Raw genomic sequence first — 456,635 nt, 5'->3', positions numbered from 1 at the left:
CCCGCACTACGCCAACGGTTGCCAGCTTGGAGTGCGGAAAATGCGAAAAGTGCCGCACTTCTCGGCAATTAGTCGGCATGCTCCGCCGGCGTGAAACAGTCTTTCAGACGCGCATTCAACAGCAGATAGCTCAGCGCCAGCGCATCGAGCAGCGCCAGCGTCAGTTCCAGCCCCGGCGCATCGCCGTCTTGGCGCCACAGGCTGAACAACGCGCCGCCGAGCGACGCCAGCAGGGAGACAGCCAGCCCCCAACGCCAGCCCCGCCATAGCCGCGGCCATTGATGGCGACGGCCGCTCAGCAAAAACGCCAGCGCCGCCGGCAAGCCGAGCAGCATGCCGTACCAAAAACGTTGGGTATCCGGATAAAACAGCGCCAGCAAGCTTTCGCCCTGCTCACGCGAAGCGCCGGCCATCACGAACAGCAGCCAGGTGCGCGCCTGCAGAATCAGCACGGCCCAAAATCCCAGCGGCAGCCGCAGCGCGCCGTGCTGGTCGTAATCATCCGGGGAAAACCGGGGTGAGAATGGCTTCAACGATCGTTCCTTGCCAACAGAATAAAGACTATGGCTACAGATGGGCGCAGCCGGCGTGAATTTCAATGCGCCGGCTTAAGAAGCTCTTAAGATCGGCGTGTTTTAATCCTTATCACCTAGCAAGCACCCGATATCAGCGGGATGTGATTTTCGATAACGATAAGGAAGCGCAACATGAAAAAACTGACTCTGGCCGCTCTGATCGCGCTGTGCAGCGCACCGGTACTGGCACAACAAGGCGGGTTCCTCGACCCGGCTGCGCCGCAGGCTCAAACGCAAACCACCGCACAGGGCGGTTTCTCCGGCCCCAGCGCGGCGCTGACCACCGTGGACAAGGTGAAATCGCTGAGCGACGACGCCTGGGTGATGCTGCAGGGCAACATCGAGCAGCGCATCGGCGACGAAACCTATACCTTCCGCGACGCCACCGGCACCCTGACGGTCGATATCGATCGCAAACGCTGGAACGGCCAGACCGTTACGCCGAAAGACAAGGTGCAGTTGGAAGGTAAAGTGGATAAAGACTGGAACAGCCTCGAAGTGGACGTGAAAACCGTCAAAAAGCTGCCGTAATGCGCTGCGGCGGGCGGTGCAACGCCGCCGCCCGCTGCCTGCTCAATATTCCTGATCTTCGATCAGCCGCTTGCCCAGGCTGGTGATGCCCTGGATCTCGTAGCCGAGCTTCTCGTACATCTCGACCACCGTGTCGTTGTCTTCGCGCACCATAATCTGGATCTTCGGGCAGCCGCGGGCGATCAACTTCTTCTCCAGACGGTTGATCAATGCATTGGCGATGCCGCGCCCGCGATAGTCGGGATGCACCCCGAGGTAATACGCCGACCCTCGGTGGCCGTCATAGCCGCCCATCACCGAACCGACCACTTCGCCGCCGACTTCCGCCACCAGGAACAGCTCCGGGTCGTGGTTCAGCTTGCGCTCGATGTCCATTTCCGGATCGTTCCAGGGCCGCAGCAGATCGCAGCGCTCCCACAGGGTAATGACTTCTTCAAAGTCGTCTTGTCGAAATACGCGAATTTCCATCGATGTTGGCCGCTGTTAATTAAGGTGTTTATCTGATTATCGCGTGATTATTCACTTACGCAATATCAAACTGCGATTTACCGCGCTATTTACCCGGAAATCGCCGGTAACAGGCGTAATAAATGGAAATAGTTATCGGGTCGATTAATGATTATCAATACGATATAACGTCGCAAAATAGAAACGTCGATGGAGCGTTGCGTAATGAAAAAGCAGGGTAAACAATTCCTCAATTTTAAACCGCTTGCCGTTTCCCCGACGCGACGCCAACTTTTGCTTTCCGGCCTGGCGGTGGCGCTGTTCGGCGTGAAAAACCCAAGCGCCAGGGCGGAAGGCCTGCTGCGCAATCAGCACAGCAAACCGGCGGCGAAACCGGCCGGCAGCAAAAAGCTGGTGATGATCGATCCCGGCCACGGCGGCATTGACTCCGGCGCGGTCGGCCACGAAGGTTCGCAGGAAAAACACATCGTGCTGGAAATCGCCAACCACGTGCGCCGTTTCCTGCATGAGCACGATCATGTCGAGGCGCGCCTGACGCGCGAAGAAGACGAGTTCATTCCGCTGTTCCAGCGGGTGGAGATCGCCCACCAGCACCAGGCCGATCTGTTTATTTCGATTCACGCCGACGGCTTCACCAGCCCATCGGCCTCCGGCGCTTCGGTGTTCGCCCTCTCCAACCGCGGCGCCAGCAGCGCCATGGCGCGCTACCTGTCCAACCGTGAAAACGCCGCCGACGACGTGGCGGGCGGCAAATATAAGGATCAGGACAACTACCTGCAGCAGGTGCTGTTCGATCTGGTGCAAACCGACACCATCAACAACAGCCTGACGCTCGGCCGCCACGTGCTCGGCCAAATTCGCCCGGTCCACCACCTGCACAGCGACAGCACGGAACAGGCGGCGTTCGCGGTACTGAAATCTCCGTCCATTCCCTCAGTGCTGGTGGAAACCTCGTTCATCACCAACCCGAACGAAGAGCGGTTGCTGGGCACCACCGCGTTTCGCGAGAAAATCGCCCGCGCCATCGCGGACGGCATCATCAATTTCTTCAATTACTTCGATACCCACCAGCGCAAACCCCGCTGATGCCGCGGGCGGCGAATAAGAGTATACTCAGCGCCTTGTTCAGCCAGACGCTATAAAGACCCCGCATGAGTTTACCTAACATCGCTGAAGTAAAATCCTTCCTGCTGGCGCTGCAGGATCATATCTGCGCGCAGCTCGCCCAGGCCGACGGCGGCGCCGTGTTCACCGAAGACCAATGGACGCGTGAAGAAGGCGGCGGTGGCCGCAGCCGCGTGCTGACCAACGGCGCGGTGTTCGAACAGGCGGGGGTTAACTTCTCGCACGTCTCCGGCGCCACCCTGCCGGCCTCGGCGACCGCGCACCGTCCGGAACTGGCCGGGCGCAGCTTTCAGGCGATGGGCGTCTCATTGGTTATCCATCCGCTCAGCCCCTACGTGCCCACCAGCCACGCCAACGTGCGTTTCTTCATCGCCGAAAAACCGGGCGAAGCGCCGGTGTGGTGGTTCGGCGGCGGCTTTGATCTGACGCCGTTCTACGGCTTCGAAGAGGATGCCGTGCACTGGCACCGCACCGCGGCCGATCTGTGTGCGCCGTTCGGCGACGAGGTCTACCCGAAATACAAGCAATGGTGCGACGATTACTTCTTCATCAAGCACCGCAACGAAGCGCGCGGCATCGGCGGCCTGTTCTACGACGATCTGAACACCCCGGACTTCGACCACTGCTTCGCCTTCACCCGCGCGGTGGGCCAGGGCTTCCTCGACGCCTATCTGCCGATCGTCGAAAAACGCAAGGCCTTGACCTGGGGCGAGCGTGAGCGCCAGTTCCAGCTGTACCGCCGCGGCCGCTACGTGGAGTTCAACCTGGTGTGGGATCGCGGCACGCTGTTCGGGCTGCAAACCGGCGGGCGCACCGAGTCCATCCTGATGTCGATGCCGCCGCTGGTGCGTTGGGAATATAACTACCAGCCGGAAGGCGACAGTCCGGAAGCGGCGCTGGCGCGCGATTTCCTGCCGGTGCGTGACTGGCTGCAGGAGCCGAAATGATGCAGATTTGGGTCGATGCGGACGCCTGTCCGAACGTGATCAAAGAGGTGCTGTTCCGCGCCGCCGATCGTACCGCCATCACCGTGACGCTGGTGGCGAACCAACCATTGCGCACGCCGCCGTCGAAGTACATCCGTTCGCTGCAGGTGGCGGCCGGCTTCGACGTAGCCGACAACGAGATCGTGCGCCGCTGCGAAGCGGGCGATCTGGTGATCACCGCCGATATCCCGCTGGCGGCGGAGGTGATAGAGAAAGGCGCGGTGGCGCTGAACCCGCGCGGCGAACGCTATACGCCGGACACCATCCGCGAGCGTCTCAACATGCGCGATTTTATGGATACCCTGCGCGCCAGCGGCATTCAGACCGGCGGCCCGAACGCCCTGAACCAGCGCGACCGCCAGCAGTTCGCCAACGAGCTGGACAAATGGCTGCTGCAGGCGAAACGGGCGCAGTGACTGCGCCCTGCTCCGCTGCGGTTTAGAAGCGCACCTCCCCGCCGAAGATATAAGTCCGCCCACGGGCGGTGTTGGTCGGCGTCTCATACTGCGACTGCGACGGCAGCGAGTTCATCTTGTTCAGCGCGTCCGAGTAGTCTTTGTCCATCAGGTTTTGCACGCTGAGCTTCAGCAGCAGATTGCGATTCACCTGATAGGTGCCGTACAGATCGATAATGGTCGGAATATGCGGCGCCGGCTCTTTCAACAACTGCTCATTCTCATCGTAATCAGAGTCCGGCGACAGGCGCACCGCTTTGCCGGTGTATTTCACTACCCCGCCCAGCGTCAGTTTCTCGTCCAGCAGGCGTACCCCGCTGTCCAGCGTGAAGTAGAACTCCGGCAGTTCGCTGACATCGCCCGCGCCGAATACGTTGCTGGCCTGGTTGGTCGGCTGGGAGGTATGCTCCTTGCTTAACGACAGCTTGGTGAAGGCGAAACCGGCGTCGTACAGCGCTTCGATCTCCACCCCGCGCATTTTGACCGGTTCGGGGGCGTTGCTGTACATGGTCATGCTGACGTTGACGTCCGCGTCATCCCACTCTTCCTGCGTCGCCTGCGAACGGTTGCACTTCTGACGGTTTTTACACACCAGGTAGGTTTGACTGGATATGTAGTTTTTGATCCTGGTTTCGAAATAGACCGCTTTCAGCTGGAAGCTGTCCTGCTTGAACAACAGATCGTGGGCATTGGCGTTGAACCCGCCCTGCCAGATCTCCGCTTTTTCCCCCTTCAGGAACGGGTTCATCGACTGGCCGCCGCTGTTGGCGAAGAACACTTCCTGGATATTCGGCCCGCGCATCGACTTGCTGTAGCTGACGAACGGCTGCAGCCACGGCGTCACCTGCGCCGACAGCATGACCGACGGGTTGAAGCCGTGTTCGTTGCGGGTGATATTGCCGGCGCCCTGCGGGAAGCACTCTACGCGCTCGTCGCAGGCCGGCTTATAGCCGGAGAGGCGATAGGCGGTGTAGTTCAGATCGAAATTCCCCTGCCAGATACCGTAGTTAGCTTGCAACCCGCTGTACAGGCTGGAGATATCTTGTTTGCCGGCAATGCCCACCGGCATGCTTTCCGCCTGACTGTCATCCGTCACCAAACCGGAGGCCTTTTTCTTATACTCGTTGCGCACCAGCTTGCCGCCGTAGCTGAAGGCGAAATCGACGTCCTGCAGGCTGAAACGGCTGGTGTTGTTGATATCCAGCGCATCGGAGATGTTTTTCGCCGTGCTGTCGCTGAACCCCGCCATGTTGTCGGACATGAACTTTTGCTCGCCGCGGCTGGTGCTGGCGGTCAGGTTGAAATCGATCAGCTCCGAGAACGGCGCGTAGTGGTATTTAAGGTAGAAATCGTCGCTGTCGATGTGCCGGCGAGTGATTTTATTCTGGTAGCTGCGCGCCGACAGTTCGATGCTGTTGAAGGCATCCGGCTTGATGTCCACCTTGAACAGCTGGGATTTCGGGTTCTGGCGGTAGGTCTTATCGACGTTGAACATCTCGCTGTCGAAACCGGCGCCGTTTTTGTAGTTGGAGGTGATGGAACTGCCGCTGATCGCCGCCATCGCCCCCAGGCTGCCGCCGTCGGCAAAGGCGGCGGTTTTGGCACCCACGGCGATCATGCCGCTGCGGCCGATGCCGTTATTGCCCACCGAGAATTTGGTGCGCACGCCGAACGGGTTGTCGGAAAATACCACGTCATCCACGCCGATGGTGCGGAAATTGGCGCTGCCCGCCAGGGCGTTCACCCCAGCGGATCCGGTGGCGTTGCCGCGCGCCACGTCGACGCCGACGATAAAGTTAGGATCAATCAGCGCTCCGAACTGGCTGGTGGGCAATCCCCCGTGCGCTGCATCGCTCGGCGAGTTGCCGTAGTAGTTTTGCGTGATGCCGTCGACCATGGTGTTGACCCGGCCGAAACCGCTCAGGCCGCGAATATTGACGCTGACCGATCCCTGGCCGGGATCGATCTGGGTATAGGTGCCCGGCATGCTGCGCAGAATGCTGTCCACCGACTCCAGATTTTTGTTTTCATCGCGCGAGCTGAACGCGCCTGGCCTCGCCAACGCCTCTTTTTCGCTGCTCTTGCCGCTGTCGGCGGCCGAGACGTTGAGCGGGCTGAACGCCACGCTGCCTTTATTATTTCCCGCCTGTTCCTGCGCGGCCGCAGCCGGCCCGTACAGCGCCAGTCCCGCGCCGATCAGGCTCGCTATCATTTTGATTTTCATATATCCCCAGAAATAGCCAATAAGGTTTGATGGCCGACAATGCCCAGCAAAAAGCCCGCCGAAAGCGCGGTAAAAGGTTGTTATTGTTTTATTGCGCCGCAGCGTGCTGCGGCGCTAAAGGTTATTTCTTCGCCTGCCGGTCCGCCGCCAGAATAAAGGCGTACTCCAGCGCGCCGTTTTCCAGCCGCGCCAGGCGGCCTGATTTGCCGCCGTGGCCGGCGGTCATGTCGGTGGAGAGCAGCAGCAGCGAATCGCCCTGCTTGAAACGCCGCAGCTTCGCCACCCATTTGGCCGGCTCCCAATACTGCACCTGCGAGTCGTACAGACCGCTGGTGACCAGCAGGTTCGGGTAATGCTGTCGGCGCACGTTGTCGTACGGGCTGTAGGATTTCATCAGCGCATAGGCGGCCGGCTGGTGCGGGTTGCCCCACTCCTCGTATTCGCCGGTGGTCAGCGGAATGCTGTCGTCCAGCATGGTGGTCACCACGTCGACGAACGGCACCTGCGCCACCACCGCGTTGTACAGCTGCGGCGCCTGATTGATCACCGCCCCCATCAGCAAGCCGCCGGCGCTGCCACCCATGGCGTAGATGCGCCCCGGTTGGCCGTAGCCGTCTTTGATCAGCGCCTGGGTAGCATCGATGAAGTCGTTGAAACTGTTCGGTTTGTGCGTCAGCTTGCCCTGTTTGTACCAGCTCTGCCCCAGCTCGCCGCCGCCGCGCACGTGGATCAGCGCATAGACGAAGCCGCGATCCAGCAGGCTGATGCGGTTGGCGCTGAACGCCGGATCCATGCTCATGCCGTAAGCGCCATAGCCGTACACCAGCAGCGGGTTATGCCCGTTTTTGAACAGCGATGTGCGGTACACCAGCGAGACAGGCACCTTCACGCCATCGCGCGCCGTGACCCAGATACGCTCGCTGTGATACAGGCTGGGATCGACGCCTTTCACCTCCTGCTGCTTCAGCAGGGTGCGCTCGCCCTTGTTCAGATCCCACTCATAGGTGCGGGTCGGCGTGGTCATCGCCGAATAGCCGTAGCGCAAGCGATCGCTGTCCGGCTCGGGGTTATAGCCCAGCCAGGCCATGTAGCTGGCGTCGTCGAACGGGATGGCGCGCTCGGTTTTGCCGTCCCAGCTGATTTGCCGCAGCTGCACCAGCCCGTTGGCGCGCTCCTGCACCACCAGCCAGTCGCGGAACAGGCTGAAGCTTTCCACCTCGTGCTGCGCCTGCGGTGCGATCAGCGTCTGCCACGGTTTGCCCGCCGCCGCCGTGCGGTACAGGCCGAAGTTCGGATCCTGATGGTTGGAACGCAGATAGAACTCGCCCCGGTAGTGATCGAGGTAATACTCGCGGCCGTTCTGCCGGGCGGCGAACAGCTGCGGCTCGCGCTGCGGCTGGTTGGCGTCGATCAGGCGCACTTCGGAGGTGGTGTTGCCGCTGATGGTCAGAATCAGGTAATCGCGCGAGGACGAGCGGCCGAGGCTGAGGTAGAACGCCGGATCGTTCTCCTGGTACACCAGCTTATCTTCCGCCGTCGGCGTCCCGTACTGATGGCGATAGACCTGGTATGGCAACAGCGTTTGCGGGTGGTTGCGCACGTAGAACAGGGTTTGGTTGTCGTTGGCCCACACCATATTGCCGGAGGTGTTTTCCAGCGTTTCCGGCGACCAGCGTTCACTGTCTATCTCGCGCAGGGAGATGCGGTATTGGCGACGGCCCTGCAGATCTTCGGCTACCGCCAGGCGGCGGTTGTCCAGGCTGACGTCCATCGCCCCCAGGCGGTAATAGGCGTGGCCGGCCGCGCGCTGATTGGCGTCCAGCAAGGTTTGCCACGGCGCGTCGGCGGTGAGCGCCTGGCGCTGATACAGTGCGAAATCTTTACCGGCGGCGTAGCTTTCCTGGTAGCGATAGCCGTTGAGCTGATACGGCACCGAACGATCGTCAGGGCTCATGCGGCCCAGCATCTCCTGATACAGCGTGGCGCGCAGCTTCTGGTACGGCGCCATCATCTGCTCGGTATAACGGTTCTCCGCCTTCAGGTAGTCCAGCACCTTCGGTTCTTTTCGGCTGTCGTCGCGCAGCCAGTAGTAATCGTCGGTGCGCGTCTCGCCGTGGGCCGTCAGCGCTTTCGGCGCGCGTTCCGCCAACGGCGGCTGCGGTTGCGCTAACGCACCGCCGGCGACGCCTAAATAAAGCCAAAGCGCGGCCGCGATGCGACGGCGCGAGGTAGATAACAGCGGATTCATAATCCCTCACGAAGTTTGAAGAGGCGCACGACGACGATGCGGCGCCTGCGGGCATTAACGGCGGGCATTCAGCTCCGCCAGATTGAAATCGATCGGCATCGTCACTTTGACGGCTCCCTGCTGCAGCATCTCCGGCGGCGGCGGCGGCAACGGCTGGGCGCGCGACACCACCGCCACCGCTTCCCGATCCAGCGACGCGGTGCCGGAACGCACCTGCAGCACGACGTTCGAGACCCGCCCCTGCGCGTCAACGCTGAAACTGACCTGCGGCATGCCGCTGCGCCGGCGGCTGCGGGCATCCAAAGGGTAATCCTTGATGCGGTTCAGTTTGCCTTTTACCAGGCTCTCCCACGACAGTTTGGCCTGCGCGTTGCTGTTGGCGTCGCTGTTGATTGGGGCGGCGGTCTGGTGGGAGATCGTCTGCGCCTGCGGCGCGGCGGCGCTGGACGCGGCGGCGTTGCGCGTCTCTTTGGCCTGTTCCTGCGGCTTCGGCTGCGCTTTTTGCGGGGGGCGGTGTTCGACGCGCTTCTTCTGCGCCGTCACGATTTTTGCTTTATCGGCGCGCGCCAGCTTGGGCAGATCCGGCTGTTGCTGCTGCTCCGCCGGCTGCGCCGCGGCGGACTCCGCCTGCTGCACGCCCAGCGGCAGCGGCTTGCTTTCCGGCGCTTCAATCTGCGCCGCCCAGCTCATCATTACCGCCGGCGGCGGCAGCGCCACCGGCTCCAGCGCCGTCTGCGGCCAGTAAAACAGCAGCACCAACGCCACATGCGCCGCCAGGGCGAGCAGCAGGCCGCGCGCCCAGCGCGGCTGCGGCAGTTCAAAGGCCAGGAGGGAGTAAGACTGACTTAACATAGGGGCATTAGCTTGCTTAATTGCGAATGATTGCAGATCACATTTACTAATGATAATCATTTGCAAATATAATTAACACCCCTTTTCACTCTCTTAACGTATTCATTTCACTGATGGTGTGATCCACAGATAGTCTGCGGTGTTCGCATCGACCTGTACGCCCGGTTCCGCCAGCATCAGCACCGTCGGCGCCGCCGCCGGTTGCAGATCCCGCACGTGCAGCGGCACCCCCACCGATTTAGCGGCGTGATAGCCACCGGCGATCAACAGCGCGGGCGTCGGCGCCGCCAGCAGACGTTCCGCCATGCGCCGGTCGCGCTGCTGCTGGATCGCCAACATCGCATGCAGCTGGTCGGCCTCAATCTTGCCGCCGTGCGAAGTGCGGATGGTCTCTTCCAGCGCCTTGCGCACCGCCGGCTGCGCCGATAGCTGCCCCGCCGGGAACTGCGGCTGCTGATAGAACGCCGTAATCTCGCTGCGATCCAGGTTGGCCGACCACAGCGGGTAAGGCGCACGCATCGCCGCCATCGTCACCCCGCCATACAGCTCCCACTTCCAGCCCGGCTGCCAGGCGATCAGTTCCGCTACGCGGCCGTCACGCACCGTGGGATCGCTCTGCAGCCACTGTTTGACCTTGTCGACCTGCGCCTGCTGGTTTGGGTTGATCATCTCCATCAGCACGCTGCCCTGCGGCCGCCGTTGCGGCAGCTGCTGCACCAGCCATTGCTCAATCTGATGGTGGTAAGGATTGTCATGCTTCTCCCCCAGGATCACCCGCGGCTGCTGCGCCAATCGCGTCAACAGCTGCTCCGGTGTCAGGGTCGCGCCGCTGTGCAGATCGGTGATGCTACCCAGACTCGCGACGTCGCTGGCCGGCGTCTTAACCGGCGTTTGGCTGCAGGCGCCAAGCGCCAACGCCGCCAATAAAATCAGATATCTCATCATGTTGCCCCATTATCGAAAATGGCGACATTATAGATAATAATTATCATTTGCATATAGATCTGGCTTAACGATTTTTTTACGTGGCGATCGCCGGCTGCGCATTGCGTTGAAAAAGCATTGCGGGTATAACCAATAGCCATTCAGATATTTAGACGTCTATACGGATAGATTATTATGCAACCATCGGCACCCGCCGCAGGACAGTTCAAACGCAGCATGAAGGCCCGGCACCTGGTGATGCTATCGCTGGGCGGCGTGATCGGCACCGGGCTGTTTTTCAACACCGGCTACATCATCTCCACCACCGGCGCGCTCGGCACGCTGCTGGCCTACCTGATCGGCGCGCTGGTGGTGTATCTGGTGATGCTGTGCCTGGGCGAGCTGTCGGTGGCGATGCCGGAAACCGGCGCCTTTCACGTCTATGCTTCACGCTATCTGGGGCCGGCCACCGGCTATGCCGTCGCCTGGCTGTATTGGCTCACCTGGACGGTGGCGCTCGGCTCCAGCCTCACCGCCGCCGGATTCTGCATGCAGTACTGGTTCCCGCAGTCGCCGGTGTGGCTGTGGTGCCTGATCTTCTGCGCGGCCATTTTCCTGCTTAACGTGGTGACCACCCGCTTTTTCGCCGAAAGCGAATTCTGGTTTTCGCTGATCAAAGTGGTGACCATTCTGGCGTTTATCATTCTGGGCGGCGCCGCCATGTTCGGCCTGCTGCCGATGAAAGACGGCACGCCGGCGCCGTTCCTGCATAACCTGACCGCTTCCGGCTGGCTGCCGCACGGCACGCTGCCGATCCTGATGACCATGGTGGCGGTGAACTTTGCCTTCTCCGGCACGGAACTGATCGGCATCGCCGCCGGTGAAACCGAGAACCCGGAAAAAGTCGTGCCGCTGGCGATCCGCACCACGGTGATCCGCCTGATGCTGTTCTTTATCGGCACGGTCTTCGTGCTGGCGGCGTTGATCCCGATGGATCAGGCGGGGATCGTCAAAAGCCCGTTCGTGCTGGTGTTTGAACGCATCGGCGTGCCTTACGCCGCCGATATCTTCAACTTCGTGATCCTGACCGCCATCCTCTCGGCGGCCAACTCCGGCCTGTACGCTTCAGGGCGCATGCTGTGGTCGCTGGCCCACCAGCGCACCCTGCCGGCCTACTTTGCGCGCGTCAATGCGCGCGGCATTCCGATCAACGCCCTGACCTTCAGCATGCTCGGCGGCGTGCTGGCGCTGCTGACCAGCGTGATCGCGCCGGACACGGTGTTTGTCGCCCTGTCGGCGACCTCCGGTTTTGCGGTGGTGGCGGTGTGGCTGAGCATCTGCGCGGCCCACTTTGCTTTCCGCCGCGCCTACCTGCGCAGCGGCCAGCCGATAAGCGGCCTGAAATACCGTGCGCCCGGCTACCCATTGACACCGATCCTCGGCTTCGCACTATGCCTGCTGGCCTGCATCGGGCTGGCGTTCGATCCGGAGCAGCGCATTGCGCTCTACTGCGGGCTGCCGTTCGTCGCCTTGTGCTACCTCACCTATTTCCTGACCCGGCGCGCCGGGCAAAAAACCGCTTTGGGAGAACAACATGTCGGTTAATAACCCCGTCGCCCGCCTGCTGGCCGAACACCCCACGCTGATCCTGGACGGTGCGCTGGCTACCGAACTGGAAGCGCGCGGCTGCGATCTGACCGATCCGCTGTGGTCGGCCAAGGTGCTGATTGAAAATCCCGAGCTTATCTATCAGGTGCATCTCGATTATTTCAACGCCGGCGCCCACTGCGCCATCACCGCCAGCTATCAGGCCACGCCGCAGGGCTTCTCGCGCCGCGGCCTGGATCAGGAGCAATCGCTGGCGTTGATCGCCAAAAGCGTGCAGCTGGCGCAACGCGCGCGCCGCGATTATCTGGCCGCGCACCCGCAGGCGGCGCCGCTGCTGATCGCCGGTTCGGTGGGCCCTTACGGCGCCTATCTGGCCGACGGCTCGGAATACCGCGGCGACTACCGGCTGGCGCAGGATGACATGATTGCCTTCCACCGGCCGCGCCTCGCAGCCCTGGCCGCCGCCGGCGTCGATCTGCTGGCCTGCGAAACGCTGCCGTCGTTCACCGAACTGCAGGCGCTGCTGACGCTGCTGCAGGAGTTCCCGACGCTCGGTGCCTGGTTCGCCTTCACCCTACGCGACAGCCAACATCTCAGCGACGGCACGCCGCTGACGGAGGTCCTGTCCGCGCTGCGCGGCAACCCGCAGGTGCTGGCGATCGGCATCAACTGCATCGCGCTGGACAAGGTCGCTCCGGCGCTGCGCCAACTGGGCGCGCTGGCCGACAAACCGCTGCTGGTTTATCCGAACTCCGGCGAGCACTACGATGCGGTGAGCAAAACCTGGCACGCCTGCGGCGGCGAGCACGGCAGCCTGGCGGATCAGGCGACGGAGTGGAGCACGCTCGGCGCACAATTGATCGGCGGCTGTTGCCGCACCACCCCGCAGGATATCCGCGCCATCGCCGCGCGCTGTAAGGTATAAAAAAGCCCCCGGCGCCAACGGCGCAGGGGGCCAGTCACTCAACCCGGGCTTACAGTGGTTCGGTCTGGGCTTCCACTACCGCCAGCGCCACCATGTTGACGATGCGGCGCACCGAGGCGATCGGCGTCAGGATGTGCACCGGCTTGGCGACCCCCATCAGCACCGGCCCGACGGTCACCCCTTCCGAGCAGGAGACGCGCAGCAGGTTGTAGCTGATGCGCGCCGCTTCCATGTTCGGCATGATCAGCAGGTTGGCCGAGCCTTTCAGCGGGCTGTCCGGCATCAGATCGTGACGGATGCTTTCCACCAATGCGGCGTCACCGTGCATTTCGCCGTCGATCTCCAGCTCCGGCGCCAGCTCGTTCACCAACTCCAGCGTTTTGCGCATCTTGCGCGCCGCCGGGCAGTCGGAAGAGCCGAAGCTGGAGTGAGACAGCAGCGCCACCTTCGGCTCGATGCCGAAGCGGCGCACGGTTTCCGCCGCCATCAGGGTGATCTCCGCCAGCTGCTCCGGCGTCGGATCGTCGTTAACGTAGGTGTCGGCGATAAAGGTGTTGCCGCTCGGCAGCAACAGCGCGTTCATCGCGCCGGCGACGTGCGCGCCTTCACGGAAGCCGAACACGTTCTTCACCACGTCGTAATGCTCGTGATAGCTGCCGATGGTGCCGCAGATCATCGCGTCCGCTTCGCCGCGGTGCAGCATGATGGCGGCGATCAGCGTCGGGTTACCGATCACCGCGCGCCGCGCCTGTTCCTGCGAAACGCCGCGGCGTTTCATGATCTGGTAGTACTCGCCCCAGTATTCGTTGAAACGCGGATCCGACTCGTTGTTCACCACTTCGAAATCTTTGCCCGGCGTCAGCTGCAGGCCCAGCTTTTTCAGGCGCATCTCGATCACGCTCGGGCGGCCGACCAGGATCGGGAAGGCCAGCCCCTGCGACACCAGCTCTTGCGTGGCGTGCAGCACGCGCTCTTCCTCGCCTTCCGCCAGCACCACCCGCTTCACCTCTTTGCGCGCCTGCGAGAAGATCGGTTTCATGAACAGGTTGGTTTTGTAGACGAACTCCGCCAGCTTCTCGACGTAGGCGTCGAAGTCTTCGATCGGGCGCGTCGCCACGCCGGAATCCATCGCCGCCTTGGCCACCGCCGGCGCGATCTTGACGATCAGGCGCGGATCGAACGGTTTCGGAATGATGTATTCCGGGCCGAAGGAGAGATCCTGGTCATCATAGGCGGAAGCCACCACGTCGCTCTGCTCCGCCAGCGCCAGATCGGCGATGGCATGCACGCAGGCCAGTTTCATCTCTTCGTTGATAGTGGTGGCGCCCACGTCCAGCGCGCCGCGGAAAATGAACGGGAAGCACAGGACGTTGTTCACCTGGTTCGGGTAGTCGGAACGGCCGGTACAGATGATGGCGTCCGGGCGCACCGCTTTGGCCAGCGGCGGCAGAATTTCCGGTTCCGGGTTGGCCAGCGCCATGATCAGCGGATCGCGCGCCATGGTTTTCACCATATCCTGCGTCAGGACGCCCGGGCCGGAGCAGCCGAGGAAGATGTCGGCGTTCGGGATGGCGTCGCCCAGCGTGCGCTGACCGTTATCCTCGATGGCATAGGCGGCTTTGGTCTGCTCCATGTTGGCGTCGCGGCCTTTATAGATGACGCCCTTGGAATCGCAGACGGTGATGTTCTGTTGACGCAGCCCCAGCGCCACCAGCAGGTTCAGACAGGCGATAGAGGCCGCACCGGCGCCGGACACCACCAGCCGCACATCGGAGATATTCTTCTTCACCACGCGCAGGCCGTTGAGCACCGCCGCAGTGGTGATGATCGCCGTGCCGTGCTGGTCGTCGTGGAACACCGGGATCTTCATGCGCTCACGCAGTTTCTGTTCGATGTAGAAACACTCCGGCGCCTTGATATCTTCCAGGTTGATGCCGCCGAAGGTCGGTTCCAGCGCGGCGATAATGTCGATTAATTTGTCAGGGTTATGCTCATCCACTTCGATATCAAACACGTCGATACCGGAAAACTTCTTGAACAAAACGCCCTTGCCTTCCATCACCGGCTTACCGGCCAACGCGCCGATATTGCCCAGACCCAGTACCGCCGTGCCGTTGGAAATCACCGCCACCAGGTTGCCGCGCGCGGTGTATTTGTAGGCCGCCAGCGGATCTTCGGCGATCTCGAGGCAAGGCGCGGCGACGCCCGGCGAATAGGCCAGCGCCAGATCGCGCTGGGTCGCCAACGGTTTGGTAGGGGAAACCTGGATCTTCCCTGGGACAGGAAACTGATGGAAATCAAGGGCACTCTGTTTGAGCTGTTCGTCCATTATGGATTCCTTTGTTTTTTGCTTTTATGTTGAGGTAAGGCTTTGAGGCTGCGCCCTGCCGTGGGCCATGGCGCCCAAGTACAATGACAGGGCACAGCCTTGAAGTATAGTGAGAGAAACATCACAAACTTTGAAGCGGACCATAACCTTGGCCGAAAGACCGTTTTAAAAGTAAAAAAAGGATCGCAAGACGAGTCGGAGAAGCGCCGCCATCAGTATGGCGGCAGCGTGGCGCGCCAGGCGTTGAGCGTCTCTACCTGACCGGCGCAAATGTGTAACGAGGTTTGTAACGCCAGGGTATAGCTTACCGCATCGCCCCAGGTCTCCCCTTGCAGCTGCGGTTGCTCACAAGGCGCAAACACCGACTCAGGGGGCAACAGCGGCACGGCCTGCTGCGGCGGTGGCCGGGCGCAGGAGCTCAAGCACAGCGCGAGGCAGAGGCTGAGCAGCGCAGGGATCGTTTTTAATCGCTTCACGGTATTTCCTCTGATAAGCCTCGTGTTGTTGGCGCAGCTGCTGTTCCTGCCGCTGCTGCGCCGCCATCAGCGCACGGTTTTGCGCATCCTGAGTCTGCAGGGTGGCGATTAGTCCGGCCTGCTGCGCCAGGCTTTTCTGTAGCTCTGCCGCCTGTTGCCGCGCAGACGCCAACTGGTGCGACAGCAGCGAGCTATAGCCACCCAGGCAGATTGCCGCCAGCAACAACAGCAGCAAGCCGCCCTGCATCAGTTTTTGCAGCCAACCGCTCATGCCGGGTAGTCCCGGAACGGCAGTTGGAAGTGCGGGCCATCCTTGAGGGTTTTCCATTCGCCGCCCCATTCGACGTTGATGCCGCATTCACGCGCCGCGCGCCGCACCGCTACCGCGATCTGCGCGTAGTAATCCCACTCCCAGGAGACCACGCCCGCCGGCATCGCCACCACGTCCACCGCGTGGCCGGTCAGGTGGCGGCTGCGCAGCGTTTGGCTGCTGCCGGCGCGCACCATTTCCCGCTGGCGCGCCATGCTGCGCAGCCCCTCGCTGACGGAAAACGGCACCAGCGAATAACGCAGCGCCAGACGAATCACGCGCACCAGATCCGGGTGCACGCCGCGCAGGTTATCTTCGCTGCGGGCGGTAAAGCGAATCTCTTCGATGTCATTTAACATTTTTAAACCCCGTCTTTTTGCCGATGAATTTTTTAATTAAGGCGTTGATGTAATCCGCCCCCATAAAACCAATCAGTACGCTGGCCAAATTCGCCCAATTTAATTCCAGGCCCATCAACGCCAGCGCATCGCGCACCGTCCAGGCTAATAACGCACACATCGCCGCATTCAATAAACGGCGCCGAATACCCACGTTGCGATAGGCACCGTGCAATAGCGCCATCACGCCGGCCAAAATGGCGTTCAATACCGGCTGAAGATATTCACATACTCGCTGGACTATTAAGCCAACAGCGTCAGGCTCTATGCTGGACATAGCTCATCTCCTTTTTTATTTTTAATTAAATGCCAATCACGGCCGGTGGGACATCGGATAATCAGAATCTAGTTAAGGATGCTATTACAAAGCAAATGAATAAATACAGGCCCTATGGTCGAATTCATTCATGCTGAGCGCTGACACAACTCATCAGCGCCAATTTATGCGGCAGTGAATAAAAATTCACTGTTATCGTGATTTATTTCGACTTTCGTTTTCACGAAAAATAAACATTAATGTCTGCGGGAAATAGTTCCCCAACATAAAAACAGCCACCCTGGAGAAATACCATGTCCACACGCAAAGCCGTTATTGGGTATTATTTTATTCCGACCAACCAAATCAATAATTACACCGAGACCGATACGTCTGTCGTGCCGTTCCCGGTTTCCAACATCACGCCGGCCAAAGCCAAACAGCTGACGCACATCAACTTCTCGTTCCTGGATATCAACAGCAATCTGGAATGCGCCTGGGATCCGGCCACCAACGATGCCAAAGCGCGCGATGTGGTCAACCGTCTGACCGCGCTCAAAGCGCACAACCCCAGCCTGCGCATCATGTTCTCCATCGGCGGCTGGTACTACTCCAACGATTTGGGCGTGTCGCACGCCAACTACGTCAACGCGGTGAAGACCCCGGCGTCGCGCACCAAGTTTGCCCAATCCTGCGTGCGCATCATGAAGGATTACGGCTTCGACGGCGTGGACATCGACTGGGAGTATCCGCAAGCCTCAGAAGTGGACGGTTTCATTGCCGCGCTGCAGGAGATCCGCACCCTGCTGAACCAGCAAACCGTCGCCGACGGCCGCCAGACGCTGCCGTATCAATTGACCATCGCCGGTGCCGGCGGCGCTTTCTTCCTGTCGCGCTATTACAGCAAGCTGGCGCAGATCGTCGCGCCGCTCGATTACATCAACCTGATGACCTACGATCTGGCCGGCCCCTGGGAGAAGATCACCAACCACCAGGCGGCGCTGTTCGGCGACGCGGCCGGGCCGACCTTCTACAACGCGCTGCGCGAAGCCAATCTGGGCTGGAGCTGGGAAGAGCTGACCCGAGCCTTCCCCAGCCCGTTCAGCCTGACGGTCGACGCCGCGGTGCAGCAACACCTGATGATGGAAGGCGTGCCGAGCGCCAAAATCGTGATGGGCGTCCCCTTCTACGGCCGCGCCTTCAAGGGCGTCAGCGGCAGTAACGGCGGCCAGTACAGCAGCCACAGCACACCGGGTGAAGATCCGTATCCGAACACCGATTACTGGCTGGTGGGTTGCGAAGAGTGCGTGCGCGACAAGGATCCGCGCATCGCTTCCTATCGCCAGCTGGAGCAGATGCTGCTGGGCAACTACGGCTATCAGCGGTTGTGGAACGACAAGACCAAAACCCCTTACCTGTACCATGCGCAAAAAGGGCTGTTCGTCACCTATGACGATGCCGAAAGCTTCAAATACAAAGCGAAGTACATCAAGCAACAGCAGCTGGGCGGCGTGATGTTCTGGCATCTGGGGCAGGACAACCGCAACGGCGATCTGCTGGCCGCGCTGGATCGCTATTTCAACGCCGCAGACTATGACGACAGCCAGCTGGATATGGGTACCGGCCTGCGCTACACCGGCGTCGGCCCCGGCAACCTGCCGATCATGACCGCGCCGGCTTATGTGCCGGGCACCACTTATGCGCAGGGCGCGCTGGTGTCCTATCAGGGTTACGTCTGGCAGACCAAGTGGGGTTACATCACCTCCACGCCGGGTTCCGACAGCGCCTGGCTGAAGGTGGGCCGCGTGGCGTAAGCCATAAAAAAACCCCGTAGCCGAACGCTGCGGGGTTTTCATTGAGTTAACCGTTTGATTTTCGCGTCCCTTCGTCTCTATTCCTTCAGTTGTGGCACCAAGGATACCCGCCATCCCGCACCACTTCCCGGCCCATCAGGCTGTAAACATCGCTTTTGCGCGTCAGCCGCTCATGCCACCAGCTAAATCCGGCGCCCTTGCTGGCCGGGTGCCACGCCAGCCAAATCATTTCGTCGCCCTTTTGCATTTCCACCGGCACCGTCACCAGTTCGCCGCTGGCCAATTCCTTTTCGATCAGCGCAGGCGGCAGAAAAGCGTGGCCGATGCCGCGTTTGAGCAGCGCCAGGTTGCTTTCCACGTCGCACACCACCAGCTGGCGCTGCAAAGGCAGCGTGCCGTGATTGCGTTTGGGCAGCTCATGGCTGCTGTCGGCGATCACCACCACGATGTCGTTCAAGCGCTGCTTCTTGCACACCGGCTTTCTCTGCGCCGCGAACGGGTGCGAGGGCGACACGCACAGCACAAAGTTGAGCTTGCCGAGCATCAGGGTTTTGGCCTGCACGCTGTCGGGGATTTGGCCGATAGCGATGATCAGATCCGCCCGGTTGTTCTTCAGCGCATCCCAGGTGCCGTTCAACGCTTCCCGCTGCACTGAGATATTGGCGTTCGGGCAATGCTGAATATAATCGCGGATATCCTGCGTCAGGGTCTCCAGTGGGAAGAAGGTGTCTACCGCCAGGCGGATATTATTGTCCAGCTTGGGGATGTTACGCACCCGGCTTTCCAGATCCTGTACCGCATTTAATATCCAGCCGCCTTCCTGCAGGAGAAATTCCCCTTCATCCGTCAGGGTAATCATGGGGCCATTGCGATGAAAAAGTTTCACGCAGAGTTTGCTTTCAATATTGGAAACCCGATAAGAGATCGCCGAAGGCGTTTTATGCAGCGCCTCCGCCGCCATAGAGAAAGAGCCGGTGCTCTTGATGGTACTGATTATTTTAATCGCGTCCAGGGATAATCTAGTCATACAAATTCCTCTTTAAAATAAAATAAGAAAAATGACACTAAATTCCCACGGTGGTGGCGCACAAAAATCGATCAAATCGAACAAGGGTACTCAACGCAACAAGCAATATACGTCATAAATGAGAGCGCTATCTTAAATACTATTCATCACTAGATGATATAAATTTCATCATAGCGCCGTGCTTTTACACTGTGACAGTAAAATAAATTCAGCCTAACGATCAAAGATCGTCATCATAATAATTTTAGTTAATAGCCGTTAAAACATTCCGCTCTACCGCACAACCAGAATGATAAAAATAAAACAAGCCGACAAGAAGGGGTATTTCTAATTGCGTTATTAGCCTCTCATTTTGTCGGTGAAATACGCTCAACTTACAACATAATTTCAGTCAGGAGTGACTTATGAACAAAACTTCCCGTACCCTGCTCTCTCTGGGCCTGCTGAGCGCGGCCATGTTCGGCGTTTCGCAACAGGCGAATGCCCACGGTTATGTCGAATCGCCGGCCAGCCGCGCCTATCAGTGCAAACTGCAGCTCAACACCCAGTGCGGCAGCGTGCAGTATGAACCACAGAGCGTCGAAGGCCTGAAAGGCTTCCCGCAGGCCGGCCCGGCTGACGGCCATATCGCCAGCGCCGACAAATCCACCTTCTTCGAACTGGATCAGCAAACGCCGACGCGCTGGAATAAGCTCAACCTGAAAACCGGCCCGAACTCCTTTACCTGGAAGCTGACCGCGCGTCACAGCACCACCAGTTGGCGCTATTTCATCACCAAGCCGAACTGGGACGCTTCCCAGCCGCTGACCCGCGCTTCCTTTGACCTGACGCCGTTCTGCCAGTTCAACGACGGCGGCGCCATCCCTGCCGCACAGGTGACCCACCAGTGCAATATACCGGCAGATCGCAGCGGTTCGCACGTGATCCTTGCCGTGTGGGATATAGCCGACACCGCCAACGCTTTCTACCAGGCGATCGATGTCAACCTGAGTAAATAATCGGCAAAGTGAGGCGATCTTTGAGGGTTCAGCCTGGCGCTGAACCCTTCTTTTTTTGGCTCTCACTCTACTGCCCCCTCGCCGCAAGCCGCGCCCCGCCTGGGTTTATTCGGCATTCATTGTTATTATCCATCGCAACAATCAGAAAAAGCGCATTTTCATTCCCGACCCGATGATGCAGTGTGTTCCCCCTATGATGAAAAAGGTTCTCATTTCCCTACGTTGAGCTTGGTCAAGGAGCTTATTAATGAATCAATTAGACGCACTCAAGCAGCTGACCACGGTGGTCGCCGACAGCGGCGATATCGAATCCATCCGCCAGTTCGAACCCCAGGACGCCACCACCAACCCTTCGCTGATCCTGAAAGCCGCCGCGCTGCCGCAGTACAAGGCGCTGATCGCCGAAGCGCTGGATTACGCCCGTCGTCAGGGCGGCAGCAAGGAAACCCAGCTGATCAACGCCAGCGATAAGCTGGCGGTCAATATCGGCGTCGAGATCCTCAAAAGCGTGCCGGGCCGCATCTCCACCGAAGTGGACGCCCGCCTGTCGTTCGATCGCGGCATGTGCGTCGCCAAAGCGCGCAAGCTGATCGCCATGTATCAGGAACAAGGCATCGACAAATCGCGCATCCTGATCAAACTGGCTTCCACCTGGGAAGGCATCAAAGCCGCCGAAGAGCTGGAAAAAGAAGGCATCAACACCAACCTGACGCTGCTGTTCTCCTTCGCCCAGGCCCGCGCCTGCGCCGAAGCCGGCGTGTATCTGATCTCGCCGTTCGTCGGCCGCATCTATGACTGGTACCAGGCCAAACAGCCTGCCGCCGACTACGATGCCGATCAGGATCCGGGCGTGAAGTCGGTGCGTACCATCTATGAATACTACAAGCGTCATCGTTACCAGACGGTGATCATGGGCGCCAGCTTCCGTAAGGTTGAGCAGATTTTGGCGCTGGCCGGCTGCGATCGCCTGACCATCGCACCAAACCTTTTGGAACAGCTGAAAAACAGCGACCAGCCGGTCGAGCGCAAGCTGACCCCGTCTACCGAGGGCTTCCATCAACCTGCCCCGCTGGCTGAAGCGGAGTTCCGCTGGCTGCACAACCAGGACGCCATGGCGGTGGAAAAACTCGCCGAAGGCATCCGCCTGTTCGCCGTCGACCAGCAGAAGCTGGAAGACATGTTGGCCGCTCAACTGTAATCGCACTGGAGTTTCGTTATGTCTTCTCGTAAAGAGCTTGCCAACGCCATCCGCGCACTCAGCATGGACGCCGTACAAAAAGCAAATTCCGGCCACCCGGGTGCCCCTATGGGCATGGCGGACATCGCCGAAGTCCTGTGGCGTGACTACCTCAACCACAACCCGACTAACCCGCACTGGGCTGACCGCGACCGTTTCGTGCTCTCCAACGGCCACGGCTCCATGTTGATTTACAGCCTCCTGCACCTCACCGGCTACGACCTGCCGATGCGCGAGCTGGAAAACTTCCGTCAGCTGCACTCCAAAACCCCAGGGCACCCAGAGTACGGCTACACCCCAGGCGTTGAGACCACCACCGGCCCGCTGGGCCAGGGCATCGCCAACGCCGTCGGCTTCGCCATCGCCGAACGCACCCTGGCGGCGCAGTTCAACCGCCCGGGCCACGACATCGTTGACCACCACACCTACGCCTTCATGGGCGACGGCTGCATGATGGAAGGCATCTCGCACGAAGTCTGCTCCCTGGCCGGTACCCTCAAGCTCGGCAAGCTGACCGCTTTCTACGATGACAACGGCATCTCCATCGACGGCCACGTCGACGGCTGGTTCACCGACGACACCGCCCTGCGCTTCGAAGCCTACGGCTGGCACGTGGTGCGCAACGTCGACGGCCACAACCCGGACGCCATCAAGGCCGCGATTGAAGAAGCCCGCAAGGTGACCGACAAGCCATCGCTGCTGATGTGCAAGACCGTTATCGGCTTCGGTTCGCCGAACAAGGCCGGCACCCATGACGTGCACGGCGCCGCGCTGGGCGCCGCCGAAGTGGCCGCCACCCGCGAAGCGCTGGGCTGGAAATACGCCGCCTTTGAAATCCCGCAGGACATCTACGCCCAGTGGGACGCCAAAGAAGCCGGTCAGGCCAAAGAAGCGGCCTGGAACGACAAGTTCGCCGCCTACGCCAGGGCCTTCCCGGAGCAGGCTGCCGAGTTCAAGCGCCGCATGAACGGCGAGCTGCCGGCCGACTGGAAAGCCGACGCCAGGGCGTTCGTGGAAAAACTGCAGGCCAATCCGGCCAACATCGCCAGCCGCAAGGCGTCGCAGAACGCGCTGGAAGCGTTCGGCAAGGTGCTGCCGGAGTTCCTGGGCGGCTCCGCCGACCTGGCGCCGAGCAACCTGACCATGTGGTCCGGCTCGAAAGCGCTGAACGTTGACCCGGCGGGCAACTACATTCATTACGGCGTGCGCGAGTTCGGCATGACCGCCATCACCAACGGCATCGCGCTGCACGGCGGCTTCCTGCCGTATTCGGCGACCTTCCTGATGTTCGTGGAATACGCCCGCAACGCGGTGCGCATGGCGGCGCTGATGAAGCTGCGCAACGTGTTCGTCTACACCCATGACTCCATCGGTCTGGGCGAAGACGGCCCGACCCACCAGCCGGTGGAGCAGCTGGCGAGCCTGCGCGTGACCCCGAACATGAGCACCTGGCGTCCGTGTGACCAGGTGGAGTCGGCGGTGGCGTGGCAGTACGGCATCGAGCGCAACGACGGCCCGACCACCCTGGTGTTCTCGCGCCAGAACCTGACCCAGCAGCCGCGCACCGCAGAGCAGCTGGCGAACGTGTACCGCGGCGGCTACGTGCTGAAAGACTGCGCGGGCACGCCGGACGTCATCCTGATTGCCACCGGCTCTGAAGTGGGCATCACGGTGGAAGCGGCGGACACGCTGACCGCAGCGGGCCGCAAGGTGCGCGTGGTGTCGATGCCGTCGACCGACGCGTTCGACAAGCAGGATGCGGCGTACCGCGAGTCGGTGTTGCCGGCGGCGGTAACGGCGCGCGTGGCGGTGGAAGCGGGCATCGCGGACTACTGGTACAAGTACGTGGGCCTGAACGGCGCCATCGTGGGCATGACCACCTTTGGTGAGTCGGCGCCGGCGGAGCAGCTGTTCGCCGAGTTCGGCTTCACCGTGGACAACGTGGTGGCGAAGGCGCAGGCGCTGCTGAAGTAAGCGGCCTGGCGCAAGCCGATAAAAAAGCCGGTCATCGTGACCGGCTTTTTTTATGCCATCACCCGATGAATCTGCAAATATTGCAGCAGCATGATGGTCTTGCCGTCTTTAATGCGGCCGTCGGCGATCATCGCCACCGCTTCACTGAACGGCAGTTCGATCACTTCGATATCTTCATCTTCAATGCCGCCGCCGGCCGCGCGCCGCTCATCGTCATGGTATTCGGCGATAAAGAAGTGCACGATCTCGGTCACGCCGCCCGGCGACATGTAGGCTTCGAAGATTTTCTTGACCTCGCCCACCTGAAAACCGGTCTCTTCCACCGCTTCGCGGCGCGCGCACTGCTCCGGGGAATCGGCGTCCAGCAGGCCGGCGCAGGCCTCGAGCAGCATGCCGCTTTCGTTGCCGTTGACATAGGTCGGCATACGGAACTGATTGGTCAGCACCACCGTGCCCTTGGCGCGGTTGTACAGCAAAATGGTGGCGCCGTTGCCGCGATCGTAGACCTCGCGCACCTGTTGCACCGAACCGCCGTTTTTGCGTTTCAGATCGAACGTGTACTTGTGCAGCACATACCAGTTGTTCGACAGCAGCTCTTTCTTCACATTCTCAATTTTCGACGACATGACCCTTTTCCCTTGAGTTACAACCTGAAGATCATACCGCGATTACGCCGCGCTGCGGCAGACGATTTGCAACAAAACATCATCGCTCCCAGCCGGACAAGCCGGGACTTAATATTGCTTAAAATAATGAAAAATAAGTCGCGCTCAGGCGCATGACATTGCATAAAACCCAGTGCGATTCGCCACCCAAAGACAAATCGTCAGAGGAAACCGGCCCGCCGCTGAAAATCGACGAGCGTTTCGCTATTCATTTGATTACACGACGACAATTGTTCCCGTTTTGTTGACAACTTGATACAAATCGCGGTGCATTTTAGTTGCAAAAGTTATAGTTTTGCTTTCGAATGAAACTGGCGAAGCGCCTCACCTGAGAGAAGGATCCGTGATTGCTTGTTAAACGTTCCGTGACCGGCAGCCTGGCTAGAGCGCTGTTCGGCATCGTGATACTGTCGGTGCTCGCCACCGGGCTGGCGTTGACCACCGTCGCCGGCAGCCAGAGCGACGCCGAAGCGATCAATATCGCCGGTTCGCTGCGCATGCAAAGCTACCGGCTGGCTTTCGATCTCGACCAGCAGAGCCCGGAGCTGCACCTGCAGCAGTACCGGCACTCTTTACAGGCGCCTGCGCTGCAAAACCTGGCGCGGTTTTACGTACCGGCCGAGGTGCGGAATCACTATCTGGCGCTGCAACGGGCATGGCAAACGATGGAGCGGCAGATCCGCGACGGGCAGGCGGCCGCCTACCGGGCGGAGGTCGCCGGTTACGTCAACCGCGTCGATCATTTCGTTTCCGCCCTGCAGCGCTATTCCGAGTTGAAACTCACCCTGGTGGCCGCCGTCAGCGTGCTCGGTTACGCCGCCATCATCGGTCTGGTGCTGTTTTGCATTCGTTTTATGCGCCGCCAGGTGGTCACGCCGCTGCAGCATCTGGTCGACGCCAGCCAGCGCGTGCAACAGCGTGATTTTCGCCACCCGCAGCTGGACGTGGCGCTGCCGAACGAGCTCGGCGTGCTGTCGCAAACCTTCAGCGCCATGTCGGACGAGCTGGCCCGGCTCTATCAGTCGCTGGAGCTGAAAGTGCAGGAGAAGACCCAGCGCCTGCAGCAGGCCAACGAAACGCTGGAAGTGCTTTATCGCTGTTCGCAGGCGCTGAGCGAGCGCCAGATCGATCAGCAGGCGTTCGAAAATGTGCTGCGCATCGTGCGCCAAAGCGAACGGCTGCGCTGCATTCGGCTGAACGTGGCGGACGACCACGGCCAGTGGCAACTGAGCGAAGGGGAAGCGGCGCCGACGCAGGCCTGGAACACGCTGCCGATCACCCAGAGCGACAAACCGCTGGGCGAGCTGCGTTGGCAACCCGAGGCACACCCGCCGCATCCTCATCTGATGCAGAGCCTGGCCAACATGTTGGGCCGCGGCGTCTACTTCAACCGGGCGCAAAAGCAGCACCAATATTTGCTGTTGATGGAGGAGCGCGCGACCATCGCCCGCGAGCTGCACGATTCGCTGGCGCAGACGCTGTCGTTCCTGCGCATTCAGCTTACGCTGCTCAGGCGCGCCACCGATGCCCCGGCGGCGCAGGCGATTATCGACGATTTCGATCGCACGCTGGCCGATGCCTATCGCCAACTGAGGGAATTACTGGCCACCTTCCGTCTCAATATTCAGGAGGCGGACCTGAACGCCGCGCTGGAGCAGCTGTTGCAGCCATTAAAGGCGCTAACCACCGCGCGGATTCAGTTACACTGTCGGCTGCCCTCGCAGGCGCTCAATGCCCAGCAGCAGGTGCACGCGCTACAGATCGTGCGCGAGGCGGTGCTCAATGCCGTCAAGCACGCCGGGGCGAACGAAATAATCCTGTGTTGCGAAGTCAACGCCGCAGGCGACAACGTATTCAGCATTATCGATGACGGTTGCGGCATCGCCAGTCTGGAGGAACCGGAAGGGCACTACGGTTTGACCATCATGAGCGAACGCGCGGCGCGATTGGGAGGAACGCTGCACATTCGGCGCAGAAGCGGCGGCGGCACGGCGGTCTGCCTGACATTCCCGCCCTGACCTCGCGGCTGTTCACTTTGCGTTACGGCTGCCGCCGGGCAGAAGGCCGCCCGGGGAGGTTTGCGGCGAAGATTGCCGCTATTTTTGAAGAGACAGTCCCACTGTGAAGCACGCCCCAGGGCGCGTTTGAGTGGCTTTACTTGCTACAGGGAGCATATTTCATGGTGATGAAGCAATACCGAGTCATGATCGTTGACGATCATCCGTTGATGCGGCGCGGCATCAAACAACTGCTGGGACTGGATGCGCGATTTGGCGTGGTGGCAGAGGCCGGCAACGGCAGTGAGGCGGTTGCGCTGGCACTGCAGCACACGCCGGACGTGATCTTGTTGGATCTGAACATGAAGGGCATGTCCGGGCTGGATACGCTGCGGGCTCTGCGCGACGAGGGCGTGGACGCACGCATCATCGTGCTGACGGTTTCCGACGCCCGCAGCGATCTGTATGCGCTGATCGACGCCGGCGCCGACGGCTACCTGCTGAAAGACAGCGAACCGGAACAGCTGCTGGAACACATCAGCGCCGCCGCCGAAGGGCAGAACGTGATAAGCGACGCCATAGCCGACTATTTGCTGGCGCGCGGCGAGCAACGCGATCCCTTCGCCGCCTTGACCGAACGCGAATTGGACGTCTTGCAAGAGGTGGCGCGCGGCCTGTCCAACAAGCAGGTGGCGGCGCAGTTGCATATCTCTGAAGAAACCGTGAAGGTGCACATCCGCAACATACTGCGCAAGCTGGACGTGCGTTCGCGCGTGGCGGCGACGGTGATGTACCTGGAGCACAAAAGTCAATGATCGCCCCGCCCCGGCCGATGCGCCGGGGCAGCTTACTCGATGGCGCTGAGCAGCGCCTGATGATGCTGGTGCACCCAGCTCTTGTTGAACGGCCCCCAGCTTTCCAACTGATAAAAACCGTCGTTGTTGCGCACGCCCTGCTGCACGAACTGCAGCTCGACCCCCATGCCGGGCAGCGCTTTCAGCACATCCTGCAACGTGCGGCGCGGCCAGCCGGTCAGCGCCATCAACCGCGGCACATTGGGCCGCTCACTGTGGCTGATCAGCCAGCACAAATAAAGCCGACGGGCAAATACCGGGTTAATTCCCATGCCAAGCTCCTGCTGTAAGGTAAGTCCAGTTTTTACTTTCCGGTTCCCTGCGGCGAAGAGATACGCAAGGCCTTTGATAGTAATAAAAATGTCTTAATAGCGTACAATTACCGACGCCAATGCACCCGCGCCGTTTTCCGCTACCGTTATTTACACTATCTCCTTTTTTTCTCCACGCTTTCCTCGGCTATCCCGAGTAAAGTGCAATAGCGCCGGAATCCTTCCCTGCCGCTGAAATGCATAATTCTGATGCGTTTTAAAGATAGAACAAGTCATAACGAGGTTCGCGCTGCATGGCCAATTTTTTTATTGATCGCCCGATTTTCGCCTGGGTGCTGGCAATTATTCTTTGCCTGACCGGGGCGTTGGCGATTTCTTCCCTACCGGTAGAACAATACCCGAATTTGGCGCCGCCGAACGTGCGCATCAGCGCAACTTACCCAGGTGCTTCGGCGCAAACGCTGGAAAACACCGTTACCCAAATCATTGAACAGAATATGACCGGCCTCGACAACATGATGTATATGTCGTCGCAGAGCACCAATACCGGCCAGGCCACCGTCACGCTGACGTTCGAAGCCGGCACCGATCCCAACGAGGCGATGCAGCAGGTGCAAAACCAGCTGCAGGCGGCGATCAAACGACTGCCGCAGGCGGTGCAGAATCAGGGGGTCACGGTGTCGAAATCCGGCGACACCACGCTGATGATGGTGGCGTTCGTCTCCACCGACAACAGCATGGACAAGCAGGACATCGCCGATTACATCGTCTCCAACCTGCAGGATCCGCTCAGCCGCATCAACGGCGTCGGCAGCATGGACGTGTACGGCTCGCAATACGCCATGCGCATCTGGCTCGATCCCAACAAGCTCAACAGCTACCAGCTCACGACCCAGGACGTGGTCAAGGCCATTCAGTCGCAGAACGCCCAGGTGGCGGTCGGCCAGCTGGGCGGCACGCCGTCGGTCGACAAGCAAGCGCTGAACGCCACCATTAACGCCCAGTCGCAGCTCCAGACGCCGGAACAGTTCCGCCAGATCACCCTTCGGGTCAATCAGGACGGCTCGCTGGTGACGCTGGGCAACGTCGCCACCGTCGAACTGGGCGGCGAGAACTACAACTACCTCAGCCGCTACAACGGCATGCAGGCCGCGGGCATGAATATCAAGTTGGCCTCCGGCGCCAACGAGCTGCAGACCGACCAGTTGGTGAAGGACAAGATCGCAGAGCTGTCGCAGTACTTCCCGCACGGGCTGGAGGCCAAAGTGGCCTATGAAACCACCCCGTTCGTCAAAGCCTCGATCAAGGACGTGGTGAAAACGCTGCTGGAAGCCATCCTGCTGGTGTTTCTGGTGATGTACCTGTTCCTGCAGAATTTCCGCGCCACGCTGATCCCCACCATCGCCGTGCCGGTGGTGCTGATGGGCACCTTCGCCATCCTTTCCGCCTGCGGCTTCAGCATCAACACCCTCACCATGTTCGCCATGGTGCTGGCGATCGGCCTGCTGGTGGACGACGCCATCGTGGTGGTGGAAAACGTCGAACGCGTGATGAGCGAGGAAGGCCTGCCGCCGCGTGAAGCCACGCGCAAATCCATGGGGCAAATCCAGAGCGCGCTGGTCGGCATCGCGCTGGTGCTGTCGGCGGTGTTCGTGCCGATGGCGTTCTTCGGCGGCACCACCGGCGCCATCTATCGCCAGTTCTCCATCACCATCGTCTCCGCCATGGTGCTGTCGGTGCTGGTGGCGATGATCCTGACCCCGGCTCTGTGCGCCACGCTGCTAAAACCGATCGCCAAGGGGCACCATCACGGCAAGCGCGGCTTCTTCGGCTGGTTCAACCGCATGTTCAACCGCAACGCCGAACGCTATGAGCGCGGCGTGGGGCGGATCCTGCACGCCAGCGGCCGCTACATGGTGATTTATTTGCTGTTGCTCGGCGGCATGGCGCTACTGTTCATCAAGCTGCCGACCTCGTTCCTGCCGCAGGAAGACCGCGGTATCTTCACCGTTCAGGTGCAGCTGCCGTCGGGCTCGACCCTGCAGCAAACCTCTAAAGTGGTGGAAAAGGTTGAGCAGTACTTCCTCACCGAAGAGAAACAGGATGTGGTGTCGGTGTTCGCCATCATCGGCTCCGGCCCGGGCGGCAACGGCCAAAACGTGGCGCGTCTGTTCGTGCGATTGAAAGACTGGGATCTGCGCACCTCGGGCGCCAACAGTTCGTTCGACATCATCGATCGCGCCACCCTGGCGTTCAACAAGATTAACGAAGCGCGGGTGATCGCCAGCAGCCCGCCGGCGATCACCGGCCTCGGCAACGCCTCCGGCTTCGATATGGAGTTGGAAGACCACGCCGGGCTCGGCCACGCCAAACTGATGGCAGCGCGCGATCAACTGCTGCAGCTGGCCGGGCAAAACCCGCTGCTGTCGCGCGTGCGCCACAACGGCCTGGACGACAGCCCACAGCTGCAAATCGATATCGATCAGCGCAAGGCTCAGGCGCTGGGCGTGTCGATCGACGACATCAACAATACCCTCTCTACCGCCTGGGGCTCGACCTACGTCAATGATTTCGTCGACCGCGGCCGGGTGAAAAAAGTCTACGTGCAGGCCGCAGCGCCGTTCCGCATGCTGCCGGATGACATCAACAAATGGTATGTACGCAACAGCGCAGGCGGCATGGTGCCGTTCTCGGCCTTCGCCACCTCGCACTGGGAATACGGCTCACCGCGGCTGGAGCGCTATAACGGCAGCTCGGCGCTGGAGATCGTCGGCGAGGCGGCCAACGGCGTCAGCACCGGCACCGCCATGGCGGAAATGGAGAAGCTGGTCAGCCAATTGCCGACCGGCTTTGGCCTGGAATGGACCGCGATGTCCTATCAGGAACGGCTGTCCGGTTCGCAGGCGCCGGCGCTGTACGCCATCTCGCTGCTGGTGGTGTTCCTGTGCCTGGCGGCGCTGTATGAGAGCTGGTCGATTCCGTTCTCGGTGATGCTGGTGGTGCCGCTGGGGGTGATCGGCGCGGTCGCCGCCACCTGGCTGCGCGGGCTGGAGAACGACGTTTATTTCCAGGTCGGCCTGTTGACCATCATTGGGCTGTCGGCGAAAAACGCCATTCTGATCGTCGAGTTCGCCAATGAGTTGAACCATAAAGGGCAGGATCTGATGTCCGCGACGCTCGACGCCTCACGCATGCGTCTGCGGCCGATCCTGATGACCTCGTTGGCGTTTATCTTCGGCGTGCTGCCGATGGCCACCAGCAGCGGCGCCGGTTCCGGCAGTCAGCATGCGGTCGGCACCGGGGTCATGGGCGGCATGATCTCCGCCACCCTGCTGGCCATTTTCTTCGTGCCGCTGTTCTTCGTGCTGGTGCGCCGCCGTTTCCCGGGTAACGCGCATCCGGCAGGCAATACGACGGGCGCCGGGGACTGAATCGCAGGGGATAAAAAAAGCAGCGTCGGGTAGCCGATGCTGCTTTTTCTGAACGATAATTTTCGTTCCCAAGGTGTTTCAGTGACGTTCCAATGACTCAACCTTGCCATCTGCTTCAACGCTGTGTCAGTTGCCCAACATCTCATCAATGAAGTCTTTCCAGTTTCCTAATTCACGATCAACCATAATACTTTACAACCTCAATTATTTGACGAAGCGGATTCTACGCCTGTTTTTTGACCATGTGAAGGGAAACGGGAACGATGCCGGGCCCGGAAACCGGGGCTAGCGCACATTTTCGTATTTATCTGATCAATACTCAGTGCAGCTATTCCCTTGTGATATCAATTTCTCCACGATAGCGTGTAAAAGGTATAAAAATACGCCAATGGAGCGCCGATCATGCCCACCTCTTTGTCTCTTTCACAGCTGAAAACGCAGGGCCGCTATCAGGAAGCCACTGCACTGGCGCTACGGCAGCTGGCGACAGAGCCGGAAGCAGCGATGCTGCACTTTCAGCTGGCCTGTCTGTATGACGTACAGGGTCTGGAGCAACAGGCCATTCCCTGTTACCTCGCGGCGCTGGCCCGCGATTTGCCGCCCGCCCAGCGCCGCGAGGCCTGGCTGGGCCTCGGCAGCACCTACCGCGCCTTGGGAGAATACCCGGCTTCGCTGCGGGCTTTCGACGACGGCCTGACCGAGTTCCCGCAGGCCAACGAGCTGATGCTGTTTCGCGCCATGGCGCTGTACAACCTGGGTGAAAATAAACGGGCCGTGGCCGATCTGTTGTTGCTGTTGGCGGACACCTCGTCAGACCCCGACATCCGCGGCTATCAGTGCGCCATTCGGCACTATGCCGCCGATCTCAATCTTATTGGTTAGAGGAAAACGATGGAAATTGTCACCGACCTGAACCGCCGCGCCATCGACTGGCAGCGGCTGTGCGAATTGCTGGAGGCCGCCGGGCTGGGCAAGCGCGATCCGCACACCTTGCGGCGCGTTTACCAACACAGCCAGTTTTGCTACTGGGGATTTATCGGCGACGAGCTGATCGCCACCGCGCACGCCATTAGCGATCTGACCTCGGTAGCCTACCTGGCTGACGTGGCGATCGATCCGCGCTTTCAGGGACAGGGGTTGGGGCGCCGGCTGATGGATAAGGTAATGCAAGATCTGGCGCCGCTCGGCAAGATTTTCATCTATTCGGTGCCGGAAAAACTGGCCTTTTATAAAAAATACGGCTTTCACGATTTGACCACCGGCATGGTGTATGCGGACGGCGCAGCCCTGCAGCGCCTGCAACAGGGAGGCTACGTGCGTTAAACGCGCATCACAAGGTTTTGCTCATAAAGATGCGGCTGGTTCCCGGCGGCAAGCAAGGCACTTCACCCATGCGTTGCCAGCCATGCCGTTGATAAAAGTCCGGCGCCTGAAAGCTGATGGTGTACAACACGGCGGAAAGGCAACCGCGCCGGCGGCCTTCCTGTTCGAAACGGCGCAACAGTTCGCTGCCCAGCCCCGCGCCGCGCAGTGCTTCCGGCAGATAAAAGAGATCGAGAAACAGCAGGCCTAATGATGAGCGCCCGGTAATTCCCCCCAGAACTTTCCCGCTATCGGGTTCCTTTACCACCACTGCCAGCGGCCGGCGATCGCCGTAGCCGATATATTCATCGTTAAAACGGTCCAACCCGTCCGCGATACAGGAGGTTATTTCCTGCGTTATCCGTTCGGAAATTTCGATATGACATTCTTTCACGCTAACTCTCCGTATGAATCACCCACGAACGCACTCTGACCACAGCTTAAAACATCGCGTTTTCTTTGTTTAGAATTATCTTTATCTCAATTTCTACGTTAATTTTTGCACGACCTCAGCGCCGACTTTACTGACGATTAAAGTAAAGCCACGCATCGTGATAAATCCAAGAAAAATCTTAGTTATTAATTCGTTAAATTAAAATCATCGCCATCAAATGATCGTCAAAAACGATCGTTTTTATAATTTTGATAGCCTGCATCTATGTTAATTCCTTTCAATCGCCGGGGTATTAATAGAAGATGTCTATTCTATGAATCTTGCCTTACTTAAAAATTCGGTTGAAAAAAAGATTTACTCTTTATAAATCATGCTAGTATGTAGCCCTCCCTGCAAAGCTCGCGCCCAGATAACGCTCATTCGTTTGCGGTGCAAGATAAGTTCAACATGAAATTATTTATATTATTTCTTTTTTTATGTTTTAAGATATCGCTCCTCACCGGGAAATAGAAAGTAAAGGACTATAATAAAATGGAAATTGATATTTTCAGCGAGTGTGCCTATACCACCGTCGGCATCCGACAACTCATTAAGCAAACTTGGGCGGAAAAACGCGCACCGGCCGGCTTTAGCCGCAAAAGAGTCTGCTTTATCGATGTCACCATCGCCAATTTTGAAGCACGTTACCGCGATGAATATGCCAACCCCAACACCTACAAAATAGTCATTATCACCGACTGCCCGCATGAAATGGTGATTGTTGACAGAAAGACCATTATATTATCAAACCTTATATCATTGAGTCGTTTTAGCCACCTGATCGGCGACTTATATAAACGTTACAGCCACTATACCGAGCCGCCGCAACTGTCCCAGCGCGAGTCGCTTTTCCTTTCGGAATGGTCGACGGGAAAATCGCTGGCCGACATCAGCAGCGCCATGAATATCAGAAATAAAACCGCCAATCATTACAAGTCACGAATAATGAAAAAACTCGGCGCCAGCCGGATAAAACCGCTATTGCACATTACCCGCGTGCGCTGTTTAACCGATCGTTTAAACATAAGAATAAATAAAGAGTAACGTCCTCTTCTTCAGATCCGCATTTGCGGCTGGACGCATTCGCCGGTATCTCTTCGAGAGCACCGCCGGCGAAGGCAGCGGCTCCGCCACGTTGCCTCCCCTCTCCCAGGCACCCAATCGCACCTCACCCGCATCGTTGTCTGGATCTCGCCGCCGCTTTACTGGCATTATCTCTGCTATCGCCGGGCGGCGAGAGGGCCAAAGATCGCGCCCGCCGCTCAGTATCGACTCGACGAGACAGGTAGCTTTACGCCATGGCAAACAAACCGCAACAGACAACGCTGACGATGTACGGCATCAAAAACTGCGACACCATCAAAAAAGCCCGCCGCTGGCTGGAAGATCAGGGCGTGGCCTATCATTTTCACGACTACCGCGCCGACGGCCTGACCGAACAGCAGCTGCGCGGTTTCGTCGCGCAACTGGGTTGGGAACCGCTACTCAATACTCGCGGCACCACCTGGCGCAAGTTGGATGAAGCGCAACGCAACGCCTGCGATAACGCCGATGCCGCCATCGCGCTGATGCTGGCGCAGCCGGCGATCATCAAACGCCCGCTGCTGGACGACGGCAACGGCCACGCCCTGCTCGGTTTCAACGCCGACGCTTACCAGCAATTTATCGCCGAGGTTGCCGTATGACTTGCCCGGTTATCGAACTGGCCCAGCAGCTGATTAAACGCCCTTCCCTCAGCCCAAATGACGAAGGTTGCCAGCAGCTGATGATCGATCGCCTGCAGGCGATCGGTTTCACCGTCGAGGCGATGGACTTCGAAGACACCCAAAACTTCTGGGCCTGGCGCGGCGAAGGGCAAACCCTGGCGTTTGCCGGGCATACCGACGTGGTGCCGACCGGCGATGAAAAGCGTTGGGATAACCCGCCGTTTGAACCGGCGATCCGCGACGGCATGCTGTATGGCCGCGGTGCGGCAGACATGAAAGGCTCGTTGGCCGCAATGGTGGTGGCCGCAGAACGCTTTGTCGCCGCCAACCCGAATCACCAGGGCCGCCTGGCTTTTCTGATCACCTCCGACGAAGAGGCCAGCGCCACCCACGGCACGGTTAAAGTGGTCGAAACGCTGATGGCGCGCAACGAGCGCCTGGATTACTGCCTGGTCGGCGAGCCGTCCAGCACCGAGCGCGTCGGCGACGTGGTGAAAAACGGCCGACGCGGCTCCATCACCGCCAACCTGCACATTCACGGCGTGCAGGGGCACGTTGCCTATCCGCACCTGGCGGACAACCCGGTGCACCGCGCCATGCCGGCGCTGAATGAACTGGTGGCGATCGAATGGGATCGCGGCAACGAGTTTTTCCCGCCGACCAGCATGCAGATCGCCAACGTACAGGCCGGCACTGGCAGCAACAACGTGATCCCGGGCGATTTTTACGTCCAGTTCAACTTCCGTTTCAGCACCGAACTCACCGACGCGATGATTAAACAGCGCGTAGAAGAGCTGCTGGAGCGCCACCAGTTGAATTACAGCATCGAGTGGCGACTGTCCGGCCAACCGTTCCTCACCTCGCGCGGCGCGCTGGTGGATGCGGTGGTCAACGCCGTCGAGCACTATTCTGAATTGACGCCGCAGCTGCTGACCACCGGCGGCACCTCCGACGGCCGCTTCATCGCGCAGATGGGCGCGCAGGTGGTGGAACTGGGGCCGGTCAACGCCACCATCCACAAGGTCAACGAATGTGTCAACGCCGCGGATCTGCAGCTGCTGAGCCGCATGTATCAACGCATCATGGAGCAATTGGTCGCATGATCAACGCAGAGATGCTCACCGGCCGCTCAACCGAACACCTGGCGCCGCTGAGCGCGAACCACCGCCTGCAGCCGCAGGCGGTCAACGCCTTCCTGGCGATGCAGCAGGCGGCGCGTGAGGCGGGATTCGATCTCCAGCCCGCCAGCACCTTCCGCGATTTCGACCGGCAGTTGGCTATCTGGAATGGCAAATTCTGCGGCCAGCGGCCAGTATTAGATAAGGACAGCCGCCCGATAGACGTTGCGCCGCTGTCCGCCGCCGAGCGCTGTGAAGCGATCCTGCGCTGGTCGGCCCTGCCGGGCGCCAGCCGCCATCACTGGGGCAGCGATCTCGACGTGTATGACCCGTCGCTGCTGCCGGAAGGGCAAAAGCTGCAGCTGGAGCCGTGGGAATACGAAGAAGGCGGTTACTTTGCGCCGCTCAACCAGTGGCTGACGGCGCATATGGCCGAATTCGGTTTCTATCGCCCCTTTACCGAAGACAGCGGTGGCGTGGCGGTAGAGCCGTGGCATCTGAGCTACCGGCCGCTGGCGCAAGAAGCCGAGCATTTGCTGACCCCGGCCCTGTTGCTGGCGGCCTGGCAAGATAAGGAGGTCGCCGGTGCCGAATGGCTCGAACGCCATCTGCCATCGATTTTTTCGCGTTTTATACGCAGTGAAGGAAAGGAGTAGCTATGCAATGGTTAGCTGATTACTGGTGGATTATCCTGCTGGTTCTGGTGGGAATGGTCGTCAGCGGCATCAAGGAACTGCGCCGCGTTGACGTGAAAAGCTATCTGGCCAACAAGCCGGAGATACCGCCGCACCGCGACAATAACGCCCAGTGGGATGACGAAGACGACTGGCCGAAAAAGAAATGATATCAGGGCGCTCATCGGCGCCCTGAGTTTTTAGCGAAAGGCGATCATCTCGCCGTGCTTGCCGGACAACGCCTCATCCCAGTAGCGCTGCGGCACATAATAATGCAGCCTTTCCAGCGCGGCGTTCATCATGCCCTGGTTGATGGCGTGCCCGACGTTTTCCTCCACGTCCAGCGTGAAATCGGCGCCGCCGGCCCGTAGCGCTTCCGCCGCCGCGTGAGCATGTTGCACCGCGATCACCGCGTCCTTTTCACCGTGGATCAAATGCACCACGCTGTCGCCGAAAGCCTGCTCAGGCAGCTGGGCGAAACGCCCGCTGAACGCGACCACACGCCCGGCCAGCCGGGTTTCCGCTTTTAACGCCTCCAGCGCCATGATCGCCCCCTGCGAGAATCCCACCAGGGCAGTGCTGGCATAACCCACGCCGCTCAGCTGCTGCCAATGACGCACCACCGCCACAAACTGCGGCATCACGTCTGCGATGCGGGCCATACGGTTCTCTTCGGTCACGTCCTGCACCGAAAACCACTGGCGCCCGGCGCCGTTGCCAAACGCTTCAGGGCCACCTATGCTCACCACCTGGGCCTGAGGAAAGTCTTTGGCGAAGTAACTGCCGATCTCTCCCATCGCCACCGGGTTGTCGCCGACACCGTGAAACAGCAAGATCAGCTGCGCCGCCGGGGTCGCCGGGCTTTGGACAACGAAATGCTCATGTTTCATCGATGACTCCTTAATAGTAACCAAACCTGGTGCGGCGACGCTCGCCGCCACACCGCTGACAGTGACTATACGCCATTGAGAAATCGGGAAAATCGGGTTTTATTGAGCGAGTTATTCAATTTATTGCAACGACTGCGCCCAGTCGCGCCAGTAGCGGCAGTGCTGCGCATTCAACTGTTCCAGCGCCTGCGCCGCTTCGTGTCGCCAATGCCGCAGCAAGGCTTTCTGACCGCTGACGCCCGCCAGCTCCGCGCAGACCGCCGGGGATTGCCGCCGTTGCAGATGGCCGCGCAGCGCGGGCAGCGGCAAATTGCTGGCCAACAGCAAACGCTGCAATGCTCCCAGGCTGGCCTCCAGCGGCCGATGGGCGAAAGCGAACCCGGCCAGCTCACGCCAGTCCTCTTCGCCGAGCGGCGTGTCGCCGTCGTCGCCCGGGATCGCCAGCGCGAGCTCGATGCGCTGCCGCAGCCAGGGCCAGTCGCGCGCCAGATGCTTGTGCGCCGCGTGCCGCAGCGCCTCTCCTTGCTCGCTCAAGGGTAAGATAGCCATCGCGGTATAACAGCCGCTGCTGGCCTCCGGTTTGCTGCCGATGCGCACCAGCTCGAAACCGCAGGATTGCCAAAAGCGCCACAGCGGCTCGGTATAGCCGAAGCTGACCGACAGGAAATCCAACCCTTGCGCCTGACGGCGTTGCCGTTCGACCAGCTGACGCGCGATGCCCTGCCGCCGCAACGCCGGCAACGTCGCGATGCGGGTAATGCGCCGTGAATGCAGCGTCGGCGCCCACCATTGGCCGCCATGCGCCGCCAACGACTGCGCCACCAGGTTGCCGCGCGGCCGACGGCGTCCGGCCCACACGTCGTGCGCCAACTCGGCGCTCAACCCGCCTTCGTCCACCAGCCACACGGCGCCGACCACCTCCTGTTCGGCCTGCGCCAGCCCGAAATGCATGCCGGGCGCATCCATCAACCTGCGCAAATCCAGCGGCGAGGTGCGGTAATGCGCGCTGCTCAGCAGAGCATAGAAACGCGCCAGCCGCTGCGGGTCGGCGCACAGTTCACGCTGCTCCGCCTGGCTGTAATCGATCGCCTGGCCGTCCGCCGGCCAGGCGGGCAGCTCGTTGAACAACAGGGCATTGTCCGTTATCCGTTCCAGCGCATCCCCCTGCGCCCAACGCATCGGCTGTTGCAGGCTCAGTGCCTGATAGGACGGCAGCCCGGCGCAAAACTTCAGCAGAAAACCGCGGCCGGTGCCTTCATAGCCCTGCACCGTGGTGGTCAGCAGCACGCGAGGGAAATAACCGATCAACTGCTGCAACAGCGGCGCGGGGATCGCCGCCGCCTCATCCACCAGCAGCCACCCCACGGCGCTGACGTCCCCCTCCCGGCACTGCGCCAGCAGGGCATCGGGCGCCCAGAACTGCGCGCGCCCCTGCGCCCATTCCCCGGCCACCTCAGTGGCGGCGCGGCTCGGCCCGGTTATCCAACAGGTCAGCGGCGACTGCGCCACCAGCATGCCGGCCAGCGTCGATTTGCCGCGGCCGCGGGCGGCGGTCAACACCCACACGCCGGATTCGGCCTGCAGCAGCGTCGTCAAGATCGCCTGTTGTTCCTCGGTCGGCCGGCCATCCGGCGGCTGCCATCCTTCACGCGCCGGCAGCGCGGCCAGCGTCAGGGGTTCATCCTGCCGCCAGATCGTCACTTCTCGGTCGTCGGCCAGATGATGCTGCAGATGGTGGATGAAATGCGGGGTGGTAATTGGCTGCGGGCAATCGCTCCAGCGCAGGCTGTCGCCGTCCGGCTGCTGCGGCCATTGCCGCCAGGGCGGTGTCAGCAACAGCAGCCAGCTGCCGGCGCGCAATGCGCCGCACAGCGCCGCCAACGCCTCCACGTCCAGCGACTGACCGGCGTCGAACACCGCGTGCAACCGTTCCTGCCCCAGCAATTGGCGCACTGCGCCGCTCGCCAACGCCGTCAGGCCGGGCGGCGGGTTTTCCCCCACCCACGGCCAGTCGCCCGGCAGCGTCGCCGCCAGCCGCTGCGCCTGTTCGCGGCACCAGTCGGGCTCACCGCTGAGCACCAGCAAACGCCGAATGCCCTGCCGCCGCATGAGTTGTTGCGCTGCCTGTAACATAAGGCTGTATCTCAATCCGAAAAAAATGCCGGAGTCAGGCTCCGGCACTTGAGGCGTTAACGGGATGCGAAGGTGTTGCAGGTATTGGGATCGCCGCTGTCGAAGCCCTGTTTAAACCAGGTGTAGCGCTGCTGCGAGGTACCGTGGGTGAAGCTGTCCGGCACGACGCGGCCCTGGCTCTGCTGCTGCAACCGATCGTCGCCAATCGCCTGCGCGGCGTTCAGCGCCGCCTGCAGATCGCCCTCTTCCAGCATCTGCTGCTTCTCGGCGTATTTGCCCCACACACCGGCGAAGCAGTCCGCCTGCAGCTCCATTTTCACCGACAGGCGGTTCACTTCCGCCTGGCTGGCACCCTGTTGCATCTGGCGCACCTTCGGCTCGATGCCCAGCAGGTTCTGCACGTGATGGCCGACTTCGTGCGCCACCACATAGGCCTGGGCGAAATCACCGCCGGCACCCAGCTTGGTTTTCATGTCCTGATAGAAAGACAGATCGATATATACCGTTCTGTCACCCGGGCAGTAGAACGGCCCCATCGCCGCCTGGCCGGTGCCGCAGCTGGTGCGCGTGACGCCGCGATACATCACCAGCTTCGGCGGTTGATAGGTTTTGCCCATGCGCTGGAAAATCTCTTTCCAGTTATCCTCGGTTGAGGCCAGTACCACAGAGGTGAATTTGGCCAGCTCATCGTCTTTCGGGCTGATGTTGGCGCTCTGCTGTTGACCCTGCGGTGCGACGTTACCGCCGTTCAATAGCGGCGACAGATCGATACCGTAATAGCCGGCCACCAGCACCACTACCAGAATGACAATGCCGCCCTTGCCACGCGGCACGCGAAAGCCGCCGCCACCGCCGCCCAAACCTGAAGATTGCCCGCGACGATCCTCAACATTGTCACTTTCCCGACGCCCTTGCCAACGCATAAATATACTCCAGATATTTCCCCTGCTCGTTGAAGTTGCGCCGCGATCGTAAGCGCAAAGGCAGCTTCAAGCCTGAGTGGGATAGGTTTTAGTCATCTCGCATCCATCATTATAAATGGTCTGCCGCGGAGGAAATGTAGAAATTTTCTGGAAAAACGCAGAATAGCGGGACGATCCGGCCGGATCGCCCCGAATGGCGGTGCCAACGCTTAGTCGAGCTTCACGCCGATGCGGCGCGCCACTTCTTCATAGGCTTCGATCAGGCCGCCCAGGCTTTGACGGAAACGGTCTTTGTCCATCTTGTCCAGGGTGTTTTTGTCCCACAGGCGGCTGCCGTCCGGCGAGAACTCATCGCCCAGTACCACTTCGCCGTTGAACAGGCCGAACTCCAGTTTGAAGTCCACCAGGATCAGGCCGGCGTCGTCGAACAGCTGGGTCAACACGTCGTTGGCGCGGTAGCTCAGCTCGCGCATGCGTGCCAGATGTGCTTTGCTCACCCAGCCAAAGGTTTCGCAGTAGGATTCGTTCACCATCGGATCGTGCATGGCGTCGTTTTTCAGGAACAGATCGAACAGCGGCGGGTTCAGCACCAGGCCTTCTTCGATACCCAGACGCTTCACCAGCGAACCGGCGGCGCGGTTGCGGATCACGCACTCCACCGGCACCATGTCCAGTTTCTTCACCAGCACTTCGTTGTCGGACAGCAGACGCTCCATCTGGGTCGGGATGCCGGCTTCTTCCAGTTTGCTCATGATGAAATGGTTGAACTTGTTGTTCACCATGCCTTTGCGATCGAACTGCTCAATGCGCTGACCATCCAGTGCTGACGTATCGTTGCGGAACTCCAACACCAACAGATCGGGATTCTCGGTGGTGTAAACGGTTTTTGCCTTTCCGCGATACAGCTCAGCTAGCTTTTGCATCTTACTTACTCCAGTGATGTATCCCCGTTGTCTCCCGAGCGCGGCCCGAAATTAGGGGGTATAGAATTGACCTAATGAATTCTTTGGCGTGCCGGACACTATTGTGCCAAACCTGCGACGCAAACGATACCGTATAGACAAAACAAAAAGGGGCCGAGGCCCCTTTTTGATTATTTAACGCTGGTTTTACTGAAGGCAGACTGGAATGCCGCCACCAGTGCGTCGTTTTTCGACTGGGTGAGCGGTTTGCCTTTCGGATCGATAAATTGCAGGCTGGTGCGGTTGTTGAGATCGCCGACCTGCAGCTTGTAATCCCCTTCTGCCAGTTCAGGGTCCTTGACGCCCAACGCATCCCAATCGCTGCTGCTCAGGGACTTGTAGGTCACGGCGACGGTGCCCTGCGGACGGCTGCGGTCACCCACTTTCATCCCCAGTTTTTCGAGCGCCGGCGGCAGGCGATCCCACACCACGGTGTACGGGCCGCGTACCACCAGCATCGGCAGGCCGGTGTCATCGGCGCCGCTCTGCACATCCAGCGCGCCGAAGCGGCTGGCGGTCTGGCTGCTCGCCAGGTTGTCCTGCTTGTCCAGGCCTTCGATCAGGGTGTTGATCATCATGCCGTTGTAGCGCTGAATCTCAGACTGGTCGGTCACCTGCTCGGTCTTGCCCTGCTGCTGCAGGCCAACGCTTTTCACCACCAGCGCCTGCTGGTAGCCCTGTTGCTGCACGCTGATCTGATAACGGCCTTCGTACTGGTTGTCTTCGTCCAGACGGTTCCACTTCACCCAGTCGGTGGTCAGGGTCTGACCGGCGTCCTGGCGGGAAGCGATCGCGATGTTCTTCGCCTGCAGCAGGCTGACCACGCGCGACCACAGGTTCTGGTTCTGCGGGCTGTTTTCCAGCAGCAGCGTGCCGCTGTCGCCGGCGTATTGCGCGCGTGAACCGCTCAGCAGCGCCAACGGCTGCACCGGCGGACGAATGTCCAGCTGCTTGCCGACGTTGCCTTGCAGCGTCGTGGCGGGAACGTCATAGTTGCCGCTCTGCACCGGCAGGATCATGCCGGACGGCGCGTTCAGCGCCTTGAGCGGAGCCGCGTCGAGGTAAGCCTCGTCGCCGCTGACCTGGCGCTTGTAGCGCTGATCGCTGCTGCAGGCTGCCAGCATCATCACCAATGAGATGCCCACTACTTTTGCTACCGTCGACTTTTGCAATGAATAAGCCATCAAATTTCCCTTAGAGTTACAGCAAACCGACGCTTTTCAGCGCGCGCTCCACCACCGGGCGGGCGGCTTCGCTCAACGGCGTCATCGGCAGACGCAGCGTATCGGTTGCCATCAATCCCAACGCCTTACAGGCCCACTTCACCGGAATTGGGTTTGCTTCTACAAATAGATCCTGATGCAACGGCATCAAGCGCTGATTTAAGCGGCGCGCTTCGGCAAACTTGCCCTGCGCCGCCAGCGCGCAAAGTTCCGCCATCTCGCGCGCGGCCACGTTGGCCGTCACGGAAATCACCCCTTTGCCGCCCAGTTGCATGAAGTCCAGCCCGCTGGCGTCGTCGCCGCTCAGCAAAATGAAGTCTTCATCGTCAACCAGCACTTGGATCTGACTAACGCGACTTAAGTTCCCCGTCGCTTCTTTTACAGCAACAATATTCTTGATTTTCGCCAGCCGAGCGATGGTCGGCGGCAGCATGTCGCAGCCGGTGCGCGAAGGCACGTTATACAGGATCTGCGGCAGCTCGGTGCTCTCGGCGATCGCCTTGAAGTGCTGGTACAGCCCTTCCTGCGTCGGCTTATTGTAGTACGGCGTCACCGTCAGGCAGCCCACTACGCCGGTATTGGCGAAGCGGGTGGTGAGCGCGATGGCTTCGGCGGTGGCGTTGGCGCCGGTGCCGGCGATCACCGGGATGCGGCCGTCGGCCAACTCCAGCGTCTGCAGCACCACGTCAACGTGCTCGTCATGGGCAAGCGTTGCGGACTCGCCGGTGGTCCCTACGGAAACGATCGCCGCGGTGCCACTGGCTACATGATAATCGATCAATTTTTTTAGGCTCGCGCGATCGACAGCACCTTTGTCGTCCATCGGCGTAACCAGTGCAACAATACTTCCCGTAAACATTGGCCGTCCCCTCCACAAACAAGTCACTCATGGTACTTTTGCTGCCTATCCAAAAGCAAGCGCACAACCGCGTTGTAAGCGCTTGGCAGGCGGTTTTTTTTATGTTTACCATGGTAACCCCATTAAGCACGACAGGAAGCGCTATTTTGCCTCAGTCAGACGAACACTATCTCGTGATTACCGCGCTCGGCGCCGACCGCCCCGGAATCGTCAATACCATCACCCGCCACGTCAGCAGTTGCGGATGCAATATCGAAGATAGCCGTCTGGCCATGCTGGGGGAGGAGTTCACGTTCATCATGCTGCTGTCCGGCAGCTGGAACGCCATCACCCTGATCGAATCCACCCTGCCGCAAAAAGGCGCGGAGCTGGATCTGCTGATCGTGATGAAGCGCACAAACTCGCACGAAAGGCCGCCGATGCCGGCCACGGTGTGGGTACAGGTGGAAGTGAAGGACTCGCCGCACATCATCGAACGCTTTACCGATCTGTTCGACTCCAGCCAGATGAATATCGCCGAACTGGTCTCGCGCACGCAGCCGGCGGACGGCGACCTGCCGCCGCAGCTGTATATCCAAATCACCGCCCACAGCTCCGGCGATCGGGACGCCTCAAATATTGAGCAAGCCTTCCATCGCCTATGTACAGAATTGAACGCGCAAGGCAGTATTAGCGTGGTGAACTATCCACAGCATGATGAGAAAGATGGAGAGTAGTGATGAGCCCATTGAAAGCCGGTGACACAGCGCCGAAATTTAGTTTGCCTGACCAGGACGGTGAGGAAATTAATTTGGCCGACTTCCAGGGACAGCGAGTATTGGTCTATTTCTATCCGAAGGCGATGACGCCGGGCTGCACCGTGCAAGCCTGCGGCCTGCGGGACAACATGGACGAATTGAAAAAGGTCGGCGTCGAAGTGCTGGGCATCAGCACCGACAAACCGGAAAAACTGTCGCGCTTCGCCGAAAAGGAGCTGCTCAACTTCACGCTGTTGTCTGATGAAGATCATCAGGTATCGCAACAGTTTGGCGTGTGGGGCGAAAAAACCTTCATGGGCAAGACCTACGACGGCATTCACCGCATCAGTTTCCTGATCGATGCCAACGGCAAGATTGAAAAAGTGTTTGATGATTTCAAAACCACCAATCACCACGACATCGTTCTGAGCTACCTGCAGCAGTAATTCTCACGAAGCGCAGCGGCCTGCTGCGCTTCGTTTCTTCCCTGTCAGTCGGCCTTGTTTTCCACTTCGACCCGCAGTTCATCCGGCCAGGCATGGATCACCGCCTTCACCAGCGTCGCCAGCGGTATGGCGAAAAACACGCCCCAAAAGCCCCACATCCCGCCGAACACGATCACCGACAGGATAATCACCAGCGGATGCAGGTTGACCGCTTCGGAGAACAAAATGGGCACCAGCAGGTTGCCGTCCAGCCCCTGTACCACCAGATAGGCGACGATCAGCGTCCAGAAATCGGCGCCGACGCCCCACTGAAACAGCGCCACCACCACCACAGGAATGGTGACCAGCACCGCACCGATGTAGGGGATCAACACCGAGAAGCCCACCAGCACCGCCAGCAGCAGCGAGTAGCGCATGTCCAGCACGGCGAACACCAGGTAGGTCGCCACGCCGACAATCACCATCTCCAGCACCTTGCCGCGAATGTAGTTGGTGATCTGCTGATTCATCTCGTTCCAGACCTGCCCCGCCAGGCCGCGATTGCGCGGCAGCACGCGGCGCACCGCGTTCAGCAGCTGTTCTTTGTCCTTCAACAGGAAGAACATCATCATCGGCACCAGAATCAGGTAGATAGCCAACGTCAGCAGGCCGACCAGCGACGCCAGCGAGAATTTCACCACCGACTCGCCCATGCCGGACAGCCGGCTGCGCAGGTTTTCCGCCATCATGTCGATGATGCCGGCATCCACCAGCGCCGGGTAACGCTTCGGCAGCGTCGCGGCAAAGTTATAGAACTGGTTGAGCATGCCCGGCAGATCGCTCATCAGATTGATGCCCTGCTGCCAGGCGGTTGGCGCGACGACGAACACCAGCAGCATGGCAACGCCCGCGAACACCAGCAGCATGATACTCGCCGCCCAGGTGCGCGAACAGCCGATGCGCTGCAGGCGCGCGGTCGGCCACTCCAGCAGATAGGCCAGCACGATGGCGACCAGCAACGGGGTCAGAATGCCGTGCAGAAAATAGAGAATGAGGAAGCCGGCGACCAGGATCACCAGCAGCGCGATAGCCTGCGGATCGGTGAAGCGGCGGCGGTACCACTGTAATAACATCTCCAGCATCAGAGCGGGCTCCTCGAGATTTGGCGGGCGGGCATAGCGATTCCTGTGATGGGCCTGATTAAAGCATAGATAGAACGGGCGCACTCGAGGTGTGAAAAGCACTCAGAGTACTCAAAGTTGGCCATACATCAACAGCGATTTGGCTGATTTTATCGCGCCGGCGAGCGATTGGCGCAAAAATCCGCAGACGCGGCGACAGACTGGGTGAACGGCCCCGGACGGGGCCGTGGAAGATTACAGCGAGGCGCTGATGGAGAGGGGCGAACCAACCGCCAGTGCGAACAACAGCACACAGCCAATCGCGATCGCCGCCGCCAAATCATTTTTCATTGTCCCGTCCCTTGATGCTTGAAGTGATTATCGTCACGAACTCTGTCGGTTCTACGTTGACGGCCTTTGCCGATGCACATCATTAAAAACCCCCGCCTAAGCGGGGGAGAAGACGTTCTGGTGCATCAAGTATTACAAGGAGGTCATGAGGGATTGCTAACCCTAAATGACTATTTCAAGCTAGGATTATTCCCAGAACATGGCAAGCGATCGCGTCGAGGTTATCCGCACTTTGAGATAAACCTCATAAAAAAATCCCGCACGGCAGCGGGATGAAGGGATGATAACGTCATAAATTTTTTATGCGGACAATGAGGCGGTATTGTCGTCATTTGGCGACAATACCGCGCCGCCATGGCGGTCACAAGGGAAATTTGACCACCGTGAGGAAATCAGAATTTCGCCAATGCACGCGATCGCGCGCCAGTCAGCATCAACGAAAAAATGGGATTTTCGTCAGACAGCCGTCGAGCAAAAACCGGTAGCATGGCCGATATCATCCCAAATGCCGTAAGGGGGAAAGATGAACAGCAAACCGTGTGAATTTGATGAAGCCATCTGTCTGGCAATCGGGCGTGGCGTTTGCGAAGTCGTGAAGATAGGGGATGAAATCAGCGTCTTCTCCCTGTTGGAAGCTATCGAATGCTTCATCGAACGACAGGCGCTCAGCGAAAGCGAAATCGCGGCGGCGGACGACGCGCTGGATTTGATCAGCGTACTCACCCACCGGTCATGCTGAAAAACGCCCTCCCGGTGGCAAAGGAACCGGCGTCCCATCGCATGTGGGACGCCGTCGTTTCTGTATCGATTAGAAGTCGTAAGTTACCGACGCTTTCAGCGTCCTCGCCTGTCCCTGGAAGACGTAAGTGCCATTGCTTTCTACGCCGGACCAATACTTCTCATTCGTGACGTTGTCCAACCCCACACGCCATACCAGCGTGTTTTGATCCTCATTCAAACGCATGCGATAGCGAAGGCCGAGATCCAGGGTCGTGAAACTATCGAGCTTTTTGGTATTGGCAGAGTCGGCATATTGCGAACCGGTATGCCGCACTTTCGCCGTTGCCGTCAGGCCATCGATTGGCTTGATATCGTATTCCGCTCCCAGTACCGCGTAGAAGTGCGCTACGCCGATAGCGTCTTTGCCATCGTTACGACCGCCCTGGGTTTTGGTCAACTCAGGCGAAAGCCAGGTAGCGCTGCCGTTAAGGCGCAGGCCGAATGCCGGTTCGCCGAACACATTCAACTCCACGCCGCGGTTGCGTTGTTCGCCGTTCAACGTGTAGTAGTTGTTGCTGTCGATCATGGTGGCCGGCTTTTTGATTTCAAACAGCGCCAACGAGCCGCCCACGCGTTCGAAATCAACTTTCACCCCCACTTCATTTTGCTTGGAACGGGCGATACCGGTACTTTGCCCGAAGTTGGCCGCCTCTTTCGGCGCGATGCCGCCAGGCTGCAAGGCCTCGGTATGGTTGGCATAAAGCGACACCGTTTCCCACGGCTTGTAGACCAGCCCGAACGTCGGCATCCAACGGCTTTGCGTATAACGAGAGGCGGTATCCTCCAGACCGGTGGCGTTGCTGTAATTACGCACCACCACTTTCTGATGGCGCGCGGCCGCCGTTAACAACACCCGGTCGCCGAAAAAGCCCAGCGTATCGCTGAACAACCAGCCCTGCGTCCGGTTGCGCGCCGTGGTCAGCGGATCGCTGTAGTTGCCACCGAAATAGGCGTTGTCCGGTATTGCGACATCATGGTTATCGTAGATATTGGTCGTCGGATTGTTGGCAGACATGCGCCACGCGGTTTTGTCGCGTTTAATCTGCGCGGAATAACCGACGTTGACCCGATGCGAAACCGCCCAGGTCGTGAACTTGCCCTCAAGCCCCGCCATGCCGCTGAAAGCGTCGATGATGCGATTGGTGTCCAGACGCCCAACCGTGGCATCGCCGTTGGCGTTGATGAGCTTCGGTGCGCTGTAAACGCCGGTTTCATGGCCGTGCTGCGCACCCAACCCGGCATAGGCCTTCCAGTCGCGGGTTAAATCATATTCCGCTTTCGCCATGCCGAATTCGTTCTCGATATCGCTGTAGCCCCACTGCTGACTGTAATTTTTATGGGTGTCAGGCACTGCGGGTATCACATCGATGCCGCTGATGTTGACCCCCATCGTTCCGCCATGGAAGGTCTTTTTCTGATAACCGAAGTCCAACGATGAACGGAAACGATCGCCGCGATAGTCCAGCCCGACCGATGCCAGCGTGGTGCGCCGCTTATCATCCTCAACCGCCGTTTCCCCCTCTCGGTGTACCAGGTTGACGCGAGCGCCAAACTGGTTGTCGTCACCAAAACGGCGGCCCAGATCCAGCTTGCCGCCCACCTGAGAATCGGAGGTGTAGTCGAGGCCGATCTGAGTGGTCGGCGTTTCTTCCGCCCGTTTCGGTTCAAGATTGATCATGCCGCCAACGCCGCTGGAAGCCAGGCCGTTCAGCAAGGCGTTCGCCCCTTTGAAGATCTCTACCCGCTCCAGCATCTGGGTATCCATCACCTGACGCGGCACCACGCCCGGCAGCCCGCCCATCGTCATGTCGTCGCCGTCCAGTGAGAAACCGCGGATGCGATAGGTTTCGGCGAAGTTACCGTATCCCTGCACCGCCTGCACACCCGCGTCGTTGCTGACCACGTCGGCGATGGTCTTCGCCTGCTGATCCTGTACCAGCTTCGCGGTATAACCTATGACGTTGAACGGGACGTCCATCGCTTTCTGTTCGCCCAACATTCCCAGGCGGCCGCCGTGGGCAACCTGTCCATCCAGGTAGGCGGGAACCAAATCATTGCCGCCGGAGTTGAAATCGGCGTGTTTTTCGGCCCGGACGACCAGGGTGTCCTCCTGGTTTTTCTTGGCGTCGCCGTCTGCGGCCAGCGCGCCTTGGCTCAGCGCGCCGATAGCCAGCGCCAGCAGCGTTTTGCGTAAAGGGGAATTCGTTGTACTGGTGTTGTGCATAATTCACTCATGAATGAGGATAAAAAGTTAAATGGCCCGTCGCCGAGCCGATGGGGCTTATTGATTCAACGCGATGCGAACCACGCTGTCCGGCCCCTGAGTGGAATGATCTTTGTTAAACGGTTGTTTGACAGTAACGAACAATGTCTGGCCATCTGCCGACAACAGCAAGCTGTTTGGATTCGGCGGCAGCGCCCAGCGCTGTTTCACCGCATAGGTCGTCGCATCCAGGCTCAGTACATTGCCGGATTCACGCTGCGAGATATAAATTTCATTGCGCCGTGAATTGAAAACGACAGCCAAAGAGTCGCCCACATCAAGCCGCTTCAATAATTTTCCGGTATGAATATCCAAGACCAGCGTGGTCTTCGCCTTGGAGTTGTCAGTGACGAACAAACGACCGGTAGCCTCGTCTTCAGCCATATTAAGCAGCAGTGCCGGTTGGTCTCCCAACGGTTTCCAGCGTTTCTCGATGCGATTGGAACGCGGGTTGATCACCAGGATCTCGCCGCTGCCATTGGCGGCATACACACGTTGGGTCTGTTCGGAGTAATGCAGGCCGGTCATCCATTTGCCGGTATTTTTAATGCGCGTTTTCAGCTTGAGCGTTTCGGCGTCAACCACCCAAATTTGCGCCGGATCGGCCACCGCCCCCACATACAGCGTATTGTTGTGAGCCAGAATTTGGCGCGCACCATACGGCAACCCTTTCTCATTGCGCTCGCTGAACAACAAACGTCCTTTCACCTTACCGTCGGCGGCGCCGATTGCGCTGATACCGCCGTCCAGCGAATTGCTGACATAAAGGGTTTTTCCATCCGCAGAGGCCTGCATGGCGAAATTTTTCAGATCGGTATGCGTCGTGCCAAGGGTTTTCAGGGTCTTGGCGTCCAGCTTATAGACCACGCCCCCCTGTACATCTTTAAAACTTTCGGCGCTGGCGACGTACAGCGCATCTCCCCCTGGCGTCAGCGCCATTTCATACAAACCATAAGCCAGTTGGCGTTTGACGACGCTGTCGGATTGCGCCGCTGGCGCGAGAGGTTGCACGGCAGGGGAAGAGGAAGTGGTTTGGTGCGGCGCGCAGCCGCTTAGCGCCATACCCGTCAGCAGGGCGAGCACAGAGATTTTCATTTTCATCGGGGAAATCCTTGACCATTTAAAACGGCGTTAACGGGGGCTCTGCAGTTTAGTTTTGAGCTTTCTCATAACGAGAAATGAGCGCCACCGCGCGTCTCAGTGTTTCCCTGTGAATCAACTATCACGCTAATGCAGGCTAATAACTCCTTCATGCGCCCGCGAACAACAAAGAGAATGAGAAACATACTCATTATTATTTACGCAATCAAGCGTAATTATTTTCCTTCGCTCTCTAAAAGTCATGGCGGTATCTCGTATTATCAAAGCCAATACGTCAGCTATCGACCGCGGTGCCGGGCATGATTATCTCGCCTTACACCGTCGAGAGACTGCCTCACCCTGCGTACAGACACTTAACGGCAAACAAGCAGACAACAGGAGAAGCCCCCTCATGACAACCTCTGACCCACGGGAGTGGCGGCGTGCTGACTATCTCGTCAGCACCGAGCCCGCCCTGCTGGATCTTGACGCCATCCATGCATTTCTGACCCGTTCGTCATGGGCGGAAGGCATTGATAAAGAGACCGTTCGCCAGTCCCTCGCCCACAGCCTGTGCTTCGGTTTGTATCACGGCACCAGACAAATCGGTTTCGCCCGGCTGGTCACCGATTACGCCACCTTCGGCTATCTGTGCGACGTGTACGTGCTGGAAACGTACCAAAAAAGCGGGCTGGGTCTGTGGCTGGCGGAATGTTGCCAGGCCCATCCGCTGATGGCGACGCTGCGGCGAATCATGCTGGTCACCAGCACCGCCCCCTGGCTCTATGAAAAAGTGGGCTATAGCGCCATCAATCGTCCCGATTTTGTTTGGCAGATCGCCCGGCCGGACATCTATCGGCGTTAATTTTTAAGTAAGCTCGCTCTGCTCACACTCTTTCCCCGCGGCATTGGCAATCGCGGCGGTTAGGGTGCATGCTGGCGAAAAATTTTACCGTTTGCCCCTTTCAAGGAGAGTCTATGCCCGTTTCAGCCCGTAACCAATTCACCGGTACCGTGTCCGCCGTCGCCAAAGGCGCCGTCAATGACGAAGTGGAGATCGCATTGCAGGGCGGTGAAAAACTGGTGGCCATCGTCACGGTACAAAGCCAACAGTCGCTGGGGTTAAGCGTCGGCAAAGAGGCCGTCGCGCTGATTAAAGCGCCGTGGGTGATCCTGGCGACAGAGGATTGCGGTTTGCGTTTTTCCGCCCGCAACCAGTTTGCCGGGGAAGTGATTGCGGTTGAGCACGGCGCAGTCAACAGCACCGTACACCTCAAAGCGGATGCCGGTTTTGTGCTGACGTCGGTGATCACCAATGAAAGCCTGCAGGAGATGGCGCTGAAGAACGGTTCGCGCGCCATTGCCCTGATCAAAGCCTCATCGGTGCTGCTCGCCGTCAGAGCCTGATACCGCCTGGCCCGCGCCAGCGGGCCTTTCGAACCACTATTTCAGCGCCTGCTCGGCCAGCAGCCCGAGGGCGATGACGATCATCGCCGCGCCGGAGATGCGCCCCACCACCTTCGCAGCCTGCGGGCGCGTGCGCAGCACCGACTGCGAACCGAATCCCACCAGCAGATACACCAGGCCGCAGCTGATCAAATGCACCACGCCCAACGCCAGCATCTGCATCGGCACCGACCATTCGGCCCTGGCGTCGGTAAACTGCGGCAGCAGCGCCAGAAACAGCAGAAACACCTTGGGATTCAGGCCGCTGACGCACACGCCCTTGCCGGCCCAGCGCAGCCAGGAATCGGAACGCTGATCTTCACCGGCGCCGGGCACCGGCGGGTGCAGCAGCATGTTGAAACCGATCCACAACAGATAAGCCGCTCCCAGCAAGGTGAGCGCCGTCAGCGCCAGCGGGTTGCCGACCAGCAGCGCACCGACGCCCGCCACCACGATCGCAATCATCAGCAGGTGGCCGAACAGCAAACCGGCGACGGCGGGCACCACCACCCGGCCGCGAATGCCCGCCGAGATCACATAGGCCCAATCCATACCCGGCGTGATCACCAACAAAATCGACACCGCCCAAAAAGCGGCGAACAGAGCGAGCGTCATGCCGGCACCCGCTCAAACGCGCCGCGCCATTCCGAACAAAGAACCATTGCGCTTTCCTCTTGGAAGAAGAACGGCCTCCGCCTGCCATGCTGGCCGTCAAAACCGTTCAACAGATGGCAAGAATATCCTCAAGGCGTTAAAATGTGCTTTCAATTACTTGCCTGAAACTGGCATAAGCGGGGAAATTTTTCCAAATGGATAAGATTGATCGCAAGATTCTTGCTGAACTGCAGGTTGACGGCCGTTTGTCGGTGACCGAGCTTGCCGAGCGGATCGGTTTGAGCGTGTCCCCCTGCCACCGCCGAGTGCGCGCATTAGAGGAGTCCGGGGTGATCAGGGGTTACCGCGCCCAGCTCGATCCCGGCAGCCTGGGCTATAACTTTTCCGCCCTGGTGTTCGTCACCATGCGCGAAGGCGATCGCCGCGCCGTTGAAACCTTCGAAAACGCCATGGTGGACATTCCGCAGGTGGTGCAGGCACAGCGGCTGTTTGGCGATCCCGACTATCTGCTGCACGTGATCGCCCGCGATCTGCCCGCCTTCCAGCAGCTTTACGACGAGAAACTCTCCGCTCTGCCGGGCGTGCAGCGCCTGAGCTCCACGCTGGTGATGAAAACCGTGGTGCCGGAGCGCTCGTTCCTGCCGCTGGGCCAATGACGACGGGAGCGTTGCCGCTCCCGTTTTCTCTTTTCTTTAAGGCACAATCACGAAATCCGGATTGGCGACGGCAAACAGCGCCTCGCGATCCGCCGCCGGTGGGTAAATCCACTGCGTGTTGATCTCCTGCTTAATCTTTTTGCCTTCCTCACGGGTAAAGCGCACCTGACGCTGCCAGCCTTCGGTATACAGCGCGCCCCAGGGGCCCAGGTCCAGGCAGGTCACATACTTCGGCTGGCTGTAAGGGTGCGTCGGCAAGCCCGTCAGCTCCGCCGCCGCATTGTGGCCGGCCACGCGGCCAAGGCTCAGTGCATGCTGGCAGGTCATCAGGTTGTGGTTACCGAGATCGTCGGTCGCCGCCTTCACCGTATCGCCGGTCACGAAAATGCCCGCCGCCGCCGGCGCGCGCAGGAAGGCGTCGCCGATCACTCGGCCACTGCCGTCACGCTCGCCGGGGATCTGTTCGGTCAGCGGGTGAGCCCGCACGCCCGCCGCCAGGATCACCGTGTTGGCAGCGATGCGTTCACCGTTCGACAGCATCACTCCCTCGGCATCGATAGCCGAAACGCGCAGGCCGGCCCGCGCTTCCACGCCGCACTCCGCCAGCGCCTGGCGTATCACCGCCCCCGGCTCGGCCCCCATTCCTGCACCCACTTCCGGCGCGGTATCGACGATCACCACGCGCACGTTCTCTTCTTGCCCCAGCGCATCGCGCAGCCGCTGCGGCATCTCTGCCGCGCTCTCCAGCCCGGTCAGCCCCGCCCCCACCACCACGGCGGTGTTGCGCGCCGGCGTCGACGGTTTAGCCGCCAGCGCTTTAATATGAGCATCCAGACGCTGCGCGCTTTCCAGCGTATCGACGTTGAAACCGTATTCGGCAAAACCCGGTACCGGCGGGACAGACAGCCGACTGCCGGTGGCCCACACCAAGCGGTCGTAAACCAATTCAAGGGCTTCCCCCGTCACCTGCGCCACCGTGAGCGTTTTGGCGGCGGCATCGATGCCCTCTACCGTCCCGGCCAGGTGCCGTACGCCGACGGCGGCGAGCTGCGCGGAAATGTCCGGGTTCATGTTTTCCAGCACCGCTTCATACAGGCGTGGCCGGATGGTGACCGTTGGGGTCGGTGAGACCATGAGCACCTCGATATCCTCATGCTTACCGGCAAGGGTAATGGCGCGCATGGCGGACACGGCGGCCCAAAAACCGGCAAAACCGGAACCGGCAATCACTATTTTCTGCGTCATGGGATGACTCCTTCATACAGGGTTAACCGGGCGACAAGGCTGCCCGCAGTTTTTTCGGATGAACGATGCCGTTCCGCTCCCGTAACAGGGTGCAGAAGGCCCGCCCGCCCCTTCCGAAGAGGCGGGAAAAAGTGTATTTCGCTTTTTTAAGGAAAGGCGGCGATTAGGTCTTGGCGCGCGCCGTTTTGCCGCTGCGCGCGGTGCGTTCCGTCATGCGCTCGTCGAGCCAGAGGTTGACCTCGCCGAAGAAGCCCTGCGGCGCCTTGCGGCCAAAGCGGGCGGCGACGGCGCCGAGGGTCTGCGCCGCCAGCGCATCGCGCATCGCCTTCTCCGCCTGCAGCATCACCGCATGGATAGCGCATTTGCCGGAGATCGCCCAATCCGGCGGGGAGTCATCGAACACCGCGCAGCGCCCGCGCACCTCCTGGCAATCGAACAGCGGCTTGTGCCCCTCGATGGCGTCGATGATTGCCAGAAAACTGATCTCGTCCGCCGGGCGGGCCAGCCGGTAGCCGCCACGCACCCCTTCGCTGGCGGCGACGATCCCCGCCTTTTCCAGCTTGGGGAAAATCTTGGCCAGAAAGCTGGGGGAGATGCCCTGCAACTCGGCGAGTTCGCGGCTGCTGAGCGCGCGCTGGTTATCGCCGACCAGCCACAGCAGGCAGTGGATGCCATATTCAACGCTGGTTGTGATGTACGCCATATGTCCGTTTTCGACCGTCAATGAACCTTCAATAACGCAGACTATATGAGTCTGCGTTTATCTTGTCAATAAAACGCGGATCAACTTTGTCCGTGTTTTATTGACAATGCAGGCCGCCGGCGACGCAGAAAGCGCCCTTCAAAATGAAAAATAAAACTTTTTTGCCCGATCCGCGCCCGGCTAACGTTTCCTTGTCGCCTGCGGCTGACTATGATGTGATGGGTGCCGCCGCCGCGGTTTGTGAGCCGCCGCACTTTCACGCGGCTTGCGCCGTGGGAATAAAGAACTCTTGTCTGCTGCTGACGTCTTAGAAATGATTATTTAAGGGAAACGCCTGACTATGACCAACCGGTTGACCAAAACCGCGTTAGCGGTGCTGCTGCTCGGCACGCTGAACGCCACCGCCCTGGCGCCAGCACAGGCGGAAAGCCAGGACCAGTTGCCGGACATGGGCACCTCCGCCGGCGGCACCCTGAGCATCGGACAAGAGCTGGCGATGGGCGATTTCTACGTGCGCCAGTTGCGCGCCAGCGCCCCGCTGATCAACGATCCGCTGCTGAGCCAGTACATCAACCAGCTGGGCAACCGCCTGGTGGCCAGCGCCTATTCAGTGCGCACGCCGTTCCATTTCTATCTGGTGCGCAACGACGAGATCAACGCCTTCGCCTTCTTCGGCGGCAACGTGGTGCTGCACTCCGCGCTGTTCCGCGTCAGCGACAACGAAAGCCAGCTGGCTTCGGTGCTGGCACACGAAATCTCGCACGTCACCCAGCGCCACCTGGCGCGCGCCATGGAAGATCAGCAGCGCAACGCCCCGCTAACCTGGGTGGGCGCACTCGGCTCGATCCTGCTGGCGATGGCCAACCCGACCATGGGCATGGCGGCGCTGAGCGGCACCCTGGCCGGCACCCAGCAGGGCATGATCAGCTTTACCCAGTCGAACGAACAGGAAGCCGACCGCATCGGCATTCAGGTGCTGCAGCGCGCCGGTTTTGATCCCGAAGCGATGCCCGACTTCCTGCAAAAACTCTCGGATCAGTCGCGCTATGCCTCCAAACCGCCGGAAATGCTGCTGACGCACCCCTTGCCGGACAGCCGCCTCTCCGACGCGCGCAACCGCGCCAACCAGATGCCGAAACACATCGTGCAGTCTTCACAGGACTACCTGATGGCCAAGGTACGCGCACTGGGTATGTACAGCTCGGAAGGCTATGGCCTGAACGAAGAGCTGCTCGGCTCGCTCAGCAAGGGCAACGTGCGCGAACAGGCGGCCGCCAAATACGGCCGCGCCATCCTGTTCTATGAAGCGAAAAAATACGACGACGCGCGCAACATCATTCAGCCGATGCTGGCGCAGGATGCGAAAAACGTCTGGCTGATCGACCTGATGACCGACATCGATCTCGGCCAGAAACGCGCGCCACAGGCCATCGCCCGCCTGCAGGCGGCCAACGCCGCCCAGAACAATAACCCAGTGCTGCAGCTCAACCTGGCCAATGCCTATGTCGAAGGCAACCAGCCGGCGCAGGCCTCGAAGATCCTGAACCGCTATACCTTTGCCCATCCGGACGATCCGAACGGCTGGGATCTGCTGGCGCAGGCCAGCGCCGCCCAGGGGCTGCGCGATGAAGAGCTGTCGGCCCGCGCCGAAAGCCTGGCGCTGACCGGCCGGCTCGATCAGGCCATCGGCCTGCTCAGCAATGCCAGCTCGCTGCAGAAACTCGGCAGCCTGAAACAGGCGCGCTACGATGCGCGCATCGACCAGCTGCGCCAACTGCAACAGCGCTTCCGCCAATACCAGCGCAGCTGATTCAACAAGGAATGAACGCCATGAAAAACGTCACGATTTACCACAACCCGCGCTGCTCCAAGAGCCGTGAAACCCTGGCGCTGCTGGAGCAGCACGGTGTCGATCCCAAGGTGGTGCTGTATCTTGAAACGCCCCCGTCGGCCGATGAGCTGAAAAAACTGTTGAAAGAATTAGGCTTCACATCCGCGCGCGACCTGATGCGCAAGAAAGAAGATCTGTACAAGGAATTGAAGCTGGCGGACGACAGCCTGAGCGAAGAGCAGCTGCTGGCGGCGATGACGGCGAACCCGAAACTGATCGAACGCCCGATCGTGGTGAAAGGCAGCAAGGCGCGCATCGGCCGGCCGCCGGAGCAGGTGCTGGAGATTTTGTAATCGTCCGGCAAGTCTCTTATTGAACCGCAAAATACCAATAGCCCTGAATAGGGCTATTTTTAATTGGTTGTTATATAAATACTTTTCACCATCCCCCGCTTCTCCTGCTGCTATGCTGCACAAATGTCGAGCCTTACGGCAAGACAAGCGTTGACAACCGTCAACACCCCATCTACTCTGATCGCATCACTGGACGAGCGATGAAAAAACACCCAGACAAGCATATCCAGGCGGCGTTAGATTACGCCCTTTCTCAGGGCTGGCATTTTCGTCCCAGCAAGGGGCATGCTTTTGGCCGATTGCATTGCGCCTTTGTCGGTCATCAAGAACATATGATGAGCATCTGGAGCACGCCGAAAAATCCCGAGCTGCATGCCAAACAGATCCGGCGCAAAGTCGATCACTGCCTGGCGCTGTCGCAGAAAAAATAACCGGAGAATCACCATGACGCTCTATCATTTCGCATTGACGCTGGGTGGGGTCACCGCCGATACCACCGGGTTGGAGGATGCGCTGTATGCGGCGGGATGCGATGACGCACTGATCTGTTTCTACGGTAAAGCCGTCTACCTCGAGTTTGATCGAGAAAGCGAAAACTTTGCCCACGCAATTTGCAGCGCCATCAGCGATATTGAGTCTGCAAATATTGGCGCCAAGGTGATATCAGTAGACTCCAGCCTGGTGGGATTAAGTGATATTGCCGAGCTCACTGAACTGTCGCGTCAGGCGATCGCCATGCTAAAAGACGGGACTCGCGGCCCCGGCGGCTTCCCTTCCCCTATTCAACGGCTCGGCGGCACCTCACCGTTATGGCGCTGGGCTGACGTGGCGGCCTGGTTGGCACAGCAGGGGAAAATCGACCCACGTCTTGCAGACAATGCGCAGTGTCTGGAACATATCAATCTCGCTTTGCAACTGCGAAGCGATCGGCAACGCCAGCAGGTTGAGCACTACTGCTCCCTGCTGGAACACGCGGAAAAACAGACTTGATGGCTCGCTACAGCCCCAGGATCTCTTTAACGAACGGGATGGTCAGCTTGCGCTGGGCGGTGATCGAGGCGCGATCGAGCTGATCGAGTGTCATAAACAGCGTGCGCATCTCGCGATCCAGCCGTTTCAACAGGAAGCGGCCCACGTCTTCCGGCAACTCGAAGCCGCGCAGTTTGCCGCGCAGCTGCAGCGCCAGCAGTTTCTCTTCGTCCGACAGCGGCTGCAGCTTGTAGATTTGTCCCCAGTCCAGGCGCGAAGCCAGATCCGGTAAGCGCAGGTTCAGCTGACGCGGCGGACGATCTCCGGTGATGAACAAACGGGTGCGGCCGGTTTCCAAGATGCGGTTGTAGAGGTTGAAGATCGCCATCTCCCACTCTTCGTCGCCGGCGATGCATTCGATATTGTCGATGCAAACCAGCGCCAGCTGCTCCATGCCGTCCAACACTTCGGGCACGAAGTAAGCGCGTTTGTCGAGCGGCACATAGCCCACCGCTTCCCCCTTCTGCGAAAGCTCGGCGCAGGCCGCATGCAGCAGATGGCTGCGCCCGCCGCCTTCACGCGACCAAAAATAGATATAGCTGCCATGTTCCTGACGGACGGCGGATTGGATCGCGGCTAATAGGGATGGGTTCTCGCCCGGATAAAAACTGGCGAAAGTTTCATCATCGGGAAGATAAAGTGGCAGTGAAAGCTGTGCCGGCGTATTCAGAGAAGCACCTCAACCAAAACTGGCAGAAAAACGCGGGCAGTTTAACACAGAAAACGGGCGCTGTTGAACCGGCAGGATCTTATGCCGCAATAGTGAGCAATGCCTTAGCGCCGTTTAATCGATTGCGGCTCCCTCACCGGCAAGAATAGTCTGATATCAAACCCTAACCCCATGCCTAAGCAGGTTAAATTTGTAATTTAAGTAAAACCTGACCTAGTATAGGTAGGCAAAACGCAATCACCATCAACAAGGTTTCTGCAAGGATATAGACGATGAAAGTATGGAATAAAGTGCTGTTAGCCTCCTTTATCGGGTTGTTGGTTGCCGGCTGTGATGACTCTTCCAAGGTTGACGCCAACCTGGATAAAGCCAAAGACAGCGCCGAGCAGATGAAAGACGCCGCCCAGAAAAAAGCGGACGATCTGACGGACAAGGCGAAAGCGACGGCGGATGAAATCAAAAAAGAGGCCGCCACGCAGGCTGACCAGCTGAAGGACAAAGCCTCGGCGATTAAAGATGAAGCCGCCAAGCAGGCCGACGCCATCACCAACGACGCCAAGGCCAAGGCCGCCGCGATCAAGGATGACGCCGGCAAACAAAGCCAGCAGCTGGTGGATCAGGCCAAGGCCATCAAAAACGACGCCATCAACGGCGCTAACGATCTAACCGAGCAGGCCAAGGCGAAGACCGAAGCCATCAAGAACAGCGCCGAAAACAAAGCGCAAGAGTTGAAACAAGAGACCGATGCGGCGGTGAACGGCAACAAGCAGCCGGCCACCCAGCAGTAAGCTATTCTCAGCCACAAAAGAAAGGAGCAGTAAATGGGGATTATTTCCTGGATTATCTTCGGCCTAATCGCCGGTATTTTGGCTAAGTGGATCATGCCCGGCAAAGACGGCGGCGGCTTTATCCTGACCGTTGTGCTGGGGATCATCGGCGCCGTAGTCGGCGGCTATATCAGCACCTTCTTCGGCTACGGCAAGGTTGACGGCTTCAACTTCGGCAGCTTCGTGGTAGCGGTTATCGGCGCCATCGTGGTGCTGTTCGTGTACCGCAAAATTCGCAGCTAATATGACATTGGGGAGCTGAGGCTCCCCTTTTTCACTATTTAACTATACGTCCGTCATTAAGAATGAATGCTGTCCTACCGTCCCAAAACTCAGCAATAAAAATATCTTTCGGCTCTATGCCATGTTCACGGATAGTTTGGTTCAACCACTCCTCATCTTTACTAATCTCCTGCAGCTCATAAGGCCTGGCCCTGCCATTTTTCATAATGATAACTGAAGGCAGTTCATTTCCCTCGCATACCGCAGTGATCTGGCCGCCCGGCTCAATTTGCGCATAGACAATCTCCTGAAAGGCGTGAATCCCCTGCGCATGCAGCTGTGAGGAAACGTTCAAGATGTCGATTTTATTTTTCTTGGCTAAAATATTTTCCATCAAAAAGCGGCCGTTTTTTATAATTGGTATCGGGTTGCCTATAGTGACCGAACGAAAGAAGTTGCAATGTTTACTGATTGCATTCAACAGAGAAATTAGCCCTACACCGATAAGTAATACAACGACATACTGGTACAAGGGGATGCTGTCGCTATAGATAACGCCCCCAATAATGCCCCCGAGCACAAAGTTACCGATAAAATCTACTGGGGTCATCTGCGATAGCTGGGTCTTTCCCGACAGGTTCAGGTGGGTGATAACAATGACAAAGCCAATCACAAATTTGAGCAAAATATAGCCGTAGTACTCCATGCCCTCTTTCCTTTTAACCGATGTTGTTAATGCTATCAGCTACTTTATCCCAACGGATATAAATGCAGAAACACGAATAAAAAGGGCAGCCCCTGGGCTGCCCTTTTCGTTACTTCTGCTCCGCCGGTTCGTCCGGCGCGTCGAGCACCTCTTCTTCCTTGCGGAACAGGCTGATGACCTTGAACAGCAGGCTCAGGCCAATGCCGACGATGGTCGCCAGCGCCATGCCTTTCAGCTCCGCCGCGCCGATATGTACCTTGGCGCCGCTCACGCCGATGATCAGGATCACCGAGGTCAGAATCAGGTTTTGCGCCTTGTTGTAATCCACTTTGGATTCGATCAGCACGCGAATGCCCGAGGCGCCGATCACGCCGTACAGCAGCAGGGAAACGCCGCCCATCACCGGCACCGGCACCGCCTGGATCGCCGCCGCCAGCTTGCCGATGCAGGACAGCAGGATCGCCAGCACCGCCGCGCCGCCGATCACCCAGGTGCTGTAGACCTTGGTGATGGCCATCACGCCGATGTTCTCGCCGTAGGTGGTGTTCGGCGTGGAACCGAAGAAGCCGGAGAACACCGTCGAGATACCGTTGGCGAACATCGAGCGGTGCAGCCCCGGATCGCGGATCAGGTCTTTTTTCACGATGTTGGCGGTCACCACCAGGTGGCCGACATGCTCGGCGATCACCACCAGCGCCGCCGGCAGAATGGTGAAGATGGCGAACCACTCAAAGCGCGGGGTGTAGAAGGTCGGCAGCGCGAACCAGTGCGCCTCGCGGATCGGGGTCAAATCCACCACGCCCATGAAGAACGACAGCGCATAGCCCACCAGCACGCCGATCAGGATCGGGATAATTGCCAGAAAACCGCGGAACAGCACCGAGCCGAGCACTGTGACCGCCAGCGTCACCAGCGAAATGGTGATGGTGGTCGAGTCGGCGCTGGTGCCTTCCGCCGGCAGCAGCCCCGCCATGTTGGCCGCCACGCCCGCCAGCTCCAGCCCGATGACGGCGACGATCGCCCCCATCGCCGCCGGCGGGAACATCACGTCCAGCCAGCCGGTGCCGGCCTTTTTCACGATCAGCGCCACCAGGCAGAACAGCACGCCGCACATGATGAAACCGCTCAACGCCACTTCGTAACCGAGCGGCAACAGCAGCAGCACCGGCGAGATAAACGCGAAGCTGGAACCGAGGTAGGCCGGGATCTTGCCTTTACAGATGAACAGATACAGCAACGTGCCGATGCCGTTGAACAGCAGCACGGTCGCCGGGTTGATCTTGAACAGGATAGGCACCAGCACGGTGGCGCCGAACATGGCGAACAGGTGCTGGAAGCTGAGCGGAATGGTCTGGAGCAGCGGCGGGCGCTCGCTGACGCCGATGGCGCGACGGGTCATGTGTGCTTTTCCTCGGTTTATTGGTTTTATAGGTTTTAGTCAAAAAAAAGCCGACTCGTTAAGTCGGCTCAAATGTTTACTTAGTACCAAATATCTTGTCGCCCGCGTCGCCCAGGCCAGGCACGATGTAGCCCTTGTCGTTCAGGCACTGATCGATGGAGGCGGTGTACAGCTCAACGTCCGGGTGCGCTTTCTCCAGCGCGGCGATGCCTTCCGGCGCCGCCACCAGGACCAGCACCTTGATGCTGTGGCAGCCGGCTTTCTTCAGCAGATCGATAGTGGCGATCATCGAACCGCCGGTGGCCAGCATCGGGTCGACAACCAGCGCCATGCGCTCTTCGATGTTGGAAACCAATTTCTGGAAGTACGGCACCGGCTCCAGGGTTTCTTCGTCGCGGTAAACGCCCACCACGCTGATGCGCGCGCTCGGCACGTGCTCCAGCACCCCTTCCATCATGCCCAGGCCTGCACGCAGGATCGGCACCACGGTAATCTTTTTCCCTTTGATCTGTTCCACTTCAACTGGCCCGCACCAGCCTTCGATGGTGACTTTTTCCGTCTCCAGATCGGCGGTCGCTTCATAGGTCAGTAAACTACCCACTTCTGAGGCCAGCTCACGGAAGCGTTTGGTGCTGATGTCATTTTCGCGCATCAGGCCAAGCTTGTGTTTTACCAGCGGGTGTTTCACCTCAACGATCTTCATCATTTTTCTCCTATTAAGGTGGTTGCGGCCAAAAAAATCGCGGGATTATACCTCCTTTTTTTCGCCGCGCCACCCACAATAGCCCGATCGGGATCAACAAAAGTTTGAATATCAGTATAGATGACGAAAAAGCAGAGCCGGTTCACAAGCCGCTCGCAAACGTTTGCCTGCGCTGTTAGAATTGCCGCGCCTTATTCCGGAATCAACATCGGAAGCACAGTTTTCAAACCGCAAATCGTCGTGGGGAATCGCGCAGTGACCGACAAAACCTCTCTCAGCTATAAAGACGCAGGTGTCGATATCGATGCAGGCAACGCATTGGTAGATCGCATCAAAGGTGTAGTTAAACAGACCCGTCGCCCGGAAGTGATGGGCGGTCTGGGCGGGTTTGGCGCCCTGTGTGCGTTGCCGCAGAAATACCGCGAGCCGGTGCTGGTTTCCGGTACCGACGGCGTGGGCACCAAGCTGCGTCTGGCGATGGATCTGAAACGCCACGACACCATCGGCATCGATCTGGTGGCGATGTGCGTCAACGATCTGGTGGTTCAGGGCGCCGAGCCGCTGTTCTTCCTCGACTACTACGCCACCGGCAAGCTAGATGTGGACACCGCGGCCAGCGTGATCACCGGCATCGCCGAAGGCTGCAAACAGTCCGGTTGTGCGCTGGTGGGTGGCGAAACCGCTGAAATGCCAGGCATGTACCACGGCGAAGACTACGACGTGGCCGGTTTCTGCGTCGGCGTGGTCGAAAAATCCGAGATCATCGACGGCAGCAAAGTGCAGTCCGGCGACGCGCTGATCGCCCTGGGCGCTTCCGGCCCGCACTCCAACGGCTACTCGCTGGTGCGCAAAATCCTGGAAGTGAGCAACACCGATCCGACCGCCACCCAGCTGGAAGGCAAACCGCTGGCCGACCACCTGCTGGCGCCGACCAAAATTTACGTGAAGTCCGTGCTGGAGCTGATCGAGAAGGCGGACGTACACGCCATCGCTCACCTCACCGGCGGCGGCTTCTGGGAAAACATTCCACGCGTGCTGCCGGAAGGCATGCAGGCGGTGATCGACGAAGCCAGCTGGCAGTGGCCGGCAGTGTTCACCTGGCTGCAGCAGGCCGGCAACGTCAGCCGTCATGAAATGTACCGCACCTTCAACTGCGGCGTAGGCATGGTCATCGCCCTGCCGGAAGCCGAAGTGGAAGCGGCCATCGCGCTGCTGACCGCGGCAGGTGAAAAAGCGTGGAAAATCGGTAAACTGACCGCCTCTTCCGCCGAACAACAAGTGGTCATCAACTGATGAAAAAGATCGTGGTGTTGGTCTCCGGCCAGGGGAGCAATCTCCAGGCGCTGATTGACGCCTGCCAGCAGGGCCGCATCGCCGCCGAGATCGTGGCGGTGTTCAGCAACAAGGCGCAGGCTTACGGCCTGCAACGCGCCGAAGCGGCGGGCATCGCCGCCCAGGCGCTGGATGCCAAGGCTTACGCCGATCGCGCGGCGTTCGACGCCGCGTTGGCGGACGCCATCGACCAGTACCAGCCCGATCTGGTGGTGCTGGCCGGCTACATGCGCATCCTCAGCCCGCAGTTCGTGCAGCGCTATGCCGGCCGCATGCTGAACATCCACCCTTCCCTGCTGCCGAAATACCCGGGTCTGCATACCCACCGTCAGGCCATCGACAACGGCGACAGCGAACACGGCACCTCGGTGCACTTCGTGACCGAACAGCTCGACGGCGGCCCGGTGATTTTGCAGGCCAAGGTGCCAATTTTCGCTGACGACGAAGAAGATGACGTGATTGAACGGGTGCAAACCCAGGAACACACGATCTACCCGCTGGTGGTGAGCTGGTTCGTCGATGGCCGCCTGGCAATGCGCGATGGCGCCGCCTGGCTGGACGGCGAACGCCTGCCTGAGCAAGGTCACGCCGCCGACTGATGCGCGCAGCCTGAACCTTGCCTAAACGGCGCCCACGCGGCGCCGTTTTTTTTTCGCCTTCATCCATTCTGTGAAGTTATACTTTGCACAATTTCACGGCACAGAGGAGCCCACATGTCCAGCACTGCCAGCGTCAGGTTACGCCCATTGGAACGGGACGATCTGTCGTTCGTCCACCAGATGGACAACAACGCCAGCGTCATGCGCTATTGGTTTGAAGAACCCTACGAAGCCTTTGTCGAGCTTTCCGATCTTTACGACAAACACATCCACGATCAGAGCGAGCGCCGCTTTATCATCGAGCACGAAGGCGCCAAGGTCGGCCTGGTGGAGCTGGTGGAGATCGATCACATCCACCGTCGCGCTGAGTTCCAGATCATCATCGATCCCGCCCACCAGGGCAAAGGCTACGCCAGCACCGCCGCCCGTCTGGCGATGGACTACGGTTTCTCGGTGTTGAACCTGTACAAGCTGTACCTGATCGTCGACAAGGAGAACCCGAAGGCGATCCACATCTACAGCAAGCTGGGCTTCAACGTGGAAGGCGAACTGATCGACGAGTTCTTCGTCAACGGCGAATACCGCACCGTGCTGCGCATGTGCATCTTCCAGCCGCAATATCTGGCGAAGTTCAAAACGCCCAATGATAAGCCGCTGGTGAAGTGACGATCGGCAAGAAAAAGAGAAAACCCGCGAAAGCGGGTTTTTTATTGGAAAATAAGCGACTAGTATTAATGGATGCTATTTTATCGTCAGGAAATAGCCTGATGAATGCGGAAATAAATAATATTCATCCGAGATAATTAATCGAACAATAATTAATAGTGATAGTGAGAGTTACCCTCTGCCTCTACAAAGGAAAAATGCCATGACAACCGTCTCAAACCTGCTGCTTTTTATCGGCCTGACGATGCTCGCCATCGCCGCCGGCCTGAATACCTATAGCGGCTACGCGCCTGCAGATCCCAATAGCACCCCGCTGTTTTCCCCGCTCTGGTGGACGCGCTGGTTCCCGCTCTATGCCTCGGGGGCTGCACTGCTGCTGGTGGGGGTGGTGCTGCGAATTTCGGGGCGGGGACGTTAAAGGCCAACTTTCATCACAGATATCGTAGAACAAGTTATGCGCGAGACGTATTATCAAAAAGAGTACTTTGTAACGCATATGTACTCTAACAGAATCACTTATAGCAACCGAGAGGGAATAGATATAAGTTTAAAAAAAACTAAAAACCCGCAACAGCGGGTTTTTAGCAGTTAAACAATAATATTACACACTATTTATAATAACAGCATCTAAGTCCAATCTTGATAACCGTTTTCGTGAATCCAGACAAGGCCAGCGGGGCATGCATCAGATAAAAACCAGTATCCATTAAAAGCGCCATACTCCATCTCTTCAGGAGTATTAGGAAAACTGGCTCTAAATTTATCGACCTGCTCTTTCACTGTTCCCTTCAAGAACTCGCCCCCGTTGCCAAGTTTTACTATCCCCTCATTCATCAAATGCTCGATAAACCAGAGGAATAACTCTTTTTCCTCATAAAAAGAAAGGCAGATCTTACCTGATAGACTATCCGGATGAATATTTTCCCAAATAGTCACCATCGATGCTCCCACAAGAGCTTCCTTCCTATTTTCATATTGCTCTATTGTAAGCATATAGATCACCTATCTAAACTTGATTTTAAACTTGCTATCGGAGAGATTCGATACTTTTTTATATCCTTATTCCCAATAACATCAATAGAACACCGATACACACACCCTGATGTATTTATAGAGTAATTTATCATTTTTATTATTTTAGGTATCTGTATATGAAAGCTCCACACTCCCTCTAACCGAGTAAAACGGCTCCGAAGAGCCGTTTCCATGCGTGGGTCAGCAGCCTCCATAAACGGTATTATGTGCCTATTTATGATGCATAACACGTTGCTGAAATAGGGGCAAAGCCATATCCTAACTTATTGCCTTGATAATATTCTGTACGATAGGTGTGACAGCCTCTGTCAATTTTTCATTGTCAATAGTGAAGATCAAAAGTTCAATATCGCTTTCCGCATCAAGTAGCACCTGCCGTAACCATTTTTCCTCTATCGCTACAATACTGTTACCTGCGTTATCTATTTCTGATTGAACTTCAGCCACAGATAGTTTTCCCTCTAAAAAGGCCGCACAGGAAAACCTAAGTTTTTTAATTACATCGGGATAAATCCACTCACTCATTTCTCACTCCTACGAAGAATTGTGATTATGATGTTACCATTGTTTTCAGTAACCACACCAATGTCACCAGCCCGATAAATTGTCCTTTGAATACCATTGGATATGCTTGTTTCAGTAACACCTGTTTTAATTACATGTTCAACTATATTTGGCGAAATGTTTTTTCCAGGTCCAATGGTTCCTGCTGGGGAACCTAAGCTTGTTGGTTGCATTCTGTCAACGGCATGTTGAGAGTAAAGACGATCACCTATACGTGCGTATTGGCGTCCATCAACTGTTTTTATCGAGAACCTGACCGTTATCCGCAATCAAATTAGCTCCCTCGGCCTGAACCTGGCTGCCGATGTTCGCCAGCAGTGCATTGGTCAGGTTGTCTTTGAAGCTGCCGCCATTGATGGCGGTATTCAGGCTGGAGCTGATGACCGATTGCCCAGCCACCCCTGCGCCACCTTGCTCCAGTCGCCGTTGCTCAGCTGCGGCAGTTTGACGTTGTTTGGATTGAACGGTTTGCCCGCCGCGTCCTATCGGCGTTTATATGGAATACAACATAAAGAGAAAACGGCTCCGAAGAGCCGTTTCTGTGTGCGGGTTAGATCCAATCTTCATAGCCGCTGTCATGGATCCAGACGATAGACAAAACACATAAATCCACACGAGCATCCTTTTATTCAGGCATATCGATAAAGCCAAGCAATCGAAGATCGTTTAAAATTTCGTTTTTTTCATCTTCAGTTACATCCTTAAGCATTTCGAATAAATCATTTTCGGATAAAATTTTTAATATGATATCTGTGTGGAACTTTACTGTTTTATCACTACATCGACCAGCCATAAAGATGAGCGTCACTAGCTCAAGCATGAGGCATTCTATAGGTTCTTCAAACGAACCTTCTAATGACTCATACGCAAACGCCTGATCAGATGTATCACAAACCCCATGGTTATCCCCATCTTTCAATAGGTCAATTATCTCCCTGCAATAAACGTAACTTGAATGGGCAAAGCTATTTCTTATCTCATCATAATTCATCACACTCATTGTTATTTACCTCTTCCCGGAATCAAACGCACTCCGTTATTGTCCAAAACGTTAATTTTCACCCCAGGGTACCTACTCTCGAATTGTTTAACAACGCCCAAGCAACTGTCGCAGGCAGGTTTTTCTGTAAAAATAGTAACAGAACCTTTAGCAGAATAATTACTTCCTAATTTATCAGCTAAGTTATCCAATATTTTATATTCAGAGTCTATACGTCTTGGTACTGGTCTACCATCATCAGTAAGCAAAGTCTCATATTTGAAATTTTCTTTTCCCTTTCCAACAAAACCTTTCCCTTCAACATTTATGAGATTGTGACCCGCAAGTGTCTTTGGCATTCCAGATATATCAATATTGGCCACGGCAACGTTGCCACCACGTTTCCAGTCTGATGGTAGACCAGCCCTCAGTTCTGTAACCTGGTTTTTGAATGCAGCAGCCTGCTGAACCGTCTTCTCATTGACCAGATACCCTTTCCAGGCGCTGGTTGGGCCTACCAATTTGGATGACAGGTATTGGTTGCCGACGTTTGCTTTACCCATACCGGCAAATGTGTTGGCAATAGAGACCGCCATCACCGAGGCATTCACCCAGTCCGGCGACCACCCGGTCAACTTGCTGATTTGTTCTATCTGCTGGTTGCGAGCAAACAGCTGGCCGTCGGTTATCTGGTCGCCCAAATCATACGTGAATAACTTTTCGCTGTCATAGCCGGCAAACACCGGATAGTTGCCGAAGCGCTGACGCTCTTTTTGTACCCAGTAGTTGGCAATAAGGCCGTCTTCATCCCGCGTTGACGGATACTTATTCATCAGGGCTTCAAACTGCTTGCGCTCATCTGAGTTTAGCGCTTCCTGCGTGGTGCAGGCGACTTTTCGGCAGGATGCGGCCATCAGACGCGCTTCTTTTTCCTTGTCGCCCTTAGCCAACGCTTTAATGGCGTTGAGTTCTTCCTGGTGCAGCTGTCGATTGAAACGCTCGACAAACTCACCCGCATTTGCACCGCTGGTGGCACCTGCGGCTTTGGCGGTTACGATGGCCCCTGCAAAGGCGCCCGCTACGCGGCTGATTTGAGCCTGACGCTCTTGCCAGCCTTCACTTCTGACCAGATTATCATTGATGATCACCCCGGCCAGCTCCGCCGCCAGCGCCCCTGCCGCCGCGCCTTTGGCATTCCCCTTGCCGATTTCCGCGCTGATGCCCGCCAGAACGGCATGGCTTACGGCCCGGCCCGGTATATCAAGAACCTGACCGTTATCCCCAATCAGGTTGGCGCCCTCGGCCTGAACCTGGCTGCCGATGTTCGCCAGCAGCGCATTGGTCAGGTTGTCCTTGAAGCTGCCGCCATTGATGGCGGTATTCAGGCTGGAGCTGATGACCGATTGCCCGGCCACCCGCTGCGCCACTTTGCTCCAGTCGCCGTTGCTCAGCTGCGGCAGTTTGACGTTATTTGGATTGAGCGGTTTGCCCGCCGCATCCTTGCTCCAGCCCATCGCGCTGTCGAAGCCGTTGAGCGCTCCGCCGATCGCCATCGCCGTGGCGGTCGCCCTGACGTTTTCATTGCTGCCCAGCGCCTGCAGCGTTTTCGACAGGTTGCCTTGATTCTCAACCAGCGCGACCGCCGCCTGGGAGGCCAGAGAAGACATCCCGGCCGTGACCGCGCCGCTGGTTACCACCCCGCCGCCCACGGCGCCGGAAACGCTGGAGGCCGCCGTGGCCGCCAGTGAACTGCCTGCGGTCACCGCCGCGGCCGCAATGGCGATCACCGCCGCCACCGCCGGGTTCAGGTGCTGGCTCTTGTAATCCCAGCTGTCGTAAGCGTCTTTGACCTTGCTCCACTGCACGTCGTTGCGCTTGTTCAGATCTTTGACCCAGGTGGTGCCCGGCGTATTGCCCAGGGCATCGATGGCGCTTTGCAGCGCCTGGCCGTTTTTCACCTTCACATCGGCGTTAACACCCTTGGCGGCCTCTACGGTCAAGGCGCCACCGGTATGGATGCTCGGCAGCACCCACTTATTGTCTTCGTACCCTTTATTGGCCTGCTTGATAAAGAAGCCTTTCGAATTGCTGACGGTCTGTTCGAAAGAGGTGTTTTTCACCGCGCGGAAGTTAACCTGTCCACGGGAGCTGGTCAGGCGCGCGTTTTGCCCGGCGGCGATTTTGCTGGCTTCATAGGTGCTGTCGTCGCGGCTCATCAGCGTGATATTGCCGGCGGCGGTAAACTCGGTAACCTTGTTGGTCACGTCATGGCGGGTCTGCTTAACCTCGGTTTTCTTGCCCCACCATTTGCGCTTGGTTTCCTTTTTCTCGTAGTGGCTGGACTCTTCCATCGCCTGGGCGTAGAGATAGCCGCCCTTGGCGGCGATATCCAAGGAACCGGTGCGGATCGCCAGTTCACGATTTCGAGCATCTTCCTGCTCTTTACGTTGTCTTTCCGCATCATGTTGGCGCTGTTTTGCTGCCAGAGCCACGTTAAGTTGATTTTCGGCATCATTTTTTTCTTTCGTCTGTTGTAGAGTCTGCTGCTGGGCCTGGTCAAATGCATGTTGGGATGCATTTAGCGCACTTTGCGCGTTATTTATCGCATTCTGGCGGTCTATTAAACGCTGACGAATCTTGTCATATTCTTCTATGGTCGCTTCTTTTATCGCGTTACCGACTTTGACGCCGTCTTGAGTCGGTGCAGTGACATCTCCCCATTGAAGGACATTATTAACAAACGCCCGGCCCCCTTCTCGTAATAACCGCTCGAGGTGTGCCTGATTATCAATCAATGCCGAAGCGTCAAAGTGAACGCCCCCTCCGCTATAAACCGGCACTGAAACGAACCGGGATGATGATGACGTAATTGGATGTGCGGCAGCATCAAATAACGACAAGGTATCAGGGTGCTGACGTGCGCTACCCAATGCGTGTTTACTTGCATTTAGTTGGTTTTCGGTCTTAGACCTATTATTTATCGTCTGTTCAAGTCGCTGCCTAGCCTCCTGAACCCGGCGTTCAGCCATTGAAAATGCAGAGTCAACCCCAGAAAGGTCAATAGAAATACCTATCTGTCCAAGTTGTCCCTTAGACAGGAGTTTGGTGGCCTGAAAGAGAATGCTGCCGCCGGAAATCACCGCCATAAGGCCGCCGGCATTCAGCTCGGTCCCTTGCTGGGTGCGAGTTTCGGTAAATTCGTTGCCACCTTCTCGGTAAGTGTGGTTTTGCACCGCCTCGAAGCGCATATCACCGCCGGAGGATAGCGTCATATTGGCGCCCGAAGTCAACCTGGCGCCGTAAGTCAGCAGTTGGTTATTCGCCGCCGCGGTCAGGTTTTTCCCGGCGCTGAGAGTAGTGACCACATGGCGGTCGTCTTTATTGTTGTCGTTGGCGGCATCAATGGCGGAATAGGCCAGATTCGATAACCATAGATTCTGCCCGGCCAGCAACGTGATGTTGCCGTTAGCGGAAAGCGCGCCGCCCTGGGTGCCGATGTCGCGAGCCGAGTTAATCAGCAAATTGCCGCCGGCGTGTACCCGGCTGCCCAGTTCAGGCGTGCGGGACACAGGGAAAAGCGCATTGAATCGGCCGTCAAGTTCACGGTAATTAAGATCGGCGTTATGGGCGGCTAACAGCGTAACGTCCTTGTCCGCATTAATCTTGGTGCCGCGTAGCGCCAGATAGCCACCGCTATTAAGCAGCACCGAACCCGTTGCCCTCATTTGGCCACTGGCCAACAGTTGGTTGAAATATTCTTGCCGTTTAGCCGGAGAAACCGGCCCCCCTAATAGCGGCCCCTCCAACAACGCGCTGTTTTTGACGATGGCAATGCTGCCGTTAGCCGTCATAGCGATATTGCGGCTTTGCGGCGCCAACAGCGTATTCAGCAACGTAATGGTGCTGCCAGCCGTGAGAGACAAATCGCGTGAAGCCTCAAGGCTGCCCAACCAGCGAGAGCCGTCAGGGCGGAAGTAATGAGGTTTCTCACTGGAATGTATTTTTATATCACCGTTTTTGGCGTTTAACGTGACGTCCTGCCCTTTCAGCTCACTTTGCCATGCGTCGATAGCGTTGACTGCCGTCAGAGACAGTTCTTTTCCGGCGGCCAAAATGCCTTGCCCAAGAACAATCCGATCTTCGGCAATCGCGGTGATATTGCCGTCAGCACGAATTATGTCAGTATTGATGATATTCGCAGCATGCAGAAAAATGTTCTGCGCCTTTAAGGTTTCAGGACGTTGTAATGCTCTCACTTCATAGGGTTTATTTTCTTCTGGCGTTTGGTTTTTTATCTCTATTTTATCTTTGAAATCCGCCACCAAACTTTTTCCAGCACTTAAACTGATACGCTGTAAAACGTAGCCTACAGAATGCCAAGCTTGAACACTATCACCTCGGGTAAAGTAATTGGTTATACGTAACTCTTTTGCCGTTAATGGATTAAATGTCACTCCCCCATTTTCTTTATTGGCTTTTTCATCAGGAATATAGCGAATGTAATTCAATAACGTGCCTGTGGAAGTTTGCGTATTGACAAAGCGCTGACCCGTCAAAATAAGGTCTAAATTAGCACTCAACACACTGTTATTATTATCTAATTCATCTCCATAGATATAAAGGTGCTTACCAGAAGAGATCTCTGCAGGTGCTGAACTTCCCTCCACATCAAACCGAGTCTGCTGGTCGTTAACCAATACCCCCCGCTCAATATTGCTAAAATCCGCTTTTCCAAACCATTTTTCAGGTAATGGCGACGTCAACTCAGCGGTAATAATTACCGGATAATCACCGGTTTCTGCCATGACATTCGCCACTTGCATATTTTTATCAGTTGATGTCGGTATTAGCTTGGTTTTACTAATACTCTCGACATCTCTTTTATTGCGAACCTGTTCGGCACGTATCACCAAATCGCCGCTGTTGGTCAGGATTTTCGCCGAACGGTTCTCGACGGATTTAGCCTTGTTGCCCTGCGCATCCTTTTGGATCCACATATTTTTATTGGCGTGCAGCTTGGCATTTTCCCCGGCGTTGCGGATATGGTCGCCAAAGATACGCATATCGCCACTGGTGCTGGTTTGCCCGTCATTCACTAGCGTCGTTGCTGCCAGCGTGGCGTTGCCGTCCGCCTGCACGACAGCGCCTGGCGTAATGTGCAATTCCTTGGCGCTGACATTGAGGTCACCTTTGCTGTGCGTGGTGCCGTTAAGCACCAGGTTACCGTTAACGCTCAGCGTAATATCCCGCTGTTTGCTGGTGAGGTCTTTCAGGTTCACCCCCACCCCATCCTCATTGGCCACCAGGCGGATTTTGTTGGCGTACATGCCGCCCAGCGCCTTGGTATCCACCGCCAGCACAGGTTTTGCGCCTTCACCGGCGATCGGTTTGATGCTGGCGTCCTTGAAGCTAATGCGGTTGGCGCCCTGGGTCAGCGACAGATTTTGTGCGTTGATTTTGCCGTTCAGCTCGGTGGCGCGGCTGATGATATCGACATAGTCGGCGCCGCTGCCGTCCAGCCCTTTGCCGCCGATGGTGACGCCGCCTTTTTTCACCTCCAGCGCTTCCAGCGCGCCCTGCTTGTCGAACTGCGGTTTGCCGGTGGTCAGCGTCACGCCCGGCGCGTTGATAAAGCCGCAGCCGTCGCAGGTGATGCCATTCGGGTTGGCGATCATCACATTGGCCTTGTTGCCGAACACCTCGAGCTTGCCCTGCAGCTCGGAACGACTGCCGCCGATCACCTCGTTGATGATCAACTCCGCCGGTTTTCCCTTCAGGTAGGTGTTGCCCTGCGCGCTGTAGATCTCCACGCCCAGCTGCGTTTTGCCGCCGTGAGTGGCGTTATTCAACACGGCGCCCTGTGGCCCAACGTTGAAATCTTTATAGGTGTTGTGGGAGATGCCCGCACCGTTCGGCGTGGCAATATTCACCACCGGCACGTCGCCCGGCTTGATAACCACCTGCGTATTGCCGTTGGCGGCGGTAATGCCGGCGGCGAACGCCGGGTGCAACGGCTGGAAAGCCGTCAGGTAGATCAGCAAATAGCTGGCGCCGCGCGCCAACGGAGGGTTGAGCTTATCCATATTCATTCCTTCGAAAGGATGTTGTTTTGAACGCCGAGGCGCTCCTGCTGTGTGCTGGCGTTATAAGGTGACGGTGGCTTGCCAGTAGGCCACCCAACGATCCGGTTGCAGGCTGTCTGGGTGCGTCAGCGATTTACCAACGGTGATCGCCTGATTGAACCAACGGCCGCTTAACGTGGTGCCCAGCGCCGCACCAACGACGCTGCCGCCGTCTATCTGCCCGGCGCGCCCCTGCAGCCAGCCGGCGTCTAACGCGCCGGTCAAAGAAAGCGCCCCCAACCCCGGCAACGTCCGCCATTGCCAGTTGAGTTCATTGCGCCAGTAGGCGCCGCGATTACCGGTCAGGTACTGCTCTTTAAAGCCACGCACCGAGTATTGCCCGCCGATGGAAATGCGCTCGCCGGCATACAGGTTGTCTGCGCTGGTTTGTCCGTAGGCCGAGGTCAGGTAGTAGAGAGAGGGTGCGAGCGGATAGAAATAACTGGCGCTGAGGCCAAGCTTGCGGAACTCGCTGCGCGGCGCCCCGTTGCGCTCAGGATCGTCGACGGTAGCGCCCAGCATGTGCAGCCCGCGGCTTACCGTCGGGTTCAGCGTCATATAGCCGCCGCCCGCGACCGCACTGTAATTGAGGCCCAGGCTGGCGATGCTGAGCGTCGGGCTGCTGACACCCAACCGTTCCCCCGCCAGCCTATTTTCCGTGGTGCGCCGCGCCAGCCCGATATCGACGGCCAGCTTACGTTTGCTATCCCGCAGCAACGTGCGGTTGGCGCCCAAACGCTGGGTCTGGTTGTTGCCCTGATAGCGGTAAGCGGCACCGTTGAACGGCACCTGCTGGAAAAAGTCGTTCCAGGCATACTGGTAGCTGAACAGCCAATAGCCATAGGGTAAGGTGACGCTGCCGTTCAGGCTACGGCTGCGATGATGCGGGCTGAAATCGTTATTGCGCGCTGCGGAAAGCGACCATTGATCGGCGAGACGCAGCGGATTATCCAGCGAGAAGGCGGCGTTCATCTGCCCGGTGCCAGTGCTTTTCTGGCCGCTGTTATCGGCCCCAAAAGAGAAAGAGACCGGTGCGCGCGTGGCGCCGCGCAGCAAAACCACTTTGGAAAAGCCGGGTTGCTCGCCAGGTTGAATATCGATAGTCACCTGTTGCGACGGCAGGCGGTTGAGCTGCTCCATGCCCTGCTCGATATCGCGCAGATTCAATACGTCACCAACCCGATCGGGAAACGCCATCTTCAACGCCAGCGTCTGCTCACCGTTTTGCGTGATGGACTCGATTCGCCCTTCGCTGGCGCTGACGGTCAACACGCCGCGGGAGATATCCTGCTCCTGCAGCCAGGCCTGCGAAGTGACATAGCCGCGTTGCAGATAAGCATTGGTGGTTTCGCGCACCAGACGGTTGATGTGCTCCAGCGTCAGGCAGCGCCCCTGATACGGGCGGGCCAGGCTTTCTTTTACCGACCAGGAAAGATGTTCGGCGCCCTGAAAAACGATCTGCCGCACCGGTTGGCAAACCGCCCCTGCGGCGGCCGGCTCAGGCAGCGGTAACGCCGGCAGTTCAACGTTATTTTGCAGCGCCTCGCGTTGCTGCTGGGCCTGTTCCAGCAACGTTTTCTGCTGTTGGGTAATGCTGTCGCGATCGGCAGGGCTGGTGATTTCCGCGCACCACGCCGAGCTGCAAAACGCTAATAATAGCGACCAGGCGCCAAGCCTCCATGCACACATTCAAACACATCCATTTACACTGATTTACACAGATTGGCGAATTATAAACAATTCGCTGGCTCCGTCCATGCAAATGAGAATTATTTTTATTAATGTAGCCAGTGAAAAGACGTGCTTGGCGTGTTAGCGAGAATAATCGGAGGAAACACAAAGACGGGAAAAGGGGCGCCGTATGCAACGCCCCCCAGAACTCACCCATACCGCCCGGTAATATAATCCTCGGTGCGGCGCTGGCGCGGCGACGTGAAAATGGCGTCGGTGTCGTTGTACTCCACCAGCCGGCCCTGATGAATAAAGGCGGTGTAGTCGGAGACGCGCGCCGCCTGCTGCATGTTGTGCGTCACCAGCACCACGCTGTAACGCTGCTTCAGCGCGGAAATCAGCTCTTCGATGGTCAGCGTGGAAATCGGATCGAGCGCCGAGGTCGGCTCGTCGAGCAGCAATACTTCCGGTTCGATGGCGATGGCGCGCGCGATCACCAGGCGCTGCTGCTGGCCGCTGGACAAGCGGAACGCATTTTCGCGCAGCCGGTCCTTCACCTCATGCCACAGAGCGGCGGCGCGCAGCGAACGCTCCACCGCTTCATCCAGCAAACGCCGGTCGCGCACGCCCTGCAGCCGCAGGCCGTACACCACGTTTTCATAGATCGATTTCGGGAACGGGTTCGGCCGCTGGAACACCATGCCCACCCGCCGCCGCAGCGCCGCCACGTCGATCTGCGCGCCGGAGATCGCCGCGCCGTTCAGCTGCAGATCGCCCTCGATGCGGCAGTTGTCCACCAGATCGTTCATGCGGTTGAAACAGCGCAGCAGCGTCGATTTACCGCAGCCCGAAGGGCCGATCAGGGCCGTCACCCGGTGTTTCGGAATGCGCAGCGAAATATCATGCAGCACCTGTTTGTCGCCATAAAACAGGTTCAGGCCGTTGACCGCCAGCGCGGTCTGTTCATCGTCGAGATGCTGGACATCCAGCCGGGGCAAACTGCCTGGCGTCATCAAACCCATTACGCACTCCCCAAAAATAGCGTCATTGTTACTGCGACCATGCTCGGTACCGCTCCCTCAACGAATGGCGGATACCCATCGCCGCCAGATTCAAACTCACCACGATCGTCACCAGCAGGAAGGCGGTGGCGAACACCAGCGGCCGGGCCGCCTCTACGCTCGGGCTCTGGAATGCCATATCGTAGATCTGGAAGCTCAAATGCATAAACTTCCGTTCCAGGTGCAGATACGGGAAAATCTCGTCCACCGGCAGCACCGGCACCGATTTCACTACCCCCACCAGCATCAGCGGCGCGGTCTCCCCGGCGGCGCGCGCCACCGCCAGGATCAGGCCGGTCATCATCGCCGGCGCAGCCATCGGCAGCACGATGCGCCACAGCGTCTCGGCCCGGCTGGCGCCCAGCGCCATCGAGCCCTGCCGCAGCGAAGTGGGAATGCGCGACAGCCCTTCCTCGGTGGCGACGATCACCACCGGCAGCGTCAGCAGCGCCAGCGTCAGCGCCGCCCACAGCACGCCAGGCGTGCCGAAGGTCGGGTTAGGCAGGGATTCAGGGTAGAACAGCTGGTCGAGCGTGCCGCCTATCATATAAACGAAAAAGCCGAGGCCGAAGACGCCGTAGACGATCGAGGGCACGCCGGCCAGGTTGACCACCGCAATGCGGATCACCCGCGTCAGCAGATTGTTGCCGGCATACTCGTGCAGGTACACCGCCGCAATCACGCCAAACGGCATCACCACGATCGACATCAGGATCACCATCAACACCGTGCCGAAAATGGCCGGGAACACCCCGCCTTCGGTATTCGCCTCGCGCGGGCTGTCGGTGAGGAACTTCTTCACCTGCTCGCCCCAGTGCGTCAGTTTCTCGGTGGTGCTCATGGCGTTCGGGTACCAGGCATCGCGCACCTGGCTGAGCGGAATGGTCAACGTTTGGCCGTGCATGTCGCGCAGCAGCAGCGCATCGCGCTGGCGATCGCGATTCAGCCCCGCCAGGCGTTCGGACAGCAGCTGGTATTGCCGCTGCAACGCCAGCCGCTCGGCCTTGATGGCGTCCTGCGCGCGGGCGTCCAGCTTAGCGTCGCGCTGCAGGCGCTTTTCCCGCAGCCGCAGCGCGTCAAACTGCTGATTAATGCGCGCCATATCGCGGAATTGGATGTCGTGCGCCTGGCGCGAGAGCGCAGCGATTTGCGGCAGCCGCTGCTGCAACGCCTGCCCCAGATTGCGGCCGGTCAGCGGTTGCCCGTCTTCCAGCATGCCCGCCAGATATCCGTAGGCGGTGCCGTGGCTGTTCCGCTCCAGCACCAGCAGGCTGCGCGGCGCGCTTTGGCTGCGGATGTCGCTGGCCAGCAGCGTGCGGAAATCCTGCCCCTCGCGCTCGCGGTTGCCGACCTTAATCAGATAACGTTCGACGCTCTGCGCCTCGCCCGGCGGCGCCACGCCCGCCTCCGTCAGCTGGCGACGTGAAATGCTTTGCTGTTGATACAGCTCGCCGATCACCGTCACCGCCCCGGCGCCGTTCTGATTCAGCTCGAACTGATAAACCGGGCTCGGCCAGAAATAGCGCATCCCCTGCCCGGCCAGCAGCAACAGAATGCCGACCAGCGCCAACAGGCTGACGGCCACCGAACCGGCGGTCAGCCATATCCACGGCGATCCGCTCTTCACCCAGTTCTTCATGGCGCCTCCTGATTCGGCGTGTAACGCTTGCGCAGCCGCAGGCGCACCGCCTCCGCCAGCGTGTTGAACACGAAGGTGAAGACAAACAGCACCAGTGCGGTCAAGAACAGCACGCGGTAATGGCTGCTGCCGGAGACCGCCTCCGGCATTTCAATGGCGATGTTGGCCGCCAGCGCCCGCAGCCCCTGGAACAGGCTGCCGTCGATAATCGGCGTGTTGCCGGTGGCCATCAGCACGATCATGGTTTCCCCCACCGCACGGCCAAAGCCGATCATCAGCGCGGAGAAAATGCCGGCGCTGGCGGAAGGCAGCAACACCTTGACCACCGTCTGCCATTGGGTGGCGCCCAGCGCCAACGAACCCTGACTCAGGGTGGCCGGCACGCTGAACAGCGCGTCCTCCGCCAGCGAGAAGATGATCGGCACCAGCGCGAAGCCCATCGCCACGCCCACCACCAGCGCATTGCGCTGGTCGTAATTATCCCCCAGCCAGAAATGCAGCGGCTCACCGAACAGCACCACTTCCAGCCGCGGCCCCAGGCTGAGCGCCAGCCACACCGTCAACGCCAGCAGCGGCAACAGCAACAGCAGATCGACGCCCGGCCGGCAGCGCGGCATAAAGCGATGGGTCAACGCGCCGCACAGCAGCACCGCCGCCGCCAGCAACAGCGGCAACGCCAGCACCGCCAACAGATACTGCTCGATGATCGGCGCCAGCCAAATGCCGGCCACCAGCCCGATCACCACCGTCGGCAGCGCGCCCATCACTTCGATAGCCGGTTTGATCACCCGCCGTAGCCCCGGCGTCATAAAGTAAGCGGTATAGATGGCGCCGGCCAAGGCCAAGGGAATGGCGAACAGCATCGCGTAAGCCGCCGCCTTGAAGGTGCCGAAGATCACCGGCATCAGGCTGAATTTGGGTTGGTAGCTGTCTTCACCAGAGGTGGACTGCCAGACGTAGGCCGGCTGCGGGTAGTTTTCATACCACACCTTGCCCCACAGCGAACGCCAGGTAACGTCCGGATACGGGTTGTCGAGCGCATAGCGCTGCCAGCCCTGTGCACTCTCCAGCAGCAGACCATCGCCGCGCGGCGCGAACGCCATCTGCCGCACCTCGGCGCCCAAACGGGTATTCAGCAGCGGCTGCGGTTGAATAGTGGAGAATAACGAGAAGCCACCATCGGGCCGTAGGGTGGCGAACACCCGGCGATAGGGCTCCGCCACCGTCAGCTCTTGCCCGTCAGCGCCGTGGTCGAAATGCTGCACCGGCGTCAGGCGCCAGCGCTGCTCTTTTTCTACTTCGAACCACTCGCGCAGATTGCCGTCGGCGCCCTTGATCAGCAGCGCGCTGCCGCCGGGCAGCGCCGTCATCTGATACGGGGCGTGTTCGCCAAGGGTACGCGTTTCACGCAGTTGCAGCTGTGCGCCGTCGATTTCATAACGCGCCAGCCGGTTGCCGGTCAGCAGGTAAAGCTGCCGGCCATCTGGCGTCAGCACCAGTTGTTCTGCGTCGTGCTCCAGCGGCCGCTCGCTGAACTGCGGCGGCCGGTCAGGGCTGAAACGGCCGAACACCAGCCGCCGATCGTCGGTCACCCCGGCCAGCAGATACTGCCCGCGATGCGCATCCGCCAGCGACAGCAGCTTCAGCGGCTTGCGCTGCGGCTCCAGCGCCAACGGCTGTTGCCCAAGCGGGAACAGCCACTGCGGCCGGCCGTTTTCCGCCGTGGCGAAATCCGCGCGCGCCACCACCAGCCGGCCATCGGCCTGCGCCAGTGCGAACAGATCGCGCTCTCCGGCGGCCTGCGCGAGCAGTGCCGGTTTGGCCAGCAGCGTCTGCTGTGCCAGCGGCGTCTGTGGCTGGCCGTTCGGCGCCGGCGTCAGGCGATAAAATTGCCCCGCGCCCTGCGCGTCGATGCGGTAACCGACGCGCTGCTGCACGTCCATGCCCAACGCCAGCGCCGGGGCCGACACCGCGATCGGCAGCGGCTGCGCCTGGCCGAGCGAGGCCGGTTTGAACAGCGGCAGCACTGCAAACAGCAGATAAACGAAGATCAGCATCAACGTCATCAGCACCATCAGCCCGCTGGCGGTCACTGCCGCCTGCACGCCACGGTCGATGCGCCCGCGCAGGCGATCTCGGGGATGTTGATTTGCCGTCGTCTGAGTCATGTGTCTCGCTGTCGCTGATGTAATCGGGCTTGCGCCGTAAGATAACCGGGCATCTTATGTCAGTTTTATGACGTTTGCATGACAAAGTTACCCACCCTAACCCAGGTTTTTTACGCTACAAACAGACAATATGAAGTTGATATATTGCTGAAAAATGACCACAAACACGCTTTATAATGCCAAAAATAAGCCTGCTAACCGTCATTTCATGCTAATCACTTCACTGCCGAACATCCCGCCTCGGCGAAAATTTATTGCCGCCGAAAAACGCCGCGCGCCAACGCAGTGGATATGTTGGACTTTCCTGTCAATCTCTCGCAATAATGATGAAGGACACTAGAGCGGCATCCGGGCGCTGCGTCCCGGATCCTATTCTAAATTTGAACTGGAGTGGCAATGGGTCAGGAAAAGCTCTACATCGAAAAAGAACTAAGCTGGTTATCCTTTAATGAACGTGTGTTGCAGGAAGCCGCAGATAAGAGCAATCCCCTGATTGAACGTATGCGTTTTCTGGGCATTTACTCCAACAACCTCGACGAGTTCTATAAGGTCCGCTTCGCCGATCTCAAACGGCGCATCCTGATCAGCGAAGAGCAAGGCTCCGCCGGTTCCTCGCGCCATTTGCTGAAAAAGATCCAGGCCAAGGTGCTGAAAACCGATCAGGAGTTCGACGGCCTGTACAACGATCTGCTGCTGGAAATGGCGCGTAACCAGATCTTCCTGATCAACGAGCGCCAGGTGTCCGAGAACCAGCAAATCTGGCTGCGGCAATATTTCAAACAGCATCTGCGCCAGCACATCACACCGATCCTGATCAACCACGACACCAACCTGGTGCAGTTCCTGAAAGACGATTACACCTATCTGGCGGTGGAGATCATCCGCGGCGCGCGCATCGACTATGCGCTGCTGGAGATCCCGTCCGACAAGGTGCCGCGCTTCGTCAATCTGCCGCCGGAAGCGCCGCGCCGCCGTAAGCCGATGATCCTGCTGGACAACATTCTGCGTTACTGCCTGGACGATATCTTCAAGGGCTTCTTCGACTACGACGCGCTCAACGCCTACTCGATGAAAATGACCCGCGACGCGGAGTACGATCTGGTCACCGAAATGGAATCCAGCCTGCTGGAACTGATGTCCTCCAGCCTGAAACAGCGCCTGACCGCCGAGCCGGTGCGCTTCGTGTATCAGCGTGACATGCCGAACGAAATGGTGGAGCTGCTGCGCGGCAAGCTGGGCATCTCCAACTACGATTCGGTGATCGCCGGCGGCCGCTACCACAACTTTAAAGATTTCATCAGCTTCCCGAACGTCGGCAAAGCCAACCTGGTCAACAAGCCGCTGCCGCGCCTGCGCCACATCTGGTTCGACGGTTTCCGCAACGGCTTCGACGCCATTCGTGAAAAAGACGTGCTGCTCTACTACCCGTACCACACCTTCGAGCACGTGCTGGAGCTGCTGCGCCAGGCGTCGTTCGATCCGAGCGTGTTGGCGATCAAAATCAACATCTACCGAGTGGCGAAAGATTCGCGCATCATCGAATCGATGATCCACGCCGCGCACAACGGTAAAAAGGTCACGGTGGTGGTCGAGCTGCAGGCGCGCTTCGACGAAGAGGCCAACATTCACTGGGCGAAGCGCCTGACCGAAGCCGGCGTACACGTGATCTTCTCCGCGCCGGGCCTGAAAATCCACGCCAAGCTGTTCCTGATTTCACGCCGTGAAGGCGATGACATTGTGCGCTATGCTCATATCGGCACCGGCAACTTTAACGAAAAAACCGCGCGCATCTACACCGACTATTCGCTGTTGACCGCCGATTCACGCATCACCAACGAGGTGCGCCGGGTATTCAACTTTATCGAGAACCCCTACCGGCCGGTCACCTTCGACAACCTGATGGTGTCGCCGCAGAACTCGCGCCTGAAGCTGTATGAGCTGATCGACAACGAAATCGCCAACGCGCAGGCCGGGGAACAGGCCGGCATTATGTTGAAAATAAATAATCTGGTGGATAAAGGGCTGGTAGATCGGTTATATACCGCGTCCGGCGCTGGCGTGAAGATCCGCCTGCTGGTGCGGGGCATGTGTTCCCTGATTCCCAACCTGCCGGGGATCAGCGACAATATTCAGGTGATCAGCATCGTCGATCGCTTTTTGGAACACGATCGGGTTTACGTTTTCGACAATAAAGGTGACAAACGGGTGTATCTGTCCTCCGCCGACTGGATGACCCGCAACATAGATTACCGTATCGAAGTGGCGGTATCGCTGCTGGATCCGGCGCTGAAACAGCGCGTTCTGGATATTCTGGAGATCCTGTTCAGCGACACGGTCAAGGCCCGTTATGTGGATAAAGAACTGAGCAACCAGTACGTGCCGCGCGGCAACCGTCGCAAAGTGCGTGCCCAGGTGGCTATTTACGAGTACTTAAAAGCTCTGGAACAACCAGGACAGTAGGCCAGCAACTATGCCGCTAAAAAACACTGCAACGAACAAACCGCAGGAAATCGCCGCCATCGACCTCGGGTCGAACAGTTTCCACATGGTGATCGCCCGCGTCGTCAACGGCGCCTTACAGGTATTGGGCCGTTTAAAACAACGGGTGCATCTCGCCGACGGATTGGACAGCAACAACGTACTCAGTGAAGAGGCAATAGAACGCGGCCTGGCCTGCCTGGCGCTGTTTGCCGAACGGCTGCAGGGCTTCCCGGCGGATAACGTCACCATCGTTGGGACACACACCCTGCGCCAGGCGGTGAACGCCGAAGTATTCCTCAAGCGCGCCGCCAAAGTGATCCCCTACCCGATCGAAATCATCGCAGGTCAGGAAGAAGCGCGTCTGATCTTCATGGGCGTGGAACACACCCAGCCAGAGAAAGGCCGCAAGCTGGTGATCGACATCGGCGGCGGCTCCACCGAGCTGGTGATCGGCGAAGACTTCGAGCCGCTGCTGGCGGAAAGCCGCCGCATGGGCTGCGTCAGCTTCGCCCAGCTGTTCTTCCCGGGTGGCGAGATCAGCAAAAACAACTTCCGCCGCGCGCGGCTGGCGGCGGCGCAGAAGCTGGAAACGCTGGCCTGGCAGTACCGCATTCAAGGTTGGCAGTATGCGCTGGGCGCCTCGGGCACCATCAAGGCCGCCCACGAAGTGCTGGTGGCGATGGGAGAAAAAGACGGTCTCATCACCCTGGAACGTCTGGAAATGCTCACCGAACAGGTGCTGCAGTTCAAAAGCTTCGGCTCGCTGAGCCTGCCGGGGCTGTCGGAAGACCGCCAATCGGTATTCGTGCCGGGGCTGGCTATCCTGTGCGGCGTGTTCGATGCGCTGGCGATCCGCGATCTGCGCCTGTCCGACGGCGCGCTGCGCGAAGGCGTGCTGTATGAAATGGAAGGCCGTTTCCGCCACCAGGACATCCGCAGCCGCACCGCCAAGAGCCTGGCCGATCACTACAACATCGACCGCGAGCAGGCCAAACGAGTGCTGGAAACCACCGAGTTGCTCTACTCGCAGTGGATGGCGCAAAACACCAAGCTGGCGCATCCGCAGCTGGAGGCCCTGCTGAAATGGGCCGCCATGCTGCACGAGGTGGGGCTGAGCATCAACCACAGCGGCATGCACCGCCATTCGGCCTACATTCTGCAAAACTCCAACCTGCCTGGCTTCAACCAGGAACAGCAGCTGCTGCTGGCGGCGCTGGTACGCTTCCACCGCAAGGCGATCAAGCTGGAAGAGCTGCCGCGCCTTAACCTGTTCAAGAAGAAACACTACCTGCCGCTGATCCAGCTGCTGCGTCTGAGCACCCTGCTCAACAACCAGCGTCAGTCGACCACCACGCCGGAAACGCTGCGCCTGACCACCGACGACAACCACTGGACGCTGCGCTTCCCGGCCGGCTACCTGGCGCAGAACAACCTGGTGCAGCTGGATTTCGAACGCGAGCAGGCCTACTGGAACGACGTCGTCGGCTGGAAGCTGCTGATAGACGAAGAAGGCTCGCAAGACGAACAGCGCTCCGCCTGATCCCCCGCCCCCTGCCAGACAGGGGGTTTTTCTTTCCGCCTTCGCCCCGTCAACCTAAACGAAACCCTAATGCGCCGTGCCGCACGCCGGAAAAAAATGGACAACTTTTGTCATCAGCGCCTAAAATCCGGTTACAAATTCTCGAGCGAATAACACAGGACACCGGCATACCGGGTGATATATGCGCAAGAAAACCACCGGACAGATGACGAAGATAGTGTTGTTTATCAGCTTTATCATTTTAGTCGGCCGACTGCTGTACGCCGCCGTGGTGGCGGTGCCTCATCATCAGGAAAAAAAGCAGGCCGCTGCGCAAAACGCCGCCGAAGTCAGCGCGCCGCAACAGGACGCCTCCTCTGAATAACCGCCGCGCCCCGTCCGTTTCATAAAAATGACTCCGGCACCCGCTATGCTCTATCTTTTAATGAGCCTGCGTCAGGAACGCCGAGCGCCCGTTAAGGAACACCATGTCAGCCGCAACCCATAACGTCAAAAAAGTCGCTGAACACCGCCAGCGCATTCTCACTCTGCTGTTGAACAATAAGGAATTGGTCGACGGCATTCTCGGCCGGCCAGGCGATGAACACGCTCTCAGCCAAAGCGAACGGCTGAACCAAACGGCGGAAATCACCGGCCTGTTGGACGATATGCACGCCGCCGACCTGGCGGACCTGCTGGAAGCGCTGCCGCAGGACGAACGTATGGCGCTGTGGCGGCTGGTGGGCAACAGCAAGCGCGGCCAGACGCTGGTGGAAGTCGCCGAGCCGGTCTGGGACAGCCTGATCGAGGAAATGAGCGACAAAGACCTGCTCAAAGCGATCAAAACGCTGGACGTCGACGAACAGGCCTATCTGGCGCAATACCTGCCGCGTAACCTGATGGGCCGGCTGCTGACCTCGCTGGAACCGGAGCAGCGCGCCCAGGTGCGCGAGATGAGCCAGTACGCCAAAGACAGCGTCGGCTGGATGATGGATTTCGAACTGGTGACGGTGCGGCCGGACGTCACGCTCGGCGCGGTGCATCGTTTCTTGCGCATGCGCAAAACCATTCCCGACGCCACCGATAAACTGTTCGTCACCGACCGCAAAAACACCCTGCTGGGCGAGCTGCCGCTGACCGCAGTGCTGCTGAACGATCCGGAGATCCCGGTGCGCGACGTGATGGACAGCGATCCCGCCACCTTTCAGCCCGAAGACAAGGCCGATGAAGCGGCCGGCGCGTTCGAACGTTACGACCTGATCAGCGCCCCGGTGGTTGACGCCAAGGGCAAACTGATGGGCCGCCTGACCATCGAAGAGATCGTCGACGCCGTCAACGAAGAGAGCGACACCAACCTGCGCCGCATGGGCGGTTTGAGCCCGGAAGAAGACGTGTTCGCCCCGGTCAGCAAGGCGGTCAAGACCCGCTGGGCCTGGCTGGCGATCAACCTCTGCACCGCGTTCGTCGCCTCGCGCGTGATTGGCCTGTTCGAACACACCATTTCCCAGCTGGTGGCGCTGGCGGCGCTGATGCCGATCGTCGCCGGCATCGGCGGCAACACCGGCAACCAAACCATCACCATGATTGTGCGCGCACTGGCGCTGCACCAGATTGAAGTCGGCAACATCTCGCGCCTGATGCTCAGGGAGCTGGGCGTCGCCATCATCAACGGCGTGGTGTGGGGCGGCATCATGGGCGTGATCACCTGGCTGCTGTACGGCGACGCGGCGATGGGCGGCGTGATGACGCTGGCGATGCTGCTCAACCTGCTGCTGGCGGCGCTGATGGGCGTGGTAATCCCGATGACCATGCTCAAACTGGGCCGCGATCCGGCGGTCGGCTCGAGCGTGCTCATCACCGCGCTGACCGACACCGGCGGCTTTTTCATCTTCCTCGGCCTCGCCACCCTGTTCCTGCTGTAATACGCCAAAAGCCGGCCTCGCGCCGGCTTTTTCGTCATTCTGCCGCCGGGCTGGCGTTAACGCAGTAAAGTCGGCCTTCCCGGTAGGTTTTCCTCTCGCGCTGTACTACCCTTTGCCAATAAATCGTCTTAATTCATCCACGTCATGAATCCAATCACTGACAGAGGCCATCGGTAAGGGTGTCTATGGAGATCAGCGCGCCGAACACGTTCGGCACCCACAAAGGCGTCATGCTGACGCATTCCCTGTTCGTGGCGTTGGCGACGTTTCTGCTCGCCTTGCTGAGCCTGTCGCTGTCCAGCGAAGCCCGCCACTTCACGCCGCTGTGGTTCCCGACCGCCGCCGCGATCGCCGTGCTGTTCCGCCACGCCCCGCGCCACTGGGGCCTGCCGCTGCTGGCCAGCGGCCTCGGCATCGTGCTCGCCAGTTTCTTGCTGTTCGGCGTCAGCGCCACTCCCGTCAAGCTGGCCGCCATCAACCTGCTGGAAGCGGCGGTTTGCGCCCTGCTGCTGCGCCGCACACTGCCGGTGAACGATCCGCTGAGCGATCTGGGCTGCTGGCTGCGCTTTGTGGTGTGCGCGGTGATCTTCACCCCGCTGTTCAGCGCGCTGCTGGCCGCCGGGCTCTCGCCCACGCCGGATCAAACGTTCTGGCAATCGTTCGGCATCTGGTTCATCTCCGAAGCGATAGGGGTGCTGTCGCTGGCGCCGCTCGGCCTCACCTATCACCGCCGCACATTGGCGGCGCTGAACCCCTACCCGCTGCTGCTCACGCTGATGGGCTCCCTGGCCTTCAGCTACCTGGCGCTGACCTATCTGCCGTTCCCGTTCACCTTCGTCATCCTGCCGCTGCTGTGGGCCGCCATCGCGCTGCCGCGCTTCGAAGCCTTCGCCGTCTGTTTCTGCACCCTGCTGCTGATCACGGTGCTGATCTCGCTGGGCGTGCTGCACCTGCAGGCCTCTGCACACGTCTTCGGTGAGCTCGGCCTGTACTTGCCGATGCTGCTGATCCTGATCCCGGCGCACGCGATGGCGATGGTGATGCACACCTTCCGGGTGGAGAAACAGCACATCGTCGAGAGCGAGAGCCGGTTTCGCAGCGCGCTGGAGTATTCCGCCATCGGCATGGCGCTGGTGTCGCCGGAGGGCAAATGGCTACAGGTCAATCAGGCGCTGTGCAAACTGCTCGGCTATACGCCGGAAGGGCTGCATCGCCTGACGTTCCAGGCGATCACCCACCCGGACGACCTCAACGCCGATCTCAGCCAGCTGCACGATCTGCTCGACGGCCACATCAGCAGCTACACCATGGAGAAACGCTATATCCGCAGCGACGGCCAGACCGTTTGGGCGCTATTGGCCGTCTCGCTGGTGCGCGACGCCGAAGGGCAACCGCTGTACTTCATCTCTCAGGTCGAGGACATCAGCGGCCTCAAACGCAGCGAGGCGGAGAACAACCGGCTGGTGGAGCGCATTACACTGGCCAACCAGGTGGGCGGCGTCGGCATCTGGGAATGGGTGATGAACCAGGAAAACTTCACCTGGGATCAGCGTATGTTCGAACTCTACGATCTCAATCCCGACCAAACGCCGACGCTGGCGCTGTGGCGCAGCCTGCTGGTGCCGGAAGATCGCGAGCGCACCGATCGCGAACTGGCCGAGATCCTGGCGCAGCCGCGGCCGTTCATCATGGAATTTCGCATTACCACGCGCGCCGGCAAATTGCGCCATATTCGCGGCCAGGGCAACGTGATCCTCGACGACCACGGCCGGCCGCTACGTATGATCGGCACCAATATCGACATGACCGAGCTCAAGATCCTCGCCGAGGCGCTGCACGAAGAAAAAGAGCGTCTGCACATCACTCTCGACGCCATCGGCGAAGGGGTGATCTCCACCGACGGCCACCTGCGCATCACCTTTATGAACCCGGTGGCCGAGCAAATGTGCGGCTGGCCGCTCGACCTGGCGATCGGCATGCCGGTCGCCGGCGTGGTGCGCCTGACCAACGGCAAAGACGGCCCGGAAATCGAAAACCTCACGCAATACCCGCGGCAATGGCCGGCGGACTATGCGCTGGTGCTGCACAGCCGTGACGGGCGTTATTTCGACGTGCAGCAGTCGGTCTCACCGCTGAAAACTCTCGACGGCGAAACCATGGGCGCAGTCATGGTGCTGCAGGACGTCACCGCCTCGCGCGAACTGATGAAAAAGCTCAGCTATAGCGCCTCACACGACGCGCTGACCGGGTTGCCGAACCGCACCCGCTTCGAGAAGCAGCTGAAGGCGGCGATCGCCGCCACCGGGGAACCGTCGCCGCCGCATTCGCTGGTATTCCTCGATCTGGATCGGTTCAAGGCGGTGAACGACACCGCCGGCCATGCGGCGGGCGATGCCTTGCTGCGCGACATCGCTCAGTTGATGCGGCACCAGCTGCGCAATAGCGACTGCCTGGCTCGGTTGGGTGGCGACGAGTTCGGTCTGATCCTGTTCGACTGCCGGCTGGAACAGGCCAAATCGCTGGTACAGCAGGTGGTCAACCAAATCAGCCAGCATCCGTTCTATTGGGAAGGAAAAATTTACCGCGTCGGCGCCAGCGCCGGCATCACGCGCATCAGCGGCGACGCCAAAAGCAGCGAACTGTTGGCGCAGGCCGACATCGCCTGCTACACCGCCAAACACCACGGGCGCGGCCAGGTTTATCTATACGAAACGCGGCAAAAACAGCTGCTGGAACGGCAGCATGAATTGCTGAACTCGCAGGAGGTACAGGCCATCATCAGCGAGGGGCAACTGCGGCTGCTGACCCACGCGGTCGCGCCGCCGGCGACGCCGCTGTCGGCCGCGTTCCACCAGGTGAAGCTGCAGGTGATGGCACCGGACGATCGGCCGCTGCCGCACGAGGCGTTCATCGCCGCCGCGCAGCTGTACGGCCTGATGCCGGATATCGACCGCTGGGCGGTGGCGCAGCTGCTGGTATCGTGCGCCGACGACATCAAGCGCAAGGGGCTGTCGCTCGCGTTGCCGCTGGCCACCGACAGCCTGCTAAGCACCGACTTCCAGCGCTACCTGACGGAAACGGTGCGCGCCTCCTCGCTGCCGCCGCAGGCACTGCTGTTTAGCGTCGATGAGGCTGCGGTGCTGGAACATGCCGCGCAGTGCCGGGCATTTCTCCGCGAGCTGCAGCAGCTGGGCTGCCGACTGATCGTCAACGGCTTTGGGCATAACATCAATGCCTTCGATGAGTTGGGCGATCAGAAGATAGACATCATTCGCATCGATGAACGCTTTATCACCAACGTGCACTGCAACCAGATGGATGAACTGATGGTCTCGATGCTCAACGGCGCGGCGCATCGGATCAAGGCGCAGACGCTCGCCGGGCCGGCCCACCAGCCGGTGACGCTGCAGGCGCTGCGCGATGTCGGCGTCGATCTGGCAGACGGCGACCAGGTGGCGCTGGAGCAGCCGTTGGCGGTTCTACTCAGCGACGGCTACTTCGGCATCCGCTAACGCCTTCCCTCGCCGGCGCCGTCTCCCGGGCGGCGCCGCACGTCTCGTCTTTCACATTATGTTAACCCATACGAGATTAGTGATATAAATAACACCTGAAGCTTAAACGATTAAGTAAGATGAAGCTCCCATGCGGACATCGACGTATCCGTTGATTTTCCTCGACATGTGATAGCTCAGGGATAAGGGACTATGGAAAAGAAATGGTTTTCCGCCAGGGAACTGATGGGGAAAGCAGGGTTGCCCTCGACCCCGCAAGGGGTCAATCTGATGGCCCGGCGCGAAGGCTGGGTCAGCCGCCGCCGCAGCGGCGTGCAGGGTAAAGCGCTGGAATACCATATCGACAGCCTGCCGTTCGGCGCGCGCAGCCTGTCGGCCTTGCGCGAGGCCGACCATCCGGACTACGACATCAAACGCCAGGATCCGGTTCGGGTCTGGATCGAATATTACTACCATCTGACGCCGGCCGAGCGGGAAAAGCTGCTGGCGTTCCTGATGCGCGAAGGCATGAGCCGCCTGCTGCAGCTAATCGACGCCCCCCGCTAGCCCGAAACCTTAATCCTCCCCTTCCGGCGCCCAACCGTCGTTATGCCACAGGTGCAGCGTGGCGTAAGAGCGCCACGGGCGCCAACGCTCGGCATAGCGTTCGATCTGGCGCGGCGTCATGCCGGGGAAACGCTGTTTGATCAGGTAATCGCCCGCCAGGAACACGTCCGGCCACGACCAGGCGCGCATGGCGATATAGCTGGCGGTCCAGCTGCCGATGCCCGGCAGCGCGGTCAGCGCCTTGATGCCCTGTTCAATATCCAGCACGTTATCGAGCTGCAGCCGTCCTTCGCCCAGTGCGCGGGCGATCTCGATCAGCGCCGCCGCACGCTTCACCTGCACCCCGAGCGGGCGCAGTTCTTCGGGCTGCAGCTGCGCCACCCGTTCTGCGGTGGGGAAGACATGGGTGATGCCCTCATGCGGCGTTGCCAGGGCTTCCCCCCAGCGTTCGGCCATCCGCCCGGCGAAGGTCGCCGCCATTTTCACGCTGACCAACTGGCCCAGCACCGCACGCGCCGCCTGCTCGAAACTGTTCACGCAGCCCGGCAGGCGCAATCCCGGCGCATCGGCCGCCAGCGAACCCAGCGCCTCGTTGATGCGATCCGGCGCGGCGTCCAAATCGAACAGCAAGCGTACGCGGCGCAACACCTCCGTCGTCACCAGACTGAGCGCAGGCGCGATCTCGACCCTGACCCGGTTGCGCGCTTCTTCCGGCTGTACGCTGACCCAGCCGCAATACTCCGTGCCGGCCTGGCTGACGGCGATCGAGCGCAGGTAGCGGCGTCCCTCGACCCGCTCTACGCCCTGCACGGCGCGCGCCTGCAAGAAGTTCAGCATGCGATCCCAGTCATAGGGCGGCCGATAGCCCAGGTGGAACACCAGGCCGCTGGCGGCCGCCCGTTCACCACGCGCGCCGCCGCTGCGCAGCGCCGACGGGATCAGGCGGTAGCGCGCCTTGAACAGCTCGTTGAAACGCCGCAGGCTGCCGAAACCGGCGGCGAACGCCACCTCGCTGAGCGGCAGGTCGGTATCCGCCAACAGGCGCTTGGCCTGCAGCAGCCGGTGCGACTGCGCGTAATCGATCGGCGAAGCGCCAAACTGCTCGGCGAAGATACGCCGCAGGTGGCGATCGGAAATGCCGAGCCGCGCCGCCAGCGCTTCGCAACTGTGTTCGGACAGATAGCCCTGCTCGATGAGCTGCACCGCCACCTGCGCATAGCGGTTGCCCAGATCGATCAGCGCCAGACCGGGCGCCAGTTCCGGCCGGCATTTAAGGCAGGGGCGAAAGCCCGCCAGTTCGGCCGCCGCCGCGCTCGGATAGAAGGTGCAATTTTCCAGCTTTGGCGTGCGGGCGCTGCACACCGGGCGGCAATAAATGCCGGTGGAGGAGACGCCGACGAAAAAGCGGCCGTCGAATTTGCGGTCACGCGCGCGCAGCGCGTCGTACAACGCTTGCTGTTGAGTATTCATGGCAACGCTCGGGTTCGGTTTTTTCTGCATTATGAGGCTCGGCTGGCGCGCTGACGTGCGGAATTCGGACATTAAGTTAAGCATGCCGATGCCACGCCCGCTAAATTTTTCGACACTCGCGCATCGGCGCATTGCCCACCGGCCCCGTCTCGGGTAAAGTCGCCCCCCTTCATTGGCATGGGGATAAAAAAGAGATGTTTATTGGATTCGACTATGGGACAGCCAACTGTTCCGTCGCGGTGATGCGCGACCACGGCCCCGAGCTGCTGACGCTGGAAAACAACGAACCGTATCTGCCTTCGATGCTGTGCGCGCCGACCCGCGAAGCGGTGAGCGAATGCCTGCACCGCCATTGGCAGGTGCCGACCGGCAGCGAAGAAAACCAGCAGCTGCTGCGCCGCGCCATCAGTTACAACCGCGAAGAAGACATCCCGGTCAACGGCGACAGCGTGCTGTTCGGCCTGCAGGCGCTGGCGCACTACATGGAAGATCCGGAAGAAGTGTACTTCGTGCGCTCGCCGAAGTCCTTTCTCGGCGCCAACGGCCTGAAACCGCAGCAGATCGCGCTGTTCGAAGACCTGGTGTGCGCCATGATGTTCCACATCAAGCGCCAGGCGGAAAACGTGCTGCAGACCGGCATCGATCAGGCGGTGATCGGCCGGCCGATCAACTTCCAGGGCATCGGCGGCGACGAAGCCAACCGGCAGGCGCAGGGCATTTTGCAGCGCGCCGCCGAACGCGCCGGTTTCAAAGCCATTGAATTCCAGTTCGAGCCGGTGGCAGCCGGGCTGGACTTCGAGGCGACGCTGAGCGAAGAACAAACCGTGCTGGTAGTGGACATCGGCGGCGGCACCACCGACTGCTCGGTGCTGCTGATGGGGCCGCAGTGGCGCGACCGCGCCGATCGTCAGCAGAGCCTGCTGGGCCACAGCGGCTGCCGGGTCGGCGGTAACGATCTGGACATCATGCTGGCCTTCAAACAGCTGATGCCGCTGTTCGGCCTGGGCGGCGAAACCGGGAAAGGCATCGCCCTGCCAGCGCTGCCTTACTGGAACGCGGTGGCGACCAACGACGTGCCGGCGCAAAACGACTTCTACAGCGCCGCCAACGGCCGCGTGCTGCGCGATCTGATCCTCGACGCGGCGGAGCCGGAAAAGGTCAAACGCCTGCTGAAAGTGTACCAGCAGCGCCTGAGCTACCGACTGGTGCGCGCGGCCGAAGAGAGTAAGATAGCCCTGTCCGGCCAAACGGCCATCAGCGCGCCGCTCAGCTTCGTGCAGGCCGATCTGGCGGAGAGCATCAGCCAGGCCCAGCTCGCCGACGCCATCTCGCAGCCGTTGATGCGCATTCAGGAGCAGGTCAGCGCCGCGCTGGCCAGCAGCCAGACCGCACCGCAGGTAATCTACCTGACCGGCGGCAGCGCGCGCTCACCGCTGCTGCGCGCCGCGCTGCAACAGCAGCTGCCGGGCATTCCGATCGTCGGCGGCAACGACTTCGGCTCGGTCACCGCCGGGCTGGCGCGCTGGGCGCAAACGCTGTTCCGTTGACAGCCCAAGGGCGCGGTTCGCCGCGCCCTTGCTCATTGGAGGCTATGCATCATGTCAACCATCCTTACCCTCGACAGCACCAGGCTGCGGCTGCGCGCCTGGCGCGACGACGATCTGCCGGCCTTCGCCGCGCTTAACGCCGATCCGCAGGTGATGCGCTATTTCCCGGCGACGATGACGGCCGAGGAAAGCCACGCGCAGGCCGAACGCATCCGCGCCTTCATGCAACAACATGGCTGGGGGCTATGGGCGGTGGAAGTGAAAGGCGGCGCGCCTTTTATCGGTTTTGTCGGGCTGGCGCGGCCGGGCGACGATCTGCCTTGCTCCCCCTGCGTAGAGATTGGCTGGCGGCTGGCGGCGGCCCACTGGGGCAACGGCTACGCCGCTGAAGCGGCACGCGCTGTGCTGGCGTGCGCCTTCGACACGCTGCACTTGCCGGAAGTGGTGTCCTTCACCGCCGAAAATAACCAGCCGTCGCGCCGGGTAATGACGCGCATCGGTATGCAGTTTGACGGCGAAACCTTCCTGCACCCGCGCCTGCCGACGGGCCATCCGCTGCAAAAGCACGTCTTGTACCGGCTGAACCGGCAAACGTGGCGCGAACGCCACGGCGATTAATACAGCGTATCCTTCAGTCGCTGCGGCAACGCGCTGTCATACTCCTCACCGTCGAAGCGCGTTTGGCTCACCGCGGCCAAAATATGGCCGGGGCTGGGCAGCGCCGAACGTTCGAGGCGGCTGCCCTCTTCCCAGAGTCCCGAACGCAAGATCGCCCGGCTGCACTGGAAGAACACCGCCTCCACCCGAATCCGCAGCACCGAACGCGGCAGCTGATTGCGGTGGGCGAAGCGTTGCAGCACCGCCGGCGCCACCACGATCTCCGCCCGCCCGTTAATCCGCAGCGTTTCACCGATGCCGGGGATCAGCAACAGCAGCGCTACCCGGTTGTCGTGCAGGATATTGCGCAGGCTATCGATGCGGTTATTGCCGCGCCGGTCCGGCAGCAGCAAGGTTTTCTCGTCTTCGATATGGATAAAACCGGCCGGATCGCCGCGTGGCGAGACATCCATGCCGTCCGGCCCGACCGTCGAGAGAGCGGCAAACGGCGCCGCCTCGATAAACGGGCGGTACGCCGGGTGGATATAGCTGACTTCTTTAAAAACCGAGGGCGCGGCGGGTTTGCCGTACAGCTGTTCCAGCGTCGCGAGGTCGTTGATGGTATCACCAGACATTGCGGTTTCCTGAATGGGCCATGTTGACCCCTTCAGCATAGAGCAAAATCGCCGCCGGGTAACGCCCCCTACTCGGCGCTGGCGTCGTTCAGCGCCTGAATGTCGTCCGCATCCAGCGTCAGCTGGGTGGCGCTGACCAACTCATCCAGCTGCGGCAACGAGGTCGCGCTGACGATCGGCGCGGTGATGCTCGGGCGCGCTATCAGCCAGGCCAGCGAGACCTGCGCCGGGGAGCTGCCGTGCTTGCCCGCCACCTGATCCAGCGCCGCCAGAATGCGGAAGCCGCGCGGATTAAGGTAGCGTTCGACGATGCGATCGCCACGCTGGCTTTTGCCCTCGTCCGCTTTGCTGCGATATTTGCCGGTCAGGAAGCCGCTGGCCAGCGCGAAGAAATTGATCACCCCGAGGCCATGGCGCTGCGCCACACCTTCCAGCTCGGCTTCATACCCTTCACGCGCATACAGGTTGTACTCCGGCTGCAGGGTTTCATAACGCGCCAGCCCGTTGCTTTCGCTCACCCGCAGCGCTTCTTCCAGGCGATCCGCCTGATAGTTGGAGGCGCCGATCGCCCGCACCTTGCCGGCCTTGATCAGCGCATCGAACGCCGCCAGCGTCTCTTCCAACGGCGTATCGCGGTCATCATCGTGCGACTGATAAAGATCGATATAATCCGTTTGCAGGCGGCGCAGCGAATCTTCCACCGCCTGCTGAATATAGCGCGGCGACAGCCCCTGTTTGCCTTCGCCCATCGGTTTGCCCACCTTGGTGGCGATGATCACCTGGTCGCGCTTGCCGCTCTTCTTGAGCCATTCGCCGATGACGGTTTCCGATTCGCCGCCCCGGTTGCCCGGCGCCCAGCTGGAATAGACATCGGCGGTGTCGATAAAGTTGAGCTGATTGTCCACCAGCGCATCCAGCAGGCTGAAAGAGGTCGCTTGATCCGCCGTCCAGCCGAACACGTTGCCGCCGAAGGTCAACGCCGGCACCTGGATGCCCGAACGGCCCAGTTGTTTCTTGCTCATTATAAGGCTCCATGGGTTAAATGATTTGCTCGTTAATTATTAGCGCTGAATGCAGAAAGTCGTTAAAACACATTGGCTATAAGTTAAAAGCCAACGCTTATAAACATAGCAGGCAACAATCGTTAACTTATTCGGAAAATGCTGACGGTTCCTCCTTATTTCCTTCATTTTTATGCCGCTTTGGCTAGCTAAACTAGTATTCTGTAAGGAGTGCTATTTTTGTGGCAACGCGTGCCCGCACGCTTGTCCTTTGGAGAGAATTTTCGCCGCCATGAATGCAAAACCCCAACGTCGTTCCCTGATGCTGCGCCTGCTGGTTGTCGCCATCGTGGCCATTGCCGCCGTACTGATTTGGCGCCATTTCAATACCGCACCGCCGGCCGCTGAAACACCGGCGGCTGCCCGTCCTGCCGGTGGAGGCAAAGGGGCGGCCGGTGGCAAACGACGCGGCAATCTGTCGCCGGTTCAGGTGGCCACGGCCACGCAGCAATCGGTGCCAAGCTATCTGATCGGGCTGGGTACCGTCACCGCTGCCAATACCGTTACCGTCACCAGCCGGGTCGATGGCCAATTGATGACGCTGCACTTCACCGAAGGGCAACAGGTGAAAGCCGGCGATCTGCTGGCAGAGATCGATCCGCGGCCCTTCCAGGTGCAGCTGACACAGGCGCAAGGGCAGCTGGCAAAAGACCAGGCAACGCTGGCCAACGCCCGGCGCGATCTGGCGCGCTATCAGCAACTGGTGAAAACCAACCTGGTTTCCCGCCAGGAGCTGGATACGCAGGCCTCACTGGTGCAGCAGACCGAAGGGTCAATCAAGGCCGATCAGGGCGCGGTGGACAGCGCTCAGCTGCAGCTGACCTACAGCAAAATCATCGCGCCGATCTCCGGTCGCGTGGGTCTCAAGCAGGTCGATATGGGCAACTACATCACCAGCGGCACCACGGCCATCGTGGTGATCACGCAAACGCACCCGATCGAGGTGGTGTTCACCCTGCCGGAAGGCAACATCAGCGAAATCATGAAGGCACAGAAAACAGGGCCGGTCAGCGTCGAAGCCTGGGGGCGCACCAACAAGACCCTGCTGGCGCAGGGCAACCTGCTCAGCCTGGACAACCAGATAGACACCACCACCGGCACCATCAAGCTGAAGGCGCAGTACGCCAACCAGGACGATGCGCTGTTCCCCAATCAGTTCGTCAATGCGCGGCTGAAAGTCGCCACGTTGCAAAACGCCATCGTGGTGCCGACCGCCGCGGTGCAAATGGGTAACGAAGGCAACTTCGTCTGGACGATGGACGATGAGAACAAGGTCAGCAAACGCCTGGTCACCATCGGCATTGAAGACAGCCAGAACGTGGTCATCGCCAGCGGCCTGAACGCCGGGCAGCGTGTGGTGACCGACGGCATCGATCAACTGACGGAGGGCATGAAGGTCGAGGTGGTGACGCCGCAGACCCCGGCGGCCGGCGGCAACGCCACACCGCACGCCAAGCGGGAGAAAGCCTGATGCAGGTGATGACGCCGAACCCCGGCGGCGGGCCGTCCCGCCTGTTTATCCTGCGCCCGGTCGCCACTACGCTGCTGATGGTGGCGATCCTGCTGGCGGGGATCATCGGCTACCGCGCGCTGCCTGTTTCCGCCCTGCCGGAGGTCGATTATCCGACCATTCAGGTGGTGACGCTGTACCCCGGCGCCAGCCCGGACGTGGTGACCTCTGCCATCACCGCGCCGCTGGAGCGCCAGTTCGGGCAAATGTCCGGCCTCAAACAGATGCTGTCGCAAAACTCCGGCGGCGCCTCGGTGATCACCCTGCAGTTTCAGCTGGCGCTGTCGCTGGATGTCGCCGAGCAGGAGGTGCAGGCGGCGATCAACTCCGCCACCAACCTGCTGCCGACCGATCTGCCCTACCCGCCGATCTACAGCAAGGTTAACCCCGCCGATCCACCGATCCTGACGCTGGCCGTCACCTCCACCGCCATGCCGATGACGCAGGTGGAAGACATGGTGGAAACGCGCGTGGCGCAGAAGATTTCCCAGGTGACCGGCGTCGGCCTGGTTACCCTTTCCGGCGGCCAGCGCCCGGCGGTGCGCGTGAAGCTCAACGCGCCGGCGATGGCGGCCAACGGACTCGACAGCGAAACCGTGCGCACCGCCATCACGGCCGCCAACGTCAACTCCGCCAAAGGCAGCCTGGACGGCCCGACCCACTCGGTCACCCTGTCCGCCAACGATCAGATGAAATCTGCCGATGAGTACCGGCGGCTGATCGTCGCCTACAAAAACGGCGCGCCGATCCGCCTGCAGGACATCGCCACCGTCGAACAGGGTGCGGAAAACACCCGGCTGGCGGCCTGGGCCAACAAGCAGCCGGCGATCGTGCTGAACATTCAGCGCCAGCCCGGCGTCAACGTCATCACCACCGCCGACAGCATTCGCGAAATGCTGCCGACACTGATTAAAAGCCTGCCCAAGTCGGTCGACGTCAAGGTGCTGACCGACCGCACCACCACCATTCGCGCCTCGGTCAGCGACGTGCAGTTCGAGCTGCTGCTGGCGATCGCGCTGGTGGTGATGGTGATTTACGTGTTCCTGCGCAACGTGCCGGCAACCATTATCCCCAGCGTGGCGGTGCCGCTGTCGCTGGTCGGCACCTTCGCCGCCATGTACTTCCTCGGTTTCTCCATCAACAACCTGACGCTGATGGCGCTGACCATCGCCACCGGCTTCGTGGTGGACGACGCCATCGTGGTGATCGAGAACATCTCGCGTTACATCGAGAAAGGCGAAAAACCGCTCGACGCCGCGCTGAAAGGGGCCGGCGAAATCGGCTTCACCATCATCTCGCTGACCTTCTCGCTGGTGGCGGTGCTGATCCCGCTGCTGTTCATGGGCGACATCGTCGGCCGCCTGTTCCGCGAGTTCGCCGTGACGTTGGCGGTGGCGATTCTGATCTCCGCCGTGGTGTCGCTGACGCTGACGCCGATGATGTGCGCCCGCCTGTTGAGCCACGAGTCGCTGCGCAAACAGAACCGTTTCTCCGCTGCCTCCGAGCGCTTCTTCGAACGCGTGATCGCCGGCTACGGCCGCTGGCTGAAAGTGGTGCTCGCCCACCAGTGGCTGACGCTGTGCGTGGCGTTGAGCACCCTGGCGATCACCGTGCTGCTCTATTTGTTCATCCCCAAGGGCTTCTTCCCGATCCAGGATAACGGCCTGATCCAGGGCACGCTGGAAGCGCCGCAGTCGGTATCGTTCAGCAAAATGGCGGCACTGCAACAGCAGGTCGCCGCGCAGGTGCTGCAAGATCCGGCGGTAGAGAGCCTGACCTCGTTTATCGGCGTCGACGGCACTAACGCCGCGCTCAACAGCGGCCGGCTGCAGATCAACCTGAAACCGTTGAGCGAACGCAGCGGCAGCCTGCAAAGCATCATCGACCGGATGCAGGAAAAAGCGGCGACGCTGCCCGGCCTGAAGCTCTACCTGCAGCCGGTGCAGGATCTGACCATCGATACCCAGGTCAGCCGCACGCAGTACCAGTTCACCCTGCAGGCGATGTCCCTCGAGCAGCTCAGCCAATGGGTGCCGCAGCTGGTCGACGAACTGCAACAGACGCCTGAACTGCAGGACGTCAGCAGCGACTGGCAGGATCAGGGGCTGGAGGCCTATATCAACGTCGATCGCGACTCGGCTTCGCGCCTCGGTATCCAGATGAGCGACGTGGACAGCGCGCTATACAACGCCTTCGGCCAGCGCCTGATCTCCACCATCTATACCCAGGCCAACCAGTACCGCGTGGTGCTTGAGCATGACGTGCAGGCGACGCCGGGGCTGGCGGCGCTGAACGACATCCGGCTGACCAGCAGCAGCGGCGCCGTGGTGCCGCTGAATACCATCGCCAAAATAGAACAGCGCAACGGGCCGCTGGCGATCAACCATCTCGACCAATTCCCGTCGACCACGGTCTCCTTCAACGTGGCGGAGGGCTATTCGCTGGAAGAAGCGGTCAACGCCATCACCCAGGTCGAGAAGACCCTGGCGATGCCGAAAGACATCACCACCAAATTCCAGGGCGCGACCCTGGCCTTCCAGGCGGCGCTCGGCAGCACGCTGTGGCTGATCCTGGCGGCGGTGGTGGCGATGTATATCGTGCTGGGCGTGCTGTATGAAAGCTTCATTCATCCGGTGACCATCCTCTCCACCCTGCCGACCGCCGGGGTCGGCGCGCTGCTGGCGCTGATGCTGGCAGGCAGCGAACTGGACGTGATCGCCATCATCGGCATCATCCTGCTGATCGGCATCGTGAAGAAAAACGCCATCATGATGATCGACTTCGCCCTGGCCGCCGAACGCGAGCAGGGCATGAAGCCCTATGACGCCATCTATCAGGCCTGCCTGCTGCGTTTTAGGCCGATCCTGATGACCACGCTGGCCGCCCTGCTCGGCGCGCTGCCCCTGATGCTCAGCACCGGCGTCGGCGCGGAGCTGCGCCGGCCGCTCGGCATCTGCATGGTCGGCGGCCTGATCATGAGTCAGATGCTGACGCTGTTCACCACCCCGGTGATCTACCTGCTGTTCGATAAACTGGCGCGCAATACCCACGCCAAAAAAGACGAAGCGCGGGAGACACCGTGAAATTCTTCTCGCTGTTTATCTTCCGGCCGGTGGCCACCACCCTGCTGACGCTGGCGATTGCGCTGGCGGGCGCGTTGGGCTTCAGCCTGCTGCCCGTCGCGCCGCTGCCACAGGTGGACTACCCGGTAATCTCCGTCACCGCAACTTTGCCGGGCGCCGATCCGGAAACCATGGCGACCTCGGTCGCCACCCCGCTGGAGCGCGCGCTCAGCCGCATCGCCGGGGTTAACGAAATGACCTCGATGAGCTCGCTCGGCAGCACCCGCGTTGTCCTGCAGTTCGATCTCAGCCGCGACATCAACGGCGCCGCGCGCGACGTGCAGGCGGCGATCAACGCCGCGCAAAGCCTGTTGCCTTCCGGCATGCCGAGCCGACCCACCTATCGGCAGATGAACCCGTCGGACGCGCCGATCATGATCCTGACGCTCACCTCCGACACCTACAGCCAGGGGCAACTTTACGACTTCGCCTCCACCCAGCTGGCGCAGAAGATCGCTCAAACCGAGGGCGTCGGCGACGTCACCGTCGGCGGCAGCTCGCTGCCTGCGGTGCGGGTGGAGCTGAACCCTTCCGCGCTGTTTAACCAGGGCGTCTCGCTGGACAGCGTGCGCCAGGCCATCAGCAACGCCAACCTGCGCACGCCGCTCGGCTCGACCGAAAGCCAGGACAAGCGCTGGCAGATCCAGAGCAACGACCAGATCAAGAAGGCCGAGGGCTACAAGCCGCTGATCGTGCATTACAACAACGGCTCCGCCGTCCGGCTGAGCGACGTCGCCAACGTCATCGACTCGGTGCAGGACGTGCGCAACGCCGGGATGACCAACGCCCAACCGGCGATCCTGCTGGTGGTCAGCCGTTCGCCGGACGCCAACATCATCGCCACCGTCGATCGCATCCGCGCCGAACTGCCCGATCTGCAGGCCAGCATTCCGGCCTCGATCAAGCTGAACATCGCGCAGGATCGTTCGCCGACCATTCGCGCCTCGCTGGCGGAAGTGGAGCAATCGCTGGTCATCGCCATCGCGCTGGTGATCCTGGTGGTGTTCGCCTTCCTGCGCTCCGGCCGCGCCACGCTGATCCCCGCCGTCGCGGTGCCGGTGTCGTTGATCGGCACCTTTGCCGCCATGTATCTGTGCGGCTTTAGCCTCAACAACCTGTCGCTGATGGCGCTGACCATCGCCACCGGCTTCGTGGTGGACGACGCCATCGTGGTGCTGGAAAACATTTCCCGCCACGTGGAAGCCGGCATCAAGCCGCTGCAGGCGGCGCTGCAAGGGATACGCGAGGTCGGCTTTACCGTGCTTTCGATGAGCATGTCGCTGGTGGCGGTGTTCATTCCGCTGCTGCTGATGGAGGGGCTGCCGGGGCGCCTGTTCCGCGAGTTCGCCGTTACCCTGTCGGTGTCTATCGGGCTGTCGCTGATCATCTCGCTGACGCTCACGCCAATGATGTGCGCCTACCTGCTGCGCCCGCAAACGGAACGCGCGCAGCAGCGCGTGCGCGGCTTCGGCAAGCTGTTGCTGAAACTGCAGCAGGGCTATGGCCGCTCGCTGCACTGGGTGCTCGATCATGCCCGCTGGGTGCTGGCGATCCTGCTGGCGACGGTAGCGCTGAACGTCTGGCTGTATATCAGCGTCCCGAAAACCTTCTTCCCGGAACAGGATACCGGCCGCCTGATGGGCTCCATTCAGGCCGATCAGAGCATCTCGTTCCAGGCGATGCGCCAAAAGCTGCAGGATTTCATGACCATCGTGCGCGACGATCCGGCGGTGGATAACGTCACCGGCTTTACCGGCGGCTCGCGCACCAACAGCGGCTCGATGTTCATCTCGCTCAAGCCGCTGTCCGAACGTAAGGACAGCGCGCAGCAGGTGATCGCCCGCCTGCGCACCAAGCTGGCAAAAGAGCCCGGTGCCAGTCTGTTCCTGATGGCGGTGCAAGATATCCGCGTCGGCGGCCGGCAGGCCAACGCCAGCTACCAGTACACGCTGCTGTCGGACGATTTGAGCGCCCTGCGCACCTGGGAACCGAAAATCCGCACCGCGCTGGCCGCCCTGCCGGAGCTGGCAGACGTCAACTCGGATCAGCAGGATAAAGGCTCGGAGATGGATCTGATTTACGATCGCGACACCATGTCCCGCCTCGGCATCTCGGTGTCCGACGCCAACAACCTGTTGAACAACGCCTTCGGTCAGCGCCAGATCTCGACCATCTATCAGCCACTCAACCAATATAAGGTGGTGATGGAAGTGGCGCCGCCCTACACCCAGGACGTGAGTTCACTGGACAAAATGTTCATCATCAACAGCGAAGGCAAGGCGATACCGCTCTCCTACTTCGCGCACTGGCAGCCGGCCAATACGCCGCTGGCGGTGAATCACCAGGGTCTGTCCGCCGCCTCCACCATCTCGTTCAACCTGCCGCTCGGTGTCAGCCTGGGAGACGCCACTGACGCCGTCACCCGCACCATGACCCAGCTCGGCGTGCCGCCCGCGGTACGCGGCGCTTTCGCCGGCACCGCCCAAGTGTTCCAGGATACCCTGAAATCGCAGGTGATCCTGATCCTGGCGGCGATCGCCACGGTGTACATCGTGCTCGGCGTGCTGTACGAGAGCTATATCCATCCGCTGACCATCCTCTCCACGCTGCCTTCCGCGGGCGTGGGCGCGCTGCTGGCGCTCGAGCTGTTCGGCGCGCCGTTCAGCCTGATCGCGCTGATCGGCATCATGCTGTTGATCGGTATCGTGAAGAAAAACGCCATCATGATGGTCGACTTCGCGCTCGAAGCGCAGCGCAACGGCGGCATCAGCGCCCGCGAGGCGATTTTCCAGGCCAGCCTGCTGCGTTTCCGGCCGATCATGATGACCACGCTGGCGGCGTTGTTCGGCGCGCTGCCGCTGGTGCTGGCCAGCGGCGATGGCGCCGAGCTGCGCCAGCCGCTCGGCATCACCATCGCCGGCGGTCTGGTGATGAGCCAGCTGCTGACGCTGTACACCACGCCGGTGGTCTATCTTTACTTCGACCGGCTGCAGGCGAAGTTCCGCCGCAGTAAGCAACTGGCCCCACTGCCCCATTAATGGCCGACCGATGCTGATGAAACACACCGCCACGGTACGCTGGCAACTCTGGATAGTGGCGTTCGGCTTCTTTATGCAGACGCTGGATACCACTATCGTCAACACCGCCCTGCCCTCGATGGCCGCCAGCCTGGGGGAGAACCCGCTGCGCATGCAGTCGGTGATCGTCTCCTATGTGCTGACGGTGGCGGTAACGCTGCCGGCCAGCGGCTGGCTGGCGGACAAGGTCGGCGTACAGCGGGTGTTTTTCAGCGCCATCGTGCTGTTCACCCTCGGCTCCATTCTCTGCGCCCGTTCGGAAACCCTGAACGAACTGATCGCCTCGCGCGTGCTTCAGGGCGTCGGCGGCGCGATGATGGTGCCGGTCGGCCGTCTGACGGTGATGAAGATCGTGCCGCGCGAACAGTACATGGCAGCGATGACCTTCGTGACGCTGCCGGGCCAGATCGGCCCGCTGATGGGGCCGGCGCTGGGCGGCTTTCTGGTGCAATACGCCAGCTGGCACTGGATTTTCCTGATCAATATTCCGGTAGGCATCGTGGGCGCCATCGCCACGCTGCTGCTGATGCCCAACTACCAAATGCAGACCCGACGCTTCGACGTCAGCGGCTTTATCCTGTTGGCGATCGGCATGGCGTCGCTGACGCTGGCGCTCGACGGCCACAAAGGCATGGGGCTGTCCGGCAGCGCCATCGCCGGCCTGGTGGCGCTGGGCGTAGCGGCGCTGTTGGGGTATGTTTGGCATGCCTACGGCAATAGCCGCGCCCTGTTCTCACTGCGGCTGTTGCGCACCCCGACTTACAAGATCGGGCTGCTGGCCAGCCTGCTGGGGCGCATCGGCAGCGGCATGCTGCCGTTCATGACGCCGCTGTTCCTGCAGGTGGGCATGGGTTTCACGCCATTCCACGCCGGGCTGATGATGATCCCGATGATCATCGGCAGCATGGGCATGAAACGCATCGTGGTGCAGGTGGTCAATCGCTTCGGCTACCGCAACGTGCTGGTGGCCGCCACGCTGCTGCTGGCGCTGGTCAGCCTGAGCTTCCTGCTGGTGGCGATGCTCGGCTGGCTGTGGCTGCTGCCGGTGGTGCTGTTCTTCCAGGGGATGGTCAACTCGCTGCGCTTCTCGGCGATGAACACCCTGACGCTGAAAGATCTGCCGGACCGGCTGGCCAGCAGCGGCAACAGCCTGCTGTCGATGGTCATGCAACTGTCGATGAGCCTCGGCGTCAGCGTTGCCGGCATTTTGATCGGCAGCTTCGCCCATCACCAGGTGGTGGCCGACAGCCCGGCCATCCACAGCGCATTTATTTACAGCTACTGCTGTATGGCGTTGATTATCGCCCTGCCCGCGCTGGCCTTCGCGCGCGTGCCGGCCGATAGCGCGCCCAACCGCACGCTGACCAAAGAGCCGGGAACCGGCTCAACGAGGTTGCAATGAAGATAGGCATTACCGGGAAGCTGTTCCTGGCCATTTTCGCCGCCTGTATGCTGGTGTTAATCACCATGCATTGGGGGGTGCGCGTCAGCTTTGAGCGCGGCTTTATCGACTACATCAAGAGCAGTAACGAACAGCGCATCAACATGCTGAGCGAAGCGCTGGAGGAACAGTACAGCCACCACGGCAACTGGGTATTCCTGCGCAACAACGATCAGGTGGTCTACCAAATCATGCGTTCGTTCGAGCAGAACAGCGACAGCAGCCACAACCTGCCGCCCAAGGGTTGGCGCACCCAGTTTTGGGTGGTGGACAGCCAGTTCAATCGGCTGGTCGGGCATTCGGGTCCCTTGCCGAAAGAGGGGCCTCGCCACCCGATCCGCTACAACAACGAGATCGTCGGCTGGGTGCTCACCACCCCGGTCGAGCGCCTGACGCGCAATACCGACATCAACTTCGATCGCCAGCAGCGGCGCACCAGCTGGATTATCGTTGCGCTCTCCACCCTGTTGGCGGCGGCGGTGACCTGGCTGCTGTCACGCGGCATGCTGGCCCCGGTCAAGCGCCTGGTGGCGGGCACCCACCGCCTGGCGGCGGGGGATTTCACCACCCGCGTGGCGGTCAGCAGCCAGGATGAACTGGGCCGGCTGGCGCACGACTTCAACCAGCTGGCCACCTCGCTGGAAAAAAACGAGCAGATGCGCCGCGCCTTTATGGCCGACGTATCGCACGAGCTGCGCACGCCGCTGGCGGTGCTACGCGGCGAGCTGGAGGCGCTGCAGGACGGCGTGCGCCAGCCGACGCCGGCATCGCTCAGTTCTCTGCAGGCCGAGGTGTCTACCCTGACTAAACTGGTCGACGATCTGCACCAGCTGTCGCTTTCCGATCTCGGTGCGCTGGCCTATCGCAAATCGTCAGTGGACTGCGTGCACCTGCTGCAGATCGCCGTCGCCGCCTTCCGCGAACGCTTCCGCGCCAAAGGGCTGGAGATCGTTACGCAACTGCCGGCCCAGGCGCCGCTGTTCGGCGATCCCGATCGCCTGAACCAGCTGTTCAATAACCTGCTGGAAAACAGCCTGCGCTACACCGACGCCGGCGGCCGGCTGGAAATCAGCGCCGAGCTGCAGCCGGGGCGGCTGTTCCTCTACTGGCAGGACAGCGCGCCGGGCATCAGCGATCAGCAGCTGACGCGCATTTTCGAACGTTTCTACCGGGCGGAAGGCTCGCGTAACCGTGCCAGCGGCGGTTCCGGGCTGGGGCTGGCGATCTGCCACAACATCGTGGAAGCCCACGACGGGAAAATCCGCGCCGAGCATTCGCCTTTAGGCGGCGTGCGCATTACAGTAGAATTTGCTACCCCGATAAAAAATAAGGCGCCCTGATGGACATTCAGAATCACCCCGTGCAGATCATGATTGTTGAAGATGAGCCCAAACTGGGCCAGCTGCTGGTGGATTATCTGCAGGCGGCGGGTTACGCCACCCGCTGGCTGACCAACGGCAACGAGGTGGTGCCGACCGTGCACCAGCATCCGCCGGCGCTGATCTTGCTCGACCTGATGTTGCCGGGTGCCGACGGTCTGACGGTGTGCCGCGAGCTGCGCCGCTTCAGCGACGTGCCTATCGTCATGGTGACGGCGAAAATCGAAGAGATCGATCGCCTGCTGGGGCTGGAGATCGGCGCCGACGATTACATCTGCAAACCCTACAGCCCGCGCGAAGTGGTGGCGCGAGTGAAAACCATCCTGCGTCGCAGCTATCGGCCGCAGGAGAGCGCGCGGGAAGATGACCTGCTGCACATCGATGAGCCGCGTTTCCAGGCCAGCTATCAGGGGCAGTTGCTGGATCTGACGCCGGCGGAATTCCGCCTGCTGAAAACGCTGGCCAGCCAGCCGGGCAACGTGTTTTCACGCGAGCAGCTGCTGAACAACCTGTATGACGACTACCGGGTGGTCACCGATCGCACCATAGACAGCCACATCAAAAACCTGCGCCGCAAGCTGGAACTGATCGACGGGGAAAAATCTTTTATCCGCTCGGTATATGGCGTGGGCTACCGCTGGGAGGCCGAGCCCTGCCGGCTGGTGAATGGGGTTTAGGGGGGAAATCAGCGCGTCCAGTCTTCGACCGCCAACCCGGGCACCATGGCAAATGCGCGATCGTTGGTCACCAGCGTCGCGCCACGGCTCTGCGCGTGAGCGGCGATCAGTTGATCCAGCGCGCCCATGATTTTGCCCTTTCTCTCCATGTTCGCGCGCATTTCACCGTAGCAGCGGGCGGCCTCGCTATCCCATGCATAGACCGTCACTGCGGCCAGAAAGGCCTCGACCATGCTTTGCAACCCCTTGTTCCGCCGTTTAGCCACACCGTAAAGCAGTTCCGCTTCCGTTACGCTGGAAATGCACACGGCAGAAGGCGGAAGCTTTTCCATGATGCTTAGCACCTGCGGATGCTGCCGAAACAGGTGGCTGACGGTATTGGTATCAAACATGTACATCGCCTACTCTTCCTCTGAGAAAGGATCGCGCTCTGCAACCCCTTGCTGACGATCTTCCGCGCCAAGAAACTCTTGCGGCACCGGCGTTTGGGCGATAATGCTCAGCAGCGGTGCCCAGCTGTCCGGCTTTGCCGGATATTTGGATAAAATCACGTTTCCCTCCCGATCGCGACGGATATACACACGATCCGTATCAAATTCAAACTCCACCGGTAACCTCACCGCCTGATTTCTACCGTTTTTAAACAGCTTGGCGATTCTTTCCATCTCGACACTCCACAGCAGGCATAGGCCAAAGCATATGCCTGCAGCGTGTCGATGCCAAGATCTATCGCTCACTTTTCACTCACCTTTACGTAGCGGGCAAACGGTAACGCGCAATGCTGCTCGATGAAACCACGTAATTGTCATTATGCGGCGCACTGCGCAATCACCACGCCTTCCCTTAGCTTCCCGTGCGGCGCCGGGCGGCTCGGATGAAAACTCCGCGCCGGCGCAAAAAAACTGCGCATTTTTTAGACTAAGCTGCTGTGAGGTTTAGCCGCCGATTTTCAAGCGATTGGCTACACTTACATCACGAATCGGAACCTACAGGAGAAGAACCATGGCAATCGGTCATTACGAGCTGAAAAAAGCAAAGAACGGACAGTACCACTTCAACCTGAAAGCCAGTAACGGCGAGATCATTCTGGCCAGCGAGATGTACGCCAGCAAAGCGTCGGCGGAGAACGGTATCGCTTCGGTGCAGACCAACTCGCCGCACGAAGCGCAGTTTGAACTGAAACACAGCACCAGCAATCAGCCCTATTTTGTGCTGAAGGCCAAGAACCATCAGGTGATCGGCGTCAGCGAAATGTATAGCTCCGAAAGCGCCGCCAAAAACGGTATCCAGTCGGTGATAAAAAACGGCCCGACCACCGATATCCGCGATTTGAGCGCCTGACCCCTCGTTTCGCCCGCGCGGTGGCCGCCATCGCGCGTTTCCCGTTTGACCGGGATCAATCTCCCTTGAATAAATCCGGTTAACTGCTGATTTCTTGCCGCGCTGCGGCTACAATCCCCCGCTTTTACTGCGCCATCAGGTGGCGCGGTGCTGACCTGAAATCAGACCGAGACACACTATGTTTACACCGGAACTTCTCTCCCCGGCCGGAACGCTGAAAAACATGCGTTACGCCTTCGCCTATGGCGCCGATGCGGTTTACGCCGGCCAGCCGCGCTACAGCCTGCGGGTGCGCAACAACGAGTTCAACCACGAGAACCTGGCGCAGGGCATCAACGAAGCGCATGCGCTGGGCAAAAAATTCTACGTGGTGGTGAACATCGCCCCGCACAACGCCAAGCTGAAAACCTTTCTGCGCGATCTGAAGCCGGTTATCGATATGGGCCCGGATGCGCTGATCATGTCCGATCCCGGCCTTATCATGATGGTGCGCGAAGCCTTCCCGCAGATGGACATCCACCTGTCGGTGCAGGCCAACGCCGTTAACTGGGCGACGGTGAAGTTCTGGAAGCAAATGGGCCTGACCCGCGTGATCCTCTCGCGCGAGCTGTCGCTGGAAGAGATCGCCGAGATCCGCGCCGAAGTGCCGGACATGGAGCTGGAAATCTTCGTCCACGGCGCACTGTGCATGGCCTACTCCGGCCGCTGCCTGCTGTCGGGCTATATCAACAAGCGCGATCCTAACCAGGGTACCTGCACCAATGCCTGCCGCTGGCAGTATAAGGCTGAAGAAGGCAAAGAGGACGACACCGGCAATATCGTGCACCTGCACGAGCCGATCCCGGTGCAAACCGTCGAGCCGACGCTGGGCATCGGCGCGCCGACTGACAAGGTGTTCATGCTGTCTGAAGCGCAAAAACCAGGCGAATATATGAGCGCCTTCGAAGACGAGCACGGCACCTATATCATGAACTCCAAGGATCTGCGCGCCATCCAGCACGTGGAGCGTCTGACACAGCTCGGCGTGCACTCGCTGAAGATCGAAGGCCGCACCAAGTCCTTCTACTACTGCGCCCGCACCGCCCAGGTCTACCGTCGCGCCATCGACGACGCGGCCGCCGGCAAACCGTTCGATGCGACCCTGCTCACCACGCTGGAAGGCCTGGCACACCGCGGCTATACCGAAGGCTTCCTGCGCCGCCACGTGCACGAAGCGCAGCAGAATTACGACTACGGTTCCTCGCTCTCCGAACGCCAGCAGTTCGTCGGCGAATTCACCGGCGTGCGCCGTGATGGCTGGGCGGAAGTCGACGTGAAGAATAAGTTCGCACTCGGTGACAGCGTCGAAATGATGACGCCGGGCGGCAACGTGGTCTTCACCCTCGAAAGCATGCAAAATAAGAAAGGCGAGCCGATTGAGGTGGCGCCGGGCAACGGCCATATCGTTTATTTGCCGATCCCGCAGGATATCGATCTCAATTATGCGTTGCTGATCCGCAATTTGGCGGAAGAAAATAGCGTCGTGGCATAAAAACGAATCGCCGTCATTCGGCGGCGATTTTTAGCAAATATTAGAATTGGATCACATCAATGTGCGCGCAGCTTGGTTACTATCACGCTGCTTAAAACGAACAACGAAAATATTTGCATAGCAATACTAGGAACCACCTCCTTAGCCGGCCCAATCTCCCTTGGGCTGGCTTTTTCTTTATGGGTGCGCCTATTTTTTCGCTGCGCCTATTTCCATTATCTTTTCCCGTTATCCATTTAAATAAGAATAATAACGTCACATCGATATATAAATAACGCTACAGCGAATAATCCCTCCGTCATAAAAACTTCTCTTATTATCCTGCAAAATTCAGATAAATTCGTACCATCACCCTATTCACTGCGATGCGGGATATAAGCGGAATTAGCTGAATATTCTGATGGCCTGACGGCGGCAGCTGGTTTATCTTGAGGCATTCTTGGTTTTCCGCCGGAGGAGATCGGCAATGCCTCAACACTCACATGCAGCCGCCCTGCTTATTCTCAACGGCAAGGGCGCCGGCAACGAAGAACTGCGTCAGGCGGTCACACGGCTGCGCGAAGAGCAGGTAACGCTGCACGTACGCGTCACCTGGGAGCACGGCGACGCCGCGCGCTACGTCGCGGAAGCCGCACAGCTTGGCGTCGGCACCGTCGTCGCCGGCGGCGGTGACGGCACCATCAACGAAGTGGCCGCCGCGCTGGTGCAGCTGCCGGCGCATAACCGGCCGGCGCTGGGCATCCTGCCGCTCGGCACCGCCAACGATTTCGCCATGGCCTGCAATATTCCCCCGTCGCCGGAACAGGCGCTACAGCTGGCGATCAAGGGCCGCTCGGTGCCGATCGATCTGGCCAAGGTCAACGGCGAGCGCTACTTCATCAACATGGCCACCGGCGGCTTCGGCACCCGCATCACCACCGAAACGCCGGAGAAGCTGAAGGCGGCGTTGGGCGGCGTGTCCTACTTCGTTCACGGCTTGCTGCGCATGGATACGCTGCAGGCCGACCGCTGTGAAATCCGCGGGCCGAACTTCCACTGGGCCGGCGACGCGCTGGTGATCGGTATCGGCAACGGCAAACAGGCCGGCGGCGGCCAGGAACTGTGCCCCACAGCGCTGATCAACGACGGCCTGCTGCAGCTGCGCCTGCTGATCGCCGATGAGCTGCTGCCGGCGCTGGTCGCTGCCCTGTTCAACGACGAAGAGAGCAACAGCATCCTCAGCGCGGCGCTGCCGTGGCTCGAGATCGACGCGCCGCATGAGATCACCTTCAACCTCGACGGCGAACCGCTCAAAGGCCGTCATTTCCGCATCGAAGTGTTGCCGCAGGCCATCGAATGTCGCCTGCCGCCTAACTGCGCTCTGCTGGGCTAATTCTGTCGGGCGCAGCCGCTGCGCCCCGCATCTTCCCCCCGTTTATCTGCTTCCGCTCGCGATCAAATGTGATCCTCTCCGGCAAATCCATTAATTCATACTTGTATGGTAGTTTGTTCATGGCGTATTTTCGCGCTATCTCTCCGCAGCTACAGGATGTGAAGGTTATGAAAATCGTCAACGCCGAGGTGTTCGTCACCTGCCCGGGGCGCAATTTTGTCACGCTGAAGATCACCACCGATGAGGGCATCATCGGCCTCGGTGACGCCACGCTGAACGGGCGTGAATTGCCGGTGGCCTCTTACCTGAAAGATCATCTCTGCCCGCAGCTGATCGGCCGCGACGCACAGCGGATCGAAGACCTCTGGCAATTCTTCTACAAAGGCGCTTACTGGCGGCGCGGCCCGGTGACCATGTCGGCCATTTCTGCCGTCGACATGGCGCTGTGGGACATCAAGGCCAAGGCCGCCAACATGCCGCTGTATCAGTTGCTGGGCGGCGCATCGCGTTCGGGGGTGATGGTGTATTGCCACACTACCGGCCACTCGATCGACGAGGTGCTCGACGACTACGCCAAACATAAAGAGCAAGGCTTCAAGGCGATCCGCGTTCAATGCGGCGTGCCGGGCATGAAAACCACCTACGGCATGGCCAAGGGCAAAGGCCAGGCCTATGAGCCGGCCACCAAGGGTGACTGGCCGGAAGAACAGCTATGGTCGACGGAAAAATACCTCGATTTCACCCCCAAACTGTTCGACGCGGTGCGCAACAAGTTCGGCTTCAACGAGCATCTGCTGCACGACATGCACCATCGCCTGACGCCAATTGAAGCGGCGCGCTTCGGCAAAAGCGCCGAACCGTATCGCCTGTTCTGGATGGAAGATCCGACGCCGGCGGAAAATCAGGCCTGTTTCCGCCTGATCCGCCAGCATACCGTCACGCCGATCGCCGTCGGCGAGGTGTTCAACAGCATCTGGGACTGCAAACAGCTGATTGAAGAGCATCTGATCGACTATATCCGCACCACCCTGACGCACGCGGGCGGCATTACCGGCATGCGGCGCATCGCCGACTTCGCCTCGCTGTATCAGGTGCGTACCGGCTCCCACGGCCCTTCCGATCTGTCGCCGATCTGCATGGCGGCGGCGCTGCATTTCGATCTGTGGGTGCCGAACTTCGGCGTGCAGGAATACATGGGCTATTCCGAGCAGATGCTCGAGGTGTTTCCGCACAGCTGGACGTTCGACGACGGCTATATGCATCCGGGCGACAAGCCGGGCATCGGCATCGAATTCGATGAGAAGCTGGCGGCCCGTTACCCGTATGAACCGGCCTACCTGCCGGTCGCACGTCTGGAGGATGGCACCTTATGGAATTGGTAAACACCATGCGCAGCGTCGTGATCGAACAGCCCGGGCGCCTGGCGCTGCAGACGCGCGCGCTGCCGCAGCCGACGGCCGGCGAGGTGCGGGTCAAGGTGAAATTCGCCGGCATCTGCGGCTCCGACGTCCACATCTATCACGGCCATAACCCGTTCGCCCGCTACCCACGGGTGATCGGCCACGAGTTCTTCGGCCTGATCGAGGCGCTGGGCGAAGGCGTCGATCCGGCCCGCCTCGGCGAACGCGTCTCGGTAGACCCGGTGGTGAGCTGCGGCCACTGCTATCCCTGTTCGGTCGGCCGCCCCAACGTCTGCACCTCGCTGCAGGTGATCGGCGTGCACCGCGACGGCGGCTTCAGCGACTACGCCTGCGTGCCGGCGCGCAACGCCTACCCGGTTCCACCCGCCATCAGCGATCGCCACGCCGCGATGATCGAACCGTTCAGCATCGCCGCCAACATCACCGCCCATCTGCAACCGCGCCCCGACGACATCGCGCTGATCTACGGCGCCGGGCCGATGGGGCTCACGGTGATCCAGACGCTGAAAGGCGTGTACGGCGTCAAGCAGGTGTGGGTCGTCGATCGCATCGCCGAGCGGTTGGACATGGCGCGCGCCAACGGTGCTGATGAAGTGTTCAACAACGCCGAGGCCGCATTGCCGCAGGCGCTGCAGCAGCGCGGCATTCAGCCGACGCTGATCGTCGATGCCGCCTGCCACCCCGCCATTTTACCGGAGGCGATCGCGCTGGCGTCGCCGGCGGCGCGCATCGGCATCATGGGCTTTTCCGGCGAGGCCTGCACCCTGACCCAGCAGAGTATTACCAGCAAGGAGCTGTCGATCTTCTCCTCGCGCCTGAACAGCGCGCGCTTCCCGCAGGTGATCGCCTGGATGGCGGACGGCAAGCTAGACCCGGAGCGGCTGCTCACCCACTGCGTGCCCGCCGACGACGTCGAACGGGCGATGCTGATGTTCGAGCGGGATCAGCGCACCTGCTGCAAGGTACTGCTGCAGTTCGAGTAACGTCACGGCAGCATCGGGGCATTGGGCGGCCCCCGCCGCCCGTGCAAACAACGAAGCATCACGATTAAAACAACACCCAGTGGAGTGCTTTATGTTTAAAAACCTGCGTTGGACCATCGTGTTCCTGCTGTTCATGGTCTACATGATCAACTACCTCGATCGCGTGGCGCTGTCGATCACCGTGCCGATGATCGAACAGGATCTGATGCTGAACGCCGAACAGTTCGGCCTGATCTTCGGCAGCTTCTTCTTCGGCTACGCCATCTTCAACTTCGTCGGCGGGCTGGCGGTCGACCGTTTCGGCCCGACGCTGGTGCTGGGCGTGGCGGTCGGCCTGTGGTCTCTCTTCTGCGGCATGACGGCGATCGCCACCGGTTTTTACTCGATGCTGATCCTGCGCGTCCTGTTCGGCATGGCCGAAGGGCCGATCTGCGCCTCGGCCAACAAGATGATCAACGGCTGGTTCCCGAAGAAGCAGGCGGCGACCGCCATGGGCCTGCTCAGCGCAGGTTCGCCATTAGGCGGCGCGGTGGCCGGGCCGATCGTCGGCTATCTGGCGCTGGCGTTCGGCTGGCGGCCGGCGTTTATGATCATCTGCGCCATCGGCATCGTCTGGATGCTGGTGTGGTTCTTCGTGGTGGCGGATAACCCGGCGAAAAGCCAACGCGTCAGCAACGAAGAACGGGCGCTGATCGCACAGTTGAAACAGGAAAATCTCGGCGAGGAAAGCGCGCTGAGCGACGCCGCTCACGGGCTGGGTTACTACCTGAAGCAGCCGATCATTCTGGTCACCGCCTTCGCCTTCTTCTGCTACAACTACATTCTGTTCTTCTTCCTGAGCTGGTTCCCTTCGTATCTGGTGCAGGCGCACAACCTGAACATCAAAGAGATGAGCCTGACCACGATGATCCCGTGGATCGTCGGCTTCGTCGGGCTGGCACTCGGCGGCTATATTTCCGACAAAATCTTTAACATCACCGGCAAATTGCTGCTGTCGCGCAAGATCGTGCTGGTCACCAGCCTGCTGGCGGCGGCGGTGTGCGTGGCGTTGGCAGGCACCGTCAGCAGCGTGGTGCCGGCGGTGATGCTGATGTCGGTGTCGATCTTCTTCCTTTACATCACCGGCGCCCTCTACTGGGCGATCATCCAGGACGTGGTGCATAAATCCCGGGTCGGCGGCGCCAGCGGGTTCATTCATTTGATCGGCAGCGTCTCCGGCATCATCGGGCCGATCGTCACCGGCTACATCGTACAGAACACCGGCAAATTCGACAGCGCCTTTATGCTGGCGGGCGGCGTCGCCGCGCTGGGCGCGCTGCTGGTGCTGCTGGTGATCAAGGCGCCGCGCGCAACGGCGGGCGTGCAAATCTTAAAACCCTAACGCCAGACGGGGCGGCTTCGCCCCTTTGCTTACCTCTCCAGGGACATTGAACATGAGACTTTCCGACCACAGCGGGCTGCCGGCCGCCGTTATCCGGCCCGGCTACGCACGTGAGCGCGTGAAACCGCGCATGGTGCATATCGGCTTCGGCGCGTTTCACCGCGCGCACCAGGCGGTGTACGCCGACAGGCTGGCCAGCGAGCATGGCAGCGACTGGGGCTACTGCGAAATCAGCATACAGCACGGCCAGCAAAAGATCGCCGATCTACGGCAACAGGACCTGCTGTTCTCGGTGGCGGAGATGGACGACGACGGCTGGCGGGGCCGGATCATCGGCGTGGTGCGCCAGGCGCTGCACCTGCAAACCGACGGGCTGGCGGCGGTGCTGGCGGCCCTGACGCAGCCTGAGATCGCCATCGTCTCGCTGACCATCAGCGAAAAGGGCTATTGCCACCACCCCGCCAGCGGCCGGCTGATGGCGGAACATCCGGCGATCGCGCATGATATCGCCCACCCGGCACAGCCACAGTCGGCGCCGGGGCTGCTGCTGGCGGCGCTGCGCCTGCGCCGCGAACGCGGGCTGCCGCCCTTCGCCGTGATGTCCTGCGACAATATGCCGGCCAACGGCCGGGTCACGCGCCAGGTGCTGCTCGACCTGGCGCAGCGGCAGGATCCGGCGCTGGCCGACTGGGTGCGTCAAGAGGTCGCCTTCCCTTCCACCATGGTGGATCGCATTGTGCCGGCAGTAACGCCGGAGACCCGCCGGCAGTTGCACGCCTGGCTGGGCGGCGTCGAGGATGAGGTCGGCGTGGCCTGCGAGCCGTTCAGCCAGTGGGTCATTGAGGACTGCTTTCCCCAGGGGCGACCGGCCTGGGAAAAGGTCGGCGCCGAGCTGGTGAGCGACGTGCTGCCGTATGAGGAGATGAAGCTGCGCATGCTGAACGGCAGCCATTCGTTCCTCGCCTACCTCGGCTATCTGGCCGGTTATCAGCACGTCGGCGACTGTATGCTGGATGCGGATTTTGTCCGCGCCGCCCGTCACCTGATGCTGGCGGAACAGGCGCCGACTCTGCAGGTGCCGAACGTCGATTTGGCGCAGTATGCCGACTCGCTGCTGCAGCGTTACCGCAACCGCGTGCTGAAGCACCGCACCGCGCAGATCGCCATGGACGGCACGCAGAAGCTGCCCCAGCGGCTGCTGGATGCGATCCGCTGGCATCTGGCGCGCGGCAGCCGCTTCGACTGCCTGGCGCTGGGCGTCGCCGGCTGGATGCGCTACGTCGGCGGCCGCGATGAGCAAGGCGCGCCGATCGACATCAGCGATCCGCTGCGCGAGCGCCTCGCCGCGTTGGTCGCCGGCAGCGAGGAAGGCCGGCCCCGCGTCCTGGCGCTGCTGCAGCTCGACAGCGTCTTCGGCCAGGATCTGCCCGATTCGCCTGACTTCGTCCGCGCCGTCAGCCACGCTTATCATCAACTGCTGAGCCTGGGGGCCAAAGCCGCCGTCGCCGCTCTGCCGCTTACCGACCGGGAGGTTTCCGATGACCGTCACCACGCATAACGCCGTCAATACCGGCAATCAACCGCTGCTGCGGCGAGTCGCCAGCGCTTCGGCCATCGGCACCGCCGCCGAATATTATGATTTCTTCGCTTACGGCACCGCCGCGGTGCTGTTCTTCGGCCAGCTGTTTTTCCCCAGCGCCGATCCGCTGATCAGCACGCTGGCGGCCTTCGCCACCTACGCGGTCGGTTTCCTGGCGCGCCCGCTGGGCGGCATCGTGTTCGGCCACATCGGCGACAAGGTCGGCCGCAAGAAGGCACTGGTGATCACCATCCTGATCGTCGGCCTCGGCACCTTCTGCATCGGCCTGCTGCCCACCTATGAGCAGATCGGCATCTGGGCGCCGCTCGCGCTGATCTTTATCCGCGTGCTGCAGGGCTTCGGCGTCGGCGGCGAACAGGCCGGCGCGGTGCTGATGACCGCCGAATACGCACCGGCGCCGCGGCGCGGTTTCTACGCCAGCTGGGTACAGATCGGCGCGCCCGCCGGTTTCCTGCTGCCATCGGGGCTGTTCGCGCTGCTGACCGCCGTGCTGTCGCCGGCGCAGATGCTGGACTGGGGCTGGCGCATTCCGTTCCTGCTCAGCCTGCTGCTGGTGATCGTCGGGCTGTTTATTCGCCTGAAGATCGACGAGTCGCCGGTGTTTACCCAGATCCGCGCCACCAAGGCGGTGGAGAGCCGGCCAGTGGTGGAAGTAGCCCGCCGCTACCCCGGCCTTATCGGCAAAGGGGTGTGCGCCAAGCTGATTGAAGCCTGCGCCTTCGCCATGTTCACGGTGATCGTGCTGGCCTATGGCAAGGCCAACCACCTCAACGAAAGCATTCTGCTGGAGGCGATGATCGTGGCGGTGCTGCTGGAGATTTTCGCCATTCCGCTGATGGGCCGCCTCTCCGATCGGCTGGGGCGCAAACCGGTGTACATCGCCGGCGCGCTGCTGCAGGTGGTGTGCATCGTGCCGTTCTTTATGGCGATCAACCTCGATAGTTTCTGGGTGACGCAGATCGCCATGATCGTGGTGCTGACCTTCGGCCACAGCATGTGCTACGCGCCACAGGCCTCCTACTTCCCGGAGCTGTTCCCCACCCGCGTGCGCTGCAGCGGCATCGCGCTGATCTGGCAGATAGGATCGCTGATCGGCAGCGGCATTCTGGGGCTGCTGGCGGTGAAGATCCTGCAGGTGACCGGCGGCCACTACTACGGGCTGGCGGGGTACATGATGGTGCTGGGCGTGGTGTCGGCCATCGGCCTGAGCCTGATGCCGGAAACCGCGCCGGGGCGGCGCAAGCAGGAATATCAGGATTGGCATCACTGAGTTACCCTACCCGGCGGGTGGATTTATCCCCCCGCCCTCAACCAATAATCTGCTAGTATGGTGGCATTCGAATTCCAGCCAGATGCCTGATTGTCGCCATGTCTGAAACGTACAGTCTCACCAATAACGTCCCGGTCAACCAGCAGATCTATCGCTTCCTGCGCAAGGATATCGTCGACTGCACCATCCCCCCCGGCACCCTGTTGTCCGAGAAAGAGATTTCCACGCGCTTTTGCGTTTCGCGCCAGCCGGTGCGCGAAGCCTTCATCAAGCTGGCGGAGGCCGGCCTGGTGCAGATCCTGCCGCAGCGCGGCACCTTCGTGATGAAAATCTCCGCCAAGCGCGTGGCCGACGGGCGCTTTATTCGTCAGGCGGTGGAATGCGCCATCGTGCGCCGCGCAGCGGAGCGCGCCACCCCGGCGCAGCTGATGACGCTGGAGCATAACCTGCACCGTCAGGCGCTGGCGGCGCAGAATGGGCAGACGCGCGAGTTTCTGGCGCTGGACGATGAATTCCACCAGCTGCTGACCCAGTTCGCCGACTGCCCGCTGGCGTGGGAGACCATCGAAACCATCAAGGCCACCATGGATCGGGTGCGTTTCCTCAGCCTGAGCGAAGTCTCGCCGCCGGAGAGCCTGATCAAGCAGCACTACCGCATCTACGAGGCGCTGAAAGCGCGCGATGCCGAGGCGGCGGAGCGCGCCATCCACGATCACCTGCAGGAGATGATCTACTCCATCACCCCGATCGCCCTGCAGAACACCGAGTGGTTCGAGATCGAATAATCAATCGTTTAGCGCGCCGGGGGCGATCGTCCCCGCGTATTTGGCCTCGCAAATGGCATTTCCTCTCAATCGCATCTATTGTTTGTCCTTGCCGGATCAAGTTCGGTAGTATCGCTTTACAGCTTCAATCACCGCTTTTTTACTTCGCCGGTGGTCAAAAACCCTTGCATTGCCGGTGTATGAAGAAGCTTAATCGGGAGTGAATCATGACTGATATTGTGCAGTTGCTAGGAAAGGAAGCGGAAGATCTGCTGCAACACCGCTGTACCACTATCCCCGCCGAGAATCTCTACCTGCCGGGCGCCGACTTCGTCGACCGCGTAATGATCGATAACAACCGTCCCAACAGCGTGCTGCGTTCGATGCAAACCCTGTTCAACCACGGCCGCCTGGCCGGCACCGGCTACCTGTCGATCCTGCCGGTCGATCAGGGCATCGAGCACTCCGCCGCCGCCTCGTTCGCCGCCAACCCGCTGTATTTCGATCCGAAGAACATCGTCGAGCTGGCGATTGAAGCTGGCTGTAACTGCGTCGCCTCCACTTACGGCGTGCTGGCGTCGGTATCGCGCCGCTACGCGCACAAGATCCCGTTCCTGGTCAAACTCAACCACAACGAAACGCTGAGCTACCCGACCCAGTACGACCAGACCCTGTACGCCAGCGTCGAGCAGGCGTTCAACATGGGCGCGGTGGCGGTCGGCGCCACCATTTACTTCGGCTCCGAGCAGTCGCGCCGCCAGATCGAAGAGATCTCGATCGCCTTCGAGCGCGCGCATGAGCTGGGCATGGTCACCGTGTTGTGGGCCTATCTGCGTAACCCGGCGTTCACCAAGGACGGCGTGGACTACCACTCCAGCGCCGATCTGACCGGCCAGGCTAACCACATCGCCGCCACCATCGGCGCCGACATCGTCAAACAGAAAATGGCGGAAAACAACGGCGGCTACCGTGCGGTGAAATTCGGCTATACCGACGATCGCGTCTACAACAAACTGACCACCGATCACCCTATCGATCTGGTGCGCTACCAGCTGGCCAACTGCTACATGGGCCGCGCTGGGCTGATCAACTCCGGCGGCGCCGCCGGTGAGAACGACCTGCAGGAATCGGTGCGCACCGCGGTGATCAACAAACGCGCCGGCGGCATGGGCCTGATCCTGGGGCGCAAGGCGTTCAAGAAATCGATGAAAGACGGCGTGGCGCTGATCAACGCCGTGCAAGACGCCTACCTGGACAAGAAGGTCACTATCGCCTGATGTGACGGACCGTCTGTCCCAAAGCCCGGCTCGCCGGGCTTTTTTGTGCCCGCTTTCTCCCCCTCCTGCCACAGAACTTCTCTTTCTTTCACTTTAAACTTTCAAAATAAAATATTTATCTTTCAAATTGTGATCTATTTAAAACAAATAACCCAACAAAGTGACTACTGTAAGGCCCATGGCGACAGAGCCGCCGTTCGCTCCAGGCCATATCAGTCCATTACAGGAGAACATAATGATTGAGCTAATCACCCACGGCGCCGAGTGGTTTATCGGCCTGTTTCAGAAAGGCGGTGAAGTGTTTGTCGGCATGGTGACCGGCATTTTACCTTTGTTGATCAGCCTGTTGGTAATCATGAACGCGCTGATCAAATTTGTTGGCCAGGAACGTATCGAACGATTGGCGCAGCGCTGCGCGGGCAACCCCGTCTCGCGCTATCTGCTGCTGCCGCTGATCGGCACCTTTGTCTTCTGCAACCCGATGACCCTCAGCCTGGGGCGCTTCATGCCGGAGAAATACAAGCCGAGCTACTACGCGGCGGCCTCCTACAGCTGCCACTCGATGAACGGCCTGTTCCCGCACATCAACCCCGGCGAGCTGTTCGTTTACCTCGGTATCGCCAGCGGCCTGACCACCCTCGGCCTGCCGCTCGGCCCGCTGGCGGTGAGCTATTTCCTAGTGGGGCTGTTCACCAACTTCTTCCGCGGCTGGGTCACCGATCTGACCACCAGCCTGTTCGAACGCAAGATGGGCATCCGTCTGGATCGCCAGGTGCAACTTTAATTCGTGGAGTGCAGCATGAGTGCTTATATCCGTATTGAAAAAGGCGCCAGCGGCTGGGGTGGCCCCCTGGAGCTGCCGATAGAGCCCGGCAAGAAAGTGGTGTACATCACCGCCGGCACCCGGCCTTCGATCGTCGATCGCCTCAGCGAATTGACCGGCTGGCCGGCCGTCGACGGTTTCAAAGAGGGCGAGCCGCCGGCGGAAGAGATCGGCGTGGCGGTGATCGACTGCGGTGGCACCCTGCGCTGCGGCCTGTACCCGAAACGCCGCATTCCGACGGTCAACATCCACGCCACCGGCCAGTCCGGCCCGCTGGCGCAGTTTATCCTCGAAGACATCTATGTCTCCGGCGTGCGCGACCACAACATCAGCCGAATCGAAGCGGCAGATAGCCAATCCGCCGCCGTTGCAGCACCGCCCAAGGCGCGCGACTACGACACCAGCAAGAAGATCACCGAGCAAAGCGACGGGCTGCTGGCGAAGGTCGGCATGGGCATGGGATCGGTGGTGGCGGTGTTCTTCCAGGCCGGGCGCGACACCATCGACACCGTGCTGAAGACCATCCTGCCGTTTATGGCGTTCGTCTCGGCCTTGATCGGCATCATCATGGCCTCCGGCCTCGGGGACTTTATCGCTCACGGCCTGACGCCGCTCGCCAACAGCCCGATCGGCCTGGTGACGCTGGCGCTGATCTGCTCATTCCCGCTGCTGTCGCCGTTCCTCGGCCCCGGCGCGGTTATCGCCCAGGTGATCGGCGTGCTGGTCGGGGTGCAGATCGGCCTCGGCCATATTCCGCCGCAGCTGGCGCTGCCCGCGCTGTTCGCCATCAACGCGCAGGCCGCCTGCGACTTCATTCCGGTCGGCCTGTCGCTGGCGGAAGCCAAGCAGGACACCGTGCGGGTCGGCGTACCCTCGGTGCTGGTCGGCCGCTTCCTGACCGGCGCGCCGACGGTGTTGATCGCCTGGGCCGCCTCGGCCTTTATTTATCAATAATTTGATTCCCAGGGAGACGTTTATGCACACCATTTTTCATACCACCATCACGCAGATCGGCGGCTGCGCCCGCGACGCGTTGCTGGACAACATGCTGATCACCTTCCGTGAAGGCGCGCCGGCGGATATCGAAGAGTTCTGCTTCATCCACCGCCACGGCGCGACCGCCGGTGAGCTGCAGGTCGGCGGCGTGATGGAACTGGCGCAGCAGCGCTACGCCATCACCGCCGTCGGCAGCGTTGCCACGCAGAATCTGCGCGAGCTGGGCCACATCACCGTGCGCTTCGACGGCGAAGCCGAAGCCGAATTCCCCGGCTCGATCCACGTATCCGGCCCGACGCCGACCGATATCCCGTTGGGCAGCACGCTGTCATTTATCGCATAAGGAGTAGACCATGTCTGAAGTAGCTGTAGTGATTGGCGGCGGCCAAACGTTAGGCGCCTTTTTGTCCCACGGGCTGGCGCAGGCCGGTTATCGGGTGGCGGTGGCCGATCTGAACGCCGACAATGCCAATCAGGTGGCACAGCAGATCAACGAAGCGTTTGGCGCAGGCAGCGCCTGCGGTTTTCAGGTCGACGCCACCGACGAACAAAGCGTGATCGCGCTGGCGGCGGCGGTTGACCGGACATTCGGCCAGGCCAACCTGCTGGTGTACAGCGCCGGCATCGCCAAGGCGGCGCCGATCACCGACTTCCCGCTGGGCGACTTCGACCGCTCGCTGCAGGTGAACCTGGTGGGTTATTTCCTCTGCGCCCGCGAATTCTCGCGCCTGATGATCCGTGACGGCATCGCCGGGCGCATCATTCAGATCAACTCCAAGTCCGGCAAGGTCGGCAGCAAGCACAACTCCGGCTACAGCGCCGCCAAGTTCGGCGGCGTGGGGCTGACGCAGTCGCTGGCGCTCGATCTGGCGGAGTACGGCATCACCGTGCATTCGCTGATGCTCGGCAACCTGCTGAAATCGCCGATGTTCCAGTCGCTGCTGCCGCAGTACGCGCAAAAACTGGGCATCGCGCCGGAACAGGTGGAGCAGTACTACATCGACAAGGTGCCGCTGAAACGCGGCTGCGACTACCAGGACGTGCTGAACACCCTGCTGTTCTACGCCAGCGACAAGGCCTCTTACTGCACCGGCCAGTCGATCAACATCACCGGCGGCCAGGTGATGTTCTGACGCCATCGACGCCCCCTTCCGCCGAAGGGGGCCTAAGGAGAATCCCATGACTCAAGCTCTGATCGCCTTCGCGCTGCTGGCCTGGCTGCTGCAAATCGCCTTCGGCTGGTGGCAACTGCAGCGCTTCAATCGCGCCTTCGACGGCCTGTGCCAACTGGGCGCCGTCGGCGTCGGCCGTTCCGGCGGCCGTTTCCGCCCGCGGGTGGTGCTGGCGCTGGCCTTCGATGCCGATCGGCGGGTGTGCGGCAGCCTGTTGCTGCGCGGCCTGACCGTTTTCGCCCGGCCCCGCCCGCTGCCTCGATTGCACGGTTTGCATCAGCGGGATTTGCGCCCGGATGTGATCTTCCCCGAGGATCGCGCATGCCAGTCTGCACTATCGTTAGCGATTGAACCCAAATCGTGATATTTTCACATTAAAAGGCATTACCTTTCATAGTGAATTATTCAGCGAGGGAAAATGCCCCACTCTTGTGAACGGGAATCGCGATGAAACCAAAGCAGCGGCAGGCCGCTATCCTTGAATATCTGCAGCGGCATGGCAAAACGGCAGTGGACGCCCTGGCCGAGCATTTCTCCACCACCGGCACCACCATCCGCAAGGATCTCACCCTGCTGGAAGAAGAAGGCGAGGTGATCCGCACCTACGGCGGCGTGGTGCTCAGCCGCGACGACGGCGATCAGCCGATCGACCGCAAAACCCATATCAATACCGAGAAAAAGCGCCACATCGCCAGCGCCGCTGTGGCGCTGATCGCCGACGGGGACTCGCTGATCTTCGACGCCGGCAGCACGGTGCTGCAGATGGTGCCGCACCTGGCGCAGTTCAATAACATCACGGTGATGACCAACAGCCTGACCATCGTCAACGCGCTGGTGGAGCTGGACAACGATCAGACCATCCTGATGCCCGGCGGCACCTACCGCAAAAAATCGGCCTCGTTCCACGGCAGCCTGGCCGAATCGGCGTTCCAGCAGTTCAGCTTCGACAAGCTGTTTATCGGCGCGGACGGCGTCGATCTCAACGCCGGCGTCACCACCTTCAACGAAGTGCACAACGTCAGCAAAGCGATGTGCGAAGCCGCCGGCCGCATTATTCTGTTGGTAGACTCCTCGAAATTCGGCCGTAAGAGCCCGAACGTGGTGTGCGAACTCAGCGCCGTCGACACGCTGATCACCGACCGAGACATCAACCCCGATTACCTCGCCGCCCTGCAGGCGAAAGGCATCAATATCCTTCTGGTAGGAGACCCCGATGAGTAACGCCAACGCCCTGCTCGCCTTCGCCCGCGAAACGCTGGAGATCGAGCTGACCGAAGCGCAACGCCTGCTGGCGCGCCTGGACGACAACTTCGTCTGCGCCTGCGAACTGCTGCTGAACTGCCGTGGCAAGGCGGTGATTTCCGGCATCGGCAAATCCGGCCATATCGGCAAGAAGATCGCCGCGTCGCTGGCCAGTACCGGCACGCCGTCGTTCTTCGTGCACCCGGCCGAGGCGCTGCACGGCGATCTCGGTATGATCGGCGCCGACGACGTGGTGGTGTTCATCTCCTACTCCGGTCGCGCCAAAGAGCTGGATCTGATCCTGCCGCTGCTGGCGGAGAACGGCATTCCGGTGATCGCCGTCACCGGCGGCAAAGAGTCGCCGCTGGCGCTGGCCGCCGCCTGCGTGCTGGATATCGGCGTCGAGCGCGAAGCCTGCCCGATGGGGCTGGCGCCCACCTCCAGCGCGGTCAACACGCTGATGATGGGCGACGCCCTGGCGATGGCGCTGATGCGCCAGCGCGGTTTCAACGCGGAAGACTTCGCCCGCTCGCACCCGGGCGGCAGCCTGGGGGCGCGCCTGCTGAACCGCGTGCATCACCTGATGCGCACCGGCGATCGCCTGCCGCGCGTGAGCGAAAGCGCCAACGTGATGGAAGCGATGCTGGAGCTGAGCCGCACCGGGCTCGGGTTAGTGGCGGTCTGCGACGCGCAGCAGCGGGTGGTGGGCGTGTTTACCGACGGCGACCTGCGCCGCTGGCTGGTGAAGGGCAACAGCCTGCAGGATCCGCTCAGCCCGGCGATCACCCGCCCCGGCTATCGGCTGCCGGAGCAATGGCGCGCCGGCGAGGCGCTGGAAGCGCTGCACGAACAGCACATCAGCGCGGCCCCGGTGGTCGATATGGACGGCGTGCTGGTGGGGGCGCTCAACCTGCACGATCTGCATCAGGCCGGCATCGGCTGATCAACGCCGGGGGCGCCATCACCGGCGCCCCCGGTCAGATCATTTCCAGTCAGGATTGTTCTCGAACTGCTGCTTCAGCAGCGCCTTCATGTCGTCATTCGGCTTGCCGAGCCACTGGTACTTGGCATACTTCTTCGGATGATCGACGGCTTCCGGCCGATCTTCCACTTCCACCCGCACGCCCCAGGCCTGGGATTTATCTGCGCTGAACGCCACGATCAAAAAGTTGTTGCCGCAGTCGTGCGGTTTGCACAGATTGCCGACCAGATACTCTTTGCCCTTCCAGCTCAAGTTTTGCGCCGGCGTAGAGGTGCCGACGCCCTTGCGCGCCCAGCCCGGCATCCGCGCCTGGCCTTTCACCATGTTTTGCCAGCTGGCCTGGTACCCCGGCTGCTGAATCAAATCCGACGTGGTGACGATCTGCTGGGCAAAGCTGCCCGCGCTGAAGCTGAGCAGTGCGCCGAAGAGGGCGCAACGCAGCGCCTGGTGTCCCGTCATAGTCCTTCTCCCTAGGTTAAATCAGGTTTCGCCCGTCAAACCGGGCCTGAACTAGTCAGACCACGGCTGCGGCAAAAAGTTGACTCACCACCAAGCGTGAAAATGATGCACCGGCCCGATGCCGTGCCCCACTTCCAGCGTGTCCGCCTGTTGCAGCGCTTGTTGCAGGTAGTCCTTGGCGGCGGCCACCGTGGCCGCCCAATCGGCATGGCGCGGGCGCAGCGCCGCCAGCGCGGCCGAGAGCGTGCAACCTGTGCCGTGGGTGTGGCGGGTGGCGACGCGCGGCGCGGTAAAGCGCTGCTCGCCTTCTGCGGTAAACAGCCAGTCCGGGCTCTCGCTTTCGCTCAGGTGGCCGCCCTTCATCAGCACCGCCCGGCAGCCCATCGCCAGCAGCGCCCGCCCCTGCTCGCGCATCTGCGCTTCATCTTCCGCCGGCGCGCACGCCAGCAGCGCCGCCGCTTCCGGCAGGTTCGGCGTAATGATCGATACCAGCGGCAACAGCTCGCGCCGGATAGACGCCACCGCCTCCGGCGCCAGCAACGGATCGCCGCTTTTCGCCAGCATCACGGTGTCCAACACCACGAATTCCGGCCGGTAATGGCGCAGCCGTTCGGCTACCGCCTGCACGATGTCGGCGTTGGCCAGCATGCCGATCTTGACGCTGTCGATGCGCACGTCGCTGAACACAGAGTCCAGCTGCGCGGCGACGAACGCCGGATCGATGTAATACACCGACTGTACGCCGCGGGTATTCTGCGCTACCAGCGCGGTGATCACCGAGGTGCCGTAGGCACCAAGCGCCGAGAAAGCCTTCAAATCGGCCTGAATGCCGGCGCCGCCGCTGGGATCGGTGCCGGCGATGGTCAGGGCGTTAATGCGTTTCATCACAGATCCTCCCCACGCAGCTGATACAGCGCGTCAAGGAACGCCGGCGTAAAGCTACCCGGCCCGGCGGCCTGCCTGGCCGCGAGGCCACCGCAGTGAGACATCACTCGGCAGGCGGTCGCCACGTTATCCAGGCGATCGCCCGGCAGGGCGCAAAACGCCGCCGCCACCGCCGACAGCGCGCAGCCGGTGCCCACTACCCGCGTCATCAGCGGGGAACCGCCTTCGATCGCCCAGTCGCGCTGGCCGTCGGTGACGTAATCCACCGCGCCGGTGACCGCGACTACCGCGCCGCTGCTCTGCGCCAGCTCACGCGCGGCGGGCAAGGCCGCCAGCGAATCGTCGCCACTGTCCACGCCGCGGCCGCTGGCCAGCAACCCGCTGAGCGCCATGATTTCCGAGGCGTTGCCGCGTATCGCCGCCGGTTTCTCGTCCAGCAGCTGTTTGGCGAAGGCGGTGCGGTAGGAGAGCGCGCCGACCGCCACCGGATCCAGTGTCCAGGGCTTGCCGGCCCGATTGGCAGCGGCCACCGCCGCCCGCATCGATTCGGCGCGCAGCGCATTGAGGGTACCGACGTTGATCAGCAGACCGTCGGCCAGCGCGCTGAACTGCGCCGCCTCTTGCGGCTCCACTACCATCGCCGGGGAAGCGCCGAGCGCCAGCAACACGTTGGCGGTCAGCGATTGCACCACTTCGTTGGTCAGGCAGTGGATCAGCGGAGGCCGCTGTTGGAATTGGGTCAGACAGGCCGCGGCGCGTGCGCCGGGTAGAGCATCAGGTCGAGCGATCATATTCCTCCCAACCGGCGTTCAAGAAGGCGGCGCCGGCTGGGCGGCCGTGACTTCCCTACGCTGGCATTATCCAGATCAGGTAATACGGGTATTTCTCAGCCTTCACGTAGAAGGGCACCCCGAGTCATGAAAATCAATAGGTTGTGATCAACGTTGCGTTAATCCCTGCAGGGGATCATGCCAGCGGCGGCGCGGACAAACAAGCGAATAAATAGGCTCAGCGGGCATACGCTGCACAATGCGCTATAGTGAGCACAAACCACCGGGAGATGCCATGCAGATAAGACCCTACCAAGAGACCGATCGCCCCTTCCTGCGCACGCTGTACCTGGCGTCGCGCAAGGCGGCGTTCGGCTGGCGCGATACCTCAAACTATCAGTTGGAAGATTTCGACGGCGCGACGCTGGGCGAAGCGATTTGGGTGGCGGAAGACGGCGGCACGCTGCTGGGATTCGTCTCCGTCTACCGCGAAGACAACTTCATTCATAACCTGTATGTCGATCCCCATCAGCCGCCGCGCGGCGTCGGCAGTGCGCTGCTGCAGGTGGCGGAAGCTACCTTCACCGCTACCGGCTCGCTGAAATGCCTGGTGAAGAATGAAAAGGCGCTGGCGTTCTACCGCAAACACGGCTGGCGCATCATCTCTACCGGCAACGACGGCGAAGAAGATTATTACCTGATGCATTCGCCGGCCCGCTAACGCCGCCTTTCCCGTCACATAACTCATTAATGATAATGGATTTCATTATCATTTAAGCATACCCTTCCTTGTCTCTCTCAATGAACTTGGCAAGGAAGGTTATGCAATACCAAACGGATACACGCTTCCCCGATGCCGCGGCGGCGGACTACGATCGCCGCATTCTGACCCTGGTGCCCGGCTATCAGTTTGCCCAGGCGCTGCTGACGGCGACGCTCGCGCAGACGCTGCCGAATGACACCACGCTGTTGCTGGCCGGTTGCGGCACCGGCAGCGAACTGACGGCGCTGGCCGCCGCCAACGCCAGCTGGCGTTTCAGCGCCGTGGAACCCTCCGCCGGCATGCTGGCGGCCGCACGCGCCAAGGCCGAAGCCGCGGGTTATGCACAACGGGTGAGTTTCCAACCCACCTTGCTGCAACTAGCGCCGCAAACCCGCCACGATGCGGCGGTGTGCTCATTGGTGCTGCACTTTATCGCCGACGATGGCGCCAAACTGGATTTCCTGCAGCAGTTGGCGCAGCGCCTCTCCCCCGCCGCACCGCTGCTGCTGTTCGACTATCAACCGGATGGCCTGCCCGCCAGCCACTACCAACATTGGCTGCAAAGCGCCGGGCATTCGGCGGCGCAGGCGCAGGAGGTGATCGAACGCACCCACCGCAACTGGCACCCGATGGCAGCGGCGCGCAGCCGTCTTCTTTTTGCGGAAAGCGGCTTCACTGCGCCTCAGCAGTTGTGCGGTGCGCTGGGCTTCCAGCTTTCACTGCTCCACCGCCGTCGCTGAGGGCGGCATGCCGCGCAGCGTCAGCCGCCAAAACAGCAACGCGCTCAGGCTGACGCCCGCCCCCAGCCAGCAGACGCCGCTCCAGCCCGCCCAGGCGTACATATGGGTGCCGGCAAAGGCGCCCAGCCCACTGCCGACGGCGTAAAACAGCATATAGCAGCCCACTAGCCGGCTGTGCGACTGCGGGTGCGCGCGGAAGATCATGCTCTGGTTCAGCACGTGGATCGCCTGGCCCGCCAGATCCAGCAGCACGATGCCCGCCACCAGCCAAACCAGGCCGCTGCCGAGCAAACCGAGCGGCAGCCAGGCCAGCGTCAGCAGCAGCAAACACACGCCGCTGGCCGCCTGCCCCAACCCGCGATCCGCCAGATGCCCGGCGCGCACCGCCGCCAGTGCGCCCACCGCGCCGACCAGGCCGAACGCCCCCACCGCGGCATGGCTGAAGCTGAACGGCGCCTGGCTCAGCGGCAACACCAGCGAACTCCAAAAGAGGCTGAAAGCGCCAAACATCAGCAGCGCCAACATGCCGCGAATTTGCAGCGTGCGGTCATGCAGCAACAGGGTCAGCATTGAACGCAGCAGCGCGGGATAACTCAGCGTACTGGGAGCGGTGCGCGGCGCAGGCAGCAGGCGCAACAGGATCGGCAGCAATACCAGCGTCACCCCGGCGGAGAAAAAATACACCGTGCGCCAGCCGCCAACGTCCGCCAGCGCACCGGACAATGTGCGCGCCAACAGCAATCCCAGCACCACTCCTCCCTGCGCCGCACCAACCACCCGCCCGCGCTCCTGCGGCGCCGCCAGTGCCGCGGCAAAAGCGATCAGCCCCTGCGTCATGGCGGTGCCGAGTAGCCCCACCAGCAACATCCCTACCAGCAGCCCGGATGCGCTGTGCGCCCAGCCCACCAATAGCAGCGCGCCAATCAGCCCCAGTTGCTGCCACGCCAGCAACCGATGTCGGTTCAACCGATCCCCCAGCGGCACCACCAACAGCAGCGCCAGCGCGCAGCCCAACTGAGTCACGGAGATCACCATGCCGACCGCCGCCAGGCTGATGGAAAAATCACGGGCAATGGCATCCAGCAACGGCTGCGCATAGTAAACGTTGGCCACGCTGAACGCGCTGGCACCGGCCAACAGCAGCACCAGGGTGGCCGGTAAGCGCCCCAGCGCCGCACAAGGAGGATCCAGCAGTTTGTCGCTCATTGCACACCTCAATCTGGTTTCATTATTAAACCCAATGAACTTTAGGTGCAGAGGTTTTATAATGCAACCAGAATATGCAGCTGGAGATAACCGCCGTGAAACGTAAAAGCCTGGAAGACGCGCCCTGCCCGGTGGCGCGCACGCTGGATGTGATTGGCGACTGGTGGTCGCTGCTGATCGTGCGCGACGCCTTCGACGGCGTCACCCGCTTCAGCGAATTTCAAAAAGGGCTGGGGATGGCGAAGAACATCCTTGCCACCCGCCTGCGCGCGCTGGTGACGCACGGCGTGCTGGAGATCGTGCCCGCCGCAGACGGCAGCGCCTATCAGGAATATGTACTGACCGAGAAAGGCCGCGCGCTGTTTCCGGTGATCGTCGGCCTGCGCCAGTGGGGGGAAGATCATCTGTTCGCCGAGGGAGAAGCGCACTCAACGCTGGTGGAAAGCGACAGCGGCCGCCCCGTCCCGCGCCTGACGCCGATCGGCAACGCCGGGCAAACGCTCACCCCGCTGAATACCCGGGTGGTGAAGGTGGAGGAACGGTAGATTATAGGGAATACCCATTAATAATGTGAAGAACCAGACCGCCTGCCATCATGAGGAAATACGTTAATCGTTAACCCTCAGGTTGCCCCGTTCGTCGGAGACAACCATGAATGCGGCGGTAATCAAATGCGAACCTTCGGGTGTCTGTATATCGTAGGCGACGGAATAACACTTCCCTGGCCGAAAAGCATAGTCGAATACCGGCATGCACCTCCCCGGCTCAACGAAGAAAACGTCATTATCGATAGCTTTAATGAGCTTATCGCCTGATTCGCTATAAATCTGAACGAAGCGAATATTATCCCCCGCCTTCATAGAAGAAAGAATGCAGACATGGTTATCTTTGGCAGTGACGACGGCGGAGAAGCGCGGAGTCAGCTTATCGCCAGGCCCCGGACAGCCGACCAGGAAGCAGGCCGTGAATAGAACCACATATTTTTTCATGCTACCCATTCCTTATACGCGGCTCTGTATACCGCAGAGGCTCCCTATCGACTAATGCTCACTCATCGCTGTCTGAATTGTTTTATTATCCTAACCTGCTTAAAAAAAGAATCTATACCTTAACGTCTAACGTGAATCACGTCCGGAAGCCTTAACGATTCGCTTCGCAGCGTCATCCGGGTAATGTATAGTCCGCGTTTTACGGAGATCCCATGCTGACTAACTCATCCATTCGTCTGAACAAATACATTAGCGAGAGCGGTATCTGCTCACGCCGCGACGCCGATCGATACATCGAACAGGGCAACGTTTTCATCAACGGTAAACGCGCCACCGTGGGCGCTCAGGTATTTGCCGGCGATGTGGTGAAGGTTAACGGTCAGCTGATCGAACCGCGCAATGAAGAAGATCTGGTGCTGATCGCGCTGAACAAGCCGGTCGGCATCGTCACCACCACCGAAGACGGCGAGCGCGACAACATCGCCGACTTCGTCAACCACAGCAAACGCATCTTCCCGATCGGCCGTTTGGACAAGGATTCGCAGGGGCTGATCTTTCTGACCAATCACGGTGACCTGGTCAACAAGATCCTGCGCGCCGGCAACAATCACGAGAAAGAGTATCTGGTGACGGTCAACAAGCCGGTGACCGACGAGTTTATTCGCGGCATGGGCGCCGGCGTGCCGATGCTGGGCACGGTGACCAAAAAGTGCAAGGTGAAGAAAGAGGCGCCTTTCGTGTTCCGCATCACGCTGGTACAGGGGCTGAACCGCCAGATCCGCCGCATGTGCGAACACTTCGGCTACGAGGTCACCAAGCTGGAACGCACGCGCATCATGAACGTCGGCCTGAAAGGCTTGCCGCTGGGCGAATGGCGCGATCTGACCGATGACGAGCTGATCGAGCTGTTCAAACTGATTGAAGGCTCCTCGTCCGAGGCAAAGCCGGCGAAGAAGGCCCCGGCCAAATCCGCCGCGGCGAAAAAACCGAGCGCCGGCGGCCCCAAAAGCGCCGACAAAGCCGCTGCACCGGCCGGCCGCAAGCGCTTTGCCCAGCCAGGGCGCAAGAAAAAAGGGCGTTAACCCCCGCTCGCGCTTCTCGCAAGCCCGCCGTTGTGCGCAATGCTGATCAGTTAGCGTTTTTCTGCAGGCGTTCGTGACATTTTCGGTCGATAAAAGTGAGATGCCCCATGTGGCTCACGCACCTCGACCGAGCCAGGGGCCGAAGGCGCGCCCCCTGGCAACCCGCGCCTTTGCCCTATCAGACGGTTGGCTTTGCCAACTCCCCTCCCTCCGCCATACCGCATTGAGGCCGGTTGCGACAGGCGTCCCTGCCTGTCTCACCTGAAACCGCCGTCCATGGCGGTTTCGCCTAATGCGCTATGCCTGCGTTCGGCGTCTTCAAGGGCGCCCAACACCGCGCTCATCTCCAACTTCTCTACCAGAAGCTCATAAGCGACAGATTTCCCGGTAGCAGCCAGCTCAGGTGTTGACCTTTAGCGCGCATCACCGTCTGCCGAGCAAGACGGCGTTGTCAGGGTCAACCGGCCAGGGAAGGCCGGTTGAGGCGAGACTAACAGGGACGTTTGTCGCAGCCGACCCGCCCGACAACGCAGACGCGGCGAGGACAAATCTGCCGGGAGCAGATTTGAACGCTGCTTGCAGCGGCCCCGAAGGGGCGAGGCCCAGGATGGGCCGAGTAATTTCCGCGTAGCGGACAGATGGTGTTAAGCGAAGGCGCGGGTGGAGGGGCCGCGCCATCGGCCCCTCCAATTGCCGTTCATATTGGCCGCAGAGAAATGCGGGACATTTACGGCAATTCCCCCTGCACAGAACGCCCAGAGGCTGGATAAAAAAATGCCACTCAGGCTTAAGTGAGCGGCATTGCGCCGTTGCGCGGGCTTTTTTATCATAAAAGTCAGTCGCAGGCCGCCACTGAGTTCTCACCATAAAAAAGGCCCGCATCAAGCGGGCCTGCAAGTACCAGAGAAGTCTAGAGGAAAAATCAGAACGACCAGCGCAGGTTGGCGTTGACCGAATTGACGCGGGTATCGGCGCCGAATTGCCCCTGATAGCCGACATCCAGCGTCGCGGCGCGCGACAGCTTCACGCTCACGCCGATATCGCCCACCATTACGTTGTCATCCACGGCCTGGCCCTGAGTGACGAACGCGTCGCTGCCGGCAAACGCCATGCGCGATGAGGTGTTCTTATCGCCGTAGGCGTGCTGCCAGCCGAGCGAGCCGTAAAGGCTGACATTCTTCGGCAGCTCGGTCACGCCGCGCACCCCGAGCGTAGAGTAGAAGGTATTCATCGTTTCATTGCGCACGCTCAGCGCCGCCGCGCCACCCGACTCCTGGAAGCTGTCGGTATGCAGGCGGATATAGCTCAGGTTGATGAACGGTTCGACGTTCATCTCCGGCTGGCCAAAACGGTAACCCGCTTCAGTGAACGCCAGCAGCGAGTTGGCGTCGTAGTCCGACTTCAGCCGATCCGAGAAGCCGCTGAAATCGACGTTGCGCTTGCCTTCAATCTTGTGCCAGGTGTAACCCAGCGCGCCGCGCAGCGAGAACGCATCCTGCTGCCCCGCCGCATACAGGCCGAGGTGGTAGTTGTCGGTATCGGCCTTGGAACGGCGGCTGTCGACGTCGTAGTCGCCGCGGCTGTAACCGAAGTAGCCGCCGATGCGCACGTTATGGTCCGCCAGCTTGCGATCCGCCCCCAACAGGAAGCCGGTGGTGTTGCCATCCAGCTTGCCCACGTTGCCGTTGCCGCTGTTTTTGCCCCAGGAACTGAAGGTCTGTCCCCAGACGCCGCTGTTTTGCGCCTGCGCCGGTTGCACCAGCGACATCGCCAACGGCGGTACCGGCAGGCTGTCATTGTCGAACAGGCGCAGCATGCGCTGGTTCAGCACGTTGAACAGCTGGGTGCTGCCGGCGATCAGGTTAGACTGCATCGACGGATAGACTTCGCCGGACAGCTGATTGAACGCCTCGCGCGCTTCCGGCGCACTCAGCAGCAGCAGCGAGTTATACAGAGCCAGCGAAGGGCCGCTCTGCACCAGAGTCGAGAGCGCACCGGCGGTATTCCACTGGTTGCTGCTCTCGGCCACCGTTTGGAAAATGCCCGGCTTGCCGCTGCCCGGGTTCTCTCCGCCCGGATTTTCACCGCCTGGGTTTTCCCCACCCGGATTCTCGCCCCCTGGATTCTCACCGCCTGGGTTTTCCCCACCCGGATTCTCGCCGCCCGGGTTTTCACCGCCTGGATTTTCTCCACCCGGATTCTCGCCGCCAGGGTTTTCACCGCCCGTGTCTTTCTGCGCAATGGTCAGATCCACGGCGTTGGCGCTGTGGTTCAACGCCACATCGAGGAAGGCAGACTTGGAGACCGCCGCCGCGAACTGGCCGTCAATGCCGCCGTCCGAGGTCAGAATGCGGTAGCTTTGGCCGGTTTTATAGCTGGTTTGCGGATCCAGCGCCGTCACCTGCACCTTGGCCCGATCGCTGATGGTGGTTTTGCCCGCCACCAGCAGTTGGTCGCTGCGGCCATCGCCGGCGATATCGACGTCATAGAAGGATTCGCCGATAAAATTCAGGTAGCGTTTCAGCGTCAGCGTGCCGATATTGCCGTCGCCGGGCGAGATATGGCCGCCGGACTGGATCTCGGTCTGGCCCAGCGTGCCGTTGCCGCCCAGCGTGCCGCCGGCCTTGATCGACGCGGCGCTGCTGTAGCCCTGCCCGTTATTGACGTCGGCACCCGCCGTCGCATTGAGGATCAGCGTGCCGCCGTTCTCGGCGCTGAGGGTTTGGATCTCGAAGATATCGTCTTCTTTCTGGGTATTGATGTCGCTGGCGATGATGAGCTTACCGCCGCGCGCGGTGACGTTTGCCTGCAGGCCAGTGAGATCGCCGTTCAGCGTCGTGTGCCCGGCGGTGTTGATCACCTCGCCTTCGCCGCTCATCTTGTTGCTGAAGACGTAATTGCCGTCGGTATGGTTAAAGTACACATAGCTGCGGAACAATCCGCCCCGCAGGGCGATCGCCGTCTGGGCATCGATAGTGCCTGCAGCGCCCGCCGCGCCGAGCGTCGGCTCGGTCAACCCGGTGCCGGTATCCATGTTGCCGCGGCTGCCGATAATCAGCGCGCCGCGGTTAGAACCGGAACCGGTCTCGCCCAGCACCACGTCGTTGCCGCCGGCGGAGAATGTGCCGCCGTCCATGACCGCCAACACGCCATTGCCGTAATCGCCGACGTTGACGCTGCTGCCGCTGGTAAACCGTGAACCGTTGCCGGCGATCGTCAGCTCGGCGGTTTTACGCGCGCCGGAGACGCCCGCCACCTGAATATTACCGACGTTGACCGCGCCGCCGTTCAGCACGTCCAGATCGCCGTAAAGCGTGAGCGCGCGGCCAACGTTCCATTGGGAATTGGCCCCCGTGACCGTGGCTTTCGGGCTCAGCGTATCGGTCTCGCCCGGCCCGCTGCCATTACCGATGCGCGCGTCAAAGGCGGTGTTCAGCACCGCGCCGTCTTCAATCGCCAGCGTGGATCGTGCCCCTAAGTCGGTGCCGACGCTGAGAAAATTGCTGGTGACGCGAGAACCGGCGCCGGTGGCGATCAGGTGGCTGTCGTAGCCGCGGGTGGTGCCGACCACGATCTCTTTCGCGCTGGCCAGCGCGCCGTCTTCAACCCGCAAGGTGCCCCGCCCCAGATTCAGGCCGCCACGCAGCACGAACTGATCGTTCACCGCGTTCAGCTCGGCGTTCGGCCCGCGGACCGTGACTACGCTCTCATGAATTTGGCCGTTGAACATCCGGCCGATATTGATGTTATAGGCGCTGATCTTGCCATTCTCGATCAGCAGGTTGCCGCTTTGATTGCGGCCGACGTAAACGTCCCCGGTGTAGGCCAATGATTCGGTAATTTTTGAGTCGCCGTCAAAAATGGCATCGTCTGCACGAGCAATATCGGCGGGCGCCAGCATCAACAGCGGCGCAGAAAATAGAGCGAGGTAAAGTTTGGAAAGCGGTGTTTTAACCGCTAAAGGGTGCGATGTCTTGTCATTCACGGGCTATCTCCGTACTCGTTAGCGTGATGTCGCGGAATGTCTTGTTATAGGGAAACTCACTGCGCTAGAGGAGGTGTGAGGCGTTATTCCGCGCACGCCGGTTTAGTGATCGTCGAAGCAAAAGCTTATTGCCCCCCGGCGCTGGCGCTCCGACGATGGAAAACCAGGAAGCGGTAATACCGCCCCCAAAGCGAATTATTTATGCGTGACTACCGGCGTACAGGTCGGCGCACTCAGCGACGGTGAGGAACCTAAAATTCCCGGCATCATCAGCGACGAGCAATCAAAAATACGGCCTTTTTCCGTGGTGGCGCGATAAGAAAGTTTTTGGCCGCCCAGCGCATCCGGCTGTGCACCATTCACATTGGTCACGGTAATTTCGTCCGATGAACCCAGGCCCAACATTTTGGCGGTTTCCGCCTGCAGTAATGGAATGGCCTGATCGGTTTTCAGGGTGGAACAACCGGCTATCATCATCGTAACGGTTAAAGCGATAAGTGGTTTCTTCATAAATTATCCTTTATAACCAATCAGTTAAAATTACCGATTGGCTTTATGTTTTCTCTTATCCAAATCCTCGAATAATATATTTCCCTTTCCTAAACGAAAAAACCCTCCTAAAGTAGGGAGGGTTGATAATAATTCATCAGACCTATCTGATATTTGAAGGCGAAAGGAGAATCCTTTGGGGCAGGATTATGCGTTGGTCGTTGATGACCATCCATTGGTAGCTAGCGGCATCGCCAATTTTCTCAGCACGCATTGCCGATTCAAACAGGCGCATGTGGTGACCAATGAAGAGAATTGCTACCGCCATATTAGGGAAAATGGCCCACCGCGTTTACTGGTGATTGATTTTTGGCTCTCTTCCGGTACTGCGTTGAAATTACTAAAAGAAGTAAAACAACGTTATCCGCAGGTGCGCCTTTTGGTGGTCAGCGGCGACGAGAATAACGATATCTGGCAGAAAGTGAACAATGCCGGAGGGCATGGGTTCGTTTTGAAAAATGAACCGCCAGAATTATTCGCCAGGGCGGTTTTTGCGCTGAATAATAATCAGGAATGGTTCCCTGAAGGGAATGAATCCGTCATAAAAAACAACCATGAACATTTAAATAAATTTAATTTAACGCCAAGGCAATTAGACGTATTAACCATGATGCTGCGCGGCCTGCCAAATAAAAGAATTGCGACGCAACTGTCTATTTCCGAACCCACCGTCAAAGAGCATATCAGCAATATATTGAAAAAGATCGGCGTCAACAGCCGGGTGGAAGCCATCACGCTGTTGCACGGTAAACGGGATCCATCATCATGAGGTTTTTCCAGCATTTACAAAATGATGGCATCTCTCCACGCGCGCAGATCCGCCTGCTGGACAACACCTTCATGCGGCTGGTGTTCAGCTTCACCGCCGTGCCTTTCGTCGGCATCCCGTTCGCCATCTGGATTTATTTGCTGGGTGATGAACTCGGCCCAACCATTACCTGGATCATCGTTTACCTGCTATGCGCCGTGGCGATCCGAATAGGACATCGTCGCTACCTGCATGAGGCCAAGGAAAATGATGAAGACACCGTGCTGCGCCGCTGGCTGCCGCGCATTAATAAGGTGGCCTTTATTCACGGGCTGGGGATCTCATCACTCTATTTAATTACCCCACAGACCCATAACTTTGACTTTTTTCTGCTGCTCAATATCAGCATCGCCGCGATCGTCGCCGCCAACGCAACGCACCTGACGCCCGTCATCAGCACCTTTACCCGCTTTTTCTTCGCCTCCTGGGGGCTGCTGAACATCGGCATCATCTGGCGGCTGGAAGACGTGATGTTCATCGTGCTGATGCTGAACTTGCTGTACGGCTTCGCCATTTATCGCCACGCATTAACCTCGCATGCGTTCTTTATTCAGCAGGCGCTGCTCGAAGAACAAAGCTCGCGCCTGGCGGAGCAGTTCCGCCAGGCTAAAGAGGAGGCGGAACAGGCGCTGCTGGACAAGAACCAGTTCCTGACCACCGCCAGCCACGATCTGCGCCAGCCGGTGCACGCCATGGGCTTTCTGATCGAAGCCATCATCCACAAAAACCGGGACGACAGCCTGATGCCGCAGTTGCTGGATCTGCAACAAAGCGTGCGTTCGGTGCATTTGATGTTCAATTCGCTGCTCGATCTCAGCAAGATCGAATCCGGCAACGTGCGCACCGCCGCCACCCATGTGGATATCAGCGCCCTGCTCGACTCGGTGATCACCCTGTTCCGCGAAGAGGCCAACAGCCGCGCCCTGGCGCTGCGCACCTGGCGGCCCAGACGGCGTATCAGCGTGATGGGCGATCCGCTGCTGGTGCGGCAATCGCTGATCAACCTGATCCAAAACGCCCTGCGCTACACGCAACGGGGCGGCGTGCTGATCGCCATCCGCCCGCGCGGCGCCGAGTGCCTGGTGGAAGTGTGGGATACCGGCGTGGGCATCGCCGATGAAGAGAAAAGCAAAATCTTCTCCCCTTACTACCGCCCCGAACTGGCGTGGAAAATCGACAGCGCCGGCCACGGGCTGGGGCTGGCGGTGGTGGCGCGCTGCGCCAAACTGATGAAGGTGAAGTACGGCATGCACTCCGTCGAAGGCAAAGGTTCGCGCTTCTGGATGCGCTTCACACAATACATCGGCGAAGACAAAGCGCCGGACACCGCGGCCGCCTACGACAACACCGCCACGCCTATCCGCTATGCGCCGCTGCGCGGCGCCTGCCTGGTGGTGGACGACGATCCCTTGGTGACCTCCGCCTGGGAGAGCCTGATGAGCACCTGGGGCATCACCGTGCGCTGCGCGGCCTCCGCCGAGGAAGCCTTCGCCATTGTCGAGGACGGTTTTACGCCGTTCGCCGTGCTGTGCGACCAGCGCCTGCGCTCCGGCGAGAGCGGTTTCGACATCCTGAAAGCGCTGTTCGAACGCCTGCCGGACGTGAGCGGCGCGATGGTCAGCGGCGAGTTCAACTCGCAGATATTGCAAGAGGCCGAGCAGGAAGGCTATCTGGTGCTGCGCAAGCCGCTGGAGCCGGCCAGGCTGCACGCGCTGCTGACGCAGTGGGGGGCCGGCTAGCGCGAGGCGGTGCCTTAGCGGGCAAGATGCCGCAGCAGGCCTTCAAGGTTGCGCTCCCCTTCCGGGGTTTGCGCACCGGCCTTCAGCCCACCGCGGATCAACCGCTCCGCGGCCGGGCGTGCGAACAATCCCGCCCAGGCGTCGTGCTCGCGATAAAAACCGGCCTGCAGATCCGGTGCAGGCATCGCCTGCTTGGCCGCCGCAATCACGCCCACAGGTAATGCCGCGATATTGCGTGCTAACCGATCGACGAAATCATCCAGCTCGGCAGCAGGCAAGGCGCGGTTAATCCAGCCATAACGTTCTGCGGTAGCGGCATCGATGAGATCGGCGCCCAGGATCACCTCCAGAGCGCGGCCACGCGTCATTCGGCTGGTCAGATACTGCGTCGCACCGCCGCCGGGCGTAATGCCCATCAAGGCCTCGCACTGGGCCAGTCCCGCAGCTTCCCTTGCAGCGAAAGCCATATCGGCCGCCGCCACAAACTCGGCGCCGCCGCCGCGTGCCAGCCCGGCCAGCTTAACGAGAGTGACCTGCGGCTGGCTGCGCAGCAGCTCGCCAAACGCCTGGAACGGATTTAGCCCCTCCGGCGCGTTGCTCGCCAGTTCGTCGAAAGCGTGCGGATCATCGATCAAGGTCATATCGACGTGAGCAATAAAGAACGCTGGGTTCGCGCTCTGGAATACCAACACCCGCGTATCCGGATCGTCACGCACCGCGAGCAATAAACGGCTGATTTCCGACATCAGCGCCACATCAAGCACGTTTACCGGTGGGTTATCGATAGCGATCGTCATCACGCCGTGCGCATGAGACAGCCTGAGCTTGCTGAAATCTGTATCTGTCATCTCAATGTCCTTTTACCTGGGGTACAAGTGCGGGTTTTTCACGCCGTGTGTCGAATGGTATACTTTGCATACCTGGCGTCAATTACGCACCTTAAGCATCCCAGGGATGCAGGAGGATACCGATGGATAAGACCGACCTTGTTTACCGCGCCGACTGCCCAAGCCGCATCGTCCTCGATCAGATTGCCGATAAATGGTCCATGATGGTGCTGGAAGTGCTGCGTGAACCGCAGCGCTTCAACGCCATCAAGCGCCGTTTGGATGGCGTCACACAACGCGTGCTGACCCAGACCCTGCGCAAGCTGGAACGCAACGGCATGGTGCATCGCAAAGTGTTGGACGGGCGGGTGCTTGGCGTCGAGTATTCGCTGACGCCGCTCGGCAAATCCCTGCAGGGGCCGTTCTCTATACTGTTCGACTGGACGTTAGGGAATATTGAGGCGATTCAGGAGTGCCAACGTAAGTATGATGAGCAGGGCGAGTGATGCGGTTCCTCCTGTTCCAATTATTGAAGGCCGCATCATTGTCGGAAAACAGGAATTAGGCAATCGAACGGGCTATCAGGGCATGATCAGACGCTTAAACAGCAGCTGCTGGATATCCTGCCGATGTGACAAAATCGCATGTGCTGTTACCAACCTTCCGTCTACGGAATACAAAACCCGGTAACCGCCAGCATGATTAAACTCCCGGTACTTTGCGCAGCCGATTTTGAGCAGCTCAGGGCAAATCTGGCATCCCTGCGGGAACTGGCCAATGATGCTCTCAAATTGAGTGAGAATATCTGCGATAACCGGGCGCGGTTCGACATCAACGCGACGGAGATGGTTCACTATTGTATCGATGCAGTGCTTTACCGTAAGCGTGTACTCAAAGGTCACCTGCTGTTCCATTGCAATCCCTTAATGTTGAGCACTGTAATGCTTAAAGCCCATTCAACAGCTGTTCCTTCGAGAACACGCGCCCTTCCGCTTTATCTTTCTCTGACAGCGTCAGCAATTTCAGCAGAGCAATGGCGTTCTCCCGCTCCTGCTGCTGCTCATAGGATTCTATCACGTAGGCGGGAACCCCATTTTGCGTGACCAAGATAGGCTCAGAGAGATCGAGCGTGGCCGCGTTTTTTTTAACGTAGCTGATGGTCTCTACTTTCATCGTGCCCCCAGGCGCTATCAATCATACCAAGGTTTGAATATAGACCATATTTAGACCACAAACAATGTTCGGCTTTACCCAAGGCTGGAGACATGGCGGAAAAGATATGGCCATATAAAGAAAAACCCTCTGTAAAAACAGAGGGTTTCAGTCACTTCGGCCTAGTTACGAACAGGCTGCGGGAAGTGTCAAATCATTCCCACTCAATCGTCGCTGGCGGCTTGCCGCTGATGTCGTACACCACGCGGGAGATGCCGTTCACTTCGTTGATGATGCGGTTGGAGACACGGCCGAGGAAGTCATACGGCAGGTGCGCCCAGTGCGCGGTCATGAAGTCGATGGTTTCTACCGCACGCAGGGAGACCACCCAGTCGTATTTGCGGCCGTCGCCCATCACGCCGACCGAACGCACCGGCAGGAACACGGTGAACGCCTGGCTGACTTTGTTGTACAGGTCGGCTTTGTGCAGCTCTTCGATGAAGATGGCGTCGGCGCGGCGCAGCAGATCGCAGTACTCTTTCTTCACTTCGCCCAGCACGCGCACGCCCAGACCCGGGCCCGGGAACGGGTGACGGAACAGCATGTCGTACGGCAGGCCCAGTTCCAGGCCGATCTTGCGCACTTCGTCTTTGAACAGCTCTTTCAGCGGCTCGACCAGGCCCAGCTTCATCTCTTTCGGCAGGCCGCCCACGTTGTGGTGCGATTTGATCACGTGCGCTTTGCCGGTGGCGGAAGCGGCGGATTCGATCACGTCCGGGTAGATGGTGCCCTGTGCCAGCCATTTCACCTGCTCTTGCTTGCAGGCTTCTTCGTCGAACACTTCAACGAACACGCGGCCGATGATCTTGCGCTTGGCTTCCGGCTCGTCCACGCCCGCCAGTGCGGTCAGGAAGCGGTTTTCCGCCTCGACGTGCACGATGTTCAGGCCGAAGTGGTCACCGAACATTTCCATCACCTGCTTGGCTTCGTTCAGGCGCAGCAGGCCGTTGTCGACGAACACGCAGGTCAGGCGTTTGCCGATGGCGCGGTGCAGCAGCATCGCGGTCACGGAGGAGTCAACGCCGCCGGACAGGCCGAGGATCACGTGGTCTTCACCCACCTGCTCGCGGATGCGCTCGACCGCATCTTCGATGATGGTGGCCGGGGTCCACAGGGCTTCACACTGGCAGATGTCCAGTACGAAACGCTCCAGCATGCGCTGGCCCTGGCGGGTGTGGGTCACTTCCGGGTGGAACTGCACGCCGTAGAAGCGTTTTTCTTCGTTGGCCATAATGGCGAACGGGCAGGTATCGGTGCTGGCGATGGTCACGAAGTCGGACGGGATCGCGGTCACTTTGTCGCCGTGGCTCATCCACACGTCCAGCAGCGGTTTGCCGGCCGGGCTGATGGCGTCTTCGATGTCACGCAGCAGCGCGCTCTCTTTGACGATTTCCACCTGCGCGTAGCCGAACTCGCGTTCGTTGGAACCCTGCACATGGCCACCCAGCTGCATCGCCATGGTCTGCATGCCGTAGCACACACCCAGCACCGGCACACCGGCATTGAACACGTAGTCAGGGGCGCGCGGGCTGCCGGCTTCGGTGGTGCTTTCCGGGCCGCCGGACAGGATGATGCCGCTTGGGTTGAATTCGCGGATCTGCTCTTCGCTAACGTCCCAGGCCCACAGTTCGCAGTAAACGCCGATTTCGCGCACGCGGCGGGCGACCAGTTGGGTGTATTGCGAACCGAAGTCCAGTATCAGGATGCGATGCTTATGGATATTTTGTGTCATTGAGGCGAATTCCAGCAACAAGAGAAAAAGAGCGAAAATGTGTGTTTCGGGATGGGGCTTGGCGCCCCACCCCGGCCTCTCACTCAGGAGAGGTTAAGGCATCAGCCCATGCGGTAGTTCGGCGACTCTTTGGTGATGGTCACGTCGTGCACGTGGCTTTCCTGAATGCCGGCGCCGCTGATGCGCACGAACTCCGCCTTGGTGCGCAGATCGTCGATGGTGGCGCAGCCGGTCAGGCCCATGCAGGAGCGCAAGCCGCCCATCTGCTGGTGCACGATGGCTTTCAGCATGCCTTTATAGGCCACGCGGCCTTCGATACCTTCCGGCACCAGTTTGTCGGCGGCGTTATCGGTCTGGAAGTAACGGTCGGAAGAGCCTTTGGACATCGCGCCCAGCGAGCCCATGCCGCGGTAAGATTTGAACGAACGGCCCTGATACAGCTCGATTTCGCCCGGGGATTCTTCGGTGCCCGCCAGCATGGAGCCGACCATCACGCAGGATGCGCCCGCGGCGATCGCTTTGGCGATGTCGCCGGAGAAGCGGATGCCGCCGTCGGCGATAACCGGGATGCCAGTGCCTTCCAGCGCTTCCACCGCGTCGGCGATGGCGGTGATCTGCGGTACGCCCACGCCGGTCACGATGCGGGTGGTACAGATAGAGCCAGGGCCGATACCCACTTTCACCGCGCTCACGCCGGCTTCAGCCAGTGCTTTGGCGCCCGCTGCGGTCGCGACGTTGCCGCCGACGATCTGCAGATCCGGGTATTTGGCGCGGGTTTCGCGGATGCGCTGCAGCACGCCTTCGGAGTGGCCGTGCGAGGAGTCGATCAGCAGGACGTCAACGCCTGCCGCCACCAGCGCGTCAACGCGCTCTTCGTTGCCGGCGCCGGCGCCGACCGCCGCGCCCACGCGCAGACGGCCGTGCTCGTCTTTACAGGCGTTCGGCTTACGTTCCGCTTTCTGGAAGTCTTTAACGGTGATCATGCCCAGCAGGTGGAAGCTGTCGTCCACCACCAGCGCTTTTTCTACGCGCTTTTCGTGCATCTTCTGCAGCACCACGTCGCGCGCTTCACCTTCTTTCACGGTGACCAAGCGATCTTTCGGCGTCATGACCGCGGTGACCGGCTGGGTCAGATCGGTCACGAAGCGCACGTCGCGGCCGGTGATGATGCCGACCAGCTCGTTGTCTTCGGTAACGACCGGGTAACCGGCGAAGCCGTTGCGCGCGGTCAGCTCTTTCACTTCCTGCAGCGTGGTGGACGGGGTAACGGTCTGCGGGTCGGTAACTACGCCGCTTTCATGCTTCTTCACGCGGCTGACTTCTTCAGCCTGGCGCTCGATAGACATGTTTTTGTGGATGAAGCCCAGGCCGCCTTCCTGTGCCAGCGCGATGGCCAGGCCGGATTCGGTAACGGTATCCATGGCTGCGGACAGCATAGGGATGTTCAGGCGGATGGTTTTGGTCAGTTGAGTGCCGAGCTCTGCGGTGTTAGGCAGAACCGTGGAGTGGGCTGGAACCAGGAGGACGTCGTCAAACGTCAGAGCTTCTTTAGCGATACGTAGCATGGGCAATATCTCACCAGGGTGGGCTGTGAAAAAGATAAAATATTGCCGAGGCATTATACAGAGCGGAATCGGTTGCCTCCAGCACTTTCTTACAAAAAGTCTTGATTACCTTTTTCAGCCATGTAGTATCGACCAATTAAGTGATTGTTTTGAAATTTGATCTGGGTCACATGTCGCTACCTGTTTCGCCTTCCATTTTTACCGTAAGCCGCCTGAATCAGACGGTTCGCCAACTGCTGGAAATGGAAATGGGGCAGATTTGGCTCTCCGCCGAGATCTCCAACCTCTCCCAGCCCGCCTCCGGCCACTGGTATTTCACGCTGAAAGACGACCGCGCCCAGGTGCGCTGCGCGATGTTCCGCAACAGCAACCGCCGCGTCACCTTCCGGCCGCAAAACGGCCAGCAGGTCCTGGTGCGCGCCAGCATCACGCTGTATGAACCGCGCGGCGACTACCAGCTGATCGCCGAGAGCATGCAGCCCGCCGGCGACGGCCTGCTGCAGCAACAGTTCGAGCAGCTGAAACAACGCCTGAGCGCCGAAGGACTGTTCGATCAGCAATTCAAGCAGCCGCTGCCCGCCCCGGCCAAACGCGTCGGGGTGATCACCTCCGCCAGCGGCGCGGCGCTGCACGATATTCTACAGGTCTTGCAGCGGCGCGATCCGTCGCTGCCGATCGTCATCTACCCCACCTCGGTGCAGGGCGCGGAAGCGCCGATGCAGATCGTGCGCGCCATCGAGACCGCCAACCGCCGCGATGAATGCGACGTGCTGATCGTCGGCCGCGGCGGCGGTTCGCTGGAAGATCTGTGGAGCTTCAACGACGAACGCGTGGCGCGGGCGATCTTCGCCAGCCGTATTCCGATCGTCAGCGCCGTCGGCCATGAAACCGACGTCACCATCGCCGACTTCGTCGCCGATCTGCGCGCGCCGACCCCTTCCGCCGCCGCCGAACTGGTCAGCCGCAATCAGCTTGAGCTGTTGCGCCAGCTGCAGTCGCAGCAGCAGCGGCTGGAGATGGCGATGGATTACTACCTGGCGCAGCGCCAGCAGCAGTTCACCCGCATTCACCACCGTTTACAGCAGCAGCATCCGCATCTGCGCCTGGCGCGCCAGCAGACGCTGCTGTTCAAGCTGCAGCGCCGGATGGAAGACGGCATGCAGCAACAGCTGCGCCTGGCCGCCCGCCGCAGCGAACGCGCCCAGCAGCGGTTGGCGCAGGTGCAGCCACAGGGCCGCATTCACCGCTACCAACAGCGCGTGCAGCAGCAGGAATACCGCCTGCAGCAGGCGATGGAGCGGCAGCTCAACGCCTACCGCCAGCGCTTCGGCGTGGCCTGCAGCCAGCTGGAGACCGTCAGCCCGCTGGCGACGCTGGCGCGCGGCTACAGCGTGACGCAAACCCCGCGCGGCGAGCTGCTGAAAACCACCAAGCAGGCGCAGGTCGGCGAACTGCTGAAAACCCGCCTGCAGGATGGCTGGGTGGAAAGCGAGGTGAAAACCATCACCGTCGCCAAGAAGCCGCGCAAGAAACGCGCGGCTGAGTAACCCCTACTCCAGCGTAAAACGCTCGCCCGGTTCGCCGTTCACCCACAGCGCGCGCGTTTCGCCTTCCGGCAGGCTGAGCGCCAACGTGCGCCAGGCCGGGCGGAAACGCCCTTCCGTCGTGATATCCAGCATTATGCGCTGATTGTCGCAGCGCATTTCCCAGTGCAGCCACAGCGCATCACCCTGACGCCAGCCGTCGCTTTCACCGTCGTCCTCAAACAGCAGCCCACTGCTTGCACCGCAGCCCTTGAGCGGAAACAGCCGCAGCTCGCGCCGATCGTCGGCGGCCACGTCCACATGCGCCAGCCGCTGCGACAGCGGCAGCGCCGCCCCGGCACGCACCAGCAGCGGCAGACGCTCCAGCGGCGCCGCCAGCGTTACCGTCTGGCCGCCACCGAACCACTGGCCGCTGTAGAAGCAGTACCAGCCTTCGCCGTTGTCCGGCAGATACACCGAACGCCGGCGCTGCCCCGGTTCCACCACGCTGGCCACCAGCAGATCGCGGCCAATCAGAAAATCGTCGTTCTCGCCGAAGGTGCGCGCATCCAGTTCATGGTCGAGGAAGGTCGGGCGCAGCATCGGCTCGTCGTCCGCGCAGGCCTGCCACAGCAGGGTGTAGAAATACGGCAGCAGCCGGTAACGCAGGTTGATCGCCTCGCGCACCGCCGGGGTGGCGGCCGGGTACATCCAGGGCTCGTTGACCGTGGCGTCGTCGTTCCAGGAGTGGATAGTGAAACGCGGATGCATCACGCCGTTTTGCACCCAGCGCACCAGCAGCTCCGCGTCCGGTTTGTCGCCGGAGAAGCCGCCGACGTCGTGGCCGAGGTTATACAGCCCGGACAGGCTCATGCCCAGCCCCATGCGGATGTTATAGCGCAGCGTCTGCCAGCTGGTGCGGTTGTCGCCGCTCCAGGTCTGCACGTAGCGCTGCATGCCGGCGCAGCCGGAGCGCGAGATCTGGTACGGCCGCTTCTGCGGCGCGAAGCGCTGCTGGGCCTCCATCGAGGCGCGCATCATCAGCAGCGGCATCACCGGGCGGATGTGCTTGATGGCGATCGGCCGCCCGAAGCCGTGGCAGCGCGCTTCGCCGTCCCACACTTCGTACTCGTTGTTGTCGTTCCAGGTCGAGTCGATGCCCATCTCCAGCAGCTGCTGTGTGACGCCCTGCTGCCACCAGCGCACCGCCGCCGGGTTAGTGAAGTCGAGGTGCGATCCTTCGTCGTCCCAGAAGCTGGAGCGCTCGGGCGCGTCGCTTTGCGAATCGCGGATAAACAGCCCCTGTGCCGCCACCGCCTGATACTGCGGGTGATCCTGCAGCAGGCACGGCTTGATGTTGGCAGCCAGCCTGAGGCCGGCGTCGTGAAACGCCTGGCTGAGCAGCTTGGGCTGCGGCACCTTGTCGTAGTTCCAGTTGAACACGTAGCGCTTGTTGTTGATCGAGGTGTAGCCCGACGACAGCTGGAAAGAGTCGCAGGGAATGGCGTGTTGACGGCACAGCGCAATGAACTGCTGCAGCTGCTGCTGGGCGTCCGGCGCGTCGGTGTAGTGCATGGTCGAACCGCTGTAGCCCAGGCTCCACTTCGGCCCGAAGTGGGTGCGGCCGGTCAGGCGCACGAAGGCCTTGGTGACGTCCAAAACCTTCGGCCCGAGGAACAGGTAGTAATCCAGATCGCCCGCTTCGGCCTGATAGCGGCGATAGGCCGTATGGTAGTTGTCGATCTCGTTGCCCAGATCCAGCCAGCAGCTGCTCAGGTTATCGTAGAACAGGCCGAAACTCGCCTCCGGCCCACGGGTAATGGTGAACGGAATGTGTTTGTACAGCGGATCGGTGCTGGCGGCGTTGTAGCCCATGGCGTCCAGATTGCGCATCTCGAAGCGGCGGCCGGTGCGTTCCAGATCGCCGGCTTTCTCCCCCAGGCCGTAATAGCGTTCATCGGCAAAACGCCGCTGGTAGTGCGCCACGCCGTCGCCGTGTGCATTGAGCAGGTAGGCGCTGGTCGGCCGATCCGCCGCCAGCGGCCGCCACTCGCCGGCGGCATTGCAATACTCCCACGCCAACCACAGCGGCTGATGCACCGTCACGCGCAGCCACGGCGTGCTGACCACCAGCCGATCGCCCTCCTGGCGCAGCTGATAGCCCGGCAGGCTGAAACCGGCGACGCTGAGCCGATCGCGCCCCTCCCAGGGCACATCCTCCTGCGGCGCGATGCTCCAGGTGCGATCCAGCGCCAGCTCGCCCTCACGTTTGATCAGCACGCGGAACAGATCGTTTTCCAGTACGTACAGGCAGAAACGGTGGCGTTCATCGACCAGCAGCTCAACGTGGTCGGCATGCTGCGCCGCCAGCGTCCAATTTTTCAAGGTTTTCATAAATATCCCACTTAGCTGTGTGAAGGTGTTTTCTTACCGCCGCGCTCGGCGATCAGGGCAATCAGGAACACAGCGCCGATCAGGTCGAAGAAGCCCATGGCGATAAACAGCGGGTTGAAGCCGAGGGTGTCGGACACTGCGCCGATCAGGAGCGTGAACAGGAAGCTGGCGATCCAGGCGCTGGAGCCGCGCATGCCGTTCACCGTCGCCATCTGGTTTTTATCGAACGACTCCACCACCAGCGCGCTGAGCATGCAGGAGATCACCTGATGGCCGAAGCCGCCGATCGAGATCAGCGCGATCGCCACATAGGGATCCTGGGTGATCGCGACAAACGCCAGCGACACCATCAGGAAAGCGCCGGTCACCGAGCTGGCGACCACCGAGTTAACGCGGCTGCAGCCGAACCATTTGCGGTACAGGGTGGTGAGATAGCCGCTGGCGACGCTGCCGATATCCGCCGCCAGGAACGGCAGCCAGGCAAACATCGCGATCTGTTTCAGATCCATACCGCGTTCGGTGGCCAGGTACAGCGGCACCCAGAAACTGAAGACCGCCCAGGCCGGCTCGGCGAGAAAGGCCGGGATGGCGATGCCGTAAAACTTCTTGTTCTTGCACAGGCTGGCCAGCGAGGTGAGGAACGGCAGCTTCGGCAGCACCGGCTCGTTGTCTTCGCGGATCAGATCCAGCTCTTGCTGGCTGAGGTTCGGGTGCTGCTGCGGCGAGTGGTAGAACAGCCACCACAGCACCACCCAGATCAGCGCCAGCCCGCCGGAGAACAGGAAGGCGCCTTGCCAGCCGAAGGAGACGTGAGCGATGACGATGATCGGCGGGGCCAGCATGGCGCCGATGGAGAAACCGACGCCCGCCCAGCCGGCAGCGATCGGCCGCTCCTTCTTCGGGAACCAATCGGAGATCGCCTTGGCGTTGGCCGGGGTGGCCGCCGCCTCCGCGCCCCCCATGAAGAAGCGCAGAATGGCCAGTTGCAGCCAGCTGCCGGCACCGGCGTGCAGCATGCATACCACCGCCCAAATGCCGGCGCAGATCAGAAAGCCCATCTTCAGGCCGATAACGTCGATCAGCCAGCCGCAGATCGGCTGAAACACCGTGTAGGCCAGCTGGAACGACGCCACCACCCAGGCATATTGCTCGGTGCTCATGTTCAAGCTGGTTTTCAGCTCCGGCGCCAGAATGCCCAGCGAGTTGCGGGTGATGTAGTTGACCGTGACGCCCAGCAAGAACAGCGCCAGCATCCACCAGCGCAGCGATTTGAACTTGCGCCGGCCGCTCTGCGCGACCGCCTGATTGATCTCCACACTCATCGGTTCTCTCCCCGCAGCCGCCGGCTACGGCGCGTGCGTTTTGGTAGGGTACGTTGTGCCATCAAACACGGGACGGTGAAACCAGGTCGGCGCCCTATCATTGACCGACAGACAATCACAACCCCATGATTTATTTTTTGTTTTCTTTTTCGCACACCGTTAAAATTGGACTGACAGGTCGCTTAAATTGGTGTACCAATGCAGACTACTCAGCGATAGCGCGCAGCGAAACGGGGTTTTTTGCAAAGATTTTCACAGGCGGGTGAAAAAATAGTCATAATGGGCATGAAAGCCGGTCAAGACGCTGAAAATCTTCGGTGAAAATATTCTCATGGACGAATTTGAAGGAGATCACAGAATGAACGGAAAACTGAAAATTCAGGAGATCGCTCGCCAAACCGGGTTGTCGATCAGCACGGTTTCCCGCGTGCTGGCGGGCAAGGCCAACACCAGCGCCGAGGCGCGCCGCAAGGTGCTGGACTGTGCGCAGCAAAACGGCATTCTGCAGGGTATTTCCAGCGGCCGGCTGATGCTGAACAACGTGATGGTGTTCGCGCCGCAGCGCGCGTTCGACGTGCGCACCGACATCTTCTACTACAAGGTCATTCAGGGTATCGCCGCCGCGCTGATGGAGCACGAGGTGCGCATCCGCTACTGCGGGCTGGAAGAGCAGCACAGCGACGGCGCGCTGTTTCTGGAAAAGATGAGCGACCCGCACACCGAAGCGGCGCTGATCATCGGCATCGACGACGAACATATCCACACTCTGGCCGCCGATCAGCACAAGCCCTGTGTGCTGATCAACTGCAGCGATCGGCAAATGCGGCTGGACAGCGTCTCGCCGGATCATCAGCTGATCGGCGACTACTCCGCCAGCTACCTGCTCCAGCAGGGGCACAGCCATATCCTCAATCTGCAGTGTCTGCGCCGCCACACCATGGAGCTGCGGCTGGCGGGCATTCGGCAGGCCTACGCCCGGCATCATCTGCCGTTCGATGACGGCCGCCATCTGGTCACCACCTCCGGCTTCGGCAGCGAAGAGGCCGAGCAGGCGCTGACCACCTATCTCGACGGCATCCACGGCCACTCCCCGCTGCCGACGGCGATCCTGGCCGGCGGCGACTACATGGCGGTCGGGGCGGTCAAGGCGCTCAACAAACGGGGCCTGAGCGTGCCGGGCGACGTCTCGGTGATGAGCACCGACGGCTTCAATCTGGCGGAAATTCACGATGTGCCGCTGACCTCGGTGCAGGTGCCGCGCGACGAGCTGGGCTACGAGGCGATCCAACTGCTGCAGCGGCGCATGCTGCGTGCCGACGCGCCGCCGTGCAATCTGCTGCTGCACGGCCGGCTGGCAGTGCGCGCCTCGGTGCGGCGCATCAGCCCGCACAAGACCGCGCCGGCGGTGAGCACGCATGACCACAGGCTTTATGACGAGTAGGCTACACTTAGGCACAGTGCATTCATTCGATGAGGTAAAATTTTTGCCTAAGGAGAGCCACTATGCCAGCCCAGCGCATGCGTTCCGTCATTCCTCCCTACATGCTGCGCCGCATCATTGAACACGGCAACGCCCCGCAGCGCGACTGCGCGCTGCACACCCTGAACCACGTGCAAAGCCTGCTCGGCAATAAGCCGCTGCGTTCGCCGACCGAGAAAAACGCCCGAGCCGGCGAAGCGCTCCGCGATATCTACGACGCGCAGAACGGCACCCAACTGCCCGGCAAACAGGTGCGTAACGAGGGCCAGCCCAGCAGCCACGACGTGGCGGTGGACGAAGCCTACGACTACCTCGGCGTCACCTACGATTTCTTCTGGCAGGCCTACCGCCGCAACTCACTGGATAACCAGGGGCTGCCGCTGGTCGGCAGCGTACATTACGGCAAGGAGTACCAAAACGCCTTCTGGAACGGCCAGCAGATGGTGTTTGGCGACGGCGACGGCGAGATCTTCAACCGTTTCACCATCGCCATCGACGTGGTCGGCCACGAGCTGGCGCACGGCGTGACCGAGAGCGAAGCCGGACTGATCTACTACCAGCAGTCCGGGGCGCTCAATGAGTCGCTGTCTGACGTATTCGGCTCGTTGGTCAAGCAGTTCCACCTGCAGCAAACCGCGGATAAAGCCGACTGGCTGATCGGCGCCGGGCTGCTCGCCAAGGGCATCAAAGGCAAAGGGCTGCGCTCGATGTCGGCACCCGGCACCGCCTATGACGATCCGCTGCTGGGCAAAGACCCGCAGCCCGCCAGCATGAAGGATTATATCCAGACCAAGGAAGACAACGGCGGCGTGCATCTCAACTCTGGTATCCCCAACCGCGCCTTCTACCTGGCGGCGACGGCGCTGGGCGGCTTCGCCTGGGAGAAAGCCGGCTACGTCTGGTATGACACGGTGTGCGACAAAGCGCTGCCGCAAAACGCCGACTTCGCCACCTTCGCCCGCACCACGGTGAAACATGCGCTAGCGCGTTTCGACCAGAGCGTGGCGGACAAGGTGCAGCAAGCCTGGCATCAGGTGGGGGTGGAATAATGAAACCGCTGCCGACGCTCAATCAGGATACGGTCATTGAGCTGGCGCGCGAGGGAGGCTTCGCCTACATTCCCAAACTGGCGGGCCAGCGCCGCATCGCGCTGGCCGATATCACGCCGGAGCAGCGGCAACGCCTGAATCAGTTGCTGAACCAGACGCTGCCCTATGCGCAGGAAGAAGGCCAGCCCTCCTCCCCCGGCTGCGGCGACCAGCGCTACTACCGCGTGCAAATCAACTACACCAGCCCCACCCTGAGCACTGAGATCGTGCTGTTAATCCCGGAAAGCAGCGCGCCGCAGGCGCTGGTGGATCTGTGGAAAACCGGCCAGGTGGATGAGTGAGGGCTTACAGCGGCTGATAGCTGAAATGAACCCGTTTTTTGGAGATCAGCCCGTGCCCGTTCTGGCACAGGTAATCCACCGCCCCGCAGGCTTTCAATTCTTGCAGCGGCTGCCCGCACTCCGGGCAGCTCGCCAGCTGCTGGTAATCGCGCTGACAGACTTCACAATGGTAGTGACCCGCTACCCACTTCATGGTCTGACTGCATTGCGGACAGTGCGCTTCCATAACGACTCCTGATTAAATCGCGCCCCATGAGCGCAAGAAATAGATCCCCAACGCGGTGGTGAAAAACGAACCGACGGTGGTGATGGCGATAATGTTGGCCGCCAGCGTGGCGTTGCCGCCCATAGCGCGCGTCATCACATAGCTGCCTGAAGCGGTCGGCGTGGCGGAAAACAGGAAAATAATGCCCAGCGCCGCCCCCTGAAACCCGCACAGCCAGCCGGCCAGCGTCATCAGACACGGCACCAGAAACAGCTTGGCCGCCGACGACAGCGCCGCCACGTTGGACGAGCGGAACATGGCGCGAAAATCCAGGCTGGCACCGGTGCACAGCAGCGCCAGCGGCAGCGACAGCGCGGAGATATAGCTGCCGGTCTGGCGGATCACGGTCGGGATGCCCAGCCCGGTTTGCGCATACAGCAGCCCGCACACCAGGCCGATGATCAGCGGGTTGGTGACGATGCTGCGCAGCAGCGACAGGTGGCTGATTTTCTTGCCCTGCCCACCCTGCAGGCTGCGCGTGAGGGTGATAACCGACAGTATGTTGAACAGGATCACCGTCACCGTCAGGTACAGCGAGGCGAGCGCAATGCCTTCGCTGCCATAGGCGGTCATGGCGTAGGCCAGGCCGACGATGGCGGTATTGGCGCGGAAACCGCCCTGCACGAACACCCCGCGCTCACGCGGTTCTTTCACCAGCCACTTGGCCGCCAGCTCCAAGAGTAGGAAGGTCGCCAGCGTGCCTACCGCGCCGAACAGCACCAGCGGCAGGTTGCCGAGCAGCTGCGGGTGGTTGGTGGCGATGCTGAAAAACAGCAGGCACGGCAGCGCCAGATTGAACACCAGGCGGGTCGCGCCGTCGACAAAGCGGTCATCCATCAGGCGCCAATGGCGCAGCAGGATCCCCAGCAGCATCATCAGCAGATTCGGCACGGTGACGTTGAACGCAAAACTCCAGGTTTCCCAGGACATGGTGTTCCTTCAGACAGGCGAAGTAATCTTCAGATAATAAAACGATTTCGGGCCAATAAAAAAGGGCGCGGCATCACTGCCGCGCCCCTCATGAGCAATTACTTGCTCTTTTTCAGGTGGCTCATCAAGCGTTTGCGCTTACGCATCTGGGTCGGCGTCAGCAGGTTGCGTTTGCCGGCGAACGGGTTGTCGCCCTCTTTGAACTGGATACGGATCGGCGTCCCCATCACGTTCAGCGAGCGGCGGAAGTAGTTCATCAGGTAGCGCTTGTAGGAATCGGCCAGATCGCTGACCTGGTTGCCGTGGATCACCACGATCGGCGGGTTGTAACCACCGGCGTGGGCGTATTTCAGCTTCACGCGGCGGCCGCGCACCAACGGCGGCTGGTGATCGTCAACCGCCATCTGCATGATTTTGGTCAGCATCGAGGTGTTTACGCGACGGGTTGCGCACTCATAGGCTTCCTGTACCGATTCGAACAGGTTGCCGACGCCGCTGCCGTGCAGCGCGGAAATGAAGTGCACGCGCGCGAAGTCGACGAAGCCCAGACGCAGGTCGAGCATCTCTTTCACGTGCTCGCGATCTTCTTCGCTCATGCCGTCCCACTTGTTGACCGCAATCACCAGTGAGCGCCCACTATTGAGGATAAAGCCGAGCAGCGAGAGATCCTGATCGGAGATGCCTTCACGCGCGTCGATCACCAGCAGCACCACGTTGGCGTCTTCAATCGCCTGCAGGGTCTTGATCACCGAGAATTTCTCGACGGTTTCGGTCACCTTGCCGCGTTTACGCACCCCGGCGGTGTCGATCAGCACATATTCGCGTTCGTCGCGCACCATCGGAATGTAGATGCTGTCGCGGGTGGTGCCCGGCATGTCATACACCACCACGCGCTCCTCGCCGAGGATGCGGTTAGTCAGCGTAGACTTACCAACGTTCGGGCGGCCGACGATCGCCAGTTTGATCGGCAGGTCCTGCGGGTTGAACTCTTCTTCCGGCTCTTCGTCTTCTTCGCCTTCCAGCATTTCACCGTTTTGCTCGGCCCAGTAAGCGGCATTGGCCTCTTCCTCGGTCAGCTCGACGTCTTCCGGTTTTTCCGGCACGAACGGCACCAGCACGTGTTCAATCAGCTGAGTCACACCGCGGCCGTGAGAAGCGGCGATAGCGAACACTTCACCCAGGCCGAGCGAGTAGAAATCGGCGGTGGCGGTGTCCGGATCCAGGCCGTCGGTCTTGTTGGCCACCAGGAAGGTCGCCTTCTGGCGGCTACGCAGGTGCTGGGCGATGCCCTGATCCGCCGGCATCAGGCCTGCGCGGGCGTCGACCATGAACAGCACGATGTCCGCCTCTTCGATCGCCAGCAGCGACTGACCGGCCATGCGCGTTTCAACGCCGTCTTCGGTACCGTCAATACCGCCGGTATCGACGATGATGAATTCATTGCCTTCGATTTCAGCACGACCATACTTGCGGTCACGCGTCAGCCCCGGGAAATCCGCCACCAGCGCATCACGCGTATGGGTTAAACGGTTGAATAAGGTGGATTTACCCACATTCGGGCGCCCGACCAGCGCGACGACAGGTATCATTGTTGAAGCCTCATTACTTAATAATCAATGCGTTACTGCACTGTGGATAGACACCAGCGGTGCAGCTTATAAAATACGAAACGGCCCCTGAACATTCAGGAGCCGTTTTCCCCTTCATTTTTCGCGCCACAGCGGCGTTGTCTGCGCACCTTCGCCTCGGTCACTTAGCTCACTAAGCTCCCGAGGACTCATGCACTTGCCGCCTGGCTGCAACCCGAAATCTTTCGGGCGCAAGAAGGGTCACGACGAGCGGCGTTAGCGGGTGAAAGCGTAAACTTTCCCGCCGCGAGCCTGGATGACCAGCTTGTCACTGGCCACCATCGGCGCAGACAGGAAGCCGGAGCTGTCCACTTCCTGCTGGGCGACAAAACGGCCATCGGTGGTGTTGATCCAGTGCAGATAGCCTTCGGCGTCACCGGTCACCAGATAACCATTATACATCACCGGCGGCGTCAGGTTGCGGTGCAGCAGATCGCTCTGCGTCCACACGGTCACGCCGCCTTCGGTGCTGAGCGCGACTACGCGATCGTTCTGGTCGATCAGGTAGATGCGGCCCGCGTCGACGATGAAATCATTCACCGACCCCAGCTCGCGTTTCCAGATAATCTGGCCGGAACGCAGATCCAGCGCCGTCAGGTTGCCGTTGTAACCCAGCGCGTAGACCACGCCGTCAACGATCACCGGCGTCGTGTCCACGTCGTTCAGACGATCGATTTCGGTCGCGCCGCTCGGCTGAGAAATGCGCTGTTGCCAGATAATCTGGCCCTGCTGCATCAGCACGGCGCTGACGCGGCCGTTGTCACCGCCGACGATGGCGGCGCCAAAGGCGACGGCCGGCGCGGATTCACCGCGCAGCGACAGCGAAGGCATGTCCAGGTTAACCGTCCATTTTACCGCGCCGTCGGCCTCGTTCAGCGCCTGCAGCATGCCGTTGGAGGTATGCACCAACACCATGCCATCGCTGATAACCGGACGTGAAATCGCTTCGCCGGCCACTTTGGTCTGCCAGGCGATGGCGCCGTCGGCGGTATTCAATGCGTAAACCACCGCTTTTTCGCTGCCGACGTAAACCTTGTCACCCGCGACCGTCAGGCCGCCCGACAGCAGCGCAGACAGATTGCTGGAGAAGAAGCCGGTCTTCTCGGAGAGATTGACCTTCCACTTTTCGTTGCCGCTGTCGGCGTCCATCGCTTTCACGATGCCGAAGCGATCGGCGGCGTAAATGGTGCTGTCCTGATAGGCCGGACGCAGGTGGGAGTAATACTCACCGATGCCGTCGCCCACAGAAGTGCTCCACGCCTTGTTCGGCGTAAACTGATTTTCAACTTTCGGCAACGGCGACATGGTAACCACGTCTTCTTCGCTGTTGAACAGCGAGCAACCACTCAGCAAGGCAGCGGAAACCAGTCCGACCAAGAGTGTTTTACGCAATTGCATGGGAATTCCCCTTAGCTGGACAAGTTATTCAATTTCATGCGCAGCAGAACCTGCAGCGCCTGAGAAGCGTTGGACTCAATGCCTTTGCTGTAAGCTTCGCGCGCGCCCTTGGCGTCGCCCTTCGCCAGCAGCACATCGCCGCGCACATCCTGCATCATCGCCGCCCAGCCTTCGCCTTTCACGCCATCCAGCGTTTTCAGCGCTTCATCCAGCTTTTTCTCCTGCAGCTGGACGCGCGCCAGACGCAGGTCGATCATCGCCAACAGGTTGTCGTCTTTGGTCTGGCCCTGCGCCAGCGCCAGTTGTTGTTCCGCCTTGGCGAAATCATTCTGTTCGACAAAGTGCTTGGCCAACTGCAGCGCGGCCAATACGCCGTAGCTGTTGCTGTTAGCCTGGACAAATTTCTCCGCGGCAGCCACGTCATCGGGCTTGCCGGCCGCCAGCCGATCGCTGGCTTCCTGATAGGATTGCGATGCCGCCATCATGTTGGAGTTTTCATGGCTCTGCCAGTAACGCCAGCCAACCAGGGCACCAATTCCGAGCACCACGCCCACCGCCAGCGCTTTGCCGTTCTCGGCAAAGAACCGACGCAGTGCGTCGACTTGTTCGTTTTCAGTGGTATAGACTTCCACGGTGTCCTTCTCCTTAACCTAACATCAAAGCCAGACGCGCAGCGACTTCGCTTTGCGCCAGCGTTTCTTGTTCACCACTGCGCAGGTCTTTCACCACCACCTGCTGCGCCGCCACTTCGCTCTCACCCAGGATCAGCGCGATACGCGCGCCCCATTTATCCGCACGAGTGATTTGCTTCTTGAAGTTGCCACCGCCGTAATTGGTCATCAGCTTCAGCTGCGGCGCCGCATCGCGCACCTGTTCAGCCAGCTGCATCGCCGCGCTCTGGGTGCCCGCGCCGGAAGAGATGACGTACACGTCGATAGCCGACGGCGCCTTGAATTCCGGGTTAACCGCCTGCACCAGCAACACCAGGCGCTCGAGGCCCATGGCGAAACCGACCGCCGGGGTGGCACGGCCGCCCAATTGCTCGACCAAGCCGTCGTAACGGCCGCCCGCACAGACGGTGCCCTGCGCGCCCAGGCTGGTGGTCACCCACTCAAACACGGTGCGGTTGTAGTAATCCAGACCGCGCACCAGGCGCTCGTTAACGGTATATGGGATACCTGCCTGCGCCAAAAGTTCACACAGACCGGCGAAGTGAGCACGGGATTCTTCGTCCAGGTACTCGGACAGGCGCGGCGCGTCGTTCAACAGCGCCTGCACCTCAGGATTCTTGGAGTCCAGCACGCGCAGCGGGTTGCTGTACATGCGGCGTTTACAGTCTTCGTCCAGCACCTCGACGTGCTGCTCCAGGAACGCCACCAGCGCGTCGCGGTAATTGGCGCGCGCCTCCAGCGAACCGATGGAGTTCAGCTCCAGCTTGACGTGCTCGGCGATGCCCAGCGCTTTCCACCAGCGGGCGGTCAGCAAGATCAGCTCGGCGTCGATGTCCGGGCCTTGCAGACCGAACACTTCCGCGCCCAGCTGATGGAACTGACGGTAGCGGCCCTTCTGCGGGCGCTCGTAGCGGAACATCGGGCCGATGTACCACAGACGCTGTTCCTGATTGTACAGCAGACCATGCTCGATGCCGGCGCGCACGCAGCCGGCCGTCCCTTCCGGACGCAGCGTCAGGCTTTCGCCGTTGCGGTCTTCGAAGGTATACATCTCTTTTTCCACGACGTCGGTCACTTCGCCGATCGCGCGTTTGAATAACGGGGTCTGCTCTACAATCGGCAACCGGATTTCGCTGTAACCGTAGCTGCCCAGCACCTGCTTGAGGGTGCCTTCAATACGCTGCCATAATGCCGTTTCTTCCGGCAGGTAGTCGTTCATGCCGCGAATGGCTTGAATGTTCTTTGCCACGTGAGTTCTCTGTCCGTTGTCTGTAAAAATGAACCTGATTATAGGGACTTTGCCGCCCGGTATTCAACGCGGATGCGGTTTTCTGCCCTTCAGGTTCATAAACAAGCGGGCCAACAGGCCCGCCGTGTAGCAATAACGCTTATTTTTCCAGCAGGTTGACCGTGATGCGGTTGCTTTCGTCCATCATCGCGGCCTTGGCGCGAATTTTCGCTTCCAGCTGGTCGATCATCTGTTCGTTGTCGAAACGCTCTTTCTGGCGCACGCCGTCTTCATAGAAGCCGCTCTTCTTATGGCCGCCGGTCACCCCCATGGTGGACACCAGCGCTTCGCCCGGGCCGTTCACCACGCAGCCGATGATCGAAACATCCATCGGCGTGATGATGTCTTCCAGGCGCTGCTCCAGCGCGTTCACCGTGCCGATCACGTCGAATTCCTGACGCGAACAGGTCGGGCAGGCGATGAAGTTGATGCCGCGCGCGCGAATGCGCAGCGACTTCAGGATATCGAAACCGACCTTCACCTCTTCAACCGGGTCCGCCGCCAGCGAGATGCGCAGGGTGTCGCCGATGCCTTCAGACAGCAGCATGCCCAGGCCGATGGCCGATTTGACCGACCCGCTGCGTGCGCCGCCGGCTTCGGTGATGCCCAGATGCAGCGGCTGATCGATGCGCGACGCCAGCAGACGGTAGGATTGCACCGCCAGGAACACGTCCGACGCCTTGACGCTGACCTTGAACTGGTCGAAGTTGAGGCGATCGAGAATGTCCACGTGGCGCATGGCGGATTCCAGCAGCGCTTCCGGCGTAGGTTCGCCGTACTTTTCCTGCAGGTCTTTCTCCAGCGAGCCGCCGTTGACGCCGATGCGAATCGGGATGTTCTTGTCCCGGGCGCAGTCCACCACCGAGCGAATGCGCGATTCGTTGCCGATGTTGCCCGGGTTGATGCGCAGGCAGTCTACGCCGTATTCGGCAACCTGCAGCGCGATGCGATAATCGAAGTGGATATCGGCGACCAGCGGCACGTTGACCTGCTGCTTGATCAGCTTGAACGCCTCGGCGGCGTCCATGGTAGGAACCGAAACGCGGACGATGTCGACGCCCACGCGCTCCAGCGCTTTGATCTGATTAACCGTTGCTTCAACATCGGTGGTACGGGTGTTGGTCATCGACTGCACGGCAATCGGCGCGCCATCACCAATAGGCACCTTGCCGACGTAAATGCGTGTAGATTTTCGACGGTTGATGGGCGCTTGGTTATGCATTACTTACTCTCCATTGCTGCTCTGACATCACGACCAGCCGCGCGATTACTGCGCGGCGACGGTCAGGCGAGCAACACGGTTTGACTTAACGAACCGGCTTAAATCAACCGGCTTACCCTGATACTGGATCTGTACTGCCGCCGGCGCGCCGATGGTCAGTTTATACGGTGCAGTGCCGGTCAGGTTCAGCTTGCCGCCCTTCTTCTGAGTGCCGCTGAACAGCGTTTTACCGCTCGCGTCGCTCACCTGCAGCCAGCAGTCGGCGGAGAAATCCATCACCAGCGCGTTCGGATCGGCCGCCGGCGCAGCCACGCCCGCATCGGCGGTCGGCAACGGCGCTTGTGCCGCCGGCGCGGTTTCCGGCAGGGTAGTCTGGCTTGGCGACACCACGGCAGGCTGCTGCTGAGCCGCGCTCGGCGCCTGGGCGGTAGCCGCCGGTGCCTGAGCCGCTGCGCCGGTATCGGCCGGCGTAGCGCTGTTGTCGACCAACGGCACGTTGGTGCCGGCGTCGGCATTGCCGTCGGTCAGCGGCACGGACTGCCCTTCGTTATTCTGTGAAAGCTGCGCCGAGGATTGATCGGCCATGGTGGCGATCTCTTCCTGCTGCGCCTTGTGGTTTTGCCACCACCAGGCGCCGGTCAGGCCGATCACCACGAACACGATAAGCCAGGTGAAGCTCATCAGCCAGCCGTCGCGTTTCTTGCGGCGCTTGCCCAGCGAGAAGCTTTGCATCGGCGCCACTTTCGCCATCTTCAACGGCGCCTGCTTGGCCAGCATCGGCAGCAGTTCGTCTTCCGGCAAATGCACCAGCTTGGCGTAGGAACGGATGTAGCCGCGCACGAAGGTGGACGCGAGGTCAGCAGACACGCTGTCTTCCTCGATATCGCGCACGGTGGACATTTTGAGACACAGGCGTTCTGCAACGGTCTGTTGGCTCAGCCCGAGTTGCTCACGGGCCTGACGCAGGCGCTGGCCCGTCGTCATGGATACGGTTTTATCTTGGGAGGCTTCAGTATTCATTAGCTAAGAACTGCTGGTACTGTTTGGATTGTGGAAAACTTCGCGCTAGCTGCTTGCCATAGCGTTGAACGCTATCCTGGCGGCCGGCTAACGCGGCGAAACGAATCTGTAACCATAAGCTGCTGGCGCTAGCCGGCAGAACATGCTGATAAACATCCAATAAAAGTTGCGACTGGGCGCGCTTCCCTTCTCCAAATTGCTTTTCGGCCTCCGCCAACAGCGGAGTGCCTTTGTCCGGATCAACCTTCAGCGCGCGGCTCAACAGCGTGCGCGCCTCATCGTTTTGTCCGGCCTTGAGAAAACAGTAACCTGCGTTTTCCAGGCTGTCGGCGACCTGGCCAAAATCGGGCGCCAGCGCCGCAGCGCTAAACTGCTGTTGCGCCGGTACATACTGCCCTAAACCGCAAAGAAACGCACCGTAATTATTCAACACGGTGCCATTGCCTGGCGCAAGTTTGAGCGCTTGCCGATAACGCTGTTCGGCCGCGGCATTTTCACCGATACGCTGCGCGTAGAGCGCCATGCCCAACTGCGTGCGGTAATCCTGTGGGGCCGCGTCCAGCGCCTTTTCCAGGTTCTGGCGCGCGGCGTCCATGTCGCCTTGCTGCAGGTACTCCAGGCCCAGTTGCAAGCGCGTCTGGCCCGCCTCAGAGACTTGTGCTTCCTTTTCCGGCGCTGAACCGGAACACCCGGCCAACAACCCGGCCGCCAGCCACACTCCCCACAGTTTCAGCTTCATGCCCGCATTCATTTCCTTATCGGCCGTCAGCTAACGCCCATTAGCGTCAATTTTTCGCATAACAGGCTGTTAGATAACAAAAAAATGGTGCTATAGGGTTCAGACCGCCCGTACGTTGATAGGTTCCCCGGCCATTTTCTTTTTCAGGGTACGCTTGGTACGGTCGATCACTTCACCCGCCAGTTGCCCGCAGGCGGCGTCGATATCGTCACCACGGGTTTTACGAACAATAGTCGTAAAGCCGTATTCCATCAACACCTTGGAGAAACGATCCACCCGGCTGTTGGAGCTGCGGCCGTACGGAGCGCCCGGGAACGGGTTCCATGGGATCAGGTTGATCTTGCACGGCGTGTCTTTCAGCACTTCCGCCAGCTGATGCGCATCGTCGGTGCTATCGTTGATATGATCCAGCATCACGTACTCGACGGTCACGCGGCCCTGGTTGGCGTTGGATTTCTCCAGATAGCGACGCACCGCAGACAGGAAGGTCTCGATGTTGTACTTGCGGTTGATCGGCACGATCTCATCGCGGATGGTGTCGTTCGGCGCGTGCAGCGAAATCGCCAGCGCCACGTCGATCATGTCGCCCAGCTTGTCCAGCGCCGGCACCACGCCGGAGGTGGACAGGGTCACGCGGCGTTTGGACAGGCCAAAGCCGAAGTCGTCCAGCATGATTTCCATCGCCGGCACCACGTTGTTCAGGTTGAGCAGCGGCTCGCCCATGCCCATCATCACCACGTTGGTGATCGGGCGTTGGCCGGTCACCTTCAGCGCACCGATGATTTTCGCCGCGCGCCACACCTGGCCAATGATTTCCGACACGCGCAGGTTGCGGTTGAAGCCCTGCTGCGCCGTCGAACAGAATTTGCACTCCAGCGCGCAGCCTACCTGCGAGGAGACGCACAGCGTCGCACGGTCGGCTTCAGGGATGTACACGGTTTCAACCTGCTGATCGCCGACTTTAATCGCCCACTTGATGGTGCCGTCGGCCGAACGCTGTTCTTCCGCCACTTCCGGCGCGCGGATCTCCGCCACGCGCTGCAGCTTGCCGCGCAGGACTTTGTTGATGTCGGTCATCTGCTCGAAATCGTCGCAGCAGTAGTGGTAAATCCACTTCATCACCTGATCGGCGCGAAACGGTTTCTCGCCCATTTCGGCGAAGAACTCGCGCATTTGCTGGCGGTTCAGATCCAGCAGGTTGATTTTGGCCGCAGCCGGTTGCTCCACGTTAACGGAGGGGGTAGTCAGCGAATTATTTTCAGACACGGTGTGCTCGGACGTGATGGGTTCTAACATAATGATCTCTGGCCTCGTTATTACACGTTATGGCGCTAAAGAATGGACAGTAAGTTGTGCATTTCAGCCCGCATGATTCGGGTGGCGGCACTAAAAACACGCCCCTGACAAGTCGTCTTATCAGGGGCGCGGCATTGTACAAATTTTAGTAGCGGGTGGCTACGGCTGAAAGGCATTCAGGGCATTTTTATTGTTTCAGCCGGTGAATGCTGGGTTCTCAGCCAAGAAACGGCACGATTAACGTGCGCAGATTTCGCTTTCGTTGAAGAAGTAAGCGATTTCGCGCTGTGCGGATTCAACGGAGTCGGAACCGTGAACGGCGTTAGCGGTGAAGCTGTCCGCGTAGTCGGCACGCAGGGTACCGGCCAGTGCGTTGTCCGGGTTGGTTGCGCCCATGATGTCACGGTTGCGCTGCACGGCGTTTTCAGATTCCAGAACCTGCACCATGATTGGGCCGGAGGTCATGAACTCAACCAGACCGTCGAAGAATGGGCGGCCTTTGTGCTCAGCGTAGAAGCCTTCAGCTTGTTCGCGAGTCAGACGCAGCATTTTAGCGGCGATGATTTTGAAACCGGCGCGCTCGAAACGCGCGTAGATAGCGCCGATGTCGTTGTTGGCTACAGCGTTTGGTTTAACGATGGAAAAGGTACGTTCTACGGTCATGATGGCCTCTGTATGACTTCCAAAACAGGCCGGTCTGCAATGTTGCCGGCCTTCTCAAGTGGCGCAGATTATATGTGCGCCGTTAACGCTTGCCTACGGGAAAATCAACATTTCATTAAAAAAATATGATCTTCATGGGTCATTTTCGACCACGCGGCGGCGCTACTGGGTCTTGTCGGTAGACGGGATCAAATTGCGTAGCCAACTGCCCCAGCGGCGCTGATAAAACGGCTGCGTATGGGAGATCAGATAGTGGCTGATGCCGCGCTCGTTCTCCGACACCAGGCAGAAATCCACCGGTTCGTCGTTCGGCGCCGTTTCGCTGGCGACGCTGCCGGCCTCGTTGATCAGCGCCTCGATCTCCGCCGGCTCGGCGTCCACTTCCAGTCCGACCAGCAGATTCGGCTTCTCGTCCGCCGCCTGGTCATGCATCAGCGCCAGAAACGCGCGGCGCACCGGTTTGCGCTGGCTGAACAGCGTGGTCAACGCATCCACCATCGCCGACGGATATTCCTCGGGCTGCCCCAGCAGGATCTGGGTCTCTTTATCGACGTAATGCTCCACCGGTTTGACGACGCCGCCGGTCGCCAGCAGCATCGCCACCTCTTCCGGATAGAACTCTTTGCCGTACTCCGCCTTCGGGTTGAGGAACAGATCCGCGCCCTGGGTGATTTCGAACAGCACCCGCGCCGGCATGGCGATGAATGGCTGTTCGTCCTCAACGGCCTTCTGCAGTGCTTCCAGCGAGGTGAAGAACGGAATGATGCTGCCGCCGTCCTGCTTTTCCCAATGCTGGATATTGACCGGCGTATCCGCGTTCAGCGTGATGTCGCCGTCCTGCTGCACCTGTTCGCTGTCGCCGAGGATCAGCACCGTGGCCTCGAGCAGTTCACGGAAGAACGCCGGGCGGTGGGCCGGCTCCGTCACCGCCAGCTTCAGCAGGCGTTCAAGTTCGTTCTCGCTCGGGGCGGCATCGTGATGATGGGAACTCATGGCAAACTCCAGGATCAAATAGCGAGGCCCAGCATGCTGGGCCCCGAAGATAATGCGCATTCTAGCGCCCGACGCGGCGGGCGTTCAATTATTTGGCTTTGCTCAGCAGCAGATTGGCCAGGGTACGCACGCCCAGACCGGTCGCGCCGGCCGACCACTGATCCACCGCGCCTTTGCGGTAGGTGGCGGAACAGTCGATGTGCAGCCAGCCTTGCTGGTAGTTCTTGACGAAGTGCGACAGGAAGGCCGCCGCGGTGCTGGCGCCAGCGGTGTAAGCCGGGCCGGCCACGTTGTTCAGCTCGGCAAAGTTGGACGGCAGCTGGCTGCGGTGGAACTCGGCCAACGGCAGACGCCAGAACGGCTCTTGCTCGGCGGCGGCGCTGCTCAGCAGTTCCTGCGCCAGCGCATCGTCGAAGCTGAACAGGGCGTGGTAGTCGTTGCCTACCGCGGTTTTGGCCGCGCCGGTCAGGGTCGCGCAGTCGATAATCAGCTGCGGATTCTGCTCAGAAGCGTCGATCAGGCCGTCGGCCAGTACCAGGCGCCCTTCCGCATCGGTGTTCATCACCTCGACGGTTTTGCCGTTGCGGTAGCGAATGATGTCACCCAGTTTGAAGGCGTTGCCGCTGACCATGTTGTCGGCGCAGCACAGGTACAGCTTCACGCGCTGCTTCAGACCACGCGCCGCCGCCAGCGCCAGGGCGCCGGTGATGGTGGCCGCACCGCCCATGTCAGCCTTCATCGAATCCATAAAGGCGCTCTGTTTCAGGCTATAACCGCCGGTATCGAAGGTGATGCCCTTGCCGACCAGGCAAGCGAACACCGGCGCGTCCGGGTTACCGGTCGGGTTGAAGTCCAGCGCCAGCAGCACCGGCGGGCGCTCGGAGCCGCGGCCGACGGTGTGGATGCCGGCATAGTTCTGCTCACGCAGATCTTCGCCCTTGGTGATGCGGTAGCTGACGGCATCGCAGCCGACGTCGCACATCAGATCGACGGCGCGGGTCGCCAGTTGCTCCGGCCCCAGCTCTTCCGCCGGCATGTTGATGGTGTCACGCACCCAGTCGACGATCTTCAGGCGCTGATCCAGCTCCTGACGCGCGGCTTCCGGCAGTTCGGCCCATTCGACGTTGCGTTGCCCTTTCGGCCCGCGGTAACCCTGCCAAAACGCCCAGCTGTTTTCCAAATCCCAACCGTCGCCGGCCAGCCTGACGTTTTTGATGCCCTGACCGTCAATTTTGCGGCCCGCACGCTGGATCGCGCCCAGCTTGTCGGCGCCGGTCAGGTGGATGGTCATCCCTTCGCCGTTGGTGCTGAGCAGCGCTTTTTCGCCCCAGCGGGCGTCGGCAGGTTGTTGCGACAGCGTAACCTGCATGAATTCTGTTGTCATAGCCTTCTTACTCCGGATTATTCTTTTATTAATCTTGTCGGATACAAAATAAACGGGCCGCCCATGGCAGCCCGTTACGCTATTTACTCCGCTTCATCTAACCAGACCAGCAGGATCGCTTCCAGTATTTTTTCGTTGGAAGCCTGCGGATCGTCATCGAACTCTTCCAGATCGCAGATCCACTGATGCAGGTCGGTAAAACGCACGGTTTTCGGATCGGTATCCGGGTATTGGTCGTACAGGGCTTCGCCGATTTCACGGCTGTCGGTCCATTTCAGTCCCATTATGATCTCCGGGTTGACGCTGCGGCTAACAATTAATGCTCACGCGCGTGGTTGACGGTGTAGCGCGGCATTTCGACCACCAGATCTTCGTCGGCGACCAGCGCCTGGCAGCTCAGACGGCTTTCCGGCTCCAGCCCCCAGGCTTTGTCCAGCATGTCGTCTTCCAGCTCGCTGCTCTCTTCCAGCGAATCGAAGCCTTCACGCACGATGCAGTGGCAGGTGGTGCAGGCGCAGGATTTCTCGCAGGCATGCTCGATTTCAATGCCGTTGCGCAGCGCAACGTTGAGGATCGACTCCCCTTTTTCGGCTTCCAGAACCGCCCCTTCCGGGCAAAGGTCTTGATGGGGCAGGAAAACAATTTTAGGCATGGTTAAACCTCATCCACAGAATGGCCAGCCAGCGCGCGGCGAATGGAAGCGTCCATGCGGCGCGCGGCAAAATCTTGCGTTTGTGCATCTAATGTTTTGATGGCGTCTTCGATAGCGGCGGGATCTTCACCCTGCGCCGCCTGCTGCAACGCCTGAGTCGCGGCGGCGATCGCCTGGCTTTCCGCCTCGCTCAGCAGCGCGGCGTCGGTGGCCAGCGCGCCCTGCAGGCTTTCCAGCACCCTCGCGGCTTCCACGCGTTGCTCCGCCAGTTTGCGCGCGCCCACGTCGCTTTGCGCGTTGGCCATCGAATCCTTGATCATGCCGGCGATTTCGCTGTCCGACAGACCGTATGACGGCTTGACCTGGATCGAGGCCTCAACGCCGGTGGATTTCTCCATCGCGGTGACGCTCAGCAGACCATCGGCATCCACCTGGAAGGTGACGCGAATATGCGCGCCCCCGGCAGGCAATGGCGGCAGGCCGCGCAGCGTGAAGCGCGCCAGCGAACGGCAATCCTGCACCAGCTCGCGCTCGCCCTGCAGCACGTGGATCATCATCGCGCTCTGGCCATCTTTAAAGGTGGTGAACTCCTGCGCGCGCGCCACCGGAATGGTGGTGTTGCGCGGGATAACTTTCTCCACCAGGCCGCCCATGGTTTCGAGGCCCAGCGACAGCGGGATCACGTCCAGCAGCAGCATGTCGCTGTCCGGCTTGTTGCCCACCAGGATGTCGGCCTGGATCGCGGCGCCGATGGCGACCACTTTATCCGGATCGATAGACGTCAGCGGCGTGCGGCCGAAGAAGGCGCCCACCTGCTCACGCACCAGCGGCACGCGGGTGGAACCGCCGACCATCACCGCTTCCAGCACCTCGTCCGCGGCGACGCCAGCATCTTTCAGCGCGCGGCGGCAGGCCATCAGCGTACGTTTCACCAGCGGAGCGATCAGCGCTTCGAACTGGGCGCGGGTCACCTCGCCCTGCCAGCCGGCTACCTCAACGCACACGCTGTCGGCATCGCTCAACGCGATTTTGGCGGCGATGGCGGCGTCCAGCAGTTGGCGCTGCACACCGTGATCGCTGCGATCGGCCACGCCGGCCTGCTCGCGCAACCAGTCGGCCAGCAGGTGATCGAAATCGTCGCCGCCCAGCGCGGAATCGCCGCCGGTGGCCAGCACTTCGAACACGCCGCGGCTGAGGCGCAGAATGGAGATATCAAAGGTGCCGCCGCCCAGATCGTAAACCGCGATCACCCCTTCCTGGCCGGAATCCAGCCCGTAGGCAATCGCCGCCGCGGTCGGTTCATTCAGCAGGCGCAGGACGTGCAGGCCGGCCAGACGCGCCGCGTCTTTGGTGCCCTGGCGCTGCGCGTCGTCGAAGTAAGCGGGAACGGTAATCACGACGCCATCCAGCTCGCCTTCCAGCGCCGCTTGCGCGCGCGCGGACAGAGCCCGCAGGATATCGGCGGAGACGCCAACCGGGTTAACCGGGCCGGCGGCGGTGACGATCAGCGGCAGGCCGTTGTCGCTGGCCTGAAATTGATACGGCAGGTTCGGGTAACGTTGCTGGACGTCCGCCAACGAACGGCCCATCATGCGTTTGATGGAGCTGACGGTATTGGCCGGATCCTGCGCCGCCTGTTGGCGCGCATCCCAGCCGACGCGCTGCGCGTCCGCCTGATAATGCACCACCGAAGGCAGCAAATGGCGTCCCTGATCGTCGGCCAGCGTTTCCGCTTGCCCGCTGCGCACCGTGGCGACCAGCGAGTTGGTGGTGCCTAAGTCGATGCCGGCGGCCAGACGTCGCTGGTGCGGCGCGGCGCTGAGGCCAGGCTCACTAATTTGTAATAAGGCCATGTTGAAGCTTCCACAATCAGAATCAGAAGGTGTTACTCAAAACCCAGCAGTTTTTCTTCGAGTTGTTCAACCTGTTGCTGGAGTTTGTCCAAAAAGCGCAGCTTGCGCACGGTGTCAGCGGCATCCGCCCACTGTTCACTGTCCAACTGCTGCAGCATCAGCGCGCTGCGCTGCTTGATGGAGGTGGCCAGCCGCGCGCCGAAATCGGCCAGCAGGCTTTCCGCTTCCGGTTTGCGCTCAATGGCATCGAGCTCTTCGCGCAGCTCCAGCTGTTCCATCAGAAAGGCGGTGTCGCGCATCGTATGCTGTTCGTTGCCCAGATCGAAGCCGTGCAAAGATAGCATATACTCCGCGCGTTTTAACGGGTGCTTCAGCGACTGGTAAGCTTCATTGATGGTCGCCGCCTGCTGCAACGCCATCAGGCGTTCGCGCTCCGGCTGGTTGGCGAAACGATCGGGGTGAAATTGGCGCTGCAGATCCTGGAAGCGGGACGCAAGCAGGCTGCCGTCCACGGTGTAGCGAACTGGCAGCCCGAATAAAGTAAAGTAATCCATAGCGTGCTCTGGGCGTTAGCGGATGAAGTTCCCCCGCCGAAACGGGGGAGCACGATGGACTGTCAGACGTTGAAACTCTCGCCGCAGCCGCATTCGCTTGAGACGTTCGGGTTGTTGAACTTGAAGCCTTCGTTCAGGCCTTCCTTAACGAAATCAAGCTCGGTGCCGTCAAGGTAGACCAGGCTCTTGCCGTCGATGATCACCTTGATGCCTTTGTCTTCAAACACGATGTCGTCATCGTTGGCTTCGTCAACAAATTCCAGCACGTAGGCCATCCCGGAGCAGCCGGAAGTTCGCACTCCCAGACGCAGGCCGAGACCCTTGCCGCGGTTCGTCAAAAACGCCTGAACACGCTGCGCAGCGCTGTCGCTCATGGTAATAGACATCACAACCTCACACTTCAAATCAAAGCCCGGCGCGGCCGGGCCGACTCAGACAAATTACTCGGCGCTATGCTTGCTCTTATAGTCGGCAATCGCTGCTTTGATGGCGTCTTCAGCCAGGATCGAGCAGTGAATTTTGACCGGCGGCAATTCCAGCTCTTCGGCGATCTGGGTGTTTTTGATCGCTTCAGCCTGATCGAGCGACTTGCCTTTCATCCATTCGGTCACCAGCGAGCTGGAGGCGATGGCGGAACCGCAGCCGTAAGTTTTAAAGCGCGCGTCTTCGATGATGCCTTCATCGTTAACCTTGATTTGCAGCTTCATCACGTCGCCGCAAGCCGGTGCCCCTACCATGCCGCTGCCGACGGTAGGATCTTCGTTGTCGAAAGAACCCACGTTACGCGGGTTTTCATAATGATCGATTACTTTTTCGCTGTAAGCCATGACCTTGCTCCTGAAACCTGAGAATTAATGATGCGCCCATTCGATGCTGTTGATGTCCACGCCCTGCTTGAACATCTCCCACAGTGGGGACAGATCGCGCAGACGGCCGATGGATTTACGCACCAGTTGAATGGTGTAGTCGATCTCTTCTTCCGTGGTGAAACGCCCCAGGGAGAAACGGATCGAGCTGTGCGCCAATTCATCGCTCATGCCCAGCGCGCGCAGCACGTAGGACGGCTCGAGGCTGGCGGAGGTACAGGCTGAACCGGAAGAAACGGCCAGGTCTTTCAGCGCCATGATCAGCGACTCGCCTTCAACGTAGTTGAAGCTGACGTTCAGGATGTTCGGTGCGCCGTGCTCCAGATCGCCGTTCAGATAAACTTCTTCCATATCTTTCACGCCGTTCCACAGACGATCGCGCAGGGTGCGCAGACGCGCCATCTCTTCGGTCATCTCTTCTTTGGCGATGCGGTAAGCTTCGCCCATGCCGACGATCTGGTGGACAGGCAGGGTGCCGGAACGCATGCCGCGCTCGTGACCGCCGCCGTGTACCTGCGCTTCGATGCGGATGCGCGGCTTGCGACGCACGTACAGCGCACCGATGCCTTTCGGGCCATAGATTTTGTGGCCGGAGAACGACATCAGGTCGACTTTCAGCTTGCTCAGATCGATAGGCAGTTTGCCCACGCTCTGGGTGGCGTCAACGTGGTAGATGATACCGCGCGCACGGCACATTTCACCGATCGCTTCGATGTCCTGCACCACGCCGATCTCGTTGTTGACGTGCATGATGGAGACCAGGATGGTGTCATCGCGCATCGCCGCTTCGAGATCCTGCAGGCTGATGATGCCGTTGCTCTGCGGCGCCAGGTAGGTCACTTCAAACCCTTCGCGCTCCAGCTGACGGCAGGTGTCCAGCACGGCTTTGTGTTCGGTTTTGCTGGTGATGATGTGCTTGCCTTTTTTCTGGTAGAAATTGGCAGCACCTTTAATCGCCAGGTTGTCGGATTCGGTCGCCCCGGAGGTGAAGACGATTTCGCGTGGGTCGGCGCCCACCAGTTCGGCGATTTGGTTACGGGCGATGTCTACCGCCTCTTCCGCCTGCCAACCGAAACGGTGGGAACGGGAAGCCGGGTTGCCAAAAGTGCCGTCCAGGGTCAAAAACTGCATCATCTTCTCAGCAACGCGCGGGTCAACCGGCGTCGTTGCTGAGTAATCCAGATAAATCGGTAATTTCATTGCTCTTGTGCTCCGTACATCACTTCCAAAAACTAAAATAATTTCGCCAGCTGCTTATGCGCGCAGATTAACGTTGATAGTTTCTTGCGGACGACCGTTGGCCGTGCGGCGCGTATCGTTGTTTTGACGATCCGCCACCACCAGCACTTCCTGGTTGTTGACCAGTTCTGCCAGCGTAATGTTGTTCAGGAACCCGCTGATGCGCTCGCTCAGATCGCGCCACAGGGCGTGGGTCAAGCAGCGATCGCCGCCCTGACAGCCTTCTTTGCCCTGGCAACGGGTTGCATCTACCGATTCATCGACGGCAGTGATGACAGCGCCAACGGCGATCTCACCCGCGTCTTTACCCAGCAGATAACCACCGCCCGGACCGCGCACGCTGGCCACCAGGCCATTCTTGCGCAGACGGGAGAATAATTGTTCCAGATAAGAGAGCGAAATACCCTGGCGTTCGGAAATGTCCGCCAGTGGCACCGGCCCTTCCTGGGAATGCAGCGCTACGTCAAGCATAGCGGTTACGGCATAACGGCCTTTGGATGTCAGTCTCATAGCTCAATGGTTACCTGTTGGTCAAATATGGCCGAAAGTCTGACATTCCTGAGTAAAACAGTCAACTATTTAACCTAGTAATTGACTCAAGTATTAGCACGTTTTGAACTTAGCAAGAACAAAGGTATATAAAATACATGTTATAACCTTTGGATAACTAATACTATTGTCGCCCACCGTTATGCCACATCAATTAATTACCTTGATGTTTATCCTGTTTCTCGATCGACGTCAGCATGCCGCGCAGGATATTCAGCTCCTGCCCTTCCGGGCGCGCGCGGGTGAACAGCCGGCGCAGGCGGCTCATCACCTGGCCCGGATGGGACGGGCGAATAAAGCCGGTGCGCTGCAGCGTCTGCTCCAGGTGCTGATAGAAACGCTCGAGGTCATCCACCAGCGGATACGGCGTCTCTTCCAGCTGCGGCGCGCCCGCCTGTTGGCGATCGAGGTAAGCCACGCGCACTTCATACGCCAGGATCTGCACCGCCATCGCCAGGTTCAGCGAGCTGTAGTCCGGGTTGGCCGGAATGGCGACGTGGTAGTGACACTTCTGCAATTCATCGTTGGTCAGCCCGACGCGTTCGCGGCCGAACACCAGCGCCACCGGCGCGTGTTCGCCTTCGTGTACCGCGCGCACGCCGCATTCACGCGGCTCCAGCATCGGCCACGGCAAGGTGCGAGAACGTGCGCTGGTGCCCACCACCAGGCTACAGCCGGCGATGGCGTCATCGAGGGTATCGACGATAGTGGCGTTGCCGATCACGTCGCTGGCGCCGGCGGCCAGGGCGATGGCCTGAGAATCGGGTTTGATCAGCGGATTAACCAGATAAAGGTTGGTTAAACCCATGGTTTTCATGGCTCTGGCGGTCGAGCCCATGTTGCCGGTATGTGAAGTCTCTACCAGAACAATGCGGATATTGTGCAGCATACAAACTCTGAGCGTGGCGGAAAATCGCAGCATCTTAACACAGCCGTAGGCAATTTGCCGAACAGCTGCTATACTTCGCGCCGTTTCCTGTTCTTTAACATCCTAGTTGGAAGATACCCATGCATCCGATGCTGACTATCGCCGTGCGCGCTGCGCGCAAGGCCGGTAACCTGATTGCCAAAAACTACGAAACCCCGGACGCTGTAGAAGCGAGCCAGAAAGGGACCAATGACTTCGTCACCAACGTCGATCGCGATGCAGAGCATCTGATCATCGACGTCATCCGCAAGTCTTATCCGCAACACAGTATCGTGAGCGAAGAACGCGGTGAGCTGATCGGCGAAGATCGCGATGTGCAATGGGTGATCGATCCACTGGATGGCACTGCAAACTTCATCAAACGTTTCCCTCATTTCTCCGTTTCCATCGCCGTACGCATCAAAGGCCGTACTGAAGTGGCCGTGGTTTACGATCCGATGCGCAACGAACTGTTCACCGCCACTCGCGGTCAGGGCGCACAGCTCAACGGCTACCGCCTGCGCGGTACCAACGCCAAAGATCTGGATGGCACCATCCTGGCGACCGGCTTCCCGTTCAAAGTCAAACAGCACGCAACGCCTTACATCAACATCGTCGGCAAGCTGTTCACCCAGTGCGCAGACTTCCGTCGCACCGGTTCCGCCGCGCTGGATCTGGCCTATGTGGCCGCCGGCCGCGTAGACGGTTTCTTCGAAATCGGCCTGAAGCCGTGGGACTTCGCCGCGGGCGAGCTGCTGGTGCGTGAAGCCGGCGGCCTGGTGACCGACTTCGTCGGCGGCCACAACCACTTCAGCTCAGGTAACCTGGTCGCAGGCAACCCACGCGTGGTGAAAGCCATGCTGGCCACCATGCGTGAAGAACTGAGCGAAGCGCTGAAGCGTTAATCGCCAGAAGCGAATCGAAAAAAAGCGCTGCCGATGCAGCGCTTTTTTTATGCCCGTTAGCGGGAGAAGGGGCGGATGCCGCCGCCGAATTCCGGCTGCGCGCTGACGTACAGCAACAGCCCGGCGGCCAACAGGATCAGGCCGCCGGCCAACGCCAGCGCCCCCCAGGCCACCGCGCTCCAGGCGGCGGGGGCACGCGAACGGCTGAGGCGCACCGCCAGCCGGCGGCTGTAATGCACCAGCAGCGCCAGCATCGAGATGGTCAACGAGGTGCCGAACGCCATCGCCAGCGCGGAGATCACTCCCCAGCCGAACACGCCGATCACCTTGGAGAACAGCAGCACTAAAATCGCCCCCGAACAGGGACGCATGCCCATCGCCAGCACGATGGCGGCCTGAGTGCGCCAGTCGCTTCCCGCCTGCAGCTCGCTGTCGCTCGGCAGATGCCGGTGGCCGCAGCCGCAATTGGCGCTGTGCACATGATCCGCCGTCAATGGCGTCAGGCTGTTGATGCGCAGCGCCGGCGCCGGGCGCATCGCCTTAATCGCCGCAAACAGGCGTTTCAGCGCGCGCCAACTCAGCAGCACGCCAAGCAGCATCACCAGAATAAAGCTGCCCTTCTCCAGCCAGAAACTGCTTTGGTGCAGCTGGCGCGAAGAGAGCTGCAATACCACCAGCATCAGCGTCACCAGCGCGATCGCCACCCCGCCCTGCACCAGCGAAGCCGCAAAGGTCAGCTTCAGGCTGCTTTTCAGCCGCGCCGGATGGGTAGCCAGATAGGTGGCGATCACCACTTTGCCGTGGCCGGGGCCGAGCGCATGCAAGACGCCATAGCCGAGGCTGAACAGCATCAGCGCCAGCCCGGCCTGCTGCGGCGCGGCCTTCACCTGCTGCAACATCCCCGCCATCTGCTGGTGCAGCGCTTTTTGCCACACCACGCTCTGCATCAGCAGCTGCGGCCAATAGTGCCACGCCAGCAGCGCGGCGGCCGCCAGCACCAGTGTGAACGGCAGCAGCGGCCACAGGCCGAAGGCCCAGTGACGCCGGCTCGTCGTCGGTTGCGAGAGATTTAACGACATTGCAGCGTCACCCGCTGGGCGAACTGTTGCCCCAGCGCCAGGTCTTCGCCGGGCGAGTCGTTCTTGTCGAGCGACAGCGCATAGGCCTGCAGCGACGCATTCGGCTTCGGCGTCATCAGCTTGTAACTGCACAGCGGCGCCATCTCCGGCGGCAGATGCAGTGCATTTTGGTCTTTATAGGTCATATCCACGAAATAAGTCGGATCGTAAGTAGAAAGTTCGAACGGCTTGCCCGCCAGCGGCTGCGGTTCGGCCAACGGCAGCACGAACTCCAGCACCGCCTGATTGCCCTGGCGCGACAGGTGATATTCGCTGGGCAAGTTCAGATATTTCACCGGCTTGCCGTCGCGGTAAAGATCGGTGAAATAGTGCTGCCCCAGCACGTTGGCCATCACTTCCGCCGCCAGCTTTTTCCACACTTCCGAATCGCTCTTGGCGTTTTTCGCATCGTAAAGCAGATCCGCCGAGGTGATTTCATCCATCACCCACACCATTTTCAGGCCGACCAGCCGCTGGTCTTTGGCGACGAAGGTGGTATTCATGTCGATAAAGCTGTGCGGATGCGCGATCGCACCGGCGCTGAACACGGCGCCGAAAGCAACCAAAAGACGACGTAACTTCATCATTATCCTGCCTTACCTGTATTTGTTATAACGTAACACAAATAAATACCGAACGGCCCGCCTCTCCCGGCGATATTTGTGACGAAAGTTGTAAGCCGAAGTAAAAGCTGCGCGGTAACCCTGCCGTCACAAAGCCTTTTGCTATGCTTAGGCATAATCGCAACCTTTTATGCCGGAAGGTGATAATGAGCCTGGACACCTCTCCCGTGCCCGCGCTCTCCGGACAACAACGGCGCTGCCATCTGCTGCTGATGCTGTACACGCCGGAGCCCGAGTTACAGCTGGAGACCCTAAGCCGAATCAACGGCGTTGCCCCCCCGATAACCCGGCAAGATATAGCCGAGGTGGCCAGTGAAATCCAGCGTTTCCATCACCTGGAGATCGCCGTCGATCCCGACCATGGCTACCACCTGCGGGGCAGCGCGCTCAACCAGCGTCTGTGCCTGATCCATTGGCTGCGGCGGGCACTGCGCTGCAGCCCGCAGTTTGTTGAAGGTGATTTCGCCCCGCGCCTGCGGCACGCGCTGGCGGCCGACGCCGCCCCGGCGTCTGCACTGACAGAGGCGATCGACGCCTGCGAGCCGCTGCTCAACCGCCGCTTCGATGCGCGCGACCGCCAATTCCTGCAGCATTATCTGCTCTACTGCGCCTGGCAAAATCGCCTGCAGCGCCATCCGCATTTCGACGCCGTTCAACGCGACTGGCTGCGGCAAAAGCCGGAGCAACAGGCCGCCGCCTGGCTGCATCAGGCCTGCAACCGGCTGTTTAACCAGCCGCCGCAGGCAGACGAGCGCGATTTTTTGGCGCTGACCTTCACCATGTTGAAAAATCACAGCTACCACAGCAATGACTCGGCGCAAGAGCAGAGATTGATGGCGGCGATCGACAGCATGGTCGAGCGTTTCCAGCAGCTTTCCGGCATGGCCTTCAGCAGCAAGACGGAGCTGGTCAGCCAACTGTTCGCCCACCTGGCGCCGGCGCTGGAGCGCTGCCGTTTCGCCATCGGCATCGACAATATGCTGCTGGAAGAAGTGGTGCGCAAATACCCGCGGCTAATGCGCACCACGCAGGAAGCGTTGAAACCGCTGGAACAGGAATACGGCGTGCATTTTTCCAACGAGGAGGCGGGCCTGATGGCCATCAGCTTCGGCGCCTGGCTGATGCAGGACAACGCGCTGCAGGAAAAACAGGTGCTGCTGCTGACGCTGGATAACCCGCAGTTGGAAGAGGAAGTGGAATACCAGATCCGCGAGCTCACGCTGCTGCCGCTGAACATCAAGTACCTGCCGCTGAGCGACTATCTGCGCGGCGGGGCGCCGCAGGGCGTCATGCTGGTGATCACCCCTTATGCGGCGGTGCACAGCGATCCGCACCCGCCGCTGATCTATACCGAATTGCCGCTAGAAACTCGGCAGCGCCAGGCCATCCGCGCGCTGCTGGAAGCGCCTTAATCAGCGGCTGACGCTGACCGCCGGCGGCCGGATGAACAAGGCCGGCACCGCGACCGCCGCCATCACCCAGAATACCCCGCCCTGCCAATGTTCGAACAGGAACCCGGCAATGACCGTCATGACGGCGATACCGCCGCCCATCGCCAGCGCCGAATACACCGCCTGCAGCCGGATCACCTCTTGCCCCTGGCGCGCGGCGATAAAGCGCATCGCCGCCAGATGGCAGACGGTGAAGGTGCCGCAATGCAGGATCTGGATCAGCAGCAGCCAGCCCAACTCGGTGCTGTAGGCCATCAGGCTCCAGCGCAACACGCCGCAGCAGGCGGAGAGCAACAGCAGGTTGCGCGCATTCCAGCGGCGGAACAGCACGTTGCTGCTGGCGAAAATAATCACCTCCGCCACCACGCCCAGCGACCACAGATAGCCGATGGTCGAGGCCGAATAGCCCGCCTCCTGCCAGTAAATGGAGCCGAAGCTGTAGTAGCCGGCGTGCGCCCCCTGCAGCAGCGTGACGCACAGCAGGAAGCGCCAGACCGGCCCTTCTTTCAGCAGTGCCCACAGCGAACGTTCGGTATCGCTGTGGGTGCGTGCTTCGCCCTGCGGCATGACGCTCGGCTTCAGCAACATGCCCAGCAGCATCGCCAGCACGCTGAAGATCAGGCTGTAGAGAATGGCGTTATGGCCCCACACCGCCACCAGCTGCCCGGTCAGCGCCGAGCCGATGACGAACGCCAGCGAGCCCCACAGCCTTACCCGGCCGTAGTCCATACGGATCTGCTTTTGCCAGGTGCCGGCCAGCGCGTCGGTCAGCGGCACCAGCGGCGAGAAGAACAGGTTGAACCCCGCTATCACCAGCATCAGCCAGCCCCAACCGTTGCCGAAACAGAAGCCAACCGCGAAAGCCAGTGTCAGCAGCGCCAGCAGGCGCAGGGCGGAGACTAAATGAGAGGGATCTTTAACGCGGGGTGCAATCAGTAAACTGCCGAGGAAGCGGGCCACCAAACCGGCGCCGAGCAATATGCCGATGGTTTCCGGCGCGATACCTTCGCCTTTCAGCCACACGCCCCAGAACGGTAAGAAGATGCCATAGGAAAAGAAGTAGGTGAAATAGCTGAGCGCGAGCCAACGCGTGGATTGCAGAACCATGATCCCTCCGGAGTGAGGGCAATACTTTGACAGAGCTCACACCGCCCCGCAATCTTCATTCCGCTTCAATGCGTTAGAGTGCCAGACAGCTCACAGTTTACCGCGAGCGGCCACAAAAAAACCCGCCGCAGCGGGTTTTATCAGGCAAAAGCGGGATTATGCGTAAACCGGCAGGCGGGCGCAGATATCCAGCACTTTCTTCTTGGTGCGTTCGATGGTGGCTTCATCGTTGATGTTGTCCAGCACATCGCAGATCCAACCGGCCAGTTCGCGCACGTCGGCTTCTTTGAAGCCGCGACGGGTCACGGCCGGGGTGCCGATACGCACGCCGGAGGTGACGAACGGGCTCTTCGGATCGTTCGGCACGCTGTTTTTGTTGACGGTGATGTTGGCGCGGCCCAGGGCGGCGTCCGCTTCTTTACCGGTCAGGTTTTTATCGACCAGATCCAGCAGGAACAGGTGGTTATGGGTGCCGCCGGAGACCACTTTGTAGCCGCGCTGCAGGAACACATCCACCATCGCCTTGGCGTTGACCGCCACTTGCTGCTGGTAAACCTTGAACTCAGGCTCCATCGCTTCTTTCAACGCCACCGCCTTGCCGGCGATCACGTGCATCAGCGGGCCGCCCTGGCCGCCTGGGAACACGGCGGAGTTCAGCTTCTTGTACAGCTCTTCGTCGCCGCCCTTCGCCAAGATCAGGCCGCCGCGCGGACCCGCCAGGGTTTTGTGGGTGGTGGTGGTGACGATGTGCGCGTGCGGTACCGGGTTCGGGTACACGCCGGCGGCGATCAGGCCCGCCACGTGCGCCATGTCGACGAACAGGTAAGCGCCGATGCTGTCGGCGATTTCGCGCATTTTGGCCCAGTCAACCACGCCGGAATATGCGGAGAAGCCGCCGATGATCATTTTCGGCTTGTGGGTTTGCGCCTGTTTGGCCAGATCGTCATAGTCGATTTGACCTTTGTCGTCGATGCCATAAGGCACCACGTTATACAGTTTGCCGGACAAGTTAACCGGGGAACCGTGGGTCAGGTGGCCACCGTGCGCCAGGTTCATGCCCAGAATGGTGTCGCCCGGCTGCAGCAGCGCGGTGTACACGGCGAAGTTAGCCTGGGAGCCGGAGTGCGGCTGCACGTTGGCGTAATCGGCGCCGAACAATTCTTTGGCACGATCGATAGCCAGCTGCTCAACGATATCCACGTATTCGCAGCCGCCGTAGTAACGCTTGCCCGGATAGCCTTCAGCGTATTTGTTGGTCAGCTGGGAACCCTGAGCCTGCATCACGCGCGGGCTGGTGTAGTTCTCAGACGCGATCAGCTCGATGTGCTCTTCCTGACGCACCACTTCCTGCTCCATGGCACGCCACAGTTCCGCATCGTAATCGGCAATGTTCATTTCACGCTTTAACATCCGGCATCTCCTGACTTAAATCAGCTAACTAAAAAATCACCAAATAACTACCCGTTTGGGTTCTGGGCCACAGTGTAAACCGTTTCACCCCACCGAAGATAGGTCTTGACAGAGGTTTTTACGCAAACGATTGGCATAAGGTGGCGCAAGGCTTTGATCCGCTAAATACCGTCGTTTATCAACGGACATTTCCTCATGCGAACGATGCGCTTTTTTCATGTTCTGTGAGCACGATCGACGCCCGAAGAACACCGCAACGAAAACAAGGGTATTTACAAGCGACGCGGAACCCAATAAGATGCATTTAAAATACATCATTACAATTATCGTCAAGATCCCAACCCAAGGAGCGCTTCCATGCTGGATAGCCAAACCATCGCCACCGTGAAATCCACCATTCCCCTGCTGGCTGCGACCGGGCCGAAGCTGACCGCCCACTTTTACGATCGCATGTTCGCGCACAACCCAGAATTGAAAGACATTTTCAACATGAGCAACCAGCGCAACGGCGATCAGCGTCAGGCGCTGTTCGACGCCATCTGCGCCTATGCTGCCAACATCGAGAACCTGGCGGCGCTGCTGCCGGCGGTGGAGCGCATCGCGCAGAAGCACACCAGCTTCAATATCCAGCCGGAGCAGTACAACATCGTCGGCGGTCACCTGCTGGCGACCCTGGACGAAATGTTCAGCCCGGGCCAGGAAGTCCTGGACGCCTGGGGCAAGGCCTACGGCGTGCTGGCCAACGTATTTATCCAGCGTGAAGAGCAGATTTATCAGCAGAGCGAAACCGACAACGGCGGCTGGCGCGATCTGCGCGCATTCCGCATCCTGAAGAAACAGCCGCAGAGCGACGTGATCTGCAGTTTCGTGCTGGCGCCGGTGGACGGCGGCCGGGTGGCGGACTTCAAACCGGGGCAATACCTGGCGGTCTACATCAAGCACGACAGCCTGGAGCATCAGGAAATTCGCCAGTACTCGCTGACCACCTCGCCAAACGGCGAGTTCTACCGCATCGCGGTGAAGCGCGAAGATCAGGGGAAAGTCTCCAACTACCTGCACCAGCAGGCGCAGGAAGGCGACGTGATCTACATCGCCCCGCCGCACGGCGACTTCTTCCTCGACGTGGCGCCGACCACGCCGGTGGCGCTGATCTCCGCCGGCGTCGGCCAAACCCCGATGCTCGGCATGCTCAACAGCCTGCACGACAACCAACATCAGGCGCAGGTCCACTGGCTGCACGCGGCGGAAAACGGCAGCGTACACGCCTTTGCCGATGAGGTAGCGGATATTGCCGGGCGTATGCCGAATCTGAGCCGCCATGTGTGGTACCGCGAGCCGGGTGCCGATGACGTGGAAGGCCGCGACTACCACAGCCGCGGATTGATGGATTTGAGCGCGCTGCAAGGCAGCCTGGCCGATCCGCAGATGCACTATTACTTCTGCGGCCCGGTGGCCTTCATGCAGTTCGTGGGCAAACAGCTGCTGGAGATGGGCGTAGAGGCCGAACGCATTCACTACGAATGCTTCGGCCCGCATAAGGTGCTGTAATGCTTGCGGAGCGCGGCCGTCAGACCGCGCTCCCTCTTTATTTCGCCTGCAGTTGGCGCGCGTCCTGCACCTGCTGCACCGTCACCGGCGCCGCCTGGTTGCCCCAGCTTCCCCGCAGGTAGCTCATCAGATCGGCCGCCTGCCGATCGTTCAACGCCCAGCCATAAGCCGGCATGTCAAACGCCATCGCCTGCTGCGTGATCGGCGTATGCGCCCCCTCCAGCACCACCCGCAGCGCGGTCAGCGGATTGTCCGCCGTTACCGTGGCATTGCCCGCCAGCGCCGGAATGGCGAAGTCAGTGCCCTCCCCCTTATTGCCGTGGCAGGTCGAGCAGTACATCGCATAGGTCGCCTTGCCGCCCGGGTTATCCACCTGCGAGGCTGGCGCAGCGGCTTTGGCGGCGGTTTCCGGCGCCAGACTGCGCAGGTACACCGCGATGGCGTTCAGATCGCCGTCGCTGAGATACTGCGTGCTGTGGGTCACCACCTCGCTCATCGGCCCGGCGACTGCCGCATGGCGGCTGCGGCCGGTTTTCAGCAGCGCCGTCACCTCTTCCGGCGGCAGGCCGCGCAGATTGGAGGCGTACCAGCCGTCCAGCTCGGCGCCGCTCAGGAATACCGATTCCTTACCGTCCAGGCCCTTCTCCTGCATCGCCCAGCCGCGCGGCGTATGGCAGCTGCCGCAATGGCCCGCGCCCTGCACCAGATAGGCGCCGCGGTTCCACTCGGCACTTTGCTGCGGATCTGCCTGATACGGCTGGTCGTCGTGGAACAGCGAGTTCCACACCGCCAGCGGCCAGCGCATCGACAGCGGCCAGCTGATGTCGCTGTCCCGGTTGGCGACGTTCTGCGCCGGCACCTCATTCATCAGGTAGTCATACAGCGCGCGCATGTCTTCCGCGCTCATTTTGGCGTAGGAGGTGTACGGCATCGCCGGGTAGAGCCGGTGGCCGTCTTTGGCTACCCCCTGGCGCATGGCGCGATCGAACTCCTCGAACGAATAGGCGCCGATGCCGTGCAGCTTGTCCGGCGTGATGTTGGTGGCGTAGATAGCCCCGAGCGGCGTCGGAAACTTCATGCCGCCCGCCAGTTCAGCGCCGCCCGGCGCGGTGTGGCAGGCGGTGCAGTCGCCGGCTTTGGCGACGTATTCCCCGGCCGACATCGCCTGGGCCGAGCCGCCGGCCGCCAGCAGGCTCAACAGGTACAGCGAACGCAGACTCATGCTCCCTCCTTGGCGGCAACCTTGCCGTAGGCCAGTTCGTTCACCGCGCGCCACGCCTGATCGATCGCCGAGTTGGCGTACGGGCTCCAGTCGGCATCGGAGTTGGCGATAACGATCTTGCCGATCGGCTGCCGCGCCGTTTCGATGATTTTCTTGGCTTCGTCTTCGTCGTCGAACAGTCCGTTGAGGAAGTAGGAGTAACCGTGCGACCAGCGGTTGACGGTGATCGCCTGAATGTCGCGCTGATGGTCGAAACCGGCCGCGCCCAGCATGCCCTGCAGCTGCTCGCGGATCATCTGCTCGTGCACCTCGAACGGCGTGCCCAGCAGCAGCGCGCGCCCTTTGCGCGACTGCTCGCGCGGGCTGAGGCCGCTGCCCGGCAGCGTCGGCACGTAGACCATGTGCAGGCCGATTGGCCGATCCGGATCGCGCGGGTGCTGGTATCCACCCATGCTCACCGGGTAGTCCAGCTTCACGCGGCTGTACGGTGCGGCCGGCGAATAAATTTCGTGCACGCCCAGCTTGATGAACGGCTGCCAGTTGCGGATCACCACCTTGCTGTACACCAGCGGCGCCTTGACGTTCTGCTTCAGCGCCTCCTGCTGCTCGTGCGACATCTCCGGCACCAGGTACGGGATCATCATGTTGTAGCCGGCCATCACTACCTGCCCGGCGCGCACCTTGGTCATCTTCTCGCCGGTCATATAGGTGACTTCCACCTTGTCGCCAACGTTGGCCGCGTGCAGCCCGGTGCTGTTCAAACGCAGCTTCACCGGCGACTCCGGCCGATCGAGCTGGCTGTAGTCGAATTTGGCCAGCACCACGTCATTCATGTCTTTGCCGGCCGGCGCCACCGCCGGGATCAGCTTGCGCACCATCAGGCGCGTCAGCGTGGCATTGCCGTCCGGGAAGTGGAACACGTAAGGATCGTCGAGATCCGCCTGCGACTCTTCGTCCAGCGGCGGCAGATTCATGCCGCCGAGGCCCGGCAGATCGCAGATGCGCGCATCGCTGCACGACGTGCCGTCGATGCCCACCGCCTGGAAGTCGTTGGTGGTCTGTTGGAAATAACGGATCGCCAGCTCGCTCAGGCCCACTTTTTCACGCAGGAACTGGGTGTAGCTGTGGGTATCGAGCCACTCGACCTTCTGCTCCAGCGTCATCTCCGGCAGATAATCTTTCTCCACCGTATGCAGTGCGATCAGCGCCTGGCGATCGCTTTCCGGCAGCGGGAAATCGCCGATGAACGCTTCATACGAACGGCCGTTGAGGCGATCGCGCGGAATGTCGTCCGCCACTGTGCGGCCCGGATCGCCGCTCACCACCTTGTCGACGCCGAAGTTCTTGCGATCGAAGTAAACCCCGCGGCTCAGGTTAAGATCCGGGTAGAAGATGGTGTCAAACGCCTGCTCCAGTTGGTCGATATCGACGCCGAGCTTGTGCAGCAGCCCCATCGCCACCGGGCTGAAGTTGGAGCGCGGCGACTGCAGCGATTCGCTGCCGCCGTAGCCGAGCAGCATGCCGTCGTCGGTGTTGAATTCGTTGCGCTTGGCGTGGCCGCCGAAGTCGTCATGGTTGTCGATCAGCAGAATGCGCTGCTGCTCGCCTTTCAGCTGCTGCCAGAAACAGGCGGCCGCCAACCCGCTGATGCCGGCACCGACCACCACCAGATCGAACTCTTCAACGGCGGGTACGCTGCCGAAATCAAAGGTTTTGCCGTCGCGCCCCAGTTGATGCGCATGCTCGAACGAGCCCGGATGGTTACCCCGCAGCCCGGTCAGCGCCGGCGGGTAGTACAGGGTTTGATTGGCAGTTTGCGGCGACGCGCGCAAGATTTGCAGCGGCGTCAACCCGGCGGCGATGGTGATCGCCACCCCGTTGAGAAAATCGCGTCGGGTAATACCCATATAGGCTTCCTTTCAATTTTTATTATCATCGGCCGGCCGGGGCCGGCCCGAAGGCCGCGCTATTGTGCGGATAATTATTGTAAAATCAATGTTTGAACATCACATGACGAATGGCGGTGTAATCCTCCAGCCCGTACATCGACATATCCTTGCCGTAGCCGGACAGTTTCTGGCCGCCGTGCGGCATTTCGCTCACCAGCATGAAGTGGGTGTTCACCCAGGTGCAGCCGTATTGCAGGCGAGCGCTTAAGCGATGCGCGCGGCCCACGTCGCGGGTCCACACGGATGACGCCAGCCCGTAGTTGGATTCATTCGCCCAGGCCAGCACCTGCTCTTCGTCGTCAAACGGCGTCACCGTCACCACCGGGCCGAACACTTCGCGCTGCACGATCTCATCGTCCTGGCGCGCGCCGGCCAACAGCGTCGGCTGGAAATAGTAACCCGGCCCTTTCACCTTCTCGCCGCCGGTCACCACCTGCACGTGCGGCAACGCTTTGGCGCGCTCGACAAAACCGGCGACCCGCTCCAGATGCTGGGCGGTAATCAACGGCCCCAGTTCGGTGCTCTCGTCGTCCGGCGCACCGATCTTCAGGCTGGCCACCGCCTCGCCCAGCCGCTTTACCAGCTCGGGATAAATGCTTTTCTGCGCGTAGATGCGGCAGGCGGCGGTGCAATCCTGCCCGGCGTTGTAGAAACCGAAGCCGCGAATGCCGTCCACCACCTGCTGCAGATCGGCGTCGTCGAACACCAGCACCGGCGCCTTGCCGCCCAGCTCCATATGGGTACGCTTAATGCCGGCGGCGGTGTGGGCGATGATGTGCTCGCCGGTGGCGATCGAGCCGGTCAGCGACACCATTCGCACCTTGTCATGCCCGGTCAGCCGATCGCCGACGCCGGCGCCGCGGCCGAACAGCACGTTGAGCACGCCCGGCGGGAACAGCCCGGCGGCCAGTTCGGCCAGTTTGAAAGTGGTCAGCGGCGTTTGCTCCGAGGGCTTAATCACCACGCAGTTGCCCGCCGCCAACGCCGGCGCCAGTTTCCAGGCCGCCATCATCAGCGGGTAGTTCCACGGCGCGATCGAGGCCACCACCCCGAGCGGATCGCGACGGATCATCGAGGTATGCCCGGCCAGATACTCGCCGGCCGCCATGCCGGTCAGGCAGCGGCTGGCTCCGGCGAAGAAGCGAAACACGTCGGCCACCGCCGGCAGCTCGTCGTTCAACACGCAGTGATAAGGCTTGCCGCAGTTGAGCGACTCCAGCTTGGCGAAGGTCTCGGCATGCTCATCGATCAGATCCGCCAGCTTGAGCAGATGCTCGGCGCGCTCCTTCGGCGTGGTCTGCCCCCAGGCGGTGAACGCGGCATCCGCCGCCAGCACCGCGCGATCGACCTGCTCCGGGCTGGCCTCCGCCACCTGCGCAATCACTTCGCCGGTCGCCGGGTTATACACCGGCTGGGTCGCGCCCTGGCCGTTCACCAGTTGGCCGTCAATCAACAGTTGGCTTTGCATAGGGTTATCCTTTTATCAGAGGTCGGGTAAGGAAATTATTTGCCGCTGCCGGCGACGCTTTCTCCACCTTTGGTCAGGTAGTAAGCGCCGAGGATCGGCAGCATGGTCAACAGCATCACCGACAGCGCCACCACGTTGGTGATCGGCACGTCGCGTGGGCGACCGAGCTGGTTCAGCAGCCACAGCGGCAGCGTGCGCTCGTGGCCGGCGGTAAAGGTGGTCACGATGATTTCATCGAACGACAGCGCGAACGCCAGCATGCCCCCGGCCAGCAGCGCCGAGCCGAGGTTCGGCAGGATCACGTAACGGAAGGTTTGCCAGCCGTCGGCGCCGAGATCCATCGACGCTTCGATCAGGCTGTACGAGGTTCGGCGGAACCGGGCGATAACGTTGTTGAACACGATCACCACGCAGAACGTCGCATGGCCGACGACGATAGTCAGGATGCCCGGTTCGATGTTCAGCGCCTTGAACGCCGCCAGCAGCGCCAGACCGGTGACGATCCCCGGCAGCGCGATCGGCAGCAGCAGCAGCAGCGAAATGCTGTCCTTGCCGAAGAAATCGCGCCGATACAGCGCCGCCGCCGCCAGCGTGCCGAGCACCAGCGCAATGGCGGTCGCCAGACAGGCGATCTGCGCCGACAGCAGCACCGCATCGATGATGTCCTGCCGCCCGGCGGCAACGTTGAACCAGTGCAGCGTGAAGCCCTTCGGCGGGAAGCTGAAGGCCGCATCCTCGGTGTTGAAGGCGTAGATGGCGATGATCGCCAACGGGAAATGCAGGAAGACAAGTCCGCCCCAGGCGGCCAGCTTCAGCCCTAAGGGCGCGCGTTCAGAGTGCATCGAAAGCCCCCAGACGTTTGACAATAGAAAGGTAGATGGCGATCAGGACGATCGGCACCAGCGTAAAGGCCGCGGCCATCGGCATATTGCCGATCGCACCCTGCTGGGCGTACACCATGCTGCCGATGAAATAGCCCGGCGGCCCCACCAGCTGCGGCACGATAAAGTCGCCCAGCGTCAGCGAGAAGGTGAAGATCGATCCGGCGGCGATGCCCGGCACCGCCAGCGGCAAAATGACGTGGCGGAAGGTCTGCGCCGGTCGCGCGCCCAGATCCGCCGAGGCATGCAGCAGCGAGGGCGGCAGGCGCTCCAGCGCCGCCTGGATCGGCAGGATCATGAACGGCAGCCAGATATAGACGAACACCAGAAAACGCCCCAGCCCCGAGGTCGACAGCGTGTTGCCGCCGACGCCGGGCACCGTCAGCAGCGAAGCCAACAGCGGTTCCAGCCCCAGGTGCTGCAGGAACCACTGCGCCACGCCGTCTTTCGCCAGCAGCAGGGTCCAGGCATAGGCTTTAACGATATAGCTGGCCCACATCGGCATCATCACCGCGATATAAAAGAACGCCTTGACGCGGCCGCTGGTGTAACGCGCCATGTAATAGGCGATCGGGAACGCCAGCGCCGCGCTGGCCAGCGACACCAGCACCGCCATGGTCAGCGTGCGCAGGATGATGTCGTAGTTGGCCGGGTTGAACAGCGCCGCGAGGTTGGCGAAGGTCAGATCCGGCGTCACCGCCATGGTGAAGTCGTCGAAGGTGTAAAAACCTTGCCACAGCAGCGTCAGCAGCGAACCGAGGTACACCGCGCCGAACCACAGCAGCGGCGGCACCAGCAGCAAAAGCAGATACAGCGTCGGCCGGCGATAAAGCCAGGTCGACAGCGCGCGCACGGTACCGCCGCGCGCCGAGGGGGAATCGATGCTCATGTCCATCTCACCTCTCCTCCAGCAGCGGCACCATCGCCGTGCGCGGCCAGCAGGCGACGATCGGCTGGCCGATCTGCCGCTGTTGCCCTGCGGCGATCCACTGCGGATTAGCCTGGCTGACCAGCAGCTTTTCGCCGCCGCTCAGCGCGATTTCATACCGCGTGGCCGCACCCTGGTAATGGATTTCCTGCAGCGTGCCCTGCACCTGGATCTCGTCCTGCGCCGGGCCGCCTTGCTCCAGCAGGCGAATATGCTCCGGCCGGATCGAGAAGGTTCGGCTTTCGCCGAGCAGGCGCTGCGCCAGTTCGCTACGCACCACGTTGGAGGTGCCGACGAACTCGGCGACGAACGGCGTCTTCGGCCGCATGTAAAGCTCGCGCGGCGTATCCACCTGTTCGATGCGGCCGTTATTGAACACCGCCACCCGATCGGACATCGACAGCGCTTCGCTTTGATCGTGGGTGACGAAGATAAAGGTGATGCCCAACTGGCGCTGCAGCTTCTTCAGCTCACCCTGCATCTGCTCGCGCAGCTTGAGATCCAGCGCGCCGAGCGGTTCGTCCAGCAGCAGCACCCGCGGCCGATTGACCAGCGCGCGCGCCAACGCCACGCGCTGCCGCTGGCCACCCGACAGGTGCGCCGGCTTGCGTTCGGCGACGAAACCGAGCGCCACGCTCTCCAGCGCCTCTTGCGCCCGCGCCAGCCGCTCGCGTTTGGCGACGCCCTTCACCATCAGGCCGTAGGCGACGTTTTCCAGCACCGACATGTGCGGGAACAGCGCGTAATCCTGAAACACGGTGTTCACGTCGCGCTGATACGGCGGCAGGTTGGCGGCTTCCTGGCCATGGATGCGAATCGAGCCGGAAGTGAGCTGTTCAAAGCCGGCGATCAGGCGCAGGCAGGTGGTTTTGCCCGAGCCGGACGGCCCGAGCATGGAGAAGAATTCCCCGTCCTGAATGTCGATGGATACCCGATCCACGGCGCGAACATCGCCGAAAGTCCGCGAAACATCGATGAATTGCACGGCAATGGTCATTTTCTGTGCTCCATACTGATGTAATTCGGGCGCAGCGGGCTGCGCCCCGCGGCTTAGCGGCCGCCCATGATGGCGATGTAATCCTGGGTCCAGCGGCTGTACGGCACGAACTTGCCACCCTGCGCCTGCGGCGTTTTCCAGAAGGCGATTTTGTCGAACTGGTTGAAGCCGTTGGTTTCGCAGCCCTTCTCACCCAGCAGTGCGCTGGCCTTGCAGCCCGCCGGTGAAGCCGGCACCGACCCGAACCAGGCCGCCACGTCGCCCTGCACCTTCGGCTCCAGCGACCAGTTCATCCACTGGTAGGCGCAGCTCGGGTGCTTGGCGTCAGCATGCAGCATGGTGGTGTCTGCCCAGCCGGTCACGCCCTCTTTCGGGAATACGGTGGCGATCGGCTGCCCCTCGCCCTTCAGGGCGTTGGCCTGATACGGCCAGGCGCTGGAGGCCACCACACCTTCGTTTTTAAAGTCGCTCATCTGCACCGAGGTGTCGTGCCAGTAGCGGTGGATCAGCGCGTGCTGGCTGCGCAGCAGCTTCAGCGCCGCCTGATACTGCTCTTCGTTGAGCTGATAAGGATCGCTGATGCCGAGCTGCGGCTGGGTGGCCTTCAGGAACAGCGCCGCGTCGGCGATGTAGATCGGGCCGTCGTAAGCCTGCACCCGCCCTTGGTTGCTCTTGCCGTCCGGCAGGTTCTGCTGCTGGAAGATCACCGCCCAGCTGTCCGGCGGCGTCGGGAAGGTTTTGGTATTGTACATCAGCAGGTTCGGCCCCCACTGGTACGGCGTGCCGTAGGTTTTGCCGTCCACGGTGTACCAGGCGCCGTTCAGCAGGCGCGGATCGATGTTCTTCCAGTTCGGGATCAGCGCGGTGTTGATCGGTTGCACCCGCTTGCCGAAGATCAGGCGCAGCGAGGCGTCGCCGGAGGCGGTCACCAGATCGTAGCCGCCCTTGGCCATCAGGCTGACCATTTCATCGGAGGTGGCGGCGGTCTTCACGTTCACCGCGCAGCCGGTTTGCTTTTCAAACTGGGTGACCCAGTCGTAGTTTTTGTCGGACTGGCCGCGTTCGATGTAGCCGGGCCAGGCGATGATATCCAGCCGGCCTTCGCCTTTGCCCAGCGACTGCGGCAGATCGGCCGCCTGGGCCAGGCCGCACAGCACGGTGAGACAGAGCGCGGAGACGGTGGTGGTGACTGCGGTAGTTTTTCTCATCGTAATTACCCCTGTGTTGCGTATCTGTGTGCGGCAGGGAACGGCTGCCGCCTGATTTTGCTTTATAGAACCGCTAGAAGCTGGCTTTGAACTTCGCCATTACGTGCCTGACAACGCTGTAATCCTGCAGCGAATCGCTGGACAGATCCTTGCCGTAGCCGGAGCGTTTCAGGCCGCCGTGCGGCATCTCGCTCGCCAATGTGAAATGGGTGTTGATCCAGGTGCTGCCGTACTGCAGATGGGCGGCAATGTGCAGCGCCCGATCGATATTTTGCGTCCACACCGACGAAGCCAGCCCGTATTCCGAGTCGTTGGCCCACTCGACCGCCTGCTCCAGATGCTCGAAGCGCGTGACGCTGACCACCGGGCCAAACACCTCGCGCTGCACGATTTCGTCGCTTTGCAGGCAGCCCGCCAGCAGGGTCGGCTGGTAGTAGAACCCCGGCCCGGAGTGGGCCGCGGCGCCGGTGATCAATTCGATATGCGGTTGGCTGAGCGCGCGCTCGACGAAGCTGGCGACGCGATCGCGCTGGCGGCTACTTATCAACGGGCCGATCTCGTTGTCCTGATCGCGCTTGCGGGCGAAGCGCAGGCTGGCGACCGCCTCGCCCAGCGCGTCCACCAGTTTGGGATAGATGCCCGCCTGCGCGTAGATGCGGCAGGCGGCGGTGCAGTCCTGGCCGGCGTTGTAATAGCCGTAGGTACGAATGCCGTTGACCACCTCGTCGAGATCGGCGTCGTCGCAGACGATCACCGGCGCCTTGCCCCCCAGTTCCAGGTGGGTGCGCTTGACGCTTTTGGCCGCTGCCTGAAGAATTTTTTGCCCAGTGACGATATCGCCGGTGACCGACACCAGCCGCACCTGCGGGTGCCCCACCAGCTGGCTGCCGACCCCCTCCCCGCCGCCGTAGACGATATTCAGCACGCCCGGCGGCAGGATCTCCTGCAGCGCCGGCACCAGCGCCAAAATGGTCAGCGGCGTATGTTCGGACGGTTTGAACACCACGGTATTGCCCGCCGCCAGCGCCGGCGCGATTTTCCACGCCGCCATCATCAGCGGATAGTTCCAGGGGGCGATCGAGGCCACCACGCCAATGGGATCGCGGCGGATCATCGAGGTGTGGCCGGGCACATACTCGCCGGCCAGCTGCCCTTGCTGCGTGCGCACCGCGCCGGCGAAGAAGCGGAACACGTCAACCGCCGCCGGCAGATCGTCATTGAGCGCCTGATGCAGCGGTTTACCGCAGTTGAGGGCTTCCAGCTGCGCCAGCTGCGGCGCCTGCCGCTCGATGGCGTCGGCGATGCGCAGCAACAGAGCGGCGCGCTGGGCCGGCGTGGTGCGCGACCAGTGGCCGAACGCCTGCTGCGCGGCTTTCACCGCGCCGCCGACCTGCGCCGAAGAGGCTTCGGTCAGGGCGATCAGCGTCTCGCCGTTAGCCGGATTGACGATGCATTCCTGCTGGCCTTCGCCGTCGATAAGCTGACCGTTAATGAACTGCTGACAGGACAAACCCGAGAGAAACTGCACATCTGCCATCGCCTGACGCCCCTAAGTGACAAAAACGTTAACCAAATGTGAATAAGTTAGTTTTAATCAGCCTAAGCGAGCCTCTGGCGGGCAACAAATTCTAAATACTGAACGCCGCGTTCGATTAAATCGAATGCTTAAGCCCGGCGGCGTGTTTGCTGCCGTTCTCGCGCGCGATGGTAAGGAACGGCGTCACCAGCTCCGGCCGTGCGCTGCCGCGCCGCCACGCCAACCCGATGTCCAGCGGCTCCAGCAGATCGTCCAGCTTGCGCGCCTCGATCATGTTGCCCTCCAGCGACCAGGCGCGGTACGCCATGTCCGGCTGGATAGACACCCCCATCCCCGCCGCCACCAGGCTGCGCACCGCCTCAGTCGAGGCGGTCTTCATGGCGATCTCCGGCTTCAGCCCGGCGCGCGACCAGATGCGCCGCGCATGCACGTCCATTTCATCGGCGTTGAGCTGGATCAGCGGCTGTTTGGCCACGTCCGCCAGGCTGATGCTCTCGTGCTCCAGCAGCGGGTGCAGCGGCGGCAGCCACAGGCGATACGGCGAGTGCATCAGCACCTCGGTCTGCAGCGCGTCGCGGTCTTCGATGTTCGACAGGATCAGCACGCCGATGTCGATCTCGCCGCTGACCAGCAGATGCTCGATATACGGGCGCTCGTCTTCAACCACCTGCACGGTGACGTTGGGATAGGCCGATTTAAAGCGCGTGAGCAACTCCACCAGGAAGTAGCCGGCTACCAGGCTGGTGACGCCGACGGTCAGCTTGCCGGTCAGGCTTTCGGTGCCGATCTGCAGGCTGCGCTTGGCGTTGTCCACCGTCGCCAGGATCAGATACGACTGGCGCAGGAACTGATGCCCCTGATGGGTCAGCGTCATGCCCTTGGCGTGGCGATCGAACAGCCGCACGCCGATCTCGGTTTCCAACTGCTGGATCGCCAGCGTCAGCGAAGACTGGGAGACAAACACCGCCTGGGCGCCGGCGGAGATCGACCCGGTTTCCGCCACCGCGATGAAGTGGCGGATTTGGCGTAACGTCATCATCCCCATCGCCTTTCAAGCCGCTGCGTTGTTGTCTGCGTGCTATTACGTGGCCCATCCGTAGGCCACGCCCTAACGGGCCGCTGCGAGCAGCGTTCAAATCTGCTCCCGGCAGATTTGTCCCCCCAGTCACTTACTTGAGTAAGCTCCTGGGGATGCACGCCCTTGCCGCCTAGCCGCAACTTGAAATTCATTGGGGATCACCTCAATCAAGATAGTTAGATTGATTGTAGATCCCGCGAGAAAAGCGATCGGGAAAAGTATCAAAAACGCGATAGCGTTCGCTTTTTTAGAATGCTGACAGGCAAAAAGGGGGAAACGGCGAGGCGAAGAAGCATGATGCGCGGGGGACAGAAATGACAAGGGCGCAGCACGCTGCGCCCTGATGGCCGATGATCCTGCGGAGGATCAGATCGCTTCTTCGTCCTGCTCACCGGTACGGATGCGCACCACGCGTGCCACGTCGAAGACGAAGATCTTGCCGTCGCCGATCTTGCCGGTCTGCGCGGTCTGCATGATGGTTTCCACGCAGGTGTCAACGATGTCGTCGGCAACCACGATCTCGATCTTCACCTTAGGCAAAAAGTCGACCATGTACTCGGCACCGCGGTATAGCTCGGTGTGGCCCTTCTGGCGGCCGAAGCCTTTCACTTCGGTGACCGTCATGCCGGTGATGCCCACTTCGGCCAGCGCTTCGCGGACGTCATCCAGTTTGAACGGCTTGATAATCGCGTCGATCTTTTTCATCTTCTTTCCTTTTACCAATTTTTGCGGCCAAAACCGGATGTGATGGGGTAGCGGCGGTCTTTGCCGAAGTTACGGGCGGTGATGCGCGGCCCGACGGCGGCCTGACGCCGCTTGTATTCGTTGATGTCCACCAGGCGGATCACCTTGCGCACGATCGCTTCGTCGAACCCGTCGGCCACCAGATCGGCAACCGACTTGTCGCGCTCAACGTAGCCTTCCAGGATCGCATCCAGGATATCGTACGGCGGCAGGCTGTCCTGATCGACCTGATCCGGCGCCAGCTCGGCGGACGGCGGACGATCGATCACCCGCTGCGGGATCACGTAGGAGACGGTGTTACGGTATTCGGACAGCTTGAACACCAGCGTTTTCGGCACGTCCTTCAGCACGTCGAAACCGCCGGCCATATCGCCGTACAGCGTGGCGTAACCCACCGCCATTTCGCTCTTGTTACCGGTGGTCAGCACGATGCTGCGGCGTTTGTTGGACAGCGCCATCAGCACCACCCCGCGGCAACGCGCCTGCAGGTTTTCTTCGGTGGTGTCACGCTCGGTGCCGGCGAACATCGGCGACAGCTGGCCCATAAAGGCGTCGAACATCGGTTCGATGGAGACAATATCGAACTCCACGCCGAGGATTTCCGCCTCTTCCTTGGCGTCGGCGATGCTGATATCCGCGGTATAGCGGAACGGCATCATCAGCGCCTGCACCTTGTCTTTACCCAACGCATCCACGGCGATCGCCAGCGTCAGCGCCGAGTCGATGCCGCCGGACAGCCCCAGCACCGCGCCTTTAAAGCCGTTTTTGGTCACGTAGTCGCGCACCGCCAACACCAGCGCCTGATACACCTGCGCCAGCTGCGGCAGTTCAGCGGCCGGATCGGCCATCGGCACCACGGCCAGCTCGTTGAATTCCAGACGAGTCACCTGCTCGTCGAAGGCCGCCAGACGGTGGGTCATGGTGCCGGCGGCATCGAAGACCTTGGAGCAGCCGTCGAAAATCAGCTCATCCTGGCCGCCGACCTGATTGAGGTACACCAGCGGCAGCTGGGTACGCTGGCAGTGGCCGGCCATCAGCGTTTTGCGGATATACGGCTTTTCGCGGTTATACGGGGAGGCGTTGATCGACAGGATAATTTCCGCGCCGGCCGCCTTGGCGGCGTCGATCGGCTCAGGGAACCACAGATCTTCGCAAATCAGCAGCCCCAGACGGTAGCCTTTCAGCTCCACCACGCAGGTGTCGTTGCCGGCGTGGAAATAGCGCTTCTCATCAAACACGCCGTAGTTCGGCAGCTGCTGCTTGAAGTAGCGGGTCAGCAGGCGGCCTTCGGCAAACAGCGACAGCGCGTTGTACAGCTTGTCGCCTTCGCGCCACGGGTGGCCGACCAGGATCGCCGTCTCGGCGGAGGCCTGCTGCAGGCGCAGCAGCTGCGCGTCGCAGCGCTGATAGAAGTCATTGCGATACAGCAGATCTTCCGGCGGGTAGCCGGACAGCGCCAGTTCGCTGAACATGACCAGATCGGCTCCCGCCTTCTGCTGCTCCTGCACGATTTGCAACATGCGTTCGGTGTTGCCTTCAATGTCGCCGACCAGCAGGTTCAACTGGGCCAGGGCGATGGAAAGTGATCTGCTCATTTGTGTACGATCCCGCTTAATACGTTCCATGGTGCTCTACGCCGGGGCGCGCCGCGGCAAAGAGAACGGAGTGTAAATCATTCCGCCGGATTTGTTGATAACCTGCGTGGCAGGCGCCGGCGGCAAACTGTCATTCTTTAAAATCGTTGGCGTCCAGCTCATGGCGCGACAGCAATTTGTAAAACTCGGTGCGGTTGCGGCCCGCCATGCGCGCGGCCTGGGTCACGTTGCCCTTGGTGATCTGCAGCAGCTTGCGCAGGTAGTGCAACTCGAACTGGTTGCGCGCTTCGGCAAAGGTCGGCAGCGCGGTGTTTTCCCCTTCCAGCGCCTGCTCCACCAGCGCTTCGCTGATCACCGGCGCCGAGGTCAGCGCCACGCACTGCTCGATGACGTTGACCAGCTGACGCACGTTGCCCGGCCAGCTGGCGGTCATCAGCCGCTTCATGGCGTCGGTCGAGAAGCTGCGCACGAACGGCTTGTGCCGCTGAGCCGCCTCGCGCAACAGGTGGTTGGCCAGCAGCGGGATATCTTCGGCCCGCTCGTTGAGCGCCGGGATCTTCAGGTTCACCACGTTGAGGCGGTAGTAAAGGTCTTCGCGGAACTCGTTCTTCGCCATCGCCTTTTGCAGATCGCGGTGGGTGGCGGAGATGATGCGCACGTCAATGTCCAGATCGCGGTTGCTGCCCAGCGGCCGCACCTTGCGCTCCTGCAGCACGCGCAGCAACTTCACCTGCAGCGACAGCGGCATATCGCCGATTTCGTCGAGGAAAAGCGTGCCGCCCGCCGCCGCCTGGAACAGCCCTTCGCGGCTGCTGACCGCGCCGGTAAAGGCGCCCTTGGCATGGCCGAACAGTTCGGACTCCAGCAGCTGCTCCGGCAGCGCGCCGCAGTTGATGGCGATGAACGCCTTGCCGGCGCGCGGGCTGGCGGCGTGGATCGCCTGCGCCACCACCTCTTTGCCGGTGCCGCTCTGGCCGTTGATCAAGACGCTGACGTCGGACTGCGCCACCATTTTCACCTGCTCCAGCAGGCGCAACATCAGCGGGCTGCGGGTGACGATGTCTTCGCGCCAGGCCTCGTCGCCGGCCGGGGTGGCCGACAGCGCGAGCGCCTCGTCGATGGCCTTGTACAGCGCATCGCGATCCACCGGTTTGGTGAGGAAGCTGAATACCCCTTGCTGGGTGGCGGCCACCGCGTCGGGAATCGAACCGTGCGCGGTGAGGATGATCACCGGCATGCCCGGCTGATGCTTTTGGATCTCGGCAAACAGCGCCATGCCGTCCATCTCGTCCATTCGCAGATCGCTGATCACCAGATCGATCTGCTCGCGTACCAGCAGGCGCAGCGCTTCCTGGCCGCTTTCGGCGGTGGTGACGTGAAAACCTTCGCTGGTCAGGCGCATGCCCAGCAGCTTCAGCAGGCTGGGATCGTCATCAACCAATAACAGGTTGGCCGGTTTGCGTGCGGTCATTGCGCGTGGGACTCCTTATTGGCAGGGTGCGGCGTATAGGTGTCTTCCGGTTCAACCGGCAGCGCGGTGCCCTTTTCCGGTTCGTCCTGGGACTCAGCCCCTTTGGTGGCCACACCGTTTTTACCGGCGGATTCGCCCTTTTGCGAGCCTGCGCTGTTGTCCGGGATTTCCCCTTGCAGCTGCTTGCGCGAAGAGAGCTGGCGCTCGATATCGGTCAGGTTTTCCAGCTTGCGCGAGGTGTCCTGCAGTTGCGATTGCAGCCGCGCCTGGCTCTGGCGCAGCGAATCGATCTGGCTGTCGCTGCTCTCCTGCAGATGCTGATAGCGCGCTTTCTCATCGAACAGCGTGATCTGCAGCAATTGCTGCTGGCGCCACAGCTGCGTCAGCGGACGCAGTGAACCGGGGAATTCCATCCGATAGCTGTTGATCCTGTCGATGATCTGGCGGCGTTCGCCGGAGGTCGGCTGTGCGCTGCCCAGCAGGATGCTCTGTTTGAAAACGCCGGACCAGCTGTCTCCAGGCACCGTTTTCGCCAGCGCACGCGCCTGGGTCGACCCGATGCGATCGGCGCAGTCCATCGCGCGCAGCCAGTAGAGCGAGTTATCCAGCGCGTCCTTGTCGTCCAACTGCCACAGGGTATCGCAAGCCGCGGTGCGGTAATCGATCACCTTGGTATCCGGGATCGCCTCTTGCTGCTGAGGGTTCAGGCCACCGCTGACGGCGCGATCGACGCAGCCCGCCAGCAACAGCGGCATAAAGAAGACGGCGCCCAACCAGCTGATCGGACGTTTGCCGAGCGGCGCTCTGTGCGTGGCACGCGGTGAACGTTCGGTCTGTGAAAGACGAAGGCGTTTAGACCATGTGTACATTATTTATTCATTCTCGGCGGTTAACGGCAGTTCAATGCGGAAGCAGACGTCTGCACCGGCGACCGTCGCCAGTTGCAGCTCACCGCGCATGCGACGGATACAGTCCTGAGCGATGCTCAACCCCAGTCCGCTTCCTTTTACCGCCCCTTTTCGCTGGTGACTACCCTGGAAAAAAGGCTCGAAAATCATGGCTCTTTCAGCCTCGGGGATCGGCGTGCCGGTATTGGCGACGTCGATTTGCACCCGTTGTCCAACCTGACGGCTGCGGATCCAAATGTTACCGGATTCCTTGCCGTAGTGCACCGCATTGGAGTAGAGATTATCCAGCACGCGCATTAATAGCGTAGGCTCTGCCCAGCAGATTTCCGCCTCCAGCGTAATTTCGGTGGAAATCATCTTCGCCCGCGCCGGCAAACTGTGCGCGGCGACCACCAAATCGACCATTTCGCGCAGCTCGACGTTCTCGTGTTCCGCCGGGCCATCGGCCAGTTTGCGGTTGTAATCCAACAGCTGTTCAATCAGCTGCTGCAGATGGCGGCTGCTGTTGTCGAGGATCGCCACCACCTCTTTCTGATCGGAAGTCAGCGGCCCCGCCACCTCGTCGGCCAGCAGTTCGGTGCCTTCACGCATGCTGGCCAGCGGCGTTTTCAGCTCGTGCGAAATATGGCGCAGGAACTCGTGGCGCTGCGACTCCAGCCACGCCAGCCGCTCGCTCAGCCAGATGATGCGCTGCGCCAGCGAACGCAGCTCGCGCGGCCCCTTGAACGACGCGGTGCTGCCCAGCGCACGCCCTTCTCCCAGGCGGTTGATCATTCGCTCTACGGCCTTGACCGGCCCGATGATCATGCGGGTGAACAGCACCACCAGCAGCACGCTGACCAGGAACAGCAGCAGCGCCTGCCAGCCGAAGAACTGGCCCCGCTCGGCAATGGCCTGCTGCAGCTGCTGGCCGCGCGAGAACACCACCGCGCGCGTGGCCTGCACCATTTCGGCGTTGGAACGGGAGAACGACTCGAGCAAGGCGGAAGCCTCTTGGTCCGGCCCGCTGTTATGGCATTTGATCGCGGCCAGCTGGGTCAGCAACTGGCGCAGCGTTTGGTAGTAGCGCTCGTCCGGCAGGATCGGCGCGTGGGCGTCCAGCATCTGCGAATACTGCTTGCGCTGGTTCTGGTACAGCTTCTGCAGCGTAGGATCGACCAGCACGCAGTACTGACGGTAGCTGCGCTCCATCTCCAGCGCCACGCTGGTCATCGCCTCGCTGCGCCGCGCGTCCACCAGCGTGGTGCGGTTGATGTCCGCCGCCTGCGCGCTGAGGTGATCCAGACTCTGGTAGGCCTGATAGGCCAGTACCAGCAGCGGCAGCAGCACCAACAGAAAGGCCAGCAGCACCAATTGCCGCAGCGAACGGGGGAATAAACGCCATTTTTTCAACGAAATCATCTCATTCTCTCAGCTCTGTCACGATGCTAACTGACTCGCCGGAAAGAGAAAAGCCCGGCAAGGGAGAATCCTGCGCGCCAGGAAAAAACCGTGGGATCGGTGAACCGCGCCCATAGGCCTGGCCTGCCGACGACATGCGGCCCCGGCAGCATCAACCGGTGCGAAAGCGAGAGTATAGGGAGAACGTCTGCGTTCGAGGGCATAGGCAACGAAACAGGGATAAGCGCAGCGTTGAGAATTGACATCGGGGCAAGAAACTTGCCCCAACGCAAGGAAAGTGTGGATGCCCTTGAACCTCGTCCCCAGGGTGATGTAGCGCAGCGGCTGGCATCGAACAGGACGAATAGCATCCGTAAGTATCCAGGATTGATGAACCCTTCATCACAGTTGGATACAGGCGGTGCCTCACTCCACGTGTCGCCCGATGCTTGATAAAGCCGTTTGCACGGTCTGTTATCGGTTTGGTTGGACGATAGGCACCATTTCTTTGGCATCATTCGGAGGCTTATGAGGCGATTTGCCGTCTAATTACGGCGCCGTCATAAAAAGTTGAATGAGCAACTGACGAGAATAATGCACGTTGCGTGCCAACTTTGCAATTAAAATTATAAATTTATGATTTTATTAAAAATTAAAATTACATCAGCAAATTTCTTTGCGCATCACGCCCCGATGAGCGATGAAAAAAACGCCGCGCTGTCGCCAAATGCAGACAACTAAAGCCAAACCCGCTTACCACCAATAAAATCAAAAGGTTAAATGTCTCCATTTAGCGACAGGGAAAATAGCGCCTGTCGCAAAATGCAGACACTGCCGCCAGTCGGCGAGCGCCGGCCATAAAAAAAGGGCGCAATTGCTTGCGCCCTCTGTACGGTGGTGGCCGTTTTTAGCCCAGCTGCTTACGGGCGTTGCGGAACATGCGCATCCACGGGCTGTCCTCGCCCCACTCTTCCGGGTGCCAGGAGTTGCTCACCGTGCGGAACACGCGTTCCGGGTGCGGCATCATCACCGTGGCACGTCCGTTGGCGCTGGTCACGGCGGTAATGCCGTTCGGCGAACCGTTCGGGTTAGCCGGGTAAGCTTCCGTCACCTGACCGGCGTTGTTGACGAAACGCAGCGCCACCAAACCGTGGCTTTCCAGCGCCGCCAGATGCGCCGCATCGCGCACTTCGACATGCCCTTCACCGTGGGAAACGGCGATCGGCATGCGCGAACCGGTCATACCCTGCAGGAACAGCGACGGGCTGGCCGCCACTTCCACCAGGCTGAAGCGCGCCTCGAAGCGATCCGACAGATTGCGCACAAAGCGCGGCCAGTGTTCGGCGCCCGGGATCAGCTCGCGCAGGTTGGACATCATCTGGCAGCCGTTGCATACGCCCAGCGCCAGCGTCTGTGGACGGTGGAAGAACGCTTCGAACTCGTCGCGCACCCGCTCGTTGAACAGGATAGACTTCGCCCAGCCTTCGCCGGCGCCCAGTACGTCACCGTAAGAGAAACCGCCGCAGGCCACCAGCGTATGGAAATCCTGCAGATCGCGGCGCCCTGCCAGCAGATCGCTCATGTGCACGTCCACCGCGTCAAAGCCGGCACGGTGGAACGCCGCCGCCATTTCAACGTGGGAGTTCACCCCCTGCTCGCGCAGCACCGCCACTTTCGGGCGAGCGCCCTTGGCGATGTACGGCGCGGCGATGTCTTCCTCCGGTGCGAAGGTCAGCTTCACGTTCAGGCCGGGATCTTGTTCATCCTGTTTGGCCTGATGTTCCTGATCGGCACACGCCGGGTTGTCGCGCAGCCGCTGCATCTGCCAGGTGGTTTCCGCCCACCAGGTGCGCAGCGTATTGCGGCTTTCGCTGTACAGCGCCTTGCCGTGTTGGGTGATGACGAAACGATCGCCGGCCTGCACGCTGCCGATGTGATGCACGTTGTCGGTCAGACCGTGCTGCGCGAACGCCTGCTTCACGTCGTCGAGACGTTCAGCGCTCACCTGGATCACCGCGCCCAGCTCTTCGTTGAACAGTACCGCCAGCGCATCGCCGCCGAGGCCGTCGAGATTGACGTCTACGCCGCAGTGACCGGCGAAGGCCATCTCCGCCAGCGTCACCAGCAGACCACCGTCGGCGCGGTCGTGGTAAGCCAGCAGCGCTTGATCGGCCACCAGCTGCTGCATGGCGTTGAAGAAGCCCGCCAGTTGCGCAACGTTGCGCACGTCGGCCGGTTTGTCGCCCAGCTGGCGATAAACCTGCGCCAGCGCGGTGGCGCCCAGCGCGTTATGGCCGTTGCCCAGGTCGATCAACAGCAGCGCGCTGTCACCCTTATCGGTGCGCAGCTGCGGCGTCACGGTGTGGCGCACGTCCTCCACGCGGGCGAAGGCGGTGATGACCAGCGACAGCGGCGATGTCATTTCGCGCTGTTCATTGCCTTCCTGCCAGCGGGTTTTCATCGACATTGAGTCTTTACCCACCGGAATGGTGATGCCCAGCGCCGGGCACAGCTCTTCGCCCACCGCTTTCACCGCTTCGTACAGGCCGGCGTCTTCGCCCGGGTGGCCGGCGGCGGCCATCCAGTTGGCGGACAGCTTCACGCGCTTCAGGCTGCCGATTTCCGTGGCGGCCAGGTTGGTCAGCGCTTCCCCGACCGCCAGGCGGCCGGAGGCGGCGAAGTCCAGCAGCGCCACCGGCGCGCGTTCGCCGAGCGACATCGCTTCGCCGTAGTAGCTGTCCAGACTGGCGGTGGTCACCGCGCAGTCGGCTACCGGGATCTGCCACGGGCCGACCATCTGGTCACGCGCCACCATGCCGGTAACGGTGCGATCGCCGATGGTGATCAGGAAGGTTTTCTCCGCAACGGCCGGCAGATGCAGCACGCGTTTCACCGCGTCGGCCAGCGTGATGTTCTCACGCTGCACCGCCTCGCCATGCGCCTGCAGGCGGGTAACGTCGCGGGTCATTTTCGGCGTCTTGCCGAGCAGCACGTCCAGCGGCATGTCGATCGGCTGGTTGTCGAAGTGGCGGTCGTTCAGCGTCAGGTGCTGTTCTTCGGTCGCTTCGCCGATCACCGCATAAGGTGCGCGCTCGCGGCGGCAGATCTCGTCGAACTGCGCCATCTGCGCCGGGGCAATCGCCATCACGTAACGTTCCTGCGATTCGTTGCACCACACTTCCAGCGGGCTCATGCCCGGCTCGTCGTTGAGGATATCGCGCAGCTCGAAGCGGCCGCCGCGGCCGCCGTCGCTCACCAGCTCCGGCATGGCGTTGGACAGGCCGCCGGCGCCGACGTCATGGATAAACAGGATCGGGTTCTGGTCGCCCAGCTGCCAGCAGCGGTCGATCACTTCCTGACAGCGGCGCTCCATTTCCGGGTTGTCGCGCTGCACCGAAGCGAAGTCCAGATCGGCATCGGACTGACCTGACGCCATCGACGAGGCCGCGCCGCCGCCCAGGCCGATATTCATCGCCGGGCCGCCCAGCACCACCAGCTTGGCGCCGACGGTGATTTCCCCTTTCTGCACGTGATCGGCACGGATGTTGCCGATGCCGCCCGCCAGCATGATCGGTTTGTGGTAGCCGCGCAGCTCAACGCCGTTGTGGCTGTTGACGCGCTCTTCATAGGTACGGAAGTAGCCCAGCAGCGCCGGACGACCGAATTCGTTGTTGAACGCCGCGCCGCCCAGCGGGCCTTCGGTCATGATATCCAGCGCGGTGACGATGCGTTCCGGCTTGCCGAAATCCTGCTCCCACGGCTGTTCAAAGCCGGGAATGCGCAGGTTGGACACCGAGAAGCCGACCAGGCCGGCCTTCGGCTTGGCGCCGCGGCCGGTAGCCCCCTCGTCGCGGATCTCGCCGCCGGAGCCGGTCGCGGCGCCCGGCCACGGTGAGATCGCCGTCGGGTGGTTGTGGGTTTCCACTTTCATCAGGATGTGCGCGTCTTCCTGATGGTAATCATACGTGCCGTTGTCCGGCGCGGCGAAGAAGCGACCGACCTGCGAACCTTCCATCACGGCGGCGTTGTCTTTATACGCCGACAGCACATAGTCCGGCGTCTGCTCATAGGTGTTCTTGATCATCTTGAACAACGATTTAGGCTGCTGTTCGCCGTCGATGATCCAATCGGCATTGAAAATCTTGTGGCGGCAGTGCTCAGAGTTGGCCTGCGCGAACATATAAAGTTCGATATCCGTCGGGTTGCGCCCCAAACCGGTAAAGGCATTCAGCAGGTAGTCGATCTCGTCCTGAGCCAGCGCCAGGCCGAGCCGGACGTTGGCCTGCTCCAGCGCGGTGCGCCCTGCACCCAGCACGTCGACCGACTGATACGGTGCCGGCTGATGGTGCGCGAACAGCTGTTCGGCCTGTTGCAGCTCGCTGAAGACGGTTTCCATCATGCGATCGTGCAGCAGCGCGGCAAGCTGGTGCCACTGGGTTTCCGTCAGCTCGGGTGCCTTGACGTAGAACGCCAGGCCGCGCTCCAGGCGCACCACCTGCTGCAGACCGCAGTTGTGGGCGATGTCGGTGGCTTTGGAAGACCAGGGAGAAATGGTGCCCGGACGCGGCGTGACCAGCAACAACCGGCCTTCGGGAGCGTGTTCGGCGAGAGAAGGACCGTACTTGAGCAGCCGCTGAAGTTTGGCATGTTCTTCGGCACTCAGCGGTGCGCTGACATCGGCAAAGTGGACGTACTCGGCGTAGATATCACTGACGGGCAGGTGAGCGTCCTGGCAGCGGGACAGCAGTTTGGTAATGCGAAAAGCCGATAAAGCGGGCGAACCACGCAGAATTTCCATAATCAAAGTTCTCTCGTCTTCGAAGCGACGGATAAGACGCTTCATTGGGCGCAACAGGGGAAAACGCGCGTCATTATAGAGAATCCTCGCCGCCGACGAAACCGTTTGCGTAGGGATTATTGATAAAAGCGTGCCGCACCGTCGAATTGTCATAACGTGTCAATAAAGTTGCACACTGGCGTTTTGTTGCGCAAAATGCCCCCCGCACTGGTGATTTAACCATGAGAAAAGTCGCGGTTGTCGTCGCCGGTGTACCTGTGCCACCACTGGATAACTATTTGAAACGTCTTAAAATAAACTACATCCTCATCGGCGTTGTCACCCTGCTTCTGGCTCTCGCGCTGTGGCCCAATATTACCTGGCGCAGCGGCCAGGGCGGGCAACTCCAGGAGATCATCTCCCGCGGCGAGTTGCGTATCAGCACGCTGAATTCACCGCTGACCTATTTCAACACCAAGCAAGGGCCGGGTGGGCTCGACTACGAACTGGCCAAGCGCTTCGCCAACTACCTCGGGGTAAAGCTGGTGGTGATCCCCCATCAGAACATCAATGACCTGTTCGACGATCTGGACGACGACGACGCCGACCTGCTGGCTGCAGGCCTGATCTACAACCAGGAGCGCCTCAGCCGCGCACGCACCGGCCCCGCCTACTACTCCGTTTCCCAACAGCTGGTGTACCGGCTGGGCACCCCGCGGCCAAAAGGCTTCGCCGACATTAAAGGCAAGCTGGCGGTCGCCTCCGGTTCTGCGCACGTCAGCACGCTAAAGCAGCTCAAACAGGATAAATACCCGGATCTCGCCTGGGAAGCCTCCAGCGATCTCACCTCCAAAGAGCTGCTGGAGCGGGTTGCCGACGGCAAGCTGGACTACACCCTCGGCGATTCGGTGACCATCGCGCTGCTGCAGCGCATCCATCCGCAGTTGGCGGTGGCGTTCGACGTCACCGACGAAGAGCCGGTCACCTGGTATCTGAAACGCGACGGCGACGACAGCCTGTACGCGGCGATGCTGGACTTCTACAGCCAGATGGTAGACGACGGCACCCTGGCACGGCTGGAAGAGAAGTACCTTGGCCACGTCGGCAGCTTCGACTATGTGGACACCAAAACCTTCCTGTCGGCCATCGATTCGGTGCTGCCCAACTTCCGCCCGCTGTTCGAGAAGCACGCCAACGAGATCGACTGGAAGCTGCTGGCGGCCATCGCCTATCAGGAATCGCACTGGAATCCGCAGGCCACCTCGCCCACCGGCGTGCGCGGCCTGATGATGCTGACCCGCGCCACCGCCGACGGCCTGGGGGTCAACGACCGCCTCGATCCGGAAGAGAGCGTTCAGGGCGGCGCCCTTTACCTGCAGCGGCTGATGGCCAAGGTGCCGGACAGCGTGCCGGAAGACGAGCGCATCTGGTTCTCGCTGGCGGCCTACAACATGGGCTGGGGCCACATGCTGGACGCGCGCAAGCTGACCAAGACGCAAAAGGGCAATCCGGACAGTTGGGTCGACGTCAAACAGCGCCTGCCGATGCTCAGCCAAAAACGCTACTACCCGCAGTTGACCTACGGCTATGCGCGCGGGCGTGAAGCCTACAACTATGTAGAAAATATCCGCCGCTACCAGGTCAGCCTGGTGGGCTATCTGCAGGAAAAAGAGAGAAAGGCGGCGCAAGCGGCCGCCGAGCAGGAGGCGTTGGGGAAAGGCTATCCGACGGTGATGCCGGAACTGGCGCTCAACTACTGATTATTCCGGCTTATCCGCCGCCCGCTGCGCCAGCCTGAGCGCTTTTTTTTGTTCGCGGCGCAGGCGGAAGAAATTGCTCAGGGTGGCGGCGCATTCGTCCGCCAACACGCCCGAGACGATCTCCACCTGATGGTTCATGCCCGGATGGCGCAGAATGTCCACCAGCGAACCGGCCGCGCCGGTTTTCTCGTCGGCGGCGCCATACACCAACCGACGGATACGGCTGTGCACCATCGCACCGGCGCACATCACGCAGGGCTCCAGCGTGACGTACAGCGTGGCGTTCAGCAGGCGGTAATTTTGCAGCACCGCGCCGCCCTGGCGCAGCGCCATGATCTCGGCATGTGCGGTAGGATCGTGTCGGCCGATCGGGCGGTTCCAGCCCTCGCCGATGACCTGATTGTCCAGCACCAGCAGCGCACCCACCGGCACCTCGCCCTCTTCCTGCGCGCGCAGGGCCAGCTGCAATGCCTGACGCATCCAGTACTCATCATTATATTCAGTCATCGCATAATTCCTCGTGCGCTTTTGCGGCGGGCATTATACACACTAGCCTCCCTTTGTCGTAGCCGCCCGCCAATGGCTATACTGGCCAAATCAGCGTGTGATTCAGGGACAAGAAGCATGAAACTCAGTAAAAAGAACGCCACCGTGGTGCGTAAGGCGCTGGACGGCTGGGTTGGGGAAGGCGCCTTGACGCCCGAACAACGGCAGCAACTGCTGCAGCATGTGGACGTGCAGCCTTTCGACTGGCGGCGGCTGGCGCGCTATGCGTTTCTCGCCGCGCTGGCCTCGCTGCTGATCGCCGTCACCAGCCTGTTCGCCGACAGCGAACTGCTTGCATGGCTCAGCGGACTGTTCCGCTTCGACGCGCCGGTGCGCATGGCGATCGCCGGCGTACTGGCGGCGCTGGCCTACGTCTGGGCGCTGCGTCGCCGCCGGCGCCACCCGGAAAAACGCTACGGCAACGAGGCGGCGCTGTTTGTCGCCGTGTTGCTTACCGCCTGCGCCTTATGGCAGCTGGGGGTCTGGCTGGATAACGGCAGCGGCCGGGTTTCCGTGCTGCTGCTGTTCGCCGCGCTGCTGTACGGCGCGATCGGCTGGTTCAGCCGCTCCGGGCTGGTGTGGTGGTTCGCCCTGCTGTCGCTCGGCAACGCCTTCGGCGCCGAGACCGGTTACCTGTCCGGTTGGGGGGCCTACTGGCTCGGCATGAGCTACCCGATTCGCTTTATCGCCTTTGGTGCAGTGCTGATCGCCGCCGCGTTGCTGCTGCGGCCGCTGTTGGCGCAGCGCGGTCTGCAGCGGGTGTCGCTGGCGATGGGCCTGCTGTACCTGTTTATCGCCCTGTGGCTGCTGTCTATCTTCGGCAACTACGGCGATCTCGACAGCTGGTACAGCGCACGCCAGATCGAGCTGTTCCACTGGAGCCTGCTGTTCGGGCTGGTCGCCCTCGCCGCCATTTGGCTGGGGCTGAAGCATGACGACGCCATGCTGCGCGGCTTCGGGCTAACCTTCCTCGGCATCAACCTGTATACCCGTCTGTTCGAGTTTTTCTGGGACAGCATGCCGAAGGCGATTTTCTTCGTGCTGCTCGGCCTGAGCCTGTGGGCGCTGGGGCATTATGCGGAGAAGATTTGGCAGCTGGGGCGCAAGCCGCACGACGTGACCGACGACTGATCGCGGTACCGACAAAAAGCAATAAGGGCGGGATCCCCCGCCCTTGATTTATTCCAGCTGTTGCAGCTCGCCCTGCTTGCTTACCCGCCAGCGGTGCTCGCAAAAGAACAGCAGCGGATTATCCTGCTTACTGTCGCTGTAACCGCTGTATAGCTTCAGCGGCGCCCCGAGCCGTTGCTCCAGTTGCACCACTTTCTGCGCTCCCAAGCAGCGCAGGGTCAAGACCCAGCCGCCGCAGCGGCGCGTGATGCGGCTGCCGATCAACCGCACCTGCGGCAGAAACGCCGAATCGCGATACACCTGCTCCACCAGCCGTTCCGGCGAGCCGGTAATCAGCCACACTTCGGCATCGTGCTCTTCCAGGTACTGCCGCAACCGCATTTGCACCACCGGAAATGCGGTCACCTTCTGGCGAAAGGCCTCGATAAACTGCCGCTCCAGCGCCTTCAGCGTCGCTTCGGAACGCCCGAAAGTGATCGCCCACAGCAGCAGGCTCATCGGCCAACGCGCGGCGCGCCCCAGCAGCAGCAGCGCCAGACCGATCGGCAGCAGCAGCGGTATCACCAGCAACAGGTTCAGCGGCAAACGGCGCAGCAGAAAGCGCAAGAAACTGCCGAACATATCCTCCTGATGCAAGGTGCCGTCCAGATCGAAAAAGACCACGCGGCGCCCCTCTGAGGCCGATGGTTGCTGCTTGACGCTCAAACGCTACTCCTCGGGATCGTTGAACCCCATCATCCAGGTGAAGAGAAAACCGGCGATAATCGTAATCAGCATCCCCGCCAGATACAACATCACCTTACCTGAGACGATGGTCAACGCCAAAGGCAGTCCCGAAATGCCGAAGGTGATGACCGTCGCCACCTTCCAGTAGCTGATGAGCGCACCGCCGACCGCGCCGCCGAGGCAGGCGCCGATAAACGGCCGGCCCAGCGGCAGCGTCACCCCGAAGATCAGCGGCTCGCCGATGCCGAGAATGCCGACCGGCAACGCCCCTTTGATCACCTTCTTCAGCCGCGCGTTGCGGGTTTTCAACAGCACCGCCAGCGCCGCCCCCACCTGACCGACGCCGGCCATCGCCAGGATCGGCAGCAGCGGGTTGGAACCGTGCGCCTGCACCAGCTCGACGTGGATCGGCACCAGCCCCTGATGCAGGCCGGAGAGCACCAGCGGCAGGAACAGCCCCGAGAGCAGCGCTCCCACCAGCAGCCCGCCCTTGTCGATAGCCAGATTGGCGCCGTGGGCGATGGCGTCGGAAATAATCCCCCCGATCGGCTGCAGAATCAGGATCGCCAACGAGGCGGTGACCAGCGTGGTCAGCAAAGGGTTAAGGATCAGTTCGACCGACTCCGGCAGCAGCGTGCGCAGGCGTTTCTCCACCCAGCACATCAACGCCACCACCAGCAGCACGGCGATCACTCCGCCGCGCCCCGGCTGCAACGCCTCGCCGAACAAGGTAATCTGCGCCAGCGCCGGGCTGGAGAGAATGCCGGCCATCACGCCGCCCATCGCCTGAGAACCGCCGAATACCCGCGCGGCGTTGACCCCGACCAAAATGTTCATGATGGCGAACACCGCGCTGCCGAAGATCGCCAACAGCCCCAGCACGTTCGGGTAGTCCACCGCCAGCTGGCCGGCGATGTCAGGCCGTTTCAGCAGGTTGATGATGCCGGTGATCAAACCCGAGGCGATAAACGCCGGGATCAGCGGAATAAAGACATCGGCCAGCTTTTTCAGCGCGCCGCTCATCGGCGCAGCGTATTTTTGCTTGGCCTGCGCCTTGGTGCGCGCCGCATCACCGACGGCGACGACGGGCTGCGCGCTGCCGCTCAGCAAGGCGCGCATGGCGTCCACCACCTTGGCAGCGGCGCCTGGGCCGACGATAAACTGATGCTGCTCACCCTGTTTGATATAGCCTTTCACGCCGGGCAGCTGCTTGAGGGCGGCCAAGTCCAGACGCTGCTCGTCGCTGACCTCGACGCGCACCCGCGTCATGCAGTTCTCCAGTTTGAGGATATTGCCCTCGCCCCCCACGCCCGCCAGGATCTGTGTCGCCAATGCCGTTGTCTTGTCCATCGCCGCCCCCACCGTGAATTAACGCGCCAGCGCCGCGCGCAGGTAACCGTCGTGCTGCTGCAGTCGCTGCAGCGCCTCTTCGGCGCTGACGCCGGCCAAAATCATCAGGATCGCCGGTTTAACCTCAAAGTCGGTCTGCGCCAGCGCCGCCTCCGCCTGAGCGCGTTCGGCGCCGGTGGCCTCCACCACGATGCGGCAGGCGCGATCCACCAGTTTGACGTTGGTGGCCTTCACGTCCACCATCAGGTTCTGGTAGACCTTGCCCAGCTTGACCATCGCGCCGGTCGACAGCATGTTGAGCACCAGTTTCTGTGCGGTGCCGGATTTCAGGCGCGTCGAGCCGGTCAGGGCCTCCGGCCCCACCACTGGCGAGATCGCCACCTGCGCTTCATGCGCGATCGGCGAATCCGGGTTGCAGGAGATGGCCGCCGTCGGGCAGCCCAGCCCACGCGCATAGCGCAGTGCGCCAATCACATAAGGCGTGCGCCCGGAGGCCGCCAGCCCCACCACCATATCGACGGCGGTGAGGTTCAGCGCACGGAGATCGGCTTCGCCCAGGGCATCGTCGTCTTCCGCCCCCTCCACCGCTTTGAGCAGCGCGCCCGGCCCGCCGGCGATCAGCCCCACCACCACGCCGTGCGGCACGCCGAAGGTCGGCGGGCACTCGGAGGCATCCAGCACGCCCAGGCGGCCGCTGGTACCGGCGCCCAGATAAATCAGCCGCCCACCGGCCTTCAACGCCGCCGCAGCCAAATCGACCGCCTGCGCAATCGCCGGCAGCACCTTTTCAATCGCCTCCGGCACCTTGCGGTCTTCCTGGTTAAAGCAGCGGACCATGTCCAGCGTCGACATCTCATCCAGCCCCATGGTGGCCGGGTTGCGGGTTTCCGATACCAGTGCGCCTAAGTTCATCTGTTCACCTTTGAATTTTTAATTCACAAAATTAAATCAATATTTGAATATTTTATTCAACAAAGCGAGCGCTATTTGTTATTTTAACGACGAGCTCACAAAAATTTTCACCGCGCGTTTTCGCCCTCTGCGTGGCAAAATAGCCGCTGGTTTCCAGGGAAAGAACAATGAGTACCCTTCTGCGCATTCGCCAGATGTATCCGACACTGGCGCAAAACGACCGCAAACTGGCGGATTTTCTGCTGAATAACGCCGAGCAGGCGCGCCATCTCAGCTCACAAAAGCTGGCCCAGCTGGCAGGCATCAGCCAGTCGAGCGTGGTCAAGTTCGCCCAAAAGCTGGGCTATAAAGGTTTCCCGGCGCTGAAGCTGGCGCTGAGCGAGACGCTGGCCCAGCCGCAGGCCGAACCGGTAGTGACCGTTCACAACCACATCCTCAGCAGCGACACGCTGAAAATCGTCGGTGAAAAACTGCTGGCGGAAAAGCAGGCGGCGCTGCGCGCGACGCTGGACATCAACAGCGAAGAGCGGCTGCATCAGGCGCTGGACATGCTGCGTCAGGCGCGCCGGGTGATGCTGATCGGCATCGGCGCTTCCGGGTTGGTGGCCAAGGATTTTTCCTTCAAACTGCTGAAAATCGGCGTGATGGCAGTGGCCGAAGCGGACATGCACGTCCAGCTGGCGGCGGTACAGGCGCTGGATAAGCGCGATCTGCTGCTGGCTATCTCCTTCAGCGGCGAACGGCGTGAAATCAATCTGGCGGCGGAAGAGGCGCGCCAGGCCGGCGCCAGAGTGCTGGCGCTGACCAGCTTCTCTCCCAACGGCCTGCAGCAGCGCGCGGACCACTGCCTCTATACCATCGCCGAAGAGCCCCACACCCGCAGCGCGGCCATCTCCTCCAGCACGGCCCAGTACGCTCTCACCGATCTGCTGTTTATGGCGCTGATCCAACACGATCTCGATCATGCCCGCGACCGCATCAAGCACAGCGAACAGTTAATGAAAAAGTTGGTTTAACCGGTATAATGCCGCTGCGAAAAATACCCCTGTTAATAATGAGAGATACGCCATGGCCCTGCTAATCACACGCAAATGCATCAACTGCGACATGTGCGAGCATTGATTTAATTTACTTGTTAATCAGCAAGTTGTCTTCATGTGTTATTTTTTGCGTTCCTTTAATTTCATCGTCATCCTCCTATCGATACCTACCCCGCAACACAAAATCGCTTAATCATTGTGTTGCCCAACTTGCCAAAACGCATAATCCATCCAGATAATTCTGTATATGTACCCAGATATAAAAGGTGACATCTATGGGTAGCATTACCCTCGCCGGCCGACAGATATTCATTCTCAACGAAAACGACAGATACCCAGAACCTCAGCAGAACAGCCCTCCGATGTTCGCAATCCGCGAAGACGAGGAGCAGCAGCACTGGCTTTATGTTTGGCATAAGGGGGGCTGGCCGCTCGTGTCAGATGTACCGTTTCAGACTCAAGGTAAAGCCGTTGATGCGGCCATAGCGTTTAATTTTGATGTGCTTTACAAGTGATAGGTGCTGCCCCTGCCGATGTTCAACCTTACTGAACACTACGAGGCCGGCGACGGGGCAGCCGATTTTAGATAGGGTCAACGTTCCCATTTTCAAGGGCCGCGGTTTCCTCCCCGGGTTCAGGTGTTACTTCAACTTCGCGTACAGGCATTTCCAGGCGCAGATCAATCCAACGCCCGGCCGGAATATCCATCGGTTCACCGACCACAATCGCGGCTGTGTCGATGTCAAAGCGGCGTTTGCTGACCTTCACATAGATTATGCCATCCTTGCCGGTGTCGGCTGATACGAAGCATAGGCGGTTGCCGTTCACGTCCTGAGGTACTTCGATGTTCCAGCCCTCTTCCGCAAAACCTAATGCGCCGGTGACTTTGTAAACGCCAGTGGAAACCCGCTCAGCTGATACTCCTGCCGCTTCACCGTTCACCGCCGCGCAACCAGAGAGTGAAAAACCGCCAGAGAGATAGTCGTCTTGCATTGATTCTGGGGAGCCGGACAACCTGGCGATCGGCGAGGCTGCCTTCAGGAACCCATTCCCGTCAACTGTAACGTTATAATCTGAGTAAGTGTTTTTTATTGCGTAGGCTTTATAACCTGCTGGCTGGCTTGCCTGCCATTTGTATTCGGCCATCGGCACAACGCCCCCCATTACCTGCCCATCAACGTTGCCAATCAATGTAACACTCGGCACGTTAAATGCCGGACCTGAAATCCACAGTTCCCATTGCGCGGTAGTTTCATTGAATGCAGCACCAACCTCGATATCCGAAGCTCCCGGAGTTACGCCGAGAGAAAGAATTTCTAGCCCACGGGCATGCAATGCCGTCGTTGTCGCTCCACGCCCGCTGAAGTAAACATATTTTACATCCATCCCCGGCAAGCCATAGTTACGACCACCAACAATTGCAAAATGAACGCCTATCGAACCTGTTGCTGTGATAATACTGGTAGCGATTTTACAATAGCGTCTCGCTCCAGTGGGGCCCTGAATACGTGGAGGTACAACTTGCCCATACTGTCCGTTTTTTATTGCGGATGCCAGAGTGCCAGCCGCATTGTTTTCACTGATTTTTGCCGCCGCTGCCGAAGCCGCTGATTTGTCGGCAGACAAAGCCGCCTCAGCTCGCAGGCGATCGACAGTTTGCACTATCTCTGGCGTGATATCACTTTCACCTGAACGACGCAGGAAATCATTGAGTGTACCGGGTAGGGAGTCGGTATAAACCTCTATAGTGCCCACTCGTTCCGGCTGTGCGCCATAAACTGACACAATCACCTCGTAGGCACCTGGCTCAACATTTAGCGAATACCGGCCCGTATCATCGGTGACAGATTGCGACTTCGCTAAATTCAACACCGTGGAAGAAGTTTTCATCGAGCGCATCGTAATCGTTACGCCAGAACGAGAATCGCCGTAAGGTCCCTTTAGTACGCCGCTGATTAATACCATTATTTATTTCTCCTTCAGTAAATTCAATTCGGTATCAAGGCGGGAGATTAACCGCCCCTGCTCTTGAATAGCCTTAAGTGCAAGATTCAATAGGTTTTGGATGTCTGGATATTTGTATGAATCCTCACCAATTGTCTTTCTTATAAGTTCATCAGAGATTAACTCCAGTTCTTGCGCAATAAGGCCACAGCTTGAACTCATTTTATCAGGCGCGTTCGGAGCATCTTGCGTATAGTCAAAACTGACAAAATTCATTTTTTCCACAATGGAAAGTGCGTAATTATCCGGGGCAGGTGCAATATTTTCCTTGAATTTTATATCGCAAGAACCGCCTGGGTTACTCGCCGAATAAACTCTAACACCATTCTCCTGAAGCAGATATCCAGACTCTGTTGTCACGGCTTTGTTATTGCCATTTATTGAGAATGAAATATCCAGCACAGAACCTGCTGATGGACGATTTGACATAAAAGATAAATATGAAAAACCAGTATCACCAACAGCAACAGAAATTCTAGATTTTAACTGATTGGAACCACTCTCTGCTTGCCAAAACCCAATAGTTTGAGCGACTTTAGCCCCTTGATTCCTCAGATTAATGTCGTTAAATTTATCTACTTGTAGAGCATTAGTTATACGAGAGTCATTGCCAGCTGCCACTGTCCCCGCAGTAGTTCCGACATCACGAGACGCCGAGTTGCCGAGGTCGCTTTTATTGGCCTTTTTATCGACTTCTGTTTTATCCGCCTTCAAATTCAATGCAGCGGTAAAACTATTCCAGGCCGGGCCGGTGTAAGTGCTGCCGTCAGGCAATGTCACCGTAATGTTTCCGGTGCCGCTGAATACCTGTTGCCAGTTGTTTTTATCGAGGTTCAGCCCGCGTAGGGCTTTGGCTGTCTCTGCGGCCAGCTGTGCGGTAATGGTGTTCATCGCGTCACGCGGTACGGCATACCATGCCGCGCCCGCCTGCGTTGGGCCGTCATAGGCTTTAATCAGCGTCGCCTGTGTGGCGCTATCAACGGTTTTCACCGGTAGCGTATACGTGACGCCGCCGACAACGCTCACGATGAAATCACCGGCTTTCAGCTCGGTATTGAACGCCGTTCCCGTACCTTTCACTATGGCGGAGTTGTTCGTTAGGGTAAGAGTGCCTGCGGGCATGATGCTCTCCTAAATCGTTGCATGAAAAAACCGGCTCAGTGGCCGGTTGTTAGAAATAATGGTCTGCGTTAATCACCATGAGCGGCATCTGTGACGAGTACCATCGGTTTGACGTATTCCACTGGGTCTGTATTCTTCTCCCTGATTCAGAACGCCAGAATTGGACGGCGCTGCCGTTAAACCGATAGCCGCAGCTGTAGTAGTTATAAACCCCGCCGCTACCTTGAGAGTCACCACGCATAAACGCATTAACGGCAAGGGGAATCATTGGCCTAGCTATCCCTGTATCGATTAAATCTTCGGGGTTCCTGCCGACATTCACCGAACGACCATCCCAAACTAACGGCTCTGTATCGCTGGTGAATGTGTTATTACCGGCAGCGTTCTTTATCACCATTCCGTAGCCGCTTGGCGTCGGTGGGTAATAACCGCTGTTCATAATGACCACTTTCACATTGGCTGTGGTTAACACTGCTTCACCGGAACCATTATCACGCGATACCGTTAATTCGTTATATTGCACAGCATGGTAAATAGAAACGCCGGGGTCATCGCACCGTACAAAGACAACCTTGGTGTTATCGTTTTGAACGACTGGCAATGTCCATTTGCCGTTAATCGTCACTTCCCCTTTCCACGCAACAAAGCCCAGCCTGGACGAACTGTTAATGCTCATCCAGTCCACCGAGTTTTGAATCATTATTCCATACGTGCCGGAAACTGATTGCGGCGGTTGAACCTGGTATATGCTGAACTCGGTAAAGAACGCCTGCTGATTTGCATTGGTAAAATCAACAATTATCCTCCCCCCATCGGTTCGCCATCCAGTAACCCCGCCGTAAGACGGGGGATTTGTCTGGCTGCCGAATATATACCCGGTCTGACCAACCAGAAAAACCGGGTTCCCAGCGACGTAATCAGGCGGAGTATAAATCTTTTGTTTATTGCCATCCGCCCAGGGTTCTTTATCGTTGGCTAACAGTGAAATGCTATTAACCGCCGCCAGCTCTTTGCCATTCATCCACAGGCCATACGCCACGTTACAACCTCCCCATTCTCACCCGCAGATTACCGCCAGCGTCATAAACATTAATCTGGTCGCCGCGTATCTCCATGCGCCCATTACCGTCGCCGCCGTTAATCTGGATTTGCCCGGCCCCTGCACCGCTTTTATCCATACGCCAACCGCTGGTCGCGCTGAAATTGTCGGACTGAATAAATCCACTGATTTTGGCGTTTGTGATTGCTGCATCCGCTATTTTCGCCGACGTGATAGAGGCGTTCTGAATGAAAGCATCGCTGATAAACACCTGGCCGTTAACCACAGCGAACGGCGAGTATTGCGTGTCGCCGCTGCCGCTCATCAGCACGAACTGATTGGCGTTGAAACCGATGCGAGTGATAACGGGTTTGCCGGTTTCCGCCAGCACGGCGATCGACATGCCCGCGTTGTAGAACACGCCGTTTACCCTCACACCGGCTTTCAGTGTGTGGATGGCCGTTGCGCCGTCAGCATCAACGGTTGCCGTCAGCTTGTCCTCAAGTACCGCTGTCACGTCGTCAATCTGCGCCTGCACCTGCGTAGACAGTTCGGCCAAGGCGTGATCGACTTCCGCTATCGTGGTTTTCACCACCAGAATATCAGCCCGCACCGTGCCGTACTGCGCCCACTGGTGCTCAACCGTCGCGTTGTTGGCCAGCGCGTTCTGGATGATAGCCTCAATGTTTGTGTCAATGTCGCCAGTGAGGCGGTCGCCGTCCTTGTCGGTAAGGAACCCATCGCCGATGCTCTCCAGGTAGTCTCCGGCATTAGCATTGGATTGCCCTTTAATCCAGCCTGTCCAGTCGCCCTGATTGCCGGTACGGTCTTGCAACCGCGCGCGGAACCAGAACTCCTGCCCCGCCTTCAACCCGGTCATGGTGTGCGTGTGCAGCGGGTACGGGATATCGGCCAGCAACATCGCGTTATTCCCGGCGGCGTTGTCCGCATACTGAATTTCGGTTTTCAGCGTGTCTTCGGCCCCGTCTGGGAATCCCCAATCGAGCTGGATACCCCACAGTAACGGAGATGCCTTGAAGCCGACCGGCACCGGCGGCTTGCCTTCTTTCCCCTTCAGGTAGGTTTCCGGGGCATTCGCCCAGATACTGGAAATCTCTGCCGCGTTTATGGCGCGCACACGGGCCTGATATCGGCCAGCGTAGATACCAGGCACTTCGAAGCCCTGCGTTGATGTTCTTGCCGCTGGTATCCAATTTCCGTTATCTCTCCGCCATTCAGCCTCGTAGGCAATAGCGCTCTCAGCCGGTTCCCAAGTTACACGTAGGGTGGTTACCGCGATATTCTGGTTGATAGTTGAGAAGCTGCTGATCGCCACATTCTTCGGCGGAGGTTGCACGCCCGGAGGAATAACCGTGATCGGGCGATCCTCGATGCGAGCGCCGGTATCGATACGCGCATATTTGTTCGGGTCATGCTCTATGGCTGTAATATCAAACGACACGCCATCTTCATTTTCTGTAACACCGGTAACACGGAATAGCTGAATCGCCAGATCGGAGGCATCAACAGCCCAGACGCATTCCGCCACAGGCACTTCGCTGTATTCAGTAGTGACCGTAACAATACGGCCATTTACCGATTGAATCGTGCGAGCTTGCGACTTACCCGATGGTAGGTTAACGATCAGGCGCTCACCCACTGCCGCCGATGACTCACGATCAAGGGTAATATTGCGGCCAGAAACGGCACTGATGCGGCCACCCAATGGCCTACCCGCCAGCGTTTCATCTGCCACACCGATGATATAACCAGGCAGCGGAATGTTACCGTCCATACCTACGGTAAAATTAATCACCCGATCTTTATCATTGGTCAGCAGCAACCAGCGACCACGGCGGATAGCTTCGGTTTCGCGGGTGCAACCGATCGCCGTAATGTCAGCCTGCTTGATGTTGTAGCGGCGGATAAGTGCATTTTCAAACACCGGCGCCACTGCGTCCTGATAGCCGTTTGCCGGGTCCGCCCAGCTGACCATCGCCATGCTGTAGTGCGTTTTCTCGCTGGCGCTGGAGTCTCGAAACTCCCCATCCTTCACGTTGGCGCGGGTGTAGGTGTAATCCAGATCGCGAGGCATATCAGCCAGCGCGTTCATGCTGTTCTTTGCCCAATAAGTCATGCCACGAAAGATGTTGGCGAAGTCGCGCAGAACCGTCCAGGCTTCTTCCTGTGACTGGATATAGGCATCACACAAGAAACGCGGCTCCAGCCCATCACCGCCCCGCCCATCCGGCACCAGCTGATCGCAATACTGAGCAATGGCGTACAAGTCGAATTTCGTCATCACCAGATTTTCGGCTTTGATACGCTCGCCGATGCTGTATCGGTCGTTAATCAGAAGATCGTAGAAAACCCACGCCGGATTATTTGTCCAGGCCCACTTAAACGAGCCGTCCCATGTGCCAGTATATGAGCGGGTTATCGGGTCGTAGGTTGTCGGTACACGAACGATGCCCATTTTTGGCTCACACGATACCGCTGGGATATTCTGGAACTGTTTTGCGTCAAACTGCACAAACAGCAATGCGGTTTCTGGATAACGCAACTTCACATCAATCAGCTCGGTAATAGACTCCGTAACCATTTTATCGGCGATGCGGTTACTGGTGCTGTTCGGTGTGAGACGCCGCACACGCACCTGCCAGCCGGTCGTCGCTTTTGGCAGGTCAATCCGATGACTACGCTCATATTTCGTTGTTGTCTTGCCGTCGATAGCGGTCTTCAACATTTCCTGATACGCGCCGCCATCCGTCGCCACGTCGATCGCATATTCAATCCGGTAGCCGACTACATCACCGTTATCTAACTGCTGCTGCAACTGCTGCCATGAGAAGCGCAAACGAAAAGCGGACAGCTGGGTGTTCGTCAATGAGCGAACCCACGGGGTCTGACTGGTTAACTCTGTGCCGACAGTGATTTCATTCTCTACATCAGGCATGCCTTGAATGTATTCCTGATCGGGTGTGCCAGGGCGAAATTCCCACTTCACGCCTGGAAAGTTTTGAGTACCATCAGCGGCAACAATTGGCGTGCCATCAAGAAAAATGTTTGTGCCGTCCAGTCCTCCCTCCCATTCCCCCTCACCCAACGCCAAAAGGATTTTTGCGTAAGAGGTGGATTGCAAGGAATCGGGCGATTCAGTTGGGGTTGTGGTGTTACTACTTCCGCCTTTTCGACCTTTTATCGTTACATTTCTCATATTGCACCAATGAAAAGAGCCGCGATAAGCGGCGTAGTGAATACACTGATCAAATATCAGGGTTTACGGATAAAATTAAGGCACTATCTTGTAGTGACTCAGCCCGCCCATGTAGAGGCATGGACGTTTGAAATCAGAGGGATGGCTGATTAACTCTGAAAAGGATATCAAAATGGGTTCAATGCTAGATCTTGAGAAAAAAGTCGCAGAATTAGAAGGGAAGCTTACACATCTTCATATTCGAAGTGAGCTGACTCTTTATGTAATATCCGCAATGATTGGTGCTGGCGTTGTTAAAAAAGATGGTGTTCTTGAGCTAATACAAGATGCTGACCTCAGCGCCTTCAACTCACCAGATATTGCAAATGTAGAAAAAAACATTGTATCTAATCTTTTAGGCAAAGTAACCGTAACTCGATAGTTCCATTTTTAATATATGAATATAAGAAGATCGGTGTGTCGGTCTTCTTTTCTGTGGACTTTTCATCTGAATAAACTTTTCGATTCATAACTTCCTCCTGCCTCTCGGCTTACTGTTGATCTTCGGCATAGATACCAGCGGAAATAATTGCCCCACCGATGCGGCGCTTCCCGTAGCCAATTGGAACGGGGTTTCCTTGGGCAATGGTGTTAACCGGCCCTCCGAATGCGTAGCTGGGTTTATTGTCCGGGTCTTCCCTTCGAGCTAATCCATTTTGCATGGGGGAAAGCATCTGAACAACGCCACCTAGCATCATTGCTCCGCCTACTTGGAAACCATAAGCTGCGTTGCTCCAGTCACCAGTGTAAAAACCGTATACTGCACTGGCAGCAACAATCACGGCACCTAAAATAGTTTGAAATACCCCTGCCTTCTTACTTCCAATAATCAATGGCGCTATTCTTATATCCTCACAGCCTGAGAACTTTATTTCATCTATGCCAATATTATTTTTTCCATTAAAAATAGCGAATGTCAGCCCACGCCCCTTCGCTGTTTGTAAGAAGCGTTCAAATCCCGGAATGGTTACCGATAACGCTTTAATTGCTTCTCTTGGAGTGTCAATCACTAAATTATGAACGCGGCCGAAATTCGCACCAAGGGAACCATACAATCTTACAGTTCTATATCTCTGTATCATTTCCATCATTCGCCCCCATAAAAAAAGGCCGCTTTGCGGCCTCATGACAATTCAATTACATTCATCTGATAGTTGTTGGCTTTATATCAACATTACCGTTGCTATCAGTATAAACCCTTAAAACTTTTTCTTCGCCAGGGGAGATGTTAAAATCACGCTCTTGCCTCTCTTTTCCACTAGAACACAAGGCCTTTCCTTCATAAGCAGCACCAATTACCCATTCACCACTATTTATATGAAAAGTGACTTTTTCTTTTGGGTCAAGTCGAGCAGCTCTTTCACCATTTATAAATACTGTTGTGAGGCACCCACTGCCACCAAAACCGCTATCTCGAACAACCGTAATTAAGGCGTTAGTTTTAGCCGTATCTTGATATTTAAACACGCGTTCTGATGGTGCATTAATAGCCTGGCTAAGTGGCACAACGTCAGTAGAACAACCAGACAAAATAGCTGTGGCAGCAATGGCTAAAATGATTTTCCGCATTTTGAAATCCCTTCTTATGTAGGATTCAAGATGATAGCAGATTAGCGTCGTACCGCAGAGTGATGATCGTCCGCGCCAGCCAGTAACCGCCATACGGCACGCGCTGGCTCATGTGTCCGTACATGTGGTGGATCATTACGCCATCCCCCAGGTAAACCGCAGCGTGATTCGGTTCATCAGCGCGCACCTGCATAATGATTACGTCGCCGACCTGTATTTCACCGGATGCCGGTACAAACCCGGCTTCGGCGTAATGTTTCATGTAGAGGTTTTCACCCCGTTCCCACCAGCCATCATCCCGTTCAAAATTGGGGAGAGATATATTACGCTCCAGTGCATACCAGTCCCGCACTATTGCGTAACAGTCCCAGAACCCATGCACGAACGGGCGGCCCAGCAGCGGTTTTATACCCTCTGTAGGCATCACCTGCCGAATGTCTCCCTCCGGCCAACTGGCTATAATCCACGGCAGCTGTGACAGGTCACATTGTGCAAGATCTAGGTGACTCGGTTGCGTCGTTGCATCCGGGTGGCTATGAACGATAGCGACAATATCGCCGCTATCCTCTGCCTCGGCATAGTCCTCCGGCGCCAGGCTGAATTGTTCCGTTGGTTCAGGAGCCAAATTACGGCAAGGCACATAACGCTGTCGCCTGCCGTTCTGCACCACCAGCCCGCAGCACTCCCGTGGATACTCCGCTTCTGCGTGCGCCATGATCGCACTGATAATGTGCTTTCGCATGATCACCTCTTCAGCAAGGCGGAGCCAGGGAACCCGCCGAACGGCAGCGGATTACCTTTCCCCCAACGCGGCTCACACCCAGTAGAGAGCAGGCCAGAGCATTCATCCTTAGACGGGTCATCGGTCGGGTTGCCGTCAGCATCAAAATACTTGTTGCCGGCATACCCGCACGACGCACCGCGATACTGACCACGCATGCACCAGGTGCAGAGGCCGTGGATTTGCCGCGTCGGGATCATTAGCCCTTCAAGGTCAGCGGGTGAGGACAGCGCAAACTGAATTTCTTTGTTGTTGCCGTTGAGCTTGTGATCGATATACCAAACGTCAATATCTTCCTGAGAAGGATCGGCCTCCAGGTTGCCCTCGGGAAAATTGCGTGCATCAAGATAATGCGCGTAAGTGTCCCTGATCGTTACCTTTGCCTTGGCCATGTTCTGGTAGTACAGGCAAAGTGAGGCGATCGTGCCGTCGATGTTACTGACGGTCAGTGTAGGGCTTGGCGCTGATCCATCGCTGGTCACCTCAAGCCCTTCAATCTTCACCGGCCACGGTTTGTATTCCTGCCCCTGCCACCAAATAGACTTCGCCAGCAGCTTACCGGGGTCATCACCGGCGGCTTCCAGTTCACTTTCAGAATAGGGGATTGCATGGTTGTGGAAATACAGCTCTGGTCCGTTAAACTTCGTTCCGTCCACGACGAATAGACGCACTTTACTCCCAGGCTCAAGGCGCTGGTGATCGGTGTTTATCGACATAATTTGTCCTATGGATGATAGGCTCGGGTGAAGGTAACTGTCAGGGTGTAATTACGGCCCCGAGCATTGGTGAATGTGGGAGTTAAGGTAAAGGCCCCCGCATTGTATAGCCCCAATTTATGTAGCGGATTACGCCACCGGAATGAGCGATACCCTTTATGCTCCCGCAAAAACTCTACAATCGGCTCAATGAATGACCCGGGGCCGGTAAACGTTAATGGCCAGCTCTCCTTTTCGCTGTTGATGCCATCACCGGTCAGCTGTTTATACCCATCACCAAACTGAACCTCCCTGATAACTGGTTCAAACTCCCCCGCTGTACCATAACGGGGTGGGAATCCGAATGTCTTAAGTTGCGCCATTAACCCCTCCTGCCGCGAATAGCTCGATTCAACACCCCGTTTTGGCTGAGATCTTTATCTCTCAACTCACGGTATTTTTTCGCTACATAATTGCCGATATCAGATCCAAACGACTCCAGCCCAGGCATAGTTTGCTGTTGTGATGCCTGTCCATTGCCGTCTATGGTGATATTCACCTGTGGCGCCGACCCGGTCACACCTGCCGAGGCGGTGTTATACGCACTTACGCCCAAACGGCCATCTGGGCCACGCTTCAATGGCAATATGCCCTCTGCGCCAGCCTCACCCATCACGCCGGCCCCTTTGGCGAAAGCGAAGAACGTAGGCTGGTTCACTACCTGTCCGCTATATGCGCTCAATGATGGTGACGAATAAACGCCTCCTTTGGCGTTCGCAAACATTGGAACCTGACCGGGGTTATTGCCGCCACCACCCATGGCGCCGAAAAGGCTCTGTAATCCCTGGCTCATTGCCATACGCAACGCTATTTTGGCAAGGTCAGAGAGAATTGACGTAGTGAACTCTCTAAACCCGGCCTTCCCTGTCGTTACAAATGATGCCAATGCGTTTTCCATGCCTGAGAATGCTGAAGTGAACAGGGACTTTGTCATGCCGGCAGCATCCGATGCCTGATCCTGATAGTTGCTCCAGGCACTGGAAGCGCCGGCCATCCAGTCACTGCGCAACTTATCCTCAGCGGCATAGTAATCCTGAGCAGCTTGCAGCTGCCGCTGATAACCGACATCGTTCAGATCCCCGCCCTGATTTTGCCAACCCTGTCGAAGCTGAGCGAAAGTGCTTTCTCGCTGTGCGGCTCGATCCCCCAAACCGGCACTGCGCTGCAGCGCCTGCTGCTTTTCTGCCATTTGGATGACATATTTTGTCGAGGCATCCTGCAATTTGTTCAGCCGTTCCTGATGAGCAATTTGATCACCGAGTTCGGCTTTTTGCTCTGCCAGAGCCAGCACCTTGTCCTTGCTGGATAGCAGTGATTTTTCCTGAACAGAGAGTTGACGCTTGCCGGAAGCCTCTTCAAGCACTGTGAATTGCGCCTGCGTCTTCCACAGATCTTTGCGCTGCTGGCTGATCGTGTCATTCAGGCCCGTGTGCTGACGCAGCACCTGCAATTGCGCCTGAAGCGCCAGCAGTTCCGACTCTGCGCTATCCGATGCCTTTTCACCTGCCGGCGTGCGGTATTGTGGCCCCTTTGGTTTTTTCGGATCCTTGAATTGCTCGTTAATGCGCTGGATCTGCTTGTCACGCTCAGCTTCTGACTTGATCAGCCCTTTTTCAAAAGCTTCGTTCGTTTGCCGGATCAACTTCGCACGCTTTTCTTCCTTGGTTTGCAGCGTGGTTGCCAGCGCATCCTGCTGCTGTGCTAGGCGCAACCGATCCTGCTCTTCCGCTTTTTGCTGCTGCGCAATATTTGCGAGGCCTTGTTGAACACCGCGCTGCAGATTCAGGGCGTCAAGCTGGGAGTTGAGAGAAGCAAGCTCTTCACGCCACGCCTGAAGTTTCCCGTTCTTCTGGTTGTAACCTGTCCGTTCCGAATTTTCGATCTGCGCCTGCAGACTGGCAGCACGTGACGCCAATTCAGCTGCAGCATCGCCGGCAGTTTTTTCACGAAAAACACCCGTGATGGCATCCCACATACCCCCGGCCATATCTTTCAGCGTGCGCATGTAAGACTCAACAGAAGAAAGCTCGGTTTTCATTTTTTCGGCAGCGCCATGCATGGCTTGTGCCGCCAAATCAGATGCCAGCTTCACCGCGTCCATGTGCCGCCCTTGCTCTTCAAGGGATCGAATGTTGGCGTACTGTTCAGCGGTCAGGAAATGCAGGCTTTCATTCAGCGCCAGAATCCCCTGGCTGGGATCCTTGGCAATAGCAGTGAATTTTCCGGCCAAGACGTCCAAGCCCTCACCACTTTCTTTCGAGAATGCAGCGATCGCCTGGCTTACCTGAGAAAAATTTGTTCCGGCCGGCGCGCCAGCTGCTAATAAGGCTTTCAGAGAGTCGGTGGCCGCGGTGAACGATTGGCCTGTAGCCATCCCCTGCTCAACCAGCCCCTGCAGCCCCTGTTTTGTCAGCCCAGACACGCCATTGGTTCTTGCTAGCTCTCTGTTGAGATCGGCAATTCGTGTGCTGCTGTCATATGCACCATAGGCAAGTAACCCCAATGCCACTGCGGATCCACCAAACAGCAACCGTGCCGGGGTAAGTAGCCCTAACATGGCACGCAGCGCGTTACCCATACCGCCAAAGCTATCTTTGATCTGGCCACCTTGCTGAATGGCCACTAACCACACTGGCGCTCCCGCGGCGAGTGATGTGGTGATATCAGTAATCTGCATCGGCAGCTGGCGCATAGCCATACGATATTGGCCTGCGGAGATCGCACCACGTTTCCAGGCGTCCTCCTGTTCACGGATTTTGGCAATCAGCGGCGCCGCCTGCTGCGACACGCCTAATTGCGCAGCCTTGTACTCCTGAATCTGAGATGAAGTTTTTCCCTGCAGGGCAACCTGCTCACGCAATTTTTGCAGATAACGCTCTTTGGCCTGCTCAGCTGCATGCTCAGCCTGAGCTAATGCCCGCTCTTTGGTAGCAGTTTCCGTAACCAGAGAAAGATAATCGCCCTGCGTTATATTACCTGCAGCCCTCGCAGCCCTGATCTGCTGCTGGATCACCCGAAGATTTCTGAGGCTGTTTTCCTCACCCTTAATCGCATCGATTTGGCGGAAAAATGATGCAGTCAGACGATCCTGAGCGTCACCAGTAACCTGGGTTTGCTGCTGCTCCTCTCTCAGTCTGGCGCTAAGCTCTGCGATTCGCTGGTGCGTTTCATCAACGGCGCGCGATGCCTCAGCCCACTTACCCTTCATGCCATCTACGGCAGTGGATTGGCTGGCCAGCATCTTTGTGGTTGCGCTGGCGCTGTTTTCTGCTATTCCGCCGATCGCAGATGCCTGACGCTCAGCCAGGCGTCGCATGCGTTCAGTAGACACATCAGCTTTTCGGCTAGACTCGAGCAGTTGACGTTCAACACGTCCCATCTGCTCCTGAAACGAAACTGTATTTGCATCCAGATTGACGACGAGATCAGCAATCTGCTCAGCCATAGCGAACCCCTCCGAAAATCCCCTCTCCGATCAACATAAGATCATCGTCCGTCTGCTCTATTTCCGGCTCTGGCGGGGTCAGTAAGCTGTAGTCACTTGGATAAATAGGGTCATCGCCGGTAGTGTTCAGCGCCACCAGCATAGCCTTGAGTGACGAAAATTCGGCATCAAGCAGGCCATCAGAAAAATGATTTTCCCGATAAAAAGCGGCCCACTCCCCCAGCTCAGATGCGCTGATCTCTGAAAGCATTCGCCTCCAGTCTGGGCGCTTGAATTCGCGCGCCAACCGCATGGCGAACTGGATTTCGGAGGCTAGGGCTTTTCCGGGGTGATTTCCTGATCGTGCTTAGGTTCATCGCCTACGGTAGCATCCGCTGCAGGTTCAATTTCCGTTGGGATCATATCGCTCAACGTCAAAATTTTGTGGCTGCAGCCGGCGATAGCGGCGCCAGACCAGTCAGCCAAAATATCCTGCTGAATATTTTCAACATCTTGTTTTTTATCGCTATGCCACAAAGAGCGTGCAATCAGCCAGGCGTTAATCCGCAGGCGCATGGTGGTAAATGCGATATTCTTGTCGGAATCACTGGTTTCATCAGGCATCGCATCAAACTGGTCGGCCTCTTTCTTGATAAAATCCAGATAATCAATACGTTGTAAACCTGAAAGCTCGCTGATGTCGATCTTCTGATCGGCATATTCGAAAGTGTCTTTTTTCAGCATAAATCCGCCCATAAAAGCGCCCCTTTCGGGGCGTAGTTGTAAAATTAAGCAACGGCGACTTTGGCCAGCGCCACAAACAGTCCGTCATTCGTCATGCCAACAACATCAACGCTACCGGCTTTTACCCCTTTCACTTTGGCCACTTTGCCATTAAGCGTCACAGTTGCCGTTGCTGGCGCTGAAGAGGAAACTCGTAGCGTTGCATCCGTGGCATTCGCCGGTAAAACGCTGAAGGTCAGGTCAACGGTTGCCCCAACCGCAACATTAGCGGTAGTCGGTGAAACAGTGAGCCCTGTCACAGGAACAATCGGAGAATCACCATCCTCTGCGATAAATGGTCGGCCCGAGTTGGTTACCTTAATGGTGCGAGTGATAACCTCTTTGGCCGTCACCGTCTTACCAAGGCTGCTCACCCACCCCTTGAAAACATCCACGGTGCCGTTCGGGTACTTGATTTTGTAACCGCGGACTTCACCAGAATGGAACCATTGAACCAGCCCTTTTTGGCCGCTTTCTCCGGGTTTCCAAGCCAACGTGATATTGGCTTCCCCTGCCGATTTCTCACCCTGCGCTGTCGCATTCCAGTCAGCATTTTCATCGTCGAGATAATTGTCGTCGTATGAATCTGCTGTGATCTCACCGGGTTGCAGGTCTTTAATTTTTGCTAATCGCGTCCACCCATCATCGCTGAGTGGGTTATAGAAGGGATCGTTATTCCCCGTATACAGCCAAAAAGTCGTCCCAGCGCCTTTAACCGGCGCCAAAGGATTTGGAGTTGCCATTATCAGGCTCCTTACATGGTATAAGTCAGTTGATAGGAAAGGTCGGCAGCGCCCCAGGTGGCCATTTCATCGTCTCGCTGGTAGTCGTAGCCAACGGGGCTCATGGTTTCAATCAAGGGGGACAGTGCGGGGATATCGTTCAGAACGGGGTAGATCTTCTCTTCTACCCACTGATCGAGCGTTGCGTCGGGTTGAGTAGCTTTCAGATACACCACAATGTGCAGCATCGCTCGCCAGCTGTCCGTATCCAGTTCATTCCCCGTATAACGCGCGTCATCGAGGAAAACGGCGACTGCCGGCAAATCGTTCTCATCGATGAAAGCCGGGCGGCCGTCAAAATACGTCACGTCATCAGTGATCGTAGAGCGACAGCGCTCGAGCACTGCGTTGCGGATCGCTGTGTGCTTAATCATCCAATTTTCCTCACAAGATAAAGCCGCAGCTGGTTTTTCAGGGCATAGCCCATTTCCTTGCCCATATCGGTTTCCAGCAAACGCCGAGTCTCTTCCTGGTAGGCTTTGGTCAGAGGTGTCACCAACGGTATTTTGACGACTTCGATCGGATAACGTGACCGACCGACACGCCGCATGACATGCCAGCGGCCATTAGCCAACTGCTGAATAAACGCATGACGAAAGGTATAACGACCGATCTTCAATACGCTTCCCTGTTTGCCAACAAAACCTACCCGGCGAGAAAGCTGTACCCTGGCCGCCCCAAGTTTGATCGCCGGCAGATTACCGCGGTTGATTGAAAGCGTCGCCCGTGGTGGATTTTGCTCAGCGCTCGCTCTTCGCAGCCTGGCACGTTGCCGGATCAGCTTCTGCTGTACCCGCACATCCTCAGCCACCAGCTTGGTACTCCGGCTGATAGCTCGGCCTGCCACGCGGTTTAACGACTGGGCAGTGGCGCGCGGCACCATGGATTTACTGAGGGTGTTCAGATTACGAATGGCCTGCTCGATACCTTTCATCATCATTCCCCTATTCGATCCAGATGTGAGGCTTACCGTTAAACTGCTGATACCGCGTCACGATGTAGGATTTACCGTCGAACTCCACCGGATCATTACGCCGGGGGCGGTAGCCCGCTGTAAATACCACCAACGAGATGCCATCCCCGCTGACCGCCTGCAGTTCGGGTAAAAAATGCGCCTCCACGACAATATGAGGCGCCCCACTCAACATGACAGGCTTGCCGAACCGGGATTGCGTGACGCGATCCATCCGCGCGGCCATCCTGTCAAACGGGTTAGCCATTGAGTTTTACCGCAACCACAGTGACGTCTTTCGCCGCCGTCTCCCAGGCAAAGCCAGCAGCCACAGCGTCTGTGGCGGCCAACTGCACGACGCCATCCTTGATGAATACCTTTTTGCCGGCCGGAATGGCATCCGCCGCCAATTTAGGCAGTTGGAATACCCCGGAAACGAAGCCATCACCGGTGCGGCCGGTAGCGATGTCCGTAATCGCTACGGCGACCAGATCACCCACGACAACAGGATCGCCGCTGGCAATATCCGCGGCGGCCGCGGTAATAGCGATGGTGTTACCGTTCTGCACAAAATTCTTAGCCATTTGAAACTCTCCATACGGCCCCAGAGGGGCCGAATTTCAGGTATAAAAAAAGCCCGTCAGGGCCATAATGATTGCGCGGTTGGCTTATTTGCCGGACGAATACGTCAGGCCGCGGTGATCGATCGGGGCCACGCCAGCGTCAATGCGTACCTTGGTCGCGATACCGTCAGTGTTGAAACCCTCTTGCTGATCGATATATGGCACGTCAACGCCATTGAGATACGCAACCTCAATGGTGTCGCTGCCCTTGGCCGATGCCAGATACCATGCGGCCGGATCCGCGTCGTCAAGGCGCGCCTCGCCAATCACAGAGGCAAAGTTTTGGATTGGGTTGATAATGCCGGCGTTAATATCGGCCCCTTTCACACTGGCCGACTTGATAGTCTGGTTGGCAACTGTCTCCAGCGCCGTCGGCACCAGCAGGAACGCAGGACGAATATTCAGCGAACGGCCGGTAGTCGGTTCTTTTTGCGTACGCATCAGCTGACGGGCTTTATCCAGGTTTGCCACATCAATGGCGCCGGTGGTCATGTTTTTGTGGTCGGCACTGAAGAGCTTTTTACCGTCCGACATGACTTTGTTGTCCACCAGCACGGCATAGACCAGATCGCCGATCGTTGCTTTCGCCGCCCGGCCCATCTTCATCGGTACATCGGTCAGCTGATTGAGATCGTCGTTGATGATGGCCTGGCGGGTGATAGAGAAGATCTCACCATAGGTCGCCAGCGCAATTTTTTCGCCACGATCACCGGTGGTAACGTACTTATATTCGGCACCTTCACGCACCTGGCGCAACGATGGGAAACCGCCCAGTCCCACGCGGGTTGCAGTTTTAAAGTCGGAAAGCTGGCCTTTCTTCGTCCACTGTTCAAACGTTTCGGCGGCTTCTTCCCAACCCTGCAAAATCGACTTGTTAGCCACATCCAGCAGAATATTGCCGAAGTCGGACGTGCTGTGGGTCAACGCCAAACCAACCATTTGAACCGGGTTTAACGTCGAAACGCTGATGCCACGTTCAGTCAGCGACATACGCGCCAACTCACGCATCGTCATACCGTTATACGCGTTGCTGTTGTCGCGCTCTTCATAGCCGGCGCGCGCCATCAACATCTGACGGACACTATCGCCAACAATGTTACCGTTACCGATATGTGCTTTTGCGCCGCCCGTGGTTTTGTCTGACGGGGTCGTATCTTTACCCAGCATTTCCAGCAGCTTATCTTTTGCCGCAGAGACGGTGCAATCCAGATCAGCAATGCAGCTGGCCTGAAGTTCCTGATGCTTGCCGCCAAACATGGCAAACAGGTTATTGATGTCGGTCACACGGGCCTTTTGCTCTGCCACCACCTGCGCGCGGATCGTAGCAACATCCACGGTATTTTCGGGTACCGTCGGGGCTGGTTGTGGCTTAGGCTGCGGTGCAGGAGTCGTGCTATTACGCGGCGGGGTGATCAGGTTACGGATATCATTTGGCATTTTTTCAAAATCCTCAATGCGTTTGGAATGAATACAGGCCATGGCCTGCAGAGAGGGGATGACCTGATCAGCGAAACCTAAAGCGAGGCATTCTTTGCCATCCATCCAGGTTTCATCGTCAAGCATGGCGGCGATTTCATCCGCCGACTTTCCTGTTTTGGCGACATAGGCCGGGATCAACACGTTCTCGACCTTATCCAACAAGTCTGCGTAGTCCCGCATGTCGTTGGCGTCGCCGCCGGCGAAGCCCCATGGCTTATGGATCATCATCATGGTGTTTTCAGGCATGATGACGGGATTGCCAACCATCGCGATCACTGACGCCATGGAAGCCGCCAGGCCGTCAATATGTACTGTGATCGCAGCGCCATGATTGCGCAGGGCATTAAAAATGGCGATGCCATCAAAAACATCGCCACCCGGAGAGTTGATATGCAGGTTAATCTGGGTAATGTCACCCAGTGCCTGCAACTCATTAACAAACTGCTTGGCCGTGATCCCCCAGTAGCCGATCTCGTCATAGATGTAGATATCAGCAGAGCTGTTGGCCTTGGCCTGCATGCGAAACCAAGAGTTATTTCTTCCGGCGTTCGCTTTGGGACGAAGACTCGTCCTGTTTCGTTGCTTCGGCACTGGTGCCTCCTTTGTCGTTGGCGGGATCGGTATCAAACACCAGCCCCAGCTTGTTGTTTTCGTCAATTTCAGCTTTGCGCCGGCGCTTCACCTCCGCCGGATTGGCGCCGCGAGAACGGATCCAATCACTTTCAGTGGCAGCGCCGCCTCTCACCTGAACTTTCCAGCCATTGGCCTCTTTCAGCGGGTCAATCCACGGCATCACCGGGCCGCTATACACAGCGTTAAACAGCGATTTCTGATCGAGATCAGCCGGGGTTTTTATCACGCCAGAGGTGATCGCCATCTGCAGCCAGTTTCGGTAATTCGGGCGAGAAATCGCGGCCACAAACGAATCTTGCAGGATGTTGTACCCCTCGAATGACTCCACCAGCTCTTGGCGTTGGGAGGAATAGGTGCCGTTATAATCCCGCGCGATGCTGGAGTAGCTGCCACGACTACCGGCGGATACTGCCCGTAACTGCCCATTACGGAAGTTTTCAAGGTTAGGATTAGGACGATCCGACTTAATCATGCCGATTTCTTCACCCGGCTGAAGCCCATCAAAGAGCATGCCAGGGACGATATCCATTTCACGATCATCATCTGGTGAGTTATCCCCATCGTAAGACTGCCCATCACCTTTTTTTACGTACATGCCGAGCGCAGCGGCAATACGGGCTGCGGTCAATTCAGCATCCTCGTAATCCTTCAGCGCACTGAGTCGGATAAGGATCCCGGAAAGCAAGCTGTTACCCCTGACCTGATGCAAGCGACGCACAAATTTCAGGTGCAGCATGTTCTCTGCTGCGATCTCTTTGACATTTCCCAGAGCAATTCCCGACGTGATCAGAGATTTGTAAACCTGATATTTTTTTGGCCGCCCCCAGTCATTAAGGAAAATCCCCTGACAAAGCCCGGCGCCACTGTCATTGCTGTCCAGTGGCACAAAATCAGGCTCCAGGGCTTCCAGCCAAAACGGCACGCCGGCCTGCGGGGTCAACCCGGCCACTTTTCCCTGAACCATCTGGCAGAACACCTCGCCATCCCGCAGCCAGGTGCGCGCCAACAACCGCTCCATTACCGGGCGGGTATATTGCCCAGTAACTTCCGGTGCCACAGACCACTCCGCCCATGCGGCTCGAATCTCCTTGGCCAGATCATCCGCCACCTCTCCAGTTCGTAGAAGCGGCTGAGGCTCAACGATGATCCCGCGCGCACCGACAATGCGTTCCTCCATCTTGTCCAGTAAGCCGATCACCAGATCGTGGTTGTTATCCAGCCAGCGCGCCTGCTCACGCAATGAGCGTCCACCAAACTGCGTCAACTGGTTAGCGTTACGGTTTTCTCTGCGAGCCTTATGGGTTCGAGTCGGCATTACCGCCTCATAGGCAGCAATCTTATAGCGGGCCTGCAGCCGACCAGCTTTCCATGCCGGCGAGAGAATGCCGATCACATCATCGATAAAACTCATGGGAACCTCGCCACTTTGTACATCGGCCGCCCACGACGCGATGCGATCAGATCGCCTAGCCTTCGCTCCCAATAAGCCCGCCCTTTGCGGATTTCTGACAGGCTTTCCATCGTCATTGATTGGCCGTTAAACGTGATCGACTTCCCCTCCAGAACCGCCTTTTCCGCAGCCACGTAGCCCTGGATCATGTTTTCGATATCGGCCTGATTCATAGCCACCCTCCTGAAGAATTAATAGGCGCCCACGCCGAAGTTTTATTTTCAGCGCCAGCGGGATCTTTTGGTTCGGTTTCACGTACTGCTTTTGGGCGGGATACTGGTTTTGTTGCTGGTAACGGGGAGGTTGAATATTCAAAGGGTTCTGCCCACGGTGGCGGTTTCTCCCATTTGATCTTCTCGTAACCTCGCAAGATCACCAGCGCCTGTGCGTAAACCATCAAGTCGAATGCTTCGTTGGCACCGCGGCCCGGCTTCTTCCACTTTCCATCTGGACTGCGCTCTTCGTACGTCAGCTCGTCATAAAACCATTCGCCGATCCAGTCGGGGAAATGCACAAAGTTAGCCCCTGGCGTACCGCGCAGCAGCGCGTTATTAATCCGGTCTTTCAACGCGTTGGTTTGCAGAAGATAAAGCGGCACATCCCCACGTGCTTGCGCGCGTCGGTTTGAACGTTCTGTATTATCGGGGAATGTTTTACTGATTAGCTTGCTGCGTGCCTGGCTGTCACCCTTGAAGAGATAGACTCTCTTCTGCACCCCATCCCGGCGGCATTTGCGCCAGAATTCGTACGCATTACCCGTTACACCGTCCTCACCGCCGGAGTCAACGGCCATCGCCAGCACAGGCATTTTTACGCTGGGGTCTTTATCCAACGGCCAACATTTATCCAGAACATCCGTACGCAATAAGTCCCAGTCTTCAAGATAGGCGGCCGGATCAACCGGCAAACTTTCGCCGTTCTTATCAAAACGCATCGACTGCCTGATGTTGTAGCGATCCACCAGCCAGCGCTCGCCATGAGCGCCATATCCCATGACCTGCACGACAAAACGACGATTTTTCCCGCCCTGAACATCCACCGTTGCCACAAGGAAGCGTACCCCTTCGGGAACCGCGCGCTTCGTGACAGGCTCCGCCCGTGCCATCAGTGCATCCGATTTTCGCTGTTCGGTTGCCGACTGCGGCAGATATGGCAAGCCCCAGTCGGTATTGATGATCGCTTTCAGCGTTTCCTCGCTGCCATTGGCTTCAAAGTCTTGTTCAGCCGTCAGCAGCTTATAAACCAGCTGTGCCCAGGTTTGATACGCCGCCGCCGGCCCTTCCATCCAGAATGAGGCGATGCGCGATCGCCGCGGCTCGCCATAACGTTCACCGTTTGCCCTGATTTTCTCCCCATCTTTCAGCCACACACCGCGGCCGTTCAGTTCACGCTTTTGATTTGCGGTTATCCGCCCGGCACAGTGAGGGCATTCCATATAAGCTGCCTCGCTGGCCACGACCGGATCGGTATGTTCGCGGAACCCCGTCATATTCGCTTTAACAGGCTGGAAGAATTCACCACAGTGTGGGCATGGCCAATACCAGCGGCGGCGATCGCCACGATTAAACAGCGACAAGATACCGGTTGTCGGCGGCGCTTCATGCAACGAACTCGGCCGCCATTTCCCATCGGTGATCTCTCGCCCTGGTGAGCTTTCCACCAGAGTCATGCCCGAAGACATAAACGTGGTAGTTCGCTTCGATGCCAGTGAGAAACCATCCCCTTCTCCATCAATATCATCCGGCCAGCGGTCATAGTCCGTCAGGGCTACAAACCGATAATCCGATGATGACATGATGTTGACCGATGGCCACCCGATCTTCAGGTAGTTGCCTGCCCGGAATGTTTTATCGTGGACGTTATTGTCGTTGGTTCGGGGACTAAGGCGCTGTGCCACTTCCTTGCTGACACGAAACGTCCTGTCGAGGCGCTTTTTGGAATGTTCGCGGGCTTTCTCTTCGGTCATCTGAATAAGCAGAAAATCAGCCGGGTCGCAGACGATGGTATAGACGATCCAGCCGTCAATAAGCCCTACCGTTTTCCCTGTCCGCGCCGGGCCGACAAAGACCACTGCGTCATACTCGCGCGATGCCAGGCAATTCATCGGCTCAATAATATACGGGGTGAGCGTCGCATCCCATGGAAGCGAACTCCCGGCGCCCATTGGTACCCGCATATACTTGGCAACAGCCTGCGCCACCGGCATGCGCCGCGGCGGTTTTAGTAATGTGGCCACTTCACGACGCAGGGCGCTGGCCGATGCGTAACAGTTAGCTATCATCGTTTTCCCCCTCCACTGTCACGACTTCCGCAGCCAACATTTCCCGCATTTCGTCTATCGCGGCCTGAGCTTCAGCTATCTGATCCGGGCGCCAGCCCCGGTCACGCTCCAGCTTATCTGGCCAGGTATCCAGCACCTGCGAAATGGCCTTAACCAATAACGCCATTTCCCGGTGTGCCTCTGATGCCGGGAGCAGCTGTTTAAGCGACTCCTCAAGCTTGATTCGTTCATTTTCCGACTGGTACCAGTCCTTGCGGTCTTTCGGCCCCATCTTGTTCGGATTCTGAAGATCTTCAATATCGGCGGGCTCGGGCGCGCCAAACAACACTGGCCCCACGTCTTTAAGGGCATAAACAGGGTTGCCTTTCACCGTGCCGGCGATCGGCGTATTAGCCTCAAGCAGCCGCTTTCGCACCGTGCCGCGGTTCAGCCCAAAAGCTTCAGCAATCTTCGCTACGCTCCAGTTGTAGGTGTCCCTCAGATTGCTGATGTTGGACATTGACACCTCACGTTGTCAGGTGAAGTCACGATTTATTTCGTTAACTCAAAGGGTTGCAAGCTGGTCAGATGACAGTGCCTTTTCGATTTTGTCACCTGATTTACGTTTTTATCACTATATATCAAATAGTTATTACACCTGCTGCTGACAGCATGAAAACTCAAAAACTAGCCGTTTTCCGCGAGGTCGCCGCCCCGTGGCTGGGGTACCCCCTCGGGAGTACCTTTTGATAATAATTATCATTTAAGAATGGCATTCAGGCGGAAACTTGTTGTTTTGGCTTATCGCCGGCCGTGAACCTCAGTCCAAAGCCTCCCTCCAGTCTGCAGCTCGCTTTCGATTGTCTTCTGAGCCGCTTTCATTGCCTGTTTGCTAACTTGTTTCATGAGATGGGAAACTTGTGCATCGCTGATGAACACTTGACCATCACTAACTGTGAAGGCCGTGCGCGGAGGATTAGCTGTTTTGATACCAAACTTGCCAATCCGCAAACGCAGGACGCCCTTGTCGTCATAGAAGTTACTTACTGGCTTATCCTGGTGCCGTGCCTTCTGGATGCGTTCGTACAGATCGGCAATGCGCGTAAGCTGGCTCTCCAGCACAGTCAGGGATGCGCTATCAACATTGATGCCGAGGGTCATGGTGCCGATACTCTCGGCTGTCTTAGACTGATTGAGTCCAAGAATGGCATCAATATTATCCTGGTCATCGAAGACAGGCATATGGCCGCCTTTTACCGACAGCGTGATCGGGAAGTATTCCGGGATACCGTTTACCATAGTGCGCACGCCATGAAGGTCATAACGTGCAGTGCCGGCTGGGTTGCTTAACTCATAGCCGTCTTTGATAGCGGTTATGCCGAGGTTGCGCATCACTTCTCGCAGAGGTAACTGTTTCATTCAGAATCTCCAAATAGAAAAGCCACCAGCCTGCCGATGCGCAGGGTGCGCGGTAGGTGCAGGTAAATGGCTTTGGTTATTTTGCATTATCGATGGCCCTCGCAAAGGCCACCTGTAATGCCTATGGTTAGCAATCCGCGTCCGGTCGGGCCACTGCTCGGCAAGCCCACATGCAGGCTTCCTGCATCTTGGTGCGGGCGATAGCCAGACAGCGCATGGCTTCCATGCGGTTGTTCTCCTCCGGGGAGCCAGCCTCTACCGTCTCCAGCATGAGGTGTGTGCGTTCAAGGTCGAGTTGTTCGCAAAAATTACGGCTGATGTCTTTCAGATCGTTCATTTGCGCGATGTCGTCGGCGGTCAACGTGCGGTATCCCTTCACAGTGCTGCCATCTTGCGGTTTAGATTCGCTCATATAGAATTTCCTGCTAGTTCGTTGGATATAACCTCGGCGATGCAGTTGAACACCTCACGAGAATTCAGTGCGTTTATTCTGTCAAAGGCACTCATTGAATGCCTTTTGCAGAATTTTATAAATTTAGGTCAACTGCAGAACGCCGTGCTCTTTCGACTCCGAGTAGGCGATCAGGCCGCTGTACTCCGGCACGTGCTTACCATCATCCGCCTCGAACGCATCAATAAGCCCATGCGTAATGGTGTATGATGGCTGACCGTCTTCAGCCGCGAACCGTGCCAGCTCTTTGATTTGCTCTTGAGTCAGCACAATCTTGCTGACCTCCATCTCTTCCATGCGGCGGCGCTTCTCTTCTAAATAGCGCTTACGGCGCTCGTAAAACTGCTTGCTCATTGTTCTCTCCCGGCGCTCTGCGCCCACTTGATTAACGCCTCCATGCGTGAGGCGCACACCTTCATTTCGCCTTGTTTGGCGTGCAGCGCTGTCACTGCATCACCGAACGTTGTGCCAGTGAACGGCGCGTCATCGCACTGTTGCAGCAGCACCGCTGGCGGCAGGACGTAAATCATCTGCGTGCTCTGCGGCTTTGGCCTGTCCGCGCAGGATGTTGAGAGCAGCACCAGGCAGAGGCTTGTTGCTACAGCCGCTCGCGTCCAGAGCCTCGCGCAACGCTTTGTTTTCTGCATCAGCCTTTCCCCTCAGTTTCCGCTCTTTTTCCAACTGCGCGGCGCTAGCTTGCCTGTCAGCGTCGGAAGCCTGTTTCATCGCCACCAGTGCCGCGTCTTTGGTTCCCATCTTTTCCATCAGCGCGCCGTTATCCCTTTTGGATTTATCCAGGTCATCGCGCAGAGAAAGCGTGTAGAGCACCAGCACAGCGGCCAGCAGCGCCACCAGCAGAGGCCACGCTTTGATCATTACATCCCACCACCAGCGCCAGCTCATAACAGCACCTTGCAAGCACGCTCGAAGCGTTCGCGCCTGTCCTGCAGGCCGTTAGTCCCGCCGTTAATGCGCCGCGTGGTAAACTCGACATCACCAGCGTTGCGACCACAGTCGTTAGCTTTCCAGTACCAGCCAGCCGAACGCATGCCGTTCAGGTCTTCTTCCAGCAGTTCTGGATGACCAACCAGGTCAAGCTTCAGCGCCGGGCCGCAAGCCATGTAGTTTTTCAGGCCGGTCGTTTGCATAGGCCCGCGTCCGCGATACTTCCAACCATCACCGCTGGCGCTGTTACCCATTCGTCCGCCGTAGACCAGATTGGCAATAGCTTCCTGCTTGGCTGGCTGCTGGGCTGTACGCCCCAACATCCGGCACTGATAGTCAGTCAGCCGCTTGGCTTTCGATTTAGGGCCGAATGTAGCGATCAAGCCATCAACGCTGTAGTTGAATGATTCGACCTTGGCCGTGAAGCCGTTCGACTCATGGCCGATTTGCGCGATAAACATCGCCTGCTCTAACGGCTTGTTGATGCCGAATTCTGCAAACGTTACGAGCAGATGCGGATACCAGCGCGCAGCTAACCCGGCGCTGATACCTGCCGCCCGTTGAAAGTCGTTTTGTGTCATAGGTCTATCTCAAGAAAGGTTTAGCCAGGTGCATGACATTCCCGCGTGCCGCCAGCACCGTGACGCAAAACGCGATATTGATGAATGTCTCCGACCAATCGGCACAAACGTACTCACCGGTCAGGATGCGGATTGGTACGGACGCCGCCGCGATAATGAGGAAATATGCCGCCCATGCGGCTAATGGCCGATGAGTGCCACCAGCCCTGCGAAATGTCATCAGACGCAACGCAATAGCCGTGCAGGCCACCGCATTCACAATCAAGATAATTTCACTGGCCATCACCACTACCTCCCCGTAGCCGCTTAAACCACTGCCCCGGATTTTCCGACTGCTTGCTGATGTACATGAAGATGCGAACCGCCACAGCAGCAGCAACTACAGCACCCAGCGGCCTTTCAGCGTGAATAGCATCCGGGGTCAGGTAGTTGATGGCGTCAGTGACGAACCCAGCCGCCAGCGTGCCAATCATGAACGATGCCAGGAACGACGCCAGACGATGCCAGATTGAAAGATCAGCTGCCGACAGGACATAAATCACAGCACCAGCGAAAGCACCGATGATTACGCCCGTATCTGCTCCCGCCACCAGCCCAGCAATAGTGATACCGCCAATCATGTAAGTCCCTGCGGCGGTACTGGTTACCGGTTCGGACATGAGTTATCTCCTGTGTTAGCTCAGCCGATGCCGGGCGTTAGAAACGACAAAGGCCACCAGCGTTAGCAAGTGGCCTTTGAAATAATGATTATGAGTATCAGAGCGAAGCCCCATCACCCCGATGCTGACGCACCCCCTCAGTGGGTACACCGGTTAATGTTAGATGAGGCTTCGCTTTAATTTTTACATAAAAAAACCCGCTCGAGGCGGGTCATTTTGTTGCATCGCTTGATGGTACAGCTTCGCGAAAGCATACCTGTATTATGCAGTTTCTTTGGCTATTTTCAAGCTGTTTTTGCATTTTTCTTCATTTTCGATGCAGATAGCCGCACGAACGGCGACGAACACCGCAGAATTAAATATTTCAATGCACCAGCGCACCCGGTCATCAACCTGATCGCGTGTCAGCCAGGGGGCGTAATGATTTTGCATGTAGCGCCCCAGCACCGACACCGTGTTGTTCCGGCCCGTGTAGAACAGCTTGCCGATGATGTAGACCGGGTTATCGTGCTTCATCGACGCCAGCACCGCTTTTTCCATGAAGTCGCATTCCTCGCCAGCGTCAGCAGCCACCAGCATCGACTCAAGCGAGCGGTGCGGCCAAAGAATTGTGGTCGCCTTCTTCAACTGCTCTTCCCCGCGATACCCGAGTTTGCGCAGGTCGCCCAGCACCTTCACAATTCGCGCCGCGCTTTCGTCGTCCCACTGCTCAGGCACGATTTGCCCCCATACACCGCTGCCGCCGCTGCACTTCAACTTCCCGTCGGTGTTGCCGCCGTACATATCGCCCCAGGCGTTCAACAGCGAGGTGATCCACAATGTTTGCAGCCGGGTCAGGCGCTGGTACTTACCCAGGTACTTCTTGCGAGGAACACCGGCAACAGTCGCCCATGCGTTGTGTTTGATTTCTCGTTTCTGTTTTGGGGTCATCATGCTGCCTTCTCCTGCTTCAATGCTTTGCGTTTGGCTTTATACGTGTCGCGGATGCGCTCATAGTCACTGCGGCCCAGCTTGCCGACTTTCGGCGGTGGCCCCATTAACCGGTCAAAACGTGCCTGGCCTATCTTGGCTATCAGGTTAGGACGGTACTCGCTCAGGTTCGCGGATTTGAAGTTGTTGCAGACCGAGCACTGCTTGTGGCAGTTATCTTCATCAAAGCGCAGCTCCGGATGGCTCCCGACGGTTCGGTAATGCCCGGCGTGATATTGGCCGGTGTGATAGCGTCCACAGCTGATGCATGGCTCGTCGGCATCGCGCTCGCGGATGTAGGCGTTAAATTCGGTCTGCGCCTGGTTGATGAAGTAGCGCAGCGGCTTAACGGCCAGCTTGCGAATTTTCAGCTTGTCCTTACGTTCCCTTTCCTCAAGACGCTTACGTGCGTCACGCTGGTATGCGATAGCGCAGAGCGGGCCACAGACCTTTTGCAGGTACTTCACCGGCGTGAACGTTTCACCGCATTGGGCGCACTTTTTCGCCTTGTACTGCTTCGGCTTAGTTGGTTTTTTCATTGTTTTCCTCGCGGTGGAATACCCACTCGTAGACCTCTGAGCCGTTAAGCAGCAGATCGTTAAAGTCGCCGGATTTCGGCCAGCGCACTGAGACTTGTTGCAGATCGTTCTTTGCCAGCAGATTGGCGCGGGCGCACTCAAACGCCGCAGCGTGGCCGGATGCGTTCTTGTCTGCGTCAGCAAAGATGATCAGGCGTTGCACTCCACGCGGTACGCGGAACTTCTTCATGAAGGTGGTGTTCAGCGTCGCCCATGTGTTGCATTGCGTGATTTGATGGCAGGACAGCGCGGTTTCGATGCCCTCAGCGATGCCCAGCGTGGTGGACGGCGGGAACATGCGGATAGCGACCGAACTGGCGTGCTCCAGATAGCTGTCCTCTTGCAGCTTCATCATCTTTTTCGGCGCGCCAGCTACCGTGGCTTTCTTATCGCCGTCGAGCAGGGTGCGGTGCAGGTAACACAGCTCGCCTTTGTCGTCCGTTGCCAGCGCATAGATGGATTGGTATTCGCCACCCGCTGCGCGTTGCCGGTCGCAGTAGCGGACGTTGTCTTGTGGCAGGCTGGTGATGCCGCGCAGCTTAAGGTAACGGTCTGCGCCGGTGCCTTTCAGGCTGGTCAGCGATGCAAACTTGCAGCTCACGCGCTGGCGTTGCGAGGCTATGCCAGATGAAGGGCCACCAGCTTGATAACCCTCTTCCGGCGAGTAGACGCGGCCAATCAGCTTATCGACCTCTGCCGCCAGCGTTTTAAAGTCCTTGCCGGTTGCCCCGGTCAGTAGCGCCCAACCGTCCCCCGCGCCGCATGCGCAGATGTAAGAGCCGGTGCCGTTCTTGTCGTCGCAACGATATTTGCCCTTGCGGCCACACAGCGGGCATTCACCCTTAAAATGTTTTTTCCCAGTTACCGGGGGGAGGCCGTAAAACCCGAATATTTTCGGCCAATGGCCGATAGCTGCCTGTTTGGTATTCATGCGGCTTTCCCTTCGTTTTGCTTAGATTTTGCGTAGGCAATCTGTGTTGATTTGATGAAGTTGCTCACCACTGGTGTGATGGCCATCGGTGCGTGATACAGCCCTTGCGGCCATACCCCGAATTTTTTGCGGTAGACATGCGAGCACCAGCCGTCACTTACCGGTTTGCCCTGGGCGGCGCGCATGCGTTGGTAGTAGATGATTTGACTCCACCAGGCTTGTTTCACTTCTTTGGTGACAACCTCCTTGGCTTGCTTCACTTTTTTCAGGCCGCGTGACTTATCGGTTTCTACGTCCTCACCGGCGATCGGCTTGAAGCCACATTTCGGGCAGATGTAGACGCCGACCGGCTTCACGTAGTGGCATTGGGTGCATTCTTTCGGCAGGCGCTCAGGCTGGTCAGTCTTAACCACGCGCGCGGGCGTTTTCTCCATCCCGTCAGAACTGGCGGGCAGGTAGTCATATTCGATATCGTCGGGATAGCCGAGCTTATGCACGGTGCCTGTGTGGTCGAAGATGAGGCAGTGGTCTTTACCGGGCGCAGTGCGCAGGCCACGGCCAAGGCATTGCAGCCAGCGGATTTCTGATTTCGTCGGGCGGGCGTAGATGATGCAGCGGACATCGCTATCAAAACCGGCCACCAGCACGCCGACGTTGACGATGATCTTCGTGATGCCCTGCTCAAACCGGCGGATCGTCATCTGGCGGTCTTCGTGTGGCGTCGCCGCCGTCATCACTTCAACGGTCACACCCACTCTGCTGAATTCAACGGTCACGTAATTTGCGTGGGCCACGTTGACGCAAAAACAAATGGTCGGGCGGTCTTCCCCGTTCTCCAGCCAGTTCTTAACGATATCGCCCACCAGCGTCGGGTCGCTCATCACATCTGCAGCCTGCTGTTCTTTGTAGTCTCGGCCATAGCCTGCTTGCTCTGACGTCTCCACTTCGCTCAGGTCTGGGTGCGAAGGGGCATAAAATTCGTATTTGCTCAGCGCGCCGATAGCGATCAGCTCTTTCATCGTCGTCGGCTTGATCAGCTTCTGGTAATACGTCCCCAGCCAAGCCGAGAACGGAGTACCGGACAACCCGATCACTTTCACGCCTTTAGCGGTCAGCTCGTCGATGAACTCCAGCATTTTTTTGCGCTTCAGGTGGGCTTCGTCGATGATCAGCAGATCGATGTTGTCGGGGAAGTCACGGCGGATCAGCGTGTCGGCTGATGCGATTTGAATAAGGCGGCTTGGGTCATAGGCTGGATGGTCGCGCCAGATGTAGCCGATCTCCTCGGCAGGCAAGCCGTACTCAATAAAACGCGTTGCGGTCTGGTCGAGCAGGACGGTATACGGGGCCACAAACATTATGCGCATGTTGCGGCTGATGAACCCGCTGGCGATCAGCGCCGCGATTGCGGTTTTGCCGAACCCGACCGGGGCGTACATCATGAACGAGGCGTATTGCTTCCACGCCGCGCGCAGCATGTTCAGTGCAACTATCTGTTTTTCGCGTGGCTGGATTGTAAGCGTCATCGTTATCTCCTCGTTTAATCGTCTAGCCGTCTAAATGTCCGTTTGGCGTTTTTAAACACTCGATCCCTTAAAGATCTTCTCTCTGGTAAAGCCCGTTCCTTCCCCCACACCCCAACCCGATCACCCCCCTTTCCCCCCTCTTACCCTTCCCCTCTCCCCCGTTTAAAAAAACACCGGCTAAAAAATTCATGCCGCTACCCTGTTTTGCCCCACCAGCGGTGGCGCGGTTGTCATGCCCTGGCCTGCCCGTGAATACCGCTCGACGTACAGCCGCAGGCGCGTGTTAGCCGCTTTGCGGCCTGCGTTCTCCTGGCGGTAAGAAACCTCCTCGGCGTCAAACGCTGTGCGGTAAGCCTCCTCGTAGGTGTGCGCAATCTTCCCGCGCTGCCCGTGCGGTAACTTACCGAGCTGGTCTTGAATCCATGCGGCATCCTCGCGGCAATACACCGCAGGCATGGCGGTTCGAACAAACGATGCAGGCTGCATACGCTTACCCTCCGGTTGTGAAATACAGAGTCCCTACGGCATAGGATCGCGCCACTTCGCTGTGTGGATTGGGGTGACTTCCGCCGGGCAGAACACGCTATAGAGCAACAGGATGTGCTCCTGGAACGTCGCGATCAGGCGGTAGGTATTGGCGTCCAGCGCTTTACGCTCAGCGGCGTCTATCTCGCCGTCTTCGGTAAATTTGCGGACAAGTTCGGAGTGCTTGCCGATGTACTCAATCGCTTCCATCAGCTTGGCGTTGATGTCGTCTCGATCGACGTCTTCAACTTCGGGCAGTCGCACGTTCACGCTGCGAGACTGGCGGGATACAGCGTCAGCAAAGTGGGTATTGCCACCAGCCTGCTGTAAAACCATGAGCCAGCCGATCGGGAAAATTTGGTTGCTGTTTGGGCGAAGACGGTTAAACAGCGCGTCTTCCGTAACCCCCAGCCACTGTGCAGCCTCAGCATAGCCACCAGGCAGACCAGTGATAATTTTGCGGGCGACACTGACCACCCATTCAGGCTGTTTTTCTGCCTGCCAGTCCGGCGCTTTTTGCTGTGACACAGTTGTACTCCTCGGGCTGTGGTTACTTTTAAGCTGCTGATTTTTTATGATCGAGTTCAGGCCAAATCTTTTCCCAGTCATACGGGTGAAGGTCTTTCCTGCTAACGGAGCCACCGGAGTTAATTTCAATAGAAACTGACAACGCGGCTCCTAGCTTTTGTTTTTTACTTATTGCTTTACGCAAGTATTCAAGTGAGGTTTCGCACTTGGATGCAAATTCTCTTTGTTTATCAAGCTGTAAAGCGTTTAGGTATGCTCTCAACGTTTCCATAACGCCTCCTGTATCTGGAAACGAAGTATACCCATGAGTAATTTTTTATCAATACCTTTAGGTCATTTACCTGAAAGTAACTTTGCGTAAGATGGAAGAATGAAAACTGAGACGCCTGACATATTCGAGCTGCGCCGCCTGAAACTTCAGGAACTCGTAGCTACTTTTAAGACACAGAGGGAGTTCGCTGACGCAGCGGGACTAAACCCAACTGTGGTTTCTCGTATGCTTTACCCGGCTGGTAAGCAGCATAAGCGAAACATTGGGGAGCAATCCGCCAGGCAAATTGAAGATGCGTTGGGAGTTTCCAGAGGGTGGATGGATGGTTTGGGTCAAACTTCTATGACGGGGCTTGAAGTTTCACTTCCGAATCGTGACATTTACCGTGTTGAGGTGTTAGACCTCACGGTCAGCGCAGGCCCTGGGTCATTCATGCTATCGGATATGATAGAGGTACTTTCTGCTATTGAGTTCACGACAGAACACGCCAGAGCATTGTTCGGCAGTCGAGCTTCAAAAGACATTAAGGTTATGACCGTTGACGGGGATAGCATGTACCCCACCATCAAATCAGGTGATCGACTTTTCTTCGATGTATCCGTTAGAGAATTCAAGACTGATGGTGTCTATGCTTTTGTTTTTGGTAAAACCTTTCATGTTAAGCGCCTGCAAATGCAAGGGCTAGAGTTAGCGGTACTATCTGATAATCCGATGCTTGAAAAGTGGTATATCCGCGAAGACAACCAAGATCAGTTTTACGTTATGGGAAAAGCTCTTTTGCAGGAATCCATCCAATACAGCAAGTTATGATTAGCCCGGTGCATTGTCCGGGCTACATCCTCAAAACTTTCCTTCTCTAACCAATTTCGCCGCATCACGTAAAACGCCTTTGTGGATTGTATTGCCAACTTCCCTACGTTTTTTTTCAAGATACTCTGACATTGCCGCGCGGCTGACTTCTTCCCCTTTTAATATCAAGTGAATAGCAGCTTCACCGACCTCTCCAGCAATGAACGCTGGCCGTTCATTTTCCCAATCGTTTTCCATTCACCCCTCCGTCACCTGTTCAAAATCCGAGCTTAACACTCATTGCAAGTAAATAAAACAATCATATAAATCAGTGTATTGATAACTTTTCAGATGAAAATATACCCACAGGTATTTACTTATAAATTACTCAAAGGTATATTTCACCCATCAACCCGGAACGCCACCAGCAAAACACCGCCGCAAACGTTACGGGAACGGCAGGAAGCCAACAGGCAACACGCCAAGGGGTGAGCGATGCAATCACTCCCCGGCCCCGAGAGGGATCGACCGGTAACGTTCTTTAAGGAAATAGCGGATTTACCCTGCCGCTGCCAGTGTGGGGCGGTAGGCATAAAACCACTACAGCAGAGGGTTACACGATGAAAAGTTACGACATGGTTCTCTACCGTGAACTTCGTGCAGATGGATTTGCAGCCATAGCAGCGCTGTTCTACGCCCGCAAAGCAAAACGCGGCTATTAACACCCACCGCGCCCTACGGGGCGCAATAGCAGGACTTCCTATGCGCAAAATTGTTTTGACTAACCGCATTCGCCGCCGAGCACGCCGGGAATTGCGCTCACAGCGTCGCCGAGCATTCAAGGCTTATGGCCATTGCAATCAAGCCAGCCTGCTGAATAGCTACGCGCGCTGGTATTTCTAACTCTATCGCGCCATTCGTGGCGCAACAGCAGGACTCGCCATGCAGAACATCTTAACAAAGCGTGAGCGCCGTAAAGCACGCCGGGAATTCCGAACCTTCCGCCGCGTTGCTATCCGAAAATTCGGTAATTGCGATGTTACCAGCTACCTGAACCGCCTGGCGCGTTGGTACTTCTGAAATAAATAGCCCCGGCTGCAGACGCCAATCTTTGCCGGGGCCTGACCAGTAGAACGGAGATTCAACATGATCAACCACAATGCTAACACAATCGTTGTAGACGGTATGCGCGTTGTCCCATCCGTGCAGGCCGTTCGCCTCACCTTCTTTGCCCGTCTGCGCAAAATCCTCTGCCAGAAAGGTCACCCGCTCTAAATCTCTGCTGTATGTAGTCTTTGGCGGCCGCCGAGCTTCAACCAACCCAAAGGAGGATGAAGATAATGTTCGTAGGCGAGCCGCCCTTTTTCATAGAGAGAAGAATTCAGGCATCCATTTAACCGTGGAGGGCGTCACCCGGCCCGAGTTCTTCTCTGTATGTGACGAGGAGAAATAGTATGTCTGAAAGCAAATGCACTCCCTTTAGCCAGCAGCTGGCTTATATCAACAAAGGCACCTTAGACCAGGAGCTTACCGAAGCGCAGGCCGAGGTTATTAAAATGGTTCGCGAAACCGGCAAGAAAGGCGCTGTTACTTTGACGCTGAATTGCCAGATGTTGAACAGCCGCGACGAAAACACGATGAAAATCACCCCGAACGTCAAGAAATCCATTCCTGAACTGGATCGGGCTGACACCATTATGTTCTCAACCGCCGATGGCGATTTAATGCGTGATGATCCATCTCAAGTGCAAATGGATTTGAAAGTCATTGATACAGCCCCCGCCGCAGCACCTATTAAGCTGCAAGCCCACGGCTAATTAATTTAGCCAGCAACGTTAATATTAATTAAGGAAAATAGCATGCAAGAACTTGCAAGCCTCGCTAATGGCTCAGTACGCGAAATTCAGGAATTGGCACTGACCGCGTTCACGCCGAAAACTGATATCCCGGTAGCAGTGGTTCCTGACAACCATGAAGTAAAAACGCTCGAGCATTTTCAGCTTCAACCTTCGCTGATTCGTCAGGCGGTACGTCTTATTTCGGTGTCCTCGCTGATCGCCTACGTTAAAAAGTTCGCTGATCCGCGTACTGCAATCTTCGCCGACAAATCTGAAACCCGCATTGAGGCCGTTTTGGATTACCACTCTGCGGCAAACTCACCAGAGTGGGCAAAGCATCGCGCTGTGTACGACTGCCCCTATTCCGATGAATGGCAGGAGTGGGAATCCCGTGACAAGCGCCCCATGAACCAGACCGATTTTGCAGAGTTCCTGGAAAACCACATCCAAGATATCGCGCCGGTCAGTGATAACTATAAAGGCCCATCCGGTACAGAACTGCTCGAAATGGTGCTGGCTTTCCAAGAGACGCGTAAAGCTGAGTTCAAGTCTGTGCGTCGCCTGCAGGACGGTACGTTCCAGATGTCCTACAGCGATGAAAAGGATGGCTCTGGTAATACTTCCCTGCCTGAAAAAATCAGTCTGGCTATCGCACCATTCCACAACGGCGCGCCTTACCAGGTTGAGGCCCGTATCCGCTACCGCCTGAAAGACGGCGGCTTAGCTCTTTGGTACGAACTTATCGAACCGAAAAAAATCGTTGAGCACGCTTTTACTGAGATCGTCGTAGACCTGGAAAACCAGCTCGAAAACATCCCGGTTTATGAAGGCTCAATTAAATAAAGTGCAGTCTTATGCGCCACCGTGTGTGGCGCATAGTGAAGCATTTTCACCCTCTAAGAATGGAAGATAATTATGGCAACTTTAAGTCAGCGTTATTCTGCAAAAGAAAGCATCGGTTCGGATATCACTACTCGCAAAACGTTTCTGGTTCCACTCAGTGAAATTTATGCTGAAGACGGCTATAACGTTCGCGAATTAAATCAGGCGCACGTTGAAGAGTTTAGGGATGCGTTTATTGCGGGGGAATATATACCACCGCTGGCAGTTGAAGTGACTGAGCAAGGCGTGAAGGTTATCGACGGCCACCACCGCTTCCACGGTGCGCTGTTGGCAAGTGAAGCTGGCCATGAGGTAATGCGTCTTGAGTGTAAGGATTTTGTGGGTACTGAGGCCGATAAAATCGCCTTCATGGTCACCAGTTCGCAAGGTCTGGCACTTACTCCTATCGAACGTGGTGCGGCCTATCAACGGCTGGTAAATCAAGGCTGGACTAACGCGGAGATCGCAAAGAAAGTTAAGCGTTCTGAGTCCGATATCCTCCAGCATCTGCAATTGCAGGAATGCAGCCCCTATATCAAGAGCCTGGTGCGCTCTGGTTCCATTAACTATGCCCTGGCTATTCAAATTAACCGCGAGCATGGCGTATATGCCGACCGTGAAGCCGCGCGCTTGATGAAAAAGGCCGAAGAATCCGGTAAGAAAAAAATCACTAAGAGCGTCGCCCAGCCACAATTCAGCGCCAAGAAAGCCCGTCGAATGCTGGAGCTGCTGTTTGATGCTGTGCCAATCGTGCAAGGCGATACCGATTCACTGATGTTAGCCAAAGGTGTTAAAGACGAGGTCATGCAGATAATTAATGATTATCGCAATGAAGGCCACCAGCAATGAGCATCAATCTGAATAATGCGCCTTTGTGGATTACTGCGAAGGCGCTGGAAAAATTAAAACAGTTCCGCGCCGGTCGATTATTCCCCAAAAGAACCTATGGCAAAAAATACCTGACCTTTCGTGTAAATAAACGCTGGCGCTTACGTTCAAAAGACGACGGCCATAATTGGCTGTTGCTTACCCACAATGATTACAACTGCGTGATCGATAAATAGAGGGAGGTGGAGCGTGGCTAAGCTGACTAAGGAACAGCGCGCAGAATTGCGGGAGAAGTTCGGCGGCCGGTGCGCTTACTGCGGTTGCGTACTGCCAGAAAAAGGCTGGCACGCCGACCACGTCGAACCGGTGATGCGTGAATCGGAGCAGGACATGGCGGCAGCGGCTAAAGGCCTGTTCAAGCTGAAGGCCACAGGCAAGGTATGGCACGAAAGCCGCGACTGCATAGAGAACCTCAACCCGGCGTGCGCGCCGTGCAACCTGTTCAAAACGACCTACAGCCTCGAAACGTTCCGCGAGCAGATAGCAGCCCAGGCGGAGAGAGCTCGAGCATATAGCGTCAACTTCCGCACCGCTGAGCGCTTCGGCCTCGTTGAAGTTAAGGATGCTCCAGTCGTTTTTTGGTTTGAACGCTATCAGGAGGCCCAGCATGGCTAAGCGCGATGACATCTTTAAGGTTGGCGAAGTGTGGCAGTCCCCTCGCGGGACTCTCTACAAGGTGATGGCTGTTGATGGAAATCAGGCAACGCTGCGCCTTGGTTCGTTTGGCGATGACCGAATCGTTCGTCGCTGGGTTCACCAAAACTACGGATGGAAGCTGTGGGCCGAGGCCCAGGAGAAAGCATTATGAAAAACAATATCGTAATTACAGGTCGTGCATTCGTTGAATTTCGCCGAGTAATCAGCGGGCTCGATAACGCTGAAACCAGAGAGATTATCAACAACCACGATTTGGCAGCTCAACAGGTCGAGCTTGAGCATTGCCTTACCATTGTGGAAATCAACGACATTGACATTGAGGTAAATCCGCAATGACTAATTTGAGCGAACTGAACAAGCCGGTGGCGTATTCACTGCGATTTCGGAATATGCATACCGGCGAGCCTGATAAAAAAATCAACGCTAACACCACTTTCTCTACGCTGGAGAAAGCCAAGGCATATGGTCTGGGTAGCCGGTATGTAACTCAAGACGACGGTAAGATAGTTAGCGTTCGTGACCCAGCACAAGACCCTATCGTTGAGCCGCTCTACTCGCAAGAGTACGTCTCCGCCCTGCTGGCAGAGCTGGAGGCGAAGGATAAGCGCATTATCGGGATTGAGCGTCATGTCAAAGACATCGAGGCAACGCTGATATCGGCGACAGACGAGGTTGCAGACCTCACGAACGAACGCGATGAGGCGCGCCCAAGCTGGCTACGCCGGTGCGGTTGCAATCGCCGTGGGTGGACAAAGCAGGCAATCGCTGGCTGCTGGAAGGAGCGACAGCCGATGTAATCCGTGCCAGCGGGTTTGCGGTCACTGTAGAGGGGGGATGCGTAGGATGACTGAATTAATCAAGCCAACGAAGAAAGGTCTGAACGATGGCACTGTTGAATATCTGACTTCAGATGATTGCCGATTTCTGGTAATGCGCGGTGACTATACCGAAGCCGAAATTATCCAGGCAGCGGTAAATCAAGACCAAATCGATAGCGACATTGCTGAGACCTGGGCGCGCACCGCTCGATATTACCAATCCTGGTACAAGGTAAGCCCGACTGGCGGCCAGGATGGTTACGGTAGCTGGCACTACCCACGCGATACGCCGTGCCGTGGTGCCTATTTCGCATCAACATTGTGCTGGGACTGAGGGAGGATGCATGACACTCACGACTCACAGCCAGGATAAATATTGATGAACCATTTGATGCTTGACATTGAAACGCTGGGTAAGAATCCCAGCGCCCCTATCTTGACTATCGGCGCTGTGCTTTTTAACCCGCACAGCGGAGAGCTTGGCGAGCAGTTCTACACCGCCGTAGACCTGCAAAGCGTCATGGCCGGTAAGGCGACACCTGAAGCCGATACGATTATTTGGTGGATGAAGCAAAGCAGCGAAGCCCGCGCGGCTATCTGCGTTGACGGTGCGCCGTCGTTGCTGTCTGCGTTATATGACCTGAATAAGTTTATCCGGGCCAATGTCGCCAATCCTCGTAGCCTGCGCGTGTGGGGGAACGGAGCTGTATTCGATAACGTGATCCTGCGTGAGTCTTACCAGCGTGAATGCGTTCCGTTGCCGTGGGAGTGGTACAACGACAGGGACGTGCGCACTATCGTTGAGCTTGGCCGCGTAGTTGGCTTTGATCCCAAGCGTGATATGCCGTTTGACGGCGAGCGCCACAACGCATTAGCCGATGCTATCCATCAGGCGAAGTATGTTTCCGCAATTTATCAGCGCCTGTTTTCAGGCCACCAGCAAGATTAAATCAAGGGGGGGTCATGAATAATAAAAAAGAAGGTACAGAGCTGGATTTGCTAACCCCAGAAGAGGTGTGCAAACTTATTGGAGGGGTTACTACTAAAACTTTGAGGGATTGGAATAACAATCACCGTCACCGGCAGATTTTAGCGCCCATTCGGTTTACACATAAAGTAGTCCGGTATGAGCGCAAAAATGTTTTGGCTTTTATTGCTAAATGCAGAAGCGTTTATTAACGTTTCTTTCTTAATAACGCAACCTGAGCGAGTATACTAGTCTCATGTGCCTCAAAGGCCAGCCGCTTCAGTGCCATCTCTTCATTTAATATTTCGTCGGAGAAATCATAAAACTCGCCCATAGGGTCTGATTCTTTGTCAGAGTGATGCATACACAATATGCTTATTTCCTTCGAATCACTTCGTGAATAACCTTTATCTCTCATCGTGGCGATAACATTACTCTTCAGGAATTTTCGGCACATTGTATTAAATGCACCTTCTTTCCCCTTCACAGTACCATCATGCCTAATACCTTTCACGGCGTTCTCTGGGCTATAAATTTTTATTAGCTTGTCCAGGGAACGCTTAGAAAATGGCTGTGATGGATCACGCGGCTGGAGGAACACGTAATCTTTGTTGCACCCTTCTACAGAATCCCTCCAGACTTTCTGCTCCTCCAGAATCTGCCGGATGCCTGGTGTTATCGGTAGCCGGAATTCTTTCTGAGTTTTCATAGCCCCGCGCATGCCAATTACCCCAGCCGGATACACTATTTCCCCAGCCTGCTCATTGATAAAACTCCAGCGCAAGTTACTGACGTTGATCGGCCTGACGCCGGTGAGGATCATATACCGCATCGCGTTTTTCTGATGCACTGATTTGGCCGCAGCGATGTTAAGCCACAATCCCGCGATAGACTCAATATCGGTAAACAGGCGTGTCGGCGTTGGCTTCTGGACTCGCGATGATATGTAATCACTCGGCAGACTGGCGGCAACGTTGCGCCCGTTACAGTAACGTGGCGCGCCAAACTTCCATAGCCGTCGCAGTTCTGCTGATAGCTCTAACGCCTGATTATTGGATTTGGTTTCTATCCAGAGATCGAAAACTTCAAGCAGGCGGTTATACGTCACATCGCTGAAAACCTCACGTTCACCGAACGCGGCAGCTATTTGTTTCGTCCGTGTGCAGTAGGTTTTAAAGCTATCCTCCCCCAGCTTTTTACGCTGAACCTTAGCGTATAAGTCCTCTTCATACTCTCTGATAGCCTGCTGAACTGACTCAGCCTTCAAGCCATTATCGGCGATGTCCTGAGCTTTTTCCCTGGCGATCTGAATAGCCATTTCTGGCCACTCCCCCAGTTTTTTACCTTTAAGCCCCATCTTCTTTGGGAACTCAGCGTAGAACGTAACCTTTCCTGCTTTGCTAAAATCTATGCGCAGGTAGTTGTCTTTTTCGTACTTCGATCGCCGAGCTTGGCCGAGGTGCGCCAAAATGATTTTGGCGGCAGCAACACAGATTCTCATGTGTGAGCTTGCATAAGGTGGCTTGCAGTCTTCCCAACGCGCAGATGCGGCCACGAACTCATCATTTTTGGGGATATCCTGCATCTGTGTTACAGTGCGCGGCATTGATATTTCCTTGTATCAGAGGCCACCAGCACTAAGCTCACACATGAGGTTAAATCTGGGGGCTAAAAAAGGCATGTGTTGCCATTCTGTGTTGCTGAACATGGTTTTTCAATGTTTCAAACACTGTATAAATATACACATAGTGCGGAATCGTGCGCAATAACTAAAGCCTATAAATGCATGATTTAAATAGATTAAACTCGTAAGTGATTGATATGGCATTACTAATAACAAAGCGGTGTATCAACTGCGACATGTGCGAGCCGGAATGCCCGAACCAGGCGATTTCGATGGGCGATGAGATTTATCAGATCGATACCGATCGCTGCACCGAATGCATCGGCCATTACGATACGCCGACCTGCCAGCAGGTTTGCCCGATCGACAACACCATCATCACCGATCCGCAGCATCGCGAGACCAACGAACAGCTGTGGGACAAGTTTGTGGTGCTGCACCACGCCGATCGCATTTAATCCGCCGCAGGACTGACAAGGGCGCCACAGGCGCCCTTTCTATTTTCAACTTTCGACGATCACCGTCGCGCAGGCATAGCGCCGTTCGTCGGCCAGCGAAACGTGGATCGCGGTGACCCCCATCTCTCCCGCCAGCTCGGCGGCGCGGCCGTGCAAACGAATATTCGGCTTGCCCAGCGCATCGTTGAACACTTCGAACTGATTGAACGCCAGGCCGTTGCGAATGCCGGTGCCGAACGCCTTGGCGGCGGCCTCTTTCACGGCGAAACGTTTGGCCAGAAAGCGAATCGGCTGCTGGTGCTGCTGATACAGCGCCCACTCGGCGTCGCTCAGCACGCGGCGCGCCAGACGATCGCCGCTGCGCTCAACCACCGCTTCGATACGCGCCATCTCGACGATGTCAGTACCCAGCCCGAGCACCGCCATTACCGGCGCGCTTCCCGCATCAGCACTTTCATGTCGGCAACCGCGGCCGGCAGCCCGCTCATCACCGCCTGGCCGATAATCGCATGGCCGATGTTCAGCTCGTGCATTTCCGGCAGCGCGGCAATCGGCTGCACGTTGTGGTAGGTCAGGCCGTGGCCGGCGTTGACCTTCAGCCCCTTCTCGGCCGCGTAGGCGGCGGCTACCGCGATGCGGCGCAGCTCGGCCTGTACCGCCAGCTCGCCCTGCGCTTCGGCGTAGGCACCGGTGTGGATCTCGATATAAGGGGCGCCCACCGCCACCGCCGCGTCGATCTGGCGATGATCGGGATCGATGAACAGCGAGACCAGAATGCCCGCCTGCGCCAGGCGCTCAACCGCCACGCTCATTTTGTCCAGCTGGCCGGCGACGTCCAGGCCGCCTTCGGTGGTCACTTCTTCGCGCTTTTCCGGCACCAGGCAGCAGAAATGCGGCTTCAGCTCAATGGCGATGTCCAGCATCTCGTCGGTCACCGCCATCTCCAGATTCATGCGCGTCTGGATGGTCTGGCGCAGCAGGCGCACGTCGCGGTCGGTGATGTGGCGGCGGTCTTCGCGCAGATGCACGGTAATGCCGTCGGCCCCCGCCTGTTCGGCAATGAATGCCGCCTGAACCGGATCCGGGTATTGGGTTCCGCGCGCGTTACGTAACGTGGCGATGTGATCGATATTGACGCCCAGCAGCAAATCAGCCATGACAACCTCTAAATACGATTTTCAGTGCCAGCAGTTTACACGTGGGCGCAGGGCGGCAAAAGGGGAAAAGGTCAGGCGTCGTCGACCGGCGTATTCGGCTGTTTGCGCACGAACTGGCGGAACAGTTCGCGGCTCTTCAACGGCTTGCCGCCGAGGTAGGGTTTCAGCGCCATGCGGGTGAAACGCTTGGCGGCGCGCAGCGTCTCGGCATCGGAAAACTGCCGCTCCGCCAGCGCGCGCAGTTCGCGCCCGGTGAAGCTGTAGTGATCCACCACCAGGCTGGCGATAAAGCCTTTCTCTTCGCGGTAACGATAGGTCATGGCATCATCCACCGGCAGGCCGCTGCCGGCGCAGTGCAGGAAATCGAGGCCGTAACCCAGGTGGTGCAGCAAGGCCAGCTCGAACTGACGCAGCGCCTGTTCCGGCGAGCTGTCTTCCGCCGCCAGCGCCTGCAGGCATTGCAGATAGTCGAAGAACAGCACCGAGTAGTTGGTTTCCTGCTCCAGCACGCGCGCCAGCAGTTCGTTCACGTACAGGCCGCTGTAAAGCATCATGCCGCTGAGGGGTAAACCGAGAGAGACCGCTTCGGCGTTGCGCAGCGTTTTCACTTCGCCGCGGCCGCCCCAGCGCACTAACAGGGGGGTAAAGGGCTGCAGGCAACCCTTCAGATTGGAGCGGCGGCTGCGCGCGCCTTTCGCCAGCAAGCGCACCCGCCCATGACCTTCGGTAAACAGATCCAGCATCAGACTGGTTTCACTGTACGGCCGCCCATGCAGGACGAAAGCGCGCTCCCAGCCGTCCACGGATCGTTACTTCAGATCGTCAACATAGCCCAGGCTGCGCAGCGCACGTTCGTCGTCCGCCCAACCGGATTTCACTTTCACCCACAGCTCCAGATGCACTTTGGCGTCGAACATTTTTTCCATGTCCTGGCGCGCTTCAATACCGATGGTTTTGATCTTGGCGCCTTTGTTGCCGATGACCATTTTCTTCTGGCCTTCGCGTTCGACCAGGATCAGTCCGTGCACATCGTAGCCACCGCGATCGTTAGCCACGAACTGTTCGATTTCTACCGTCACCGAATAGGGCAGCTCTTCACCCAGGAAACGCATCAGCTTCTCACGGATGATCTCGGAGGCCATAAAGCGCTGGGAGCGATCGGTGATGTAGTCTTCCGGGAAGTGGTGCTCAGCTTCCGGCAGCAGCTTGCGCACGATGCCGGCGATGGTGTCAACGTTCATCCCTTTCTCGGCGGAGATAGGCACCACGTCGAGGAAATTCATCTGCTGGCTGAGGAACGCGATGTGCGGCAACAGCTTGGATTTGTCGGTGACGTTATCGACCTTGTTGATCGCCAGCAATACCGGGCAGCGCAGGCTGCGCAGCTTGTTGACCACCATTTCGTCGTCGGCGGTCCAGTTGGTGCCTTCGACCACGAAGATCACCAGTTCGACGTCGCCGATCGAGCTGCTGGCCGCGCGGTTCATCAAACGGTTGATGGCGCGTTTTTCTTCGATGTGCAGCCCAGGGGTGTCGACGTAGATCGCCTGATAAGCGCCATCGGTGTCGATGCCCATGATGCGGTGACGGGTCGTCTGCGGCTTACGCGACGTAATGGAAACCTTCTGCCCCAGCAGTTGGTTCAGCAACGTCGATTTGCCCACGTTCGGGCGGCCGACGATGGCGATAAAACCGCAGTGTTGTTTTACTTCACTCATTCAAGCTCCAGCTTTTTCAGCGCTTGTTCCGCTGCCGCCTGCTCGGCTTTACGGCGGCTCGAGCCGGTGCCCACCACGGGCTCGCTCAAACCACTCACCTGGCAGTGGATGGTAAACTCTTGGTCGTGCGCTTCACCGCGAACCTGCACAACCAAATAAGAAGGCAACGGCAGATGACGCCCCTGCAAAAATTCCTGCAAACGGGTTTTCGGGTCTTTCTGCTTATCACCGGGGCTGATTTCGTCCAACCGGCTGCGATACCAGTCCAAAATCAGTCGCTCGACGGTCTGGATGTCGCTATCCAGGAACACGCCGCCGATCAATGCCTCCACCGTATCCGCCAGGATTGACTCGCGGCGGAACCCACCACTTTTCAATTCGCCTGGCCCAAGCCGCAGACATTCGCCCAGGTCAAACTCGCGCGCCATCTCCGCCAGCGTGTTGCCGCGCACCAGCGTGGCGCGCATGCGGCTCATATCGCCCTCGTCTACGCGAGGAAAGCGATGATAGAGCGCATTGGCGATGACAAAGCTCAGAATCGAGTCACCCAGAAACTCAAGACGTTCATTGTGTTTACTGCTGGCGCTGCGGTGAGTCAAAGCCTGCAGTAAAAGCTCCTGCTGTTGAAAAGTGTAGCCCAGCTTCCGCTGCAGCCTGTTTATTACGATGGGGTTCATGAGTTACCAATAGATCAAGAATGCGTCAAAAACTTGCAGCATACGGAACAGGCCTGCTTCGCCGAAAGCCGATCCAAAGCTGTTTCGTTTGCAGTGGCTCCCAGCAGGAGCCAACTTTTTATCGCTCGAGAAAGTATTCTACAACGAGTGGAAACATAATGCTGTGTTTATATCCCCTTAATCTTTCACGCCGCAGTAGGCTGCGGCGTGAAATAGACAGAGAATAAGTCAGCGATTAATGAATGCCGCCGATCCGGCTGAAACGTACGCCGGTAGGCCACTCACCTTCCTGCTTTTCAAAGCTCATCCAGATGGCCGTGGCTTTACCCACCAGATTCTTCTCCGGCACAAAGCCCCAGTAACGGCTGTCCGCGCTGTTGTCGCGGTTGTCGCCCATCATGAAGTAATGCCCGGCCGGCACCACCCACTCCGCCAGCGGTTTGCCCGGCTGTTGGTAGTAAGCGCCCACCTGATCCTGCGTGCCCGGCACGGTCAGGATACGGTGCGTCACGTTGCCCAGGCTCTCCTGACGCTCACGCAGACGAATGCCGCCTTGAGGCACGTTGTCGTTCAGCGGGATCTGGTAGAAGCCGTTGCTGGCCTCGCCCATGCCGCTACGGCTGAACAGCTGCACGAAGTCGCTCGGCTGCGCGTCGGCGTAGGTCACCGCCAACGCGGTATCGCAGGACTGCCCGCTGTTGCAGGACGGCTGCACCGTAACGCGCTTATTCACCGGATCGTAAGTAATTCGATCGCCCGGCAGGCCAATCACGCGCTTGATATAATCGAGCTTCGGATCCAGCGGATATTTAAATACCGCAATATCGCCGCGCTTCGGATGGCCGGTTTCAATGAGCGTGGTCTGGGTAATCGGATCTTTAATGCCGTAGGCATATTTCTCCACCAGAATGAAATCGCCAATCAACAGCGTCGGCATCATTGAGCCGGACGGGATCTGGAACGGTTCGTAAATAAACGAACGCACCACAAAGACCAGCAACAGCACCGGGAACACCGATGCGCCAGTCTCTACCCAACCAGGCTGCTTCGCCACTTTCGCCAGCGTTTTATCGTCTACGGCGCCCGCGGTCTGCTCGTTGACCGCCGCGATCTTCGCGCGGCGGGCCGGCGCCCATTTAAAGCGCTCGAAGCACCAGATGATCCCGGTGACCAGGGTGGCCAACGCCAGGATCAGGGCAAACATATTCGCCATGCAAACTCCCTCGTTTCGCGAACTCGTCGCGGTTACTTGCCGTCTTTACCGACGTGCAGAATGGCCAGGAACGCTTCCTGCGGCAGCTCGACGTTGCCGACCTGCTTCATGCGTTTCTTACCGTCTTTCTGTTTCTGCAGCAGCTTTTTCTTACGGCTGACGTCACCGCCGTAGCATTTCGCCAGCACGTTTTTACGCAATTGCTTCACGGTGGAACGCGCGATGATGTGCGTGCCGATCGCCGCCTGAATCGCGATGTCGAACTGCTGACGCGGGATCAGCTCTTTCATCTTCTCCACCAGCTCACGGCCGCGGTACTGCGAATTATCGCGGTGGGTGATCAGCGCCAGCGCATCCACGCGCTCGTTGTTGATCAGCACGTCCACGCGCACCATGTCGGAAGCCTGGAAGCGCTTGAAGTTGTAATCCAGCGACGCATAGCCGCGCGACGTGGACTTCAGGCGGTCGAAGAAGTCGAGCACCACTTCCGCCATCGGGATTTCATAGGTCAACGCCACCTGGTTGCCGTGGTAGACCATGTTGGTCTGCACGCCGCGTTTCTCAACGCACAGGGTGATGACGTTGCCCAGGTATTCCTGCGGCATCAGCATGTGGCATTCGGCAATCGGCTCGCGCAGTTCCTGGATATTGTTCAACGGCGGCAGCTTGGATGGGCTGTCGACGTAGATCACTTCTTTGCCGGTGGTTTCCACTTCGTAGACTACCGTCGGCGCGGTGGTGATCAGATCCAGATCGTATTCACGCTCCAGACGCTCCTGAATGATCTCCATGTGCAGCAGGCCGAGGAAGCCACAGCGGAAGCCGAAGCCCAACGCGGTGGAGCTTTCCGGTTCGTAGAACAGGGAGGCGTCGTTAAGGCTGAGCTTGCCCAGCGCATCGCGGAAGGATTCATAGTCGTCGGAGCTGATTGGGAACAGACCGGCGTACACCTGCGGCTTCACTTTCTTGAAGCCCGGCAGTGCTTTATCCGCCGGCTGACGCGCCTGCGTCAGGGTATCGCCCACCGGCGCGCCGAGGATGTCTTTGATCGCACAGACCAGCCAGCCCACTTCGCCGCAGTTCAGCACATCGCGATCGACCTGCTTCGGCGTGAAGATGCCCAAACGATCGGCGTTGTACACCTGGCCGGTGCTCATGACCTTGATCTTGTCGCCCTTGCGCAGCGTGCCGTTTTTGACGCGCACCAGAGACACGACGCCCAGGTAGTTATCGAACCAGGAGTCGATGATCAGTGCCTGCAGCGGCGCATCCGGATCGCCCTGCGGCGCAGGAATGTCGCGCACCAGGCGCTCCAGTACCTCGGGCACGCCGACGCCGGTTTTGGCCGAGCAGCGCACCGCATCGGTGGCGTCGATGCCGACGATGTCTTCAATTTCCTGCGCGGCGCGATCCGGATCGGCGGCCGGCAGGTCGATTTTGTTCAGTACCGGCACCACTTCCAGATCCATTTCGATCGCGGTGTAGCAGTTGGCCAGCGTCTGGGCTTCTACGCCCTGACCGGCGTCCACCACCAGCAGCGCGCCTTCGCAGGCCGCCAGCGAACGGGAAACTTCGTAGGAGAAGTCAACGTGGCCAGGGGTGTCGATAAAGTTAAGCTGATAGGTCTGCCCATCCAGCGCTTTATAATCCAGCGTCACGCTCTGCGCCTTGATGGTGATGCCGCGCTCGCGCTCCAGATCCATCGAGTCGAGCACCTGCGCAGCCATTTCACGGTCGGACAAGCCACCGCAGATTTGGATAATGCGGTCAGACAGCGTCGACTTACCGTGGTCAATATGGGCAATAATGGAGAAATTTCGTATATGCTTCATTATAAAAGTTTTTCTGCCTTGGTATTTCTGAATTACTCGCCTATAGAAACCCGCATGGACCTAAAGCGACAGTGAATGGGTTAGGCCGTCTTGCACCTGAATCGCTGCATTCTACATGCCACACCACTGAAAACCTAGCGATCGGTGCAGTGAAGGCATTCTATTATGCGCCGCTAAATGTTACAGGGCACCCCGGCGGGTGAAAACAGATGTTAACACGGGCAATACGGCCTGAACCCAAGGCTTGCCGGTGCTCCCTGGCCGTCAAACTCCGGTGCTAATACATAACCGGCCGCAGCGCAATAAACCCTCTCCGAAATTATAAGAAAAGAATATTTGGATCAACCTCTTAGAATTCCATTTCGCCCCTCTGCCTTTAGGAAAAACCCCATATACGCCACCACCGCCCCTCGGATAGAAAGGGCGTGAACTCCGCGACAAAACATGATTCCGGGCACGACATCGGCAGCCCACCGGAGTTCACCAGCATATCTGCGTACGTTGATTGGAAGGTGCATTATGATCGATAAAGGGCAAATGCTGAGCCGGCACGATTTTTCGAAGGTCAACTGGGGCATTCTGGCGGCGGCGGCGCTGCTGTTTAGCGTGGGGGCCGCGCTGTTGGTGCTGCCGCTGCTGAGCAGCATTGACGAGAGCGAGGTCATCACGCTGTTGCAGGCCGGCGCAGGCACGATTTTACTCGGCTGTACGCTGCTGGCGCTGCGGCATTATCTGCGCCCGACGCTAACCTATCGCCTGTACGAGCACGGCGTGCGGGTCTTTGACGACCATCATCACAAAGAGCGTTTCATCCCGTTTGAGAAAATTGGCGATATCTATCGCTTTCGTGGCGGTAAGGCTTTTGGCGGACTGTTTGACGTTACGGCGTTCCGCGCCGGCGCAGATCAGCCCTGGTGCACGGTTTTCAGCAATGTCGCCCATTCCTGGCGGCTGGCGGACGTGATCGTCGATCAACAGCTGCAGCAACGCGGGCCATTGGCGTTGAATGCACTCTATCAAGGGGAAACGGTGTCGTTTCACACCGTTGAGGGCAATGCACGCTGGCTCTGGCAGCTGCTGCTGGGCAAGCGGCAAGGCACGCCGACGGAAACGCTGCGGCTGAGCGCCACCTTGCTGACCACTGAACGGGGAAACGTGCCCATCGAACAGATCCGCGCATTGGAAAATCATCCACAGCGCGGCATCCGCTTGCTCGACGGCCAGGGAAATGTGCTGTTCGCCATCAGCGACGATTCGCTGCTCAGCGCCGATCTGTTCATCGCGCTGCTGGAACATATGATCCACAACCGCATCCCCGCCTATCACAACCCGGCGATGACGCGGCCGTCGGTTTAAATCAGCGGGGAATTTTCCGCCTGCATGCGCATCGCGGTAGGCGGCAACCCAATCTGCAGCACCACCGGCTGGTAATCGGCCTGCTCGCCCAAATGCCGGGCCAACCGGCGCGCCAGCATAAAGGCCACCCCGCCGCCCAGCACGGCGCCGATCGCCGCCGAGGCGTCGCTGCCGAAACAATATTGCAGCAAGGTGCCGCCCAACATCATGCCCAGCAGCGGCGTCAGGTAAACCAGCATGGCGGAGCGCAGCAGGCTGCCTTCCGCGATGCCGACCTCGACGCGCTGCCCCGGTTCGAGCGGCTGATCGATATGCACCTGCAGCTGATGCTCGGTTTCCGGCACCAGTTCGTTCAACGCGCGTGCGCCGCAGCCGGAGCGTGCAGTGCAGCTGCCGCAGCCGGCCTTGGGTTCACAGCGCAGCAGCGCTACGCCCTGTTGCCACGAAACCACCGTGGCCCACTCTTTCATCATTACGGCGATACCTTGAAAGAAATGCTGTCGGCGATGCGCTTGGCCGTAGCCGGCGGCAATTCGCCCACAATAGTGATTTCGTTGCCCGCGCGCACTTCGGTCTGAATGGTGCGGCGCCCCTGACGGTAGTACTGCTGCCCGGCTCCGCTGCCCGCCGGGCTAACGTTGACCGAGAAGCTGAACAGGCCGTCGCTGTAGAGCCGGGATTCGACCGGCACGGCAACGTTTGGCAATTTGCGGCGATTGCGCGCCACCTCGTCCACCCCGGCCGGCAGCCAGCCGGTGCTCCAGCTCAGCTGGACGTTTTCCACCGCCGGCAGCGACAGCAGCGGCGGCAGGTTGGCTTTGAGCAGCCCCTGCATCGCGCCCTGCACGTCGGCACCGACCGCGAAGGAGATCACCCGATACTGCTCCAGCGTTTCACCGTCGCGATCGAGCAGATCCACCCGCAGCGGCAGCTTGGTGTCCTCGTCCATCCAGACGATGTAGCTGTAGCGTGAACCGTCGCGCGCCACCACGCGCAGCACTTCACACGGCCGATCGGCAATGCGGGTGCTGCCCACGGAGATGAAGTCGTAATACTTGGCCAGACGGGTGAAATCGGCATAGACGATCGCCGGCAGCGCATCGACGATGTGATCGCCGGTAAGCGTGAACGGCTCCAGGCCAGGCTCGAAGTAGCTGATCCCGCCGCCGCGCTGCAACACTTCGCGGCGCGGGCCGTCCATATGCAACAGCTGGCCGAGCGGCACGTTGCCGATCACCGCATGGCGATAGCGCAACGACTCGATTCCCTGCTTGCTGATGCTGATGTAGGCGAGCTCGTAATTGAGAGAACGGCTGGCGCTGCTCATCTGTTGCAATAACGCCCCGGACGCAGTTGGCTGCGCCGGGGCGATGCTGGAATAGAGCAGGCTGCCCGTCAATAAACAAACGGAGAACCAGATTGGCTTCATTACTGCTGTTGCATTCCTAAAGACTGAGTTCCGGGAACCTGAATGGCAGCCTGTTGCGGGTTGCTTTGTTCAAGCTGCAGCTGATCCGAATGCAGGCGACGTTGCAGTTCATAGTCCTGCAGCATGGCGTTGATACGCTTGCGCTGTTCCTGTACCTGCTGCTGTTGGCCGCTGCCGGTGGAGAAGCTGTCGGCCGGAACGCCCAGGCTGACCGGTGAGGCCTGGCCCATGATCGGCAGCGTGGTAAAGGCCGGCGATTCGGAGGCATTCAATTGCGCAGCGGGCTGGTTGTAGTGCTGTACGCCGACGATCACCGCCAGCGACACGCAGGCCGCCATACCGATTTGCGTAATCTGGCTCGCCCAAGGACGCACTTTGTCCCAGAACGGCATTTTCTGCCAGGTGTGAGGCTGCGGCTGAGATTCCTGAACGGCAGAAGGCACCAACCGGGCAGGTTCTTTCTCAAGTGCAGCGGCTACGCGATCGGCGATGTCGAGATGCATCACTTGCCCGACATCACCTCGCAGTGTGTCACGTATCAGGTGATAGCTCTGCCAGCTTTGTTGAAGCGTTCGATCTTGCGACAGAGAACTCAACAGCTCGCTGTCGAACGATTCACCATCCATCAGAGCGGAAAGCTTTTCTTTCTGCATGCCTAAGTACCCTTCCTGTGCCCGCCATTGCTAACGCTGGATCAGCGGTTGAACTTTATTATCGATAGCTTCCCGGGCGCGGAAAATACGCGAACGTACGGTTCCGACCGGGCAATCCATGATGGCGGCTATCTCTTCGTAGCTTAGCCCATCCAACTCCCGCAGAGTAATCGCCATGCGAAGATCCTCAGGGAGCGACTCAATGGTACGGAAAACTATCTGTCTCAGCTCTTCTGACAACATTAAGTTCTCAGGGTTCGAAATTTCTTTCAGTGCGCCCGCACTTTCGTAATTTTCCGCATCGTTGGCGTCCACATCACTGGATGGCGGACGGCGCCCCTGAGCAACCAGATAATTCTTTGCCGTGTTCACGGCGATTCGATACAACCAGGTATAAAAAGCGCTGTCGCCACGGAACGATTCCAGTGCGCGATAGGCCTTGATAAACGACTCCTGCACCACATCGGGCACATCGCCCTGCGGCACATAGCGGGAAACGAGACTCGCCACCTTATGCTGATAGCGCACTACCAGTAGGTTAAACGATTTCTGATCGCCCTTTTGGACCCGCTCGACCAGAACTTGATCCGTTAACTGCTCGCTCATCCGAGGTAAACTCTCCCCAAATCCGTCTCCACGCGTAAAATTGTACTGCCAGCCATACATTATTTTCCTGAGCAAGCACTCGCTTGGAGTTCATATAGAACACGAAGTTCCATATCGCCATTGTTTTTTCTGTTGATGTCACCCTATCCGTGGCTTTTGCCCGGACAGTTAGGCTAACATGAAATTCACTCTTCTTCTGCACACATCATACGTTATGCAACCATCATCTGAACATGTTAGCGATGTACTGATCGTCGGCAGCGGCGCTGCGGGCCTGTCACTGGCGCTGCGCCTGGCGCAGCATTGCAAGGTTACCGTTCTCAGCAAGGGGCCGCTCAGCGAGGGCGCCACCTTTTACGCCCAGGGCGGGATCGCCGCGGTGTTCGATGAGACGGACAGCATTGCCTCACACGTTGATGACACTTTGATTGCCGGTGCCGGCCTGTGTGACAAAGAGGCCGTCGAATTCATCGCCGGCAACGCGCGCCACTGCGTGCAGTGGCTGATCGATCAGGGCGTGCTGTTCGACACCGAGATCAACGCGCAGGGCGAGGCGCATTATCACCTCACGCGCGAAGGCGGCCACAGCCATCGCCGCATCCTGCACGCCGCGGACGCGACCGGTAAGGAAGTAGAGACCACGTTGGTGGGGAAAGCAAGCGCTCACCCCAATATTTGCGTGATGGAGCGCCGCAACGCGGTTGACCTTATCACCTCGAATAAAATCGGCCTGCCGGGCACCCGCCGAGTAGTGGGCGCTTACGTCTGGAACCGCGAGCTGGAGCGGGTGGAAACCTACCGCGCCAAAACGGTGGTGCTGGCGACCGGCGGCGCGGCCAAGGTGTATCAATACACCACCAACCCCGATATCTCCTCCGGCGACGGCATCGCCATGGCCTGGCGTGCCGGCTGCCGGGTCGCCAACCTGGAGTTCAACCAGTTCCACCCGACCTGCCTGTTCCATCCGCAGGCGCGCAACTTTTTGCTGACCGAAGCGCTGCGCGGCGAAGGGGCTTACCTGAAGCGCCCGGACGGCAGCCGCTTTATGCCGGATGTCGACCCGCGCGGCGAACTGGCCCCGCGCGATATCGTCGCCCGCGCCATCGACCATGAAATGAAGCGCCTGGGTGCCGACTGCATGTATCTGGATATCAGTCACAAGCCGGCGGAATTCATCACCCAGCACTTCCCGATGATCCACGAAAAGCTGCTGACGCTGGGCTTCGATCTGACCCGGCAGCCGATCCCGATCGTCCCGGCGGCGCACTACACCTGCGGCGGCGTGATGGTCGATCAGCACGGCCGCACCGATCTCGACGGGCTGTACGCCATCGGCGAAGTCAGCTATACCGGCCTGCACGGCGCCAACCGCATGGCGTCGAATTCGCTGCTGGAGTGCCTGGTGTACGGTTGGTCGGCGGCGGAAGACATTCTGCAGCGCCTGCCATTCATTCAGCAGGCCAAACTGGTGCCGCACTGGGATGAAAGCCGGGTGGATGATGCGGACGAACGGGTGGTGATTCAGCACAACTGGCACGAGCTGCGGCTGTTCATGTGGGATTACGTCGGCATCGTGCGCACCACCAAGCGGCTGGAGCGCGCCCTGCGCCGCATCAACACGCTGCAGGCGGAAATCGACGAGTACTACGCGCACTTCCGCATCTCCAACAACCTGCTGGAGCTGCGCAATCTGGTGCAGGTGGCCGAGCTTATCGTGCGCAGCGCCATGGCGCGCAAAGAGAGTCGCGGCCTGCACTACACGCTGGACTACCCGGATTTGCTGCCGGAAGCGCTGCCGACCATTTTGCAGCCTTAAATTCTGCAACAGGGCGCCTTATCGGCGCCCTTTTCTTTTCAGTAAAACAGGTAGAAGTCGGTGATCAATCGGCGGAAATCGTCGGTATAGCTGCCATCGGCCTGTTTGATCGCCAGCGCCTGCTCCTGCAGCGGCGTTTCCCGCCGCGTCAGCGCCAGCAGCACCCGGTGCAGCGGCGTATCGGCCCGGTCGCTGACGTTCACTTTCGCCGCCGTATGCCAGCCGCTTTGCAGCGCCAGGCGTTCGAATTCGGCGCCAACGTCGTGCGGCAGCACCACGCAGAACGTCCCCTGTTCCGCCAGCAGCTGCGCCGCGCAGGCCAACAGCGCGCCGTGCGTCAGGGTTTCGGTGTAGCGCGCGTTGTGGCGCGCCTGGTCGCGGCAGGCTACCGCCGGCTCGAAATACGGCGGATTGCTGACGATCAGATCATACTCAGCGGCATGCCGCTGCGCATAATGATGAATATCCTGCGCATGCACGCGGATGCGCTGTGGCCACGGCGATTCCGCCGCGTTTTCGCGCGCCTGGCCGGCGGCGGCCTCGTCCAGCTCCACCGCGTCAATGGTCACTTCGTCGCCGCTGCGCTGTGCCAGCATCAGCGCGATGAGCCCGCTGCCGCTGCCGATATCCAGCACCCGGCGCGCCTGCCCCAGCGGCGCCCAGGCGCCGAGCAACACCCCGTCGGTGCCCACTTTCATGGCGCAACGATCGTGGGCGACAAAGAATTGTTTAAAGGTAAAACCCCCGCGACGCGGGGTAAAATCGGCTTTCGATCGCTTGCTCACACTCACCACCTGGCTATAAAACTGGCGTAGCATAAGGCAATCTGATCGGCGGGAAAAGAGCGGCTTTCCGCTTAAATAGGTGAAGATCGCGGCCAACCCGTCTATAATCGGCGCCCCAAGTAGAGGTAGACCATGACAGCAACCACTTTTTCCGAACTCGAACTCGATGATCGCCTGATCGACGCGCTGCGCGACAAAGGCTACGATCGCCCCACCGCTATTCAGGCCGAAGCGATCCCGCCGGCAATGGACGGGCGCGACGTCTTAGGTTCGGCTCCGACCGGCACCGGCAAAACCGCCGCCTTCCTGCTGCCCGTGTTGCAGCACCTGCTGGACTTTCCACGCAAAAAATCCGGCCCGCCGCGCGTACTGATCCTGACGCCAACGCGGGAACTGGCGATGCAGGTCGCCGACCAGGCGCGTGAACTGGCTGCTCATACCTCGCTGGATATCGCCACCATCACCGGCGGCGTCGCTTACATGAACCACGCGGAAGTGTTCAGCGAAAACCAGGACGTGGTGGTCGCCACCACCGGCCGTTTGCTGCAATACATTAAAGAAGAGAACTTCGACTGCCGCGCGGTGGAAACCCTGATCCTCGACGAAGCCGACCGCATGCTCGACATGGGCTTCGCGCAGGACATCGAAACCATCTCCGCCGAAACCCGCTGGCGCAACCAGACGCTGCTGTTCTCCGCCACGCTGGAAGGCGAAGCGATCCGCGAATTCGCCGAGCGCATCCTGAAAGAGCCGGTGGAAGTGGAAGCCGATCCGTCGCGCCGCGAACGCAAAAAGATCCTGCAGTGGTACTACCGCGCCGATGACGTGCAGCACAAAACCGCGCTGCTGATCCACCTGCTGCAGCAGCCGGACGTGCAGAAATCGGTGATCTTCGTGCGCAAACGCGAGCGCGTGCACGAGCTGGCCACCTGGCTGCGCGAAGCGGGCATCAACACCTGCTATCTCGAAGGCGAAATGGTGCAGGCCAAACGCAACGAGGCGGTCAAACGCATGATGGATGGCCGGGTTAACGTGCTGGTCGCCACCGACGTTGCCGCACGCGGCCTGGATATCCTCGATATCACCCACGTGTTCAACTTCGACATGCCGCGCACGGCGGACACCTACCTGCACCGCATCGGCCGTACCGGCCGCGCCGGGCGCAAAGGCACCGCCATTTCACTGGTGGAAGCGCACGACCATCTGCTGCTGGGCAAAGTGGGCCGTTACCTGAACGAGCCGCTGAAAGCGCGCGTGATCGACGAGCTGCGGCCGAAAACCAAGGTGCCGAACGAGAAGAGCAACGGCAAGCCATCGAAGAAAGTGCTGGCCAAACGCGCGGAAGATAAAGCGAAGAACAAAGAAAAGGCCAAGGTGAAAGTGCGCCATCGCGACGCCAAAAACGTCGGCAAACGCCGTCAGGCGAAGGCCAAACCGGCCGGCGACGCGGAATAACCACCGCTGCCTAAGAAAAACCGCCTTTACAGGCGGTTTTTTTATGGGCGTTTACTGCTGCGCGTAGTGCGTGGCCAGGCGATGCCCCTGCAGCCATTTGTCCAGCTCGCGGAACTGCACCTTCAGCTCGTCATTCTGCAAATGCGCCGGCGTTTGCGAGAAGTAAAACTGGAACACGACGCCCTGCTGGTTGCGTGCCCGGGCATCGGCCCCGGCCTGCAACAGCAGCAGCGCCAGGTGCGGCGCGTTAATCTTCGCCGCCAGATGCAGCGGGGTATCCCCCAGCCGATCGCTCAAGGTGGTGTCCGCCCCGGCCGCCAGCAACAGCCGCAGTTGCTCTTCGCGCCCGGCCAGCACCGCCGCCGCAAGCGGCGTGGCGCCGGTAACGGCATTACGCACGTTCACCTGCGCCCCTTCGGCCAGCAACAGCCGCAGGTACTGCGCGTCTTGCAGCATCGCCGCGGTGTGCAGCGCACTGTTGCCGTCCAGCCCCGCCGCCGCCGGGTCGGCGCCGAGATCCAGCAACGCCTGCACGCTACCCGGCTGCAGCGAAAGCACCGCCCACTGCAACAGCGTGACCTGCCGATCGCCCCGTTCGCGCAAGCGATCCTGCGTGGCCTGTGCACGGATACCCTGCGTATCGCCACGCGCCACCGCCTGAGCCAGCGCCAGATTGCTGCGGCCGTCAAACGGCGAAATCTCCTGCCCCATCTGTTGCTCCTTAGCCATCATCAGTAAACCGGTCACCGCGACCAGCGCCAGTAAGGCTATCGCCAGCGCCCGCCGCAAGCGACGCCCTTCAGGCATTGGCCTTCGCCTCCCACGGCTTTTGTTCCGCCATCGAGCTTATCACCTTGTCGATGCCGTGCGCCGTCAGGCTGCGATCCAGATGCTTGCTCGGCCGCCAGTCATCGATGCCGGTCAGGGTATCGTTGTTGGCCAGGGTGATGTTGTGGCCGATGGCGTCCGGGATCAGCGAGGTCGACTCCTGGGTGCTGGTCAGCATGTCATATTGCTCGCTGTAGCGGCGAATGCCGCCGGCTTCGGCATCTTTCTTCGCCGCCGCCGGATCGATACCCAGGCGATTCAGGGTGTAATCCGAGACCCCAGCCGCGTTGAAGGTGACCGCGACGGTACCAGTCGCCAGCGCAGCCGTGGCCGCCAGGCCACCGCCAAGCGAATGACCGGCGATCACCAGCGCATCGCCGAAGGCCGCCTTGGCGCTTTTGGCAGCGGCAACCGCCTGATTGTACTGCACATCGTCATAGCCCGTCGCCTGCCGCACGTTGCTCAGCCAGTCGCGCCAGTCGTTGGTGCCGGCGAACGCCAACACATACTGCTTGTCGTTGCTGTAAACCCCGGCCTGGAAACCGCTGCCCGCGTCGTGCAGGCTGGCGGGATCGATGCCGAAACCGAGCAGCGCGCTGTCGCTCAGGCGGTTGAACCCGGCAGCGCCCTGGCCGTTCAGTGAATAAACGTCCTTGGCCAACAGCGCCAACGCATAATCACCTTCCTGCGATTGTTGCCCCCGGGTCACGCCCGGCGCTGCCGCCGCCGTCGGGGCCGCCGCTGAAATATCGCCGACCAGCGTATTCAACAGATTCTGCGCATTGAGCGTGTTCTGAGAAGGGGTGGCCACCGGCGCCGGATTTGCCGGCGCTGCCGCAGGCTGCGCCGCCGTCGCCGTCTCGGCAGCGGCGCGAGGTGTAGGGATCGCGGCCACCGGGGATACTGCAGAGGTAAAACTTAAAGGCATACTCATGCCGACTCCTTGTCGATAGACTTTTTATTGAGCACCTGAATAGGTGCTGATTTAGCTATCGGCAGGTCGGATGAGTTCTGTATTAGAAATGCTTATCTTTGTACAGAATGTGATCCGCGTTCGGTTTTCGGCCGCCAAACGCAGAAAAGGGAGCCGAAGCTCCCTGATTGACTGCGCCGCAAATTACAGGCTTTCGGTAAAGGTGCGGGCGATAACGTCGCGCTGCTGTTCCGGCGTCAGAGAGTTGAAGCGCACTGCATAACCGGACACGCGGATGGTCAGCTGCGGGTATTTTTCCGGGTGCTTGACCGCGTCTTCCAGAGTTTCGCGACGCAGCACGTTGACGTTCAGGTGCTGACCGCCTTCCACGCGCACGGTCGGCTGCATTTCCAGCGGCACTTCACGGTATTCGATCTGGCCCAGGTCGCTCACCGCGACAACCTGATCTTCCGCGTAGTTGGCCTTGGCGCACACGCAGCGAGCTTCCGCTTTTTCATCATCCAGCAGCCAGAAAGAATTCACCAGCGCCTGGTCGTTCGCTTTGGTAATTTGAATACCGGTAATCATTATGTTGCCTCCGTACAAGGGCGTAAAAATTCACGTCGTGAGAAAACCCAATTCAGGTTTCGGCCATTTGGTAAAACCATTGTTGTCTTGTTGTTCTGTATACCAGCCTGACCGGGCCAGTTCCTTGATTAAAGTCAATTTTTACCGGGTAGGCACAGAGCGTGAAGGGGCAAATTTATGTTTTATATCAATTTTCCCGCTGCGGCAAAAACCAATTATTTTTGTAAATTTTCAAAAATAATTGCACACGACACGGCGGCGAGAAATGAAAAGCGGGTTTCACTGCGCGTGCCGAAACGGTAAGCTATAGCCCATGAATTGCTAAAGAAAACAAAGGAGAGCGTTTATGGCCACCTCCCTCACCTGGCATGACGTGATCGGCAAAGAGAAAGAGCAGCCCTATTTTGTTGAAACGCTCGCCTTTGTTGCCGCTGAGCGTCAAGCCGGTAAGACCATTTATCCACCGCAGAAGGACGTGTTCAACGCTTTCCGCTTTACCGAGCTGGCGGACGTCAAGGTCGTCATCCTCGGCCAGGATCCCTACCACGGCCCCAATCAGGCACACGGCCTCTCTTTCTCGGTGCGCCCCGGCGTGCCGGCGCCGCCGTCGCTGGTGAACATGTATAAAGAGCTGGCGACCGACATTCCCGGCTTCGAACGCCCGGATCACGGCTACCTGCAAAGCTGGGCTGAACAGGGGGTGCTGCTGCTCAACACCGTGCTGACGGTGGAAGGCGGCCGCGCGCACTCGCACGCCAACCTGGGCTGGGAAACCTTTACCGATAAGGTGATCGCCGCCCTGAATGAGAACCGCGAAGGCGTGGTGTTCCTGCTGTGGGGCTCGCACGCGCAGAAGAAAGGCAACTTTATCGACCGCAACCGCCACCATGTGCTGAAGGCGCCGCACCCGTCGCCGCTCTCCGCGCACCGCGGTTTCCTCGGCTGCCGCCACTTCTCGCAGGCCAATCAGCTGCTGGAGCAGCAAGGGCTCACGCCGATCGATTGGATGCCGCGCCTGCCGCAGGCATAGTCCAGAGACAAAAAAGGCACCCTCGGGTGCCTTTCTTTATGCCGTTGCCGGGGCGATTACGCCTTGGCTTTGGAGACCGCGACCATCGCCGGACGCAGCAGGCGACCGTTCAGCGTATAGCCTTTCTGCATCACCATCATCACGTGGTTCGGCTGGTGCTCGGCGGATTCCATCATGCTCATCGCCTGATGCACTTCCGGGTTGAACGGCACGTTGACGTCGCCGACGATTTCGATGCCATACTTGCGCACCACGTCCAGCAGCGATTTCAGCGTCAGCTCGATGCCTTCGATCATCGCGGCCAGTTCAGGATTGTTTTTATCCGCCAGATCCAGCGCGCGCTCCAGGTTGTCGATCACCGGCAGCAGATCGCCGGAGAATTTCTCCAGGGCGAACTTGTGCGCTTTCTCGACGTCCAGTTCGGCGCGGCGGCGGATGTTTTCCGCTTCCGCTTTGGCGCGCAGCAGGCTGTCGCGCTCGTGCTGCTGCGCTTCCGCCAGTTGGGCTTCCAGTTCGGCGATACGCGCATCGCGCAGATCGACGCCTTCCGCCGCTTCCGGCAGCGTATCATCGTGATGAGCGTGTTGTTCCATTTCTTCCGAGACTTGCTCGTTTGGCGTCTTCTGTTCTTTACTACTCATGAATATCTCCGCGTTTTAGCATTAATCTCGCAACTTGGCTTATTATGGGGATCAAAACCGGGGTTTCAAGTCAACCGGTCACAATGTGGGGCATAAACGGGTCCCGGTGAGGAAAATCACAACAAATGAATAAAAAATTCGCCTGTATTGGCATTGTTGGCCACCCGCGTCACCCTTCAGCGCTGGCAACCCACGAGATGCTGTTCCACTGGCTGGTCGCCCGCGGCTATTCAGTGATGGTCGAACGCCAAATCGCCCATGATTTGGGGCTGAAAGACGCCGTGACCGGCAGCCTGGCGGATATCGGCCAGCGCGCCGATCTGGCGGTGGTGGTCGGCGGCGACGGCAACATGCTCGGCGCCGCGCGCGTGCTGGCACGCTACGACATCAAGGTGATCGGGGTCAACCGCGGCAACCTCGGCTTCCTCACCGATCTCGATCCCGACAACGCCCTGCAGCAGCTGGCGGACGTGCTGGAAGGCGAGTACATCGACGAACAGCGTTTCCTGCTGGAAACCATCGTGCATAAAGAGCACCAGCAGTGCCGCATCAGCACCGCCATCAACGAAGTGGTGCTGCACCCCGGCAAAGTGGCGCACATGATCGAATTCGAAGTGTACATCGACGATCGCTTCGCCTTCTCGCAGCGCTCCGACGGCCTGATCATCGCCACGCCGACCGGCTCCACCGCCTACTCGCTCTCCGCCGGCGGGCCGATCCTCACCCCATCGCTGGAGGCGATCGCGCTGGTGCCAATGTTCCCGCACACCCTTTCCGCCCGGCCGCTGGTGATCAACGGCGACAGCACCATCCGCCTGAAGTTTTCGCAGATCGGCAGCGATCTGGAGATCAGCTGCGACAGCCAGATCGCGCTGCCTATCCAGGAAGGCGAAGAAGTGCTGATCCGCCGCAGCGATTTCCACCTGAATTTGATTCACCCGAAGGACTACAGCTATTTCAACACGTTAAGCACCAAGCTGGGCTGGTCGAAAAAATTGTTCTAAAATCTGCGCCGGCCACTTTACTGTATATAAAACCAGTTTATACTGTATGAAACTACAGTTATGTGTTTATACACAGGAAGGTTCCCATGCTGGCGCAATTAACCATCAGCAACTTTGCTATCGTTCGTGAGTTGGAAATCGATTTTCAACCGGGTATGACGGCGATCACCGGTGAAACCGGCGCCGGCAAATCCATCGCCATCGATGCGCTGGGGCTGTGCCTCGGCAACCGCGCCGACGGCAACGTGGTGCGCCTGGGAGCCGCCCGCGCCGACCTCTGCGCCCGCTTCTCGCTGGCGGACACCCCGTCCGCGCGCGAATGGCTGGAACAGAACCAGCTGGACGACAGCAACGAATGCCTGCTGCGCCGGGTGATCAACGCCGACGGCCGTTCGCGCGGCTTTATCAACGGCACCGCCGTGCCGCTGTCGCAGCTGCGCGAGCTGGGGCAACGCCTGATCCAGATCCACGGCCAACACGCCCATCAGCTGCTGCTCAAGCCGGAGCACCAGAAAGCGCTACTCGACGCCTACGCCGACGAACCCGCCCTGCTGGCGGCGATGAGCCAGGCCTACCAACGCTGGCACCAGAGCTGCCGCGAGCTGGCGCATCATCAGCAGCAGTCCATCGAGCGCGAAGCGCGCAAGCAGCTGCTGCAATACCAGTTGAAAGAGCTGAACGAATTCGCGCCGCAGGCCGGCGAGTTCGAGCAGACTGACGCCGAGTACAAGCGCCTGGCCAACAGCGGCCAGCTGCTGACCCTCAGCCAGCAGACGCTGCATCTGCTCGCCGACAGCGACGAGAACAACATGCTCAGCCAGCTCTACAGCGCCAAGCACCTGCTGCTTGAACTGGCCGGGCTGGACGACAAGCTCGGCGGCCTGCTGGACATGCTGGAAGAGGCTTCTATCCAGATCAGCGAAGCCAGCGACGAGCTGCGCCACTACGCCGATCGCATGGATCTCGATCCCAACCGCCTGCACGAGCTGGAACAGCGCCTGTCGCGCCAAATCAGCCTGGCGCGCAAACACCAGGTCACGCCGGAAGAGCTGCCGCAGCTGCATCAGCAGTTGCTGGATGAACAGCAGCTGCTTTCACAGCAGGAAAGCGACCATGAACATCTGAACGAGGCGGTCACCCTGCATCACCAGCAGGCGCTGGCGCTGGCGGAGCAGCTGCATCAGAAACGCCTGCACTACGCCGCCGAGCTGACCACGCTCATTACCGACAGCATGCAGGCGCTCTCCATGCCGCACGGCAAGTTCCACATCGACGTGCGTTTCGAACCGCAGCATCTGAGCGCCGAAGGGGCCAGCCGCACCGAGTTCTGCGTCTCCACCAACCCGGGGCAGCCGCTGCAGCCGCTGGCGAAGGTCGCCTCCGGCGGTGAGCTGTCGCGCATCGCGCTGGCCATTCAGGTGATCACCGCCCGCAAGATGGAAACCCCGGCGCTGATCTTCGATGAGGTGGACGTGGGCATCAGCGGCCCGACCGCCGCCATCGTCGGCCGTCTGCTGCGCCAGCTCGGCGAATCCACCCAGGTGATGTGCGTCACTCACCTGCCGCAGGTGGCCGGATGCGGGCATCAGCATCTGTTCGTCAGCAAACAGACCGACGGCACGGTCACCGAAACCCAGATGGCGCCGCTGGATAAACGCGCCCGGCTGCAGGAGCTGGCGCGCCTGCTCGGCGGCAGCGAAGTCACCCGCAATACGTTGGCGAACGCCAAAGAACTGCTGGCGGCATAAAAAAGCTCAACTTTTTCACTTTCCTGCGGTCTGACAGTGACGCTGTTGACCCGAAAGATATCTAAAGTGCGGCGCGGCGGTGATCTTAAGCCCCCTCAACGGCCTGAAACAGGCCAAGCGCTTGAGGTGCTGAAAGAAAGCCAATGCGTCGCAACGTGAAAGATGAAGGGTATAAAGGTTTCCAACTGCCGCAAGGTCTATTATCATCGGCATCCTATGCCCTAAAGGAATGTGATTACTATGCGCTGTAAAACGCTGACTGCCGCCGCTGTAGTTCTTGTGATGCTGACTGCAGGCTGTTCTACTTTTGAAAAGGTGGTTTATCGTCCTGACATCAACCAGGGGAACTACCTGACGTCGACCGACGTGGCGAAAATTCAGAAAGGGATGACCCAACAACAGGTCGCTTACACATTGGGCACCCCAATGCTGCAAGACCCGTTCGGAACTCAGACGTGGTTCTATGTGTTCCGCCAGCAGCCTGGCCATGAAGACATCACCCAGCAGACGCTGACGCTGACCTTCGACAGCGCAGGCGTGTTGACCGATATCCAAAACAAACCGGCGCTGACCAAGTAATCGGCGCCGCCCGCTCTTCCGGCCCATGAGGGGGCATGGTGTTCCTCATGACAGTCGCAGGCTGCAACGCGGAAGAGAAAATCGGTTCCAGATAAAAAATAAGGCGCTATAAGCGCCTTATTTTTTTGCCTTTTCTGCCCGTTGCCGGCGCAGCTCTTTTGGATCGGCGAGCAACGGCCGGTAGATCTCCACCCGGTCGCCGTCGTTCAGCGTATCGCCCAGCTTGGCCGGGCGGCTGTAGATGCCGATTTTGTTGCTCTTGAGATCGATATCCTGTCGCAGCTCCAGCAGGCCGGAAGCTTGGATCGCCTGCTCGACGCTGCTACCCACGGCCAGCTTCACCTTGCGCAGGTACTGACGCTCCGGCAAGGCGTACACCACCTCGACCTGGATATCAGACACTGTAGACCTCTTTCGCCCGCTGGGTGAATGCCTGCACCATGTTGCCCGCCAGCTCTTTGAACACCTTGCCGAACGCCAGCTCAATCAGTTTGTTGGTGAACTCGAAGTCCAGGTGCAGCTCCACCTTGCAGGCCTCTTCGCTCAGCGGCGTGAAGTGCCAGCCGCCCATCAGCTTGCGGAACGGGCCATCGACCAGTTGCATATTGATGCTCTGGTTATCCAGCAGCGTATTGCGCGTGGTGAAAGTCTTGCTGATACCGGCCTTGGCGACGTCCACCGCGGCGGTCATTTCGTTGGAGGTAGCGTTAAGCACCCGGCTGCCGGTGCAGCCTGGCAGAAAATCGGGGTAAGAATGAACATCGTTAACCAACTGATACATCTGCTCGGCGCTGAACGGCACTAATGCAGACCGACTGATCTGGGGCATATCATTTCCTGTAAGACATAAAACGTACAGATAATACCATTTATCTGGCGGCAAACAAAAAATCTGCTAAGGGATGAGGGCACCAAAAATGCGAAAAATTGCGCAGGTGCTGAACGGGAAAGGATTTCTTTCGCTGAAGCATCCAGTATAATGAACGCACTATGACAAAGAAAAAAGCACACAAACCCGGTTCCGCCACCATTGCTCAAAACAAGCGCGCGCGTTTCGAATACTTCATTGAAGAAGAGTTCGAGGCGGGCCTGTCGCTGCAAGGGTGGGAAGTTAAATCGCTGCGTGCAGGCAAAGCCAACCTCAGCGACAGCTACGTGACGTTCCGTGACGGTGAAGCCTATCTGTTTGGCGCCACCATCACCCCGCTCAACGTGGCTTCGTCGCATGTGGTGTGCGATCCGACGCGTACCCGTAAACTGCTGCTGAACCGACGCGAGCTGGACACCCTGCTCGGCCGCGTCAACCGCGACGGTTACACCGTGGTGGCCTTGTCCCTGTATTGGAAAAATGCCTGGAGCAAGATCAAGATCGGCGTAGCCAAAGGCAAGAAAGAGCACGACAAACGCGATGACATCAAAGATCGCGAATGGCAGACGGCGAAAGCCCGTATCATGAAGCACGCCAATCGTTAAGCCGCTGGCTTATCGAGGTAAACTTCTGGTATACTGCACAAAGTTACTTGGGGCTGATTCTGGATTCGACGGGATTTGCGAAGCCCTAGGAGCATGCCGAGGGGCGGTTGGCCTCGTAAAAAGCCGCAAAAAAATAGTCGCAAACGACGAAAACTACGCTTTAGCAGCTTAATACCCTGCTTAGAGCCCTCTCTCCCTAGCCTCCGCTCTTAGGACGGGGATCAAGAGAGGTCAAACCCAAAAGAGATCGCGTGGATGTCCTGCCTGGGGCTGAAGCGTTAAACTCAATCAGGCTAGTCTGTCAGTAGCGTGTCCATCCGCAGCTGGCCGGCGAATGTAAAGATTGGACTAAGCATGTAGTGCCGACGGTGTAGTAATTTCGGACGGGGGTTCAAATCCCCCCAGCTCCACCAAATACGTCGCCAGTGAACCAGATAGACCCGGCGATAATAGCGAAAAAGCCCGCAACTTCGGTTGCGGGCTTTTTTGTGTCTGTTCGTCACCAACGTGTCAAAGATCGTTCCAGTCCGGCAGCCTGTTCGCCTTTTTCCGCCTGTAGTGGAAAAGCGCCATAAAAAAGCCAAACAACAGGCCGGCGGCGAGGCTTAATGTCAGGGCCTCTTCACCGGTATATCCCTGACTTTTCCATACCATGAACCACATCAGCACGCCCCACAGCGGGCCAAACCAAATACCGAAGAACAGCATATTCAGCCAGAAAGGCGCAAACGGCGGCGGTGGCATATTCACGTCCATTCGCCACAGCAGACGCAAGATTGGCGGCGCATAGTTGCTCCGCCACATCTTCTTTTCCTCCATCAGCGCTATCGCCTTATCCCTTTGTTGTTCAAACGTCATCGTTCGCTTCCTTTCAGTGGAGATTACCCTTTGGTGAGATGATACGCGCTTAAGCCCCATTCCCAAATATCCGGCATGCCCGCAGGCATGCCGGACGCTCCTCACCGCCCCTCTTTCTCCCCCAGGAAGAAATACCACAGCGGAATGGAAAGCAGCAGGGTGAACACCAGCGTATACAGCAGCACCATCAGGCTCTGCATGATCACCATCTGGGCGCTCCAGGCGCCGATCGGCAGCTGGAATTGCTCGACGGTGCCGCCGAGGATCGCTCGGCCCATCACGCAGCCGACCGCCAGCGCCACCGTCGCCACCGCCGCGCGGAACTTGCGCACCTCGGCGCGGCGGGCGGCCGCTTCCGGCGTTTCGTTCTGAAGGCCTTGCCGCTGGCCGCGCCAGCGCCATACGTCCACCAGCAGCAACGCCGCGAGGCTCACGCCCATCACCGGCAGGCAATACCCCAGTGCGGAAGCCACCAGCAGCGTGGCGGCGCGCGCCGGCAGGGAAAGCGCCAGCCAGGCGGCAATCAGCGTATGCACCGGATGCTGCGCCCCCGCCGCCGGGCGGCGACTCCACCACATGCGGTAACCCAGCACGATCATCAAGCACAGCCCAAGGCCAAACGCCGCCAGCAGCAGCTGATTCGGCAAGCCGAACAGAATGCCCATGTGGGCGTCGATGCCCCAGCGGGTCAGCTTGGCGATGAGCGGGAAGGTGTCGAACCGCACCTGATCGATGACGGCGAAGCTTTGCGGCGCGATGGCAACCGCGTCCACCTGCGTCGGCCAGCTGCGATCCACTTCGGTTACCGTCCAGGCTTTGCCCTCGCCTTTCGGCTGGCGCAGCTCGATCTTGGCGGCGTCGATCCCGGCGGCGCGCGCAGCGTGCAGCGCCCGATCCCAGTCGCCGTTCAGCGCATTGGCCTGCACGGCAGGGTTCATCTTCATGCCCGGCATCATCCCGCGGTGCTCGGCGTGCGGATCGGCCGGCATCTGCGGCGCATCGGCCTGCAGGCTGGTGTTGACCTGCGGCGTCAGCCAGCCCAGGTTGGCCCGCAGCGCGTCGATGTTGCCACCGGCCCACTGCGACCAGGTCAGCCCGGTAGCCGAGAAGAACAGCAGCCCGGCCAGCAGCGCCACGCCCAGCGTGATATGCCAATGGCGGCTGGCGGCGAAGCCCCCTTTTGCCTTTTTCAGCCTGCGCTTCGGCCGCGTCGCCAGCCACAGCGCCACGCCCCCCAGCGCGGCCACCCACAGCCAGGACGCCGCCAGCTCGCTGTAGTTGCGCCCCAGATCGCCAAGCAGCAGGCTGCTGTGAAGCTTGTCCAGCCAGGTGCGCAGCGGCAGCACGCCGGAGGTGCCGTACACCGTCATATCGCCCTTGATCGCCAGAGTGTAAGGGTCGACAAATAGCGCGCGCGACTCGGAAGCGCCCAGATCGGCGCCCGCGAACTGCACTCGCGTGGTGTCCATTACGCCGGGTGCCGGGCGCACGGCGTAAATGCGTGCCTCGTCACCCACCGCGCGGCGGGCGGCGGCGATCTGGTCAGCCAGCGATCTCGCCTGCCCGTGTGGTTCGGTGAAAAGCGCATCGCGATACAGCGCCTCTTCAAGCTGCGGCGTCAGCACATACAGCGTGCCGGTCAGTGCAGCGACCAGAATAAAAGGAGCGACCAGCAGGCCGATATAAAAATGCAGCCGTCTGATCAGGTTCAGCATCGCGCCACGCGGCGATGCGGCAGGTGGAGTTTTAGTTATTGAAGACATGGCCTTTCTCGTTTTTCAAACTGTGCGCGCAGGCAAACCGTCCGCAGCGATACGGACGGCGTTACCCATGATCAAGCAATAGGGAAAAACGGTTGGCCGGGCGGCCCGCGCGGGCTCGGCCGCAGAGTCAGGCGCCGAAGGGGCGGAGAAACGATGCGCGGCGCGCAAGGCAGGCGCGCGATGCGCGCCATCAGCCACAGCAGCGGGACGAATGCCCACAGCAGCAGCGGCACGTGGATCAGCAGCTCGCAATAGCCGCAGAAAATCATCTCCGCCGGGTCCATGCCGTGGTGGCCGGCATGCTCGGCGGCGGGCATCGCCATCGCGTGCATGTCGTGAGGCATGGCGGCGTCCGTTTGCATCATGCCGCCCATCATCGGGTGGTGCATCAGCGATTTCGACACCACCGGCGCCACAAACAGCAACAGCACCGCCATAATGGCGATGCAGGCGGTAAAGCGTTGCTGTAGCTGGCGTGGCACTCTCATCGCGGCGGCGAATTAACTCGGTCGGTGGCGAACAAGCGGCCAGTGTAACCCGCGATGCGCGATGAGGTGAAAGAAAAGTCAGGTTTGTCTTACGCGCCCCCGGCGGCGGCGATCACAGCACCCGCGAATAGACCCGCGAGGCTTCGCCCCAGGGGTGATAACCGAGCCCGTTATAAACGAAACCGTTGCGCTCGTAGTAGCCCTCCAGATCGGTGCACAGGTGCAGCTGCGGGAAGCCCAACCGGCGGGTTTCCGCCGCCACATGCTCAATCAGTTTGGCGCCGTAGCCCCGGCCGCGCTGCGTTTCCTCTACGTAGAGCGCACACAGCCAGGGATACAGCTCGCCACGGCTGATAAAGTCGTTGGTGATGAGCCCCGCACAGCCGAGGATCTGGTCATTTTCCATCAGCAGGTACCACTGCGGCAGCGGGTTGGCGGCGCCGAGGCTGCAGTTGATGGCGTCTTCATACATCATCAACGTCTCTGCCGTGGCCCAGTGCCGCTGAAAATACGCAATGGCGCGCGGCGCCAGCTCGGGCGCTTGCCGCACCGAAATCATGTCCATCGTCATTCCCGTTATCCATGTTGTCAGCGTAGAATTATGCAGCAATATGCAGGGTATGGCAGCGGCATTCCGCCGCCGTCATTCACTAAGGAGTCATCATGACGCAAAACATCTATGACAATCAGGCTTTCTTCGACGGCTATGCGCAGCTCAGCCGCTCGCAGCACGGCCTGGACGGCGCGCCGGAATGGCCCGCCATCCGCCGCATCCTGCCGGATTTGCAGGACAAAATCGTGGTCGATCTCGGCTGCGGCTACGGCTGGTTCTGCCGCAGCGCGCGCGAACAGGGCGCCGCCGACGTGCTGGGATTGGACGTCTCGGAAAAGATGCTGGCCAAGGCGCGGGAGATGACCGCCGACGCGGGCATTGAGTATCGTCGGCAGGATTTGGCGCAGCTGCAGCTGCCTGTAAACCGTTACGATCTGGTCTACAGCTCGCTGACGCTGCACTACCTCGAGGATTTGTCCACCCTATTCGCCACGGTGTATGCCGCGCTGAAACCCGGCGGGCAGTTCATCTTCACCGCCGAGCACCCGATCTACACCGCCCCGGCGCAGCAGGGCTGGTTGACCGACGGCAACGGGCAGAAATCCTGGCCGGTCAACGGTTACCAGCGAGAAGGCCAGCGCGTTTCCAACTGGCTGGCGGAAGGCGTCATCAAGCAGCACCGCACGCTTGGCGGCTATATCAACCCGCTGGCGCAGCAAGGGTTTATCATCCAGCATTTGAACGAATGGGGCCCCAGCGCGCAGCAAATCGCCGCTAATCCGGCGCTGGACGAAGAGCAGGAGCGCCCGATGATCTTCATTCTCGCCGCCCGCAAACCCGCCTGATTGATCCGCAGTAAACCGTTCACACCACCACAGTTGGGGAGGCCGCCTCCCCCCAACGGCTATTATGCCGGCAACGCCACCCCGTGCGCCGCGAAGTGCGTCAGCGCCTCGCCTTCCATACGATAGCGCACCCACTCGCCCTGCGGCTGCGCGCCGATGCTGAGGTAGAAATCGATGGCCGGTTGGTTCCAGTCCAGCACGCTCCACTCCAGGCGACCGCACTGCCGTTCGCACGCCAGCTGGGCGATGTGCCGCAGCAGCTTTTTACCGGCGCCCGCGCCGCGATGCTTCGGCGCCACGTACAGGTCTTCCAGATAGATGCCGTTTTTACCCAGCCAGGTGGAGTAACTCATAAAGAACACCGCATAACCCGCCGGCTCGCCGTTCACCGTACAAATCAGCGCTTCGGAACAGGCGCCCGGCCCAAACAGGCTGCGTTCGATATCTTCCACGCTGGCCAGCACCTGCTCGCGCGCCTTTTCGTACACTGCCAGCTCGATAATCATATCCAGAATCAGTTTGGCGTCGCTTTTTTGCGCCGGGTAAATCTCGATGGTCATGGCAAATCCTGAGTGTGTTAATGACTGTGCTTGCCAGCATATCGCGACTCCAATACTGTATGAACTGCATTTTCATCAACAGGTAATGAATATCATGCATCTGGATTTGAAGCGTCTCGATCTCAACCTGCTGCTGGTGTTCGAAGCGGTCTATCGGCTGCGATCGGTGACGCGCGCCGCGGCGGAGCTGGCCCTCAGCGCGTCGGCGCTGAGCCACGCGCTGATCCGGCTGCGCAAGGCGCTGGCGGACGAGCTGTTCTACCGGGTCGGTAACGACATGCATCCGACGGTGTATGCCGACAGCCTGGCCCCGACCGTCAGCGAAAGTCTGGCGCTGCTGGCCAAAGGGCTGCATCCGCGCCCGCGCTTCGTCCCCGCCGAAAGCCGGGAGAGCTTCACCTTCGCCATTACCGATTACACCGCCTTCGCGGTGTTTCCCGCGCTGATGGCGCAGATGCAGCGCCTGGCGCCAGGGCTGTCGTTCCAGCTGCGCTATTCCGAGCGAAAGGTGGCGCTGAACGATCTGCTGGCGGGGCATATCGACTTTGCACTGGGCTTTACCGAAACCGACGGCGAAAGCTACCCGGATATCGACGAGGTGAGCTGGCTGGAGGATGAGTATGTGGCGATTTGTTCACCCGCCTTCAGCGTAAAATACGGCGAACTGACGCTGGAAAACTACCTGCGGGCGCGCCATCTGGTGGTGACGCCGTGGAACGAACAGCGCGGCGTCATTGACTACCAGCTCGATAAGCTGGGGCTGCAGCGCGATATCGCCATCCGCACGCCTTCGCTGCTGGGGGCACCGTTCATCGTCGCCGACAGCGAACTGGTGATGAGCATGCCGCGCTACGCCGCGCAAAAATTGCGGCAGGTGGCGGCGCTGGATATCCACCCCCTGCCGTTTCCGGTGCCGCCGTATCAGATTAAAATCTACCTGCACCGCAAGAACGGCCGGCCGGAGGCCTGCCGCTGGTTGCGGCAACAATTGCAGGCGCTGGCGGCGTTATAACGCGGGTTCGCCGATCGGCAGATACCCCTGCCACAGCGGCCGGGCCGGTTTGCCGTGCGGGTTGGCCCGCAGATGCACATGGTAGCCCTGCAGCGCCTGCAGCAGCAGGCAGTCGTCCACCTCGGCCAGGTCATCCTTGTGCTGCTGTGCGCTGCCCGTTAGCAGCACCCGTTTGGCTTTCTCCTTCGCCTCGTCGGCGGAACGCGCCACAAACAGGCCGAACTGGTGCAATTCCGCCAGCTCATCGCTGCGGTACCCGCCCACGTTGACGAAAAACAGCTTCTCTTCACCGGCGAATGGCGTAGGCTCCAGGCTCACGTCGTAACCGTCCGCCCAGTCGATGCGCGCATAGCCGTCGACATGCACCTTGCGCTTATCGCCGAACCACTTTTCACGCAGCAGCGGATACGCCTCTTCCGGCCGATCCGCCGCCGCAAACTGCACGTCGTGCAACTCAATATTGGCGCCCGGCGCCGTACCGCCCACATAAAACATCAATAATCCCGGCATGTTAGTCTGCTCTCCTTAGTGATAATCGCTGTATAAATTAATACATAACGAAACTTCTGCCAACGGCAGCGCCGTTCTGTGTTATCAATAGGTGAGGTTTAATCTGTTGTGGAGGAACGCATGGCATTCAATATCGGTGATTTTGTTCAACGCACCACCGGCGGCCCAAAGATGACCGTGGTGGCGATCGACGGTGAAACCCTGGTTTGCAGCTGGAATGAACTGGGCAAAGAGCAGCGCACAGAGGTGCAGGCCAGCGACGTGGCGCTGTACCACGAAGACGGCGATTTCGGCGTCTGCTGAATGACCGGGGCGCGCCGCGCCCCGTTATCGCTTCAGGCGCGAATGTCCTGATAAGCCGGCGTGGTATCAAACTCATGCTTGGCGAACGGGCATAGCGGAATGATTTTACGCTGCTCCGCGCGCATCTTCTCCACCACCAGCGCCACCAGCTTTTTGCCGACGCCCTGCCCCTTCAATGACTCATCCACCCAGGTGTGATCGATAATGGTCAGCTTGTCGCCGCTCGGCACGAAAGAGATCTCGGCGATCAGCTTGCCCTGCTCGTCATTGATATAAAAACGCTTGTCGTCTGCCAGTATTTTATGTTCCATATTATTTCTCCCTATATTTAAGTGCGCCGCTGGGGCAGGTGTCGATAACGCGTTTCACCTCCGCCGCGTCGGCATTGTCCGGAATAATCCACGGGCGGCGGTTCAGGGTAAAAATAGCCGCGTTGCCGCGCACGCAGTTGGCGGAATGGCGGCATAGCGCGCTGTTAAAATAAACGTCAATCTTGTCGCCGGAATAACGGCGGTAACCGGCGGCAGTCAATTCCTCGTCCATCTTGGCCTCACATTGCCTGTTTTATTGTTTTTGCTCCAGGCTCAAGTATAGGCAATGCCACCGGCTTCACCACGCGTCTCGCTCACCGAAAAAAGTGGCGCAACCGCCCGTCACCGCTAGAAAAAACCGTAAATTGTTCTAATCTTTAATCAGCAAGACAACATCATTCCGACAGTGGCTAAGGAGTTCGAAATGGGTGATAGCTCAAAAGACGGCGTAATTCTGCTGTCCCGCATATTACTGATGGTTCTGTTTATCATTTTCGGCTGGATGAAACTGGTCAACTTCGGTGCGACCGTCACGGCGATGGAAGGCTATGGCACGCCGATGCCTTATTTGGCGGCGATCGTTGCCGTGGTGGTGGAGTTTATTTTCGGCATCGCGCTTATTCTCGGTCTGTTTACTCGCCCTATCGCGGTCATTTTCGCCCTATACGTGTTGGGCACCGCGTTTATCGGCCATCCGTTCTGGAAAATGACCGGCATGGAAATGATGGGCAATGAAATCAACTTCTTTAAAAACATCAGCATCATTGGCGGCTTGCTGTTGCTGGCGGTAACCGGCGCCGGCCGTTATTCGCTGGACTATAAAATATTTAATAAATAATTCATCGATGGCCGGCGATATTCGCCGGCCATTTTATTTCGGCTATCCTTTCAACGGCTGCGCTTGGCGTGGCGCTCAAAGTTTTCTGCCTTGGCCTGCGCCGATTTGCGCAGCGTGACATAACAGGCGCCCTCGCCGCCGTCGCGCGGTAAGGCGCGGCAAAATGCCTGTACCTGTTCAAACTGTGCCAGCCACTTGGCGAGGTAACTGCGCACGATATTCGGATGGCTTTCGTTCTGCCGCCCGCGACCGTGCACGATCAGCAGCGAACGCAGGTTTTGCGCCTCCGCCTGCATAATGAAACGAAACAGCGCCTGCCGGCTGGCTTCGACCGACTGGCGCAGCAGGTTCAGCGACGCCTGCGGCGGGTAACGGCCGTTGCGCAGCTTGTCCAGCACGCCCTGCTGAATGCCTTCCCCTTTGAACTCCAGCGGCTGTTCGCAGGGGATCACCTCGAGAAAATCGGTGCTGAGGAAGTTTTCCTGCCGCAGCCGCTGCGCTTCGCGCCGCGCGCTTTTGTCCACCGCCTCCTGCGGCTTGAGGTACAGCGTCTGCCGTCCGCTCTCCAGCGGCACCACGTCCGCCATCGCCTGTTCAAAAAAGTCTTTTTCCTGCTCGCTCATGTTCCACCTCTCTTGAACGGCAGCCTTTACGGCTGGGAATGGGGTCGATTGTAAGTCGCCTTGGCGCGGTTGCAAGCCGGGAATTGTCAGCGGCATTTGTCTCATTTGTCGTCAACGGGTGAGCTTGCGAACAGTTTTCGCTATACTGCTAAGCCATCATTGAGTGCCGCAAAGGATCGAGCCCATGACAATGCGCGAGCTGGAAATCCAGTTTCAAAATGCGATGAATGAGTTGCAGAGCAGCTTCGAACGGCAACACCGCGAATGGCAGCAGAGCTACCAGGCGCTGCAGCAACTGCTGGAAGAAGCCAAACAGCGCGAAGCCGCGCTGCGGGCGCAGAATGAACAACTGGCGCGCAAGCTGAGCACCGCCAGCTCGGTACCGGAACAGCATGCGCTGGTGAAGCAGATCAAAATGCTCGGCGCTCATCTGGACGCGCTGGCCAAAGACGCGGCCACCTTCAATCACCACCTGCGCCAACAGAGCGCGGTCGGTAATTTCAGCGGCGAGCAGCATTGATAGCGGGCGCTGTCGCACAGCGCCTCCCGCCCCTCTTCTGGCGTATTGAGAGTGTAATAAAGCCTAAATGACCTGGATCATCCTCGCCGCCCTGATCGTCGTATTCATTATCGGTTACCGCATCCTGACGTCCGACACCCGCAAAGCCATCGATTCGCTGGCCCATCTGCTGAGGGTCAAACCAATGCTGATCGAATCGATGATCCAGGAAATGGGCGGCCGCCAAAGCCAGACCTTTATTCGCATGCTGAACAACGGCTACACCGAAGAGATGCACCAGGCGGCTTATCTGCTGTTCATCTACCTGACGTTCATCAAACAGGCGGACGACGAACAGATTGCCCTGTGGCGCGACGTGCTGCTGCGCGCCGGGCTATCGCCGGAGCTGCACGCCGAGCACACCGAAGCGGCGCTGTTTTACTTCGCCGAACTGGATATCGATGCGTTTGAACTGGCGCAGTTCCGTCGCGCCTACAACGAGCGTTTCAACCGCGAAGCGTTGGCCCACGGCTGATCGCGTCCCCCAAGGCGGGGGACCGATTACAGGAACATGCTGAAGAGGTAGCGCGACAGCGCTTCGCGCGAGCTGAAGCCGTGTGCGATGCCGTAACGCAGGTTCGGGGCGTCGCCGCTTAAATCCAGGGGAAACTCCAGATACTGCTCGCTGGTGCGCACCGGGGAGGTTGGCGTGGCGAAATGCACGCTTCTCTCTTTCAACGCCGGGTGGATCACCAACGCGGTTCTGCCCATCCGCGCTTCGCGATTCACATACACGTAGTGTGCACCCTTGCGGTAGCCATAGGCCTGATCGGTGACATAATCACGCTCAAAGCCGGTATTCTCCAACACTTTAGCCACTTCATCCGGCCGTAAATACATCGATTCCTCCTATCATTCTGGACCGCTGAGCGACCTTACCGTAATCATTCACCGAAACAATGATTTTCTGGGGAGGAATCCGGGTTTCGGACTATTCCTGAATCAGCTCCGGCTGCGCTGCAGCAGGCGCAGAGTGAGCAACACCCCGAGCGCCACCAGCAGCGCCGCCGCCAGATAGATCGACGGCACGCCCGCTTGCCCAATCAGCAGTCCGGCCAGCGGGCCGGTGATGCCCAGCGCCAGGTCGAGGAACGCCGAATAGGTGCCGAGCGCCGTGCCCTGATTCTGCGGCGGCACCTGTTTCACTGCCTCGACGCCCAGCGCCGGGAACACCAGCGAGAAACCGGCGCCGGCCAGCAACGCGCCGGTTTGCACCATCCAGGGCTCGCCGGCCTGCCAGATCAACAGCAGCCCGACGATCTCGACCAGAAACGACGCCAGCGTCACCTTCAGACCGCCGTGGCGGTTGATGACGTTGCTGAAGATCAGGCGGATGCCGACGAAGGCGCAGCTGAACAGCGTCAGCGAAAACGCCGCGCCGCTCCAATCTTTGTCGGCATAGTAAAGCGTGATGAACGTGGCGATCACGCCGAAGCCGACGGTACCCATCGCCAGCCCGAGACCATAGGCCCAAATGCGACCGAACACCGCGCAAAAGGCGATGCGCTGCCCGGCGGCGATCGAGACGTCCGGCTTGCCGCTCGCCAACAGCAGCGCCACCGCGACCGCCAGCACGATCAGCGCCGCCACCCCGGCCAATCCCCACTGTTGATTCAGGTACACGCCGAGCGGCGCCCCGGCCGCCATCGCCCCGTAGGTGGCAACGCCGTTCCAGGAAATCACCCGCGCGGTATGCATCGCTCCGACCCGGCCGATACCCCACAGCGTGGAACCGGTGCTGGCGAAGCTTTCGCCGACGCCGAGAAACACCCGCCCCACGCACAGCAACAGCAGGCTGAGCCACGGGTAACCGTCAACGCCGAATGCCAGCGCGTAAAACAGGCCGCTGGTGCCGCAGCACGCCAGGCCGAACAGCACCACCTTCTTCGGCCCCAGCTGATCGGCATAGCGCCCAGCGTGCGGGCGGCTGAACAGCGTGGCGAAGTACTGCGCGCTGATGATAAGGCCCGCCAGCACCGAGTTGTAGCCCAGATGCTCATGCACAAATCCCGGCAGCACCGCCAGCGGTAGGCCGATGGTCAGGTAGCAAACGAAGGTGAACATCACCACGGACAGAATGCGTCGGTTCAGCTGGAGGTTATTTTCTGCGGTCATCGAAGGTGGCTCGCATCGGACGGGGTAGACGAAGCGTTCCAGCATACCCCGATGAGATTTGATGATAAATGAGAGAGTGATAACGAATTATTATTTAACTAAGCGTTTGCTGCCTGCGCCATTCGCTGGGGTTGGCACCGTATACGCGCAAGAATTCGCGATTAAAATTCGATTTGGTGGTAAATCCCGACTCATGCATGATTTCGGTTATCGGGCGGTCGCCGACAAGCAGCCTTCGCGCCGCCTCACGGATACGTAATTGGTTCACGTATTGCGAGACATTCATCCCGGCATACTGATTGATGGCCTGCGACACCCGGCGTGCCGGTAATCCGCTTTTGCGCGCCAACAGCGCCAAATTCAGCTCCGGTTGCAAATAAAGATCGTCTTTCAGCAATCGCTGTTGCACCTGAACAAACCAGTGGTGGATCAGGTCATCGTTCACCACGCCGGCTTTAACAGGCTCCGGCGTTTCCTCGACCGGTTGCTCCGCCGGCCGGGTGCGGGACAAGACCAGGTACACGCCCAACGTAAGCAGGAAAGTGTCGACCGTCACCAACAGGCCGGCATGTCGCCCGCCAAACCAGGCAAAATCGAGGGTAATGATCAGCTCCGCTATCGCGACGGTGAACAATAAAATGGCTAACCCACGCCACAGCCGGCAGCAGAGCCAGCTTTCCGCCAACGCCACCTGCTTCAAACTATTCTCACCGCCACGCAGTGCATACCACAAGGCCACGCCGTAACCCGCATCGGCGACAATAATCAACGCATCCAACCAAAATGGCGCATACCGACTGGCCAACAACGTCAGACACAAGGGCGTCAGATGCCAAACATCAGCCAGCCGCAAGCGCCCCTGTGTGCTCATCCGGAAAGTCAGCCAGACCAGCACCGGGATCATGACGGCGCCAATCGGCTGCAACCGGTTGAACTGCGTTAAGTCGTAACCGTAACGCAACCCCACCAGCAGGCTTTGCCATGCGCACAGCAGCAGTAACAGCTGGAAAACCCAACGCCGGGCGCTGGGCCGGCCAAGGCGAAGCAACAGCCCGCAGCACAGCAAGCTGAACAAAAAGGTAACGGGAATGAGCGGCATGCATTACGCCTTATCCAAAGAGACGAAGCGGAAAAGTGTAGGGTGTGAAGTCTATTAAAACAATAATTTAACGACCTTGATCGCGATCGAGGTCGCCGAGAGGCACCGCCGATGTCACCTTTGCGCTTTTGTCGTAATGAGGATGTGAGGATGAAAAAATTACTGTCTCTGTGGCTGCTGCTGTGCACGACGGTCAGCGCATCGCCTTATCAGATCGCCATACATGATGAAGCGTTCTCCCGGGGTTCACGCACGCTCGCCAGCCGTATTTATTATCCCACGGATGCCGAAGGCCCACGACAAAGTGTCGGAGCCAATCCGGTATTCACCGGTATTGCCGGCCAAGTTGACGCACCACCGGCCAAGGGCACCTTTCCGTTGGTGGTGTTCAGTCACGGCAGCGGAGGGAACCATGCCAGCCAGGCCTGGCTGGCGGCAGCGCTGGTTCGCCATGGCGTGGTGGTGATCGCCGCCAACTCACCCGGCAGCACCACCGGCGACTCTATCCCGGCGCAGTCCGTCAATCTTTGGCGGCAAACCGAAGATATCTCCACGCTGATTGACGCTATCCGCGCCTCTCCTCGCTGGGCTGCGCTCGTTAACCCCGATGCCATCGGCGTTGTCGGCCACTCCAAGGGCGGTTACAGCGCCATCGCGGCCATCGGCGGCAGAGTCAGGCTGGCAGATTTCATCGCCGGTTGCCGGCAACGGCCGCAGTCACCCAACTGCCGGTTCTATACCCAGGCCAGGGTTGACCTGACGCAGGTCGCCGCCGATCGGTTCGATGCCGATTATACCGACCCGCGCATCCGCTTTGCCGTCGCCCTCGATCCCGGCATGGTGCCCTATCTGCAGCCGGAGAGTCTGCGCCACCTAAACGCCCCGTTATTGATTATTGAACCGAAAGACTATCTGCCAGACGAGAAAGGCACGCGTTTGGGTGGCGCGTCTCTGGCAGCTAATGGCGGTGAACAGCCTATCCATGCGCAGCGATTAACCCACGGCAATCATTTCGATTTTTTGCCCATTTGCCAACCCAACGGCCGCCACATTTTGGCGTCCGAAGAAAAAGACGCGGAAGTCCTGTGCGCAACCACGCCTGCCCAACGGGAATGGGTACATCAGCAAACGGTGGCGGCCATATTGCCGTTCATTCGCCCCTGGCTACCCGCGCGCGCAGAAAATCGATAAAGGCTCGTACCTTCTCCGGCACGTGACGGGTGTTCGGGTAGAGGGCATAGATGCTCTGCTCGGGGAAACGGTGATCCGACAGCAACCGCTGCAGCCGGCCGGCGTCGATGTCGGGCTGCGCCAGCCACGCCGGCAGCAGCGCCACCCCGGCGCCATGCAGGGTGAACGCCAGCAATGCCGCGGCGCTGTCGCCGGTGAGCGTAGCGGCGTCCGCGACCTTGAACAGCACCGCTTCGCGCTGCGGCGTGACCACCTGCCAGCTCAGCGGCGAACTGAGCCGGCTGTGGGCGATCCACTGCGCCTGCGCCAGATCCGTCAGCGAATGAATCGGCCGGTCGGCCAGATAATCCGGCGACGCCACCGGAAAAATGGCAAAGCTGTCGATCAGCGCCGCGCGGTGGCTGGAATCCGCCAGTTGGCCCAGACGGATCGCCACGTCGAAGCGCTCAGAGATCAGATCGGCATGATAAGAAGAAGAGACATGCTGGATGCGCAGCCGCGGATGCTGTCGCGAAAATGCCGCCAGCGCCGGCACCACCACCTGCGCGCCGTATTCCGGCGTGCTGGTGATGCGCAGCACGCCGCTCAGCCCGTGATGATCGCGACGCACGTCGTCCAGCACGTTTTCCGCCTCCTGCAGCAGCTGCAGGCTGCGCTGGTAGAAGCGTTCGCCGGCATCGGTCAGCGACAGCCGTCGGGTGCTGCGCGCCAGCAGTGACACCCCCAACTCGTTCTCCAGCTGCTTGACGTTAAAGCTCACCACCGCCTTGGTTTGCCCCAGCGCCGCCGCCGCCGCGGTAAAGCTGCCCGCTTCCACCACCGCCGCGAAGATCGCCAGGCGCTGCAAATTCAGCATTTCGCCGCCCTTATTGTCAAAATCATTTTGACAGTGTAATCGCCCGCCGCCGATTTATCCGCACTTTTCCCCCCGATACACTGCTCGCCTTCAACCGGAGGCACCATGTCTTATCGCAGTAAAGTGGCAATCGTCTATCTGCTCGGCTTTTTCGTCGATCTGATCAATATGTTTATCGCCAACGTCGCCTACCCCGCCATCGGCCAGGCGATGCAGGCGTCGGTCAGCCAACTGGCGTGGGTCAGCAACGGCTATATTCTCGGCCTGACGCTGGTGATCCCGCTCAGCGCCTGGCTGGCACAGCGCATCGGCGGGCGGCGAGTGTTCCTGCTGTCGCTGGCGCTGTTCATGCTGGCTACCCTCGGCGCGGGCAACGCCGACAGCATCGGCGCGCTGATCGGCTGGCGCACCCTGCAGGGCATGGGCGGCGGCTTGCTGATCCCTATCGGCCAGACGCTGACCTACCAGCTGTACCGCAGCCATGAACGCGCCGGACTGTCTGCGGCCATCATGCTGGTGGGGCTGCTGGCGCCGGCGCTGTCACCGGCGCTGGGCGGCTGGCTCGTCGATCGGCTGGACTGGCGCTGGGTGTTTTTCGCTAACCTGCCGCTGGCGGCCCTGGCCCTGGCGCTGGCGGCGCTGTGGCTGCGCGCGGAAACCTCGACGGCGGTGCGTAAACCGCTCGACGGCAAAGGACTGCTGAGCGCCTGCACGGCGTTGACGCTGCTGCTGCTCGGCCTGACCCGGCTGAGCGAGGCCGGTCATCAGACTTCCGGCGCGGCGCTGCTGGCCGCCGGTCTGCTGGTGCTGGCCTATTATCTGCGCCATAGCCTGCGCACCCCGCAGCCGCTGCTGAACCTGCGACTGGTCTCCGATCCGCTGCTGCGCAACGCCATGGCGGTTTATTTGTGCATTCCCGGCCTGTTCATCGGCGTCAGTCTGGTGGCAATGCTGTATCTGCAAAACCAGCTGGGGATGCCCGCCGCCCAGGTCGGCGGCCTGATGCTGCCCTGGGCACTGGCGTCGTTCCTGGCCATCACGCTGACCGGCAAAACCTTTAACCGGCTCGGCCCACGGCCGCTGCTGATCGCCGGCTGCCTGTTACAAGGCGCCGGCATGCTGACGCTGGCACAAACCGATCAGGCCGGGCAGCACGCATTGCAGATCGCCGCCTTCGCCCTGATGGGGTTTGGCGGCAGCCTGTGCAGCAGCACCGCGCAGAGCAGCGCGTTCCTGCAGATCCCCGACGCTCAGTTAGCGGATGCCAGCGCGCTGTGGAACATCAACCGCCAGCTCAGTTTTTGCCTCGGCGTGGCGCTGCTCAGCCTGCTGCTGAATTTGCTGCTGACCGTGTTGCCACCCGCGGCGGCCTACCGTACCTGCTTCATTCTGGCGGGCGCCAGCGTATTTATCCCGCTGCTGCTGTGTCTGCGCCTCGCCAACCGCGCCATCGTGCGCCAACTTAACGCTCAACAGGATGCTTTATGAACCCGTATTTTACCGAAGTGATCGACGCCCACATCGCCATTGAACGCTGGTTAGGCAAAGGCGCCGGAGAAGAGCAGGCGCTGCTGGCGCGCTTTACGCCGGATTTCAGCATGATCGCGCTGAACGGCGCTCCGCTGGATTTGGCCGCGCTGTGCACCTTTTTCCGCGCGCATCGCGCCGCCAAACCGGGATTGGAAATCGAGATAGAAGAGATGAAACTGGTGGCCGAATGGCCGACGGGCGCGGTAGTCAGCTACCGGGAAAAACAGAGCCTGCCGGGACAAAGCGCTACGCTGCGCTATTCCACGGTGGTCTTTGAACGTCAGCCCAACTTACTCAGTTGGCGGCATTTGCACGAAACCGCCGCGGCGCAATAATTACAAAAAGCTGCCGGCCAAAAACAGTTCCCAACCGACGATCACCCCGCACAGGGTTACCGCACTGAAAATGACTTCAAACAGATAGCGATTGATCATCGTTCGTCGCCTCAAAAGAAGACACCCGGAAGAACCGGGTGTCTGGAGTACGGGCTGGAGAGTGCGGAACCTTTCGGTTCCGCAAACATCACTTAATTAAGCTTTTTTACCGGCTTTTTTGTGGTGTTTTTTAGCGGCCTGAGCTTTCTGCACTGGCGCTTTTTTGTGGTGTTTTTTAGCAGCCTGGGCTTTCTGAGCTGGCGCTTTTTTGTGGTGCTTTTTAGCGGCCTGAGCTTTCTGGGCTGGCGCTTTTTTGTGGTGCTTAGCTTTCTTGTGGTGCGTTGCTTTAGCTGGCGCTTTTTCAGCAGCCGCTGGCGCAGCGGTAGTGGTGGTCGCAGCTGGCGCGGTGGTGGTAGCCGGAGCAGTAGCTGCAGTATCAGCAGCGAAAGCAACAGAAGACAGACCCATAGTGGCAGCAACGATCAGCGCTAATACTTTTTTCATCTTTAAATCCTCAGAGTGTTGTTTCGGTAAGCTCCGGTGGAGCCGTTGAAACAGATACTAGTGGAATCAAACTGCCGTTTCCGTGAGTGATTGGTTTCGCCGAGTAACCAAATGTACAACGTTTGTGAACGGCGCTTGTGAACCGCATCGGCGGGTATATGCTGAAGGAAGACGCCCCTCGGTACAGGCTCGCTCACGCTATGAAAACCGTCTCACTGAAACACGCGCCGGGCCGCTACGCCGGCCTGGCCCTCGCCGGTCTGCTGCTGCTGACGCTGCTCTATCTGTTCGTGCGGCACTGGGCCGAGTTTGTACAGTACTGCATCAACTTCCAGATTTACATGCACCGCTATCTGGTGCTCTATCTGCTGCAGCAGCGCAACCAGCAATACAGCGGCGGGCTGATGCTGACGCTGGCCAGTTTCGCTTACGGCTTCCTGCACTCCATCGGCCCCGGCCACGGCAAGTTCGTCATCACCACTTATCTGGCCACCCACCGCGAACGGCTGAACGCCAGCCGGGCGATCACCCTGCTGGGCAGCCTGATGCAAGGCGTGGTCGCCATTGTGTTCGTGGTGGTGCTGGCGGTGGTGCTCAACCTGTCGATGGGCGATCTCAGCCTCAGCCGTTACTGGGTGGAAAAAGGCAGCGCGGTATTCATCGCCGCCTTCGGCCTGGTGGTGATCCTGCGCGCCGGTGGCTGGCGCTGGCGTCGACGTCGCTCACCGGTCATTCAGGCGCTGCACCCGGCGGACCACGCGCATAGCGCGGCGTGCGAGTGCGGCCACCGGCATCAGCCCGGCGCGACCGAACTGACCGGCGGCTGGCGTAACGCGCTGTGGCTGATCGTCTCCATCGGTATTCGTCCATGCAGCGGCGCCATCCTGATTCTGGTGTTCGCCAACGCCATCGGCATGTTCACCTGGGGGGTGATCTCCGCCATGAGCATGGCGCTGGGCACCGGGCTGTCGATCATGATCCTCGCCACGCTGGTGCACCACGCACGCGAGCGCTTTCTGGCTCATCAACCCGGCCTGACGGGCTATTATCTGGCACAGGCGTCGCGCATCGCCGTGATGCTCGGCGGCGTGATCCTGATCCTGTTCGCGCTGGTGCTGTTCAATTCGGTGATCCCGGTCAGCGCCAACGGCGATTTTATCGCCGCCGGCTGCTAACTAACGCCGGTAAATCGTCGTTTTTTTGCGTGATCGGCCACACAAATATCGGCATGGTCTACACTTAGAAGACATGTGTCGAAATGGAGAGCTGAATGTTTAAGAAAGCGGAAAGAACAGAACGCGATATCGATCAGGATGTGACTCTGTTGGCCGATACGCTGGATGAAGTGTTACGCGAGTCCGGTGACAAGACCAAAGAGGAACTGAAAGAGCTGCACAGCAAGGCGAAAGGCGTGCTGCGCGACGCGCGAGCTCGGTTCAATGGCTCCACCAGTCTGACACAGCATGCGCGCGACGCGGTCGATCAAGCCGACAGCTATGTGCGTGACAAACCTTGGCAGGGCGTAGGGATCGGTGCCGCCGTCGGTATCGTGCTCGGCGTGCTGCTGGCCCGGCGTTAACACCCCTGCAGTCATAAAGATAAAACAGATGTGCGTCTGGCCCGCGGAAATCGCGGGCCGTTTAATTTGTGCGTTTGAACAGCTGCGCCAGCCCCTGCACCGCCCGCTCCGTTTCCTCTCGCCGGCTGAAATTGGCGAACCCCAGCAGTAACCCTTGCCCCGCGGGATGGTCGATTCGCCAGTCCGACAACGCCTGCGCCGCCAGCCCTTGTTGCCATGCCTGCGCCGCCAACAGCGCATCCGCTGTGCCGTCGTGCAGCCGGGCCAACAGCTGAATGCCGCCCTGCTGCGGCACCACCGTCAGCCACGCCCCCAGTTGCCGTTCCAACGCCTGCGTCAGCCACTCGCGCCGCTGGCGGTACAACGGCCGCATGCGTTTCAGGTGGCGGTAGAAATGCCCTTGCCGGATAAAGTCCGCCACGCCGGCCTGCAGCAGCGGTGGGCAACCGCAGCCACGCAGCCGACTGCTGCGTGCGAATGTCTCCGTCAGACCGGCGGGCACCACCAGATAAGCCATGCGCAGCGCCGGGAACAGCGTTTTGCTGAAGGTGCCGGCGTACAACACCCGCCCCTGAACATCGAGGCTTTTCAGCGGCGGCAATGGCCGCCCGTGATAGCGAAACTCGCTGTCGTAGTCATCCTCGAGGATCCAGGCCCTGCGCTGCTGCGCCCAGTCGAGCAGCGCCATGCGCCGCGCCAGGCTGAGCGAGACGCCGAGCGGGCTTTGATGGGTTGGCGTCACCACCGCCAGCCGCGCCTCAGGCGCCGTCAGCATACCCGCGGCCACGTCCATGCCCTGTTCATCCACCGGCACGGCGACCGGCCTGACGCCGGCGGCCAGCAGCAGCGGACGCGTGACCGGATAGCCAGGATCTTCGATCCATACCGCGTCGCCGGCATGTAACAGCGTCTCCGTCACCCAGTCCAACAACGCCGGATAACCGGCGCAGAGGAAAATCTGCTCCGGCCGGCAGCTGATGCCGCGCGACAAATGCAGGTAATGGGCGATCGCCTCACGCAGCTCAGACAGGCCGCCGGCCGGCGGCAGCGCCAGAGAAGCCACCGTGGAACCGCGCAGCTGGCGGGCGACAATGCGCTGCCACAGCGCCCGTGGAAACGCGTCCAGCGCCGGTACCCCCAGTTGGAAAGGCTGCAGCATGCCCTGCGGCTGCAGCGGATCGGGCGCCATTGCCACCAGCGGTGGCACAGCGGAGACCGCGCCCGGCGGCATGTGTGGCAGCTGCGGCGAGACGTAGGTGCCCGCCTGCCCGCGGCTCTGCAAGAAACCTTCGGCAATAAGTTGCGCGTAGGCGCTTTCCACCGTAGCGCGCGCCACGCCCAAATCGCTCGCCAACCCGCGCACTGAGGGCAACCGGCTGCCTGCCGCCAGGCTGCCCTGGGTAATGGCGTCTTTAATCCGCTGGTAAATCTGCCGGTACAGCGGCTCGGCAAGCCGGCTGTCCAGCCGCAGCGAGGTCAGGAAAGTTGGCATCATGGCCCGGTTAAATAATCATTTTATGGCCCTATAGCATAGACCATAAGGCCGCTAAAGTAGCGGCATGATTTCGTTACTACCGATTGAGGTTGACCATGATTAAGCAACGTTTGAACTATGCCGAGCTGGCGCCCGCCCCGTACAAAAATATGGTGAGCGCGCTGATGGCGCTGGAGAAAGGTGCCCTGGACAAGGCGACCATCGAGTTGATGTTTATGCGCGTTTCGCAGATCAACGGCTGCGCCTACTGCCTGGACATGCACGGCAAAGCGCTGCGTGAAAGCGGCTTCAGTCATGCCAAGCTGGATACGCTGGCGGGCTGGCGCGTCAGCCATGAATTCAGCGAGCGCGAGCGCGTCGCGCTGGAATGGGCCGAGTCGGTGACGCTGATCGCCGCCACCGGCGCGCCGGACAGCGCTTTCGAGGCGCTGAAAGCGCACTTCAGCGATACCGAGATCGCCGATCTGACTTTCGCCATCAGCATCATGAACGCCTTCAATCGTCTGGCCGTCAGCATGCGTCAGTAATGCGCTCGACTCCCCCTCTTCACTGAGAGGGGGAATTTCTCACCCGCAAAAAATTTTTCCCTCGCCTTTTCCAGCCCCGGCGCGGCCTGCGCACCCAACCCCACAAAACACCATATATAGCGTGGTTGATAAAACAAATATCTACATATAGTATTTTATGGGTCAGCCGCAGGGAATGTCGTTCGGTTGATAACGCCGTCAGAAACGCCAGGAACGATGCTCCGTTATCTGACTTGCCCGCCTTTCCTTCAGCCTAAAGGTAAATGCGAATCATGAGCATTATTATTTACAGTAAGCCGGACTGTGTCCAGTGCAACGCCACTTATCGCGCATTTGATAAACAGGGGATTGATTATCAGGTGATCGACCTCACCCAGGATCAGCAGGCGCTGAACCACGTTAAATCCTTAGGTTATCAGCAGGTTCCGGTGATTATCGCCGGTGACGACCACTGGTCCGGTTTCCGGCCGGACAAAATCGGCGCGCTGGCGCTCACCTGCTGAGGCTCGACGATGAATCCGCTGGTCTATTTCTCCAGCAGTTCGGAGAACACCCATCGATTCGTTGAGAAACTGGGCCTGCCGGCGATCCGCATTCCGATCGCCGGCGCCCGCAGCAAATTGCTGATGGAACAACCCTATATCTTGATCGTACCCAGCTATGGCGGCGGCAGCGCCGTCGGCGCGGTGCCGATCCAGGTGATCCGCTTTCTCAACGTTCCGCAAAACCGTTCATACCTGCGCGGCGTCATCGCCGCCGGGAACACCAACTTCGGCGCAGCGTACGGCATCGCCGGCGACATCATCGCCAAAAAATGCCAGGTGCCTTTTTTGTACCGCTTCGAGCTGCTCGGCACGACGCAAGACGTTGAAAACGTTAGACAGGGAGTAACCGCATTTTGGCAACGACAGAACTGACCAGGCCCGAGACGGGCGCGCTGGATTACCATTCGCTCAACGCGATGCTCAATCTTTACGATGCGGAAGGCCGGATCCAGTTCGATAAAGATCGGCTGGCGGCGCGGCACTACTTCCTGCAGCACGTCAACCAAAACACCGTGTTCTTCCATAACCTGGAGGAAAAGCTGCGCTATCTGGTGGAGGAAGGCTACTACGAGCCGCAGGTGCTGGCGCAGTATGAATTCCCGTTTATCAAGCAGCTGTTCCAGCAGGCCTACGCCAAGAAATTCCGCTTCGAGACCTTCCTCGGCGCCTTCAAGTACTACACCAGCTATACGCTCAAAACCTTCGACGGCAAGCGCTATCTGGAGCGTTACGAAGATCGGGTGTGCATGGTGGCGCTGACGCTGGCGGCGGGCGACACCGCCCTGGCACAGGATCTGGTGGAGGAGATGATTTCGGGCCGCTTCCAGCCGGCCACGCCGACTTTCCTCAACTGCGGCAAACGCCAGCGCGGTGAGCTGGTCTCCTGCTTCCTGCTGCGCATCGAAGACAATATGGAGTCGATCGGCCGGGCGGTGAACTCCGCGCTGCAGCTGTCGAAACGCGGCGGCGGCGTGGCTTTCATGCTGAGCAATATTCGCGAAGTGGGCGCGCCGATCAAGCGCATCGAGAACCAGTCCTCCGGCGTCATTCCGATCATGAAAATGCTCGAAGACGCCTTCTCCTACGCCAACCAGCTCGGCGCGCGCCAGGGGGCCGGCGCGGTGTATCTCAACGCCCACCACCCGGACATTCTGCGTTTTCTCGACACCAAGCGGGAAAACGCCGACGAGAAGATCCGCATCAAGACGCTGTCGCTGGGGGTAGTGATCCCGGATATCACCTTCGAGCTGGCGAAGAACAACGAAGAGATGTACCTGTTCTCGCCCTACGACGTCGAACGGGTGTATGGCACGCCGCTGTCTGAAATCAGCGTCAGTGAAAAATACCGCGAGATGGTGGACGACAAGCGTATCCGCAAGTCGCGCATCAACGCACGCGAATTCTTCCAGGTGCTGGCGGAGATCCAGTTCGAATCCGGCTATCCCTACGTGATGTTCGAGGACACGGTCAACCGCGAGAATCCGATCGCCGGGCGCATCAACATGAGCAATCTGTGTTCGGAGATCCTGCAGGTCAACCGCGCCAGTACGTATCACGAAGATCTGAGCTACGATCGCATCGGCAAGGACATCTCCTGCAACCTCGGCTCGCTGAACATCGCCAAAACCATGGACGCGCCGGACTTCGGCAAGGCGATCGAGACCGCGATCCGCGCGCTGACCGCGGTGGCCGACATGAGCGATATCCGCTCGGTGCCGTCGATCGCCGAAGGCAACCGCAGCGCCCGCGCCATCGGCCTCGGCCAGATGAACCTGCACGGTTACCTGGCGCGCGAGCGCATCTTCTACGGCTCGGAAGAAGGCATCGACTTCACCAATCTCTATTTCTATACCGTGGCCTATCACGCCATCCGCGCCTCGAACCGGCTGGCGATCGAACGCGGCGGCACGTTCGACGGCTTTGAGCACTCTCGCTATGCCAGCGGCGAGTACTTCGACAAGTACACCGAGCGCGACTGGCTACCGCAGACCGAGCGGGTGCGCGAGCTGTTCGCCGCCGCCAACATCGCCATTCCGGGCCGCGACGAGTGGCGCGCGCTGCGCCAGTCGGTGATGATGCACGGGCTGTACAATCAGAACCTGCAGGCGGTGCCGCCGACCGGTTCCATCTCGTACATCAACAACGCCACCTCCAGCATCCATCCGATCGTCTCGCGCATCGAGATCCGCAAGGAAGGCAAGATCGGCCGCGTTTACTACCCGGCGCCGTACATGACCAACGACAACCTGGCGTATTACCAGGATGCCTACGAGATTGGCCCGGAAAAAATCATCGATACCTATGCCGCCGCGACGCAGCACGTCGATCAGGGGCTGTCGCTGACGTTGTTCTTCCGCGATACCGCCACCACCCGCGACATCAACCGCGCGCAGATCTACGCCTGGCGCAAAGGCATCAAGACCATTTACTACATCCGCCTGCGCCAGATGGCGCTGGAAGGCACCGAGGTGCAGGGCTGCGTGTCCTGCGCGCTGTGAGGCAACTTATGACAACCCTAACATCGGCGCCGCTGGTGCGCGCCATCAACTGGAACATCATCGAAGACGACAAGGATCTGGAGGTGTGGAACCGCCTGACCTCCAACTTCTGGCTGCCGGAGAAGGTGCCGCTGTCCAACGATATCCCGTCCTGGGCCACGCTGACGCCGAAGGAGCAGCAGCTGACCATTCGGGTGTTTACCGGGCTGACGCTGCTGGACACCATCCAGAACACCGTCGGCGCGCCGGCCCTGATCGCCGATGCGCTGACGCCGCACGAAGAGGCGGTGTACTCCAACATCAGCTTTATGGAGGCGGTGCACGCCCGCTCTTACAGCTCAATCTTCTCCACCCTGTGCCAAACGCCGGACGTGGATGACGCCTATCGCTGGAGCGAGGAAAACCGCGCGCTGCAGAAGAAAGCCGGCATCATTCTGGCGCACTACCGCAGCGACGATCCGCTGCTGAAAAAGGTCGCCAGCGTGTTTCTCGAGTCGTTCCTGTTCTATTCGGGCTTTTATCTGCCGATGTACTGGTCCAGCCGCGCCAAGCTGACCAACACCGCCGATCTGATCCGCCTGATCATTCGCGACGAGGCGGTGCACGGCTACTATATCGGCTATAAGTTCCAGAAAGGGCTGGAGAAAGTGGACGCCGCACGGCGCCAGCAGGTGAAAAACTTTGCCTTCGACCTGATGCAGGATCTGTACGACAACGAGGTGCGTTACACCGAGGAGCTGTACGACGGCGTCGGCTGGACGGAAGACGTGAAGACCTTCCTGCACTACAACGCCAACAAAGCGCTGATGAACCTGGGGTATGAAGCGCTGTTCCCACCGGCGATGGCGGAGGTCAACCCGGCGATCCTGTCGGCGCTGTCGCCGAACGCCGATGAAAACCACGACTTCTTCTCCGGTTCAGGTTCGTCTTACGTCATCGGCAAGGCGGTCAACACCGAGGATGAGGACTGGGATTTCTGAGGACTGGCTGGCCGTATCAGGAAAAGGCTTTCGCGGGAGTGTGACGTGTCGTGCTCCCGCGACTATGTGTTTTGCTTGAAGTCCGCACGCAGCTCAAGCCGCCGCCAGATGGCGCGTTTCTCCGCGTCGCTGGCGGTCGGCCAGGCGGCGATCTCCGCCCGCGTGCGCCGGCATCCCCGGCACCGCTGGGTTTCGTCGTCGATGCGGCACAGGCTGACGCAGGGCGATCTGACGCCAGGATGGGATTGCTGAGTGTCGCCCGCCATAAACTGCCCTTGATGTGATGTGTACCGCCACAGGATACCCGATCCTGTGGCGGCGCGTCGTCAATCAGACGATGCCGCCGTTGGCGCGCAGGGTTTGTCCGTTGATCCAGCCGCCGTCAGCCCCGGCAAGGAACGCCACCGCCGCGGCGATATCTTCCGGCGTGCCCAGGCGCTCCAGCGGCGCCATCTTCGCCAGCCGCTCAATAAGCTCCGGGGTTTTACCGTCGAGGAACAAGCCGGTGGCGGTTGGCCCCGGCGCGACGGCGTTCACCGTGATATTGCGGCCGCGCAGTTCTTTCGCCAGCACGCTGGTCAGCGCCTCGATCGCCGCCTTACTGGCGGCATACATACCGTAACCCGGCTGCAGCAACCCCACCACGCTGGAAGAGAAGTTGATGATGCGGCCGTTGTCGCGCAGGCGCTTCGCCGCCTCGCGCATCGCATTGAAGCTGCCTTTCAGGTTGATATCGAGCAGGCGATCCACGTCTTCATCACGCATGTCCGCCACCGGCGCCAGCGCGATCACCCCGGCGTTATTGACCAGCACGTCGACGCCACCAAACGCCTGTTCGGCGCTGTCGAACAGCTGGGCGACCGCAGCCGCATCGCTGACGTCGGCCTTGATGCTCAAGGCGCGGCCGCCGCGCTGTTCTATCTTGCCCACCAGCTCATCGGCCGGCGCCGGGTTGCCCGAATAGTTGATGATGACGGCAAAGCCGTCGGCGGCCAGACGCTCAGCAATGGCGGCGCCGATACCGCGCGAGGCGCCAGTGACGATGGCGACGGAGTGAGTTTTCTGGTTCATCGGGAGCTCCTTAAAGAAAACGACAGGCATGACGTTAATCATGCACTCTTTATCACGGCGAATAAGCCCCGATTCTCTGGCATCATAATCCCAAATTATCGAACAATGCGTCTGGGCTCGTTCGATGGCCGCCCAACGGGCGGCCATCACTATTACAGCGTGCCGTAGTTCAACGGCACCCAGGTGTAACCATCGCCCTGGCGGTTCAAATACCCCAATCCCGGGAACGACAGGTGTGCGCCGCCGACCAGTTCGCTCTGCCGCGCGCTGTCGCCAAATATCCGCAGCCGTTGAGCGACCGCCGCCTTGGCGTCGCTGTCAAAGCTGATAGCCACCTTCGGATGCGGCAACTGCACCGCTGCCACGTGGATAAGATCCCCCAACAGCAACAGCTTCTTGCCCTGGCTGGTCACCTGATACACGCTGTGCCCCGGCGTATGGCCGTGGGCGGCGAAGGCGGCAATACCCGGCGACAGTTCACCGTCGCCGCTGAACGGCTTAAAGTGGCCCAGCGCCTGGTACGGCTTGATCACCGCCTGGGCCCGTTCGAAGTTGCTTTTACTGCCCGCGCTGGCCTGTTTCAGTTTGTCCGCGCTTAGCCAGAAGTCCGCGTCCTGACTGGCGGCGCGCACCACCGCATTGGGGAATACCGCCTTGCCGTCGTGCGTCAGGCCGCCGAGGTGGTCCGGGTGCATGTGGGTCAGGTAGATCTCATCCACCTGCTCCGGCTGGTAGCCCGCCGCACGCAGGTTATCCACCAGCTTGCCCAGGCCGTCGCCCAGCAGTTGGCCGGCGCCGCTGTCGATCATCACCAGCTTATCGCCGGTATTGATCAGATAGGCATTGACCGAGGTGACCACCGGCAGGCTTTGATGCCGCTCGGCCAACCCGGCGGCGATCTGCTGCGGCGTGGTGTTCAGCAACAGCTTGTCCGCCGGCAAACGAATGATGCCGTCGGACAACGCGGTCACTTCAAAATTGCCCAGCATGATGCGGTAAAATCCCGGCGTCGGGGTTTTGGCCTGCGGCGCGGCGGCCCCGGCCTGTAATGACATAACGGCCAGCGCCGCGCCCAGCAGACAACGTTTCCAGAACATGATGACTCCTTGCGAGAATTGAACAGCGCTAAGTATTGACGCAAAAAGCCCAATGCGCCTGTTTAATAAATGCCTTTGATAAATATATAAATAATATATTTATTATGAATAATTTTGTTTGCCGAGCCACACAATCCCAATCCATATTTTCTCGCTCGCCACTTGGTTATTTTTCTTACTCCCTAAACCACGAGTAAGGAAATATCATGAACTACCAATTCGAAAACCTGGTCTTTGAAGGCGGCGGCGTAAAAGGCATCGCCTATGGCGGCGCGCTGGAATTGCTGGAAGCCAAAGGCATCATGCCGCAGATCAAACAAACCTCCGGCGCCTCGGCGGGCGCCATTGCCGCGCTGCTGGTCGGCCTGGGCTGCAGCTCGGCAGACGTCACCAAAATCCTGTCGGCGATGGATTTTAAAAAATTCCTCGATTATAACGGCGGCTTTTTCGGTACGCTTCAGGACGCCTATCGCCTGTTCAATCAATACGGCATCGCACCCGGCGATTATTTCTATCAATGGTCGCGCGATATTATCAAGCAGTATACCGGCAAGCCGGATATTACCTTCGAGCAGTTCGAAGCGATGAAGGCGGCGAAAGGGTTCAAGTCGATTTACTTTATCGGCGCCAACCTCAACAGTGGCCAGCGCGAGGTCTATTCGCATCGCACTACGCCGCGCATGAAAGTGGCGGACGGCCTGCGCATTTCGATGTCGTTCCCCTTCGCCTTCGTGGCGAAGAACAATACCCTGGGCGACCTGTGCATCGACGGCGGCATGATCGACAACTACCCGGTGCGGCTGTTCGACTATGACTTCTCCGCCACGCCGCCTTACATCGACAGTTCCAGCCAGCGCATCAACACCCGCACACTGGGGCTTCGCCTGGACTCCGCCGGCGAAATCGCCCAGGCCGCCGGGCAGGCCGGCCCGCGCACGCCGGTCAACAACCTGTTTGATTTCACCCTGGCGGTGGCCAACGTGATGCTGGACATCCAAACCAAGGTGCATCTGGACAGCGACGACTGGAAGCGCACCGTGTATGTCGATACGCTCGACGTCGGCACGCTGGAGTTCGGCATCAGCGAGGAGAAGAAACGCGCGCTGATCGAATCCGGCCGCCGCGGCGTAGAGCGCTACTTCGCCTGGTACGACGCCGCCATGAAACAGGCCGCGTAACCGGTATTATCCCTGCCCGCGCGTACGGCCGGCGCGCGGGCAAAAAAAATCCCCGCGGGGGCGGGGAAAGGCAAAGTAACGCTAAGGATTTATAGGAGTTATACGAAGAACTTGGCTAATACCAGCAGCGACAGCGAGACGTTGATAGCGCCCCCGATACGCGTCGCGATCTGGGCGAACGGCATCAGCGACATGCGGTTGCCGGCGGTGAGGATCGCGACGTCGCCGGTGCCGCCCTGCCCGCTTTGGCAGCAGGAGACAATCGCCACGTCGATAGGGTGCATGCCGATTTTCTTGCCGACGAAGAAACCGGTCGCCACCAGCGCGCTGACGGTTGTGACGATCACGATCAGATTCTGTACGGTGAACGCGTCCACCAGCTCCTGCCACGGCGTGATGGCCACCCCGACCGCGAACAGGATCGGATAAGTCACGGCGGTGCGGAAGAATTTGTACACCACCTGCGAGCCTTCCTGAATGCGCGGCGACACCCCGTGCGCCAGCTTCACCGCTACGGCGGCGAACAGCATGCCCACCGGCGCCGGCAGACCGATCAGGCGGTGCAGCAGCATGCCTACCATATACAGCAGGATGGCCAGCAGCGCGCCGCAGGCGATGGTGCTGACGTCCACCTTGCCGCTGATTTTTTCCACCGCGTTCATGTCGCTGTCGCCCTGCTTGCTCGGCATCAGGCTGCCTTCGCCGGTCAGGTGCGGATAACGCTTGCCCAATTGGTTGAGCAGGCCGGCGATGACGATGGCGGTCAGGCTGCCGAGCATCACGATCGGCAGAATGCGCCCCAACGCCACGCCCTGCTCCATGTGCAGGATCGCCGCGTAGCCCATCGACAGCGGGATCGCCCCTTCACCCACGCCGCCGGCCATGATCGGCAGGATCAGGAAGAAGAAGATCTGGAACGGCTCCAGGCCCAGCGCCATGCCGACGCCCATCCCCACCAGCATGCCGACGATCTCGCCGCATAGCATCGGAATGAAGATGCGCAGGAAGCCCTGGATCAGCACCTGGCGGTTCATGCTCATGATGCTGCCGACGATAATGCAGCAGATGTAGAGATAAAGAATGTTGGTCGATTTGTAGAACTTGGTGGTCGACTCCACCACCACGTCCGGCAGCAGGCCATAGTGCACCAGCGCGGAAGGAATGAAGGTGGCGCAGATCGCCGCCGCGCCCATTTTGCCGATCAGCGGCAGGCGCTTGCCGAATTCGCCGCAGGCGAAACCGAAGAACGCCAGGGTAGCCACCATCACCACGATATCGCTCGGCAATTTGCCTTCCAGGCAGTCGAGCAGAATCAATACGCCGGCCAGAATAAAGAACGGTAACGGAATAATCCCTACTTTATAATTGTCCAGTATCCGCCACCATTTCTCACGCAGAGGAATATCGGCGGCCTTGTCTTTGGCTACGAGGTAAGAATCATCTGTTGTGCTCATAATCTGGCCTCTTATTAGTTTGTTCAGCCATCATAGAGAAGCGCACAGATTATCTGCTGTGATTATGTTCAAAGTTAAAAAGGGTTTTTAATGGTGGTTATGGTTTCTATGGGGTTAATTAAGATTATGTAAAAACCGGCGTGGTTTTAATGGTGTTAATACCGCTTTTATTTTAAAGCTTATCAACTTTATCGCAGGCGAACAATTCTCGTCCGGTTCACTCTAATCCCGTGTGAGGGATCACAAGTTGATCGGGCGCAATATTACAGACCCCGCTTCTCGTGATAGGGTAAGGTTTCAGGATCTCTTTACGGTGAAGCACCGCCATGCGCCTCAAACTTTCATTTCAAATCAAGCTGTTTCTGTGCCTGGTGGCCTTCTCCTGCCTGTTGCTGACCTGCATCGGCGCCTATACCTATTACCAGTTGGATGCGCAGCTGCACCGCGATCTTGGTGCCCGCGCCCAGGTGCAGGCGCGGGAAATCGCCCTCATCCCTTCGCTGGTGGACGCGGTCGAAAACAACGATGCCGCCAGAATTGCCGCGCTGATGAAAAAAATCCGCGCCAGCAGCGACGCCAGCTATATTGTCATCGGCGATAATCATGCCCGCCATCTTTATCATTCCGAATACGAAGGCCGCTTGGGCACGCCGATGATCGGCGGCGATAATAAAGAGGTGCTGGAAGGAAAAAGCATTATTTCCATTCGCAAGGGCGGCATCGGTGTTTCATTGCGCAGCAAGGCGCCGATCCTGGATGAAAATAATCGCGTGATCGGCATCGTTTCCGTCGGCTACTTGAAATCGCACATCGATAATTTAAATGCCAGGACGTTGACGCAAATTATCGGCTCCATCGTCCTGCTGCTGATCGCCCTGTTCGTGTTTTCCTGGCTGCTGTCGAAAAACCTCAAACGCCAGATGTTCTGGCTGGAGCCGAAAGAGATCGCGCTATTGGTGCGCCAGCAAAAAGCGCTGCTGGAAGCCATCTATGAAGGGGTGATCGCCATCGATCCGCAGCTGCGGATCATCACCATCAACCATGCGGCGCGCGAGCTGCTGGATCTGCACCAGCCCGCCGCCGGCTTGCTGGGCCGGCCGATCGGCGACGTGATCCAGGCGCAGCCGAACTTCTTCGCCGCCGCGCAGCTGGGCCAGGATACGCATGACGAGGTGTGCCGCTTCAACCACGTGCGGGTGATCGCCAGCCGGGTGCGCATCATGCAGGAACAGGAGCTGCAAGGCTGGGTGATCAGCTTCCGCGACAAGAACGATATCAATACCCTGAGCAGCCAGCTCAGCCAGGTGAAACGCTATGCCGACAACCTGCGTATCATGCGCCACGAGCAGCTGAACTGGACCGCCACGCTGGCCGGGCTGCTGCATATGCAGCGCTACGACGAGGCCATCCGCTACGTGGAGGCCCAGTCGGAGGGCGCGCAGGAGATCCTCGATTTCATCTCGCAGCGCTTCAGTTCGGCGGCGCTGTGCGGCCTGCTGCTGGGCAAATACTCCAGCGCCAGAGAAAAAGGCATTGAGCTGCGCTTCGATCCGGCCTGCCAGCTGCGGCAGATCCCGGCGGCGCTGAATGAGACCGAACTGATGTCGATCGTCGGCAACCTGCTGGATAATGCGGTGGAGGCGACGCTGCACTACCCGGCCCCGCACGAAGCGATCGAGCTTTATATCAGCGACGGCAGCGACGAGCTGGTGATCGAGGTGGCGGATCGCGGCACCGGCATCGCCGAGGAGATTCGTGATACGCTGTTTGAACAGGGCGTCACCACCAAAGCGGATAAAAGCGACCACGGCATCGGCCTGCATCTGGTCGCCAGCCACGTGGCGCAGGCGCACGGCAGCATAGAAGTGTCGGACAACGAGCCGCACGGCGCGATATTCTCTATATTTATCCCTAAATAAAACCCATAACCCGATTTTTTGAGCACCCGATTATGTCACACCAAGCACTGGACGTTCTGATCGTGGAAGACGAGCCGCAACTGGCGACGCTGCACGCGGAGTTCATCGAGAAAAATTTCAACCTGCGGGTGGTGGCTTACGCCGCCACGCTGGCCGAAGCGCGGGCCAAAGCCAACGCGCATCAGCCACGGCTGATCCTGCTGGATAACTTCCTGCCGGACGGCCAGGGCATCGAGCTGATGGAAGAACCGGCGGTGAAGAACCCCGCCTGTTCGGTGATCTTCATCACCGCCGCCAGCGACATGCATACCTGCAGCCAGGCGATCCGCAACGGCGCCTTCGATTACATCATCAAGCCGGTGTCCTACAAGCGGCTGCGCAATTCGCTCGAGCGCTTCATGCAGTTCGTGCAGACCCAGCGCACCTTCAAGATCATCGATCAGGACAACGTCGATGCGCTGTATAACCTGCAGTCGAAGCAGTTTTCCAGCGAGCCGAGCGCCAAGGGTATCGAAACCAACACCCTCGAGCTGGTGCAGGCGCTGTTTATCGCCCAGCCGACGGTGGCGCATGCGGTGGAAGACGTGGTTGAACAGGTCGGCATCAGCAAGACCACCGCCCGCCGTTATCTGGAATATTGCGTCGCCACCCAGTTCGTGCGGGTAGAGATGTTGTACGGCAATATCGGCCATCCGCGCAGGCTGTATCGCAAAGCCTGAGGCTGCCATCTGGCTGTCATATTACGGCGATAATATAACGCCCGACGATATCCCCTCGATATCGGCACCTGTCGTTAAAACTGATGAAATACTGATGACTTTTACCCGGCCTCTGGTCGGGTTTTTTATTATCCGAACGGCAGATGCAGAGTCGAAATATCCCACTGCTTTATGCCACATTATTTTCACCGAAAACCCACTCATGACGGCGAATAACGGTCGTCAATTTTGAGTCACGGGCCAAATTACCATAACCAATTAAAACCTTGATGTAAACCACTAATATCCCATTTAAACGACATTCAGGGTTGTCTCAGATATTCACTGTGTTAGGGTAAAAAGCTCTTTTATTTTGCTAAGGACAGCTCATATCGCGTTAATTAAACCAGAGGAAACAGCAAATTGCATGGCAATTAAACTCGAAGTAAAGAACCTGTATAAGATATTTGGCGAACACCCGGAACGCGCATTCAAACTGCTGGATAAAGGCCTGACAAAAGATCGGCTGTTTGAAAAAACCGGCTTATCGCTCGGCGTAAAAGACGCCACTCTGGCCATTGAAGAAGGCGAGATATTTGTCATCATGGGGCTCTCCGGTTCCGGCAAGTCCACCCTGGTACGCCTTCTCAATCGTCTGATAGAACCCACTCGCGGTCAGGTTCTGATCGACGGTGAGGACATCGCCAAAATATCCGACGCCGCGCTGCGCACCGTGCGGCGAAATAAGATCAGCATGGTATTTCAGTCATTCGCGCTAATGCCGCACATGAATGTCCTGAATAATACCGCTTTCGGTATGGAATTAGCCGGCATACCGCTGCAGGAGCGCCAGGAAAAAGCGCTGGATGCCCTGCGTCAGGTCGGACTGGAGAATTACGCGCTGTCTTATCCGGATGAATTATCCGGCGGCATGCGTCAGCGCGTAGGATTAGCCCGCGCGATGGCCAACGATCCGGATATATTATTGATGGACGAAGCCTTCTCGGCGCTCGATCCGTTAATTCGCACCGAAATGCAGGATGAGCTGGTGAAATTACAGGCCCAGCATCAGCGCACCATCGTATTTATTTCCCACGATCTGGATGAGGCGATGCGCATCGGCGATCGCATTGCCATCATGCAGGGCGGTGAAGTGATCCAGGTCGGCACGCCGGACGAAATCCTGAACAACCCGGCCAATGACTATGTGCGCACCTTCTTCCGCGGCGTGGACATCAGCCATGTGTTCAGCGCCAAGGATATCGCCCAACGGCGCCCGGTAACGCTGATCCGCAAAACCCCCGGTTTTGGCCCCCGATCGGCGCTGCAGCTGCTGCGCGATGAGGACCGTGATTATGGTTATGTGGTTGAACGCGGGAAGAAATTTATCGGCGTGGTGTCGATAGAGTCGCTGAAAAAGGCGCTGTCCGCCAATCAAACGCTGGACGATGCCCTGCTCGAGGCCCCCGCCGCCGTGCCGGCCGACACGCCGCTCAGCGATCTGATCTCCCTGGTCGCCCAGGCTCCGTGCGCGGTGCCGGTGGTATGCGAAGAACATAACTATCTCGGCATCATCTCCAAGGCCATGCTGCTGCAGGCGTTGGACAAGGAGGGCTCCGCCAATGAGTGATACCACGCAAACCCAAGATCCCTGGGCTACCGCACCGGCCGATACCGGCGCCGCACCCGCTCACGATGCCGCCGCCAACGCCGGCGACGCCTGGTCCAGCGCGCCGCCGCCGGCCGCCCATGACGCCGCCGCGTCAGGCGCCGATTGGCTCAGCAGTGCCCCGGCACAGCCGGAGCACTTCAGCCTGCTCGATCCGTTCCACAAAGCCTGGGTGCCGTTCGATACCTGGGTCACGCAAGGCATCGACTGGCTGGTGCTGCACTTCCGCCCGCTGTTCCAGGGCATCCGCGTGCCGGTCGACATGATCCTGAGCGGTTTCCAGCAATTGCTGCTGGGCATGCCGGCCCCGATCGCCATTTTGGTGTTCTCGCTGCTCGCCTGGCAGGTCTCGGGCCTCGGCATGGGCGCCGCGACGCTGCTCTCCCTGGTCGCCATCGGCGCCATCGGTGCCTGGTCGCAGGCCATGGTCACGCTGGCGCTGGTGCTGACCGCGCTGTTCTTCTGCATCCTTATCGGCCTGCCGCTCGGCATCTGGCTGGCGCGCAGCAAACACGCCGCCAAGGTGATAAGGCCGCTGCTCGACGCGATGCAAACCACCCCGGCCTTCGTCTATCTGGTGCCGATCGTCATGCTGTTCGGCATCGGCAACGTGCCGGGCGTGGTGGTGACCATTATCTTCGCGCTGCCGCCGATCGTGCGCCTGACCATTCTGGGCATCAAGCAGGTGCCAGAAGATCTGATCGAGGCCGCCGAATCCTTCGGCGCCAGCCCGCGCCAGCTGTTGTTCAAGGTGCAGCTGCCGCTGGCGATGCCGACCATCATGGCCGGCGTGAACCAGACGCTGATGTTGGCGCTGTCGATGGTCGTCATTGCCTCGATGATCGCCGTCGGCGGTCTGGGGCAGATGGTGCTGCGCGGCATCGGCCGGCTGGACATGGGCCTGGCCGCCGTCGGCGGGGTCGGCATCGTGATCCTGGCGATCATTCTCGATCGCCTCACCCAATCGCTGGGGCGCGATCGCCGCAGCAAGGGCATCGGCCGCTGGTATCGCCGCGGCCCCATCGGGTTGCTGACTCGCCCGTTCATCAAACAAGCCTGACGCTTTTCCCGCCGGCGGCTGCGGCCCCGGCGGGCTATGACACCACCACATCGAAAAAAGGGGAAACACTATGCGCACTACGGGCATCTGGGCTCTCGCCCTGACGACGCTGATTGGCTCACAGAGCGTGAGCGCAGCAGATTTACCCGGCAAGGGGATCACGGTTCAGCCGGTGCAAAGCACCATTTCCGAAGAGACTTTCCAGACGCTGCTGGTCAGCAAGGCGCTGGAGAAATTGGGTTACGACGTGAAGGAACCGCGTGAAGTGGATTACAACGTTGCCTACACCTCGATCGCCTCCGGCGACGCGACCTTTATCGCGGTCAACTGGGACCCGCTGCACGCCGATCAGTACAAGGCCGCCGGCGGCGACGCCAAGTTCTACCGCGAAGGCGTCTACGTCAACGGCGCCGCGCAGGGTTACCTGATCGACAAGAAAACCGCCGAGCAGTATCACATCACCAACGTCGAGCAGCTCAAGGATCCCAAGATCGCCAAGCTGTTCGACACCAACGGCGACGGCAAGGCCGATCTGACTGGCTGCACCCCGGGTTGGGGCTGCGAAGCGGTGATCAACCACCACATCAAGGCCTATGGCCTGAGCAATACCGTCGAGCACAACCAGGGCAACTACGCGGCGATGATCGCCGACACCATCACCCGCTACAAAGAGGGCAAACCGGTGCTGTATTACACCTGGACACCGTACTGGGTCAGCGATGTGATGGTGCCGGGCCGCGACGTGGTCTGGCTGCAGGTGCCATTCTCTTCGCTGCCGGGCGAGCAGAAGAACGTCGACACCAAGCTGCCTAACGGCGCCAACTACGGCTTCCCGGTCAACACCATGCGCATCACCGCCAACAAGCAGTGGGCCGAAGCCAATCCGGCGGCCGCCAAGCTGTTCGCCATCATGAAGCTGCCGATCGCCGACATCAACGCGCAAAACCTGCGCATGCATGAAGGCCAGGCTTCGGAAGCCGATATCCAGAACCACGTTAACGGCTGGATCAAGGCGCACCAGGCGACCTTCGACGGCTGGGTGAAAACCGCCGCCGAAGCGGCGAAGTCGTAATCGTTCGGGGCGCCGCCTTTGCCGCGCCCCTACCCCGCCATATCGATGCCGCTGAACTGTAAAAAACGTGCGGCGGCATTCGACAAGGGCTGCGGCCAGATGCAGTACACCTGGCGCCGCGGCCCGTCTTCAATCGGAATCGACACCAGCGCGCTTAAGCGTTGCGCGGTCGAAACAGGTACGATACCCGCCGCCAATCCGCGCCGCACCAGATTCTCCAGCCATTCGATATGATCGATTTCAAAACTGACGTGCCGGCGGATACCCGCCGCCTGGAAGGCGCGATCGGTTTGGCGTCGCGCACCGGTGCCGCTGTAGAAATCCACCAGCGGCACTTCCGCCAGCGCCTGCAGGTTAACCCGCTCGCGGTTGGCCAGCGGGTGCTGCGGCGCCACCAGCGCCACCAGTGGCTCATCGGTCAACTGCCGGTGCGACATCGGCAGCAGATCGACATCGCCGGGCCAGATGCCGACGAACGCCATATCGCACTTCTGCTGACGCACATCCTCCAGCAGGGCTTCGCTCATGCCAACGTACAGGCGGATGTTCACCGCCGGATAGTGGCGATGAAACTTGTCGAGCTTTTCGGTCAGATCAATCGCGTTTATGGTTGAAATCGTGCCGATGGTCAGGGTGCCGGACACCGCATCGCCGGCGGCGGTCACCTCTTCCACCAGCGCCTGCTGCGCCGCCAACAGGCGCTGCGCCGACGGAATGAAAGCCTGGCCGGCGGGGGTCAACCGCACCCGGCGCGAGGTGCGCTCAAACAGCGTACAGCCCAGCTCTTCTTCCAGTTTGGCGATCTGGTGGCTGAGCGCCGACTGCACCGTATGGCAACGCTGCGCCGCCCGGGTGAAACTCTGTTCTTCCGCCACCGCCAGCGCATAGCGGATCTGTTTCAGGTTCATGGCATCTATCTTGAAATGAGATAAATCAAATGAAAATTATACATTGGTTTCCGCAGACGCGTTGCCGGATACTGCGCGCTATCTTCTTCCCGTGATGAAAAAAACATGAACCAACAAAACGCCCATCCGGGCCTCAGTCCGGCGCTGACCGTGCTGATTGCCATCGCAACCGGTCTGGCGGTCGCCAGCAACTATTACGCGCAACCGCTGCTGGAAACCATCGCCACCGGTTTCAACCTGTCGGTCAACCAGGCCGGCTTTATCGTCACCGCCGCGCAGCTCGGTTACGCCACCGGCCTGCTGCTGCTGGTGCCGCTCGGCGACATGTTCGAACGCCGCGGCCTGATCGTTTTCATGACGCTGCTGGCCGCCGGAGGCATGCTGATCACCGCCACTTCCGCCACGCTGCCGATGATGATCCTCGGCACCGCGCTCACCGGGCTGTTCTCGGTGGTGGCGCAGATCCTGGTGCCGCTGGCCGCCACGCTGGCCCACCCGGAAAAGCGCGGCAAGACCGTCGGCATCATTATGAGTGGCCTGCTGCTCGGCATCCTGCTGGCGCGAACCGTCGCGGGCGCGCTGGCATCGTTCGGCGGCTGGCGCACCATCTACTGGGTCGCCAGCGTGCTGATGATCCTGATGGCGCTGATCCTGTGGCGCGCACTGCCGCGCTATAAGCAACACTCCGGGCTGAACTATCCGCAGCTGCTGGCCTCGATTTTCAGCCTGTTCTGCCGCACGCCGCTGCTGCGCACCCGCGCCATCCTCGGGGCCCTGTCGTTCGCCAACTTCAGCGTGCTCTGGACCTCAATGGCCTTCCTGCTCGCCGCGCCGCCATTCAACTATTCCGAGGGGGTGATCGGGCTGTTCGGCCTGGTGGGCGCCGCCGGTGCGCTGGCCGCTTCGCGCGCCGGTCATCTGGCGGACAAAGGCAAGGCCGGGTTGACCACCACCGTCGGCCTGGTGCTGCTGCTGCTGTCCTGGATCCCTATCGCATTGGCCAAACAATCGCTGTGGGCGCTGATCGCCGGCATTCTGATCCTCGATCTGGCGGTGCAGGCGGTGCACGTCACCAACCAGAGCGTGATGTACCGCATCATGCCGGACGCGCGCAACCGCCTGACCGCCGGCTACATGACCAGCTACTTTATCGGCGGCGCCCTCGGTTCACTGCTCTCCGCCTCGGCCTATCAGCATGCCGGCTGGTACGGCGTGGCCACCGCCGGCGGGGTGCTATGCCTGCTCAACCTGCTGACCTGGTGGCTCGGCAAGCACCACGATCCGCAGGGGCCGGCGACAATCTGATTATCGTGCAAATAGTAACTTAAGAAATTTATTAGCGGTGCAGGGTATAAACATTACTTACTCTCTGGTAATGTTCTGGGCATAAACTATTGAAGTCCTATCTACCCTGCGACCCACAACCATGCAAAGCCAAGCTGCAGACAGCCTCAATCCGCCCGCCGTCAGCGCCACCTTCGCCAACGGCGTCGTCGACAGTTTGCCGATCGTCATCGGGTATGTCCCGGTGGCGTTCGCCTTCGGCCTCAGCGCCGTCAAGCTGGGCTTTTCCCCGCTGGAAAGCATTTTCTTCTCCTGCATCATCTACGCCGGCGCCAGCCAATTCGTGATCACCGCCCTGCTGAGTGCTGGCATGTCGCTGTGGGTCTCCGCGCTGACGGTGATGGCGATGGACGTGCGCCACCTGCTGTACGGCCCGGCGCTGCGTCACCGTATCGTCTCGCGCATGTCGCCCGGCAAAACGGCGATATGGGCCTTTGGCCTGACCGATGAGGTCTTCGCCGCCGCGACCGCCAAGCTGATGCGCAATAACCGCAGCTGGAGCGAAAACTGGATGCTGGGCATCGCGCTCTGTTCCTGGCTTTCCTGGGTAGCCGGCACCGCGCTCGGCGCGCTGTTCGGCAACGGCCCGCTGGAGCAGTTCCCGGTGATCGAGGCCTCGCTGGCCTTCATGCTGCCGGCGCTGTTTCTCAGCTTCCTGTTGGCCGCCTTCCGGCGTCCGCAGAGCCTGACCATTGCTGCCTCATTGGCCGGCGCGCTGCTCGGTGTGGTGCTGTTCTCCATCCCGGCCGCCATTTTGGCCGGCATCGGCGCCGGTTGCGTCGCCGCCCTGTTCCAGCCCGCGCCTGCGGAGGCCAACCATGAACACTGATGTGCTGGTGATCGGTCTGGTGGTGGGGTGCGCCAATTACCTGTTCCGTTATCTGCCGCTGCGGCTGGCGCCGGCGCGCGCCCAGCCCGGCCTCAAACGCGGTAGAGCCGCCCTATTGCTCGACAGCATCGGCATCGCCTCGATCTGCGCCCTGCTGGTGGTCTCCAGCACGCCGGTGGTGATGCGCGAACCGGATAAGCTGCTGCCCACGTTGGCAGGCTTCGCCGCGCTGGCGCTGTGCTTCTACCGCAGCAAAAGCATCATTCTGTCGACGCTGCTCGGCGCGGCAGCCTTTGGCATCACATTAAAGCTGTTAATGCTTTTCGGTCCGGGCTGACGCCGCTCCCGATCGTTTGGCTTCACTTCGGCGTTTTTATGCGCCACATCTTTACAAACACTGACAAATGACACGAATTGCTAAATTATCCACACGGCTGAACATTTACATTATTAGTCACCGTCGTTACTATCTCGAACGAAATTAATGAGGCCCTAAATTATGGAAAGCTCGTTTGCCCCCATAGAACAAATGCTGAATTTCCGCGCCACCCGGCAGAAAGATTTCCCGTATCAGGAAATCCTGCTGACCCGCCTGTGCATGCACATGCAAGGCAAGCTGCTGGAAAACCGCAACAAGATGCTGAAGGCGCAGGGGATTAACGAAACACTGTTTATGGCGCTGATCACCCTGGATGCGCAGGAAAGCCACAGCATCCAACCTTCTGAGCTAAGCTCTGCCTTAGGCTCCTCGCGCACCAATGCAACCCGCATCGCCGACGAGCTGGAGAAACGCGGTTGGATCGAGCGCCGGGAAAGCGACAACGATCGCCGCTGCCTGCATCTGCATCTGACGCCGCAGGGGGAAGAATTTCTCAGTCAACTGCTGCCGCCGCAGCACCAATGTCTGCATTTCCTGTGGTCCACGCTGACCGACGATGAGCAAAAACAGCTGGAACAGCTGACGCGCAAATTGCTGGCACGTCTGGATCAAATGGAAATCACAGAACAGTTATCCTAATTCACAATTTCTGTTCAGGTACCTACTTATGCGATCCCCATTCAACTGGAGATTCACCCCGCTGTTCGCCGTGTTGCTGCTGGCCGGGTGTGCTTCGACCGATAATATTGCCCCGCAATCCACGCTGATGGATCCGCAGAGCCTGCAGTTGGCTCAGCCGAAGGTCAGTTCGCTGGCCGTCAGCCCGCAGTGGTGGCGCGCCCTCAAGGATCCGCAGTTGGACACGTTGATGACGCAGACGCTGCAAAGCTCGCCGACCCTGCGTCAGGCCGCCGCCCGCGTGCGCGAAGCGCAGAGCGTGGTGGGCGAAGCCAACGCCGCCAACGGGCCGAACCTGGATCTGAACGCCAGCACCCAGCGCCAGCGCATACCGCAAAACGTCAATATGGGGCTGGGGTATCCACAAAAACCTATCTATGAAAGCTCCAACTCACTGGGGTTAAATTTGGCGTATGAATTCGACTGGTGGGGTAAATACCGCAACCAGGTGAACGCCGCCAAGGCGCAGGTCAACGCCGCGCGCGCCGAGCAGGAACAGGCGGCGCTGACGCTGACCAGTTCTGTGGCGTCCGCCTACTACCAGCTGCAGAGCAATCTGGCGCTCGAGAAGCTGCTGCAGCAGGAAGTGAACAACAATGAGCGCCTGACCGCGCTGCGCCAACAGCGCTATCAGGCCGGTCTGACCGGCGTCGACGTGCCGCAACAAACTCAGGCGCAGTCCGACGTCGCCAAGCAGCAGATCCTGCAGCTGCAATCGCAGATCGAGCAGCTCAGACACCAGCTCGCCGCGCTGGCGGGCCAGGGGCCAAACGCCATGCAGCACCTGCGTCAGGTGCCGCTGCCCGCAGACAACCTGATGGCGCCGCAGGGCGAGCTGACGGCGGATCTGCTGGGCAAACGCCCGGACATCGCCGCGCAACGCCAGCTGGTGGAGTCCTACAGCCAGCGCGTCAGCGCCGCACGCAAAGAGTTTTACCCCAGCCTGACCATTTCAGCCTTCGCCGGTCTGATGACCACCAATGTCGGTGGCACCAACCCGAACCTGTTTGAAGCGGCCAGCCAGGCCTGGAACGTGATGCCGGCGATTTCGCTGCCGATCTTCCACGCCGGGGCGCTGCGCAGCAAGCTGGGCGAGGAATCCGCGCTGTATGACGAAGCGGTGGAATCCTATAACCAAACCATCCTGAATGCGGTACAGGAAACCGCCGACGCCATCACCATCCAGCAGAGTTCTGCGCAACAGCAGCTGCAGGCGGCGTCCGCGGCCCAGTCGATGCAACAGGTGTATCAGGTCGCCAACGCCCGTTACCAGGCAGGGATTATCGGGCGCGACGATCTGTTGACCAGCCAGACGCAGCTATTGCAGCAGCAACAGGCGGAGTTGAATGCCAGCAGTAATTTACTGCAGGCGAAGATAGGACTGATCCGCGCGCTGGGGGGTGGCTATCAGGCCCCGGCCGCAGCGGATTCGAAAGCATAATAATATAAGGCTTGGAGAACACCATGAGCGCAAGCGCGGAAATCCAAAACCCGCAGCAGCCGAGCGGCAAAAAGAAGCAGCGTAAATTTTGGCTGCTGTTGCTGACGGTTATTTTCATTGTTATAGGGGTGGCTTACTTAGTGTATTGGTTCCTGGTGCTGCGTCATCACCAGGAAACCGACGACGCCTACGTCTCCGGCAACCAGGTGCAGATCATGGCTCAGGTGTCCGGCAGCGTGAACAGCGTCAATTTTGACAACACCGACTACGTCAAGCAGGGCGACGTGCTGCTGACGCTCGATCCGACCGATGCCGAGCAGGCGTTTGAACGCGCCAAAACCGGCCTGGCCAACAGCGTGCGTCAGACCCACCAGCTGATCATCAACAGCAAGCAGTATCAGGCCAACATCGCCCTGCGCAAGACCGATCTGAGCAAGGCCGAGAACGATCTGAAACGCCGCGTGGTGCTGGGCAGCGTTGACGCCATCGGCCGCGAAGAGCTGCAACACGCTCGCGATGCAGTCGACAGCGCCAAGGCCGCGCTGGAAGTGGCGGTGCAGCAATACAACGCCAACCAGGCGATGGTACTGAATACCCCGCTGGAACAGCAGCCGGCGATCCAACAGGCCGCCGCGCAGATGCGCGATGCCTGGCTGGCGCTGCAACGAACCAAAGTGATCAGCCCCATTACCGGTTATGTCTCACGCCGCAGCGTGCAGGTCGGCGCGCAGATCGCCGCCGGTTCGCCGCTGATGGCGGTGGTGCCGGCCGATCACATCTGGGTTGACGCCAACTTCAAGGAAACCCAGATCGCCAACATGCGTATCGGCCAGTCGGCGACGGTGGTCAGCGACGTCTACGGCGACGACGTGGTGTATCAGGGCAAAGTGGCCGGTATCGACATGGGCACCGGCAGCGCCTTCTCGCTGCTGCCGGCCCAGAACGCCACCGGTAACTGGATCAAAGTGGTGCAACGTCTGCCGGTGCGTATTGAGCTCGACGCCAAGCAAGTGGCGGATCATCCGCTGCGCATCGGTCTTTCTACGCTGGTGACCGTCGACACCGCCAACCTGGACGGCCGCGTGCTGGCCGACGTGGTGCGCGACAAACCGCTGTACCAGAGCGACGCGCTGGCGTTGAATCTGGCGCCGGTTAACCAGCTGATCGCCGACGTGATCCATGCGAACGCCGGCTAAGCGCGCGGGAGGCCATCTTGCCACAGAAACCGCTTGAAGGCGCCCAGCTCGCCTGGATGACGGTCGCGCTCGCCATGGCGACCTTCATGCAGGTGCTGGACTCTACCATCGCCAACGTGGCGATCCCCACCATTGCCGGTAACCTCGGGTCTTCCAACTCGCAGGGCACCTGGGTGATCACCTCGTTCGGCGTGGCAAACGCCATCTCGATCCCGATCACCGGCTGGCTGGCGAAGCGCATCGGTGAAGTGCGGCTGTTCCTCTGGTCCACCGCGCTGTTCGTCATTGCCTCCTGGCTGTGCGGCATCTCCAACAGCCTCGGCATGCTGATCTTCTTCCGCGTGATCCAGGGCGTGGTGGCCGGGCCGCTGATCCCGCTGTCGCAGAGCCTGTTGCTGAACAACTACCCGCCCGCCAAGCGAGCGATGGCCCTGGCGCTCTGGTCGATGACCGTTATCGTCGCGCCGATCTTCGGGCCGATCCTCGGCGGTTACATCAGCGACAACTACCATTGGGGTTGGATCTTCTTCATCAACATCCCGATCGGCGCCTTCGTTATTATGGCGGCGATGGCGACGCTGAAGGGGCGAGAAACCAAAACCGAGATCAAACCGATCGATACGGTCGGCCTGGTGCTGCTGATCGTCGGCATCGGTTCGCTGCAGGTGATGCTCGATCAGGGCAAGGAGCTGGACTGGTTCAACTCGACCGAGATCATCACCCTGACCGTCGTGGCGGTCGTGGCGTTGCTGTTCCTGGTGGTCTGGGAGCTGACGGACGACCACCCGGTGGTGGATCTGTCGCTGTTCAAGTCGCGCAACTTCACCATCGGCTGCCTGTGCATCAGCCTGGCCTACATGCTGTACTTCGGCGCCATCGTGCTGTTGCCGCAGCTGCTGCAAGAGGTGTACGGCTATACCGCCACCTGGGCGGGGCTGGCGTCGGCGCCGGTCGGGCTGATCCCGGTGCTGCTGTCGCCGATCATCGGTAAGTTCGGCAACCGGCTCGACATGCGCAAGCTGGTGACCTTCAGCTTCATCATGTATGCCGTGTGCTTCTACTGGCGCGCCTATACGTTTGAACCGGGCATGGACTTCGGCGCTTCGGCCTGGCCGCAGTTCGTCCAGGGGTTCGCCATCGCCTGCTTCTTCATGCCGTTGACCACCATCACGCTGTCCGGCCTGCCGCCGGAACGCATGGCGGCGGCATCGAGCCTGTCGAACTTTACGCGAACGCTGGCGGGTTCGATCGGTACCTCGATCACCACCACCCTGTGGACGCAGCGCGAATCACAGCACCATTCGCAACTCACGGAGTTCGTCAATCCGTACAACCCGCAGTCGCAGGAGATGTACCGGCAGTTGGAGCAGCTTGGCATGAGCAAGCAGCAGGCGTCGGCGTATATCGCCAACGAGATCACCGCGCAGGGCCTGATCATCTCCGCCAACGAGATCTTCTGGCTGTCGGCCGGGGTGTTCCTGGTGCTGCTGGTGCTGGTATGGGTGGCGAAACCGCCGTTCAGCTCCGGCGGCGGTGGGGGCGGTGGCGCCCACTAAGCTTCAATAAACGAAACGGGCGCCCTGAGGCGCCCGTTTTTTTATCCGACGTAGAACAGATTACGCCTGATTCTGACGCCACCAGTCCGCCAGCAGAATGCCGGTCGCCACGGAAACGTTCAGGCTTTCCACTTTACCGGTGCCGCCGATCGAGACGCTCATGTCGCCCTGCTGCCAGGCGCTGTCGCTCAGACCGTCGCGTTCCTGGCCCAGCACCAGCACCATCTTGGCTGGCAGCTTGGCCTGCGCCAGCGCGGTGCCTTTGTGGCTCGAGGTCGTGACGATGGTGTAACCCGCCTTGCGGAAGGTATCCAGCACCGACAGGAAGTCATCGGCGTTGATCGCCTTGATATGCTCCGCGCCGCCTTCTGCGGTACGCACCGCCGCGCCGGATTCCAGCAGCGCCGGATCCTGCAGCAGCACGCCGTTGACGCCGAAGTGGGCGCACGAACGGACGATGGCACCCAGGTTATGCGGGTTGCCCACTTCTTCCAGCGCCAATACGCAGTCGGTCGCCGGTGCGGTTTTCAGGTAGGTCTGCGCATCCAGGCCCTGACGCTTTTTGATCAGGAAGCAGACGCCGCCGTGGTGCTCGGTACCGGAAGCCTTGGCCAGCTCTTCCTCATCCACCACGTGGTAGGCTTTGCGGTTAGCCGCCATCCAGCGCAGCGCTTCACGGAAGCGTGGGGTGACCGACTGCACGAACCAGGCGCGCACGATCGCTTCCGGGCGGCTGGCGAACAGCGCCTGACAGGCGTTTTCACCGTAAACGCGGGTTTCTTCCGCGCGCTGACGGCGCAGCTGTTCCGGATCGATAAAGCTTTTGCCGCTGATACCGCCGTGATCGAACGCCGGCTCTTCATTCGGCGCACGCGAGACGGTTCTCCACGGTGACTCGTTGCCACCGCGATCTTCAGTGCGCGCCGGACGGCGAGGACGATCGCTTTCACTGCGGCGGGAGTCGGCGCCGCGGCGATCGTTGCCGCCACGCGCCTTGTCTTGACCAGCGCGGCCCGAGCGCGCACCGTCAGCCGGACGGCCTTTGCCGGCCGGACGTTTATTCTTGTTGCGGTCATCGCCATTGTCGTCGTCATTGCGGACGTACATCACTTTGACTTTACCGTTCTTGCCACTAAATGAATCGTTCATTGTCTTCTCCACCAACGCGCAGGGCGCGAAGATTACCTGATGTTGGTGCACGAAGCCACCAACTTGCGCTAAAAGCTCCCAACTATCACATCCATTGAACAAACCTCATTGTTCACGCGCCGGGTTTTGCCGATAATTGTCAGCATTAAAGAAACATCTCCGCAACCGCGTTGCGGGGACCATGCTTTCTCTGTACCCGAGGTCAACATGAATACAGTTTGTGCAGCTTGCAATGCCACCAACCGCGTACCGGAAGAACGTCTGGCGGACAACGCGAAATGCGGCCGCTGCGGCCATGAGCTCTTCGACGGTGAAGTGATCAACGCCACCGCCGCCACGCTGGACCAGTTGCTGCAGGACGATCTGCCGGTCGTGGTCGATTTCTGGGCGCCGTGGTGCGGCCCATGCCGCAGCTTTGCGCCGATCTTTGAAGACGTGGCCGAAGAGCGCGCCGGCAAAGTGCGCTTCGTGAAAGTGAATACCGAAGCCGAGCCGGAGCTGAGCGCCCGTTTCCGCATCCGCAGCATCCCGACCATCATGGTGTTCCGTCAGGGCAAGATGGTCGACATGCTCAACGGCGCGATGCCAAAAGCGCCGTTTGACAACTGGCTCAACGAGTTAGTGTGATTCGGCAAGTATAGGCCGTATCCCGCCATCGCGCGCGAACGCGCCCCGATCGAGCCCGCCCCTCCCGGCGGGCTTTTTTCTGCGTTACAATGGCGGTTTTTCCCCAGGATCGTTATGACCGACAACGCCGTACTTCGCCTGCGCCAGTTCCGTTTAGACCGCGCCACCCGCCCCTTTCTGGCGCGCGGTTGCCGGGTGGCGCGTTGTCAGGGTTGCCTGCTGCCGCATAAAAACTGCCTGTGCGACACCATTCGCCCGCAGCAGGCCGGCAGCCGTTTCTGCCTGATCATGTTCGGCGCTGAGCCGCTCAAGCCCAGCAACACCGGCCGCCTGATCGCCGATATCCTGCCGGACACCCAGGCGTTCCTCTGGTCGCGTACCGAGGTCGATCCCGCCCTGCTGGCGGCCATCAACGATCCGACGCGGCAGCCTTATGTAGTGTTCCCCGCGTCCTACGCCGACGCCGAACGGCCGGTGTTCAGCGAACTGCCCGTCGGCGGTAAACCGCCGCTGTTCATCATGCTGGACGGCACCTGGGCGGAGGCGCGCAAAATGTTCCGTAAAAGCCCGTATCTCAATCAATTCCCGGTGTTTTCCCTCAACGTCGACGCCGCATCGGACTACCAGCTGCGTGAAGCCAGCCGCGCCGAGCAACACTGCACGGCGGAAGTGGCCGCCGCTCTGCTGCAACAGGCGGGCGATCTGCCGGCCGCCGACGGATTGAATCAGCATTTCCGCTATTTCCGTCAACAGTATCTGGCGGGAAAACCGACCCGGCCGGAGGCACCGGTCACAGCAATGTAGCCATAAAGCGCCTAAAATCAGGCGTAACGTTGCCTATAGCCAATAGCATTCAAAAGACAGGTAGGCGGCAACTGAACGAATCCCTGGGAGCTTAGTTAACTAAGTGACCTGGGTGAGAGAGGGCAGCCAACACCCCTGTCTTTTGAAGGATGACGGATATAAAGGAGCCGTGCATGAGCCAGCGAGGGTTAGAAGCGCTACTACGTCCAAAATCGATCGCCGTGCTGGGTGCTTCGCAGCAGCCCGGCCGCGCCGGCAACCTGATGATGAGCAACCTGCTGGCAGGCGGTTTCGGCGGGCCCATCTTGCCGGTCACGCCGCGCTACAAGGCGGTATGCGGCGTGATGGCCTACCCCGACGTCGCCAGCCTGCCGCTGACGCCGGATCTGGCGATCATCTGCACCCACGCCAAACGCAATTTGGCGCTGATTGAAGCGCTGGGCCAACGCGGCTGCAAAGCCGCCATCGTACTCTCTTCGCCGCCGGAACAGTTCGCCGAGCTGAAGGCCTGCGCGCAGCGCTACGCCATGCGGCTGTTGGGCCCCAACAGCCTGGGGCTGCTGGCACCGTGGCAGGGCATCAACGCCAGCTTCTCGCCGGTGCCGATCCAAAAGGGCAAGCTGGCGTTTATCTCGCAGTCCGCCGCCGTGGCCAACACCATTCTCGACTGGGCGCAGCAGCGCGAAGTCGGCTTCTCCTACTTCATCGCGCTGGGCGACAGCCTGGACATCGACGTCGACGACCTGCTCGACTTTTTGGCGCGCGACAGCAAGACCAGCGCCATCCTGCTGTATCTGGAAAACATCAGCGACGCACGGCGCTTTCTCTCCGCCTCGCGCAGCGCCTCACGCAACAAGCCCATTCTGGTGATCAAAAGCGGCCGCAGCCAACAGGCGCAACTCTTGCTCAATAGCCAGCTGGGGCTGGACGCCGCCTATGACGCCGCCATCCAGCGCGCCGGCCTGCTGCGCGTGCAGGATACCCATGAACTGTTCTCGGCAGTGGAAACCCTCAGCCATATGCATCCGCTGCGAGGGGAACGGTTGATGATCGTCAGCAACGGGGCGGCGCCGGCGGCGATGGCGCTGGACGAACTGCTCGGGCGCAACGGCAAACTGGCGACGCTGAGCGATGAGAGCCTGGCGAAACTGACCGATGCGCTGCCGGATTTCATCCGCGCCGGCAACCCGCTCGACCTGCGCGATGATGCCACGCCGCAGCGCTTCCTGGCGGCTATCGAAGCGCTGCTCGACAGCCACGACTATGACGCGCTGCTGCTGATCCATGCGCCGAGCGCGGCGGCACCGGGCACCGCCACGGCGGAACGGCTGATCGACGCGCTGCACCGCCATGCGCGCGGCAAGCGCATCACGCTGCTGACCAACTGGTGCGGCGAATACTCTTCGCAAGAGGCGCGCCGGCTGTTTACCGAGGCCGCCATTCCCACCTACCGCACGCCGGAAGGCGCGGTGACCGCCTTTATGCATATGGTGGAATACCGCCGTAACCAGAAGCAGCTGAAGGAGACGCCGGCGCTGCCGATCGGCCTGACCGCCAACACCGCCGATGCCCACCGGTTGATCCATCAGGCTCTGGCCGAAGGCGCCACCCAGTTGGATACCCACGAGGTGCAATCCATTCTTCAGGCCTATGACCTGAGCACCCTGCCAACCTGGATCGCTGAAGACAGCGCCGAAGCGGTACATATCGCCGAACAGATCGGCTACCCGGTGGCGCTGAAGCTGCGTTCGCCGGATATCCCGCACAAATCGGAAGTTCAGGGCGTCATGCTCTACCTGCGCACCGCGACCGAAGTACAGCGCGCGGCGGAAGCGATCCTCGATCGCGTGAAGCGCACCTACCCTCAGGCACGCATCCATGGCCTGTTGGTGCAGAGCATGGCCAACCGTGCCGGCGCCCAGGAGCTGCGCATCGCGGTAGAGCAGGATGCGATTTTTGGCCCGCTGATCATGTTGGGCGAAGGCGGCGTAGAGTGGCGCCAGGAAAATCAGGTGGCGGTCGCGCTGCCGCCGCTGAACATGGCGCTGGCGCGTTATCTGGTGCTGCAGGCGGTGAAAGGCGGCAAGATCCGCGGGCGCAGCGCGCTGCGGCCTTTGGATATCCCTGGACTAAGCCGCCTGCTGGTGCAGGTCTCCAACCTGATCCTCGACTGCCCGGAGATCGCCCGGCTGGATATTCACCCGGTGTTGGCCTCCGGCAGCGAATTTACCCTGCTGGACGTTTCGATGCAGCTCGCGCCGTTCAGCGGCGATCCTCAGGCGCGGCTGGCGATCCGCCCTTATCCGCACGAGTTGGAAGAGACCATCGCGCTGAAAGACGGCAGCCAATGCCTGTTCCGCCCGATCCTGCCGGAAGACGAGCCGGCGCTGAAGCATTTCATCGACCGAGTGACCAAGGAAGACCTCTATTATCGCTACTTCAGCGAGATCAACGAGTTTACCCATGACGATTTGGCCAACATGACGCAGATCGACTACGATCGAGAAATGGCCTTTGTGGCGGTGCGCGCAGACGAGATCATCGGCGTGACCCGCGCGCTGTCCGATCCGGACAACACCGACGCCGAGTTCGCCGTGCTGGTGCGTTCCGATCTGAAAGGCGTGGGCTTGGGCCGTCAGCTGCTGGAGAAAATGATCGCCTATGCGCGCGCTCATGGCCTGACCCGCCTGAGCGGCATTACCATGCCGAATAACCGCGGCATGATCGCACTGGCGCAGCGGCTGGGCTTTGGCATCGAGGTGCAGCTTGAGGACGGCATCGTCAATCTGACGCTGCCGCTGCAGGCCGCCGACGCGCAGTGACCTGCGTCGCAATGCGCTACGAATCCACCACTTAACGCCAAAACATACGCACAATCGAGGCAACTAATGGTATTATCGCCCGATTATTCGGTTTATTGTTTTTAAGCCTGTGGCGTTCCGGCCATCAATCATGAGAGAAGAAGCGCACTGTGATGTTGTCAAAATTTAAACGTAGCAAACATCAACAACACCTTGCACAACTGCCCAAACTCCCCCAGACGGTTGCTGATGTTCGTACGCTGTACGCGCCGTCCGACTTTCGCACCACGCTGCTGGATTCCATCGCCAACGCCACCCAACGCATCTATCTGGTGGCCCTGTATCTGGAGCATGACGACGCCGGGCGTGAGGTCCTCAACGCGCTGTATCAAGCCAAACAGCGGCGCCCCGAGCTGGAAATTTGCGTGCTGGTTGACTGGCACCGCGCACAGCGCGGGCGCATCGGCGCCGCCGCCGCCAATACCAACGCCGACTGGTACTGCGCCATGGCCAGCCAGCATCCGGAGCAATCGGTGCCTATCTACGGCGTGCCGGTCAATACCCGCGAAGCGCTGGGCGTATTGCATCTGAAGGGCTTTGTGGTCGACGATACCGTGATCTACAGCGGCGCCAGCATCAATGACGTCTATCTGCATCAGCATGAGAAATACCGTTACGATCGCTACCAGCTGATCACCAATGAGGTGTTGGCCGATACCCTGATCGATTACATCAAGCAGCATCTGCTCACCGCCGGCGCCGTACAGCGCCTCGATCGCAGCGATCGACCGAAAAGCCCGGAGATCAAAAACGAGACTCGTCTGTTTCGTTTCGCCCTGCGCCGCGCCGGTTACCACTTCCGCGGCAAGGCCGGCAACGATGAGCTGGCGGTGACGCCGCTGGTTGGGCTTGGCAAGCAAAGCATGCTGAATAAAACCATTCATCACCTGATGTCGTGCACCGACCAGAAACTGACGCTGTGTACCCCTTATTTCAACCTGCCGGCGCTGCTGGTGCGCAACATCATTTATCTGCTGCGCCAGGGCAAACAGGTGGAGATCATCGTCGGCGACAAGACCGCCAACGACTTCTATATTCCGGAAGACCAACCGTTCAAAATCATCGGCGCGCTGCCCTACCTGTACGAGATCAACCTGCGCCGCTTCCTGAGCCGGTTGCAGCGTTACGTCGATACCGGCCAGCTGATCGTGCGTCTGTGGAAGGATGGCGATAACAGCTATCACCTGAAAGGCATGTGGGTAGACGAAGAGTGGCAGCTGGTCACCGGCAATAACCTCAACCCACGCGCCTGGCGGTTGGATCTGGAAAACGCCATTCTGATCCACGATCCCAAGCAGGAAATGCGCGAGCAGCGGCAAAAAGAGCTGGAATGCATCCGCACTCACACCACCGTGGTCGGCCACTATCAGGAGCTGCAAAGCATTCAGCAGTATCCGATCAAGGTGCGTAAGCTGATTCGCCGTCTGCGGCGTATCCGCATCGACCGGCTGATTAGCCGTATCCTGTAAGATGCACTCTGACCCCGGCCAAGGCCGGGGTTTTTATTACAGCTGTATCTCCTTGCCTTTGCGATGCAACCGGAGCGAGACCAGCAACGCCAGCAGGCACATGCCGGAAACGTACCAGAAGAAAGCGTTTTCCACGCCAAACGATTTAAGCGACAACGCGACATATTCCGCCGAACCGCCGAACATGGCATTCGCTACCGCATAAGACAAACCCACCCCTAGCGCACGCACCTCCGGCGGGAACATCTCGGCTTTAAGCAGCCCGCTGATCGCGGTGTAAAAGCTGACGACGAACAACGCCAGCACGATCAGGCCGAACGCCATAAAGGGGTTGGTCACCTCTTTCAGGGCGAACAGGATCGGCACCGTCAGCACGGTGGCCAATGCCGAGAAGATCAGCATCGAGCTGCGACGGCCGATTTTATCCGAGAACGCGCCGACCGCCGGCTGCAGCAGCATGAAGACGAACAGCGCGACGGTCATGATGGCGCTGGCCAGCTTGGCGTCCATACCGGCGGTGTTCACCAGATATTTCTGCATGTAGGTAGTGAAGGTGTAGAAGGTCAGCGAACCGGCGGCGGTAAAGCCCAGCACCATCAGGAACGCTTTGCGGTTCTTCCACAGTCCCGTCAGCGAACCGGCATCTTTGTGGTTACGCGTCTTCGCATCGGAGGTTTCATTCAGCGAACGGCGCAGGTACAGCGCCACCACCGCCAACACCGCCCCCAAGGCAAACGGAATACGCCATCCCCAGGCCTTCAGTTCTTCGCCGGACAATATTTGCTGCAGGATCACCAAGACCAGCAGCGCCAGCAGTTGCCCGCCGATCAGCGTGACATACTGGAACGAGGCATAAAAGCCACGTCGGCCCTTGATCGCCACCTCGCTCATATAGGTAGCGCTGGTGCCATATTCCCCCCCTACCGACAGCCCCTGGAACAGGCGGGCGATCAACAGCAGCGCCGGCGCCCAGCTGCCGATCGATTCATAAGTCGGCAGGCAGGCAATCACCAGCGATCCGGCGCACATCATGCAGACCGAAATCAGCATTGAGTTTTTCCGACCATGCTTGTCAGCGATGTAGCCGAATAACCAACCGCCGATCGGCCGCATGAAGAAGCCGGCGGCGAATACTCCGGCGGTTTGCAGCAGCTGTGTCGTGCTGTTGCCCGCCGGGAAGAACGAGGCGGCAAAGTAAATGGAACAGAAGGAGTAAACGTAAAAATCAAACCACTCCACCAGATTGCCTGACGAAGCCCCGACGATAGCAAAAATGCGTTTCTTATTATCCAGCGCTCCCTGTTCGGCGCCGTGCTCATCCCCAAGAGCCGAGGTTGTTTCTGTCATGATGTTTTCTCCGAGCCATAGCAATGATGAAGTTCGGCTTCCTGCCGCCCTGGTTGTTACTTTATTGTTACTTATAAGTTAACAGCCAAACTTAATAGCGGACGAAGAATATCTGACATTCAGAGAAACAATGCGTTGGTTTTGTGATGAATATTAAACAGTACGATGAAAGCTGAAGTGGATTACAACGGGGATTTTTCATTTTACGCACAGCAAAAAGCCCTGAACGTCAGTTCAGGGCTTTCGGCTTTATTTGATGCCTGGCAGTGTCCTACTCTCGCATGGGGAGACCCCACACTACCATCGGCGCTACGGCGTTTCACTTCTGAGTTCGGCATGGGGTCAGGTGGGACCACCGCGCTATTGCCGCCAGGCAAATTCTGTTTCATTCCAACCGCGCCACTCCCGTGTCGCCATCAGAACCAATCTCGGAACTTCGCTGAAAATTATTCGTATCATCCTGATACTCACCCCTTCGGGGCCAACGCTCCGCGTTGTTCAAAATCGTTCCAGACGATTTTGTCTCTCTAAAACACCTTCGGTGTTGTAAGGTTAAGCCTCACGGATCATTAGTACTGGTTAGCTCAATGCATCGCTGCACTTACACACCCAGCCTATCAACGTCTTAGTCTTAAACGTTCCTTCAGGGGCCTTAAAGGCCCAGGGAAGACTCATCTTGAGGCAAGTTTCGCGCTTAGATGCTTTCAGCGCTTATCTTTTCCGCACTTAGCTACCGGGCAATGCCATTGGCATGACAACCCGAACACCAGTGGTGCGTTCACTCCGGTCCTCTCGTACTAGGAGCAACCCCTCTCAATCTTCCAACGCCCACGGCAGATAGGGACCGAACTGTCTCACGACGTTCTAAACCCAGCTCGCGTACCACTTTAAATGGCGAACAGCCATACCCTTGGGACCTACTTCAGCCCCAGGATGTGATGAGCCGACATCGAGGTGCCAAACACCGCCGTCGATATGAACTCTTGGGCGGTATCAGCCTGTTATCCCCGGAGTACCTTTTATCCGTTGAGCGATGGCCCTTCCATTCAGAACCACCGGATCACTAAGACCTACTTTCGTACCTGCTCGAGCCGTCACTCTCGCAGTCAAGCTAGCTTATGCCTTTGCACTAACCTCACGATGTCCGACCGTGATTAGCTAACCTTCGTGCTCCTCCGTTACTCTTTGGGAGGAGACCGCCCCAGTCAAACTACCCACCAGACACTGTCCTCACCCCAGATTATGGGGCCGAGTTAGAACATCAAACATTAAAGGGTGGTATTTCAAGGATGGCTCCACGCAGACTGGCGTCCACGCTTCAAAGCCTCCCACCTATCCTACACATCAAGGCTCAATGTTCAGTGTCAAGCTATAGTAAAGGTTCACGGGGTCTTTCCGTCTTGCCGCGGGTACACTGCATCTTCACAGCGAGTTCAATTTCACTGAGTCTCGGGTGGAGACAGCCTGGCCATCATTACGCCATTCGTGCAGGTCGGAACTTACCCGACAAGGAATTTCGCTACCTTAGGACCGTTATAGTTACGGCCGCCGTTTACTGGGGCTTCGATCAAGAGCTTCGCCTTGCGGCTGACCCCATCAATTAACCTTCCAGCACCGGGCAGGCGTCACACCGTATACGTCCACTTTCGTGTTTGCACAGTGCTGTGTTTTTATTAAACAGTTGCAGCCAGCTGGTATCTTCGACTGGCTTCAGCTCCATCCGCGAAGGACTTCACCTACATGCCAGCGTGCCTTCTCCCGAAGTTACGGCACCATTTTGCCTAGTTCCTTCACCCGAGTTCTCTCAAGCGCCTTGGTATTCTCTACCTGACCACCTGTGTCGGTTTGGGGTACGATTTAATGTTACCTAGAGCTTAGAGGCTTTTCCTGGAAGCAGGGCATCAACTACTTCTGCACCGTAGTGCATCGTCATCACGCCTCAGGGTTAGTATGTAACCGGATTTACCAGGTCACACCCCCTACACGCTTAAACCGGGACAACCGTCGCCCGGCTAGCCTAGCCTTCTCCGTCCCCCCTTCGCAGTAACACCAAGTACAGGAATATTAACCTGTTTCCCATCGACTACGCTTTTCAGCCTCGCCTTAGGGGTCGACTCACCCTGCCCCGATTAACGTTGGACAGGAACCCTTGGTCTTCCGGCGAGCGGGCTTTTCACCCGCTTTATCGTTACTTATGTCAGCATTCGCACTTCTGATACCTCCAGCAACCCTCACAGGCCACCTTCAACGGCTTACAGAACGCTCCCCTACCCAACAACGCCTAAGCGTCGCTGCCGCAGCTTCGGTGCATGGTTTAGCCCCGTTACATCTTCCGCGCAGGCCGACTCGACCAGTGAGCTATTACGCTTTCTTTAAATGATGGCTGCTTCTAAGCCAACATCCTGGCTGTCTATGCCTTCCCACATCGTTTCCCACTTAACCATGACTTTGGGACCTTAGCTGGCGGTCTGGGTTGTTTCCCTCTTCACGACGGACGTTAGCACCCGCCGTGTGTCTCCCGTGATAACATTCTTCGGTATTCGGAGTTTGCATCGGTTTGGTAAGCCGGGATGGCCCCCTAGCCGAAACAGTGCTCTACCCCCGAAGATGAGTTCACGAGGCGCTACCTAAATAGCTTTCGGGGAGAACCAGCTATCTCCCGGTTTGATTGGCCTTTCACCCCCAGCCACAAGTCATCCGCTAATTTTTCAACATTAGTCGGTTCGGTCCTCCAGTTAGTGTTACCCAACCTTCAACCTGCCCATGGCTAGATCACCGGGTTTCGGGTCTATACCTTGCAACTATTCGCCCAGTTAAGACTCGGTTTCCCTACGGCTCCCCTATACGGTTAACCTTGCTACAAAATATAAGTCGCTGACCCATTATACAAAAGGTACGCAGTCACACCACGAAGGTGCTCCCACTGCTTGTACGTACACGGTTTCAGGTTCTATTTCACTCCCCTCGCCGGGGTTCTTTTCGCCTTTCCCTCACGGTACTGGTTCACTATCGGTCAGTCAGGAGTATTTAGCCTTGGAGGATGGTCCCCCCATATTCAGACAGGATGTCACGTGTCCCGCCCTACTCATCGAACTCACGACCTGTGCATTTTAGTGTACGGGGCTATCACCCTTTGCTGCGCGACTTTCCAGACGCTTCCACTAACACACAAGCCGATTCAGGTTCTGGGCTCCTCCCCGTTCGCTCGCCGCTACTGGGGGAATCTCGGTTGATTTCTTTTCCTCGGGGTACTTAGATGTTTCAGTTCCCCCGGTTCGCCTCATGCCACTATGTATTCATGACATGATAGTGTGTCGAAACACACTGGGTTTCCCCATTCGGGTATCGCCGGTTGTAACGGTTCATATCACCTTACCGACGCTTTTCGCAGATTAGCACGCCCTTCATCGCCTCTGACTGCCTAGGCATCCACCGTGTACGCTTAGTCACTTAACCTCACAACCCGAAGATGTTTCCATCGTTCGCGCTGCAAACATTTGAGAGACTCTATGACAGGTTACTCTTCATCCCAATACATCTACGGAGGGATAAATTTCAGCCGTCATGTTTCAATTTTCAGCTTGTTCCAGATTGTTAAAGAGCAAAATACTTCGCAGCATACTGTCGCCAATATACTCTGAAGTATTGAAATACCGGACTATATGGTGGAGCTAAGCGGGATCGAACCGCTGACCTCCTGCGTGCAAGGCAGGCGCTCTCCCAGCTGAGCTATAGCCCCATACAGTCACGTGCAGTACCTTTTCCACTTCGAAGAAGTGGTAGGCCTGAGTGGACTTGAACCACCGACCTCACCCTTATCAGGGGTGCGCTCTAACCACCTGAGCTACAAGCCTATAAAGGTATTTCTGCTCGTTACTTTCTATCAGACAATCTGTGTGAGCACGCCACTCGAACTAATATCTTTAGGTAAGGAGGTGATCCAACCGCAGGTTCCCCTACGGTTACCTTGTTACGACTTCACCCCAGTCATGAATCACAAAGTGGTAAGCGCCCTCCCGAAGGTTAAGCTACCTACTTCTTTTGCAACCCACTCCCATGGTGTGACGGGCGGTGTGTACAAGGCCCGGGAACGTATTCACCGTAGCATTCTGATCTACGATTACTAGCGATTCCGACTTCATGGAGTCGAGTTGCAGACTCCAATCCGGACTACGACATACTTTATGAGGTCCGCTTGCTCTCGCGAGGTCGCTTCTCTTTGTATATGCCATTGTAGCACGTGTGTAGCCCTACTCGTAAGGGCCATGATGACTTGACGTCATCCCCACCTTCCTCCAGTTTATCACTGGCAGTCTCCTTTGAGTTCCCGGCCGAACCGCTGGCAACAAAGGATAAGGGTTGCGCTCGTTGCGGGACTTAACCCAACATTTCACAACACGAGCTGACGACAGCCATGCAGCACCTGTCTCAGAGTTCCCGAAGGCACCAATCCATCTCTGGAAAGTTCTCTGGATGTCAAGAGTAGGTAAGGTTCTTCGCGTTGCATCGAATTAAACCACATGCTCCACCGCTTGTGCGGGCCCCCGTCAATTCATTTGAGTTTTAACCTTGCGGCCGTACTCCCCAGGCGGTCGATTTAACGCGTTAGCTCCGGAAGCCACGCCTCAAGGGCACAACCTCCAAATCGACATCGTTTACAGCGTGGACTACCAGGGTATCTAATCCTGTTTGCTCCCCACGCTTTCGCACCTGAGCGTCAGTCTTCGTCCAGGGGGCCGCCTTCGCCACCGGTATTCCTCCAGATCTCTACGCATTTCACCGCTACACCTGGAATTCTACCCCCCTCTACGAGACTCTAGCTTGCCAGTTTCAAATGCAGTTCCCAGGTTGAGCCCGGGGATTTCACATCTGACTTAACAAACCGCCTGCGTGCGCTTTACGCCCAGTAATTCCGATTAACGCTTGCACCCTCCGTATTACCGCGGCTGCTGGCACGGAGTTAGCCGGTGCTTCTTCTGCGAGTAACGTCAATTGATGAACGTATTAAGTTCACCACCTTCCTCCTCGCTGAAAGTGCTTTACAACCCGAAGGCCTTCTTCACACACGCGGCATGGCTGCATCAGGCTTGCGCCCATTGTGCAATATTCCCCACTGCTGCCTCCCGTAGGAGTCTGGACCGTGTCTCAGTTCCAGTGTGGCTGGTCATCCTCTCAGACCAGCTAGGGATCGTCGCCTAGGTGAGCCATTACCCCACCTACTAGCTAATCCCATCTGGGCACATCTGATGGCAAGAGGCCCGAAGGTCCCCCTCTTTGGTCTTGCGACGTTATGCGGTATTAGCTACCGTTTCCAGTAGTTATCCCCCTCCATCAGGCAGTTTCCCAGACATTACTCACCCGTCCGCCGCTCGTCACCCAGAGAGCAAGCTCTCCTGTGCTACCGCTCGACTTGCATGTGTTAAGCCTGCCGCCAGCGTTCAATCTGAGCCATGATCAAACTCTTCAATTAAAAGCTTGATTTGCTTCCACTCGAGAAGCGATGCTCAAAGATTTACTGCATGAATTTTACTTCAGTTAGTCACTCTTCAAGACTTGATATTTTTTTGCATCCGAAGATGCTGGATATCGTCTTGTGGAGTGCCCACACAGATTGTCTGATAAATTGTTAAAGAGCAGTGAGTTAGGCGCTTTCGCTTGCTAACTCGAGGTGGCGTATATTACGCTTTCCTCTTTCAGAGTCAACCCTAATTTTCAGGATTTTTTCTCTGCGACCCCCGGATACTCTGTGAAGTTGTTCACATGTTCCGTGTCGATGGAGGCGCATTATAGGGAGCCGGTTCAGAATGACAAGCGATAATCTGCATTTTTTATCTGACCGCTCACCATTCATTCGTAACGCCTATTAAACCCGCTTTTTGATGGCTGCCGGCAGGTCCGCCAGGCTATTTAGCACCCAATCGGCCAGCTTTTCGCCTTGCTCGGTTACCGGCTTACCGGTACGCACCAGCACTTTGGTGCCGACGCCGGCCGCGATCGCCGCCTGCATATCTTCCGGTTTATCGCCCACCATATAAGAAGCGGCCATATCGATGTTCAATTCCTGCTGCGCTTGCAGCAGCATGCCCGGCTGCGGTTTGCGGCAGTCACACACCTGACGATACTCTTCTATTACTGCCTCCGGATGATGCGGGCAGAAATAGATGCCGTCGAAGTCGACGTCGCGATCGGCCAGCGACCAATCCATCCACTCGGTCAGGTACATAAATTGGTCTTCGCTGAACTTGCCGCGCGCAATGCCGGACTGGTTGGTCACCATCACCAACGCGAAGCCCATCTTTTTGAGTTCGCGACAGGCGTCAATCGCGCCGTCAATAAAGTGGAAGTTGTCGATTTCATGGACATAGCCATGGTCAACGTTAATCGTACCGTCACGATCGAGAAAAATTGCTGGAACGCTTTGTGTCACCGCTTTGCTCCTGAGGGCCTGTATACGCTGACAGTATCGCATGTTTTACCCCGCACTGAGAACGCCGGAGAACGTCGTTGTCCGTTGACTTAGACGTCTAGACGCCTTAACATCTGACCCATACCTGGGTTCCACGCCGAGGTTTACTTTTATCTAGCCACGGGCAACCACGCTAAAATAAGAAGAATATGATTAAACTTTCTAACATCACTAAAGTGTTCCAGCAGGGTTCGCGCACCATTACCGCGCTCTCTGACGTGACCCTTCACGTCCCTGCCGGGCAAATCTATGGCGTTATCGGGTCTTCCGGTGCCGGCAAAAGCACGCTGATCCGCTGCGCCAACATGCTGGAGCGCCCAACATCAGGCCAGGTCCTGGTCGATGGTCAGGATCTGACTTCGCTGTCGGAAAGCGAACTGACGCGCGCCCGTCGCCAAATCGGCATGATCTTCCAGCACTTCAACCTGCTCTCTTCCCGCACGGTGTTCGGCAACGTCGCGCTGCCGCTGGAGCTGGACAATACGCCGCGCGCCGAGATCAAAAAGCGCGTGACCGAACTGCTGGAGCTGGTCGGCCTGGCGGACAAACACGACGCCTATCCGGCCAACCTGTCCGGCGGCCAGAAACAGCGCGTAGCGATCGCCCGTGCGCTGGCCAGTAACCCCAAAGTGCTGCTGTGCGACGAAGCCACCAGCGCGCTGGATCCGGCCACCACCCGTTCCATCCTGGAACTGCTGAAAGACATCAATCGCCGTCTGGGCCTGACCATTCTGCTCATCACCCACGAAATGGACGTGGTGAAACGCATCTGCGACCAGGTCGCGGTCATCAGCCAGGGGCAACTGATCGAAAAAGACAGCGTCAGCGAAGTGTTCTCACACCCGAAAACCCCGCTGGCCCAGCAGTTCATTCAGTCCACGCTGCATCTGGATATCCCGGACGACTACGCCGCGCGCCTATCGCCGGAACGTCAGGGCGACCGCCAGCCGCTGCTGCGCCTGGAATTCACCGGCCAGTCGGTCGATGCGCCGCTGCTGTCTGAAGCCGCTCGCCGCTTCAACGTAAACAACAACATTATCAGCGCCCAGATGGATTATGCCGGCGGCGTGAAATTCGGCGTGATGCTGGCGGAGCTGCACGGCAGCGACGAAGACGCGCTGGCGACGATTAAGTTCCTGCAAGAAAATCAGGTAAAAGTAGAGGTTCTGGGTTATGTCTGAGGCAATGATGTGGTTGATGGCGCGTGGCGTGTGGGAAACCGTCATGATGACCTTTGTCTCCGGCTTCTTCGGTTTCGTGCTCGGCCTGCCGGTCGGCGTGCTGCTGTATGTCACCCGCCCGGGGCAGATCATCGCCAACAACTCGCTGTATAAAATCCTGTCCGGGCTGGTGAACATCTTCCGTTCCATCCCGTTCATTATCCTGCTGGTTTGGATGATTCCGTTTACCCGCATGATCGTCGGCACCTCTATCGGTCTGCAGGCGGCCATCGTGCCGTTGACCGTGGGCGCCGCGCCGTTCATCGCGCGCATGGTGGAAAACGCCCTGCTGGAGATCCCGTCCGGTCTGGTGGAAGCGGCGCGCGCCATGGGCGCCACGCCGATGCAGATCATCAAGAAAGTGTTGCTGCCGGAAGCCCTGCCGGGCCTGGTCAACGCCGCGACTATCACGTTGATCACCCTGGTGGGCTACTCCGCCATGGGCGGTGCGGTCGGCGCCGGTGGCCTGGGCCAAATCGGTTACCAATACGGTTATATCGGTTATAACGCCACAGTGATGAATACCGTATTAGTATTACTGGTAGTTTTGGTTTATCTGATCCAGTTCTGCGGCGATCGCATCGTCAAAGCCGTTACCCATAAATAGTTTCACAGCATGTTAATGCGAGTCTAATGAGGAAGGGATATGTCGTTAAAATTTAAATCCATCGCGGCAATTGGCGCACTGATCGGCACTCTGGCTCTGGCGGGCTGCGGCCAGGATGAAAAAAATCCAAACCACATCAAAGTCGGCGTGATCGTCGGCGCAGAGCAGCAAGTGGCTGAAGTCGCTCAGAAAGTGGCGAAAGAGAAATACGGTCTGGACGTTGAGCTGGTGACCTTCAACGACTACGTGTTGCCGAACGAAGCGCTGAGCAAAGGCGATATCGACCTGAACGCCTTCCAGCACAAGCCATACCTGGATCAGCAAATCAAAGATCGCGGCTACAAGCTGGTGCCGGTCGGCAGCACCTTTGTTTACCCGATTGCTGGTTACTCCAAGAAAATCAAATCGCTGGACGAGCTGAAAGACGGTTCTCAGATTGCACTGCCTAACGATCCGACCAACCTGGGCCGTTCGCTGCTGCTGCTGCAGAAAGTCGGCCTGATCAAACTGAAAGACGGTGTTGGCCTGCTGCCGACCGTGCTGGACGTGACCGAGAACCCGAAAAACCTGAAGCTGGTTGAGCTGGAAGCGCCTCAGCTGCCACGCTCTCTGGACGATCAGCAGATCGCGCTGGCGGTGATCAATACCACCTACGCCAGCCAGATCGGCCTGACGCCGGCGAAAGACGGTCTGTTCGTGGAAGATAAAGACTCGCCTTACGTCAACCTGCTGGTTGCGCGTGAAGATAACAAAGATGCGGAAAACGTGAAGAAATTCGTGCAGGCCTATCAGTCTGACGAAGTTGACGCCGCCGCCAACAAAATCTTCAACGGCGGTGCGGTGAAAGGCTGGTAAGCGCTTATTCGCCAATTTTATTCCTATAATTGCAAGACGGGCCAAGGCCCGTCTTGTTATTTCCGCCATAGATTGCTTCAATAGCGCCACTTTCATTAAGGCAGAGGAATCTCAATGCGTGTTTTACCTCTCTGTTTGTTAGCGCTTGCGCTGGCCGGATGTTCATCGCAACGTATCGCGCCGTCCTCAACAAGCAGCACCAGCAAGCCGACCACCACCAGCCCGGCCAAGACCACGCCGGCCGCCCGCCCCGCTCCGGTAAAACTGTACAAAAGTGCAGAAGAGCTCGTGGGCAAGCCATTCCGCGATCTGGGTGAAGTGTCCGGCGAATCGTGCCAAACCACCGTACAAGACTCCCCACCGAATCTGGCTACCGCCCGTAAACGCATGCAAATCCGCGCGTCTTACATGAAGGCCAACGCCGTGCTGCTGCACGACTGCCAGATTGTCAGCGGCGTCGCCGGTTGTTACCAGCAGGCCGTCTGCCAGGGCTCGGCGCTTAACGTCTCGTCCAAATGACCGAATTCGTTTTCGAGCAGATCGGCGTGATCCGCTCGCCGTATAAAGAAAAATTCGCCGTTCCCCGCCAGCCGGGACTGGTCGAAGACGGTGGCGGCGAACTGCTGCTGCTGCCGCCTTACAACCAGGCGGAGGCGGTACGTGGCCTCAGCGATTTCAGCCATCTGTGGGTGATGTTCATTTTCCATCAAACCCTGGAGGGCGGCTGGCGGCCGACGGTGCGCCCGCCGCGTTTAGGCGGCAATGCCCGCATGGGCGTGTTCGCGACCCGCTCCACCTTCCGCCCCAATCCACTCGGCATGTCGCTCATTGAGCTGAAAGATGTGCGAGTAAAAAACGGCGAAGTGGTGCTGGAACTGGGCAGCCTCGATCTGGTCGACGGCACCCCGGTGGTGGACATCAAGCCGTATCTGCCGTTCGCCGAGAGCCAACCACAGGCCCGCGCCGGCTTTGCTCAGGCCGCGCCCGCCGGCGATATGCCGGTGCGTTTCGCGCCGCAGGCCGAGCAGCAGCTGCAGCAACATCAGGCGCGTTACCCGCAATTACGGCGTTTTATCAGCCAGGTGCTGGCGCAAGACCCCCGTCCCGCCTATCGTAAAGGAGAGGACGTCGAACGGGATTACGCCGTCTGGCTGCTGGATTTCAACGTGCGCTGGCGCGTCTTGGACGGCCATACCGAAGTGTTGGCGCTCGACCCGCGTTAAAATTCCGCCGCCTCTCTTTTGGCGACCCGCTCGCGCTGGTAAACTAAACCACTTTTGTCACTTTTGGCCGCCACTCTGGCAGCCCGATGCAATTTGCAGTTCTAACGGAACCAAAACACCATGCGTACTAGCCAATATCTGCTCTCCACTCTGAAGGAGACACCTGCCGACGCCGAAGTGATCAGCCACCAGCTGATGCTGCGCGCCGGGATGATCCGCAAGCTGGCCTCCGGTCTTTATACCTGGCTGCCGACCGGCCTGCGCGTTCTGAAAAAGGTTGAAAACATCGTTCGCGAAGAAATGAACAATGCTAATGCGATCGAAGTGTCTATGCCGGTGGTTCAGCCTGCCGACCTGTGGCAGGAAAGCGGCCGTTGGGAGCAATACGGCCCCGAGCTGCTGCGCTTCGTCGACCGCGGCGACCGCCCGTTCGTGCTGGGCCCGACGCATGAAGAAGTGATCACCGATCTGATCCGCAACGAGATCAGCTCGTACAAACAGCTGCCGCTGAACTTCTTCCAGATCCAGACCAAATTCCGTGATGAAGTGCGTCCGCGTTTCGGCGTGATGCGTTCCCGCGAGTTCCTGATGAAGGATGCCTACTCCTTCCACACCTCGCAGGAGTCTCTGCAGGAGACTTACGACGCAATGTACGAAGCGTACAGCAAAATCTTCAGCCGCATGGGCCTGGATTTCCGTCCGGTGCAGGCCGATACCGGCTCGATCGGCGGCAGCGCCTCGCACGAATTCCAGGTGCTGGCGGACAGCGGTGAAGACGATATCGTGTTCTCCACCGGTTCCGACTTCGCCGCCAACATCGAGCTGGCGGAAGCGGTCGCGCCGGCGGCTCCACGCGCGGCGGCCAGCGAAGCGCTGCGCCTGGTGGATACGCCAAATGCCAAAACTATCGCCGAGCTGGTCGAGCAATTCGCGCTGCCGGTGGAAAAAACCGTGAAGACGCTGATGGTGCACGCCGCCGAAGAGAGCGGCCACAAGCTGGTTGCCCTGCTGGTGCGCGGCGATCACGAGCTGAACGAAATCAAGGCCGAGAAGCTGGCTCAGGTAGCTGCGCCGCTGACCTTCGCCACCGAAGAAGAAATTCGCGCCATCGTCGGCGCCGGCCCGGGTTCACTCGGCCCGGTCAACCTGCCGATGCCAGTGGTTGCTGACCGCAGCGTGGCGGCGATGAGCGACTTTGGCGCCGGCGCCAACGTTGACGGCAAACACTACTTCGGCATCAACTGGGAGCGCGATTTGCCGCTGCCGCAGGTGGCCGATATCCGTAATGTGGTGGAAGGCGACGCCAGCCCGGACGGTCAGGGCACGCTGCTGATCAAACGCGGTATCGAAGTGGGCCATATCTTCCAGCTCGGCACCAAGTATTCGGAAGCGATGAAAGCGACCGTGCAAGGCGAAGACGGCCGCAATCAGGTGCTGACCATGGGTTGCTACGGCATCGGGGTCACGCGCGTCGTGGCCGCCGCCATCGAGCAGAACCACGACGAACGCGGCATCATCTGGCCGGACGCCATCGCGCCGTTCCAGGTAGCGATTCTGCCGATGAACATGCACAAGTCGTTCCGCGTGCAGGCGCTGGCTGAAGAGCTGTACAACACCCTGCGCGCCCACGGCATCGATGTGATCCTCGATGACCGCAAAGAGCGTCCGGGCGTGATGTTCGCGGATATGGAGCTGATCGGCGTGCCGCACTCTATCGTCATCGGTGACCGTAACCTCGACAACGAAGAGATCGAGTATAAGAACCGCCGCGTCGGCGAGAAGCAAATGATTAAAACCGGCGAAATCGTTGATTTCCTGCTGGGCCAGATCAAACGCTAAGCGACGAACGCCAGAAAATAAAAAACCCGCCTAGGCGGGTTTTTTTATGTCCGAAAACGCTTACTTGCTGCTGCAGTTCTTGCTGCGGTCGAACGCGATTTTGCCGTCCGGCACCACCGCCTTCTCTATCTGCCCTTCTTCCATCGATGGCTGCACGCTGAAGTGCGCATTGAAGGTCAGGAACACCGGCTCGCCGGCATTTTTGTTGGCTTTGGCGTAACCTTGCTCCAGCGCGATGTTGTTATCCACCGGGAACGTGATGCCCGTGGCACAATCTTTGAACACCGCCGCGTCAGCCATATAGCTGTAGCTGCCTTTCATCACCATCGGGGTTTTAGGCAACGGTTTTTCAACCGGCTCGAGGCGGTAATTCAGCTTGGATTCGATCGGCACGCCGCTGCGATCCAGCATCTCCAGGCTCTTGCCCACCGGGCGGAAATAGCGTTTTTCACCGGTGCTGTCGGTCAGCACCAGCTTATCCGCAGTGCGCGCCCATTTGCCGTAGTCGGCAAAGGTCTGATCGCCGTCTTTGGTGTCGCGGTAGGTTTCCTGCAGCACAAAGGTGCCGTCCTCATCCAGGAACAGCGCCGTGTCCAGACCGCCGCAATCGGCGCAAGGCAACAATCCTTGATAACTCTGCGGCATCGCCTGCAGCGGTTGTTCCTTCGGCTGATAATGATTGTTGCATCCCAACAACGAGAGTGCGCCTGCCGCCAAGAACAGGGCTATCGTAATTTTCTTCACAGTTATTCTCCTACTGTGTTCATGTATTCCTAAGTGCGAACCTTGCCACGCAGCGCCTTGGTGGCGCCTTTACGCGTCTTGCCTTCCAGGCGACGCAGTTTCGCTCCTTTCGTCGGCTTGGTCGCCCTGCGCGTTTTTTCCACCACCATCGCCTGCTGAATCAGCGCGACCAGCCGGGCCAACGCCGCTTCGCGATTCAATTCCTGACTGCGATACTCTTGCGCCTTGATAATCACCACGCCATCAGCGGTAATAAGATGATGATTCAGCGCCAGCAGCCTTTCCTTATAATACTCTGGCAGGCTGGATGCCCGGATGTCAAAGCGCAAATGGATCGCCGTTGAGGTTTTGTTCACGTGCTGGCCGCCCGCGCCCTGCGCGCGGATCGCCGTCAATTCCAGCTCATTATCCGGTATGGCTACGTTTCTTGACAGTTCCAGCACCGGTTACACCTGTGCCTGCTGCCACTCGGCAAACTGGATTTCCAGACTATTCTGAGCATCGGACAGCCAAATAGTTCCCTCCTGCAGCGTTGCCTGCAGCGTCATGGTGCGGCTGGCCAATGCCGTCAGGCGCGCCAGCTGCTCGTCGTCGAGGAAACGCACGCTCAGGTTCTTGTAGCCGGCCACCTTGCCCTGCATTCCCTGCCACCAAACGTGCGCGGCACGCTCGCCGTAGGCGTACAGCACCACGCGCGGCGACTGGTTGCAGGCCTTGCGAATGCGCTTCTCGTCGGGCAATCCCATCTCGATCCACATTTCCAGCCCATTGTGGTCGTTGCGCTGCCAGATCTCCGGCTCGTCGTCGGCGCTCAGCCCTTTGGTGAACACCAACCGCTCGTCGGCATGGCAGATCCAGGCCAACAAACGCAGCATCATACGCTGCTCGTTTTCGGACGGGTGTTGCGCCAGCGTCAGCGTAGCGTCGTGGTAGAAGTGACGATCCATATCAGCAATATTGACCGCGGCTTTATAAATGGTTGCTTTCAGCGCCATGGGTGACCTCGTTATTATCCGGCGACAGTGTACTTGATCAGGGCCAAACCCCGCCAGCGCGGCCAGGCCGCGGCAGTGCGAAAGGCGTGCCGGGGTGCTGATAACTCCATAACAGCTGTGCTATAGTCGTCTAGGATAGGATAAAACTCCGAGAGCCTGCGCCTCATCGCGATAGTAGTCTTGATGATGCAGAGGTTCTTAAGGGAGGAAACTGTGCAACAATACTGTGAGTTAGTACGCCGTACTTACGCCGAGATTGGCAGTGGAGATCTTGGCTACGTGCCTGATGCGCTGGCTTGTGCGTTAAAGGCATTGGACGATGTCGCAGCGAACGATGCGCTACCGTCCTCCGTTAGGGAACAGGCGGCCTTTGCCGCCGCTAACTTATTGGTGAGCGACTATGTTGATGAATGATGAGTACCAACCCATCAATTGCGATGACTACGACAACCTGGAACTCGCCTGTCAGCATAAACTTATTCTGAAGCTGGAGTTACGCGACGGAGAAGTGATCGAGGCCAAGGCGATCGACCTGCTGCAAAAGAAACGCGTTGAGTATCTGACCATCGAACAGAACGGCCAGCAGCGCGACCTGCGCCTGGACCATATCAGCAGTTTCAGTCATCCGGAAATCGGTACCGTGGTCGTCAGTCTGTCGGACTGAGCAGCGGTAACCCCATCCCAACAGGGCAGCCCAACGGCTGCCCTCGTCATTTAAGGCTTCAGGCTGGCGTAATAGGCCGCCAGATCGGCGATATCGTCATCCGACAGCCCCGACACGTAGGCCTTCATCACCTCGGCCTGGCCGCCGTTGCGCTCCCCTTTCTTATACGCCTGCAACGCGTGCTGCAGGTACATGGCGTTCTGCCCGGCCAGATTCGGGTACATCGGCACCGTCACCTTGCCCTGCGCGCCGTGGCAGGCCGCACAGGCGGCGGCTTTCGCCTGACCGGCCGCCGCATCCCCCGCCGCCAACGCCGGCAGGCTGAACAGGCCGGCGGCCAACAGCGTGATCCCCATAAACTTCATCATTGCTCCTCGCGATTATGATTTTTTTTCCCAGCGCAATCGCCACGGGCGTTCGCCTTCCGGCACCTGCCCCGCCTCACAGACGAATACGCCCAGCGCGGCGATCAACTGCTCATCATAATAAATCAACGGGATGCGTTCACGCTGCCAGGGAGGAATACCCAGCTCCTGCCACAGTTTTTTTATCGGCCGCGAATGGACGCGCCCCACGATGCGCACCGCACCCTGCACGCCGCCGAACCGAACGCTGACCTGTTGCGATGGCTGCGGTGCGCGCAGCACCAGCTCGCCCTCACCGGCAATCAACTGCCCCAGCCCGTCCGGCAACGTCAGCGGCTGGTCAGGCTGCCAGGGCAGATGCACATCGCGCAGCGCCGCCAGCGGCGGCAACAGGTGCAATCGGCCGCGGAAACGGCGAATCTGATAGGCGCCGAGCTGCAGCTGCGGTTCGGCATCCTCCCGGCTGAGCGCCACCTCTTCCCACAGGCGCTGAAGCTGCTCACGCGCCGGCATGGTGACGTTAAACAATGCGATCCAGCGCCGCAGCAAGGCGAAGCGCCGCACCGGCGAACAGTCAGTCAGGCCGTCAATCGCCAATGAGCGATCCGCCGCCAACAGGCTTTGCAGCGGTTCTGCCAGCAGTTCGTCCAGCAGTTGCTCCTGCTCGGCGCACAGGCCGGCGCTGCGCGCTACCGCCGAGGCGAAGTGCGGCCAGCGCTGGTTGAGCTGCGGCAACACCTGCAACCGCAGGAAATTGCGATCGAAGCGCGTGTCCTGATTGCTGTCGTCATCTATCCAGGTTAAGGCGTGGCGTTGCGCGTAGCTTTCCAGCGTCTGACGCGAACAGCCCAACAGCGGCCGCAACAGCAGGTGCTCGCCCAGCGTCGCGCGCGCCGCCATCGCCGACAGCCCCGCCGGCCCGCTGCCGCGCTTGAGCGCCAGCAGGAAGGTTTCGCTTTGATCGTCGAGGTGTTGCGCGGTGAGCAGCACTTCGCCCTCCGTGAGGGCGGCGCTGAAGGCGGCATAGCGCGCCGCACGCGCCGCCGCCTCGATGCCGCCCTGGCGGGCGTCCACCTGCACATGCGTCACCGTCAACGGGATCTGCCAGTCGGCACACCGGCTGTGGCAATGCTCCACCCAGCGATCGGCAAAGGCGCTCAGGCCATGATGCACGTGCAGCGCGCGCAGCTGCATCCCCGGACGTTGGCAGCGCAACGTCGCCAGCAGATGCAGCAGCACGCTGGAGTCCAGGCCGCCGCTGAACGCCACCAGCAGCCGCTGCTGTGCGCCCAACTGGTCCGCTACCCGCGTCGTTAATTGATCAGTATCCATCGGTAGGCTTTGTCACTTCTACATAGCTGCACGTTAACCCCGCCTACCGTCATCAATCAAGCATTAACCGTCCTGGCCTGGCGCCGCGTCAGCAGCCACCAGCCGCCCAGTACCGCGATCACCGCCAGCGCGCATCCGGCCGCCCCCCAGCCGATCTGGGCGAAAATGCGGCCATATGCCTGCATCGCCGCCCCCTCGATGTGATCCTCGGCGGTCTGATTGGCGATGATGCCAGCCAGATAGTTGGCGATCGAACCGGTGGCCAGCATATAGATGCCGGTCAACACGCCGGTAGCGCCGGGAATATTCAGCCGGGTGATCTGCGCCATCGCCACCGGATCGATAAACAGTTCGGCAAAGCCCATCACCGCCAGACCGGCGATCATCAGCCCCATCGATCCCGGCCCGTTCAGCCGCGTATTCAGCGCCATCAGCGTAAAGCCGACGCCGATCAACAGCAGACCGAAGGCGAACTTGTACCAGATGCGCAGCGTCCGGTCGCCCGTCCCGTCGCCGCTCGCCAGCCACGCTAGCGCCACGCCGCCCAGCATCACCGCGCCGGCGTTAACCGACTGGAACAAGGCGGTCGGCACCGTCCAGCCGAACCAGCGCCGATCGACGAAGTGATCGATAAACAGGCTGATGGAGCTGCCGCCCTGCTGGGCGAAAGCCCAGAACAGCGTGCCCAGCAGCATCAGCACAACGATCTGCCACAGCCCCCGGCGCTGGCCGGCGTTCGCACGCAGCATAATGCGCGCCACCAGCACCACCGCCGCCACGCATACCAGCCCGAGCAAATAGCCGGCCCAGTCGTGCACAAACAGCAGCGTGAAGAACAGCGGCGACGCCAGCAGCGCCGCCAACAGCCAACCCCAGTGCGGCAAGCCCAGGCTCCTGGCGCGCATCAGCGGTGCATTCACGCCGCGCGTGTGGCGGAAGTGACGCCCGCCAAGCAGGAAAATCACCAGGCCGGCGAACATGCCAATCCCGGCCAACGCAAAGCCGACGTGCCAGCCATAGCGCTCGGCCGCCAACCCGCAGGCGATCGGCGCCAAAATAGATCCGACGTTGCCGGCGGCGTACAGCAGCGAGAAGCCCCCTTCGCGGCGCGAGTCCTGCGCCGGATACAGTTCGCCCAGCAGGCAGCTGATATTGGATTTGAACAGGCCGTAGCCGCAGATGATGATCGCCAGCGCCAGATAGAGCGACTGGGCGGAGACTGCGCTCACGCCGAGCACGATATGCCCCAGGGTCATCAGCGCCGCACCGGCGATCACCGCAACGCGATTGCCCAGCAGGCGGTCGGCGAGCCAGCCGCCCAGAATAGGAGTGACGTAAACTAACGAAGCGTAGGCGCTGTAGAGATCGATGGCGTGGCTGTCGGTATAGCCGAGTTGGTGGGTCAGATAGAGGATCAGTAACGCACGCATGCCGTAAAAGCTGAAATATTCCCAAATTTGTATCGCTACGACATAGTAGATTGCGCGCGGCTGTGAGGGTGTTTTCATGGTGGTCTCCCATCAGTCGGTGAACGGCAAAGGGGAAGCGCGAGCGCCTCCCCTCTTATTGGCTGCGGTTATTTCGCCTTCAGCACTTTCACCCGATAACGTCCGTCCGCCTGACGATAGGCGCCGTGAATGTCGGTTTCAAAGCCCGGATAATGCGCGCCGATTTCGCACAGCATCTGCAGGAATTCCAGCACCGGCCGGCTCTCCTCGGTCAGCATTTCGCCCGGCATCACCAGCGGCACGCCCGGTGGGTATGGGAGGATCATATTGGCGTTGACCTTGCCGACCATCTCTTCCAGATAGACCTCTTCCACTTCGCCGTGCAGCTCTTTCTGGAACGCCTGGTACGGATTCATCACCATGGTTGGCAGCACTTCGAACGCACGGTACATCAGGTCCGGCAGGTTGTGTTGCTCCACCAGGCGGTGAATGTTCTGCGCCAGATCCTGAATGCGCATGTTTTCATAGAAATCAGGCGCTTCGTGATACAGCGAAGGCAGCATGTTTTTCACCCGCAGGTTCAGATCGAACGAGCGTTTGAAGTCGGTCATCGCGCGCAGCAGGCTGAGCGCCTTGGTTTTGTCGATGCCGATGCTGAACAGGAACAGTAGGTTGTACGGCCCGGTTTTCTCGACGATGATGCCGCGTTCGTCGAGGTATTTCGCCACGATGCTGGCCGGGATACCGAACGGCTGCATCTCGCCTTCCTTGCTCATCCCCGGCGTCAGAATGGTGACCTTGATCGGGTCGAGATACATGTGTTCGTTATCGATGTTCTTGAAGCCGTGCCAGGCGCTGTCGGAACGCAGCGGCCAGCATTCCGGCTCATCAATATGCTCCGGCTGCCAGACGTCGAAGAACCAGCCGTCGGATTCGACTTTCAGGCGTTTGATCTCTTTGCGGAACTTGATCGCGCGCTCGATAGAGCCGTTGATCAGGCGCTTGCCGGCGTTGCCTTTCATCATCGCCGCGGCGGTTTCGGTCGACGCCACGATGCCGTAGTGCGGCGAGGTGGTGGTGTGCATCATGTAGGCTTCGTTGAAGGTTTCTTCGTTGATGTCACCTTTCACGTGAATCATCGAAGCCTGCGAGAAGGCCGCCAGCAGTTTGTGGGTGGACTGGGTTTCGTAGATCACCTTGCCCTCCACGCGGCCGCCGCTCATGCCGCACTTGCCTTTATAGATCGGGTGGAAGTTGGTGTAAGGCACCCAGGCGGAATCGAAGTGGATCGACTTCACGTCCAGGGTGTTCTTAATAAAGTCGGTGTTGTACAGCAGGCCGTCATAGGTGGAGTTGGTGATCACCGCATGCACCGGCCAGGTGGCGTTCGGGGTGTCCTTCACGCGCTTGGCGATGGTGGCGCGCTGGAACTCGCTCTGCGGAATGCCGCCGAGGATGCCGTAGGCGTTGCGGGTCGGACGGAAGTAGATCGGCGTGATGTCGCTCATCATCATCAGGTGAGTCAGCGACTTGTGGCAGTTACGGTCAATCAGCACCGTGCTGCCCGCCGGCGCCGAGTACATGCCGACGATCTTGTTGGCGGTGGAAGTGCCGTTGGTGACCATGTAGCTGCGTTCGGCGTTGAACACCCGGGAAATGTACTCTTCCGCTTCTTTATGCGGGCCGGAGTGATCCAGCAGCGATCCCAGTTCAGACACCGAAATCGAGATATCCGACTTCATGGTGTTCGGGCCGAAGAAATCGTAGAACAGGCTGCCCACTGGGCTCTTCTGGAACGCGGTGCCGCCCATGTGGCCCGGCGTACAGAAAGTGTATTTGCCTTCACGCACGTATTTGAACAGCGCCTTGGTCAACGGCGGCAGGATGGTGTCGATATACTCGTCGGTATTCTGTTTGATCTTGGCGGCGATGTCGGTTGCCGCGCCGAGCGCATATTCGAAGAAGCGCACCTGCATGCGCAGATCGTTCAGGCTGACGTCCAGCGTCGAATAGGTGTTGGCGAACGCGTACAGCGGCATGTATTCGTTCAGCTGGCTGATCTCTTCGCACAGCTCCAGATTGTATTTGTCCCAGTCGAAGATCACCCCGCACAGGCGGGCGTTGTTCTCGATCAGTTTCAGCAGGTCTTCGCGATCGTTAGGGTAAACGATGCGGAAATCCAGACTTTCCAGCGCCTGATGCAGTTCACGGATAGGCTCTTCTTTGAAGTAGACACCCATGTGATTCATGATGGCGATAACGTTCATATGCATTTCTCCTGGCAAAGCAAGCCCCTTCCCGTCGCGGCTGACAGGTCGGAAAGAAAGGGGCTGGGTAAATTCAGTCGGTCAGCGGACGCGAATCAGTGCGCTTTGGCCGTGGTGTTTTCATCGACCGCCGCTGCGTTGGCAGCCTGGCGGGTATTCATTTTTCGGGCGTAGAACATCAGGATAATCAGGCTGATGATAAAGGTGCCGGACAGTTCGAATGAGTTGGCGCCCATCAGCGCGATGAAGCAGAAGCCGCAGCCGCACACCGAAGCGATCAGGCTCAGCAGGTTGCGCACGTTGACCCCTTCGAAGCGGATCAGGTCTACGCAGGAGTAGAAGTAAGGCAGCATGGTCAGCAGCACCGCGATACCGGTCAGTTCGCCGAACAGGTCGGACGCTTTGCCGCCGGCGGAGCTCATCAGGGTGATCAGCACCATCAGCGCGGTCATTTTGCAGCCGGCCAGCAGCAGGCCTTTCTTCGGAATGCCGTTTTTATCCAGCTCGCCGTACACTTTCGGGAAGTTGCCGTCGTTGGCGGCGCGTACCCCGGCCTGGCCGACCAGCATCATCCACGAACCGAGCGAGGTCAGGCAGGCGAAGGCGGTGAAGGCGGAAACCATCGGTGCGGCCCAGTTGCCCATAATCGCCGAGGCGCTGATGGCGAACGGCGCGCCGCTGGCGGCCATTTCAGACGCCGGGAACATGCCGCTGATCACCTGGGTAGCGGCGATGTAGATGATGCCCGCCAGGCCGGTGCCGAGCATGGTTGCCAGCGGCACGGTGCGTTTCGGGTTTTTCACCATGCCGGTGCTGACCGCCGCGGATTCCACGCCGATGAACGCCCACAGGCACAGCAGGATACTTTTGATCACCGCATGGCTGTCGGTGGTGCCGGAGGTATTCCAGTTAGCCTGGTAAGTGGCGGCGTCAAACCAGTGCCAGCCGAGGGTGGCGGTCACGATCACCGGGATCAGCACCAGCACCAGACCCAGGGTGGTCAAACGGCTAACCCAGGTTCCGCCCAGCATGTTCACGAAGGTGAAGACCCACACGATGGCGATACAGGCGATGCCGGCAGGTACCGGGTTGTTCAGCGCCGGGAAGAAGGTGGAGAGATAAGAAACGGCGGTAATGCCGATGGCCAGGTTACCGATCCAGTTGGCATGGTAATAAAGCACGCCGGTCTGGAAACCGAAGGCCGGGGAAATTTCACCGGCGTAGGCGATGGGGCCACCCTGCTGCGGGTTTTTGGTGGCGAGACGGGCATACACATAGGCCAGCGACATCGCCCCAATAATCGAGATCACCCATCCCCAAATAGCGATGGATCCGAGACTCGCCAGGTTGGCGGGCAATAAGGCAATCCCGCTCCCCATCATATTACCGGCGACGACGCCGGTGCAGGCAATAAGCCCTATTTTCTTGGGTGAAGCCATGGTCAGTTTCTCCTGATTTACGTTTCTTATAAGCCACACCCATAAATAAAATATTTTAATGAGCCGGCTTGATAGTCAGGATGCTAACCATCGGGGGGAATAAAGTCCTAAAGATAAAGTGAGATTACGCTCATGATCATACAAATGATAACCTGAGGTTTTTCATTAACACATCAAGATAAAAAGGTAAGCTAAAGAAAAGATAAACATCATTTAAAAACAATAAGATGAAAAGGTTAAAAACGAATAACAAACGGCAAAAAAGAGATAATATCGCGCAGCAAAATAATACATTCATGCAACATGCCTTCACCAATAAATAACGCTGCCATGATCCCCGAAGAATAATGGCGGCGTGATATCGGTTAATTATTGGCGCTGATAGTTATTTAAATAAGGCACCACGTTGGTCAATGACGTCTGGAATACGCCGTTGGTGATCCAATGCAATGTGTCTTCGCCGGGGCGAAGATTGAATGCGGTAATATAAGAATCCGCCGCCAAATGGTTTTGCCCTTGCATTTCATACACCTTGCCCAGCAGCACATAATTCAGCCACGACATTTGCAATTCAATCCCCAGGTCGATAGCCCGGTGCGCCTCGTCAATGCGCCCCTGCGTCAATGCATCCACCGCCAGAACTTGCTGCATGATTGGCGTGTTTTTCAATTCGGGGATCGTCGCCAGATGGCTGATATCGGCGCGCAATTGCGCCAGGGCCTGGCTGTCGAACGGTTGGTAAGAATTGCGCAGTACATCCACCAGCGCCTTTTCCGCCAGCAGGTAGTGGAAGTTCGGCGCGCTTTTAATCAACTCGCTCAGCTGGGCGCTGGCGCGGGTCAACGAATCGGCATCGCCGTGGATCAACAACTGATGCGCCTGGTAGAAACGCTGCAGCAACGGCCCGTTGTCGGGCAGCAACTGCGCCAGACGCTGCTCCAGCTGCGGCGGCCAGGGCTGTTTCAGCGCCGCGGACAGGCTGGAGAGGAAGTCGCTTTGGATCTTCAGCTGGTTATCGGCGGTGATGAAGTAACGCTTGTCCAACATGATCGAACTGTCGGCGTTATCCACCAGTCGCACGGACAGGAAACACTGCTGGGCGCGGTAGTGGCGCTGATTAACGAACTCGATATACAGCGACTTGCCCGAGTTGCTGGGGCCGGAATAGTTGTAGTTGGTCTGGTCGTGCACCAGGAAGGTCGAGTAAGTGTTCAACGAATCGGTAATCAGCTCGCTGACGCCCACCACATAAGAGAGCTGCGGCATCCAGTTGCTGCAGCTCTCGCCGCCCTGAATGCGGATATCGATATCGCGCGGGTTGAGCAGCACCGGCATGCTGGAGACCGGCACGCGCTGCGACAGCGTGGCGATGCCGACAAACGCCACGCAGACGCTCAGTGCGCTCAGAAACGCCAGCCACACCCAGAAGGTCGAGCGGCGATAAAAACGCGGCTTCTTTTCGCCGGGCGCGGCAGGCGGTGCGCTTGCCCGGCGCGGCGGCACATACGGCGTCTCGTCGTCTTCCTCGCTGCCGTCTTCCGGTTCATGCATGATCACCGCAATCTGCGGCGCCTGTGCGGGAGCGGGTTGCGTCTCCCCTTCTTCACACCAGATCACCGACGTCGCCAGCTTATACCCGCGCTTGGGCACGGTGATAATGTATTCCGGGCTGTCGCTGTCGCCGTCTTTCAGGTATTTGCGCAGCTCTGAAATGCATTGGGTCACCACGTGGTTGGTGACGATATTGCGCTTCCAGACGTTGTCGATCAGCTCGTCGCGGCTCAGCACCACGTCGGGGTGCCGGGCGAAATAGCACAGCATGTCGATCAGGCGCGGTTCCAGCGTTTTTTGGCGGCCGTCGCGGCTGATGGTGTTGTCGGCAGGGGTAACCAGCCACTCCCCGACGCGAAAAGCAGGCTCTTGCATGGCGGAAATAACTCTGTAGGCATGTAGGGCAAGGGCGCGATCATAGCATAACCGTCCCCGGCTGTGGCCGCCGGGAGGCGATTAAGCCGTTAACTCTCGTATAATTCTAACGGTAAACCATCGGGATCGCTGAAAAAGGTAAAGCGGGATTGGGTGTAAGGATCGACGCGCACCGGTTCGCAAGCGACGCCGGCCGCCTGCAGATGGGCGATGGCCTGGTCGATGTCGTCGACGCTGAACGCCAGATGGCGCAGACCGCAGGCCTCCGGGCGGCTGACGCGGGCCGGCGGCGAAGGGAAAGAAAACAGCTCGATAGTGTATTGCCCGTTGAGCGCCAGATCCGCTTTCCAGGAGTCGCGCTCCTCGCGGTAGACTTCGCCCAACAGGGTAAAACCGAGGATGTCGCAGTAAAAACGCTTGCTGACGGCATAGTCCGCGCCAATGATCGCGATATGGTGTACCTGACGTAATCCCAGCATATAAACCTTCTCCTGTTCATTCTGATGGGGCACGGTATCCGGCGGCGGCGATGACGTCAATGAGAACGCCCGGCATCTCTCTCCAGACCGCCGGGCGCGTTCTTGCACTATGGCTGCGGGGCTTTCAACACCTTCACCAGATAGTGCCCGTCCTCCGTCAGCTTGGCGCCGTGGATGTCGGTTTCAAACCCGGGATAGCGCTCGCCGATCGAGCACAGCATCAGCAGGAAATCGAGCACCGCCCGGCTCTCTTCGGTGATCATTTCTCCCGGCATCACCAGCGGCACGCCCGGCGGATAAGGCAGGATCATATTGGCCGCCACCTTGCCCACCAGCTGATCCAGCTCGCAGGTTTCCACATTGCCGCGCACCTGTTCCTGGAACATCTGGTGCGGCGTCAGCTTCATTTCAGGCAGCACGTCGAACGCCCGCTGCATCAGGCGTGGCAGATCGTGTTGGCGGATCAGCCGATGAATGCCGGCGGCCAGATCCTGGATACGCATATGGCGATAAAAATCCGGATCCTCGGCGTACAGATCCGGCAGCATGTTCTTCACCCGCAGGTTGAGATCGTAAGCGCGCTTGAAGTCAGTCAGGCCGCGTAACAGGCTCATCGCCTTGGTTTTGTCGATGCCGATGCTGAACAGGAACAGCAGGTTATAGGGCCCGGTCTTCTCCACTACGATGCCGCGTTCGTCGAGGTACTTCGCCACCAGCGCCGCCGGGATCCCCTCCTCCTCCAGCGCGCCCAGCTCGTTCATGCCCGGCGTCAGGATCGTCACTTTGATCGGATCAAGGTACATGTGATCGCGATCGGTCTGGCCGAAACCGTGCCAGTTATCGTCGGGATCCAATGGCCAGCACTGCGCCTCATCGATCTCTTCCGGCTGCCAGATATCGAAGAACCAACTGTCGCTCTCCTCGCGCAGCCGCTGCACTTCACGGCGAAAATGCAGCGCGCGCTCCACCGAACGGTTGATCAAACGGCGACCCGGGTTGCCGCGCAGCATGGCCGCAGCGGTCTCCATCGATGCCACGATGCCGTAGTGCGGCGAGGTGGTGGTATGCATCATGTACGCTTCGTTGAAGGTGCTCTCGTCGTAGTCGCCCTTGATATGAATCATCGAAGCCTGCGAGAAGGCCGCCAGCAGTTTATGTGTCGACTGGGTTTCGTAGATGACCTTACCGGGCACCCGCTCGCCGCTCATGCCGCTCTTGCCGTCGTAAATCGGATGGAAGTTGGTGTAAGGCACCCAGGCGGAGTCGAAGTGGATCGATGGCACCTCCAGCGTCTGCTTGATGTAGTCGGTGTTGTACAGCAGGCCGTCATAGGTGGAATTGGTGATCACCGCATGCACCGGCCAGGTGGCGTTCGGGGTCTCCTGCACCCGGGCGTCGATGCTGGCGCGGGTGAACTCGCGCTGCGGAATGCCGCCGAGAATGCCGTAGGCGTTGCGCAGCGGGCGCAAATAGATCGGTACGATATCGCTCATCATCAGCAGGTGGCACAGCGATTTGTGGCAGTTGCGGTCGATCAGCACCGTGCTGCCCGCCGGCGCTGAATACATGCCGACGATTTTGTTGGCGGTGGAGGTGCCGTTGGTGACCAGGTAGCTCTGCTCGGCGTTGAAGGTGCGCGCGATATACTCTTCGGCCTCGAGGTGCGGCCCGGTGTGATCCAACAGCGAGCCGAGCTCGGTGACCGAAATCGAAATGTCGGCCTTCAGGGTATTGGCGCCGAAAAAGTCATAGAACAGGCAGCCCACCGGGCTTTTTTGGAACGCGGTGCCGGCCATGTGGCCCGGCGTGCAGAAGGTGTACTTCCCTTCGCGCACGTAGTTGAACAGCGCCTTGGTCAGCGGCGGCGTAATGGTATCAATATATTCTGCGGTGTACTGCTGGATGCGCTGCGCGATATCGTCCGCCGCATTCAGGCCATACTCGAAGAAATAGAGCACCATGCGCATTTCATGCAGGCTGACGTCGAAGGTGGAGTGGGTATTGATAAAGGCGTACAGCGGTAGGTATTCGTTCAGCTCGTTGATCTCGCTGCACAGCTCCAGGCTGTAGTCGTCCCAGTCGAAGATCACCCCACAGATGCGGGCATTGGCTTCGATCAGCTTCAGCAGGTCACCGCTGTTTTTGGGGTACACCAGTTGGAATCCCATGGTGGCCAGCGCAGCGTGGAGCTCGCGGATCGGCTCATCTTTGTAGTAGACGCCCGTCGGGCCCATGATGGCGATGATATTCATCGGCAGCTCCTGTCAGTTAACGGCCAAGTCTCTATAACACCACGAAAATCCGGCGGTGTGTAGCCAAAAAAAACCGCCCGGAGGCGGTTTCTTGCAGCGAAGAACAGAACTCAGCAGTAGCCGTAGTTCATCAGACGCTGGTAGCGACGGTTGAGCAACTCTTCGTCGTTCAGACCATCCAGATCTTTCAGATCGGCCAGCAGCTGCGCTTTCAGCGCGGCAGCCATCGCCGGCACGTCGCGGTGTGCAGAACCCAGCGGCTCCGGGATCACCGAGTCGATCAGCTTCAGCTCTTTCAAACGCGGTGCGGTAATGCCCATCGCTTCTGCGGCCAGCGGCGCCTTGTCGGCGCTCTTCCACAGGATCGAGGCACAGCCTTCCGGCGAAATCACCGAGTAGGTGCTGTACTGCAGCATGTTCACCTTATCGCCCACGCCGATCGCCAGCGCGCCGCCGGAGCCGCCTTCGCCGATGACGGTGCAGATGACCGGGATGTTCAGACGCGACATCTCACGCAGGTTGCGCGCGATGGCTTCTGACTGGCCGCGTTCTTCCGCACCCACGCCCGGATAAGCACCCGGGGTGTCGATAAAGGTGATCAGCGGCATCTTGAAGCGGGCGGCCATTTCCATCAGGCGCAGCGCCTTACGGTAACCTTCCGGCGCCGGCATGCCGAAGTTGCGGCGGATCTTCTCTTTGGTTTCACGGCCTTTCTGGTGCCCGATGATCATCACCGGGCGGCCATCCAGGCGCGCAATGCCGCCGACGATCGCTTTGTCGTCAGCGTAAGCGCGATCGCCCGCCAACTCTTCGAAGTCGGTAAAGATGTGTTTGATATAATCCAGGGTATAAGGACGGCGCGGGTGGCGTGCCAATTGGGCAATCTGCCAAGCCCCAAGATCGGCAAAAATCTTGCGCGTCAGCTCAACGCTCTTTTCACGCAGGCGCTGAACTTCTTCGTCCAGATTAATATCCAATTTTTCGTCTTGACGGCTGACTGCAGTCAGCGAGTCAATTTTCGCTTCCAGCTCTGCAATCGGCTGTTCAAAATCAAGAAAATTCAGACTCATAGCATTCCTATTTTAGTCAAATTCCAAGTCCACCTGCTCATTGCCTACCAACGTCCGCAAGTCTATCAACAAGCGGTCGGTGGGCGTCACGCGCCAGGTTGCGCCAAAACGCAGCTTGGCTCGTGCATCTTCCCGTTGATAGTAGAGATGCACTGGAATCGTCCCCGATCGATGGGGTTCCAACGACTGACGGAGACGGTTCAAAAGCTGGTCATCAATTTGCCTGTCAGTCAGCGAGATAGCAAGCCCGCGAGCGTATTTTTCCCGGGCTTCACTGATGTCCATTACCTCGCGGGCCATCATTTTAAGCCCACCGCTAAAGTCATCAAAGCTGACCTGTCCACTGGCGATAAGGATACGGTCTTTTTCCAACAAATGCTGGTATTTTTCTAACGCTTCGGTGAATAGCATCACTTCCAGACGGCCCGAACGGTCATCCAGCGTGCAGATGCCGATACGGTTGCCGCGCTTGGTCACCATCACCCGCGCGGCGACCACCAGCCCGACGGCGGTAGTCATTTTGCCCCGATCCGTTGGGTGCATGTCTTTCAAACGCTGGCCACCGGCATAACGTTCGATTTCCTTCAGGTACTGGGTGATCGGGTGGCCGGTCAGGTATAGCCCCAGCGTCTCCCGTTCACCGTCCAGCACCACCTGCTCCTGCCAGGGGGCGATATTGGCGTAGGACTGCTCCACCTGCTCCGGCGCCTCCGCCAGCACGCCAAACATATCCACCTGGCCGATAGCTTCGGCTTTCGCATGCTGATCCGCCGCTTTCAACGCGTCGCCGAGCGAATTCATCAGCGCGGCGCGGTGCGGCCCAAGGCGATCGAACGCCCCGGACATGATCAGTTTTTCCAGAATGCGGCGGTTCAGTTTCTTGATGTCGGAGCGCGCGCAGAGATCGAACAGGTCTTTGAAGTAACCCTGTTCGCCGCTGTTGCGCGCCTCGATAATGGCCTCGATCGGCCCTTCCCCCACGCCTTTGATGGCGCCGATGCCGTAAACGATCTCGCCGTCGTCGTTGACGTGGAAGTGATACAGGCCGCTGTTGATGTCCGGCGGCAGGATCTTCAGCCCCATGCGCCAGCATTCGTCCACCAGACCCACCACTTTGTCGGTGTTGTCCATATCGGCAGTCATGACCGCCGCCATAAACTCGGCCGGGTAGTGCGCCTTCAGCCACAGCGTCTGATACGACACCAGCGCATAGGCGGCGGAGTGCGATTTGTTGAAGCCGTAACCGGCGAATTTCTCCACCAGGTCGAAGATTTTCACCGACAGTTCGCCGTCGATGCCGCGCGATTTCGCGCCGTCTTCAAAGCCGCCGCGCTGCTTGGCCATTTCGACCGGGTTCTTTTTACCCATCGCACGGCGCAGCATGTCCGCGCCGCCCAGGGTATAGCCGGCCAACACCTGGGCAATCTGCATCACCTGTTCCTGATACAGGATGATACCGTAGGTCGGTTCCAGCACCGGCTTGAGCGACTCGTGCTGCCACTGAATGTCCGGGTAGGAGATCTCTTCGCGACCGTGCTTGCGGTCGATGAAGTTATCCACCATTCCCGACTGCAGCGGCCCCGGACGGAACAGCGCCACCAGTGCGATCATGTCTTCGAAGCAGTCGGGCTTCAGACGTTTGATCAGATCTTTCATGCCGCGCGATTCAAGCTGGAACACCGCCGTAGTTTCCGAGCGCTGCAGCATGTCGAAGCTTTTCTTGTCATCGAGCGGGATGGCGGCGATGTCGATCGGTTCCAGCCCGGTCTTGGCGCGCCGGGCGTTGATCATTTCCAGCGCCCAGTCAATGATGGTCAGGGTACGCAGGCCGAGGAAGTCGAATTTCACCAGCCCGGCGTATTCCACGTCGTTCTTGTCGAACTGGGTCACCGGGTGGTGCCCTTCGGCATCGCAGTACAGCGGCGCGAAGTCGGTGATCTTGGTCGGCGCGATCACCACGCCCCCGGCGTGTTTACCGGCGTTGCGCGTTACCCCTTCCAGCTTGCGCGCCATGTCGATCAGCGCTTTGACCTCTTCGTCGGCCTCGTAAATCTCCGGCAGCTGCGGTTCGGCGGCGAAGGCTTTTTCCAGCGTCATGCCCGGATCCGGCGGCACCAGTTTGGAGATGCGATCGACGAAGCCGTACGGGTGCCCCAGCACCCGGCCTACGTCACGGATAACCGCTTTCGCCGCCATGGTCCCGAAGGTGATGATCTGCGATACCGCTTCGCGGCCGTACATCTCCGCCACGTGCTCGATCACCTGATCGCGCTTCTCCATGCAGAAGTCGACGTCGAAGTCGGGCATCGAGACACGTTCCGGGTTCAGGAAGCGTTCGAACAGCAGGTCGAACTCCAGCGGATCGAGATCGGTGATTTTCAACGCGTAGGCCACCAGAGAACCGGCGCCGGAACCGCGCCCCGGGCCCACCGGCACGTTGTTGTCCTTCGACCACTGGATAAACTCCATCACGATCAGGAAGTAGCCGGGGAACCCCATCTGGTTGATCACCTTCAGCTCAACGTCCAGACGCTCGTCGTATTCCGGGCGGCGCTGCGCACGCACTTCGGGATCGGGGAACAGGAACTCGAGACGCTCCTCCAGCCCCTCTTTCGATTTGAGTACCAGGAAATCCTCGGTGCTCATGTCGCCAGTCGGGAACTGCGGCAGGAAGTATTCGCCGAGGCGAATGGTGACGTTACAGCGTTTGGCGATCTCGACGCTGTTCAGCAGCGCTTCCGGGATGTCGGCGAACAGCTCGCACATCTCGTCTTCGCTGCGCATGTATTGCTGCGGGCTGTAGTTACGCGGCCGTTTGGGATCGTCCAGCGTAAAGCCGTCGTGGATGGCGACGCGAATTTCATGGGCGTCAAAATCGTCTTCCACCAGGAAGCGCACGTCGTTGGTGGCCACCACCGGCAAGCCGCGCTCGGTGGCCAACGTCACCGCCGCATGCAGATAGTTCTCTTCGTCCGGGCGGCCGGTGCGGATCAGTTCCAGGTAGTAACAGTCCGGAAAGTGCTGCTGGTAGAAGTCGAGGCATTGCTCCACCTGCGCCTGGTTGCCGCGCAGCAGGAATTTGCCGACGTCGCCCTGACGCGCGCCGGAAAGCAGAATCAGCCCTTCGCGATGTTCAATCAGCCAGTCGCGATCGATGGTCGGGCCGGCGGCGCCGTAGCCACGCTGATAGGCGCGGGAAATCAGCAGCGTCAGGTTCTGGTAGCCTTCGTTGTTGCTGGCCAGCACCGTCAGCTGAGCCAGTTCGTCGCCCAGCTCTTCGCTTTGCACATGGAAATCCGCGCCGATGATCGGTTTGATCCCGGCGCCGTGCGCGCTGCCGTAGAACTTCACCAGCCCGCACAGGTTGGTGAAATCGGTGATTGCCAGAGCAGGCATGGCTAACGCGGCGGCTCTTTTCACCAACGGCGCGGTCTTGGCCAATCCATCAATCATGGAGTAGTCACTGTGGACGCGCAGGTGAATAAAACGAGGTTCGGCCATCTCCAGATACCTGATTGAAGGGGCTCAGCAGGCTGAGCCCGGGTTAATGCTATCGTCGAGCCTGGTCAACCAGGCCCGCAGACTACAGCGCCAGCGCCCTTTTCACCGGCGCGAAGCTGCGGCGGTGGTGCTCGGTGGCGCCCAGCGCGGCCAGCCGCTCCAGGTGGAGGGCGGTCGGGTAGCCTTTATGCTGCGCGAAACCGTAGTCCGGGAACTCGCTGTCCAGCTCGGCCATTTCGCGATCGCGCGTGACCTTCGCCAGAATGGACGCCGCGCTGATCTCCGCCACGCGGCTGTCGCCCTTCACCACCGCCTGCGAACGCATCGGCAGCTTCGGGCAACGGTTACCGTCGATTAAAACCATGTCCGGCGCGATATGCAACCCGGCCACCGCGCGCTGCATCGCCAGCATGGTGGCGTGCAAAATGTTCAGCTGGTCGATTTCCGCCGGCTCGGCGCGCCCCAGGCTCCAGGAGAGCGCCTTAGCAACGATTTCGTCATACAGCGCCAGGCGGCGTTTTTCACTGAGTTTCTTGGAGTCCGCCAGCCCGACGATCGGCTGTGCCGGATCGAGGATTACGGCGGCGGTAACCACCGCACCAACCAACGGGCCACGGCCCACTTCGTCCACACCGGCAATCAGCGTGGCAGTGGGATAGATAAAGGGTTCAATCATGCTTTCGCCAGCTCCAACACAGCCTGAGCGGCCTGTTCGTCAGCACCGCAACGGATGCTTTGGTGCAAGGTAAGGAAAGTCTGTTTCAGCGCTTCGGTTTCCGGGCTCTCTTCCAGCAGCGGCATCACGGCGGCGGCCAGCTTGTCCGGCACGCAGTCATGCTGCAGCAGCTCGGTGACGATTTCGCGCCCCGCCAGCAGGTTCGGCAGCGAAACGTAAGGCGTTTTCACCAGCTTCTGCGCCAGCCAGAAAGTTAACGGCTTCATGCGATAGCCCACCACCATCGGACACTTGGCCAGCATGCACTCCAGCGCCGCGGTGCCGGACGCCAGCAGCGCCGCGTCGCTGGCGATCATCGCCTCGCGCCCCTGGCCGTTCAGCAGGTGTACCGTCAGATCCGGCGCCACTTCCGCCTTGATGCGCTCAAACTGCTCGCGCCGTTTGGCGTTAACCAGCGGCACCACCACTTCCAGCTCGGGATACCGCGTGCGCAGCAGCTGCGCGGTTTTGAGGAAGTCGGCGCTCAGCATCTCGACTTCGGCACCGCGGCTGCCAGGCAGCAAGGCCAGGCAGCGCGCCTGCGGAGCGATACCCAGTTGAGCGCGCGCCGCCAGCCGATCGGGCTGCAGCGGCATGGCGTCCGCCATGGTATGGCCGATAAACCGGCAAGGCACGTTGAAGCGATCGTAAAACGCTTTTTCGAAAGGGAGAAAGGCCAGCACCAGATCGGTGGCTTTGCCAATTTTGAAAACGCGCTTTTGCCGCCAGGCCCACACGGAAGGGCTGACGTAGTGAATGGTGCGGATGCCGCGCTGCTTGAGGCGACCTTCCAGCGTGATGTTGAAGTCCGGCGCGTCGATGCCGACAAACACGTCCGGCCGCAGTTCGCCGAAGCGGCGGGTGAGATCCTTGCGGATCTTCAACAGGCGTGGCAAGCGTTCGAGCACTTCCACCACGCCCATGACCGCCAGCTCTTCCATTTCGTACCAGGCTTCGCAGCCTTCGGCCTGCATCAGCGGGCCGGCGACGCCAACGAAACGCGCGTCGGGGATCTGCGCCTTGAGCGCGCGGATCAAACCGGCGCCGAGAATGTCACCGGAGGTTTCTCCGGCGACCAATCCGATAGTCAATGGACGATTCGACATAACTCAGCGAATGATGCCGCGGGTAGAACGGGTGAAGAAATCGAGGTACTGCTGCACCACCGGCTGCTCTTTGGCCAGGGCTTCGATTTCCGCTTTCGCTTCATCCAGCGTTTTCTCGCTGCGATACAGGATTTTGTAGGCATTGCGGATCGCCTGCATTTCATCCTTGTCAAAACCGCGACGCTTCAGGCCGACCGCGTTGACGCCGAACGGCGTCGCGTGGTTGCCCTGCGCGATGACGAAAGGAGGCACGTCCTGAGCGACGCCGGAACAACCGCCTACCATCACATGCGCGCCGATAATGCAGAACTGATGGATCGCCGTCATGCCGCCAATGATGGCGTGATCGTCGATTTCCACATGCCCCGCCAGCGTGGCATTGTTGGCCAACACGCAAGAATTGCCGACCACACAGTCGTGGGCAACGTGCACATTGACCATCAGCAGGTTATCGTTGCCCACTTTGGTCAGGCCGGTGCCCTGCGCGGTGCCGCGGTGAATGGTGACGCTTTCGCGGATGCGGTTGCGATCGCCCACTTCAACGCGCGTCGGTTCGCCTGCGTATTTCAGATCCTGATTCACTTCACCGATGGAAGCGAACTGATAAATCTGGTTATCGCAGCCAATCTTGGTAATGCCGTTCACCACCACGTGGGATTTCAGCACCGTGCCGGCGCTGATTTCCACCTGGGAGCCGACATAGCAGAAAGGGCCGATATGCACGTTGGCGCCGATCACGGCGCCCTCTTCGACTATCGCGCTAGGATGGATAAAGGCGGTTTGGTCAATCACGGATTAAGCCTCCCGGCTGCGGGCACACATCATGGTTGCTTCGCAGACAATTTTACCGTCAACGGTCGCTACGCCTTTGAAGCGAGTCAGGCCGCGGCGAGTTTTCTCGAAGGTGACTTCCATGACCATCTGATCGCCTGGCACCACTGGGCGCTTGAAGCGTGCTTCGTCGATACCGGCGAAGTAATACAGCTCGCCCGGCTCCAGTTTACCGACGCTTTTAAACGCCAGGATACCGGTGGCCTGCGCCATGGCTTCCAAGATCAATACGCCTGGGAAAATCGGTTTGCCAGGGAAGTGGCCCTGGAAAAACGGTTCGTTCACCGATACGTTCTTCACCGCACGCAGATATTTGTGCTCTTCAAACTCGAGGACGCGGTCGACCAGCAAGAATGGATAACGGTGAGGAAGCAGATCCAAAATTTCTGCAATATCCAGAGTATGAGTGTCAGTAGTCAAAATACTCTTCCTGTCTCTAAAAACTGATGGCATCAACAACACGGCCTGCGCTGACCCCAAAAGGAGATCATCATGCAGGCCGCAAATTAACATCTCTTTGCGCTTTTGGTCTCACGACCAACGCGTTTCGTTTTGTACCCGCCAGGGCGGGCGGCAATGATTAGTCTTTTCCGACTTTACGTTCGACAGCTTTCAAGCGTTTGCTGATCTCATCGATATTCATCACCAACGCAGCGGTTTTACGCCAAACCTTGTTAGGCTGCAACGGAATGCCCGAAGAGTATACCCCAGGTTCGGTGATTGGTCGCATAACCATTCCCATTCCGGTAACAACAACCTTGTCGGCAATTTCCATGTGACCGTTGATCACGCTGGCACCGCCGATCTGGCAGTAGCGGCCGATTTTCAGGCTACCGGCCATGATCACACCGCCGGCGACGGCGGTATTGTCGCCAATCACAACGTTATGTGCAATCTGGCATTGGTTGTCGATGATAACACCATTCCCGATTTGGGTGTTATCCAAAGCGCCGCGGTCAATGGTGGTGCAAGCGCCGATTTCGACGCGATCGCCGATAATCACCGTGCCCAGTTGAGGGATTTTGATCCACTCGCCGCGCTCATTCGCATAGCCGAAACCGTCTGCGCCGATCACGGTGCCCGACTGGATCAGGCAACGCTGGCCGATTTCAACCGCATGATAAATCGTGACATTCGCCCACAGACGCGTTCCCGCGCCGATGCGTGCGTGTTTGCCGATGAAGCAGCCCGGGCCGATAACCACGTTATCGCCAAGCACCGCACCCGACTCAATCACCGCGTTCGCCCCAATGGCGACGTTGTGCCCCAGCTGCGCTTCAGGCGAGATCACCGCACTTGGCGCGATATCCTGGGCCGGCGACGGCGTGGTGTCCATCAGCTGCGCCATGCGCGCATAGGTCAGGTAAGGGTTCTTAACCACCAGCGCCGCAGCACGGCAGTGTGGTAAATCCGCTTCGGTAAGCACCACGGCGCTTGCCTGGCAGGAAGACAGCTGCTCTTGATAGCGGCTGTTTGACAAAAACGTGATTTGGCCAGGCTGTGCCGAATGCATAGAAGCAATGCCGGTGATGACGAGATCGCCATCACCGTGCAATTGTGCATCCAACTGCTGCGCTAAATCAGCCAGTCGAATTGAAAGCATGTGTTATTTAACCTGTTTCAGCACGTCAGCAGTGATATCTTTGGAAGAGTCTGCATAGGCAACGGCGTTGGCATCGATCACCACGTCATAACCGCCTTTGCTGGCGACAGATTTCACGGCATCCTGGATACGGCTCAGGATTTTGTTACGCTCTTCCATCTGGCGACGACGGTTGTCCTGCTCGAAAGCCTGCGCTTTCTGAGAGAACTGCTCGCGTTGCGCCATCACGTCTTTTTCCAACTTGCTGCGGTCGCTGGCTTTCATGGTAGCGCCGTCACGCTGCAGACGTTGCATTTTGGTCTGCAGGCTACGTTCCATGTTCTGGAGTTCGCTTGCACGGCCTTTAAACTCGTTTTCCAGCTGTTTAGCGACCGCTTCGCGGGCCGGCAGCTGTTGGAAAATGCTGGAGACGTTAACGACAGCGATCTTATCTGCTGCCTGAACGCCAGCTGAAGCAGCCATTGCTAAACCGAGGCCTGCGGCACACAACCACTTTTTCACTATAAACTCCTTACCATCACCCATTTGTGTCATATGACACTGAAGTACACAATTTGCCAGACTTATCCCACCACACAATGAGAATCATCTCCCTCTGCCGGTAGGCGCCTGGCCATTGCGATTCTTAATAACTGTTATGCCCAGAGGCGAGACCCGTTACCAGGTCTTACCGATGTTAAACTGGAACTGTTCGGACTTGTCGCCTTCGTATTTCTTGATCGGGTTGGCGTAAGAGAACACCAACGGCCCCAGCGGTGACATCCACTGCAGCGCGATACCGGCGGAGGAACGAATATTGCCCGCTTTGCTGTAGTCAGGCACGCCGTACATCAGCGTTTCGTCGGTATTCTTCCACTTGGTATCCCACACGGTACCCGCATCGATGAACAGCGACGTCCGCACGGAATTGGCGTATTTCTCGCTGATGAACGGCGTCGGAGTGATCAGCTCCAGGCTGGCAACTGCCATGGCGTTACCGCCCACCGCGTCATCCGAGCTACAGATGCTCTGACGCGCGGTGGTGCTGCCGGCGTTGAACTGGCACTGGTACGAATTGGAGTTGTAGTACACCGCCTTCGGACCAATGGTGTTGGACTGGAAGCCACGCACGGTGCTTGAACCACCGGCATAGAAGTTCTCGTAGAACGGCATTTCCTTGCCGCCCAGCCCATCCGCGTAACCCAGACGGCCGCGACCCAACAGCACCCAGGTGCGATCGTCGTTGATCGGTACGTACTGTACGCTGTCCAGCGTCACCTTGTAGTATTCGTTGTCCGAGCCCGGAATGGTGACCTTGCCGTTCAACGTGGTGCGGTTACCCGACGTCGGGAAGTAGCCGCGGTCCAGGTTGTTGTAGGTCCACCCCAGGTTCAGGGTAAAGTCGTCCGTCGAGTAGCTGGCGCGGTCGGTCTTGTTCGCATCCACGCCCATCGAGTCGAGATAACGCCACATGGCGATCTGCGGCTGCATGTTCGACAGACCGTTGTGGACGTAGCCCAGGCCGGTACGCAACGAGTTGTTTTCGTTGATCGGGAAGCCCAGCGTGCCGTCAACACCGTAACTCTTGTTGGTGTAGTCGGACAGGTCCGCGTTATCCGCTTTAAAGTCGTTGTAGAATACACGGCCGCCCAGGCTCACACCGTCAACGGTGAAGTACGGGTTGGTGACCGAGAATTCGGTATAGGTTTGGTAGTCGTTCTTGGTGCCGCTGATGCCGACCGAGTAGCCGGTACCCAACCAGTTGTCCTGCTGCACGCCGGCCTGGAAGCTGACGCCGCTCTCGGTGCCGTAGCCGACGCCGAAGTTAAAGGTACCGGTGTTGCGCTCTTTCACCTTGTAGGTTACGTCGACCTGATCGGCGGTGCCCGGCACGCGCTGGGTTTCCACGTCAACCGTTTCGAAGTAGCCCAAGCGGTTCAAGCGTTCTTTACCCTGCTCGACCTGTTCGTTGCCGAGCCAGGCGCCTTCCATCTGGCGCATTTCGCGACGCAGTACGGAATCCTTGCTGGTGTCGTTGCCTTCAAACTTGATGCGACGCACATAGAAGCGGTTGCCCGCGTCGACGTTGACGTGCAGCTTGACGGTTTTATCCGCGTCGTTGATCTCCGGCTGAGTGCCGACGCGCGGATAGGCGTAACCATAACGGCCCAACATCGTTTTGATGTTGTCTTCCATTTTGGTCACCTTGCTGCCGTTATACAGCTCGCCCGGTTCGATCTTGGTGATCTGAGCGACTTCCGCCGAGTGGCCGGCCAGGTTGCCGTTCACGACAACATCGGAAAGCTTGTACTGATCGCCTTCGGTGATATTGATGGTGATGTAGATGCCTTTTTTATCCGGCGTCAGGCTCACCTGGGTAGAATCGATGTTGAAGCGGGCATAGCCGCGATCCAGATAGAAGCTGCGCAGGGTTTCGAGATCGCCCGCCAGTTTTTGCTTCTGGTATTTGCGATCGCCGACCAGGTTCCACCACGGCACCTCATCACGCAGCTGGAAGCGCGAGATCAGTTCGTCGTTGGTGAAGGCATGGTTGCCGACGATGTTGATTTGTTGAATCTTGGCGGAGACCCCTTCCGTGAACACCAGCTTCAGGTCGACACGGTTGCGCGGCAGCGGCGTAACCACGGCTTTCACCGAGGCGCTGTATTTACCGACGCTGTAGTAGAAGTCTTCCAGCCCTTTTTCAATGCTGGAGATCGTGGTGCGGTCGAGCGCCTCGCCCACCCGGACGCCGGAGGCTTCCAGGTTCTGCTTGAGCATGTCATCCTTCACCGACTTGTTGCCGGAGAAGGTGATGCTGGCGATGGTAGGACGTTCCTTCACCTGCACGATCAACGTATTACCATCGCGCAGTACGCGCACGTCCTCGAAGTTGCCGGTGGCAAACAAGGCTCGGATAGTATTACTGATGTCATCGTCAGTGACGGTATCGCCGACGCGAACCGGCATGTTGAGTAACGCCGCACCGACGGCGACTCGCTGCAGGCCTTCGAAATGAATATCTTTCACTACGAACCCGTCTGCACCGTATACGGTGGCGCTGCCAAACAGCAGCGACGCTATGAGCAACTTTTTCATCGCCATCGTTGTTATGCGTTCTTCCTAACCTATCCCCGCCCCTAAAGGCGGGAAAAATCATTGAAAAGTGCAAGACCCATCAACAACACCAGCACGATCGAACCTATGCGGTAGCTGTAGTCCTGTACTCGCTCGGAAACCGGCCCACCCTTCAGCTTTTCTATCGCCAGGAAGAGGAGATGCCCACCATCTAACACCGGTAATGGGAACAGGTTGATGATCCCCAGGTTGACGCTAATCAACGCCAGGAACATCAGATAATACACGAACCCGACTCCGGCTGATGCCCCTGCTCCCTGTGCAATCGAGATCGGGCCACTCAGGTTGTTCAGCTTTACATCACCGGTTATTAATTTGCCCAGCATGTTGACCGTCAGCCGCATCAGCTGCCAGGTCTTGTCGCCGGCCTGATACAGCGCCGGGAACGGTCCATACTGGCGAATCGTCTTATACTCGTCCGGCAGCGGCAACACCTTTGGAATGATGCCTGCAAACCCCACCGATTTGTCTTTTCCCACCGGCTTTGTATCCGGTATCAGCGTCAAAGACAAGGGGGCGCCGTTTCTTTCAATCTCCAAAGCCAGCGGTTGCCCCGGGCCATCGTGGATACGCTTCACCAGCGTCTGCCAACGACCCAACGGCTGACCATCGACTTTAACGATCCTGTCCCCCGCTTGTAAACCCGCCTTTTGCGCCGCCGAGTCAGGCTGCACTTCCGCCAACACGGATTCAATCTGCGGGCCGCGCGGCATAATGCCCAGCGCAACAACGGGATCCTGCTTGTCCGGCTCAAAGTTCCACTGGCGCAAATCCAGGGTTTTAGTCACTACCTGCGAAGAGCCGAACGGCGCGACGCCGACTTCGGTTTGCGCATCGCCAATCTTCGCCACCAGCGCCAGACGAACTGACTCCCAATCAGGCGTTTCGATGCCGTCAACCGACTTTAGTTCCATGCCAGACGAAATTTCGGCCTTGGCGGCGATCGATTGCGGCGCGATTTCGCCGATCACCGGGCGGAAACTCGGCACGCCGATGATGAACACCAGCCAGTAGGCAAGGATAGCAAACAGGAAGTTGGCGATGGGACCGGCGCTGATGATGGCCGCGCGCTGCCAGACGGTTTTGTTGTTGAAGGCCTGATGGCGCATTTCCGGCGCCACCGACTCCACGCGCTCGTCCAGCATCTTCACGTAGCCGCCGAGCGGAATCAAGGCGATGACGTACTCGGTGCCCTGGCGATCGGTGCGGCGCCACAGCGCGCGACCGAAGCCGATGGAGAAGCGTTCAACGCGCACGCCGCAACGGCGGGCAACCCAAAAGTGTCCGAACTCGTGCACGGTTATCAAGATACCGAGCGCAATCAGAAACGCCACCAGGTTCCAAAGCACGCTGACCATCATCCCTCACTTTCCGTCATCGACGGATTAAAACACCAACAGCATCAGGCAGGCAAACACCGGCACCGCCGCGGTCAGGCTGTCGATACGATCCAGTATGCCGCCATGACCGGGGATCAAATGACCGCTGTCCTTGATGCCCGCCTCGCGTTTGAACATGCTCTCGGTCAAATCGCCCAGCACCGAAGCCAGCGCGGCGAGCACCGAGCAGACCAACAGGGTGGTCGGCACCACGTTCAGTGGCGCATAGCGGCCGAACAGCCAGGAAATGACCGCCGACGTCAACAACCCGCCGATCAGCCCTTCCCAGGTTTTGCCCGGCGAGACCTTCGGCGCCAGCTTATGCTTGCCGAACAGCTTGCCGAACAGATAGGCGCCGGAATCCGCGCCCCACACCAGCAGCATCACGTACAGCAGCCACCAGGCACCGGTAAACGGGTTTTGCTCGTAGCCATACTGGCGCAGCGCCAGCATGCCCCAAAAGAACGGCACGATGGTCAGCAGGCCGAACAGCAAGCGCAGCGGGCGCGAGTTGCGCCAGATGGCGGCCGAACCGGGGTAAAACAGCACCAGCAGCAGCGCTGCCAGCCACCAGACCAGCGACAGCCACAGCGAGCCGCTTACCTGCGGCACGGATTGATGGTACGCGGGAACGCTGAGCATCATCAGCGCCAGCAGAAAACCGCACAGTATCGCCAGCCAGATGCGCTGCGAACGGGAGGTAAAACCGGCCAGTTGGCCCCACTCCCAGGCTGCTAACATGCACACGACGAGCGTTACCAGAGCAAAGGCCAGCGGCGGCAACAGGAACAGCGCCGCGATAACGATCGGGATTAAAATCAGAGCAGTTATGAGGCGATACTTCAGCAAAAGTTCTCCCTAGGACGCATCGGCGCCGATAGGTGTTGTTCCCCCGAAGCGGCGCTCACGTTGTGCAAATGCATTCAGCGCACCTTCAAAGACAAGTTCATCGAAATCAGGCCAGAGCACATCAGTAAAGTAAAGTTCAGCATAGGCGATTTGCCACAGCAGGAAGTTACTGATGCGATGCTCGCCACCGGTGCGGATAACCAGATCCACCGGCGCCAGGTCGCTCATGCAAACCCGCTCGCTCAATAATTCCTCGCTGATCTGATCCGGGTGCAACTCCCCTACCCGTACCCGTTCGGCCAGTTCCCTTACTCCCTGAATGATATCCCAACGGCCGCCGTAGTTGGCAGCGATATTGAGCGTCAGGCCATCGTTATTTTCCGTCAGCGCTTCAGAGCGGCGGATCCGCTCCTGCAAACGCGCGCTGAATCGGCTGATATCGCCGATCACTCGCAGCCTGACGTTATGTTTATGCAGGCTTTTTACTTCACTATCCAAAGCGCGGACAAAAAGCTCCATCAGTGCGGAGACTTCCTGCACCGGACGGTTCCAGTTTTCGCTGCTGAAGGCATAAAGCGTGAGTGCATCTAAATGGTGGCTGGCGGCAAAACTGACCGCGCGGCGAACCGATTTCACCCCTGCTTTATGACCGAAGACACGTAACTTGCCCTGACGTTTGGCCCAGCGTCCGTTACCGTCCATGATAATGGCGACATGGCGCGGCCCCGGGGAAGATGGATTAGCCTCTTGTTGGTTTGCGGACGACATAACTCGTACTTATTTCCTCAATAGAAATATAACTGCCTTTCCGGAACATCAGGCCCTTACGCGCAAAAAAAGCCGTGTGCCCGACACGGCTTTCAACCAGCCCTCGCGATACCCGACACCGCCGGATCGCCATTGGCGCACAGAGCGCCAATCGGGCCATAATTCAACGGTATAACCGCTGACAGGTGGCGCAGACTATACCACCTCAGCGGGGCATGAACAAACGACCCCGCTGCGGCATACGCGAATTACGAGCAAAATCGGATAATCGCCGTGCTCAACTGCACAACGCGCGAACGCGCTGCTCGGCGACGGCGCGCGCCTGGCGGTCAATGTCTAAGACCGCTTCGATGCACGTCGGTTCCTGCAGCGCGAGGCGCTCGACGACCTGCCGGTTGACCGCGGCAATGTCGGTAAAGCGAATCTGCTGCTGCAAAAATGCCGCCACGGCAATTTCATTGGCCGCGTTCAGTGCGGTGGTCGCCGCCTGGCCGGCGTCGAACGCTTCGATTGCCAAATACAGGCAAGGATAGCGTTCGCACTCCGGTTCGGCGAAGGTCAGCGAACCGATGCGGCAGAAGTCCAGCGCTTCCACGCCGGAGTTTACGCGCTGCGGATACGCCATCGCGTGAGCGATCGGCGTGCGCATATCCGGCGTACCCAGTTGCGCCAGCACGCTGCCATCGGCGTAGCGCACCATCGAGTGAATCACCGACTGCGGATGCAGGATCACTTCCATTTGCTCGGCCGAGGCGTTAAACAGCCAGCGGGCCTCAATGTATTCCAGACCTTTGTTCATCATGGTGGCAGAATCCACCGAGATCTTGCGGCCCATCGACCAGTTCGGATGGGCACAGGCTTGATCCGGGGTCATCGCGGCGAACTGCTCCAGCGGCGTAGTGCGGAACGGGCCGCCAGAGCCGGTAAGCACGATGCGCGAAACGCCATGACTGCCCAGTGAAGAGTATCCCAACTGACGCTGAATGTTCTCAGGCAAACTCTGAAAAATCGCGTTGTGCTCGCTGTCGAGCGGCAGCAGCTGCGCCTGGCTTTGCCGCACCGCGTCCATAAACAGACGGCCACAGGTGACCAGCGACTCTTTGTTGGCCAGCAGTACCTGCTTGCCGGCGCGGATCGCCGCCAGCGTCGGCAACAGCCCTGCGGCACCGACGATGGCCGCCGTCACTTGATCGACGTCATCCAACGCCGCCAGTTCGCAGGCCGCTTGTTCTCCGGCCAAGACCTCGGTAGCGACGCCGTTTTCCGCCAGAATGGCGCGCAGCTCGCGCGCGGCGCTTTCCTCTGCCATCGCGGCGAAGGCGGGCCGGAATTCCATGCATTGCTGCGCCATGACCGCGACGTTGCGGCCGGCCACCAGTGCTTTGATCGCAAAACGGTCGGGATTCGCCCTGACCACGGCCAGGGTGCTGGTCCCTACCGAGCCGGTCGAGCCAAGAATGGTCAGTTGCTTCATGAGTTCACTCTGAATAACTGTCTGATGAGATCGGAGGTGCTCCAGTGTGGAACCTTGGACACCGCTTGTCCATGATCTTTCAGTACGATGAAACGGGATCTGCGCCACAAAAAACAAAGCGCCGCCCAGGCGACGCTTTTTTTCTGCGCGATGCTGATTAGAAATCCATCAGCTCTTTTTCTTTCTCTGCCAGCGCGGCATCGACCAGCTTGATGTAAGCGTCGGTCATTTTCTGAATCTCGTCTTGTGAACGACGTTCTTCGTCTTCGCTGATCTCTTTGTCTTTTAGCAGCGCCTTGACCTTGTCGTTAGCATCGCGACGCACGTTACGCACCGCTACGCGGCCCTGCTCGGCTTCGCCGCGTACGATCTTGATCAGATCCTTACGACGTTCTTCGGTCAGCGGAGGCAGCGGAACGCGAATGTCAGAGCCGGCGGAAGACGGGTTGAGGCCCAGATCGGAGCTCATGATCGCTTTCTCAACGGCCTGGCTCAGGCTGCGGTCGAACACGTTGATTTTCAGCGTGCGGGAGTCTTCCACGGTCACGTTGGCCAGCTGGCGCAGCGGCGTAGCGGCGCCGTAGTATTCCACCATGATGCCGTCCAGAATGCTTGGAGAAGCGCGGCCGGTGCGGATCTTGCTGATTTGATTTTTGAATGCTTCTACGCTTTTTTCCATGCGTGAATCAGCATCTTTTCTGATTTCATTAGTCACGTTGCAAACCCTTGGAAGCTGGTTACTTGGCAGGCGATACTCAAGTATAGCCCGTAATCGTACTCGGAGAGCGCGCGGCGCCTGGCGTCACGCGCGCCGAAAAAGGGGTGTGAACAGCCTTATTTGCTGATCAGCGTACCTTCGTTCTCACCCATCACCACGCGGCGCAGTGCGCCAGGCTTGTTCATGTTGAACACGCGGATCGGCAGACCGTGATCGCGGGCCAGCGTAAACGCCGCCAGATCCATCACTTTCAGCTCGCGCTCCAGCACGTCCTGATAGGTTAATTGTTCATACAGCGTCGCATCCGGGTTTTTCACCGGATCGGCGGAGTATACGCCATCCACTTTGGTGGCTTTCAGCACCACGTCCGCTTCGATTTCGATACCGCGCAGGCAAGCGGCAGAATCGGTGGTAAAGAACGGGTTGCCGGTACCGGCGGAGAAGATCACCACGCGGTTGTTGCGCAGCAGGCTGATAGCCTCTGCCCAGCTGTAATTATCACATACGCCGTTCAGCGGGATCGCTGACATCAGGCGGGCGTTCACATAGGCACGGTGCAGTGCATCACGCATAGCCAGGCCGTTCATCACGGTAGCCAGCATTCCCATGTGGTCGCCCACTACGCGGTTCATGCCGGCTTGCGCCAGGCCCGCGCCGCGGAACAAGTTCCCGCCGCCAATAACTACACCGACCTGAATTCCCAGTTCGACCAGCTCTTTCACTTCCTGAGCCATGCGATCCAAAACGCTGGCGTCGATACCAAAACCTTCTGCACCTTGCAGGGCTTCGCCACTCAGTTTAAGCAGAATACGCTGATATACGGGTTTTGCATTGGTTGCCATGGTGTTCTGTCCTAAGAAGCAGTATTAGTATTGGGGATTTCAGCCGATGAAACGCGCCTGAGGTGAGTATCACGCTGCAGGGCCTGCCACCGGTGTAATTCTGGCTGGATAGTATGGAACCGCCAGACGGCGGTTCCATCGACAGTCATTAAGACTGTTTGCTCATCGCGGCAACTTCAGCAGCGAAGTCGGTTTCGACTTTCTCGATGCCTTCGCCCACTTCGAAGCGAATGAAGTTGGTCACGTCAGCGTTGTGCTCTTTCAGCACCTGAGCAACAGATTTGCTCGGATCCATAACGAAAGGCTGACCAGTCAGAGAAACTTCGCCGGTGAATTTCTTCATGCGGCCTTCAACCATTTTCTCTGCGATTTCTTTTGGCTTGCCGGACTGCATGGCGATGTCCAGCTGAACCTGGTACTCTTTTTCTACCACTTCAGCAGACACGTCTTCTGGCTTCACGAACTCTGGCTTGCTCGCCGCAATGTGCATTGCGATTTGCTTAACCAGCTCTTCGTCAGCGCCTTTAGCCGCAACCAGAACGCCGATACGCGCGCCGTGAAGGTAGCTGCCCAGCACGTCGCCTTCCAGGGAAGCAACGCGACGAATGTTGATGTTTTCGCCGATTTTTGCCACCAGCGCTACGCGCTCTTCTTCGAACTGTGCTTTCAGCACGTCAACGTCGGTGATTTTGCCAGCCATAGCGGCATCCAGCACTTTGTCGGCGAACGCCTGGAAACCGGCGTCTTTTGCTACGAAGTCAGTCTGGCAGTTAACTTCCAGAATGATGCCGTAGTTGCCTTCGATCTTGGTTTTGATCACGCCGTCAGCAGCTACGTTGCCTGCTTTTTTAGCGGCTTTGATCGCACCGGACTTACGCATGTTTTCGATTGCCAGTTCGATGTCGCCGTTGGATTCAACCAGCGCCTTCTTGCAATCCATCATGCCAGCGCCGGTACGCTCGCGCAGTTCTTTTACCAGGGCAGCGGTAATATCAGCCATTTATTTTTCCTCGGTTATCTCGCGTGGAGACAGTTCTCATTCAGATAAGCAAAGGGGGCCTTTACAGGCCCCCCTAACCAACATATGTCAATACCTGGTTAATAAGGGCTCAGTGACGAGCTTGCCTTATTATTCAGCTTCTACGAAGCCTTCTTCCGCCTGAACGGCCAGATCTTGAGAACGACCTTCACGCACAGCGGCAGCAACAGCAGTCAGGTACAGGTTTACTGCACGGATTGCGTCGTCGTTACCAGGGATGATGAAGTCAACGCCGTCTGGGTTGGAGTTGGTATCAACGATAGAGAATACCGGGATACCCAGGTTGTTGGCTTCTTTGATCGCGATGTGCTCGTGATCGGCATCGATAACGAACAGTGCGTCTGGCAGACCGCCCATATCCTTGATACCGCCCAGGGAGTTTTCCAGCTTGGCCAGTTCACGAGTGCGCATCAGCGCTTCTTTCTTGGTCAGCTTGTCCAGGGTGCCGTCTTGAGACTGGATTTCCAGGTCTTTCAAACGCTTGATGGACTGACGAACGGTTTTCCAGTTAGTCAGCATGCCACCCAACCAGCGGTGGTTCACGAAGAACTGGTCACAGCTGTTCGCAGCGTCTTTTACCGCTTCGCTTGCTGCGCGTTTGGTACCAACGAACAGGATCTTGCCTTTACGGGAAGAGATCTTGCTCAGTTCAGCCAGAGCGGCGTTGAACATTGGTACGGTCTGCTCCAGGTTGATGATGTGAACCTTGTTACGAGCGCCGAAGATGAAAGGCTTCATTTTCGGGTTCCAGTAACGAGTCTGGTGACCAAAGTGAACACCAGCCTTGAGCATGTCGCGCATGGAAACAGTTGCCATGATTAAACCTCTATAGATTAATTGGGGTTATGCCTCCACGTATCCCATAACGCCGACCCTGGCGGCGACAAGTCACCTCAGGGCACCCCGGCGGATGTGCCGATACGTGTGTGTTATTTACACAAAATGAGTGCAGTTAAAGTATTTTCGGCCAATTCCTGCCAGGTCACAAGAACCAAGTCGCGGATCGCCGGCGCGCTTTATACCATAAACCCGTCACCGACACCAACTTTTGTTGCTTTTCGCCGGGCGTCGGGAAATGAAATTTGGCAGCCTCCGGCCGGGCTGATACCATAAGTCACTGCTTCTTATTGTCGACGATAACGACACCTGCGGACAAATTTCATGGCAATCTCAATTAAAACACCTGATGACATCCAAAAAATGCGCGTGGCCGGCCGTCTGGCCGCCGAAGTGCTGGAGATCATCGAGCCGCACGTCAAACCTGGCGTGACCACCGGCGAACTGGACCGTATCTGTCACGAGTACATCACCAACGAACAGCAGGCCATTTCCGCCTGCCTCGGCTACCACGGCTTCCCGAAATCCGTGTGCATCTCGGTGAACGAAGTGGTGTGCCACGGCATCCCGAGCGACGACAAAACGCTGAAAGACGGCGACATCGTCAATATCGACGTGACCGTGATTAAAGACGGTTTCCACGGCGACACCTCAAAGATGTTCATCGTCGGCAAACCGACCATTCTGGGCGAGCGCCTGTGCCGCATCACTCAGGAAAGCCTGTATCTGGCGCTGAAGATGGTCAAGCCGGGCATCCGCCTGCGCACCCTGGGCAAGGCTATCCAGCAATTCGTCGAGGCCGAAAAGTTCTCCGTGGTGCGCGAGTACTGCGGCCACGGCATCGGCGAAGTGTTCCACGAAGAGCCGCAGGTGCTGCACTATGATGCCGATGACGGCGGCGTAGTGCTGCAGGCTGGCATGGCCTTCACCATCGAACCGATGGTCAACGCCGGTGACTACCGCATCCGCACCATGAAAGACGGCTGGACGGTAAAAACCAAAGATCGCAGCTTGTCGGCGCAGTATGAGCATACTATTGTGGTCACTGATAACGGCTGCGAGATAATGACGTTGCGCAAGGATGACACCATCCCCAACATCATTACGCACGAGATGTAAGCACCGCGGTGAACGCCGCGTGCAGAATATCACCAGGCCGGCTTTTGCCGGCCTTTTTTATGGGCTGCGCACTATGTCTGACAATCTCCTTCAACAGGCGGCCCCGGCCGTGCCGATGCCACCCGTCTCTCCCAGCGCCTACGGCGACGACGAGCTCACCTGCCCGGTGCTGAAACAGCGGCTGGAGCAGTTCCAGCTGTGGCTGGCGGCGGCATTCGACGCCGGCGCCAGCGCCGAAAGCCTGGTGGCGGCGCGCAGCGACTTCATCGATCGCCTGCTGCGCCGGCTGTGGACCTTCTACGGTTTCGAAGATATCCCGGAAACCGCGCTGGTGGCGGTCGGCGGCTATGGCCGCGGCGAGCTGCATCCGCTGTCGGATATCGACGTGCTGGTGCTCAGCCAGCGCCGGCTGACTGAGCACCAGTCGCAGCGGGTGGGCGAGTTCATCACCCTGCTGTGGGATCTCAAGCTGGAGGTCGGCCACAGCGTGCGCACCCTGGAAGAGTGCCTGCTGGAGGGATTGGCGGATCTGACCGTGGCCACCAACCTGATCGAGTCGCGCATGATCTGCGGCGACGTCGCGCTGTTCCTGCAGATGCAAAAACATATCTTCAGCGACGGCTTCTGGCCTTCGCCACAGTTTTTCCACGCCAAGACCAACGAGCAGCAGGAGCGCCACCAGCGCTACCACGGTACCAGCTATAACCTGGAGCCGGATATCAAAAGCAGCCCCGGCGGCCTGCGCGACATCCACACCCTGCTGTGGGTGGCGCGCCGCCACTTCGGCGCCACCTCGCTGGACGAAATGGTCGGTTTCGGTTTCCTCACCCAGGCCGAGCGCAACGAACTGAATGAATGCCAGAGCTTCCTGTGGCGCATCCGCTTTGCGCTGCATCTGGTGCTGCCGCGTTACGACAACCGTCTGCTGTTCGATCGCCAGCTCAGCGTGGCGCAGCTGCTGCGCTATGAAGGCGAAGGCAACGAGCCGGTCGAGCGCATGATGAAAGACTTCTACCGCATGACGCGGCGCGTCAGCGAGCTGAATCACATGCTGCTGCAGCTGTTCGACGAAGCTATTCTGGCGCTGGACGCCACCGAGAAGCCGCGCCCGCTGAACGACGATTTCCAGCTGCGCGGCGATCTGATCGATCTGCGCGACGAAACGCTGTTCATCCGCGAGCCGCAAGCCATCATGCGCATGTTCTACCTGATGGTGCGCAACCGCGAGATCAAGGGCATTTACTCCACCACCGTGCGGCAGCTGCGCCACGCGCGCCGTCACCTGAAACAGCCGCTGTGCACCATCCCGGAAGCGCGCGATCTGTTTATGGCCATCCTGCGCCACCCCGGCGCGGTATCGCGCGCGCTGGTGCCGATGCACCGTCACAGCGTGCTGTGGGCCTATATGCCACAGTGGGGCAAGATCGTCGGGCAAATGCAGTTCGATCTGTTCCACGCCTATACCGTCGATGAACACACCATCCGCGTGCTGCAAAAGCTGGAGAGCTTCGCCGATGCGCAAACCCGGCCACGCCATCCGCTGTGCGTGGAGCTGTACCCACGCCTGCCACACCCGGAACTGCTGCTCCTGGCGGCGTTGTTCCACGATATCGCCAAAGGGCGCGGCGGCGATCACTCGATCCTCGGCGCGGAAGACGTGGTGGAGTTCGCCGAACTGCACGGCCTCAACTCGCGAGAAACCCAACTGGTGGCCTGGCTGGTGCGCTGCCACCTGCTGATGTCGGTCACCGCGCAGCGCCGCGACATCCAGGATCCGACGGTGATCCAGCAGTTCAGCAGCGAAGTGCAGAGCGAAACCCGGCTGCGTTACCTGGTGTGCCTGACGGTGGCCGACATCTGCGCCACCAACGAAACCCTGTGGAACAGCTGGAAGCAGAGCCTGTTGCGCGAGCTGTACTTCGCCACCGAGAAGCAGCTGCGCCGCGGCATGCAGAACAGCCCGGATCTGCGCGAACGCGTACGCCATCACCGCCTGCAGGCGCTGGCGCTGCTGCGCATGGACAACATCGACGAAGAGGCGCTGCATCGCATCTGGAGCCGCTGCCGCGCCGACTATTTCCTGCGCCACTCGCCGAATCAGCTGGCCTGGCACGCCCGCCATCTGCTGGCCCACGACTCCACCCAGCCGCTGGTGCTGGTCAGCCGCCAGGCGACGCGCGGCGGCACCGAGATCTTCATCTGGAGCCCGGATCGCCCTTACCTGTTCGCTGCCGTCGCCGGGGAGATGGATCGCCGCAACCTCAGCGTGCACGACGCACAGATCTTCACCAACCGCGACGGTATGGCGATGGACACCTTTATCGTGCTGGAACCGGACGGCAGCCCGCTGGCGCAGGATCGCCACGCGGCGATCCGTCAAGCCTTGCTGCAGGCTATCACCCAGCGGGAGTATCAGCCGCCGCGCGTGCGCCGGCCCTCTTCCAAGCTGCGCCACTTCAGCGTGCCGACCGAGGTCACTTTCCTGCCGACCCACACCGACCGTCGCAGCTACCTGGAGCTGACCGCGCTCGACCAGCCCGGCCTGCTGGCTCGGGTGGGCGAAGTGTTCGCCGACCTGGGGCTGTCGCTGCACGGCGCGCGCATTTCCACCATCGGCGAGCGGGTCGAGGATTTGTTTATCCTGGCAGACGGCGAGCGGCGCGCGCTCGACCAAGAAACGCGCAGAAAGTTGGAGCAACGGTTGACAGAGGCCCTCACCCCCAACGATAAAATGTGATACAAGTAACTTTTTACCGACAACATCAGGAAAGAGAACAGCATGCAGCAATTACAGAACGTTATTGAAAGCGCCTTCGAGCGCCGTGCGGACATCACCCCGGCGAACGTAGACACCGTAACGCGCGAAGCGGTAAACCAGGTGATCGGCCTGCTGGACAGCGGCGCCCTGCGCGTCGCCGAGAAGATCGACGGTCAATGGGTCACCCATCAGTGGCTGAAGAAAGCCGTGCTGCTCTCTTTCCGCATCAACGACAACAAGGTGATGGACGGCGCGGAAACCCGCTACTACGACAAGGTGCCGATGAAGTTCGCCGACTACGACGAAGCGCGCTTCCAGAAGGAAGGTTTCCGCGTTGTGCCGCCGGCCACCGTGCGCCAGGGCGCGTTCATCGCGCGCAACACCGTGCTGATGCCGTCTTACGTTAACATCGGCGCCTACGTCGACGAAGGCACCATGGTCGATACCTGGGCCACCGTCGGTTCTTGCGCGCAGATCGGCAAAAACGTTCACCTGTCCGGCGGCGTCGGCATCGGCGGCGTGCTGGAGCCGCTGCAGGCCAACCCGACCATCATCGAAGACAACTGCTTCATCGGCGCGCGCTCCGAAGTGGTGGAAGGCGTGATCGTGGAAGAAGGCTCGGTGATTTCGATGGGCGTATACCTCGGCCAGAGCACCCGCATCTATGACCGCGAGACCGGCGAAATCCATTACGGCCGCGTGCCGGCAGGTTCGGTGGTGGTTTCCGGTAACCTGCCGTCGAAAGACGGTTCTTACAGCCTGTACTGCGCGGTGATCGTCAAGAAAGTCGATGCCAAAACGCGCGGTAAAGTCGGCATTAATGAGTTATTGCGTACTATCGACTAAATTGAAATAGCGGGTGATTCACCCGCTATTTTTTTGTCTGCGTTTCGCTGGCAGTCACAGTCGCAGATCTCGCTTTCCGCCATAATTGCAGTCGTGGAATATAACGATCACATCTAAAGAGGGCGCAGTATGTACGATAACTTAAAGAGTTTGGGCATCAATCAACCGGAAGACGTCGATCGCTATAGCCTGCGTCAAGAGGCCAACAACGACATCCTCAAGATCTATTTCCGCAAGGACAAAGGCGAGTTCTTCGCCAAGAGCGTGAAGTTCAAGTACCCGCGCCAGCGTAAAACCGTGGTGGCGGACAACGCCGGCCAGGGCTACAAGGAAATTCACGAGATCAACCCGAACCTGCGTTACGTGATCGACGAACTGGATCAGCTGTGCCAGCGCGATCAGGTGGAAGTGGATCTGAAGCGTAAAATCCTCGACGATCTGCGCCATCTCGAAGGCGTGGTGTCGCACAAGATTGCCGAGATCGAATCCGATCTGGAAAAACTCACCCGCGGCAAGTAATGCGGATCGGTTGACCCGCATCATCGCCAAGGCGCCCTTTCGCGGCGCCTTTTTACATTATGACTGCAGCAGCGTGCCCCACTGCTCGACCCACGGACAAGCGGCCACTTCCGGCTCCGGCTGTTCCATCGCATCGATCTCCAGCACTTCGCCAACGCGGGTGGCACCCTGCTCTTGCAGCAGCGCGTCGAACGTGCGCCCCGCGCCACAGAAGTTGTCATAGCTGCTGTCGCCGAGGGCAATCAGCCCGTAGCGCAGTTCCGGCTGATAGCCAACCTGATCGCGAATGGCGTGGAACAGCGGCGCGATGCTGTCCGGCAAATCGCCCTGCCCGGTAGTGGAGGTGATCACCAGCGCGTAGTGCTGACGATAAAACTGCCAGGCCTCCAGCGTGCCCTCTTCGAACAGTTTGACCTCATGGCCCTGCTCGCTGAGGATGTTTTGCGCCTCTTCCGCCACCAGCAGCGAATTGCCGTAGACCGTTCCCACGAAGATACCAACCTGAGCCATGGCTCCTACTCCCTTCATTACCTTTAAAAATTGTCAGCTATCCTGACCGTTAGCCGCGCTAAACTCAACCCCGGCAAGTTCAGGGAATACCCCCGCCCAGCCGAACTGCGTCATCACCCCTTGCCAGTCTTCGTCCCAGCGCGCCGTCACCTGCAGCGGCTCGCCGGTCACCGGGTGCGTCAGCTGCAGATGGCTGGCGTGCAGCATCAGGCGCGGGCAGCCGAAATGCTGTGCCATCCCGCGGTTCTGCCGCAGATCGCCGTGCTTGCTGTCGCCGATGATCGGATGGCGAAGGTGCGCCATGTGGCGCCGCAGTTGGTGCTTGCGGCCGGTTTCCGGCTGCAGTTCCACCAGACTGTAACGTGCGCTGTCGTAGCGGCCGACGGCCACCGGCATCTCTACCTGCGCCAACGGCCGGTAGTGCGTCACCGCCGGCTGCGGCCCCTTGTCGGCATCGGCATGTTTATCGGCGATTTTGTCCAGCTCCGCCGTCAGCGGGTAGTCGAGGGTCGCCCCCTCCTGCACGTAACCGCGCACCACCGCATGGTAGGTTTTCTGCACCTGATGCTGCTCGAACTGCTGCGACAGCAGACGCGCCACCTCGCTGGAGAGCGCCATCAGCAGCACGCCGGACGTCGGGCGATCGAGACGGTGCACGGTAAAGACGTGCTGCCCGAGCTGATCGCGCACCGTTTGCATCATGAAGCGAGTTTCATGACGGTCCAGCCAACTGCGGTGCACCAACCAGCCCGACGGTTTGTTCACCGCCACCAGGTGTTCATCCTGATACAAAATCTCAATCACATCGCTTTCCCAGATAAATAGCCGTTTCGGGCGCGAGTATAACAGGCGTGCGGCTCAGCGCTAATTCACCCATTCGATGGTCACCAGACGCGTATCGGCGCGGCCGCGATCGTCCACCGCCCGAATGCGATAGCGCCCGTTGTTGATCGGCCGCCAGTCGATCGGCTTTTTGCTGGCGCTACTGCCGAGATAAATATCGTCAACGAACCAGTACACCGTCTTGCTGTCGGCGTCCGTTACCGCATTGAAGGCAATTTTGTCCCGCCCCTGCTGCGACTGGCGCAGGGTGTAGGTGGTATTTTTCAACGGCGAGGTGATGCGCGGCGCGTTGCCGCCGACGGCGATGCCGTTGTCCTTGCAGCGGTTGACCGGCGGTGCCCGCTTCGGCAGCCCGGCCTGGGCGAACACGTTGGCCAAATCGGAAGGCCAGAATTCAAAAATTTCGGTGCGGGTCTGCGCCGCGTCATACGGCGGACAGACGACCTCGCCACTGTGAATATCCAGCACCACCGGCCGATAGACGCTGTCTACCTTGATCGGCGACTTGCCGGGAATGAACCAGGTCTTGCCCTTCTGCTGGCACCACGGCGTTGGCAAATCGCCGCTGGCGAGACAAATCTCTACCCGCCGCAGCCGTTTGGGGAACGGATGTTTCGGTTCACGCAGGCCAGGGTAGCTGGCATTGACGCTGTCGATGATATTAAAGAACAGCGGCGCGGCCGCCTCGGCGCCGACCAACGCATTGTTGCCGCGCCCGTCGAAGTTACCTTCCCACACCACCAGCACGTAAGGGCCGAAAATCCCGACGCTCCAGGCGTCGCGAAAGCCCCACGAAGTCCCGGTCTTCCAGTACACCGGCAGCGAAGTAGAACGCTGTGCCAGCGTATCGCCCGGCCGCCGGTGCTGGCGCAGCATATCCAGCGTGATGAAACTGGCCTCCTCGCTCAACAGCCGAATCGGCGTCGGTTCGGTCTCGTTCAGCTGCATGCGAAGCGGCCGCAGCTCGCCGCGATTCGCCAACAGCGCATACAGCTTCGCCAGCTCCTGCGCCGTTACCTCGCCGCCGCCCAGCACCAGCGACAACCCATAGTGGCTCTCATTGGCCATATTGGCGACGCCGGTCAGGCGTAAGAACTGATAAAAAGTCGGCTGGCGCAGCTGCGAGGCGACATACACTGCCGGAATGTTGCGGCTGAAATTCAGCGCATCGGTGGCGGTCACCGGGCCGAGAAAGCGCCGGTCGAAGTTTTCCGGCGCATAGGCGCCGAACGACGAAGGCACGTCTTTGAGGATAGTCATCGGATGCAGCACGCCCTGCTCCATGCCCAGCGCGTAGATGAACGGCTTCAGCGTCGAACCCGGCGAGCGCTTGGCGTTGGTACCGTTTACCTGCCCCTGGATCGGCCGATGGTAATAGTCCGCCGATCCCACCAGCGCACGCACCCCCATATCGCGGCTGTCCACCAGCAGCACCGCGGCGTTTTGAATGCCGCGGCTGCGGTTGCGGGCGATAAAGGCGTTGACCTGCCGCTCGACCAGCCGCTGCAACCCGGCGTCCAGCGTAGTGTCGACGCGCGTATCACGCTGCACCAGTTGCTGCGTCTGCAGGCGTAGCTGTTCGATAAAGTGCGGCGCGATATAGGGTACTTGCTCAGGCTGCCGCAGCGCCAGCGGCAGGCGGAACAGCGTTTGCTGGCTGGCGTCGGTCGGGTAAACCTGCTGCCAGCGCTGGAACAGACGGTTGCGCGCCTGCGTCAATGCGGCACCGAGCACGCCGGTTTTCGGCTCCAGACGGTAGCTGGGCGACTGCGGCAGCACCGCCAGCGTCAGCGCCTCCGGCAAGGTCAGCGCCTTCGGCGACTTGGCGAAATAGATCAGGCTGGCGGCGCCGATGCTTTCAATGTTGCGGCCGTAGGGGGCGTAATTCAGGTAGGCTTCCAGGATATCGCGCTTGGAATAGCTGAGCTCCAGCTGCACCGCACGCAGCACCTGCAGCAGCTTGCCGCCCGGCGTGCGGGTATTGAGATGCCAGCGCATCCGCGCCAGCTGCATGCTGATGGTCGATCCGCCCTGCATTTTGCCGCCGGCGACATAGCTGCGCCAGAAGCCGCGCATCAGGCTGACGGGGTTAAAGCCGGGGTTGTAGTAGAACCAGCGATCCTCGTGCAGCAGCAGCCCGCGCACCGCCAGCGGCGACACCTGATCCAGCGGGGTCCACAGCCGATAACGATCGTCGTTGGCCAGCGTGATGCGCAGCAACGCGCCGTGCCTGTCATAATAAACGGAAGACTGCGGCAGCCCCTGCCACAGGGGCGGATGCGGCCACAGCCGAATCGCGGCCAGCAGCAGCGCCAGTAAAAACACCGCCATCAAGCCATTTTGCAGCACGCGCCCGGTCAGGATCTTCATACGTTCTCAGCATTCCGGCGCCAGACGCTGGCCTGGCGCCGGATACGGCCTAGTCGTTGCCCGCCGGCACCACTACCAGCTTGCCGCCGCCGGCCGACATGGCCTGCACTTCACGGTCGTACATGGCTTCGCCATAGGCCGGTGGAATAATAAAGCTGCCGGTATTGGTGGCCTTGATCTGATAGACGAACTCCTGCACCTCGGTGCCGGCGCTGCCGTAGATAATCACCCGATCCTCACGGATATCGCTGTAATCCGGCGCCCAGGTGGAGCCGGTGGCGGCCAGCGGCGACTGCCAGCCGCCGCGATCGTCGCTCTCCTCGCCGGCATCGGCCGGTTCCGGCGGCGTCTGCTGCACCACTTCGAACCCGCCCGGCAGCAGATCGACGATCGCCAGGTTGCTCTGCCCCTCTTTCGAGTTGGCGCGCACCTTCAGATGGACGTTGATCTTCTGCCCCAGCGTCACCTGCGTCACCGCTTTGCCTTGCTCGTCGGTGTAATCGCGGACAATCTCAATGCCGCGCGACAGCGCTTTTTGCGGCGCATTCAGGTCGTAACCGGCCTGCGTCACCACATACCAGGCCGGCGCATTACCGCCGTTGGTGAAGCGCACGGCGGTAGCATCGGCGTTGAACTGCCCCTGAACGAACAGCCCCTGCAGCTCACTGATGCGCTGTGGCTCACCGCCGGTTTTATCTACCTGCACGATGCCTAATGCGTCCGCATTGGCGGATTGCGCCGCCACCTGGGCCGAATAGCTTTCCAGCGCCAGAATGCTCATCGCGGAAGAGTAGGTGGTGTAACGCTCTTCCTTCAGCGCCTTGACCATGTTCTCCAGCACCTGCGGCGGAATCGACGCCACCTTCTCCGGGAAGTGACGGGTAATCAGATACAGACGCGTTGCATCTTGCACCAGCGGATCGAAATAGTTCTGCGTCCACCAGGCGCTGTCATACGCCTTGCTCAGTTGCTGCCAGCTCGGTTGCAGCAACGCGGCGGCTTCGTCGTCCATCTTCAACAGGCGATAGGAAGAGGCCAGATACAGCGCACTCAGGTCGGTTTTCCAGCCCTCGCCATAGAGTTTTTGCAGCGTATCCTGCACCGCCGCCAGCGAGTTGGTGGTCACTTCGCCCTGCAGCGTCAGCAGGTAAACCGCCCAGCTGCGCAGGCGCAGCAGATACAGATCGTCGAAACCGCTGGCCGCCAGCTCGCGCAACGCGCCGTTGGCCTCATCCAGCATGCCTTCCGGCAGGGCGTAGCCCGCCGCTTTGGCTTCAAGCAGATATTGCACCACATAAGGCGTGACGAAAGGATCGGCATCCGGCGATGAACGCCAGGCGCCGATCGCCCCGCTGTCGTTCTGGCGCGCGCGCAGCACGCCAAGCAGGTTGCGCAGCTGCTTGCTGACTTCCGCCTGGCTCAGGCTGCTTTTCATCTCTGGGTGGCGGCTCTGCAGCATCAGCGGAATGGAACGGCTGACAATCTGCTCGGAACAGTAATACGGATAATCCGCCAGGTATTGCGCAAGCCCATTGGTCAGCACCAGCGGCGAATTCGACACCGCCGCCCGGCGCTGCGCGAAAGCGTCGAACATCTGACGCAGGCCATCGACGTTCTGGCTGCTACCGCTCATGCGCCCCATCACCGATTGGGTGCGGTATGGCGCCGCCGGCCGCACCGAAGTGCTGACGGTGCGGCGGCTGGCCTGGTCGCCGTAACGGGCGTCGAACACCAGCGGCGCATCGCCCAGCACGGCTTTGGCGCGCAGACGGAAAGCGATCACGCCTTCGCGTTTTTCCGCCAGCGTCAGGCTTTGCGTCGCGTTGCCCACCACCTCCAACTGCGGCGGCGGCGTCAACAGAACGTTGATGGCCACCGGCTGACCGTTCAGCCCTTCGAGGTTGTTGCTGACGCCCACGCTGACGTCAAACTCGTCGCCCGGTGCCACCATCGCCGGCACGTTCGGCGTCATGATGAAGCTGTCGCGCACCGTGGCAGCGGTTTGCGCCTTGCCGATTTTCTCCGGCGTCACCGAAATCGCCATGACGCGGATCTTGCCGTTGAAGTAGTCCGGCACCGGGTAGACGAACTGCTTCTCGCCGCTGACCTCGGTAATGCCGGACCAATAGGCCACCGGCTTGTCACGCTTGCGTTTGAACGGGTTGAGGTTGAGATCCAGTCCTTCGCCCGCGTCGCCGCCCGGCGCCGCGGTCAGCGCCATCAGCTTGCTGAACTCCGGCAGGATCAGATCGAGGATCTGGGAGCTGCTCACGTTCAGTTCGCGCTTGCTGAAGAAGAACTCCAGCGGATCCTTCAGGCGGTAGCGCGCCACCTGCAGAATGCCCTCATCGACGGCGAACAGCGCCACCTGCTGCGGCGCGTCGGTCTTGACCGTCATCGTCAGGTTTTCACCCGGCTTGATGACCGCCGGCGCCGTCACCTCAAGACTGTTTTGCCGCGCCTTGGTGCTGATCTTGAACGGCATCACGCCATAGCTCAGCGGGCTCATGAAGATCTCGCTGGAGTTGATGTCGCGCACGAACTGCACGTTGATGTAGCCGTTACCCTCCATGCCGGCCGGCACGCGGATCTTCTGCACCGAGCTGGTGGTGTCGGTGTGGAACCACTGCCAGGCGTAAACCTTGTCCTTCTCGATGGTGATCAAGCCGCTGCCGGTATAAGGCGCGTTGATCGCCACCTCGATCTCCTCGCCCGGCTGGTATTCCGCCTGGTTCAGTTTCAGCTTCAGTTCGGCGTTGCGATCCAGCGAACGGCTCAGGTTGGCGTTGCCGGCCACGCTGTAGGCGACGCGGTTGAGCGTCTTACCCTGCGCATCTTCAATCACCAGCACGAAGTCGCCCGGCTTATCAGTCGCCAGCCGCACATCCGCGCCCTGCTCGCTCAGCGCCAGCGGCTGTTCCGACAGCTGCACTTCCTTCATCTTCGACTGGTATTTGTAAACGCCCGAATCCTGTTTGGTCAGCACCGAAATGTATTTCTGTTCGATCAGCACCTGCTTCAGATTCGGCATGGCGATCTGTTTCAGGGCCGGATCGATGGCGATCACATTCAGATGCCGCTCCGCGTCGCGATTGATGTAGCCCAGATCGCCGTCGGCCTTCACCCCAATCAGATAATCGTAAGGCGAAACCAGCGTACGGGCGGTAGCCGCCACCGAACGCCCGCCGCCGGCGACGAACGCCTCCGACAACAGCTGCAGCTGATAGGTCGCATCGGCGTAGGATTTCAGATCGAGCGGAATATCGGCCGTGCCATGCTCATCGGTGGTGCGATCTTCCAGCTCGGTTTCGAACCCGTCGCTGTTTTGCCGGTTTTCGTAGAACGCATAATCCGGGAAGCGATCGAAACTCGGATACATCGGCCGCAGCGTCAGCCTGGTGGTCACGCGGCGATCTTGCGCCGGGGTGCCAAACAGGTTCTGCACGTCGATGCTGGCCTTCAGCTCAGACGGTTTTACCCAGCCTTGCTGGCGGTCCGGCGTCAACGCCAGCTTCACTTTCAGCTGATCCGGTTCGAACTCCTTCACATTGACCGCGGTATGGCCGAGCAGCGTGGAGGTATCGTTGTTTTTGCCGATCAGATACAGATAGACGTTCCACTCGCCGGTCGGTGAGTTTTCATCGGTGGTATAGCTCAGCTCGTTGAAACCGCTGGCGCCCAGCGTCAGCGGTACGGTGGACATCAGCTTGTCGCGCGGATCGCGAATTTCGGCACGCACCGGCACGCCGGCCAGGCCAACGCCCCAGTCGGCGGCGCGGGTGATCAGGCCAATATTGAAAGTATCCCCAGGTCGATAAACGCCGCGATCGGAGAATAGATAACTGCTGAGGGTGCGCGGATCGGTCGGCGTTTGTTCACCGGCGACGTCGAAGCGCGAGAAGTCCAGCCCACGATCGTTATAGCTACCGGTCGGCAGGAAGGAGACATCCCCTTCCTTTTCCACCAGGAACATCACCGGCTGGCGCTCGTTGGTGTACACGTCGAGCGCCGGGAAACGCACGTGGCCGTCGGCCCCGGTGGTTTGGCTGAGCAGCGTCACGCCGTTTTTGGCCACTACCGACACGGTGGCGCCGCTGACCGGTGCGCCGCTTTGGATCGACTGCACAAAAACATCGCGCGTCTTATCCTGCGAGCTCTTGGCGACGATGCCCAGATCGGTCACCACCACAAAGCGCGAATCGCCGACGTCGGGCTGATCATCCCCGGTGTTCTCGTCCGGTTCCTGTTCTGGCTCGGCGCCCGCCTCTTCCGCCGCCGGTTTCCGGTTCGGCTGCCATTCAGACAGCGTCAGCAGGAACACTCCGCGATGGGAGCTGGCGTTGGTGGAGAGATAACGGGAAAGATCGATGCCCTGATAGTTCACTTCCCCCGGCCGCTCGTTGTTGAGCGCCGTCTGGTATTTGAAATGCTCGGTGAAATATTCGTCGTTGAGACGGTTGAATTCCGTGGACGAGTAGTCCCGACTTTTGAAGGAGACAATGTGCTGCAGCTGGCTCGGGATCACCCGTTTGATGTCCAGCCGCAGGCCCGCCACGTTGCGCGCCGCCACGCTGATCTGTTTGTCGCCGTTAACCGAGAGCAGCGAGCCCTGCGACATGAACTGCAGCGATTTCGGGAACTCCGGCACGTCGACCACCCGGTAAACCTTCTTCGGCATTTTGTAACCGCCGACGGAGACCAGCTGGTTGTCTATCTCGAGCAACACAAAGCGGTGCGCCGGGGCGTCGAAACGGAAGCTGAACTGCGGTTGATAGGCCTCTTCCGCCTCGTTAAGCGTCAACGGCAGTGGCGTCGCCTGTGCCAGCACGTTTTTACCGACGCTATCGACCGTCCATTGATAGAAGTCTTCGGCATCGTTGGCGGCCTCGGCATCGCTCGGATCGTGCTGCGGCAGCAGCCAGGCTTTGGTAGCCCGCGCCAGCTCTTTATCCTTCACCGCATCGCTGAAGCCGACCACCAGCGCACGCTGCCCTTTGCCGCCGTCGGTGTCCACGACCTGAGCGCTGGCGTCACTCAGCGCCAGGCTGTAGAGGGTTGGTACCTTGACCCAGTTGCTTTTCGCCTCTTCGACCGCGTTGCCGGCCGCCGTCGATTTAACCCCCTTACCGACGGTCAGATGCACCGCTCCGCCCTGATCCAGCGCCTGCAGCGGCTCGGAATGCACCCAAGCGTTCAGTTTTTTCTCGTCATAGACCAGAGAGAAATTAAGCTTCTTCTCGGACGCGGTGCTGCCTTCTTTCAATCCCAGCGAAATCTGTTTTTCAAAGCTGGCGACGTCGACCGGCGCGTTGAACTGCAGATTGAAAATCGCGCTGCGTTTCTGCGCATCCTGCGGATCGCGATAGTACTCGGCCTGCCCCAGGCGGTAGTCGAACGCAGGCACGGTGAAGGCATAGCGGGTTTTGGCCAGCTTGATCTGCGGCGCCAGCAACGTGGCGGGCTCGAGGGTCACCTCATATTTTGCGCCCATCGGCAACGGCTTTTTCGGCGTGAACACCAGCGTCGACTCATTGTTCCACGCCCATTGTCCTTCCGCCGTCGGTTTGAGGATGATACCGGCGCTCACGGTTTTACCCACCGCGGCGATCGGCGCGACCGACCCGCTGAAAGTCAGGCTCACCGTTTGCGGTGCCTGCCGGGCGGCGGCGTAATCTATCGGCTCGGGGTTGGTAAGCGATGCGCTGACCTCCTGAACCACCATTGGTGCAGGTTCGATGGGCTGTGGCCGGTTTTGCCACCAGTGCCAACCGTAAAACGCACCGCCCGCCGCGCCTGCCATCAGCAGCAGGCCCAGACCGATCGCTTTCGGGTGTTTATCCACGCCGCTTTCGAGCCGCAAAAAACCGCGCGGCAGCGCAGCCCACCAGGCCGGCGCACGCCAGCTGAGGTTGCCGACCAGCGGTCTCAGCAACCGCCCCAACAGCGACAACGCCCCACCCAGCAGGCGACAAACGCCCTTAACCAAGGTAAAAGGCAAACGCAGGATAAACCTTAATAAATCCATTATTGCAGCACCTCATCATCCTAATGCAGCCCCCGGTCAACCGCTGCGGTTAAACCGAGCCGAAAGACGCCGTCGGCTCTCCTGCCCGGCATCCGCGCGAGTACTCTACACTGCCGGGCGGCAAAAATCTGCGCGCCGCCGGCGGATTACGGCTCTTTATTCAACATCAAATCCAGCTGTTGCAGCAGCACCAGCAGCGGCAGGCTGCTCGGCTCACGATCTTTCAGCGCCTCTTCGAAATAAGGCGTGATGGCAAAGCGCGTCGGCAGCGGCGCTTGGGCGTCCAGCAGCGCATACATACGCGGCAGAAACACCCACTGCAGCCAGGCTTCGGCCGACATGCTGTCGATGCAGAACGGCTCGGTGCTGGAGAAAGCCTCATGCTCAGGCGGCGCGGCCTGCCACAGCGCCAGATCGCGCATGGATTGTTCAATCGCCTGCAAACTGCGGCGCACCTGGTTATGTATACTCATCTGCATTCCCGATCTCTTTTCATCATGGTATTCAGCGCGCTGGCTGAAAGGCGGCAAAGCATAGCATTTTTATAGCCCAAATTCGGCGCGCCTGAGACAGCCCGCCGTTTTTATCTGGTGGCGTTCGCCACCGCGCGGCACAATAGGCCCACCGAGTTCCCCACACAGATAAAGATTCATGTCCGTAATAACAGAGAAAAAAAACCACGCGACGCCCGGTAAAGCCATGCTGGCTTCGGTCACCGGGTATGCCATGGACGGGTTTGACCTGCTGATCCTCGGCTTTATGCTGCCGGCCATCAGCATCGAATTAGGATTAACCTCATCGGCCGCCGGTTCACTGGTCACCTGGACGCTGATCGGCGCGGTGCTGGGCGGCGTGATCTTCGGCCACCTCAGCGATCGCTTCGGCCGTATCCGGGTGCTGACCATCACCATTCTGATGTTTTCCCTGTTCACCGGCCTGTGTGCCGTGGCGCAAGGGTATTGGGATCTGCTGGCCTATCGCACCCTGGCGGGCATCGGGCTGGGCGGCGAATTCGGCATCGGCATGGCGCTGATCGCGGAAGCCTGGCCGGCGGAGAAGCGCAACCGCGCTTCGGCTTACGTCGGCATGGGCTGGCAATTGGGCGTGCTGGCTGCCGCCTTCCTGACGCCGTTGCTGCTGGAGCATATCGGCTGGCGCGGCATGTTTTTGGTCGGCCTACTGCCGGCGCTGGCGTCATTCCTGATCCGCCGTACCCTGGGTGAGCCGGAAGCATTCGTGCGGCAGAAATAGGCCGGGCAACCGCTCTCCTTCCTGCAGCGTTTACGCCTGCTGTTTAAGGATCGCGCCACCAGCAAGGCCAGCATCGGCATCTTCATTCTCTGTTCAGTGCAGAACTTCGGTTACTACGGGCTGATGATCTGGATGCCGACTTACCTGGCGAAAAACTTCGGCTTCTCACTCACCAAGTCCGGCCTGTGGACGGCGGTGACGGTGGTCGGCATGACGTTCGGCATCTGGCTGTTTGGCGTGCTGGCCGATCGCTTCGCCCGCTGGAAGATTTTCGTGCTTTATCAGATAGGCGCGGTAGTGATGGTGATCGGTTACGCCCAGTTGAGCGATCCGATGCTGATGCTGTTCGCCGGCGCCGTGATGGGCATGTTCGTCAACGGCATGATCGGCGGCTACGGCGCATTGATTTCCGATACCTACCCGGTACAGGCGCGCGCCACCGCGCAAAACATCCTGTTCAATCTGGGGCGCGGCGTCGGCGGCCTGGGGCCATTGGTAATCGGTGCGCTGGTGACGCAGGTGTCCTTTACCGCCGCGATCAGCCTGTTAGCGGCGATCTACCTGTTGGATATCTACGCCACGCTGTTCCTGCTGCCGAAAAAACAGGGCGCTGGCGATACGCTGGGCGCGATTGGTTAACGCTGAAGAGGGATTAAGGCGGGGCGCACGCGCAGCGGGATCAAACAAAAAGTTGGGGGCACTGCGTTAACAGTGCCCCCGGTTCGTTTTATAGCTATCCCGCTACACAGCATGCTCCCTGCTCAATCCTTGAAAACTTTTCCTGCGGCCATCCTGACCAAGTGGTCCTTGCATCATCCTGCAGCATCGTCCTGACGCGGTTCCTCAGCCTTCCTGACCCGCCGACAGTCCTGTGCCGGCTCTCAATCTCCGTCCTGGAGGTGTCCCTGGTTTCTATCCTGAAACATCCTGGGCATCTCCTGACGCCATCCTTCGCTCTTGCCTGAGCGCATCCCTTTCTTCTTCCTGAAGCTGCATCATCCTGATGCTTTCCTGCTCCGCCGGTTCCGTTCCGGTAACGATAAGATCGCTTAAATTCCCCGGAATCACAAGGGTTTGGGAGGTGTCTCACACTAAATTAAGCCTAAGAGTTATCCTAAAGAAATTCTAACCAATTGATCTGGATAACAATAATCTCATAGCCTGGAAAAAGGTGGGAAAAATTAAGAGCGATATCTCACAGCCCGTGTGAGAGATCTCTCACACGGGCGACGGCGAATCCGTCGCGATTCAGTCCAACACCGGACGCAGCGCATCGAGGAAATTCCCCAGCGTCGCCGCCAACAAGGTGCGCTTATCGCTGCCGAACTGCTCCAGCACCACGTTGCCGCTGACGTTGCACAGCGACACCATCGTCATCTCGGATTCGGTGGTCGCCAGGAAGAGGGTCGGCGACAATTTGAGGCGCTTTTGCGTCACCAGATGGCCGATCAGGTTCTCCTGCAGGCGGATAAAATCCTCTTCGCTCCAGACCTGCAGCAGGCTCAGGCGATGCTCGCCGAACTGCGCGCTCATGTCGCCGGCGTATTGCTGCGTGTAGAAGCGATGCGCATCCGGCTGCAAACGCAGCTCCAGCGCGGTCTCTACCTTTTCCAGCGTCGCCGCAGGTTCGAAAGGCTGCGGCAACCACAGCACTTCGTCCTCGCGGTTCTCCACGATGCAGGGCGACGGCACGCCGTACAGCGCCTGGCTGGCCGGCGCGTGGCCGCGCTCTTGCTGCCACAACTCGACATAGCGTTGAGTGAATTCACGCAGAGCGTGCGATACATCATGGTCCATATTCTTTCTCGCATACGTTAAACTGACGGCCATTGTACCTATCTCTGACTGAGGTGACAGCAGATGTCCTCATATCAAGACCACCAGGCCCTGTCGGGGCTGACGCTGGGCAAACCCACCGCCTACCGCGATCGCTACGACGCCACGCTGCTGCAGGCGGTGCCGCGCAGTATGAACCGCGAGCCTCTGGGCCTGTATCCCGACAACCTGCCCTTCCACGGCGCGGACATCTGGACGCTGTACGAGCTCTCCTGGCTGAACGCCAACGGCTTGCCGCAGGTGGCGGTCGGCGAGATCAGCCTCAACGCCGACAGCCTGAACCTGATCGAATCGAAAAGCTTCAAGCTGTATCTCAACAGTTTCAACCAAACCCCGTTCGCCGATTGGGAAACGGTGCGCAGCACCCTGCAGCGCGATCTGTCCGCCTGCGCCCAGGGCGAAGTGAGCGTCACCCTGTTCAGCGTCGAGCAGCTGGAAGGCACGCCGATCGCCCGCCTGGTTGGCGACTGCATCGACCAGCAGGATATCCGCATCGACAGTTATGAGTTCAACGCCGACTACCTGCTGAACGCCGCCGGTGAAGAGGTAGTGGAAGAGCAATTGGTCAGCCACCTGCTGAAGTCCAATTGCCTGATCACCCATCAACCGGACTGGGGCTCGGTGCAGATAAGCTACCGCGGCGGCAAGATCGATCGCGAAGCGCTGCTGCGCTATCTGGTTTCCTTCCGCCACCACAACGAATTCCACGAGCAGTGCGTCGAGCGCATCTTCAACGATCTGATGCGCTATTGCCGGCCGCAAAGCCTGACGGTCTATGCCCGCTATACCCGCCGCGGCGGACTGGATATCAACCCGTGGCGCAGCAACGTCGCGTTCGCTCCCGAGCACGGCCGCCTGGCACGCCAATAAGTGCGAAACATTGCTCAACAACTGAGCTAACGAGCGGTTTGTGTTGGTAAAAGCACAGGGACGGCGGTAAGGTTAAAACGAGGCTGCGGCCGGGCAGCGCGCCCGCTTCGCCGCAGCACGCCAACCATAACGAGATGCTGTTTTGCTGCGTATGGATTACTACCGCCCCGCACCGGGTGCAAAGGAGTTACCTTGATTACACACATCAGCCCGCTTGGCTCTATGGATTTATTGTCGCAGCTGGAAGTAGACATGCTGAAGCGCACCGCCAGCAGCGACCTGTACCGCCTGTTCCGCAACTGTTCGCTGGCCGTGTTGAACTCCGGCAGCCAAACCGACAACAGCAAACAGCTGCTGTCGCGCTATGAAACCTTCGACATCAACGTGCTGCGCCGCGAGCGCGGGGTGAAGCTGGAGCTGGTCAACCCGCCGGAAGAGGCGTTCGTCGACGGGCGCATCATCCGTTCGCTGCAGGCCAACCTGTTCGCCGTGTTGCGCGACATCCTGTTCGTGCACGGCCAAATCGCCAGCGCCGGCCGTTTCCAGCACCTGAACCTGGAAAACTCGGCCCACATCACCAACCTGGTGTTTTCGATCCTGCGCAATGCGCGCACGCTGCACCTGGATGAAGATCCCAACATGGTGGTGTGCTGGGGCGGCCACTCGATCAACGAGAACGAATACCTGTATGCGCGCAAGGTCGGCAGCCAGCTGGGCCTGCGCGAGTTGAACATCTGCACCGGCTGCGGGCCGGGTGCCATGGAAGCGCCGATGAAAGGCGCAGCGGTCGGTCACGCGCAACAGCGTTACCACAACAGCCGCTTCATCGGCATGACCGAGCCGTCGATCATCGCCGCCGAGCCGCCTAACCCGCTGGTGAACGAGCTGGTGATCATGCCGGATATCGAAAAACGTCTGGAAGCGTTCGTGCGCATCGCGCATGGCATCATCATCTTCCCTGGCGGCGTCGGCACCGCCGAAGAGCTGCTGTACCTGCTGGGTATCCTGATGAATCCGGAGAACAGCGAACAGGTGCTGCCGCTGATCCTGACCGGGCCGAAAGAGAGCGCCGACTACTTCCGCGTGCTGGACGAGTTCATCATGAACACGCTGGGCGACGCGGCGCGCCGTCACTACACCATCATCATCGACGATCCGGCGGAAGTGGCGCGGCAGATGAAGAAAGCCATGCCGCTGGTGAAGGAAAACCGCCGCAACACCGGCGATGCCTACAGCTTCAACTGGTCGATCCGCATCGCACCGGATCTGCAGCTGCCGTTCGAGCCGACCCACGAGAACATGGCGAACCTCAACCTCTATCCGAACCAGCCGCCGGAGCAATTGGCCGCCGCGCTGCGCCGCGCGTTCTCCGGCATCGTGGCCGGCAACGTGAAGGAAAACGGCATCCACGCCATCGAGCAGTTCGGCCCGTACAAGCTGCACGGCGAACCGCAAATGATGAAACAGATGGACAGCCTGTTGCAGGGCTTTGTCGCCCAGCACCGCATGAAACTGCCGGGCAGCGCCTATGTGCCCTGCTACGAAATCGTCGCCTGACCCTCAATCCCGGGCGGCGTAACAGCCGCCCTGTTTTTTCTGACCTTATTGCCCATGATGATACACCTACTGATTGTCGACGCCCTGAACCTCATCCGCCGCATTCACGCCGTGCAGGGCTCCCCTTGCGTCAACGCCTGCCGCCACGCGCTGCAGCAGCTGATCCAGCACAGCCGTCCGACCCACGCGGTAGCGGTATTCGACGAGGACGATCGCAGCGACAGCTGGCGCCACCAAATTCTGCCGGACTATAAGGCCGGGCGTTCGCCGATGCCGGAAAACCTGCAGCAGGAGATGCCGCAACTGCGCGAGGCCTTCGCCGAATTGGGCGTCGCCAGCTGGCATTCGCCCGGCAACGAGGCGGACGATCTGGCGGCCACGCTGGCGGCGAAGGTCGCCGGCGGCGGACACCAGGTGACCATCGTATCCACCGACAAAGGCTACTGCCAGCTGCTGGCGCCGAACGTGCAGATCCGCGATTACTTCCAGAAACGCTGGCTGGATATGCCTTTCGTGCAACAGGAATTCGGCGTGCAGCCACAGCAACTGCCGGACTATTGGGGGCTGGCGGGGATCGGCAGCAGCAAGATCCCCGGCGTGGCGGGCATCGGGCCGAAGACCGCCGTGCTGCTGTTGCAGCAGTCGGGCAGCCTGGACGGGCTCTATCAGCACCTGGAGCAGGTGCCGGAGAAATGGCGCGGCAAGCTGGAGCAGCACCGCGAGCTGGCCTACGTCAGCAAACACGTCGCCACGCTGCGCACCGATCTGTCGCTGGACGGCAACCTGCAGCAGTTGCGCCTGCCGGTACAATAAGGGCGCTGCAAGCAGCGCCCTTCATCAGGCTTAACGCGATTAATCGCGCTCGTCGCGCCGGCCCGGCACCGCCGACCACATGCGGCGCACGTGTACGGTGATCTCTTCGCGGTCGTGATACAGCTGCTTGGCGTGCACTTCGACGCTGATGCCGGCGGCACCCAGCGCTTCGCGGATGCTCATCAGGTTTTGCGACACTTCCTCATAGCGCTTTTTCATCGGCAGTTTGAGGTTAAAGATCGCTTCGCGGCACCAGCCTTTCACCAGCCACTGAATCATCAGGCTGGTCACCTTCGCCGGTTTCTCCACCATGTCGCACACCAGCCAGTAGATCTTGCTGCTGTTCGGCTCGAACTTGAAGCCGTCGGCGCGGTGGTGCGTCACCTGGCCGGTTTCCATCAGGCTCGGCGCCATCGGGCCGTTATCCACCGAATGCACCATCATGCTGCGTTTCACCAGCTGATAGGTCCAGCCGCCTGGGCAAGCGCCCAGATCGACCGCGTGCATGCCGCTGGCCAGGCGTTCGTCCCATTCGTCGGCGGGGATGAACACGTGGAACGCTTCTTCCAGCTTCAGCGTCGAACGGCTCGGCGCATCGGCCGGGAAGCGCAGACGCGGAATGCCCATGTAGAACGGCGAGTTGTTGTTGCTGTAGGAGTAACCGACATAGCAGCAGCCCGGCGCGATGAAGAACACGTGCACCACCGGGCGAGTCGGGTTCTCGCGCGCCATCAGCACCTTCTGCTCGCGCATCGCGGCGCGCAGCGGCACCGTCAGCTTGCGACAGAACTTCATCAGCTCTTTGCTTTCGTTGGTGTCCGGCACTTCCACCCGCAGCTCGCCGCCGCGATCAACCACGCCGATCAGCATGCCGACAATCGGCGATACCCGATCTTCCGGCGGCAGATCGCGCAGCAGCTCACCCACCACGATCATCTGGCGGGCGAAAATCAGTTCGCGGAACGGAATCTCCCGCGCCAGGCGATCGGCATCGTCCGGCTGATAGCATTCAAACAGCACGTAACCGCTGTGCTCTTTTACCCGTGCAAAGCCGTAAACCTCCAACTGGGCGGCTTTGTCGGTGATCTCTGCCGCACACTCTTTTTCAAAGCCGGGGCGGCAGTACAACGCAATCTTATTCATGGCGCTCGGCCTTTTTCCTCAGACGCAAAGCGCCAATCAACATCAATATCCAGCCGATCAGGAAGCACACGCCGCCAACCGGCGTGATATATACCCAGACCTTCAGGTGCGACAGCGCCAGGCAATAGAGGCTGCCGCTGAACAACACGGTGCCGAGCGCCAACAGCGCTCCGCTCCAGTAAAACCACAGGCTCACGCGGCGCTGCATCGCAACCGCCAGCGCCAGGATCGCCAGGGTGTGGAACCCCTGATACTCCAGCCCGGTGCGGATCCAGGCCATTTCATTGGCGCCGAGCGTACCGCTTAACACATGCGCGCCGAATGCGCCCAACGCGACAAACACAAAGCCGCTGATAGCGGCGAAAACCAGCATGGAACGGCTGCTCATCGTGATCTATCCCATTAAAAATCACCGGCCGCGGCAAGGCGGCGGCCGGCCTTATTGTTCGTAGCGGAAGCGGAACTTCTCTTGTTCGCTGGCGGCACGCGCCAGGATCCACTGCCGGAAGGCGGCTATTTTACCCAGTTCTGCCTGGCTGTCATGACATACCAGATAAAAAGCGTTTTTACTGACCAACACATCGTTGAACGGGCACACCAGGCGACCGGCTTCAATCTCGGTTTGCGCCATCACGTTGTTCACCAGCGCCACGCCCTGACCGTGCACCGCCGCCTGCACCACCATGGCGCTGTGGCTGAAGATCGGCCCCTGCTGCACGTTGATGTGCTGCAACCCCAGCTGGCGCGTATAGGCCAGCCAGTCGCGGCGTGAAACGTCATGCAGCAACGTATGATAAGCCAGATCCTCTGCGGTTTTCAGCGGATGATCGCCGGTCAGCAGGCTCGGCGAACACACCGGCAGCAGATATTCCGCATACAGGCGCTCGGCGCGCAGCCCCGGCCAGTTGCCGCGGCCGTAGAAAATCGCCACGTCGACGTCGTCCGCCAGCTTGTCCTCCTCGCGGTCCACCGCCTGGATGCGCACGTCGATCCCCGGATAAGCTGAGTTAAAGCCGGACAGGCGCGGCACCAGCCACTGAATGGCGAAGCTCGGCGGCAGACTGACGGTCAATGCCCCCTTGGCGCTGCGCGCCTGCAGCTTGCGCGTCGCCTCGTTGATCGAAGAGAAGATCTCCTTGATATCAAGGTAGTAACTTTGGCCCTCTTCGGTCAGCAGCAGCGAGCGGTTGCGCCGGCGAAACAGCTTCAGCCCGAGGAAGTCCTCCAGCGACTTGATCTGGTGGCTCACCGCGGCCTGGGTCACGAACAGCTCTTCCGCCGCCTTGGTAAAACTCAGGTGGCGAGCGGCCGCATCGAACACACGCAGTGCATTGAGGGGAGGTAAGCGTTTAGACATTAAATTAGCTACTTTTGTGTAACATTAATCCGAATGATTCGGCGCCGAAAATCGGGCGGCTTTGTGTGGCAAGCCATCGGTAAACGCTAACGGCGTATTGCCATTAGTTTTTTTAATCCGAGCCATTATAATTTGTCCGTTGAGGATGCGCCAGCAAATACCTATAGTGGCGGCACTTCCCGGGCCGGAACGAAAAGGGAGTGGGTGTCGAGGACGCCGATGAACTTTTGGCTTGTGGTTGTGATGTTGTGTTTGCAAATTGTCCGGCGATTCCGGACATGGTAGCTAGGCTACTGTTTTTTCACTTCCTGTACATTTACCCTGTCTGTCCATAGTGATTTTATGCAGCACCGCAAAACTTGCGGTGCTTTTTTTTGCCTGACGATTACTGGTTGCTTTCAACCATCTCTTTCACATCGGCGCGGTTGATCTGCTGCTCGACGCCGTTGGCGTCTTTATAGCTGATCATGCCGGTATCGTTGTCCACTTTAGGCTTGCCGTCAGCGACAATGGTGCGTCCGTCATTGGTATGCATCACGTAGTTGCTGGAACAGGCGGCCAGGGTGAACGTAAGCATCAGGGCAGAGAGAACTGCAGCTGTTTTCTTCATTGAGGACTCCTTTGTAGTTTTAAATGCTGAAAAATACCTTTTATGTGTATAGATGCGATTAATTAGCGCACATTTAATAGCATAACAAACTTTCCCAATTTTGCCAGCCGATAAGTCCTAATCGGCGGGAGCGCTTGTCACCGGCGGCAAAATAGGACAGGATCACCCATCGACTCAAGCCAGTGACAATCAGGGTATGACGCCTTTTAACCCCAGCCTTTTTCGCCAACAGTTTCCCGCGCTCGCGCAGGACGGCATCTATCTGGACAGCGCCGCCACCGCGTTGAAACCGCAGGCGGTCATCGACGCCACGCTGCAATTTTATCGCGATGACGCCGCCACCGTGCACCGCAGCCAGCATCGGGCGGCGCAGGATCTGACTGCCCGCTTCGAGCAGGCACGCGGCCAGGTGGCGCAGCTGATCAACGCGCCATCGGCCGACGATATCATCTGGACGCGCGGCACCACCGAGGCGATCAACCTGGTGGCGCAGAGCTACCTGCGCCCGCGTCTGCAACCGGGCGATGAAATCCTGGTGAGCGAAGCGGAACACCACGCCAACCTGATCCCCTGGCTGATGGTGGCAGAGCAAACCGGCGCGCGGGTGGTGAAACTGCCCATCGGCGCCGATCGGTTGCCGGACTTGACGCAGCTGCCCGCCCTGCTCAACGACAAAACCCGCCTGCTAGCGCTGGGGCAAATGTCCAACGTCACCGGCGGCTGCCCGGATCTGGCGCCGGCGATCGCGCTGGCGCATGCCGCCGGCGCACGCGTGATGATCGACGGCGCGCAGGGCGTGGTTCACGGCCCGGCCGACGTACAGCGGCTCGACATCGATTTCTACGCCTTCTCCGGCCACAAGCTGTATGGCCCGACCGGCATCGGCGCGCTGTACGGTAAAACCGAGCTGCTGGCGCAAATGGCGCCGTGGCAAGGCGGCGGCAAGATGCTGACCCAGGCGTCGTTCGACGGCTTTACCCCGCAAAAACCGCCGCACTGCTTCGAAGCCGGCACGCCAAACATCGCCGGCGTGCTGGGGTTGGCCGCGGCGGTCACCTGGCTGAGCGAACAGGACATGGCGGCGGCGGAGCGCTACAGCCGCGAACTGGCTGATCAGGCGGAACAACGGTTGGCGCAGCTGCCGGGCTTTCGCAGCTTCCGCAGCTCCGGTTCCAGCCTGCTGGCATTCGACATCGCCGGCGTACACCACAGCGACATCGTCACGCTGCTGGCGGAGCAAGGCATTGCGCTGCGCGCCGGTCAGCACTGCGCGCAGCCGCTGATGGCTGCGTTAGGCGTCAGCGGCACGCTGCGCGCGTCGTTCGCCCCCTACAATACGCAACAGGACGTCGATACGCTGGTCAGCGCGTTGACTCACGCCCTCGATCTGCTGGCCGACTGACTTGACTCCCGGAGACGCTATGCTCGCCCCCCATCCTTTTGGCCGAGAGATCACCGCCGAAGCGTTGATTGCCACCTTCAGCGCACTGAAGCAGTGGGAAGACCGCTACCGCCAGCTGATTATGCTCGCGAAGCGGCTGCCGCCGCTGCCGGAGGCCTTGCGCAGTGACGAAATGGCGTTGAGCGGGTGTGAAAACCGCGTCTGGTTGGGGCACCAGTTGCTGGAAGACGGCACGCTGCACTTCTATGGCGACAGCGAAGGCCGCATCGTGCGCGGCCTGCTGGCGGTGCTGCTGACCGAAGTGGAAGGGAAAACGCCGCAGCAGATCGCCGCATTGGATCCGCTGGCGCTGTTCGATCGGTTAGCGCTGCGCGCGCAGCTGAGCGCCACCCGCGCCAGCGGCCTGGCGGCGTTGGCCGCCGCCGTAAAGGCGATCGCCGCCCGTTACGCCTGACGCGCCGCCTTCGCCACCATCTTTTTCAGCGCGTGCGAGACGGCGACGAAGCCGAAGGTCGCGGTGACCATGGTCGCCGCGCCGAATCCCGCGCTGCAATCCATCCTTTTCGGCCCTTCCGCCGTGCTGCGCGAAGCGCACACCGAACCGTCCGGTTGTGGGTAAACCAGCGGCTCGCTGGAGAAGACGCAGTCGATACCCAGCTTGCCCTTGCCGTTTTTCACCACGTTGAAATCGTGCTTCAGCCGTTCGCGCAGCTTGGCGGCCAGCGGATCCTGGATGGTTTTGGCCAGATCGGCCACTTCGATCTTGGTCGGATCAGTCTGCCCGCCGGCACCGCCGGTGGTCACCACCGGGATCTTGAAGCGGCGGCAGTATGACAGCAACGCCGCCTTCGGCCGCACGCTGTCGATCGCGTCGATGACGTAGCTGAAGTTATGGTCCAGCAGCTCGGCGACGTTGTCCGGGGTGATAAAATCGTCGATGCAGGTCACCCGGCATTCCGGGTTGATCGCCAGGATACGCTCCGCCATCACCTCGGTTTTCGATTGCCCGACGTGCTGGCGCAACGCGTGGATCTGGCGGTTGGTATTGGTGACGCAAACATCATCCATGTCGATCAGGGTGATGGCGCCGATACCGGTGCGCGCCAGCGCCTCAGCCGCCCAGGAACCCACGCCGCCGATGCCGATCACACAGACGTGTGCCTGCGCGAACACCGCCAGCGCCTGCTGGCCGTACAACCGCGCCGTGCCGCCGAAACGCTGCAGATAGGCTTCCGAATAAGCTGTGCTCATAACGCTTTAATTACCTTCGTAATGCAAATGATAAGGGCCGGAAAATCCGGCCCTTGCGGGTCAATCTTTTCACGCCGTATGCGTTTACCGAGTGGCCAGCAATGCACCGCCGCCGGTTGACTGATTGGCGCTGAACAACTGACCGCCGCCGTTGTTCTTCAACACCCAGACGCGGCCATAGTGGTTGTAGTACCCCGCCGAGTGGCCGGCTTCCGGCCCGATGCCCTGATACATGTCAAAATGCTGGCCCTTGATGGCGCCACCCACGTCGAGCGCGACCATCAGGCGCATCTCGTATTTTCCCGTGAATTTACCCTTGTTGTCCAGCAGCGGTACTTCGGCCAACAGCGTGGTACCCGCCGGGATCAGCGAACGATCGGAAGCTACCGAGGCTTTGGCAACCAACGGCACCGCGCTGGCGCCCTTCACCGGCGCAAAAGCTTCCGGACGGAAGAACACGAACGACGGATTCTGTTCCAGCAGCTCACGCACCTCTGCAGCGCTGTGGGTATCCGCCCACTGACGGATCGCCTGCATCGACATGTCCGCCTTGGCCACTTCGCCACGATCGATCAGCACCTTGCCGATGCTGCGATAGGCGTGACCGTTCTTGCCGCCATAGCCGAAGAACACCAGCGGCTGGCCGTTGCCGTAGTCGACATAGCCACTGCCCTGGACTTCCATCATGAAGTTGTCCATCAGCGAATTGGTGTAAGCGATGATATAGCGATCGTCGAGCGCACCGGAATAGATGCCCGCGCGATCCGGCAAGCGGCCTCTGCCCTTCGGCGGCATGCGGTACAGCGGATAGCGGAACTCGCCCTGTTGGGTATAGCGCGCCTGCACCACCGGCGTGTAGTAGCCGGTAAACTGCACGTTGCCATAATTGTCGACGCCTTCCATCTGGTAAGCGCTGAGGCCGTACTGGCTCAGCATGCGCGTGTCGGCGCCGGACGCCATCCAGCTTTGTACCGCCTGATAGGTGCTGTTGTTGCGGTTAAACAGCGAAGGCGACGCGTACTTGATCTCCATCAGCTGATCCGAGTAATCCCTGGCGTTGACCGGCGAACCTTTGGCATTGGGCTGATTGACCAGCTCCAGCGATTGATCCAGACGTCCGTCTTTATATTGCTGACCCCGATCGGTCGGCTTGGACGAACATCCCGCCAACACCGCCACCATCAACCCGCCCAGCAGGTATTTGCCCCAACGTCCTTTCATCGCGCACACTCTCAAACTGATATGATCTACCGGCTGAACGATAACAAACGCTCATTGATAAAGGAATCGCTGCAAATAAAAAAAGCCGCGCGGAGGATGGTGATGAAAAAGAAGGCAAATTGCGGGCAAATCCAGCAGAAAAACGGGTTTAGGCCAATAAAATGCAAAAAGGGTTTGCAACAAAACGCACGGAGAGTATAGTGCGCATCCATCGGACGCGGGGTGGAGCAGCCTGGTAGCTCGTCGGGCTCATAACCCGAAGGTCGTCGGTTCAAATCCGGCCCCCGCAACCAACCGATGCCGCATTGGCGGTATTTGCGTTTGGCTTCGATAACAAAGTATTATACGGACGCGGGGTGGAGCAGCCTGGTAGCTCGTCGGGCTCATAACCCGAAGGTCGTCGGTTCAAATCCGGCCCCCGCAACCAACCGAATGTCGTACCAGCGGCATAACATGAACGGTGGTTTGGTAGTAATACAGCATCAAGACGGACGCGGGGTGGAGCAGCCTGGTAGCTCGTCGGGCTCATAACCCGAAGGTCGTCGGTTCAAATCCGGCCTCCGCAACCAACTCTTGATGACAACAGATAAGCACCCTGACGGGTGTTTTTTTGTATCTGCAATCCGCAAAAATAGCCGGACTCGCGCCCGGCCCTGCTTTTATCGGCTCGCCAGCGCACCACCGTTGGCGAAATAAGCCTTGATCCCCGCCAGAATCGACTCCGCCACCTGCTGCTGGAAATGGCTGGTGCGCAGCTTGCGCTCCTCTTCAATGTTGCTGATAAACGCCGTTTCCACCAGGATCGACGGGATATCCGGCGCCTTCAACACCGCAAAACCGGCCTGATCGACGCGATTCTTGTGCAACCGGTTGATTTTCCCCATCCGATTCAACACTTCCTTGCCGAACTTCAGGCTGTCGTTGATGGTCGCGGTCTGAATCAGATCGAACATGGTATGGTCGAGATAGCGGTCGCCGCTCTTGCTGACGCCGCCGATTTGGTCCGACGCGTTCTGCGTCTGCGCCAGGAACTTGGCTGCCGAGCTGGTGGCGCCTTTAGTGGACAACGCGAACACCGATGAACCGCGCGCGGCACGGCTGGTAAAGGCGTCGGCGTGAATCGAAACGAACAGATCGGCGCGCTGCTTGCGGGCCTTGGCGACACGCACCTTGAGCGGGATAAACACATCTTCGTTGCGCGTCATGAACACCTTCATGTTCGGCTCGCGCTTGATCATAGCGCTCAGCTTGCGGGCAATCTGCAGCACGATGTCTTTCTCGCGCGTCTTGTACTTGCCGATCGCGCCGGGATCTTCGCCGCCGTGGCCAGGATCCAGCATGATGACGATCGGCCGATCGCGCCCCGCTTTGCCGGCCTGCGGCGCTTCCGGTGGCAGCGTGCGCTCCAGATCGCCCTTGTTGTAATCTTCCAGTAACGCCAGTAGCGGATCATACTCCTCACCGCCGCTGCCGCCCTTGGTCGGGTAGAGATCCATCACCAGACGGTTGCGATACTCCGGCACCGGCGCCAGCGTGAAAATATGCGGGCTGACGCTCTGCTTGAGCTCCAGCACCAGCCGCACGGTATTCTGATCGAACTGGCCGACGCGCGCCTGCTTGAGATACGGATCGTCGGCACGCACCTGCCCGGCAATGCCTTTCAGCACGCTGTTGAGGTGTACGCCTTCGATATCCACCACCACGCGATCGGGATTGGTCAGGGCAAACTGCTTGTATTTCAGTTCGACGTTGGATTCGAGCGTGACGCGGGTATAAGTCGAGGATGGCCAGACGCGCACGGCGATCACGTGCGATGACGCGGCGAAGCCCGTGCGACTCACACTCAGCAACCAGCTGGCGGCAACGCCCTGTAATAAACGACGGCGGCCCAGATTGTGATTAGAGTTTGGCATGCGGCTCCGGCAGTAATAGCTGTTTACAACAGATGAAAAAAACACCAATAGAATGGGGATGCCGAAAACTTTAACCAATCATTCCAGCCCTGTCATCAGAAAATCTTTTTATGGTTTTTCAATTTATTAACGATTTAGCACCCTTAGCGCACTCTTCATGACGATTTCCCACTTGCCATTGGCGCAATAAAAGAATAAAAATACAAAAATATCGTATAAATATGCAAAAGAGGTTTAGCCGTGAAGGAACGTAGTACAGAGCTGGTGCAAGGATTCCGTCACTCAGTCCCCTATATCAACGCCCACCGCGGCAAAACGTTTGTCATCATGCTCGGCGGGGAAGCCATCGAACACGAGAATTTCTCCAATATCGTCAACGATATCGGGCTGCTGCATAGTCTGGGCATTCGCCTGGTGGTGGTTTACGGCGCACGGCCGCAGATCGACGCCAATCTGGCGCAACATAACCATGAGCCGATCTACCACAAGCACATCCGCGTGACCGACGCCCATACGCTCGAACTGGTCAAGCAGGCCGCCGGTTTATTGCAGCTCGACATCACCGCCCGGCTGTCGATGAGCCTCAACAACACGCCGCTGCAAGGCGCGCACATTAACGTGGTCAGCGGCAACTTCATCATCGCACAGCCGCTGGGCATCGATGACGGCATCGACTACTGCCACAGCGGCCGTATTCGCCGTATAGATGAAGAAGCGATCCACCGCCAGCTCGACAGCAACGCCATCGTGCTGATCGGCCCGGTCGCAGTTTCGGTCACCGGCGAGAGCTTCAACCTGACTTCGGAAGAAGTGGCTACCCAGTTGGCGATCAAACTGAAAGCGGAAAAAATGATCGGTTTCTGCTCCTCACAAGGCGTGACCGACGCGGAAGGCAACATCCTTTCCGAGCTGTTCCCCAACGACGCGCAAAAGCGCCTTGAAGAGCTGGAGGAAGGCGGCGACTACCATTCCGGCACCGTGCGCTTCCTGCGCGGCGCGGTGAAAGGCTGCCGCAGCGGCGTGCGCCGCAGCCACCTGATCAGCTACCAGGAGGACGGTGCGCTGGTGCAGGAGCTGTTCTCGCGCGACGGCATCGGCACCCAAATCGTGATGGAAAGCGCCGAGCAGGTGCGCCGGGCGACGATCAACGACATCGGCGGCATCCTGGAGCTGATTCGGCCACTCGAGCAGCAGGGTATTCTGGTGCGCCGTTCGCGTGAACAGCTGGAGATGGAGATCGACAAGTTCACCATTATCGAACGCGACAACCTGACCATCGCCTGCGCGGCGCTGTACCCGTTCTTAGAGGAAAAAATCGGTGAGATGGCCTGTGTCGCGGTGCATCCCGATTACCGCAGCTCATCGCGCGGCGAGATGCTGCTGCAACGGGTGGAAAATCAGGCGCGGCAGATGGGGCTGAAGAAGCTGTTCGTGCTGACCACCCGCAGCATCCACTGGTTCCAGGAGCGTGGATTCACCCCGGCGGAAGTCGACGTGCTGCCGATGCAAAAACAGGCGCTGTACAACTACCAGCGCCGTTCCAAAATCCTGCTGGCCGATCTGTAATCCCCGCGGCGCGGCCGTTGCCGCGCCCCTTCAACGCTAACGCTTATTCCGTCGCCTGCAGCCGTTCAGCCAATCCGCTACGACGCTGAGTCGGCATGCGAATGGCCCGCAGCAACACCGCCTCCGTGGCATACAGCGAGAGCTGCTTACGCGCGCGAGTGATCGCGGTATAGACCAGCTCACGCGTCAGCACCGGCAGGAAGTGATTCGGCAACACCAGGACCGTATGGTCAAACTCCGATCCCTGAGATTTGTGCACCGTCATGGCATAGGCGGTTTCATGCGCCGGCAAACGGCTCGGCTGCACCGACTTGATGCTGCCGTCCGGCAGCTGGAAATGCACGCGCAGATCGCCGTGCTCATCCGGCAGCGTAATGCCGATATCCCCATTGAACAGCCCCAGCGCGCTGTCGTTGCGGCCGATCATCACCGGCCGCCCCTGGTACCAGCGGCCGAGCACGCCCGGTTTGCGGTCGATCAGACCGGCGCGCTGTAGCCCAAGCTCAATACGATCATTCAGGCCGGCGACGCCGAACGGCCCTTCACGCAGCGCGCACAGTACCTGAAAACGGCCAAAGGCCGCCAGCACCGCCGCCGCGTCCGCGCCTTCGGCGGTCAGCCGCAAATAGTCGCGATAGCCCGCCACGCAGGCATCCAACAGCGCCTGATACTCTTCACTCGTCGCCAGCGCAAAACCCGAAACATCGCCGAAACTGCCGTTTAATGCCGCCAGCGCGCGATCCCCCGCGCCGGCGTTGACCGCCAACGCCAGCTGGCCGATGCCGGAACGGGCATCGAAACGGTAGCTCTTGCGCAGCAGACACAGGCTGTCGCGCACCGCCGCTTCCGCGTCGGCCTGCCGCCCTTCGATCGAACAGCCGGTCAGGCGGCTCAGCTCTGCGGCACGCGCATCGCTGTATCCCTGCTCGGCAAAACGGCAAATATCTCCCAGCACCGCACCGGCCTCCACCGAGGCCAACTGATCGCGGTCGCCGAGGAAAATCACCCGCGCCCGATCGGGCAGCGCGGCAATCAGGCGCGCCATCATCGGCAGATCGACCATCGAGGCCTCATCCACCACCAGCACATCCAAATGCAGCCGGTTGCCACGGTGATAGCGCATGCGCTGACTGTTCGGTTGCGCTCCCAACAGACGGTGCAACGTCGCCGCCTCCGTCGGGAACAACGCCTGCTGCGCCGGGGTCAATGCCAGTTGACGGCTGGCGCTGCCAAGCGACTCCGTCAGGCGCGCCGCCGCCTTGCCGGTCGGCGCCGCCAGCTGGATGCGCAAGCGTTCGCCTTCATCCAGCTGCACCAGCGCCGCCAACAGCTTGGCGACGGTGGTGGTTTTACCGGTACCCGGTCCGCCGGAAATGACCGCGATGCGCCGCGTGGCGGCCACCGCAGCGGCGATCTTCTGCCAATCGGGTTCGTCGCTCGCCGCGCCGAACAAGCGGTCGAGAATGGTGCGAAGCTCAGCCTCCGGCACCGCCAGCGTCTCACCTTCGCCGCCGATAAACGCCGCCACTTCACCTTCGTTTTGCCACATGCGCTGCAGATACAGGCGCGGCCCGCGCAGTACCAGCGGCGTTGCGCCGCTGCCGTCCCCGACCGCCGCACTGGCCGCCAAACGCTGCTGCCAACGCGTGCTATCCGGCCGCCCGGCCGCCTCCCACACCGCCAGCGCCAGCGCCGGTTGGCGCCCTTCAAACAACGTGTCCGCCTGCAGCTGCTCCAGCATCAGGCAGACATGACCGGCCCCCGCCTCTGCGCTCAGGCAGGCGGCGGCCAGCAAAATATCAGGCTCGTCTTCGTTCGCCACCACGCGGGCGAACTGCACGTCCAGCGGGCGCAGCACGCCAAGCGCCACCGCCTGCTCCAGCAGTGCGATCATGATCCTTCCTCCGCCGCCGCCGCCTCACCGCTGAACAAGCGATCCATCCCCTCCACCAACTCAAACTCGGGGAGACAGGTGAAAATGCCATTGCCCGGGTGCGCCGCATCCACGCCGCGCAGGAACAGGTAAATCACCCCACCAAAATGGCGTCGGTAATCGTAATCCGGCAACCGATGACGCAGATAACGATGCAGCGCCAGCGTATACAGCTGGTATTGCAGATCGTAACGATGCTCCGCCATCGCCTGCTCCATCGCCGGCCGGGTATAGGCACCGCTGTCTTCCCCCAGCCAGTTGGACTTGTAGTCCAGCAGGTAGTACTTGCCCTGCCAGCAGAACACCAGGTCGATAAAGCCTTTCAGCATGCCCTGCACCTGATGAAAATCCAGCGCCGGACAGCGGGCGGAAAGCGGATCGTAACGCTTCACCAGGGCATCGAGCGCCTTCGCCTGCAACAGCCGGTTGATCGGCAAATAGAACTGTAGCTCGGCCTGCTTGTGCTGCGGCGTCAGCGCCGCCAGCGTCACGCCGCTGTCGTCGAGCGGCGTGTTGAGCAATACCCGCATCCACGCCAGCAAAATCGGCTGCCAATGTTCGGCGAACCCGTGCTGTTGCAATTGTGCCAGTAGCCACTGTTCGTCCAGCGGCTGAGTGAAGTCCAGCGTTTCAAACAGGCTGTGCAGGAAGGTGCCGGGCGTTGCGCCGCGCGGGAAGGTATGCGGTGTAAGCGCTGGCTCACTCTCATCCCCCCGCTCGCCCGCGGCGTCGACATCCAGACGCGGCAGCAGATCCTGCATCAGGCTCGCGCCATGCTGTTGTAAACCGGTATAGCTGGTCACCCGCCAAAAATCCTGGATCCGCCGGGTAAAACTTTTCGCCGCCAACGCTTCGGCCGACGCCGCCTGGGGCTGCCAGGGCGCCTCATCCGGCGGTTCCACCAGCGACAGCGCAATGCCGCCGCCCACCAATTGCTGCAGGCGTTCCTGCAGATACACAGCGTCTCCGGGCTGCCCACCCTGCACCAGATAACCCAATGCGCTGCGGTGCAGATCGGTATCGCCCTGCTTCTTGCGCGTGCCCTGGAACAACGGCGCAATGCCGATGCTGCAGTGATACACCGAGCGGGTCAGCGCCACGTACAGCAGACGCAGGTCTTCCGCTAACCGCTCCTCCTCCGCCCAGGCCTGGCTCTCTTCATTGGCGTCGAGATCCAGCAACGCCTGGAAACTGTGGCGATCGTGATACAGCGCCTGTTGCTGCTGGCGGAAGTTGCCGACGAACGGCAGCCACACCAGATCGAATTCCAGCCCCTTGGATTTGTGAATCGTGATCACCTTCACCAAATGCCGGTCGCTCTCCAGCCTCAGTTGCTGGTTGTCGGACTGGCGATTAGGCTGAGCAATCTGCTGCGCCAGCCAGCGCACCAGCGCATGCTCGCTGTCGAGCTGCGCCGCCGCTTCTTGCAACAGCTCCCCCAGATGCAGCACGTCGGTCAAGCGACGCTCGCCGCCGGCACTGGCCAGCAGGTTCTCCGCCAGCTGGCGCGCTTTCATCACCTCGCTCAGCATCGGCAACACGCCGCGGCGCAGCCAGAGCGTGCGGTAATTGTCGAATTCATTAACCAACGCGTCCCAGGCGCGTTCATCACGGCTCAGGCCGTCCAGCGTCGGCGCGTCCAGCCCCATCAGCCCGGTGGCCATGGCGCTGCGCAGCGTGCGCTCTTGTTCTGGCGCCAACACCGCCTGCAACAACCACAGCAGGTCTTTGGCCTCCGGGGTGTCGAACACGCTATCGCGGTTGGACAGATACACCGACGGAATAGAAAGCGCACTCAGCGCATCGCGCACCAACGCCGCCTCATTGCGGCTGCGCACCAGCACCGTGATGTCGGAGGCTTGTACCGGCCTTGGCTTCTTGCCGCCCTGCAGCCACGCCTGGCCCTGCTGCCCGGCGCTGAGCCAGTCGCGAATTTGCGTGGCGCACAGGCGCGCCATCAGCTGTTGGTAATCACTTACACCGGCGCCTTCCCCCTGCTGCAGCCAGAACTGCATCGCCGGTTGCGGCTTGCCGTGCAGGTCAAACGCCAGCCCTTGGTTCTTTTCCGCTGCGCTGACCTCGATAAAGGGGATTTGGCCGAACAGGAAAGGCTTTTCTACCTGAGAAAACAGCTGATTAACGCTGGCGACCATCGACGGCGACGAGCGCCAGTTGGTCTCCAGCGTATAGTGGGCGCTCACCTCTGAGCGCGCCCGCATGTAGGTAAAGATGTCGGCGCCGCGGAAGGCGTAAATCGCCTGCTTGGGATCGCCGATCAACAGCAGGCCGCAATCGGGCCGGCCGACGTAAAGCTTTTGGAAAATGCGGTATTGCTGTGGATCGGTATCCTGGAATTCATCGATCATCGCCACCGGGTAACGCTGGCGGATCGCCTGTGCCAGCTGTTCGCCGCCACCGCTTTGCAAGGCGCCGTCCAGTCGGCTGAGCAGGTCGTCAAACCCCAGCTCGGCACGCTGGCGCTTTTCTTGCTGAATGGAAGTGCGGATCTCGCTGAGCGCGCGCGCCATGATCAGGTCGCGCAGCGTCAAGGGTTCATCAAACAGCTCGTCGATCGCCGTGAACAGCGCATGCCGCGGCGGCTCGCCTTTCTTGGTCTTCTCCATCAGCACCGACTGGCGAAATTTATCCAGTTCCTTCGGCAGTTGGTAGTCCTGAGTCTCCTGCCCGCTCCATTCGCCGACCTTGTTCAGCCAGTTCGGCAGGTGTTTACTGCTGTAACTGCGCTTATCGACGCCGGACTGGGCGATCAACGCCTCCAGATCGCCCGCCACCGCACGCCATTGCGCCTTGATGGCATCGATGCGCGCGACGATCTGCTCGTGCCGCATCAGGACGGTTTCTTCGTCCTTTGGCGGCCGACGCAGCGCCGGCGCCTCACCGTGCAGATAGCCGGAAAGATCGGCCAGCAACGCTTCAGGGCCGCTCCACTCCTGGCTGACCGCTCGCGCCACGCCCAGCGGCAACGGATAGCAGTGGCGACGCCAGAAATCGGCACAGGCCTGCCGCCGCAGCGGCAGCTCGTCCTGCACCAGCGTTTGTTCAAACAGCATGCCGGACTCAAAGGCGTTGTGCGTCAACATTCGTTGGCAAAAGCCGTGAATGGTGTAGATCGCCGCTTCGTCCATCTGCCGCTCCGCCGCCAGCAGCTGCGATGCGGCGTCGGTCAAATCGTCAATTTCAGCCATCAGCGCCGAAAAAAGCGGGTTGGCGCTGACGCCCCGCACGCAGGCGATACGCAGCCCGTGAATATTGTCGCGGATACGTCCGCGCAGCTCCTCGGTGGCGGCCTCGGTAAAGGTCACCACCAGGATTTCTTCGACCGTCAGCGGGCGGGGAAACGCTGCTTCACCGCCCAACCCCAGCAGCAAACGCAAATACAGCGCGCCGATGGTAAAGGTTTTACCGGTGCCCGCCGACGCCTCGATCAGGCGTTCGCCGAACAGCGGTAACGTCAGCGGCTCCAGCCTCTGCGGGGCAACTTCCGTCATGGCGTCGCCACTTTGCGCGGCAGGATCTGCTGCAATGCAGACGCGTTCGGATAGGTAACCCAATCCTTAGGCGCCGCGTAATCCGCCTTGTCTTGCCCGCTGCCGCTCACCTGCGACAGCACCGCCAGCCCCTGCGGTTGGATCACCGCCTGGTGGAAATAATCCGCCAGCTTGGCCGGCGTCAGCTGTTGCACCTGCGCAATCAGCTTCTGACGGGTATCGAAGGCGAAATTGCCGCGATCGAAATCGTTGGCGAACCGGCTGGCTTCTTCGCTCAGGGTTTGCGGCCGCTGCTTCAGCTCATTGATGAGCGCCTGTTTGTACTGCTCAAAATCGGCCTCGCTCATTTCACGCAGGCGCTTCTCGGTTTTCGGGTAGAAATCCTGATAGCGCTGGTACAGGTAGGCCGGCTGCTTGCTGTTGCTCTGCAGCAGGAAGCCCACGCCCCACTGGCGCCCCACCGACATCGGGAAGGCGAAGACCGCATACCCCAATTGCTCCTGAGTGCGCAGCTGGCTGTAGAACCACGGCTGAATGATCTGCCCCAGCAGCGAGCTGTAGGCCATGCCGGTCACTTCGTCGTAGCCGGTCGGCACATAGACCGCCGCCAGCGCCGAGTCGGTGCTGCTGCCCACCTGTTGCAGGTTGGCCAGCTGATTCTTGTCCACCACCACGTCTTCGCCGTGCCACCATTCGATGCCGGTACAGCCCAGACGATGTTTCAGCGTCGACGCCAACGTGTCGACCTGCTGCTTGCTCATGTTGCCCACCACCAACAGCTCCGGCGTGGCCTCCGCCAACAGGCTGTCGCGATAAGCCAGCACGTCTTTCAGCGTCAGCGTCTTCAGCACTTCACGGCGCTCGCTACGTTCGGAATACGGCACGCGGGAAACCATCTGCACCGGCTGAATGGCCAGTTCAAACGCCTTGCCCTTCTCGGCGGCGTCCAACTGCTCCAGGTACCAGGACTTGGCCTGCGCCAGCTGATCTTCCGTCGGCGTGAAGCTGGAATAGCCCTCGATCAGCGCCGTCAGCAACTGCGGCAGGCGCTGGGTAAAACCGTTGGCGTTAAACATCAGGCCGTTGTTCGGCGACGTCGAGAAGCTCAGCCCACCGACCGATGCCTGATAGCTCAGCTGATCCAGTGCGAGGCCGGCCAGATAATCCGTCAGCGAGAACAGCACCTGGTTGCGCGCGGAATCCATGGTCTTGGCGTTGCGGAAAGCGACGGTGACGTCGGCCTTCGGCTCGTCGGCGAAGTAACGGCTCGGCATGTACAGCACGCGCAGGCCGGGTTTATCCACCACCATTTCCGGCTTTTTGAACTCGTGCGACGGTTTGGTCAGGGTGAAATCATCCGGAATGTACGGATTGAGCGCCGGCAACGACAGGGCAATGCCGCTGCCCAGCTGCTGCCACTGCGTAAAGCGCTGCGGCGTGATTTTGTCGACCTGGTAAGGCGCGTTGACGAAATAGGCCGTCTTGTTGTGCGGCTCATCGGGGCTGACGAACCAGATGCGCGCATTTTGCGGCGTCATGGCGTCCAGGCGTTCGGCAATCGCCTTAGGATCATAGCGATCGGCCAGGTAAGGCGCATCCAGCGCATGCTCAACCGGCACGCGCAGCATGGTGTCCACCAGCCATTCGATGTAGTCCATATCGCGCGTGATCGACGGATAACGGAAGTCCAGGTTCAGAACATGCGAGATTTCGTCGAAGTAGCTCTGCTTAATACCTTCGCTGCGCAGCATTTTCAGATAGTTGAAAATGGCGGCGACGACCTCGTCGCGTTTGGCCAGACCTTTGTCGGTCAGTGAAACGCTGATGGCGAAGACGCCGCCGTTGCGATCGACCATCGGATCCGCGCCGGCATTGATGGCGTCCGCCAGCCCTTGTTTCTGCAACCAGTCAGACAGGGTGTTTTTGCTGCGGTTGCCGATCAGGTAGCTGATGTAGGTATCGGTTTTGCTGCGAAACGCGGCGCTGTTGTTATCGATGCGGAACTCGACCTTCAGCTGCTTGCGCGGCTGTGCCGGCACATAGTGAATGATGATGCCCTGCTGTTCCGGCGTCACGGCCGGCACGGTGATCGGCGGCACGCTGGCGTCGTGATTCGGCACGCGGCCAAAGGTTTTCGCCGCAATATCAGCCAGCTGCGGCAGCGGCTGATTACCGTACAAAACGCCCATCATCAGGTTGGCGGAGTAGTAGCGTTTATAGAAGCCGGTCAGTTCATCATGCAACTTGCTGTCCGGCTTGTCTTTCAGCGTATCGAGATTACCGCCAGAGAAGCGCGCGCTCGGGTGCGCCGGGTTAAGGGTTTCCGCGCCGACCTGCGCCATGCGCATGCCGTCGCGCGAACGCGCCATCGTCAATTCGGCGTTCACCGCGTTGCGCTCACGATCGGCATTGCCCGGATCCAGCAGCGGCTCGGCAATGGCGTCGGCCATGCGATCGACCGCCGGCTCCAGCGCGTCATTTTCCACTTCCAGATAGAAGGCAGTGCGATAAGAGGCCGTGCTGGCGTTGTGGCTGCCGCCGTGCTTTTTCAGGAATTCGGAGAGGTTCTCCGGCTCTGGGTAACGTTTGGAGCCCATGAGCACCATATGCTCCAGATAGTGCGCCAAGCCCAGTTGGCTGTTCGGATCTTCGAGCGACCCGACCGGTAATGCCAGTGCCGCCAGCGATTTCGGTGCCTGGGCATCGGACACCAGCAACACCGTCATGCCGTTAGCCAACTTGATCGCCTCATACTGACGCGGATCGTGTTCGCTCTTGTTGATCTTCTCCGCCAGCGGTTGCCATCCTTGCGCGGCCCAACTCAACGGTGCCCAACACATAGCCAATAATACCAGCCCGGCGATACGGGCCAACTGTCTGCGCATATCCAAAATAAACCCCTATTCTGACGTCGCTACGCCCACTCCCTGACGTTGGCGACGTGCATCAAAACCACATAACCAAATCGGTACTCGCCGGGTTCTTCGCCAATGTGCGGCCCGAAACACGGCGGGTATATGCCTGTACGTTATGTAAGACCGGGAATTACCCCAATGGTTGAATATAACCTTTGTTATTTTTACCACCTCCCGCCGCACAGCACCACCGGGGGATTGTTACCCCAGGTTATGCCGCGCCACCGGCAACAGATAACGCTCTGTTTCGGCCAGAATTTGCGCCAAATATTCATTATCCAATTGGCGGAACACCCGCTGCACGTAGGGATCTTCCCCTTCTCCGGGAATGCGCTGATCGCCCTGCCAGGCCTGCAGCAATTTGGCGCGTGCCTTAATTTGCGCGTCTTCCTCCCAGTCGATTTGCTGCGTTTCCGGCAGATAACACTGACTCAACCATGCCCAGCCGCTCTTGTTCAGCAACAGCAACGGCTGACTCAGACCGCGCTGATAGCCCGCCAGCAGCTCCGCCAGCTGCGCCAGTGCTTCTTCTGGCGCCAGCGCGGCAAAGCGCCAGGCGGAGTTCTTGCGGCCATACATGCGGCTCTCGCCGGTGCCACCGGCACAGCAATACACCAGGTGCTCCAGCCACAGCAATATGCCGTCCACCGCCGACAGCGTAGCGGGCCGCCAGCGCAGCAGGCCGTCATCCTGCACCTGATGCAGCCAGCCGCTGAGACGTACGCCGGCGATATCGATATCCAGCTCAAGGCTATGGCTCTCTGCACGTTCCGCGCGCACCTGCTCGGCCAAATCGCTCATTTCTTCCTGCTGCTTTTGCCAATAGATTTCGCCGAAGGCGCCATAGGGCAAGCCGCCGGCGGCGCGTACCCGCTGGAACAACCGTTCGGGATCGTCGCCGTCGATTAGGGTATTCAGCAGTTGGCTATTGAACTGGTAGCGGCTGAGGTTATCCAGCGTGAAGGGCTCTTCGTCCGGCAGCTCGGTTTCTTCCAGGATAAAACTGACGCCCAAACGCAGCTGGAAGAAGGCGCGAACCGGATGGCGATAAAACCGCAGCAGCTCATCCAACGATATTTGCTGCAGCGCTTCGACGGGCAGCGGCTGGTTGAACGCCGGATGCGCCGCACCGCGACCATCGGCGGCAGGCAGCCACTCGGCGGCATAGCTTTGCTCCTCCGAGCCCGGCAAGAAATTCTCGGCAGCGAACGGCATGCGCGCATGCCACTTCAGCAAGTGCTCACCAACCCGCCGAGCGCTGTCGTCTGCGCTGAGTTCGTCATCTCCAGGCAGACAATAGCTTTGCTCCAGGTACTCCAGCAGCTCGGTGACCAGCACCGAAGGATAGCGCGGGCTGTTGTCCTGAATGGAACGGCCGATGAAGCTGATATACAGCCGCTGCTGAGCGGACAAAATCGCTTCCAGGAACAGATAGCGGTCGTCATCGCGACGGCTACGGTCGCCACGTTTGACCTGCTGCGCCATCAGATCGAACCCCAGCGGCGGCAGCGTGCGCGGATACACGCCGTCGTTCATGCCCAGCAGGCACACCACCTTGAACGGAATGGAACGCATCGGCATCAGCGTACAGAAGTTGATTTGCCCGGCGAGGAAGCGCTGACTGATGCGTTCCTGATCGAGGCGCGCCGCCAGATCGTCACGCAGAATGGTCAACGGCACCTCGTCGGGATAGCGCGCCGCCAGGCCAAAATTGATGGCCTGCTGCCACTGCTGTTCGATCAGCGCCAGCACGACTTCAGTGTCGCTATCCGCGGCGAAGAAGGCATCCAGCAGTTGCCGGCACAACGGCAGCCAAGCCTCGAGCGGGCGCGCTTCGCTCAAGATTTGCCGCCAGTGGCTGAGCTGCGCCAGCAGGTCTGCCAACTGCCCCGCCAACTCGGCGGCCAACCCGCTCGATTCGTCGTACGGTAAAATGCCCTGCCAATCGCCGGCATTGCTGTCCATCGCGTAGCCGAGCAACATGCGCGTAATGCCGAAGCGCCAGGTATGCTGGCCGGTAGCGGGCAGATCCAGTTCGCGCACGTTATCGTCGTCCAGGCCCCAGCGCACGCCGGATTCACCAACCCAGTGACGCAGCAGGCGCAGCCCCTCTTCGCCAATGGCGAAACGGGCGGCCAGGGCCGGCACTTCAAGCAGTGCCAGCACCTGTTCCGAGGTAAAGCGGCTTTGCGGCAGATCGAGCAGTGAAATGAACGCCTGCAGCGCCGGATGCGCCTGGCGCGCTTTACGGTCAGAAATGGCGAACGGCAGGTAGCGCTCGGCGGGGGCATTGCCGAACACCGCCTGAATGTAAGGCGTGTAGCTGTCGATATCCGCCACCATCACGATGATATCGCGCGGCGTCAACGACGGATCCTGCGCCAGCATGGTCAGCAGTTGATCGTGCAGCACCTCCACTTCCCGCTGCGGGCTGTGACAGGCGTGCAGGCTGAGGGAACGGTCATTCTCATCAAGCGGGCGTTTGCTGACGCTGCTTTCCAGCGTTTCTGCGGTAATACCGATCACCGCATGATCTTCCAACTCCAGCATGTCGCGCTGAACGGCGTGCAGCATGGTATCGGCCGGAATATCGACAAAAGCGTCGACCTCTTGCGCCCCTTCCATCTGCGACAGCAGATAGAGGTGATCGCGCCCCAGCTTACCCCAAGAGGCCAGCAGCGGGTTGCTGAGCTGCTGCTGACCTTCGGCGTCAAACAGGCGCGCCACGTCATCCGGCTCGCGGAACAGCCCCTGCTCACGAGCCTGGTGGTAGTGACGGCGTTTGCGACTCTGCAAGCGGGCCAGGAAAGCGTAGTCCTGAATGTCGCCCCAGTAATAACGACAGGGGTTGGTGAACATCAGGTGGATATCGATATGCCGTCCCAGCGCCTGCAGCGCCTCCAAATAGACCGGCGGCAACGCCGAGATGCCGCAGATAAACACCCGCGGCGGCAAACCGGGCGGGCACGCTTTTGCCTGCTCCAGCGCGTGGATAAAGCGGCTGTACAGATTGGCGCGGTGCCATTCCGGCTGCTCCAGCTCGCGCGTGTACTCAACCAGCCGCGCCCAGAGCGGCGCCTGCCATTGCTGAGCCTCCGCCAGACCGTCGATGCGCTCACCGCGCTGCCAACTCTCCAGCCACTGCGGGCGATAAACCAAGTATTGGTCAAACAGGTCGGCGACCCGGCCGGCCAGCTGATGAATCTTGCGCTTGTCGCCGTCATCGGTCAGATAGTGCTGCAGCGGCGCAAACGCCGGCTGGGTCAGCATCTCCGGCAGCAACCACATCAGCTTCCAGGTCATGGCGTCCTTGCTGAAGGCGCTCTCTTTCGGGATATCCGGCAACACCCGGGTGAACATGTCCCAAATAAAAGTCGCCGGCAGCGGAAACGCGACATTGGCGGCGATACCGAACTGTTCCGCCAGCTGCATTTGCAGCCATTGCGCCATACCGGGGCTCTGCACCAGCACCACTTCCTGTTGAAAAGGATCGGCCAACGGATCTCTGGCTATCAGCGTGCTGGTCAGCGTCTTCAATAAATCCAGCTGATTGGAATGATAAACCGTGAACATGAAGGCTCCTTTAAAACAAAAGACATACCGGATCAAAAACGGGCGCAATACCAGCGGCTCAGCGTTGCCCACTGCCGCTGCGGCGTTTGTACTCTGACCGTCAATCGGCGGCAATCATTCTCCGCATCGTCAAGCGCCGTCTCGCGTCGCCAATCTTCCGGCAGCGGTGCAGCCTCGAGCCGCCCGGTGACGGCGAACGCCTCCAACTGCTGGTGCGCCAGCGCCCACGCTTGCCGGTAGTGCCACTGGCGCTGAAACGACTGCAACAGCACCTGATGATACTGTAACAAGCCAAGCAGCGACACCGAGAACAGCAGGGCCGCCACCAATACCTCCGGCAGGCTGAAGCCGTTGCGGGATAGCCGCCCTGCGCGAGCGTTAGCCATCACAATCGGCCAGCCTTTTCTCGGGGCAAAAATCCAGCCGACCACCCTGCTGCGCTTGCACCTTGACAGCGGCCTCTGCATCGTCAAACGCGCCCCATTGATACAGCCAAAGCGGCTCACCGCCGCGCATCTCACCAAGGCCGCGGACCGTCACAACGCCCGCTCTGGCTGACAGCCGGGCACAGGCAGTCAGTTCCGCGCGTTGCCTGCATAACCAGGCCGCCGCACTCAGCTCGGCGCGCGGCCATCGCTGGCTCATGCCCCAGCTCAGCGCCGAAGCGGCCTGATTGTAAGCCTGAAGATAACGCTGCTGATCAGCGGCCAGTAACAGCGCGTTATCCAACTGCCGATGCTGAGCATTGAGCAACATCAGCCCCAGCGCCAACAGCAACATCACCGCCGCCAGGGTGCTACCGCCTCGCTGGGTTCGCCGGTTCATGGCAGCGCCGCCATTTCGACGCTCCCGCTCAGGCTGCGCCTGATACGCGTATCACTGGCGGAGCGCCCCGCCAGCGTCAGGCGAGCCAAGGTCGCACCGTGCTCGCCCCGCTCTATCGCCACATGAAACCGCTCAATGCGTACTTCGTCATGATCGAGTAGCCGCTCCCAGCCACCGCCATCGCATTGGCTCACGCCGCGCTGCCCTTCCAAGCCGCCATTGCGCAGCCGATACCCGAAATAGCCCGCATCCTCACCCGACGTGAGCCATTGCCCGCTGCGAGCGATGTCGTAGGCGACGATAACGCAGCTGCCCGCCGCTTCTCCCGATGCCTGGCCGATCAGCAGTGGACGGCCGGCGCACTGCCCGGCGCAAAAACCGGCGCGGCGTAGATCTTTCTCAATGCCGAACGCCAACTGCCGCAGCGTTGACTCCAGCCGAACGTGCTGACCGACGGCCACGCTTTGCTGGCGCAACAGCGGGTAAGTTTTCGCCGCGCCGAGTGCGATCACGCTGCCGAACACCAACGCCAACATCACCTCCGGCAAGGTAAAACCGCGTTCTAAAGTCAACATAGCGCCATGCCCCTGAGCCGCTGCCCTTCGCTGCACAAACGCAGCCGCCCACGGGCGGACAGCACCAGCCGCAGGCTGCCTGCGTCGTTGCTGAGAAGAATGTGCCCCGCCTGCGCGGTATTGCGCAAACCGTAAAATCCGATCTCTTTGTCGGTATAACCGCTCAGCGCAACGTCGCGATAAAACGGCGAAAAAACGGAGCCTTCGGCTGAACCGCAATCCGGCGGCGGCACGCCACCGCCCAGACACCAGGGCGTGCCGTTCTTGAACCACAGCAGCGTCGTGCGGTTACGCCAGTTGGCGTCCGCCTGCAATCGCAGCAAAAACGCCAGCAGCTGTTGGGCCGTGTGTTCCAACCGCAGCGCTTGCTGATGATAGCGCCATTGCCCGACGCCCCAGCCGGTAAGCATGCCGGCGATCAATATCGCCGCCAACAGCTCAATCAGCGTCATGCCACGCTGGCGGTCATCAATGTTCGAGAGAGTCTTGTCGTTCATGCCGCCAGTGTAAGGGCCGTAACAACGCGGTAAAGGCGCATGCGCAAGCGCTGCGGCAAGTTGCGCAATGTTTTCTTTACGACGACAGGCGACGACAAAAAAATGCGGCGCAGTGCGCAATGAGGATAAAAAAAGGGGCGCAATCGCTGCGCCCCTGGTGTGATGCGGTTAAGGTCAGATCGCGACCGGCGCCTTGATGGCCGGATGCGGATCGTAACCTTCGATCTCGAAGTCTTCGAAACGGTAATCGAACAGCGAAGCCGGCTTGCGTTTGATCACCAGTTTTGGCAACGGACGCGGTTCACGCGTCAGCTGCAGCTGCGTCTGTTCCATGTGGTTGCTGTACAGGTGGGTATCGCCGCCGGTCCAGACGAAATCACCCACTTCCAGATCGCACTGCTGCGCCATCATGTGCACCAACAGCGCATAGCTGGCGATGTTGAACGGCAGGCCGAGGAAGACGTCGCAGGAACGCTGGTACAGCTGGCAAGAGAGCTTGCCGTCCGCCACGTAAAACTGGAAGAACGCGTGGCACGGCGCCAGCGCCATCTGGTCCAGCTCACCGACATTCCAGGCGGAAACGATGATGCGGCGCGAATCCGGATCCTGCTTCAGCTGTTGGAGCACGTTGCTCAGCTGATCGATCTGACGACCGTCCGCCGCGCCCCAGGCACGCCACTGCTTGCCGTATACCGGGCCGAGATCGCCGTTTTCATCGGCCCACTCGTCCCAAATGGTGACCTTGTTGTCACGCAGGTAGGCGATGTTGGTATCGCCGTTCAGGAACCACAACAGCTCATGAATGATCGAACGCAGGTGACATTTTTTGGTGGTCACCAACGGGAAGCCTTCCTGCAAATTGAAACGCATCTGGTGGCCGAAAATCGACAACGTGCCAGTGCCGGTACGGTCGGCTTTAGGGGTGCCCTCGGCGAGCACCTTGTTCATCAAATCCAGATACTGTTTCATTTGTCCCTCACGACAGTTGTTGCTGCGGGCGACGACGATACGCCCAAATCATCATAATAATACCGGCCACCACCATCGGGATGGACAGGATCTGCCCCATGCTGATCACGCCATCGAACAGGCCAAGCTGGGCATCCGGCTGGCGGAACGCTTCGACGATGATGCGGAATGCGCCATAACCGATCAGGAACAGACCCGATACGGCCCCCATCGGCCGCGGTTTGCGGATGAACAGGTTCAGAATGATAAACAGCACCACGCCTTCCAGCAGCAGTTCATACAGCTGGGACGGGTGGCGCGGCAGTACGCCGTACTGGTTCAGCAGCGGCAGCAGAGAAGGATCGGCGGCGGCGAGGGCCACGTCTTCGCTGCGCGAACTAGGGAACAGCATCGCCCAAGGGGTGTCAGTGGTCACGCGGCCCCACAGTTCACCGTTGATAAAGTTGCCGAGGCGGCCGGCACCCAAACCAAACGGGATCAATGGCGCGATAAAATCAGAAACCTGGAAGAAGGTGCGTTTGGTGCGGCGAGCGAACCAGAACATCACCAGAATCACCCCCATCAAGCCACCGTGGAACGACATGCCGCCATCCCAGACCTTGAACAGATAGAGCGGGTTATCCAGGAACAGCGGCAAGTTGTAGAACAGCACATAGCCTACGCGGCCGCCGACGAATACGCCCAGGAAACCGGCGTAGAGCAGGTTTTCCACTTCGTCTTTGGTCCAGCCGCTGCCCGGCTTGTTGGCGCGGCGTACCGCCAGCCACATAGCAAAAACGAAGCCGACCAGGTACATCAAGCCGTACCAATGCAAAGAAACCGGGCCAATGGAGAAAATGACCGGATCAAATTTAGGAAACGCCAGATAGCTATTGCTCATCTATCACCACAACATGTCTGTTATTTTTCCCCATGCGGGGGCGGCAGGTGCCAAGCGGCGACGGACATTACCCCACGCCTTGCAAACGGCAGCATTGGCCGCTGCGGTGTGCAAGGCGACGAGCATGCGCCGCGCTGAGGTTGCGCATCATAACATAGGCTTAGCGCGGTCCGGTCCGGCAGGGCGGGAAAAGTTCTGTAAAAAAATCACACCGCGCGGCGGCTATCGGCCCCCGCGGATCAGCCCACCCATGCCGCGTCGTTCCATAAACGCCGCCACCAGATGGCGCACTTCGGTGGTCATCTGGGTGTTCAACACCCGCTGCGCCAACGTTTCGGCGTCGGCAAGGTCTATATGCCGCAGCAGGTATTTGATACGTGCCACGCTACGGCCATTCATGCTCAGATTACGATAGCCCATGCCCACCAGCAACAGCGCGCCCATGGGATCGCCGGCCAGTTCACCGCAGAGGCTAAGCTGCAACCCGGCCGCTTTCCCCTGCTCGGCGATCAATCTCAGCACCTGCAACATCGCGGGATGCAAACTGTCATACAGCGAGGCAACCCGGGTGTTGTTGCGATCCACCGCCAGCAGGTACTGGGTCAAGTCGTTAGTGCCAACCGAGATGAAATCAACGCGCTCGGTCAAATGCGGGATCAGGAAAATCATCGACGGCACTTCCAGCATCACGCCGATTTTCGGTTTCGGGATCGCGTAGCCGAGCACCTCTTCCACCTCGCGCCCGGCCCGGTCAATCAGGCGTTTAGCCTCGTCGACCTCTTCGAGGCTGGTGACCATCGGCAGCAGAATGCCCAGGTTGCCGGTGCCGGCGTTGGCGCGCAGCATCGCGCGCACCTGAATCAAAAAGATCTCCGGCTGATCCAGGGTGATGCGAATACCGCGCCAGCCCAGGCAGGGGTTCTCTTCGCTGATCGGCATATAGGGCAGCTGCTTGTCAGCGCCGATGTCCAGGGTGCGCAGCGTGACCGGCTTGCTCGGGTAAAGCTGCAGCATGCCCTGGTACTGCGCGACCTGCTCTTCTTCGGAAGGGAAGCCGCTTTGCAACATGAACGGGATTTCGGTGCGGTATAGCCCCACGCCATCCACCCGGCCGCCCAACAGCTGTTCATGTTCCGGGCTGAGGCCGGCATTCAGCATCACCTGAATGCGCTCGCCGCTTTTCAACTGCGCCGGCTGCTCGACGTCGTCTTCCGCCAGCTTGCTCAGCTCCAGCTCTTCGCTGATCAGCCGTTGATATTCCTGCACCAGTACCGGCTCAGGATCGACCAGCAGTTCACCGCGATAACCGTCGACGATCAGCAGCCGCTGGCTAAGCAGAGAAGGCTGAATGTCGGCGCCCATCACCGTCGGCACCCCCATCGCCCGCACCAAAATCGCCGCATGTGAGTTGGCGGCACCGTCGCGCACCACCACGCCGACCAGGCGATCCTGCGGCACTTCGGCCAGCAATGTCGCAGTCAGCTCATCCGCCACCAGCACAAAACGCGCCGGCCACTGGGTAGCGCCCTGGGTGGTATCGTCGAGGTGGAACAGCAGGCGCTGGCCCAGCGCGCGCAGGTCGCTGCCGCGCTCGCGCATGTAGGTGTCCTGCAGTTTGGCAAACTGCTCGGCAAAGGCTTCTATCACCTGTTTCACCGCCCATTCCGCCACCGAACCGTTGTCGATTTCGGCGAACAGTTCGCGCTTGAGGCGGGCATCGTTTAACAGGTGAGAATAAAGATCGAAGATCGCCGCGCTCTCTTTTTGCGAACTGGCGGCAAAACGCTTGCTGAAGCGGCGAAATTCAGCGCCGGCCTCTTCCAAGGCCAACGTCAGGCGTTCGCGCTCGCTGGCGGTGTCCAGCGTCGACGCGCGGTAAACCTGATCGAGCGAAGGCTGGCTGCTGTCCTGCCACCCTTCCGCCACCGCCACGCCGGGCGAGGCCGCCAGCGCGCGCACGCGCGTTTGGCGGTACTGGCCGAAAATGGCGTTGAGCTGCGACTGTGACAGGATCCCGGCCATCTGCGTGGCCAGAGTGACCATGAAAGACTCTTCGCTTTCGTCGAACTGGCGCAGCTCGCGCTGCTGCACCACCAGCACGCCCAGCAGCTGGCGCCGATGAATGATCGGCACCCCGAGGAAGGATCGAAAACGATCCTCTTTCACCTGCGGAACGTATTTGAAACTGGGGTGGCTTTGGGCATCGGCCAGGTTGATAGGCTCGGCCCGGCGGCCGACCAACCCGACGACGCCTTCGTCAAACGCCAATGCGATAGTGCGCCCGCGCGGCTTTTTCAGCCCGCGCGTGGCCATCAGGTAATAACAGCGGCGATCGTTGTCCGCCAGGTAGATGGAACACACTTCGGTATCCATCGCCAGACAGGTTTCATTGACCAGCAGATCCAGCGCATCCGTCAGACTGGCCGCCGCGGCCACCTTCTCTACAATTTCTCGCAAGCGCGTGAACATAGTCGGCTTAACTTAACCTCTCTTTCGGCGATAAGCGGGGGCCTGCCGAGGTGCCGCCTGCTCTTGCATCGGCATCACGGTCACGGCGAATTCTTTCATCACCCGGCGGTAGACGTCGCGTTTAAACGACACCACCTGGCGCACCGGATACCAGAAGCTCACCCAGCGCCAACCGTCGAACTCCGGCGTGCTGCTGCGCTGCATATTGATATCAGCGTCATTGCACAGTAGCTGCAACAAAAACCATTTTTGCTTTTGGCCGATACAAACCGGCTTTGTGTCCCAACGCACCAAACGTTTCGGCAATTTATAGCGCAACCAGTTGCGGGTCGAAGCCAGGATGCGCACATCCTTTTTACTCAGCCCCACTTCTTCGAACAGCTCACGGTACATCGCCTGCTCCGCAGTTTCGCCAGGGTTAATCCCACCTTGGGGAAACTGCCAGGAGTGCTGACCGTAACGGCGGGCCCATAAGACCTGCCCCTGACGATTACAGATTACGATACCAACATTCGGGCGGTAGCCATCATCATCGATCACCGGACTACCTCGATAAGCTTAAATTCGCATAGATGTCCTGATTGTTTCACACAAGCTACAGGCGGTAAACCACTGCTTTACGGCGCTGCGGGCCGGATAACATTGGGATAACTCACAGATATAGGCAAAGTTATAAACATACCCCAGCCTTTCAGGCCGGTTTTATTCACTTTTTCTGTGGATAGGTGTGTGCAGAACTCGAGGGATAAGCCGGTAAAACTCTTAAACCCCAAAATCCCCCTCCAACCCAGAAAATCAACATTAACTTTAAAAACAAACAATTAATTAATACCACGCCGTTATGTACAGGGTAAAAATGTGATCTATGCACGGTAAGGATCTTTCCCTGGCGAAAGATCCATCAATGCCGTTTTTATCCACAGATTATCCGAGCAAGTTACGCACAAAACGGACAAATTCGTAAAAAACCGCCCGAGTCAAGGCTGTAAATTGAACCAGTGATCGGTAAAAATTTGGGTTATCCCATAAATCTGTGGATAAATAGGTGTAAGATCCTGTTTATTGTCGGTGGCTTCAGGTGAACAAGCCCCGCCAGTGCATTGCCTACCACGCAAGGAAAGGAAAAAAGTCATGTAAAATCATGCTACTATTATTCTTTTCCCCAGGCGATGACGGTTATCGTTCGCCGTGCATAATTGCAGTACGTTTTTCAACCAAATTCGACAGGCTTGATTTATGGCGTTTTTATCCCCTTTGCCGCCCCCGCCGGAAAATGAACGGCAGCTGTTCGAGCGCGCTCAGGCGCTGGCCGGCGCCAGCTTTGGCGAGCTGGCCGCCCGCGCGCAGTTGCCGATCCCCAAGGATCTGAAACGCGATAAGGGCTGGGTGGGCATGCTGCTGGAGCTGTACCTCGGCGCCATGGCCGGCAGCAAACCAGAGCAGGACTTTCCCGAACTGGGCATTGAGCTGAAAACCATTCCTGTCGACGCCGCCGGCAAACCGCTGGAAACCACTTTTGTCTGCGTCGCCCCGCTCACCGGCAACAGCGGCGTCACCTGGGTCAGCAGCCACGTTCGCCACAAGTTGGCGCGCGTCTTGTGGATACCGGTAGAAGGCGAGCGGCAGATCCCGCTGGCCGAACGCCGCGTCGGCTCGCCGCTGCTGTGGAGCCCGAGCGCCACAGAAGAAGAGAGTCTGCGCCGCGATTGGGAAGAGTTGATGGATCTGATCGTACTCGGCCACGTAGAACGCATCACCGCGCGCCACGGCGAAGTGCTGCAGCTGCGCCCCAAAGCAGCCAACAGCAAGGCGCTCACCGAAGCCATCGGCGAACAGGGGCAACCTATCATGACGCTGCCGCGCGGTTTCTATCTGAAAAAGGGTTTTACCGGCGCGCTGCTGGCAAGACATTTCTCAATCTAAGCGATTTCGTTTAACTCTGGTTTAGCTAGCCCTGTCAGCGCCGCGATAAACGCGTATAATTCACGCTTTGCATTTATTAAGTATTAAGGTGTACCGGGCAATGTTCGAATGGATTATGGATCCCAATGCCTGGTTAGCGTTAGGTACGCTAACCATTCTTGAGATCGTACTGGGTATTGATAACATCATTTTTCTGTCGCTGGTGGTGGCCAAGCTGCCCAAAGCGCAACAGAACAAAGCTCGCCGGCTCGGTCTGGCCGCCGCCATGATTATGCGTCTGGCGCTGTTGGCCTCCATCGCCTGGGTGATCCGCTTGACGCACCCGCTGTTTACCGTGCTGGATCACGCCATTTCCGCCCGCGATCTGATCCTGCTGCTGGGGGGGCTGTTCCTGATCTGGAAAGCCAGCAAAGAGATCCACGAAACCATCGAAGGCACGGAAGAAGAGCACCACACCAAGGTACACAGCTTCTTTGGCGCGATCGTACAGATCATGCTGCTGGATATTATCTTCAGTCTGGACTCGGTGATTACCGCCGTGGGTCTTTCCGACCATCTGTTCATCATGATGGCGGCAGTGGTGATCGCCGTCGGCGTGATGATGTTCGCCGCCCGGCCGATCGGCGAGTTCGTCAATCGCCATCCGTCGGTGAAAATGCTGGCGCTGGCGTTCCTGATCCTGGTGGGCTTCACGCTGATGTTGGAAAGTTTCCAGGTGCACGTGCCGAAAGGCTACATCTACTTCGCCATGTTCTTCTCCATGTCGGTAGAAGCGCTCAATCTGATGCGCAGCAAGAAAAACCGCTCGCCGGAATAACCCTACCTGGAAGCCGCCATCGGCGGCTTCCATCGCTTCGTTGACCTCTCATTTCCCTTTTTCTTATCAGATAAAGACTTATCTGAGCCCCCCCTCGCCGAGAGTTTGCTAATCTTGAAATAACAACGTTTTCTGCATAATCGAGGATCCGCAGGATGAAAAAGTGGGTAATGGCAGTGTCTGCGCTGGTGATGGTGGCCGGCCTGGCGGGATGTTCCAGCGACTACGTGATGGCGACCAAAGACGGCAACATGATCCTGACGCAAGGCAAACCGGAAATCGACAAAGACACCGGCCTCATCAGCTATAAAGACGAGAAAGGCAACCACCGCCAGATCAACGGCGATCAGGTTTCCCAGGTTATCGAACGCTAATCACCGCCCGCCGGCTATCGCCCGCTCGAGCGCGGTAGCCCTCATTCGTGTCCGCACGGAATCCGCTTCCCCCATCTTCACCGCTTGGTTATAGTCAGGAAAGGCGACATCGCCGCCCGACGGACTTTGCGCCGTCTTCTGACATTGGGCTCCTGTTTCACCGGGCCGCACGGCCCGTCAGCGCTAACAAGAAAGGAAGGCCGTTAATGCAATACCACCGTATTCCCCACAGTTCTTTAGAAGTGAGCGTGCTGGGACTGGGCACCATGACCTTTGGCGAACAGAACAGCGAAGCCGACGCCCATGCGCAACTGGACTATGCATTGGCCGCAGGCGTGAACCTGATAGACACCGCAGAACTGTACCCGGTGCCGCCCCGCCCGGAAACCCAGGGCCTGACCGAAAGCTATATCGGCAGCTGGATCAAGGCGCGCGGCAATCGCGAAAAAATCGTCCTGGCCAGCAAAGTCTCGGGCCCGGTGCGCGGTACCGACAGCAGTATCCGCCCGCAGCAGGCGCTCGATCGCAAAAACATCCGCGCCGCGCTGGACGCCAGCCTCAAGCGTCTGAACACCGATTACCTCGATCTTTACCAACTGCACTGGCCGCAGCGCGCCACCAACTGCTTTGGCAAACTCAACTATCAATACACCGATGACAAAGCCACGGTCACGCTGTTGGAAACGCTGGAGGCGCTGACCGAGCAGGTGCGCGCCGGCAAGATTCGCTATATCGGGGTTTCCAATGAAACGCCCTGGGGCGTGATGCGCTACCTGCAGCTGGCGGAGAAACACGAGCTGCCGCGCATCGTGTCGATTCAAAACCCGTACAGCCTGCTGAACCGCAGCTTTGAGATTGGCCTGGCCGAGATCAGCCAGCACGAAGGGGTGGAACTGCTGGCCTATTCCAGTCTGGCGTTCGGTACTCTGAGCGGTAAATACCTCAACGGCGCTAAACCGGCCGGTGCGCGCAATACGCTATTCACCCGCTTCAACCGTTATTCAGGGCAGCAAACCCAGCTGGCGATCGCCGAGTACGTGGCGCTGGCCAAAAAACACGGGCTGGATCCTTCGCAGATGGCGTTGGCCTTCGTGCGTCAACAGCCGTTCGTCGCCAGCACTCTGCTGGGCGCCACCACGGTGGAGCAGTTGAAAATCAACCTCGACAGCCTCAATGTGGTATTGGATGAGGACGTGCTGCAGGCGCTGGAAGAGATCCATACCCGGTTTACCATTCCGGCACCTTAATACAGGCGGGGCGCAGCCAGGCTGCGCCCCGTTTTTTACCGCCGCTGCGACCACCACAGCGCGCTAATCGCCAGCGCAAACACCACGCCAAACCCTACGCCGACACCCACTACCGGCACGCCCAGTTTCACCACCAGCGAATACAGCGCCAGCATCAGCAACATGGCGGCGTTTTCACCCAGGTTTTGCACCGCGATCGCATTGCCGGCGCCGACCGAATGCTTGCCCCGCTCCTGCAGCAACGCATTGAGCGGCACCACGAAGAAGCCCCCCAGCATGCCGATGATTGCCAACAAGACATAGGCATTGAGCATGGTGGTTTGCAGCGCGAACACCGCGACCGCGACGCCGATCAGGATCCCGGCCGGCATGCAGCGTTTTACCGTCTTCAGCGTGACGAAGCGCGCGGCGGCACCGGCCCCCACCACGATACCGACGGCCACCATGGCATTCAGCAGCGTCGGCGTGGCGTTATCGGCGATGCCGAGCGCCACCGGCACCCACAGCACCAGCAGAAAACGCAGCGTCACGCCGGCCCCCCAGAACAGGCTGGTGCCGATCAAGGAGAAACGCGTCTGCCCATCGCGCCATAACGTGACGCAGGCGGTAAAGAAGCTGTTCGTCATGGCCCGCGGGCGCCAGGAGGCCCCCGGGCGCGCCGCCGCCAAACGCGGTATATACAGGTTGGCGACCACCGCCCCCGCGTAAACCAAAGCGCAGGCCGCCAGCGCCGCCACTACATGCCAGTCTGCCAGAATACCGCCGGCCACCGAACCGGTCAGAATGGCGGCGATGGTCGAGGCCTCGATCAGGCCGTTAGCCTTGACCAGCTTCTCGCCGCTGGTGATCTCGCCCAGAATGCCGTATTTGGCCGGTGAATACGCGGCGGCCCCGACGCCGACCAGGCTGTAACCGAGAAACGGGTTGAACCCAAAGCAAATCACCAACGCCCCCGCCAGCTTCAGGGCGTTGGCGAACATCATCACCCGCCCTTTGGCAAAGCTGTCGGCCACCTGGCCGACGAACGGTGCCAGAATGATGTAGGTGGCGACAAAGGCCATCTGCAGGATCGGCTGGCTCCAGTCCGGATACAGCTGCTGCTTGATCAACGCCAGCGTGGCGAACAGCAACGCATTGTCGCCGAACGCCGAGAGGAACTGCGCGCTGATGACGGCGATCATGCCGCGTGACAACAAAGGGGATTCGGTCGAAGGATTCATCAGGCACTCTCCGGCTGTTCGGCCATTTGACGCAGGGTGACGAAATCGGGTTTACCGCTGCCGAGCACCGGCAGCGTTTTCAACAGGCGAATATCGCGCGGCACCGCCAGCTCCGGGCTGCCCAGTTCACGCGCCACCCGCAGCAATGCTTCGCGGGTGATGGCAGGATCGGTGGTAAACAGCACCAGCGCCTCGCCTTTACTGCTGTCGCTTTTGGCGGTGGCGGCATGCAGTTTTTCCGGCGACAGCCGCTGCGCCAGCAATTCGACGCTCTCCAGCGACACCATCTCGCCCGCCAGCTTGGCGAAGCGCTTCACGCGCCCGCGAATGGTGCAGTAGCCCTGTTCATCCAGGCTGACGATATCGCCGGTGTCATACCAGCCCGGCTGCAGCACGCCGTTCGCATCTTCCGCCGCCGGCGGCTCCAGTTCGCCGGGGCGCTCAACCCGCAGATAGCCTTTCATGATATTCGGCCCCTTCAGCTGCAGGCGGCCGCCGTTATCGATGCCCGGCACCGCGATCAGGCGCGCCTCCATCTGCGGCATGATGCGGCCGACGGTGCCCACCTTGGTCGCCAGCGGCACATTAATGGAAACCACCGGCGCGCACTCGGTCACGCCATAGCCTTCCAGAATGCGGATGCCGTATTTATCCTGATAGATCTGTTTGGTGCTGTCCGCCAGTTTCTCTGCGCCCGCCACCACGTAGCGCAGGCGGGCAAAATCATATGGATGCGCGAAGCGCGCATAGTTGTTGAGGAAGGTCGCCGTGCCGAACAGCACCGTGCAGTTGCGGTCATACACCAGCTCCGGCACCACGCGATAGTGCAGTGGGCTGGGGTAGAGAAAAATGCGGCTACCGGTGATCAGCGGCGTGAGCAGCCCCACCGTCAGGCCGAACGAATGGAACAGCGGCAGCGACGACATGAAGCGGTCGCGCGGCGTGAAATCGGCGATGGTACGAATTTGTTCTACGTTGGCCAGCAGGCTGGCGTGCGAATGCACCACGCCCTTGGGGTGGCCTTCAGAACCGGAAGTAAACAGGATCAGCGCCGCGTCCTCCGGGCGTTGCGGCAACGCCGCACGCTGCGGCTGCAGCAAGTGCCGTAAAATCCACAGCTTATCCGCCAGCGTGACGGTATCTTTCAAATCTTCCAGATACACCCAGTTGGCCTGCGTCACCTGCTCCGGCAGGTGGGTCAGCTTGCCCTTTTCCAGGAACTGGCGCGAAGTGACGATGGTCTTGATGCCGGCGGCAGTCATCGCGCTGTTCAGGCCATTGGCGCCGGCGGTGTAGTTGAGCATCGCCGGGATGCGGTTACGCAGCGAAGCGCCGAAGATCGCCGCCGCGGTGATGGTGGCGTTCGGCAACAGCAGCCCGACGTGTTCCCCTTCGGCGGTAAAGCGCTGCAGAATGCGGCTGACGCCCAGCGATTTCTTGATCAGCGTCTGGTAACTGTCTTCTTTGAAAGCGATGTCTTCGATACAGGGCTTGCGGCGCCCGTAGCGGTGCTGCGCCGCCAGCAAGGCATGGAACAGGGTCTGCGGTTCACGCGTATCCATCCGCGCCCGCATCATGATCTGCATCAGCCGATCGCCCGCCAACGCCCGGCGATCGCGCGCGCGCGGCGCTTCCGGCATCGGCAGCGTGGTCGGCGGCAAGATGCGGATGCTGATTCGCGGGAACCAGCGGATTTTGAATATCCCGGCCATGCGGCCGAACGGGCTGAATTCGGGGCCGTCGATCCGCACCGGCACCACGGTGGCACCCGATTTGGCGGCGATAAACGCCGCGCCGTCGTAGATCTTCATCAGCGCGCCGGTCACGGTGATGCGCCCTTCAGGGAACACCACGATCGGCCGCCCCTGTTCGACCATCCGCACCAGCTGCTTGATGGCCATCGGCTTGGTAGGATCGAGCGAGACAAAATCGATGTAAGGCCGCAGCCAGCGCATAAACCAGCTCTCGCCGATGCTGGCGTAAACCGCAAACACCGGTTTTATCGGCAGGAACAGCGCCAACAGCACGCCGTCGAGGAAAGAGACGTGGTTCGGCGTAATAAGCAGTTTTTGCCGTTCGAAGTGCTGGACGTCCCCTTCGACCCGAACCCGAAACAGCAGGCGAAACAGCGTGCGCAGCAGTGAAAAGATCATGCCCTTCTCCCTTGGCCATGGAGGCGTAAATCGTTGTAGGGAAAAGAATACTATATGGCAGGCAAAAAAAAACCTACGCATCCGCGTAGGTTGGTGCAATTGAAAATGGCTTCAACATACAGAGTATGCTGATTTCTCACCAATCAATACCTCTGGGATCACCTACTCTAGAGAGATGCCGTGCAGGAAACTACCGGCAAATCGCAAGAGTTCTGCTCCAAATGCAACCAGCTGTAAATTTCCCGCGCTCTGTTGTAATAACTCAATGAAACTTAAATAAACGTCGCAGTGGAAAGATCAATAATGATGCGTCATCCGAAGGAAGCGGATCGGGCGGTGAGCAAAAAACCATGCGCATACGCAGGTATGCGCAGCTCATTGGTGTAAGCCTGTACAAAACTAAAACAGATTATTTAATCCCTCTTGTATCATCCACGCTAAAGAAATCAATTAACGAAAACTATTCTCAAACGCAAGAGCCAAGTTAGACGTGATATCCAACGTGTAATTTTGATCAACGTATGCAATGCGCTTTCTTACTTTTCAAGCACGGCAACAATAAAAAGACAAAGTCAAAAAGAGCCAGCTAACAACAGAGCCGCCTCCAGACCTTGCTGTTATCGTAATCTCACGGCAAAAGTGCCGCGCCGAGGATAATTAATTATTAATAATAAAAAAACCGCAAGCAATAAAACCTATGCATTAACAACCAAACAGAGTTAATAATTAAAATTGAATAACAAAAACAAAACAATCAGAATATAAATCTATTTTTATGTAAATTTTTAGCAGAATATTGCAAGAAATTAGATTGAAAAATAAAATAACCCTGCATTGAATCGCTAGTAAAAAATTGCGACATCCTTGCTTTACATTTTCAAGCAATACGATTTTTATTTAGTGGCATATTCTCAGAAGGAAATTTGAATGAAGAAATATTTATTTTTAGCCCTGCTACCTCTGTCGTGCACGAGCGTACTGGCCGCAAAAACAGCCAGTACGTCTGTAGATTTCTCAGGCGAAATTTACAATAACACCAGCTGCAGTATTGCTGCCAACACCAATAGCATTGATCTTGGCCGCCATTCCAGCGAAGCTTTTGATAAAGTAAATCCTGTCCAGTTGGAAGGCAACGGCATGGGCAGCATCCCGTTCACCGTAAACTGCACGGCACCGACCAACATGGGTATTGAAGTTACCAGCGCCAGCGGCGATGCCGATTATCAATATATGGACAGAAGCTTCACCGCATCGCTGGCAAAAAATGCCAGCAATAAAGATATCGCCGTGCTGGGCCTTGCACTGTCAGATATCGCTATGGATGGTGAAACCGTGCGTGCGGCGCTGATTCCTGAAGGCGATGATATTTTCGATTTAACCAATGTAACTGACGGTGCAGATCACGAACTGGCTATATTCTCTGTTGCCTCAGGTAATCGCTTTGCGGTTACATCAGATGCTAATTACGACAATATGGCGATCGGCCAGAACCTGAGCGGCACATTCAACTACCGTTCATTCCTTACACCGCTTAGCTACATTGATGATAAAAGCATCCAAATGCAAGACAGCATTGCATTGCAAGCTTCTGTGAATCTTTCGGTTCACTACCTGTAATCACCAGGTGGGGACACTTCGCTGTTCCCACTTATTTCAGCCTGTTTGTTTGGCAAAATATCTTAACGTCCTTTGACTAGAGTTCGTTATTCTCCGCTATTCAGGAAATAAAATGAAAGGTCTCATCCATTATCTCACCGCAATATTTATATTGCTTGCTCCATTTTATGGCCAAGCAACCATTAAACTGGAAAAAATAAGCCTTTTGGTCAATCAAGAGAAAGGAGAGACAACGGTAAGAGTCGATAATATCGGTAATTATCCTGTATTGCTATTCTCATCCGTTGTTAAAAATGCATTAAGCAAGCAAGGAGAAGATCCCTTATTCGTTCTTTCTCCGCCAGCCGCGCGTATTGATCCGGGTAAATCTCAGCTGGTACGCGTCATGCTTGCCGATCCCTCGGGACTTGATAAAACCCGTCAGCAAATGCGTCATATCTATTTCCAGGAAATTCCCGATATGGGAGAAAAAAGCAACCAGCTTAAGGTAAATACTCGGCATCGGGTCGTCGCTATCGCCACACCCTCCGCACTGGTGGAAAACAAATCTCCCTGGCAAACCTTGCATTGGCAACAAAATGGGCATTCTATACAAGTCAAAAATCTCAGCCCTTACGTTGTCAGGTTAGCCCCGACTATCACCGTACAACCCAGCAACCAGCAGTTTGTTTTAGAACAACCTTATTTGCTGCCTGGGCAAACGATCGGTACGCGTAAGAGCGATAGGCTTACCAGCCCCCCCTCCCGTTTGCACTTCACGCCAATCAGTAACACGGGGCGCGCCATACCCGATATCACGGTCAACCTTGCCCCAATCCAGTGAGGCAGCCTTTGAAATTGCATATACCGCTACGTCTGCTGGCGTTTTGTCTACCTATTGGCTATGCCTCGACCAGCCTGGCCGACTACGATATTGAAATGATGCGTGCACTTGGATTACCCAGTGAGATTGCTGATTACTTTTCCTCTGGAGCGAAATTCCCCGCAGGAAAACAATCGCTATTCATCAACGTCAACGGACAAAATCATGGACGGCATGAAGTCAACATAGACAAACAAGGCGAATGGCAATACGACGCTGAACTCGTAGAAAGCCTGGGATTACACCCCTGCAAGCTCAACACTCAGGCAGATATGCTGATGAGCCAATGTTATCAAGGCAGCCGCATCGACAATGAAACCGGTAATAATCAATTGATTTTGCTGTTGCCAGAGCGCTATATCCGTCGACAGCCGGCGGACTATGAATTTGGCGGCCATGCCCTGATGCTGAATTATACCGCGAGCCGATTCGACAGCCAAAACCACAGCAGTGATTACGCGGCGCTGGAAACCGGCTTTAACAGCAATAATTGGCTTTTTCGCCATAATGGCACCTATAACAAGTCCGAACGACATCAGGGATACACGCCTTATAATAGTTATCTGCAGCGGACATTGACGCATCATGACGCCATGATGCGTTTGGGGCGAGCGACGTTATCAGATTCGCTTTACAACGGCATTACCTTGGACGGCCTGCAATGGTTGCCTGACTCGTCGTTGTCATTGAGTCAACGCAGTGATGTGCCGGTAGTCGAAGGTATCGCCGAGAGCCAAGCCAAGGTTGAGATTTTTCAGAATGGCAGATTAGTTTACGCCACGCAGGTGCAACCGGGCACTTTCCGCCTGACCGATATCCCTGCGCAGTTCGACGCAGTCGATTTGTCCGTCACCGTCACGGAAAGCAACGGTAGCCGCAAACAATTCATCGTCCCTTATCTGACGACCTCAGGACGCTCTACTCCCCGCCAGGGCAGTTACTCCCTTGCTCTCGGGCGCACTCACAGCCTGGAAAAAAGCACAGAAATGCCTTTCATCACTGGCTCATTCTCTTTGCCATGGCTCAACCACCACCAGGTGAGAGGGGGAAGTTTCCTCAGCCGCGATTATCGCGGCATCGCCGCCGGTTATAGCGTTGCCAATAGCGATTATCGTTTTACAGCCTTGAGCCACGTGGCGCAGTCGCCAAGTGGAAAAGGCACCAAGCTGCAGCTGAATAGCGCATTGCCCCTGATAAAAAACCTTAAGCTGAACGCCGGTTACAGCATCCAGTCAGAGCGATACCGTTCGCCCACACAGCTTCGTTCTCCACGTAAAGATGGCGGCGAAGGAACTTATTGGCCTGTATCGCACGGTGCATCATCTTCACACCAACGTCAAAGCTACAGCCTGGGTCTAGGCTGGCACCATAAATACCTTGGAAATCTATCTTTAGGCGTTACACGCGCTGAAGGGGGAGATAAGCAACAAAATCAACGAGTCTACGCCTTCTGGAACCGTCAATTTGGCGCAGCCACCGTTGGCGTTAGCCTGGAAAAAGAGCGCAGCCGCGAGGTTCGCGATAACGATACCAGGGTGTTCGCCACCCTTTCATTGCCTCTGGGAAAAAACCGACGTTATAGCGCCAATATGATAAGCAACGGAAGACATCGTAGCATCAGCAATTCGCTTTCCGGCCAAGCGTTGAATGGCGATCTGGCTTATGGACTCAATGCAACACAGGGCACCCAATCCAACAACGGCACCTATTCAGGCAATGTGAACTATTTGAGTCCGTTCACAACGCTTTCCGGCAGCTATAGCCATCTGTCAGAAAATCAGCAGGCATTTTACTACAGTGCCTCTGGCTCCCTGGTGGCAGACAGCAGCGGGCTAACGCTCTCACCACAGAAAATCGGCGATACCTTCGGCGTCTTGACGATACCGGGCCTCGCCGGAATCAGCGTGTCTACGCCAGGCGGAAAGGTGAAAACCTATGGCAAGCAAGGTAAGGCGGTCATCCCAAGGCTGCGTGAGTATCAACCAAGTCTGATTAACGTAGACACAAGCACCTTGCCCCCCGACGCCGATATCGATAACGGCGTGCGCAAGATCAATCTGGCACGTGGCAGCGTTAAACGTATCAATATCGGTGCCATTAATACATTGCGGGCCATTGTCCAAATTAGCTATGCAGACGGCACAAAACCCGCTATCGGCAGCATGATTTTGGATGAACAACAACGAGTGGTCGCTTTTACCAATGATCAGGGCGCAGCCTTCATTGAACATCAGAAAGCGCACCGCGCGAAGAACGATGCGTCTTCACAACGCTTCAGCATGAAAAACTCGTCGGGACAGGCATGTTATTTCGCAATTGCTGCAGACACCTCTTCCCGCAATCGTGCCGGCATCAGCCACTCCGAAGCCGTGTGTCGCTAAACGTTCATCGATATCAGGAGAACACATGAAAGTGATTTATTATGGGTTGGCAGCCATAGCCATCAGTTTTGGGGCTAACGCTAACTGCACGCTAACGACCACACAAAACAGCATTTATCTGGGGGAGCACAATATTGGGACGCTGTCTCAGCAATCCACTCTGCTGCACAGCGCCCCATTGCAGTATCGGTTGACTTGCGATGAGCCAGTGCAGTTGCAGGGATTCACTCTGCGGGAGAATAGAAACCTGGCAGAAGGAAGCGGCGCAACCGATGCTTCTAGCTATCTCAGCCTCACGGTTGATGAATTACGCAACGGTGATGGTGAGCCCCTTTCCTTTTCACTTGCCCCCGGGCAACCACGCCAAAGACATCTGCCCAACTATCGTCTATCCGTCGATCGGGAAGCATTACACATCCTTGTACCGGATAACGAGGTTGGGCAACACTTCACACTGTCATTAACAGTCTCCAGTTTCGCCGCGTCCGCGACACAACTGCGTCAACAGCAACGCGATAACATCCCGCTGTCGACCCAATTGCTGGTCAGCGCTAACTATCTTGATCCCGACGTTCGGTGAATGCGCTGACCTCGACCAGACAGCTCATGGCGTTCGGCCCCTGCGTCAGCGGCGAGGTGCCGATATCCAACGTCAGCACATTCGGGTTGCCCGCCTGCTCGACCGGCCGGCGCTGCGCGTCGTAACCCGGCTCGAACCAGGCGCCGGTCGCCATCAGCACCACGCCGCGCGTCACGCCGTCGGTGAGGGACGCCCCCGCCAGGCAGCTGCCGCGCGCATTGCTGACCAGCACTTCGGCGCCGTCCGCCACGCCGCGCTGCGCCGCGTCTTCCGGATGCATATACAGGGTTTCGCGGCCGGCAGTCTTATTGCCCTGCGCCAGCGGCGCCGGATCCATCTGGCTGTGCAGGCGATCGCTCGGTTGGATGGAGATCAGATGCAGCGGCCAGGTTTTGGCCTGCGGCGCGCCCAGCCACTCCACCGGCGGCCGCCACTGCGGATGCGGCGCGAAATCCTCGTAGCGATAACCGGCGATCCGCTCGCTGAACAGCTCGATCTTGCCGCTGGGCGTCTGCAGCGGATTAGCCTGCGGATCGGCGCGGAACGCGTCAAAAAAGACGAACGCCTTGGCCGGCGCGGGCAGCTCGACATAGCCCCGGCGCCAAAAATCCTCAAACTCGGGCCAGGCGACGCCGGCGCGCTGCTGCGCTGCGCCGCATTGCCGATAGATCTCTTCGATCCAGGCTCGCTCGTCGCGGTTTTCGGTAAAGCGTTCGCGATAGCCCAGGCGTTCCGCCAGATCGGCGAAGATATCGAAATCGTTGCGCGCCTGATGCTGCGGCGCAATCGCCTGATGCATCGCCAGCACATAGCGATCGCGCGAGGAGCCGCCGATGTCGTTGCGCTCCAGCGAACTGGTGACCGGCAACACGATATCCGCCATTTTGGCCGCCGCCGTCCACCAGATATCTTGGACGATCACCGTATCCGGCTTCTGCCAGCCTTCTACCAGCCGGTTCAGCTGCTGATGGTGATGGAATGGGTTGCCGCCGGCCCAGTGCACCAGATGGATATCCGGGTATTGCCGCGTCTCGCCGCAAAACTGATAGGCTTCGCCGGGGTGCAGCAGCATGTCGCAGATGCGCGCCACCGGAATAGCCAGCCCGGCCGGGTTTTCCCCTACCGGCATGGTCGGCGCGGGGGTGTCCACGCGCGGGTTGCCGACGCCGTTCATCGAGCCGTGGCCGAACGAGAAGCCGCCGCCCGGCAGCCCCACCTGGCCCAGCATCGCCGACAGCGCGATCATCATCCAATACGGTTGTTCCCCCCGATGTGCGCGTTGCACGGAGTAAGAACAGGTGATGAAACTGCGCACGCCGATCAGTTGCCGCGCCAGCAGCGCAATGCGCGCCGCTGGAATACCGGTAATGGCGCTGGCCCAGCCGGGGGTTTTCGCCACGCCGTCGCTCACGCCGTTCAGGTAATCCGCCAGCGGTTGATAGCCCACGCAGTGGTTGTGCAGGAAAGCTTCATCCTGCGCGCCAAGCCGCTGGATTTCGTAAGCCAACGCCAGCATCAGCGCCACGTCGGTATTCGGCCGGATCGGGATCCATTCCGCGTTGACGAACTCGGGGCAGTCGTCGCGCATCGGGCTGATGTTGACAACCGGCGTGCCCTTGCGCGCCAACTTTTGCAGCCAGGGCTTGAGCGCATGTTCCGCCGCGCCGCCGGAAGAGACCTGGGCGTTTTTCAGCGCCAGCCCGCCAAACGCCACAAACAGCTCGCAATGCTCCACCACGCTCGGCCAGCTGGTGACGCGCCCGGTCAACGGCGAGAAAGTGCCGATCACATACGGCAGGAAAAACTGCGCCGCGCCCCAGCTGTAGTTGCCCTGCTGGTCGACCCCGCCGCCGCCGCTGAAATAGAACCGCCGCACCAGCGAGCGCGCATGATGCAAACGCCCGGCCGACGACCAGCCATAAGAGCCGGTAAACAGCCCGGAGGGACCGTAGCGATCGCGCACCCGGCGATTCTCTTGCGCCACCAAATCGAGCGCCAGCTCCCAGTCCACCTCGACGAAATCTTCCCTGCCGCGCAGCGTACGGTCGCTGCCCTCGCGCTTTTGCAGCCACGAGCGGCGCACCGCCGGCTTGCGGATGCGTTTGTCGGAGTAAACCATCGGGACGATGGAATCGAGCAGCGGCGAAGGATCGGGATCGTCGGCGAAGGGTTCACAACGGATAAGCCGGCCGTCTTCAACCACGGCGGTATAAGCGCCCCAATGGGCGAGCTGCGGATAGCGTTTAATGGACATGGCATTCTCGGCGCAAATCGGAGTGCACAGACGTTACCTCAGCCCGTCGCCAGTGCCAACGTACAAATTGCGCTATCGTTCGGCGGCCGGTGGTTATGCGCGCAGACTCGAAGAGATTCTGCAACGGCCACCACAAGTTGCGCACGAGACCGCTTGCAGCCCCGGTGGTTTTCCGCAAAACTGGGGGATGTAAGCGATTACCCAGGATGTGTTGACTGATATGGCTACGATAAAGGATGTTGCCAGGCTGGCGGGTGTTTCCGTGGCCACGGTATCCCGCGTGATAAACCATTCCCCCAAGGCCAGCGAAGGGTCGCGCACCGCGGTGCTGGCCGCCATGGAACAACTGCAGTATCACCCTAACGCCAACGCTCGGGCGCTGGCGCAGCAATCCACCGAGACGCTGGGCCTGATCGTCTCCGACGTTTCCGATCCCTTCTTCGGCGCGATGGTCAAAGCGGTCGAGCAGGTAGCCTACGCCACCCACAATTTTCTGCTGATTGGCAACGGTTACCACGACGCGGAAAAAGAGCGCCAGGCGATTGAACAGCTGGTGCGGCATCGCTGCGAAGCGCTGGTGGTGCACGCCAAAAGGCTGAGCGATCAGGAACTTTGCGGCTGGATGCAACAGATCCCGGGCATGGTGCTGATCAACCGCACGCTGCCGGGTTTTGAAACGCGCTGCGTGGCGCTCGACGATCGCTACGGCGCCTGGCTGGCGACCCGTCATCTGATCCAGCAAGGGCATCAGCGCATCGCCATCATCTGCTCCACCCACCAGATTTCCGACGCCACCGACCGGCTGCAAGGCTATCTCGACGCGCTGCAGGAGCACGGCATTGCGGTGGATGAAAAGCTGATCGCCTACGGCGAACCGGACGAGATCGGCGGCGAACAGGCGATGACCGAATTGCTCGGCCGCGGCCGTTCGTTCTCCGCCATTACCTGCTACAACGACCCAATGGCCGCCGGCGCGCTGTCGGTGCTGAGCGACAACAGCGTCGATGTGCCGGGGGAAATTTCGCTGATCGGTTTCGACGACGTGTTAATTTCACGCTACCTGCGGCCGCGCCTGACCACCATTCGCTACCCTATCGTAGCGATGGCCACCCAAGCGGCAGAGCTGGCCCTGGCGCTGGCCAACCGGCAACCGCTGCCGGAAATCACCAACATGTTCAGCCCGACGCTGGTGCGCCGCCACTCGGTCGCCACCCTCAACAACGCGCACGACTAGCAGGCGATTAAACGTGATGGAAACCGACGGCCGTTCCTCCGCAGAAACGCTGTTTTGGTTCGAAACACCGCTTCAGGACGGTTCGATCCTCCGCACGGTTCGATACGCCGAACCGGCACCTGAGCTCGTCATGTGGCATGCGCGGTATGATCCGCGACGCTTTTCCTTTCGCCCGGCTCAAACGCAAGAGGCGTTGCGTCTCGCCGGATTAGAAAAGAGGCCGATCAAGCGCCAGGCAGAATATTGGGCTGGGCGAAACCTGATGATGCTGGCATTCGGCCTACAGACACCGCCAGGCCGAATGCCATCCGGCGCACCGCACTTGCCGAGCGGCGTCAGCGGCTCACTCTCGCATTCGTCAGACAATATTTTACTGCTGGCGGGGCCGGAAGGGGCATACACGGGGGTGGATATCGAACGCCGGTTAACACCGATCGCTCTGCAATCGGTCATCAACCGGGTGGCGACACAGGCAGAGCAACGCTGGCTGCATGACCTGGCGGCTTCGCAGCAACAGCTCGGCGCAACCGTGCTGTTCTCCGCGAAGGAAACGCTGTTCAAAGCCCTTTGCAGTAAAATGAACGTCAACCCAGGCTATGCTGCCGCAGAAGCCCCGGCCCCACCGCAGCACGGCGTTCTGTCTCTCAAGCTGACCCGAAATTTAGGTCCCGGTTTGGACAGCGGCCAATGTTTCGAACTCAGCTATGCTCAGATGAACGATTTCATGCTGACCTGGTTATGTCAGTCTTCAATATGAACTTTGGCTAAAAACCGCTTGTCTTCCTTTTCCACCAACGGCACAGCCTCTTTCAACGTTCGCAATCCGTGCGGCGTCAAGGTTATCAACCGCTCTCGCCGATCCAGTAAAAAAGGCTGCACCGTGATCAGCTGCCCCTGTTCCAACTTGCGTAATAACAGAGAGATCTGCATCTTCTGCACACCGGATTTTTCAACGATCATTTTTTGCCTGACCGTGCCATCCTGCGTCGCCTGATAATTCTGCTTTGACAACCAGCCAATCACCGCCAGAATGCTGAAGCTCTGCTGCGTCAGATGATAGGGAGCCAGGGCAATATCAATCTGCCTTTGCCACTGCAAGAACGTTTGCCAGAATCTGAAACCAGGGCTTTCCATCGGCGAACGGTGTGAGAATGTCGGCCTTGCATCATCTTCGGTCATCATGTCTTATCTCCCTTTAAATCTTAAAATTAGAGGGAGAGTTTACCTCAATGTCTTATCCTCGGTTAACGCCCGCTGACTCAGTTCCTGCATCGCCTGCCGCAAATGGGTTTTTATCTTCCCGCCAATCAGACGCCCAAACACGGGCGCCAACAGGCCCGACATGGTCACCGAGTGGCAGATTTGCGCTGTCTCGTCCTTCCCCTGAGGGGAAATATACTCATGATCGAACGCCAGGCGCGTCAGGGGTAACTGCGCCACATCAGAGAAAGATCGCAGAGGCACAATATCGCTGAGGAGGAATTTCACCTCCGGGCCGCTGGTGGGTTTCATCCGGCCAACGGTGCCAACAATGAACTCTCCTTCCAACCTCACCCACTCCAACTCACTGTCCCAACAGGGCCAAGAGGCGGCGTCTTGCCACATCGCCCAAATCTGCTCCGGCGTTGCCTGGGTTGCCACTTTTTCGCTGTAAGTCCATGTGAACATATCCATACTCCTTGCTGTTAAACGTTAAAAAAGCCTCATTTCGCCGGCACGCCGCGCGTACGGAGAAAACAGAATGGCAGCGCCAATGCAACCATCAGCGCAGCCGTCACCGGTAGATACGCCATGCCGTTCAGCGCCACCTGGCGTGTGGCGATAAAAGAACTGAGAGCGAGCCCAAAATTAAACGCCGAAACATTAAAGCTAGCCGATAAACGCGCATTGGCTTGCTCCGCCTCGACAATCGCCCAGGTCTGCACCATTGGTGCCGTCGCGAACGCGCCAAAACTCCAGAGCAATAAGAAAACGATGGGGTTGAATGAGCCGGCGCTCCAAAAGAGCCCGGCCAACCCGACACACTGCAGCAACACGGCGATAATCAGCGCCCTTTGCAAACCGAGCTTACCCGGCAGTATGCCCCCAAGGATGTTGCCCACTAAAGAGCCGCCTCCGACCATCGCCAGAACGAGCGCGACCGAGCCGACATCCAATGCGGCCACATGAGCAAGCCAAGGTTCGACATACGAGAAAAAGACAAAACCGCCGCCAAATGCCAATACGGTGAAACAGTACGGTCGGATTAACGCCGGATTGAACAGCGTGCTTCGCAGCAGCGCGCTACCTCGGGGTACCGGCAGCGCCGGCCCAAAACTTTCCGGCAAAACGAACTGCAACAAACCGCCGCTTACACATGCCACCACCGCTATCGCCTGGAACGGCGCCTGCCAACCATAATCCGCCGTCGCCAGCATCCCTAAGGGGACGCCCAGCACCATCGCCAGCGTCAGACCGGAAAACATCAAGGCGATGGCTATCGGCGCACGCCGCTCGTCGAAGATCATCGATAAACTGGCGGAGGCGATGCTGAAATAGACCCCATGTATCGCGCCGGCGACAATACGTAACGCCAACAAAGAAGCCAGGCTGGACGCCATCGCCGAAGCGGCGCTCACGACGGCAAAAAGCAACATCAAGCCGACGGCCAGAGAACGCGCGTGTAAAGATAGCGTCATTCGCGTCAGCAACGGTGCGCCAAGCGCAATTCCTGCCGCATAGGCGGTGACCAGCAATCCCATCTGCGACAGTGGCGCATCCAGCTCACCGGCCATTTGTCCCAACAGACCAATGACGATAAATTCGGACAGGCCTGCAGAAAATGCCGTGGCGGCAAGCACCGTCATCATCACGGCTGAAATGGCGTTTTTTGACATCGGACGTTCTCACTTCATAAAGGTTGCACACACAAAATCAGCCAGGCGCTCCCGCAAGACCGTGACCAGTTCAGGCCGATAAACGCGGCGATAGCACACGCACAACCCGCTTTCGCGCTCATATTCCCAAACGCCGGATTGCAGCAGCACGCCTTTACTGTCGCGCGCACCGATGAAAATGCGATCGCCACGCCGCCGACGGGTAATGGTCAGGCGATCAATGCCGTCCAGTCCGGCCAACTCCAGCAGCACTTTGTGAGCGGAGAGGGGATGCCAGGCGATGGTTTTTGACCAAGCACGTACTAAAGCCGGCCACTCCAGACGGCGAAAAAAATCCTCCCGAGTGAGCTGATCGAACACCACAACGATGGATGAAGAAGCCGTCATTTGTCCCCCTGCATCGCCTTTCTCAGCAAGGCGGCATCATGAGGGCCGATCTCGAAAAATCCGCGACGCGCCAACATTCCCCAGTGAGAATCTGCGGTGAATTCCAGTCCCGCGACCTCTTTCAGCACCACTGGCTGAAAGTGTCTATTGAAAACAACGTCTTTACGGTGTGGGGTGAAACCGGGAAACTGTTCCACCTGATACACGTCGTCGTTTTGGAAAACACAGTGAAACTCGACGGTTTTCAACACATCCCCGCCCCCCATCTCGCTGCGGGGGCAATAAATAAACACCTCGTCGCCGGAGCGGGTTTTCCGCAGCGGCCCGGCCTTGCCATGGCAGACTTGCAGAAATCCCGACTCAGCGGCAATACGAGCGTGAGCCTGCGATATAACGGCAATCCAATGTTTCATGCCAGCGGCTCCTCCTGGACGGCGAAAGCAGCGAGACGCTGCACGCTGTCAATGACATCGGCGCGCAATTTTTGCAACAGGGGTGGCGGCAATGCGCTCCCGTTCTCCCCCGGAATAGCGCAGATTGAATGGAGCAACTGAACGCTTTGCCGATCCTCACTCAGGGTCAGCGTATGGCCGAAAGAGAGCAATCCCATCGGGCTATTGGCCGTCGTAGTGAAATGCGAACCCTCAACCAATGCGGTCACATTAACCGCGATCGCGCCAGGGCCCCCGTTCGGTAGCACCGCGAAGCGCTTTCCTAAAACCAGGCCATTCTCCGCCGCATCAGTCCCCCGCAATGAAGCATCCCAGCGGTGCCAATTCGCCAATTCGTTCCAGGCGGCCCACACATGGGGGGCTGCGGTTACGGGAATTTCGACGGAGTGGTTGAAAATGAATGCGTTGCCGTTAGCGGTTGTCATGATGATAAAGCTCCTGATGAGTGGTTAAGGCCGCGACAATCGCGGTTTCACTGTCTTGGGAAGAGAAAATGCTGAACGCGCCGAAAACGGCCGGTTTGCCCTGGACAATGTCATGACGACCGACTTTTTCAGGTATCGCTTCAAAAGTCCCCACCACGACCGCTCCGATCTTGTTGTTCTGCAAGTCACGCAGGAACAGACCATCAATCGCGGCGGCCTGCATATCGATGTCTTTAGTCGCCAACGTGAGTGCTTCGGCGCGATTGCCATGTTCTATCGTCAGATACCCCTGCAGGCTCGCGGGGAACCACGCGGTGGCGACATAGCTGTTAACGCTTTCCAGCGTGACGGCTACGTCGTCGCACATCATGTCGGCCACATAGTCCCAATTGGCGTAGCGGTTGAGGATCAACAGCGGCGTCTCTTTCGGATCGGCATCCAACCTAGCCAAACGCTGGTCAAGGCGATAGTGTTGCCAAACCCCGCCGGCCATGCGCGTCGCGGCGGGCAGCTTACCCCGCTGCCGTCGAGGGATCAGGGCCTCGAAATCCTTTCGCGCAACATGCGTTACCGTTCCAGTGGCGCTCTCGCTCAGTTCGACAACATCGTGATGCAGCACACAGCTAAAAGTCTCAGACATTGCCGTTCTCCATAATCATTGCGGCGTGAATACCCGAAAAGCCGCTGGCCGTTTTCAGCAGCGAGGCCATCGGGGCGGAAACCGCCTGCTCACGCGGAGGAACGGCTTCGTAGGCATCAACCGGCAGCGATTCCGCCGTGGGAGGCAATAGGCCGGTGGTCATCATCTTCCAGGCCAAAGCGATCTCGATCATATTGGCGCCACCTAACGCATGGCCATGATTCCCTTTAAAAGCGGTGATCGGCGGCAGATTTGGGCCAATGACATCGACAAGGGCTTGGTATTCAGCCTGATCGTTTTGCTGGGTTCCTGAAGCGTGCAGATTCACATGGTCGAGCGCCGCGCCCGTGATGTCGGCGTCCCATATCGCCCGTTCAATGCTCTGACGAATGGAACTGCCGTCGGTTGCAATATCGGTCATATGGTATGCGCTTGATACGCAGCCATAGCCGGCAATATGCGGTACAGACGGCGTCGGTTCCTCTGTCGTCACCAAGATCGCGCCGCCGCCATCGGCAAATAAAAAACCGTCCCTGTCATGGCAGAATGGGCGTGACGGGCTACCCGACATGGCGGAGTCATAAGTGCGCGTCGCATTGATTTTGTTGAACGCCTCCAGTGCCAGTGGCGTCAAGCCGAAATCCAGTGACATGATGAGGGCCCGCTTCAGACCAAGACGAGGCATGGTGGTTTTCGCCAAGCCGATCGCCTGCAATCCCGCGCAGCATCCGGTAGGAACGCAGACGAACTTTGTCCCGGCACCATAGGCTGCCGTTTCCGCAAATACCGTCTCCATCGAGGAAAAATCCAACTGCTCAAGAGAAACCGGCCGGTCGGCGTAAATATCGTTTTCCACCTCAGCCAGATTGCCAACTGCGCTGGCGAAGAAGATGGCATCAACAGGCGCTTCAATTTCCAGTTGCTCGACGAGGCGGCGGATCGCCTCTTTAAACAACGAAGCGTAGGCGACGATGTCAGAACCACTGCCTGGCACCGTTTCGGCGACAAAAAAATCGCGCCGGCCGGGCAAGCGCGCATGGCCGTAGGCGACGGTACCTTGCAAGATCTGCCGCCAAATCTCATTTAAACTGCCGCCGAGCGGGCTTAGCGCGGCCGCATTGGTGATGTACAGCTTGCTCATTCTATGATCCTTGCAACGGCGCGCGCCCAAGCGGCGCCGCAGTGCAGTTTGATGGGTAATGCGATAAATTCGACCAACCGGGCCGCCTCAAAATCCTTGAGGTTTGCCAGCCGCTCAATCTGGAAATACGGACGTTGACGGCCCAGCACATGCGCAGGCCATAAGACCGAACGATCCCGAGTCGCGACAAATTCGCGCGACATCACCGCGAAAGGGGGATCGAGACTGAACGCATCGGTGCCAATCAGGGTGTATCCCCGATCCAATGCCGCCTCGACATAGGGGGCCGGCACACCTTTGAACTCGGTGAAATAACTTGATTCGCCATAGCGTTCGTAAGCGCCGGTAATGAAAAAGACCGCACGCGCCTGCCCTGCGTACCGGTCGAGACGCGCCAGATACTCTCGCCAGTCGAGCTCAACTTCATGCCCCGAAGAGATGCGATCGGTGAAAATAACGGCCTGGCCCATAAAGTTATCAATATCTGCCGCCGCGATGTCGAAGCCATCTGGCGAGTAATGCAGTGGCGCATCAATATGCGTGCCCTGATGGGTCGAAAGCGTGACGATCTCATTAGAAATACCGTAGCCATCCGGCCAATCTTCCGGTGTGATGTCGAAGCCACGGCACAGATGAGCTACGCCGGCAACGTGATCCAACGTATCAACCTGAATCGAGATAGGTTCACCGTTACCGGGATAGAGCGCCGTGGAAATACAGGTGAAAGGTTTCATGAAAACAGCTCCTGCGGTAAATGCGGATCGACTTCTTCATTCGGGGTACGGCGCAGCGCAGCCTCCGGCAGCGACTCGCCGCCGGCCAAAGCCATAATCTGCGAAAGCGCTTTCAACACGCCATATTCAGTCAACGGACACGGGGTTGCGCCGGCGTCGCCCAACGGGGTGACATGCGGAATGCGGCAATGCATGGCGAGTGGTTGCGGAACAGCAGCGCCGCTAAACAGCACGGCCTCAGGTGACACCCTTGCGCCTTCTTGCTGTTCTAACGCCGCATGCAGTTCGTCATCGGACAGCAAGTCATCCGGGAAACAAGAGCACCCCAACGATACACGCCCTCTACCCACCGGCACCCGAAAGAAAGTGCGCCTGTTGCCACCAGGCGCCGTTTCCGCCCAAAACCTCATGACGCCGTCATGACCTTTAGGTGAGACAGAAACGACGAGATAACGGCAAGCCGTGCGCGCGGAATGAACCACCTGATGCTGATAAGCTGGATCGTTTTTCACCGCTCTGGCTCCGCGACAATCGAAGACCCGGTCAAACCCCTGCAATTCGGCGATCTCACCGACCTCTCCGGTTATCCGGCGCGCCACCGATGCGCCATCAAGCAGTAACCTCGCCAATCGCGTTTTGTCGTAAACCAAGAAATCCTCGGTAGAGGCCAACCGAACTGTGCGCACGCGGGCTCCCTTACGCCAACTCACCTCGGTGAGAGACGGTGCCATTGCGGCAACCCATTCATCTTCCCCGCGTTCCCCCAGCGCGCTGAAAAATGGCCGACGCGGCACAATTTCAGGCATGCCGCTCGCGTGAGGGGTTCCCGGCTGAATCAACGTCGTTTCGCCCAAAGGGGCGAGCAAGCGCGCGGCCATGCCGGCAGTCACCCCGCCGCCTACAATTGCTATTCGCTGTCGCATGACGGGCGCTCCATCAATTTGCCGACATTTTCCCGCAGCAAACCAAACATCTTGCGCGCCATCGTGGGGGTATACGCCGCTTCATCTATCAGCATGCGCCGGCAGACAAACAAAATCCCCGGGTGCTCCGCTTCCGTCCACCAATCGGCCGACAGCGCCTGAATACCCGGTGGTGGAATGAGGTGAATCACGGATATCCGAGAATCCGTACGTGTTCGTTCCACCTCGACCCGGTCCGCCTCAGGTCTGTCAGCATCGAAATGCAGGATAAAGCGCTGCCTGACAGCGCTTTCTTCAATCCGTTGAATGCCGCAAACCCGTTCCAGGCTGCCGAGCCAATGATCCAGCGACCAGATGAGCGCCAGCGGTTCAACGCCGTGCCGCACCCGCTGTTTGGTCAGCAGATTGAGACAAAGCTCAGACATTGCACTCACCGTTGCCAAGGCGCGCCCACGTGCTCAGCGCGGCATGAATGTGCTTTCTAATCAAAATAATGGCTTCATCCGCCTGAATATCGTCATGCAGTGAGAAACCGTGATAACTGATTAAACGGGTACGTCCATCGGCAAGTGGTTGGAAGCGCCAGCCGCCCTTGTGGCTGCGGAATCCTTTGGGCGGCAACGGTTGGGAAAAATCGATGATTCGATGCTCGTCATTGACATAACGCCAGGACTTAACAAAGTAATCTTGTTTAGTGCCCAGCTCCTCAATATGCATAATGAAACTTTGCAGCCGCCCATCATCCATATCTTCTTCAATTTTAGTGACGTGCGCCAACATCTCCGGCCACTTCCGATAATCCCGAATATAAGAAAAAACCGTCTCTATATCCTGGGATATAATCGTGCTGCCTTGCAATACGAATGGAACATCGGTATGCAGCCAGCGATCCCGATGTTCGGCAAGGTAGTTAACCAAGTCGGCAAGCGTTGTGACATTATCCTCATCCAACGGAGCCGCGGAAAGCCCTAACGAAGAAACAATCTCCACCAGGGTCATTAACTCTTGGCTATCCAAACCAAGCCCCTGACGAATATCCTGTTCCATTTCCACACTGTCATTATTAGAGTCTATAACGCCTAATTCAAATAATGTATTAGTAACGTCCAAAGCGGCACGCCGAACACCACAATCATGCAACATGATAAGTTAATCCCTGAGCAGTTAATTATATTTTGTCTAACCAGAAACTTTTCTTTGCAGCACTAATATCGATCATGTGATTATTCATAGCCCAAGAGCTTTGCTGTTGCCTCAAGGCCTGAGAGTTTTCCCACATGCTATCGTCGAAGAATTCCAACATGATATTTTGCAACCATGACTTCCCTTTTAGCGTAAGCAAGAGCTCCGCCCCATTATCCTGCATGAAGCCATCCAGAATAAGGCCGTTAATAATCGCGTTGAAATCCTCCCGGCATTCCGTTCCCCACGCCTTGCGGTAATGCGCCTTATCAATTCGATAGTACAGCAGATTGAAAATCATATAACGCTGACGACTTAGCTGTGGCGTAAGCTGAATGCTGGCAGTAGTGAAGGTGCTGTCCCCATTCTGCACGGCGTCGATATAGCGATCCACGCTCTTCGAAATCCCAGTACGCCGCTGGTTTATAAAGCTGTATGCCCCTGGGCCGATTCCCAACGCGTCGACACACTCCTTCATCGTCCAGTGATTGTATTTGGATTCAAAACCCGGCAGCGCGTAGTGTTCGTGCATGTAGTTGCGCATACCCGCCTCCGCGGCGAACTGGCCGATCATCGCTTGCATATCCTTGACCAACACGCTTTCCGCATCGGCGACAGGCGCCACCTTGCCGGCTTTAATCAACGCTTCTTGCCGCGTGCCCGGAGTAATGCGATACAAATAGGTCGTCAGATGTTTAATACCCAATTCATGGAGTACTTTAAAATCTTTTTCCCAATGCGCTAGCGTATGCCCCGGCATGTTATACATCATATCGAGTTGGATATGTTCTAATCCGGCATCTTGCAACATGCGGATGGAGTCAATCGTCTGCTGCGCTTTATGCGGTGAACCGACGGTGCGTAATACTTCAGGTTGGAAAGATTGAGCCCCCAGAGAAATCCGATTAATAATCGAATCAGCAATATAAACCGCTTTCTCTTTGGTGAAATCCTTAGCATTCCCTTCCAGGGTAATTTCACAGTCCTTCGCCAAATTAAAGTATCGAGTTAACGTTGTGAGAATTTTATCGAGATGGGTAATTTCCAACAGAGAACCAGTTCCGCCTCCGATGTATACCCCTCTCAACCGCGCATTGCCCCAGCGACGTGTTGCGGCATGGCGCTTCAAATCCAGAACCAAAGCGTCAACATAGCGGTCCAATAAATCTTGCGACTTTCCTTTATTCATCGGCAGCAGGTCAACAAAGTATGGGCACGCTTTACAACACACTCGGCAATAAGGGACTGAAAGATACATAACAAAATCAGTCCCATCGCTTTCAAGCGACAGCGATTTAATAAGATTATTCTCAGACTCGCCATCTGAGACATCATACATATCGGGTGGGTACAGAATGAATGGCATATAGCAGCGATTTTTGTACATTGCTCTTACTCCATATTGTTTTAGGCTAACTTTTTTGTGGTATGAAGAATATATCCGCCAAAACAAAAATCAAGTAAATTCTTTTACCATTTCGATACCAATTTAACGTTTTATTAATCTCATCACTCAACAAAAACCAAGGAGTTCGAAAAACAAACAGATTGATTGCATTTGTTAATGATAAAAAAACATAAAGAAAGCCAAAGTTTAATCGGTATGAAATAATTAACCAATGCTTAACGAAGCATTGGTTAATATATAGATAGCGAAATATATTTATCTATGCCAAGAAGGCGTCGATGAAGAGAGATAACTCTATGATGAAACCTGGCAATCCCGTAGGCGACACGCTGTCGCTAAAGGTGCAATTACCTAACCGACCAGCACCGCCGCATGACGTTGTAAAGCGGGCGCAGCACGCCCGCCCGATTCTCAGATAAGCTCCAGCGCGATCAGTTCTTCGATGGTTTGGCGGCGGCGGATCAGGCGAGGTTCGCCGTTTTCGAACAGCACCTCCGGCAACAGCGGACGGCTGTTGTAGTTGGAGGACATCGACGCGCCGTAGGCGCCGGTGTCGTGGAACACCAGATAATCGCCGATCTGGACCGGCGGCAGTTCGCGGGTTTCCACGCCGCCGCCCGCCTGCTGGGTGAACACGTCGCCGGATTCACACAGCGGCCCGGCGATCACCGTTTCGCGCAGCGCTTGCCCCGAAGTATCTCGCCCATCGGCCGGCAACAGCGAAATATGATGATAGCTGCCATACATTGCCGGACGCATCAGATCGTTAAAACCGGCATCCACCAGCACAAAGTGGCGGCTGCCCATGTCTTTTACCGCTCGCACCTCGGCCACCAAGACGCCCGCTTCCGCCATCAGGAAACGCCCGGGTTCGATCTCCAGCTGTACCGGATGCCCCAGATGCGCGGCGATGCGTTCACGCGCCCGGTTCCACAAACCGAAATAGTGTTCGGTATCGATCGCCTCTTCGCCGTACTGATAGGGAATAGACAGGCCACCGCCGGCGGAAATGGCGCTGATGTCATGACCGAGATCGATCACCTGCTGCACCATCGCATCGCAGACCCGCTCCAGATGCTGATAATCGACGCCGGAACCGATATGCATGTGTACGCCGATCAGTTTTAGGCCGTAGCGGCGGATCTTCTCCACCGCCTGCGGCAGGTCGGCATACCAGATGCCGTGCTTGCTGTTCTCGCCGCCGGTGTTGGTTTTCTGGCTGTGGCCGTGGCCAAACCCCGGGTTAATGCGCAGCCACACCGGATGCCCTGCGGAAACCTGGCCGAGCTGATCCAGCATGTCGATGGAACCGGCGTTGACCGGGATTTTCAATTCGCTGACGCGCGCCAGCGTGGCGTGATCCAACACGTCTGCCGTAAACACGATCTCACTCGGTTCGCCGCCCGGTTGAAAACCGGCCTGCAGCGCCCGTTCGATCTCGCCCAGCGACACCGAATCCACCTTCACGCCCTGCTCGCGCATCAAGCGCAAAATATGAATATTCGAACAGGCCTTCTGTGCGAAACGGATAGTGTCGAAGTGGCGCAGTTGAGCGATGCGCTGGCTGATGATGTTCGCATCATAGGCCCAGACCGGGCAACCGAAACGCTGCGGCAAGGCCAGCAGGTTAGCGGCATTCAACGCGGTGGAGGTGTCGTGCAACGAGCGAGGCATGGCGATATTCCCAATTCGAAAATGACGGCAGATAGAGCCATAGTGCCGTACGCTAAATCGGGTGGAAAATATCTATTTAGCCGTAGTCTATTCATTTATGATATGGCTTTCTTTCCAGTCGAGCAGCCTTGCCATGCACAGCATCTCTTTGCGGCAGATCGAAATCTTTCGGGCGGTGATGACCACCGGCAACCTGACCGAGGCGGCAGCCCTGCTGCAAACCTCGCAACCGACCGTCAGCCGTGAGCTGGCGCGCTTTGAGAAGCTGATCCGGCTGCAGCTGTTCGACCGGGTGCGCGGTCGCTTGTCCCCCACGGTGCAAGGCCTGCGGTTGTTCGAAGAGGTGCAGCGTTCCTATTACGGCCTCGATCGCATCGTCAACGCCGCCGCCGGTATCCGCCAGTTTCAGCAGGCGCAGCTGTCGATCGTGTGCCTGCCGGTATTTTCCCAATCGCTGCTGCCGGCGGTGTGCCGGCCCTTTATCGAACGTTACCCGGAAGTCAGCTTCAGCGTCATCCCGCAAGAGTCGCCGCTGCTGGAAGAGTGGCTGTCTGCCCAGCGCCACGATCTCGGGCTGACGGAAACCACCCTGACGCCGGCGGGCACCGAGCGGGTGACGCTGATGACGTTGAACGAAGTGTGCGTGCTGCCGACGGGCCACCCGCTGCTGGTGAAAGATCGGCTGACGCCGCAGGACTTCGCCGGGCAGAACTTTATCAGCCTGTCGAGCACCGACAGCTATCGCCACCTGCTGGATGCGCTGTTCGGCGAACAGGGCGTCGAGCGCCGCATGGTGATAGAAACGCACAGCGCGGCGTCGGTGTGCGCCATGGTGAGAGCCGGCGTGGGGGTGTCGATCGTTAACCCGCTGACCGCGCTCGACTATGCCGGCAGCGGCGTACAGGTGCGGCCATTCAGCATCGACGTGCCGTTCACCGTCAGCCTTATCCGGCCGCTGCACCGCCCTTCGTCGGCGCTGGTGACGGCCTTTATCGACCATTTGCATCAACAGGCTGCACTCTTCTCCGCTCGCCTGGCCGCCGCCGTCAAGCGGTGAAAACGGCGTGGGAATGTTGCCGAAGCCTCAGCGCAGCGTCGCCTGCCACTGCGGATCGCTGGCGAACCACTCCACCAGAAAGTCCAGCATGGTGCGCAAGGTGGCGGGCATCTGGCGACGCGAGGTATAGATGCCGTAGATGCCCATCGACTGCGGCCGATAACCCGGCAGCAACTCAACCAGTTCGCCGCTGGCCAGCAGCGGCGCCGCCGAATAATAGGGTTGCATGGAAATGCCCGCCCCCTGCACCGTGCCGGCCATCAGCACCACCGACTCGTTGGCGCTCAGGTTGCCGCTGACCGCCACCGCCGATTTCACCCCCTGAGCGTCAAAGTGCCACAGGCTTTTGCCGAAATAGGAATAAGTCAGGCAGTTGTGCAACGCCAGATCCTGCGGCTGGCGCGGCGTGCCGTGCGCCGCCAGATACGCCGGCGCGGCACACACCACCGATGCGCAGGTGGACAGCGGCCGGGCGATAAGGTTGGGATCCAGCTCGTTGGTGATGCGCAGCGCCAGATCGATGCGCTCTTCCACCAGATTCACCGCCCGGTTGTTCATCTGCAGATCGACCGCCACCTGCGGGTGACGCTTCAGATACTGAGCGACGGCCCCCACCAGCGCCGTTTGCCCGAGCGACTGCGAACAGGTGATGCGCAGCAGGCCGCGCAGCTCGTCGCTCTGCCCTTCCTCCACCAGATCGATCTCCCCCGCCAGCGCCAGCATTTGTCGGCAGCGCGCCAAAGTACGCTCACCGGCGTCGGTCAGACTAAGCTTACGGGTAGTGCGATGCAGTAAACGTGCCCCGGCCCATTGCTCCATCTGCGCCAGATAGCGCGTCACCATCGCACGCGACATCTCCAGCGTTTCCGCGGCGGCGATCATGCTGCCGCGATCGACGATGGTGACAAAAACCTCAGCGGCGGTAATGCGATCCATTATTAGTCCGATTTATGCAACGAATAATTGCTTATTATCCGGTTTTTCTATCGCTTTATGCAACCTAACATCATTACAACATTAACTGATACCTAAGGACCTCTGCCCATGTTTAAAAAATCACTGTTAACTCTGGCCTTCACCGGCGTCGCCACTCTGAGCACCTACGCCACCGCAGCCGACACTCTGACCATGGAGGTGTATAACCCGGGCGAGAAAAGCGTGTTCCCGGTGTCTTCCGAAATCATCAGCGGCAAACACGAAGTGGCACTGATCGACGCTCAGTTCCAGCGTAACGATGCTGAAGAGTTGGTGAAAAAGATCAAGGCGACCGGCAAGAAGCTGACCACCGTTTATATCAGCCACTCAGACCCGGATTTCTATTTCGGTCTGGACGTGATCAAGGCGGCCTTCCCGGAGGCGAAAATCATCGCTTCGCCTGGCACCATCAAAGACATCAATGCGACCAAAGACGGTAAAGTTGCCTACTGGGGCCCGATCCTGAAAGACAACGCGCCGAAAACCGTGATCGTGCCGCAGCCGCTGCAGGGCGACAGCTTCACCATCGACGGCCAGAAAGTGGAAGTGAAAGGCCTGAACGGCCCGACCCCGGATCGCACCTTCGTATGGATCCCGGCGCTGAAAGCGGTCGTGGGCGGTGTCGCGGTCGCCGGTGACAACATCCATCCGTGGATCGCCGACAACCAGAGCGTAGAATCGCGCCAGCACTGGCAGCAGACGCTGAAAAACATCGAAGCACTGAAGCCACAGGTCGTCGTGCCGGGCCACTTCCTGCCGGGCGCAGCGCAAACGCTGGCATCGGTGCACTTTACCCAAAAATACCTGACCACGCTGGAAGCCGAGCTGCCGAAAGCCAAGGATTCCGCCGCGCTGATTGAAGCGATGAAAAAACACTACCCGACGCTGAAAGACGAGTCGAGCCTGGAACTGAGCGCGAAAGTGCTGAAAGGCGAGATGAAGTGGCCGCAATAAGCGCCCGTGCGTGATTGAACCAGCCCTGGCGCCGCGGTGAACTGCCGCGCGCCAAGCGAGGAGTAAAAATGACCGAAACCACTCTGCATTATATTTTCGATCCGCTGTGCGGCTGGTGCTACGGCGCCGCGCCGCTGGTGAAAGCGGCTCAGAGCCTCCCCGGGCTGAAGGTGGTGCCGCACGCCGGCGGCATGATGACCGGTAATAACCGCCGCCAAATCACCGACGAATGGCGCAACTACGTCATTCCGCACGACAAACGCATCGCCGAGATGACGGGCCAGCCTTTCGGCGAAGCCTATTTCAACGGACTGCTGCGCGACACCACGGCAGTGATGGATTCCGAGCCGCCGATCACCGCAATCCTGGCGGCGGAGAAACTGGCGGGACGCGGGCTGGACATGCTGCACCGCATTCAGCAGGCACACTATCAAGAAGGCCGGCGCATCGCCGACACGCCGGTGCTGGAAGCGTTGGCGAAAGAGCTGGGGTTGTCTTCGGCGGCGTTTATCGCCGAAATGCGCTTCAACAGCGGCGCGCCGACCGCGCAACACATCGCGGAAAGCCGGGCGCTGCTGGCCAAAGTGCAAGGCCAGGGGTTCCCGACCTTTGCGCTGCAGGACAGCGAAGGCCGCCTGCATCTGCTGCCGGCCGGCAACTATCTGGGTAACGTGGAAGCCTGGAAAAACCTGCTGGGCGCCGCCGCGCTGGCGTAACCCCCTCGCCCCGGCTGCCGGGGCGGGTCATTCGACCCGCACGAACCGCCCTTCCGCCCGCACGTTGTGACCGAACCCACAATCCCCCCGCGTGTGCATCTCCAGCGCTTGCTCGCCAAACTCCAGCGTGACGTCGCAGACCTGCGCGCTTTCCGAGTCATGCTGATGGTAGACGGCCTTGCCGTGCTCAATTGGCAGCTCGGCGGAGAAGTCGCCCATGTTCGGGCCGTAATACAGCCCCATCTGCGGCATGGCGTAGCCGGAGAAATCGATCAGCCAGCGCTCGCCCTGCGGCTTCACCACCACTTCGCTCCACACGCCGCGCCCGGCGTATTGCCAGTACACGCCGCCCGGCCCCTGCGGCTGTGGCCGCTGCGCCAGCCGTTGGCGCAACAGGCTCATGTTGTGCTGCGATTTGTCATCGTGCGGCGCCAGCGCCAGATAGGCCTGCGCCTTGAGCAATTCGCCGGCGTGCATCAACGACAGCGCCACGTTGTTGTAGGCCGTAGCGACGGCCTGTTCACTCAGGCCGCAAAACTCGCTCCAGGCCGCCTGATCGCGAAAGATGTCGGCAGCTTTGGCGTAATCCTGCCGCTGATAGGCCTTTTTTCCCAGTTCGGCGTAGCTCGCCACCTTTTGGCAGTCGGCGGCGATGTCCGGCTCGTCAATGTGCGCCCAGGCCCGGGCGCTGGCGAAGACGCCGCAGGTCAGCAACAGAGGAAACCAAGCCTTCATCGTTTATCCTTTCTGCAAAAATTCGGCGCCAGTATAACCGCCCGGCGGCGGAGTGTATGCCGCAATTGCGCCCAGCTGCACGCTGCCGGCAATTCAGCCGCTTTATTTCAAACGGTTAGCGGAGTTAAAACTGCTTACAGTCACGGTTTGTTTGTTACCGGCCCGCAGCCCATGCTGAACGAAATACCGCAATTATCGAGCCGTTATGAACGCAACCCCCTTGCAGAAACACGCCGTGTGGCAGCTGATCAAACCCTTTTGGGTGTCGGAGGAACGATGGCGCGCCTGGATGATGCTGATCGCCATCGTCATCCTGTCACTCGGCCTGGTCTATATCAGCGTGCTGATCAACCAGTGGAACCAGGTGTTCTACGATGCGTTGCAGAACAAAAATTACCCGGTATTCAAGGCGCAGCTGTGGCGTTTTACCTATCTGGCACTGATTTTCATCGTGCTGGCGGTCTACAAGATCTACCTCACCCAGGGGCTGCAGATGCGCTGGCGGCGCTGGATGACGGAAAAGTTCATGGGGAAATGGTTGGCGCACCAGGCGTATTATCAC

The 456,635-nt window shown here is 59.3% G+C and carries 430 protein-coding genes, 5 tRNA genes, 3 rRNA genes, 1 other RNA gene, 1 pseudogene and 1 riboswitch (1 of these 441 only partly in view); of the genes and pseudogenes, 177 read left to right on the top strand and 263 right to left on the bottom strand.

Annotation, left to right across the window (positions count from 1 at the left end; translation table 11 throughout):
* Positions 1-68: 68 nt before the first annotated feature.
* Positions 69-533, bottom strand: coding sequence for a DUF2919 domain-containing protein (locus FHU12_RS03285; RefSeq protein WP_141967399.1), 465 nt, complete (start codon positions 531-533; stop codon positions 69-71).
* A 174-nt stretch (positions 534-707) separates the two neighbouring features.
* On the opposite strand from FHU12_RS03285, the gene FHU12_RS03280 reads away from it, so the two are divergent.
* Positions 708-1,106 (top strand): YgiW/YdeI family stress tolerance OB fold protein, encoded by a 399-nt coding sequence (locus tag FHU12_RS03280; RefSeq protein ID WP_033643970.1) that lies wholly within the window; start codon positions 708-710, stop codon positions 1,104-1,106.
* A gap of 42 nt (positions 1,107-1,148) precedes the next feature.
* Here FHU12_RS03280 and FHU12_RS03275 read toward each other — a convergent pair whose 3' ends face one another.
* Positions 1,149-1,574 (bottom strand): GNAT family acetyltransferase, encoded by a 426-nt coding sequence (locus FHU12_RS03275; protein WP_004936504.1) that lies wholly within the window; start codon positions 1,572-1,574, stop codon positions 1,149-1,151.
* A 204-nt stretch (positions 1,575-1,778) separates the two neighbouring features.
* On the opposite strand from FHU12_RS03275, the gene amiA reads away from it, so the two are divergent.
* The 3 genes from amiA to FHU12_RS03260 all read left to right on the top strand — a co-directional run bounded on the left by amiA (position 1,779) and on the right by FHU12_RS03260 (position 4,101).
* On the top strand, positions 1,779-2,660 hold the full coding sequence (amiA, locus tag FHU12_RS03270) for an N-acetylmuramoyl-L-alanine amidase AmiA (protein ID WP_141967397.1): 882 nt from the start codon (positions 1,779-1,781) through the stop codon (positions 2,658-2,660).
* A gap of 65 nt (positions 2,661-2,725) precedes the next feature.
* Positions 2,726-3,646 carry an oxygen-dependent coproporphyrinogen oxidase gene (gene hemF, locus FHU12_RS03265; RefSeq protein ID WP_049209344.1) on the top strand — a complete coding sequence of 307 codons (921 nt, stop codon included), beginning with the start codon at positions 2,726-2,728 and terminating at the stop codon, positions 3,644-3,646.
* Complete coding sequence (locus FHU12_RS03260; protein ID WP_004936514.1) at positions 3,646-4,101, top strand: YaiI/YqxD family protein; 456 nt, start codon at positions 3,646-3,648, stop codon at positions 4,099-4,101. Before hemF ends, FHU12_RS03260 begins: the two co-directional genes overlap by 1 nt.
* 22 nt (positions 4,102-4,123) lie before the next feature.
* On the opposite strand, the gene FHU12_RS03255 is transcribed toward FHU12_RS03260, so the two are convergent.
* From FHU12_RS03255 to FHU12_RS03240, 4 genes are all read right to left on the bottom strand, one after another.
* Positions 4,124-6,364 (bottom strand): TonB-dependent receptor domain-containing protein, encoded by a 2,241-nt coding sequence (locus FHU12_RS03255; protein ID WP_141967395.1) that lies wholly within the window; start codon positions 6,362-6,364, stop codon positions 4,124-4,126.
* A 121-nt stretch (positions 6,365-6,485) separates the two neighbouring features.
* Positions 6,486-8,612: a S9 family peptidase gene (locus FHU12_RS03250; RefSeq protein ID WP_141967393.1), complete on the bottom strand. Its 2,127-nt coding sequence runs from the start codon at positions 8,610-8,612 to the stop codon at positions 6,486-6,488.
* Positions 8,613-8,666: 54 nt separating this feature from the next.
* Entirely contained in the window at positions 8,667-9,464 is a 798-nt protein-coding gene (locus tag FHU12_RS03245) for a TonB family protein (protein WP_141967390.1), read from the bottom strand.
* A gap of 102 nt (positions 9,465-9,566) precedes the next feature.
* Positions 9,567-10,406 carry a ChaN family lipoprotein gene (locus FHU12_RS03240; RefSeq protein ID WP_141972829.1) on the bottom strand — a complete coding sequence of 280 codons (840 nt, stop codon included), beginning with the start codon at positions 10,404-10,406 and terminating at the stop codon, positions 9,567-9,569.
* A gap of 177 nt (positions 10,407-10,583) precedes the next feature.
* Here FHU12_RS03240 and mmuP point away from each other — a divergent pair, with 177 nt between their 5' ends.
* Positions 10,584-11,993 (top strand): S-methylmethionine permease, encoded by a 1,410-nt coding sequence (mmuP, locus tag FHU12_RS03235; protein WP_141967388.1) that lies wholly within the window; start codon positions 10,584-10,586, stop codon positions 11,991-11,993.
* Positions 11,983-12,921, top strand: coding sequence for a homocysteine S-methyltransferase (gene mmuM, locus FHU12_RS03230; protein WP_141967386.1), 939 nt, complete (start codon positions 11,983-11,985; stop codon positions 12,919-12,921). The genes mmuP and mmuM overlap by 11 nt, the downstream gene beginning before the upstream one ends.
* A 49-nt stretch (positions 12,922-12,970) precedes the next feature.
* On the opposite strand, the gene maeB is transcribed toward mmuM, so the two are convergent.
* The 5 genes from maeB to FHU12_RS03210 form a co-directional block, all read right to left on the bottom strand.
* A complete protein-coding gene (gene maeB, locus FHU12_RS03225; protein WP_016926766.1) occupies positions 12,971-15,250 on the bottom strand; it encodes an NADP-dependent oxaloacetate-decarboxylating malate dehydrogenase in 2,280 nt (759 codons plus the stop codon).
* 212 nt (positions 15,251-15,462) lie between these two features.
* The gene (lysC, locus tag FHU12_RS27075; protein WP_180547555.1) at positions 15,463-15,636 is read right to left on the bottom strand and encodes an Rz1-like lysis system protein LysC; all 174 of its coding nucleotides are present in this window, start codon (positions 15,634-15,636) and stop codon (positions 15,463-15,465) included.
* Positions 15,617-15,997, bottom strand: a complete 381-nt coding sequence (locus FHU12_RS03220) for a DUF2570 family protein (RefSeq protein WP_141967384.1) — start codon at positions 15,995-15,997, stop codon at positions 15,617-15,619. Before FHU12_RS03220 ends, lysC (FHU12_RS27075) begins: the two co-directional genes overlap by 20 nt.
* Positions 15,994-16,374, bottom strand: coding sequence for an L-Ala D-Glu endopeptidase ChiX (chiX, locus tag FHU12_RS03215; protein WP_462362594.1), 381 nt, complete (start codon positions 16,372-16,374; stop codon positions 15,994-15,996). Before chiX ends, FHU12_RS03220 begins: the two co-directional genes overlap by 4 nt.
* Positions 16,375-16,384: 10 nt before the next feature.
* On the bottom strand, positions 16,385-16,711 hold the full coding sequence (locus FHU12_RS03210; RefSeq protein ID WP_033643982.1) for a phage holin, lambda family: 327 nt from the start codon (positions 16,709-16,711) through the stop codon (positions 16,385-16,387).
* 293 nt (positions 16,712-17,004) lie between these two features.
* Between FHU12_RS03210 and chiB the strand changes: the two genes are divergently transcribed.
* On the top strand, positions 17,005-18,504 hold the full coding sequence (chiB, locus tag FHU12_RS03205) for a chitinase ChiB (RefSeq protein WP_141967380.1): 1,500 nt from the start codon (positions 17,005-17,007) through the stop codon (positions 18,502-18,504).
* A gap of 85 nt (positions 18,505-18,589) precedes the next feature.
* Here the strand turns inward: chiB and FHU12_RS03200 are convergent, their stop codons facing one another.
* Positions 18,590-19,531 carry a LysR family transcriptional regulator gene (locus FHU12_RS03200; protein ID WP_141967378.1) on the bottom strand — a complete coding sequence of 314 codons (942 nt, stop codon included), beginning with the start codon at positions 19,529-19,531 and terminating at the stop codon, positions 18,590-18,592.
* A 404-nt stretch (positions 19,532-19,935) separates the two neighbouring features.
* On the opposite strand from FHU12_RS03200, the gene cbp21 reads away from it, so the two are divergent.
* The 3 genes from cbp21 to tkt all read left to right on the top strand — a co-directional run bounded on the left by cbp21 (position 19,936) and on the right by tkt (position 23,740).
* Positions 19,936-20,529, top strand: a complete 594-nt coding sequence (gene cbp21 / locus FHU12_RS03195) for a chitin-binding protein/chitosanase CBP21 (RefSeq protein WP_004936574.1) — start codon at positions 19,936-19,938, stop codon at positions 20,527-20,529.
* Positions 20,530-20,776: 247 nt separating this feature from the next.
* On the top strand, positions 20,777-21,727 hold the full coding sequence (tal, locus tag FHU12_RS03190; RefSeq protein WP_141967376.1) for a transaldolase: 951 nt from the start codon (positions 20,777-20,779) through the stop codon (positions 21,725-21,727).
* 18 nt (positions 21,728-21,745) lie between these two features.
* Complete coding sequence (gene tkt / locus FHU12_RS03185; RefSeq protein ID WP_141967373.1) at positions 21,746-23,740, top strand: transketolase; 1,995 nt, start codon at positions 21,746-21,748, stop codon at positions 23,738-23,740.
* A 50-nt stretch (positions 23,741-23,790) separates the two neighbouring features.
* Here tkt and nudK read toward each other — a convergent pair whose 3' ends face one another.
* Positions 23,791-24,366 carry a GDP-mannose pyrophosphatase NudK gene (nudK, locus tag FHU12_RS03180; RefSeq protein WP_141967371.1) on the bottom strand — a complete coding sequence of 192 codons (576 nt, stop codon included), beginning with the start codon at positions 24,364-24,366 and terminating at the stop codon, positions 23,791-23,793.
* 386 nt (positions 24,367-24,752) lie between these two features.
* Between nudK and narQ the strand changes: the two genes are divergently transcribed.
* Positions 24,753-26,423, top strand: coding sequence for a nitrate/nitrite two-component system sensor histidine kinase NarQ (gene narQ, locus FHU12_RS03175; RefSeq protein WP_141967369.1), 1,671 nt, complete (start codon positions 24,753-24,755; stop codon positions 26,421-26,423).
* Between the two features lie 161 nt (positions 26,424-26,584).
* Positions 26,585-27,217, top strand: a complete 633-nt coding sequence (locus tag FHU12_RS03170) for a response regulator (protein WP_141967367.1) — start codon at positions 26,585-26,587, stop codon at positions 27,215-27,217.
* Between the two features lie 32 nt (positions 27,218-27,249).
* On the opposite strand, the gene FHU12_RS03165 is transcribed toward FHU12_RS03170, so the two are convergent.
* Positions 27,250-27,528, bottom strand: coding sequence for a winged helix-turn-helix domain-containing protein (locus FHU12_RS03165; protein ID WP_004941750.1), 279 nt, complete (start codon positions 27,526-27,528; stop codon positions 27,250-27,252).
* Between the two features lie 293 nt (positions 27,529-27,821).
* Between FHU12_RS03165 and acrD the strand changes: the two genes are divergently transcribed.
* Positions 27,822-30,959, top strand: coding sequence for a multidrug efflux RND transporter permease AcrD (gene acrD / locus FHU12_RS03160; RefSeq protein WP_141967365.1), 3,138 nt, complete (start codon positions 27,822-27,824; stop codon positions 30,957-30,959).
* A 126-nt stretch (positions 30,960-31,085) separates the two neighbouring features.
* On the opposite strand, the gene ypfM is transcribed toward acrD, so the two are convergent.
* Positions 31,086-31,145 (bottom strand): protein YpfM, encoded by a 60-nt coding sequence (ypfM, locus tag FHU12_RS03155; RefSeq protein WP_100396732.1) that lies wholly within the window; start codon positions 31,143-31,145, stop codon positions 31,086-31,088.
* Between the two features lie 216 nt (positions 31,146-31,361).
* Between ypfM and FHU12_RS03150 the strand changes: the two genes are divergently transcribed.
* Complete coding sequence (locus FHU12_RS03150) at positions 31,362-31,841, top strand: tetratricopeptide repeat protein (protein ID WP_141967363.1); 480 nt, start codon at positions 31,362-31,364, stop codon at positions 31,839-31,841.
* 9 nt (positions 31,842-31,850) lie between these two features.
* Positions 31,851-32,282, top strand: a complete 432-nt coding sequence (locus FHU12_RS03145; RefSeq protein WP_141967361.1) for a GNAT family N-acetyltransferase — start codon at positions 31,851-31,853, stop codon at positions 32,280-32,282.
* Positions 32,283-32,289: 7 nt separating this feature from the next.
* Here FHU12_RS03145 and FHU12_RS03140 read toward each other — a convergent pair whose 3' ends face one another.
* The gene (locus FHU12_RS03140; protein ID WP_141967359.1) at positions 32,290-32,715 is read right to left on the bottom strand and encodes a GNAT family N-acetyltransferase; all 426 of its coding nucleotides are present in this window, start codon (positions 32,713-32,715) and stop codon (positions 32,290-32,292) included.
* 531 nt (positions 32,716-33,246) lie between these two features.
* Between FHU12_RS03140 and FHU12_RS03135 the strand changes: the two genes are divergently transcribed.
* From FHU12_RS03135 to FHU12_RS03115, 5 genes are all read left to right on the top strand, one after another.
* Positions 33,247-33,798, top strand: coding sequence for a helix-turn-helix transcriptional regulator (locus FHU12_RS03135; RefSeq protein WP_038873648.1), 552 nt, complete (start codon positions 33,247-33,249; stop codon positions 33,796-33,798).
* Positions 33,799-34,052: 254 nt separating this feature from the next.
* Positions 34,053-34,439 carry an ArsC family reductase gene (locus tag FHU12_RS03130; protein WP_141967357.1) on the top strand — a complete coding sequence of 129 codons (387 nt, stop codon included), beginning with the start codon at positions 34,053-34,055 and terminating at the stop codon, positions 34,437-34,439.
* Positions 34,436-35,563, top strand: coding sequence for a succinyl-diaminopimelate desuccinylase (dapE, locus tag FHU12_RS03125; RefSeq protein ID WP_141967355.1), 1,128 nt, complete (start codon positions 34,436-34,438; stop codon positions 35,561-35,563). The genes FHU12_RS03130 and dapE overlap by 4 nt, the downstream gene beginning before the upstream one ends.
* Positions 35,560-36,234, top strand: coding sequence for a M15 family metallopeptidase (locus tag FHU12_RS03120; protein WP_141967354.1), 675 nt, complete (start codon positions 35,560-35,562; stop codon positions 36,232-36,234). Before dapE ends, FHU12_RS03120 begins: the two co-directional genes overlap by 4 nt.
* A gap of 2 nt (positions 36,235-36,236) precedes the next feature.
* The gene (locus FHU12_RS03115; protein ID WP_004941720.1) at positions 36,237-36,422 is read left to right on the top strand and encodes a YpfN family protein; all 186 of its coding nucleotides are present in this window, start codon (positions 36,237-36,239) and stop codon (positions 36,420-36,422) included.
* Positions 36,423-36,452: 30 nt separating this feature from the next.
* On the opposite strand, the gene ypfH is transcribed toward FHU12_RS03115, so the two are convergent.
* From ypfH to dapA, 6 genes are all read right to left on the bottom strand, one after another.
* Entirely contained in the window at positions 36,453-37,142 is a 690-nt protein-coding gene (ypfH, locus tag FHU12_RS03110) for an esterase (protein ID WP_141967352.1), read from the bottom strand.
* 120 nt (positions 37,143-37,262) lie between these two features.
* Positions 37,263-39,275 (bottom strand): tRNA(Met) cytidine acetyltransferase TmcA, encoded by a 2,013-nt coding sequence (locus FHU12_RS03105; protein WP_141967350.1) that lies wholly within the window; start codon positions 39,273-39,275, stop codon positions 37,263-37,265.
* 56 nt (positions 39,276-39,331) lie between these two features.
* Complete coding sequence (ypfJ, locus tag FHU12_RS03100) at positions 39,332-40,198, bottom strand: KPN_02809 family neutral zinc metallopeptidase (RefSeq protein ID WP_043140420.1); 867 nt, start codon at positions 40,196-40,198, stop codon at positions 39,332-39,334.
* Between the two features lie 209 nt (positions 40,199-40,407).
* Complete coding sequence (purC, locus tag FHU12_RS03095; protein WP_033635498.1) at positions 40,408-41,121, bottom strand: phosphoribosylaminoimidazolesuccinocarboxamide synthase; 714 nt, start codon at positions 41,119-41,121, stop codon at positions 40,408-40,410.
* 170 nt (positions 41,122-41,291) lie between these two features.
* Positions 41,292-42,344: an outer membrane protein assembly factor BamC gene (gene bamC / locus FHU12_RS03090; protein WP_033644004.1), complete on the bottom strand. Its 1,053-nt coding sequence runs from the start codon at positions 42,342-42,344 to the stop codon at positions 41,292-41,294.
* A gap of 16 nt (positions 42,345-42,360) precedes the next feature.
* The gene (dapA, locus tag FHU12_RS03085) at positions 42,361-43,242 is read right to left on the bottom strand and encodes a 4-hydroxy-tetrahydrodipicolinate synthase (protein ID WP_004941701.1); all 882 of its coding nucleotides are present in this window, start codon (positions 43,240-43,242) and stop codon (positions 42,361-42,363) included.
* Between the two features lie 110 nt (positions 43,243-43,352).
* Between dapA and FHU12_RS03080 the strand changes: the two genes are divergently transcribed.
* Positions 43,353-43,958 (top strand): glycine cleavage system transcriptional repressor, encoded by a 606-nt coding sequence (locus FHU12_RS03080; protein WP_369783268.1) that lies wholly within the window; start codon positions 43,353-43,355, stop codon positions 43,956-43,958.
* Positions 43,959-43,960: 2 nt separating this feature from the next.
* Positions 43,961-44,425: a thioredoxin-dependent thiol peroxidase gene (bcp, locus tag FHU12_RS03075; protein ID WP_025303830.1), complete on the top strand. Its 465-nt coding sequence runs from the start codon at positions 43,961-43,963 to the stop codon at positions 44,423-44,425.
* 44 nt (positions 44,426-44,469) lie between these two features.
* Here the strand turns inward: bcp and FHU12_RS03070 are convergent, their stop codons facing one another.
* Entirely contained in the window at positions 44,470-45,546 is a 1,077-nt protein-coding gene (locus tag FHU12_RS03070) for an AI-2E family transporter (protein WP_141967348.1), read from the bottom strand.
* Positions 45,547-46,399: 853 nt separating this feature from the next.
* Between FHU12_RS03070 and FHU12_RS03065 the strand changes: the two genes are divergently transcribed.
* Positions 46,400-46,615: a hypothetical protein gene (locus tag FHU12_RS03065; protein ID WP_033644007.1), complete on the top strand. Its 216-nt coding sequence runs from the start codon at positions 46,400-46,402 to the stop codon at positions 46,613-46,615.
* A 69-nt stretch (positions 46,616-46,684) separates the two neighbouring features.
* Here FHU12_RS03065 and FHU12_RS03060 read toward each other — a convergent pair whose 3' ends face one another.
* Both FHU12_RS03060 and FHU12_RS03055 read right to left on the bottom strand, forming a co-directional pair.
* A complete protein-coding gene (locus FHU12_RS03060; RefSeq protein ID WP_141967346.1) occupies positions 46,685-48,880 on the bottom strand; it encodes a TonB-dependent receptor in 2,196 nt (731 codons plus the stop codon).
* 57 nt (positions 48,881-48,937) lie between these two features.
* On the bottom strand, positions 48,938-50,020 hold the full coding sequence (locus FHU12_RS03055) for a YncE family protein (RefSeq protein ID WP_033644010.1): 1,083 nt from the start codon (positions 50,018-50,020) through the stop codon (positions 48,938-48,940).
* A gap of 391 nt (positions 50,021-50,411) precedes the next feature.
* Here FHU12_RS03055 and FHU12_RS03050 point away from each other — a divergent pair, with 391 nt between their 5' ends.
* Both FHU12_RS03050 and FHU12_RS03045 read left to right on the top strand, forming a co-directional pair.
* Positions 50,412-50,864: a GNAT family N-acetyltransferase gene (locus FHU12_RS03050; protein WP_141967344.1), complete on the top strand. Its 453-nt coding sequence runs from the start codon at positions 50,412-50,414 to the stop codon at positions 50,862-50,864.
* 113 nt (positions 50,865-50,977) lie between these two features.
* The gene (locus FHU12_RS03045) at positions 50,978-51,406 is read left to right on the top strand and encodes a TOBE domain-containing protein (protein ID WP_141967342.1); all 429 of its coding nucleotides are present in this window, start codon (positions 50,978-50,980) and stop codon (positions 51,404-51,406) included.
* 36 nt (positions 51,407-51,442) lie between these two features.
* Here FHU12_RS03045 and FHU12_RS03040 read toward each other — a convergent pair whose 3' ends face one another.
* Positions 51,443-52,060, bottom strand: coding sequence for a LysE family translocator (locus tag FHU12_RS03040; RefSeq protein WP_004941674.1), 618 nt, complete (start codon positions 52,058-52,060; stop codon positions 51,443-51,445).
* Positions 52,061-52,254: 194 nt separating this feature from the next.
* Here FHU12_RS03040 and FHU12_RS03035 point away from each other — a divergent pair, with 194 nt between their 5' ends.
* The gene (locus FHU12_RS03035; protein ID WP_060434434.1) at positions 52,255-52,716 is read left to right on the top strand and encodes an Lrp/AsnC family transcriptional regulator; all 462 of its coding nucleotides are present in this window, start codon (positions 52,255-52,257) and stop codon (positions 52,714-52,716) included.
* A 36-nt stretch (positions 52,717-52,752) separates the two neighbouring features.
* Here the strand turns inward: FHU12_RS03035 and FHU12_RS03030 are convergent, their stop codons facing one another.
* The gene (locus tag FHU12_RS03030) at positions 52,753-53,961 is read right to left on the bottom strand and encodes an NAD(P)/FAD-dependent oxidoreductase (RefSeq protein WP_141967340.1); all 1,209 of its coding nucleotides are present in this window, start codon (positions 53,959-53,961) and stop codon (positions 52,753-52,755) included.
* 163 nt (positions 53,962-54,124) lie between these two features.
* Positions 54,125-54,664, bottom strand: coding sequence for an RrF2 family transcriptional regulator (locus FHU12_RS03025; protein WP_141967338.1), 540 nt, complete (start codon positions 54,662-54,664; stop codon positions 54,125-54,127).
* Between the two features lie 340 nt (positions 54,665-55,004).
* Between FHU12_RS03025 and bepA the strand changes: the two genes are divergently transcribed.
* The 4 genes from bepA to FHU12_RS03005 all read left to right on the top strand — a co-directional run bounded on the left by bepA (position 55,005) and on the right by FHU12_RS03005 (position 57,838).
* Entirely contained in the window at positions 55,005-56,474 is a 1,470-nt protein-coding gene (gene bepA / locus FHU12_RS03020) for a beta-barrel assembly-enhancing protease (RefSeq protein WP_038873698.1), read from the top strand.
* A 20-nt stretch (positions 56,475-56,494) separates the two neighbouring features.
* Positions 56,495-56,848, top strand: coding sequence for an arsenate reductase (glutaredoxin) (gene arsC / locus FHU12_RS03015; protein WP_033648817.1), 354 nt, complete (start codon positions 56,495-56,497; stop codon positions 56,846-56,848).
* A 200-nt stretch (positions 56,849-57,048) separates the two neighbouring features.
* A complete protein-coding gene (locus FHU12_RS03010; RefSeq protein ID WP_074181238.1) occupies positions 57,049-57,279 on the top strand; it encodes a hypothetical protein in 231 nt (76 codons plus the stop codon).
* A 13-nt stretch (positions 57,280-57,292) separates the two neighbouring features.
* Complete coding sequence (locus FHU12_RS03005; RefSeq protein WP_141967336.1) at positions 57,293-57,838, top strand: helix-turn-helix transcriptional regulator; 546 nt, start codon at positions 57,293-57,295, stop codon at positions 57,836-57,838.
* Positions 57,839-57,845: 7 nt separating this feature from the next.
* Here FHU12_RS03005 and hda read toward each other — a convergent pair whose 3' ends face one another.
* A complete protein-coding gene (gene hda, locus FHU12_RS03000) occupies positions 57,846-58,547 on the bottom strand; it encodes a DnaA inactivator Hda (protein WP_025159568.1) in 702 nt (233 codons plus the stop codon).
* Positions 58,548-58,819: 272 nt separating this feature from the next.
* Here hda and FHU12_RS02995 point away from each other — a divergent pair, with 272 nt between their 5' ends.
* Positions 58,820-59,335, top strand: a complete 516-nt coding sequence (locus FHU12_RS02995; RefSeq protein WP_141967334.1) for an E3 ubiquitin--protein ligase — start codon at positions 58,820-58,822, stop codon at positions 59,333-59,335.
* 33 nt (positions 59,336-59,368) lie between these two features.
* Positions 59,369-59,617 (top strand): GlsB/YeaQ/YmgE family stress response membrane protein, encoded by a 249-nt coding sequence (locus FHU12_RS02990; RefSeq protein ID WP_016926728.1) that lies wholly within the window; start codon positions 59,369-59,371, stop codon positions 59,615-59,617.
* 34 nt (positions 59,618-59,651) lie between these two features.
* On the opposite strand, the gene FHU12_RS02985 is transcribed toward FHU12_RS02990, so the two are convergent.
* From FHU12_RS02985 to upp, 3 genes are all read right to left on the bottom strand, one after another.
* Entirely contained in the window at positions 59,652-60,302 is a 651-nt protein-coding gene (locus FHU12_RS02985; protein ID WP_019452427.1) for a DUF421 domain-containing protein, read from the bottom strand.
* A gap of 109 nt (positions 60,303-60,411) precedes the next feature.
* Positions 60,412-61,701, bottom strand: coding sequence for a uracil permease (gene uraA / locus FHU12_RS02980; RefSeq protein WP_141967332.1), 1,290 nt, complete (start codon positions 61,699-61,701; stop codon positions 60,412-60,414).
* Positions 61,702-61,777: 76 nt separating this feature from the next.
* Entirely contained in the window at positions 61,778-62,404 is a 627-nt protein-coding gene (upp, locus tag FHU12_RS02975) for a uracil phosphoribosyltransferase (RefSeq protein ID WP_038873707.1), read from the bottom strand.
* A 255-nt stretch (positions 62,405-62,659) separates the two neighbouring features.
* Between upp and purM the strand changes: the two genes are divergently transcribed.
* From purM to FHU12_RS02955, 4 genes are all read left to right on the top strand, one after another.
* Entirely contained in the window at positions 62,660-63,697 is a 1,038-nt protein-coding gene (gene purM, locus FHU12_RS02970; protein WP_141967330.1) for a phosphoribosylformylglycinamidine cyclo-ligase, read from the top strand.
* The gene (purN, locus tag FHU12_RS02965) at positions 63,697-64,335 is read left to right on the top strand and encodes a phosphoribosylglycinamide formyltransferase (protein ID WP_141967328.1); all 639 of its coding nucleotides are present in this window, start codon (positions 63,697-63,699) and stop codon (positions 64,333-64,335) included. The genes purM and purN overlap by 1 nt, the downstream gene beginning before the upstream one ends.
* Before the next feature lie 114 nt (positions 64,336-64,449).
* A complete protein-coding gene (gene speG, locus FHU12_RS02960; protein WP_004941631.1) occupies positions 64,450-65,001 on the top strand; it encodes a spermidine N1-acetyltransferase in 552 nt (183 codons plus the stop codon).
* Positions 65,002-65,203: 202 nt separating this feature from the next.
* Positions 65,204-65,419, top strand: a complete 216-nt coding sequence (locus FHU12_RS02955; protein ID WP_141967326.1) for a hypothetical protein — start codon at positions 65,204-65,206, stop codon at positions 65,417-65,419.
* Between the two features lie 209 nt (positions 65,420-65,628).
* On the opposite strand, the gene FHU12_RS02950 is transcribed toward FHU12_RS02955, so the two are convergent.
* From FHU12_RS02950 to FHU12_RS02905, 9 genes are all read right to left on the bottom strand, one after another.
* On the bottom strand, positions 65,629-65,994 hold the full coding sequence (locus FHU12_RS02950) for a DUF596 domain-containing protein (RefSeq protein ID WP_049242884.1): 366 nt from the start codon (positions 65,992-65,994) through the stop codon (positions 65,629-65,631).
* Between the two features lie 300 nt (positions 65,995-66,294).
* Entirely contained in the window at positions 66,295-66,561 is a 267-nt protein-coding gene (locus tag FHU12_RS02945) for a hypothetical protein (protein ID WP_185742270.1), read from the bottom strand.
* Between the two features lie 270 nt (positions 66,562-66,831).
* A complete protein-coding gene (locus tag FHU12_RS02935) occupies positions 66,832-67,020 on the bottom strand; it encodes a DUF637 domain-containing protein (protein ID WP_260440770.1) in 189 nt (62 codons plus the stop codon).
* Positions 67,021-67,225: 205 nt separating this feature from the next.
* Positions 67,226-67,600 (bottom strand): Imm2 family immunity protein, encoded by a 375-nt coding sequence (gene imm2, locus FHU12_RS02930; protein ID WP_141967322.1) that lies wholly within the window; start codon positions 67,598-67,600, stop codon positions 67,226-67,228.
* Between the two features lie 2 nt (positions 67,601-67,602).
* A complete protein-coding gene (locus FHU12_RS02925; protein WP_141967320.1) occupies positions 67,603-73,662 on the bottom strand; it encodes a DUF637 domain-containing protein in 6,060 nt (2,019 codons plus the stop codon).
* 60 nt (positions 73,663-73,722) lie between these two features.
* Positions 73,723-75,390 (bottom strand): ShlB/FhaC/HecB family hemolysin secretion/activation protein, encoded by a 1,668-nt coding sequence (locus tag FHU12_RS02920; protein WP_141967318.1) that lies wholly within the window; start codon positions 75,388-75,390, stop codon positions 73,723-73,725.
* A 191-nt stretch (positions 75,391-75,581) separates the two neighbouring features.
* Positions 75,582-76,394, bottom strand: a complete 813-nt coding sequence (pstB, locus tag FHU12_RS02915) for a phosphate ABC transporter ATP-binding protein PstB (protein ID WP_019452422.1) — start codon at positions 76,392-76,394, stop codon at positions 75,582-75,584.
* Positions 76,395-76,422: 28 nt separating this feature from the next.
* On the bottom strand, positions 76,423-78,072 hold the full coding sequence (gene pstA / locus FHU12_RS02910; RefSeq protein WP_141967316.1) for a phosphate ABC transporter permease PstA: 1,650 nt from the start codon (positions 78,070-78,072) through the stop codon (positions 76,423-76,425).
* A complete protein-coding gene (locus tag FHU12_RS02905; RefSeq protein WP_141967314.1) occupies positions 78,069-80,240 on the bottom strand; it encodes an ABC transporter permease subunit in 2,172 nt (723 codons plus the stop codon). The genes pstA and FHU12_RS02905 overlap by 4 nt, the downstream gene beginning before the upstream one ends.
* Before the next feature lie 396 nt (positions 80,241-80,636).
* On the opposite strand from FHU12_RS02905, the gene ppk1 reads away from it, so the two are divergent.
* The 6 genes from ppk1 to FHU12_RS02875 all read left to right on the top strand — a co-directional run bounded on the left by ppk1 (position 80,637) and on the right by FHU12_RS02875 (position 90,220).
* Complete coding sequence (ppk1, locus tag FHU12_RS02900; protein WP_141967313.1) at positions 80,637-82,700, top strand: polyphosphate kinase 1; 2,064 nt, start codon at positions 80,637-80,639, stop codon at positions 82,698-82,700.
* Positions 82,701-82,710: 10 nt separating this feature from the next.
* Positions 82,711-84,261 carry an exopolyphosphatase gene (ppx, locus tag FHU12_RS02895; protein ID WP_141967311.1) on the top strand — a complete coding sequence of 517 codons (1,551 nt, stop codon included), beginning with the start codon at positions 82,711-82,713 and terminating at the stop codon, positions 84,259-84,261.
* Positions 84,262-84,442: 181 nt separating this feature from the next.
* On the top strand, positions 84,443-84,625 hold the full coding sequence (locus tag FHU12_RS02890) for a YfgG family protein (RefSeq protein ID WP_004941600.1): 183 nt from the start codon (positions 84,443-84,445) through the stop codon (positions 84,623-84,625).
* Positions 84,626-84,728: 103 nt separating this feature from the next.
* A complete protein-coding gene (gene mgtE / locus FHU12_RS02885) occupies positions 84,729-86,162 on the top strand; it encodes a magnesium transporter (protein WP_141967309.1) in 1,434 nt (477 codons plus the stop codon).
* Positions 86,163-86,347: 185 nt separating this feature from the next.
* Positions 86,348-89,674, top strand: coding sequence for a diguanylate cyclase (locus tag FHU12_RS02880; protein ID WP_141967307.1), 3,327 nt, complete (start codon positions 86,348-86,350; stop codon positions 89,672-89,674).
* 192 nt (positions 89,675-89,866) lie between these two features.
* On the top strand, positions 89,867-90,220 hold the full coding sequence (locus tag FHU12_RS02875) for a DNA-binding protein (RefSeq protein WP_141967305.1): 354 nt from the start codon (positions 89,867-89,869) through the stop codon (positions 90,218-90,220).
* 9 nt (positions 90,221-90,229) lie between these two features.
* On the opposite strand, the gene alkA is transcribed toward FHU12_RS02875, so the two are convergent.
* The gene (gene alkA, locus FHU12_RS02870; protein WP_141967303.1) at positions 90,230-91,720 is read right to left on the bottom strand and encodes a DNA-3-methyladenine glycosylase 2; all 1,491 of its coding nucleotides are present in this window, start codon (positions 91,718-91,720) and stop codon (positions 90,230-90,232) included.
* A gap of 164 nt (positions 91,721-91,884) precedes the next feature.
* Here alkA and yegD point away from each other — a divergent pair, with 164 nt between their 5' ends.
* Positions 91,885-93,237, top strand: a complete 1,353-nt coding sequence (gene yegD / locus FHU12_RS02865) for a molecular chaperone (RefSeq protein WP_141967300.1) — start codon at positions 91,885-91,887, stop codon at positions 93,235-93,237.
* Between the two features lie 51 nt (positions 93,238-93,288).
* On the top strand, positions 93,289-93,855 hold the full coding sequence (locus tag FHU12_RS02860; RefSeq protein WP_141967298.1) for a GNAT family N-acetyltransferase: 567 nt from the start codon (positions 93,289-93,291) through the stop codon (positions 93,853-93,855).
* Here FHU12_RS02860 and FHU12_RS02855 read toward each other — a convergent pair.
* Complete coding sequence (locus FHU12_RS02855; RefSeq protein ID WP_141967297.1) at positions 93,852-94,469, bottom strand: pyridoxamine 5'-phosphate oxidase family protein; 618 nt, start codon at positions 94,467-94,469, stop codon at positions 93,852-93,854. The genes FHU12_RS02860 and FHU12_RS02855 overlap by 4 nt on opposite strands.
* Before the next feature lie 68 nt (positions 94,470-94,537).
* Entirely contained in the window at positions 94,538-95,491 is a 954-nt protein-coding gene (locus FHU12_RS02850; protein ID WP_141967295.1) for an aldo/keto reductase, read from the bottom strand.
* Positions 95,492-95,762: 271 nt separating this feature from the next.
* Between FHU12_RS02850 and FHU12_RS02845 the strand changes: the two genes are divergently transcribed.
* The 6 genes from FHU12_RS02845 to baeR are packed head-to-tail and all read left to right on the top strand — an operon-like array spanning position 95,763 to position 106,736.
* Positions 95,763-97,001 (top strand): MdtA/MuxA family multidrug efflux RND transporter periplasmic adaptor subunit, encoded by a 1,239-nt coding sequence (locus FHU12_RS02845; protein ID WP_141967292.1) that lies wholly within the window; start codon positions 95,763-95,765, stop codon positions 96,999-97,001.
* Positions 97,001-100,123, top strand: a complete 3,123-nt coding sequence (locus FHU12_RS02840) for an MdtB/MuxB family multidrug efflux RND transporter permease subunit (protein WP_141967290.1) — start codon at positions 97,001-97,003, stop codon at positions 100,121-100,123. The genes FHU12_RS02845 and FHU12_RS02840 overlap by 1 nt, the downstream gene beginning before the upstream one ends.
* Positions 100,120-103,200 carry a multidrug efflux RND transporter permease subunit MdtC gene (gene mdtC, locus FHU12_RS02835; RefSeq protein WP_141967288.1) on the top strand — a complete coding sequence of 1,027 codons (3,081 nt, stop codon included), beginning with the start codon at positions 100,120-100,122 and terminating at the stop codon, positions 103,198-103,200. Before FHU12_RS02840 ends, mdtC begins: the two co-directional genes overlap by 4 nt.
* Before the next feature lie 10 nt (positions 103,201-103,210).
* Positions 103,211-104,641, top strand: a complete 1,431-nt coding sequence (locus FHU12_RS02830) for an MFS transporter (protein ID WP_141967286.1) — start codon at positions 103,211-103,213, stop codon at positions 104,639-104,641.
* The gene (gene baeS / locus FHU12_RS02825) at positions 104,638-106,020 is read left to right on the top strand and encodes an envelope stress sensor histidine kinase BaeS (RefSeq protein WP_141967284.1); all 1,383 of its coding nucleotides are present in this window, start codon (positions 104,638-104,640) and stop codon (positions 106,018-106,020) included. The genes FHU12_RS02830 and baeS overlap by 4 nt, the downstream gene beginning before the upstream one ends.
* Entirely contained in the window at positions 106,020-106,736 is a 717-nt protein-coding gene (gene baeR, locus FHU12_RS02820) for an envelope stress response regulator BaeR (RefSeq protein ID WP_060441150.1), read from the top strand. Before baeS ends, baeR begins: the two co-directional genes overlap by 1 nt.
* Before the next feature lie 8 nt (positions 106,737-106,744).
* Here baeR and FHU12_RS02815 read toward each other — a convergent pair whose 3' ends face one another.
* Positions 106,745-107,134: a type II toxin-antitoxin system VapC family toxin gene (locus FHU12_RS02815; RefSeq protein ID WP_141967279.1), complete on the bottom strand. Its 390-nt coding sequence runs from the start codon at positions 107,132-107,134 to the stop codon at positions 106,745-106,747.
* A 3-nt stretch (positions 107,135-107,137) separates the two neighbouring features.
* Entirely contained in the window at positions 107,138-107,401 is a 264-nt protein-coding gene (locus FHU12_RS02810) for an antitoxin (protein WP_049204860.1), read from the bottom strand.
* Between the two features lie 337 nt (positions 107,402-107,738).
* On the opposite strand from FHU12_RS02810, the gene FHU12_RS02805 reads away from it, so the two are divergent.
* The 17 genes from FHU12_RS02805 (at position 107,739) to gutQ (ending at position 124,852) form a co-directional block, all read left to right on the top strand.
* The gene (locus tag FHU12_RS02805; protein ID WP_033644064.1) at positions 107,739-108,077 is read left to right on the top strand and encodes a YegP family protein; all 339 of its coding nucleotides are present in this window, start codon (positions 107,739-107,741) and stop codon (positions 108,075-108,077) included.
* A gap of 178 nt (positions 108,078-108,255) precedes the next feature.
* Complete coding sequence (gene trhP / locus FHU12_RS02800; protein WP_141967277.1) at positions 108,256-109,608, top strand: prephenate-dependent tRNA uridine(34) hydroxylase TrhP; 1,353 nt, start codon at positions 108,256-108,258, stop codon at positions 109,606-109,608.
* A 466-nt stretch (positions 109,609-110,074) separates the two neighbouring features.
* The gene (gene yegS, locus FHU12_RS02795; protein WP_141967275.1) at positions 110,075-110,980 is read left to right on the top strand and encodes a lipid kinase YegS; all 906 of its coding nucleotides are present in this window, start codon (positions 110,075-110,077) and stop codon (positions 110,978-110,980) included.
* Positions 110,981-111,147: 167 nt separating this feature from the next.
* Complete coding sequence (gene manD / locus FHU12_RS02790) at positions 111,148-112,362, top strand: D-mannonate dehydratase ManD (RefSeq protein WP_141967273.1); 1,215 nt, start codon at positions 111,148-111,150, stop codon at positions 112,360-112,362.
* 5 nt (positions 112,363-112,367) lie between these two features.
* Complete coding sequence (locus FHU12_RS02785) at positions 112,368-113,384, top strand: Zn-dependent oxidoreductase (protein WP_185742353.1); 1,017 nt, start codon at positions 112,368-112,370, stop codon at positions 113,382-113,384.
* Between the two features lie 91 nt (positions 113,385-113,475).
* Complete coding sequence (locus FHU12_RS02780; protein WP_141967270.1) at positions 113,476-114,765, top strand: MFS transporter; 1,290 nt, start codon at positions 113,476-113,478, stop codon at positions 114,763-114,765.
* A gap of 52 nt (positions 114,766-114,817) precedes the next feature.
* Entirely contained in the window at positions 114,818-116,323 is a 1,506-nt protein-coding gene (locus FHU12_RS02775; RefSeq protein ID WP_141967268.1) for a mannitol dehydrogenase family protein, read from the top strand.
* Positions 116,304-117,635, top strand: coding sequence for an MFS transporter (locus FHU12_RS02770; protein WP_141967266.1), 1,332 nt, complete (start codon positions 116,304-116,306; stop codon positions 117,633-117,635). Before FHU12_RS02775 ends, FHU12_RS02770 begins: the two co-directional genes overlap by 20 nt.
* A 98-nt stretch (positions 117,636-117,733) precedes the next feature.
* Entirely contained in the window at positions 117,734-118,420 is a 687-nt protein-coding gene (locus FHU12_RS02765; protein ID WP_025303872.1) for a GntR family transcriptional regulator, read from the top strand.
* 206 nt (positions 118,421-118,626) lie between these two features.
* A complete protein-coding gene (fbaB, locus tag FHU12_RS02760) occupies positions 118,627-119,676 on the top strand; it encodes a class I fructose-bisphosphate aldolase (protein ID WP_043137996.1) in 1,050 nt (349 codons plus the stop codon).
* A gap of 235 nt (positions 119,677-119,911) precedes the next feature.
* Positions 119,912-120,460 carry a PTS glucitol/sorbitol transporter subunit IIC gene (gene srlA, locus FHU12_RS02755; protein WP_004941528.1) on the top strand — a complete coding sequence of 183 codons (549 nt, stop codon included), beginning with the start codon at positions 119,912-119,914 and terminating at the stop codon, positions 120,458-120,460.
* A gap of 15 nt (positions 120,461-120,475) precedes the next feature.
* A complete protein-coding gene (gene srlE / locus FHU12_RS02750) occupies positions 120,476-121,453 on the top strand; it encodes a PTS glucitol/sorbitol transporter subunit IIB (RefSeq protein ID WP_141967264.1) in 978 nt (325 codons plus the stop codon).
* 22 nt (positions 121,454-121,475) lie between these two features.
* Positions 121,476-121,838 (top strand): PTS glucitol/sorbitol transporter subunit IIA, encoded by a 363-nt coding sequence (gene srlB / locus FHU12_RS02745; RefSeq protein WP_004941520.1) that lies wholly within the window; start codon positions 121,476-121,478, stop codon positions 121,836-121,838.
* Between the two features lie 10 nt (positions 121,839-121,848).
* Positions 121,849-122,628 carry a sorbitol-6-phosphate dehydrogenase gene (gene srlD / locus FHU12_RS02740; protein WP_141967262.1) on the top strand — a complete coding sequence of 260 codons (780 nt, stop codon included), beginning with the start codon at positions 121,849-121,851 and terminating at the stop codon, positions 122,626-122,628.
* A 46-nt stretch (positions 122,629-122,674) separates the two neighbouring features.
* Positions 122,675-123,031, top strand: coding sequence for a transcriptional regulator GutM (gene gutM / locus FHU12_RS02735; RefSeq protein WP_141967260.1), 357 nt, complete (start codon positions 122,675-122,677; stop codon positions 123,029-123,031).
* A gap of 83 nt (positions 123,032-123,114) precedes the next feature.
* Positions 123,115-123,888, top strand: coding sequence for a glucitol operon DNA-binding transcriptional repressor SrlR (gene srlR, locus FHU12_RS02730; RefSeq protein WP_033635559.1), 774 nt, complete (start codon positions 123,115-123,117; stop codon positions 123,886-123,888).
* Complete coding sequence (gutQ, locus tag FHU12_RS02725) at positions 123,881-124,852, top strand: arabinose-5-phosphate isomerase GutQ (protein WP_063990517.1); 972 nt, start codon at positions 123,881-123,883, stop codon at positions 124,850-124,852. The genes srlR and gutQ overlap by 8 nt, the downstream gene beginning before the upstream one ends.
* Positions 124,853-124,891: 39 nt before the next feature.
* On the opposite strand, the gene FHU12_RS02720 is transcribed toward gutQ, so the two are convergent.
* From FHU12_RS02720 to thiM, 3 genes are all read right to left on the bottom strand, one after another.
* A complete protein-coding gene (locus FHU12_RS02720; protein WP_099782416.1) occupies positions 124,892-125,350 on the bottom strand; it encodes an inhibitor of vertebrate lysozyme family protein in 459 nt (152 codons plus the stop codon).
* 84 nt (positions 125,351-125,434) lie between these two features.
* Positions 125,435-126,235 (bottom strand): bifunctional hydroxymethylpyrimidine kinase/phosphomethylpyrimidine kinase, encoded by an 801-nt coding sequence (thiD, locus tag FHU12_RS02715; protein ID WP_033648851.1) that lies wholly within the window; start codon positions 126,233-126,235, stop codon positions 125,435-125,437.
* Positions 126,235-127,026: a hydroxyethylthiazole kinase gene (gene thiM, locus FHU12_RS02710; protein WP_141967258.1), complete on the bottom strand. Its 792-nt coding sequence runs from the start codon at positions 127,024-127,026 to the stop codon at positions 126,235-126,237. Before thiM ends, thiD begins: the two co-directional genes overlap by 1 nt.
* 35 nt (positions 127,027-127,061) lie before the next feature.
* Positions 127,062-127,158: riboswitch (TPP riboswitch) on the bottom strand.
* A gap of 142 nt (positions 127,159-127,300) precedes the next feature.
* Here thiM and FHU12_RS02705 point away from each other — a divergent pair.
* Positions 127,301-127,726 carry a GNAT family N-acetyltransferase gene (locus tag FHU12_RS02705; RefSeq protein ID WP_141967256.1) on the top strand — a complete coding sequence of 142 codons (426 nt, stop codon included), beginning with the start codon at positions 127,301-127,303 and terminating at the stop codon, positions 127,724-127,726.
* Between the two features lie 101 nt (positions 127,727-127,827).
* A complete protein-coding gene (locus FHU12_RS02700) occupies positions 127,828-128,508 on the top strand; it encodes a class I SAM-dependent methyltransferase (protein WP_141967254.1) in 681 nt (226 codons plus the stop codon).
* On the opposite strand, the gene FHU12_RS02695 is transcribed toward FHU12_RS02700, so the two are convergent.
* Positions 128,485-129,714, bottom strand: coding sequence for an MFS transporter (locus tag FHU12_RS02695; protein ID WP_141967251.1), 1,230 nt, complete (start codon positions 129,712-129,714; stop codon positions 128,485-128,487). The genes FHU12_RS02700 and FHU12_RS02695 overlap by 24 nt on opposite strands.
* A 95-nt stretch (positions 129,715-129,809) precedes the next feature.
* Between FHU12_RS02695 and FHU12_RS02690 the strand changes: the two genes are divergently transcribed.
* The gene (locus FHU12_RS02690; protein ID WP_089195504.1) at positions 129,810-130,259 is read left to right on the top strand and encodes a winged helix-turn-helix transcriptional regulator; all 450 of its coding nucleotides are present in this window, start codon (positions 129,810-129,812) and stop codon (positions 130,257-130,259) included.
* 63 nt (positions 130,260-130,322) lie between these two features.
* On the opposite strand, the gene FHU12_RS02685 is transcribed toward FHU12_RS02690, so the two are convergent.
* Entirely contained in the window at positions 130,323-130,703 is a 381-nt protein-coding gene (locus tag FHU12_RS02685) for a putative T6SS immunity periplasmic lipoprotein (protein WP_141967248.1), read from the bottom strand.
* Positions 130,704-130,915: 212 nt separating this feature from the next.
* Here FHU12_RS02685 and rluF point away from each other — a divergent pair, with 212 nt between their 5' ends.
* Positions 130,916-131,785 (top strand): 23S rRNA pseudouridine(2604) synthase RluF, encoded by an 870-nt coding sequence (gene rluF, locus FHU12_RS02680; protein WP_141967245.1) that lies wholly within the window; start codon positions 130,916-130,918, stop codon positions 131,783-131,785.
* 922 nt (positions 131,786-132,707) lie between these two features.
* Here rluF and FHU12_RS02675 read toward each other — a convergent pair.
* Together FHU12_RS02675 and FHU12_RS02670 are read right to left on the bottom strand one after the other, a co-directional pair.
* Entirely contained in the window at positions 132,708-135,770 is a 3,063-nt protein-coding gene (locus FHU12_RS02675; protein WP_141967242.1) for an autotransporter outer membrane beta-barrel domain-containing protein, read from the bottom strand.
* 195 nt (positions 135,771-135,965) lie between these two features.
* Entirely contained in the window at positions 135,966-136,280 is a 315-nt protein-coding gene (locus tag FHU12_RS02670) for a putative periplasmic lipoprotein (RefSeq protein WP_025303891.1), read from the bottom strand.
* Positions 136,281-136,455: 175 nt separating this feature from the next.
* Between FHU12_RS02670 and FHU12_RS02665 the strand changes: the two genes are divergently transcribed.
* The gene (locus tag FHU12_RS02665) at positions 136,456-137,088 is read left to right on the top strand and encodes a response regulator transcription factor (protein ID WP_141967240.1); all 633 of its coding nucleotides are present in this window, start codon (positions 136,456-136,458) and stop codon (positions 137,086-137,088) included.
* A complete protein-coding gene (locus tag FHU12_RS02660) occupies positions 137,085-138,866 on the top strand; it encodes a hybrid sensor histidine kinase/response regulator (protein WP_141967238.1) in 1,782 nt (593 codons plus the stop codon). The genes FHU12_RS02665 and FHU12_RS02660 overlap by 4 nt, the downstream gene beginning before the upstream one ends.
* Before the next feature lie 14 nt (positions 138,867-138,880).
* Here the strand turns inward: FHU12_RS02660 and FHU12_RS02655 are convergent, their stop codons facing one another.
* The gene (locus FHU12_RS02655; RefSeq protein WP_141967236.1) at positions 138,881-139,714 is read right to left on the bottom strand and encodes an enoyl-CoA hydratase/isomerase family protein; all 834 of its coding nucleotides are present in this window, start codon (positions 139,712-139,714) and stop codon (positions 138,881-138,883) included.
* A gap of 122 nt (positions 139,715-139,836) precedes the next feature.
* On the opposite strand from FHU12_RS02655, the gene FHU12_RS02650 reads away from it, so the two are divergent.
* Positions 139,837-140,199 (top strand): winged helix-turn-helix transcriptional regulator, encoded by a 363-nt coding sequence (locus FHU12_RS02650; RefSeq protein WP_141967233.1) that lies wholly within the window; start codon positions 139,837-139,839, stop codon positions 140,197-140,199.
* Positions 140,200-140,274: 75 nt separating this feature from the next.
* Here the strand turns inward: FHU12_RS02650 and FHU12_RS02645 are convergent, their stop codons facing one another.
* The 4 genes from FHU12_RS02645 to guaB all read right to left on the bottom strand — a co-directional run bounded on the left by FHU12_RS02645 (position 140,275) and on the right by guaB (position 144,202).
* Entirely contained in the window at positions 140,275-140,607 is a 333-nt protein-coding gene (locus FHU12_RS02645) for a type II toxin-antitoxin system RelE/ParE family toxin (protein ID WP_025303896.1), read from the bottom strand.
* A 31-nt stretch (positions 140,608-140,638) separates the two neighbouring features.
* The gene (locus FHU12_RS02640) at positions 140,639-140,866 is read right to left on the bottom strand and encodes a type II toxin-antitoxin system Phd/YefM family antitoxin (RefSeq protein ID WP_025303897.1); all 228 of its coding nucleotides are present in this window, start codon (positions 140,864-140,866) and stop codon (positions 140,639-140,641) included.
* 193 nt (positions 140,867-141,059) lie between these two features.
* Complete coding sequence (gene guaA / locus FHU12_RS02635) at positions 141,060-142,637, bottom strand: glutamine-hydrolyzing GMP synthase (RefSeq protein WP_019452367.1); 1,578 nt, start codon at positions 142,635-142,637, stop codon at positions 141,060-141,062.
* A gap of 101 nt (positions 142,638-142,738) precedes the next feature.
* Positions 142,739-144,202, bottom strand: a complete 1,464-nt coding sequence (gene guaB / locus FHU12_RS02630; protein ID WP_033635581.1) for an IMP dehydrogenase — start codon at positions 144,200-144,202, stop codon at positions 142,739-142,741.
* Positions 144,203-144,372: 170 nt separating this feature from the next.
* On the opposite strand from guaB, the gene xseA reads away from it, so the two are divergent.
* Positions 144,373-145,749 carry an exodeoxyribonuclease VII large subunit gene (gene xseA / locus FHU12_RS02620; RefSeq protein ID WP_055312720.1) on the top strand — a complete coding sequence of 459 codons (1,377 nt, stop codon included), beginning with the start codon at positions 144,373-144,375 and terminating at the stop codon, positions 145,747-145,749.
* 3 nt (positions 145,750-145,752) lie between these two features.
* Here xseA and FHU12_RS02615 read toward each other — a convergent pair whose 3' ends face one another.
* Together FHU12_RS02615 and FHU12_RS02610 are read right to left on the bottom strand one after the other, a co-directional pair.
* Positions 145,753-148,119: a glycoside hydrolase family 31 protein gene (locus FHU12_RS02615; protein ID WP_141967227.1), complete on the bottom strand. Its 2,367-nt coding sequence runs from the start codon at positions 148,117-148,119 to the stop codon at positions 145,753-145,755.
* An 11-nt stretch (positions 148,120-148,130) separates the two neighbouring features.
* A complete protein-coding gene (locus FHU12_RS02610) occupies positions 148,131-149,441 on the bottom strand; it encodes an MFS transporter (protein WP_141967225.1) in 1,311 nt (436 codons plus the stop codon).
* 358 nt (positions 149,442-149,799) lie between these two features.
* Here FHU12_RS02610 and FHU12_RS02605 point away from each other — a divergent pair, with 358 nt between their 5' ends.
* The 3 genes from FHU12_RS02605 to FHU12_RS02595 all read left to right on the top strand — a co-directional run bounded on the left by FHU12_RS02605 (position 149,800) and on the right by FHU12_RS02595 (position 152,311).
* Positions 149,800-150,882: a LacI family DNA-binding transcriptional regulator gene (locus tag FHU12_RS02605; RefSeq protein ID WP_141967223.1), complete on the top strand. Its 1,083-nt coding sequence runs from the start codon at positions 149,800-149,802 to the stop codon at positions 150,880-150,882.
* Positions 150,883-150,944: 62 nt separating this feature from the next.
* Positions 150,945-151,970 (top strand): M4 family metallopeptidase, encoded by a 1,026-nt coding sequence (locus FHU12_RS02600; RefSeq protein WP_141967221.1) that lies wholly within the window; start codon positions 150,945-150,947, stop codon positions 151,968-151,970.
* Positions 151,970-152,311: a protealysin inhibitor emfourin gene (locus FHU12_RS02595; protein ID WP_033648911.1), complete on the top strand. Its 342-nt coding sequence runs from the start codon at positions 151,970-151,972 to the stop codon at positions 152,309-152,311. Before FHU12_RS02600 ends, FHU12_RS02595 begins: the two co-directional genes overlap by 1 nt.
* A 4-nt stretch (positions 152,312-152,315) precedes the next feature.
* On the opposite strand, the gene FHU12_RS02590 is transcribed toward FHU12_RS02595, so the two are convergent.
* From FHU12_RS02590 to trmJ, 22 genes are all read right to left on the bottom strand, one after another.
* Entirely contained in the window at positions 152,316-152,537 is a 222-nt protein-coding gene (locus tag FHU12_RS02590; protein WP_141967219.1) for a zinc ribbon domain-containing protein, read from the bottom strand.
* 12 nt (positions 152,538-152,549) lie between these two features.
* Positions 152,550-153,506: an AEC family transporter gene (locus tag FHU12_RS02585; RefSeq protein ID WP_033648913.1), complete on the bottom strand. Its 957-nt coding sequence runs from the start codon at positions 153,504-153,506 to the stop codon at positions 152,550-152,552.
* A gap of 98 nt (positions 153,507-153,604) precedes the next feature.
* Positions 153,605-155,095 carry a ribosome biogenesis GTPase Der gene (gene der, locus FHU12_RS02580; RefSeq protein ID WP_141967217.1) on the bottom strand — a complete coding sequence of 497 codons (1,491 nt, stop codon included), beginning with the start codon at positions 155,093-155,095 and terminating at the stop codon, positions 153,605-153,607.
* 255 nt (positions 155,096-155,350) lie between these two features.
* A complete protein-coding gene (gene bamB, locus FHU12_RS02575) occupies positions 155,351-156,532 on the bottom strand; it encodes an outer membrane protein assembly factor BamB (RefSeq protein ID WP_141967215.1) in 1,182 nt (393 codons plus the stop codon).
* 11 nt (positions 156,533-156,543) lie between these two features.
* Entirely contained in the window at positions 156,544-157,164 is a 621-nt protein-coding gene (locus FHU12_RS02570; protein WP_019452355.1) for a YfgM family protein, read from the bottom strand.
* Between the two features lie 13 nt (positions 157,165-157,177).
* On the bottom strand, positions 157,178-158,452 hold the full coding sequence (hisS, locus tag FHU12_RS02565) for a histidine--tRNA ligase (protein ID WP_025159556.1): 1,275 nt from the start codon (positions 158,450-158,452) through the stop codon (positions 157,178-157,180).
* 139 nt (positions 158,453-158,591) lie between these two features.
* Positions 158,592-159,713 carry a flavodoxin-dependent (E)-4-hydroxy-3-methylbut-2-enyl-diphosphate synthase gene (ispG, locus tag FHU12_RS02560; protein ID WP_016929756.1) on the bottom strand — a complete coding sequence of 374 codons (1,122 nt, stop codon included), beginning with the start codon at positions 159,711-159,713 and terminating at the stop codon, positions 158,592-158,594.
* Positions 159,714-159,758: 45 nt separating this feature from the next.
* Positions 159,759-160,733 carry a cytoskeleton protein RodZ gene (gene rodZ / locus FHU12_RS02555; RefSeq protein WP_141967213.1) on the bottom strand — a complete coding sequence of 325 codons (975 nt, stop codon included), beginning with the start codon at positions 160,731-160,733 and terminating at the stop codon, positions 159,759-159,761.
* On the bottom strand, positions 160,723-161,472 hold the full coding sequence (gene pilW, locus FHU12_RS02550) for a type IV pilus biogenesis/stability protein PilW (RefSeq protein WP_141967210.1): 750 nt from the start codon (positions 161,470-161,472) through the stop codon (positions 160,723-160,725). The genes rodZ and pilW overlap by 11 nt, the downstream gene beginning before the upstream one ends.
* 99 nt (positions 161,473-161,571) lie before the next feature.
* Complete coding sequence (gene rlmN / locus FHU12_RS02545; protein WP_004941426.1) at positions 161,572-162,768, bottom strand: dual-specificity RNA methyltransferase RlmN; 1,197 nt, start codon at positions 162,766-162,768, stop codon at positions 161,572-161,574.
* A gap of 237 nt (positions 162,769-163,005) precedes the next feature.
* Entirely contained in the window at positions 163,006-163,431 is a 426-nt protein-coding gene (ndk, locus tag FHU12_RS02540; RefSeq protein WP_004941424.1) for a nucleoside-diphosphate kinase, read from the bottom strand.
* 162 nt (positions 163,432-163,593) lie between these two features.
* On the bottom strand, positions 163,594-164,424 hold the full coding sequence (sseB, locus tag FHU12_RS02535; protein ID WP_141967208.1) for an enhanced serine sensitivity protein SseB: 831 nt from the start codon (positions 164,422-164,424) through the stop codon (positions 163,594-163,596).
* Positions 164,425-164,512: 88 nt separating this feature from the next.
* On the bottom strand, positions 164,513-165,808 hold the full coding sequence (gene pepB / locus FHU12_RS02530) for an aminopeptidase PepB (RefSeq protein WP_185742269.1): 1,296 nt from the start codon (positions 165,806-165,808) through the stop codon (positions 164,513-164,515).
* Between the two features lie 83 nt (positions 165,809-165,891).
* The gene (iscX, locus tag FHU12_RS02525; RefSeq protein ID WP_047574017.1) at positions 165,892-166,092 is read right to left on the bottom strand and encodes a Fe-S cluster assembly protein IscX; all 201 of its coding nucleotides are present in this window, start codon (positions 166,090-166,092) and stop codon (positions 165,892-165,894) included.
* A gap of 32 nt (positions 166,093-166,124) precedes the next feature.
* On the bottom strand, positions 166,125-166,460 hold the full coding sequence (fdx, locus tag FHU12_RS02520; RefSeq protein ID WP_004941417.1) for an ISC system 2Fe-2S type ferredoxin: 336 nt from the start codon (positions 166,458-166,460) through the stop codon (positions 166,125-166,127).
* 2 nt (positions 166,461-166,462) lie between these two features.
* Positions 166,463-168,313 (bottom strand): Fe-S protein assembly chaperone HscA, encoded by a 1,851-nt coding sequence (gene hscA / locus FHU12_RS02515; RefSeq protein WP_025303914.1) that lies wholly within the window; start codon positions 168,311-168,313, stop codon positions 166,463-166,465.
* Positions 168,314-168,345: 32 nt separating this feature from the next.
* The gene (hscB, locus tag FHU12_RS02510; RefSeq protein WP_060439408.1) at positions 168,346-168,867 is read right to left on the bottom strand and encodes a co-chaperone HscB; all 522 of its coding nucleotides are present in this window, start codon (positions 168,865-168,867) and stop codon (positions 168,346-168,348) included.
* Positions 168,868-168,929: 62 nt separating this feature from the next.
* Positions 168,930-169,253: an iron-sulfur cluster assembly protein IscA gene (gene iscA, locus FHU12_RS02505; RefSeq protein WP_004941410.1), complete on the bottom strand. Its 324-nt coding sequence runs from the start codon at positions 169,251-169,253 to the stop codon at positions 168,930-168,932.
* Between the two features lie 54 nt (positions 169,254-169,307).
* Positions 169,308-169,694, bottom strand: coding sequence for a Fe-S cluster assembly scaffold IscU (gene iscU / locus FHU12_RS02500; RefSeq protein WP_033635600.1), 387 nt, complete (start codon positions 169,692-169,694; stop codon positions 169,308-169,310).
* A 24-nt stretch (positions 169,695-169,718) separates the two neighbouring features.
* On the bottom strand, positions 169,719-170,933 hold the full coding sequence (iscS, locus tag FHU12_RS02495; protein WP_015378780.1) for a cysteine desulfurase: 1,215 nt from the start codon (positions 170,931-170,933) through the stop codon (positions 169,719-169,721).
* Positions 170,934-170,987: 54 nt separating this feature from the next.
* On the bottom strand, positions 170,988-171,482 hold the full coding sequence (gene iscR / locus FHU12_RS02490; RefSeq protein WP_004941404.1) for a Fe-S cluster assembly transcriptional regulator IscR: 495 nt from the start codon (positions 171,480-171,482) through the stop codon (positions 170,988-170,990).
* A 193-nt stretch (positions 171,483-171,675) separates the two neighbouring features.
* Positions 171,676-172,410: a tRNA (cytosine(32)/uridine(32)-2'-O)-methyltransferase TrmJ gene (gene trmJ, locus FHU12_RS02485; RefSeq protein ID WP_025303916.1), complete on the bottom strand. Its 735-nt coding sequence runs from the start codon at positions 172,408-172,410 to the stop codon at positions 171,676-171,678.
* A 119-nt stretch (positions 172,411-172,529) separates the two neighbouring features.
* Here trmJ and suhB point away from each other — a divergent pair, with 119 nt between their 5' ends.
* Positions 172,530-173,333 (top strand): inositol-1-monophosphatase, encoded by an 804-nt coding sequence (suhB, locus tag FHU12_RS02480; RefSeq protein WP_025303917.1) that lies wholly within the window; start codon positions 172,530-172,532, stop codon positions 173,331-173,333.
* A gap of 56 nt (positions 173,334-173,389) precedes the next feature.
* On the opposite strand, the gene FHU12_RS02475 is transcribed toward suhB, so the two are convergent.
* A complete protein-coding gene (locus FHU12_RS02475) occupies positions 173,390-174,412 on the bottom strand; it encodes a nickel/cobalt transporter (protein WP_141967206.1) in 1,023 nt (340 codons plus the stop codon).
* Positions 174,403-175,038 carry a DUF1007 family protein gene (locus FHU12_RS02470; RefSeq protein WP_141967204.1) on the bottom strand — a complete coding sequence of 212 codons (636 nt, stop codon included), beginning with the start codon at positions 175,036-175,038 and terminating at the stop codon, positions 174,403-174,405. Before FHU12_RS02470 ends, FHU12_RS02475 begins: the two co-directional genes overlap by 10 nt.
* A 182-nt stretch (positions 175,039-175,220) precedes the next feature.
* On the opposite strand from FHU12_RS02470, the gene csiE reads away from it, so the two are divergent.
* Complete coding sequence (csiE, locus tag FHU12_RS02465; RefSeq protein ID WP_141967202.1) at positions 175,221-176,486, top strand: stationary phase inducible protein CsiE; 1,266 nt, start codon at positions 175,221-175,223, stop codon at positions 176,484-176,486.
* Here the strand turns inward: csiE and FHU12_RS02460 are convergent, their stop codons facing one another.
* Together FHU12_RS02460 and glyA are read right to left on the bottom strand one after the other, a co-directional pair.
* Positions 176,487-177,632: a 3-phenylpropionate MFS transporter gene (locus FHU12_RS02460; protein WP_141967200.1), complete on the bottom strand. Its 1,146-nt coding sequence runs from the start codon at positions 177,630-177,632 to the stop codon at positions 176,487-176,489.
* Between the two features lie 156 nt (positions 177,633-177,788).
* Positions 177,789-179,042: a serine hydroxymethyltransferase gene (glyA, locus tag FHU12_RS02455; protein WP_025303922.1), complete on the bottom strand. Its 1,254-nt coding sequence runs from the start codon at positions 179,040-179,042 to the stop codon at positions 177,789-177,791.
* Between the two features lie 357 nt (positions 179,043-179,399).
* On the opposite strand from glyA, the gene hmpA reads away from it, so the two are divergent.
* Positions 179,400-180,590, top strand: a complete 1,191-nt coding sequence (gene hmpA, locus FHU12_RS02450; RefSeq protein ID WP_141967198.1) for an NO-inducible flavohemoprotein — start codon at positions 179,400-179,402, stop codon at positions 180,588-180,590.
* A gap of 37 nt (positions 180,591-180,627) precedes the next feature.
* On the opposite strand, the gene FHU12_RS02445 is transcribed toward hmpA, so the two are convergent.
* The 15 genes from FHU12_RS02445 to purL all read right to left on the bottom strand — a co-directional run bounded on the left by FHU12_RS02445 (position 180,628) and on the right by purL (position 202,757).
* Entirely contained in the window at positions 180,628-181,812 is a 1,185-nt protein-coding gene (locus FHU12_RS02445) for a c-type cytochrome (RefSeq protein ID WP_141967195.1), read from the bottom strand.
* Positions 181,809-183,719 carry an NAD(P)-binding protein gene (locus FHU12_RS02440; RefSeq protein ID WP_141967193.1) on the bottom strand — a complete coding sequence of 637 codons (1,911 nt, stop codon included), beginning with the start codon at positions 183,717-183,719 and terminating at the stop codon, positions 181,809-181,811. Before FHU12_RS02440 ends, FHU12_RS02445 begins: the two co-directional genes overlap by 4 nt.
* An 85-nt stretch (positions 183,720-183,804) precedes the next feature.
* On the bottom strand, positions 183,805-185,229 hold the full coding sequence (patD, locus tag FHU12_RS02435) for an aminobutyraldehyde dehydrogenase (RefSeq protein WP_141967190.1): 1,425 nt from the start codon (positions 185,227-185,229) through the stop codon (positions 183,805-183,807).
* A 35-nt stretch (positions 185,230-185,264) separates the two neighbouring features.
* Positions 185,265-186,071: an ABC transporter permease gene (locus FHU12_RS02430; RefSeq protein WP_016929774.1), complete on the bottom strand. Its 807-nt coding sequence runs from the start codon at positions 186,069-186,071 to the stop codon at positions 185,265-185,267.
* Positions 186,061-187,005, bottom strand: a complete 945-nt coding sequence (locus tag FHU12_RS02425; RefSeq protein WP_033644105.1) for an ABC transporter permease — start codon at positions 187,003-187,005, stop codon at positions 186,061-186,063. Before FHU12_RS02425 ends, FHU12_RS02430 begins: the two co-directional genes overlap by 11 nt.
* Position 187,006: 1 nt before the next feature.
* Entirely contained in the window at positions 187,007-188,035 is a 1,029-nt protein-coding gene (locus FHU12_RS02420) for an ABC transporter ATP-binding protein (protein ID WP_141967188.1), read from the bottom strand.
* A 53-nt stretch (positions 188,036-188,088) separates the two neighbouring features.
* A complete protein-coding gene (gene ydcS, locus FHU12_RS02415; RefSeq protein ID WP_033635611.1) occupies positions 188,089-189,243 on the bottom strand; it encodes a putative ABC transporter substrate-binding protein YdcS in 1,155 nt (384 codons plus the stop codon).
* A 73-nt stretch (positions 189,244-189,316) separates the two neighbouring features.
* On the bottom strand, positions 189,317-190,780 hold the full coding sequence (locus tag FHU12_RS02410) for a gamma-aminobutyraldehyde dehydrogenase (RefSeq protein WP_141967186.1): 1,464 nt from the start codon (positions 190,778-190,780) through the stop codon (positions 189,317-189,319).
* Between the two features lie 115 nt (positions 190,781-190,895).
* A complete protein-coding gene (locus FHU12_RS02405; RefSeq protein WP_038874511.1) occupies positions 190,896-191,819 on the bottom strand; it encodes a LysR substrate-binding domain-containing protein in 924 nt (307 codons plus the stop codon).
* Positions 191,820-192,224: 405 nt separating this feature from the next.
* Complete coding sequence (gene glnB / locus FHU12_RS02400) at positions 192,225-192,563, bottom strand: nitrogen regulatory protein P-II (protein ID WP_004847623.1); 339 nt, start codon at positions 192,561-192,563, stop codon at positions 192,225-192,227.
* A gap of 11 nt (positions 192,564-192,574) precedes the next feature.
* On the bottom strand, positions 192,575-194,197 hold the full coding sequence (locus FHU12_RS02395; protein ID WP_049204912.1) for an NAD+ synthase: 1,623 nt from the start codon (positions 194,195-194,197) through the stop codon (positions 192,575-192,577).
* Between the two features lie 130 nt (positions 194,198-194,327).
* Positions 194,328-195,668: a two-component system response regulator GlrR gene (glrR, locus tag FHU12_RS02390; protein ID WP_141967184.1), complete on the bottom strand. Its 1,341-nt coding sequence runs from the start codon at positions 195,666-195,668 to the stop codon at positions 194,328-194,330.
* On the bottom strand, positions 195,665-196,537 hold the full coding sequence (gene qseG, locus FHU12_RS02385; RefSeq protein WP_141967182.1) for a two-component system QseEF-associated lipoprotein QseG: 873 nt from the start codon (positions 196,535-196,537) through the stop codon (positions 195,665-195,667). The genes glrR and qseG overlap by 4 nt, the downstream gene beginning before the upstream one ends.
* Before the next feature lie 3 nt (positions 196,538-196,540).
* Positions 196,541-197,977, bottom strand: a complete 1,437-nt coding sequence (locus FHU12_RS02380; protein WP_049200747.1) for a sensor histidine kinase — start codon at positions 197,975-197,977, stop codon at positions 196,541-196,543.
* An 886-nt stretch (positions 197,978-198,863) separates the two neighbouring features.
* Positions 198,864-202,757, bottom strand: coding sequence for a phosphoribosylformylglycinamidine synthase (gene purL / locus FHU12_RS02375; RefSeq protein ID WP_521084105.1), 3,894 nt, complete (start codon positions 202,755-202,757; stop codon positions 198,864-198,866).
* Between the two features lie 275 nt (positions 202,758-203,032).
* On the opposite strand from purL, the gene mltF reads away from it, so the two are divergent.
* Positions 203,033-204,493 (top strand): membrane-bound lytic murein transglycosylase MltF, encoded by a 1,461-nt coding sequence (gene mltF / locus FHU12_RS02370; protein ID WP_141967177.1) that lies wholly within the window; start codon positions 203,033-203,035, stop codon positions 204,491-204,493.
* Here the strand turns inward: mltF and tadA are convergent, their stop codons facing one another.
* Entirely contained in the window at positions 204,494-205,000 is a 507-nt protein-coding gene (tadA, locus tag FHU12_RS02365; RefSeq protein ID WP_015378796.1) for a tRNA adenosine(34) deaminase TadA, read from the bottom strand.
* A gap of 117 nt (positions 205,001-205,117) precedes the next feature.
* Here tadA and FHU12_RS02360 point away from each other — a divergent pair, with 117 nt between their 5' ends.
* Positions 205,118-206,170: a DUF2157 domain-containing protein gene (locus tag FHU12_RS02360; RefSeq protein WP_141967175.1), complete on the top strand. Its 1,053-nt coding sequence runs from the start codon at positions 205,118-205,120 to the stop codon at positions 206,168-206,170.
* Between the two features lie 48 nt (positions 206,171-206,218).
* On the opposite strand, the gene yfhb is transcribed toward FHU12_RS02360, so the two are convergent.
* Genes yfhb through murQ form a run of 3 tightly spaced genes read right to left on the bottom strand, consistent with a single transcriptional unit; the run spans position 206,219 to position 209,158 of the window.
* A complete protein-coding gene (yfhb, locus tag FHU12_RS02355) occupies positions 206,219-206,875 on the bottom strand; it encodes a phosphatidylglycerophosphatase C (RefSeq protein WP_141967172.1) in 657 nt (218 codons plus the stop codon).
* Between the two features lie 3 nt (positions 206,876-206,878).
* The gene (locus tag FHU12_RS02350; protein WP_141967171.1) at positions 206,879-208,246 is read right to left on the bottom strand and encodes a PTS transporter subunit EIIC; all 1,368 of its coding nucleotides are present in this window, start codon (positions 208,244-208,246) and stop codon (positions 206,879-206,881) included.
* An 18-nt stretch (positions 208,247-208,264) separates the two neighbouring features.
* On the bottom strand, positions 208,265-209,158 hold the full coding sequence (murQ, locus tag FHU12_RS02345) for an N-acetylmuramic acid 6-phosphate etherase (RefSeq protein ID WP_141967169.1): 894 nt from the start codon (positions 209,156-209,158) through the stop codon (positions 208,265-208,267).
* 167 nt (positions 209,159-209,325) lie between these two features.
* Between murQ and FHU12_RS02340 the strand changes: the two genes are divergently transcribed.
* Both FHU12_RS02340 and FHU12_RS02335 read left to right on the top strand, forming a co-directional pair.
* Entirely contained in the window at positions 209,326-210,174 is an 849-nt protein-coding gene (locus tag FHU12_RS02340) for a MurR/RpiR family transcriptional regulator (protein ID WP_141967166.1), read from the top strand.
* A 299-nt stretch (positions 210,175-210,473) separates the two neighbouring features.
* On the top strand, positions 210,474-210,713 hold the full coding sequence (locus tag FHU12_RS02335; RefSeq protein WP_141967164.1) for a hypothetical protein: 240 nt from the start codon (positions 210,474-210,476) through the stop codon (positions 210,711-210,713).
* 67 nt (positions 210,714-210,780) lie between these two features.
* On the opposite strand, the gene FHU12_RS27350 is transcribed toward FHU12_RS02335, so the two are convergent.
* Genes FHU12_RS27350 through FHU12_RS02310 form a run of 4 tightly spaced genes read right to left on the bottom strand, consistent with a single transcriptional unit; the run spans position 210,781 to position 217,580 of the window.
* Positions 210,781-212,163 carry a phage tail fiber protein gene (locus FHU12_RS27350; RefSeq protein ID WP_260440689.1) on the bottom strand — a complete coding sequence of 461 codons (1,383 nt, stop codon included), beginning with the start codon at positions 212,161-212,163 and terminating at the stop codon, positions 210,781-210,783.
* 3 nt (positions 212,164-212,166) lie between these two features.
* On the bottom strand, positions 212,167-213,324 hold the full coding sequence (locus tag FHU12_RS02320) for a tail fiber domain-containing protein (RefSeq protein WP_141967162.1): 1,158 nt from the start codon (positions 213,322-213,324) through the stop codon (positions 212,167-212,169).
* A gap of 49 nt (positions 213,325-213,373) precedes the next feature.
* On the bottom strand, positions 213,374-214,363 hold the full coding sequence (locus FHU12_RS02315; RefSeq protein ID WP_141967160.1) for a DUF6453 family protein: 990 nt from the start codon (positions 214,361-214,363) through the stop codon (positions 213,374-213,376).
* A 1-nt stretch (position 214,364) separates the two neighbouring features.
* Complete coding sequence (locus tag FHU12_RS02310; RefSeq protein WP_141967158.1) at positions 214,365-217,580, bottom strand: TipJ family phage tail tip protein; 3,216 nt, start codon at positions 217,578-217,580, stop codon at positions 214,365-214,367.
* Positions 217,581-217,752: 172 nt separating this feature from the next.
* Here FHU12_RS02310 and FHU12_RS02305 point away from each other — a divergent pair, with 172 nt between their 5' ends.
* Positions 217,753-218,001: a hypothetical protein gene (locus FHU12_RS02305; RefSeq protein WP_141967156.1), complete on the top strand. Its 249-nt coding sequence runs from the start codon at positions 217,753-217,755 to the stop codon at positions 217,999-218,001.
* 109 nt (positions 218,002-218,110) lie between these two features.
* Here FHU12_RS02305 and FHU12_RS02300 read toward each other — a convergent pair whose 3' ends face one another.
* From FHU12_RS02300 to FHU12_RS02145, 33 genes are all read right to left on the bottom strand, one after another.
* Positions 218,111-218,710 (bottom strand): tail assembly protein, encoded by a 600-nt coding sequence (locus FHU12_RS02300; protein ID WP_141967153.1) that lies wholly within the window; start codon positions 218,708-218,710, stop codon positions 218,111-218,113.
* Between the two features lie 52 nt (positions 218,711-218,762).
* Positions 218,763-219,188 (bottom strand): lipoprotein, encoded by a 426-nt coding sequence (locus FHU12_RS02295; protein WP_141967151.1) that lies wholly within the window; start codon positions 219,186-219,188, stop codon positions 218,763-218,765.
* Positions 219,189-219,213: 25 nt separating this feature from the next.
* On the bottom strand, positions 219,214-219,930 hold the full coding sequence (locus FHU12_RS02290; protein ID WP_060437585.1) for a C40 family peptidase: 717 nt from the start codon (positions 219,928-219,930) through the stop codon (positions 219,214-219,216).
* Positions 219,931-219,932: 2 nt separating this feature from the next.
* Positions 219,933-220,685 (bottom strand): phage minor tail protein L, encoded by a 753-nt coding sequence (locus FHU12_RS02285; protein ID WP_141967149.1) that lies wholly within the window; start codon positions 220,683-220,685, stop codon positions 219,933-219,935.
* An 8-nt stretch (positions 220,686-220,693) separates the two neighbouring features.
* Positions 220,694-221,047 (bottom strand): phage tail protein, encoded by a 354-nt coding sequence (locus FHU12_RS02280; protein WP_141967147.1) that lies wholly within the window; start codon positions 221,045-221,047, stop codon positions 220,694-220,696.
* Entirely contained in the window at positions 221,047-224,169 is a 3,123-nt protein-coding gene (locus tag FHU12_RS02275; RefSeq protein WP_141967145.1) for a phage tail tape measure protein, read from the bottom strand. The genes FHU12_RS02280 and FHU12_RS02275 overlap by 1 nt, the downstream gene beginning before the upstream one ends.
* Positions 224,162-224,461: a phage tail assembly protein T gene (locus tag FHU12_RS02270; RefSeq protein ID WP_060446891.1), complete on the bottom strand. Its 300-nt coding sequence runs from the start codon at positions 224,459-224,461 to the stop codon at positions 224,162-224,164. The genes FHU12_RS02275 and FHU12_RS02270 overlap by 8 nt, the downstream gene beginning before the upstream one ends.
* Before the next feature lie 20 nt (positions 224,462-224,481).
* On the bottom strand, positions 224,482-224,904 hold the full coding sequence (gene gpG, locus FHU12_RS02265; RefSeq protein ID WP_260440688.1) for a phage tail assembly chaperone G: 423 nt from the start codon (positions 224,902-224,904) through the stop codon (positions 224,482-224,484).
* Between the two features lie 32 nt (positions 224,905-224,936).
* Positions 224,937-225,674, bottom strand: a complete 738-nt coding sequence (locus FHU12_RS02260; RefSeq protein ID WP_141967143.1) for a phage tail protein — start codon at positions 225,672-225,674, stop codon at positions 224,937-224,939.
* A gap of 11 nt (positions 225,675-225,685) precedes the next feature.
* The gene (locus FHU12_RS02255; protein ID WP_060446893.1) at positions 225,686-226,087 is read right to left on the bottom strand and encodes a phage minor tail U family protein; all 402 of its coding nucleotides are present in this window, start codon (positions 226,085-226,087) and stop codon (positions 225,686-225,688) included.
* Positions 226,084-226,653 carry a phage tail protein gene (locus FHU12_RS02250; RefSeq protein ID WP_185742268.1) on the bottom strand — a complete coding sequence of 190 codons (570 nt, stop codon included), beginning with the start codon at positions 226,651-226,653 and terminating at the stop codon, positions 226,084-226,086. Before FHU12_RS02250 ends, FHU12_RS02255 begins: the two co-directional genes overlap by 4 nt.
* 4 nt (positions 226,654-226,657) lie before the next feature.
* A complete protein-coding gene (locus tag FHU12_RS02245; protein WP_043138198.1) occupies positions 226,658-226,933 on the bottom strand; it encodes an ATP-binding protein in 276 nt (91 codons plus the stop codon).
* Positions 226,926-227,249 carry a DUF2190 family protein gene (locus FHU12_RS02240; RefSeq protein ID WP_141967141.1) on the bottom strand — a complete coding sequence of 108 codons (324 nt, stop codon included), beginning with the start codon at positions 227,247-227,249 and terminating at the stop codon, positions 226,926-226,928. Before FHU12_RS02240 ends, FHU12_RS02245 begins: the two co-directional genes overlap by 8 nt.
* 84 nt (positions 227,250-227,333) lie before the next feature.
* On the bottom strand, positions 227,334-229,358 hold the full coding sequence (locus FHU12_RS02235) for a ClpP-like prohead protease/major capsid protein fusion protein (protein WP_141967139.1): 2,025 nt from the start codon (positions 229,356-229,358) through the stop codon (positions 227,334-227,336).
* Positions 229,300-230,811 carry a phage portal protein gene (locus tag FHU12_RS02230; protein ID WP_103798694.1) on the bottom strand — a complete coding sequence of 504 codons (1,512 nt, stop codon included), beginning with the start codon at positions 230,809-230,811 and terminating at the stop codon, positions 229,300-229,302. Before FHU12_RS02230 ends, FHU12_RS02235 begins: the two co-directional genes overlap by 59 nt.
* On the bottom strand, positions 230,808-231,023 hold the full coding sequence (locus tag FHU12_RS02225) for a DUF6148 family protein (protein ID WP_141967137.1): 216 nt from the start codon (positions 231,021-231,023) through the stop codon (positions 230,808-230,810). Before FHU12_RS02225 ends, FHU12_RS02230 begins: the two co-directional genes overlap by 4 nt.
* Positions 231,020-233,131 (bottom strand): phage terminase large subunit family protein, encoded by a 2,112-nt coding sequence (locus FHU12_RS02220; protein WP_141967135.1) that lies wholly within the window; start codon positions 233,129-233,131, stop codon positions 231,020-231,022. Before FHU12_RS02220 ends, FHU12_RS02225 begins: the two co-directional genes overlap by 4 nt.
* Positions 233,121-233,630, bottom strand: coding sequence for a DUF1441 family protein (locus FHU12_RS02215; protein ID WP_141967133.1), 510 nt, complete (start codon positions 233,628-233,630; stop codon positions 233,121-233,123). The genes FHU12_RS02220 and FHU12_RS02215 overlap by 11 nt, the downstream gene beginning before the upstream one ends.
* 281 nt (positions 233,631-233,911) lie before the next feature.
* On the bottom strand, positions 233,912-234,529 hold the full coding sequence (locus tag FHU12_RS02210) for a hypothetical protein (protein ID WP_141967131.1): 618 nt from the start codon (positions 234,527-234,529) through the stop codon (positions 233,912-233,914).
* Between the two features lie 127 nt (positions 234,530-234,656).
* The gene (locus FHU12_RS02205) at positions 234,657-234,941 is read right to left on the bottom strand and encodes an Acb2/Tad1 domain-containing protein (RefSeq protein WP_141967129.1); all 285 of its coding nucleotides are present in this window, start codon (positions 234,939-234,941) and stop codon (positions 234,657-234,659) included.
* A 123-nt stretch (positions 234,942-235,064) separates the two neighbouring features.
* The gene (locus FHU12_RS02200; protein ID WP_141972821.1) at positions 235,065-235,268 is read right to left on the bottom strand and encodes a hypothetical protein; all 204 of its coding nucleotides are present in this window, start codon (positions 235,266-235,268) and stop codon (positions 235,065-235,067) included.
* A 62-nt stretch (positions 235,269-235,330) separates the two neighbouring features.
* The gene (gene lysC, locus FHU12_RS27600; protein ID WP_074181246.1) at positions 235,331-235,510 is read right to left on the bottom strand and encodes an Rz1-like lysis system protein LysC; all 180 of its coding nucleotides are present in this window, start codon (positions 235,508-235,510) and stop codon (positions 235,331-235,333) included.
* Positions 235,464-235,883, bottom strand: coding sequence for a DUF2570 family protein (locus FHU12_RS02195; RefSeq protein ID WP_141967127.1), 420 nt, complete (start codon positions 235,881-235,883; stop codon positions 235,464-235,466). The genes lysC (FHU12_RS27600) and FHU12_RS02195 overlap by 47 nt, the downstream gene beginning before the upstream one ends.
* Positions 235,880-236,506 carry a glycoside hydrolase family 19 protein gene (locus tag FHU12_RS02190; protein ID WP_141967125.1) on the bottom strand — a complete coding sequence of 209 codons (627 nt, stop codon included), beginning with the start codon at positions 236,504-236,506 and terminating at the stop codon, positions 235,880-235,882. The genes FHU12_RS02195 and FHU12_RS02190 overlap by 4 nt, the downstream gene beginning before the upstream one ends.
* Positions 236,507-236,510: 4 nt before the next feature.
* A complete protein-coding gene (locus FHU12_RS02185) occupies positions 236,511-236,789 on the bottom strand; it encodes a phage holin family protein (RefSeq protein ID WP_033655083.1) in 279 nt (92 codons plus the stop codon).
* Entirely contained in the window at positions 236,779-237,165 is a 387-nt protein-coding gene (locus FHU12_RS02180; protein WP_033655082.1) for a putative holin, read from the bottom strand. The genes FHU12_RS02185 and FHU12_RS02180 overlap by 11 nt, the downstream gene beginning before the upstream one ends.
* Positions 237,166-237,426: 261 nt before the next feature.
* Positions 237,427-238,098, bottom strand: coding sequence for a hypothetical protein (locus FHU12_RS02175; RefSeq protein ID WP_060446481.1), 672 nt, complete (start codon positions 238,096-238,098; stop codon positions 237,427-237,429).
* Positions 238,095-238,673 carry a recombination protein NinG gene (locus FHU12_RS02170; RefSeq protein ID WP_063990587.1) on the bottom strand — a complete coding sequence of 193 codons (579 nt, stop codon included), beginning with the start codon at positions 238,671-238,673 and terminating at the stop codon, positions 238,095-238,097. The genes FHU12_RS02175 and FHU12_RS02170 overlap by 4 nt, the downstream gene beginning before the upstream one ends.
* The gene (locus tag FHU12_RS02165; RefSeq protein WP_141967123.1) at positions 238,657-239,643 is read right to left on the bottom strand and encodes a toprim domain-containing protein; all 987 of its coding nucleotides are present in this window, start codon (positions 239,641-239,643) and stop codon (positions 238,657-238,659) included. The genes FHU12_RS02170 and FHU12_RS02165 overlap by 17 nt, the downstream gene beginning before the upstream one ends.
* Positions 239,640-241,169 carry a DEAD/DEAH box helicase gene (locus FHU12_RS02160; RefSeq protein WP_046687494.1) on the bottom strand — a complete coding sequence of 510 codons (1,530 nt, stop codon included), beginning with the start codon at positions 241,167-241,169 and terminating at the stop codon, positions 239,640-239,642. The genes FHU12_RS02165 and FHU12_RS02160 overlap by 4 nt, the downstream gene beginning before the upstream one ends.
* Before the next feature lie 186 nt (positions 241,170-241,355).
* A complete protein-coding gene (locus FHU12_RS02155) occupies positions 241,356-241,655 on the bottom strand; it encodes a hypothetical protein (protein WP_141967120.1) in 300 nt (99 codons plus the stop codon).
* Between the two features lie 33 nt (positions 241,656-241,688).
* Positions 241,689-242,222, bottom strand: a complete 534-nt coding sequence (locus FHU12_RS02150; RefSeq protein WP_141967118.1) for a YmfL family putative regulatory protein — start codon at positions 242,220-242,222, stop codon at positions 241,689-241,691.
* A gap of 28 nt (positions 242,223-242,250) precedes the next feature.
* Positions 242,251-242,493 (bottom strand): helix-turn-helix domain-containing protein, encoded by a 243-nt coding sequence (locus tag FHU12_RS02145; protein ID WP_074181248.1) that lies wholly within the window; start codon positions 242,491-242,493, stop codon positions 242,251-242,253.
* A gap of 99 nt (positions 242,494-242,592) precedes the next feature.
* Between FHU12_RS02145 and FHU12_RS02140 the strand changes: the two genes are divergently transcribed.
* On the top strand, positions 242,593-243,303 hold the full coding sequence (locus FHU12_RS02140; RefSeq protein ID WP_085337731.1) for a LexA family transcriptional regulator: 711 nt from the start codon (positions 242,593-242,595) through the stop codon (positions 243,301-243,303).
* A gap of 30 nt (positions 243,304-243,333) precedes the next feature.
* On the opposite strand, the gene FHU12_RS02135 is transcribed toward FHU12_RS02140, so the two are convergent.
* Together FHU12_RS02135 and FHU12_RS02130 are read right to left on the bottom strand one after the other, a co-directional pair.
* The gene (locus tag FHU12_RS02135) at positions 243,334-243,540 is read right to left on the bottom strand and encodes a hypothetical protein (RefSeq protein ID WP_074181249.1); all 207 of its coding nucleotides are present in this window, start codon (positions 243,538-243,540) and stop codon (positions 243,334-243,336) included.
* 696 nt (positions 243,541-244,236) lie between these two features.
* Positions 244,237-244,548, bottom strand: a complete 312-nt coding sequence (locus tag FHU12_RS02130) for a hypothetical protein (protein WP_141967116.1) — start codon at positions 244,546-244,548, stop codon at positions 244,237-244,239.
* Between the two features lie 188 nt (positions 244,549-244,736).
* Here FHU12_RS02130 and FHU12_RS02125 point away from each other — a divergent pair, with 188 nt between their 5' ends.
* From FHU12_RS02125 to FHU12_RS02075, 11 genes are all read left to right on the top strand, one after another.
* Positions 244,737-245,099, top strand: a complete 363-nt coding sequence (locus tag FHU12_RS02125; protein ID WP_141967114.1) for a YfdP family phage-associated protein — start codon at positions 244,737-244,739, stop codon at positions 245,097-245,099.
* A gap of 42 nt (positions 245,100-245,141) precedes the next feature.
* On the top strand, positions 245,142-245,963 hold the full coding sequence (locus FHU12_RS02120; RefSeq protein WP_060446756.1) for a YfdQ family protein: 822 nt from the start codon (positions 245,142-245,144) through the stop codon (positions 245,961-245,963).
* A 72-nt stretch (positions 245,964-246,035) separates the two neighbouring features.
* Positions 246,036-246,851 carry a ParB/RepB/Spo0J family partition protein gene (locus FHU12_RS02115; protein ID WP_141967112.1) on the top strand — a complete coding sequence of 272 codons (816 nt, stop codon included), beginning with the start codon at positions 246,036-246,038 and terminating at the stop codon, positions 246,849-246,851.
* Positions 246,848-247,066, top strand: a complete 219-nt coding sequence (locus tag FHU12_RS02110; RefSeq protein WP_141967110.1) for a ParE family toxin-like protein — start codon at positions 246,848-246,850, stop codon at positions 247,064-247,066. Before FHU12_RS02115 ends, FHU12_RS02110 begins: the two co-directional genes overlap by 4 nt.
* Positions 247,067-247,079: 13 nt before the next feature.
* Positions 247,080-247,505, top strand: coding sequence for an HNH endonuclease (locus FHU12_RS02105; RefSeq protein WP_141967108.1), 426 nt, complete (start codon positions 247,080-247,082; stop codon positions 247,503-247,505).
* On the top strand, positions 247,498-247,698 hold the full coding sequence (locus FHU12_RS02100; RefSeq protein ID WP_141967106.1) for a hypothetical protein: 201 nt from the start codon (positions 247,498-247,500) through the stop codon (positions 247,696-247,698). The genes FHU12_RS02105 and FHU12_RS02100 overlap by 8 nt, the downstream gene beginning before the upstream one ends.
* Positions 247,695-247,883 (top strand): hypothetical protein, encoded by a 189-nt coding sequence (locus FHU12_RS02095; RefSeq protein ID WP_141967104.1) that lies wholly within the window; start codon positions 247,695-247,697, stop codon positions 247,881-247,883. Before FHU12_RS02100 ends, FHU12_RS02095 begins: the two co-directional genes overlap by 4 nt.
* Entirely contained in the window at positions 247,880-248,344 is a 465-nt protein-coding gene (locus FHU12_RS02090) for a hypothetical protein (protein WP_141967103.1), read from the top strand. The genes FHU12_RS02095 and FHU12_RS02090 overlap by 4 nt, the downstream gene beginning before the upstream one ends.
* 46 nt (positions 248,345-248,390) lie before the next feature.
* On the top strand, positions 248,391-248,699 hold the full coding sequence (locus FHU12_RS02085) for a hypothetical protein (protein ID WP_141967101.1): 309 nt from the start codon (positions 248,391-248,393) through the stop codon (positions 248,697-248,699).
* Between the two features lie 45 nt (positions 248,700-248,744).
* Complete coding sequence (locus FHU12_RS02080) at positions 248,745-249,314, top strand: 3'-5' exonuclease (protein ID WP_141967099.1); 570 nt, start codon at positions 248,745-248,747, stop codon at positions 249,312-249,314.
* Positions 249,315-249,328: 14 nt separating this feature from the next.
* Entirely contained in the window at positions 249,329-249,544 is a 216-nt protein-coding gene (locus tag FHU12_RS02075; protein WP_096242538.1) for a helix-turn-helix domain-containing protein, read from the top strand.
* Here FHU12_RS02075 and FHU12_RS02070 read toward each other — a convergent pair.
* Positions 249,541-250,938 carry a tyrosine-type recombinase/integrase gene (locus tag FHU12_RS02070; RefSeq protein ID WP_141967097.1) on the bottom strand — a complete coding sequence of 466 codons (1,398 nt, stop codon included), beginning with the start codon at positions 250,936-250,938 and terminating at the stop codon, positions 249,541-249,543. The genes FHU12_RS02075 and FHU12_RS02070 overlap by 4 nt on opposite strands.
* A gap of 215 nt (positions 250,939-251,153) precedes the next feature.
* On the opposite strand from FHU12_RS02070, the gene FHU12_RS02065 reads away from it, so the two are divergent.
* Positions 251,154-251,414 (top strand): YfhL family 4Fe-4S dicluster ferredoxin, encoded by a 261-nt coding sequence (locus tag FHU12_RS02065; protein ID WP_060430557.1) that lies wholly within the window; start codon positions 251,154-251,156, stop codon positions 251,412-251,414.
* 45 nt (positions 251,415-251,459) lie between these two features.
* Here FHU12_RS02065 and acpS read toward each other — a convergent pair whose 3' ends face one another.
* The 7 genes from acpS to lepA form a co-directional block, all read right to left on the bottom strand.
* Entirely contained in the window at positions 251,460-251,840 is a 381-nt protein-coding gene (gene acpS, locus FHU12_RS02060; protein ID WP_004929169.1) for a holo-ACP synthase, read from the bottom strand.
* Positions 251,840-252,571 carry a pyridoxine 5'-phosphate synthase gene (gene pdxJ, locus FHU12_RS02055; RefSeq protein ID WP_025303943.1) on the bottom strand — a complete coding sequence of 244 codons (732 nt, stop codon included), beginning with the start codon at positions 252,569-252,571 and terminating at the stop codon, positions 251,840-251,842. The genes acpS and pdxJ overlap by 1 nt, the downstream gene beginning before the upstream one ends.
* Positions 252,572-252,642: 71 nt before the next feature.
* On the bottom strand, positions 252,643-253,374 hold the full coding sequence (recO, locus tag FHU12_RS02050; RefSeq protein ID WP_141967095.1) for a DNA repair protein RecO: 732 nt from the start codon (positions 253,372-253,374) through the stop codon (positions 252,643-252,645).
* A gap of 6 nt (positions 253,375-253,380) precedes the next feature.
* Complete coding sequence (gene era / locus FHU12_RS02045; protein ID WP_025303944.1) at positions 253,381-254,289, bottom strand: GTPase Era; 909 nt, start codon at positions 254,287-254,289, stop codon at positions 253,381-253,383.
* Complete coding sequence (gene rnc / locus FHU12_RS02040) at positions 254,286-254,966, bottom strand: ribonuclease III (RefSeq protein WP_004929158.1); 681 nt, start codon at positions 254,964-254,966, stop codon at positions 254,286-254,288. Before rnc ends, era begins: the two co-directional genes overlap by 4 nt.
* A 235-nt stretch (positions 254,967-255,201) precedes the next feature.
* Positions 255,202-256,179 carry a signal peptidase I gene (gene lepB / locus FHU12_RS02035; RefSeq protein WP_033644122.1) on the bottom strand — a complete coding sequence of 326 codons (978 nt, stop codon included), beginning with the start codon at positions 256,177-256,179 and terminating at the stop codon, positions 255,202-255,204.
* A gap of 32 nt (positions 256,180-256,211) precedes the next feature.
* Positions 256,212-258,011, bottom strand: coding sequence for a translation elongation factor 4 (lepA, locus tag FHU12_RS02030; protein WP_025303945.1), 1,800 nt, complete (start codon positions 258,009-258,011; stop codon positions 256,212-256,214).
* Positions 258,012-258,530: 519 nt separating this feature from the next.
* Here lepA and FHU12_RS02025 point away from each other — a divergent pair.
* Positions 258,531-259,367, top strand: a complete 837-nt coding sequence (locus tag FHU12_RS02025; RefSeq protein WP_141967092.1) for a hypothetical protein — start codon at positions 258,531-258,533, stop codon at positions 259,365-259,367.
* Here FHU12_RS02025 and rseC read toward each other — a convergent pair.
* Genes rseC through rpoE form a run of 4 tightly spaced genes read right to left on the bottom strand, consistent with a single transcriptional unit; the run spans position 259,364 to position 262,055 of the window.
* Positions 259,364-259,840 carry a SoxR-reducing system protein RseC gene (gene rseC / locus FHU12_RS02020; protein WP_141967090.1) on the bottom strand — a complete coding sequence of 159 codons (477 nt, stop codon included), beginning with the start codon at positions 259,838-259,840 and terminating at the stop codon, positions 259,364-259,366. The two genes, FHU12_RS02025 and rseC, sit on opposite strands and share 4 nt — an antisense overlap.
* Positions 259,840-260,796 (bottom strand): sigma-E factor regulatory protein RseB, encoded by a 957-nt coding sequence (gene rseB, locus FHU12_RS02015; RefSeq protein ID WP_141967088.1) that lies wholly within the window; start codon positions 260,794-260,796, stop codon positions 259,840-259,842. Before rseB ends, rseC begins: the two co-directional genes overlap by 1 nt.
* Positions 260,796-261,449, bottom strand: coding sequence for an anti-sigma-E factor RseA (gene rseA / locus FHU12_RS02010; RefSeq protein WP_141967086.1), 654 nt, complete (start codon positions 261,447-261,449; stop codon positions 260,796-260,798). Before rseA ends, rseB begins: the two co-directional genes overlap by 1 nt.
* A 30-nt stretch (positions 261,450-261,479) precedes the next feature.
* Positions 261,480-262,055, bottom strand: coding sequence for an RNA polymerase sigma factor RpoE (gene rpoE, locus FHU12_RS02005; protein WP_004929136.1), 576 nt, complete (start codon positions 262,053-262,055; stop codon positions 261,480-261,482).
* A gap of 214 nt (positions 262,056-262,269) precedes the next feature.
* Here rpoE and nadB point away from each other — a divergent pair, with 214 nt between their 5' ends.
* A complete protein-coding gene (gene nadB, locus FHU12_RS02000; RefSeq protein ID WP_185742267.1) occupies positions 262,270-263,871 on the top strand; it encodes an L-aspartate oxidase in 1,602 nt (533 codons plus the stop codon).
* Positions 263,872-263,909: 38 nt separating this feature from the next.
* On the opposite strand, the gene trmN is transcribed toward nadB, so the two are convergent.
* On the bottom strand, positions 263,910-264,689 hold the full coding sequence (gene trmN, locus FHU12_RS01995; protein WP_141967082.1) for a tRNA(1)(Val) (adenine(37)-N(6))-methyltransferase TrmN: 780 nt from the start codon (positions 264,687-264,689) through the stop codon (positions 263,910-263,912).
* 99 nt (positions 264,690-264,788) lie between these two features.
* Here trmN and srmB point away from each other — a divergent pair, with 99 nt between their 5' ends.
* Complete coding sequence (gene srmB, locus FHU12_RS01990; protein WP_141967080.1) at positions 264,789-266,111, top strand: ATP-dependent RNA helicase SrmB; 1,323 nt, start codon at positions 264,789-264,791, stop codon at positions 266,109-266,111.
* Between the two features lie 51 nt (positions 266,112-266,162).
* On the opposite strand, the gene FHU12_RS01985 is transcribed toward srmB, so the two are convergent.
* The 3 genes from FHU12_RS01985 to grcA form a co-directional block, all read right to left on the bottom strand.
* The gene (locus FHU12_RS01985; protein WP_141967078.1) at positions 266,163-266,918 is read right to left on the bottom strand and encodes an ankyrin repeat domain-containing protein; all 756 of its coding nucleotides are present in this window, start codon (positions 266,916-266,918) and stop codon (positions 266,163-266,165) included.
* A complete protein-coding gene (locus tag FHU12_RS01980; RefSeq protein WP_025303953.1) occupies positions 266,911-267,873 on the bottom strand; it encodes a Tle-like phospholipase domain-containing protein in 963 nt (320 codons plus the stop codon). The genes FHU12_RS01985 and FHU12_RS01980 overlap by 8 nt, the downstream gene beginning before the upstream one ends.
* A 183-nt stretch (positions 267,874-268,056) precedes the next feature.
* Positions 268,057-268,440 carry an autonomous glycyl radical cofactor GrcA gene (gene grcA, locus FHU12_RS01975; protein WP_004929114.1) on the bottom strand — a complete coding sequence of 128 codons (384 nt, stop codon included), beginning with the start codon at positions 268,438-268,440 and terminating at the stop codon, positions 268,057-268,059.
* Between the two features lie 346 nt (positions 268,441-268,786).
* Here grcA and ung point away from each other — a divergent pair, with 346 nt between their 5' ends.
* On the top strand, positions 268,787-269,470 hold the full coding sequence (ung, locus tag FHU12_RS01970) for a uracil-DNA glycosylase (protein ID WP_004929112.1): 684 nt from the start codon (positions 268,787-268,789) through the stop codon (positions 269,468-269,470).
* Between the two features lie 56 nt (positions 269,471-269,526).
* Here the strand turns inward: ung and grpE are convergent, their stop codons facing one another.
* Complete coding sequence (gene grpE, locus FHU12_RS01965; protein ID WP_126192716.1) at positions 269,527-270,111, bottom strand: nucleotide exchange factor GrpE; 585 nt, start codon at positions 270,109-270,111, stop codon at positions 269,527-269,529.
* Positions 270,112-270,236: 125 nt separating this feature from the next.
* Here grpE and nadK point away from each other — a divergent pair, with 125 nt between their 5' ends.
* The 3 genes from nadK to bamE all read left to right on the top strand — a co-directional run bounded on the left by nadK (position 270,237) and on the right by bamE (position 273,442).
* Complete coding sequence (gene nadK / locus FHU12_RS01960) at positions 270,237-271,115, top strand: NAD(+) kinase (protein ID WP_019452304.1); 879 nt, start codon at positions 270,237-270,239, stop codon at positions 271,113-271,115.
* Between the two features lie 86 nt (positions 271,116-271,201).
* Positions 271,202-272,863, top strand: coding sequence for a DNA repair protein RecN (gene recN / locus FHU12_RS01955; RefSeq protein ID WP_099816867.1), 1,662 nt, complete (start codon positions 271,202-271,204; stop codon positions 272,861-272,863).
* Between the two features lie 240 nt (positions 272,864-273,103).
* Entirely contained in the window at positions 273,104-273,442 is a 339-nt protein-coding gene (bamE, locus tag FHU12_RS01950; protein WP_004929101.1) for an outer membrane protein assembly factor BamE, read from the top strand.
* 117 nt (positions 273,443-273,559) lie between these two features.
* Here the strand turns inward: bamE and FHU12_RS01945 are convergent, their stop codons facing one another.
* Positions 273,560-273,844, bottom strand: coding sequence for an RnfH family protein (locus tag FHU12_RS01945; RefSeq protein WP_141967076.1), 285 nt, complete (start codon positions 273,842-273,844; stop codon positions 273,560-273,562).
* Positions 273,837-274,271, bottom strand: a complete 435-nt coding sequence (locus FHU12_RS01940) for a type II toxin-antitoxin system RatA family toxin (protein ID WP_197811334.1) — start codon at positions 274,269-274,271, stop codon at positions 273,837-273,839. The genes FHU12_RS01945 and FHU12_RS01940 overlap by 8 nt, the downstream gene beginning before the upstream one ends.
* A gap of 161 nt (positions 274,272-274,432) precedes the next feature.
* Here FHU12_RS01940 and smpB point away from each other — a divergent pair, with 161 nt between their 5' ends.
* Positions 274,433-274,915 carry an SsrA-binding protein SmpB gene (smpB, locus tag FHU12_RS01935; RefSeq protein WP_016929804.1) on the top strand — a complete coding sequence of 161 codons (483 nt, stop codon included), beginning with the start codon at positions 274,433-274,435 and terminating at the stop codon, positions 274,913-274,915.
* Between the two features lie 49 nt (positions 274,916-274,964).
* Positions 274,965-275,328, top strand: a transfer-messenger RNA (tmRNA) gene (ssrA, locus tag FHU12_RS01930).
* Positions 275,329-275,425: 97 nt separating this feature from the next.
* On the opposite strand, the gene FHU12_RS01925 is transcribed toward ssrA, so the two are convergent.
* The 4 genes from FHU12_RS01925 to FHU12_RS01910 all read right to left on the bottom strand — a co-directional run bounded on the left by FHU12_RS01925 (position 275,426) and on the right by FHU12_RS01910 (position 278,589).
* Positions 275,426-275,773 carry a DUF6404 family protein gene (locus FHU12_RS01925; protein WP_033644132.1) on the bottom strand — a complete coding sequence of 116 codons (348 nt, stop codon included), beginning with the start codon at positions 275,771-275,773 and terminating at the stop codon, positions 275,426-275,428.
* 101 nt (positions 275,774-275,874) lie between these two features.
* A complete protein-coding gene (locus FHU12_RS01920; RefSeq protein WP_185742265.1) occupies positions 275,875-277,536 on the bottom strand; it encodes a DUF2534 family protein in 1,662 nt (553 codons plus the stop codon).
* Positions 277,537-277,607: 71 nt separating this feature from the next.
* A complete protein-coding gene (locus FHU12_RS01915) occupies positions 277,608-278,024 on the bottom strand; it encodes a DUF2946 domain-containing protein (RefSeq protein ID WP_260440687.1) in 417 nt (138 codons plus the stop codon).
* Between the two features lie 112 nt (positions 278,025-278,136).
* Entirely contained in the window at positions 278,137-278,589 is a 453-nt protein-coding gene (locus FHU12_RS01910; protein WP_080352605.1) for a GNAT family N-acetyltransferase, read from the bottom strand.
* Positions 278,590-278,687: 98 nt separating this feature from the next.
* Here FHU12_RS01910 and FHU12_RS01905 point away from each other — a divergent pair, with 98 nt between their 5' ends.
* Positions 278,688-279,422 (top strand): class I SAM-dependent methyltransferase, encoded by a 735-nt coding sequence (locus FHU12_RS01905; protein ID WP_141967072.1) that lies wholly within the window; start codon positions 278,688-278,690, stop codon positions 279,420-279,422.
* A 62-nt stretch (positions 279,423-279,484) separates the two neighbouring features.
* Here FHU12_RS01905 and FHU12_RS01900 read toward each other — a convergent pair whose 3' ends face one another.
* Positions 279,485-279,982, bottom strand: a complete 498-nt coding sequence (locus FHU12_RS01900) for a GNAT family N-acetyltransferase (protein WP_141967070.1) — start codon at positions 279,980-279,982, stop codon at positions 279,485-279,487.
* A gap of 85 nt (positions 279,983-280,067) precedes the next feature.
* On the opposite strand from FHU12_RS01900, the gene FHU12_RS01895 reads away from it, so the two are divergent.
* Positions 280,068-280,994, top strand: a complete 927-nt coding sequence (locus tag FHU12_RS01895; RefSeq protein WP_141967068.1) for a LysR substrate-binding domain-containing protein — start codon at positions 280,068-280,070, stop codon at positions 280,992-280,994.
* Here FHU12_RS01895 and FHU12_RS01890 read toward each other — a convergent pair.
* A complete protein-coding gene (locus tag FHU12_RS01890; RefSeq protein WP_141967066.1) occupies positions 280,989-281,504 on the bottom strand; it encodes a DUF1543 domain-containing protein in 516 nt (171 codons plus the stop codon). The two genes, FHU12_RS01895 and FHU12_RS01890, sit on opposite strands and share 6 nt — an antisense overlap.
* A 120-nt stretch (positions 281,505-281,624) precedes the next feature.
* Here FHU12_RS01890 and FHU12_RS01885 point away from each other — a divergent pair, with 120 nt between their 5' ends.
* On the top strand, positions 281,625-281,807 hold the full coding sequence (locus FHU12_RS01885; RefSeq protein WP_025303973.1) for a GDFGVC terminal motif YodC-like protein: 183 nt from the start codon (positions 281,625-281,627) through the stop codon (positions 281,805-281,807).
* 32 nt (positions 281,808-281,839) lie between these two features.
* Here FHU12_RS01885 and FHU12_RS01880 read toward each other — a convergent pair whose 3' ends face one another.
* Both FHU12_RS01880 and FHU12_RS01875 read right to left on the bottom strand, forming a co-directional pair.
* Positions 281,840-282,118: a GNAT family N-acetyltransferase gene (locus tag FHU12_RS01880; RefSeq protein ID WP_047730014.1), complete on the bottom strand. Its 279-nt coding sequence runs from the start codon at positions 282,116-282,118 to the stop codon at positions 281,840-281,842.
* A 1-nt stretch (position 282,119) separates the two neighbouring features.
* Positions 282,120-282,350, bottom strand: a complete 231-nt coding sequence (locus FHU12_RS01875; protein WP_141967064.1) for a (4Fe-4S)-binding protein — start codon at positions 282,348-282,350, stop codon at positions 282,120-282,122.
* Between the two features lie 192 nt (positions 282,351-282,542).
* Between FHU12_RS01875 and FHU12_RS01870 the strand changes: the two genes are divergently transcribed.
* Positions 282,543-282,956, top strand: a complete 414-nt coding sequence (locus FHU12_RS01870; protein WP_016929826.1) for a DoxX family protein — start codon at positions 282,543-282,545, stop codon at positions 282,954-282,956.
* 50 nt (positions 282,957-283,006) lie between these two features.
* Here FHU12_RS01870 and smrA read toward each other — a convergent pair whose 3' ends face one another.
* Positions 283,007-283,579, bottom strand: coding sequence for a DNA endonuclease SmrA (gene smrA / locus FHU12_RS01865; RefSeq protein WP_141967062.1), 573 nt, complete (start codon positions 283,577-283,579; stop codon positions 283,007-283,009).
* Between the two features lie 184 nt (positions 283,580-283,763).
* Between smrA and FHU12_RS01860 the strand changes: the two genes are divergently transcribed.
* Positions 283,764-284,099: an MbeD/MobD family mobilization/exclusion family protein gene (locus tag FHU12_RS01860; protein ID WP_004928976.1), complete on the top strand. Its 336-nt coding sequence runs from the start codon at positions 283,764-283,766 to the stop codon at positions 284,097-284,099.
* Between the two features lie 67 nt (positions 284,100-284,166).
* Positions 284,167-284,613: a DUF1198 family protein gene (locus tag FHU12_RS01855; RefSeq protein WP_025303978.1), complete on the top strand. Its 447-nt coding sequence runs from the start codon at positions 284,167-284,169 to the stop codon at positions 284,611-284,613.
* A 26-nt stretch (positions 284,614-284,639) separates the two neighbouring features.
* Here FHU12_RS01855 and FHU12_RS01850 read toward each other — a convergent pair whose 3' ends face one another.
* The 3 genes from FHU12_RS01850 to FHU12_RS01840 all read right to left on the bottom strand — a co-directional run bounded on the left by FHU12_RS01850 (position 284,640) and on the right by FHU12_RS01840 (position 287,352).
* Positions 284,640-284,978 (bottom strand): DUF2002 family protein, encoded by a 339-nt coding sequence (locus FHU12_RS01850; RefSeq protein WP_038872785.1) that lies wholly within the window; start codon positions 284,976-284,978, stop codon positions 284,640-284,642.
* Between the two features lie 102 nt (positions 284,979-285,080).
* Entirely contained in the window at positions 285,081-286,253 is a 1,173-nt protein-coding gene (locus FHU12_RS01845) for an MFS transporter (protein ID WP_141967060.1), read from the bottom strand.
* Between the two features lie 94 nt (positions 286,254-286,347).
* Positions 286,348-287,352, bottom strand: coding sequence for a helix-turn-helix domain-containing protein (locus FHU12_RS01840; RefSeq protein WP_141967058.1), 1,005 nt, complete (start codon positions 287,350-287,352; stop codon positions 286,348-286,350).
* Between the two features lie 150 nt (positions 287,353-287,502).
* On the opposite strand from FHU12_RS01840, the gene FHU12_RS01835 reads away from it, so the two are divergent.
* Positions 287,503-288,543, top strand: coding sequence for an alpha/beta hydrolase family protein (locus tag FHU12_RS01835; protein ID WP_141967056.1), 1,041 nt, complete (start codon positions 287,503-287,505; stop codon positions 288,541-288,543).
* Here FHU12_RS01835 and FHU12_RS01830 read toward each other — a convergent pair.
* On the bottom strand, positions 288,503-289,399 hold the full coding sequence (locus FHU12_RS01830) for a LysR family transcriptional regulator (protein ID WP_141967054.1): 897 nt from the start codon (positions 289,397-289,399) through the stop codon (positions 288,503-288,505). The two genes, FHU12_RS01835 and FHU12_RS01830, sit on opposite strands and share 41 nt — an antisense overlap.
* Before the next feature lie 105 nt (positions 289,400-289,504).
* Here FHU12_RS01830 and FHU12_RS01825 point away from each other — a divergent pair, with 105 nt between their 5' ends.
* Complete coding sequence (locus tag FHU12_RS01825) at positions 289,505-290,887, top strand: MFS transporter (RefSeq protein ID WP_141967053.1); 1,383 nt, start codon at positions 289,505-289,507, stop codon at positions 290,885-290,887.
* Entirely contained in the window at positions 290,884-291,264 is a 381-nt protein-coding gene (locus FHU12_RS01820; protein ID WP_141967050.1) for a DUF4440 domain-containing protein, read from the top strand. Before FHU12_RS01825 ends, FHU12_RS01820 begins: the two co-directional genes overlap by 4 nt.
* A gap of 195 nt (positions 291,265-291,459) precedes the next feature.
* On the opposite strand, the gene asr is transcribed toward FHU12_RS01820, so the two are convergent.
* The gene (asr, locus tag FHU12_RS01815) at positions 291,460-291,807 is read right to left on the bottom strand and encodes an acid resistance repetitive basic protein Asr (protein ID WP_141967048.1); all 348 of its coding nucleotides are present in this window, start codon (positions 291,805-291,807) and stop codon (positions 291,460-291,462) included.
* 200 nt (positions 291,808-292,007) lie between these two features.
* Between asr and FHU12_RS01810 the strand changes: the two genes are divergently transcribed.
* Both FHU12_RS01810 and FHU12_RS01805 read left to right on the top strand, forming a co-directional pair.
* The gene (locus FHU12_RS01810; protein ID WP_141967046.1) at positions 292,008-292,982 is read left to right on the top strand and encodes a nickel/cobalt transporter; all 975 of its coding nucleotides are present in this window, start codon (positions 292,008-292,010) and stop codon (positions 292,980-292,982) included.
* A gap of 95 nt (positions 292,983-293,077) precedes the next feature.
* Complete coding sequence (locus FHU12_RS01805; RefSeq protein WP_004928950.1) at positions 293,078-293,386, top strand: ElaB/YgaM/YqjD family protein; 309 nt, start codon at positions 293,078-293,080, stop codon at positions 293,384-293,386.
* A 61-nt stretch (positions 293,387-293,447) separates the two neighbouring features.
* Here FHU12_RS01805 and pdxR read toward each other — a convergent pair whose 3' ends face one another.
* Positions 293,448-294,881 (bottom strand): MocR-like pyridoxine biosynthesis transcription factor PdxR, encoded by a 1,434-nt coding sequence (pdxR, locus tag FHU12_RS01800; RefSeq protein ID WP_141967044.1) that lies wholly within the window; start codon positions 294,879-294,881, stop codon positions 293,448-293,450.
* Positions 294,882-294,976: 95 nt separating this feature from the next.
* On the opposite strand from pdxR, the gene FHU12_RS01795 reads away from it, so the two are divergent.
* The 5 genes from FHU12_RS01795 to nrdF all read left to right on the top strand — a co-directional run bounded on the left by FHU12_RS01795 (position 294,977) and on the right by nrdF (position 299,431).
* Positions 294,977-295,408: a carboxymuconolactone decarboxylase family protein gene (locus FHU12_RS01795; protein WP_141967042.1), complete on the top strand. Its 432-nt coding sequence runs from the start codon at positions 294,977-294,979 to the stop codon at positions 295,406-295,408.
* 272 nt (positions 295,409-295,680) lie between these two features.
* A complete protein-coding gene (nrdH, locus tag FHU12_RS01790; protein ID WP_004928934.1) occupies positions 295,681-295,911 on the top strand; it encodes a glutaredoxin-like protein NrdH in 231 nt (76 codons plus the stop codon).
* Positions 295,912-295,920: 9 nt separating this feature from the next.
* Positions 295,921-296,325 (top strand): class Ib ribonucleoside-diphosphate reductase assembly flavoprotein NrdI, encoded by a 405-nt coding sequence (gene nrdI, locus FHU12_RS01785; protein ID WP_004928930.1) that lies wholly within the window; start codon positions 295,921-295,923, stop codon positions 296,323-296,325.
* Positions 296,307-298,451, top strand: coding sequence for a class 1b ribonucleoside-diphosphate reductase subunit alpha (gene nrdE, locus FHU12_RS01780; RefSeq protein WP_141967040.1), 2,145 nt, complete (start codon positions 296,307-296,309; stop codon positions 298,449-298,451). The genes nrdI and nrdE overlap by 19 nt, the downstream gene beginning before the upstream one ends.
* Before the next feature lie 8 nt (positions 298,452-298,459).
* Positions 298,460-299,431 carry a class 1b ribonucleoside-diphosphate reductase subunit beta gene (nrdF, locus tag FHU12_RS01775; RefSeq protein WP_025303987.1) on the top strand — a complete coding sequence of 324 codons (972 nt, stop codon included), beginning with the start codon at positions 298,460-298,462 and terminating at the stop codon, positions 299,429-299,431.
* A 62-nt stretch (positions 299,432-299,493) separates the two neighbouring features.
* Here nrdF and FHU12_RS01770 read toward each other — a convergent pair whose 3' ends face one another.
* From FHU12_RS01770 to FHU12_RS01760, 3 genes are all read right to left on the bottom strand, one after another.
* Entirely contained in the window at positions 299,494-299,697 is a 204-nt protein-coding gene (locus FHU12_RS01770) for a DUF1289 domain-containing protein (protein ID WP_131165103.1), read from the bottom strand.
* 64 nt (positions 299,698-299,761) lie between these two features.
* Positions 299,762-300,502, bottom strand: a complete 741-nt coding sequence (locus FHU12_RS01765) for an SDR family oxidoreductase (protein WP_141967038.1) — start codon at positions 300,500-300,502, stop codon at positions 299,762-299,764.
* Between the two features lie 152 nt (positions 300,503-300,654).
* Complete coding sequence (locus FHU12_RS01760; RefSeq protein ID WP_141967036.1) at positions 300,655-301,599, bottom strand: MBL fold metallo-hydrolase; 945 nt, start codon at positions 301,597-301,599, stop codon at positions 300,655-300,657.
* Between the two features lie 206 nt (positions 301,600-301,805).
* Here FHU12_RS01760 and FHU12_RS01755 point away from each other — a divergent pair, with 206 nt between their 5' ends.
* A complete protein-coding gene (locus tag FHU12_RS01755) occupies positions 301,806-302,777 on the top strand; it encodes a patatin-like phospholipase family protein (protein ID WP_048234592.1) in 972 nt (323 codons plus the stop codon).
* A 98-nt stretch (positions 302,778-302,875) separates the two neighbouring features.
* Here the strand turns inward: FHU12_RS01755 and FHU12_RS01750 are convergent, their stop codons facing one another.
* Positions 302,876-304,231, bottom strand: a complete 1,356-nt coding sequence (locus tag FHU12_RS01750) for a 2-hydroxycarboxylate transporter family protein (RefSeq protein WP_033635692.1) — start codon at positions 304,229-304,231, stop codon at positions 302,876-302,878.
* A 326-nt stretch (positions 304,232-304,557) separates the two neighbouring features.
* Between FHU12_RS01750 and FHU12_RS01745 the strand changes: the two genes are divergently transcribed.
* The 5 genes from FHU12_RS01745 (at position 304,558) to proX (ending at position 310,649) form a co-directional block, all read left to right on the top strand.
* Positions 304,558-306,150, top strand: coding sequence for an ATP-binding protein (locus FHU12_RS01745; RefSeq protein ID WP_141967034.1), 1,593 nt, complete (start codon positions 304,558-304,560; stop codon positions 306,148-306,150).
* A gap of 32 nt (positions 306,151-306,182) precedes the next feature.
* Positions 306,183-306,869 carry a response regulator gene (locus tag FHU12_RS01740; protein WP_025303996.1) on the top strand — a complete coding sequence of 229 codons (687 nt, stop codon included), beginning with the start codon at positions 306,183-306,185 and terminating at the stop codon, positions 306,867-306,869.
* Between the two features lie 406 nt (positions 306,870-307,275).
* Positions 307,276-308,478: a glycine betaine/L-proline ABC transporter ATP-binding protein ProV gene (gene proV / locus FHU12_RS01735; RefSeq protein ID WP_141967032.1), complete on the top strand. Its 1,203-nt coding sequence runs from the start codon at positions 307,276-307,278 to the stop codon at positions 308,476-308,478.
* Entirely contained in the window at positions 308,471-309,577 is a 1,107-nt protein-coding gene (proW, locus tag FHU12_RS01730) for a glycine betaine/L-proline ABC transporter permease ProW (RefSeq protein WP_141967031.1), read from the top strand. Before proV ends, proW begins: the two co-directional genes overlap by 8 nt.
* Positions 309,578-309,647: 70 nt before the next feature.
* Positions 309,648-310,649, top strand: a complete 1,002-nt coding sequence (proX, locus tag FHU12_RS01725; RefSeq protein ID WP_141967029.1) for a glycine betaine/L-proline ABC transporter substrate-binding protein ProX — start codon at positions 309,648-309,650, stop codon at positions 310,647-310,649.
* 29 nt (positions 310,650-310,678) lie between these two features.
* On the opposite strand, the gene FHU12_RS01720 is transcribed toward proX, so the two are convergent.
* Positions 310,679-311,557: a LysR family transcriptional regulator gene (locus FHU12_RS01720; RefSeq protein ID WP_016929849.1), complete on the bottom strand. Its 879-nt coding sequence runs from the start codon at positions 311,555-311,557 to the stop codon at positions 310,679-310,681.
* Between the two features lie 105 nt (positions 311,558-311,662).
* On the opposite strand from FHU12_RS01720, the gene FHU12_RS01715 reads away from it, so the two are divergent.
* The 7 genes from FHU12_RS01715 to emrB all read left to right on the top strand — a co-directional run bounded on the left by FHU12_RS01715 (position 311,663) and on the right by emrB (position 318,980).
* A complete protein-coding gene (locus FHU12_RS01715) occupies positions 311,663-312,862 on the top strand; it encodes an MFS transporter (protein WP_141967026.1) in 1,200 nt (399 codons plus the stop codon).
* Between the two features lie 121 nt (positions 312,863-312,983).
* Complete coding sequence (locus tag FHU12_RS01710; RefSeq protein ID WP_141967024.1) at positions 312,984-313,730, top strand: AzlC family ABC transporter permease; 747 nt, start codon at positions 312,984-312,986, stop codon at positions 313,728-313,730.
* The gene (gene ygaH, locus FHU12_RS01705; RefSeq protein WP_141967022.1) at positions 313,720-314,067 is read left to right on the top strand and encodes an L-valine transporter subunit YgaH; all 348 of its coding nucleotides are present in this window, start codon (positions 313,720-313,722) and stop codon (positions 314,065-314,067) included. The genes FHU12_RS01710 and ygaH overlap by 11 nt, the downstream gene beginning before the upstream one ends.
* Positions 314,068-314,229: 162 nt before the next feature.
* Positions 314,230-314,748 carry a transcriptional repressor MprA gene (gene mprA / locus FHU12_RS01700; RefSeq protein WP_025160249.1) on the top strand — a complete coding sequence of 173 codons (519 nt, stop codon included), beginning with the start codon at positions 314,230-314,232 and terminating at the stop codon, positions 314,746-314,748.
* Between the two features lie 28 nt (positions 314,749-314,776).
* The gene (locus tag FHU12_RS01695; RefSeq protein ID WP_141967020.1) at positions 314,777-316,228 is read left to right on the top strand and encodes an efflux transporter outer membrane subunit; all 1,452 of its coding nucleotides are present in this window, start codon (positions 314,777-314,779) and stop codon (positions 316,226-316,228) included.
* A gap of 23 nt (positions 316,229-316,251) precedes the next feature.
* On the top strand, positions 316,252-317,424 hold the full coding sequence (emrA, locus tag FHU12_RS01690) for a multidrug efflux MFS transporter periplasmic adaptor subunit EmrA (protein WP_063990641.1): 1,173 nt from the start codon (positions 316,252-316,254) through the stop codon (positions 317,422-317,424).
* Between the two features lie 17 nt (positions 317,425-317,441).
* Entirely contained in the window at positions 317,442-318,980 is a 1,539-nt protein-coding gene (emrB, locus tag FHU12_RS01685; RefSeq protein WP_063990642.1) for a multidrug efflux MFS transporter permease subunit EmrB, read from the top strand.
* 60 nt (positions 318,981-319,040) lie between these two features.
* Here the strand turns inward: emrB and FHU12_RS01680 are convergent, their stop codons facing one another.
* Complete coding sequence (locus FHU12_RS01680; RefSeq protein ID WP_141967018.1) at positions 319,041-320,129, bottom strand: tRNA/rRNA methyltransferase; 1,089 nt, start codon at positions 320,127-320,129, stop codon at positions 319,041-319,043.
* A gap of 207 nt (positions 320,130-320,336) precedes the next feature.
* On the opposite strand from FHU12_RS01680, the gene trxC reads away from it, so the two are divergent.
* The 4 genes from trxC to pssA all read left to right on the top strand — a co-directional run bounded on the left by trxC (position 320,337) and on the right by pssA (position 325,890).
* Positions 320,337-320,756, top strand: a complete 420-nt coding sequence (gene trxC / locus FHU12_RS01675; protein ID WP_004928868.1) for a thioredoxin TrxC — start codon at positions 320,337-320,339, stop codon at positions 320,754-320,756.
* Positions 320,757-320,870: 114 nt separating this feature from the next.
* Positions 320,871-321,560, top strand: coding sequence for a tRNA-uridine aminocarboxypropyltransferase (locus FHU12_RS01670; protein ID WP_141967016.1), 690 nt, complete (start codon positions 320,871-320,873; stop codon positions 321,558-321,560).
* Positions 321,561-321,733: 173 nt separating this feature from the next.
* Entirely contained in the window at positions 321,734-324,382 is a 2,649-nt protein-coding gene (locus FHU12_RS01665; protein WP_141967014.1) for a bifunctional acetate--CoA ligase family protein/GNAT family N-acetyltransferase, read from the top strand.
* A 152-nt stretch (positions 324,383-324,534) separates the two neighbouring features.
* On the top strand, positions 324,535-325,890 hold the full coding sequence (pssA, locus tag FHU12_RS01660) for a CDP-diacylglycerol--serine O-phosphatidyltransferase (RefSeq protein ID WP_185742264.1): 1,356 nt from the start codon (positions 324,535-324,537) through the stop codon (positions 325,888-325,890).
* 36 nt (positions 325,891-325,926) lie between these two features.
* On the opposite strand, the gene FHU12_RS01655 is transcribed toward pssA, so the two are convergent.
* The 7 genes from FHU12_RS01655 to gmhB all read right to left on the bottom strand — a co-directional run bounded on the left by FHU12_RS01655 (position 325,927) and on the right by gmhB (position 333,664).
* Positions 325,927-327,237, bottom strand: coding sequence for an MFS family transporter (locus FHU12_RS01655; protein WP_141967010.1), 1,311 nt, complete (start codon positions 327,235-327,237; stop codon positions 325,927-325,929).
* 258 nt (positions 327,238-327,495) lie between these two features.
* Positions 327,496-327,611 (bottom strand): 5S ribosomal RNA (gene rrf / locus FHU12_RS01650).
* 174 nt (positions 327,612-327,785) lie between these two features.
* Positions 327,786-330,693 (bottom strand): 23S ribosomal RNA (locus FHU12_RS01645).
* Positions 330,694-330,900: 207 nt separating this feature from the next.
* A tRNA-Ala gene (locus FHU12_RS01640) sits at positions 330,901-330,976 on the bottom strand.
* A gap of 38 nt (positions 330,977-331,014) precedes the next feature.
* A tRNA-Ile gene (locus tag FHU12_RS01635) sits at positions 331,015-331,091 on the bottom strand.
* Positions 331,092-331,165: 74 nt separating this feature from the next.
* A 16S ribosomal RNA gene (locus FHU12_RS01630) occupies positions 331,166-332,707 on the bottom strand.
* Together the 16S, 23S and 5S rRNA genes with 2 tRNA genes alongside form the textbook arrangement of a ribosomal RNA operon.
* A gap of 393 nt (positions 332,708-333,100) precedes the next feature.
* Positions 333,101-333,664, bottom strand: a complete 564-nt coding sequence (gene gmhB / locus FHU12_RS01625) for a D-glycero-beta-D-manno-heptose 1,7-bisphosphate 7-phosphatase (protein ID WP_141967008.1) — start codon at positions 333,662-333,664, stop codon at positions 333,101-333,103.
* A gap of 188 nt (positions 333,665-333,852) precedes the next feature.
* Between gmhB and metN the strand changes: the two genes are divergently transcribed.
* The 6 genes from metN (at position 333,853) to proS (ending at position 339,447) form a co-directional block, all read left to right on the top strand.
* Entirely contained in the window at positions 333,853-334,884 is a 1,032-nt protein-coding gene (gene metN, locus FHU12_RS01620; protein ID WP_004932012.1) for a methionine ABC transporter ATP-binding protein MetN, read from the top strand.
* Positions 334,877-335,530, top strand: coding sequence for a methionine ABC transporter permease MetI (locus FHU12_RS01615; protein WP_004932010.1), 654 nt, complete (start codon positions 334,877-334,879; stop codon positions 335,528-335,530). The genes metN and FHU12_RS01615 overlap by 8 nt, the downstream gene beginning before the upstream one ends.
* A 39-nt stretch (positions 335,531-335,569) precedes the next feature.
* Entirely contained in the window at positions 335,570-336,385 is an 816-nt protein-coding gene (locus FHU12_RS01610) for a MetQ/NlpA family lipoprotein (RefSeq protein WP_041036453.1), read from the top strand.
* 114 nt (positions 336,386-336,499) lie between these two features.
* Positions 336,500-336,904, top strand: coding sequence for an envelope stress sensor lipoprotein RcsF (gene rcsF, locus FHU12_RS01605; RefSeq protein WP_141967006.1), 405 nt, complete (start codon positions 336,500-336,502; stop codon positions 336,902-336,904).
* Positions 336,901-337,608 (top strand): tRNA (N6-threonylcarbamoyladenosine(37)-N6)-methyltransferase TrmO, encoded by a 708-nt coding sequence (gene tsaA / locus FHU12_RS01600; RefSeq protein ID WP_141967004.1) that lies wholly within the window; start codon positions 336,901-336,903, stop codon positions 337,606-337,608. Before rcsF ends, tsaA begins: the two co-directional genes overlap by 4 nt.
* A 120-nt stretch (positions 337,609-337,728) precedes the next feature.
* Positions 337,729-339,447: a proline--tRNA ligase gene (gene proS, locus FHU12_RS01595; RefSeq protein WP_141967002.1), complete on the top strand. Its 1,719-nt coding sequence runs from the start codon at positions 337,729-337,731 to the stop codon at positions 339,445-339,447.
* A 60-nt stretch (positions 339,448-339,507) separates the two neighbouring features.
* Here the strand turns inward: proS and nlpE are convergent, their stop codons facing one another.
* From nlpE to FHU12_RS01580, 3 genes are read right to left on the bottom strand one after another with little or no spacing between them, the layout of a single operon-like run.
* A complete protein-coding gene (gene nlpE, locus FHU12_RS01590; protein ID WP_060435094.1) occupies positions 339,508-340,191 on the bottom strand; it encodes an envelope stress response activation lipoprotein NlpE in 684 nt (227 codons plus the stop codon).
* 29 nt (positions 340,192-340,220) lie between these two features.
* Positions 340,221-340,634, bottom strand: a complete 414-nt coding sequence (gene arfB / locus FHU12_RS01585) for an alternative ribosome rescue aminoacyl-tRNA hydrolase ArfB (RefSeq protein ID WP_141967000.1) — start codon at positions 340,632-340,634, stop codon at positions 340,221-340,223.
* 3 nt (positions 340,635-340,637) lie between these two features.
* Positions 340,638-341,186, bottom strand: coding sequence for a YaeQ family protein (locus tag FHU12_RS01580; protein ID WP_025304016.1), 549 nt, complete (start codon positions 341,184-341,186; stop codon positions 340,638-340,640).
* 213 nt (positions 341,187-341,399) lie between these two features.
* On the opposite strand from FHU12_RS01580, the gene FHU12_RS01575 reads away from it, so the two are divergent.
* Both FHU12_RS01575 and rof read left to right on the top strand, forming a co-directional pair.
* On the top strand, positions 341,400-341,600 hold the full coding sequence (locus tag FHU12_RS01575) for a YaeP family protein (protein ID WP_004931993.1): 201 nt from the start codon (positions 341,400-341,402) through the stop codon (positions 341,598-341,600).
* Complete coding sequence (gene rof, locus FHU12_RS01570) at positions 341,587-341,850, top strand: Rho-binding antiterminator (RefSeq protein WP_004931991.1); 264 nt, start codon at positions 341,587-341,589, stop codon at positions 341,848-341,850. Before FHU12_RS01575 ends, rof begins: the two co-directional genes overlap by 14 nt.
* A 50-nt stretch (positions 341,851-341,900) precedes the next feature.
* Here rof and FHU12_RS01565 read toward each other — a convergent pair whose 3' ends face one another.
* The 25 genes from FHU12_RS01565 to rpsB all read right to left on the bottom strand — a co-directional run bounded on the left by FHU12_RS01565 (position 341,901) and on the right by rpsB (position 373,186).
* Positions 341,901-342,215, bottom strand: a complete 315-nt coding sequence (locus FHU12_RS01565; RefSeq protein WP_060435092.1) for a c-type cytochrome — start codon at positions 342,213-342,215, stop codon at positions 341,901-341,903.
* Positions 342,216-342,230: 15 nt separating this feature from the next.
* The gene (gene tilS / locus FHU12_RS01560) at positions 342,231-343,547 is read right to left on the bottom strand and encodes a tRNA lysidine(34) synthetase TilS (RefSeq protein WP_141966998.1); all 1,317 of its coding nucleotides are present in this window, start codon (positions 343,545-343,547) and stop codon (positions 342,231-342,233) included.
* A 56-nt stretch (positions 343,548-343,603) separates the two neighbouring features.
* Positions 343,604-345,055: a dipeptide permease DtpD gene (gene dtpD, locus FHU12_RS01555; RefSeq protein WP_141966996.1), complete on the bottom strand. Its 1,452-nt coding sequence runs from the start codon at positions 345,053-345,055 to the stop codon at positions 343,604-343,606.
* A gap of 68 nt (positions 345,056-345,123) precedes the next feature.
* Positions 345,124-347,262: a lysine decarboxylase CadA gene (gene cadA, locus FHU12_RS01550; protein WP_141966995.1), complete on the bottom strand. Its 2,139-nt coding sequence runs from the start codon at positions 347,260-347,262 to the stop codon at positions 345,124-345,126.
* 95 nt (positions 347,263-347,357) lie between these two features.
* On the bottom strand, positions 347,358-348,701 hold the full coding sequence (gene cadB / locus FHU12_RS01545; protein WP_033639529.1) for a cadaverine/lysine antiporter: 1,344 nt from the start codon (positions 348,699-348,701) through the stop codon (positions 347,358-347,360).
* Between the two features lie 369 nt (positions 348,702-349,070).
* Entirely contained in the window at positions 349,071-350,627 is a 1,557-nt protein-coding gene (cadC, locus tag FHU12_RS01540; RefSeq protein WP_141966992.1) for a lysine decarboxylation/transport transcriptional activator CadC, read from the bottom strand.
* A gap of 89 nt (positions 350,628-350,716) precedes the next feature.
* Positions 350,717-351,106 carry a VOC family protein gene (locus tag FHU12_RS01535; RefSeq protein ID WP_141966990.1) on the bottom strand — a complete coding sequence of 130 codons (390 nt, stop codon included), beginning with the start codon at positions 351,104-351,106 and terminating at the stop codon, positions 350,717-350,719.
* Positions 351,107-351,213: 107 nt separating this feature from the next.
* The gene (locus FHU12_RS01530) at positions 351,214-353,358 is read right to left on the bottom strand and encodes a lysine decarboxylase LdcC (protein ID WP_141966988.1); all 2,145 of its coding nucleotides are present in this window, start codon (positions 353,356-353,358) and stop codon (positions 351,214-351,216) included.
* Between the two features lie 110 nt (positions 353,359-353,468).
* Positions 353,469-354,428, bottom strand: a complete 960-nt coding sequence (accA, locus tag FHU12_RS01525) for an acetyl-CoA carboxylase carboxyl transferase subunit alpha (RefSeq protein WP_019455765.1) — start codon at positions 354,426-354,428, stop codon at positions 353,469-353,471.
* Positions 354,429-354,440: 12 nt separating this feature from the next.
* The gene (gene dnaE, locus FHU12_RS01520) at positions 354,441-357,929 is read right to left on the bottom strand and encodes a DNA polymerase III subunit alpha (protein WP_141966986.1); all 3,489 of its coding nucleotides are present in this window, start codon (positions 357,927-357,929) and stop codon (positions 354,441-354,443) included.
* A gap of 82 nt (positions 357,930-358,011) precedes the next feature.
* Positions 358,012-358,605 carry a ribonuclease HII gene (rnhB, locus tag FHU12_RS01515; protein WP_141966984.1) on the bottom strand — a complete coding sequence of 198 codons (594 nt, stop codon included), beginning with the start codon at positions 358,603-358,605 and terminating at the stop codon, positions 358,012-358,014.
* Positions 358,602-359,750 (bottom strand): lipid-A-disaccharide synthase, encoded by a 1,149-nt coding sequence (lpxB, locus tag FHU12_RS01510; protein ID WP_141966982.1) that lies wholly within the window; start codon positions 359,748-359,750, stop codon positions 358,602-358,604. The genes rnhB and lpxB overlap by 4 nt, the downstream gene beginning before the upstream one ends.
* 3 nt (positions 359,751-359,753) lie before the next feature.
* Positions 359,754-360,542 carry an acyl-ACP--UDP-N-acetylglucosamine O-acyltransferase gene (lpxA, locus tag FHU12_RS01505; protein ID WP_141966980.1) on the bottom strand — a complete coding sequence of 263 codons (789 nt, stop codon included), beginning with the start codon at positions 360,540-360,542 and terminating at the stop codon, positions 359,754-359,756.
* 3 nt (positions 360,543-360,545) lie between these two features.
* Positions 360,546-361,001, bottom strand: a complete 456-nt coding sequence (gene fabZ / locus FHU12_RS01500) for a 3-hydroxyacyl-ACP dehydratase FabZ (RefSeq protein WP_004931962.1) — start codon at positions 360,999-361,001, stop codon at positions 360,546-360,548.
* Between the two features lie 160 nt (positions 361,002-361,161).
* On the bottom strand, positions 361,162-362,184 hold the full coding sequence (gene lpxD, locus FHU12_RS01495; RefSeq protein WP_141966978.1) for a UDP-3-O-(3-hydroxymyristoyl)glucosamine N-acyltransferase: 1,023 nt from the start codon (positions 362,182-362,184) through the stop codon (positions 361,162-361,164).
* Between the two features lie 3 nt (positions 362,185-362,187).
* Positions 362,188-362,685: a molecular chaperone Skp gene (skp, locus tag FHU12_RS01490; RefSeq protein WP_004931958.1), complete on the bottom strand. Its 498-nt coding sequence runs from the start codon at positions 362,683-362,685 to the stop codon at positions 362,188-362,190.
* Positions 362,686-362,841: 156 nt separating this feature from the next.
* On the bottom strand, positions 362,842-365,268 hold the full coding sequence (bamA, locus tag FHU12_RS01485) for an outer membrane protein assembly factor BamA (RefSeq protein WP_141966976.1): 2,427 nt from the start codon (positions 365,266-365,268) through the stop codon (positions 362,842-362,844).
* Positions 365,269-365,303: 35 nt separating this feature from the next.
* The gene (gene rseP, locus FHU12_RS01480; protein ID WP_070913929.1) at positions 365,304-366,659 is read right to left on the bottom strand and encodes a sigma E protease regulator RseP; all 1,356 of its coding nucleotides are present in this window, start codon (positions 366,657-366,659) and stop codon (positions 365,304-365,306) included.
* A 27-nt stretch (positions 366,660-366,686) separates the two neighbouring features.
* A complete protein-coding gene (cdsA, locus tag FHU12_RS01475) occupies positions 366,687-367,529 on the bottom strand; it encodes a phosphatidate cytidylyltransferase (RefSeq protein ID WP_141966974.1) in 843 nt (280 codons plus the stop codon).
* 9 nt (positions 367,530-367,538) lie between these two features.
* The gene (ispU, locus tag FHU12_RS01470; protein ID WP_141966972.1) at positions 367,539-368,297 is read right to left on the bottom strand and encodes a (2E,6E)-farnesyl-diphosphate-specific ditrans,polycis-undecaprenyl-diphosphate synthase; all 759 of its coding nucleotides are present in this window, start codon (positions 368,295-368,297) and stop codon (positions 367,539-367,541) included.
* Between the two features lie 277 nt (positions 368,298-368,574).
* Positions 368,575-369,771 (bottom strand): 1-deoxy-D-xylulose-5-phosphate reductoisomerase, encoded by a 1,197-nt coding sequence (gene ispC, locus FHU12_RS01465; RefSeq protein ID WP_141966970.1) that lies wholly within the window; start codon positions 369,769-369,771, stop codon positions 368,575-368,577.
* 157 nt (positions 369,772-369,928) lie between these two features.
* Complete coding sequence (gene frr, locus FHU12_RS01460; protein WP_004931943.1) at positions 369,929-370,486, bottom strand: ribosome recycling factor; 558 nt, start codon at positions 370,484-370,486, stop codon at positions 369,929-369,931.
* A 119-nt stretch (positions 370,487-370,605) separates the two neighbouring features.
* The gene (pyrH, locus tag FHU12_RS01455; RefSeq protein WP_004931940.1) at positions 370,606-371,331 is read right to left on the bottom strand and encodes a UMP kinase; all 726 of its coding nucleotides are present in this window, start codon (positions 371,329-371,331) and stop codon (positions 370,606-370,608) included.
* A gap of 148 nt (positions 371,332-371,479) precedes the next feature.
* On the bottom strand, positions 371,480-372,331 hold the full coding sequence (gene tsf, locus FHU12_RS01450) for a translation elongation factor Ts (RefSeq protein WP_033644872.1): 852 nt from the start codon (positions 372,329-372,331) through the stop codon (positions 371,480-371,482).
* Positions 372,332-372,460: 129 nt separating this feature from the next.
* Positions 372,461-373,186 carry a 30S ribosomal protein S2 gene (gene rpsB, locus FHU12_RS01445; protein WP_016929891.1) on the bottom strand — a complete coding sequence of 242 codons (726 nt, stop codon included), beginning with the start codon at positions 373,184-373,186 and terminating at the stop codon, positions 372,461-372,463.
* Between the two features lie 345 nt (positions 373,187-373,531).
* Here rpsB and map point away from each other — a divergent pair, with 345 nt between their 5' ends.
* The 4 genes from map to FHU12_RS01425 all read left to right on the top strand — a co-directional run bounded on the left by map (position 373,532) and on the right by FHU12_RS01425 (position 378,449).
* Positions 373,532-374,326, top strand: coding sequence for a type I methionyl aminopeptidase (gene map / locus FHU12_RS01440; RefSeq protein ID WP_141966968.1), 795 nt, complete (start codon positions 373,532-373,534; stop codon positions 374,324-374,326).
* Positions 374,327-374,399: 73 nt separating this feature from the next.
* Positions 374,400-377,063 (top strand): bifunctional uridylyltransferase/uridylyl-removing protein GlnD, encoded by a 2,664-nt coding sequence (gene glnD, locus FHU12_RS01435; protein WP_141966966.1) that lies wholly within the window; start codon positions 374,400-374,402, stop codon positions 377,061-377,063.
* Positions 377,064-377,105: 42 nt separating this feature from the next.
* On the top strand, positions 377,106-377,930 hold the full coding sequence (gene dapD / locus FHU12_RS01430) for a 2,3,4,5-tetrahydropyridine-2,6-dicarboxylate N-succinyltransferase (RefSeq protein WP_004931932.1): 825 nt from the start codon (positions 377,106-377,108) through the stop codon (positions 377,928-377,930).
* Between the two features lie 129 nt (positions 377,931-378,059).
* Entirely contained in the window at positions 378,060-378,449 is a 390-nt protein-coding gene (locus tag FHU12_RS01425; protein WP_006318690.1) for a DUF3461 family protein, read from the top strand.
* Between the two features lie 57 nt (positions 378,450-378,506).
* Here FHU12_RS01425 and FHU12_RS01420 read toward each other — a convergent pair whose 3' ends face one another.
* From FHU12_RS01420 to FHU12_RS01400, 5 genes are all read right to left on the bottom strand, one after another.
* On the bottom strand, positions 378,507-378,959 hold the full coding sequence (locus tag FHU12_RS01420) for a flavodoxin (protein ID WP_103830293.1): 453 nt from the start codon (positions 378,957-378,959) through the stop codon (positions 378,507-378,509).
* Between the two features lie 33 nt (positions 378,960-378,992).
* Entirely contained in the window at positions 378,993-379,763 is a 771-nt protein-coding gene (gene truC / locus FHU12_RS01415) for a tRNA pseudouridine(65) synthase TruC (protein WP_043139895.1), read from the bottom strand.
* 60 nt (positions 379,764-379,823) lie between these two features.
* Positions 379,824-382,172, bottom strand: coding sequence for a penicillin-binding protein 1C (gene pbpC / locus FHU12_RS01410; RefSeq protein WP_141966963.1), 2,349 nt, complete (start codon positions 382,170-382,172; stop codon positions 379,824-379,826).
* Positions 382,173-382,221: 49 nt separating this feature from the next.
* Positions 382,222-388,197, bottom strand: a complete 5,976-nt coding sequence (locus FHU12_RS01405; RefSeq protein WP_141966961.1) for an alpha-2-macroglobulin family protein — start codon at positions 388,195-388,197, stop codon at positions 382,222-382,224.
* A 146-nt stretch (positions 388,198-388,343) separates the two neighbouring features.
* Positions 388,344-388,670 (bottom strand): YqcC family protein, encoded by a 327-nt coding sequence (locus tag FHU12_RS01400; protein WP_025304043.1) that lies wholly within the window; start codon positions 388,668-388,670, stop codon positions 388,344-388,346.
* Positions 388,671-388,848: 178 nt separating this feature from the next.
* On the opposite strand from FHU12_RS01400, the pseudogene FHU12_RS01395 reads away from it, so the two are divergent.
* Positions 388,849-390,087: pseudogene (locus FHU12_RS01395) on the top strand (MFS transporter).
* Positions 390,088-390,696: 609 nt separating this feature from the next.
* Here FHU12_RS01395 and syd read toward each other — a convergent pair.
* Positions 390,697-391,245, bottom strand: coding sequence for a SecY-interacting protein (syd, locus tag FHU12_RS01390; RefSeq protein WP_141966959.1), 549 nt, complete (start codon positions 391,243-391,245; stop codon positions 390,697-390,699).
* A gap of 63 nt (positions 391,246-391,308) precedes the next feature.
* On the opposite strand from syd, the gene queF reads away from it, so the two are divergent.
* The 3 genes from queF (at position 391,309) to xni (ending at position 394,524) form a co-directional block, all read left to right on the top strand.
* A complete protein-coding gene (queF, locus tag FHU12_RS01385) occupies positions 391,309-392,154 on the top strand; it encodes an NADPH-dependent 7-cyano-7-deazaguanine reductase QueF (protein ID WP_141966957.1) in 846 nt (281 codons plus the stop codon).
* 192 nt (positions 392,155-392,346) lie between these two features.
* Positions 392,347-393,711, top strand: a complete 1,365-nt coding sequence (gene ppnN, locus FHU12_RS01380; protein WP_049206164.1) for a nucleotide 5'-monophosphate nucleosidase PpnN — start codon at positions 392,347-392,349, stop codon at positions 393,709-393,711.
* A gap of 54 nt (positions 393,712-393,765) precedes the next feature.
* Positions 393,766-394,524, top strand: coding sequence for a flap endonuclease Xni (xni, locus tag FHU12_RS01375; RefSeq protein WP_141966955.1), 759 nt, complete (start codon positions 393,766-393,768; stop codon positions 394,522-394,524).
* Positions 394,525-394,563: 39 nt separating this feature from the next.
* Here the strand turns inward: xni and rlmM are convergent, their stop codons facing one another.
* The 4 genes from rlmM to FHU12_RS01355 form a co-directional block, all read right to left on the bottom strand.
* Positions 394,564-395,667 carry a 23S rRNA (cytidine(2498)-2'-O)-methyltransferase RlmM gene (gene rlmM / locus FHU12_RS01370; RefSeq protein WP_141966953.1) on the bottom strand — a complete coding sequence of 368 codons (1,104 nt, stop codon included), beginning with the start codon at positions 395,665-395,667 and terminating at the stop codon, positions 394,564-394,566.
* Positions 395,660-396,055 carry a DUF423 domain-containing protein gene (locus FHU12_RS01365; RefSeq protein ID WP_025160235.1) on the bottom strand — a complete coding sequence of 132 codons (396 nt, stop codon included), beginning with the start codon at positions 396,053-396,055 and terminating at the stop codon, positions 395,660-395,662. The genes rlmM and FHU12_RS01365 overlap by 8 nt, the downstream gene beginning before the upstream one ends.
* Positions 396,056-396,106: 51 nt before the next feature.
* A complete protein-coding gene (locus FHU12_RS01360; RefSeq protein ID WP_025304049.1) occupies positions 396,107-397,024 on the bottom strand; it encodes a transcriptional regulator GcvA in 918 nt (305 codons plus the stop codon).
* A gap of 385 nt (positions 397,025-397,409) precedes the next feature.
* Positions 397,410-397,634 (bottom strand): YgdI/YgdR family lipoprotein, encoded by a 225-nt coding sequence (locus tag FHU12_RS01355; RefSeq protein WP_025304050.1) that lies wholly within the window; start codon positions 397,632-397,634, stop codon positions 397,410-397,412.
* Between the two features lie 196 nt (positions 397,635-397,830).
* On the opposite strand from FHU12_RS01355, the gene csdA reads away from it, so the two are divergent.
* Positions 397,831-399,036, top strand: a complete 1,206-nt coding sequence (gene csdA, locus FHU12_RS01350) for a cysteine desulfurase CsdA (protein WP_141966951.1) — start codon at positions 397,831-397,833, stop codon at positions 399,034-399,036.
* Between the two features lie 19 nt (positions 399,037-399,055).
* A complete protein-coding gene (gene csdE, locus FHU12_RS01345; protein ID WP_141966948.1) occupies positions 399,056-399,490 on the top strand; it encodes a cysteine desulfurase sulfur acceptor subunit CsdE in 435 nt (144 codons plus the stop codon).
* Here csdE and tcdA read toward each other — a convergent pair.
* Both tcdA and mltA read right to left on the bottom strand, forming a co-directional pair.
* A complete protein-coding gene (gene tcdA, locus FHU12_RS01340; RefSeq protein WP_129993592.1) occupies positions 399,481-400,287 on the bottom strand; it encodes a tRNA cyclic N6-threonylcarbamoyladenosine(37) synthase TcdA in 807 nt (268 codons plus the stop codon). The genes csdE and tcdA overlap by 10 nt on opposite strands.
* Before the next feature lie 84 nt (positions 400,288-400,371).
* Positions 400,372-401,508: a murein transglycosylase A gene (gene mltA / locus FHU12_RS01335; protein ID WP_141966946.1), complete on the bottom strand. Its 1,137-nt coding sequence runs from the start codon at positions 401,506-401,508 to the stop codon at positions 400,372-400,374.
* Between the two features lie 216 nt (positions 401,509-401,724).
* Between mltA and FHU12_RS01330 the strand changes: the two genes are divergently transcribed.
* From FHU12_RS01330 to FHU12_RS01320, 3 genes are all read left to right on the top strand, one after another.
* Positions 401,725-401,801: transfer RNA gene (locus FHU12_RS01330), tRNA-Met, on the top strand.
* Positions 401,802-401,858: 57 nt separating this feature from the next.
* Positions 401,859-401,935: transfer RNA gene (locus tag FHU12_RS01325), tRNA-Met, on the top strand.
* A 65-nt stretch (positions 401,936-402,000) separates the two neighbouring features.
* Positions 402,001-402,077, top strand: a tRNA-Met gene (locus tag FHU12_RS01320).
* 90 nt (positions 402,078-402,167) lie between these two features.
* On the opposite strand, the gene amiC is transcribed toward FHU12_RS01320, so the two are convergent.
* Positions 402,168-403,421 (bottom strand): N-acetylmuramoyl-L-alanine amidase AmiC, encoded by a 1,254-nt coding sequence (gene amiC / locus FHU12_RS01315; protein WP_099817548.1) that lies wholly within the window; start codon positions 403,419-403,421, stop codon positions 402,168-402,170.
* 240 nt (positions 403,422-403,661) lie between these two features.
* Here amiC and argA point away from each other — a divergent pair, with 240 nt between their 5' ends.
* Positions 403,662-404,987 (top strand): amino-acid N-acetyltransferase, encoded by a 1,326-nt coding sequence (gene argA, locus FHU12_RS01310; protein WP_049296158.1) that lies wholly within the window; start codon positions 403,662-403,664, stop codon positions 404,985-404,987.
* A 43-nt stretch (positions 404,988-405,030) separates the two neighbouring features.
* On the opposite strand, the gene recD is transcribed toward argA, so the two are convergent.
* From recD to rppH, 12 genes are all read right to left on the bottom strand, one after another.
* Positions 405,031-406,881: an exodeoxyribonuclease V subunit alpha gene (gene recD, locus FHU12_RS01305; RefSeq protein ID WP_141966944.1), complete on the bottom strand. Its 1,851-nt coding sequence runs from the start codon at positions 406,879-406,881 to the stop codon at positions 405,031-405,033.
* Entirely contained in the window at positions 406,878-410,429 is a 3,552-nt protein-coding gene (gene recB / locus FHU12_RS01300; protein ID WP_141966942.1) for an exodeoxyribonuclease V subunit beta, read from the bottom strand. The genes recD and recB overlap by 4 nt, the downstream gene beginning before the upstream one ends.
* Positions 410,426-413,314 carry a pitrilysin gene (gene ptrA, locus FHU12_RS01295; RefSeq protein WP_141966940.1) on the bottom strand — a complete coding sequence of 963 codons (2,889 nt, stop codon included), beginning with the start codon at positions 413,312-413,314 and terminating at the stop codon, positions 410,426-410,428. Before ptrA ends, recB begins: the two co-directional genes overlap by 4 nt.
* Before the next feature lie 231 nt (positions 413,315-413,545).
* The gene (recC, locus tag FHU12_RS01290; RefSeq protein ID WP_141966938.1) at positions 413,546-416,917 is read right to left on the bottom strand and encodes an exodeoxyribonuclease V subunit gamma; all 3,372 of its coding nucleotides are present in this window, start codon (positions 416,915-416,917) and stop codon (positions 413,546-413,548) included.
* A gap of 32 nt (positions 416,918-416,949) precedes the next feature.
* Positions 416,950-417,303: a prepilin-type N-terminal cleavage/methylation domain-containing protein gene (locus FHU12_RS01285; protein WP_141966936.1), complete on the bottom strand. Its 354-nt coding sequence runs from the start codon at positions 417,301-417,303 to the stop codon at positions 416,950-416,952.
* Positions 417,296-417,742: a YgdB family protein gene (locus FHU12_RS01280; RefSeq protein ID WP_141966934.1), complete on the bottom strand. Its 447-nt coding sequence runs from the start codon at positions 417,740-417,742 to the stop codon at positions 417,296-417,298. Before FHU12_RS01280 ends, FHU12_RS01285 begins: the two co-directional genes overlap by 8 nt.
* Positions 417,739-418,317 (bottom strand): prepilin peptidase-dependent protein, encoded by a 579-nt coding sequence (locus FHU12_RS01275; protein ID WP_141966932.1) that lies wholly within the window; start codon positions 418,315-418,317, stop codon positions 417,739-417,741. The genes FHU12_RS01280 and FHU12_RS01275 overlap by 4 nt, the downstream gene beginning before the upstream one ends.
* Entirely contained in the window at positions 418,311-418,814 is a 504-nt protein-coding gene (locus tag FHU12_RS01270) for a prepilin peptidase-dependent protein (RefSeq protein ID WP_141966930.1), read from the bottom strand. Before FHU12_RS01270 ends, FHU12_RS01275 begins: the two co-directional genes overlap by 7 nt.
* A gap of 174 nt (positions 418,815-418,988) precedes the next feature.
* Entirely contained in the window at positions 418,989-419,783 is a 795-nt protein-coding gene (gene thyA / locus FHU12_RS01265) for a thymidylate synthase (RefSeq protein ID WP_016929918.1), read from the bottom strand.
* A 7-nt stretch (positions 419,784-419,790) separates the two neighbouring features.
* The gene (lgt, locus tag FHU12_RS01260) at positions 419,791-420,663 is read right to left on the bottom strand and encodes a prolipoprotein diacylglyceryl transferase (RefSeq protein WP_016929919.1); all 873 of its coding nucleotides are present in this window, start codon (positions 420,661-420,663) and stop codon (positions 419,791-419,793) included.
* A gap of 222 nt (positions 420,664-420,885) precedes the next feature.
* A complete protein-coding gene (gene ptsP, locus FHU12_RS01255) occupies positions 420,886-423,132 on the bottom strand; it encodes a phosphoenolpyruvate--protein phosphotransferase (RefSeq protein ID WP_141966928.1) in 2,247 nt (748 codons plus the stop codon).
* A 12-nt stretch (positions 423,133-423,144) separates the two neighbouring features.
* On the bottom strand, positions 423,145-423,672 hold the full coding sequence (gene rppH / locus FHU12_RS01250; protein ID WP_004931849.1) for an RNA pyrophosphohydrolase: 528 nt from the start codon (positions 423,670-423,672) through the stop codon (positions 423,145-423,147).
* A 696-nt stretch (positions 423,673-424,368) separates the two neighbouring features.
* On the opposite strand from rppH, the gene mutH reads away from it, so the two are divergent.
* The 4 genes from mutH (at position 424,369) to FHU12_RS01225 (ending at position 427,493) form a co-directional block, all read left to right on the top strand.
* A complete protein-coding gene (mutH, locus tag FHU12_RS01240) occupies positions 424,369-425,055 on the top strand; it encodes a DNA mismatch repair endonuclease MutH (RefSeq protein ID WP_141966923.1) in 687 nt (228 codons plus the stop codon).
* Positions 425,056-425,155: 100 nt separating this feature from the next.
* Positions 425,156-425,872 (top strand): TerC family protein, encoded by a 717-nt coding sequence (locus tag FHU12_RS01235; RefSeq protein WP_042785275.1) that lies wholly within the window; start codon positions 425,156-425,158, stop codon positions 425,870-425,872.
* 155 nt (positions 425,873-426,027) lie between these two features.
* Entirely contained in the window at positions 426,028-426,246 is a 219-nt protein-coding gene (locus tag FHU12_RS01230) for a YgdI/YgdR family lipoprotein (RefSeq protein WP_038878690.1), read from the top strand.
* Positions 426,247-426,452: 206 nt separating this feature from the next.
* A complete protein-coding gene (locus tag FHU12_RS01225; protein ID WP_141966921.1) occupies positions 426,453-427,493 on the top strand; it encodes an NADP(H)-dependent aldo-keto reductase in 1,041 nt (346 codons plus the stop codon).
* A gap of 35 nt (positions 427,494-427,528) precedes the next feature.
* Here the strand turns inward: FHU12_RS01225 and lplT are convergent, their stop codons facing one another.
* Together lplT and aas are read right to left on the bottom strand one after the other, a co-directional pair.
* Positions 427,529-428,713, bottom strand: coding sequence for a lysophospholipid transporter LplT (gene lplT / locus FHU12_RS01220; RefSeq protein WP_141966919.1), 1,185 nt, complete (start codon positions 428,711-428,713; stop codon positions 427,529-427,531).
* Complete coding sequence (gene aas, locus FHU12_RS01215) at positions 428,713-430,866, bottom strand: bifunctional acyl-ACP--phospholipid O-acyltransferase/long-chain-fatty-acid--ACP ligase (protein WP_141966917.1); 2,154 nt, start codon at positions 430,864-430,866, stop codon at positions 428,713-428,715. The genes lplT and aas overlap by 1 nt, the downstream gene beginning before the upstream one ends.
* Positions 430,867-431,793: 927 nt before the next feature.
* Between aas and FHU12_RS01210 the strand changes: the two genes are divergently transcribed.
* From FHU12_RS01210 to FHU12_RS01195, 4 genes are all read left to right on the top strand, one after another.
* Positions 431,794-432,483, top strand: a complete 690-nt coding sequence (locus FHU12_RS01210; protein WP_141966915.1) for a fimbrial protein — start codon at positions 431,794-431,796, stop codon at positions 432,481-432,483.
* A 112-nt stretch (positions 432,484-432,595) separates the two neighbouring features.
* Positions 432,596-433,306: a fimbria/pilus periplasmic chaperone gene (locus FHU12_RS01205; protein WP_141966913.1), complete on the top strand. Its 711-nt coding sequence runs from the start codon at positions 432,596-432,598 to the stop codon at positions 433,304-433,306.
* A gap of 8 nt (positions 433,307-433,314) precedes the next feature.
* Positions 433,315-435,726 carry a fimbria/pilus outer membrane usher protein gene (locus FHU12_RS01200; protein WP_141966911.1) on the top strand — a complete coding sequence of 804 codons (2,412 nt, stop codon included), beginning with the start codon at positions 433,315-433,317 and terminating at the stop codon, positions 435,724-435,726.
* A 25-nt stretch (positions 435,727-435,751) separates the two neighbouring features.
* Positions 435,752-436,306, top strand: a complete 555-nt coding sequence (locus FHU12_RS01195; RefSeq protein ID WP_046687732.1) for a hypothetical protein — start codon at positions 435,752-435,754, stop codon at positions 436,304-436,306.
* Here FHU12_RS01195 and FHU12_RS01190 read toward each other — a convergent pair.
* A complete protein-coding gene (locus FHU12_RS01190) occupies positions 436,278-438,560 on the bottom strand; it encodes a molybdopterin guanine dinucleotide-containing S/N-oxide reductase (RefSeq protein WP_141966909.1) in 2,283 nt (760 codons plus the stop codon). The genes FHU12_RS01195 and FHU12_RS01190 overlap by 29 nt on opposite strands.
* A 220-nt stretch (positions 438,561-438,780) precedes the next feature.
* On the opposite strand from FHU12_RS01190, the gene galR reads away from it, so the two are divergent.
* Together galR and FHU12_RS01180 are read left to right on the top strand one after the other, a co-directional pair.
* Entirely contained in the window at positions 438,781-439,794 is a 1,014-nt protein-coding gene (galR, locus tag FHU12_RS01185) for an HTH-type transcriptional regulator GalR (protein ID WP_141966907.1), read from the top strand.
* A 16-nt stretch (positions 439,795-439,810) separates the two neighbouring features.
* The gene (locus FHU12_RS01180; protein ID WP_230491021.1) at positions 439,811-440,551 is read left to right on the top strand and encodes a 4'-phosphopantetheinyl transferase family protein; all 741 of its coding nucleotides are present in this window, start codon (positions 439,811-439,813) and stop codon (positions 440,549-440,551) included.
* Here the strand turns inward: FHU12_RS01180 and FHU12_RS01175 are convergent.
* From FHU12_RS01175 to lysA, 14 genes are all read right to left on the bottom strand, one after another.
* Positions 440,536-440,976 (bottom strand): MarR family winged helix-turn-helix transcriptional regulator, encoded by a 441-nt coding sequence (locus tag FHU12_RS01175; RefSeq protein ID WP_141960075.1) that lies wholly within the window; start codon positions 440,974-440,976, stop codon positions 440,536-440,538. The two genes, FHU12_RS01180 and FHU12_RS01175, sit on opposite strands and share 16 nt — an antisense overlap.
* A 39-nt stretch (positions 440,977-441,015) precedes the next feature.
* The gene (locus tag FHU12_RS01170) at positions 441,016-441,462 is read right to left on the bottom strand and encodes an SRPBCC family protein (RefSeq protein ID WP_141966905.1); all 447 of its coding nucleotides are present in this window, start codon (positions 441,460-441,462) and stop codon (positions 441,016-441,018) included.
* 35 nt (positions 441,463-441,497) lie between these two features.
* Positions 441,498-442,670 (bottom strand): MFS transporter, encoded by a 1,173-nt coding sequence (locus FHU12_RS01165; RefSeq protein ID WP_141966903.1) that lies wholly within the window; start codon positions 442,668-442,670, stop codon positions 441,498-441,500.
* Positions 442,671-442,679: 9 nt separating this feature from the next.
* Positions 442,680-443,057: a hypothetical protein gene (locus tag FHU12_RS27070; RefSeq protein WP_185742263.1), complete on the bottom strand. Its 378-nt coding sequence runs from the start codon at positions 443,055-443,057 to the stop codon at positions 442,680-442,682.
* Positions 443,054-443,470 (bottom strand): EVE domain-containing protein, encoded by a 417-nt coding sequence (locus FHU12_RS01155; RefSeq protein WP_141960082.1) that lies wholly within the window; start codon positions 443,468-443,470, stop codon positions 443,054-443,056. Before FHU12_RS01155 ends, FHU12_RS27070 begins: the two co-directional genes overlap by 4 nt.
* The gene (locus tag FHU12_RS01150; protein WP_141960084.1) at positions 443,467-443,934 is read right to left on the bottom strand and encodes an SRPBCC family protein; all 468 of its coding nucleotides are present in this window, start codon (positions 443,932-443,934) and stop codon (positions 443,467-443,469) included. Before FHU12_RS01150 ends, FHU12_RS01155 begins: the two co-directional genes overlap by 4 nt.
* Positions 443,921-444,574, bottom strand: coding sequence for a hypothetical protein (locus FHU12_RS01145; protein WP_141966901.1), 654 nt, complete (start codon positions 444,572-444,574; stop codon positions 443,921-443,923). The genes FHU12_RS01150 and FHU12_RS01145 overlap by 14 nt, the downstream gene beginning before the upstream one ends.
* On the bottom strand, positions 444,567-445,715 hold the full coding sequence (locus tag FHU12_RS01140; RefSeq protein WP_141966899.1) for a beta-ketoacyl-[acyl-carrier-protein] synthase family protein: 1,149 nt from the start codon (positions 445,713-445,715) through the stop codon (positions 444,567-444,569). The genes FHU12_RS01145 and FHU12_RS01140 overlap by 8 nt, the downstream gene beginning before the upstream one ends.
* Positions 445,712-446,449: a cyclase family protein gene (locus FHU12_RS01135; RefSeq protein WP_141960090.1), complete on the bottom strand. Its 738-nt coding sequence runs from the start codon at positions 446,447-446,449 to the stop codon at positions 445,712-445,714. The genes FHU12_RS01140 and FHU12_RS01135 overlap by 4 nt, the downstream gene beginning before the upstream one ends.
* Positions 446,446-447,372, bottom strand: coding sequence for a hypothetical protein (locus tag FHU12_RS01130; RefSeq protein ID WP_141966897.1), 927 nt, complete (start codon positions 447,370-447,372; stop codon positions 446,446-446,448). Before FHU12_RS01130 ends, FHU12_RS01135 begins: the two co-directional genes overlap by 4 nt.
* Complete coding sequence (locus FHU12_RS01125; RefSeq protein WP_141966895.1) at positions 447,357-447,797, bottom strand: hypothetical protein; 441 nt, start codon at positions 447,795-447,797, stop codon at positions 447,357-447,359. The genes FHU12_RS01130 and FHU12_RS01125 overlap by 16 nt, the downstream gene beginning before the upstream one ends.
* On the bottom strand, positions 447,790-448,515 hold the full coding sequence (locus FHU12_RS01120; protein WP_141966893.1) for an SRPBCC family protein: 726 nt from the start codon (positions 448,513-448,515) through the stop codon (positions 447,790-447,792). Before FHU12_RS01120 ends, FHU12_RS01125 begins: the two co-directional genes overlap by 8 nt.
* Before the next feature lie 25 nt (positions 448,516-448,540).
* Complete coding sequence (locus tag FHU12_RS01115; RefSeq protein ID WP_141960098.1) at positions 448,541-449,941, bottom strand: coproporphyrinogen-III oxidase family protein; 1,401 nt, start codon at positions 449,939-449,941, stop codon at positions 448,541-448,543.
* A gap of 432 nt (positions 449,942-450,373) precedes the next feature.
* Positions 450,374-451,636, bottom strand: coding sequence for a diaminopimelate decarboxylase (gene lysA / locus FHU12_RS01110; protein WP_141966891.1), 1,263 nt, complete (start codon positions 451,634-451,636; stop codon positions 450,374-450,376).
* 133 nt (positions 451,637-451,769) lie between these two features.
* On the opposite strand from lysA, the gene FHU12_RS01105 reads away from it, so the two are divergent.
* Entirely contained in the window at positions 451,770-452,693 is a 924-nt protein-coding gene (locus FHU12_RS01105) for a LysR family transcriptional regulator (RefSeq protein ID WP_141966889.1), read from the top strand.
* Positions 452,694-452,720: 27 nt separating this feature from the next.
* Here the strand turns inward: FHU12_RS01105 and FHU12_RS01100 are convergent, their stop codons facing one another.
* Entirely contained in the window at positions 452,721-453,629 is a 909-nt protein-coding gene (locus FHU12_RS01100; RefSeq protein ID WP_141966887.1) for a LysR family transcriptional regulator, read from the bottom strand.
* Between the two features lie 108 nt (positions 453,630-453,737).
* Here FHU12_RS01100 and FHU12_RS01095 point away from each other — a divergent pair, with 108 nt between their 5' ends.
* Together FHU12_RS01095 and FHU12_RS01090 are read left to right on the top strand one after the other, a co-directional pair.
* Positions 453,738-454,622, top strand: a complete 885-nt coding sequence (locus tag FHU12_RS01095; RefSeq protein ID WP_041036524.1) for an MBL fold metallo-hydrolase — start codon at positions 453,738-453,740, stop codon at positions 454,620-454,622.
* Between the two features lie 68 nt (positions 454,623-454,690).
* Entirely contained in the window at positions 454,691-455,338 is a 648-nt protein-coding gene (locus tag FHU12_RS01090) for a DsbA family protein (RefSeq protein ID WP_141966885.1), read from the top strand.
* Between the two features lie 27 nt (positions 455,339-455,365).
* Here FHU12_RS01090 and FHU12_RS01085 read toward each other — a convergent pair whose 3' ends face one another.
* On the bottom strand, positions 455,366-456,073 hold the full coding sequence (locus FHU12_RS01085) for a tetratricopeptide repeat protein (RefSeq protein ID WP_141966883.1): 708 nt from the start codon (positions 456,071-456,073) through the stop codon (positions 455,366-455,368).
* A gap of 205 nt (positions 456,074-456,278) precedes the next feature.
* Here FHU12_RS01085 and FHU12_RS01080 point away from each other — a divergent pair, with 205 nt between their 5' ends.
* Positions 456,279-456,635: the beginning of an ABC transporter ATP-binding protein/permease gene (locus FHU12_RS01080; protein WP_141966881.1), read on the top strand. 1,371 nt of this gene lie beyond the right edge of the window; 357 of the gene's 1,728 nt are visible here — the first part of the coding sequence; it begins with the start codon at positions 456,279-456,281; its stop codon lies beyond the right edge, outside the window.

This window comes from Serratia marcescens, assembly GCF_006715005.1.
In the GTDB taxonomy this organism is placed as follows: Bacteria; Pseudomonadota; Gammaproteobacteria; order Enterobacterales; family Enterobacteriaceae; genus Serratia; species Serratia montpellierensis.
Note: the sequence above shows the minus strand (reverse complement) of the source record. Positions and strands in the feature narration are given on the sequence as shown.

What these genes read in the sequence shown, in the direction of transcription:
- FHU12_RS03280 (WP_033643970.1), top strand. Translation starts at nt 708, where the DNA reads ATGAAAAAACTGACTCTGGCCGCTCTGATCGCGCTGTGCAGCGCACCG.
- FHU12_RS03275 (WP_004936504.1), bottom strand. Translation starts at nt 1,574, where the DNA reads ATGGAAATTCGCGTATTTCGACAAGACGACTTTGAAGAAGTCATTACC.
- amiA (WP_141967397.1), top strand. Translation starts at nt 1,779, where the DNA reads ATGAAAAAGCAGGGTAAACAATTCCTCAATTTTAAACCGCTTGCCGTT.
- hemF (WP_049209344.1), top strand. Translation starts at nt 2,726, where the DNA reads ATGAGTTTACCTAACATCGCTGAAGTAAAATCCTTCCTGCTGGCGCTG.
- FHU12_RS03260 (WP_004936514.1), top strand. Translation starts at nt 3,646, where the DNA reads ATGCAGATTTGGGTCGATGCGGACGCCTGTCCGAACGTGATCAAAGAG.
- FHU12_RS03255 (WP_141967395.1), bottom strand. Translation starts at nt 6,364, where the DNA reads ATGAAAATCAAAATGATAGCGAGCCTGATCGGCGCGGGACTGGCGCTG.
- FHU12_RS03250 (WP_141967393.1), bottom strand. Translation starts at nt 8,612, where the DNA reads ATGAATCCGCTGTTATCTACCTCGCGCCGTCGCATCGCGGCCGCGCTT.
- FHU12_RS03245 (WP_141967390.1), bottom strand. Translation starts at nt 9,464, where the DNA reads ATGTTAAGTCAGTCTTACTCCCTCCTGGCCTTTGAACTGCCGCAGCCG.
- FHU12_RS03240 (WP_141972829.1), bottom strand. Translation starts at nt 10,406, where the DNA reads ATGAGATATCTGATTTTATTGGCGGCGTTGGCGCTTGGCGCCTGCAGC.
- mmuP (WP_141967388.1), top strand. Translation starts at nt 10,584, where the DNA reads ATGCAACCATCGGCACCCGCCGCAGGACAGTTCAAACGCAGCATGAAG.
- mmuM (WP_141967386.1), top strand. Translation starts at nt 11,983, where the DNA reads ATGTCGGTTAATAACCCCGTCGCCCGCCTGCTGGCCGAACACCCCACG.
- maeB (WP_016926766.1), bottom strand. Translation starts at nt 15,250, where the DNA reads ATGGACGAACAGCTCAAACAGAGTGCCCTTGATTTCCATCAGTTTCCT.
- FHU12_RS03220 (WP_141967384.1), bottom strand. Translation starts at nt 15,997, where the DNA reads ATGAGCGGTTGGCTGCAAAAACTGATGCAGGGCGGCTTGCTGCTGTTG.
- FHU12_RS03210 (WP_033643982.1), bottom strand. Translation starts at nt 16,711, where the DNA reads ATGTCCAGCATAGAGCCTGACGCTGTTGGCTTAATAGTCCAGCGAGTA.
- chiB (WP_141967380.1), top strand. Translation starts at nt 17,005, where the DNA reads ATGTCCACACGCAAAGCCGTTATTGGGTATTATTTTATTCCGACCAAC.
- FHU12_RS03200 (WP_141967378.1), bottom strand. Translation starts at nt 19,531, where the DNA reads ATGACTAGATTATCCCTGGACGCGATTAAAATAATCAGTACCATCAAG.
- cbp21 (WP_004936574.1), top strand. Translation starts at nt 19,936, where the DNA reads ATGAACAAAACTTCCCGTACCCTGCTCTCTCTGGGCCTGCTGAGCGCG.
- tal (WP_141967376.1), top strand. Translation starts at nt 20,777, where the DNA reads ATGAATCAATTAGACGCACTCAAGCAGCTGACCACGGTGGTCGCCGAC.
- tkt (WP_141967373.1), top strand. Translation starts at nt 21,746, where the DNA reads ATGTCTTCTCGTAAAGAGCTTGCCAACGCCATCCGCGCACTCAGCATG.
- nudK (WP_141967371.1), bottom strand. Translation starts at nt 24,366, where the DNA reads ATGTCGTCGAAAATTGAGAATGTGAAGAAAGAGCTGCTGTCGAACAAC.
- FHU12_RS03170 (WP_141967367.1), top strand. Translation starts at nt 26,585, where the DNA reads ATGGTGATGAAGCAATACCGAGTCATGATCGTTGACGATCATCCGTTG.
- FHU12_RS03165 (WP_004941750.1), bottom strand. Translation starts at nt 27,528, where the DNA reads ATGGGAATTAACCCGGTATTTGCCCGTCGGCTTTATTTGTGCTGGCTG.
- acrD (WP_141967365.1), top strand. Translation starts at nt 27,822, where the DNA reads ATGGCCAATTTTTTTATTGATCGCCCGATTTTCGCCTGGGTGCTGGCA.
- FHU12_RS03150 (WP_141967363.1), top strand. Translation starts at nt 31,362, where the DNA reads ATGCCCACCTCTTTGTCTCTTTCACAGCTGAAAACGCAGGGCCGCTAT.
- FHU12_RS03145 (WP_141967361.1), top strand. Translation starts at nt 31,851, where the DNA reads ATGGAAATTGTCACCGACCTGAACCGCCGCGCCATCGACTGGCAGCGG.
- FHU12_RS03135 (WP_038873648.1), top strand. Translation starts at nt 33,247, where the DNA reads ATGGAAATTGATATTTTCAGCGAGTGTGCCTATACCACCGTCGGCATC.
- FHU12_RS03130 (WP_141967357.1), top strand. Translation starts at nt 34,053, where the DNA reads ATGGCAAACAAACCGCAACAGACAACGCTGACGATGTACGGCATCAAA.
- dapE (WP_141967355.1), top strand. Translation starts at nt 34,436, where the DNA reads ATGACTTGCCCGGTTATCGAACTGGCCCAGCAGCTGATTAAACGCCCT.
- FHU12_RS03120 (WP_141967354.1), top strand. Translation starts at nt 35,560, where the DNA reads ATGATCAACGCAGAGATGCTCACCGGCCGCTCAACCGAACACCTGGCG.
- FHU12_RS03115 (WP_004941720.1), top strand. Translation starts at nt 36,237, where the DNA reads ATGCAATGGTTAGCTGATTACTGGTGGATTATCCTGCTGGTTCTGGTG.
- ypfH (WP_141967352.1), bottom strand. Translation starts at nt 37,142, where the DNA reads ATGAAACATGAGCATTTCGTTGTCCAAAGCCCGGCGACCCCGGCGGCG.
- FHU12_RS03105 (WP_141967350.1), bottom strand. Translation starts at nt 39,275, where the DNA reads ATGTTACAGGCAGCGCAACAACTCATGCGGCGGCAGGGCATTCGGCGT.
- ypfJ (WP_043140420.1), bottom strand. Translation starts at nt 40,198, where the DNA reads ATGCGTTGGCAAGGGCGTCGGGAAAGTGACAATGTTGAGGATCGTCGC.
- purC (WP_033635498.1), bottom strand. Translation starts at nt 41,121, where the DNA reads ATGCAAAAGCTAGCTGAGCTGTATCGCGGAAAGGCAAAAACCGTTTAC.
- bamC (WP_033644004.1), bottom strand. Translation starts at nt 42,344, where the DNA reads ATGGCTTATTCATTGCAAAAGTCGACGGTAGCAAAAGTAGTGGGCATC.
- dapA (WP_004941701.1), bottom strand. Translation starts at nt 43,242, where the DNA reads ATGTTTACGGGAAGTATTGTTGCACTGGTTACGCCGATGGACGACAAA.
- FHU12_RS03080 (WP_369783268.1), top strand. Translation starts at nt 43,353, where the DNA reads ATGGTAACCCCATTAAGCACGACAGGAAGCGCTATTTTGCCTCAGTCA.
- bcp (WP_025303830.1), top strand. Translation starts at nt 43,961, where the DNA reads ATGAGCCCATTGAAAGCCGGTGACACAGCGCCGAAATTTAGTTTGCCT.
- FHU12_RS03070 (WP_141967348.1), bottom strand. Translation starts at nt 45,546, where the DNA reads ATGCTGGAGATGTTATTACAGTGGTACCGCCGCCGCTTCACCGATCCG.
- FHU12_RS03065 (WP_033644007.1), top strand. Translation starts at nt 46,400, where the DNA reads ATGAACAGCAAACCGTGTGAATTTGATGAAGCCATCTGTCTGGCAATC.
- FHU12_RS03060 (WP_141967346.1), bottom strand. Translation starts at nt 48,880, where the DNA reads ATGCACAACACCAGTACAACGAATTCCCCTTTACGCAAAACGCTGCTG.
- FHU12_RS03055 (WP_033644010.1), bottom strand. Translation starts at nt 50,020, where the DNA reads ATGAAAATGAAAATCTCTGTGCTCGCCCTGCTGACGGGTATGGCGCTA.
- FHU12_RS03050 (WP_141967344.1), top strand. Translation starts at nt 50,412, where the DNA reads ATGACAACCTCTGACCCACGGGAGTGGCGGCGTGCTGACTATCTCGTC.
- FHU12_RS03045 (WP_141967342.1), top strand. Translation starts at nt 50,978, where the DNA reads ATGCCCGTTTCAGCCCGTAACCAATTCACCGGTACCGTGTCCGCCGTC.
- FHU12_RS03040 (WP_004941674.1), bottom strand. Translation starts at nt 52,060, where the DNA reads ATGACGCTCGCTCTGTTCGCCGCTTTTTGGGCGGTGTCGATTTTGTTG.
- FHU12_RS03035 (WP_060434434.1), top strand. Translation starts at nt 52,255, where the DNA reads ATGGATAAGATTGATCGCAAGATTCTTGCTGAACTGCAGGTTGACGGC.
- FHU12_RS03030 (WP_141967340.1), bottom strand. Translation starts at nt 53,961, where the DNA reads ATGACGCAGAAAATAGTGATTGCCGGTTCCGGTTTTGCCGGTTTTTGG.
- FHU12_RS03025 (WP_141967338.1), bottom strand. Translation starts at nt 54,664, where the DNA reads ATGGCGTACATCACAACCAGCGTTGAATATGGCATCCACTGCCTGCTG.
- bepA (WP_038873698.1), top strand. Translation starts at nt 55,005, where the DNA reads ATGACCAACCGGTTGACCAAAACCGCGTTAGCGGTGCTGCTGCTCGGC.
- arsC (WP_033648817.1), top strand. Translation starts at nt 56,495, where the DNA reads ATGAAAAACGTCACGATTTACCACAACCCGCGCTGCTCCAAGAGCCGT.
- FHU12_RS03010 (WP_074181238.1), top strand. Translation starts at nt 57,049, where the DNA reads ATGAAAAAACACCCAGACAAGCATATCCAGGCGGCGTTAGATTACGCC.
- FHU12_RS03005 (WP_141967336.1), top strand. Translation starts at nt 57,293, where the DNA reads ATGACGCTCTATCATTTCGCATTGACGCTGGGTGGGGTCACCGCCGAT.
- FHU12_RS02995 (WP_141967334.1), top strand. Translation starts at nt 58,820, where the DNA reads ATGAAAGTATGGAATAAAGTGCTGTTAGCCTCCTTTATCGGGTTGTTG.
- FHU12_RS02990 (WP_016926728.1), top strand. Translation starts at nt 59,369, where the DNA reads ATGGGGATTATTTCCTGGATTATCTTCGGCCTAATCGCCGGTATTTTG.
- FHU12_RS02985 (WP_019452427.1), bottom strand. Translation starts at nt 60,302, where the DNA reads ATGGAGTACTACGGCTATATTTTGCTCAAATTTGTGATTGGCTTTGTC.
- uraA (WP_141967332.1), bottom strand. Translation starts at nt 61,701, where the DNA reads ATGACCCGTCGCGCCATCGGCGTCAGCGAGCGCCCGCCGCTGCTCCAG.
- upp (WP_038873707.1), bottom strand. Translation starts at nt 62,404, where the DNA reads ATGAAGATCGTTGAGGTGAAACACCCGCTGGTAAAACACAAGCTTGGC.
- purN (WP_141967328.1), top strand. Translation starts at nt 63,697, where the DNA reads ATGAAAAAGATCGTGGTGTTGGTCTCCGGCCAGGGGAGCAATCTCCAG.
- speG (WP_004941631.1), top strand. Translation starts at nt 64,450, where the DNA reads ATGTCCAGCACTGCCAGCGTCAGGTTACGCCCATTGGAACGGGACGAT.
- FHU12_RS02955 (WP_141967326.1), top strand. Translation starts at nt 65,204, where the DNA reads ATGACAACCGTCTCAAACCTGCTGCTTTTTATCGGCCTGACGATGCTC.
- FHU12_RS02950 (WP_049242884.1), bottom strand. Translation starts at nt 65,994, where the DNA reads ATGCTTACAATAGAGCAATATGAAAATAGGAAGGAAGCTCTTGTGGGA.
- FHU12_RS02945 (WP_185742270.1), bottom strand. Translation starts at nt 66,561, where the DNA reads ATGAGTGAGTGGATTTATCCCGATGTAATTAAAAAACTTAGGTTTTCC.
- imm2 (WP_141967322.1), bottom strand. Translation starts at nt 67,600, where the DNA reads ATGAGTGTGATGAATTATGATGAGATAAGAAATAGCTTTGCCCATTCA.
- FHU12_RS02925 (WP_141967320.1), bottom strand. Translation starts at nt 73,662, where the DNA reads ATGGATAAGCTCAACCCTCCGTTGGCGCGCGGCGCCAGCTATTTGCTG.
- FHU12_RS02920 (WP_141967318.1), bottom strand. Translation starts at nt 75,390, where the DNA reads ATGTGTGCATGGAGGCTTGGCGCCTGGTCGCTATTATTAGCGTTTTGC.
- pstB (WP_019452422.1), bottom strand. Translation starts at nt 76,394, where the DNA reads ATGGGTTTGATGACGCCAGGCAGTTTGCCCCGGCTGGATGTCCAGCAT.
- pstA (WP_141967316.1), bottom strand. Translation starts at nt 78,072, where the DNA reads ATGAAGAACTGGGTGAAGAGCGGATCGCCGTGGATATGGCTGACCGCC.
- FHU12_RS02905 (WP_141967314.1), bottom strand. Translation starts at nt 80,240, where the DNA reads ATGACTCAGACGACGGCAAATCAACATCCCCGAGATCGCCTGCGCGGG.
- ppk1 (WP_141967313.1), top strand. Translation starts at nt 80,637, where the DNA reads ATGGGTCAGGAAAAGCTCTACATCGAAAAAGAACTAAGCTGGTTATCC.
- ppx (WP_141967311.1), top strand. Translation starts at nt 82,711, where the DNA reads ATGCCGCTAAAAAACACTGCAACGAACAAACCGCAGGAAATCGCCGCC.
- FHU12_RS02890 (WP_004941600.1), top strand. Translation starts at nt 84,443, where the DNA reads ATGCGCAAGAAAACCACCGGACAGATGACGAAGATAGTGTTGTTTATC.
- mgtE (WP_141967309.1), top strand. Translation starts at nt 84,729, where the DNA reads ATGTCAGCCGCAACCCATAACGTCAAAAAAGTCGCTGAACACCGCCAG.
- FHU12_RS02880 (WP_141967307.1), top strand. Translation starts at nt 86,348, where the DNA reads ATGGAGATCAGCGCGCCGAACACGTTCGGCACCCACAAAGGCGTCATG.
- FHU12_RS02875 (WP_141967305.1), top strand. Translation starts at nt 89,867, where the DNA reads ATGGAAAAGAAATGGTTTTCCGCCAGGGAACTGATGGGGAAAGCAGGG.
- alkA (WP_141967303.1), bottom strand. Translation starts at nt 91,720, where the DNA reads ATGCAGAAAAAACCGAACCCGAGCGTTGCCATGAATACTCAACAGCAA.
- yegD (WP_141967300.1), top strand. Translation starts at nt 91,885, where the DNA reads ATGTTTATTGGATTCGACTATGGGACAGCCAACTGTTCCGTCGCGGTG.
- FHU12_RS02860 (WP_141967298.1), top strand. Translation starts at nt 93,289, where the DNA reads ATGTCAACCATCCTTACCCTCGACAGCACCAGGCTGCGGCTGCGCGCC.
- FHU12_RS02855 (WP_141967297.1), bottom strand. Translation starts at nt 94,469, where the DNA reads ATGTCTGGTGATACCATCAACGACCTCGCGACGCTGGAACAGCTGTAC.
- FHU12_RS02850 (WP_141967295.1), bottom strand. Translation starts at nt 95,491, where the DNA reads ATGAGCAAGAAACAACTGGGCCGTTCGGGCATCCAGGTGCCGGCGTTG.
- FHU12_RS02845 (WP_141967292.1), top strand. Translation starts at nt 95,763, where the DNA reads ATGAATGCAAAACCCCAACGTCGTTCCCTGATGCTGCGCCTGCTGGTT.
- FHU12_RS02840 (WP_141967290.1), top strand. Translation starts at nt 97,001, where the DNA reads ATGCAGGTGATGACGCCGAACCCCGGCGGCGGGCCGTCCCGCCTGTTT.
- FHU12_RS02830 (WP_141967286.1), top strand. Translation starts at nt 103,211, where the DNA reads ATGCTGATGAAACACACCGCCACGGTACGCTGGCAACTCTGGATAGTG.
- baeS (WP_141967284.1), top strand. Translation starts at nt 104,638, where the DNA reads ATGAAGATAGGCATTACCGGGAAGCTGTTCCTGGCCATTTTCGCCGCC.
- baeR (WP_060441150.1), top strand. Translation starts at nt 106,020, where the DNA reads ATGGACATTCAGAATCACCCCGTGCAGATCATGATTGTTGAAGATGAG.
- FHU12_RS02815 (WP_141967279.1), bottom strand. Translation starts at nt 107,134, where the DNA reads ATGTACATGTTTGATACCAATACCGTCAGCCACCTGTTTCGGCAGCAT.
- FHU12_RS02810 (WP_049204860.1), bottom strand. Translation starts at nt 107,401, where the DNA reads ATGGAAAGAATCGCCAAGCTGTTTAAAAACGGTAGAAATCAGGCGGTG.
- FHU12_RS02805 (WP_033644064.1), top strand. Translation starts at nt 107,739, where the DNA reads ATGGCAATCGGTCATTACGAGCTGAAAAAAGCAAAGAACGGACAGTAC.
- trhP (WP_141967277.1), top strand. Translation starts at nt 108,256, where the DNA reads ATGTTTACACCGGAACTTCTCTCCCCGGCCGGAACGCTGAAAAACATG.
- yegS (WP_141967275.1), top strand. Translation starts at nt 110,075, where the DNA reads ATGCCTCAACACTCACATGCAGCCGCCCTGCTTATTCTCAACGGCAAG.
- manD (WP_141967273.1), top strand. Translation starts at nt 111,148, where the DNA reads ATGAAAATCGTCAACGCCGAGGTGTTCGTCACCTGCCCGGGGCGCAAT.
- FHU12_RS02785 (WP_185742353.1), top strand. Translation starts at nt 112,368, where the DNA reads ATGCGCAGCGTCGTGATCGAACAGCCCGGGCGCCTGGCGCTGCAGACG.
- FHU12_RS02780 (WP_141967270.1), top strand. Translation starts at nt 113,476, where the DNA reads ATGTTTAAAAACCTGCGTTGGACCATCGTGTTCCTGCTGTTCATGGTC.
- FHU12_RS02775 (WP_141967268.1), top strand. Translation starts at nt 114,818, where the DNA reads ATGAGACTTTCCGACCACAGCGGGCTGCCGGCCGCCGTTATCCGGCCC.
- FHU12_RS02770 (WP_141967266.1), top strand. Translation starts at nt 116,304, where the DNA reads ATGACCGTCACCACGCATAACGCCGTCAATACCGGCAATCAACCGCTG.
- FHU12_RS02765 (WP_025303872.1), top strand. Translation starts at nt 117,734, where the DNA reads ATGTCTGAAACGTACAGTCTCACCAATAACGTCCCGGTCAACCAGCAG.
- fbaB (WP_043137996.1), top strand. Translation starts at nt 118,627, where the DNA reads ATGACTGATATTGTGCAGTTGCTAGGAAAGGAAGCGGAAGATCTGCTG.
- srlA (WP_004941528.1), top strand. Translation starts at nt 119,912, where the DNA reads ATGATTGAGCTAATCACCCACGGCGCCGAGTGGTTTATCGGCCTGTTT.
- srlE (WP_141967264.1), top strand. Translation starts at nt 120,476, where the DNA reads ATGAGTGCTTATATCCGTATTGAAAAAGGCGCCAGCGGCTGGGGTGGC.
- srlB (WP_004941520.1), top strand. Translation starts at nt 121,476, where the DNA reads ATGCACACCATTTTTCATACCACCATCACGCAGATCGGCGGCTGCGCC.
- srlD (WP_141967262.1), top strand. Translation starts at nt 121,849, where the DNA reads ATGTCTGAAGTAGCTGTAGTGATTGGCGGCGGCCAAACGTTAGGCGCC.
- gutM (WP_141967260.1), top strand. Translation starts at nt 122,675, where the DNA reads ATGACTCAAGCTCTGATCGCCTTCGCGCTGCTGGCCTGGCTGCTGCAA.
- srlR (WP_033635559.1), top strand. Translation starts at nt 123,115, where the DNA reads ATGAAACCAAAGCAGCGGCAGGCCGCTATCCTTGAATATCTGCAGCGG.
- gutQ (WP_063990517.1), top strand. Translation starts at nt 123,881, where the DNA reads ATGAGTAACGCCAACGCCCTGCTCGCCTTCGCCCGCGAAACGCTGGAG.
- FHU12_RS02720 (WP_099782416.1), bottom strand. Translation starts at nt 125,350, where the DNA reads ATGACGGGACACCAGGCGCTGCGTTGCGCCCTCTTCGGCGCACTGCTC.
- thiD (WP_033648851.1), bottom strand. Translation starts at nt 126,235, where the DNA reads ATGAAACGCATTAACGCCCTGACCATCGCCGGCACCGATCCCAGCGGC.
- thiM (WP_141967258.1), bottom strand. Translation starts at nt 127,026, where the DNA reads ATGATCGCTCGACCTGATGCTCTACCCGGCGCACGCGCCGCGGCCTGT.
- FHU12_RS02705 (WP_141967256.1), top strand. Translation starts at nt 127,301, where the DNA reads ATGCAGATAAGACCCTACCAAGAGACCGATCGCCCCTTCCTGCGCACG.
- FHU12_RS02700 (WP_141967254.1), top strand. Translation starts at nt 127,828, where the DNA reads ATGCAATACCAAACGGATACACGCTTCCCCGATGCCGCGGCGGCGGAC.
- FHU12_RS02695 (WP_141967251.1), bottom strand. Translation starts at nt 129,714, where the DNA reads ATGAGCGACAAACTGCTGGATCCTCCTTGTGCGGCGCTGGGGCGCTTA.
- FHU12_RS02685 (WP_141967248.1), bottom strand. Translation starts at nt 130,703, where the DNA reads ATGAAAAAATATGTGGTTCTATTCACGGCCTGCTTCCTGGTCGGCTGT.
- rluF (WP_141967245.1), top strand. Translation starts at nt 130,916, where the DNA reads ATGCTGACTAACTCATCCATTCGTCTGAACAAATACATTAGCGAGAGC.
- FHU12_RS02670 (WP_025303891.1), bottom strand. Translation starts at nt 136,280, where the DNA reads ATGAAGAAACCACTTATCGCTTTAACCGTTACGATGATGATAGCCGGT.
- FHU12_RS02660 (WP_141967238.1), top strand. Translation starts at nt 137,085, where the DNA reads ATGAGGTTTTTCCAGCATTTACAAAATGATGGCATCTCTCCACGCGCG.
- FHU12_RS02655 (WP_141967236.1), bottom strand. Translation starts at nt 139,714, where the DNA reads ATGACAGATACAGATTTCAGCAAGCTCAGGCTGTCTCATGCGCACGGC.
- FHU12_RS02650 (WP_141967233.1), top strand. Translation starts at nt 139,837, where the DNA reads ATGGATAAGACCGACCTTGTTTACCGCGCCGACTGCCCAAGCCGCATC.
- FHU12_RS02645 (WP_025303896.1), bottom strand. Translation starts at nt 140,607, where the DNA reads ATGGAACAGCAGGTGACCTTTGAGTACACGCTTACGGTAAAGCACTGC.
- FHU12_RS02640 (WP_025303897.1), bottom strand. Translation starts at nt 140,866, where the DNA reads ATGAAAGTAGAGACCATCAGCTACGTTAAAAAAAACGCGGCCACGCTC.
- guaA (WP_019452367.1), bottom strand. Translation starts at nt 142,637, where the DNA reads ATGACACAAAATATCCATAAGCATCGCATCCTGATACTGGACTTCGGT.
- guaB (WP_033635581.1), bottom strand. Translation starts at nt 144,202, where the DNA reads ATGCTACGTATCGCTAAAGAAGCTCTGACGTTTGACGACGTCCTCCTG.
- xseA (WP_055312720.1), top strand. Translation starts at nt 144,373, where the DNA reads ATGTCGCTACCTGTTTCGCCTTCCATTTTTACCGTAAGCCGCCTGAAT.
- FHU12_RS02615 (WP_141967227.1), bottom strand. Translation starts at nt 148,119, where the DNA reads ATGAAAACCTTGAAAAATTGGACGCTGGCGGCGCAGCATGCCGACCAC.
- FHU12_RS02610 (WP_141967225.1), bottom strand. Translation starts at nt 149,441, where the DNA reads ATGAGTGTGGAGATCAATCAGGCGGTCGCGCAGAGCGGCCGGCGCAAG.
- FHU12_RS02605 (WP_141967223.1), top strand. Translation starts at nt 149,800, where the DNA reads ATGAACGGAAAACTGAAAATTCAGGAGATCGCTCGCCAAACCGGGTTG.
- FHU12_RS02600 (WP_141967221.1), top strand. Translation starts at nt 150,945, where the DNA reads ATGCCAGCCCAGCGCATGCGTTCCGTCATTCCTCCCTACATGCTGCGC.
- FHU12_RS02595 (WP_033648911.1), top strand. Translation starts at nt 151,970, where the DNA reads ATGAAACCGCTGCCGACGCTCAATCAGGATACGGTCATTGAGCTGGCG.
- FHU12_RS02590 (WP_141967219.1), bottom strand. Translation starts at nt 152,537, where the DNA reads ATGGAAGCGCACTGTCCGCAATGCAGTCAGACCATGAAGTGGGTAGCG.
- FHU12_RS02585 (WP_033648913.1), bottom strand. Translation starts at nt 153,506, where the DNA reads ATGTCCTGGGAAACCTGGAGTTTTGCGTTCAACGTCACCGTGCCGAAT.
- der (WP_141967217.1), bottom strand. Translation starts at nt 155,095, where the DNA reads ATGATACCTGTCGTCGCGCTGGTCGGGCGCCCGAATGTGGGTAAATCC.
- bamB (WP_141967215.1), bottom strand. Translation starts at nt 156,532, where the DNA reads ATGCAATTGCGTAAAACACTCTTGGTCGGACTGGTTTCCGCTGCCTTG.
- ispG (WP_016929756.1), bottom strand. Translation starts at nt 159,713, where the DNA reads ATGCATAACCAAGCGCCCATCAACCGTCGAAAATCTACACGCATTTAC.
- rodZ (WP_141967213.1), bottom strand. Translation starts at nt 160,733, where the DNA reads ATGAATACTGAAGCCTCCCAAGATAAAACCGTATCCATGACGACGGGC.
- pilW (WP_141967210.1), bottom strand. Translation starts at nt 161,472, where the DNA reads ATGAAGCTGAAACTGTGGGGAGTGTGGCTGGCGGCCGGGTTGTTGGCC.
- rlmN (WP_004941426.1), bottom strand. Translation starts at nt 162,768, where the DNA reads ATGTTAGAACCCATCACGTCCGAGCACACCGTGTCTGAAAATAATTCG.
- ndk (WP_004941424.1), bottom strand. Translation starts at nt 163,431, where the DNA reads ATGACCGTAGAACGTACCTTTTCCATCGTTAAACCAAACGCTGTAGCC.
- sseB (WP_141967208.1), bottom strand. Translation starts at nt 164,424, where the DNA reads ATGAGTTCCCATCATCACGATGCCGCCCCGAGCGAGAACGAACTTGAA.
- pepB (WP_185742269.1), bottom strand. Translation starts at nt 165,808, where the DNA reads ATGACAACAGAATTCATGCAGGTTACGCTGTCGCAACAACCTGCCGAC.
- iscX (WP_047574017.1), bottom strand. Translation starts at nt 166,092, where the DNA reads ATGGGACTGAAATGGACCGACAGCCGTGAAATCGGCGAAGCCCTGTAC.
- fdx (WP_004941417.1), bottom strand. Translation starts at nt 166,460, where the DNA reads ATGCCTAAAATTGTTTTCCTGCCCCATCAAGACCTTTGCCCGGAAGGG.
- hscA (WP_025303914.1), bottom strand. Translation starts at nt 168,313, where the DNA reads ATGGCCTTATTACAAATTAGTGAGCCTGGCCTCAGCGCCGCGCCGCAC.
- hscB (WP_060439408.1), bottom strand. Translation starts at nt 168,867, where the DNA reads ATGGATTACTTTACTTTATTCGGGCTGCCAGTTCGCTACACCGTGGAC.
- iscA (WP_004941410.1), bottom strand. Translation starts at nt 169,253, where the DNA reads ATGTCTATTACCATGAGCGACAGCGCTGCGCAGCGTGTTCAGGCGTTT.
- iscU (WP_033635600.1), bottom strand. Translation starts at nt 169,694, where the DNA reads ATGGCTTACAGCGAAAAAGTAATCGATCATTATGAAAACCCGCGTAAC.
- iscS (WP_015378780.1), bottom strand. Translation starts at nt 170,933, where the DNA reads ATGAAATTACCGATTTATCTGGATTACTCAGCAACGACGCCGGTTGAC.
- iscR (WP_004941404.1), bottom strand. Translation starts at nt 171,482, where the DNA reads ATGAGACTGACATCCAAAGGCCGTTATGCCGTAACCGCTATGCTTGAC.
- trmJ (WP_025303916.1), bottom strand. Translation starts at nt 172,410, where the DNA reads ATGCTGCACAATATCCGCATTGTTCTGGTAGAGACTTCACATACCGGC.
- suhB (WP_025303917.1), top strand. Translation starts at nt 172,530, where the DNA reads ATGCATCCGATGCTGACTATCGCCGTGCGCGCTGCGCGCAAGGCCGGT.
- FHU12_RS02475 (WP_141967206.1), bottom strand. Translation starts at nt 174,412, where the DNA reads ATGTCGTTAAATCTCTCGCAACCGACGACGAGCCGGCGTCACTGGGCC.
- FHU12_RS02470 (WP_141967204.1), bottom strand. Translation starts at nt 175,038, where the DNA reads ATGATGAAGTTACGTCGTCTTTTGGTTGCTTTCGGCGCCGTGTTCAGC.
- csiE (WP_141967202.1), top strand. Translation starts at nt 175,221, where the DNA reads ATGAGCCTGGACACCTCTCCCGTGCCCGCGCTCTCCGGACAACAACGG.
- FHU12_RS02460 (WP_141967200.1), bottom strand. Translation starts at nt 177,632, where the DNA reads ATGGTTCTGCAATCCACGCGTTGGCTCGCGCTCAGCTATTTCACCTAC.
- glyA (WP_025303922.1), bottom strand. Translation starts at nt 179,042, where the DNA reads ATGTTAAAGCGTGAAATGAACATTGCCGATTACGATGCGGAACTGTGG.
- hmpA (WP_141967198.1), top strand. Translation starts at nt 179,400, where the DNA reads ATGCTGGATAGCCAAACCATCGCCACCGTGAAATCCACCATTCCCCTG.
- FHU12_RS02445 (WP_141967195.1), bottom strand. Translation starts at nt 181,812, where the DNA reads ATGAGTCTGCGTTCGCTGTACCTGTTGAGCCTGCTGGCGGCCGGCGGC.
- FHU12_RS02440 (WP_141967193.1), bottom strand. Translation starts at nt 183,719, where the DNA reads ATGGGTATTACCCGACGCGATTTTCTCAACGGGGTGGCGATCACCATC.
- patD (WP_141967190.1), bottom strand. Translation starts at nt 185,229, where the DNA reads ATGCAAAGCCAACTGTTGATTGACGGCCAACTGGTGAACGGCCAGGGC.
- FHU12_RS02430 (WP_016929774.1), bottom strand. Translation starts at nt 186,071, where the DNA reads ATGCACTCTGAACGCGCGCCCTTAGGGCTGAAGCTGGCCGCCTGGGGC.
- FHU12_RS02425 (WP_033644105.1), bottom strand. Translation starts at nt 187,005, where the DNA reads ATGGACATGAGCATCGATTCCCCCTCGGCGCGCGGCGGTACCGTGCGC.
- FHU12_RS02420 (WP_141967188.1), bottom strand. Translation starts at nt 188,035, where the DNA reads ATGACCATTGCCGTGCAATTCATCGATGTTTCGCGGACTTTCGGCGAT.
- ydcS (WP_033635611.1), bottom strand. Translation starts at nt 189,243, where the DNA reads ATGAGAAAAACTACCGCAGTCACCACCACCGTCTCCGCGCTCTGTCTC.
- FHU12_RS02410 (WP_141967186.1), bottom strand. Translation starts at nt 190,780, where the DNA reads ATGGCAGATGTGCAGTTTCTCTCGGGTTTGTCCTGTCAGCAGTTCATT.
- FHU12_RS02405 (WP_038874511.1), bottom strand. Translation starts at nt 191,819, where the DNA reads ATGATGACGTTACGCCAAATCCGCCACTTCATCGCGGTGGCGGAAACC.
- glnB (WP_004847623.1), bottom strand. Translation starts at nt 192,563, where the DNA reads ATGAAAAAGATCGACGCGATTATCAAGCCGTTCAAACTGGATGACGTC.
- FHU12_RS02395 (WP_049204912.1), bottom strand. Translation starts at nt 194,197, where the DNA reads ATGAGCAGATCACTTTCCATCGCCCTGGCCCAGTTGAACCTGCTGGTC.
- glrR (WP_141967184.1), bottom strand. Translation starts at nt 195,668, where the DNA reads ATGACCGCACGCAAACCGGCCAACCTGTTATTGGTTGATGACGATCCC.
- qseG (WP_141967182.1), bottom strand. Translation starts at nt 196,537, where the DNA reads ATGTACACATGGTCTAAACGCCTTCGTCTTTCACAGACCGAACGTTCA.
- FHU12_RS02380 (WP_049200747.1), bottom strand. Translation starts at nt 197,977, where the DNA reads ATGATTTCGTTGAAAAAATGGCGTTTATTCCCCCGTTCGCTGCGGCAA.
- tadA (WP_015378796.1), bottom strand. Translation starts at nt 205,000, where the DNA reads ATGACTGAATATAATGATGAGTACTGGATGCGTCAGGCATTGCAGCTG.
- FHU12_RS02360 (WP_141967175.1), top strand. Translation starts at nt 205,118, where the DNA reads ATGAAACTCAGTAAAAAGAACGCCACCGTGGTGCGTAAGGCGCTGGAC.
- FHU12_RS02350 (WP_141967171.1), bottom strand. Translation starts at nt 208,246, where the DNA reads ATGGACAAGACAACGGCATTGGCGACACAGATCCTGGCGGGCGTGGGG.
- murQ (WP_141967169.1), bottom strand. Translation starts at nt 209,158, where the DNA reads ATGAACTTAGGCGCACTGGTATCGGAAACCCGCAACCCGGCCACCATG.
- FHU12_RS02340 (WP_141967166.1), top strand. Translation starts at nt 209,326, where the DNA reads ATGAGTACCCTTCTGCGCATTCGCCAGATGTATCCGACACTGGCGCAA.
- FHU12_RS02335 (WP_141967164.1), top strand. Translation starts at nt 210,474, where the DNA reads ATGGGTAGCATTACCCTCGCCGGCCGACAGATATTCATTCTCAACGAA.
- FHU12_RS27350 (WP_260440689.1), bottom strand. Translation starts at nt 212,163, where the DNA reads ATGGTATTAATCAGCGGCGTACTAAAGGGACCTTACGGCGATTCTCGT.
- FHU12_RS02320 (WP_141967162.1), bottom strand. Translation starts at nt 213,324, where the DNA reads ATGCCCGCAGGCACTCTTACCCTAACGAACAACTCCGCCATAGTGAAA.
- FHU12_RS02310 (WP_141967158.1), bottom strand. Translation starts at nt 217,580, where the DNA reads ATGAGAAATGTAACGATAAAAGGTCGAAAAGGCGGAAGTAGTAACACC.
- FHU12_RS02305 (WP_141967156.1), top strand. Translation starts at nt 217,753, where the DNA reads ATGGGTTCAATGCTAGATCTTGAGAAAAAAGTCGCAGAATTAGAAGGG.
- FHU12_RS02300 (WP_141967153.1), bottom strand. Translation starts at nt 218,710, where the DNA reads ATGATGGAAATGATACAGAGATATAGAACTGTAAGATTGTATGGTTCC.
- FHU12_RS02295 (WP_141967151.1), bottom strand. Translation starts at nt 219,188, where the DNA reads ATGCGGAAAATCATTTTAGCCATTGCTGCCACAGCTATTTTGTCTGGT.
- FHU12_RS02290 (WP_060437585.1), bottom strand. Translation starts at nt 219,930, where the DNA reads ATGCGAAAGCACATTATCAGTGCGATCATGGCGCACGCAGAAGCGGAG.
- FHU12_RS02285 (WP_141967149.1), bottom strand. Translation starts at nt 220,685, where the DNA reads ATGTCGATAAACACCGATCACCAGCGCCTTGAGCCTGGGAGTAAAGTG.
- FHU12_RS02280 (WP_141967147.1), bottom strand. Translation starts at nt 221,047, where the DNA reads ATGGCGCAACTTAAGACATTCGGATTCCCACCCCGTTATGGTACAGCG.
- FHU12_RS02275 (WP_141967145.1), bottom strand. Translation starts at nt 224,169, where the DNA reads ATGGCTGAGCAGATTGCTGATCTCGTCGTCAATCTGGATGCAAATACA.
- FHU12_RS02270 (WP_060446891.1), bottom strand. Translation starts at nt 224,461, where the DNA reads ATGCGGTTGGCGCGCGAATTCAAGCGCCCAGACTGGAGGCGAATGCTT.
- gpG (WP_260440688.1), bottom strand. Translation starts at nt 224,904, where the DNA reads ATGGGCGGATTTATGCTGAAAAAAGACACTTTCGAATATGCCGATCAG.
- FHU12_RS02260 (WP_141967143.1), bottom strand. Translation starts at nt 225,674, where the DNA reads ATGGCAACTCCAAATCCTTTGGCGCCGGTTAAAGGCGCTGGGACGACT.
- FHU12_RS02255 (WP_060446893.1), bottom strand. Translation starts at nt 226,087, where the DNA reads ATGATTAAGCACACAGCGATCCGCAACGCAGTGCTCGAGCGCTGTCGC.
- FHU12_RS02250 (WP_185742268.1), bottom strand. Translation starts at nt 226,653, where the DNA reads ATGATGATGAAAGGTATCGAGCAGGCCATTCGTAATCTGAACACCCTC.
- FHU12_RS02245 (WP_043138198.1), bottom strand. Translation starts at nt 226,933, where the DNA reads ATGGCTAACCCGTTTGACAGGATGGCCGCGCGGATGGATCGCGTCACG.
- FHU12_RS02240 (WP_141967141.1), bottom strand. Translation starts at nt 227,249, where the DNA reads ATGGCTAAGAATTTTGTGCAGAACGGTAACACCATCGCTATTACCGCG.
- FHU12_RS02230 (WP_103798694.1), bottom strand. Translation starts at nt 230,811, where the DNA reads ATGAGTTTTATCGATGATGTGATCGGCATTCTCTCGCCGGCATGGAAA.
- FHU12_RS02225 (WP_141967137.1), bottom strand. Translation starts at nt 231,023, where the DNA reads ATGAATCAGGCCGATATCGAAAACATGATCCAGGGCTACGTGGCTGCG.
- FHU12_RS02220 (WP_141967135.1), bottom strand. Translation starts at nt 233,131, where the DNA reads ATGATAGCTAACTGTTACGCATCGGCCAGCGCCCTGCGTCGTGAAGTG.
- FHU12_RS02215 (WP_141967133.1), bottom strand. Translation starts at nt 233,630, where the DNA reads ATGTCCAACATCAGCAATCTGAGGGACACCTACAACTGGAGCGTAGCG.
- FHU12_RS02210 (WP_141967131.1), bottom strand. Translation starts at nt 234,529, where the DNA reads ATGAAACAGTTACCTCTGCGAGAAGTGATGCGCAACCTCGGCATAACC.
- FHU12_RS02205 (WP_141967129.1), bottom strand. Translation starts at nt 234,941, where the DNA reads ATGAGCGAATCTAAACCGCAAGATGGCAGCACTGTGAAGGGATACCGC.
- FHU12_RS02200 (WP_141972821.1), bottom strand. Translation starts at nt 235,268, where the DNA reads ATGGAGGTCAGCAAGATTGTGCTGACTCAAGAGCAAATCAAAGAGCTG.
- lysC (WP_074181246.1), bottom strand. Translation starts at nt 235,510, where the DNA reads ATGATTTACGTCCTGCCGCCAGCGGTGCTGCTGCAACAGTGCGATGAC.
- FHU12_RS02195 (WP_141967127.1), bottom strand. Translation starts at nt 235,883, where the DNA reads ATGAGCTGGCGCTGGTGGTGGGATGTAATGATCAAAGCGTGGCCTCTG.
- FHU12_RS02190 (WP_141967125.1), bottom strand. Translation starts at nt 236,506, where the DNA reads ATGACACAAAACGACTTTCAACGGGCGGCAGGTATCAGCGCCGGGTTA.
- FHU12_RS02185 (WP_033655083.1), bottom strand. Translation starts at nt 236,789, where the DNA reads ATGGCCAGTGAAATTATCTTGATTGTGAATGCGGTGGCCTGCACGGCT.
- FHU12_RS02180 (WP_033655082.1), bottom strand. Translation starts at nt 237,165, where the DNA reads ATGTCCGAACCGGTAACCAGTACCGCCGCAGGGACTTACATGATTGGC.
- FHU12_RS02175 (WP_060446481.1), bottom strand. Translation starts at nt 238,098, where the DNA reads ATGATGACCCCAAAACAGAAACGAGAAATCAAACACAACGCATGGGCG.
- FHU12_RS02170 (WP_063990587.1), bottom strand. Translation starts at nt 238,673, where the DNA reads ATGAAAAAACCAACTAAGCCGAAGCAGTACAAGGCGAAAAAGTGCGCC.
- FHU12_RS02165 (WP_141967123.1), bottom strand. Translation starts at nt 239,643, where the DNA reads ATGAATACCAAACAGGCAGCTATCGGCCATTGGCCGAAAATATTCGGG.
- FHU12_RS02160 (WP_046687494.1), bottom strand. Translation starts at nt 241,169, where the DNA reads ATGACGCTTACAATCCAGCCACGCGAAAAACAGATAGTTGCACTGAAC.
- FHU12_RS02155 (WP_141967120.1), bottom strand. Translation starts at nt 241,655, where the DNA reads ATGCAGCCTGCATCGTTTGTTCGAACCGCCATGCCTGCGGTGTATTGC.
- FHU12_RS02145 (WP_074181248.1), bottom strand. Translation starts at nt 242,493, where the DNA reads ATGGAAACGTTGAGAGCATACCTAAACGCTTTACAGCTTGATAAACAA.
- FHU12_RS02140 (WP_085337731.1), top strand. Translation starts at nt 242,593, where the DNA reads ATGAAAACTGAGACGCCTGACATATTCGAGCTGCGCCGCCTGAAACTT.
- FHU12_RS02135 (WP_074181249.1), bottom strand. Translation starts at nt 243,540, where the DNA reads ATGGAAAACGATTGGGAAAATGAACGGCCAGCGTTCATTGCTGGAGAG.
- FHU12_RS02125 (WP_141967114.1), top strand. Translation starts at nt 244,737, where the DNA reads ATGTCTGAAAGCAAATGCACTCCCTTTAGCCAGCAGCTGGCTTATATC.
- FHU12_RS02120 (WP_060446756.1), top strand. Translation starts at nt 245,142, where the DNA reads ATGCAAGAACTTGCAAGCCTCGCTAATGGCTCAGTACGCGAAATTCAG.
- FHU12_RS02115 (WP_141967112.1), top strand. Translation starts at nt 246,036, where the DNA reads ATGGCAACTTTAAGTCAGCGTTATTCTGCAAAAGAAAGCATCGGTTCG.
- FHU12_RS02110 (WP_141967110.1), top strand. Translation starts at nt 246,848, where the DNA reads ATGAGCATCAATCTGAATAATGCGCCTTTGTGGATTACTGCGAAGGCG.
- FHU12_RS02100 (WP_141967106.1), top strand. Translation starts at nt 247,498, where the DNA reads ATGGCTAAGCGCGATGACATCTTTAAGGTTGGCGAAGTGTGGCAGTCC.
- FHU12_RS02095 (WP_141967104.1), top strand. Translation starts at nt 247,695, where the DNA reads ATGAAAAACAATATCGTAATTACAGGTCGTGCATTCGTTGAATTTCGC.
- FHU12_RS02090 (WP_141967103.1), top strand. Translation starts at nt 247,880, where the DNA reads ATGACTAATTTGAGCGAACTGAACAAGCCGGTGGCGTATTCACTGCGA.
- FHU12_RS02085 (WP_141967101.1), top strand. Translation starts at nt 248,391, where the DNA reads ATGACTGAATTAATCAAGCCAACGAAGAAAGGTCTGAACGATGGCACT.
- FHU12_RS02080 (WP_141967099.1), top strand. Translation starts at nt 248,745, where the DNA reads ATGAACCATTTGATGCTTGACATTGAAACGCTGGGTAAGAATCCCAGC.
- FHU12_RS02075 (WP_096242538.1), top strand. Translation starts at nt 249,329, where the DNA reads ATGAATAATAAAAAAGAAGGTACAGAGCTGGATTTGCTAACCCCAGAA.
- FHU12_RS02070 (WP_141967097.1), bottom strand. Translation starts at nt 250,938, where the DNA reads ATGCCGCGCACTGTAACACAGATGCAGGATATCCCCAAAAATGATGAG.
- FHU12_RS02065 (WP_060430557.1), top strand. Translation starts at nt 251,154, where the DNA reads ATGGCATTACTAATAACAAAGCGGTGTATCAACTGCGACATGTGCGAG.
- acpS (WP_004929169.1), bottom strand. Translation starts at nt 251,840, where the DNA reads ATGGCGGTGCTCGGGCTGGGTACTGACATCGTCGAGATGGCGCGTATC.
- pdxJ (WP_025303943.1), bottom strand. Translation starts at nt 252,571, where the DNA reads ATGGCTGATTTGCTGCTGGGCGTCAATATCGATCACATCGCCACGTTA.
- era (WP_025303944.1), bottom strand. Translation starts at nt 254,289, where the DNA reads ATGAGTGAAGTAAAACAACACTGCGGTTTTATCGCCATCGTCGGCCGC.
- rnc (WP_004929158.1), bottom strand. Translation starts at nt 254,966, where the DNA reads ATGAACCCCATCGTAATAAACAGGCTGCAGCGGAAGCTGGGCTACACT.
- lepB (WP_033644122.1), bottom strand. Translation starts at nt 256,179, where the DNA reads ATGGCGAATATGTTTGCCCTGATCCTGGCGTTGGCCACCCTGGTCACC.
- lepA (WP_025303945.1), bottom strand. Translation starts at nt 258,011, where the DNA reads ATGAAGCATATACGAAATTTCTCCATTATTGCCCATATTGACCACGGT.
- FHU12_RS02025 (WP_141967092.1), top strand. Translation starts at nt 258,531, where the DNA reads ATGATCGATAAAGGGCAAATGCTGAGCCGGCACGATTTTTCGAAGGTC.
- rseC (WP_141967090.1), bottom strand. Translation starts at nt 259,840, where the DNA reads ATGATGAAAGAGTGGGCCACGGTGGTTTCGTGGCAACAGGGCGTAGCG.
- rseB (WP_141967088.1), bottom strand. Translation starts at nt 260,796, where the DNA reads ATGAAGCCAATCTGGTTCTCCGTTTGTTTATTGACGGGCAGCCTGCTC.
- rseA (WP_141967086.1), bottom strand. Translation starts at nt 261,449, where the DNA reads ATGCAGAAAGAAAAGCTTTCCGCTCTGATGGATGGTGAATCGTTCGAC.
- rpoE (WP_004929136.1), bottom strand. Translation starts at nt 262,055, where the DNA reads ATGAGCGAGCAGTTAACGGATCAAGTTCTGGTCGAGCGGGTCCAAAAG.
- nadB (WP_185742267.1), top strand. Translation starts at nt 262,270, where the DNA reads ATGCAACCATCATCTGAACATGTTAGCGATGTACTGATCGTCGGCAGC.
- trmN (WP_141967082.1), bottom strand. Translation starts at nt 264,689, where the DNA reads ATGCTACGCCAGTTTTATAGCCAGGTGGTGAGTGTGAGCAAGCGATCG.
- srmB (WP_141967080.1), top strand. Translation starts at nt 264,789, where the DNA reads ATGACAGCAACCACTTTTTCCGAACTCGAACTCGATGATCGCCTGATC.
- FHU12_RS01985 (WP_141967078.1), bottom strand. Translation starts at nt 266,918, where the DNA reads ATGCCTGAAGGGCGTCGCTTGCGGCGGGCGCTGGCGATAGCCTTACTG.
- FHU12_RS01980 (WP_025303953.1), bottom strand. Translation starts at nt 267,873, where the DNA reads ATGAGTATGCCTTTAAGTTTTACCTCTGCAGTATCCCCGGTGGCCGCG.
- grcA (WP_004929114.1), bottom strand. Translation starts at nt 268,440, where the DNA reads ATGATTACCGGTATTCAAATTACCAAAGCGAACGACCAGGCGCTGGTG.
- ung (WP_004929112.1), top strand. Translation starts at nt 268,787, where the DNA reads ATGGCCACCTCCCTCACCTGGCATGACGTGATCGGCAAAGAGAAAGAG.
- grpE (WP_126192716.1), bottom strand. Translation starts at nt 270,111, where the DNA reads ATGAGTAGTAAAGAACAGAAGACGCCAAACGAGCAAGTCTCGGAAGAA.
- nadK (WP_019452304.1), top strand. Translation starts at nt 270,237, where the DNA reads ATGAATAAAAAATTCGCCTGTATTGGCATTGTTGGCCACCCGCGTCAC.
- recN (WP_099816867.1), top strand. Translation starts at nt 271,202, where the DNA reads ATGCTGGCGCAATTAACCATCAGCAACTTTGCTATCGTTCGTGAGTTG.
- bamE (WP_004929101.1), top strand. Translation starts at nt 273,104, where the DNA reads ATGCGCTGTAAAACGCTGACTGCCGCCGCTGTAGTTCTTGTGATGCTG.
- FHU12_RS01940 (WP_197811334.1), bottom strand. Translation starts at nt 274,271, where the DNA reads ATGCCCCAGATCAGTCGGTCTGCATTAGTGCCGTTCAGCGCCGAGCAG.
- smpB (WP_016929804.1), top strand. Translation starts at nt 274,433, where the DNA reads ATGACAAAGAAAAAAGCACACAAACCCGGTTCCGCCACCATTGCTCAA.
- FHU12_RS01925 (WP_033644132.1), bottom strand. Translation starts at nt 275,773, where the DNA reads ATGACGTTTGAACAACAAAGGGATAAGGCGATAGCGCTGATGGAGGAA.
- FHU12_RS01920 (WP_185742265.1), bottom strand. Translation starts at nt 277,536, where the DNA reads ATGTCTTCAATAACTAAAACTCCACCTGCCGCATCGCCGCGTGGCGCG.
- FHU12_RS01915 (WP_260440687.1), bottom strand. Translation starts at nt 278,024, where the DNA reads ATGAGAGTGCCACGCCAGCTACAGCAACGCTTTACCGCCTGCATCGCC.
- FHU12_RS01910 (WP_080352605.1), bottom strand. Translation starts at nt 278,589, where the DNA reads ATGGACATGATTTCGGTGCGGCAAGCGCCCGAGCTGGCGCCGCGCGCC.
- FHU12_RS01905 (WP_141967072.1), top strand. Translation starts at nt 278,688, where the DNA reads ATGACGCAAAACATCTATGACAATCAGGCTTTCTTCGACGGCTATGCG.
- FHU12_RS01900 (WP_141967070.1), bottom strand. Translation starts at nt 279,982, where the DNA reads ATGACCATCGAGATTTACCCGGCGCAAAAAAGCGACGCCAAACTGATT.
- FHU12_RS01895 (WP_141967068.1), top strand. Translation starts at nt 280,068, where the DNA reads ATGAATATCATGCATCTGGATTTGAAGCGTCTCGATCTCAACCTGCTG.
- FHU12_RS01890 (WP_141967066.1), bottom strand. Translation starts at nt 281,504, where the DNA reads ATGCCGGGATTATTGATGTTTTATGTGGGCGGTACGGCGCCGGGCGCC.
- FHU12_RS01885 (WP_025303973.1), top strand. Translation starts at nt 281,625, where the DNA reads ATGGCATTCAATATCGGTGATTTTGTTCAACGCACCACCGGCGGCCCA.
- FHU12_RS01880 (WP_047730014.1), bottom strand. Translation starts at nt 282,118, where the DNA reads ATGGAACATAAAATACTGGCAGACGACAAGCGTTTTTATATCAATGAC.
- FHU12_RS01875 (WP_141967064.1), bottom strand. Translation starts at nt 282,350, where the DNA reads ATGGACGAGGAATTGACTGCCGCCGGTTACCGCCGTTATTCCGGCGAC.
- FHU12_RS01870 (WP_016929826.1), top strand. Translation starts at nt 282,543, where the DNA reads ATGGGTGATAGCTCAAAAGACGGCGTAATTCTGCTGTCCCGCATATTA.
- smrA (WP_141967062.1), bottom strand. Translation starts at nt 283,579, where the DNA reads ATGAGCGAGCAGGAAAAAGACTTTTTTGAACAGGCGATGGCGGACGTG.
- FHU12_RS01860 (WP_004928976.1), top strand. Translation starts at nt 283,764, where the DNA reads ATGACAATGCGCGAGCTGGAAATCCAGTTTCAAAATGCGATGAATGAG.
- FHU12_RS01855 (WP_025303978.1), top strand. Translation starts at nt 284,167, where the DNA reads ATGACCTGGATCATCCTCGCCGCCCTGATCGTCGTATTCATTATCGGT.
- FHU12_RS01850 (WP_038872785.1), bottom strand. Translation starts at nt 284,978, where the DNA reads ATGTATTTACGGCCGGATGAAGTGGCTAAAGTGTTGGAGAATACCGGC.
- FHU12_RS01845 (WP_141967060.1), bottom strand. Translation starts at nt 286,253, where the DNA reads ATGACCGCAGAAAATAACCTCCAGCTGAACCGACGCATTCTGTCCGTG.
- FHU12_RS01840 (WP_141967058.1), bottom strand. Translation starts at nt 287,352, where the DNA reads ATGCCGCTCATTCCCGTTACCTTTTTGTTCAGCTTGCTGTGCTGCGGG.
- FHU12_RS01835 (WP_141967056.1), top strand. Translation starts at nt 287,503, where the DNA reads ATGAAAAAATTACTGTCTCTGTGGCTGCTGCTGTGCACGACGGTCAGC.
- FHU12_RS01830 (WP_141967054.1), bottom strand. Translation starts at nt 289,399, where the DNA reads ATGCTGAATTTGCAGCGCCTGGCGATCTTCGCGGCGGTGGTGGAAGCG.
- FHU12_RS01825 (WP_141967053.1), top strand. Translation starts at nt 289,505, where the DNA reads ATGTCTTATCGCAGTAAAGTGGCAATCGTCTATCTGCTCGGCTTTTTC.
- FHU12_RS01820 (WP_141967050.1), top strand. Translation starts at nt 290,884, where the DNA reads ATGAACCCGTATTTTACCGAAGTGATCGACGCCCACATCGCCATTGAA.
- asr (WP_141967048.1), bottom strand. Translation starts at nt 291,807, where the DNA reads ATGAAAAAAGTATTAGCGCTGATCGTTGCTGCCACTATGGGTCTGTCT.
- FHU12_RS01810 (WP_141967046.1), top strand. Translation starts at nt 292,008, where the DNA reads ATGAAAACCGTCTCACTGAAACACGCGCCGGGCCGCTACGCCGGCCTG.
- FHU12_RS01805 (WP_004928950.1), top strand. Translation starts at nt 293,078, where the DNA reads ATGTTTAAGAAAGCGGAAAGAACAGAACGCGATATCGATCAGGATGTG.
- pdxR (WP_141967044.1), bottom strand. Translation starts at nt 294,881, where the DNA reads ATGATGCCAACTTTCCTGACCTCGCTGCGGCTGGACAGCCGGCTTGCC.
- FHU12_RS01795 (WP_141967042.1), top strand. Translation starts at nt 294,977, where the DNA reads ATGATTAAGCAACGTTTGAACTATGCCGAGCTGGCGCCCGCCCCGTAC.
- nrdH (WP_004928934.1), top strand. Translation starts at nt 295,681, where the DNA reads ATGAGCATTATTATTTACAGTAAGCCGGACTGTGTCCAGTGCAACGCC.
- nrdI (WP_004928930.1), top strand. Translation starts at nt 295,921, where the DNA reads ATGAATCCGCTGGTCTATTTCTCCAGCAGTTCGGAGAACACCCATCGA.
- nrdF (WP_025303987.1), top strand. Translation starts at nt 298,460, where the DNA reads ATGACAACCCTAACATCGGCGCCGCTGGTGCGCGCCATCAACTGGAAC.
- FHU12_RS01770 (WP_131165103.1), bottom strand. Translation starts at nt 299,697, where the DNA reads ATGGCGGGCGACACTCAGCAATCCCATCCTGGCGTCAGATCGCCCTGC.
- FHU12_RS01765 (WP_141967038.1), bottom strand. Translation starts at nt 300,502, where the DNA reads ATGAACCAGAAAACTCACTCCGTCGCCATCGTCACTGGCGCCTCGCGC.
- FHU12_RS01760 (WP_141967036.1), bottom strand. Translation starts at nt 301,599, where the DNA reads ATGTTCTGGAAACGTTGTCTGCTGGGCGCGGCGCTGGCCGTTATGTCA.
- FHU12_RS01755 (WP_048234592.1), top strand. Translation starts at nt 301,806, where the DNA reads ATGAACTACCAATTCGAAAACCTGGTCTTTGAAGGCGGCGGCGTAAAA.
- FHU12_RS01750 (WP_033635692.1), bottom strand. Translation starts at nt 304,231, where the DNA reads ATGAGCACAACAGATGATTCTTACCTCGTAGCCAAAGACAAGGCCGCC.
- FHU12_RS01745 (WP_141967034.1), top strand. Translation starts at nt 304,558, where the DNA reads ATGCGCCTCAAACTTTCATTTCAAATCAAGCTGTTTCTGTGCCTGGTG.
- FHU12_RS01740 (WP_025303996.1), top strand. Translation starts at nt 306,183, where the DNA reads ATGTCACACCAAGCACTGGACGTTCTGATCGTGGAAGACGAGCCGCAA.
- proV (WP_141967032.1), top strand. Translation starts at nt 307,276, where the DNA reads ATGGCAATTAAACTCGAAGTAAAGAACCTGTATAAGATATTTGGCGAA.
- proW (WP_141967031.1), top strand. Translation starts at nt 308,471, where the DNA reads ATGAGTGATACCACGCAAACCCAAGATCCCTGGGCTACCGCACCGGCC.
- proX (WP_141967029.1), top strand. Translation starts at nt 309,648, where the DNA reads ATGCGCACTACGGGCATCTGGGCTCTCGCCCTGACGACGCTGATTGGC.
- FHU12_RS01720 (WP_016929849.1), bottom strand. Translation starts at nt 311,557, where the DNA reads ATGAACCTGAAACAGATCCGCTATGCGCTGGCGGTGGCGGAAGAACAG.
- FHU12_RS01715 (WP_141967026.1), top strand. Translation starts at nt 311,663, where the DNA reads ATGAACCAACAAAACGCCCATCCGGGCCTCAGTCCGGCGCTGACCGTG.
- FHU12_RS01710 (WP_141967024.1), top strand. Translation starts at nt 312,984, where the DNA reads ATGCAAAGCCAAGCTGCAGACAGCCTCAATCCGCCCGCCGTCAGCGCC.
- ygaH (WP_141967022.1), top strand. Translation starts at nt 313,720, where the DNA reads ATGAACACTGATGTGCTGGTGATCGGTCTGGTGGTGGGGTGCGCCAAT.
- mprA (WP_025160249.1), top strand. Translation starts at nt 314,230, where the DNA reads ATGGAAAGCTCGTTTGCCCCCATAGAACAAATGCTGAATTTCCGCGCC.
- FHU12_RS01695 (WP_141967020.1), top strand. Translation starts at nt 314,777, where the DNA reads ATGCGATCCCCATTCAACTGGAGATTCACCCCGCTGTTCGCCGTGTTG.
- emrA (WP_063990641.1), top strand. Translation starts at nt 316,252, where the DNA reads ATGAGCGCAAGCGCGGAAATCCAAAACCCGCAGCAGCCGAGCGGCAAA.
- FHU12_RS01680 (WP_141967018.1), bottom strand. Translation starts at nt 320,129, where the DNA reads ATGAACGATTCATTTAGTGGCAAGAACGGTAAAGTCAAAGTGATGTAC.
- trxC (WP_004928868.1), top strand. Translation starts at nt 320,337, where the DNA reads ATGAATACAGTTTGTGCAGCTTGCAATGCCACCAACCGCGTACCGGAA.
- FHU12_RS01670 (WP_141967016.1), top strand. Translation starts at nt 320,871, where the DNA reads ATGACCGACAACGCCGTACTTCGCCTGCGCCAGTTCCGTTTAGACCGC.
- FHU12_RS01665 (WP_141967014.1), top strand. Translation starts at nt 321,734, where the DNA reads ATGAGCCAGCGAGGGTTAGAAGCGCTACTACGTCCAAAATCGATCGCC.
- pssA (WP_185742264.1), top strand. Translation starts at nt 324,535, where the DNA reads ATGTTGTCAAAATTTAAACGTAGCAAACATCAACAACACCTTGCACAA.
- FHU12_RS01655 (WP_141967010.1), bottom strand. Translation starts at nt 327,237, where the DNA reads ATGACAGAAACAACCTCGGCTCTTGGGGATGAGCACGGCGCCGAACAG.
- metN (WP_004932012.1), top strand. Translation starts at nt 333,853, where the DNA reads ATGATTAAACTTTCTAACATCACTAAAGTGTTCCAGCAGGGTTCGCGC.
- FHU12_RS01615 (WP_004932010.1), top strand. Translation starts at nt 334,877, where the DNA reads ATGTCTGAGGCAATGATGTGGTTGATGGCGCGTGGCGTGTGGGAAACC.
- FHU12_RS01610 (WP_041036453.1), top strand. Translation starts at nt 335,570, where the DNA reads ATGTCGTTAAAATTTAAATCCATCGCGGCAATTGGCGCACTGATCGGC.
- rcsF (WP_141967006.1), top strand. Translation starts at nt 336,500, where the DNA reads ATGCGTGTTTTACCTCTCTGTTTGTTAGCGCTTGCGCTGGCCGGATGT.
- tsaA (WP_141967004.1), top strand. Translation starts at nt 336,901, where the DNA reads ATGACCGAATTCGTTTTCGAGCAGATCGGCGTGATCCGCTCGCCGTAT.
- proS (WP_141967002.1), top strand. Translation starts at nt 337,729, where the DNA reads ATGCGTACTAGCCAATATCTGCTCTCCACTCTGAAGGAGACACCTGCC.
- FHU12_RS01580 (WP_025304016.1), bottom strand. Translation starts at nt 341,186, where the DNA reads ATGGCGCTGAAAGCAACCATTTATAAAGCCGCGGTCAATATTGCTGAT.
- rof (WP_004931991.1), top strand. Translation starts at nt 341,587, where the DNA reads ATGTTGATGAATGATGAGTACCAACCCATCAATTGCGATGACTACGAC.
- FHU12_RS01565 (WP_060435092.1), bottom strand. Translation starts at nt 342,215, where the DNA reads ATGAAGTTTATGGGGATCACGCTGTTGGCCGCCGGCCTGTTCAGCCTG.
- tilS (WP_141966998.1), bottom strand. Translation starts at nt 343,547, where the DNA reads ATGGATACTGATCAATTAACGACGCGGGTAGCGGACCAGTTGGGCGCA.
- dtpD (WP_141966996.1), bottom strand. Translation starts at nt 345,055, where the DNA reads ATGAAAACACCCTCACAGCCGCGCGCAATCTACTATGTCGTAGCGATA.
- cadA (WP_141966995.1), bottom strand. Translation starts at nt 347,262, where the DNA reads ATGAACGTTATCGCCATCATGAATCACATGGGTGTCTACTTCAAAGAA.
- cadB (WP_033639529.1), bottom strand. Translation starts at nt 348,701, where the DNA reads ATGGCTTCACCCAAGAAAATAGGGCTTATTGCCTGCACCGGCGTCGTC.
- cadC (WP_141966992.1), bottom strand. Translation starts at nt 350,627, where the DNA reads ATGCAAGAGCCTGCTTTTCGCGTCGGGGAGTGGCTGGTTACCCCTGCC.
- FHU12_RS01535 (WP_141966990.1), bottom strand. Translation starts at nt 351,106, where the DNA reads ATGCTGGGATTACGTCAGGTACACCATATCGCGATCATTGGCGCGGAC.
- FHU12_RS01530 (WP_141966988.1), bottom strand. Translation starts at nt 353,358, where the DNA reads ATGAATATCATCGCCATCATGGGCCCGACGGGCGTCTACTACAAAGAT.
- accA (WP_019455765.1), bottom strand. Translation starts at nt 354,428, where the DNA reads ATGAGTCTGAATTTTCTTGATTTTGAACAGCCGATTGCAGAGCTGGAA.
- dnaE (WP_141966986.1), bottom strand. Translation starts at nt 357,929, where the DNA reads ATGGCCGAACCTCGTTTTATTCACCTGCGCGTCCACAGTGACTACTCC.
- rnhB (WP_141966984.1), bottom strand. Translation starts at nt 358,605, where the DNA reads ATGATTGAACCCTTTATCTATCCCACTGCCACGCTGATTGCCGGTGTG.
- lpxB (WP_141966982.1), bottom strand. Translation starts at nt 359,750, where the DNA reads ATGTCGAATCGTCCATTGACTATCGGATTGGTCGCCGGAGAAACCTCC.
- lpxD (WP_141966978.1), bottom strand. Translation starts at nt 362,184, where the DNA reads ATGCTTTCAATTCGACTGGCTGATTTAGCGCAGCAGTTGGATGCACAA.
- bamA (WP_141966976.1), bottom strand. Translation starts at nt 365,268, where the DNA reads ATGGCGATGAAAAAGTTGCTCATAGCGTCGCTGCTGTTTGGCAGCGCC.
- rseP (WP_070913929.1), bottom strand. Translation starts at nt 366,659, where the DNA reads ATGGTCAGCGTGCTTTGGAACCTGGTGGCGTTTCTGATTGCGCTCGGT.
- ispU (WP_141966972.1), bottom strand. Translation starts at nt 368,297, where the DNA reads ATGTCGTCCGCAAACCAACAAGAGGCTAATCCATCTTCCCCGGGGCCG.
- ispC (WP_141966970.1), bottom strand. Translation starts at nt 369,771, where the DNA reads ATGAAGCAACTGACCATTCTTGGCTCGACCGGCTCGGTAGGGACCAGC.
- pyrH (WP_004931940.1), bottom strand. Translation starts at nt 371,331, where the DNA reads ATGGCAACCAATGCAAAACCCGTATATCAGCGTATTCTGCTTAAACTG.
- tsf (WP_033644872.1), bottom strand. Translation starts at nt 372,331, where the DNA reads ATGGCTGATATTACCGCTGCCCTGGTAAAAGAACTGCGCGAGCGTACC.
- rpsB (WP_016929891.1), bottom strand. Translation starts at nt 373,186, where the DNA reads ATGGCAACTGTTTCCATGCGCGACATGCTCAAGGCTGGTGTTCACTTT.
- map (WP_141966968.1), top strand. Translation starts at nt 373,532, where the DNA reads ATGGCAATCTCAATTAAAACACCTGATGACATCCAAAAAATGCGCGTG.
- glnD (WP_141966966.1), top strand. Translation starts at nt 374,400, where the DNA reads ATGTCTGACAATCTCCTTCAACAGGCGGCCCCGGCCGTGCCGATGCCA.
- dapD (WP_004931932.1), top strand. Translation starts at nt 377,106, where the DNA reads ATGCAGCAATTACAGAACGTTATTGAAAGCGCCTTCGAGCGCCGTGCG.
- FHU12_RS01425 (WP_006318690.1), top strand. Translation starts at nt 378,060, where the DNA reads ATGTACGATAACTTAAAGAGTTTGGGCATCAATCAACCGGAAGACGTC.
- FHU12_RS01420 (WP_103830293.1), bottom strand. Translation starts at nt 378,959, where the DNA reads ATGGCTCAGGTTGGTATCTTCGTGGGAACGGTCTACGGCAATTCGCTG.
- pbpC (WP_141966963.1), bottom strand. Translation starts at nt 382,172, where the DNA reads ATGAAGATCCTGACCGGGCGCGTGCTGCAAAATGGCTTGATGGCGGTG.
- FHU12_RS01405 (WP_141966961.1), bottom strand. Translation starts at nt 388,197, where the DNA reads ATGGATTTATTAAGGTTTATCCTGCGTTTGCCTTTTACCTTGGTTAAG.
- FHU12_RS01400 (WP_025304043.1), bottom strand. Translation starts at nt 388,670, where the DNA reads ATGAGTATACATAACCAGGTGCGCCGCAGTTTGCAGGCGATTGAACAA.
- syd (WP_141966959.1), bottom strand. Translation starts at nt 391,245, where the DNA reads ATGGACCATGATGTATCGCACGCTCTGCGTGAATTCACTCAACGCTAT.
- queF (WP_141966957.1), top strand. Translation starts at nt 391,309, where the DNA reads ATGTCCTCATATCAAGACCACCAGGCCCTGTCGGGGCTGACGCTGGGC.
- xni (WP_141966955.1), top strand. Translation starts at nt 393,766, where the DNA reads ATGATGATACACCTACTGATTGTCGACGCCCTGAACCTCATCCGCCGC.
- rlmM (WP_141966953.1), bottom strand. Translation starts at nt 395,667, where the DNA reads ATGAATAAGATTGCGTTGTACTGCCGCCCCGGCTTTGAAAAAGAGTGT.
- FHU12_RS01365 (WP_025160235.1), bottom strand. Translation starts at nt 396,055, where the DNA reads ATGAGCAGCCGTTCCATGCTGGTTTTCGCCGCTATCAGCGGCTTTGTG.
- FHU12_RS01360 (WP_025304049.1), bottom strand. Translation starts at nt 397,024, where the DNA reads ATGTCTAAACGCTTACCTCCCCTCAATGCACTGCGTGTGTTCGATGCG.
- FHU12_RS01355 (WP_025304050.1), bottom strand. Translation starts at nt 397,634, where the DNA reads ATGAAGAAAACAGCTGCAGTTCTCTCTGCCCTGATGCTTACGTTCACC.
- csdA (WP_141966951.1), top strand. Translation starts at nt 397,831, where the DNA reads ATGACGCCTTTTAACCCCAGCCTTTTTCGCCAACAGTTTCCCGCGCTC.
- csdE (WP_141966948.1), top strand. Translation starts at nt 399,056, where the DNA reads ATGCTCGCCCCCCATCCTTTTGGCCGAGAGATCACCGCCGAAGCGTTG.
- tcdA (WP_129993592.1), bottom strand. Translation starts at nt 400,287, where the DNA reads ATGAGCACAGCTTATTCGGAAGCCTATCTGCAGCGTTTCGGCGGCACG.
- mltA (WP_141966946.1), bottom strand. Translation starts at nt 401,508, where the DNA reads ATGAAAGGACGTTGGGGCAAATACCTGCTGGGCGGGTTGATGGTGGCG.
- amiC (WP_099817548.1), bottom strand. Translation starts at nt 403,421, where the DNA reads ATGCCAAACTCTAATCACAATCTGGGCCGCCGTCGTTTATTACAGGGC.
- recD (WP_141966944.1), bottom strand. Translation starts at nt 406,881, where the DNA reads ATGATCGCACTGCTGGAGCAGGCGGTGGCGCTTGGCGTGCTGCGCCCG.
- recB (WP_141966942.1), bottom strand. Translation starts at nt 410,429, where the DNA reads ATGACGGAAGTTGCCCCGCAGAGGCTGGAGCCGCTGACGTTACCGCTG.
- ptrA (WP_141966940.1), bottom strand. Translation starts at nt 413,314, where the DNA reads ATGCGCAGACAGTTGGCCCGTATCGCCGGGCTGGTATTATTGGCTATG.
- recC (WP_141966938.1), bottom strand. Translation starts at nt 416,917, where the DNA reads ATGTTCACGGTTTATCATTCCAATCAGCTGGATTTATTGAAGACGCTG.
- FHU12_RS01285 (WP_141966936.1), bottom strand. Translation starts at nt 417,303, where the DNA reads ATGGCTAACGCTCGCGCAGGGCGGCTATCCCGCAACGGCTTCAGCCTG.
- FHU12_RS01280 (WP_141966934.1), bottom strand. Translation starts at nt 417,742, where the DNA reads ATGAACCGGCGAACCCAGCGAGGCGGTAGCACCCTGGCGGCGGTGATG.
- FHU12_RS01275 (WP_141966932.1), bottom strand. Translation starts at nt 418,317, where the DNA reads ATGTTGACTTTAGAACGCGGTTTTACCTTGCCGGAGGTGATGTTGGCG.
- FHU12_RS01270 (WP_141966930.1), bottom strand. Translation starts at nt 418,814, where the DNA reads ATGAACGACAAGACTCTCTCGAACATTGATGACCGCCAGCGTGGCATG.
- thyA (WP_016929918.1), bottom strand. Translation starts at nt 419,783, where the DNA reads ATGAAACAGTATCTGGATTTGATGAACAAGGTGCTCGCCGAGGGCACC.
- lgt (WP_016929919.1), bottom strand. Translation starts at nt 420,663, where the DNA reads ATGAGCAATAGCTATCTGGCGTTTCCTAAATTTGATCCGGTCATTTTC.
- ptsP (WP_141966928.1), bottom strand. Translation starts at nt 423,132, where the DNA reads ATGTTCACGCGCTTGCGAGAAATTGTAGAGAAGGTGGCCGCGGCGGCC.
- mutH (WP_141966923.1), top strand. Translation starts at nt 424,369, where the DNA reads ATGGCGTTTTTATCCCCTTTGCCGCCCCCGCCGGAAAATGAACGGCAG.
- FHU12_RS01235 (WP_042785275.1), top strand. Translation starts at nt 425,156, where the DNA reads ATGTTCGAATGGATTATGGATCCCAATGCCTGGTTAGCGTTAGGTACG.
- FHU12_RS01230 (WP_038878690.1), top strand. Translation starts at nt 426,028, where the DNA reads ATGAAAAAGTGGGTAATGGCAGTGTCTGCGCTGGTGATGGTGGCCGGC.
- FHU12_RS01225 (WP_141966921.1), top strand. Translation starts at nt 426,453, where the DNA reads ATGCAATACCACCGTATTCCCCACAGTTCTTTAGAAGTGAGCGTGCTG.
- lplT (WP_141966919.1), bottom strand. Translation starts at nt 428,713, where the DNA reads ATGAATCCTTCGACCGAATCCCCTTTGTTGTCACGCGGCATGATCGCC.
- aas (WP_141966917.1), bottom strand. Translation starts at nt 430,866, where the DNA reads ATGATCTTTTCACTGCTGCGCACGCTGTTTCGCCTGCTGTTTCGGGTT.
- FHU12_RS01210 (WP_141966915.1), top strand. Translation starts at nt 431,794, where the DNA reads ATGAAGAAATATTTATTTTTAGCCCTGCTACCTCTGTCGTGCACGAGC.
- FHU12_RS01205 (WP_141966913.1), top strand. Translation starts at nt 432,596, where the DNA reads ATGAAAGGTCTCATCCATTATCTCACCGCAATATTTATATTGCTTGCT.
- FHU12_RS01195 (WP_046687732.1), top strand. Translation starts at nt 435,752, where the DNA reads ATGAAAGTGATTTATTATGGGTTGGCAGCCATAGCCATCAGTTTTGGG.
- FHU12_RS01190 (WP_141966909.1), bottom strand. Translation starts at nt 438,560, where the DNA reads ATGTCCATTAAACGCTATCCGCAGCTCGCCCATTGGGGCGCTTATACC.
- galR (WP_141966907.1), top strand. Translation starts at nt 438,781, where the DNA reads ATGGCTACGATAAAGGATGTTGCCAGGCTGGCGGGTGTTTCCGTGGCC.
- FHU12_RS01180 (WP_230491021.1), top strand. Translation starts at nt 439,811, where the DNA reads ATGGAAACCGACGGCCGTTCCTCCGCAGAAACGCTGTTTTGGTTCGAA.
- FHU12_RS01175 (WP_141960075.1), bottom strand. Translation starts at nt 440,976, where the DNA reads ATGATGACCGAAGATGATGCAAGGCCGACATTCTCACACCGTTCGCCG.
- FHU12_RS01170 (WP_141966905.1), bottom strand. Translation starts at nt 441,462, where the DNA reads ATGTTCACATGGACTTACAGCGAAAAAGTGGCAACCCAGGCAACGCCG.
- FHU12_RS01165 (WP_141966903.1), bottom strand. Translation starts at nt 442,670, where the DNA reads ATGTCAAAAAACGCCATTTCAGCCGTGATGATGACGGTGCTTGCCGCC.
- FHU12_RS27070 (WP_185742263.1), bottom strand. Translation starts at nt 443,057, where the DNA reads ATGACGGCTTCTTCATCCATCGTTGTGGTGTTCGATCAGCTCACTCGG.
- FHU12_RS01155 (WP_141960082.1), bottom strand. Translation starts at nt 443,470, where the DNA reads ATGAAACATTGGATTGCCGTTATATCGCAGGCTCACGCTCGTATTGCC.
- FHU12_RS01150 (WP_141960084.1), bottom strand. Translation starts at nt 443,934, where the DNA reads ATGACAACCGCTAACGGCAACGCATTCATTTTCAACCACTCCGTCGAA.
- FHU12_RS01145 (WP_141966901.1), bottom strand. Translation starts at nt 444,574, where the DNA reads ATGTCTGAGACTTTTAGCTGTGTGCTGCATCACGATGTTGTCGAACTG.
- FHU12_RS01140 (WP_141966899.1), bottom strand. Translation starts at nt 445,715, where the DNA reads ATGAGCAAGCTGTACATCACCAATGCGGCCGCGCTAAGCCCGCTCGGC.
- FHU12_RS01135 (WP_141960090.1), bottom strand. Translation starts at nt 446,449, where the DNA reads ATGAAACCTTTCACCTGTATTTCCACGGCGCTCTATCCCGGTAACGGT.
- FHU12_RS01130 (WP_141966897.1), bottom strand. Translation starts at nt 447,372, where the DNA reads ATGCGACAGCGAATAGCAATTGTAGGCGGCGGGGTGACTGCCGGCATG.
- FHU12_RS01125 (WP_141966895.1), bottom strand. Translation starts at nt 447,797, where the DNA reads ATGTCTGAGCTTTGTCTCAATCTGCTGACCAAACAGCGGGTGCGGCAC.
- FHU12_RS01120 (WP_141966893.1), bottom strand. Translation starts at nt 448,515, where the DNA reads ATGTTGCATGATTGTGGTGTTCGGCGTGCCGCTTTGGACGTTACTAAT.
- FHU12_RS01115 (WP_141960098.1), bottom strand. Translation starts at nt 449,941, where the DNA reads ATGTACAAAAATCGCTGCTATATGCCATTCATTCTGTACCCACCCGAT.
- lysA (WP_141966891.1), bottom strand. Translation starts at nt 451,636, where the DNA reads ATGCCTCGCTCGTTGCACGACACCTCCACCGCGTTGAATGCCGCTAAC.
- FHU12_RS01105 (WP_141966889.1), top strand. Translation starts at nt 451,770, where the DNA reads ATGCACAGCATCTCTTTGCGGCAGATCGAAATCTTTCGGGCGGTGATG.
- FHU12_RS01100 (WP_141966887.1), bottom strand. Translation starts at nt 453,629, where the DNA reads ATGGATCGCATTACCGCCGCTGAGGTTTTTGTCACCATCGTCGATCGC.
- FHU12_RS01095 (WP_041036524.1), top strand. Translation starts at nt 453,738, where the DNA reads ATGTTTAAAAAATCACTGTTAACTCTGGCCTTCACCGGCGTCGCCACT.
- FHU12_RS01090 (WP_141966885.1), top strand. Translation starts at nt 454,691, where the DNA reads ATGACCGAAACCACTCTGCATTATATTTTCGATCCGCTGTGCGGCTGG.
- FHU12_RS01085 (WP_141966883.1), bottom strand. Translation starts at nt 456,073, where the DNA reads ATGAAGGCTTGGTTTCCTCTGTTGCTGACCTGCGGCGTCTTCGCCAGC.